At 35.5% G+C, this 461373-nt stretch carries 425 protein-coding genes, 17 tRNA genes, 3 rRNA genes, 36 pseudogenes and 2 riboswitches (2 of these 483 only partly in view); of the genes and pseudogenes, 107 read left to right on the top strand and 374 right to left on the bottom strand.

The annotated features are described in order from the left end of the window. The 3 genes from K6959_RS03785 to K6959_RS03775 form a co-directional block, all read left to right on the top strand. Window positions 1–84 carry the end of a spore gernimation protein GerPD gene (locus K6959_RS03785; protein ID WP_163243503.1) on the top strand. The gene continues 96 nt to the left of window position 1, outside the view, so only the last 84 of its 180 coding nucleotides appear in the window; the start codon falls outside the window, past its left edge; the stop codon is at window positions 82–84. Window position 85: 1 nt separating this feature from the next. Beyond that, window positions 86–451 (top strand): spore germination protein GerPE, encoded by a 366-nt coding sequence (locus K6959_RS03780; RefSeq protein WP_223087673.1) that lies wholly within the window; start codon window positions 86–88, stop codon window positions 449–451. A gap of 85 nt (window positions 452–536) precedes the next feature. Next, a complete protein-coding gene (locus K6959_RS03775) occupies window positions 537–755 on the top strand; it encodes a spore germination protein (protein WP_163243505.1) in 219 nt (72 codons plus the stop codon). 140 nt (window positions 756–895) lie between these two features. Here K6959_RS03775 and addA read toward each other — a convergent pair. The 12 genes and pseudogenes from addA to K6959_RS03715 all read right to left on the bottom strand — a co-directional run. Then, window positions 896–3382: pseudogene (gene addA / locus K6959_RS03770) on the bottom strand (helicase-exonuclease AddAB subunit AddA); the annotation flags it as partial. Window positions 3383–4087: 705 nt separating this feature from the next. Then, window positions 4088–5344 (bottom strand): annotated as a pseudogene (locus tag K6959_RS03765) (UvrD-helicase domain-containing protein); the annotation flags it as partial. Continuing rightward, on the bottom strand, window positions 5313–8828 hold the full coding sequence (gene addB / locus K6959_RS03760) for a helicase-exonuclease AddAB subunit AddB (RefSeq protein WP_223087670.1): 3516 nt from the start codon (window positions 8826–8828) through the stop codon (window positions 5313–5315). The gene addB and the pseudogene K6959_RS03765, both read right to left, overlap by 32 nt. A 399-nt stretch (window positions 8829–9227) precedes the next feature. Continuing rightward, window positions 9228–10886 (bottom strand): SLC13 family permease, encoded by a 1659-nt coding sequence (locus K6959_RS03755; RefSeq protein ID WP_163243487.1) that lies wholly within the window; start codon window positions 10884–10886, stop codon window positions 9228–9230. Window positions 10887–11222: 336 nt separating this feature from the next. Beyond that, window positions 11223–12506: a group II intron reverse transcriptase/maturase gene (gene ltrA, locus K6959_RS03750; RefSeq protein ID WP_223087669.1), complete on the bottom strand. Its 1284-nt coding sequence runs from the start codon at window positions 12504–12506 to the stop codon at window positions 11223–11225. Window positions 12507–13133: 627 nt separating this feature from the next. Next, on the bottom strand, window positions 13134–14636 hold the full coding sequence (locus K6959_RS03745) for an acyl-CoA synthetase (RefSeq protein WP_163242598.1): 1503 nt from the start codon (window positions 14634–14636) through the stop codon (window positions 13134–13136). 440 nt (window positions 14637–15076) lie between these two features. After that, the gene (gene ltrA, locus K6959_RS03740; RefSeq protein WP_163238799.1) at window positions 15077–16375 is read right to left on the bottom strand and encodes a group II intron reverse transcriptase/maturase; all 1299 of its coding nucleotides are present in this window, start codon (window positions 16373–16375) and stop codon (window positions 15077–15079) included. Window positions 16376–16975: 600 nt separating this feature from the next. After that, on the bottom strand, window positions 16976–17797 hold the full coding sequence (gene nadE, locus K6959_RS03735) for an ammonia-dependent NAD(+) synthetase (RefSeq protein ID WP_163243539.1): 822 nt from the start codon (window positions 17795–17797) through the stop codon (window positions 16976–16978). A gap of 14 nt (window positions 17798–17811) precedes the next feature. Further along, entirely contained in the window at window positions 17812–18417 is a 606-nt protein-coding gene (nadD, locus tag K6959_RS03730) for a nicotinate (nicotinamide) nucleotide adenylyltransferase (RefSeq protein ID WP_163243538.1), read from the bottom strand. Window positions 18418–18441: 24 nt separating this feature from the next. After that, window positions 18442–19923: a nicotinate phosphoribosyltransferase gene (locus K6959_RS03725; protein WP_163243537.1), complete on the bottom strand. Its 1482-nt coding sequence runs from the start codon at window positions 19921–19923 to the stop codon at window positions 18442–18444. A gap of 16 nt (window positions 19924–19939) precedes the next feature. Further along, a complete protein-coding gene (locus K6959_RS03720; protein WP_163243536.1) occupies window positions 19940–20488 on the bottom strand; it encodes a cysteine hydrolase family protein in 549 nt (182 codons plus the stop codon). Between the two features lie 13 nt (window positions 20489–20501). Continuing rightward, on the bottom strand, window positions 20502–21284 hold the full coding sequence (locus K6959_RS03715) for an NUDIX hydrolase (RefSeq protein WP_394373032.1): 783 nt from the start codon (window positions 21282–21284) through the stop codon (window positions 20502–20504). 452 nt (window positions 21285–21736) lie between these two features. Here K6959_RS03715 and K6959_RS03710 point away from each other — a divergent pair. Continuing rightward, window positions 21737–22167: pseudogene (locus K6959_RS03710) on the top strand (transposase); the annotation flags it as partial. Window positions 22168–22548: 381 nt separating this feature from the next. Here the strand turns inward: K6959_RS03710 and K6959_RS03705 are convergent. The 16 genes and pseudogenes from K6959_RS03705 to K6959_RS03630 form a co-directional block, all read right to left on the bottom strand. Beyond that, window positions 22549–23724, bottom strand: coding sequence for a thiolase family protein (locus K6959_RS03705; protein ID WP_163239086.1), 1176 nt, complete (start codon window positions 23722–23724; stop codon window positions 22549–22551). A gap of 232 nt (window positions 23725–23956) precedes the next feature. Next, a complete protein-coding gene (fabG, locus tag K6959_RS03700) occupies window positions 23957–24697 on the bottom strand; it encodes a 3-oxoacyl-ACP reductase FabG (RefSeq protein WP_223087667.1) in 741 nt (246 codons plus the stop codon). 1 nt (window position 24698) lies between these two features. Further along, window positions 24699–25607: an intracellular short-chain-length polyhydroxyalkanoate depolymerase gene (gene phaZ, locus K6959_RS03695; RefSeq protein ID WP_179958993.1), complete on the bottom strand. Its 909-nt coding sequence runs from the start codon at window positions 25605–25607 to the stop codon at window positions 24699–24701. A gap of 2 nt (window positions 25608–25609) precedes the next feature. Then, window positions 25610–26623 carry a 3-oxoacyl-ACP synthase gene (locus K6959_RS03690; RefSeq protein WP_163239082.1) on the bottom strand — a complete coding sequence of 338 codons (1014 nt, stop codon included), beginning with the start codon at window positions 26621–26623 and terminating at the stop codon, window positions 25610–25612. 14 nt (window positions 26624–26637) lie between these two features. Beyond that, window positions 26638–26817, bottom strand: coding sequence for a hypothetical protein (locus tag K6959_RS03685; RefSeq protein ID WP_163239080.1), 180 nt, complete (start codon window positions 26815–26817; stop codon window positions 26638–26640). After that, window positions 26804–27814 (bottom strand): branched-chain amino acid ABC transporter permease, encoded by a 1011-nt coding sequence (locus K6959_RS03680; protein WP_223088299.1) that lies wholly within the window; start codon window positions 27812–27814, stop codon window positions 26804–26806. The genes K6959_RS03685 and K6959_RS03680 overlap by 14 nt, the downstream gene beginning before the upstream one ends. Window positions 27815–27825: 11 nt before the next feature. After that, on the bottom strand, window positions 27826–28686 hold the full coding sequence (locus tag K6959_RS03675) for a branched-chain amino acid ABC transporter permease (RefSeq protein WP_163239078.1): 861 nt from the start codon (window positions 28684–28686) through the stop codon (window positions 27826–27828). A 16-nt stretch (window positions 28687–28702) separates the two neighbouring features. After that, a complete protein-coding gene (locus K6959_RS03670) occupies window positions 28703–29410 on the bottom strand; it encodes an ABC transporter ATP-binding protein (RefSeq protein ID WP_163239076.1) in 708 nt (235 codons plus the stop codon). After that, window positions 29388–30161, bottom strand: a complete 774-nt coding sequence (locus K6959_RS03665; RefSeq protein ID WP_163239074.1) for an ABC transporter ATP-binding protein — start codon at window positions 30159–30161, stop codon at window positions 29388–29390. The genes K6959_RS03670 and K6959_RS03665 overlap by 23 nt, the downstream gene beginning before the upstream one ends. A gap of 118 nt (window positions 30162–30279) precedes the next feature. Then, entirely contained in the window at window positions 30280–31455 is a 1176-nt protein-coding gene (locus K6959_RS03660) for a substrate-binding domain-containing protein (protein WP_223088297.1), read from the bottom strand. A gap of 1064 nt (window positions 31456–32519) precedes the next feature. Next, window positions 32520–35414: a winged helix-turn-helix domain-containing protein gene (locus K6959_RS03655; RefSeq protein WP_262421885.1), complete on the bottom strand. Its 2895-nt coding sequence runs from the start codon at window positions 35412–35414 to the stop codon at window positions 32520–32522. 197 nt (window positions 35415–35611) lie between these two features. Further along, a pseudogene (gene lepB / locus K6959_RS03650) lies at window positions 35612–36173 on the bottom strand (signal peptidase I). 11 nt (window positions 36174–36184) lie between these two features. After that, window positions 36185–36802 (bottom strand): TVP38/TMEM64 family protein, encoded by a 618-nt coding sequence (locus K6959_RS03645; protein ID WP_223087665.1) that lies wholly within the window; start codon window positions 36800–36802, stop codon window positions 36185–36187. Window positions 36803–36890: 88 nt separating this feature from the next. Then, window positions 36891–37811 carry an LCP family protein gene (locus tag K6959_RS03640; protein WP_163239066.1) on the bottom strand — a complete coding sequence of 307 codons (921 nt, stop codon included), beginning with the start codon at window positions 37809–37811 and terminating at the stop codon, window positions 36891–36893. 430 nt (window positions 37812–38241) lie between these two features. Next, entirely contained in the window at window positions 38242–39378 is a 1137-nt protein-coding gene (locus tag K6959_RS03635; protein ID WP_163239064.1) for an AimR family lysis-lysogeny pheromone receptor, read from the bottom strand. A 154-nt stretch (window positions 39379–39532) separates the two neighbouring features. Beyond that, window positions 39533–41527 carry a S9 family peptidase gene (locus K6959_RS03630; protein WP_223088295.1) on the bottom strand — a complete coding sequence of 665 codons (1995 nt, stop codon included), beginning with the start codon at window positions 41525–41527 and terminating at the stop codon, window positions 39533–39535. Window positions 41528–42122: 595 nt separating this feature from the next. Here K6959_RS03630 and K6959_RS03625 point away from each other — a divergent pair. After that, a complete protein-coding gene (locus K6959_RS03625; protein ID WP_223087664.1) occupies window positions 42123–42491 on the top strand; it encodes a YhjD family protein in 369 nt (122 codons plus the stop codon). Window positions 42492–42754: 263 nt separating this feature from the next. Here the strand turns inward: K6959_RS03625 and K6959_RS03620 are convergent, their stop codons facing one another. Both K6959_RS03620 and K6959_RS03615 read right to left on the bottom strand, forming a co-directional pair. Beyond that, window positions 42755–43669: a glycoside hydrolase family protein gene (locus K6959_RS03620; protein WP_163239059.1), complete on the bottom strand. Its 915-nt coding sequence runs from the start codon at window positions 43667–43669 to the stop codon at window positions 42755–42757. Between the two features lie 314 nt (window positions 43670–43983). Next, entirely contained in the window at window positions 43984–44574 is a 591-nt protein-coding gene (locus tag K6959_RS03615; protein WP_163239057.1) for a competence protein ComK, read from the bottom strand. Window positions 44575–44844: 270 nt separating this feature from the next. Here K6959_RS03615 and K6959_RS03610 point away from each other — a divergent pair, with 270 nt between their 5' ends. Further along, window positions 44845–45084: an IDEAL domain-containing protein gene (locus tag K6959_RS03610; protein WP_223087662.1), complete on the top strand. Its 240-nt coding sequence runs from the start codon at window positions 44845–44847 to the stop codon at window positions 45082–45084. 61 nt (window positions 45085–45145) lie between these two features. Here the strand turns inward: K6959_RS03610 and K6959_RS03605 are convergent, their stop codons facing one another. Then, window positions 45146–46426 (bottom strand): M48 family metallopeptidase, encoded by a 1281-nt coding sequence (locus K6959_RS03605; protein WP_223087660.1) that lies wholly within the window; start codon window positions 46424–46426, stop codon window positions 45146–45148. A 240-nt stretch (window positions 46427–46666) separates the two neighbouring features. Here K6959_RS03605 and K6959_RS03600 point away from each other — a divergent pair, with 240 nt between their 5' ends. Further along, the gene (locus K6959_RS03600) at window positions 46667–47254 is read left to right on the top strand and encodes an SCO family protein (RefSeq protein WP_223087659.1); all 588 of its coding nucleotides are present in this window, start codon (window positions 46667–46669) and stop codon (window positions 47252–47254) included. Window positions 47255–47328: 74 nt separating this feature from the next. On the opposite strand, the gene K6959_RS03595 is transcribed toward K6959_RS03600, so the two are convergent. The 5 genes from K6959_RS03595 to K6959_RS03575 form a co-directional block, all read right to left on the bottom strand. Beyond that, window positions 47329–47637 carry an AzlD domain-containing protein gene (locus tag K6959_RS03595; RefSeq protein ID WP_163239050.1) on the bottom strand — a complete coding sequence of 103 codons (309 nt, stop codon included), beginning with the start codon at window positions 47635–47637 and terminating at the stop codon, window positions 47329–47331. Then, a complete protein-coding gene (locus tag K6959_RS03590; protein WP_262421884.1) occupies window positions 47630–48355 on the bottom strand; it encodes an AzlC family ABC transporter permease in 726 nt (241 codons plus the stop codon). Before K6959_RS03590 ends, K6959_RS03595 begins: the two co-directional genes overlap by 8 nt. Before the next feature lie 243 nt (window positions 48356–48598). Next, a complete protein-coding gene (locus K6959_RS03585; protein WP_163239156.1) occupies window positions 48599–49393 on the bottom strand; it encodes an ABC transporter ATP-binding protein in 795 nt (264 codons plus the stop codon). After that, on the bottom strand, window positions 49368–50393 hold the full coding sequence (locus K6959_RS03580; RefSeq protein WP_163239046.1) for an ABC transporter permease: 1026 nt from the start codon (window positions 50391–50393) through the stop codon (window positions 49368–49370). The genes K6959_RS03585 and K6959_RS03580 overlap by 26 nt, the downstream gene beginning before the upstream one ends. A gap of 85 nt (window positions 50394–50478) precedes the next feature. Then, window positions 50479–51489 carry an ABC transporter substrate-binding protein gene (locus K6959_RS03575; RefSeq protein WP_163239044.1) on the bottom strand — a complete coding sequence of 337 codons (1011 nt, stop codon included), beginning with the start codon at window positions 51487–51489 and terminating at the stop codon, window positions 50479–50481. Window positions 51490–52052: 563 nt separating this feature from the next. Between K6959_RS03575 and K6959_RS03570 the strand changes: the two are divergent. Beyond that, window positions 52053–52475, top strand: a pseudogene (locus K6959_RS03570) (transposase); the annotation flags it as partial. Between the two features lie 390 nt (window positions 52476–52865). Here the strand turns inward: K6959_RS03570 and K6959_RS03565 are convergent. The 4 genes from K6959_RS03565 to K6959_RS03550 form a co-directional block, all read right to left on the bottom strand. Beyond that, window positions 52866–53642, bottom strand: coding sequence for an enoyl-CoA hydratase-related protein (locus K6959_RS03565; RefSeq protein WP_163239042.1), 777 nt, complete (start codon window positions 53640–53642; stop codon window positions 52866–52868). A 223-nt stretch (window positions 53643–53865) separates the two neighbouring features. Further along, a complete protein-coding gene (locus K6959_RS03560; RefSeq protein WP_223087657.1) occupies window positions 53866–55446 on the bottom strand; it encodes a fatty acid--CoA ligase family protein in 1581 nt (526 codons plus the stop codon). Window positions 55447–55742: 296 nt separating this feature from the next. Further along, window positions 55743–56732 (bottom strand): lipoate--protein ligase, encoded by a 990-nt coding sequence (locus K6959_RS03555; protein WP_223087656.1) that lies wholly within the window; start codon window positions 56730–56732, stop codon window positions 55743–55745. Between the two features lie 16 nt (window positions 56733–56748). Next, complete coding sequence (locus tag K6959_RS03550; RefSeq protein WP_223087655.1) at window positions 56749–57483, bottom strand: MBL fold metallo-hydrolase; 735 nt, start codon at window positions 57481–57483, stop codon at window positions 56749–56751. A 158-nt stretch (window positions 57484–57641) separates the two neighbouring features. On the opposite strand from K6959_RS03550, the gene yhfH reads away from it, so the two are divergent. After that, window positions 57642–57776 (top strand): protein YhfH, encoded by a 135-nt coding sequence (yhfH, locus tag K6959_RS03545; RefSeq protein ID WP_163239034.1) that lies wholly within the window; start codon window positions 57642–57644, stop codon window positions 57774–57776. 217 nt (window positions 57777–57993) lie between these two features. On the opposite strand, the gene K6959_RS03540 is transcribed toward yhfH, so the two are convergent. From K6959_RS03540 to hemE, 5 genes are all read right to left on the bottom strand, one after another. Then, window positions 57994–60195 (bottom strand): YhgE/Pip domain-containing protein, encoded by a 2202-nt coding sequence (locus K6959_RS03540; protein WP_223087653.1) that lies wholly within the window; start codon window positions 60193–60195, stop codon window positions 57994–57996. A 112-nt stretch (window positions 60196–60307) separates the two neighbouring features. Then, a complete protein-coding gene (locus tag K6959_RS03535) occupies window positions 60308–60883 on the bottom strand; it encodes a TetR/AcrR family transcriptional regulator (RefSeq protein WP_223087651.1) in 576 nt (191 codons plus the stop codon). A 384-nt stretch (window positions 60884–61267) separates the two neighbouring features. Beyond that, window positions 61268–62695 carry a protoporphyrinogen oxidase gene (gene hemY / locus K6959_RS03530; protein WP_163239028.1) on the bottom strand — a complete coding sequence of 476 codons (1428 nt, stop codon included), beginning with the start codon at window positions 62693–62695 and terminating at the stop codon, window positions 61268–61270. A 97-nt stretch (window positions 62696–62792) separates the two neighbouring features. Next, window positions 62793–63731 (bottom strand): ferrochelatase, encoded by a 939-nt coding sequence (gene hemH / locus K6959_RS03525; RefSeq protein ID WP_223087649.1) that lies wholly within the window; start codon window positions 63729–63731, stop codon window positions 62793–62795. Between the two features lie 86 nt (window positions 63732–63817). Further along, window positions 63818–64855 (bottom strand): uroporphyrinogen decarboxylase, encoded by a 1038-nt coding sequence (gene hemE / locus K6959_RS03520; protein ID WP_163239024.1) that lies wholly within the window; start codon window positions 64853–64855, stop codon window positions 63818–63820. A 231-nt stretch (window positions 64856–65086) separates the two neighbouring features. Between hemE and K6959_RS03515 the strand changes: the two are divergent. Together K6959_RS03515 and K6959_RS18795 are read left to right on the top strand one after the other, a co-directional pair. Next, window positions 65087–65605 (top strand): annotated as a pseudogene (locus K6959_RS03515) (antibiotic biosynthesis monooxygenase family protein). 39 nt (window positions 65606–65644) lie between these two features. Then, window positions 65645–65767: a hypothetical protein gene (locus tag K6959_RS18795; protein WP_258561149.1), complete on the top strand. Its 123-nt coding sequence runs from the start codon at window positions 65645–65647 to the stop codon at window positions 65765–65767. A 193-nt stretch (window positions 65768–65960) separates the two neighbouring features. Here the strand turns inward: K6959_RS18795 and K6959_RS03510 are convergent, their stop codons facing one another. From K6959_RS03510 to liaF (K6959_RS03500), 3 genes are read right to left on the bottom strand one after another with little or no spacing between them, the layout of a single operon-like run. Then, window positions 65961–66584: a response regulator gene (locus K6959_RS03510; protein ID WP_223087648.1), complete on the bottom strand. Its 624-nt coding sequence runs from the start codon at window positions 66582–66584 to the stop codon at window positions 65961–65963. Between the two features lie 4 nt (window positions 66585–66588). Continuing rightward, window positions 66589–67626 (bottom strand): sensor histidine kinase, encoded by a 1038-nt coding sequence (locus tag K6959_RS03505; RefSeq protein ID WP_163239018.1) that lies wholly within the window; start codon window positions 67624–67626, stop codon window positions 66589–66591. Window positions 67627–67638: 12 nt separating this feature from the next. Further along, window positions 67639–68415 carry a cell wall-active antibiotics response protein LiaF gene (gene liaF / locus K6959_RS03500; protein ID WP_262421883.1) on the bottom strand — a complete coding sequence of 259 codons (777 nt, stop codon included), beginning with the start codon at window positions 68413–68415 and terminating at the stop codon, window positions 67639–67641. Window positions 68416–68755: 340 nt separating this feature from the next. Here liaF (K6959_RS03500) and K6959_RS03495 point away from each other — a divergent pair, with 340 nt between their 5' ends. Together K6959_RS03495 and K6959_RS03490 are read left to right on the top strand one after the other, a co-directional pair. After that, window positions 68756–70150, top strand: a complete 1395-nt coding sequence (locus tag K6959_RS03495) for a hypothetical protein (RefSeq protein WP_223087647.1) — start codon at window positions 68756–68758, stop codon at window positions 70148–70150. Between the two features lie 99 nt (window positions 70151–70249). Beyond that, on the top strand, window positions 70250–71458 hold the full coding sequence (locus tag K6959_RS03490) for a M20 family metallopeptidase (protein WP_223087646.1): 1209 nt from the start codon (window positions 70250–70252) through the stop codon (window positions 71456–71458). A 20-nt stretch (window positions 71459–71478) separates the two neighbouring features. On the opposite strand, the gene K6959_RS03485 is transcribed toward K6959_RS03490, so the two are convergent. From K6959_RS03485 to K6959_RS03475, 3 genes are all read right to left on the bottom strand, one after another. Continuing rightward, on the bottom strand, window positions 71479–72201 hold the full coding sequence (locus K6959_RS03485) for an EcsC family protein (protein WP_163239010.1): 723 nt from the start codon (window positions 72199–72201) through the stop codon (window positions 71479–71481). Window positions 72202–72277: 76 nt separating this feature from the next. Continuing rightward, a complete protein-coding gene (locus K6959_RS03480; RefSeq protein ID WP_163239008.1) occupies window positions 72278–73495 on the bottom strand; it encodes an ABC transporter permease in 1218 nt (405 codons plus the stop codon). Further along, entirely contained in the window at window positions 73488–74228 is a 741-nt protein-coding gene (locus K6959_RS03475; protein ID WP_163239006.1) for an ABC transporter ATP-binding protein, read from the bottom strand. Before K6959_RS03475 ends, K6959_RS03480 begins: the two co-directional genes overlap by 8 nt. A gap of 1175 nt (window positions 74229–75403) precedes the next feature. On the opposite strand from K6959_RS03475, the gene K6959_RS03470 reads away from it, so the two are divergent. From K6959_RS03470 to K6959_RS03460, 3 genes are all read left to right on the top strand, one after another. Next, window positions 75404–75829, top strand: coding sequence for an HIT family protein (locus K6959_RS03470; RefSeq protein ID WP_163239004.1), 426 nt, complete (start codon window positions 75404–75406; stop codon window positions 75827–75829). Window positions 75830–75970: 141 nt separating this feature from the next. Beyond that, the gene (gene serC, locus K6959_RS03465; RefSeq protein ID WP_223087645.1) at window positions 75971–77056 is read left to right on the top strand and encodes a phosphoserine transaminase; all 1086 of its coding nucleotides are present in this window, start codon (window positions 75971–75973) and stop codon (window positions 77054–77056) included. A gap of 266 nt (window positions 77057–77322) precedes the next feature. Then, window positions 77323–77844 (top strand): tryptophan transporter, encoded by a 522-nt coding sequence (locus tag K6959_RS03460; RefSeq protein WP_163239000.1) that lies wholly within the window; start codon window positions 77323–77325, stop codon window positions 77842–77844. Window positions 77845–78004: 160 nt separating this feature from the next. Here K6959_RS03460 and K6959_RS03455 read toward each other — a convergent pair whose 3' ends face one another. Beyond that, complete coding sequence (locus K6959_RS03455) at window positions 78005–78193, bottom strand: membrane protein YhzF (RefSeq protein WP_246234454.1); 189 nt, start codon at window positions 78191–78193, stop codon at window positions 78005–78007. Window positions 78194–78403: 210 nt separating this feature from the next. Between K6959_RS03455 and K6959_RS03450 the strand changes: the two genes are divergently transcribed. The 3 genes and pseudogenes from K6959_RS03450 to K6959_RS18790 all read left to right on the top strand — a co-directional run bounded on the left by K6959_RS03450 (window position 78404) and on the right by K6959_RS18790 (window position 80322). Further along, window positions 78404–78757 carry a YtxH domain-containing protein gene (locus tag K6959_RS03450; RefSeq protein WP_163238996.1) on the top strand — a complete coding sequence of 118 codons (354 nt, stop codon included), beginning with the start codon at window positions 78404–78406 and terminating at the stop codon, window positions 78755–78757. 251 nt (window positions 78758–79008) lie between these two features. Then, on the top strand, window positions 79009–79563 hold the full coding sequence (locus tag K6959_RS03445) for an HTH-type transcriptional regulator Hpr (protein WP_223088293.1): 555 nt from the start codon (window positions 79009–79011) through the stop codon (window positions 79561–79563). Between the two features lie 577 nt (window positions 79564–80140). Continuing rightward, window positions 80141–80322: pseudogene (locus tag K6959_RS18790) on the top strand (hypothetical protein). A 61-nt stretch (window positions 80323–80383) separates the two neighbouring features. Here the strand turns inward: K6959_RS18790 and K6959_RS03440 are convergent. Together K6959_RS03440 and K6959_RS03435 are read right to left on the bottom strand one after the other, a co-directional pair. Further along, a complete protein-coding gene (locus K6959_RS03440; protein WP_163238994.1) occupies window positions 80384–80473 on the bottom strand; it encodes a YjcZ family sporulation protein in 90 nt (29 codons plus the stop codon). 55 nt (window positions 80474–80528) lie between these two features. Next, on the bottom strand, window positions 80529–80615 hold the full coding sequence (locus tag K6959_RS03435; protein ID WP_163239150.1) for a YjcZ family sporulation protein: 87 nt from the start codon (window positions 80613–80615) through the stop codon (window positions 80529–80531). A 341-nt stretch (window positions 80616–80956) separates the two neighbouring features. Between K6959_RS03435 and K6959_RS03430 the strand changes: the two genes are divergently transcribed. Continuing rightward, a complete protein-coding gene (locus K6959_RS03430; RefSeq protein ID WP_163238992.1) occupies window positions 80957–81805 on the top strand; it encodes a peptidylprolyl isomerase in 849 nt (282 codons plus the stop codon). Between the two features lie 92 nt (window positions 81806–81897). Here K6959_RS03430 and K6959_RS03425 read toward each other — a convergent pair whose 3' ends face one another. The 14 genes and pseudogenes from K6959_RS03425 to K6959_RS03365 form a co-directional block, all read right to left on the bottom strand. Next, window positions 81898–82089 carry a sporulation YhaL family protein gene (locus tag K6959_RS03425; protein WP_163238990.1) on the bottom strand — a complete coding sequence of 64 codons (192 nt, stop codon included), beginning with the start codon at window positions 82087–82089 and terminating at the stop codon, window positions 81898–81900. A 132-nt stretch (window positions 82090–82221) separates the two neighbouring features. Further along, window positions 82222–83166 carry a 3'-5' exoribonuclease YhaM gene (gene yhaM, locus K6959_RS03420; protein WP_163238988.1) on the bottom strand — a complete coding sequence of 315 codons (945 nt, stop codon included), beginning with the start codon at window positions 83164–83166 and terminating at the stop codon, window positions 82222–82224. Window positions 83167–83373: 207 nt separating this feature from the next. Beyond that, window positions 83374–84576: an MFS transporter gene (locus K6959_RS03415; RefSeq protein WP_223087644.1), complete on the bottom strand. Its 1203-nt coding sequence runs from the start codon at window positions 84574–84576 to the stop codon at window positions 83374–83376. Between the two features lie 103 nt (window positions 84577–84679). Further along, window positions 84680–86242, bottom strand: a complete 1563-nt coding sequence (locus K6959_RS03410; RefSeq protein ID WP_223087642.1) for an ATP-binding protein — start codon at window positions 86240–86242, stop codon at window positions 84680–84682. After that, window positions 86243–87685 carry an ATP-binding protein gene (locus K6959_RS03405; RefSeq protein ID WP_223087640.1) on the bottom strand — a complete coding sequence of 481 codons (1443 nt, stop codon included), beginning with the start codon at window positions 87683–87685 and terminating at the stop codon, window positions 86243–86245. A 20-nt stretch (window positions 87686–87705) separates the two neighbouring features. Next, window positions 87706–88209, bottom strand: coding sequence for a hypothetical protein (locus K6959_RS18785; RefSeq protein WP_262421882.1), 504 nt, complete (start codon window positions 88207–88209; stop codon window positions 87706–87708). 18 nt (window positions 88210–88227) lie between these two features. Then, window positions 88228–88932, bottom strand: a complete 705-nt coding sequence (locus K6959_RS18780; RefSeq protein ID WP_262421881.1) for a metallophosphoesterase family protein — start codon at window positions 88930–88932, stop codon at window positions 88228–88230. A 251-nt stretch (window positions 88933–89183) separates the two neighbouring features. Beyond that, window positions 89184–90437, bottom strand: a complete 1254-nt coding sequence (locus K6959_RS03395; RefSeq protein ID WP_223087638.1) for an ABC transporter permease — start codon at window positions 90435–90437, stop codon at window positions 89184–89186. After that, complete coding sequence (locus tag K6959_RS03390) at window positions 90430–91329, bottom strand: ABC transporter ATP-binding protein (RefSeq protein ID WP_223087636.1); 900 nt, start codon at window positions 91327–91329, stop codon at window positions 90430–90432. The genes K6959_RS03395 and K6959_RS03390 overlap by 8 nt, the downstream gene beginning before the upstream one ends. Window positions 91330–91503: 174 nt before the next feature. Further along, the gene (locus K6959_RS03385) at window positions 91504–92406 is read right to left on the bottom strand and encodes an ABC transporter permease (RefSeq protein ID WP_223087634.1); all 903 of its coding nucleotides are present in this window, start codon (window positions 92404–92406) and stop codon (window positions 91504–91506) included. Window positions 92407–92432: 26 nt separating this feature from the next. Continuing rightward, on the bottom strand, window positions 92433–93437 hold the full coding sequence (locus K6959_RS03380) for an ABC transporter permease (protein ID WP_163238976.1): 1005 nt from the start codon (window positions 93435–93437) through the stop codon (window positions 92433–92435). Window positions 93438–93531: 94 nt separating this feature from the next. Then, window positions 93532–95139, bottom strand: a pseudogene (locus K6959_RS03375) (ABC transporter substrate-binding protein). 46 nt (window positions 95140–95185) lie between these two features. Further along, complete coding sequence (locus tag K6959_RS03370) at window positions 95186–96157, bottom strand: ABC transporter ATP-binding protein (protein WP_223087633.1); 972 nt, start codon at window positions 96155–96157, stop codon at window positions 95186–95188. Next, entirely contained in the window at window positions 96123–97151 is a 1029-nt protein-coding gene (locus tag K6959_RS03365; RefSeq protein ID WP_223087632.1) for an ABC transporter ATP-binding protein, read from the bottom strand. Before K6959_RS03365 ends, K6959_RS03370 begins: the two co-directional genes overlap by 35 nt. A 234-nt stretch (window positions 97152–97385) precedes the next feature. Between K6959_RS03365 and K6959_RS03360 the strand changes: the two genes are divergently transcribed. After that, complete coding sequence (locus K6959_RS03360; protein ID WP_223087630.1) at window positions 97386–97574, top strand: YhzD family protein; 189 nt, start codon at window positions 97386–97388, stop codon at window positions 97572–97574. A 69-nt stretch (window positions 97575–97643) separates the two neighbouring features. Here K6959_RS03360 and K6959_RS03355 read toward each other — a convergent pair whose 3' ends face one another. Next, entirely contained in the window at window positions 97644–98435 is a 792-nt protein-coding gene (locus tag K6959_RS03355) for an enoyl-CoA hydratase (protein WP_163238971.1), read from the bottom strand. Between the two features lie 489 nt (window positions 98436–98924). On the opposite strand from K6959_RS03355, the gene cyoE reads away from it, so the two are divergent. Further along, complete coding sequence (cyoE, locus tag K6959_RS03350; protein ID WP_163238970.1) at window positions 98925–99869, top strand: heme o synthase; 945 nt, start codon at window positions 98925–98927, stop codon at window positions 99867–99869. 146 nt (window positions 99870–100015) lie between these two features. Here the strand turns inward: cyoE and K6959_RS03345 are convergent, their stop codons facing one another. The 5 genes from K6959_RS03345 to K6959_RS03325 form a co-directional block, all read right to left on the bottom strand. Then, window positions 100016–101632, bottom strand: coding sequence for a long-chain fatty acid--CoA ligase (locus K6959_RS03345; RefSeq protein ID WP_223087629.1), 1617 nt, complete (start codon window positions 101630–101632; stop codon window positions 100016–100018). A 118-nt stretch (window positions 101633–101750) separates the two neighbouring features. Then, window positions 101751–103268 (bottom strand): coproporphyrinogen III oxidase, encoded by a 1518-nt coding sequence (locus tag K6959_RS03340; RefSeq protein WP_223087627.1) that lies wholly within the window; start codon window positions 103266–103268, stop codon window positions 101751–101753. A gap of 180 nt (window positions 103269–103448) precedes the next feature. Next, the gene (locus K6959_RS03335) at window positions 103449–104321 is read right to left on the bottom strand and encodes a Cof-type HAD-IIB family hydrolase (protein WP_223087626.1); all 873 of its coding nucleotides are present in this window, start codon (window positions 104319–104321) and stop codon (window positions 103449–103451) included. Between the two features lie 232 nt (window positions 104322–104553). Next, window positions 104554–104919 carry a YlbF/YmcA family competence regulator gene (locus tag K6959_RS03330; RefSeq protein WP_223087624.1) on the bottom strand — a complete coding sequence of 122 codons (366 nt, stop codon included), beginning with the start codon at window positions 104917–104919 and terminating at the stop codon, window positions 104554–104556. Between the two features lie 83 nt (window positions 104920–105002). Next, window positions 105003–106139: a DUF445 domain-containing protein gene (locus tag K6959_RS03325; RefSeq protein ID WP_163238965.1), complete on the bottom strand. Its 1137-nt coding sequence runs from the start codon at window positions 106137–106139 to the stop codon at window positions 105003–105005. A 127-nt stretch (window positions 106140–106266) separates the two neighbouring features. Between K6959_RS03325 and K6959_RS03320 the strand changes: the two genes are divergently transcribed. The 6 genes from K6959_RS03320 (at window position 106267) to K6959_RS03295 (ending at window position 111910) form a co-directional block, all read left to right on the top strand. After that, window positions 106267–107649, top strand: a complete 1383-nt coding sequence (locus K6959_RS03320) for a YheC/YheD family endospore coat-associated protein (protein ID WP_223087622.1) — start codon at window positions 106267–106269, stop codon at window positions 107647–107649. Continuing rightward, window positions 107643–108731, top strand: coding sequence for a YheC/YheD family endospore coat-associated protein (locus tag K6959_RS03315; RefSeq protein WP_262421880.1), 1089 nt, complete (start codon window positions 107643–107645; stop codon window positions 108729–108731). Before K6959_RS03320 ends, K6959_RS03315 begins: the two co-directional genes overlap by 7 nt. Beyond that, on the top strand, window positions 108728–110095 hold the full coding sequence (locus tag K6959_RS03310; RefSeq protein WP_163238963.1) for a YheC/YheD family endospore coat-associated protein: 1368 nt from the start codon (window positions 108728–108730) through the stop codon (window positions 110093–110095). The genes K6959_RS03315 and K6959_RS03310 overlap by 4 nt, the downstream gene beginning before the upstream one ends. After that, window positions 110092–111282 carry a YheC/YheD family endospore coat-associated protein gene (locus K6959_RS03305; protein ID WP_218943866.1) on the top strand — a complete coding sequence of 397 codons (1191 nt, stop codon included), beginning with the start codon at window positions 110092–110094 and terminating at the stop codon, window positions 111280–111282. The genes K6959_RS03310 and K6959_RS03305 overlap by 4 nt, the downstream gene beginning before the upstream one ends. Before the next feature lie 127 nt (window positions 111283–111409). Continuing rightward, a complete protein-coding gene (locus K6959_RS03300) occupies window positions 111410–111616 on the top strand; it encodes a YheE family protein (protein WP_223087620.1) in 207 nt (68 codons plus the stop codon). 102 nt (window positions 111617–111718) lie between these two features. Beyond that, on the top strand, window positions 111719–111910 hold the full coding sequence (locus K6959_RS03295; protein WP_163238959.1) for a hypothetical protein: 192 nt from the start codon (window positions 111719–111721) through the stop codon (window positions 111908–111910). 68 nt (window positions 111911–111978) lie between these two features. Here the strand turns inward: K6959_RS03295 and K6959_RS03290 are convergent, their stop codons facing one another. Next, a complete protein-coding gene (locus tag K6959_RS03290; protein ID WP_163238957.1) occupies window positions 111979–112239 on the bottom strand; it encodes a metal-sensitive transcriptional regulator in 261 nt (86 codons plus the stop codon). Between the two features lie 260 nt (window positions 112240–112499). On the opposite strand from K6959_RS03290, the gene K6959_RS19525 reads away from it, so the two are divergent. After that, window positions 112500–113402, top strand: coding sequence for a PucR family transcriptional regulator (locus tag K6959_RS19525; protein ID WP_223087618.1), 903 nt, complete (start codon window positions 112500–112502; stop codon window positions 113400–113402). 107 nt (window positions 113403–113509) lie between these two features. After that, window positions 113510–114604 carry an ABC transporter ATP-binding protein gene (locus tag K6959_RS03280; protein ID WP_223087616.1) on the top strand — a complete coding sequence of 365 codons (1095 nt, stop codon included), beginning with the start codon at window positions 113510–113512 and terminating at the stop codon, window positions 114602–114604. A 131-nt stretch (window positions 114605–114735) separates the two neighbouring features. Here the strand turns inward: K6959_RS03280 and K6959_RS03275 are convergent, their stop codons facing one another. Beyond that, on the bottom strand, window positions 114736–114909 hold the full coding sequence (locus K6959_RS03275) for a hypothetical protein (protein WP_246234435.1): 174 nt from the start codon (window positions 114907–114909) through the stop codon (window positions 114736–114738). A 305-nt stretch (window positions 114910–115214) separates the two neighbouring features. Between K6959_RS03275 and K6959_RS03270 the strand changes: the two genes are divergently transcribed. After that, window positions 115215–115448 carry an alpha/beta-type small acid-soluble spore protein gene (locus K6959_RS03270; RefSeq protein WP_163238949.1) on the top strand — a complete coding sequence of 78 codons (234 nt, stop codon included), beginning with the start codon at window positions 115215–115217 and terminating at the stop codon, window positions 115446–115448. Between the two features lie 259 nt (window positions 115449–115707). On the opposite strand, the gene fumC is transcribed toward K6959_RS03270, so the two are convergent. The 8 genes from fumC to thiT form a co-directional block, all read right to left on the bottom strand. Next, entirely contained in the window at window positions 115708–117090 is a 1383-nt protein-coding gene (gene fumC, locus K6959_RS03265; protein WP_262421879.1) for a class II fumarate hydratase, read from the bottom strand. Window positions 117091–117480: 390 nt separating this feature from the next. Further along, window positions 117481–117795, bottom strand: a complete 315-nt coding sequence (locus tag K6959_RS03260) for a YbjQ family protein (RefSeq protein WP_163238946.1) — start codon at window positions 117793–117795, stop codon at window positions 117481–117483. Further along, on the bottom strand, window positions 117776–117982 hold the full coding sequence (locus K6959_RS03255; RefSeq protein ID WP_163238944.1) for a hypothetical protein: 207 nt from the start codon (window positions 117980–117982) through the stop codon (window positions 117776–117778). The genes K6959_RS03260 and K6959_RS03255 overlap by 20 nt, the downstream gene beginning before the upstream one ends. Before the next feature lie 238 nt (window positions 117983–118220). Continuing rightward, window positions 118221–118553 carry a YxlC family protein gene (locus tag K6959_RS03250; protein ID WP_223087613.1) on the bottom strand — a complete coding sequence of 111 codons (333 nt, stop codon included), beginning with the start codon at window positions 118551–118553 and terminating at the stop codon, window positions 118221–118223. Beyond that, the gene (gene sigY, locus K6959_RS03245; protein WP_163239146.1) at window positions 118534–119079 is read right to left on the bottom strand and encodes an RNA polymerase sigma factor SigY; all 546 of its coding nucleotides are present in this window, start codon (window positions 119077–119079) and stop codon (window positions 118534–118536) included. The genes K6959_RS03250 and sigY overlap by 20 nt, the downstream gene beginning before the upstream one ends. A 760-nt stretch (window positions 119080–119839) precedes the next feature. Beyond that, on the bottom strand, window positions 119840–121123 hold the full coding sequence (locus K6959_RS03240; RefSeq protein ID WP_223087611.1) for an MFS transporter: 1284 nt from the start codon (window positions 121121–121123) through the stop codon (window positions 119840–119842). A gap of 353 nt (window positions 121124–121476) precedes the next feature. Beyond that, window positions 121477–123546: a transglycosylase domain-containing protein gene (locus tag K6959_RS03235; protein ID WP_218943865.1), complete on the bottom strand. Its 2070-nt coding sequence runs from the start codon at window positions 123544–123546 to the stop codon at window positions 121477–121479. A gap of 211 nt (window positions 123547–123757) precedes the next feature. Continuing rightward, entirely contained in the window at window positions 123758–124336 is a 579-nt protein-coding gene (gene thiT, locus K6959_RS03230) for an energy-coupled thiamine transporter ThiT (protein ID WP_316252542.1), read from the bottom strand. A 131-nt stretch (window positions 124337–124467) separates the two neighbouring features. Then, a riboswitch (TPP riboswitch) is annotated at window positions 124468–124575 on the bottom strand. A 429-nt stretch (window positions 124576–125004) separates the two neighbouring features. Between thiT and K6959_RS03225 the strand changes: the two genes are divergently transcribed. Next, a complete protein-coding gene (locus K6959_RS03225) occupies window positions 125005–126138 on the top strand; it encodes a histidine kinase N-terminal domain-containing protein (protein WP_223087607.1) in 1134 nt (377 codons plus the stop codon). A gap of 237 nt (window positions 126139–126375) precedes the next feature. Here K6959_RS03225 and K6959_RS03220 read toward each other — a convergent pair whose 3' ends face one another. Next, window positions 126376–128520 carry a heavy metal translocating P-type ATPase gene (locus tag K6959_RS03220; RefSeq protein ID WP_163238932.1) on the bottom strand — a complete coding sequence of 715 codons (2145 nt, stop codon included), beginning with the start codon at window positions 128518–128520 and terminating at the stop codon, window positions 126376–126378. Further along, window positions 128495–128881, bottom strand: a complete 387-nt coding sequence (locus tag K6959_RS03215; RefSeq protein ID WP_262421878.1) for an ArsR/SmtB family transcription factor — start codon at window positions 128879–128881, stop codon at window positions 128495–128497. The genes K6959_RS03220 and K6959_RS03215 overlap by 26 nt, the downstream gene beginning before the upstream one ends. A 334-nt stretch (window positions 128882–129215) precedes the next feature. On the opposite strand from K6959_RS03215, the gene K6959_RS03210 reads away from it, so the two are divergent. Beyond that, window positions 129216–129626, top strand: a complete 411-nt coding sequence (locus K6959_RS03210) for a MerR family transcriptional regulator (RefSeq protein WP_223087605.1) — start codon at window positions 129216–129218, stop codon at window positions 129624–129626. Window positions 129627–129687: 61 nt separating this feature from the next. Further along, on the top strand, window positions 129688–131049 hold the full coding sequence (locus tag K6959_RS03205) for a hemolysin family protein (protein WP_163238928.1): 1362 nt from the start codon (window positions 129688–129690) through the stop codon (window positions 131047–131049). Between the two features lie 59 nt (window positions 131050–131108). On the opposite strand, the gene K6959_RS03200 is transcribed toward K6959_RS03205, so the two are convergent. The 3 genes from K6959_RS03200 to K6959_RS03190 form a co-directional block, all read right to left on the bottom strand. Further along, window positions 131109–132596 carry an AbgT family transporter gene (locus K6959_RS03200; RefSeq protein ID WP_223088290.1) on the bottom strand — a complete coding sequence of 496 codons (1488 nt, stop codon included), beginning with the start codon at window positions 132594–132596 and terminating at the stop codon, window positions 131109–131111. An 89-nt stretch (window positions 132597–132685) separates the two neighbouring features. Then, window positions 132686–133864, bottom strand: a complete 1179-nt coding sequence (locus tag K6959_RS03195; RefSeq protein ID WP_163238926.1) for a M20 metallopeptidase family protein — start codon at window positions 133862–133864, stop codon at window positions 132686–132688. 383 nt (window positions 133865–134247) lie between these two features. Next, entirely contained in the window at window positions 134248–135549 is a 1302-nt protein-coding gene (locus K6959_RS03190) for a hypothetical protein (protein ID WP_163238924.1), read from the bottom strand. Between the two features lie 250 nt (window positions 135550–135799). Between K6959_RS03190 and K6959_RS03185 the strand changes: the two genes are divergently transcribed. Together K6959_RS03185 and K6959_RS03180 are read left to right on the top strand one after the other, a co-directional pair. Beyond that, a complete protein-coding gene (locus K6959_RS03185) occupies window positions 135800–136378 on the top strand; it encodes a histidine phosphatase family protein (protein WP_163238922.1) in 579 nt (192 codons plus the stop codon). A 130-nt stretch (window positions 136379–136508) separates the two neighbouring features. Then, the gene (locus K6959_RS03180; RefSeq protein WP_163238920.1) at window positions 136509–137387 is read left to right on the top strand and encodes a cation diffusion facilitator family transporter; all 879 of its coding nucleotides are present in this window, start codon (window positions 136509–136511) and stop codon (window positions 137385–137387) included. Between the two features lie 84 nt (window positions 137388–137471). On the opposite strand, the gene K6959_RS03175 is transcribed toward K6959_RS03180, so the two are convergent. The 7 genes and pseudogenes from K6959_RS03175 to K6959_RS03145 form a co-directional block, all read right to left on the bottom strand. Next, complete coding sequence (locus tag K6959_RS03175; protein WP_223087604.1) at window positions 137472–138401, bottom strand: sensor histidine kinase; 930 nt, start codon at window positions 138399–138401, stop codon at window positions 137472–137474. Between the two features lie 48 nt (window positions 138402–138449). Then, complete coding sequence (locus K6959_RS03170) at window positions 138450–138653, bottom strand: hypothetical protein (protein WP_223087602.1); 204 nt, start codon at window positions 138651–138653, stop codon at window positions 138450–138452. Then, on the bottom strand, window positions 138604–139413 hold the full coding sequence (locus K6959_RS03165) for a response regulator transcription factor (protein WP_223087601.1): 810 nt from the start codon (window positions 139411–139413) through the stop codon (window positions 138604–138606). The genes K6959_RS03170 and K6959_RS03165 overlap by 50 nt, the downstream gene beginning before the upstream one ends. Window positions 139414–139509: 96 nt before the next feature. Further along, on the bottom strand, window positions 139510–141984 hold the full coding sequence (locus tag K6959_RS03160; RefSeq protein ID WP_223087599.1) for an ABC transporter permease: 2475 nt from the start codon (window positions 141982–141984) through the stop codon (window positions 139510–139512). A 5-nt stretch (window positions 141985–141989) separates the two neighbouring features. Continuing rightward, window positions 141990–142680 (bottom strand): annotated as a pseudogene (locus tag K6959_RS03155) (ABC transporter ATP-binding protein). 641 nt (window positions 142681–143321) lie between these two features. Beyond that, window positions 143322–144747 (bottom strand): annotated as a pseudogene (locus K6959_RS03150) (SpoVR family protein). Between the two features lie 67 nt (window positions 144748–144814). Continuing rightward, window positions 144815–145813: pseudogene (locus K6959_RS03145) on the bottom strand (M14 family zinc carboxypeptidase). 157 nt (window positions 145814–145970) lie between these two features. Here K6959_RS03145 and K6959_RS03140 point away from each other — a divergent pair. Continuing rightward, the gene (locus K6959_RS03140; protein ID WP_163238908.1) at window positions 145971–146222 is read left to right on the top strand and encodes a YhdB family protein; all 252 of its coding nucleotides are present in this window, start codon (window positions 145971–145973) and stop codon (window positions 146220–146222) included. A gap of 62 nt (window positions 146223–146284) precedes the next feature. Here the strand turns inward: K6959_RS03140 and K6959_RS03135 are convergent, their stop codons facing one another. Continuing rightward, the gene (locus K6959_RS03135) at window positions 146285–146926 is read right to left on the bottom strand and encodes a response regulator (protein WP_163238906.1); all 642 of its coding nucleotides are present in this window, start codon (window positions 146924–146926) and stop codon (window positions 146285–146287) included. Further along, window positions 146923–148041, bottom strand: a complete 1119-nt coding sequence (locus tag K6959_RS03130; RefSeq protein WP_163238904.1) for a GAF domain-containing sensor histidine kinase — start codon at window positions 148039–148041, stop codon at window positions 146923–146925. Before K6959_RS03130 ends, K6959_RS03135 begins: the two co-directional genes overlap by 4 nt. Window positions 148042–148223: 182 nt before the next feature. Here K6959_RS03130 and K6959_RS03125 point away from each other — a divergent pair, with 182 nt between their 5' ends. Next, window positions 148224–148655: a disulfide oxidoreductase gene (locus tag K6959_RS03125; protein WP_163238902.1), complete on the top strand. Its 432-nt coding sequence runs from the start codon at window positions 148224–148226 to the stop codon at window positions 148653–148655. Between the two features lie 48 nt (window positions 148656–148703). Continuing rightward, entirely contained in the window at window positions 148704–149171 is a 468-nt protein-coding gene (locus K6959_RS03120; protein WP_163238900.1) for a thioredoxin family protein, read from the top strand. Window positions 149172–149473: 302 nt separating this feature from the next. On the opposite strand, the gene cysK is transcribed toward K6959_RS03120, so the two are convergent. Then, entirely contained in the window at window positions 149474–150400 is a 927-nt protein-coding gene (cysK, locus tag K6959_RS03115; protein WP_163238898.1) for a cysteine synthase A, read from the bottom strand. A 165-nt stretch (window positions 150401–150565) separates the two neighbouring features. On the opposite strand from cysK, the gene K6959_RS03110 reads away from it, so the two are divergent. Then, entirely contained in the window at window positions 150566–151483 is a 918-nt protein-coding gene (locus tag K6959_RS03110; RefSeq protein ID WP_163238896.1) for an RluA family pseudouridine synthase, read from the top strand. 38 nt (window positions 151484–151521) lie between these two features. On the opposite strand, the gene K6959_RS03105 is transcribed toward K6959_RS03110, so the two are convergent. Together K6959_RS03105 and K6959_RS03100 are read right to left on the bottom strand one after the other, a co-directional pair. Next, window positions 151522–151938, bottom strand: a complete 417-nt coding sequence (locus tag K6959_RS03105; RefSeq protein ID WP_218943864.1) for a GNAT family N-acetyltransferase — start codon at window positions 151936–151938, stop codon at window positions 151522–151524. 737 nt (window positions 151939–152675) lie between these two features. After that, the gene (locus K6959_RS03100) at window positions 152676–153110 is read right to left on the bottom strand and encodes a CDI toxin immunity protein (RefSeq protein WP_163238894.1); all 435 of its coding nucleotides are present in this window, start codon (window positions 153108–153110) and stop codon (window positions 152676–152678) included. A gap of 340 nt (window positions 153111–153450) precedes the next feature. Here K6959_RS03100 and K6959_RS03095 point away from each other — a divergent pair, with 340 nt between their 5' ends. The 12 genes from K6959_RS03095 (at window position 153451) to K6959_RS03040 (ending at window position 165637) form a co-directional block, all read left to right on the top strand. After that, a complete protein-coding gene (locus tag K6959_RS03095) occupies window positions 153451–153834 on the top strand; it encodes a YwqH-like family protein (RefSeq protein ID WP_163238892.1) in 384 nt (127 codons plus the stop codon). Window positions 153835–153854: 20 nt separating this feature from the next. Further along, the gene (locus K6959_RS03090; protein ID WP_163238890.1) at window positions 153855–154139 is read left to right on the top strand and encodes a DUF5344 family protein; all 285 of its coding nucleotides are present in this window, start codon (window positions 153855–153857) and stop codon (window positions 154137–154139) included. Continuing rightward, complete coding sequence (locus K6959_RS03085) at window positions 154136–156163, top strand: LXG domain-containing protein (RefSeq protein WP_223087596.1); 2028 nt, start codon at window positions 154136–154138, stop codon at window positions 156161–156163. Before K6959_RS03090 ends, K6959_RS03085 begins: the two co-directional genes overlap by 4 nt. 11 nt (window positions 156164–156174) lie before the next feature. Then, the gene (locus K6959_RS03080; RefSeq protein ID WP_223087594.1) at window positions 156175–157416 is read left to right on the top strand and encodes a hypothetical protein; all 1242 of its coding nucleotides are present in this window, start codon (window positions 156175–156177) and stop codon (window positions 157414–157416) included. 373 nt (window positions 157417–157789) lie between these two features. Beyond that, window positions 157790–158917, top strand: a complete 1128-nt coding sequence (locus K6959_RS03075) for a hypothetical protein (RefSeq protein ID WP_163238876.1) — start codon at window positions 157790–157792, stop codon at window positions 158915–158917. Window positions 158918–159133: 216 nt separating this feature from the next. Next, on the top strand, window positions 159134–160384 hold the full coding sequence (locus K6959_RS03070; RefSeq protein WP_223087592.1) for a hypothetical protein: 1251 nt from the start codon (window positions 159134–159136) through the stop codon (window positions 160382–160384). A 543-nt stretch (window positions 160385–160927) separates the two neighbouring features. Continuing rightward, complete coding sequence (locus K6959_RS03065; RefSeq protein ID WP_223087590.1) at window positions 160928–161311, top strand: YwqH-like family protein; 384 nt, start codon at window positions 160928–160930, stop codon at window positions 161309–161311. Between the two features lie 14 nt (window positions 161312–161325). Beyond that, complete coding sequence (locus K6959_RS03060) at window positions 161326–161598, top strand: DUF5344 family protein (RefSeq protein WP_163238870.1); 273 nt, start codon at window positions 161326–161328, stop codon at window positions 161596–161598. A 12-nt stretch (window positions 161599–161610) separates the two neighbouring features. Further along, window positions 161611–163098, top strand: coding sequence for an LXG domain-containing protein (locus K6959_RS03055; RefSeq protein WP_223087589.1), 1488 nt, complete (start codon window positions 161611–161613; stop codon window positions 163096–163098). 299 nt (window positions 163099–163397) lie between these two features. After that, window positions 163398–163850: a DUF5085 family protein gene (locus K6959_RS03050; protein WP_163238866.1), complete on the top strand. Its 453-nt coding sequence runs from the start codon at window positions 163398–163400 to the stop codon at window positions 163848–163850. Between the two features lie 2 nt (window positions 163851–163852). After that, window positions 163853–164302, top strand: coding sequence for a DUF5085 family protein (locus tag K6959_RS03045; RefSeq protein WP_163238864.1), 450 nt, complete (start codon window positions 163853–163855; stop codon window positions 164300–164302). Window positions 164303–164398: 96 nt separating this feature from the next. Next, window positions 164399–165637 carry a hypothetical protein gene (locus K6959_RS03040; RefSeq protein ID WP_163238862.1) on the top strand — a complete coding sequence of 413 codons (1239 nt, stop codon included), beginning with the start codon at window positions 164399–164401 and terminating at the stop codon, window positions 165635–165637. Window positions 165638–165813: 176 nt separating this feature from the next. Here the strand turns inward: K6959_RS03040 and wrbA are convergent, their stop codons facing one another. From wrbA to K6959_RS03005, 7 genes are all read right to left on the bottom strand, one after another. Further along, window positions 165814–166428, bottom strand: a complete 615-nt coding sequence (wrbA, locus tag K6959_RS03035) for an NAD(P)H:quinone oxidoreductase (protein WP_163238859.1) — start codon at window positions 166426–166428, stop codon at window positions 165814–165816. A gap of 30 nt (window positions 166429–166458) precedes the next feature. Next, a complete protein-coding gene (locus K6959_RS03030) occupies window positions 166459–167160 on the bottom strand; it encodes a pirin family protein (protein ID WP_223087587.1) in 702 nt (233 codons plus the stop codon). Between the two features lie 301 nt (window positions 167161–167461). After that, window positions 167462–168289: an aldo/keto reductase gene (locus K6959_RS03025; RefSeq protein WP_163238855.1), complete on the bottom strand. Its 828-nt coding sequence runs from the start codon at window positions 168287–168289 to the stop codon at window positions 167462–167464. Between the two features lie 79 nt (window positions 168290–168368). Then, window positions 168369–169427 carry a cytochrome-c peroxidase gene (locus K6959_RS03020; protein ID WP_223087585.1) on the bottom strand — a complete coding sequence of 353 codons (1059 nt, stop codon included), beginning with the start codon at window positions 169425–169427 and terminating at the stop codon, window positions 168369–168371. Window positions 169428–169544: 117 nt separating this feature from the next. Further along, complete coding sequence (locus tag K6959_RS03015; protein ID WP_163238851.1) at window positions 169545–170201, bottom strand: HAD family hydrolase; 657 nt, start codon at window positions 170199–170201, stop codon at window positions 169545–169547. 226 nt (window positions 170202–170427) lie between these two features. Next, the gene (locus K6959_RS03010; RefSeq protein ID WP_309484803.1) at window positions 170428–170985 is read right to left on the bottom strand and encodes a class I SAM-dependent DNA methyltransferase; all 558 of its coding nucleotides are present in this window, start codon (window positions 170983–170985) and stop codon (window positions 170428–170430) included. 233 nt (window positions 170986–171218) lie between these two features. Next, window positions 171219–172607: an L-cystine transporter gene (locus K6959_RS03005; RefSeq protein ID WP_163238849.1), complete on the bottom strand. Its 1389-nt coding sequence runs from the start codon at window positions 172605–172607 to the stop codon at window positions 171219–171221. A 280-nt stretch (window positions 172608–172887) separates the two neighbouring features. Between K6959_RS03005 and K6959_RS03000 the strand changes: the two genes are divergently transcribed. Next, the gene (locus tag K6959_RS03000; RefSeq protein WP_223087584.1) at window positions 172888–174144 is read left to right on the top strand and encodes an NADP-dependent malic enzyme; all 1257 of its coding nucleotides are present in this window, start codon (window positions 172888–172890) and stop codon (window positions 174142–174144) included. Window positions 174145–174337: 193 nt separating this feature from the next. Here K6959_RS03000 and yhbH read toward each other — a convergent pair whose 3' ends face one another. The 17 genes from yhbH to queG all read right to left on the bottom strand — a co-directional run bounded on the left by yhbH (window position 174338) and on the right by queG (window position 190985). Further along, a complete protein-coding gene (gene yhbH / locus K6959_RS02995) occupies window positions 174338–175507 on the bottom strand; it encodes a sporulation protein YhbH (RefSeq protein ID WP_262421877.1) in 1170 nt (389 codons plus the stop codon). A gap of 325 nt (window positions 175508–175832) precedes the next feature. Continuing rightward, on the bottom strand, window positions 175833–176345 hold the full coding sequence (locus tag K6959_RS02990) for an acyl-CoA thioesterase (RefSeq protein WP_163238843.1): 513 nt from the start codon (window positions 176343–176345) through the stop codon (window positions 175833–175835). A gap of 225 nt (window positions 176346–176570) precedes the next feature. Beyond that, window positions 176571–177362 carry a MerR family transcriptional regulator gene (locus K6959_RS02985; protein WP_223087582.1) on the bottom strand — a complete coding sequence of 264 codons (792 nt, stop codon included), beginning with the start codon at window positions 177360–177362 and terminating at the stop codon, window positions 176571–176573. A gap of 135 nt (window positions 177363–177497) precedes the next feature. Beyond that, window positions 177498–177932, bottom strand: coding sequence for an MMPL family transporter (locus K6959_RS19520; protein WP_316252541.1), 435 nt, complete (start codon window positions 177930–177932; stop codon window positions 177498–177500). Beyond that, entirely contained in the window at window positions 177862–179613 is a 1752-nt protein-coding gene (locus tag K6959_RS02980) for an MMPL family transporter (RefSeq protein WP_316252517.1), read from the bottom strand. Before K6959_RS02980 ends, K6959_RS19520 begins: the two co-directional genes overlap by 71 nt. Window positions 179614–179903: 290 nt before the next feature. After that, complete coding sequence (locus K6959_RS02975; protein ID WP_223087580.1) at window positions 179904–181799, bottom strand: PrkA family serine protein kinase; 1896 nt, start codon at window positions 181797–181799, stop codon at window positions 179904–179906. Window positions 181800–182399: 600 nt separating this feature from the next. After that, on the bottom strand, window positions 182400–183032 hold the full coding sequence (locus tag K6959_RS02970) for a response regulator transcription factor (protein ID WP_163238835.1): 633 nt from the start codon (window positions 183030–183032) through the stop codon (window positions 182400–182402). Then, complete coding sequence (locus K6959_RS19515; RefSeq protein ID WP_223087579.1) at window positions 183010–184074, bottom strand: sensor histidine kinase; 1065 nt, start codon at window positions 184072–184074, stop codon at window positions 183010–183012. Before K6959_RS19515 ends, K6959_RS02970 begins: the two co-directional genes overlap by 23 nt. Next, on the bottom strand, window positions 184071–184790 hold the full coding sequence (gene liaF / locus K6959_RS02960) for a cell wall-active antibiotics response protein LiaF (protein WP_163238831.1): 720 nt from the start codon (window positions 184788–184790) through the stop codon (window positions 184071–184073). The genes K6959_RS19515 and liaF (K6959_RS02960) overlap by 4 nt, the downstream gene beginning before the upstream one ends. Window positions 184791–185064: 274 nt before the next feature. Then, complete coding sequence (locus tag K6959_RS02955; RefSeq protein ID WP_163238829.1) at window positions 185065–185715, bottom strand: PspA/IM30 family protein; 651 nt, start codon at window positions 185713–185715, stop codon at window positions 185065–185067. Between the two features lie 15 nt (window positions 185716–185730). Continuing rightward, a complete protein-coding gene (locus tag K6959_RS02950; RefSeq protein WP_223087578.1) occupies window positions 185731–186084 on the bottom strand; it encodes a lmo0954 family membrane protein in 354 nt (117 codons plus the stop codon). Between the two features lie 302 nt (window positions 186085–186386). Then, window positions 186387–186746, bottom strand: coding sequence for a PepSY domain-containing protein (locus K6959_RS02945; RefSeq protein WP_163238827.1), 360 nt, complete (start codon window positions 186744–186746; stop codon window positions 186387–186389). Window positions 186747–186769: 23 nt separating this feature from the next. Beyond that, window positions 186770–187315, bottom strand: coding sequence for a hypothetical protein (locus K6959_RS02940; RefSeq protein ID WP_163238825.1), 546 nt, complete (start codon window positions 187313–187315; stop codon window positions 186770–186772). Between the two features lie 166 nt (window positions 187316–187481). After that, window positions 187482–188231, bottom strand: a complete 750-nt coding sequence (nfsA, locus tag K6959_RS02935; RefSeq protein WP_163239134.1) for an oxygen-insensitive NADPH nitroreductase — start codon at window positions 188229–188231, stop codon at window positions 187482–187484. A 141-nt stretch (window positions 188232–188372) separates the two neighbouring features. Beyond that, entirely contained in the window at window positions 188373–188855 is a 483-nt protein-coding gene (trmL, locus tag K6959_RS02930) for a tRNA (uridine(34)/cytosine(34)/5-carboxymethylaminomethyluridine(34)-2'-O)-methyltransferase TrmL (RefSeq protein ID WP_394373020.1), read from the bottom strand. A gap of 55 nt (window positions 188856–188910) precedes the next feature. After that, complete coding sequence (locus tag K6959_RS02925; RefSeq protein ID WP_223087575.1) at window positions 188911–189783, bottom strand: amidase domain-containing protein; 873 nt, start codon at window positions 189781–189783, stop codon at window positions 188911–188913. Window positions 189784–189854: 71 nt separating this feature from the next. Continuing rightward, window positions 189855–190985, bottom strand: coding sequence for a tRNA epoxyqueuosine(34) reductase QueG (gene queG / locus K6959_RS02920; protein WP_163238819.1), 1131 nt, complete (start codon window positions 190983–190985; stop codon window positions 189855–189857). 83 nt (window positions 190986–191068) lie between these two features. Between queG and K6959_RS02915 the strand changes: the two genes are divergently transcribed. Continuing rightward, window positions 191069–191740, top strand: coding sequence for a B3/B4 domain-containing protein (locus K6959_RS02915; protein WP_163238817.1), 672 nt, complete (start codon window positions 191069–191071; stop codon window positions 191738–191740). A 63-nt stretch (window positions 191741–191803) separates the two neighbouring features. Here K6959_RS02915 and K6959_RS02910 read toward each other — a convergent pair. The 14 genes and pseudogenes from K6959_RS02910 to K6959_RS02860 form a co-directional block, all read right to left on the bottom strand. After that, window positions 191804–191877: transfer RNA gene (locus K6959_RS02910), tRNA-Gly, on the bottom strand. A 273-nt stretch (window positions 191878–192150) separates the two neighbouring features. After that, window positions 192151–192399: pseudogene (locus K6959_RS19990) on the bottom strand (ISL3 family transposase); the annotation flags it as partial. Window positions 192400–192521: 122 nt separating this feature from the next. Further along, window positions 192522–192929, bottom strand: a complete 408-nt coding sequence (locus tag K6959_RS02905) for a hypothetical protein (protein WP_163238815.1) — start codon at window positions 192927–192929, stop codon at window positions 192522–192524. A 37-nt stretch (window positions 192930–192966) separates the two neighbouring features. Then, complete coding sequence (locus K6959_RS02900; protein ID WP_163238813.1) at window positions 192967–193188, bottom strand: helix-turn-helix domain-containing protein; 222 nt, start codon at window positions 193186–193188, stop codon at window positions 192967–192969. A 9-nt stretch (window positions 193189–193197) separates the two neighbouring features. After that, on the bottom strand, window positions 193198–193674 hold the full coding sequence (locus K6959_RS02895; protein WP_163238811.1) for a DUF2975 domain-containing protein: 477 nt from the start codon (window positions 193672–193674) through the stop codon (window positions 193198–193200). A gap of 179 nt (window positions 193675–193853) precedes the next feature. After that, the gene (locus K6959_RS02890; protein WP_163238809.1) at window positions 193854–194018 is read right to left on the bottom strand and encodes a hypothetical protein; all 165 of its coding nucleotides are present in this window, start codon (window positions 194016–194018) and stop codon (window positions 193854–193856) included. 302 nt (window positions 194019–194320) lie between these two features. Further along, the gene (locus K6959_RS02885) at window positions 194321–194815 is read right to left on the bottom strand and encodes a hypothetical protein (RefSeq protein ID WP_163238807.1); all 495 of its coding nucleotides are present in this window, start codon (window positions 194813–194815) and stop codon (window positions 194321–194323) included. A 2-nt stretch (window positions 194816–194817) separates the two neighbouring features. Beyond that, window positions 194818–196794, bottom strand: a complete 1977-nt coding sequence (locus tag K6959_RS02880; protein WP_163238805.1) for a ribonuclease YeeF family protein — start codon at window positions 196792–196794, stop codon at window positions 194818–194820. A 21-nt stretch (window positions 196795–196815) separates the two neighbouring features. Beyond that, complete coding sequence (locus K6959_RS02875; protein WP_163238803.1) at window positions 196816–197082, bottom strand: YwqI/YxiC family protein; 267 nt, start codon at window positions 197080–197082, stop codon at window positions 196816–196818. Then, complete coding sequence (locus K6959_RS02870) at window positions 197082–197510, bottom strand: DUF5082 domain-containing protein (protein WP_163238801.1); 429 nt, start codon at window positions 197508–197510, stop codon at window positions 197082–197084. The genes K6959_RS02875 and K6959_RS02870 overlap by 1 nt, the downstream gene beginning before the upstream one ends. A 538-nt stretch (window positions 197511–198048) precedes the next feature. Next, window positions 198049–198324 carry a group II intron maturase-specific domain-containing protein gene (locus K6959_RS18760; RefSeq protein ID WP_262421876.1) on the bottom strand — a complete coding sequence of 92 codons (276 nt, stop codon included), beginning with the start codon at window positions 198322–198324 and terminating at the stop codon, window positions 198049–198051. Between the two features lie 16 nt (window positions 198325–198340). Then, window positions 198341–199045, bottom strand: coding sequence for a group II intron reverse transcriptase/maturase (gene ltrA / locus K6959_RS18755; RefSeq protein ID WP_262421959.1), 705 nt, complete (start codon window positions 199043–199045; stop codon window positions 198341–198343). Beyond that, on the bottom strand, window positions 199012–199350 hold the full coding sequence (locus K6959_RS18750; protein WP_262421875.1) for a hypothetical protein: 339 nt from the start codon (window positions 199348–199350) through the stop codon (window positions 199012–199014). Before K6959_RS18750 ends, ltrA (K6959_RS18755) begins: the two co-directional genes overlap by 34 nt. Before the next feature lie 667 nt (window positions 199351–200017). Beyond that, window positions 200018–200356, bottom strand: a complete 339-nt coding sequence (locus K6959_RS02860) for a DoxX family protein (RefSeq protein WP_163243424.1) — start codon at window positions 200354–200356, stop codon at window positions 200018–200020. Between the two features lie 116 nt (window positions 200357–200472). Between K6959_RS02860 and K6959_RS02855 the strand changes: the two genes are divergently transcribed. Together K6959_RS02855 and K6959_RS02850 are read left to right on the top strand one after the other, a co-directional pair. Then, window positions 200473–200817 (top strand): winged helix-turn-helix transcriptional regulator, encoded by a 345-nt coding sequence (locus K6959_RS02855; protein ID WP_163243425.1) that lies wholly within the window; start codon window positions 200473–200475, stop codon window positions 200815–200817. Between the two features lie 27 nt (window positions 200818–200844). Further along, complete coding sequence (locus K6959_RS02850; protein WP_246234938.1) at window positions 200845–201174, top strand: SH3 domain-containing protein; 330 nt, start codon at window positions 200845–200847, stop codon at window positions 201172–201174. 652 nt (window positions 201175–201826) lie between these two features. Here K6959_RS02850 and K6959_RS02845 read toward each other — a convergent pair. The 6 genes from K6959_RS02845 to K6959_RS02820 form a co-directional block, all read right to left on the bottom strand. Continuing rightward, window positions 201827–202948: a response regulator gene (locus K6959_RS02845; RefSeq protein WP_223087573.1), complete on the bottom strand. Its 1122-nt coding sequence runs from the start codon at window positions 202946–202948 to the stop codon at window positions 201827–201829. A 249-nt stretch (window positions 202949–203197) separates the two neighbouring features. Beyond that, a complete protein-coding gene (locus K6959_RS02840; RefSeq protein WP_163243427.1) occupies window positions 203198–203794 on the bottom strand; it encodes a class D sortase in 597 nt (198 codons plus the stop codon). A gap of 4 nt (window positions 203795–203798) precedes the next feature. After that, window positions 203799–206594 (bottom strand): isopeptide-forming domain-containing fimbrial protein, encoded by a 2796-nt coding sequence (locus K6959_RS02835; RefSeq protein ID WP_223087571.1) that lies wholly within the window; start codon window positions 206592–206594, stop codon window positions 203799–203801. A gap of 872 nt (window positions 206595–207466) precedes the next feature. Beyond that, window positions 207467–207889 carry a YkvA family protein gene (locus K6959_RS02830; RefSeq protein WP_163243430.1) on the bottom strand — a complete coding sequence of 141 codons (423 nt, stop codon included), beginning with the start codon at window positions 207887–207889 and terminating at the stop codon, window positions 207467–207469. Window positions 207890–208659: 770 nt separating this feature from the next. Beyond that, entirely contained in the window at window positions 208660–209145 is a 486-nt protein-coding gene (locus K6959_RS02825) for a hypothetical protein (protein ID WP_223087569.1), read from the bottom strand. After that, window positions 209145–209402: a hypothetical protein gene (locus K6959_RS02820; protein ID WP_246234939.1), complete on the bottom strand. Its 258-nt coding sequence runs from the start codon at window positions 209400–209402 to the stop codon at window positions 209145–209147. The genes K6959_RS02825 and K6959_RS02820 overlap by 1 nt, the downstream gene beginning before the upstream one ends. Before the next feature lie 931 nt (window positions 209403–210333). Between K6959_RS02820 and K6959_RS02815 the strand changes: the two are divergent. Beyond that, a pseudogene (locus K6959_RS02815) lies at window positions 210334–211369 on the top strand (IS4 family transposase); the annotation flags it as partial. Between the two features lie 511 nt (window positions 211370–211880). Here K6959_RS02815 and K6959_RS02810 read toward each other — a convergent pair. After that, window positions 211881–212066: a hypothetical protein gene (locus K6959_RS02810; RefSeq protein ID WP_246234593.1), complete on the bottom strand. Its 186-nt coding sequence runs from the start codon at window positions 212064–212066 to the stop codon at window positions 211881–211883. Between the two features lie 161 nt (window positions 212067–212227). Here K6959_RS02810 and K6959_RS02805 point away from each other — a divergent pair, with 161 nt between their 5' ends. The 5 genes from K6959_RS02805 to K6959_RS19775 all read left to right on the top strand — a co-directional run bounded on the left by K6959_RS02805 (window position 212228) and on the right by K6959_RS19775 (window position 216872). Then, window positions 212228–212617, top strand: coding sequence for a BlaI/MecI/CopY family transcriptional regulator (locus K6959_RS02805; RefSeq protein WP_163240897.1), 390 nt, complete (start codon window positions 212228–212230; stop codon window positions 212615–212617). After that, window positions 212617–214413 (top strand): BlaR1 family beta-lactam sensor/signal transducer, encoded by a 1797-nt coding sequence (locus tag K6959_RS02800; RefSeq protein WP_163240895.1) that lies wholly within the window; start codon window positions 212617–212619, stop codon window positions 214411–214413. The genes K6959_RS02805 and K6959_RS02800 overlap by 1 nt, the downstream gene beginning before the upstream one ends. A 178-nt stretch (window positions 214414–214591) precedes the next feature. Beyond that, window positions 214592–214834, top strand: coding sequence for a hypothetical protein (locus tag K6959_RS18745; protein ID WP_246234590.1), 243 nt, complete (start codon window positions 214592–214594; stop codon window positions 214832–214834). 786 nt (window positions 214835–215620) lie between these two features. After that, window positions 215621–216538, top strand: a complete 918-nt coding sequence (gene bla / locus K6959_RS02790) for a class A beta-lactamase (RefSeq protein ID WP_374058346.1) — start codon at window positions 215621–215623, stop codon at window positions 216536–216538. A gap of 259 nt (window positions 216539–216797) precedes the next feature. Then, window positions 216798–216872 carry a hypothetical protein gene (locus K6959_RS19775; RefSeq protein ID WP_262421958.1) on the top strand — a complete coding sequence of 25 codons (75 nt, stop codon included), beginning with the start codon at window positions 216798–216800 and terminating at the stop codon, window positions 216870–216872. A gap of 875 nt (window positions 216873–217747) precedes the next feature. Here K6959_RS19775 and K6959_RS02780 read toward each other — a convergent pair. From K6959_RS02780 to K6959_RS02685, 20 genes are all read right to left on the bottom strand, one after another. Further along, window positions 217748–217829 (bottom strand) — tRNA-Leu (locus K6959_RS02780). 35 nt (window positions 217830–217864) lie between these two features. After that, a tRNA-Leu gene (locus tag K6959_RS02775) sits at window positions 217865–217950 on the bottom strand. Between the two features lie 37 nt (window positions 217951–217987). Next, a tRNA-Cys gene (locus tag K6959_RS02770) sits at window positions 217988–218061 on the bottom strand. A 4-nt stretch (window positions 218062–218065) separates the two neighbouring features. Further along, window positions 218066–218140, bottom strand: a tRNA-Gly gene (locus K6959_RS02765). Window positions 218141–218143: 3 nt separating this feature from the next. Further along, window positions 218144–218215: transfer RNA gene (locus K6959_RS02760), tRNA-Gln, on the bottom strand. 39 nt (window positions 218216–218254) lie between these two features. Next, a tRNA-His gene (locus tag K6959_RS02755) sits at window positions 218255–218326 on the bottom strand. 8 nt (window positions 218327–218334) lie between these two features. Beyond that, a tRNA-Trp gene (locus tag K6959_RS02750) sits at window positions 218335–218408 on the bottom strand. 3 nt (window positions 218409–218411) lie between these two features. Next, window positions 218412–218496, bottom strand: a tRNA-Tyr gene (locus K6959_RS02745). Between the two features lie 24 nt (window positions 218497–218520). Beyond that, window positions 218521–218596 (bottom strand) — tRNA-Thr (locus K6959_RS02740). Between the two features lie 6 nt (window positions 218597–218602). Beyond that, window positions 218603–218678: transfer RNA gene (locus tag K6959_RS02735), tRNA-Phe, on the bottom strand. 17 nt (window positions 218679–218695) lie between these two features. Then, window positions 218696–218771 (bottom strand) — tRNA-Asp (locus tag K6959_RS02730). A 15-nt stretch (window positions 218772–218786) separates the two neighbouring features. Continuing rightward, window positions 218787–218860 (bottom strand) — tRNA-Met (locus K6959_RS02725). 47 nt (window positions 218861–218907) lie between these two features. Beyond that, window positions 218908–218983 (bottom strand) — tRNA-Val (locus K6959_RS02720). 7 nt (window positions 218984–218990) lie between these two features. Then, window positions 218991–219065 (bottom strand) — tRNA-Glu (locus K6959_RS02715). Between the two features lie 12 nt (window positions 219066–219077). Then, window positions 219078–219169 (bottom strand) — tRNA-Ser (locus tag K6959_RS02710). 3 nt (window positions 219170–219172) lie between these two features. Continuing rightward, window positions 219173–219247, bottom strand: a tRNA-Asn gene (locus tag K6959_RS02705). A gap of 8 nt (window positions 219248–219255) precedes the next feature. Beyond that, window positions 219256–219371, bottom strand: a 5S ribosomal RNA gene (rrf, locus tag K6959_RS02700). Window positions 219372–219491: 120 nt separating this feature from the next. Beyond that, a 23S ribosomal RNA gene (locus K6959_RS02695) occupies window positions 219492–222413 on the bottom strand. A 670-nt stretch (window positions 222414–223083) separates the two neighbouring features. After that, a 16S ribosomal RNA gene (locus tag K6959_RS02690) occupies window positions 223084–224635 on the bottom strand. The 16S, 23S and 5S rRNA genes sit together here with 16 tRNA genes alongside, the layout of an rRNA operon. A gap of 359 nt (window positions 224636–224994) precedes the next feature. After that, on the bottom strand, window positions 224995–225858 hold the full coding sequence (locus K6959_RS02685; RefSeq protein WP_163240285.1) for a nucleotidyltransferase-like protein: 864 nt from the start codon (window positions 225856–225858) through the stop codon (window positions 224995–224997). Window positions 225859–226068: 210 nt separating this feature from the next. On the opposite strand from K6959_RS02685, the gene K6959_RS02680 reads away from it, so the two are divergent. Beyond that, window positions 226069–226422 (top strand): YgzB family protein, encoded by a 354-nt coding sequence (locus tag K6959_RS02680; protein WP_163240287.1) that lies wholly within the window; start codon window positions 226069–226071, stop codon window positions 226420–226422. Between the two features lie 130 nt (window positions 226423–226552). Here K6959_RS02680 and perR read toward each other — a convergent pair whose 3' ends face one another. From perR to K6959_RS02655, 5 genes are all read right to left on the bottom strand, one after another. Continuing rightward, window positions 226553–226996 (bottom strand): Fur family transcriptional regulator, encoded by a 444-nt coding sequence (perR, locus tag K6959_RS02675; RefSeq protein WP_218943904.1) that lies wholly within the window; start codon window positions 226994–226996, stop codon window positions 226553–226555. Window positions 226997–227086: 90 nt separating this feature from the next. Beyond that, a complete protein-coding gene (locus K6959_RS02670; RefSeq protein WP_163240291.1) occupies window positions 227087–227638 on the bottom strand; it encodes a cob(I)yrinic acid a,c-diamide adenosyltransferase in 552 nt (183 codons plus the stop codon). A 3-nt stretch (window positions 227639–227641) separates the two neighbouring features. After that, on the bottom strand, window positions 227642–228601 hold the full coding sequence (locus K6959_RS02665) for a D-2-hydroxyacid dehydrogenase (protein ID WP_163240293.1): 960 nt from the start codon (window positions 228599–228601) through the stop codon (window positions 227642–227644). A 241-nt stretch (window positions 228602–228842) separates the two neighbouring features. After that, window positions 228843–229313: a thioredoxin-dependent thiol peroxidase gene (bcp, locus tag K6959_RS02660; protein WP_223087567.1), complete on the bottom strand. Its 471-nt coding sequence runs from the start codon at window positions 229311–229313 to the stop codon at window positions 228843–228845. 91 nt (window positions 229314–229404) lie between these two features. Next, window positions 229405–229809 (bottom strand): ion channel, encoded by a 405-nt coding sequence (locus K6959_RS02655; RefSeq protein ID WP_223087565.1) that lies wholly within the window; start codon window positions 229807–229809, stop codon window positions 229405–229407. A gap of 228 nt (window positions 229810–230037) precedes the next feature. Here K6959_RS02655 and K6959_RS02650 point away from each other — a divergent pair, with 228 nt between their 5' ends. From K6959_RS02650 to K6959_RS02640, 4 genes and pseudogenes are all read left to right on the top strand, one after another. Further along, the gene (locus K6959_RS02650) at window positions 230038–231339 is read left to right on the top strand and encodes a glutamate-1-semialdehyde 2,1-aminomutase (protein WP_223087563.1); all 1302 of its coding nucleotides are present in this window, start codon (window positions 230038–230040) and stop codon (window positions 231337–231339) included. Window positions 231340–231775: 436 nt separating this feature from the next. Next, window positions 231776–232845 (top strand): annotated as a pseudogene (locus K6959_RS02645) (FUSC family protein). A gap of 72 nt (window positions 232846–232917) precedes the next feature. Next, the gene (locus K6959_RS19510; protein ID WP_309484816.1) at window positions 232918–233049 is read left to right on the top strand and encodes a hypothetical protein; all 132 of its coding nucleotides are present in this window, start codon (window positions 232918–232920) and stop codon (window positions 233047–233049) included. Further along, window positions 233019–233390 (top strand): tetratricopeptide repeat protein, encoded by a 372-nt coding sequence (locus K6959_RS02640; protein WP_309484819.1) that lies wholly within the window; start codon window positions 233019–233021, stop codon window positions 233388–233390. Before K6959_RS19510 ends, K6959_RS02640 begins: the two co-directional genes overlap by 31 nt. Before the next feature lie 99 nt (window positions 233391–233489). Here the strand turns inward: K6959_RS02640 and K6959_RS02635 are convergent. Next, window positions 233490–235238 (bottom strand): annotated as a pseudogene (locus tag K6959_RS02635) (ABC transporter ATP-binding protein). A 78-nt stretch (window positions 235239–235316) separates the two neighbouring features. Next, window positions 235317–235847, bottom strand: a complete 531-nt coding sequence (gene ntdP, locus K6959_RS02630; protein ID WP_163240306.1) for a nucleoside tri-diphosphate phosphatase — start codon at window positions 235845–235847, stop codon at window positions 235317–235319. A 242-nt stretch (window positions 235848–236089) separates the two neighbouring features. Between ntdP and K6959_RS02625 the strand changes: the two genes are divergently transcribed. Next, window positions 236090–236398: a DUF3870 domain-containing protein gene (locus K6959_RS02625; protein ID WP_163240308.1), complete on the top strand. Its 309-nt coding sequence runs from the start codon at window positions 236090–236092 to the stop codon at window positions 236396–236398. 112 nt (window positions 236399–236510) lie between these two features. Here the strand turns inward: K6959_RS02625 and K6959_RS02620 are convergent, their stop codons facing one another. The 21 genes and pseudogenes from K6959_RS02620 to fabL form a co-directional block, all read right to left on the bottom strand. After that, window positions 236511–237839 carry an aminotransferase family protein gene (locus K6959_RS02620; protein WP_223087561.1) on the bottom strand — a complete coding sequence of 443 codons (1329 nt, stop codon included), beginning with the start codon at window positions 237837–237839 and terminating at the stop codon, window positions 236511–236513. 304 nt (window positions 237840–238143) lie between these two features. Further along, window positions 238144–240084: a TRAP transporter permease gene (locus tag K6959_RS02615; RefSeq protein WP_223087559.1), complete on the bottom strand. Its 1941-nt coding sequence runs from the start codon at window positions 240082–240084 to the stop codon at window positions 238144–238146. A 3-nt stretch (window positions 240085–240087) separates the two neighbouring features. After that, entirely contained in the window at window positions 240088–240591 is a 504-nt protein-coding gene (locus K6959_RS02610) for a DUF1850 domain-containing protein (protein WP_163240313.1), read from the bottom strand. 11 nt (window positions 240592–240602) lie between these two features. Continuing rightward, window positions 240603–241586, bottom strand: a complete 984-nt coding sequence (locus tag K6959_RS02605; protein WP_163240315.1) for a TAXI family TRAP transporter solute-binding subunit — start codon at window positions 241584–241586, stop codon at window positions 240603–240605. Between the two features lie 332 nt (window positions 241587–241918). Next, window positions 241919–243259, bottom strand: coding sequence for an aspartate aminotransferase family protein (locus tag K6959_RS02600; RefSeq protein WP_223087557.1), 1341 nt, complete (start codon window positions 243257–243259; stop codon window positions 241919–241921). Window positions 243260–243277: 18 nt separating this feature from the next. After that, on the bottom strand, window positions 243278–244744 hold the full coding sequence (locus K6959_RS02595) for a CoA-acylating methylmalonate-semialdehyde dehydrogenase (protein WP_163240318.1): 1467 nt from the start codon (window positions 244742–244744) through the stop codon (window positions 243278–243280). Between the two features lie 152 nt (window positions 244745–244896). Further along, window positions 244897–246501 (bottom strand): PucR family transcriptional regulator, encoded by a 1605-nt coding sequence (locus K6959_RS02590; RefSeq protein WP_223087555.1) that lies wholly within the window; start codon window positions 246499–246501, stop codon window positions 244897–244899. A 119-nt stretch (window positions 246502–246620) separates the two neighbouring features. Continuing rightward, window positions 246621–247133, bottom strand: coding sequence for an undecaprenyl-diphosphatase (locus tag K6959_RS02585; protein ID WP_223087554.1), 513 nt, complete (start codon window positions 247131–247133; stop codon window positions 246621–246623). Between the two features lie 95 nt (window positions 247134–247228). After that, window positions 247229–247714 (bottom strand): hypothetical protein, encoded by a 486-nt coding sequence (locus K6959_RS02580; RefSeq protein ID WP_163240324.1) that lies wholly within the window; start codon window positions 247712–247714, stop codon window positions 247229–247231. Between the two features lie 10 nt (window positions 247715–247724). Then, a complete protein-coding gene (locus K6959_RS02575; protein WP_223087552.1) occupies window positions 247725–249263 on the bottom strand; it encodes a sodium/proline symporter in 1539 nt (512 codons plus the stop codon). Between the two features lie 15 nt (window positions 249264–249278). Beyond that, window positions 249279–249404, bottom strand: coding sequence for a hypothetical protein (locus tag K6959_RS18735; RefSeq protein WP_258561155.1), 126 nt, complete (start codon window positions 249402–249404; stop codon window positions 249279–249281). A gap of 65 nt (window positions 249405–249469) precedes the next feature. Next, complete coding sequence (locus K6959_RS02570) at window positions 249470–249697, bottom strand: hypothetical protein (RefSeq protein WP_163240328.1); 228 nt, start codon at window positions 249695–249697, stop codon at window positions 249470–249472. Window positions 249698–249724: 27 nt separating this feature from the next. After that, window positions 249725–249940, bottom strand: coding sequence for a hypothetical protein (locus tag K6959_RS02565; protein WP_163240330.1), 216 nt, complete (start codon window positions 249938–249940; stop codon window positions 249725–249727). A 39-nt stretch (window positions 249941–249979) separates the two neighbouring features. Then, window positions 249980–251455 carry an NCS1 family transporter gene (locus tag K6959_RS02560; RefSeq protein WP_163240332.1) on the bottom strand — a complete coding sequence of 492 codons (1476 nt, stop codon included), beginning with the start codon at window positions 251453–251455 and terminating at the stop codon, window positions 249980–249982. Between the two features lie 69 nt (window positions 251456–251524). Then, window positions 251525–252937, bottom strand: a complete 1413-nt coding sequence (gene hydA, locus K6959_RS02555; protein ID WP_163240334.1) for a dihydropyrimidinase — start codon at window positions 252935–252937, stop codon at window positions 251525–251527. A 39-nt stretch (window positions 252938–252976) separates the two neighbouring features. Then, window positions 252977–254273 (bottom strand): annotated as a pseudogene (gene preA, locus K6959_RS02550) (NAD-dependent dihydropyrimidine dehydrogenase subunit PreA). 65 nt (window positions 254274–254338) lie between these two features. Continuing rightward, a complete protein-coding gene (locus tag K6959_RS02545) occupies window positions 254339–255667 on the bottom strand; it encodes an NAD(P)-dependent oxidoreductase (RefSeq protein WP_223088288.1) in 1329 nt (442 codons plus the stop codon). A 152-nt stretch (window positions 255668–255819) separates the two neighbouring features. Continuing rightward, a complete protein-coding gene (locus K6959_RS02540) occupies window positions 255820–256710 on the bottom strand; it encodes a nitrilase-related carbon-nitrogen hydrolase (RefSeq protein WP_163240338.1) in 891 nt (296 codons plus the stop codon). Between the two features lie 291 nt (window positions 256711–257001). Further along, window positions 257002–257250 (bottom strand): YgaB family protein, encoded by a 249-nt coding sequence (locus tag K6959_RS02535; protein WP_163240340.1) that lies wholly within the window; start codon window positions 257248–257250, stop codon window positions 257002–257004. Window positions 257251–257411: 161 nt separating this feature from the next. Continuing rightward, the gene (locus tag K6959_RS02530; protein ID WP_163240342.1) at window positions 257412–257609 is read right to left on the bottom strand and encodes a gamma-type small acid-soluble spore protein; all 198 of its coding nucleotides are present in this window, start codon (window positions 257607–257609) and stop codon (window positions 257412–257414) included. A 101-nt stretch (window positions 257610–257710) separates the two neighbouring features. Next, complete coding sequence (gene fabL, locus K6959_RS02525) at window positions 257711–258460, bottom strand: enoyl-[acyl-carrier-protein] reductase FabL (RefSeq protein WP_223087551.1); 750 nt, start codon at window positions 258458–258460, stop codon at window positions 257711–257713. Between the two features lie 119 nt (window positions 258461–258579). On the opposite strand from fabL, the gene K6959_RS02520 reads away from it, so the two are divergent. Further along, window positions 258580–258804 (top strand): cytosolic protein, encoded by a 225-nt coding sequence (locus K6959_RS02520; RefSeq protein WP_163240346.1) that lies wholly within the window; start codon window positions 258580–258582, stop codon window positions 258802–258804. A 138-nt stretch (window positions 258805–258942) separates the two neighbouring features. On the opposite strand, the gene mutY is transcribed toward K6959_RS02520, so the two are convergent. Beyond that, window positions 258943–260040, bottom strand: a complete 1098-nt coding sequence (gene mutY / locus K6959_RS02515) for an A/G-specific adenine glycosylase (RefSeq protein ID WP_163240348.1) — start codon at window positions 260038–260040, stop codon at window positions 258943–258945. A 188-nt stretch (window positions 260041–260228) separates the two neighbouring features. On the opposite strand from mutY, the gene K6959_RS02510 reads away from it, so the two are divergent. Further along, complete coding sequence (locus K6959_RS02510) at window positions 260229–261209, top strand: metal-dependent hydrolase (protein WP_223087549.1); 981 nt, start codon at window positions 260229–260231, stop codon at window positions 261207–261209. 36 nt (window positions 261210–261245) lie between these two features. Here the strand turns inward: K6959_RS02510 and K6959_RS02505 are convergent, their stop codons facing one another. Further along, window positions 261246–261590 (bottom strand): YfhJ family protein, encoded by a 345-nt coding sequence (locus K6959_RS02505; RefSeq protein WP_309484817.1) that lies wholly within the window; start codon window positions 261588–261590, stop codon window positions 261246–261248. Window positions 261591–261626: 36 nt separating this feature from the next. Between K6959_RS02505 and K6959_RS02500 the strand changes: the two genes are divergently transcribed. Further along, window positions 261627–261794, top strand: coding sequence for a small, acid-soluble spore protein K (locus tag K6959_RS02500; RefSeq protein ID WP_163240351.1), 168 nt, complete (start codon window positions 261627–261629; stop codon window positions 261792–261794). Between the two features lie 91 nt (window positions 261795–261885). Then, the gene (locus K6959_RS02495) at window positions 261886–262044 is read left to right on the top strand and encodes a YpzG family protein (protein WP_163240353.1); all 159 of its coding nucleotides are present in this window, start codon (window positions 261886–261888) and stop codon (window positions 262042–262044) included. A 92-nt stretch (window positions 262045–262136) separates the two neighbouring features. Here K6959_RS02495 and K6959_RS02490 read toward each other — a convergent pair whose 3' ends face one another. Beyond that, window positions 262137–262463, bottom strand: a complete 327-nt coding sequence (locus K6959_RS02490; protein WP_163240355.1) for a YfhH family protein — start codon at window positions 262461–262463, stop codon at window positions 262137–262139. 109 nt (window positions 262464–262572) lie between these two features. Beyond that, window positions 262573–263382 (bottom strand): recombination regulator RecX, encoded by an 810-nt coding sequence (gene recX / locus K6959_RS02485; protein ID WP_163240357.1) that lies wholly within the window; start codon window positions 263380–263382, stop codon window positions 262573–262575. A 212-nt stretch (window positions 263383–263594) separates the two neighbouring features. On the opposite strand from recX, the gene K6959_RS02480 reads away from it, so the two are divergent. Next, window positions 263595–263777: a YfhD family protein gene (locus K6959_RS02480; RefSeq protein WP_163240359.1), complete on the top strand. Its 183-nt coding sequence runs from the start codon at window positions 263595–263597 to the stop codon at window positions 263775–263777. Between the two features lie 207 nt (window positions 263778–263984). On the opposite strand, the gene K6959_RS02475 is transcribed toward K6959_RS02480, so the two are convergent. From K6959_RS02475 to rraA, 3 genes are all read right to left on the bottom strand, one after another. Further along, window positions 263985–264563: a tetratricopeptide repeat protein gene (locus tag K6959_RS02475; RefSeq protein WP_163240361.1), complete on the bottom strand. Its 579-nt coding sequence runs from the start codon at window positions 264561–264563 to the stop codon at window positions 263985–263987. 203 nt (window positions 264564–264766) lie between these two features. Beyond that, window positions 264767–265285 carry a DoxX family protein gene (locus K6959_RS02470; protein WP_163240363.1) on the bottom strand — a complete coding sequence of 173 codons (519 nt, stop codon included), beginning with the start codon at window positions 265283–265285 and terminating at the stop codon, window positions 264767–264769. 701 nt (window positions 265286–265986) lie between these two features. Further along, on the bottom strand, window positions 265987–266466 hold the full coding sequence (rraA, locus tag K6959_RS02465; protein ID WP_223087547.1) for a ribonuclease E activity regulator RraA: 480 nt from the start codon (window positions 266464–266466) through the stop codon (window positions 265987–265989). Window positions 266467–266631: 165 nt separating this feature from the next. Here rraA and K6959_RS02460 point away from each other — a divergent pair, with 165 nt between their 5' ends. Further along, window positions 266632–267792, top strand: a complete 1161-nt coding sequence (locus K6959_RS02460) for a DUF418 domain-containing protein (protein WP_223087546.1) — start codon at window positions 266632–266634, stop codon at window positions 267790–267792. A gap of 103 nt (window positions 267793–267895) precedes the next feature. Here K6959_RS02460 and K6959_RS02455 read toward each other — a convergent pair whose 3' ends face one another. Next, the gene (locus K6959_RS02455; protein ID WP_223087544.1) at window positions 267896–268285 is read right to left on the bottom strand and encodes a hypothetical protein; all 390 of its coding nucleotides are present in this window, start codon (window positions 268283–268285) and stop codon (window positions 267896–267898) included. A gap of 65 nt (window positions 268286–268350) precedes the next feature. On the opposite strand from K6959_RS02455, the gene K6959_RS02450 reads away from it, so the two are divergent. From K6959_RS02450 to K6959_RS02430, 5 genes and pseudogenes are all read left to right on the top strand, one after another. Then, window positions 268351–268545, top strand: coding sequence for a hypothetical protein (locus K6959_RS02450; RefSeq protein WP_223087543.1), 195 nt, complete (start codon window positions 268351–268353; stop codon window positions 268543–268545). Then, complete coding sequence (gene tnpB, locus K6959_RS02445; RefSeq protein ID WP_262421957.1) at window positions 268542–268703, top strand: IS66 family insertion sequence element accessory protein TnpB; 162 nt, start codon at window positions 268542–268544, stop codon at window positions 268701–268703. Before K6959_RS02450 ends, tnpB (K6959_RS02445) begins: the two co-directional genes overlap by 4 nt. Further along, window positions 268660–268896, top strand: coding sequence for an IS66 family insertion sequence element accessory protein TnpB (gene tnpB, locus K6959_RS02440; RefSeq protein WP_223088286.1), 237 nt, complete (start codon window positions 268660–268662; stop codon window positions 268894–268896). Before tnpB (K6959_RS02445) ends, tnpB (K6959_RS02440) begins: the two co-directional genes overlap by 44 nt. An 85-nt stretch (window positions 268897–268981) precedes the next feature. Beyond that, window positions 268982–270550: pseudogene (gene tnpC / locus K6959_RS19985) on the top strand (IS66 family transposase). Between the two features lie 414 nt (window positions 270551–270964). After that, the gene (locus K6959_RS02430; protein ID WP_262421873.1) at window positions 270965–271918 is read left to right on the top strand and encodes an endonuclease I family protein; all 954 of its coding nucleotides are present in this window, start codon (window positions 270965–270967) and stop codon (window positions 271916–271918) included. Window positions 271919–272065: 147 nt separating this feature from the next. On the opposite strand, the gene K6959_RS02425 is transcribed toward K6959_RS02430, so the two are convergent. From K6959_RS02425 to K6959_RS02410, 4 genes are all read right to left on the bottom strand, one after another. After that, entirely contained in the window at window positions 272066–272671 is a 606-nt protein-coding gene (locus tag K6959_RS02425; protein ID WP_163242644.1) for a biotin transporter BioY, read from the bottom strand. 310 nt (window positions 272672–272981) lie between these two features. Further along, on the bottom strand, window positions 272982–274598 hold the full coding sequence (locus tag K6959_RS02420) for a carbon starvation CstA family protein (RefSeq protein ID WP_223087540.1): 1617 nt from the start codon (window positions 274596–274598) through the stop codon (window positions 272982–272984). 5 nt (window positions 274599–274603) lie between these two features. Continuing rightward, window positions 274604–275131, bottom strand: coding sequence for a DUF8052 family protein (locus tag K6959_RS02415; RefSeq protein ID WP_163242646.1), 528 nt, complete (start codon window positions 275129–275131; stop codon window positions 274604–274606). A gap of 21 nt (window positions 275132–275152) precedes the next feature. Beyond that, window positions 275153–275344 carry a hypothetical protein gene (locus K6959_RS02410; RefSeq protein ID WP_223087538.1) on the bottom strand — a complete coding sequence of 64 codons (192 nt, stop codon included), beginning with the start codon at window positions 275342–275344 and terminating at the stop codon, window positions 275153–275155. A 327-nt stretch (window positions 275345–275671) separates the two neighbouring features. On the opposite strand from K6959_RS02410, the pseudogene K6959_RS02405 reads away from it, so the two are divergent. Further along, window positions 275672–278333 (top strand): annotated as a pseudogene (locus K6959_RS02405) (calcium-transporting P-type ATPase, PMR1-type). Between the two features lie 160 nt (window positions 278334–278493). Here K6959_RS02405 and K6959_RS02400 read toward each other — a convergent pair. The 4 genes and pseudogenes from K6959_RS02400 to K6959_RS02385 form a co-directional block, all read right to left on the bottom strand. Next, window positions 278494–279582 (bottom strand): nitric oxide synthase oxygenase, encoded by a 1089-nt coding sequence (locus K6959_RS02400; protein WP_163242683.1) that lies wholly within the window; start codon window positions 279580–279582, stop codon window positions 278494–278496. Between the two features lie 285 nt (window positions 279583–279867). Beyond that, complete coding sequence (locus K6959_RS02395) at window positions 279868–280629, bottom strand: DMT family transporter (RefSeq protein WP_262421872.1); 762 nt, start codon at window positions 280627–280629, stop codon at window positions 279868–279870. Between the two features lie 246 nt (window positions 280630–280875). Then, window positions 280876–281316: a DUF2935 domain-containing protein gene (locus K6959_RS02390; RefSeq protein ID WP_163242649.1), complete on the bottom strand. Its 441-nt coding sequence runs from the start codon at window positions 281314–281316 to the stop codon at window positions 280876–280878. 142 nt (window positions 281317–281458) lie between these two features. Further along, window positions 281459–282234: pseudogene (locus tag K6959_RS02385) on the bottom strand (nucleotidyltransferase domain-containing protein). Between the two features lie 302 nt (window positions 282235–282536). On the opposite strand from K6959_RS02385, the gene K6959_RS02380 reads away from it, so the two are divergent. Both K6959_RS02380 and K6959_RS02375 read left to right on the top strand, forming a co-directional pair. Further along, complete coding sequence (locus K6959_RS02380) at window positions 282537–282716, top strand: hypothetical protein (RefSeq protein ID WP_262421871.1); 180 nt, start codon at window positions 282537–282539, stop codon at window positions 282714–282716. Between the two features lie 208 nt (window positions 282717–282924). Continuing rightward, window positions 282925–284124, top strand: coding sequence for a class I SAM-dependent rRNA methyltransferase (locus K6959_RS02375; protein ID WP_223087537.1), 1200 nt, complete (start codon window positions 282925–282927; stop codon window positions 284122–284124). A 69-nt stretch (window positions 284125–284193) separates the two neighbouring features. Here K6959_RS02375 and tenA read toward each other — a convergent pair whose 3' ends face one another. The 7 genes and pseudogenes from tenA to K6959_RS02340 form a co-directional block, all read right to left on the bottom strand. Beyond that, window positions 284194–284883 carry a thiaminase II gene (gene tenA, locus K6959_RS02370; RefSeq protein ID WP_163242652.1) on the bottom strand — a complete coding sequence of 230 codons (690 nt, stop codon included), beginning with the start codon at window positions 284881–284883 and terminating at the stop codon, window positions 284194–284196. Window positions 284884–285042: 159 nt separating this feature from the next. Next, window positions 285043–285147, bottom strand: a riboswitch (TPP riboswitch). Window positions 285148–286473: 1326 nt separating this feature from the next. Further along, window positions 286474–287550: an anti-sigma factor domain-containing protein gene (locus tag K6959_RS02365; RefSeq protein ID WP_262421955.1), complete on the bottom strand. Its 1077-nt coding sequence runs from the start codon at window positions 287548–287550 to the stop codon at window positions 286474–286476. 20 nt (window positions 287551–287570) lie between these two features. Then, window positions 287571–288330: pseudogene (gene sigI / locus K6959_RS02360) on the bottom strand (RNA polymerase sigma factor SigI). A 179-nt stretch (window positions 288331–288509) separates the two neighbouring features. Next, the gene (locus K6959_RS02355) at window positions 288510–290081 is read right to left on the bottom strand and encodes a DUF5667 domain-containing protein (protein WP_223087534.1); all 1572 of its coding nucleotides are present in this window, start codon (window positions 290079–290081) and stop codon (window positions 288510–288512) included. Between the two features lie 227 nt (window positions 290082–290308). Further along, window positions 290309–291064 (bottom strand): CsxC family protein, encoded by a 756-nt coding sequence (locus K6959_RS02350; protein WP_163242655.1) that lies wholly within the window; start codon window positions 291062–291064, stop codon window positions 290309–290311. 259 nt (window positions 291065–291323) lie between these two features. Continuing rightward, window positions 291324–293033 carry a BC_2427 family protein gene (locus tag K6959_RS02345; RefSeq protein ID WP_223087533.1) on the bottom strand — a complete coding sequence of 570 codons (1710 nt, stop codon included), beginning with the start codon at window positions 293031–293033 and terminating at the stop codon, window positions 291324–291326. A gap of 42 nt (window positions 293034–293075) precedes the next feature. Beyond that, window positions 293076–294185 (bottom strand): hypothetical protein, encoded by a 1110-nt coding sequence (locus K6959_RS02340; RefSeq protein ID WP_223087531.1) that lies wholly within the window; start codon window positions 294183–294185, stop codon window positions 293076–293078. Between the two features lie 266 nt (window positions 294186–294451). Between K6959_RS02340 and K6959_RS02335 the strand changes: the two genes are divergently transcribed. Further along, on the top strand, window positions 294452–296149 hold the full coding sequence (locus tag K6959_RS02335) for a transglutaminase domain-containing protein (protein WP_262421870.1): 1698 nt from the start codon (window positions 294452–294454) through the stop codon (window positions 296147–296149). A gap of 234 nt (window positions 296150–296383) precedes the next feature. On the opposite strand, the gene K6959_RS02330 is transcribed toward K6959_RS02335, so the two are convergent. From K6959_RS02330 to K6959_RS02225, 22 genes and pseudogenes are all read right to left on the bottom strand, one after another. Continuing rightward, window positions 296384–298279: a XylR N-terminal domain-containing protein gene (locus K6959_RS02330; protein ID WP_163242658.1), complete on the bottom strand. Its 1896-nt coding sequence runs from the start codon at window positions 298277–298279 to the stop codon at window positions 296384–296386. A gap of 75 nt (window positions 298280–298354) precedes the next feature. Beyond that, window positions 298355–298627, bottom strand: coding sequence for a 2Fe-2S iron-sulfur cluster binding domain-containing protein (locus K6959_RS02325; protein ID WP_163242659.1), 273 nt, complete (start codon window positions 298625–298627; stop codon window positions 298355–298357). 60 nt (window positions 298628–298687) lie between these two features. Further along, a complete protein-coding gene (locus K6959_RS02320) occupies window positions 298688–300127 on the bottom strand; it encodes an aldehyde dehydrogenase (protein WP_262421954.1) in 1440 nt (479 codons plus the stop codon). Between the two features lie 28 nt (window positions 300128–300155). Then, complete coding sequence (locus tag K6959_RS02315; RefSeq protein WP_163242661.1) at window positions 300156–300359, bottom strand: 4-oxalocrotonate tautomerase; 204 nt, start codon at window positions 300357–300359, stop codon at window positions 300156–300158. A 17-nt stretch (window positions 300360–300376) separates the two neighbouring features. Then, entirely contained in the window at window positions 300377–301150 is a 774-nt protein-coding gene (locus tag K6959_RS02310) for a 2-keto-4-pentenoate hydratase (protein WP_163242686.1), read from the bottom strand. Window positions 301151–301179: 29 nt separating this feature from the next. Then, a pseudogene (dmpG, locus tag K6959_RS02305) lies at window positions 301180–302204 on the bottom strand (4-hydroxy-2-oxovalerate aldolase). Then, window positions 302204–303082, bottom strand: a complete 879-nt coding sequence (locus K6959_RS02300; protein ID WP_163242663.1) for an acetaldehyde dehydrogenase (acetylating) — start codon at window positions 303080–303082, stop codon at window positions 302204–302206. Before K6959_RS02300 ends, dmpG begins: the two are co-directional and overlap by 1 nt. Window position 303083: 1 nt before the next feature. Beyond that, window positions 303084–303869, bottom strand: coding sequence for a 2-keto-4-pentenoate hydratase (locus tag K6959_RS02295; RefSeq protein ID WP_163242664.1), 786 nt, complete (start codon window positions 303867–303869; stop codon window positions 303084–303086). A 92-nt stretch (window positions 303870–303961) separates the two neighbouring features. After that, on the bottom strand, window positions 303962–304876 hold the full coding sequence (locus K6959_RS02290; RefSeq protein ID WP_223087525.1) for a catechol 2,3-dioxygenase: 915 nt from the start codon (window positions 304874–304876) through the stop codon (window positions 303962–303964). A 3-nt stretch (window positions 304877–304879) separates the two neighbouring features. Continuing rightward, entirely contained in the window at window positions 304880–305320 is a 441-nt protein-coding gene (locus tag K6959_RS02285) for a GlcG/HbpS family heme-binding protein (RefSeq protein WP_163242666.1), read from the bottom strand. Between the two features lie 27 nt (window positions 305321–305347). Continuing rightward, window positions 305348–306175: an FAD synthetase family protein gene (locus tag K6959_RS02280; RefSeq protein ID WP_223087524.1), complete on the bottom strand. Its 828-nt coding sequence runs from the start codon at window positions 306173–306175 to the stop codon at window positions 305348–305350. A 13-nt stretch (window positions 306176–306188) separates the two neighbouring features. Further along, the gene (locus tag K6959_RS02275; protein WP_163242668.1) at window positions 306189–306671 is read right to left on the bottom strand and encodes a flavin reductase family protein; all 483 of its coding nucleotides are present in this window, start codon (window positions 306669–306671) and stop codon (window positions 306189–306191) included. 48 nt (window positions 306672–306719) lie between these two features. Further along, window positions 306720–308225: a 4-hydroxyphenylacetate 3-hydroxylase family protein gene (locus tag K6959_RS02270; RefSeq protein WP_163242669.1), complete on the bottom strand. Its 1506-nt coding sequence runs from the start codon at window positions 308223–308225 to the stop codon at window positions 306720–306722. A 462-nt stretch (window positions 308226–308687) separates the two neighbouring features. Then, window positions 308688–309224 carry a VanZ family protein gene (locus K6959_RS02265; protein ID WP_246234773.1) on the bottom strand — a complete coding sequence of 179 codons (537 nt, stop codon included), beginning with the start codon at window positions 309222–309224 and terminating at the stop codon, window positions 308688–308690. A 312-nt stretch (window positions 309225–309536) separates the two neighbouring features. Further along, complete coding sequence (locus K6959_RS02260) at window positions 309537–309803, bottom strand: protein rep (protein WP_163242670.1); 267 nt, start codon at window positions 309801–309803, stop codon at window positions 309537–309539. A 672-nt stretch (window positions 309804–310475) separates the two neighbouring features. After that, the gene (locus K6959_RS18715; RefSeq protein ID WP_246234776.1) at window positions 310476–310652 is read right to left on the bottom strand and encodes a hypothetical protein; all 177 of its coding nucleotides are present in this window, start codon (window positions 310650–310652) and stop codon (window positions 310476–310478) included. Between the two features lie 482 nt (window positions 310653–311134). Beyond that, window positions 311135–312001 carry a DNA-3-methyladenine glycosylase family protein gene (locus tag K6959_RS02250; RefSeq protein WP_223087522.1) on the bottom strand — a complete coding sequence of 289 codons (867 nt, stop codon included), beginning with the start codon at window positions 311999–312001 and terminating at the stop codon, window positions 311135–311137. 176 nt (window positions 312002–312177) lie between these two features. Continuing rightward, window positions 312178–312972: a delta-lactam-biosynthetic de-N-acetylase gene (gene pdaA / locus K6959_RS02245; protein WP_223087521.1), complete on the bottom strand. Its 795-nt coding sequence runs from the start codon at window positions 312970–312972 to the stop codon at window positions 312178–312180. A 149-nt stretch (window positions 312973–313121) separates the two neighbouring features. Next, window positions 313122–314666, bottom strand: a complete 1545-nt coding sequence (locus K6959_RS02240) for a fumarate hydratase (protein ID WP_163242673.1) — start codon at window positions 314664–314666, stop codon at window positions 313122–313124. A gap of 249 nt (window positions 314667–314915) precedes the next feature. Then, window positions 314916–315101: an SE1561 family protein gene (locus K6959_RS02235; protein WP_163242674.1), complete on the bottom strand. Its 186-nt coding sequence runs from the start codon at window positions 315099–315101 to the stop codon at window positions 314916–314918. A 343-nt stretch (window positions 315102–315444) separates the two neighbouring features. Then, complete coding sequence (locus tag K6959_RS02230; RefSeq protein ID WP_163242675.1) at window positions 315445–316257, bottom strand: YfkD famly protein; 813 nt, start codon at window positions 316255–316257, stop codon at window positions 315445–315447. 177 nt (window positions 316258–316434) lie between these two features. Then, window positions 316435–316815 (bottom strand): OsmC family protein, encoded by a 381-nt coding sequence (locus K6959_RS02225; protein ID WP_163242676.1) that lies wholly within the window; start codon window positions 316813–316815, stop codon window positions 316435–316437. Window positions 316816–316971: 156 nt separating this feature from the next. On the opposite strand from K6959_RS02225, the pseudogene K6959_RS19770 reads away from it, so the two are divergent. Then, window positions 316972–317085, top strand: a pseudogene (locus tag K6959_RS19770) (transposase); the annotation flags it as partial. Between the two features lie 121 nt (window positions 317086–317206). On the opposite strand, the gene K6959_RS02215 reads toward K6959_RS19770, so the two are convergent. The 31 genes and pseudogenes from K6959_RS02215 to blaOXA form a co-directional block, all read right to left on the bottom strand. Beyond that, window positions 317207–317395: a hypothetical protein gene (locus tag K6959_RS02215; protein WP_163242677.1), complete on the bottom strand. Its 189-nt coding sequence runs from the start codon at window positions 317393–317395 to the stop codon at window positions 317207–317209. Between the two features lie 119 nt (window positions 317396–317514). After that, on the bottom strand, window positions 317515–317724 hold the full coding sequence (locus K6959_RS18710) for a hypothetical protein (protein ID WP_246234779.1): 210 nt from the start codon (window positions 317722–317724) through the stop codon (window positions 317515–317517). 208 nt (window positions 317725–317932) lie between these two features. Next, on the bottom strand, window positions 317933–318052 hold the full coding sequence (locus tag K6959_RS18705) for a CdiA family toxin C-terminal domain-containing protein (protein ID WP_246234782.1): 120 nt from the start codon (window positions 318050–318052) through the stop codon (window positions 317933–317935). Between the two features lie 6 nt (window positions 318053–318058). After that, window positions 318059–318469, bottom strand: a complete 411-nt coding sequence (locus K6959_RS02205; RefSeq protein WP_262421868.1) for a CdiA family toxin C-terminal domain-containing protein — start codon at window positions 318467–318469, stop codon at window positions 318059–318061. Between the two features lie 343 nt (window positions 318470–318812). Continuing rightward, a complete protein-coding gene (locus K6959_RS02200) occupies window positions 318813–319205 on the bottom strand; it encodes an immunity 50 family protein (protein ID WP_223087519.1) in 393 nt (130 codons plus the stop codon). 10 nt (window positions 319206–319215) lie between these two features. After that, the gene (locus K6959_RS18700; RefSeq protein WP_262421867.1) at window positions 319216–319797 is read right to left on the bottom strand and encodes an HNH/endonuclease VII fold putative polymorphic toxin; all 582 of its coding nucleotides are present in this window, start codon (window positions 319795–319797) and stop codon (window positions 319216–319218) included. A 442-nt stretch (window positions 319798–320239) separates the two neighbouring features. Further along, window positions 320240–320620 carry a hypothetical protein gene (locus K6959_RS02190; RefSeq protein ID WP_316252514.1) on the bottom strand — a complete coding sequence of 127 codons (381 nt, stop codon included), beginning with the start codon at window positions 320618–320620 and terminating at the stop codon, window positions 320240–320242. A 34-nt stretch (window positions 320621–320654) separates the two neighbouring features. Further along, window positions 320655–320942, bottom strand: a complete 288-nt coding sequence (locus K6959_RS02185) for a hypothetical protein (protein ID WP_223087515.1) — start codon at window positions 320940–320942, stop codon at window positions 320655–320657. Between the two features lie 58 nt (window positions 320943–321000). Continuing rightward, window positions 321001–321453 carry a hypothetical protein gene (locus K6959_RS02180; RefSeq protein ID WP_223087514.1) on the bottom strand — a complete coding sequence of 151 codons (453 nt, stop codon included), beginning with the start codon at window positions 321451–321453 and terminating at the stop codon, window positions 321001–321003. Window positions 321454–321653: 200 nt separating this feature from the next. Beyond that, a complete protein-coding gene (locus tag K6959_RS02175; RefSeq protein ID WP_223087512.1) occupies window positions 321654–322073 on the bottom strand; it encodes a contact-dependent growth inhibition system immunity protein in 420 nt (139 codons plus the stop codon). Then, the gene (locus tag K6959_RS02170; protein WP_223087510.1) at window positions 322070–322459 is read right to left on the bottom strand and encodes a polymorphic toxin type 28 domain-containing protein; all 390 of its coding nucleotides are present in this window, start codon (window positions 322457–322459) and stop codon (window positions 322070–322072) included. The genes K6959_RS02175 and K6959_RS02170 overlap by 4 nt, the downstream gene beginning before the upstream one ends. A 31-nt stretch (window positions 322460–322490) precedes the next feature. Then, window positions 322491–322775 carry a hypothetical protein gene (locus K6959_RS02165; RefSeq protein WP_223087509.1) on the bottom strand — a complete coding sequence of 95 codons (285 nt, stop codon included), beginning with the start codon at window positions 322773–322775 and terminating at the stop codon, window positions 322491–322493. A gap of 253 nt (window positions 322776–323028) precedes the next feature. Then, complete coding sequence (locus K6959_RS02160; RefSeq protein ID WP_262421866.1) at window positions 323029–323505, bottom strand: RNA 2'-phosphotransferase; 477 nt, start codon at window positions 323503–323505, stop codon at window positions 323029–323031. 73 nt (window positions 323506–323578) lie between these two features. After that, window positions 323579–323935: pseudogene (locus K6959_RS02155) on the bottom strand (hypothetical protein); the annotation flags it as partial. Between the two features lie 17 nt (window positions 323936–323952). Continuing rightward, window positions 323953–324657, bottom strand: coding sequence for a ParB/RepB/Spo0J family partition protein (locus K6959_RS18695; RefSeq protein ID WP_246234959.1), 705 nt, complete (start codon window positions 324655–324657; stop codon window positions 323953–323955). Between the two features lie 349 nt (window positions 324658–325006). Then, a complete protein-coding gene (locus K6959_RS02145) occupies window positions 325007–325150 on the bottom strand; it encodes a hypothetical protein (protein WP_262421865.1) in 144 nt (47 codons plus the stop codon). A 12-nt stretch (window positions 325151–325162) separates the two neighbouring features. After that, window positions 325163–325624 carry a hypothetical protein gene (locus K6959_RS02140; protein ID WP_223087507.1) on the bottom strand — a complete coding sequence of 154 codons (462 nt, stop codon included), beginning with the start codon at window positions 325622–325624 and terminating at the stop codon, window positions 325163–325165. A gap of 19 nt (window positions 325625–325643) precedes the next feature. Then, window positions 325644–326318, bottom strand: coding sequence for a hypothetical protein (locus K6959_RS18690; RefSeq protein ID WP_262421864.1), 675 nt, complete (start codon window positions 326316–326318; stop codon window positions 325644–325646). 225 nt (window positions 326319–326543) lie between these two features. Continuing rightward, window positions 326544–326705 (bottom strand): hypothetical protein, encoded by a 162-nt coding sequence (locus K6959_RS02130; RefSeq protein WP_223087505.1) that lies wholly within the window; start codon window positions 326703–326705, stop codon window positions 326544–326546. A gap of 75 nt (window positions 326706–326780) precedes the next feature. Beyond that, the gene (locus K6959_RS02125; protein WP_163243604.1) at window positions 326781–327185 is read right to left on the bottom strand and encodes a hypothetical protein; all 405 of its coding nucleotides are present in this window, start codon (window positions 327183–327185) and stop codon (window positions 326781–326783) included. A gap of 13 nt (window positions 327186–327198) precedes the next feature. Continuing rightward, window positions 327199–327774, bottom strand: a complete 576-nt coding sequence (locus K6959_RS02120; protein ID WP_262421863.1) for an EndoU domain-containing protein — start codon at window positions 327772–327774, stop codon at window positions 327199–327201. Between the two features lie 273 nt (window positions 327775–328047). Beyond that, window positions 328048–329234: pseudogene (locus K6959_RS19980) on the bottom strand (ISL3 family transposase). Between the two features lie 162 nt (window positions 329235–329396). Then, window positions 329397–329891, bottom strand: coding sequence for a hypothetical protein (locus K6959_RS02110; protein WP_218944018.1), 495 nt, complete (start codon window positions 329889–329891; stop codon window positions 329397–329399). 11 nt (window positions 329892–329902) lie between these two features. Continuing rightward, a complete protein-coding gene (locus K6959_RS02105) occupies window positions 329903–331162 on the bottom strand; it encodes a pre-toxin TG domain-containing protein (RefSeq protein ID WP_223087503.1) in 1260 nt (419 codons plus the stop codon). 14 nt (window positions 331163–331176) lie between these two features. After that, window positions 331177–331542 carry a hypothetical protein gene (locus tag K6959_RS02100; RefSeq protein WP_223087502.1) on the bottom strand — a complete coding sequence of 122 codons (366 nt, stop codon included), beginning with the start codon at window positions 331540–331542 and terminating at the stop codon, window positions 331177–331179. Window positions 331543–331547: 5 nt separating this feature from the next. Then, window positions 331548–331868, bottom strand: a complete 321-nt coding sequence (locus K6959_RS02095) for a hypothetical protein (RefSeq protein WP_223087500.1) — start codon at window positions 331866–331868, stop codon at window positions 331548–331550. Beyond that, on the bottom strand, window positions 331865–332236 hold the full coding sequence (locus tag K6959_RS02090; protein WP_223087498.1) for a hypothetical protein: 372 nt from the start codon (window positions 332234–332236) through the stop codon (window positions 331865–331867). Before K6959_RS02090 ends, K6959_RS02095 begins: the two co-directional genes overlap by 4 nt. A 37-nt stretch (window positions 332237–332273) precedes the next feature. Further along, window positions 332274–332492 (bottom strand): DUF4176 domain-containing protein, encoded by a 219-nt coding sequence (locus K6959_RS02085; protein ID WP_223087496.1) that lies wholly within the window; start codon window positions 332490–332492, stop codon window positions 332274–332276. Continuing rightward, complete coding sequence (locus K6959_RS02080; RefSeq protein WP_223087495.1) at window positions 332431–332628, bottom strand: DUF4176 domain-containing protein; 198 nt, start codon at window positions 332626–332628, stop codon at window positions 332431–332433. Before K6959_RS02080 ends, K6959_RS02085 begins: the two co-directional genes overlap by 62 nt. A 362-nt stretch (window positions 332629–332990) precedes the next feature. After that, window positions 332991–334430 (bottom strand): YcdB/YcdC domain-containing protein, encoded by a 1440-nt coding sequence (locus tag K6959_RS02075; protein ID WP_223087493.1) that lies wholly within the window; start codon window positions 334428–334430, stop codon window positions 332991–332993. Between the two features lie 272 nt (window positions 334431–334702). Continuing rightward, window positions 334703–335509, bottom strand: coding sequence for a class D beta-lactamase (gene blaOXA / locus K6959_RS02070; protein WP_223087491.1), 807 nt, complete (start codon window positions 335507–335509; stop codon window positions 334703–334705). Between the two features lie 374 nt (window positions 335510–335883). Here blaOXA and K6959_RS19505 point away from each other — a divergent pair, with 374 nt between their 5' ends. Then, on the top strand, window positions 335884–336069 hold the full coding sequence (locus tag K6959_RS19505) for a DUF1980 domain-containing protein (RefSeq protein ID WP_163241254.1): 186 nt from the start codon (window positions 335884–335886) through the stop codon (window positions 336067–336069). A gap of 201 nt (window positions 336070–336270) precedes the next feature. Here the strand turns inward: K6959_RS19505 and K6959_RS02060 are convergent. Then, a pseudogene (locus K6959_RS02060) lies at window positions 336271–337240 on the bottom strand (DMT family transporter). Window positions 337241–337562: 322 nt separating this feature from the next. On the opposite strand from K6959_RS02060, the gene K6959_RS02055 reads away from it, so the two are divergent. Beyond that, the gene (locus tag K6959_RS02055; RefSeq protein WP_163241234.1) at window positions 337563–339494 is read left to right on the top strand and encodes a heavy metal translocating P-type ATPase; all 1932 of its coding nucleotides are present in this window, start codon (window positions 337563–337565) and stop codon (window positions 339492–339494) included. 377 nt (window positions 339495–339871) lie between these two features. On the opposite strand, the gene K6959_RS02050 is transcribed toward K6959_RS02055, so the two are convergent. The 3 genes from K6959_RS02050 to K6959_RS02040 are packed head-to-tail and all read right to left on the bottom strand — an operon-like array spanning window position 339872 to window position 341576. Then, window positions 339872–340708 (bottom strand): YihY/virulence factor BrkB family protein, encoded by an 837-nt coding sequence (locus K6959_RS02050; RefSeq protein WP_223088280.1) that lies wholly within the window; start codon window positions 340706–340708, stop codon window positions 339872–339874. A 53-nt stretch (window positions 340709–340761) separates the two neighbouring features. Beyond that, window positions 340762–341091, bottom strand: coding sequence for a DUF1216 domain-containing protein (locus K6959_RS02045; RefSeq protein ID WP_223087489.1), 330 nt, complete (start codon window positions 341089–341091; stop codon window positions 340762–340764). 11 nt (window positions 341092–341102) lie between these two features. After that, window positions 341103–341576: a low molecular weight protein-tyrosine-phosphatase gene (locus K6959_RS02040; RefSeq protein ID WP_163241230.1), complete on the bottom strand. Its 474-nt coding sequence runs from the start codon at window positions 341574–341576 to the stop codon at window positions 341103–341105. A 169-nt stretch (window positions 341577–341745) separates the two neighbouring features. On the opposite strand from K6959_RS02040, the gene K6959_RS02035 reads away from it, so the two are divergent. Next, a complete protein-coding gene (locus K6959_RS02035) occupies window positions 341746–341970 on the top strand; it encodes a DUF1128 domain-containing protein (RefSeq protein ID WP_223088278.1) in 225 nt (74 codons plus the stop codon). Window positions 341971–342202: 232 nt separating this feature from the next. Here the strand turns inward: K6959_RS02035 and K6959_RS02030 are convergent, their stop codons facing one another. The 11 genes and pseudogenes from K6959_RS02030 to K6959_RS01975 all read right to left on the bottom strand — a co-directional run bounded on the left by K6959_RS02030 (window position 342203) and on the right by K6959_RS01975 (window position 356517). After that, the gene (locus tag K6959_RS02030) at window positions 342203–342799 is read right to left on the bottom strand and encodes a molecular chaperone TorD family protein (protein ID WP_223087488.1); all 597 of its coding nucleotides are present in this window, start codon (window positions 342797–342799) and stop codon (window positions 342203–342205) included. 6 nt (window positions 342800–342805) lie between these two features. Further along, window positions 342806–345916 (bottom strand): molybdopterin-dependent oxidoreductase, encoded by a 3111-nt coding sequence (locus tag K6959_RS02025; protein ID WP_223087487.1) that lies wholly within the window; start codon window positions 345914–345916, stop codon window positions 342806–342808. Continuing rightward, window positions 345906–347171, bottom strand: a complete 1266-nt coding sequence (nrfD, locus tag K6959_RS02020) for an NrfD/PsrC family molybdoenzyme membrane anchor subunit (protein ID WP_163241222.1) — start codon at window positions 347169–347171, stop codon at window positions 345906–345908. Before nrfD ends, K6959_RS02025 begins: the two co-directional genes overlap by 11 nt. 11 nt (window positions 347172–347182) lie before the next feature. Then, the gene (locus K6959_RS02015) at window positions 347183–348076 is read right to left on the bottom strand and encodes a 4Fe-4S dicluster domain-containing protein (RefSeq protein ID WP_163241220.1); all 894 of its coding nucleotides are present in this window, start codon (window positions 348074–348076) and stop codon (window positions 347183–347185) included. 19 nt (window positions 348077–348095) lie between these two features. After that, entirely contained in the window at window positions 348096–348299 is a 204-nt protein-coding gene (tatA, locus tag K6959_RS02010) for a twin-arginine translocase TatA/TatE family subunit (protein WP_163241218.1), read from the bottom strand. Between the two features lie 247 nt (window positions 348300–348546). Further along, window positions 348547–349878, bottom strand: coding sequence for a sigma-54-dependent transcriptional regulator (locus K6959_RS02005; RefSeq protein WP_163241216.1), 1332 nt, complete (start codon window positions 349876–349878; stop codon window positions 348547–348549). Continuing rightward, window positions 349847–351958, bottom strand: a complete 2112-nt coding sequence (locus tag K6959_RS02000; RefSeq protein WP_223087485.1) for a PAS domain-containing sensor histidine kinase — start codon at window positions 351956–351958, stop codon at window positions 349847–349849. The genes K6959_RS02005 and K6959_RS02000 overlap by 32 nt, the downstream gene beginning before the upstream one ends. Beyond that, window positions 351955–352932: pseudogene (locus tag K6959_RS18660) on the bottom strand (ABC transporter substrate-binding protein). The gene K6959_RS02000 and the pseudogene K6959_RS18660 overlap by 4 nt, the downstream one beginning before the upstream one ends. Before the next feature lie 467 nt (window positions 352933–353399). Beyond that, entirely contained in the window at window positions 353400–354152 is a 753-nt protein-coding gene (map, locus tag K6959_RS01985; protein WP_163241210.1) for a type I methionyl aminopeptidase, read from the bottom strand. 340 nt (window positions 354153–354492) lie between these two features. Further along, complete coding sequence (locus K6959_RS01980) at window positions 354493–355404, bottom strand: pseudouridine-5'-phosphate glycosidase (RefSeq protein WP_163241208.1); 912 nt, start codon at window positions 355402–355404, stop codon at window positions 354493–354495. A gap of 15 nt (window positions 355405–355419) precedes the next feature. Beyond that, complete coding sequence (locus tag K6959_RS01975) at window positions 355420–356517, bottom strand: carbohydrate kinase (RefSeq protein ID WP_163241206.1); 1098 nt, start codon at window positions 356515–356517, stop codon at window positions 355420–355422. A 222-nt stretch (window positions 356518–356739) separates the two neighbouring features. Between K6959_RS01975 and K6959_RS01970 the strand changes: the two genes are divergently transcribed. Then, the gene (locus tag K6959_RS01970) at window positions 356740–357390 is read left to right on the top strand and encodes a nitrous oxide reductase accessory protein NosL (RefSeq protein ID WP_223087480.1); all 651 of its coding nucleotides are present in this window, start codon (window positions 356740–356742) and stop codon (window positions 357388–357390) included. Window positions 357391–357745: 355 nt separating this feature from the next. Here K6959_RS01970 and K6959_RS01965 read toward each other — a convergent pair whose 3' ends face one another. The 6 genes and pseudogenes from K6959_RS01965 to K6959_RS01940 form a co-directional block, all read right to left on the bottom strand. After that, a complete protein-coding gene (locus K6959_RS01965) occupies window positions 357746–358510 on the bottom strand; it encodes an ABC transporter ATP-binding protein (RefSeq protein ID WP_223087478.1) in 765 nt (254 codons plus the stop codon). Beyond that, window positions 358503–359327, bottom strand: coding sequence for an ABC transporter permease (locus K6959_RS01960; RefSeq protein ID WP_163241200.1), 825 nt, complete (start codon window positions 359325–359327; stop codon window positions 358503–358505). The genes K6959_RS01965 and K6959_RS01960 overlap by 8 nt, the downstream gene beginning before the upstream one ends. Continuing rightward, window positions 359327–359782: a nitrous oxide reductase accessory protein NosL gene (locus K6959_RS01955; RefSeq protein ID WP_163241198.1), complete on the bottom strand. Its 456-nt coding sequence runs from the start codon at window positions 359780–359782 to the stop codon at window positions 359327–359329. The genes K6959_RS01960 and K6959_RS01955 overlap by 1 nt, the downstream gene beginning before the upstream one ends. Beyond that, the gene (locus tag K6959_RS01950) at window positions 359779–361167 is read right to left on the bottom strand and encodes a right-handed parallel beta-helix repeat-containing protein (RefSeq protein ID WP_163241195.1); all 1389 of its coding nucleotides are present in this window, start codon (window positions 361165–361167) and stop codon (window positions 359779–359781) included. Before K6959_RS01950 ends, K6959_RS01955 begins: the two co-directional genes overlap by 4 nt. Before the next feature lie 709 nt (window positions 361168–361876). Beyond that, window positions 361877–363400, bottom strand: a pseudogene (gene hutH / locus K6959_RS01945) (histidine ammonia-lyase). Window positions 363401–363663: 263 nt separating this feature from the next. Beyond that, window positions 363664–363903, bottom strand: a complete 240-nt coding sequence (locus tag K6959_RS01940; RefSeq protein WP_163241191.1) for a hypothetical protein — start codon at window positions 363901–363903, stop codon at window positions 363664–363666. 210 nt (window positions 363904–364113) lie between these two features. On the opposite strand from K6959_RS01940, the pseudogene K6959_RS01935 reads away from it, so the two are divergent. Together K6959_RS01935 and K6959_RS01930 are read left to right on the top strand one after the other, a co-directional pair. Continuing rightward, window positions 364114–366208 (top strand): annotated as a pseudogene (locus K6959_RS01935) (DNA topoisomerase III). A 119-nt stretch (window positions 366209–366327) separates the two neighbouring features. After that, entirely contained in the window at window positions 366328–367554 is a 1227-nt protein-coding gene (locus K6959_RS01930; RefSeq protein ID WP_163241187.1) for an aminopeptidase, read from the top strand. A gap of 277 nt (window positions 367555–367831) precedes the next feature. Here K6959_RS01930 and panF read toward each other — a convergent pair whose 3' ends face one another. Then, window positions 367832–369277: a sodium/pantothenate symporter gene (gene panF / locus K6959_RS01925; RefSeq protein ID WP_163241185.1), complete on the bottom strand. Its 1446-nt coding sequence runs from the start codon at window positions 369275–369277 to the stop codon at window positions 367832–367834. Further along, on the bottom strand, window positions 369274–369561 hold the full coding sequence (locus K6959_RS01920; protein WP_163241182.1) for a YhdT family protein: 288 nt from the start codon (window positions 369559–369561) through the stop codon (window positions 369274–369276). Before K6959_RS01920 ends, panF begins: the two co-directional genes overlap by 4 nt. A 432-nt stretch (window positions 369562–369993) precedes the next feature. Between K6959_RS01920 and mscL the strand changes: the two genes are divergently transcribed. Both mscL and K6959_RS01910 read left to right on the top strand, forming a co-directional pair. Further along, window positions 369994–370365 (top strand): large conductance mechanosensitive channel protein MscL, encoded by a 372-nt coding sequence (gene mscL / locus K6959_RS01915; RefSeq protein WP_163241179.1) that lies wholly within the window; start codon window positions 369994–369996, stop codon window positions 370363–370365. A 65-nt stretch (window positions 370366–370430) separates the two neighbouring features. Beyond that, window positions 370431–371063, top strand: coding sequence for a Bax inhibitor-1/YccA family protein (locus tag K6959_RS01910; RefSeq protein WP_179959017.1), 633 nt, complete (start codon window positions 370431–370433; stop codon window positions 371061–371063). Between the two features lie 178 nt (window positions 371064–371241). On the opposite strand, the gene K6959_RS01905 is transcribed toward K6959_RS01910, so the two are convergent. From K6959_RS01905 to K6959_RS01860, 10 genes are all read right to left on the bottom strand, one after another. Continuing rightward, entirely contained in the window at window positions 371242–372906 is a 1665-nt protein-coding gene (locus tag K6959_RS01905; protein WP_163241174.1) for a M20/M25/M40 family metallo-hydrolase, read from the bottom strand. Between the two features lie 37 nt (window positions 372907–372943). Beyond that, on the bottom strand, window positions 372944–374272 hold the full coding sequence (locus K6959_RS01900) for a polysaccharide biosynthesis protein (RefSeq protein WP_163241171.1): 1329 nt from the start codon (window positions 374270–374272) through the stop codon (window positions 372944–372946). 209 nt (window positions 374273–374481) lie between these two features. Further along, window positions 374482–375912: an amidase gene (locus tag K6959_RS01895; protein WP_223087476.1), complete on the bottom strand. Its 1431-nt coding sequence runs from the start codon at window positions 375910–375912 to the stop codon at window positions 374482–374484. A 206-nt stretch (window positions 375913–376118) separates the two neighbouring features. Beyond that, window positions 376119–376640, bottom strand: a complete 522-nt coding sequence (locus K6959_RS01890; protein WP_163241168.1) for an RNA polymerase sigma factor — start codon at window positions 376638–376640, stop codon at window positions 376119–376121. Window positions 376641–377118: 478 nt separating this feature from the next. Next, complete coding sequence (locus K6959_RS01885; RefSeq protein ID WP_163241165.1) at window positions 377119–377544, bottom strand: DUF1284 domain-containing protein; 426 nt, start codon at window positions 377542–377544, stop codon at window positions 377119–377121. A 58-nt stretch (window positions 377545–377602) separates the two neighbouring features. Beyond that, window positions 377603–377779, bottom strand: coding sequence for a hypothetical protein (locus K6959_RS01880; RefSeq protein ID WP_163241163.1), 177 nt, complete (start codon window positions 377777–377779; stop codon window positions 377603–377605). 7 nt (window positions 377780–377786) lie between these two features. After that, the gene (locus K6959_RS01875; RefSeq protein WP_163241160.1) at window positions 377787–377936 is read right to left on the bottom strand and encodes a hypothetical protein; all 150 of its coding nucleotides are present in this window, start codon (window positions 377934–377936) and stop codon (window positions 377787–377789) included. A gap of 59 nt (window positions 377937–377995) precedes the next feature. Continuing rightward, window positions 377996–378931: a DUF4097 family beta strand repeat-containing protein gene (locus K6959_RS01870; RefSeq protein WP_163241157.1), complete on the bottom strand. Its 936-nt coding sequence runs from the start codon at window positions 378929–378931 to the stop codon at window positions 377996–377998. Window positions 378932–378975: 44 nt separating this feature from the next. Beyond that, window positions 378976–379482 (bottom strand): HAAS signaling domain-containing protein, encoded by a 507-nt coding sequence (locus K6959_RS01865; protein WP_223087475.1) that lies wholly within the window; start codon window positions 379480–379482, stop codon window positions 378976–378978. After that, window positions 379472–379801: a PadR family transcriptional regulator gene (locus K6959_RS01860; RefSeq protein ID WP_163241151.1), complete on the bottom strand. Its 330-nt coding sequence runs from the start codon at window positions 379799–379801 to the stop codon at window positions 379472–379474. Before K6959_RS01860 ends, K6959_RS01865 begins: the two co-directional genes overlap by 11 nt. 205 nt (window positions 379802–380006) lie before the next feature. Between K6959_RS01860 and K6959_RS01855 the strand changes: the two genes are divergently transcribed. Together K6959_RS01855 and K6959_RS01850 are read left to right on the top strand one after the other, a co-directional pair. Further along, window positions 380007–380930, top strand: a complete 924-nt coding sequence (locus tag K6959_RS01855) for a ketopantoate reductase family protein (protein ID WP_163241148.1) — start codon at window positions 380007–380009, stop codon at window positions 380928–380930. A 206-nt stretch (window positions 380931–381136) separates the two neighbouring features. Continuing rightward, a pseudogene (locus K6959_RS01850) lies at window positions 381137–382281 on the top strand (aminotransferase class V-fold PLP-dependent enzyme). 413 nt (window positions 382282–382694) lie between these two features. Here the strand turns inward: K6959_RS01850 and K6959_RS01845 are convergent. After that, a complete protein-coding gene (locus K6959_RS01845; RefSeq protein WP_223087473.1) occupies window positions 382695–383843 on the bottom strand; it encodes a DEAD/DEAH box helicase in 1149 nt (382 codons plus the stop codon). An 18-nt stretch (window positions 383844–383861) separates the two neighbouring features. Next, the gene (locus tag K6959_RS01840) at window positions 383862–384773 is read right to left on the bottom strand and encodes a glutamate biosynthesis transcriptional regulator GltC (protein WP_163241139.1); all 912 of its coding nucleotides are present in this window, start codon (window positions 384771–384773) and stop codon (window positions 383862–383864) included. Between the two features lie 380 nt (window positions 384774–385153). Here K6959_RS01840 and K6959_RS01835 point away from each other — a divergent pair, with 380 nt between their 5' ends. Further along, on the top strand, window positions 385154–386434 hold the full coding sequence (locus K6959_RS01835; RefSeq protein ID WP_316252513.1) for a Glu/Leu/Phe/Val family dehydrogenase: 1281 nt from the start codon (window positions 385154–385156) through the stop codon (window positions 386432–386434). Between the two features lie 114 nt (window positions 386435–386548). Here K6959_RS01835 and K6959_RS01830 read toward each other — a convergent pair whose 3' ends face one another. Both K6959_RS01830 and K6959_RS01825 read right to left on the bottom strand, forming a co-directional pair. Further along, window positions 386549–388330: a PhoX family protein gene (locus K6959_RS01830; RefSeq protein WP_163241137.1), complete on the bottom strand. Its 1782-nt coding sequence runs from the start codon at window positions 388328–388330 to the stop codon at window positions 386549–386551. Between the two features lie 443 nt (window positions 388331–388773). After that, window positions 388774–389154, bottom strand: coding sequence for a hypothetical protein (locus tag K6959_RS01825; RefSeq protein WP_163241134.1), 381 nt, complete (start codon window positions 389152–389154; stop codon window positions 388774–388776). Window positions 389155–389808: 654 nt separating this feature from the next. On the opposite strand from K6959_RS01825, the gene dcm reads away from it, so the two are divergent. Further along, entirely contained in the window at window positions 389809–391149 is a 1341-nt protein-coding gene (dcm, locus tag K6959_RS01820; protein ID WP_262421860.1) for a DNA cytosine methyltransferase, read from the top strand. Between the two features lie 40 nt (window positions 391150–391189). On the opposite strand, the gene K6959_RS01815 is transcribed toward dcm, so the two are convergent. Then, window positions 391190–391951, bottom strand: a complete 762-nt coding sequence (locus K6959_RS01815; protein ID WP_223087472.1) for a PmeII family type II restriction endonuclease — start codon at window positions 391949–391951, stop codon at window positions 391190–391192. Between the two features lie 205 nt (window positions 391952–392156). Here K6959_RS01815 and K6959_RS01810 point away from each other — a divergent pair, with 205 nt between their 5' ends. Continuing rightward, the gene (locus tag K6959_RS01810; RefSeq protein ID WP_223087470.1) at window positions 392157–393143 is read left to right on the top strand and encodes an extracellular catalytic domain type 1 short-chain-length polyhydroxyalkanoate depolymerase; all 987 of its coding nucleotides are present in this window, start codon (window positions 392157–392159) and stop codon (window positions 393141–393143) included. A gap of 215 nt (window positions 393144–393358) precedes the next feature. Here K6959_RS01810 and K6959_RS01805 read toward each other — a convergent pair whose 3' ends face one another. The 16 genes from K6959_RS01805 to K6959_RS01730 form a co-directional block, all read right to left on the bottom strand. Next, the gene (locus K6959_RS01805) at window positions 393359–396097 is read right to left on the bottom strand and encodes a GTP-binding protein (protein ID WP_163241125.1); all 2739 of its coding nucleotides are present in this window, start codon (window positions 396095–396097) and stop codon (window positions 393359–393361) included. A gap of 1057 nt (window positions 396098–397154) precedes the next feature. After that, the gene (locus tag K6959_RS01800) at window positions 397155–397889 is read right to left on the bottom strand and encodes an ABC transporter permease (RefSeq protein WP_223087468.1); all 735 of its coding nucleotides are present in this window, start codon (window positions 397887–397889) and stop codon (window positions 397155–397157) included. Window position 397890: 1 nt separating this feature from the next. Then, window positions 397891–398613 carry an ABC transporter ATP-binding protein gene (locus K6959_RS01795; protein ID WP_163241120.1) on the bottom strand — a complete coding sequence of 241 codons (723 nt, stop codon included), beginning with the start codon at window positions 398611–398613 and terminating at the stop codon, window positions 397891–397893. Continuing rightward, on the bottom strand, window positions 398610–399611 hold the full coding sequence (locus K6959_RS01790; protein ID WP_223087467.1) for a hypothetical protein: 1002 nt from the start codon (window positions 399609–399611) through the stop codon (window positions 398610–398612). Before K6959_RS01790 ends, K6959_RS01795 begins: the two co-directional genes overlap by 4 nt. A gap of 17 nt (window positions 399612–399628) precedes the next feature. Then, window positions 399629–400402, bottom strand: coding sequence for a SagB/ThcOx family dehydrogenase (locus K6959_RS01785; protein ID WP_163241115.1), 774 nt, complete (start codon window positions 400400–400402; stop codon window positions 399629–399631). A gap of 9 nt (window positions 400403–400411) precedes the next feature. Next, window positions 400412–401263 (bottom strand): lantibiotic dehydratase C-terminal domain-containing protein, encoded by an 852-nt coding sequence (locus tag K6959_RS01780; RefSeq protein WP_223087465.1) that lies wholly within the window; start codon window positions 401261–401263, stop codon window positions 400412–400414. A 4-nt stretch (window positions 401264–401267) separates the two neighbouring features. Next, window positions 401268–402614 carry a nitroreductase family protein gene (locus K6959_RS01775; RefSeq protein ID WP_163241110.1) on the bottom strand — a complete coding sequence of 449 codons (1347 nt, stop codon included), beginning with the start codon at window positions 402612–402614 and terminating at the stop codon, window positions 401268–401270. Further along, window positions 402590–404299 (bottom strand): YcaO-like family protein, encoded by a 1710-nt coding sequence (locus K6959_RS01770; protein ID WP_223087464.1) that lies wholly within the window; start codon window positions 404297–404299, stop codon window positions 402590–402592. The genes K6959_RS01775 and K6959_RS01770 overlap by 25 nt, the downstream gene beginning before the upstream one ends. Window positions 404300–404306: 7 nt before the next feature. Then, window positions 404307–405815 carry a hypothetical protein gene (locus tag K6959_RS01765; RefSeq protein ID WP_163241105.1) on the bottom strand — a complete coding sequence of 503 codons (1509 nt, stop codon included), beginning with the start codon at window positions 405813–405815 and terminating at the stop codon, window positions 404307–404309. Beyond that, the gene (locus K6959_RS01760) at window positions 405812–406894 is read right to left on the bottom strand and encodes a hypothetical protein (protein WP_223087462.1); all 1083 of its coding nucleotides are present in this window, start codon (window positions 406892–406894) and stop codon (window positions 405812–405814) included. The genes K6959_RS01765 and K6959_RS01760 overlap by 4 nt, the downstream gene beginning before the upstream one ends. A 1-nt stretch (window position 406895) precedes the next feature. Continuing rightward, window positions 406896–409394, bottom strand: a complete 2499-nt coding sequence (locus tag K6959_RS01755; RefSeq protein WP_163241100.1) for a lantibiotic dehydratase — start codon at window positions 409392–409394, stop codon at window positions 406896–406898. 224 nt (window positions 409395–409618) lie between these two features. Then, the gene (locus K6959_RS01750; RefSeq protein ID WP_163241098.1) at window positions 409619–409795 is read right to left on the bottom strand and encodes a thiazolylpeptide-type bacteriocin; all 177 of its coding nucleotides are present in this window, start codon (window positions 409793–409795) and stop codon (window positions 409619–409621) included. 45 nt (window positions 409796–409840) lie between these two features. Then, the gene (locus tag K6959_RS01745; protein ID WP_163241095.1) at window positions 409841–410011 is read right to left on the bottom strand and encodes a thiazolylpeptide-type bacteriocin; all 171 of its coding nucleotides are present in this window, start codon (window positions 410009–410011) and stop codon (window positions 409841–409843) included. 497 nt (window positions 410012–410508) lie between these two features. Then, window positions 410509–411147 (bottom strand): hypothetical protein, encoded by a 639-nt coding sequence (locus K6959_RS01740; RefSeq protein ID WP_163241092.1) that lies wholly within the window; start codon window positions 411145–411147, stop codon window positions 410509–410511. A gap of 340 nt (window positions 411148–411487) precedes the next feature. After that, entirely contained in the window at window positions 411488–411934 is a 447-nt protein-coding gene (locus K6959_RS01735) for an ASCH domain-containing protein (RefSeq protein WP_163241090.1), read from the bottom strand. 284 nt (window positions 411935–412218) lie between these two features. Beyond that, window positions 412219–412674: a DinB family protein gene (locus K6959_RS01730; RefSeq protein ID WP_163241087.1), complete on the bottom strand. Its 456-nt coding sequence runs from the start codon at window positions 412672–412674 to the stop codon at window positions 412219–412221. A 224-nt stretch (window positions 412675–412898) separates the two neighbouring features. On the opposite strand from K6959_RS01730, the gene K6959_RS01725 reads away from it, so the two are divergent. Beyond that, entirely contained in the window at window positions 412899–413111 is a 213-nt protein-coding gene (locus K6959_RS01725; protein WP_163241084.1) for a hypothetical protein, read from the top strand. A 568-nt stretch (window positions 413112–413679) separates the two neighbouring features. Here K6959_RS01725 and K6959_RS01720 read toward each other — a convergent pair. From K6959_RS01720 to K6959_RS01700, 5 genes are all read right to left on the bottom strand, one after another. Continuing rightward, window positions 413680–414000: a DUF5655 domain-containing protein gene (locus K6959_RS01720; RefSeq protein WP_220185450.1), complete on the bottom strand. Its 321-nt coding sequence runs from the start codon at window positions 413998–414000 to the stop codon at window positions 413680–413682. A gap of 167 nt (window positions 414001–414167) precedes the next feature. Continuing rightward, complete coding sequence (locus tag K6959_RS01715) at window positions 414168–415466, bottom strand: DUF2399 domain-containing protein (RefSeq protein WP_163241082.1); 1299 nt, start codon at window positions 415464–415466, stop codon at window positions 414168–414170. A gap of 19 nt (window positions 415467–415485) precedes the next feature. Next, window positions 415486–419649: a TIGR02680 family protein gene (locus tag K6959_RS01710; RefSeq protein ID WP_223087461.1), complete on the bottom strand. Its 4164-nt coding sequence runs from the start codon at window positions 419647–419649 to the stop codon at window positions 415486–415488. Continuing rightward, entirely contained in the window at window positions 419646–420809 is a 1164-nt protein-coding gene (locus K6959_RS01705; RefSeq protein WP_163241077.1) for a TIGR02678 family protein, read from the bottom strand. Before K6959_RS01705 ends, K6959_RS01710 begins: the two co-directional genes overlap by 4 nt. A gap of 28 nt (window positions 420810–420837) precedes the next feature. Beyond that, window positions 420838–422334 carry a TIGR02677 family protein gene (locus K6959_RS01700; protein WP_163241242.1) on the bottom strand — a complete coding sequence of 499 codons (1497 nt, stop codon included), beginning with the start codon at window positions 422332–422334 and terminating at the stop codon, window positions 420838–420840. A 503-nt stretch (window positions 422335–422837) separates the two neighbouring features. On the opposite strand from K6959_RS01700, the gene K6959_RS18655 reads away from it, so the two are divergent. Both K6959_RS18655 and K6959_RS01695 read left to right on the top strand, forming a co-directional pair. Next, window positions 422838–422972, top strand: coding sequence for a hypothetical protein (locus K6959_RS18655; protein ID WP_258561163.1), 135 nt, complete (start codon window positions 422838–422840; stop codon window positions 422970–422972). 437 nt (window positions 422973–423409) lie between these two features. Continuing rightward, window positions 423410–424183 (top strand): DUF2087 domain-containing protein, encoded by a 774-nt coding sequence (locus tag K6959_RS01695; protein WP_163241074.1) that lies wholly within the window; start codon window positions 423410–423412, stop codon window positions 424181–424183. Between the two features lie 821 nt (window positions 424184–425004). On the opposite strand, the gene K6959_RS01690 is transcribed toward K6959_RS01695, so the two are convergent. Continuing rightward, the gene (locus tag K6959_RS01690; protein ID WP_163241071.1) at window positions 425005–425370 is read right to left on the bottom strand and encodes a winged helix-turn-helix transcriptional regulator; all 366 of its coding nucleotides are present in this window, start codon (window positions 425368–425370) and stop codon (window positions 425005–425007) included. Window positions 425371–425474: 104 nt separating this feature from the next. On the opposite strand from K6959_RS01690, the gene K6959_RS01685 reads away from it, so the two are divergent. Continuing rightward, complete coding sequence (locus K6959_RS01685) at window positions 425475–425858, top strand: RidA family protein (protein ID WP_163241069.1); 384 nt, start codon at window positions 425475–425477, stop codon at window positions 425856–425858. A 653-nt stretch (window positions 425859–426511) separates the two neighbouring features. On the opposite strand, the gene K6959_RS01680 is transcribed toward K6959_RS01685, so the two are convergent. Continuing rightward, the gene (locus K6959_RS01680; RefSeq protein WP_223087459.1) at window positions 426512–426787 is read right to left on the bottom strand and encodes a hypothetical protein; all 276 of its coding nucleotides are present in this window, start codon (window positions 426785–426787) and stop codon (window positions 426512–426514) included. A 181-nt stretch (window positions 426788–426968) separates the two neighbouring features. Between K6959_RS01680 and K6959_RS19975 the strand changes: the two are divergent. Next, a pseudogene (locus tag K6959_RS19975) lies at window positions 426969–427180 on the top strand (IS3 family transposase); the annotation flags it as partial. Between the two features lie 288 nt (window positions 427181–427468). Here the strand turns inward: K6959_RS19975 and K6959_RS01675 are convergent. Continuing rightward, window positions 427469–428014, bottom strand: coding sequence for a SecY-interacting protein Syd (locus K6959_RS01675; protein ID WP_223087458.1), 546 nt, complete (start codon window positions 428012–428014; stop codon window positions 427469–427471). A 304-nt stretch (window positions 428015–428318) separates the two neighbouring features. Between K6959_RS01675 and K6959_RS01665 the strand changes: the two genes are divergently transcribed. After that, a protein-coding gene (locus tag K6959_RS01665; protein ID WP_163243100.1) for an IS3 family transposase occupies window positions 428319–429472 on the top strand; the annotation gives its coding sequence in 2 pieces (ribosomal slippage) (window positions 428319–428571 and window positions 428571–429472; 1155 coding nt in all). A gap of 110 nt (window positions 429473–429582) precedes the next feature. Here K6959_RS01665 and K6959_RS18650 read toward each other — a convergent pair. The 11 genes and pseudogenes from K6959_RS18650 to K6959_RS01610 all read right to left on the bottom strand — a co-directional run bounded on the left by K6959_RS18650 (window position 429583) and on the right by K6959_RS01610 (window position 436763). Next, window positions 429583–430101, bottom strand: a complete 519-nt coding sequence (locus K6959_RS18650) for a hypothetical protein (RefSeq protein WP_262421858.1) — start codon at window positions 430099–430101, stop codon at window positions 429583–429585. Window positions 430102–430387: 286 nt separating this feature from the next. Then, window positions 430388–430816 carry an SMI1/KNR4 family protein gene (locus K6959_RS01655; protein WP_163243606.1) on the bottom strand — a complete coding sequence of 143 codons (429 nt, stop codon included), beginning with the start codon at window positions 430814–430816 and terminating at the stop codon, window positions 430388–430390. Window position 430817: 1 nt separating this feature from the next. After that, a complete protein-coding gene (locus tag K6959_RS18645; protein ID WP_262421857.1) occupies window positions 430818–431465 on the bottom strand; it encodes an HNH/ENDO VII family nuclease in 648 nt (215 codons plus the stop codon). Next, window positions 431462–431701, bottom strand: a complete 240-nt coding sequence (locus tag K6959_RS01645; RefSeq protein ID WP_223087456.1) for a transposase — start codon at window positions 431699–431701, stop codon at window positions 431462–431464. Before K6959_RS01645 ends, K6959_RS18645 begins: the two co-directional genes overlap by 4 nt. A gap of 61 nt (window positions 431702–431762) precedes the next feature. Next, window positions 431763–431918, bottom strand: a pseudogene (locus K6959_RS19765) (ISL3 family transposase); the annotation flags it as partial. A gap of 445 nt (window positions 431919–432363) precedes the next feature. Beyond that, a pseudogene (locus K6959_RS01635) lies at window positions 432364–432844 on the bottom strand (hypothetical protein). A gap of 13 nt (window positions 432845–432857) precedes the next feature. Then, window positions 432858–433859, bottom strand: coding sequence for an HNH/endonuclease VII fold putative polymorphic toxin (locus K6959_RS18640; protein ID WP_262421856.1), 1002 nt, complete (start codon window positions 433857–433859; stop codon window positions 432858–432860). A 205-nt stretch (window positions 433860–434064) separates the two neighbouring features. Next, window positions 434065–434508, bottom strand: a pseudogene (locus tag K6959_RS19500) (SMI1/KNR4 family protein). A 40-nt stretch (window positions 434509–434548) separates the two neighbouring features. Continuing rightward, entirely contained in the window at window positions 434549–434974 is a 426-nt protein-coding gene (locus tag K6959_RS01620; protein WP_163243592.1) for an SMI1/KNR4 family protein, read from the bottom strand. Further along, window positions 434965–436164 (bottom strand): HNH endonuclease, encoded by a 1200-nt coding sequence (locus K6959_RS18630; protein ID WP_262421855.1) that lies wholly within the window; start codon window positions 436162–436164, stop codon window positions 434965–434967. Before K6959_RS18630 ends, K6959_RS01620 begins: the two co-directional genes overlap by 10 nt. Continuing rightward, the gene (locus K6959_RS01610; RefSeq protein WP_223087455.1) at window positions 436161–436763 is read right to left on the bottom strand and encodes a hypothetical protein; all 603 of its coding nucleotides are present in this window, start codon (window positions 436761–436763) and stop codon (window positions 436161–436163) included. Before K6959_RS01610 ends, K6959_RS18630 begins: the two co-directional genes overlap by 4 nt. 138 nt (window positions 436764–436901) lie before the next feature. Here K6959_RS01610 and K6959_RS01605 point away from each other — a divergent pair, with 138 nt between their 5' ends. Then, entirely contained in the window at window positions 436902–437405 is a 504-nt protein-coding gene (locus K6959_RS01605) for a DUF6431 domain-containing protein (RefSeq protein ID WP_163243586.1), read from the top strand. A gap of 99 nt (window positions 437406–437504) precedes the next feature. Further along, window positions 437505–437667, top strand: a pseudogene (locus tag K6959_RS01600) (transposase); the annotation flags it as partial. A 91-nt stretch (window positions 437668–437758) separates the two neighbouring features. Here K6959_RS01600 and K6959_RS01595 read toward each other — a convergent pair. The 10 genes and pseudogenes from K6959_RS01595 to K6959_RS01550 all read right to left on the bottom strand — a co-directional run bounded on the left by K6959_RS01595 (window position 437759) and on the right by K6959_RS01550 (window position 443079). Next, on the bottom strand, window positions 437759–438163 hold the full coding sequence (locus tag K6959_RS01595; RefSeq protein WP_223087453.1) for a hypothetical protein: 405 nt from the start codon (window positions 438161–438163) through the stop codon (window positions 437759–437761). Between the two features lie 12 nt (window positions 438164–438175). Beyond that, a complete protein-coding gene (locus tag K6959_RS01590; protein ID WP_223087451.1) occupies window positions 438176–438778 on the bottom strand; it encodes a deaminase in 603 nt (200 codons plus the stop codon). Window positions 438779–438809: 31 nt separating this feature from the next. Continuing rightward, window positions 438810–438956 carry a hypothetical protein gene (locus tag K6959_RS01585; protein ID WP_223087449.1) on the bottom strand — a complete coding sequence of 49 codons (147 nt, stop codon included), beginning with the start codon at window positions 438954–438956 and terminating at the stop codon, window positions 438810–438812. Window positions 438957–438969: 13 nt separating this feature from the next. Beyond that, window positions 438970–439596 (bottom strand): hypothetical protein, encoded by a 627-nt coding sequence (locus K6959_RS01580; protein WP_223087448.1) that lies wholly within the window; start codon window positions 439594–439596, stop codon window positions 438970–438972. Beyond that, the gene (locus K6959_RS01575; RefSeq protein WP_223087446.1) at window positions 439593–439880 is read right to left on the bottom strand and encodes a hypothetical protein; all 288 of its coding nucleotides are present in this window, start codon (window positions 439878–439880) and stop codon (window positions 439593–439595) included. The genes K6959_RS01580 and K6959_RS01575 overlap by 4 nt, the downstream gene beginning before the upstream one ends. After that, window positions 439877–440188: a hypothetical protein gene (locus K6959_RS01570; RefSeq protein WP_223086478.1), complete on the bottom strand. Its 312-nt coding sequence runs from the start codon at window positions 440186–440188 to the stop codon at window positions 439877–439879. Before K6959_RS01570 ends, K6959_RS01575 begins: the two co-directional genes overlap by 4 nt. Window positions 440189–440211: 23 nt before the next feature. Next, window positions 440212–440436, bottom strand: coding sequence for a hypothetical protein (locus K6959_RS01565; protein WP_223087444.1), 225 nt, complete (start codon window positions 440434–440436; stop codon window positions 440212–440214). Further along, window positions 440436–440705 (bottom strand): hypothetical protein, encoded by a 270-nt coding sequence (locus K6959_RS01560; RefSeq protein ID WP_223087442.1) that lies wholly within the window; start codon window positions 440703–440705, stop codon window positions 440436–440438. The genes K6959_RS01565 and K6959_RS01560 overlap by 1 nt, the downstream gene beginning before the upstream one ends. A gap of 33 nt (window positions 440706–440738) precedes the next feature. Further along, window positions 440739–441855, bottom strand: a pseudogene (locus K6959_RS01555) (IS4 family transposase). A 732-nt stretch (window positions 441856–442587) separates the two neighbouring features. Then, complete coding sequence (locus tag K6959_RS01550) at window positions 442588–443079, bottom strand: hypothetical protein (RefSeq protein ID WP_163241918.1); 492 nt, start codon at window positions 443077–443079, stop codon at window positions 442588–442590. 188 nt (window positions 443080–443267) lie between these two features. Between K6959_RS01550 and K6959_RS01545 the strand changes: the two genes are divergently transcribed. Continuing rightward, a complete protein-coding gene (locus K6959_RS01545) occupies window positions 443268–443534 on the top strand; it encodes a hypothetical protein (RefSeq protein ID WP_163241919.1) in 267 nt (88 codons plus the stop codon). An 8-nt stretch (window positions 443535–443542) separates the two neighbouring features. Here the strand turns inward: K6959_RS01545 and K6959_RS01540 are convergent, their stop codons facing one another. From K6959_RS01540 to K6959_RS01480, 15 genes are all read right to left on the bottom strand, one after another. Next, a complete protein-coding gene (locus K6959_RS01540; protein ID WP_163241920.1) occupies window positions 443543–443815 on the bottom strand; it encodes a DUF443 family protein in 273 nt (90 codons plus the stop codon). Window positions 443816–443875: 60 nt separating this feature from the next. Then, window positions 443876–444229 carry a hypothetical protein gene (locus K6959_RS01535; RefSeq protein WP_163241921.1) on the bottom strand — a complete coding sequence of 118 codons (354 nt, stop codon included), beginning with the start codon at window positions 444227–444229 and terminating at the stop codon, window positions 443876–443878. A 147-nt stretch (window positions 444230–444376) separates the two neighbouring features. Next, on the bottom strand, window positions 444377–444823 hold the full coding sequence (locus tag K6959_RS01530; protein ID WP_163241922.1) for a hypothetical protein: 447 nt from the start codon (window positions 444821–444823) through the stop codon (window positions 444377–444379). A gap of 316 nt (window positions 444824–445139) precedes the next feature. Further along, complete coding sequence (locus K6959_RS19760) at window positions 445140–445301, bottom strand: nuclease-related domain-containing protein (protein WP_163241923.1); 162 nt, start codon at window positions 445299–445301, stop codon at window positions 445140–445142. A 301-nt stretch (window positions 445302–445602) separates the two neighbouring features. Continuing rightward, entirely contained in the window at window positions 445603–445722 is a 120-nt protein-coding gene (locus K6959_RS19755; protein WP_394373018.1) for a hypothetical protein, read from the bottom strand. Between the two features lie 777 nt (window positions 445723–446499). Further along, the gene (locus K6959_RS01520; protein ID WP_163241924.1) at window positions 446500–446937 is read right to left on the bottom strand and encodes a GNAT family N-acetyltransferase; all 438 of its coding nucleotides are present in this window, start codon (window positions 446935–446937) and stop codon (window positions 446500–446502) included. Window positions 446938–447607: 670 nt separating this feature from the next. Beyond that, window positions 447608–448516 (bottom strand): Mph(B) family macrolide 2'-phosphotransferase, encoded by a 909-nt coding sequence (locus K6959_RS01515; protein WP_163241925.1) that lies wholly within the window; start codon window positions 448514–448516, stop codon window positions 447608–447610. A gap of 514 nt (window positions 448517–449030) precedes the next feature. Continuing rightward, window positions 449031–450275 carry a hypothetical protein gene (locus tag K6959_RS01510; protein WP_163241926.1) on the bottom strand — a complete coding sequence of 415 codons (1245 nt, stop codon included), beginning with the start codon at window positions 450273–450275 and terminating at the stop codon, window positions 449031–449033. Between the two features lie 44 nt (window positions 450276–450319). After that, window positions 450320–451342, bottom strand: coding sequence for a hypothetical protein (locus K6959_RS01505; protein ID WP_163241927.1), 1023 nt, complete (start codon window positions 451340–451342; stop codon window positions 450320–450322). Between the two features lie 9 nt (window positions 451343–451351). After that, window positions 451352–452074: an ATP-binding cassette domain-containing protein gene (locus tag K6959_RS01500; RefSeq protein ID WP_262421854.1), complete on the bottom strand. Its 723-nt coding sequence runs from the start codon at window positions 452072–452074 to the stop codon at window positions 451352–451354. A 6-nt stretch (window positions 452075–452080) separates the two neighbouring features. Further along, complete coding sequence (locus K6959_RS18625) at window positions 452081–452206, bottom strand: hypothetical protein (protein ID WP_262421853.1); 126 nt, start codon at window positions 452204–452206, stop codon at window positions 452081–452083. Further along, window positions 452193–452528: a hypothetical protein gene (locus tag K6959_RS01495; RefSeq protein WP_223087439.1), complete on the bottom strand. Its 336-nt coding sequence runs from the start codon at window positions 452526–452528 to the stop codon at window positions 452193–452195. The genes K6959_RS18625 and K6959_RS01495 overlap by 14 nt, the downstream gene beginning before the upstream one ends. Before the next feature lie 71 nt (window positions 452529–452599). After that, window positions 452600–452908 carry a hypothetical protein gene (locus tag K6959_RS01490; RefSeq protein WP_223087438.1) on the bottom strand — a complete coding sequence of 103 codons (309 nt, stop codon included), beginning with the start codon at window positions 452906–452908 and terminating at the stop codon, window positions 452600–452602. Beyond that, window positions 452895–453374, bottom strand: coding sequence for an RNA polymerase sigma factor (locus K6959_RS01485; RefSeq protein ID WP_246234679.1), 480 nt, complete (start codon window positions 453372–453374; stop codon window positions 452895–452897). The genes K6959_RS01490 and K6959_RS01485 overlap by 14 nt, the downstream gene beginning before the upstream one ends. Window positions 453375–453657: 283 nt before the next feature. Continuing rightward, window positions 453658–454965 carry a recombinase family protein gene (locus K6959_RS01480; protein ID WP_455550340.1) on the bottom strand — a complete coding sequence of 436 codons (1308 nt, stop codon included), beginning with the start codon at window positions 454963–454965 and terminating at the stop codon, window positions 453658–453660. A 125-nt stretch (window positions 454966–455090) separates the two neighbouring features. Here K6959_RS01480 and K6959_RS01475 point away from each other — a divergent pair, with 125 nt between their 5' ends. Beyond that, complete coding sequence (locus K6959_RS01475; protein WP_223087436.1) at window positions 455091–455372, top strand: transposase; 282 nt, start codon at window positions 455091–455093, stop codon at window positions 455370–455372. Window positions 455373–455531: 159 nt separating this feature from the next. Here the strand turns inward: K6959_RS01475 and ltrA (K6959_RS01470) are convergent. The 6 genes and pseudogenes from ltrA (K6959_RS01470) to K6959_RS01445 form a co-directional block, all read right to left on the bottom strand. Then, window positions 455532–456790 (bottom strand): annotated as a pseudogene (gene ltrA, locus K6959_RS01470) (group II intron reverse transcriptase/maturase). Window positions 456791–457464: 674 nt separating this feature from the next. Continuing rightward, on the bottom strand, window positions 457465–458151 hold the full coding sequence (locus K6959_RS01465; protein WP_223087435.1) for a head maturation protease, ClpP-related: 687 nt from the start codon (window positions 458149–458151) through the stop codon (window positions 457465–457467). 3 nt (window positions 458152–458154) lie between these two features. Further along, the gene (locus K6959_RS01460) at window positions 458155–459378 is read right to left on the bottom strand and encodes a phage portal protein (protein ID WP_163243233.1); all 1224 of its coding nucleotides are present in this window, start codon (window positions 459376–459378) and stop codon (window positions 458155–458157) included. Between the two features lie 164 nt (window positions 459379–459542). After that, complete coding sequence (locus tag K6959_RS01455) at window positions 459543–459899, bottom strand: type II toxin-antitoxin system RnlB family antitoxin (RefSeq protein ID WP_163243232.1); 357 nt, start codon at window positions 459897–459899, stop codon at window positions 459543–459545. Window positions 459900–459925: 26 nt separating this feature from the next. Continuing rightward, window positions 459926–461065 (bottom strand): RNase LS family HEPN domain-containing protein, encoded by a 1140-nt coding sequence (locus K6959_RS01450; protein ID WP_223087433.1) that lies wholly within the window; start codon window positions 461063–461065, stop codon window positions 459926–459928. Window positions 461066–461098: 33 nt separating this feature from the next. Beyond that, window positions 461099–461373: the 3' portion of a ribonuclease H1 domain-containing protein gene (locus tag K6959_RS01445; protein WP_223087432.1), read on the bottom strand. It continues 265 nt past the right edge of the window; the window shows 275 of its 540 coding nt (coding positions 266–540); the start codon falls outside the window, past its right edge; its stop codon occupies window positions 461099–461101.

Here is a 461373-nt window from a genome sequence, read left to right as displayed (position 1 = left end):
ACGATTCAACTAGCCTCAACCTTTGATACACCCCCAGAATCATTAATTATCGGCCCATTAGTTCCATTGCCTCCACAAGGTTAATATGCTTTCACATCGTGTTTCAAAGGTAGGTCATATTCATATAAACCTTATTACCTTCTCAGGAGTTTTGCAATTAGGTGACTCGACACATATTAAAGGGACATCTAAAGCACTTGCTGTACAAAGGACGTATCCCATATACAATGGAAAAGAAGGATTTTTTAGCTGGTACTCGGTTTTTTTTGAACCATTAGTTCTTCCAATTATTGATGAACCAGTTCACACAACCTTTCATAATGAAAATCCCCTCATAAAAATTGGTAATATTAACATTCTTGGTTTAACAGCTGCATCAGTCTTTCATGTTGGCAATACCCGACATGCTTCGATGGAAACACGAATTAAACATATACGTCAAATGATATAACTTTATTAACAAAAGGAAAACATCACGCATAACATATCTTATAATCAACGGTTAACGGTGGAGTAAATCGAAAAGGATGTTTTCTATGCCTGCTATAATAGGTCCAGTTCAAATTGTAAATGTCGGCGGAGGTGTCGTTCAATTTGGCGATGCCCTCATCTTATCACCAAAAGGAAGTACAAAGTCCCACACAGGTTCAGGTTCATTAAATACAGGTGGGTTTATCATTACGAATAATGGAGTAAGTTCCACAAATATCCTAGACTGGAATGTTATTGATCAGCCAACAGTTGGAAACAATTAGCATCCGTGAAACAGTGGGATTCATTGATCGTTAGTTGCCCTGCAATTCCTTCTGCTATTTTTAGAAGCTTAATAAAAATAATGAAAGGAAGACTTATGATTTATAATCATAAGTCTTCTCTTTTACAATCTATGCAAAGACTATTTAAGTTGCAATAAATTTGCTCCATCAAAAAAATATAAATACCTTTCTAACACGGGTCTTTTCAAAATTTGTTCAACCGCTTTTGTATATAGATCGATTTGCACACGATATTGTGCTTCTAAAATCGGCTTTGCTTCTGAAAAGCCCCTTTTATATCGTTCGGTAATATTATCTGTCTTATAGTCGAGAAGGATGAGCCCATTCTGATCCTCAAATAAACAATCAATCACTCCTTGAATTAAAACAGGTTCATCTTCATCGTTCCAATTTGCATAAGCGGTACTTGCTGGAATGGATAAACTAAAAGGGACTTCTCTCCGTACACTCTGCCAATTTTTTAAAAGTCTTTTTCCTACCTCGGTTTCAAAAAATTGCACAATTGTTTCGGGAGCAATCGTTTCTTGTTGTTCTCCTGTTAGTAGTTCTTTTTGAACCATATCTTCTACAAGCATCGTAACACTCAATTCAGTAACTGGCTGACTAAGATCAATATGTTGCATAACGGCGTGCATTGCTGTTCCTCGTTCAGCTGGTGTTAACGATTTTTGCTGCATAAAGCGCGGTCGATTAAACATTGGTTTTCTAATTTTTCTAATATAATCAGTACCGCTTTCTTCAGCTGTTATTTCATGTTGCCGTTTTACCTCGGAAACTGACTGCTTTGCTCGATGGACTGTTGCATCTTGATAAACATACTTCCAAGAAAGTTGTTTATGAACTGTGTCAGCATAGGAAGATGTAATTGGAATATTTTGTCCATTTCTCAACTTAACGAGTAGTTCTTCTTCTTGATGCGATTCATCAACCTCAGTCATACTTAGTTGTTCACTTTTTACGATGTTAAATTTCCAACAGGATGGGTGTTCTACTATTTCTTTCGGAAGAAGTGAATCATCTCGTTCATAAAGTTCTTTACAATCTTGATGGCGAATCAGTGCTGGCCCAATCCAATCTAAGTATGATGTTGCCTTCGCACGACTAAATTCATCTAATAACCAGTTTGGATTGTTTGTAGCATTGATCCAATGTTCTAATTCTTTCTCTAAACTTTTTACCGTACTAATTAAATATAGTTTTTCTTTTGCCCTTGTCAACGCAACATATAAAACACGCATTTCCTCCGCAATCATTTCAAGACTTTTTTTCCATTTAAAAGCGAGCTGAGGTAAGGACGGATACGTAATTCTTTTAACTGCGTTCACATATTTCGTGGCAATTCCATATTTTTTATCAAGTAAATACGCTTTACGGAGATCCATTAAATTAAAATTTCGTCCCAGTCCAGCAACAAACACGACTGGAAACTCAAGACCTTTACTGCTATGAATTGTCATAATTCGAACAACATCTTCTTGTTCTCCCAATGAACGAGCGGTTCCTAAATCATCCCCTCTATCCCTCATCCTTTCAATAAATCGCAAAAAGCGGAATAACCCTCTAAATGATGTTTCTTCATACTGTCTAGCTCGATCGTAAAGCGCTCTCAAGTTAGCTTGCCGTTGTTTTCCTCCAGGCATACCGCCAACGTAATCATAAAATCTTGTGTCACGATACAGCTGCCAAATGAGTTCTGAGAGTGCTCCTTGTCTTGCCTTCGTTCGCCATTGTTGAAGCTGTTCATAAAAAGTAACAACTTTATGGTGAATTTCCTCATCATTAGCTGTTGATGGCTGACTACAAAAGTGAGACAAACATTCATAAAATGAACCTTGTTTATGATGAATCCTAATTTTCGCCATCTCTTCCTCGTCAAGATTAACGATCGGCGATCTTAAAACAGATGCTAGGGGAATATCCTGTATCGGGTTATCAATAACCTTTAGTAAAGAAATCATGACTTCTACTTCAGTTGCTTCAAAGTAGCCTGTGGATAAATTCGCATATACCGGTATTCCTTGCTGTTTAAATTCCTCGATCATTTCTGGTGCCCATGACATTGACCGAAGCAAAATGACAATATCTCTATACGTAACAGGTTTTTTTGTTTTCGTTTTTGAATGATAGATTAATTTTCGCTCGTTAATGAGCCCTTTAATCTTTTGTGCCATTAACCTCGCTTCTAGTTGAGACTGTTCTAAATCAACTTGATCAAACTCTGCTGGATTTTCCCCTGTTTCTTTTGTTTGTCCTGTCATTTGTTGATCAATTAACATCCATTCTATTGGATATTTTTCATCTTCTGGATACGAAGCCCCAACCTTTAGTTCAGCCGCTTCATTGTAATCAATTTCACCAACGCTTTCGCCCATTACTTGTTTAAATAAGTAGTTCGTTCCATCAAGTACTTCTTTACGACTTCGAAAGTTCTTTGCTAAGTCAATTTTTAGCCCCGATTGATCTAACGTAACAGTAAAGCGATTATATTTTCCTAAAAATAGATTTGGCTCCGCAAGGCGGAAGCGATAGATTGATTGTTTAACATCGCCAACCATAAACAAATTGTTATTTGTTACAAGCTGAATAATTGCTTCTTGAACCATATTCGGTAGCGATAGGTAAGAGTTTGAAGTGATCGCTCTCTTTTCCCCCGCTTAGTACCGTACGTGAGACTTTCACCTCATACGGCACCCCATCAACTGCCATCGAGTTGACTAGTGGCTATCCCTCCACTGTGTATTATTACAGCTTCAACGGTACTGTGCCACCACCTTCACCGATATAAAGATAAGTTATCAATGACTGTTTCCTTATCACCGCTTCATTAGCTGCAAAGCCCTCCGCGTTATCGGCTTACCACGTTCCAAAAATCCTATCTGTTCATCCATACCGACAGGTGATTCCTCTAGCCCTGTTAGCTTGATGACGCCTGTAACGCCATAAGGTATTTCATAAAGACAATTTTTACTCTACCTCACTAACTTTACAAATAGGAACTATCCTTTTCGAATAGCCGTACCTAAAGAGCCGTACATTCGGAATTTCGTCTTCCCTCTCACCATAGGTATCTTATAGAGCCCCGGTCTATCAGCTATACCCCCTGCCTCCAGAGAGCTTTCCTCGACTTGACGTTAGGATAGCCTTCAACCGACTTCACCGAGCTTATAACATTCAACAGCTTTGCACTGGTGAATGCTATTCGGAGGATTAGGCGAGCCTTTCAGGGCGTTACCCCTTCATTCGACTCATCGGATTTTCAGTTCTCCTAGCAATTCGCTAGTGGCTAACCTTTTCAGTTAGCAACGTGTCGCACTGTCCTGATACTCATCAACAAGAACTTCTTTAAATTGCTTTTGATAGAAAAGTGCTGCTTCTGAAGGTTGGCGTGTTCCATCTTCTAATTGGTTTGCGGTTAAAATTTCTAAAGAATAATGTTCCAAGTCCGAAAAGTCAGCTAAACCTTTTGATTTTTTGACACTATTAAAACGAATCGAAAATGTTTTTACAAGATTAACAAGCGTTTGGATATGACCGCTCATTTCCCTCATATCTTGGATAAAGCTGCTAGGCTTTCGAGAAAATAAATCACTTTGTAAATCAGTTAAAATTTTTTTAGCCTGATCACGAAATTGCTGTGCCCGAGCAACAAGAGTTTGATCATAATCCTCACCGCGACATGCCTTTGCACGAGAAAAAGCTAATGTTTGCATTCCGTTATAAAGGGTCTCCCATGAATCATTGTGAGCATTTATTAAATGTTCTACTAATTGCAGATCACTTAAATACGTTTCAGCTCTTGGTGCTGGTCCGCCGGGAAGTTTCGTTAATTCGTATGCTTCCTTTAAAAGACGATAAGCACCTTTTAGTTGAAGATCAATTTGATATAAGAGTGTATCGATAAAAGGTAAATCATTAATAGATGTGGATGAATCGACATTATACATCTCAACAATTGAATGAAGCCATTGCTCTGGGTTTGGATTTGCCCTAGCAAACTCGTACAATTCAGTCACTATTTTTTGCATTGCTTCATCACTTCTGTCATTAGTAAACGTTTCTACAAGCGCAAAAAAAGCTTCATTATCTTTTTTTCCATATTGCTCTTCAAATAACTCATTTATTACTTCGTCTATTAATAGCTGCCCCTCCGTCTCATCAGCAATCCGAAACCCAGGATCAATATCTATTAAATAATAATATTTTCTAATAACCTCTAAACAAAAGGAGTGCACAGTAGAAATAGACGCTCGGTTTAATAAGCCTAATTGTTTTCGTAAATGATATGAATTTGGATGATGATTAATCTCTTTTTCTAAAGCTTCTCCGATGCGATGCCTCATTTCTGCAGCGGCTGCGTTTGTAAAAGTAACGACTAATAATTGATCTACGTCAAGCGGCTCTTCAGTTGCAGTTATTTTACGAATAATTCTTTCGACGAGGACAGCCGTTTTCCCAGATCCGGCAGCAGCAGCAACGAGAATGTCCCGACCTTGTGCGGTAATCGCCTTCCATTGCTCATCTGTCCACGTTACATTACTAGGCTTCGGCGGTATGTTCATTTCGTTCATTTTCAGCAACCTCCCTTCTAATAAACTCTATGATATCTTCATCTTTTTGCGGGACTAATATCCGATAATCGTTCTGTTCAATCGTTTGATCAAAGTGACAAACTGTTTTAAATGAACAGAAAGTACACGGAGTTTTATTTTTCAGTTTATAAGGGGAAATGTCTATTTTTCCTGCCATAATCTCATTTCCTGTTTTTAGATAACTATTTCGAACATAATGCCTTAAGTGATTCAACTGTTCACTATTAGCAACTTTTGATCGTTTTGATAATGTCCCGTCTTTTTTTATCCCTGCTGAAACTATTTTCGACTCGCCGCTATCAAGGCTTTTATCCATAAGACGAATGACATTTTGATCAGCTAGCATCAATCCTTTCATTTTAAACTGTTTATAAATTTCTTGTTCAAGCTCATCAATTGTCAGCATCTTTTTCGCTTGAATCATTGGATTATGAACATGAAAGTACAACACCCCTGCTGGCATTGCATCCATTCCGATTAATGTGTTTGCATGGGTAACAATAATGTCTAAGTAAGTGAGCATTTGTAATGCAAGACCGTAATAAACTTCAGTTAAATTTAAATCTTTTATACTTGATTTATAATCAACTATTCTTAAAAAGACACCTGTCTGAGCTTCGGCTTTATCAATTCTATCGATTCTACCGACTAAATTCATTTTTGTATCATTTTTTAAGCGAAATTCAAGTGGAGGCAACGGTCCTTTTGGTCCGAATCCTACTTCAACACCAACCGGAGAAAAACCGCTAGCTTTCGCGTGTTCACTTAAGACTAGAGACGTGCGGCTAAGCACATTTTCAAGCTTTCGCTTTATGTAATGGTGTCTATTGGAACTAAGTAAGATTTCATTTTGTAATTTTGGCGCTATGTTGTCAATTGCTTGTCTTGCCAAGGCCCGACACTGTTGTTTTGTTAAGCTTGACCAACTAACATTTTGTTTCATTATTGTATCTGCAATATATTTTAATGCGGCATGAAATAACTCTCCAATATCAGGTGCTTCTAAACGATAAACTTGTCGCTTCCGCAATTTTAGTCCGTGCTTAACAAAATGAGAAAAAGGACAGCTATGAAATAGCTCCATTCTTGATACACTGGCTTCAATCGTTTCTCCATATAATTGACGAGTTGTTTCGCTTGAAAGCTGTTTCTGTTTCGATTTATTTTCATAAAATAAACTTGCTAATACTTTTTTAGCTAACTGTGACCAACTATTACTTTTTAAGTAATAGTTGTATACATCCCACCAAAAATCATAGATCGGATAATTTCTTTTTTTCAATTGTAATTGGGCAGTTAAATACGACAGTGTCATGTTTTCGTTTGCAGCATATTCAAGCTGATCCAATTCTGGTAATGGCGCAGGATCAATTGCAAAAAGACCTTTTTCCACCGCCGGAAACAAATCGTTTATTCTTTTTATATAAAATGAAGGCAGCAATGCTTTTCCTTCTTCATTTGCGATCGGATATGTTAAATAAAGCTCGTCTGAAGGAGTTGTAAATGCTTTATAAGCAATAAATGACTCATCAAGTAATTTTGTTTTACTAGTTGGAGCAATTGTCAAACCTTTTTGCTGTAATATTTCCCGATCATCATCCGCTACAATTCCCTCGTCAATCATTTTTGCAGGGAGAACTCCTTCGTTTAGTCCAATAATAAATGCTGCTTTTACGTCAGACAAACGCGATTTTTCAAGATCAGCAACGAGCACTTGATCGATTGCTGGCGGTACAAGAGAAAATCGCAAAGATTCAATCCCTGCTTCGAAAATAACTGAAAATTGCTTTAAAGATAACTTCTCGTTTCCGAATAACTCTACAAATTGATCAAGAAGTTCAATCATCCCATTCCACGCTTGGTCATGCTCTCTACTTTTTACTAATTTACCTGCTTGTTCAGCCTCTAATTTCCACTTTTCTAATTTCTCAGGTATATCAAGTTCTTCGAGATATAAAAAAATCGCTTCAGAAAGCAATCGTCCGTTCTTTGCTCTTTTTAGCCTGCGCGCTAATCGCAAAATAGGAGCAGTGATAAGCAGTCTGAGCTCGTTTAACTCTAATTCAACTAGTTTCTCTTGATCGGTTTGAACATTATTTTCAAATTCTATTCCGTAAAATCGACGATAAATCCAACGATCTCGCTTCGTCCACTTTTCTCCTTGAATTCCGTATGCTAATACATAGTTTTCAAGTCTATCAAACTTTTCACGAATTTGCTGATTGTTTTCATTTTTTGGAAAAAGCAACTCAGTTTTAACTGCGCGAAATACTGATTCATAACTCCAATTACTATTAATGATATCTAGTGTAGACCGGATAAGTTCTATTAACGGATGATTTAGCATCGTTCTTTTTTGGTCAATAAAAATCGGAATTCCATAATCATTAAAAATCGTTTCAATTATGTCAAAATAATCGTTCCCGTTCCTCATTAAGATTGCAATATCGCGATAACGATACCCTTTAGAACGTATGAGTTTATTAATTTTTCTAGCAACCCCTTCAATTTCTGCCCTGCGATTAGCAGCTTCATATAAATGGATTCTTGCTTTTTTTTGAAACGGAATTGCTGGACGAGAATCAAAGTATGATTCTAAATGGATGAGGGAAGGATCACGCCAGCGCTTTTGTTCATATAACAGATTGTTCTTTTCTATTTTAATTCCTTCTGATTGAGCGATATTATATAGTGTTTGGAAGGTTTCCCCAGTCATCCGAAATAAACTTAGCTCATCTGGCCCAAAATGAATGTAAGGCTGATCGACAGTTAATGCAATCGATACTCGCTGACAATGTTTCATTAATTGGGTAATCACCATATATTCTTGAGGAGTAAAACTATGAAATCCATCAATAAATATTTCAGCATTTTTTAAATAGTCAGATTGAGCTATTTTTTCTGCCATAAGACGGAAATAATCTTCAGAATCAACATATTTTCCAAAAAGAGCTTGTTCAAAATAACGATATATTAATTCAAGATCATGAAGTTTATCTTGTAAGCCTTTATTTTCTTCAGAAAGTAATCTATGCTGATCTGTTAATTCTTCCGGACGAATACAATACTGCTTAAACTCAGTTAATATTTGTTCCATCTGTTCAATGAATCCGTTTTTATCAGCAGCTAATTGAAAAAGTTTGAGCTCATCCTTTTTTTCCTCAATTATTTTCCTAATTAACATATTGACACCGATATTATTTAAATGATATCTGCTTCCTCCGCCAGTATCTTGCAAAATTCGCCAAGCAAGCCGTGAAAAGCTATACACTTGAGCTCTAATCATTCCACCAAGATGAGGAGTTGTCATTAAGTTGTATTCTGATAAAAATGTCATTTGATCTGGAACTAAGTATATGATTGGTGATCCGTCAGGACTTCTCAATAAGCTTGTTCTTATTTCGTTTAAACAGTTTGCGGTCTTTCCTGTCCCTGAACGTCCGATGATAAAACGGACAGACATTTACATAACCTCCTCTTTTACATTAGTCGACTAGTTTATTTTCTTTCTTAATCTTAACATAGAAACTTGAAAATCCTTTACGTTTGCATTAATAACCAATGATGATAAACAACAGATCACTGAATTAGGAGGGGACTTTTATAAATCATAAAAAGGCCTACTCTTACCTTATAAGGATCGTAACAATTAAATGGCTAATCACGTTAAGCGGCAGTTAGGCCCACCAGTTTTGTCAATGTAATGTAAAAGAAAGTTTGCCTTCCCCTTCGTTTCATATCGTTAGCAAAGAATGAGTTAATATTCAACAAAATTATATAATAAGCTTAACAAGGGATAAAACTAAAAAAGACTTACTCAATAGTTTAACTAATTGAATAAGCCTTTTTGTTTAATTTTTCATTACTTTAATGCATCTGGAAACGTACCTAGATCTATACCCCAAACCATTGGCATTAAGAAATAAATCGCTAACGTTATGATGAAAATTGCCATAATATTAATCCAAAATCCTGCTTTAACCATATCTTTAATCCGGATATAACCTGATCCGAAAACAATTGCATTTGGAGGTGTTGCAACCGGTAACATAAAAGCACACGATGCGGCAATTCCAGCAGCAACCATTAAACTATATGGATGGATATCTAATGCAAATGCTAAGGATGCCATGATCGGGAACATCATTGTCGCTGTTGCAGTATTCGATGTTATTTCGGTTAAAAATAAAACTAGTGTTGTTACAATAACAATTAAAAATACGAAGTGTATACTTTGTAGAACTGTAAGCTGTTCACCAATCCATGTTGCTAATCCAGAGTCTTTAAACCCTTTCGCAATGGCTAAACCGCCACCAAAGAGCAGTAATATCCCCCATGGAATACTTTTTGCATCATTCCAATTTAATAGCTTTCCTTCTTTCGCTTGACGTGACGGGAGGATAAATAACACGATTGCCGCTATAATTGCAATGATCGTATCATTAATGTTTGCCAAGCCGCCAACGCTATCAATAAGCCCGTTATTTTTTAACGCATCCATGATAAAAGTACGAGAAATCCAAATAATTGCTGTTAAAGAGAAAACAGTAAGGACAAGCTTTTCTTCAAAACTCATTTTCCCTAATGCACTTTTCTCTTTTTGAATCACTGCTTTACCACCAGGAATCTCTTTTATTTTAATTGGAAACGCTAACTTTACTAAATAAATCCACGTAATAATGAGTAAAACAACCGATAGTGGAACACCAAAGAGCATCCAAAGAGCAAAGGAAATATCAATTCCATAAAGCTCTCTCACAACCCCAGCGAAAATCGTATTTGGCGGGGTACCAATTAATGTGCCGAGTCCACCAATTGAAGCAGAATAGGCAACACCAAGCATAATCGCCTTGCCAAACGGCGAATCGGTTGGATTTTTTTCTTTTAATGCTTCATTAACATGTAAAATAACTGCCATTGCAATCGGCATCATCATCATTGCCGTCGCTGTGTTTGAAATCCACATTGATAAAAACCCTGTTGCAACCATAAAGCCTAAAATGAGTCGTTGTGTACTTGTACCGACAACTAAAATAATATTAAGCGCAATTCGTCGATGTAAATTCCACTTTTCCATTGCTATAGCAATAACAAAACCACCGAGAAACAAGAAAATTGTACTATCTCCATAAGCATTTGTAATTCCCTCTGTAGCTGCACCAGTTAATGGAAATAAAATAATAGGTAATAAAGACGTAACTGGAATTGGAATCGCTTCAGTGATCCACCATGTTGCGATCCAGACGGTGCTTGCTAAAACAGCTAAAGCTTCTTTTGACATTCCTTCTGGAGATAAACCAAATAAGATAATTAAAAATAAAATTGGACCTAACCAAAATCCAATGTTTTGTCCCATAGTTCGATTCGGTTTTTTTCCTCGTCTCTTCGATTGTCCATCAACGTTTGCTTGCTGATTTTTATGATCTAATTGTTTATCTGTTGCAAAAAATAGGAGGAGGTCTTTTGTTTTATAATGAATATCCCATAATTTCCCCCATAATGATTGAACATTTTCTCCCAATTTCTTTCCTCCTAATCAAATGTGATATATTAATTTAAAAAAATGATATACTATTTAATGAATAGCTGTCAATTAAAATTTTTTAAAAGATTTTTGTATTTTTTTGTATTAATTAAATTTTAAAAATTCATTTAATACTATAAAAATTTTATATCCTTATTAAAATAACATTTTGTTATAATATATATTTACAGATACTAACATCATTTTTTTTTTATTTCACACATTATTCTAATATAACTATATTGCAAATATATCGAGTAGGAGGGGGTGATTAGCCCCCGACCTCTCACACCACCGTACATACGGTTCCGTATACGGCGGTTCAATTTTATATTAAGTATGCACTTTGATGTAGTGTTGTTCACCGGAGATTAGACCAAATTTGGCTAATCTCTCATTGGTTATTGTCGTGGTGAGTATCCAAGAATAAGCTGTACGGGCAACACCCTTACTTGTGTGGCTATTTTTGTATGCACTGTATCTATCCATGCCTAGTTTAATCAGATTTCTCCTGCGATTCTTCGCAGTTTTCCATTTCTTCCAGATACACATTCGCAGTCTAAATCTTGTATGAGCATCTATTTTCCCAAGTGCTGTCTTCATATAACCGACCCTAAAGTATTTGACCCATCCTCTTATTAATTGATTGATTCGTTCTACCTGATACTTCGTATCGACGCTCCAATTTTTCCTTGTTAATTGTTTAAGTTTGAATTTAAGACTTTCTAAGGATTTTTGGTGTGGTCTCGCTTTGTATAAATCAGCTTGGTAATCTTTGAAGAATCCAAACCCTAAAAACTTCATATCGGGGTCATTCGGCTTCGTCACTTTTGATTTCTCCACATTAACGGTTAATCCTAGCTTCTCTTCAATGAATCTTGTCACAGACCTCATTACTCTTTTCGCCGACATCTCACTTCTGACCATGATAACACAGTCATCTGCGTATCTGACGAAACGCAACCCTCGATTTTCTAGCTCCCTATCCAGTTCATTAAGCATAATATTACTAAGTAACGGGGATAAGTTTCCACCTTGCGGAGTGCCGATTACTGTTTCTTGGTATTCCTCGTCTATTTGTACACCGCTTACCAAGAACTTACGAATGAGTGAAATAACATCTCCATCATCTATCGTTCTTGATATGAGATTCATCAGCCTATCGTGATGTACGGTGTCAAAGAAACGTTCCAAGTCGATATCTACAATCCAGTCGTATCCATCATTCATAAACTCTAAGGCTTTCAAAATAGCCATCTCGGCATAGCGTCTTGGTCTGAAACCATAACTATATTCGCTGAATTGTTTATCGAACATCGGTGTGAGAACTTGGGCAATCGCCTGTTGAATAACCCTATCTAGGACAGTCGGAATTCCTAAAAGTCGTGTTCCGCCGTTTGGCTTTGGTATCTCGACCCTTAGTACTGGTTTTGGATGGTATTTTCTATTTCGGATTTGATGAATCATTTCATCCTTATTCATCGCCATATATCCAACCAACTCATCTACAGTCATGTCATCAACACCGGCTGAGCCTTTGTTTCTTTTAACCTGTTTGATTGCATGGTCAAGATTATCTTTGTCGAGTATCTTGTCAAGTAGTTTCCTCTCGTGCATGCTTGTTATTTCCTTTCTTTCTCGTAGGTTGGTATCCACTTTCTTGCGATTTGCCAGTGGTCTATTTCCTTCCCCAATTAAAGATTTCTATAACCATAAAATTGTTCAGCCCTTCGCTCTTTCTAGCTTTCGTTAGACGTCTTCACTACTACGGCCTCTGCTGACTTCTCACTATCCAGTCTTGTATCACTACAAGATTTTGGGGCAGACGAGTGAGACCTCCCCAGTTAAGGTGCGAACTCTTTCCCTTCATCTATCTGCCATATATACACCGTATGATACAGTAGCTATGGGACTTCGACTTCTTTTGCAGTCTTATCCTCATACGTTGCCTCTTATATGATTTCTGTTCGTCAGACCGAAGGTTTGCCTCGAGCTTCCTTCAGATTCCACGTTACCGTGGACACCCTTGCTTTCAGCTATGTACTTACCGCTACAAGGTCGTACTCGGGACTTTCACCCGTTAGAGTTCGCCCATGCTGGGCGAACAAAAAACCCAGTATATAAATATACTAGGTAAGATAGTTAAAAAAGAGTATTTTTAGAAGATGATGCCCTCAGACTAAACAACGAGATGGAAGCAAACAGAACATGCGTTCGTAATCTCACTTCGCAACTGTTAAACCTCTAATTAGAAAAAACAGTCCCCATCTTTTTTAGTTTGTTTTTATCAATTTTACCAACGTGTGTTTTTGGAAGTTCCTCTAAAAAAATGAAGCGTTTAGGGATTTTATATTTTCCAAGTTTTTTTTCACAGTAGCTTTTCAATTCTTCCTCAGTTACATTTTCATCATCAATTTGGACGATAAACGCAGTGACAATCTCACCCCATTTATCATTAGGCATTCCTATTACCGCAGCTTCATTCACTTTTGGATGTGATGAAAGCCAATGTTCAACTTCTAATGGATAAATATTTTCACCTCCGCTAATAATCATATCTTTTTTCCTGCCAACAATATAGTAATATCCTTCCTCATCTCTTCTTGCTAGATCGCCAGTATAAATCCAGCCATTTCGAATTGTATTTTCTGTATCTTCCTTATTATTCCAATAATATTCAAATGAATGCTTCCCAATAATTAATAGTTCCCCGACTTCGTTGCTACTTGTTTCTCCGCCATGCTCATTTACAAGCTTGATTCCATTAAACATCATCGGTTTTCCGATCGAACCTTTTTTTCTCATTGCATCAACAGGATCAATGTAAAAATTATTAGGACCTGCTTCGGTCAACCCATATCCCTCTTTAAACGCTAGACCTTTGCGCTGAAAATGAGCGTAAATTTCATAAGGGCATGGTGCCCCTCCTGAAAGAAAGGCTTTTACTGTTGGAAAATTTGTCTGTTCAAATACTTCTGTTTGAGTGATTAAATGATACATTGTCGGTACAAACAATACGATTGTACATTGATATTGATTTAAGTAGATCATTGCCTTGTAAGGATCAAATTGATCAGCGATAACCACTTTCCCCCCCGTCATCAAAAGCGGAATAGAAAGTGCATTTAATCCTCCTGTATGGAACATTGGCATGTATGTTAACGTTGTATCCCTTTCAGTTAAATTCCAGCTAACGATTGTATTAATTCCATTCCAAATGATTGAGCGATGAGAAAGAACTGCTCCTTTTGGTTTTCCTGTTGTCCCACCAGTATAAATAAGTGCCAATGGATCATGTTCTTCGCCATGCACACTATCATTTACATCCTCCGCTGAAGAGACTATTTTTTCAAAATGAGAATCATTTACACAAATAGTTTTGTTTAGAAATGAAAGCTCCTTGACGATGTTAACTAAATCAGTATGATACCCTAGTAATACCGGTGTGCAATCTTCCAAAATATAATTGATTTCTTCAATAGCTAGTCTCCAATTAAGCGGTACAAATATTGCTCCTAATTTTGAGCAAGCGGTTAAAAAATCAAAATAACTAATATGATTAGGAGCCAATAATGCAACTCGATCTCCTTTTTTTACTCCTTTATGAACTAGCCAATTCTTTAAATGATTGGCTCGATCATTTAGCTGCTTATACGTCCATGAATGACCGTTTTCAGCGTGTATAATTGCTTCTTTATTTGGTGTTAATCTTGCTCTGTTATGAAGCCAATCGATTTCCCACCTCACTGTAATCTCTCCCTCACTTAAGATAAATTAATTGTATTAAACACGAGTTACAGCGTAGTTACAAAGCTACAATAAAGCTATTTAAAAAAACAGATTGGAGCTTTAACAAAAAAAGTAGATTAACAATATAAAAGTAATTATTGGTGTTTATTTCAATTATAAAAAAAAACTGTGAAATTCACGTTGGTGACGAAGTCTTTCTGGAGAATGAAAATTGGAATATTTAACAGGAAATCTCCAATAGCAAGGGCTTAAATTAAAGTAGAGTAGAAAACAGGAATTAGATACTGCCTTCTTTGTCCTCGGGGTTCAGGGTGTTCCACCTTACTAAGCCAGACAAGAGGGCAATTCCTTTTCCTGCTGCTCCCCCTCATCAAACCGTACGTGAAGTTTTCCCTCATACGGCTTTCCGACGTTCTTCTTCCTTTGGCTTTACGGATTTAATTCGCTAATTTCACCAATATGAATTGGACTTTATTTACTGTATCTTGAAGATAGGCATGTTTATGTCGTTTATTTCTTTTCTTGTTATGAAAAAGATTTAAACGTTGTAACACATACCAGTCAATGCGATTCAACCACCTCTTGGACATTGGAGAAAGTTGGTAGTAATTCTTGAATCCTTGTAACCTTCGGTTCAGTCCCTTCACCAATTCTTTTATGTCCATAAATAGTTTATGTCGTGGTTCCGTAAAATCCTTGATTTTCTTTCGCATCTTCTTCATAGCCTTCTTACTCGGGACATGGTTCATGATTAAGAATGTTCGACCACCCTTTTTACGAATGGGGAATTTTCGATGATGGAATCCCAGAAAATCAAATCCGTCACTGTCATCCCAGATGTTGACGAGTCTTGATTTCTCCTTATGTAGTGAGAGGTCAAGTTTTCCCATAATTGCTTGGATGACTCGTATACCTTCTAGCGCTTGCTGTTTTGTCCTGCACAAAATGACAAAGTCATCCGCATAACGAATAAGAGAACCTAGATGGCTGAATTTCTTTTCCCAGAGGGAATCCATCACATCTAAATATATGTTCGAAAGTAATGGTGAAATCACACCGCCTTGAGGGGCCCCCAAGACAGAATTCCTCACTTTTCCTTCTTCCATGATTCCTGCTTGTAGCCATTTGCGAATCAATTTCAGCACTTTGCGGTCACTAATTCGCTGTTCTACAAGTTTCATCAATTTATCATGGTTGATGTTATCAAAATAACCTTGGATATCGACGTCTAATACCCAATAGCTTTTCTTGCTCTCTTTCCTGATTTTCGCTATGGCTTGATGCGCATTCCTTTTGGGACGGAAACCATAAGAACAATCTTTAAAGTCAGCTTCAAAGATAGGTTCTATGACTAGCTTGGTTGCCATTTGTACAACCCTGTCCTTGATGGTTGGGATTCCTAATGGACGTTTCTTTCCATCATCTTTAGGGATGTAAGTACGTAAAACTGGTTGTGGATGATATCGATTTTCCTTCAGTTCAAGATAAATCTCATTAAGAAATCTATCCTCCCCATAGATCTCAATATTTTCCATAGTCTGAGAATCTACTCCACTACTCCCTCGATTTCTTCTTACTCTTTGCCATGCTTCCCACAAGATATCAGGTCGATAAATCTTATCATATAAGGCATGAAACCGGCGTGTCTTGCTTTCCTTGGCACAAAGGTATAATGTTTTCCAGAGTTCTTGAGCTTTTGCATAATTGGTGTAGTTAGCCATTTTCTTGGCATTCACTGACTCTTACCTCCTTGAATATATGAACGAAGTAGGGTATTGGCTTTTGCCGTCCTTCCCTAGACAACGTTGTGTTGGCATTGTCATCATTGGTACTATGACCCCCTCCGACTCCCTCTCAGTCCATCCACCACTTCGCTTCATGCTTATAGGTTTCTGTGTTACTTCTTTAGAAGTGACCGAGGAGGGTATCCCCAGTTCCGTTAACTACTTTCCTAACATGTCGTTCCCCTTACCCCGAGGGATTCTTCAGTGCTGAATTCCAAGTTCCTCACACCTTCCATGGTTTTCGCCCATGTTCACCAGGCTCAACTTCCCTTTGTCCTCAACGAGGGTTGTAATTGACGAGGCGGCAGGATTCACTTCATGTTACGACCTGCTAGGTTGCTCGCACTCACGAATGAATTACTTTGTCACAGGGCTTCAACCTTAGGATTTCTCCACCAGTTGCCTGTCAGCTACTGAGCGTCTTGGCACTTACTCAGGTTGGACTTTCACCAACTAGCAATTAACGGCCTGCTGGGCGCGCCAAACTGCAAAAACGAAGCTAGTAACCTTATAACGGTTTCTAGCTTCGTTTTTATAGAGATCAAGAACAGGTCAATAATCATAAATCGTTTTTGGTGCTTTACGTTTATGCTCTGATTTTAAAAAGTATTTTTCTAACATTGAACTAGTTTGTTTACTAACAACTTTTCCTTCTAAATAATCATCAATTTCTTCATAAGTAACACCAAGAGAAATTTCGTCTTCTAAGTTAGGAGCATCATCTTCTAAATCAGCTGTTGGTCTTTTTAAATATAAGTGTGAAGGGCACTTTAATGCCTTTAAAAGTTCCTTGCCCTGACGTTTATTTAATCCGAAGATCGGCTCTAAGTCACATGCTCCATCCCCATGTTTTGTAAAATAACCTGTTAAAAATTCTGCACTATTATTTGTTCCTAAAACAACACAATGATTTACAGCAGCAATACTATATTGAACTTTCATTCTTTCACGTGCTTTCTCATTTCCTTTTATAAAGTCTGAAATGACTACACCAGCCGATCTTAATGCTGCAACACTTGCGTCTACCGACTGTTTAATATTTACTCTGTATAAAACATTTGGTTGAATATAAACCAGCGCGTCTTGGCAGTCACGTTCATCAACTTGAACGCCGTAAGGAAGCCGAACAGCAATAAATTTATAATGATTATTTCCATTCTCTCTGTTCTTTTCATTTATAGCTATTTGTGCTAATTTTGCTACTAACGTTGAATCTTGTCCGCCAGATATCCCCAATACGAAACCTTTGATTGCATGATTTTTTTCAAGAAATTCTTTTAAAAAATTTACCCTTGTCCTTATTTCCGCTTGTGGGTGAATATGAGGCTTCACTTTTAATTGTTGAATAATCTCATTTTGTAATCCAGTATCCATTCGTTTTATCCTCCTCATTCCTTATACAAGCCGTGTGCAAGTGCATACTGTAATGCTTTTTCCGGAACAAGGTACTTTACGCTTAAACCATCTTTAAGACGAGAACGAATAAAACTTGAACTTGTTTCAACTTTAACTCCTTTACTTAAACAATCAAAATGGTGTTCATATTTTGTTAAAAGGGAATCTTGAGCAATCATTTCAGCCATATCATAACCTTCTCGCCCCATCACGACAAAGCGATTAGACTCGATTAGTTCTTTTCCATATTTCCATGAAGAAATATTAGCTAAGTTATCAGCACCCATTAAAAAATACAATTCATCATTTGGATACTTCTTTGCTAATTTTTTCATCGTATAATACGTATACGTTTCCCATCCTGCTGCATTCATTTCAACTGTCTCTATTTTAAATTTTCGTTGGCCGTCAATTGCTAATTTCACCATGTTAAGCCTATGAAAATTTGCGGTTAGCTGCCTGCTTTTATCTATTCTTTTATCTGATGACAACAGTAATAAAATGAAATCGAACCCGCGTCTGTCACTGATCATTTCCATCGTTACCATATGCCCTAAAGTAATAGGATCAAAAGCCGAGCCAAAGACGCCTATTTTCATTGTTTTCCCCCCTTTACTCTCCTATCATTTACTACCCACTCTGTTTACCTTCTCTTGGACCTCTTTTATTTTATTCATTTTGTTCTCCCAACATTTTTGACTTAAATCTACGTGATACACTTCAGGGTTCATCGTCCTTTTATATTCATCCCATAAGTATGTTAAGCTTTCAGCGGTATACTTTTGAATTTGTTTTAAAATTGGTAATTGATAAACGAGCTTTCCTTTTTTAAATATATCTACATGAAGATCTCTCGCTTCAAAATTCGTTATAAATTTACTAATAAACGTGTGTACTGGATGAAACATTTTAAGTTTCTTGTCTTTTTGGGGTGTCTCCTCTTCTAAAGCAATGTAATCACCTTCGGACTTATTGTTAACTTTTTGAATAATACGATAAACTCTCTTTTTTCCAGGTGTTGTTAATTTTTCAAGATTGCCTCCCATCTTTGCCCCTACTTTTATTGTATCAACCATTTCATCGCTTTCATTATTTTTTTGAATCGATACCAACTTATACACAGCACCAAGTGCTGGTTGGTCAAAAGCGGTTATAAGCTTTGTTCCGATCCCCCATACATCAATTTGTGCTCCTTGAGCTTTTAAATTTAAAATTGTATACTCATCTAAATCATTTGAAGCATAAATCTTCGCATTTTTAAAACCTGCTGCATCTAACATTTTTCTCGTTTCTTTAGATAAGTAAGCTAAGTCTCCACTATCTAATCGAACACCGAGGAAGTTAATTTTATTTCCTAATTCCTTTGCAACTTTAATTGCGTTAGGTACACCAGACTTTAGCGTGTCATACGTATCTACTAAAAAGACACAATCCTTATGTCTTTCAGCGTATTTTTTAAAAGCAACATATTCATCTTGATATGCCTGTACTAAAGCATGGGCATGTGTACCAGCCACTGGAATATCAAACAATTTACCAGCGCGAACATTGCTTGTAGCATCAAAGCCGCCTATATAAGCAGCTCTCGTTCCCCAAAGGGCTGCGTCCATCTCTTGGGCACGACGAGTACCGAATTCCATTGCACTTTGGTTACCAATCACTTGCTTAATTCTAGATGCTTTAGTTGCGACTAAAGTTTGATAGTTTACGATGTTTAAAAGCGGTGTCTCAATTAATTGAGCCTCTGCTAAAGGTGCTTCAATTCGGAGAATCGGTTCATTTTCAAATACCACTTCCCCTTCACGCATACTGCGCAAATTACCAGTAAATCTTATTGTTTTCAAATAAGCAATAAAATCATCTTTATAGCCTAATTCTTTTAAGTAAGCTAAATCAGAGTTAGAAAATGCAAAATTATTCAAGTAGTTGACCACTTTTTCTAAACCGGCAAATACTGCATAGCCATTACCAAATGGTAGCTTTCTAAAATAAACATCAAATACTGCTTTTCGATTATGAATCCCATCGTTCCAATAAGTTTCCGCCATGTTAATTTGATATAAATCTGTATGGAGTGCTAAGCTATCATCTAACTGCATTTTCATTTATGTATTTTCCCCCTTAAATAATCGTTGCATTTAATGACTTTTCGAAGTGCTGCAATGCCCACTCATGGCCAACTGGATTAAAGCTTGCGACGGCTTTTTTATGGATAACAATTTTGAATCCTAAATTATAAGCATCTATTGCGGTATGTAAACAGCAAATATCTGTTGCACAACCTACAATGTGAACTTCATCGATTCCGCGTTCTCTTAATTTAATAAACAAATCTGTACCTGCAAATGCACTGTAACGCGTTTTATTTATATATAAAACATGATCTAAATGCTTTGCATTTTGATATACATTTTCCAACTCTCCAAATAATTTTCGTCCTTCTGTCCCTTCAATATTATGGGGAGGATACAATTTAGTTTCAGGATGAAATTGATCTCCTTTTTTATGTAAATCAATCGCAAACACTACTAATTGTTGCTGCTCGATAAACTGTTTTGTCAAGGAAACAATCTCTTTTTCGATTTCTTGTCCAGGATTACCACAAGTTAAAGCTCCATTGTCAGCAATAAAATCATTCGTGTAATCAACATTAATTAATACTTTTTCCATTTTCCTCTCTCCTTTATAAATAAATTGATACAAATCTTTCTTTATCTACAAATCGATACATTTTAGCTGGGCGTTTTGAATTTCTCCTCGTTTCTTTTACTTCATTGTTTTCTCCTTTAACTTCTTCAATAAAGTCAAATTTATGTAACTTTTTATAAAAGTTATTTGACTCAATTTGTTTATGATAAAAAACAGCTAAAATGACTTTTTGCAATTCGGGAATTGTAAATTCCCTTGGTAAAAACGTTCGTGCCAATGTTGTTTCAGCCATGTCCTTTTTTATCCATTTTATTGAATCTTCAATAATCTTTCGGTGGTCAAAGGCTAAATCTAGGTTAAACACTTCATCAAGTGTAAATAATTGAACATCGTCTGCATCATCTGCTGCTTGACGATGTTCTAAATAATACTCATTTACAATTGCATAATGTGCGTTGGCAATAATCCAACCTCTTGGGTCTCTTCCAGGTTTATCATATACCCCAAAATGTTTCAGATGTATGTGATCAACACCTGTTTCCTCTGCTAATTCTCTTTTTGCGGCTTCAAAAGCAGTCTCGTCATTACGAACAAAACCGCCCGGCAGCGCCCATTTCCCACCTTCGATATTTGGATTGCCTTCCGCATCAATTTCTGACCTTTTAATTAACATTAACTTTAAAACTTTTTTATTTTGATCCTCTTCATCGTCAACAATCGTAAATACAGCGATATCACTTGTATATCCGTCAGGAGTCCGATATTTATTTAGATCGTAATATTTCAGCGCCTCTTCATTTTTTTTTATTGCCTTCACCCTCGTATAGTAGTAGTAAGAGCTCTTTCTAGAAGAATTCCCAGTTGATCCGGATCCTCTACAATTCACTCTAGATTCCTATAGGTTTTTTTAAAGGTTAGCCTCTCGGCTTTCCCATCAATAAATGTTTTTGTTTTACCCTTGTTTCACCCCTTTGGTGGGGAAGCCGAGGTAAAATCAAACTATCAATAATAGATTTACGTATTGTTGTTATTTCGCAGGGGGGATAGTTCCCTACTGCTTCTTTGAAATACCTTTTAACTGAATATCGTGAAATGGCGGAGAATGGAGGATGCTCCAGCGTTTTACTCCGTCATTTTTTTTATAGCGTTTTAGACCTGCTCATGGGGCAATGGAACCCGACAGGATCGTATCAGGATATTGCTTTTCCCCCTTGCGGACATCTCGCGATGTACTGCTTAATAAGCCTGCTACCCATGGTTCATTATTAAAATAAAGAAATTGCCAAGTTAATGAAAGGCATACCGCAAACTCTAACGTCTGTAAAAGGAATTGGAGACGTTTATGCGGCAGGGCTGATAGCCGAAATAGGCGATATAAAGCGATTTAAAGATCATCATGCCTTAGCGAAATATGCTGGTTTGGTATGGAACCAAAACCAATCGGGCGAATTCGAATCCCAAGAAACGGCAAGAATGAGGACAGGCAATAAATATTTGCGATACTACCTTATTCAAGCTGCCGATAAGATCCGAAAGTATGACTCTGAATATAAAGCTTTTTACACAAAAAAGTACGATGAAGTTCCAAAACATAAACACAAACGCGCTCTCGTCTTAACTGCAAGAAAACTGGTACGATTGGTGTTTTCGCTACTACGCGCACCAATCAGTTGTACACACAACCTGAAAGGAGAGATTAAAACTTCTCATTCAGACCCTTTCAAACACCCAGCTTCACACTAATAGTGATTGGTAAAAAACTGAAAATAGTGTGAGGTTTATTTGTTATACTCTTTTTAAGCACTTTTCAATGAAATCCAATATTAATTTCCAATCCACCGAATTTTAGTGCTTGACATATTACCACTGGGCTTAGTTAAATTTTTTTAATTGTTAATTGTATAATTTATAATTAATATATATAATAAAAATTTAAAAATCAAGCTTTAATTACGTAATTATTTATTTTTCTTTTACCATTACTGCCGTTGTCTCTTTTATTAAAAAAGTTTGTTTTATGGAAAAAATAACACAAATATAATTAAAAAAACGCCAAATGGCGCTTTTAATATTTTTTATCATTAAAATATTTCTAAAAAGACGGTTGCCCCCATTCCACCTCCCACACATAATGATGCAACTCCTTTTTCTAGTTCTCTACGCTTTAATTCGTGAATAAGACTAACGATAAGACGTGCCCCAGTACAGCCAATTGGATGTCCAAGACTAATTCCACTACCATTTACATTTACAATCTCTCTATTTAAGCCTAATTCTTTTTCAACAGCCAAATATTGCGCTGCAAACGCTTCGTTCACTTCAATTAAATCCGCATCTTCCAATGACCACTTCACTTTTTCCAATCCATTTTTTATACTTGGAACTGGACCTCTACCCATCACTTTTGGATCGACTCCCGCAAGCGAAAAGCCAGTAATTTTTGCTAAAGGCGTTAAACCTTTGTTAAGTGCAGCTTCCTCTGACATGAGAATAAGTGCAACTCCACCATCATTTAAGCTTGAAGCATTCCCAGCGGTTACTGTGCCATTTTTACGAAAAATCGGCTTAAGCTCTGTAAGCTTTTCAATCGTTAAATTTGGACGGGGACCTTCATCTTTTGAAATCATCCGATCTCCCGTTCTCGTTCTTACTGTGATTGGAACAATTTGTGATTCAAAATAGCCATTTTCAATCGCTGTTATTGCCCGCTGATGGCTTAATAATGCTACTTCATCCTGCTCTTTTCTTGAAATATGATGAGTATCTACTAGATTTTCCGCTGTTTCTCCCATCATAATATGATGAATTGGGTCCTCTAATACTTCCCAAACAGAATCAGTTATTTGTCCATGCTGCATTCGTGCTCCCCAACGATGCTGTTTTAATAAATAAGGACTTGAACTCATGGCTTCTACCCCACCCGCGAGCACAATGTCTGACATTCCGGTTTGGATTTGCATGGCACCTGAAATAACCGCTTGCATCCCAGAGGCGCATTGCCGTTGAACAGTATAACCTGTTGTTTGCTCTGAAAGTCCCGCCAATAAAGCTGCCGTCCTTGCAGTGTTTGGCTGATCAGTCCTCTGAATACAATGCCCTAAAATGACCTCGTCAACTTCATCATGTTCTAATTTACTACGAATAACAGCCTCATTCATAACTGGAACAATTAAATCCGTTGGTAATAATTGCTTAAAGGCACCTCCAAATGTTCCGATCGGTGATCTAACTGCAGAAGTAATCACAACATTTCTCATTTTTTAAATTCTTCCTCTCTAAAGATCATTAGTATCAGCTATCACTCTAATCTATACCTTTATAAATCATAAGCTACGTTAAAGGCTCATTTGTGCGAGACTAGTCTCATCCACCCTCGAACCATGATCATATAAATAGAGAAAGCAAGCATACTTTTTCTTCGATTCATATTGCAGAAGGGAAATGAGCCGATAAATCAACAAAGTTATAAACATAGCTAAATAATAAAAATCACATAATAATGCCACCATCAACATGAAGTACAATTCCATTTACATAAACTGATTCATCCGATGCTAAAAATAGATATGCATTTGCAATATCTTCTGGCTTGCCAAGACGGCCAACTGGAATCATCGTCTTTAATTGTTCTATCACTTTCTCTGGCACGGTTGCAACCATGCTCGTTTCTACAAATCCAGGTGCAACAGCATTCACATTAATTCCTTTTCTCCCTAGCTCCTTTGCCCACGTTTTCGTCATCCCGACGACACCTGCTTTCGTGGCTGCATAGTTTGTTTGTCCAATATTACCGTATACACCTGAAACAGATGAAGTGCTAATGACTTTTCCTTTTCCTAGTTCAAGCATCGCGGGTAAAACGGCTTGTGTACAATTGAATACACCTGTTAAATTTACATCGAGAACTGCCTGAAAATCTTCAGCTTTCATATTTTTAAGCATCGCATCCTTCGTAATTCCTGCATTATTAATTAAAATATCAATTTTCTTAAATTCTTTTATCACTTCAGCAACGAGAGAAGCAACACTGTTACGATCAGCGACATTTACTTGAATAAACTTTACTTTATACCCTTTTTCTCTAAGTTCCTTTTCTCTTTCTAAGCCAGCTTCACGATTATAATCTGCAAGCACGACTGACGCTCCTTCAGAAGCAAATCGTTCCGCAGCAGCAAATCCAATCCCATTTGCTCCGCCAGTAATAATTGCTACTTTATCTTTTAATCTCATTTTAATGTCCTCCATTATTTTCTAAAAATTCGTAAATAACTGATAATGTTTGCTCTATGTCATCGACTAAAGGCGAGTGTCCACAGCCTTTTAGCTCAACGTAACGTGCAATTGCTCCTAAATCTGCAACAATTTCCTCGGTCATTTGTGCAGTAACAACTAAATCTTGCTCTCCGCGTAACACTAGCACAGGAATATTAATGTTTTTAACTTTATTCGTACCCGCACATACTTCATTTGAATGATGACTAATATTAAACGTATTTAATGCATAATAGACTTCAGCTAAATTTCGCTGTGTCATCATATCGTCAATATATTGTTCATACCTTTGCTCATCTGGCTGATTATGAGTATAAATAAGCATATTCCATAATGTTTTTAAAAATTCGCGATTTTTCATATCATAAGCCGCCTGGACTTGTACTGTTTTTCCTTGATCGTTTTTAATCTCCTCATATGTTTTTAATCGATTTTGAACATCAGGTAAACCTTCCTTTGTCGTTCCATAGAATGGATAACCCCTCGTAGAAGCAGAAGCTAACAAAACAAGTTTTTTACAATCATTTGGATATGAGGCAACATACTCCATTCCTACAGCTCCGCCCGTTGACCAACCAACCATGATAAAATCTTGCAATTTGAGTTCATTAACAAACAATTCTACATCTTCTGCAAACTCATTAATTGAATAAATACGATTGTAATATGAGGAACGTCCAAAACCGCGCAAATCAATGGCATAAACTTTATATTTTGGATCAAGCTTCTCTAAAAATAAATCCCAATGCTTAGAAGAGGTCATATTTCCATGAATTAAGAGAATTATTTCTTCCCCGCCACTCCGTTCTCGATAAGCAATTGTCTCCCCATTTGGTAAATCAACCGCTTTCAGTAAGATGTTCGTCATGTTTATGCTCCTTCCCCCCAGCGGATTGTTGTTGCTCCCCATGCATAACCAATCCCAGCACTAACAAGGACAACGATATCACCTGATTTTATCTTTCCAGCCTGTTCAGCTAATTGTAATGATAAAATTTGATCAATCTGACCAATATGTCCGTAGTTTTCTAAATAAATTGACTGATCACTAGACAAACCTAGTTGTTTTAACACATAATCATGTGCAGATTTCTTCATATGCAACATTCCAACATAACCAATGTCCTTTTTCGAGAAATCGCTTTTTTCTAATGAAGTATTAATGACTTTCAAGAAGTTTTCCATTGATTTTTTTTCTAGGCGTTGCTTCATTCCCTCGGGGTCTAACACATCAAGCTTATTTAATCCTTTAGCAAGCATTTCTTTTGTAAGCGGATTTTTCGTTCCTCCGGCTACCACAACAACATCTTCAGAAAATGAGCCATCTGTCATTAATTCTGTTTCTAACAATAAATTACGAGACTCGCCTTTTCTTAAAATCATTGCTCCTCCGCCTGCACCGAGATTAAACATAAACCTTGTTCTCTTATTCTCGTAATTAATAAAATCAACATTACGATAGCCGCCTGCAAGAAGAACTGTTTTGATTGAAGAATCAGTAAGCATTAAGCTTTTTGCCACCTTTAATGCCATAACAGTTGTACTGCATCTTAACGCAACATCAAACGCCCAAGCATTGACTGCACCAATTTCTTCTTGTAGCTTAATTGCTGCTGTCCAAAGCGGATATTCTTTATGCTCTTCACCAATATAAATCACAACATCTATTTCTTTTGGATTTATGCCTCCTTCTTCTATTGCTGACTTTGCTGCTCGTATCCCCATTTCGCACGTATGATCATCTTTTCCTGGGATAGGCTTTTGCTTTATTCCCATCTTCTTTTCCACAACTTCAACGGGTATTCCTGCCTTTTCAGCAATTTCTTTCCCGGTTATAAACGTATCTGGCAAGTAAATACCTGTACTAACTATTCCGATATTCATCCCATTCTTCCCTTCTATAAATCTTCCACTGTTTTTTTCATCATCGACATCACATCTTCGAACGTTTCATAGATTGTTTCAACATCTTCCTGAACATGAGTAACCTTAATACGCCACCGTTTTATTATTTCATTTTTCTCCGTTTCGGTTAGCTGAACACGAACAACAAATGAGGCCACTTTACTTTGCTCCATCAACATCCTCCAAACTCGCCAAGCTTTTTTCTATTTTATTTTGTTTTTTCAAACGGAATCTTAATGTTTTTAATGTTCCGACAATACCAAATGGGAAAAACATGACAGCTAAAATGTAAATGATTCCAAAGAAGATCACCCATCGTTCAAAAATCCAATGTATCTTCGCTAACTCTGTCAGCCAATGATGGGCAAATTCAATTAATCCTGCTCCAACAATTGCCCCTACTAGCGTTCCTACTCCACCGATAATGGTCATTAATAAAGCATCGAGAGTAATATCCATTGCAAACACACTCGTATTTACAAACCTTAATGACAAAGCATATAAACTACCTGCAATTCCTGCCATTATTCCGGACATGACACTGGCAATGATTTTATAATGTAACACATTATAACCTAATGATTCGGTACGTTGTTCATTTTCTCGAATTGCTTGTAAGACCCTTCCGACAGGTGAATTTGTAAATCTTTTTAAAAACATAAATACGAAAATCATTATCAATAAACAAATAAGATAAAAATCAGTTCGATCTTTAAATAATTCAGGAACTCGAAATGTAAACCCATCATTACCAAATGTAACCGAACGCCATTTTTCAGCTAATACTAAAAATAAACCTGATAAAGCTAACGTTAACATAGCATAAAAATGACTTTTTAAACGCAACGTTAACAAACCTACTAAATAACTAATTAATCCAGTTAATATGATGGTTAACAATACAGCAAAAAGCAAAGTAGTAATCGTTGGTTCAAACTGCTTCAATAATATGCCGGTCACATATGCTCCCATCCCAAAAAACATTGCATGACCGAACGAGACAATCCCTGTATATCCAAGCAATAAATCATAACTCATTGCAAAAATAGCAAAAATAAACACTTGGGTAAGTAAGATTAACATACTACGGGAGTCATTCACGAACGGTAAAAACAATAAAAAAAAAACTACCGAAATATAAACAATATTCATTTTATTCTCTTTTAACATGACCATCCTGATCACTCCTTCATCCCAAACAGTCCTTGTGGTCTAAAAATAAGGACAACAGCCATTAATAACATATTTACAGCTAACGCTAAATCGGGAACGAAATATGCCATAAATGAACCAGATAATCCTACTAAAATTGCCGCCAAAATTGAACCCGAAAAGCTTCCCATTCCTCCGATAACAACAACGATAAAAGCTAAGATCGCAAATTCCATGCCCATTTCAGCATAAATGACCCCAGAAAAAGGAGCAAAAAGAACTCCACTAAGAGAAGCCATTCCCGCACCAACCATAAAAACAAACATAAATACTCGATTAATATTTATTCCAAGAGCCTGCACCATTTCTTTGTCCATCACACCAGCTCTCACAACTAATCCGATCTTCGTCTTCTTTAATAAATATTGAATAAGGGAGAAAATTAATAATCCGACTGCAATAATAAAAATTCGATATTTAATAACTACAATCCCGCCAAATTCCCAGCTTCCCTTTAAAACGTCAGGTGAAGCGGCTGCAATTTGGTTGGGCCCCCAAATAACTTTTAACATTTCTGACAGCACAAGCATCAGGCCAAGTGTCACTAAAATTTGCTGAACATGATTTCCATATACAGGCTTTATAATCCATTTTTCTGTTATAAAACCTAATAACAGCCCAGTTACGATTGCTCCTCCTATTCCAATCAAAAAGTTCCCAGTCATCATATAGATCCATGTACCGCTATATGCCCCCCAGGCAAATAATCCGCCATGAGCAAAGTTCAACACGTCCATCAAACCGAAAATCAACGTTAAACCAGCTGCAAGAAGAAAAATTAACATTCCCGTTGCTAGTCCATTTAACATTAAATTAATAAAAACCTCCAAAGGAACTCCTCCTTTCTTATGCAATACCTAAATATTTTTGACGAAGCGACTCATCTTCTTTTAAAATCTTCATTGCTCCATTCTTTACTGTCTTTCCATCATCAATAATATAAAATTCATCGCCAATCGTACTGGCCATATAAAAATTTTGTTCAACAAGGACAATTGTCGTCTTTTCTTTCATCTGCATGATTGATTCCATCACCTTATCCACCACGATCGGTGCTAAACCTTTACTTGGCTCATCTATAAGCAGTAAATCGTTATCATTTACATAGGCTCTTGCGATCGAAAGCATTTGTTTCTGTCCTCCACTCAGTAATCCACCATGTTTCTTCCAAAACTTTTTTAAGTCAGGAAACAGTTTTAATATCCATTCCAGCCTTTCATTAGTCTCGTCTGCTTCATCTTTCATTGCCACTTTCATGTTTTCTTCAACGGTTAATTGTGCAAAAATCCCTTGATCTTCTGGAACGTAACCAATCCCTCTTTTCGCAATTGAAAAGGTTGGTACTTTCTTAATATTTTCGCCTTTGTAAATGACATCTCCCTTTGCGGGAGGATGAAGCCCCATAATGGTTCTCAAGGTTGTCGTCTTACCCGCTCCGTTTCTTCCAAGTAACACTGTGACGCTTCCTTGTTTTACTTCGAAGGAAACTCCTTGCAAAATATGAAATTGTCCGATATACGTTTCAACTTCATTAAGCTTTAGCAGCACGCTCATCGTAAAAACCTCCTAAATATGCCGACTGCACAGTCTCATTTCCCATAATTTCCTCTGGTGTTCCATCTGCTAACAGTCTGCCATTAAATAGCACCATCACTGAGTCTGAAAGATCGATAATCATATCCATTTTGTGCTCAATTAAAATAATTGTACGATTACCTTGTTCTTTTATTTTTTGAATGACTTCAAGTATTGTTGGCACTTCTTCAAGAGACATTCCAGCAGTAGGTTCATCAAGAAGCAGTACTTCGGTATTAAGTGCTAACAACATTGCAATTTCAAGCTTCCGTTTTTCTCCATGTGCTAAATTTCTAACAATTGCATGTTCCTTTCCTTCAAGTAAGACAAGCTCAAGCCATTCACGAGCTTTTTCCTCAAAGTGTTTATACTTTTTAAAATGAGATAGCATTTTGTATCGTACTCCTGCTTGAGACTGTACTGCTAGACGAACATTTTCAAGTACTGTTAAATTAGGGAAGACATTTGTAATTTGAAAAGACCTGCCAATCCCTTTTCTTGTTCTTAACATTGGAGATAATTTTGTCATCTCTTGTCCTCGATAAAATATTTGCCCACTAGAAGGAGTGAGCTGACCGCTCAATAAGTTGAAAAACGTTGTCTTCCCTGCTCCATTCGGTCCGATTATTGATTTAAAATGATTTTCTTGGACCTTTATACTTACAGAATCTACAGCCGTATGACCTCCAAATTTAACTGTTAAATCTTTCGTTTCAATAAGTGCAGTCATCTGATTCCACCACCTATACATTTTTCCTATATTTTCGTTAATCGAACATTAGACTCTTTTCAAAATTGGGGAGAAACAATGAACTTCGGTATTGATCAATACCGAAGTTCATCTAAAATTAGTTTTGGACTGGCGGCGCCGTCTCTTCTGGTGCTAATTCTCGAATAAGCACTGGTACAGGGTATGGAATTCCATCCTGTTTTTCCAATTTTATCGCATACAATGTTTGTAATGCTTGATGATCTTCTGGTCTAAATGTCATCGTTCCTTTTGGTGTCTCAAAACTCATACCTTCCATCGTTTCAATCAATTTTTCAGCATCAGTATCTCCTTCTGTTTTCTTCACTGCCTCTACAATCGCTATCGCGGCGCTCATCCCACCAGGTGTAAACAAGTCAGGGAGCTCGTTGTTAAACCGTTTTTTATGCTCTTCAACTAGCCAATCATTAATCTTATTATTCGGAAGGTCATGATAATAAACGCTGAAGCCTTCCATGCCCACCAAAGGTTCCATAATTGATAATGCAGCAATATCGGGAGCGCCGGTAGAAATTTTAATCCCTTTTTCTTGTAATTTCATATCAGCAATTTGATTCCACGGTGAGTTTGCACCTGACCAAATAACAAACAAATAGTCCGGCTTTGCATCAATAACTTTTTGAATATTAGATGTATAATCAGTTGCAGCAGGATCAGCAAATTCTTCATGAACAATTTCTGCACCAAGCTTTATAGCAGCTTCTTTAAATGCCTCAACACCATCCCAACCGAAAGAATAATCAGGTGCAAATGTAGCAATTTTCACACCTTTGTCCGCAATTGCTACTGCGCCTGCTACTGCGTCCTGCGATGAATTTCTAGCCGTCCGGAAAATAAACTTATTAAATTCAGAACCAGTTATACTATCTGCGACAGCTGGTTCAACAATCATAATTTTTTCATATTCCTCTGCAAGCGGCAAAACAGCTAATGTGTCACCAGAGCTAGAGGAGCCAATTAAAAAGTCAACTTCGTCTTCTTCAAGTAATTTTGTTGCCTTTTGAACCGCTACTTCAGGCTTTGTTTCTGTATCTTCAATGATATACTCAATTTTACGGCCAGCTACTTCCTTTTTTCCGTCTGTTGCATAATCTAGACCTAACTCAAAGCCATGAACTGTTTGCTTTCCGTATGACTCTAAACCACCTGTTAAAGAAGCTAACACTCCTATTTTTATCGGCTCATTATTCTCTCCTTTACTTTTTTCAACTTTCCCAGTCTTATTTGAGTTACATGCAGTTGAAAAAAACACCATAAAAATGAATAGACATAATAATGCAGTATTTCTTATTAACGCTTTCACACGCTTTCCCCCTTAAAATCTCTTAAATAAGCCCATTTGCTTTGAATTATCATAATAAATAGTGGTTACAAATCAGTTACAATACACATCGGTCCTACTTGAACTCCAAGGTTACTAAAAGAACTTATGATGATTCCATTTAAATCATGATAGAATATGTCAAAAGTAGGGAATAAAAATAGAACAGTTAGTTGAAACAAATTAATTCGTAATTTCACAAGTTAAATAAAAGATTTTATCATGTAGAAACAGGGAAAAAACAAATGAGAATAAATCGATAGGTAATTGGAACAAGTTGATGAGAGGTTTGTACAAATTGAAGAAAACTCGAAAATGATCAATCAGAAAATCGAAGCTATTTTAAAAGCATTAATTTATATTGACATAAAAACATATGTAAGCTTATGACTCGAACACAAAATCATTTGAGACATATATCAACTATTTAAGTGAAAACACTGATCAGGATCATCTGGAGATTGCTGAACTGAAAAGGCGATTTATTTTAGTTCCTTATAAGCTTTTTTCTTCGGGCTACTATTCTTCAAAAATAAAATCATTCCTATTTTCCATAACGGGGTTATGAAAATAACCCCGTTATACATGTAAAAAGCATTAAACTATATTTCACTCTTTTTCTTTTATGTTTATAAAAGAGTGTTTAATCAATGATTATCTTCTACTTGACCCAATAATCATCTCATACATCCTCTCAATCGGCTCTAATGGGGTAACTCCGAGTTCAACTTCTAAAATATCACAACATTTTTTTTATACCATTTTATCGCCTGAGACCGATTATTTTTTTTCGATAATAACAAAACATAAGCAGCCGATAAGCCTCTTCCCAAGTTTTATCTTTTTCTAATATTTTTTCTCACACCAAAAGATTGCGATATCATAATCTTCTGATCGTACAGACAATTGAGCTAATTTTTCCGCTCCACGTAAAAAAAAAATAAACGAGTAATCGTTCTCGCTCAATTAAACACCAATCATTAAAACGCCGCTCTATATTAATAATCACCTTTATAATAATGCAAGCCTCTTTGTAGAAAGCGCCTTGCTTTTTCATCATCTTTTTCCTCAAGGCCTGTTAAAATCCATTGTTCAAATATCACTGCATCCAACTCAAAAGAGGCATTTGGATTTAAACCGTAGGCAGTTCCTTCACGGATGATAAAAAAGGGGGCTACCCTTGCCTTACGCTTTGGTTCAAGTGCATTATTCAATGCATTTAAGGCGACCTTAAAATCTCTTCCTGCACTTTTTTCATCTTGATCTGGCCATAGAAGTTGAAATATTTCCTCTTTTTGCAAAAAGTGATTACGCTTTGTTATAAACAGTTGAAACAATTCTTTCGCCTTTCCTCTTAGCCAATCTCGATTTTTAATTTCCTTTTTTCCTAGATAAACACGAAATTGTCCAAGCGTTTGAATTTGTAATGTAAAGCCTGGATGAGTTTGTAATCCTACTAATCCCATGTCTCTTAATATTTTTGTTGTAAAATGACGATTAATATTTCTCTTTTGTCCCTCTATTAATAATGGGATAAACATTTGTAAGTCTTGTGGACCGAACATTGTTCTTTTATAAAAAATATACTCATTATGATTTAATTGAACTAGTTTTAAAAACAAGTCCATATTTTTTTCGAACTGCTCCTCATGACTCATTTCATGATAAATATAGGCCTTCCATAGCGAGCAATACATTTTTCCAAATATATCATTACACTGATCAAAATATTCTTCTGCTTTGTGAATTGATACTAACGCCTTATCATAATAAAAATGATAGACTGAAGCTAAGCCAATGCTTAACGTAATTAATGCCGATAACCAAATATCTTTTGCTTTTTCAGTTTCTATTAAACCTTGCTCTCCAACTTCAATCGCTCGTTCATATTGTCCGTTAGCTCCATATAAGAGGCATAATCCCATTAACGGCTCTGCTTTGCCTCGAGCTACTCGCAATTTGTCCATCATTTGCAGCGCGGTTTCATAACAGTTTTTTGCTAACAACGAGTCGTATTCATCTACTAATTGAACGGAATGTCCGAGTCGAATCCAGCCGCATGCTTCTACATATGGAGATTGAATACTAATTCCATGTTGAATCCCCGCTTGTGCTAGCTGTTTAGCTTCAGTTCCATTTCCAGTTAACACTTCAATTAATGATAGAAGTAATTCGGTTTCCCGATGTGATTGAGGTAAAAGAAGTTTATGTTGTTCGTTTATTTTATTTTTATTTAATATTTTCTTTGCCTCTAGCAGTCTCCCAGTACGCAAATAAAGCCTTGCTTGTAAATTACCGTTTTCAATCGATAAGTTTAAAGCTTTACCTCTTTTTATCCATTTTTCCGCTTTCGTTGTTTTTCCAGAATTAATTAAATTTTCTGCTTGTAAACGATACAATCGTGCTATATTTTCTTTTTTACTTAATTTTTCCCTAGTAGCAATTGCCTCAGATAATAGCCGTTCAGCAATATGTGGTTGAGTTGTATCTAAATAAATCCGCGCTTTACCCTCTAATGCGTTACTCTTACTTAATAAATCTTGCTTTAAATGAGCAAAGTAAATTGTTTTATTATAACATTCCTCCGCCTCTTTATATAAAGATCTGTAGCGAAGAATCTCTCCTTTAAGAAACCATAGTTGATAATAGTTATCTTGATCAGTTGCTGTAACACAAGCTAATTTTTCATCAAGACTTTCTAATTTACCATTTTCCAACATTAGCGTTCCATAATGATGTAGAATGGTAGCAACTGCTTTACTGAAGCCAATTTTTTCGTAGTAAATGAGTGCAATTTCCCATAAACCTCTCCCTTCAAAAAAACGAGCGCTTTTTTTATGTAACTCCTCATAAGCTTCTGGATCTTTTTTTTGAAATTGCTTTTCTAAAAATTCCTTGAACAATGCATGGTAGCGATACTGATCTTCGCCAATTTTATGAATAAATAAATTTCTTTCTGCTAAATTTTTAAGCATCGTCAATGAATTTTCTAAATCAAGAATGTTCTTGCAAATTTCCGGTGTTAACTCATCAAAAATACTTGTTTGTAAAAGAAGTTGCTGAACAGGCGGAGATTGTTTTAAAAATACTTCCATAGCTAAATATTGAAATAAATCATAAAGGGGTAGAGGAAATTGGTCTATCGTCTGAGGGAATTCTTCATAATCCATTATTTGCTGAGCAATCATTGTGATCGCAATGATCCAGCCCTCTGTACGCCTATATATTTGTTTTATTGCTTCTCTATTTATTTCAATTTCATCAAAATTAGTTAACAGCAGCTCTGTTTCTTCAAAAGTTAATATTAAATCTCGTTCAGTTATTTCTAATAATTGTCCACTTGCTTTCATCTTAATTAATCTTTTCCATTTGGGACGGCTTCTGCTCGAAATAACTAGATGAAGATTTTCAGGTAGATGTTCAAGTAATTTTTCTATCCAGACATTAATCGTATGTGAATGTTCAATTTGATGAAAATCATCAAGTATCAAAATAATCTCTTTGTTAACTGAGAGAATCTCATTAATAAAGAGTGAGCATAATAGTCCGAGCTCGTCATCATGAATAAAGCGGTCCATTCCATTTATATATTGCAATAAACTTTTTCCAAATTCCGGTTCTTTATGTTTCATTGCTGTAATCATATAAGTTAAAAAAGGTAATATTTCATCATCAGACGGAGAAATGGAATACCAATAACAATTCATTTTAATTCCCTTTGCAAAAAGAGCTAATGCTGTACTCTTCCCGTAACCGGCACCTGAATGCAGAATTGTTAATGGAAATTTAGGAATAGACTTCATTTTTTTCGTTAACTTTGATCTATGTATCCAGTTTTCCTTCACATTGGGCACTAGCAGCTTTGTTTGAATGATTGATATGGGAATTTCCATACAGCTCTCTCCTCCATTCTTGTAATATTTATAATATTTTAACATATTTTAAATCATACCACTTAACTGTGGTTCTGATTATATGAAACTTTAAATAAGATCCATTATTTATGACCATTTTGAAATACGAAATAAAATAAAAAAAAATTCGAGTTCAATTACTCTTTCGAATTCTTTCAACTAGATTCATATGTATTCTAAAGTGATGTATCAAAATCAGTTAATGGCCAGTAGCGAAGATTCACCTTTCCTACAACTTGATCAATTTTTATAAAACCGAAATCACGGCTATCCCAACTTCCTTTTCTGTTATCACCAAGAACAAATAACATGTCCCCTGGAACAGTATTTTTCCCTGTAATCTCCTTTAAGAAAAAATTTTCCGTTAAATAGCCCTCCTGATTTTCTCGTTTATAGTGATCTAAATAAGGCTCATCATATTTTTTACCGTTAATATATAATTGATCATTACGATATTCAACACTATCTCCAGGCAAACCAATAATTCTTTTCACATAATCTTCTTCTTCTTCAGTCAGTAGCGTGAAAAACGATCACATCAAAACGATTTAACTTTCCAATTTGTGTGCTAATCTTATTTACAATCAGCTTATTTCCTTCTTCAAGAGTTGGCATCATTGATTCACCATTAACTATATAGTTAGTAAATAAAAAAGTACGAATTAATACAAAAATGATAATTCCTATTAATATCGCTTTAAGATACTCTGTACTTTCTTTCATTAACTCTTTTTTCATTATATCCCCCATCACCCACCTGTGTGGTCTTTTTCTCCGCTCATATTCAATCTTACTTCAATCCTTTTACCAACATACCATAATATAAAAATAATGATTAAGACAATCGTTGTTCTCATTGGTTGCGTAATTAATGAAATAATGTCATGACCGACGAAACTAAGAGTAAAAATCATGACCATTTTTCCAGCCAAAACCGCTAACATATATTGGCCGATGTTAATTTTTGATAATCCGGCAACAATATTCACAACAGCTGATGGTGTAAATGGATAACAAAGTAATAAAAACAACGGTCCAAAACCATGTTTTTCAAACCACTTCATCAATTTGCTCACTTGTTTTTGATGTTGGAGAAATGCTAAAATCCTCGTATGTCCAAACTTTCTAATTAAAATAAAGACAAGAAGTGCGCCGCTACATGCCCCGATCCATGAATAGAAAAATCCAGGCCATAATCCGAAAGCATTGACATTCGCCATTACAAACAAAATTAAAGGCAAAAATGGCAAAAATGCCTCGATTAATGGAAGTAAAATACCTAAAAGGGGCCCGAATGAACGGTATTCTTCAATTAAATCCATAATATTTTCTAATGTCATCCATGTTTTGATCGCTTCAAAATCCATAAGCTGTCTCCTCAATAAGCTTAGCATTAAAAATGGGGTTCATTTAAGCTGTAATATAGTTAATTTCACATGAAATGGACAATAATATTTATTTTTGAATAAATTCATGTAAGGCTTCCTTATTCTTGTTCAAGTCAATATCAAGCACAGCACCAGCGCTTACACGTTTGTCGGTATATGTTCCATCAACTGGAATCCTAAATGATTCTATCTGTTGATCTTTATTTAAAAAATAATCCTTTCCTATAAAAATCATGTTACCTGTATTTAAGTTTGTATTAATAAATGGAGTAATCATTCCGACTAATTTAGGCATTTTTGTCACACCATGAATACTAGTCATTTCATTGGCAATCGTTTTTATAACCTCTTGCTGCCGCTTTACTCGACCGAAATCGCCTTCAGCATCTCTCCGAAAACGGACATACGCTAACAAATGTTTGCCATCTAATTTTTGAATCCCAGGTTCAATCGTCATTTCTGGACTCTCCACAATTTTCTTTTCAACATTCACTTTTACCCCATCAGGGAATAATTCATCAACGACATGGACAAAACCTTCAAAGTTTACCATTGCATAATGTTGTATATCAAGATTAAAATTGTTTTTTATCGTCTTTCTCATCAGTTCTGGTCCGCCAAGAGCAAGCGCCGCATTAATTTTATTTTTTCCGTGTCCTGGAATCTCCACATAAGTATCTCTCATAATTGAGGTTATTTTATATGTTCCTTTATCTTTGTTATAATGAACGATCATAATTGTGTCCGCACGTGAACGCTCTTTTTCATACGTGTCACTTCCTAGCAGAAGAATGTTTATCCCGCCATATTGATCTTTTTTTCCATTGAATTCAAATTCTTGTTGATTGCTATCAGTAAGTTTTAACGATTCAGCTATTCCTGACCGATATTGAATATAAATATATCCTACTACAGAAAGCAATAAGATAAAGAGAATTGCAAAAACCTTTCGAAATCTTTTCTTCCGCTTATGTCGTTCTACTCTCATTTTTGTATGTTCCTTTCTTTTACCTAGTAGCTGCTTCTATATATATTGACTTTCTTTCATTAGAAAAAGTTCCACTATTTTTATAGTATATTTTGGCTCATTTGGTATTTTGTCCACTTTCATTTAAATCATATCATTTTTTTACTCTAAAAAATATATAATGAACAAATAAACAACTCCAATTAATAGTGCAATCAGCTGCTTTTATTTTACTATTTTTCTTCTGTAAAATAAAACAATCACACTATCTATGACGATAGTGTGATTGTTTTACCTTGTTTCTAATCAAATATTATTAGTTGCCAATTACTGTTCCTGGATCTCTCATTATCATCTTCCTCCTTTTTATTATCTTATAGAAAATTATCCCTCTTTTTTAAAATAAATCAACCTCTAGAATGTAAAAAAAACTAGATTTATCCCTAACATGCTATAAATTCCTCAATATTTCCCAATATTTCTTATCTTTTGATATTTTTTGCAAAGGGAGTTGTGCATAAAAATAATTTCCTTGTGAATGAAACATATCATAGGAACGCTCTAACGATTTTTCACAATTAAATGCAATTCCCCAATAATATAGTTGAAATGGCGAAAGCTCTCCATTTTGAGAATCTCTTAAATTAATTAAATTTTGTCTAGCCTCATATAGCCTTCCTTGATTAATAAAGAAATGAATTTTTTCAGGAATATTTTTTGGCTCCTCAGTTTGCTTTCCCCATAAATTATTTATAAAAGTAATTGTTTGCTCTACTTCTTTAATCTTGTGCGGTGCACGTTCAATCTGCATTTTTTTATAATTTTTTAAGCTTTCATCTAAATAAAATACAGCTGCGTCATAGGAATCGTACATATATGACATCGCTAATGAGTAAAGATGCGATGTGTAAAGCATAGGAAACCAATTTACTAGCTTCTCGTTTGAAACAACATTCAGTGCAATTTTCCGTGCCTTTTCTAACTCGTTCCCTAACAGGGCGCTGTAGGCATCAATTTCACTCATTCGCAACTGAAATGATTGTCGAATATATTCATTGCGAATTTGATTAATTTTTATTTTAAGTTGCTCACTCTGTTGAAAAATATCAAAAGACGACTTCAAACCAAGAAGGGCATAAATTTGATATATATTTGCTAATATATCCATCTCTATTGATTTAAAATTTGTCTTTTTAATATATTGCACAATTTCTTCAGTCGATATGTTACCTTTTGCACGTTTTACAACAATATAATAAAGTTTAGCCCATTCACGATTCAAGTAGTTTTTCGAATATTTTTGTTTGTCAACTAGTTGTTTTAACAGACTCGTTTCACCTTTATTATCTAAATATTCCATCGCAACACGTAAATTCTCCGCTTTATTTGTCACATTTAAAAATTTTTGCAGCTGCTCACTTTCTTTACGTGGTTCATCATCATAAACATCAGATATTAAATCAATATAGCTTGTAAAATTAACTCTTTTTACTTCTGCTATCTTTATTAAGTTTCTGCACTTTTCAGTCTCCTTATTTTTTGAAATAGCATCTTGCTCAATTTCGAGTAATAGTTTTTGAACAGTCATGAAATATACACCTCATTCTTAAAAAAATCCCTTATTGATCGTTCCATGTTCATTATCGGCTATCAAAAATAATCGGAATTTAAAAAATCGGAACTCGATTTAACATTAATAAGAAATGATACTATCTGCTGTCTCTTGCAGATAGTATCAGTAGTTAATTATTTTTTAAATAACTATTAAACCATTCTTTAATAGCACATAACCTTTCGACACGTAAATTAGGATTTCCACTTCGAGACAGCTCATGATTCGATTCAGGAAAACGAATCATTTTCGCCGTTTTCTTTTTTCTTTTTAATGCAATGAACAGTTGCTCGGCTTGTTCAATCGGACACCGATAGTCTTTCTCACTATGAAGAATTAGTAATGGTGTCTCTATATTATTTACATATGCTAAAGGTGAATGTTTCCAAAGTGTTTCAACATTAGAAATATCGGCTTTTATTTGCCATTCCGTAAAATAATAACCGATATCACTGACACCATAAAAAATAATCCAGTTAGAAATAGACCTTTGCGTAACAGCCGCTTTAAATCGCTTTGTTTGACCAATAATCCAATTTGTCATGAAACCGCCATAGCTTCCTCCTGTTACACCTAGTCGTTGTTTATCAATTTGTGGATATGTATCAAGTACATAATCAACAGCACTCATTAAATCTTTATAATCATTGCCTCCATAATCACCACGGACAGCATCAACAAATTGCTGACCATAACCATGGCTTCCTCTAGGGTTTGTATAAAGAATTCCATACCCATTTGCCGCCAGTACTTGGAATTCATGAAAATATGTGTTGGCATACATGGCATGTGGGCCACCATGAACTTCCAGTATAAGTGGATACTTTTCTTCTGCTTGTTTATTTACTGGTTTCATCAACCAACCATGCAAATTCCAATCCTCTGCTCCAACAAATTGGATCGCTTCAGGCTCTGCTAAAATAACTTCATTTAAAAATGTTTCATTAACCGCTGTTAATTGGTGCTCCTCTTTCGTCTTAAAATGATGATAAAATAAATCCCCTGGATGAGTCGGTTTGCTTATTGCTAATACTGCAAAATGATTTTTTTTATCAATTGCTAAACCATACACATGCTGTTGTTCTAACACGATAGGGTACATTTCACCTTTAAGTGAGCCATAATATACAGCTGTACTTCCCTGATCAGTTGCAATAAAATAAAAGCCTCTACTATTTTCAGTCCATAATAATCCTGGAGTAACAATCCCTTGTTGGAAATCACCTACGACATGATCACCTATCGCTATATCAAAATCTTTTGTCAAGCAGGATAACTCTTCTCTTTCTAAATTATAAATCCATATTTTTGAAATTGTTGCATTTTCAAATTCACGTTCATGACCGATGATCCCAAGATATTTTCCGTTTGGTGACCATGTAATCTGATGAAAATAACCAGTACTTTTCGTTAGTTTTTTTAATTCTTTACTTTCAACATGTAATAAATACACATCCAGGACGAAAGAAAAGTCTAACTCTAAATTCATATTTGCTGTAAAAACTAACTGACTGCCATCTGGAGACCAGGCATTCAGTGTATGGTTAACATTTCTCTTTGTCAATAATTCCTTCTTTCCTGTTAGAACATCAACAATTGCTATTTGTGCATATTTTTTTTCTAAAAAACCTTCTGCATCTGTTTTATATTTCATTTTATCTATTACAAGTGGAACAAGCTTCTCTTTTTCATTGTTTTTCTCCACTTTATTATCAACGCATTCATTTTCCTCTAACAAAACAGAAAAAGCAATCTTCTCACTATTAGGAGACCAAACTGGATTACTTGCACCGTTTTTACAATTAGTTAACTGCTTTGCCTCTCCACCGTTCATACTCATCACATAAATTTGATTTTTTCCACTGCGATTGGAGACAAACGCTAATTTACTCCCGTCTGGAGACCAGCGTGGTGAATGATTACGATTCTCGCCAAATGTCCACTGAACAGGTTTCTCCCTCTTTTCAATATTTAAATAATAGATGTTTGAACAATATTCATCTTTATCCGCTAAAATCTCTGTCTGTACAAAAACACAGTCCTTTCCATTCGATGCCAATCTCGGATCAGCAACTGATTTTAACTCATATAAATCTTCTGCAGTTATTCTCCGTTTGTCAGTCATACCTTGTCCGCCTTTCTTACGTGTAAATTTATCTAAAACAATGGGGAGGGAGAAATATTTCATTTTCAGCATCCCCGACAATTCTTTATTCCATTTTGGGATGAAAGTCAAATATATCCCTACTCAAGGTTAAGTGAATCTAAAGCCTTAAATGATGTTAATATATGGTATATATGGACTATTTTTATCGTGTCTCTTTTTTTCTTTCGACAATGGAAATAATTATTCCTGCACCTTTTTAAAAAATCTTGTCATTGAGTGACAAACATTTTTAATATGTATGCAGACTGTTAACAAAACGTTCGTGTTCTTCGTTACTGACACTTCATTGTAGCTCATGCAACGACTGTTCTAGCTTCCGCCTTGTTACTCGGCACCTCGACTGACAAACATTTTCAAACAATCGAAAGGAATGAGTTTAAAAATTGACCTTGTCCTACAATCTGAATATGGATGTTGACTTTATTAACATGCTAATATTTTTCTAAGCGAATATTATGATTAAAAAGAGTACACCTTGTAATTGAGGTTATTTTTTTATACAATAGGGACAGAACGTACGTTCCTAATAAATACAAAGGAGCATGGGAACAATATGACGCAAATCCCTGAGCAAGATCGAGATAAAATCGAACAGGCAATATATTTGCCGATGGTGCTAACCGTTTTAAATCGGGATCTTACTGTTGTAGAAAACAGCCCATTTAAATTAAGAAAACCTTACTTAGACTTAATTGATAAAACGATAAAAATCGTTCAGACTGAACTTTATCAAGTAAAACATTACATGAATAAAAAAAATTTAAAGGTGAAACAAATTAACCATGATGATTCCTTTACTATGTTTTTGTTTATATATAAAGGATATGAAGAACAGCACAATTATTTTAATCCACGTATCCGAAATAAAGTCCAAGAACTATTAGAATATTATTTATTTAAACGACATTATAATGAAAAATAAAATGACCTATTAAAGTGATAAGCTGATTAAAAAGGCTGTGTTATTTATACTAAACGCAAGACGGATATTCCATTTGGTATTTTTCGGATTACGTGTGCGAGTATGATAAATAATTCCCATTAAATAAAAATACACTCCCGTAAATCGGAAAGTGTATAAACGACTAACTATACAAAATGTTACTATATAAATATCTGTATTTTAACTTAGCAATATATTTTTTGTTAACAGACTGAAACACGTTTTGTAAATATTATTTATTTCTATTCACTCACTTTATACCCGATTAAATCATTGAAACTCTTGCCAATTGTAAGTCCTATGTAATTTTCATTATTAGTATTAAAGGCTGAATAATAAATCCAGTATTTATTATTATGTTTTACTACTGAAGATTTATAGATAAAAGAGTGATCAAATCCGTCTAAACTTTTAGAGATTAATAGCTTCGGATTGTAAAAATGAATCCCATCATCAGATTCAAATAAAAATAACTTTCCATCAAAGAATTGATTATCTTTAGCCGCATGATTTAATGCAACATATTTTCCATCCATATAATTAATTTCAACATGCCAGCTTACATAATCTTTATAATTCTCTCCAAAATCAAAAACGACTTCTTCTTTTTCGCTCCAATCACCTAGTATTCTAGCTTTTTGAAGCACATAACCTTCTGAATTTAAATTCATATGTTCCCTATAATACAATTGATATTCCCCATCCATCATCACAACACTTGGCGAACCGTAGCCATAACCACCTGTACCAAAATCAAAAGTAATCTCTGGTTCGGACCAGTTTACAGCATCAGTAGATGTCATGCGTAATAAGCGAGAGAGTCTAGAGTCATTTATTTTATCTGATTCCCTAAACCATAGTTCTAATTCTTCTCCATTATCGAATAAATCCGTATCGGAAAAATGAAATTCATCTGGTTTTTCTGGAGCAACAATTGGATTTGTTAAACCTTTAGGAACAAACCAATCAATACCATTATCCGAAACAACTATTAAAGGATTTTCAAATTGATCCTGTCCTTGAGAATATGGTGTGAATACCATAATCCATTCATAACCGTATTTTTTTGTTTCATCTTTAAATACTCTTGGATGTGTTGCGTGATTATCCGTATCAACATATGTTGGAATGTTTAACGGTCGATCAGCATTTGCCAAAGAAGTATGTTCAATATTATTTTCTGCAATATCACTTTCTTCAATATTATTTTCTTCAGCTTCTATAATGGCAGTACCAGCAACATCCCCCTTAGTTTCTTCAGCTTTACAAGCTACAAAAAAATAAAAGACAGCTCCATATAATGGATATTTTCATGTATGGTGGAGACGAATATTAATTAAGATTGACCAGTTAGAAATGAAACAGAATTGTTACTTTTACATGCAAATTTTTTAACTTTAATCTTTATAGAAAAAATAAGATTGCCCCAAAAATCGATTTTCATCGATTTTTGGAACAACCCTTTTGGCAATTATTCAAATGGATTTCTTCGAAAATGAGCATCTTGTTCATAAAGACTGCCTTTTGGTGAAACTTTCATCAGTCTAGCTGACCACCATAAATATTGGAATCGCCGTTCTGTTTCTTCTAGTCGCTGCATAAGCTTTGTTTGTAATAAAGCTGCTCTTTGCAGTTGATTTCCAAATGAAGCATATGAAATGGGAAGTGTATATATTTGTTTATTACGAAATGTTACAAGGGTACTGCCTGCACCTGCCCGTTTATGAGATAAAACATGTTCGTGAGAAATCCAAATGCATTGTAGGCGCGACGGTGATGTCGTTGGGAAAAAATAAATGGAATTGGTGGGGTCAATCGTAATTGGTGCTTTGTGGGTAATATCAATAAGCTGTCGGGTCCCCTCCCTCCTGCCTTCAAAACTCGAACCAAAATATTCGCAGCTCTTTTTAATAATATCAATCGGCTTTAATGGAGAGATTAATTCATCTTCAAATTCTACAATTTTCGAGTACGTATTACTCTCATATTTAATAGGCATGATCATCATCGTAAATGGATTTGCTTCGTACTCTTCAATTAAGTGACATTTGTCTTTGACCATTACTTTTTCTCCTCCTCAGGCATTTTTTTATCCCACCCTAAAAAGAGCAAATCGCCTATTTAAGTGGGATAATTTATTAGCAGGGAATATATGTCCCACTAATAAAACTTAACTTTATCCTACCATTTTCCTCTTCCATTTTTTCTCACAAATTGATATCTTTAAAATATTTCCTCTATTGGTACTAACTTTTCTAAAAATTATAAAAATTCTGTTGATTATCTCTATTGTTTCCCGTATAATATTGAAAAGGCATCAGAGGTGGTTTTCATGAAAAATGAAAAATCATATGCAGAGCTTATGAAGTCATGTGCGATGAATCGTCAAAATGAAGAAGCTAATTTTATGTTAGATTTATACGTTGACATGATTCTTTCTGAAGCGATGCTAAAAGCAGAGAAAACAAAGTTGTTAAAAAAAATTGATTTAGCTCTTGATCACCGTGATAAAGTAGCATTCAATTCTTTGTGTAAACAATTAAAAGAACTGAATGTACGCTTTGGAACGTAAGAAAAACACGAGAACCTTAAAGTTCTCGTGTTTATTTTTTCATTTTTTTACGAATAAAGATTTATTGCTGCCGCTCTATACTTTTTTTCAACCCGTATTCTTCAATCATCGTCATTCGTTCAAGCATTGTTGGATGACTGTAGCGGAATATTTTTACTAAAAGTGGCGGTTTTACCTGATTTAATCCAGCCCGCGATAACTCTTGAAAAGTTGAAATGGCTGCGTTCGGATTATCGGTCATCTCAATGGCATACGTATCAGCACGTGCTTCTTGATAACGTGAAACAATGTTTGAAAATGGGTCCGATATAAATAATAACATTGATAAAATCATTAAAAACAAAGGCAGTGAGCGAATATCTTGAACTGTTGATAATTTTAATGCTTCTCCATAGTGATTGATAGCCCAATTCATGAGTCTTGCACTTAAATATAAACCGACTAATGATAGCAACAAATATCCGCCTATCCCAATATAAATATGCTTTTCTACATAATGAGCCATTTCATGAGCCATTATAAATAAGATTTCATCTTCACTCAGACGATTTAATGTTGTATCCCACAACACGATCCTCGAATTTGAACCAATCCCTGTAACATATGCATTTAAAGCATTTGTTTTTTTCGACATATTTACCTCAAAAACGTGATCTGCTGGGATATTTGCCTTATCTGCCATTTTAAGTATTTTAGTTTCAAGCTCTTTATTTTTCAATGGATAAAAGTCGTTATACAAAGGATCAATTAATACTGGGTTGACAAACATAATAAATAAGGTAAAAGGAATAGACAAAAGCCATGCATATAACCACCAGCGTTTTTTACTTTTTTGAATCAACCAATATAAAACAGAAACAATTATCAACATCATTCCATAATTGATCCAGAAATCAATTAGCTCATCCTTCATCCATGAAGCAAATGTTTGTGTGGAGATATTGTATGATTTTGAAAACGAATAACTGATATAGCTAAGTGGAAATGTAGCAACGAAAGCAAAAAATGATAACCAAATTAAATAAATAGCTGTTTGAATAAAGCGAAAGCGAGACGATTGCTCTGCCCATCGTTTAAATGCCTTAGATAGGCCGAAAAGTAAGATCATTAAGTAAACGAGCCATTCAAACGGAGTTGATAAGAAAAACAATAAATCACGTATTTTTGAATATTCCTCACTAAGCATCAGCTCTTTTCCATTTAAGAATATCGTGGGATCGGCACTCGTTCCCTCATACTCAAATGGAATACTCGTATCAGCGCCATAAAACAAATAAAAGTAAATGAGAAAACCGTAAATAATGTAAGCCAATACTGAAAAAAAAACAATTTTCCTTGCCATCAAAATCCCCTCTCTTGTCCAGCTTACCTATATTTAGTGTAGTACTAAAAGAAATGAATAGAACTCGAATTTTCTATTTTTTAAAAAACTAATATGAATAAGTTCAAACAATCTTCAATCATTTCTTGAAAATGATATGTTATTTAATCAAACGGTTATGTAATATAAACATAGAACTTACTTTATCAAAACGAAAAATTTAAAAATAAGATCCGCTTTTCATTTGAGGTGAGCATAACTTTGAAAAAACTGTATATTACTTTTGTTATATTATTAGTAATTGGCATTGCAGCAGGGATTTATTACTTCACAGGCTATCGTCAATCTAAAATGGAATTTCCTCAAGAAATTACGATGGAAACTCACACAGGAGAAGAATACTCATTTAAAGATATGCCTCCAAAGGTTCGACTTTTAGAATTTATGTATACAAATTGTCCTGATATTTGTCCAAATACAACATTTCAAATGAAGCAACTGCGAGATAAGCTTGTAGATGATGGAGTTTTTGGAGATAAAGTTGAATTTATTACAATCACAATCGATCCATATAATGACACACAAAAAATGTTACAAGATTATGCGGCTGCATTTGAAGTAGATAAACACGATGGCTGGTACTTATTGCGAGGCACAAATGATGAAACGAAAAAAATCGCAGATAAATTTAATTTTTTTTATCGTGATCCCGGCACAGGCTACTTAATACATTCCAGTTCAACATACTTACTTAATGAAAAAAATCGAGTCATTGAAGTCTTTGGCATGGGTGAAGGCAGCTTCGATAAAGATAAAGTTTATAAGCAAATTCAAAAAGAGTTAAAATAATTCAAATTCAAAATTACCTTGAGGTTACAAGTCAACAAACATCGACCTGTAACCTCGAGAAACATCCTTTCATTTTAAATAAAATACGAATAAACAGTTAAAACAGCAATTGCTCCGATTACAACAATCATAATACTTGCTCCAGCGTATGCCAGACCAAAAGCTGTCGCTGCACCGATCACACCATACCAAATATCAACGCCATTCATAAAGAGAATTCCAGGGAAAATTAGTGCTCCCAACGTCGCATAAGGCACATTATTTAAAATACCTTGTACAAATAGCGGGAGCTCTTTATCCTTAAATAAGACAAATGGCAGCATACGCGGAATATATGTAACGAGTGCCATCCCGATAATCATTAGCACGATTTCCTTACTCATCATGGATCCCCTTTCCTTTCAATCTTTCTATTAATTCAACAATAATAGAAGATAACAACGTAGAACAAACAATCCCCCACCCTGTCTCAAGCCATTTTGTTATTGTAAAAATAGAATTAAAACTTGCAGCTAAAACGGCTAAATATATAACTTTTGTACTTTTTTTTATAGAAGGAACCAACAAACCAATAAACATTGCATATAAAGCAACAGACATGCTCTCCTGCAATATTTGCGGCAAACTATTACCAATTAAAAATCCAAAACAAGAAAAAAATACCCAGCTGAAATAAGCAATACCGTTTAATCCAAACATGTAACTACTTGTTACTGTTCCCTCCTTTGTTGCTGCGATCGAAAACGTTTCATCAGTAATGCCAAAAGAATATAAAAGCTTATACAAAACATGTTCATCTTCACATTTCTCATTTAAGGAGGCCGACATTAAAAAATGACGAATATTAACGATAAAGGTCGTTAAAATAATACTCACTGCTCCTGTTCCTGCAGCAATTAGACTTAATGAAATATATTGGGAGGCTCCAGCATAAACGATTAAACTCATTAAAACCGTTTCCCCTAGTGTCAAACCTGTCGTTTTAGCTATTAATCCAAATGTTAACGCAACTGGAAAATATCCAAGTGCAATCGCTACACCCGCTTGTAAACCTCTTTTAAATTGTGATTGTTGTTTACTACTAAGTACTATTTCTGGCACAAGCATACACCTACTTTCTAATCTATTAATTTATTCTACTCATAACCTCTCCTCTCAAATCTGTTAACCATTTTACCAATTTTAATTAAATTTAAAAAATGGAACTGGCGCATTGGCCAATTCCATCTTACATATTCATCATTTAAGATTTGTATTTGTAACAGAGTTTTTTTATGTTCCTACATTCCACTTATTATGATTGATAAAATTAGAGTAACATGTGTAAAATAAATAAATACATGTTTAAATTAGGACTGCTCGATCACTGTTCATCTTTTCTCCGCGAATTCGCTGAAACTCTTTCAATAGCTTTTCAACCGTTAACTGCTGCTTCTCCTCTTCATTTGCCTCAAAAATAATTTGCCCTTTATCCATCATAATAAGGCGATTACCAAGTTCAAGAGCTTGTTGCATATTATGCGTAACCATTAATGTTGTCAGCTTATATTCTGCCACAATCTGCTTAGTCAGCTTCGTAATTAACTCAGCTCTGGCCGGATCTAATGCAGCAGTATGCTCATCAAGTAGTAGTATTTTAGGTTCAGTGAACGTAGCCATTAATAGAGATAAAGCTTGCCGTTCCCCTCCGGATAACAAGCCTACTTTTGCCTGTAAACGATTTTCTAAACCAAGATTAAGCATCGCCAGCTTCTCTTGAAAAAAAGTACGTCTACTTTTCGTTACTCCCCATTTTAATCCTCGTCTTTTTGTTCTTCCATAAGCAATTGCTAAGTTTTCCTCTATTGTCATTGACGGTGCTGTACCAGCCATCGGATCTTGAAACACTCGACCAATTAATTTAGCCCGTTTATGCTCACTTACGTTCGTTACACGTTTTTCATCTATTAAAACTTCCCCGATATCAGAAAATAACTTACCAGAAATAACATTCATCAGTGTTGATTTACCTGCACCATTACTTCCGATAACAGTGACAAAATCTCCGGCATTAAGCTGAAGGTTAATATAATTTAATGCTACTTTCTCATCTGGAGTATTTTCATTAAATACTTTATAAATCTGTTTTAACTGGAGCAATTGTTTCACCACGATTCTCAATTGAAATTTTTTCAGCTACTTCAACTAATCGCTTTTTCTTGCGTTTCTTTTCTTTTTGCTGTGCAACCAGCTTTGGCACTATAAGAGCGGCAATAACAATTAACGCTGTTATTAATTTCATATCTCCAGTTTCAAGAAACTTTACCCGCAATGCTAAAGTGACGATAATTCGATATAAAATCGCTCCACCGATCACAGCAAACGTTGCCCGAACAATAGTTTTTGCTCCAAAGATCGCCTCGCCAATAATAACAGAAGCTAATCCGATAATAATCATTCCAATTCCTGCTCCAACATCACTAAACCCATTGTATTGAGCAATTAATGCTCCTGAAAAAGCAACAAGTCCATTTGATAAACCAAGGCCAAGAATTTTTAAAAGATCTGTATCTGCGGAAAAGCTGCGAATCATCATCTCATTGTCACCGACTGCTCTAACTGCTAGACCAACATCCGTCTTTAAAAATAAATCGATGAATATTTTAATTATAATCGTTAATAAAAACATGGCTACTAAAATCCCCCACGTTTTTGGAGTAAAGCTACTTAAACCGATTGCATTTAAGCCCGATTGAATCGCATCATCAATTCCAAATTGTTTCCATATAGCCGTTATTTTCGTTAAAAGTGTTTCCTCTTGCAAAAGTGGAACATTCGATTTCCCCATAATTCGTAAATTAATCGAAAAAAGAGCAATCATCATTAAAATTCCTGATAATAATGGATTGATCTTTCCTTTTGTATGCAAAAGACCTGTGATGCAGCCTGCGATAAAACCTGCGAATAAAGCCATGATTGTCGCTAAAAAAGGATGAACTCCAGAGACAATTAGCGTAGCAGCCACTGCCCCACCAGTTACAAAGCTGCCGTCAACAGTTAAATCGGGAAAATCTAAAATTCGAAACGAAAGATAGACTCCTAATGCCATAATTGCATATATGACACCTGCTTCAACAGATCCAAATATGGCCGTAAGCATATTATTTCTCCCTTTCTATTAATGCGTGTTTGAAACATCCGTCGCTACCTTCATTGCCGCACTATCATTTAAAAAATAATTATATTTACTCAACAAATTCAGCAATCTCGTTCCATTCTTCATTTATTTCTAAATCTATTGCAGCAGCAGCTTTTTTATTAATTAAGAGCTTTAACTTCGGTGGAAATTTTACTGATAATTCTGAAGGTTGCTTTTCCCCTTTTAAAATTTCCGCTGCCATTAAACCTGCTTCATAACCGATATCACCATATTCAAATCCATATGCTGCAAGACCGCCTCTTTTTACAGAATCTAACTCTCCAACAAACAGTGGCAGTTTATTATCTTCAGCAACTTGAATAACTGACTCTAGAGCAGATACTACAGTATTGTCTGTAAAAATATAAATCATATCAGCCTTTCCAATTAACGATTCAGCGGCTTGCTTGACTTCAGCAGAAGTTGATACAGTGGCTTCAACTAATTTCAAGTCCGTTCCTTTTAAAGATTCTTTAACGAGTTCAATTTGGGCAACGGAATTCTGCTCACCAGTATTATAAATAACTCCTACTTTTTTCCCATCGAAATAATCATTCATAAATTTAACAATATTTGAAATTGAATCAGGATGAGAGTCAATCGTACCAGTAATATTGCCACCTGGTTTCTCTATAGATTCTACTAAATTTGCGCCGACTGGATCTGTTACTGATGTAAAGACAATTGGAATATCTTTCGTTGCATTTAATGCTCCATACGCATTAGGAGTTGCATTTGCAAATATTAAATCAACTCCATCACCAACAAAGTTGTTTGCTATCGACTGTGTATTATTTTGATCTCCTTGAGCCATTTGTACATCATATTCGATATTTAATCCTTCGTCTTCAAGGGCTTTTTTGAAACCTTCAAATGCTGCATCTAAAGAAGGATGCTGAACAAATTGTGATACACCAATTTTATATGTCTTTTCTCCATCTTTTTTCTCAGCGTCACTACTTTTCCCGTTTGAACTTTCACTGCCACCACCACAGCCACTTAATAATAAAGCACTTATTAATCCGATGGCTGCAAACATTTTTTTCCCCCGCTTCATGATCATTCTCCCTTCTATAAAATCACCTTTATTACTTTGACGCTTTTTTGCTTTTATTCATTAAATTATAATGTCGAATGATGTTAAATTTCAAGACCTTTTTATAAATTCCAAAAAATATCCGTTATTATTTAAATTTTAATCAGCAAATTATCATTATGTATATGATATGTAACAAAAAAAAAGCTTGCTAACAATCGAGGGCACTGAAAAAGTCCTCAAAAGGAGGGATTTCATAGCGAGAAGGTGAGCGACTTGTCGTTCATCTACTCGCCTTTTGAAACCCGTTAATTTCCGTTTCAGGCGACGCTTTCCGCGGACGGGCGATGAGCCTCCTCCTTCTCTTCTTGCGGGTCTCGGGTCTCGTCTGTCTCGCTTTCCCGCAGGAGTCGCCACCTTCTACTCCAATCAACTAGTGTCATTAAAAATATTTCTATCCTCTAAAAAATGGCCTTTTTCCTGTCTACTAAAATAAAGTAAATGTAAATGCAGATGGTGCTCTCCGTGATTTAAACCTAAAAAACGCTCAATCAAGTCCATATATGGTAATTTATTGACTATTCGTGCCAAAAGATAACAGGCTTCGTTAAATGAACGAACTTGGCGATTTTTTCGTTTATATGAGAAGAGCTAAAAACGAAAATTGGATAATGGTCGAATTCAATTCCTTCTTTCCAGATGTTTAAGTATTTATTATTGAAGGCGATTCATGATGACTCAGACGTTGATTTAGTAAAGCGTTCTAAATACGATATGTCCTTTAAATCCTTCTTAGATATGACGTTATCGATCCAAGTTTCCTGACAAAGTTTCATCGACTGCGTCTAAAAGATGTCGGACTATTAGATATGTTAATTGGGAAAACTGTTGAAATCACACTGGAAAAGAGCATCATAAAAAGTAACATCATTATTGTGGATGCCACACATACAAAAGCACGGTACAATCTAAAGTCACCAAAAAAATTCTTACAAGAGGAAGCAAAAAATAGTGAGTTAAAAAAAAATGACACGGGTACGATACAGCATCGTCAGCGGGTCTATTTGGCATGGGGATTTCAAGGAGCCACAACGATATTTGCCGTGAATCTCAAGCAAATATTGAAGCTCATGAACGAAGAGAGTAAGAAATAGGTAAAGAAAGAAGGCACTTTCTGTTCTATTTTGAACAGAAAGTGCCCTCTATTTATCTTGGAAACCGTTATGATATAAAAAACAGTGCCCTCTTATCAATCGCAGCTCTTTAGACTATTGACAAACGCTCGTATTCTGCGTTTTAAGCCCATGAACGAGGTTCTCATTACTTCTTGCCTTATAAATCGTTTTCGATCAGTCTGAGGGCAGTTGCGTCAATTATTGACTTTATCTACTCGATGATCATCTCCCTTTATATTTCGGCTTTCGTTTTTCATTAAAAGCTTGAAGCGCCTCAAGGCGATCTTCTGTCGGAATTGTTATTTCATACGCTTTCCTTTCAATTTGCAAACCTGTCTGTAAATCAGTATTCATTCCTTGTTTTATCGCAAATTTTGCTTGTTGTAAAGCGATCGGACCGTTTGCAAGCATTGCTTCAGCAAATTCAAAACAAGCCTCGATTAACCTCTCTTTTTCAACAACTTTGTTAACTAACCCATATTGATAGGCTTCTTGAGCTGTTAACCGCTTTGCGGTTAAAATTAACTCAAGCGCCTTTGTCTCACCAATAAGCCGGGGCAAACGCTGTGTTCCACCTGCACCTGGAATAATAGCCAAACTCGTTTCTGTTAACCCCATTAACGTCTTATCAATACTAATTCGAAAATCACAAGCAAGAGCCAATTCCATACCTCCGCCAAATGCATAGCCGTTCAAAGCAGCAATCGTTGGTTGAGGTAATGTATCAATGTCGTTAAAAACATCACCTATTTTGTAAACATTCCGTTTCACTTCTTCTTCAGATAAACCTTTTCGTTCCTTGAGATCAGCACCTACACTAAACGCTTTTTCACCAGCGCCAGTAAAAATAATAGTCCGAACCTCTCTATTTGTTCGCAATTCTGCAACTGTTTCTTGTAAAGTGGTTAAAGTCTCATAGTTAAACGCATTTAAAGAATCAGCACGATTAATCGTTACTAGCGCAACATAATTTTTTATTTTACAAGTAACTAGACTCATAAGTGATCCCCCTCTTTTTTTATTTTCTTTACTATTACATTCTTTATTTTTTATGTAAACCCTTTCAAATTTTCAAAAAAATAATCCTGTAACATTTAAACTTTTACGACTCATTTCCACTGTGCATTTAGTATGAAGGGGTGTAAACATACTATATTGCAAAGTAGAAAATTTGCGCATAAAAGTCTTTCATGAAACAGGATTAATAACAATATTATTTTTTTTATCCACATAAATGTGGGGTTTCACTATTTTTCTGTAAAACTTTTTCGCGAAGTGATCTTCGCAATATTTTACCAGTTGTATTTTTTGGAAGTTCCTTAATAAATTCAATTGATTTAGGAAGTTTGTATTTTGCTAAAAAGTTAGAACAATATTCTATTAGCTGTTTTTCTGTTAGATGAGGATTTTTACTCACAACGAATGCTCGTACTACTTCGCCAAGATTTGGATCAGGAACACCAAGAACAGCCACTTCAACAACGTCAGGATGGTTATAAAGCACTTCCTCTACTTCACGCGGATATACATTATAGCCTCCAACTATCACCATATCTTTTTTTCGATCAACGATGTAAAAGTATCCATCTTCATCCATTCTTGCCATATCACCTGTATAAAGCCAGCCGTTTCGAATTGTTGCAGCTGTTTCCTCTGGCATTTTATAGTACCCTTTCATTACGTTAGGTCCACGGACGATCAACTCACCTACTTCGCCTGGTGCTACTTCTTCGCCTAATTCATTCACTACTTTGTTTTCTACATGAAGGATCGATGTACCGATTGAACCCGGTTTACGCGGCCGATCTAACGGATTAAAACACGTTACTGGTGAAGCCTCAGATAATCCATAGCCTTCCGAAATAGTGACATTAAAATTTTCTTCAAAATTTTTAAGAAGTGCAACAGGTAAAGATGCTCCTCCAGAAATGCATAAGCGAAGTGATTTTAAATCTTCAGCTCGCCCATCCTCATGTTGATAAAGATAATTAAACATTGTAGGAACACCAGCAAAAACAGTTGGTTCATATTTTTTGGCAAGTCTGAATATTTCTGCTGGACTAAACTTAGGGACGATTAGAATCGTTCCTCCATTGATGAGTGGAGCATTCAAAACAACTGTAAGGCTAAAAACATGGAACATGGGCAATGTTGTAATGACACGATCGTTTTGATTAAATTGTAAATAATCACTGATATCCTTTGCATTACTGTATAAATTTTTATGGGTAAGCATTGCACCTTTAGGTTTTCCTGTCGTTCCAGATGTATATAAAATAACCGCAACATCGTCTTCATCCAGGTCAGGTCCTCTAAAAGTTAGTTCCCCTAATGACAACACATTTGCAAACGATTTCAATTTTGGAAAAATAGAAAACTCCTTCACATTAACGTTTGCTTGTTCATCCTTTTTAGTTTCACAAACAATATAGTTTTCTACTTTATGTAGACTATGATGTGCTTTTTCAAATAAAGGAACGAGCAAATCTAGCGTAATAACGGTCTTTACATCACCATTATTCAACATATAACTAATTTCATCACTAGTATAAATAGGATTAATCGGAATAACAGTAGCTCCTAAACGTAATGCCCCATACATTCCAATCACGAAATAAGGTGAATTGCCTAACAGTAATGCAACATGATCTCCTTTTTTTATGCCTAGCTTTGCTAGACCAGAAGCAAATTTTGTGACTGCCCCATCTAATTCAGCATAACTGCTTGACTGATCCATAAAATAATATGCAGGCTTATTTGGCACCCTTTTAGCTGTTTCATACAGCTGCGATGATAAGTTCATCGTCCTCCATCCCCCTTTGCTTAACAAATGAATGAGTAGCCATTCATTTTTATTGCAGAAGTTTTCTAAATATATTATATTGAAAGAAATTTTATCAATCAAGCTTTTATGTGTTTTTTTTCTTAAAAAATGAATAAAACAAGTGCTTTATGTAATATTTCAATTTTTATTAACAGCAGGATGTCAGGATAAATATCATAAAAACTCCTTCTAGATACATCATAAGGAACCATTTAAAAGACTCATTCGTGTGAAATCATCTTTCACACGAATGAGTCTATAGCTCAAACAATTATTTAGTAAATTAAATTGATTACTTCTTCTTTCGTTACATTTCCAAAAAAATATTTAACATCTACAGCGGTTAACGCTTTTTTAATTTCTTCTTTATCATAGCGGATCCCGTTAAGCTTCTTCTCAAATTCTTCTACATCCCCAACGCCAAAAAAGTCGCCATAGATTTTACATCGTTCTATTATTCCTTTAACTATTTCCATTCTTATATCAATCTGGCCAACAGGAAAACGATAGGAATGCTGCACATTGAATTTTGGTGATTTTCCGTAATTCCACTCCCAATTTTGGTAACGTTCTTTAGAAATTTGATCAATATTTTTCCAATCTCCTTCAGTTAAATTATATGTGGGAATCTGTTCTGTTTCATTAAAAATATAGGTTAATAGTAAAGTACGAAACTGTTCAATTGTCATTTTTTCTGATAAAAGTTCTGAAATATTTGTAACACGGCTTCTAATTGATTTAATGCCTTTTGATTCAATTTTATCTTTCTTCACCTTTAATGCAGATACGACATGATCGATTTCGGAATCGAATAAAAGTGTACCATGACTAAACATTCTTCCCTTTGTTGAAAATTGAGCATTGCCAGAAATTTTTCGTCCCCCTGCAATAATATCATTGCGGCCGCTCAATTCTGCTTGAATACCTAACTTCTGTAGTGCTTTTATAACCGGTTCAGTAAACTTACGAAAGTTATGAAAGCTATCTCCATCATCCTTCGTAATAAAACTAAAATTTAAATTTCCTAAATCGTGATACACAGCGCCTCCTCCAGACAAACGCCGAACAACATGAATTTGATTTTTTTCAAAATAGTCTGTATTTATTTCTTCAATTGTATTTTGGTTCTTTCCAATGATAATTGATGGCTCATTAATGTAAAACAGCAAATATGTTTCATTTATATCTAAGTTTTTTAACGCATATTCCTCAATTGCCAAATTAATTCGCGGATCAGTTATTCCTTTATTATCAATGAACAACATCATAGACACTCCTTTATTAAAAATGAATTGATAATTTGCTTTTTGCTAATAAAATTGTTCCTTTAAAAGCTTGTCCAGCTTCAGTCACAAGATGATTTAAGTTCCCGTAATGCGGCAAATGTGTTAACAATAATTTCGTAACATTTTCTTTTTCCGCAAGCCTCCCTGCCTCAATACTTGTCATATGCCCCGCTTCTTGGCCATTTTGATTTCCATAAAAATTACATTCACAAACAAGGAGATCTGCATTTTTACTAAAATGAACAAATTCCTCGTTATATGCCGTGTCGGCAGTGTAAATAATTGACTTTTCACCTGCTTCTATTCTCATTCCATAGCAATCAACAGGATGTTTAGTTTGTAAAAAAGTAATTGAAAAGGGACCAATAGCAAGTGTTTCATCTGGATCATATTCGATCCCAACAGTAATATCCTTATATGTTAACTTTGCAAATTCCTGTTCATCTTGTCCATGCCCATAAATAGGAAGAATGGGGGAATCTTTTCCCAACAGCCGCTGAATCAACCTAGCATGCTGTAATACACCGATATCAGCAACATGATCTGGATGATAATGTGAGATGATGACACAATCAAGGTTTTCTGGCGGCAGTATACTTTGCAACTTTGATAAAACAGCACTGCCACAATCGATCAATAAATGAAAACCGTCATGCTCTAACAAATAACCTGCGCTTGCCTCATTTGCCTTCGGATAGCCGCCCCAGCAGCCAATTACAGTAAATTTCATCTTCGGTCACCTTTCATCTATTTACTAGTCTTCTGTTTTTACTATACTCGATTACACTGTTTATTTCATTTTTTACATTTTGTATTAAAACAGTTATTGACTTATTTAATCTGTTATAATACAATGTGATTAACATAAAAAATGTGGAGGTTCACACCATGATACAAAGCTCCCTTGAATTTTTTAAAAATTTACTGCCAAAAAAATGTGTTAACTGTGGTGAAGATATTGAAGAACAGCACGAATGTTATGGAAACAAATGTGACAAATGCTTAGGTGTTATCGAAGAATAGTTAATTATGTATATATGAATCTACTTATAGTTGTTTTTAGTCGAAAACCCTCTCATTCATCGACTAAACTTTCTTTCCTCCCAAGCAAAGAAGAGCCGATCAACTAGTTGCACTAACTAGTTGATCGGCTCTTCTTTTGTTATCTTTCACCAGCCTTCCCTTACAAAGCAAGGCAAAAAACTCATGGAGAACTAATTTTTCTCCATAAGTTTTTTTATTATGATTGTTCCACCGTAGAAGCAAACTGACGTTTATGTTTAAAGTTAAAATATCCTAATGTTCCCACCATGAAAATAAGGATAAATATTGATAAAATCCCTACGTTCTGCCACATAAAGCCGAAGTCTCCACTAGAAATAACTGCTTTAAAGCCATGTACTGTGTAAGTCATCGGTAAAAATGAGTTAAAAGGCTGTAAAATATTTGGAATTAACTCAAGTGGGAAAGTTCCCGCACTTGTTGTTAGTTGCATAATTAAAATGATAATCGCCATAAAGCGCCCTGGATCTCCAAATAGAGAAACAAAAAATTGAATGAGCGCAACAAACGTAATACTTGTGATGATCGTGAAGAAAATAAACATTGGTACACTTTGAACTTGTAAATCTAATCCTACAAGTAATACAAACACTGCTAGTAACGCTTGAATAACACCTATTGTAACTAAAATAATAAATTTACTTGCAAACCAACTGAAACCGTTCCGTGGAACCGTCATTGGCTCCGTTAATGGAAAGACGATTGATAATAATAAAGCACCAACAAATAAACCTAACGAAACAAAATATGGTGCAAAACCTGTTCCGTAATTCGGTACTTCATTTAATTTGTTTTGCTTAACTTCGATGGGCTTTGCCATCATATTGTAAGTTTCTTTTTTTCCTTTAACACCTGAAACTTCATCTGCTCCATCAGCTAATTTACCAGCCAGCTCTTGGGAACCTTCTAACAATTCAGATGTTCCTGATTTTAATTTTTCAGAACCATCCGCTAATTGACCAGCCCCATCCGTAAACGCATGTGAACCATCCTTCAATTGATTTAAACCAGTTGATAACTTCGTTGATCCTGCTGCAAGCTCGCTTGAACCTGAACCTTGGTGAGCTTCACCAAGCTTTGCTCCAAATGTCTCCATCCCAGCTCGAAATTGCTGCTGACCAGCAATAAGCTCCTGAGAGCCTTTGTCAAGCTGCTCACTTCCAGTCGCTAACTGATTAATTCCCGCCTGTAAAGCTTTTTGTCCTTCATTTACTCTAACAAGATTATTTGATAACTCCTTAGCTCCTGAAGACAATTGCCCAGCAACTCCTGAAAGTTTAGCTGTGCCATCTTTCACTTCTTGACTTCCAGCTGACAGCTGTTGAAGTGCACCTTTTAACGCTGCCTGCTTTTCTGGTGGTAAAGCAGGCATTACTTGCTCAAGTTGCTGTTCAAGCGCTGCAATACCATTATTTAATTGTCCGGCTCCGTTTGCAGCTTGATTTGCACCTTGCTGCCATTGTGATAAGCCCGATGCTAATGTTTCAGCACCTGTTTGGAGCTGTTCTGTACCTGATATAAGATCAGGAATTGATGTTTGAGCCTTTTTTAGACCATCCTTTGTTTGTGAAATACCAGTGGCTAGTTTACCATTCCCATCAGCTAACTTATCAGCTGCCGTCTGTAATTGACCATGTCCTTCCTTAAGTTGACCAAGACCATCAGATAACGCTTTTGTCCCTGAAGCAAGTTCATTTGAACCACTATTAACTGCATTCACCCCAGCGTTAAATTCAACTGATTTTTCGGCTAAAACAGTTAAATGTTCATGAAGCTTTTCAGATCCTTCATTTAAACTTGAAACACCATCACTTAATTTACCTGCTCCATCACTTGCTTGCCCCATTCCATCGGCAAGCTCACCAATTTTATCAAACATCGTTTCTGCATACGTTTCCGTTATTTTTTCTTGTAAAGATGTTTGAATTTTTAAAACTGCAGTCTCACCAATTTGGGATGATAAAAAGTTAAAACTTTCATTAGGAACATATGTCAAGTCAAGTTTTTTTGGATGGTCATCCATCAATGTTGTTGCATTTTCCGAAAAATTTTCTGGAATTTCAACAAGCATATAATATTTTTGCTGCTTAAGACCTTTATATGCTTCTTTTTTACTCACAAATTGAAAGTTAAAATCTTTGCTATCCTTTAATTTTGTAACGAGCTCCTTCCCTAACTCTAGGTTCGTCCCTTCAAAATCTGCCCCTCTATCCTCATTTACAATCGCAACGGGCAAATCATCTAAACGTTCGTACGGATCCCAAAAGGCCCATAAAAACATTCCTGCATATAAAATGGGAACAAATAAAACAGCAATAATTGGGATGAGGAGCTTCCGATTTTTTAAAATTTCTTTCAGCTCTGCCTTCAGCAAACTCATTAAGCAATGCCTCCTTATCAGTGGGTATCCTTATCTCAACTGAAATATCAAAACAATATACTAATTGACCATATTATTCATTTAGTCATATCATTCCAAAAAATAAGGATCATCATTTTGGAGATAATCCTTTAAAGATGTATAATTCAAAGAGTTCAGCTATCTCTTTTTTATTAAGAGGCTGATGATGCTTCTCCCAGTCGAAAATAAGAGATACGTAAAGCTTTAGCATGATAAACGCTGTTATTTCCGGATCGCATGTACGAATTTCTCCTTTTTTAAGTGCATCTTCTACTCTTTCTTTAATAAAGCTTAAAATGGCTTTTTCAAGTTTCTCCATCATGTCCTTAACAGCAGGGGTGCCCATTTCCAGTCCCTCTTGAAAAAGCTTAATCGTCAGTTGATGCTTAAGTCGAAATTCTAAAATGTTATACAAAACACGGTGTGCGTTTTTATGAAATGACTGTAATGGATCAAAAGATTCATCAGCAGTTATTTTCATTTCTGTAATAAGAGTAGAAACAATATCATCAAATAACTCTTCTTTATTTTTAAAAAATGTATAGATCGTTCCTTTTCCTACATTGGCCAATTTTGCAACTTGATCCATCGTTGTTGCTTTATATCCAAATAGTGAAAAAAATTTCGTTGCAGCTTCTATTATTTGTTGTTTGCGATCAATGGCCAAAACTTCACCTCCACTAAAATGACTGAATGAGCATTTTGGTCAATTAGTTCTTTCAATACGATATCACAGAGTAAAATATAATGCAATCTAAAATAGAAAAAATATTTATGTTTATCATTAAAACAAAACTCTGTTTGTTTAACAAGTAAAAAAACACCTTTATCACAGCAACACCTTAATGCATTAATATAAATCTTTAGTCAAAAAACCAGCTGTTCATCGTCAGCCGATTTCGATCCGTATCCAACATTGCTTGTACTTCGCTGTGTGCTCATGAACATCCGTCCTATTTGCTTCTGACTCGTTGTCATCGTCTCGACTGACAAGTGTAGAGACTTTACTACAAATTTTTTCTTTGTCTCAAGCTCAAAACCGACTGTTATATTAGTCAGCCGGTTTTTCATTTGGATTCATATTCAAATAAGTCAATACTTTTTCAACGGCCGCTTCCCCTTGGTCAATACAATCTGGCAAGCCTAAACCTTCATAAGAACTTCCTGCCAGAAATACACCCTTTAGTTGTTGAGCCATTGCTTGTTTAACAGATTCGAGCCGTTGCTTATGTCCAACTGTATACTGGGGCATTGCAGCTTTCCAGCGGCTTATAACAGAGAAATCAGGCTTTGCCGTAATATTCATCGTTTTATTTAAATCATCTAAAACGATTTTAACGATTTGGTCATCTGATAACTCAACGATCGCTTCATCACCTGGTCGTCCAACATAACAACGGAGCAGTACTTTTCCTTTTGGTGTTGTATGAGGCCATTTTTTATGTGTCCATGTACATGCAGTAATTGTAAAATCGCTATTTCTTGAAACAACAAACCCAGTACCATCAATATCCTTGTCTATAGCCTCTTCGGGATATGCTAAGGCTACCGTTGCTACAGATGTTGAAGGCATATCTTTTAAAGGTGCAAATAAAGAATAATCAGGGAAGATTGATCTTGTCACTTGATGTGGAGTTGCAACAACTATACTATCAGCTTGAATGATTTCTCCACTATTTACATAAATACTGTAATTATCATCACTGTCTACTACTTTTTCGACACGCATACTTTTTAAAACTGAACCTTTTTCAAGCTTTGCTTCAATCGCACTTATAAATGACTGTAACCCTGTAGTAAACGTTAAAAAGATTCCTTTTTTTCTAGGACTTTTTTTCTGAGGAGGCATTGCTTTTTTCATGCCAAGAGCAAGGCTTCGATACTTTTGCTCAACATGATAAAATTGCGGGAAAGTTGACATTAAGCTTAACTGATCAATATTTCCTGCATAAATTCCTGAAAGAAGAGGTTCAATTAAATTTTCAACAACCTCATCTCCAAGTCTCCTTCTAAAAAATTCTCCTAGCGACTGATCTTCCTGAGCTTTTGAGCGCGGTAAAATAAAATCAGCAGCTGCACGTATTTTTCCTGAAAAAGTAAACAAATCAGTTGTAACAAACGGAGTAATTTTTGTCGGAATTCCCATTACTGAACCTTCAGGCATTTGATGGAGCTTATTTTGAACAAGTACATATGATTTACCCGAAGCATTATTGACTAATTTATCCTCCATGCCGACTTCTTTCGCAAGCCGAGCAGCACTTGTTTTCCGCTCTAAAAATGAATCAGGACCTCTTTCAATAACAAAGCCATCTCTTACAACTGTTTGAGCTTTCCCGCCAAGGCGATGTGACGCTTCAATCAATTTCACATCAAGGGGTAGGTCATAGTCTCGTGCAACTTTTTGTAAATAGTAAGCAGAAGTTAAACCAGTGATTCCTCCTCCAATGACAATAACTTTTTTCCTATCTTTAAACACCGTTTATCGCCTTCTTTTCATGAAAAATTACCTCACATTAATCAGTGGGAGTCCTTTTTTATCCCACTGATTATTGCAGTTATAAAAATTTTTATTATTATCCCTTCATGCTGAATTTCTTTAAGACAACTGTAGCAAGTGCATCGATAAACTCTGGATTCGCATTAGGCATTTCAGGGCGATAATAACTGGCACCGATTTCATCTGTTACAACTTTACATTCATAATCATTATCGTAAAGGACTTCTAAATGATCAGCTACAAAGCCAGCCGGAACGTAGACAAAAGCTTGGTAACCTTTTTTATTATGTAAATCACGTGTTAAATCTTGAACGTCGGGTCCAATCCATGGTTCAGGAGTATTTCCAGCACTTTGCCAACCAATTGTATATTCTTTGACATTTGCTCCCTCAGCTATAAGCTTAGCTGTTTCAAATAGTTGATCAGGATAAGGGTCACCGTATTGTAAGATTTTCTCAGGCAAAATATGAGCAGATACTACTAATACTGCGTGCTCTTTCTCGTCGGCTGGCATATTTTTATAAATTTCTTTCACTTTATTCACCCAATATTGGATAAACTTAGGTTCATCATACCAGCTTTCAATTGAAGTAATTTTCGGGCCGCCAAGCTTGTTAGCTTCCTCTTTTGCCCTGCCATTATATGATTTCACACTGAATGTTGAAAAATGAGGTGCAAGAACAATACTAACAGCTTCTTCAATTCCATCCTGATGCATTTGCGTAACTGCATCCTCAATGAAGGGCTCTATATGTTTAAGTCCAATATACTTTTTAAATTCAACCTTATCTTGAATTTCATTTAAGCGTGCCGCCAATTTTTCTGCCTGTTCTTCTGTAATTTTCGCAAGCGGAGAAATACCGCCGATTGCTTCATAGCGAGATTTTAAGTCTTCTAACATTTCGTTAGAGGGCTTGCGGCCTCTTCGTATATGTGTATAATAACGCTCAATATCTTCTTCTTTATATGGTGTACCATACGCCATTACAAGTAAGCCTATCTTCTTTTTTGTCATGTTGTCATCCACCTCTTTCTAATTATCTCAAAGCAAACATGAAGTCACTGTTATTATTTACTAAATAGGATGCTCAAAAAGTAACATTATTTATTTGCTGAGTAATCATGAATGAAGGCAGTTAAACGTTTTAATGTTTCTGGTTTCACTTGTGGAAACACTCCATGACCTAAATTAAAAATAAATCCTGGTTGCTCCAAGCCTTGATCAAGAATCTCTTTAGCCCGTTCTTCAATTACTTCCCAAGGCGCAAGTAATACTGCAGGATCAAGGTTACCTTGCAATGTTTTAGTCAGTCCCATCTTTCGTGCCTCTTTAACGGATAAGCGCCAATCAAGCCCAACAACATCTAACGGTAAATCATGCCATTCTAATGCAAGGTGACTTGCTCCAACTCCAAACATAATGAGTGGAACACCTTCTTGTTTTAATTCTGTAAAAATTCTTTCCATTACAGGTTTAATAAATGTTCGATAATCAGCGGCATTTAGAGCACCGACCCAAGAATCAAAAATTTGAATCGCTTTTGCACCTGCGTTAATTTGCGCCTTCACATAGGTAATCGTAACTTCGGCTAATTTATCCATTAAAACGAACCAAGCCTTAGGCTCAGAATACATGAAACCCTTTGTTTTATTATAGTTTTTTGAAGGCCCACCCTCTATCATATAACTAGCTAACGTAAATGGCGCGCCAGCGAAACCAATTAATGGAACAGATAACTGTTCAGTCGTTAAGATCTTTATTGTTTCAAGAACATAAGGAACATCCTCTTCTGGATGGATTTCCCCTAATTTTTCTACATCGGCTAAAGAGCGAATCGGATTTGAGATCACCGGTCCTACACCTGATTTAATTTCAACATCTATACCTATTGCTGGAAGCGGTGTCATAATATCTTTATATAAAATCGCCGCATCTACATTATATTGTTCAACTGGAAGTCTTGTAACATACGCACATAATTCTGGTTGATGCGTTATTTCAAACAATGAATACTTTTCTTTCAACGCTCTATACTCAGGCTGTGAACGACCAGCTTGTCTCATATACCAAACCGGTACATGATCTGTTTTTTCTCCTTTAGCGGCTTTTAATATCGTTTCGTTCATTTGCTTATTCATCTATGTATCCACCTTTCAATTTCGCTATTATTACTATTGTAAATAAAAATGTGCCATTTCACAAAAATACGAACGTTACTTTTATAAACTGATTCAAATATAGCGTTTTCTACTATGGTTGTATAGGTAACCGTTAAAAATGTCAAAAAGTTGACGCTTTTACGTATGATTAACTTTAAAAATGTTTCAAAATAAGATCTTTTTGGTAAAATAACGTTAGAGGTGATTAAAATGAAGATCTTTATGACGAACGGAACAATTGAATATTTAAAAAAAGTAATGGAGAAGCACAAGTTAGAAAAAATGATTTTAATGGAAAATGAAAATACCGCCCTGTTACTCCATGAAACAAATGGAAAAACAATTTTCAACGAACCGCGCAGCTATGAAATCATCGATCAAGCTGGAACTTTACAACAGTACGGTTTTGTCGCGATGAATAATATCCCCGTTACAGATGAAGGAAGACCTATTTTTTAGTACCGTTTTAAAAATCGAGCTCGATTAATTGAAAATGAACCCGGTTTTGTAGCAATTCGCGTACTTCGACCTCTCATCCATAACACGTATATAATTTTAACAATATGGGAAAATCCCCAAGCTTTCGAAGCTTGGCAACAGTCAAAATCGTATAAAAAAGCCCATAAAAAACAGAAAAGTTCACAGACAAATAATGAAACAGGGATCTTCGCTGCACCTTCATACGTAACAAAATATATTATTCCTACAGAAGAAGAGGAAGAAAAATAAATTTATCTTTCAACAGGGAAAAAGGATGAAGCAGTTTTCTTGAAAATAGTTGAAAAACACTTGCCAAAAGAACACGCAGGAACGAACAGAACTGTAGTTCAAAGTCTTAGCAACACAAAAAATGCAGGTGTTTTTCTACCTCAAGAAGCAAAGGCTAGTTAACTTTGCTACTCCTTAAAACAAATTCCTTCAGACCGATTGAAAACGCTTGTTAGTTCAGGCACCAAACAACGAGGCAAACGAAGCGAAAATAACGATGCATATGAGCGTTTTTCACCAGTCTAAATAAGGGTAGTTTTTTTCTTTCTCCCCTTCATCATATACTTTTTATCAATTTCAGAAAAAAGTTTTTTTTTTATATACCATTCCGATTTGCATAAATAGCAGCTTGAGTTCGGTCTGCTACATTTAATTTGCTTAATATATTGCTTACATGTGTTTTAACAGTTTTAATCCCGATAAATAATTCCTCGCTTATTTTTTGATTTGTCATCCCTTCACCAATACACATTAACACTTCAAGCTCCCGCTCGGTTAAATCATCGTGTGGCTTTTTCTCTTTTTTTCGAAAATGATTGATCATTTTATTTGCTACTTTAGGTTCGATAACCGCCTCACCTTTTACAGCTTTTTTAATTGCATTGACAACATCTTGTGCTTGAGCTGTTTTTAACATATAACTAAAAGCTCCTGCCTCAATCGCAGGAAACACTTGTTCATCATCATAAAAGCTTGTAATAATGATAATTTTACATTCAGGATAAAAACTTAAAATTTCTCTCGTTGCCTCAATCCCCGTTCCATCCTCCATTAATAAATCCATTAAAACGACTTCTGGCTTTTTCTTTCTGACTAGTTCAACCGCTCCTCTTCCACTGCTTGCTTCGCCAATCACCTCAATTCCCGGTTCTGTTATTAAATACGAAATAATCCCTTTTCGAACCATCTCATGATCATCAATCACAGCAACCTTAATCATTATGTTAATTCTCCTTTCTTGGTATACGGATGTCAATATATGTCCCTTCATTTTTCTTTGATCGAATTTTAAAAATACCGCCCACTTCCTCACACCGCTCTCGCATCGTTTTTAATCCATACGATGCAATTTTAGCTTTTTGCCAATCAAAACCTTTTCCATTATCACTGATAAATAAATAAATATAGTTTTCCTTTTCTGTTAAAATAAGCTTTACTTTTGATGCATCGGCATGACGTAAAGTATTAGACAGAGCCTCTTGAATAATTCGAAACAAATGTTCTTCAGCAGATTTTGACAAATGAGTAACCTCATCTACGCTTGCATTAAATTCAATATTTGTTTTATTTTTCAATTCGTGTATTAATTTAATGACGCCATCACATAATGAATCCTCACTAAGCTGTATTGGACGTAAATGCAAGAGCAGCGCCCGCATTTCCATTTGAGCTTTTGCAGCTATATTTGCAATTTCATGTAATTGTTGTTTTGCTTTATCTAAGTCAATCTCAAACATTCTTAGCGCTGCTGATGACATCATCCCAAGTGCAAATAGCTGCTGGCTTACTGCATCGTGTAAGTCACGCGCAATTCTTTGCCGTTCCTCCATCACTGCAGCTGCATGAGCTGATTGGGCTAACATTGATTTTTCATCTGCTAGCCGCTGCATCGAATGGACTTGTTCTTGAATGTATTTCGCAAGTTGATTTAACTCGTCTGTAATTAAGCCAATTTCATCCTTTTCATAGGTTACAATCCGTTCAGAAAATTTGCCGCTTCTTAATGTAGATACATATATTAATATATCTCCTAGTCTTCCTTTTATTAAATAGCTCCCCTTTAATCCGAAATAACTGCCTACAATGATTAAAATAATAAACACATATATTAATAGCCAAAATGTAGTAGCTACATTAATTGAAGGATTTTTCACAATTGATAAATAAATTTGTAATCCAATAAAAAAAAACAGGGAACTAAACAAAGCTGTCATCAAGAAGCTTTGTAAAAACCAAAATCGAATACTGCGCATTTCTTTCATCTTTTAAGCCCCCTATACTTTATCAACTCGAATAGCGCCTATTTTTAACTCTATTGTAATCATTAATCTTTTAACTGCTTCATCGTAATCTTTTGATTTATAAGTTAACGTAGGGCCGATAAAGTTTGAGTCAAGATTAAAAATTCGAACATCCCCTATCTTAACAAATGCTTTTATGTTCACAGGAATATCTTCAGGAATCAGAATTTTGACATCGCTAATCAACCCACGTATCGTAATCGGAATCTCTTTTTCAGGAATATAGGCTTTGCTAAAATCGATAAAATAATCCCCTATCGTATTATATAAATCCATTGGTTCAGCAGGCCAGTTCGTTTTGCTAAAACTAATATCACCTATTGAAAATCCTCTTTTCGTCTTATTAAAATCTGCATTCTTTAATTTCTCATGGAAGTCCTCCCCAAAATGTACTTGTATTGAATTTTTCTTAAAAATCATTAACATACTTATATAAATAAAAATAATCGGCCACAGCTTCCAAAAATCCCAAAATCGAAATTCAATGAGATTAAACCGATCCCCTATCAATAGCCCTCCAAAGATAATGAGAAACAAACTATTAAAAAGATGAAAATGGGATGAAGACCGGAAACGAAACAATCTGAAAAGCCCAATAAAAAATAATAGAAAAGGATAAATTACGACAATCAATTCTTTTATTTCCAAGGAAATGACACCAAGATTAAATAAAAGTAATAAAATACCAATTATTAATAAACAAATAGCATAAAAAGCTTGATTCATTGAACGATATCGCAAATAAACCACCTTCTTTCAAGATAACCTTCTTTTAGGTAATATCGTAACACCATCTATCTGAGTTGGACAAGGATTCAAAGTGTAATAGATATTAACTCCATTTTAACTTTTTTAGCATTCCTTGTAACATTCAAAAGATTGTTTTCTTATCAGCCTAGCGTCTGATTTTTTCCATTATGACAGTGCTATATCATTCTGTACTTCTATGAATAAAGCTCACTACAATATTAATTAATATTACATTTACATAATCGTTCACGAATTTTATTTGGGCACATATCCTATATCACATTAGAATACACTTTCAAAACCTCCAAGTCTGTTCACTATATGTATAGGAGGAATGTTTATGGGGATTGAATTAACAATAACTCATTGGATTTATCTCATATTTATTGGTTTTATTATTAGTTTTATGGTATTTCGCAAGGATACGACTCTCATTTGTATGATTGGAATTTTTCTCATATCCATCTTAACAACAAAATCATTAGATGCTTCGATTAGTAGTATTTTTAATGGGTTTATATATGCAATTACAGAACTCCTTTCCACCATTTTAATCATTTCAATCATTGTCGCAATGAGCAACATATTAATAGCTACAGGAATTAATGACATCATGATCGCTCCTTTTACTAAGCTAATCCGTACCCCTGTATTAGCTTACTGGGTAATCGGTATAACGATGATGATCATTTCTTTGTTTTTTTGGCCTTCTCCAGCCGTTGCTTTAATGGGAGCCGTCCTTCTTCCAGTCGCTTTAAAGGTAGGACTTCCGGCTATTGGCGTCGCAATGGCAATGAACTTATTCGGCCATGGTATCGCCTTATCAGGTGATTTTATTATTCAAGCAGCTCCAAAGTTAACAGCCGATGCTGCTGGACTGCCCGTCAATGAAGTAATGGCGGCAAGTGTTCCTCTAATCGTTGTAATGGGACTTGTTACAACGGTAACTGCTTTTTTGCTATTAAAAAAAGAGATGCGAAAAGGATACTTCCCGAATATAACAAAGAAACATTTCCACTATTCAAGTACAGGAAAAAAAGCCAATTTGCTTACCCTTCCCCAGAAAAGATTTTTTGCATTGCTCATTCCCCTCCTATTTGGAATGAATGTTGCAGCAATGTTTATCCTTAAGTTACAAGGCTCCGATGCTACTGCTCTAATTGGGGGAACATCTATTCTTATTATTGTGACAATCTCTCTCATTAGTTATAAAAATAAAGGATTGGAAAAAATAACGAACTATTTTATTACTGGATTTCAATTTGGATTTAAAGTATTTGGCCCAGTTATTCCAATCGCTGCATTCTTTTATTTAGGAGGAGATGGCTTTTCCACAATTATCGGAGATTTTCTTCCTGAAAGCTCAAATGGAATTGTAAATGATTTAAGCTATAGTCTTGCTGGAAGTGTGCCATTAAATAAAGGAATTAGCATGATAACAGTTGCTATTTCAGGCATCATTACAGGGCTAGATGGGTCTGGCTTTTCTGGTCTTTCTCTAATTGGTTCTATTAGTGGTCTTTTTGGTGCTGCCTTAAATACGAGTGCTGCTACACTTACAGCACTAGGTCAAGTTGCGACGATTTGGGTCGGAGGTGGTACATTAATCCCGTGGGCACTAATCCCAGCTGCAGCTATTTGTAATGTCGACCCATTTGAACTGGCACGGCGTAATTTAGTTCCAGTTGCAACCGGATTAATTGTGACAACGATTGTAGCATTATTTTTAGCGTGAAATATTGGGATTATTAAAGGGCAAGAAACATAAATATTAATAGTTGTTTTAAAAAATAACATCTTAACTAAAAAATGTTATACTATTTTAAAAAAGGAGATGATTATTTTGAGCAAAACTTTATTCGAGAAGTTAGAAAACAAGTATAGCGAAATGGTTGAAATTCGTCGCTATTTACACCAACACCCTGAATTATCATTCCAAGAAGTTGAAACAGCACAGTACATAAAAAACTTTTATGAAAATTTAAAAATAGATGTCCGAAGTGACGTTGGCGGAAATGGAGTTGTCGCCAAAATTTACGGAAAGAAACCTGGAAAAACAGTTGCTCTTCGCGCAGATTTTGATGCCTTGCCTATACAAGACGAAAAAGATGTACCATATAAATCTCTCACTTCAGGTGTAATGCATGCTTGTGGGCACGATGGACATACAGCAACACTTTTAATTCTTGCAAAAACATTACATGAGATGCGTCATGAATTAGCTGGCACTTACGTTATGATTCATCAGCATGCAGAAGAATTTGCCCCAGGCGGTGCCATTTCAATGATTGAAGATGGTTGTCTAGATGGTGTTGATGTTATTTTTGGCACACACTTATGGTCACTTACCCCTATTGGAAGGATTCAATCGAGAGTAGGTCCGCTTATGGCTGCAGCTGATCGATTTGAAATTACAATTCAAGGCGCAGGCGGGCACGGCGCAGAGCCTCATAAAACAAAAAATGCGATCGTCACTGCATCTCAGCTTGTCGTCAATTTACAGCAAATCATTAGCCGGAAAGTCAATCCAATTGATTCAGCTGTTCTTTCTATCGGTTCCTTCGTTGCTGGTAATGCCTTCAATATTATCGCTGATAAAGCAACATTAACTGGTACTGTTCGTACCTTTAACAGTGAAGTTCGTGATTCAATAGAAAAAGAAATTGAGAGAATCGTAGAGGGAACGTGTTTCACAGCCAATTGTACTTATCATTATAAGTATCATCGAGGATACCCAGCCGTCAAAAATTATAAAGATGAAACAAACTTTTTATTCAACTGTGCAAAACAGATTCCAGAAGTAACAACGATTGAAGAAATTGAACCCCATATGGGCGGAGAGGACTTTGCTTATTATTTACAGCACGTGAAAGGATGCTTTTTTATAACAGGTGCGCAGCCTCATGATCCTGCAAAAGCTTTTCCACACCATCATCCAAAGTTCGATATTAATGAAAAGGCGATGCTCATCGCTGCTAAAACACTTGGCTTTGCTGCTGTTAAATATCAAGAGCAATTTTCTGAATTTACTGTAAATGTATAAAACTTAAACGAACCCTTAAGCTACAAACCTTGAGGGTTCGTTTTTAATAGTCTTAAGCGATAGGCATTCATTGCAGTTTCCCCAAGTTGATCTAAAAGATTGTAATTTGCATATGCACCAACTACTGCCCCAAAACCAGGGATTAGCTGAAGCATTTTCACTAAATCAATATAATCGCGATACTCTTGCTGAAACTCCCTCCAATCCATATCAATGAGTTCCTGTTTCCGTTCCTCCCATTGATCAATGAGCTGCATCGTTTCTTTTTTTTTCTCATCACTTGAAAAGGCGAGCTGAAACACGTGAAGAATAAAGAGACGTTCTTCATAATCATTCGTATTAAAACCATATATGGAAGCTGCTTCAAATAAAAACTTCATTTTAATCGTTAATAGCAAAGGAAAATCAGCGAACCCTAGCAAAATGCCGCCCGCACCTGTCCCAGCTCCTTCAATGACTGCTGTTTTTCGAAAAGCAGATAATCGTTCCTTTAAAAGTTCGTCACGTTCGAATAAGGTAAATGTTTGTTGACGTTTTTTTGTTGTTAAATTTGAACCGACAAGAGTTGCTTTAACCATATTTTTTATACTTTCTGTCAGCAATAGATGTACTTTTTCAGGAATAAGCTGATTTACTTTATTTTGAGCTTTTTTTGAAATCCGGTTCACTAAACTAGGTCTTTTTGTCATCTCACGTTGCCATAACTGCAATTGCTCGTATACTTTCGTTTCATACTCGTTCATTTTTTAATACCGTCCTTCAACTGTACTTTTATCAAGTATACGCTTTTTTAACTAAAAAGTTTCATACAAAAAGCTGCTAGCTTTCGAAGTGAAATTTCTTTGTTACATAATAAAAAACAAATAGAACAATAAACAAAATTGAAGCTACAAATGTCATCAATGCAATCAGCCAATCTCCTTTACTTAAAATGACGAGTGTAAATAAACTTGACTGGATAAGCAAAATCATAAAAAGTAATTTATTGAACGTTCTTCCTTTTACTGTTTCAGAAACAGGATACAGTGTAATCCATAATTTATTTTGATGATGATGTTTAAGAGGAATTAATTGGAATCCTGTTAAATATAAAAATAACAACGTAATAAACAGTTGACCAATTCCAAACGAAATAAAATAAAGTCCTGCCCCGCCAATAATCGTTAAACGGATAAACAAGCCGAAATAATCACCTGCTCTTAAAAATGTTCTTGTATATAAATGGGCAAATGTTTGATCCTGTCGATAGGAAATTAAGTAAAGCAGCCAATCAAGCCATTTTCGTCTTTTAATTCGTTCCTTTAAATGCGGTACATCAGTAAATAAATTCGCAAGCCGATAAAAGGAAGTCATTCTTTTTTCCTCTTGACGAATTAACGATTCCCACTTTATCCCTCTTGTTTCTGTCCTTTTCGAAAAATAAATATACAATAAGACGAAGACCCCTACCAATATAAGTAAATAAGCGAAGCTTGCCTGTACAAATAGAAGATAAAGGAATAAAGCATTAATACTAAAGCGTACTAGCATATCGCTAGTATGGACATACGCTTCGATATAGTACAGAATTTTCATTCTTACAGCGATATTTAATGCTTTCATTCCAATTAAAAAGAGCAGGAAAATAAAAAAAACCTTGAAACTACCACCCTTAACTTGAACATACATCGGCATTAATGCTGCTAAAATGAATAACAAAATATACGATTGAAAAAGAATACTAACAATTGCTGATCGCTGAAAATAACTCGATAATTTTGTTTCTAAAGGAAGAAAAAAAATTTGATCAGGTTCGATTAAAAATGTATAAATAGGACTATATGTTAAAAAAACAGCAAGGGTTCCAGCCATAATTAATTCAACAGGAAATTGAGACGAAAGCGTCTCAAGCCATTGTTGATAATAGTACGCTCCTGTTCCGAGAAGAAAGAACATGACAATTACTAAATGACCGTTTAAAATATAGCGAAGATAACGCCCCATTTCTTTACTATTTTCCCCAAACCGCTTCTTCCATAGTATCTTTTCATCAAACATAATCTTCTTCCTTTGTCAATTGAATATATAAATCGTCTAGAGTTGCACTTGGCATTGAGAATTGCTCACGTAAATTTTGCAACGTTCCTTTGGCTCTCACTTCACCATTATGTAAAATAACAAACTGATCACAATAACGCTCGGCTGTTGACAATATATGGGTTGACATTAAAATGCCCGAACCAGCTTCCTTCATTTTTTTCATTAAATCAAGCAACGATTGTATTCCAAGAGGATCAAGGCCAACAAAAGGTTCATCAACAATATACAAAGAAGGTTGAACTAAGAAAGCACACATAATCATAACCTTTTGCTTCATTCCTTTCGAGAAATGAGCAGGAAACCAACTTAAACGTTTCTCCATTCGAAATTCGTGTAAAAGATGATCCACTCTCGACTGAAAGGTGTTTTCGTTAAGTCCGTAAGCCATTGCGGTTAGTTTTAAATGCTCTTCAAGCGTCAATTCATCATAAAGAATCGGTGTCTCCGGAACAAATGTAAATTGTTTTCTATACTTGTCTTTGTCAGATTGAAAGGAATCTCCATTAATTGTGATCTCTCCGCCTTTTGGTTCCATCAAACCGATTACATGCTTGATCGTTGTGCTTTTTCCTGCACCGTTTAAACCGATTAATCCAACAATCTCTCCTTCATTTACTTGAAAGGATACGTTCTTTAAGACCGGATTCCTCGTATACCCTCCTGTTATATTATTTATTTCTAATAACGCCATTTTACGTCCTCCTGTTTAATCTCACTATTATGAAGCATCGACAAATTTTACTTAATATCAACTAGTTATATTTTAGCAAAAAGCTGTCAATAAAAATAGTTACATCTTTCATAAAAAAAAAAAAAACGCATATTTCGTTATTAAAGTGGCATGATATTGTTTGAAGGGGAGAACTAAAAAATCGGTACATCAACTGCATAAATAAATACCGTTTCTTACTTCGTATGTTCCTAAAAGGGGATGGTTGTTTTGGACGTGAGAATCGTAACATTGTTCTTACACCCAAAATAGGTGCAAATGCTCATAGTAAAGATCATCAGCTGCTTTATACGTTGTGAAACATATAAAGACCTTTTTAGAGGGGATGATCAGCTTGAACAAAGGATCGCTCTCACATTAAACAATTCATAAGATAAATGAGGTGTTTACCAAAGACACTCAACCTTTATTTAGAACGTATAAGTAAAGTATACTCCCTTTCGAGGCAGGATTCCAAATGGATCCTGCCTGCATTAATTTAAAGAAAAGTTAATATTAAAGTAACACTCTTCTTTAGACTGATTGAAAACGCTTGTCAGTCGAGGCGCCGAGCAACGAGGCGGAAGCGAATAGAACAGGCGTTCATGAGCTTACAACGAAGTGCAAGTAACGCTGAATGCGAGCGTTCATCAACAGTCTAAAGGCAGGATTCCAAATGGGTCCTGCCTGTTTTTTATTTAAAGAAAAGTTAATATTAAAAGTAATACTCTTCTTTAGACTGATTGAAAACGCTTGTCAGTCGAGGCGCCGAGCAACGAGGCGGAAGCGAATAGAACAGGCGTTCATGAGCTTACAACGAAGTGCAAGTAACGCTGAATGCGAGCGTTTATCAACAGTCTAAAGGCAGGATTCCAAATGGGTCCTGCCTGCTTTAATTTAAAGAAAAGTTAATATTAAAGTAATACTCTTCTTTAGACTGATTGAAAACGCTTGTCAGTCGAGGCGCCGAGCAACGAGGCGGAAGCGAATAGAACAGGCGTTCATGAGCTTACAACGAAGTGCAAGTAACGCTGAATGCGAGCGTTTATCAACAGTCTAAAGGCAGGATTCCAAATGGATCCTGCCTGTTTTCTTTTCTAAAAAAGTATGATAACATTGCCAAAAAAACAACATCATTATTGAAAGGATGAAACATATTGACGAATTGCATTTTTTGCGACATTGTAAATGGCCGTATTCCGGCTGCAAAAGTGTATGAAAATGAGCATGTACTTGCTTTCCTTGATATAAGTCAAGTGACAAAAGGCCATACACTTGTTATTCCAAAAATACATAAAGAAAATATTTATGAGTTATCACCGAATATCGCAAGTCATTTATTTGAATCTGTACCATCTATTGCCAATGCAATTAAAGCTGAATTTAATCCAATTGGACTAAACTTATTAAATAATAATGGTGAACAAGCAGGACAATCAGTTTTTCATTTTCACTTACATTTAATCCCTCGTTACGGTAAAGGAGACGGGTTTGGTGCCGTTTGGAAAACCCATAATAGCGCTTATACAAATGATGATTTACAAAAAATCGCATCTAATATAAACAAGCATATCATTTTTTAGCTTCTGCACAGGCAGAAGCTGTCTTTTATTTTTTTTATTTTTTTATATAAAATAAAGCTTATTTTTGATAGGATAAATGTAAATCTATCTTTATTTCTTTACCGTATCATAGTAAACATTTTTGTATTGGAGGAAAAAGCGATGAAACGAGCGTTAAACTTTAATGCGGGACCTGCATCTCTTCCACAGCCTGTATTAGAAAAAGCACAAAAAACTTGGATGAATTACAACGGTACTGGAATGGCCGTTATGGAATTAAGCCACCGCAGTAAAGAGTTTGAACAAATAAATAACAATGCACAATTACTTTTACGTCGGTTAATGAATATTTCCGATGATTATGAAGTATTGTTTTTACAAGGCGGAGCGAGTTTGCAATTTTCAATGGTACCAATGAACTTACTTGAAAAAGGAAAAACAGCTTATTACGTACTAACTGGTTCCTGGTCTGAAAAAGCATTAAAAGAAGCAAAGAAACATGGAAAGACAAAAATTCTTGCTTCAACGAAAGAAGACAACTACCGTTCCATCCCTAAACTTGAAAATATTCAATTTACTGAGGAAGCCGCATATCTACATCTCACTAGTAACAATACAATTTATGGAACGGAATGGAGTGAATACCCTAAGTTAACAAATGTACCGTTAATTGCTGATATGTCTAGTGATATATTAAGCAAACATATAAACGTATCGAATTTTGGACTTATTTACGCAGGTGCTCAAAAAAAACTTGGTCCCTCGGGAGTTACTGTCGTAATCATTCGAAAAGATTTACTTGAACGATCCCAAGATAGCCTACCGACGATGTTAAATTACCGAACACATGCAAAAAGCAAATCTCTTTATAATACTCCGCCAACATTGGCAATTTATTTACTTATGCTCGTTCTTGAATGGATGGAATCAGAAGGTGGCATAAAAGTACTTGAAGAAAGAAACAATGAAAAAACAGCCATCTTATATAAAGCAATCGAAGAAAGCAACGGCTTTTACAACCCACATGCGGTGTTAGATAGTCGATCAAAAATGAATGTAACTTTTACTCTTAATAATGATGAAATGACTGCCGCTTTTCTTTCCGCAGCAAAAGAAGCCGGCTTTATCGGCTTAAATGGCCACCGCTCAATTGGCGGCTGTCGTGCCTCTATTTACAATGCTGTTCCAGTTGAGCACGTCATTCAGCTTACTGAATTTATGAAGAAGTTTCAAAAGAACTACAGGTAATGTAAAAATTTAATCAGCGGGAGCTTTCCCTTAGTTCCCGTTGATTGATGAATTTGAGCAAATATAACATTTCTTGGAAATAGACAGAAGATAAAAATTATGTTTTTATACTAAAACAGAAAATTATTTTCGAATAAAATGATGTTAAAATATAGCATTTAGCAATGGGTGCAAATATGATATAATATTTACAATCTTTTCGCCGTTGGCATATGAGAGCATTTCGGGAGAAGAATGAGTTTAGATTAGAAGAGGAGAGATTAATATTGAGTGCAAAAAACATTGTAATTCTATCTTTATTAGTAGGAATAGGTGCAGTTCTCCATGCTGTTGTTCCGGGAATATTTCTGTCAATGAAACCAGATATGATGTTGACAATGATGTTTTTGGGAATTATTTTATTTCCTGATAAACAGAGCGTTCTTTTACTTGGAATTGTAACGGGCTTAATATCTGGAATCACCACTACCTTTCCAGGCGGATTAATTCCGAACATCATTGATAAACCAGTAACCGCATTTATATTTTTTATTTTATTATTGGCAATAAAAAAATTTCATTTTTCCATTATAAGCATTAGCATTTTAACGGCTCTTGGAACAATTATTTCCGGAATTATCTTTTTATCATCCGCTTACTTTATTGTTGGATTGCCTGGAGCATTCACAGCGTTATTTGCAGCAGTAGTTTTACCAGCGGCACTTGTCAATACAATTGTCATGTTAATTCTTTACCCAATCGCTATTTCAATATTTAAACGTACAAAGCTTGCTGAACAAACAAAATAAATTCAATAATATACAACATGATTACGATTCTTTCCAGATTATTTGAACGAAAGACGTGAAAAAGCCTTCTCAGTCAAGCTGCAAAGCGAATAAAACATATCGTAACGAAGAATGCGAGCGTTCATCAACAGTCTGAAAGAACCCGGTTAGGGTTCTTTTTTTATGAAAACAACTGAAAGATGATTCCTAATGTTAAAAAAAAGACACCTCCCCCTGCTAAAACACCTGCTCTTTTACGTAATACTTGCCTTGGGGGATATACACCAGACTTTTGTGCTGCTAATAAATAATAAAGAGTCCCTAAAAACAATACTATGCTTATCGAAAAGAGTATAAAAGTAACCCCCACCTCATTCACCCCTTTAATCAAATTCAGAAAAAGCATGTACCTGATAATATGTATGCTTTTCCATTAATGGCTATGATAAAACGGTAAATATAGGATAAAAGTCCCTTTAAAAAATATAATAATTAAACAATTATTATTTGAAAAAAGGGTTTTTGAATTTTTTGTAGAATTTTTATACAAATTACTAAATGCATTTTGAGGTGAATATAAATGAAAGCCAAACCTTTTTTATTCGGTTTCTTTATTGGGGGTGTAGCAGCTGGAATAAGTATGTTATTATCAACACCCTCACCTGGAAAGGAATTACGCATTGAATTAAAAAATTGTAAAGATGAATGGGTGCATCGATTAACTGATCTAAAATCAAATCTTGCTGAAATTAAAAAAGCAACAAATATTTTATCAGAGGAAAGTAAAAGTATAATAATTACCTTTATGAAAGATATAAAAAATTTGATCAATCAATGGAAAAGCGAGATTAAACCTCATCAACACAAAATCAAACTAGAAATGATTGAAATTGAAAAAGCGATTAACGATTTAGAAGCATCACTTTCTAATTAAAACATTTTTAAGTTTTAAAGAAGGATTCTTTCCATTTATAGAGAAATTAAATATATATATAAAAAATAGTTTTTTTAATGTGTAGTCATGCTCAAATATTAATACTATTTCTGCATTTACACTTTTTCATATTATTAATTTCTAAAAATTTAGTAAATTTTATTCTTTATTATTTTTTATTTTATTGGCATAATGAAAATAAAAGAAAGATAAAGTAGGTGAAACTCGTGTTAACGGAAAAACAATACTCAATGAAAGAAGCAATGCTTTTTAGCCAACGGATTGCTCAATTAAGTAAAGCTCTCTGGAAAGCAATTGAAAAAGATTGGCAGCAATGGATTAAGCCATTCAACTTAAATATTAATGAACATCATATTTTATGGATTGCATATCATTTAGATGGTGCATCAATTTCTGATGTCGCTAAATTCGGTGTGATGCATGTATCCACTGCATTTTATTTTTCAAAGAAGCTTGAAGAACGAGGATTATTAAAGTTTTCAAAAAAAGAAAGTGACAAACGAAATACTTATATTCAACTAACAGAAAAAGGCGAAAATGTACTCCTTTGCTTAATGGAAAGTTATAAACCCGAAAAAAATGCGGCATTTTCTGGCGCACTCCCTTTGAAGGAATTATATGGGAAATTTCCAGAAAATATGGAGATGATGGCAATTGTCCGTAATATTTATGGAGATGATTTTATGGAAATTTTCCAACGATCATTTTCCAATATTGAAAATGAGTTTGATGAAAAAGAAGGGACATTAAAAAAGAAAAATATCGCTAAACAAGAATTAGCTTAATTGAACTCGTTCATAGCTGCTAATAAAGACATGGTCAAAGCTCAAATGCAAATTTGGACAAAAAATTGTACTAAAAGCGGATGAAAATAAATAAAAACTTCCGCTTTTGTTGTTTAATTTTATTGCTCATTTTTTCACAAAATCAATTTTACATATGTTAACCTTTTTATAAATATGCTATTTTATGTGATCCTTTTCATCGAAAGTAAATACATAAAGTTTATAAATAGATTAAAATTCCTATTGATTTTTTTACTTTTTCATCGTAAAGTATGTAAATAACTTTATGTAAAAATACATATTAGCAAGATTTCGCTTTGCTCTTCCTTTTATCATCAAATGAATCATGGCTTTCTAACTTCAGTTAACAGCTGTATATATAATATACCGCCTAATTATCCTTATCAAAGTTAATCACAATACAAAACGTTTTTTTGTAAAAAAATTACTAATAGGCGAAAAAATAAATTCTCTTAAATGAGAAAATCTCGCTAATTAAAGTTTATTAGACTATCTTTTTTACAAAAACTTTGTTATCTTTATTATCATAAATCGTATAATAGGGAGGGAATCAATGATGATCTCCGTTTTTATTGTATTTGCTGTTTTCATATTATTTAATATTAATAAAATGACTAATTCCCTTTGCATCCAAAGGGAAATACCGGAGGAACGTCAGCCTAAAGTATTCCGAACAATTAACGTGTGCTAGTTACTATTTTACTTGTATCATCATTTATTGAAATATCATTAACATAATAAAGCATAGCAAAAGGTACATAACTAAAAGCGGTGAAAAAAATTATCACCGCTTTTATTATTAATATAACCATGAAGCGCCTATAATAATGAGAAGAATAAAGAGTACAACAACTAATGCAAACCCTCCACCGTAACCAGGTCCAGACATTATACCTTCCTCCTTTCAATGGCTGATGAGTCAACCTGTTTCCCGTTCTCTTCCTCTAATAAATCCATGCAGCTCCTACTAAGATTAATAAAATGAACAGGACAACAATTAATGCAAATCCTCCGCCATATGCTCCACCCATGACAACACCCCCTTTTTGTGTTGCTATCATATAGTATTCAATGACCCTGTTTTCGAATAGGCATTTATCACACTAACTTCTTATTTTCTTAAAAGTAAAGGCTGCATTTTGATTATGCATGAACTACTGCAAGCAATAAAAAATTTTCAAAAATGTACCTCCTTTATTCTCTTCGCTTTATCATATGTAAATGTCCCTAATTTGGCTAAGTAAAACACCCACTTTTTAATGATTTTTAGGATGAATTTATGTTATCTTTTTAAACTGATTGAAAATTATGTTATAGTAATGAAGTGGGAAAAAGACATGCCACAAGAAATTTTTAATAGGAGTTGTTCTTCATGAAAAAATGGATCTTATCCATGACACTTGCTGCAGGAGTCATTAGTTTAGGCGCATGCAGCAATAATGGAGCGTCTGGAAATATTGCTGAAACAAAAGCAGGTAACGTAACGAAAGATGAGCTTTATGAAGTAATGAAGGAAAGATACGGGGAACAGACGCTGCAAGAGCTCGTTTTTGAAAAAATCCTCTCCGATAAATATGAAGTTTCTGATAAGGAGATTAAAAAAGCAGTTGAAGATTTAGAAGCGCAATACGGACCAGCACTTGAACAGTATAGTAAAGAAGAAGTTAAAAGACTTGCAAAGTTTCAACTTCTTCAAGAAAAAGCAGTAACTAAAGATATAAAAGTTACTGAAGAAGAAATGAAAGAGTATTATGAAAATTATAAGCCTGAAATTAAGGCGCGTCATATTTTAGTGGAAGATGAGCAAACAGCAAAGGATATAAAGGCTAAACTTGATGAAGGTGCAAAATTTGAAGACTTAGCCTTAGAACATTCAAATGATCCTATGTCTGCGCAAAACGGCGGTGATCTAGGCTGGTTTGGCTCAGGACAAATGGTTCCTGAATTTGACGAAGCAGCATTCAAACTAAAAGTAGATGAAATAAGTGCTCCAGTTCAAACTGACAACGGCTGGCATATTATTCAAGTTACTGAGAAAAAAGAGAAAAAATCATACGATGAAATGAAAAAAGACATCGAACACGACATTAAAATGAATAAAATAGATAATACGACAATTCAAAAAGCAATGGAGCGTGAGCTGAAAGAGGCAAAAGTGAAAGTAAAAGATAAAGATTTTAAAGATACATTTAAATCAGACGACCAAGCAGACAAACAATAATATTCAGCAAGTGACAATCATTCATTGTTAATTGAAAATAAACGATATAAAAAATAAAGCGGGTGCGTTTTTTCGCATCCGCTTTAAAAATTTTAGGAGGTTTCCGATGAGGCCTGCTCTAGTTTACGTGTCCTTTCTTCTTCTAGACGATGCATATAAACCTCTCCCTCTTGTTCTATTAATTCACTTTCCCGTTGTTTTTCTTCTTTAGCAGTTTTTATCGTCATATATGCACTAACAGCAATGCCTGCTAAAACAAAGTAAATCCAAATAGGGATTGCCATTTCCTTCTCCTCCGATCATATCATATGGTTGTCCCAAAGCTTTTTACTTTGTATAACATATGCGAGAAAATAAGAAATATGCAATCCCTTTACTAGTTTCAATAATATCTTTTTACATGAAAAATATACATTTTACTTATGAAATGTTGGTTTATAAAAAGCTCGATTATCTAACGGGAAAATCCTTTCTGTAAATTCACCCGGTTTTACTCTTTCTAAAGCACGATCAAGCATGTTCATTTTTGCATCTATGTTGTCTATGTAGTGGAGAATTTCTGCTTCTTTAATGAGAGGAGGCTTAGGACTCCCCCATTCTGCTTTTCCGTGGTGACTAAGAACTAAATGTTGAAGAATCATCACTTCTTCACCTGTAATGCTGAGTTCTTCTGCTGCCTTTCCGATTTCACTTACCATAATCGTAATGTGACCTAATAAGTTCCCCTCAATCGTATAACTAGTTGAAATAGGCCCAGATAGTTCTATTACTTTACCTAAATCATGGAGAAGAACCCCGGCATAAAGAAGATCTTTATCAAGAGTCGGATACAACTCTGAAATTACTTTCGCTAAGTCAAGCATAGAAACAACATGGAAAGCAAGTCCAGATACAAATTCATGATGATTTTTTGTAGCGGCTGGATATTCCAAAAAAGGGTCTTGATACTTTTTTAATAAATGTCTCGTTATTCGTTGTATATTTGGATTTTTCATTTCAAATATATACTGAGTTATTTTACTCATCATCTGATCTTGGCTTAGCGGAGCCGTCTCAATAAAATCAGCGATTTGAACTGAGTCAGTGTCTAGTGCTGGACGGATTTGTCTAATTTTCAGCTGATTACGCCCGCGATAGTTTTGAATGTCACCTATGATTTTGACAATACCTTCAGGTCCGTATGTTTTTTCATCTTCTTCGGAAGCATCCCATAACTTTGCTTCAATCTCTCCGCTACGATCCTGTAAAATAAGCGTTAAAAAAGGCTTTCCATTACTTGCAATCCCTTTTACCGAACTTTTTATTAGTAAAAAAACTTCAACTTGGTCACCAACACTATGAAACAATATTCCTTTACTCATCAGTTTTTTCCGCCCCCCTTATTAATCAAAATAAATATCAATCAATAGATTTCATGAACAATTGTTCTATTCGCTTCATGCTACGCACGAAGCGTTTTCTAATCTTTTGGAAAATTAATTAATATTGATTTTGTCTACAATTTGAGTATAACATATCATTATTTTCCTAAAAAGAACAAAAAACACCGCAAATAACACTACTCAACATTATTGAATTTGTTCCGCAGTAAGCAGAGCTTTCTTTTTTCTAGATATCCAAATAGACGTTGAAATAAATCCAATAAGCATAACCAATGCACCAAATATATATGGAATATGAATGTTCCATTCAAACAACGTCCCCGCAATAATCGGTCCAGCTACATTTCCTAAGCTTAAAAAAGAATTATTTAATCCCATAACCATTCCTTGACGCCTGCCAGCAAGTTTTGAAATAAATGTGTTAACAGCTGGACGTAAAATTGAATTTCCGATAAAAAAAATGCTAGTCGTCATAAGTACCCACGGGAGGGAGGGAGCGAGAGTCATTAGCACAAAACCAATTGCACTTAATAATAAAGATCCCTTTACGACACGCTCTTCACCAAACGACGAAATAAGCTTACCAACAACACCCCCTTGAATCATTGTTCCGATCACACCGGTTAATAAAATAATTAAACCAACTTGTTGTGGACCAAAAGAATATCGCTCCATTGAATAATAACCAAAAATAGCTTGAAAGTTTGCTAATCCAAAACTCATAATAAAAACTAAAAAAAGTAAAAATCCTACTGGACTTAACAACGTAGTCTTCATTAGTGTGATCTGACCTATCTTTTCCTCGTCATGTTCAAGTTTGTTTGCTTGACGAGCCTCTTTCGGATAAGATTCTGGTAAGATAGTTATAGACAACACACCAGCCAGCGTTGCAGCAATCCCCGCAAATATAAATGGATAAGATAAATCAAATTCTGCAAGCCAACCGCCAATTCCTGGTCCAATTACAATTCCAAGACTCATCGCCGCTCCTAACAGTCCCATCCCTTGACCGCGTTTCTCCTCAGCTGTTACATCTGATACATATGCCATAGCTGTTGGCATGAGTGCGGAACCAAATATTCCTGCCAATGCTCGCGATAGAAACAACATCCACAACCCAGTTGCAAAAGCAAATATAAATTCTGCAACTGCAAATCCAAATAACCCTAATACAATCAATGGCTTTCGCCCAATCTTATCTGAATACCGCCCCCAAATAGGCGCAAAAATAAACTGCATAAACGCAAACATAGCTACCAATAAACCCATAATCTGTGCATTCGCATTAAATTTTTCAACATAAAATGGTAAAATTGGAATGACTAATCCTATCCCAACCATAATAATAAACAAATTAAAACTTAATAAAGTAAATTGATTCCCTTTCATCGCATTAATCCCTTCTTAAAAGTGACGTACTGATAATTGACAGAAATTTAGGGCATCCAAATATTTTAACGTATCAGCCATCTTTTTTCCATCTTTTAAACTGCTAAACAATCGTTAAACGGTCTTTCGTAATTTCTTGTAAATTAACAATTCTCTCTTTAGTAAGGTATGGAAGAAGATGTTGATGACAAGTAAAAAATAATACTTGATGCTTAGAAGTCAATTCTTGCAATAGTTCAATCATTAGTTTTGTTCTCACATGATCAAAATTAACAAAACTATCATCAATAATAATTGGATAAGACTCACTGGACTCAGCTAACGTTGTAGCTAAACCTAGCCGAAGCGCTACATATATTTGTTCAGCCGTTGCTTGACTAAGCTCCTCAGGACTGAAAAGAGCATGATCCTTCCGTTCAATGAGAAACCCTTCTTTTCCATTTTGAAATAAAATTCGTACATACTCTCCATTAGTTAGCTTTTGTAAATATCCTTCGCTTGTTGAAAGTATTTTTGGAAGCCTTTCCTGCTTATAATGATTAATTGTTTTTAGCAAAAGGGCTTTAGCAATTGCAAAACGAGCCCAGTTCCTAGCTTCTTTATTGAAAGTTTCTTTTTTTTGCATAAAATTGTGCAACATATCCGAATACGTTCCACCCTCTTCAAGCACATGAATGTGATGCTTCACTTCAGCAAGCCGTGTTTGTAAAGCAGTTATTTTATTACGAACATGTTCTAAATTAGCTTTATAATCTGCTTCTCCGTCAGTACTTAGATGATACAATTCACTATCAATACTCGTAAATGATGTGCGACTTAAAAAATGCTCTAATTCAGCCAATCTTTCTGACAGCATCATTCGCTTCTCCGCTTGCTTCCCAAGTTTAAAATAAGCTTCAACATTATCTGTATGAGCCGCCTTCAACAATTGATCTATCTCCATTTGAAGACGTTCTTGCTCATCTTTAAGCAATGATATTTCTTCTTCTAATTCTATGCGTTTTTCTTGCTTTTCTGTAAGCTGAAGTTGCTTCTCTGTTTCAACTGTTAATCTCCGTTTTAATTCTAGAGCAATTTGATAAATAGACGTTCGCTCATTTATTTTACAGTCGTTTGCTAGCTGAAAAAGCTTCGCTTCAATTTTATTTAGGCCTTTACAAACTGTTATCACATGAGCTCTAGCCTTTTCTAATTCACGGCTCAGTTCCTTTAATCGTACTATTTGTTCAAATGCATCTCGTAAATATGTTTTCGCTACTTCCTTACGTATTTTTAACTGTTTGCCAAGCTCAATCGTTAATTGTTCATTCTCAATGAATTCTTTTTCCCATGCTGCAAACAGATGAATAATTTTTTCATACTCATTATTTTGTTGTTCTAATTTCAGTTTTAATAAAGCTAGCCGTTCTTTGCAAAAATCGTCCTTCGCAAGCTGTTCTTGGACTTCATAAGTTTGAATTGGATTTGATTTTAGCAGTTTATTATTTAAAGTATGCTTACGTTCTTCTAAAGCCTTAATTTCTTCTTCAATGTTTACTTTATTTTTATCATTGTTATTTTTAGTGTTGAATAAAAATAACAATAAAAGCGCCAAACAGCTGGCAGCTACTAATAACCATTGATTATTTTTAAATCCGATCATCATAAACAAAAAGGAAAAAAACAACTAAAATTCCTTTCTGAATCTTCTCTTTCTTTTTTTTTCAACTTTTTTATTCTTGTCTTCCTCCATTTTTCCCCTTTGCAATTGCTTTATTTTTACTTCCAGTTCTTTCAGTTCAAGCATTATTTTCTCTTGCTCTTCTCCATGTAAAATCAGTTTTTCAAGCTCATCCCTTTTTTCATTAGAGAGAATATTATTTTCAACTTCAAAAACTTCCTTTTCTACACTCTCTAACTTGTCCCTTTCCTCAATAAAGCGCTCATCGAGCTGGAGTTTCTTTTCTTTTAAACGCAGCATATTACGATGGACGTCCTCAATTTTTTCTTTTATCATCATACTTGTATTAATTGACTTTAACTCTTCCTCATCAATCGAAAGATGAAGGTGCTCTTTTAATCGTTGTATTTCTTGTTCAAGTTCAATGACTTTTAGCTGCCACTCTTTTTCTTCATGCTTCAATCGTTCATATAATGGCATGTTTTCATTAACGAATAAAATATCAGATTCTCGTTCTAAAACTAGTTTATCTAGTTTTAGAATGGCCATTTCATCTTTTAACGACTGTATTTTTTCTAGTTTACTATTCAATTGAACATCATATGGAGTAATCAATTGTTGCAACTGCTTAAAGCGATTAAGACCATCAACCGGAAACTGAATTTCTCTAATTTCTTGCAATGTTTTATTTATTTGTTCCTTTTCTATTATATAAGGGCGTAATTGCTGTAAGTCTTGCAGCTGTTTCACTTTACCCATTAAAGCAACTTCTTTTTCTTTCAACTTACTAAACTTCAATTGCAAAATATTTCGTTCTTCTAAAAGAGACCAATATTGCTCGTTATTTTGTTTCGCCTTCTGCAACAGACGATCCGCCTCACGAATGTCTTTTAACATTTCATTCAATAGAGGCTTCTTCCCATTTGGTTTAAAAAGTAAATCCATTTCTTTTTGTAGCCAATTTTCAACTTTTAAAAGCCGATCAGTACCGATTGCGCCTGTTGAAAATAAAAATTTGTTTAAATCTTCATTTTTTATGAGATGAACATTTTGTATACGCTGCAAATTAAAAGAAAAAATCCCTTGAAAAGTCGCTCGATCCATATTGATAAACTCTTTTAAAAGCTCTTCCCCGCCTCTTTGGCCATCTTGCAACGTGATTGTTACATCTCCAGCTGCTCTCCCCTTTACCCGTTCAATAATTGCCTTTCCAGCCGTAGGAAAATCTACAATAAGTTGTCCGCCGTATTTTGAATGAAACTTAGGTTCATATCTTAATTCTGATTGCTGTTTTGTCGGAAAGCCGAACAAAATACTATGTATGAATGACATAATCGTCGATTTTCCAGCTTCATTTTCACCGTAAAAGACGGTAAAATTCTCAATCTGTTTAATAACAATATTCTCTAGCTTCCCGTAGCCATAAACCTTTATTTCCTTTATTTTCAAACATTATTCCTCCCTTCGTTTTATTTTCCATCGTCTTTATAAAGCTTCTCTACTAGCAATGCTTCTGCTTCACGAACGATTTGTTGCTTTTCATCAACTGAAAGCTTTTCTACATATTTTCTTCCTTGGTAATGTTCAAAAAAAGGAGCTATTACTTGATCAATATCATCACAATGATCAATCACATCAAAAAGCTCTTGATAAAATTCTGCTTCACTTGCAACAACGTTACGCTCAAAAGAAAAGCCACTTTCACATCGAATTTCAATCGGGAATACAAATGATTCTTCGGCTTGCTCCTCTTCTTGGAGTAATTCTAATAACTCAGTTTTCACTCCGTCATCAAGGAAATCAGCATTCTGAATATTGTTAATGATAATAGTTACAATAATTCCTTTTCCTTCTCGTCTCATCTCATCAAGACATTGATGACAAAGACGATATACATCATCAAGATGATGTATGATTTTTCCATCGAGATATACTTCTTCCCAAATCACGTCTGATGTTTCATTAAATTGCAAATGAGTACTATTTTCTTCTTATGTGACTGCATAGCAGCCTTTCATCCCTAACTCGGAACGATTCCGACCTTGAATATTACCTGGATATACGATATAAGGCTCATCGTGTAAAATAGTCCGTTTATGAATATGACCAAGGGCCCAATAATGAAACTCCTTATGGAGTAAATTATTTACTTTAAAAGGAGCGTATCGACTATGCTCACTGCCTCCCTCATTATGCCCATGCAAAATCCCGATATGAAAATCAGCCCCTAAAGCTTTTTGATAATAAGGGGTCATGTCATCATATATATGACGTTCTGGATAGCTAAAACCGTACAAATAAACGACTGCTCCAGACTCATTTTGAAAAGCTTTATATTCAACATGATGGGTAAACACATGGACATTTCCCGGCATTGATAAATGATGCCACGACCCATTTAAATGATCGTGATTTCCATGAATAACAAACGCTTGAATTCCATGCTGCCCCAACCTCTCCATTTCATTCCTAAAATGAGCTTGAGCACGAATACTTCGATCTTCTCCATCAAATAAATCACCAGCAAAAATAATAAAATCAACATGACGTCTTATCGCTTCATCTGTCACTGCTTTAAATGCTTTGAACGTGCTCTCGCGGACCCTTTTAAATATATGATTAGGTAACCCGCTTAATCCGATCATTGGACTGTCTAAGTGCAAATCAGCCGTATGGATAAACGTAGTCTTTTTCATTTTAAACGCCTCTCATTTTTCTTCATTGTACCATTCCAAAAATACGAATGCACGTTCTGATGATCATGATTTTAGTCTGTGTTAGATAACTTTGTTGATTTATTGAATTTCCCTTCGGCGAATATTTAATCCAAGAAGGAAGGAGCTTTTTTTCAAAGCGTGTGAAACTTCAAAATAACAGCCAAAAAAAAGGAAAAAAAGATTGATTCAAAAAGGCAGTTCCTTTTTGAATCAATCTCCTTTCAAAATACTTATTCCTTTTTTGTCAGTTGGAGCGCTTTTTTAATATCTTTAAATGAGCTTGATTTTCCATACATCAATACTCCTCCACGATACACGCGAGCGCCAAAGACAGCTAAAATGATGATCGTTGTAACGAGAAGCCCGATACTTAAAGCAATTTCCCAAAATGGTATCGAGAGCATGCCCACACGTAAAAACATAATCATGGGTGTAAAAAATGGAATGAATGACGTAATCGTAATGAATGTTGACTCTGGTTCTCCAAGGCCAAACATCGCAATCATAAAACCGATAATAACTAAAAAAGTCATCGGAGAAATTAATTGTTGAACGTCCTCTATTCGACTAACGAGTGACCCTAAAAACGCAGCTAAAGTCGCATAAAGCAAATAGCCGAGCATAAAGAAAACGACTGCATAAATGAGTGTTTCGATAGATGTTTCACCGAATCCCATATAACTAAAAAAGCCATCTTCCAATCCCTGTAAATTACGTCGAATTGCAACATACCCTGCGGCGATTAAAACAATAAACTGAGTTAAGCCCAATAAAGCAATCCCAAAGATTTTAGCAAACATTTGCGTAATTGGCGAAACACTAGAGATTAAAATATCCATTACACGTGAAGATTTTTCAGTGGCTACTTCCATCGCAATCATCGAAGAATACATAAGAACTGCAATATAAATAATGAATAATAATGCATAGACAAGACCCCGTGCTTGATTAAGTTCTTCTTCGGTTTTTGCATTTTTTTGCAGTGGTATTTTTTCAAATTGTACAGGTTCATAAATTTTGTTCATTTGTGCTTCAGTTAAATTCGCCTGTTTAGCAGCTAACATTGTTTTTACTTGTTGTAAGCCACTTTCTAACTCCGTCGCCAACGTTGAATCTGCAACTGTCATTGCTTTATAAGTTGCTGCCGGTAATTGATCTTCATTTGCAGTTACATGGATCACCCCTTCAAACTTCCCATCCTTAACTGCCTTTATTGCTTCATCAACGGTTCCTTCAAATAAAACTAGTTGAATGTCATCATTAACTTCTTCTATATTTTGTTTGTAAAGATCATAATAATTTCCTGTTTCTTCAATGACGGCTATTTTGTTTACATCTTCTTCTTTATTAAAAAAATTAATAATGTTTGTTAAGTTTCCTAAAATAAAAATGATTCCTACCATTATTGCTGTCGTAATAATAAAAGATTTTGTTTTTTGTTTATTCGTAAACGTATGAAATAAAATAATCCAAAAATTATTCATAAGCCGCACCTACCTTTTCAATAAAGATATCATTTAATGACGGTTCTTCAAGAACAAATTTACGAACAAACCCTTTTCCAACAATTTCTTTTAATATGGTATCAGCTACTTGTTCATTGTTAATGTGCAAATGAATGCCTTCAGGTGTCTTTTTCGTTTTTACGACTCCAGGTAAATCACCTAAAAAAGTAAGATCGAAGTCTGCATGAATTGTGACGTTTTTCTTTCCAAACGCCCGTTTTATTTCTTTAAGCGATCCATGGACAACAGGTTTCCCTTTATGGAAAATACAAAGGTGTTCACACATTTCCTCAACATGCTCCATCCGATGGCTAGAGAATACAATCGTTGTGCCTGAATCTTTTAAATCTAAGACAGCCGCTTTTAACTGCTCTACGTTAAGAGGATCTAAACCGCTGAATGGCTCGTCTAAAATTAACAGTTCTGGTTTATGGATAACAGCTGCAATAAATTGGATTTTTTGTTGATTTCCTTTTGAAAGTTCTTCAACTTTTTTATTTTTATAATCTGATACTTTAAATCTTTCAAGCCAATATTCTAGTTCCTTTAATGCCTTCTGTTTTCGCATTCCTCTTAGTCTCGCTAAATAAACAATTTGATCAGAAACCTTTAGCTTTGGATAAAGCCCTCTTTCTTCAGGTAAATATCCAATTAATGGACTTGTTGAATAATCAATCTTCTTCCCATTCCACGAAATATTTCCTTCACTTATGTCTAATAATCCTAATATCATCCGAAAAGCAGTTGTTTTTCCTGCACCATTCGCTCCTAAAAATCCAAACATTTCGTTTTTAGGAATTGATAATGATAGGTGATCTACAGCTACAAACTGTCCGAATCGTTTCGTTACTTTTTCTAGCTTAAGTACCATTTCAAACTCCTCCCTCCACATACTTATACGCAATTTTTACAGAAAAGTTTCTTTTTTTAACAATATCGCAGTTTTCAAGTTCATTCGTTCGGATGAAATGAAAAAAAACCCGCTTTCTCCTTCGCCTATGTCATCAGAAGGAAACCGAGCCAATAAAACATAAAGACATTTTTACTACTGTTTCATCCGCGGGTCTAAAGCATCACGAAGTCCATCACCCATTAAATTAAAGCCTAACACCGTTAACATAATCGCAAGTCCCGGAAAAACCATTGTCCATGGCGCATTTACTAAAAATCCTTTTGAATCCGCAAGCATCTTGCCCCATTCAGGCAAAGGGGCTTCTGCACCAAGGCCGAGAAATCCTAATGCAGCCGCTTCAATAATAGCTGTTGCAATCGCTAACGTACCTTGGACAATAATAGGTGCCATACTGTTAGGAAGGATGTGATGAAATAAAATTCTAGTGTCCTTCATCCCAATTGATTTTGCGGCCGTAATATATTCTTCTTCTTTTTCACTAAGTACTTTTGATCGAATGAGACGACCGAAATTTGGTACGTTAATGATCGCAATGGCAATAAGTGCATTTTGTAATGATGGTCCGAGTACTGCCACAATTCCAATCGCCAACAATATACTTGGAAACGCAAGCATAATATCAAATATACGTGATATCACCGTGTCAATCCAACGTCCATAGAAACCAGCGACTATCCCTAGCAAACTTCCAACAACGATTGAGCCTAGAACCGAAAAAAAAAAAACAACAGAAAGTGAGATTCTGGCACCGTAAATGACCCGTGAAAAAATATCACGACCAAAATCATCCGTGCCAAACCAATGCTTACTTGAAGGTGATTGTAATTTTTCTGTAAATTTTTGTTCATCAATCCCTTCCGGAGCGATTACTGGAGCAAGAATAGCCATCATAATAAAAGTGATGACAATGAAAGTTCCGATAAGTGCCAACTTGTTTTGTCGAAAGCTTCGCCAAGCTTCTCTCCACGGCGAAACCACTTTCTCTTCTTCTGTTTCTAATATATGATGACTGTCATTTCGAGCGAGCTCTCCCATCGTTTCACCTGCTTTCCTTTAAATAGTTAATGATACTTAATACGCGGATCAATAACACCATATAAAAGATCTACGATTAAATTGATCGTCACAAAAAATAGGGCGATGAGTAAGATTCCAGATTGAATGACTGGATAATCACGATAATTAATGGCTTCGTATATGTAACGCCCAATACCGGGCCAGCTAAAAATTGTTTCTGTTAATATAGCTCCGCCGAGAAGTAACCCTAATTGTAAACCAATGATTGTTAATACTGGGATTACTGCATTTTTTAGCGAATGTTTGTAAACGACCCAAAACATCTTTAAACCTTTTGCTCGTGCAGTGCGGACAAAGTCCGATCTCATTACCTCAAGCATGCTTGAACGGGTAATTCTAGCAATAATAGCCATCGGGATCGTCGCTAACGCAATGCTTGGCAAAATTAAATGCTTTACAACTTCAGTAAACTGTTTAAAGTTCCCTTGCAGAAGCGTATCGATCAAATAAAGGTGGGTAATCGGCTGCACAGGATCGCGAACGTTATCCCGGCCAAATGTCGGCAGCCATTCAAGGTTTACAGAAAAGACCCATTGCTCCATTAAACCAAGCCAAAAGATTGGCATTGATACCCCGATTAATGCCAGCAGCATTGATATATAATCAAACCAAGAATTTTGGAACCAAGCACTAATAATCCCCGCATTTACACCTATAAAAACTGCAATCGCCATTGCAGTAAGCGCCAGTTCAAACGTTGCTGCTAAATAAGGCCATATCTCATTTGAAATAGGAGCGTTCGTTCGCAGAGAATCACCTAAGTCTCCTGTCAACAAACCTCCTAAATATTTGACATACTGTGTATACCATGGTTCATCAAGACCAAGATCTGCACGTAAGTTTTCAATTGATTCTTCTGTAGCTGCTTGTCCTAAAATAATATGGGCCGGGTCTCCAGGAATCGCCCGAATCATGAAGAAAACGATTAATGTTAATCCAAACAGCACAGGGATTAACATGAGTATTCTACGTAAAGCATAAGCGTACATATGTTCTACCTTCTTTCTTTAAGAAACTTAACCGTAACAGTAGAAAATGCAAATTTAAAGATAGAAAAAGGGAGTATTCTTAACTCCCTTTTTGTTATTTAAATTCAGCTTTGTGTAATTTATCTGATCCTGTAGGTTGGAGTGTTAATCCTGTAATATTTGCAGATCCTGCTAGAACAGGTTCAGAATGAACAAGCGGAATCCAAGGAGCATCGTCTTTAATTATTTCTTGTGCTTTTTGATAAAGCTCCTCTCGTTTTCCCTCATCAACTTCAGCTTGTGCTTCAATTAAGATTTGATGAAGTTCTGAATTTTTATAATACGTATAATTGTTCGTTCCAATGTTATCTTCATCTAAAAGAACATATAAGAAGTTATCGGCATCACCATTATCACCAGTCCATCCTAATAAAAATGAGTCGGCTTCACCTGCTGCTGCTTTTTCTAAATATGTCCCCCATTCATAAGAAACGATTTTTACTTTGACTCCAATTTTTTCAAAGTTTGATTTTATCGCCTCCGCCACCTTTTGACCATCAGGCATGTAGTCACGTGGAACTGGCATTGCCCAAAGCTCCATTTCAAAACCATCTGGATAGCCTGCTTCGGTTAATAGCTCTTTTGCCTTTTCTAAATCAAAAGGATAATCTTCAATCTTATCATTATAGCCTGCAATAACTGGAGGCATTGGGTTTTTCGCTGGTTGTGCATAACCTTCATAAAAAGCGGTGATTAAAGTTTCTTTATCGACTGCATAGTTCAATGCTTGCCGGACTTTTTTATCAGTTAAAGGTCCTCTTGTTGCTGTTAAGCCAAGATAAGCTACATTCAGCGATGGACGAGAGAAAATTTGTAAGTTTGCATCCTCTTTAATTTGTGGTACATCACTAAAGTTAACACCATCAATTAAATCGACTTCACCTGTTTTAAGGGCGTTTTACCGTGCCGAATTTTCTGGAATTGAGCGAAATATAATTCGATCAAGCTTCGGATAACCTTCCATCCAATAATCCTCAAATTTTTCGATCACAATTTTATCATTACGCTTCCACTCAATGAATTTAAAGGGTCCTGTTCCGACAGGGTGTTCGCTAAACTTGTCGCCATGCTTTTCTAATGCAGTTGGACTAGCAATAACAAATGGCGACATCGCCAAATTTTTTAAAAATACTGCTTGCGGACGATTTAATGTAAACTGTACTTTATATTCTTCAACTGCTTTTACTTCTTTAATAATGTCACCGAATTGGGACTGAAAATATGGGAAAGGTGTATCATCACCAGAAACACCAGTATTCCCCTTTATCCAACGCTCAAAATTATAAACAACTGCTTCTGCGTTAAAATCAGTGCCATCATGGAACTTTACACCTTCTCGTAAATTAAATGTATAAACAAGTCCATCTTCAGACATCTCCCAATCTAGCGCTAATCCTTCTTCTAACTCGGTATTTCCTTCACCAAAGTTGATTAATTTTTCAAAAATATTCTCAGTTACTTTAAAAGATTCACCTTCTGTTGTCGTTGCCGGATCAAGTGATGTTGAATCACCACCGCGACCAAAAACTAATTCTTTTTGCCCCGTAGCTCCTGAATCTTTCTTTTTACTATCTGTTTCTTTTGCTCCACTACATGCTCCTAAAAAAAGCGAGATTATTAACATAATTGATAAAGTAAAAAGAAAGCGTTTACTTTTGTTCATTTCTTTCCCCCTATTCGTCAATTTATTTATTCATTATGACCTGTCATTACTCCATATAAAGATGATAAGCCACATAATGACCATGTTCTAATTGTTGTAATTGTGGTTTTTCCTCCTTGCATATGTCCATACACTCACTGCATCTAGTATGAAATGCGCATCCTCGCGGCGGATTTGAAGGGCTTGGCAAATCTCCTTTTAACACAACCCTTTCTTTTTGATAAGTTGGATCCGGTATAGGCACAGCTGATAAAAGTGCTTTTGTATAAGGGTGCAACGGATTTTTATAAACAGCTTCGCTCTCTGCAACCTCAACGATATGACCGAGATACATTACACCGACCCGATCGCTAATATGGCGCACAACGCTAAGATCATGGGCAATAAAAATGTAAGTAAGATCATATTCTTTCTGTAAATCTTGCAATAAATTCAATACTTGAGATTGGATCGATACATCTAATGCTGAAACAGGCTCATCTGCAATAATTAATTTTGGATGAGTCATAAGAGCGCGGGCTATTCCAATCCGCTGGCGCTGACCACCGCTGAACTGATGAGGATAGCGTTTCGCATGATAACTGCTTAAACCTACTACTTCTAACATATGTTTAACACGTTTTTTTCTTTCCTCTTTTGTACCGATTCCATGGACAATTAATGGCTCTTCCAAAATTTTTTCAACATTATGACGCGGATTTAACGATGCATACGGATCTTGAAAAACCATTTGCATTTGCCGCCGCACTTTTCGCATCTTCTCCTGTGAAAACGTTAAAATATTTTCGTTCTCAAAAAGAATTTCTCCCGCGGTTGGTTCGTGCAATCGTAAAAGTAATTTTCCCGTTGTAGATTTTCCACATCCTGACTCTCCGACTAAACCAAGTGTTTCACCTTTGTAAACTGTAAAAGTTAAACCATCAACGGCTCGCACAGTTCCAAATTGCTTGCCGAAAACACCTCCCTTTATCGGAAAATGCTTTTTAAGATTCGATACTTGTAGTAATGGACTGCTCATTTTCGCTTCGTCCCCCTTCCTCATATAACCAGCAGCGAACATTGTGTCCTTCCTCAACTATTACGTAAGGAGGATCTTCTAATAAACAACGTTCCATCCTGCTTTCGCATCGACCGTAAAATCGGCATCCTTGTTTAATAGAGCCTGGTTTTGGGACATTTCCCGGAATGGAGTAGAGACGGTTCTTTTTCTTTCTCATATCTGGAACGGATAAAAGTAAACCTTTAGTATATGGATGTTTTGGATCGGTAAAAATCGTCTGAATATCTCCTTCTTCAACGATCTTTCCTGAATACATTACAATTACTCGTCTGCATACTTCAGAAACGACACCTAAATCATGTGTGATTAACAAAACAGCAGTATGGAGCTTTTCATTAAGATCTTTCATCAATTGAAGAATTTGCGCTTGAATGGTAACATCTAACGCTGTTGTTGGTTCGTCTGCAATTAGTATTTTCGGATTACAGATCATTGCCATCGCGATCATAACCCTCTGTCTCATTCCACCGGAAAGTTGATGGGGATATGACTTCATTAATTCATCAACCCTTGGCAAACCAACCAGTTTTAACATCTCAACTGCACGATTGTATGAAGCTTTTTTGGAACCTTTTTTATGTATACGGATTGCTTCGATTAATTGATTTTCAATTGTAAAAAGCGGGTTAAGTGAGGTCATTGGCTCTTGAAAAATCATTGCTAGTTCATTTCCTCTTATTTGCCTCATTCGCTTCTCTGTAGCTTGTACAATATTTTCGTCGTTCAATAAAATTTCACCAGAAACTATTTTCCCCGGCGGACTTGGAACTAGTCCCATAATAGAAAGTGATGTAACACTTTTCCCACAGCCAGACTCTCCAACAATTCCAACAATTTCTCCTGGGTAAACATCAAAACTAATATGATCAACCGCGGGAATTTCTCCATCATCAGTAAAAAAAGAGGTTTTTAAATTTTTAATTTGTAAGATTGGTTTTTTTTTTTTTTTCATATAGCCTCCTTAAATAAGTTAACTTATTTTTCTGAAATATAATCCAATTTAAAAAACATTATGCCATCATTCAATTTGATTTACAATAGCCAATTTTCAAAATAAATAGATTTTACGAAAAAAACTTTTTAGCTGTACTGATTAAAATATTAGGCAAAGATTTTGCACAATTTTTAAAATTATGCAAGAATAATAGATATTTAAGTAAGCTTTTAATGAAATGGAGGAATTTATATGAAAAAAATATACAAGCTGACTGCTTTTGAAGCTGATGGTGAGAAACTATTAGATGAAGCTTTTGAAGCATTAAACGATGATGAAGCAAAAAAAAAGGCTGAACAAATGCTAGCAGAAAAAGCTTTGTTGGAAAAAACACACCGCTGTACATCTCCAACGGGAAAACTCATCCTCTTTCACTCATAATAGAAATATATTTTTTCTCTACAAACAGAATAACAGCAAAGAAAGACTTCTTTGCTGTTCCCATAAAATTTATTTACCAACAAAATGAGGTTGGCGCTTTTCAATAAATGCCTTAATTCCTTCAGCGTGATCTTTTGTCTGTCTGACTTCATATTGTCCTTGCTTCTCTAGCTCAAGTACCTTCACTAAATGTGAACGGTTTAATTGTGTATATATTTCCTTTGTTTTCAGCATCGCCTTTATAGGTTGCTTCAACCAATTTGCAACTTTCTTTTCAAGTGCAGTCTGAATATTTTCTGCTGCTACCTCATGAACAAGACCTATCTCCAAAGCCTCTAATGAACTTAACGGTTTTCCTTCCCAAATTAATTGTTTTGCACGATTCTCGCCAAGACGTTTTTCTAAGAAGAAATGAGCGCCACCATCCGGTATTAATCCAATTCCGATAAAGTTCATCGCAATTTTAGCAGATTGATCACTCAACGTGTAATCAGTTGCAAGTGCCAAACTTAAACCAAGCCCTGCTGCAGCTCCTGAAATAGCACTAATTGTAAGCTTTGGCAATGTATACAGATTAATGACTAACTCATTAATGCTGTCCATGATCGGATAAAAATTAGTTTCATCTGCCATCGTTAACATTGATTTAATATCTCCACCTGCTGAAAAAGCCCGTCCCTTTCCTGTTAACACAACAATATCAATTTCATCAGAAGTACTAATTTCTTTTAAACAAAAAGATAAATCTTTCAACATCTCTACATTTAAGGCATTTAATGCTTCAGGTCTATTCATTTCAACTGTTGCTATCCGGTTATTTACAGAAACATTCACCGTATTTGTCACAAATCTTGTACTCAAAATGAAACGCCTCCTTTATAAATTTAAATACTATTATATTGATTAAAGCACAGTATGAATAGATTTTTCAAATGATTATAAATATTTCATCTTTATAGTTTTACGTGTTTGAATGTTAGAAAACAATCAAAAGTAATGAAAACTTTAAAACCTCTTCAGTTTTCGCCATCATTTTTCAGAATACAAAATGCTTTTTGCTTCTTCATTGCAATAAGAGCTAAACAATCTGCCTGGTGTTTCTAGTTGTATCATTATAGCGATCCATGGTATTATGTTAAATAGACTGCTTTTAAAAAATAACGGTATGATCAAATGTTAAAAATACTAATTTTATCAAATGCGGATGAATAAAAGTCTATAAGATTTGAGTTGGAAATTTTGCATTAACAAAAGATAAATTAGAAGCTTAACAGAATGATGTTTTACATTTTTGTAAGTGCTAACATAATAAATATATTAAGTAACAATCGTAAAGAAAGGAGAGGAACAATGCGGAGTGATGTAAAGATAAAAAAGAATGTTCAACAAGCCTCTCTAACAAGGCCAAGACAAACTTTGGCAAAAGTTTTGGCTGAAACAATGAAGACAGGAATTATTAAATCGAATTTAATTGCTATGCTTGCCGGATTAACATTGGCATTATATACGAATCATATTAGCCCGCTTGAAAAAGTTCCAGAAATTATATTTTCCATCCTCGGTTCGACTTTTGTATTAGGTGCTGCAGGTACTTTTAATAACTTGTATGATCGCGACATTGACTCGATTATGAACCGAACAAAAAATCGACCTACTGTAACGGGTGCAATGCAGCTAAAATCTGGACTTCTACTCGGTATCTCTATGGCTTTACTCGGAATAGCAGCCCTCGCTTTTGCAACACCCCTTGCTGCACTCTTTGGTTTGTTCGGCTTATTTTTCTATGTAGTTCCATATACAATGTGGTCCAAACGTCGAACGATTTACAATACTGAGATTGGAAGTATTTCCGGAGCCATGCCACCGCTTATAGGATGGGCAGCTATTTCTTCGGATTTGCTTAATCCAGGTGCTATCGGACTTTTTGCAGTTACGGTCTTTTGGCAAATGCCTCATTTTTATGCGATTGCTATTCGTAACCACGATGAATATAAGGCAGCAAAAGTTCCAATGCTTCCAGTAGTGAAAGGTTTTAAACGAACCTATATACAAACAAACCTGTATTTACTCGCTTTAATTGCTGTAAGCTATCTCTTTGCTTCTTTAAGTATCGGCATTGTCTCAGTCTCACTTGTGTTAAGTGTAGGATGGCTTATTTTAAGTATTGTCGGCTATAACAAAATGACGCCTCAAAAATGGGCGAAAGCGATGTTTATTTTTTCACTCAACCATATAACGATCTTATTTTCTACGATTATTCTTTATTCTATAGTTGGCACTATTTTTAGATTATGAAACTTTATCATCCGTTGTCTTATTGTAGTATCTGATTTCCGAAAGACTACATTGATCAACAATCGGGAACGCCTTATATGCGTTCCCTTTTTATAGTATGGTTGTCTTATGCTCCTTCGTTTCGTATGATCAAAAAGAACGTTAGTCTAGTTTTTTTGTAGATAGCTTTGTAATTCATCACGTAAAGTTCGTTTTAAAAATTTACCCACAGACGTTTTGGGGATTTCGTCCATAAAAATAATGTCATCAGGAAGCCACCACTTTGCAAATTGCGGACTTAAAAATTCGTAAAGCTCTTCTTTTGTAACTTTTCCTTTAAATTCATCTTTTAAAACAACACAGGCGACTGGACGTTCTTGCCATTTTTCATGTGGAACAGCGACAACTGCTGCCTCAAAGACGGTTTCATAAGCCATAAGTACATTTTCTATATCGACAGACGAAATCCATTCACCTCCACTTTTGATCAAATCTTTCGTTCGATCAACTATTTTCAGAAAACCTTCTTCATCAACAGTGACGACATCTCCGGTATAAAGCCAACCGTCCCGGAATGCTTTATTAGTACATTCATCTTTAAAATATTCAGAAGCAATCCAAGGGCCTCGGATTGCCAGCTCCCCCATTTCTATTCCATTCCATTGAACTTCTCCGTTCTTTCCAATCACTTTCATTTCTAAACATGGGACTAAAATTCCTTGCTTTGCTTTTAAATCAAAACTTTCTTCCTCAGATTGTTCCTCTTGATAACTTTTTAATGTTGAAATAACGGCAAGAGGACTTGTTTCTGTCATACCGTAAGCATGCATAAATGGAATGTTATGTTTTTTTTCAAACGCCTTAATCATTCCTTTTGGTGCTGCCGCTCCACCACATAAAATCCCACGAAGACTTGACATATTATAAGACTTTTTTTCTAATTCTTTTAAAAGACCAAGCCAAATTGTTGGAACTCCAGCAGTTACGGTTACTCGCTCACTTTCTATTAATTGTGCTAAAATCTTCGGTGTAAAATAAGGTCCCGGCAAAACAAGTGTCGTTCCAAACCAAGTAGCTGCAAACGGTAAGCCCCACGCATTTACATGAAACATCGGCACAACTGGCATAGCAATGTCTTTTTCACTTAGAGCAGTGCTATCTGCCAGCCCTAACGCCATACTGTGCAACACAATTCCTCGATGTGAATATACAACCCCTTTTGGATTACCAGTAGTGGCGGATGTATAACACATTCCTGCCGGATCGTTTTCATCTATATCTTCGCAGAATTCATACTCTTCACTTGCTTCTTCTAGCAATCTTTCATAATGATATACAGGTGTTAAGGACGTTTCAGGGAGCTTATCATCATCTGTCATAATGATATAAGCTTTAACTGTTGATAATTGAGATTGACAATTTTCTATTAACGGGATTAAATCAGCATCAATTAATAACACTTGATCTTCTGCATGATGAATGATAAATGCAATATGCTGAGGCGATAAACGAATATTAATTGTATGAAGAACTGCACCACTGCAAGGAATGGCGAAATATGCCTCTAAATGACGATGATGATTCCAAGCAAGAGTTCCTACACGATCCCCTTTTTTAATTCCTAGCTTTTCAAGGCTGTGGGCAAGCCTGCGGGTTCGCTTTGCAATTTCCTTATATGTAAATCTGTGAATACCGCTTGAAGTTCTCGAAACGACGTGTTTTTTTGCAAAATATTTTTCAGCTCTTGTTATCATTTGAGTCATCGTCAATGGAGTTTGCATCATATTTTATCACTCCTAAATAAAAATTTATTTTTTTCTCTACATAATGATTCGCTTTATATTTCAATAAAACCTCCATATATTCTGAATATTCAAAAATTTATTTTTAAAAATACTCCTGTTAGTTGGCAAGAGTATTTTCTTTACGAAATAATTGATTTAATATTGTTATTTTTTTCTCTGTATATGTTTTATAACTTTCATAATAAGACTTTGGATCTTTCGGATTAGCGAGTTGCGTAATTTCTCCTGTTTGCGGATGGATAAATTTACTTGAAGCACCACATCCAAGCCCAATAATTGTTTGTAGCTCTTCCATAATCATAATATTATAAATACTTTCTTGACCCGGCAGGGAATAACCGACATTTTCTAAATTTCCAAGAATATTTTTTTGACGATATAAATAATAAGGTACATAGCCATTATCTTTTGTCCACAGTTCTGCCATAGCCATCATTTCTTTTACTTCTTCACGAGACGCTACTTTGTATTTGTCTTTATTTTTCGTCATTTCTGATGCTCTCTTAAATGAAAGTGTATGAACCGTCAAAGACTCCGGCATTAATTTTTTTGTTTCAGCTAACGTATAAGCAAATTCATTTATGCCTTCTCCTGGAAGTCCGATAATAAGATCCATATTAATATTATTCATCCCCATCTTACGAGCGAGGTGAAAATTATCAATCGTTTCTTCAACAGTATGGTGACGACCAATCGCCTTTAATGTATCTTGAATATACGATTGGGGATTAATACTAATCCGATGAATGTTCCATTTTTTTAAAACTGCAATTTTTTCAGTTGTAATTGTATCTGGTCTTCCTGCTTCGACAGTAATTTCACGAATCTCGTTAACATATGGGAATGAATGGTACATTTTTTCATAAAGCCTATCCATTTCTTCAGCCGTAATACTAGTCGGAGTGCCACCGCCAAAATAAACAGTCGTCATGCGAATACCCTTTTCCTTCAGCCATTCACCCACTTTTTCCATTTCATAATGAAGTCCGCCTAAAAAAGAGTTAACTGAACCTTGACGTCCATTGATTGCATATGCTGGAAAGGTGCAGTACGCACATTTAGTCGGGCAAAATGGAATACCGATGTAAATACTTACTTCATTACGCAATTTGTACAGGTCAGGCACAATTGTATGTTGCCGTTGTAAAATCCGCTCCATTAGTTGAAGTTTTTCGTCGGAAATTAAATACTCTTCTTGTAATTGATGGTGTGCCTTTTGTATATTAATCCCAGCTTGAATTTTCTGATGTAAAAGTTTAGTCGGCCGCACACCTGTTAAGATCCCCCATTTCTGTATTATTCCTGTAGAATCTTGTAGCAATGTTAAATATACATGTAATACAGCATTTTTTATTTGTTTAAAATGTTCCTTTTCAGAATTTGAATCGCGCAAGGTCTTTTCAATTGAAGCAAAGTGATTTTTTCCTTGTAAATCTGTTAATTGTCCGTAAACGATGAGCATGTTGTTCAACGTTTTCATTTGCAGTTCAATGACAATTTGTTTTCCATCTATCGGAGAAAACGAAACTTGACATTGTTCAAAAAATAAATTTGTAATTAATTGGATTGACCGATGAAAACGAACATCTGATAAACCATTTATTTGAATTTGCAAAGCAATCACCTTTCGAATGTAAGCTTTCTTAAGTGTACAGAATTGCTAAAATAACGTCAATATAATCGCTAAACTTAAGATGAGAGCATGAGACAAAATAACATAACTCGAATAAGTGATTGCATGGTTATAAAAAAACATAAAAATTAAGGAGACTTTTATTGTCCCCTTGTAGGTAAATTATTTAAGAATATTCATCTTACGTAAAAAGTCAATTGGATGTTGTTTACGAAAATGCTCTTTTACCATGTAGGCAACTCCTTGTTCTTGATTTGAGCGAGTTACCCAGTCAGCTGCTTTTTTAACTGGGAAAGAAGCATTGCCCATTGCAACGCCAAGCCCAGCAGTTTTAATCATCGGAATATCATCAACTCCATCTCCAATGACAACCATCTCTTTCGGAAGAATTTCCAAATGTTCTCCTAAATATATTAAACCCGATAATTTTGACACATGAGAGGAGACAATTTCCAAAGTTAAATCAGTTGTTTTTACCCGTACCGTATCTACTTCAGAAAACATTCCCGAAATAGCAATTTGCGCATCTTTAAGATCTTGATGATGTTCAAACTTAACTTCTAAATGAAGTGGATTGACGGGATCATCTATTAACGTTTCACTTATGGAATCAACATATTGTTGATTGTAATACATATAATCGTGAGGTGAGATGACTGTTTTACCGATAAAATTTTTTTCATGCTTAAACTTATTGGCTAGTGTAAATTTTTCATGGATTAACCTTATTTGGCATTGAAATCCTTCAAAAAAACGTACAAGTTCAAGTGTAATTTCTTCGCCAATCCGTTTTACAAATATAGGTTTATCTAATACTGAAGAAATGAATGCACCACGATGAGTAATAATTGGTCCGGTTAAGTTGAGGGTTTTTGCCAATTTTCGTACAGACGAATAACTTCGTGAAGTAACGATAGTTACAAGAACACCTTTTTGTTGAACATATTCAACCGCTTCTTTTGTCGATTTATGAATACGACCATTTTGTGTAAGAAGCGTACCGTCAACATTTAAAGCTAGCAAGCGAAAAATCATTCGTGTTCCCCCTTCTTCTTGATGTAAGTGTTCTTTATACTACTCTTATGAAAGAACGGAGATTTATAGAACGATGCTTGCTCAATTGGTTCATTTTTTTAAGGAGAATTTCTTGTTCAATCACAATATGATGGACGATAAGAAAACGAGCTTTCATCCCTTTTCTTATCCAATCTAATAAAAAAGCCGTGTGAGACTGCAGTCTCACACGTTAAGCCTGAAACAACAATGTTTAGACATGGTTATTTTCATTAGGAACTCCATATAATTCTTCTAAAGGCTTCATAATGATCTTATTTAATTCTGTAATAATCAAACTCATTCTTTGCTCAGCTTCAATCAATTGTGAAATCGACTTATTATGCCGAATAACTTCGATCGTATTTTGAATTTGTTGAACTTCTGCTTCAGTAATTTCTTGACCCGCCATTTGTTTTTCTTGCAAACGCATTTGAGAATTACGGAAGTTTTCGAACATTCTTCGTGTAGAGTCATCACTATTTACTTTAGCATATAATTTTCTTAGCCGCTCCAATTCTTCACTATGACGAATCGCCTTTTCCAAATTATAAGCCGCATCGTATAAGTTTCCCGCCATCATAACCCCTCCATATTAAATTGAAAAATTCCTTCTAACTATAACAAACTATGAAATGAATGGAAATATGTCAATTGAAATTTTTAAAAGAGCAAAACAATCATTCCTTGAATAAAACCGATCATTCCTCCTAAAAGAGCTCCTAAATATGTAATCATTTTAAATTCCCTTCGTGAAATTAATAAAACCATTTCCTCAAGACGCTCAATGGAAAAGGATTCCACCTGCTCGCGAACAATGTCTGCTAAATGAAGCTTTTTCATAACCCGTTCAATACTTTCCTCAAGCCAGTCCCCTAGAAAACGAACAAATTGAGGAACTATTTTATGTATAATAACATTTTTGTACGGAGCAAGTACGTTAGCAAGCGGTCTATTAAGAAAATCGTCAACTTTTATGACTTTATCGGAAAAATTATGTAATAAACTGATCATCCGGTCTTTTCCAACGCGCTCTTCAATTTCTTCTACTTTATTTTCAATCAATTTATCCCATTCTTTAGATAATAATGAAATGAGTAATTCTTCAGTTCCATCATTTTTTAAAAACTTAATAATCTCAGGCTGAACTTTGTCAGCTATACTCATATTGCTGACAAACATTTGCAGCATTCCCCCGAGCTTACCTGCACGCTCTCGAATAAAATCATCAATCATTTTCTCGATTCGCCATTTGCCTTCATCACTTAAAAAATAGTCAACGCCTTTATGAATAATTTGCTGTGAAACCCTTTCGATGTTTCTGTCTATTTTTTCAAGAAGCTCTTCTGGTAAAACGGTTTTTAGGGGGAGATCACGTTGTGTTTTCATAAAGTTTTCATACTCTTTTTCAATGAACTGCTTTATCTGCTTGTTTGCTTGTCCATTGATATCGTTGATTCCAAACTTTGCAAACAATTGATGAACGATCAATGATGAATTAAATATACGTTCTGTTTCAGTTTGCACAATTTTGCACATATCTTGCTGAAAACTTTCATGCATAAATTTCTTTTTAATACTTTCTGGTGTAAGAAGATGATCGACAACCATTCTTCCAAGCTGTTGAGCTAACTCTTCTCTTCGCTTTGGAATAAGCCCTGGTGTGAATGGAAGTCTCTTCTTTCCAATATAAATTGGCTTATAAGGACGAAAAAGCATTTTTATTGCGAGTGAGTTTGTAATACCACCTATTAATGCTCCAATGATCACCATAAATAAGACAGTTAAAGCTATTTTCATCTGCATCTACCTTTCAATCACGTTTTAAAATCACAACAACTGTTTACGTTACATACGATACATTATCAGCTTTCGCCTAATTTTTCAGCAAAAAAGGAAAAAAGAATTGAAAATGAGGAATGACACAATGACAGCCTCTTTTTTATCTATTACGATTCATCCATGTGAAGTATTTCATGATCATTCATATTTTATCCGATTAAGTACAGCGTTATTTCATAAGTGGAAGCTGTCCGAAAATGATTTACTTCATCTCATTGTCGAAAAAGCCTCTGTCCGTGTCTCGGTTGCTTCTTTTGAAAGTGAAGAAAATATGATCGAAATTCCGAACAATTTATTAGCTAAGCTTTTTCTTCCAGCTAGAACAATTTGTTTAGGTGCCAAGTTTATCGCTGCCGAAAAAACGGTTTATTTCGGACCTATTATTACTTTGTTAACAGAAATAAATGAAGAATTGGATCAAGTTCATTTTTACACTGTACATGATTTTTGTTATGAGCTTCACAAATATGCCAGTAAATTAAATTGTTTTTTTTATGTATGCTCGCTCCAAAACATAACAAATAGAACTTTAAACGGTTACTTTTATGAAAACGAGAAATGGCATAACAGCTGTCTGCCAATTCCAAACGTTGTTTATAACCGCATTCATTCCCGCAGACGGGAACTAAGCAAAATGTTTTGTTCATTTCAAGCTCAATTAAAAAATTACAATATTCCATTTTTTAACTATAAATTTCTTTCAAAATGGGAAGTACACAAACAATTAATGATTGAGAAAAAACTACACCGTTTTTTACCTGAAACAAATATTTTAACTAAAGGAAATTTCACAAAAAAGATAACGTGTTATGATCTTTTATTTATTAAACCATTACATGGAAGTCAAGGTAAAGACATTGTTCGCATTAAAAAAAAAGGAAACAATTTAGCTGTGCAATTATCAACAACTAGCGTGGAAGAAAACGAGCAAAGCTTTAAAGACATTGAACATTTTTATCAATATTTTACTTCACAATTAAAAAAGCAAGCATACATTGTTCAACAAGGTATCTATTTAATAACTGCAAATAATAGACCGTTGGACTTCCGTCTCCTTTGTCAAAAACGAAACATGCATACATGGACTGTTACCTCTATCGTAGCTAGACTTTCTGCTAATCATCAATTTGTTTCAAATATTTCTCAAGGCGGAGAAATTGTAAAGCCTTTTTCAGTATTATTAACACACTTTCATTTCCATAAAGCATTGCAAATTTTTTCTCATATGAAGGAGCTGGCAATAGAGGCGGCTTCTGTTATGAGTAATCAACATGAAGGAGTGATCGGAGAGCTTGGGATAGATATTGGTGTTGATATTAATGGAGGGTTATGGATGATTGAAATAAACTCAAAACCGTCGAAAAAATATCCAAATCATAAAGCAAACATTCGACCGTCTGCAAAAGGAATCATCAATTATGCAAAAGTATTAGCATTATCGAATGGGGGAAGTGAAAATTCATGCTAACTTTTGGCTTTGTTACGTTAAATTTTAAAAGTGAAGACAGCTATTTTACAGAAGTAGCAAAGCACGCCTGGAATTATAAAATAGACTGCTTCCGATTCGTACCATCAAAAATACATCCGCTTACTTTGAAAGTTAACGGTGAAAGGTATAACCATACTAAAAATATGTGGGAAGAAAGTGAGTTTGACATCCCTCATATATTGTATGATCGCTGCTTTTACAGTGAGGATGATCACTCAAAAAAATGCAAACCAATCGTATCGTGGTTAAAAAAGCGCCCAGATTTAGTATTTATCGGTTATGGTCTTCCAAACAAACTAAAACAATATGAAACGTTAAGAAAATATCAAGAAATAAAACCTTACATTCCACCAGCAGAACCTATATTACATGCTGAAAACGTTATCGACTACCTCGAAAAACAGAAAAAAATCATTATCAAACCGATCAATGGATCAAGTGGGCACGGACTTTATCTATTAGAAAAATATGACGATGGCATCGTTGTAAAAACAGAAAAACAACAACTCGTATCGCGTTTTTCTCTAAATAAAGAAAAAAAGATGATTTTATTAAACAAACTACTAAAACAGCGACAATACTTGGTTCAACCATATTTCAAACTTTCTGATGAATTGCTGCGTCCTTTTGACATTCGTGTCCTGTTACAGAAGGACAAAAACGGACAATGGACGGAGCGAGGCCGGGGAGTACGGGTAGGCAAAGAGAACGGATTATTATCAAACTTAAGCGCTGGCGCAAAAGTTATTTCCTTTGAAACATGGATAAAAAACAAAAATCCCCCTTTTAAACATTTTATTTGTACGGAAATAAATGAAATTTTATCTAAACTCCCGATCATATTGGAAAAAGAATTTCCTCAGCTATTTGAACTAGGGATGGATATTGGAGTAGCGAAAGACGGAGCAATTTGGATATTAGATATTAACTCCAAACCTGGCAGAAAAGTTGCCTTGCAAACAAATCCACTTATTAAAGAGACACTTTATTCAGCCCCACTAGTTCACGGCTTGAATGTAATGACACGAATAAAAAAGGAAAGAGAGGAAATAATCGAATGAGAAAACGTTATCCAGTTCATATTACTGACTCTATGGAAGGGATTATTTATTATCCAGCTGATTTTAAGCCGAATGAGCCAATTGAAAAAATTTCTTTCGGAACAAGCTCTGTACAAGCAAAATGTTTCGCTCATCCAAAAGGAAAAAATACGATTGTCATAAGCGAAGATATTCGCAATAAACTATTTTTCCCTAATTTTAACATACCGCTTCATTTATTTGTGCATGATCAAACTCTTTTCATTGGTCCGCTTATAGGAATCTTTACATCTGGCTTTACCCCGATTAAAATACGGCCAATAGGAGATCGTTCACATTTTATCGGAAAGCTTCTTTCTTTAAAAAAAGCAGTTGGAGCTCTTCCATTTGTTTTTGGGGAGCAGCACATCGATTGGGAGAAAGGGTTAATAAAAGGATATTTTTACGAGAATCAAGTTTGGGAAACAAGAGAGATTCCGTTTCCAAACGTCATTTATGATCGCTTACCTAATAGAAGATCAGAAAATAAAACAATTCAACGAAAAATAAAACAAAAGCTACAAGATGAGTACTTAATTCCATGGTATAACCCGGGATTTTTTAATAAATTAGATATTCATAACATGTTGCTAAATGTTGGAGAAGTGAAAAGCTTCTTGCCCGAAACACACTCATTTTCTTCATTTTCACACATTGAAAATATGTTATTTCAATATGGACATATATATATCAAACCGATGAACGGCAGTCTTGGGCTAGGGGTTCATCAAATTTTACATGACAAACATGAAAATGTGTATTATTGTCGTTATCGCGACAAGTATGGAGAAAATAAATTAAAAAAATTTCCAACGTTAGAAAAACTGATTCATCATATTTTTACAAATCGAAAACTTGAAAAAATGCTCATTCAGCAAGGAATCCATTTAATAAGAGTCAATAAGCGACTTGTTGACTTTCGCATCCATACGAATAAGGATGATCAAGGGGATTGGAAAGTGACCGCCATCGCTGCCAAAATAGCAGGTCCTGGCAGCCCCACAACACATGTAAAAAATGGCGGAGAAATTAAGACGTTGAGAGAGGTTTTTCCTGATGATGAAGTTCGCAAACAATATGAAGAAAAATTAACAAATACAGCACTTTTATTAAGCAAAGCCCTTGAAAATCAAGTAGATGGAATTATCGGAGAAATTGGCTTTGATTTAGGAATCGATAAAAATGGGGATATTTGGCTTTTTGAAGCAAACTCTAAACCTGGAAGATCAATTTTTGCTCATCCCCATTTAAACAGATTTGAGCTTTTAACAAGAAAATTGTCTCTCGCTTTTGCAGTTTTTTTATCAGAAAAGGCGATTAAAAAACCAGAGGAAGTTTTTAAATGATCGTCCATTACGACCGTACGAACAAACTTTGGTTTCATTCAGAAAAAAATCATGATTTTACGTTTGGCGGATTAAATAAACCGCTTTTATTTTATCGTAACGAAAAAAAACAATCTATCTTTTCCTTTCCTTTTAGAATAGGTAAAAATCATCTTGGACCATTAATAGGGATTTTAACTAATCGTAAAAAGAATGGATTTATTAAAGGTAACATTCCGCTCTTTAAAGCGTTGCAACTGTCTCTGACAAAAAAAAAGGCGGCTTCCTTCGTCTTTACTCCAGACGGAATAAATGCTGATCATATCATTGGATTTATATATATTCCAAAACACAAAAAATGGCAAACAGTGACAGCTCCATTTCCAGATTTAGTTTATAATCGTATCCCATCCCGTGCATTTGAAAAAACACGCCAATTTGAACAAACAATTCGTACTTTCAAAAATAAAGGAATTCCATTATTTAATCCGTGCTTTATTGATAAATATGAATGTTATACTTTATTAAAACAACATTCAATATTAAAATCATATTTACCAGAAACAATTTTAATCGACACAGCAAAGCAACTGAACATATTTTTACAAAAGCATGTACGTTTATATTTAAAACCAGCATGCTCGGGAAAAGGAAAAGGAATTTATCGCTTAACAATGCCCGACAATAAAAAAATTCTTTTGGAAAAAATCGGACATCAACATCATTTTCCTGATTTTTCAGCCTTTTGGTCTGAAATGAAGGATCAATTATTAAAGAAAAAGTATATTGCTCAAGAGGAAATTAAGACAAAAACGATTGAAGGACACCGATTTGATTTACGTTTATTAGTCCACGCAAACTTAAATCAATATGACATTACTGGTATTGGAATTCGCCAATCACAAAAGCAAGAACTTACAACTCATATTCCTAATGGAGGCCGACTGTTACCTTACAATATCATCCAGAATCAAAAGCATGATCAAAACCTTACAATGTTGGCGAAACGTTGTGGAGAATGTTTATCGAAAGAGCTTGGCTTTTTTGGCGAATTCTCTATTGATGTCGGTATAACGAACGATGATCAGTATGTGATTTATGAAATTAACTCAAAGCCAATGAGCTTCGATGAATTAGAAATTGAAGAAAAAAGAGTTGAAAAGCTTTGTCAATTATTTTTTCAAATGACGAACTTTCCTTTAAAATAAGATAAGGGTAAACGTTTTGTGCCGTTAGCTCCCTATCTCGCTCTTTCATTGGGAGTTTTTACGGCATGATTGTTTAGCCGATGGACGAGCCTATTTTTTTAATGGTAAAACAGAGGGGAGACTTGAAATGCTGACACATTTCCAATTACAATCACTATATGAAAATAAACAAATGCCAGGATGGCGAATTTCATTTTATTATAAACGAGAAAAATATACAGCCATTTATCACCAAAATGGATCGATTGAATGGACTTCTTCTATTCCTCCCGAGATAAATAAAAAAAACGAGCAAATTCATGAATTAATGCTTTTCCATGTATATGATAAGTAAATTCGTAAAGTAGTTCATCATTTTTTCTGCTCCTCTTTTGTATGAGATAATCCTTTCAGCGGCAAAATATTGGTGTAAACTAATTGATAGAGGAGGAAAACTATGAAGGAAAAAGAGAATTGCACTTTTTGCGAAGATACTGCTCACGAAGGCCGAGATAAAGCTTATCTGGATATAGATCGAATGATTAATGAAGGAATGTCAGGCGGCTCTGTTCATATGCGTTATGATTCAACAAACATTGAAGAAGCACGTGACTTTTATGAAGAAGAGCCCCCTCATGAACTAAAATAAATCGCAACATTTCAGTGGAGTTTTCTTCTCCTCCACTGAAATGACCTAATTGTTAGCGAAATGTTACTCTACCTGCTTTTAACAATCATATTAACAGCTTCTTGAATGGCCTCCTCTGCGTTCGTGCCCTTCTCATTCGCATCACGAATACATGTTTCTAAGTTTTTTGCAACAATAATGCCGATCGCGCGATCAACAGCAGAACGGACTGCTGAAAGCTGTGTAACAACATCTTTACAATGCTTGTCTTCTTCCATCATCCGTATAACACCTCTAATTTGACCTTCAAGCCGTTTTAGACGATTTTTAATCTCTTGTGAATATTCCATTTTCTACACCTCGTTATTCATTACCTCTATTGTATGGCATTATAACACTTTTTGTTGATTACCACATACCATTTTTTTAATACTCACTGTTATAATACTGTTAAAGATTTCTTCGTTGTAAGCTTATAAACGACTGTTCTATAGGCTTTTGCATCGACTACAAGCGTTTTTTAATTTGTATAAAAAAAGAAATTTATTTTAAAAATTTACTTTATATACAATCTTATACTGTTAAAAATACAAATATTGGAGTGGTAAGCATGATTAGTAAATTACAATCATTTTATCCAAAAGCGATTCAAAAAAAGCATCCCTCGACGACAAAATCCCAACATTTCCATTGGTTGCAAGATCCATTAACAGATCAATGGATTGGAATTCCAATTCAAGATTTATCGGATAGTGAATTAAATTTACTAAAAGCTTTATTTCCATACAAATCGTTCGATTTTAATCGTTCTATTAAAGCAAAGGTATGGTATGAATTTCTTTTTTCAAAAGGAGATCTTCCTCAGTTAAAAAATAAAAAACAGTATCGCGCCATTTATTTTACATGCAAAATGAACGAGAACGAGAGATACGACTTTGAAAACGCATTTCAAGGATTTTTTCCTGAGGAAATTATCATCATATGGGAAAATGAACATACAGGGATTATTTTGGAAAAAATGGGATCCCAAACTGTAAGTAAAGAGGAACTTATATCGATAATAGACACTCTTACAAGCGATTTTTATATCAATATAAAAATGTATATTGGGAAATTCCGCGATATCAATAACACGTTTCGTACTCATTTTAAAATTGAGAATCACTTTTTTAAAACTGGGATGAAATTTTTGCAAACAGAAAGGGTGCTCACGTTCGAACGAATATTGCCAACATTGCTGCTAATAAGCATTCCACAGGAGCTGCAACGCATGCTCATTTATGAATATAATGATATTTTATCTAGTAAAGATGAACTGCTCCATACTGTTAAAACATATATTGAAAACTATTTTAATGCTTCATTAACCGCAAAAAAATTATATATTCATCGGAATACACTGCAATATCGACTTGAAAAATTCACAAAAAAAACAGGCATTACTTTCGAAGATTTTCATGATGCGATAGCAATTTTTTTAGCTGCTATACTTTATCCGTTAGTTGAGAAGTGAGGCAGTTTTCACATATTATATATCTTTTCACCACTTAACCTTTGTGCGTTTTGCCTATATGGAAACTTATCCTTATTCTATACACTTTATAGAGGAGGGATAATTAAATGCCTGAACTAAAGCTTCATCATGTATATAAAATTTACAATCATGATGTCACGGCTGTAAGTGACTTCAATCTCCATATTAAAGATAAAGAATTTATTGTTTTAGTTGGACCTTCCGGTTGTGGTAAGTCAACAACTTTAAGAATGATTGCCGGACTTGAAGAAATTACGAAAGGCGACTTTTACCTCGATGGTAAACGCGTAAATGACGTTGCTCCTAAAGATCGAGATATCGCAATGGTTTTTCAAAAATATGCACTTTATCCGCATATGAGCGTATATGATAACATGGCTTTTGGATTAAAATTACGCAAGTTGCCAAAGGCGGAAATTAAACGCCGTGTAAATGATGCAGCAAAAATTCTCGGTTTAGAGCCTTATTTAAGCCGCAAACCAAAATCCTTATCTGGAGGCCAACGTCAACGAGTAGCGTTAGGACGTGCAATTGTTCGTGATGCCAAAGTGTTTTTAATGGATGAACCTCTTTCAAATTTGGATGCAAAGCTTCGTGTTCAAATGCGGGCTGAAATTATCAAACTTCATCAACGTTTGCAAACAACTACAATTTATGTCACACATGATCAAACAGAAGCAATGACAATGGCAACCCGTTTAGTTGTCATGAAAGATGGAATCATTCAACAGATTGGAACGCCAAAAGAAGTGTATGAAAAGCCTAATAATATTTTTGTTGGCAGTTTTATCGGTTCACCGGCAATGAACTTTTTTAAAGGAAAAATAGAAAACAGCCATTTTAAGATGGGTCCATTCTCGATTGCTGTTCCTGAAGAAAAAGTGAAGATCCTTCGTGAACAAAACTATGATGGTAAGGAGCTTATTTTAGGGATCCGTCCTGAAGATATTCACAATACAGAAACACTTTCCAATGCATTATCGGATACAACAATGATCGCCAAAATTGATGTTGCCGAACTTACCGGTGCGGAAACAATCCTATATTCAGACATTAACGGACAAAGTTTTGTTGTGCGTACAAATGATTCTCATCTAAATCAAGGAGATGAAATTCACTCCGCATTTAATATGAATAAAGCCCACTTTTTTAATAAAGAAACAAAAGTGCGAATTAACTAATTTAGGAAGTAATTTTTAGAATGCAGTTCCGTTAGACTACTAAAGGAGCACTCAACGAGGCAAAATCGGATAAAACAGAAGTTCATAAATTCGTAACAGTCTAAGCTGACTTTTTTACAGTCAGCTTCTCTTTATTCTTTATGCAAATACATTTTATCGATGCTGCAAGAAGAACAATGATATAAATGTGGGCATGTCTCATTTGAAAATGAAGTCGGAAAACCGTCTTCCATCTTTAATTGATCAATTTCCATATATGGACTGTAATCATCGTAAAAATCCGCTATTCGCCCTTTGTCATTCATACGCTTTCCACATTTCGGACATAATACAGTTGTTTTTTTTAGTCCATTACAAACTTCACAAACACCCATTTCTTATTTCATACCTTTCTTCATATCAAAATGTACAACTGTAGTTTATGTTGATTTTTTGGATGTATGTGATGTTGTAAGAGGAAGAACTTGCTAACATATATTCAAGTAAAATTCCCATAATAACAAGTAAACAGTTATTATCAGCATTATTGGGTTAAACCGAGCTATGGTAGCAGATACAACAGTATTTGCGTGCCGGTGCAACTCCGGCTAACCCAACCAATAAATAATACATGAGGAGATGGAAAATAGTGAACAATCAAACATCTAGAAGCAATTCCTCAAATCAACTGCTTGTTTCTGGAGCAGAACAAGCACTTGAGCAAATGAAGTATGAAATCGCTACTGAATTTGGAGTACAATTAGGTGCAGAAACTACTTCACGTGCTAATGGATCTGTTGGAGGAGAAATTACGAAGCGTCTTGTTCAAATGGCTGAGCAACAATTAGGTGGATTTCAGCAATAAGTTACTTTAAAATTGAATAAAATGGATTTAGGGCTGTCACCTTATTTGTGACAGCCCTTAAACATGTAGACAAAGTCAATATTTAAAACGATTTTCTTAGACTAGTTGAACGTTTGCCAGTCGTGGCGCGTTGCACGAGGCGGAAGCAAATGGAACAAATCGTTCATGAACTTACAACGAAGTGCAAATAACGAAGAATGCGAACGTTCGTCAACAGTCTAAAGAGGCTGTTACCTTATATGTAACAGCCCCTGATCATTCATACCATCTTTTGAGGATCTACCCATTTATCATACTGTTCACTAGATAAATAACCTGTTTTAAGTGCTGCTTCTTTTAATGTTAAATTTTCTTTAAAAGCAAGCTTTGCAATTTCTGCAGCTTTTTCATAACCAATATAAGGGTTTAACGCTGTTACAAGCATTAATGATCGATTAAGTAAAGAAGCAACAACTTCTTTATTCACTTCAATTCCTACGGCGCACTTTTCATTAAAGGAGTTCATCCCATCAGCTAAAAGCCGAATAGATTGAAGTAAGTTGTAAATAATAACCGGTTTAAAAACGTTTAATTCAAAGTTACCTTGACTAGCTGCAACCCCGATTGTAGCATCATTTCCAAATACTTGACACACAATCATTGTTAATGCTTCACTTTGGGTCGGATTTACTTTCCCCGGCATAATTGAGCTTCCTGGTTCATTAGCTGGAATCGATATTTCACCAATTCCGCTTCTCGGTCCACTTGCTAGCCAGCGAACATCATTGGCAATTTTCATTAAATCAGCAGCTAGAGCTTTTAAAGCTCCATGTAAATAAACAATTTCGTTATGACTAGTTAATGATTGAAATTTGTTTGCTGAAGAGCGGAATGGAAAGCCCATCTCGGCTGCTAATTTTTCTGCCACGTTCGTTCCAAACTGGCGATCAGCATTAATACCTGTTCCTACTGCTGTGCCACCGATCGCTAAGTCCAATAAAAATGTGCTTGCACTTTTTATCATTTCTTTATCTTTTTCAAGCATTGCACGCCAACCGCTAATTTCTTGACCTAAAGTTAACGGCGTTGCATCTTGTAAGTGAGTACGACCAATTTTAATCATTTCCGAAAAAGCGTTCTCTTTCGTTTTTAATGTTTCACTTAGTTTATCTAATGCTGGTAGCAAGCGGTCAGTTACTTCCTTAAATGCGGCCACGTGCATTGCTGTTGGAAATGTATCATTTGAGCTTTGTGACATATTTACATCATCGTTCGGATGAATTTTTTCATCAGAGCCAGATTGCAATAACAATTCATTTGCTCGTCTTGCTACCACTTCATTCACGTTCATATTTGTTTGTGTTCCACTCCCTGTTTGCCAAACAGCGAGAGGAAATTGATCATCAAATTTTCGAGCCAAAATTTCATTACACGCTTGACAAATTGTAGCTTTCTTTTCTTCGGATAATTTACCTAACTTATTATTAACTAAAGCAGCTGCCTTTTTAATTTGTGCATATGCATAAATAACTTCCATTGGCATTTTTTCAGTGCCAATTTTGAAATTTTGTTTGCTTCGTTCCGTTTGCGCCCCCCCATATTTATTTAATGGAACACGAACCTCTCCTAATGAATCCTTCTCAATCCGAAATTGCTCCTTCAACATCTAGCCTCCTAAATTTTTACTTATTATAATTAAGCTTAAAAATAATACCGCTTGCCTATTTAGCAAACGGTACCTCTCTTTCACTTATTTTACTCGATCTTATTTTTCTCATACTTAAAAAATTGTAAAAGAACTGCATTTCAAGCAGTTTTAAGATTCTTTAACAATCGTATAGCCAATAAAATAAACTAGGACCATTATACTTGCGATTGCTAATGTAACTGAAAATTCTGCCATGATAGCCCCTCCCTAGACAATCCTAATGTAAAATTATCATAAAAGGGACATTCATATTTGTGATATTTGTCACTATTTTACGGCAAAAACGTGAAATATTTTTTAACAATGAATAGCAAATGATCAAAATCCAAAAATTAGATAATTATACTATTCGACAATTACAGCTGTACCATATGCAATAATCTCAGATACATTTTGCATAATTGCTGATGTTTGGAGACGAACAGCAATAATGGCATTGGCTCCTTTTTGTTGTGCATCCTCAACCATTCTTGCAATCGCCTTTTGTCTCGCTTCATTCATCATTTCGGAATACTCGGTAATTTCTCCGCCAACAATCGTTCTTAACCCCGCTAAAATATCTTTACCAATATGTTTTGATTGCACTGTACTTCCCTTTACAAAACCTTTTAATTCAACAACTTCTTTTCCCGGTACATGATCAGTAGTCACTATAATCATTTTTATCATCCTCCTCTTTCTCTTTTATTCTATCTATAATAAGTAACATAAACACACTAAATAACATTAAGCCTGCAATGGAAAACAGAAAAATAGAAAATAAAAAATGGACAAATAACATAATAAATCCAATTATCGGAAAAACAATACTTCCTACTAATAAAATCTGTGTGATGTTTTTCGGCATGATTATTTTCATCCCTTTATATAGATTGTTTATTTTTATATACGATCTACTTTATAAATTGTTTCTTTTTTTTCTTATAAAAAGAAAATATATTAGAAGAGGTGTTGGTGCTTGGATTAATCCCAGAATTCCCCAAAGCCAATAATTATGACCATTTTTCCTTGCATCAAAAAATAAATAGAGACTCTGTGCTAACAACACGATGATAACGAGAACGATTACTACAGGCGGCAATTCTTTATTCATGTTTTTTCACTCGTTTCATAAACCTAACAGTAAAGTATACAGTCAGAGCAGCAGTAAAAACTCCTTGACACAAAAGGAAAAAAACAGGAACTTGATAAAGAGTGAAAATAGTCGCGCTTAAAATAAATAAACTAACTAACGCGAAAATAAAAACATCTTTCATGAAACTTTGCCTTATTCGCTTTTTATGCTCTGCTACTTTTTGTTCAAACCATTGTAGTTCTGGAGTATAGATGGGAAGTTTATGATCAATTGAATAAAGACTATCATTTATTTTTTTGATGACTTCTGTTTCATGTTGCTTATCATTTATTTTTCGGGTCATTTTCTGCCTCACCATCTAATTTCAACTCCTTTCTAACTGTATTGATCCCATTATGGACCCTTGATTTAATCGTTCCCGACGGTATTTTCATCATTTTTCCAATTTCATCATATGAATATCCATAGTAATGTTTTAAAATAATTGGTATTCTAAATTCACTGGATAGCTTCCCCAAAGCAGTTAAAACATCGCTCCACTCTTCATTTTGACTTTCCATATACCATTTTAATTTACGATATATTTGTTCCCCTTGCTGCCAAGACTTTTCTCGACTTTTTTTCCTCACTAAATCAATATATAAATTTGTTGCAATTGAGATTAACCAAGAAGAAAACTTTGATTTTTCATTAAATAAGTGAATTTTTTCAATTACTTTCGCCATTGTTTCCTGTGATAACTCCTCAGCAGTATCAGGATTCATCGTTATTTTCAGTAAATATTTAACTAACAATGGATAATATTCCTGAAATAGCTTGGCAAAGGCATGTTCATCTCCCCGTTTTGCTTGTTTAATGAGCTTCTCCATGCTTTCCTCTCTTTCCCGTACAGACCCGCTTCCACTATTCTCTCTATATAAGACGATGACGTTTACTAAAGTGTTCATTTTTTATCTTAACTTTTTTTTTCTATTAAAAAAAGCCCTCCATAAAAGGGGGCACTGAAAAAGTCCTCAAAGGGATTTCATAGCGAATAGGTGAGCGACTTGTCGTTTCATCTACTCGCCTTTTTGGAACCCGTTGATTTCAGTTCCTGGCGGACGCTTTCCGCGTACGAGCGACGAGCCTCCTCCTGCGCTTCGTGCGGATCTCGTCTGTCTCGCTTTCCCGTAGGAGTCACCGCCTTCCACTCCAATCAACTAGTGTCATTACCATTAAAAATATTTCTTCCCTCTAAAAAATGAGCTTTTTCCTGTATATTAAAATAAAGTAAATGCAGGTCGTACTCTCCATGATTTCAACCCAAGAAACGCTCAATTTAAATCCATATATGGCAATTTATGATCTCGTCGTGTCAAAAGATAACATTCTTCGCCAAATGAATGAACTTTATTAACAGTCTAGAAGTCCTTTTCAACGTCTAAGACATCATGAATCGCCTTTTATAATCAATACTTAAACATACGGATAGGAGGAATTGCATTTCGGCCATTATCCAAACAGTATTTCGTTTTTAGCTCTTCTCTTATAAACGAAAAATAGTACTGCTCGGATTCTTCGTTGTTAGCTTTTCTATCCTATTCCCTTACGTATTGTGCCGCGATTTAACGGAATATTAGACTTTTCATATTATAATGCTTTACTTTCTTTTATTGATGTTTGTGATGTTCCTTCAAATTCTTTTACATTTTTAGGGAGGACCATTAAATAAAAAATAGAAACAATTAGTAAACTTCCGCCAACTATCCAGTAAATCGCTTCAATAGTAATAAATTTAGGAAAACTGTAAGCGATAAATCCGAGGATAAACGATTGGGATAGCATCATTAAAGGATTGATTAATCCCTGAACCCGGCCCATCATTTTCGGATCAACGATACTTGGCATCCAACCCCCAAGTGAGATGTTAATGATCGGAAAAGATAAAGTAGCTAGAAATATTAACGGAATATACGTGTAAATACTATTAGTTAGCGAAGCTAATACAATGAATATGCCGGGAATCGCGAGACCAATAATCATAAGCTTATATAACTTAAATTTTTGAACTAAGATCGTGGCAATAACACTTCCTAATAAAATACCGCTGCCGGTAACGACTCCTATAATAGCTGCAAGCTGTTCGTATGTTTCAGGGGCAAGCTTGTATTTTAAATAAAAAACTGGCATCACTGTAATACCGCCGTTCACAATTCCTAAAATGAAAAATCCGATAATTAGTGAGAATAATAGCTTATGCTTTACAACATAAGTAAATCCTTGTTTAAATTCTTTTAATACGAATGAAACTTTTAAATCTTTTATTTTATGCCGTCCATTTGGCAAACGAACTTCCTCTGCAATTCGACAACCTCGAATGAGCAGTCCGCTGAATGCTAAACAAACAACATCGACAAGAATCGCTCCATATATACCAACTGATCGAAAAGCAAATATTCCTAGGGCTGTTCCAAATAACATAAATAAACTGCCAACAAGTTGATTTAAACCAGCAGCTGTTGTGTAATCATCTTTTTTTAAAATTCCTTGAACCATCCCATGCTCAGCTGGAAAGAAAAATTTTGTTACAGCGCTTCTAATAAATAAAATCGTGAAAATGAGCGGCATCCAACCAATCATAATGACCCCAATTAACAGAAGCGATAGGAAAGACGAAATCCAATTGCAGTAATAGGCTATTTTTTGTCGATCTAACCGATCTGCAAATACTCCGACAAGGAAAAATACGACTATCGTCGGCAAGGAATACATTAACTCAGTTACAGTTGCATATACAGGCTGATTTGTAAAACGATCAAGTACATAATACATAAATGCTGTAAGCCCGATAATACTTCCCATCTGTTGAGTAAAATTTGCAAGAAATAGTCTGGCAAAGGTTTTATTTTGAAAGATTTCTTTTAATTTTTTCATTGCTATACCCCTGTTCTTTTTTGTTTGCTACATTTATCATATGTCTAATTTCGTTTATTTTTAATGGACCGATGATGGTTTTCGTCTCCATCTCGAGACTGAGTATAAATAATTTTCGGGAAATACTTCTCCCCTTTTAAAATATAATAAGGGTTTTCAAAAAAAATCGTGGGCTTTGGTTTATAGGAAAAAAATAAGTTATTAAAAATAATATTAGTGGAATAGAGAAAAGCCCTTTGATGCTATTAATCACTCCTTAAATCTCAATCTTAGGCAAATGTTTTAAAAAAATCAAAACACCGTTCGAACTTATCAAACGGTGTTTTAGATGATAAACTGTTATTTACAATTCGTTATTGTTCATCATCTTGTTCTTGAAATTTTTTGTCCCATTTTTCTTTTTCCTTTTTGATCTTTTTCTCCCATTTTTCTTTTTCCTTTTCAACTTTTTTCTCCCATTTTTCTTTTTCCTTTTTTACCTTTTCATTTAAATCTTTCTGTTGCTCTCTTCTATTCTTCTCTTTACGTTCTTTCTCCACTATGAATGGGTTTAAGTGTGGGACATTAAACGATACTGCTTTCGTATTTCCTAATGCTTCAGTCATCATTTCTCGAAATATCAACGCCGCTCCCTCACTACTTGTTGTTGTTAAGTAATGCGTTTCATCTGGTTCATCATATCCCAGCCAAATCGCACCAACAAGCTGTGGTGTGTACCCTACAAACCATTGATCTTTCACGCCATTGATTCCTTCAATTGGTACTTGAGTTGATCCTGTTTTTCCAGCTACTTCTCGGCCGGGTATTTGTGCTCCTTTACCTGTCCCCAACTCAACAACGCCTAGAAGCATTGTTGTCATTTTATCGACTACCTCTTTACTTGTCACCTGATTTTTCTTTTCCTGCCATTCTATTATGAGATTGCCTTCAGAATCTAAAATTTTTGTAATCGCATGTGCTTCAATTCTTTCTCCTTTATTTGCAAACACTGAATACGCTTCGGCAAGATGAAGCGGAGCCAGCCCTTTGTTCATACCTCCAAGTGCAAGTGATAAGTTACGATCCTTATCTTCTAATGGAATTCCAAATCTTTTAAGCGAATCAAGTCCTGCTTCAATCCCAATTTCGTCTAGTAACCAAACTGAGGGAACATTTAAAGATTTTATCACTGCTTCATACATCGGAACTTTTCCTGCATATTGTCCATGATAGTTTTTTGGCTCGTAGCCTGAAAAACTTATTTGTTCATCCTTTAAATTATCAGTTATTTTCCAGCCTTTTTCGAGTGCTGGAACATATGAGACGAGCGGCTTCATTACAGATCCCGGCTGTCTTTTAATTTGTGTCGCCCTATTTAACCCTAACAATACGTGTGTTCCTCTGCCACCGACAAGAGCACGAATTCCCCCAGTTTTTGGATCAACTAAAATAGCACCGCTTTGAACAATTTGCTCCTCAGTTCCTTTAGGAAACAAGCGATCATTTTTGTATGTTTTTTCAACTGCCGATTGCATAGAATCGTCTAATTCAGTGTAAATTTGAAACCCGCCTGTTAAGATTTCATCTAATGTAAAACCGTATTTTTCAATTGCTTCAACTAAAATATGATCAACGTAATATGGATATTTCCCATTAAAAGGATCATCACTTTTGTCATTAAGTACAATTTCTTCTTTAAGTGCTCTCTTATATTCCTCCTCTTTAATAAATCCAAACTCTTTCATCCTGCTAAGAACAATATTTCTTCTTTCTCTCGCTTTATCAATATTTTTATAAGGTGAAAGGTTAGATGGAGCTTTTATTAATCCTGCAAGCAATGCCGCTTCACTAATAGTTAATTGGTTCACGTCTTTTCCAAAATATTTCATTCCAGCCCGTTTTATTCCCCAAGCGCCTTCACCAAAATAGATTTTATTTAAATACATTTCTAATATTTGCTCTTTTGTATACACTTTTTCAATTTTTTTAGCGAGAAATAACTCTTCTATTTTTCGTTTATATGTTTTTTCAGGTGATAGTAACGCATTTTTAGTTAACTGCTGTGTAATTGTACTTCCGCCTTGAACAATTTCTCCCTCTTTCATATTTTGAAAAAATGCTCTAGTCATCCCGCGATAGTCAATTCCGTGATGTTCATAAAAACGATGATCTTCGATAGCAATAACTGCATCTTGCAAATGTTTTGGCATTTGTTTAATTGATATACCTTCAGTTTTATTAGCTGATATTTTACTAGCGATTTCACCGTTTCGGTCATAGATCACTGTTGCCTGCGCAAAGCCAGCGTCTAACGTACTAATATCAGCTTTATGATAAAAATAGCTATAAAATAGCAGAAAACTTAAAATCACCATTAATATTAGTAATAACATCATTTTTTTGAAATAGGGCTTTCGGATGTTTTCTCTTAATGTTTGAAGCATTGAATTTCCCTACCTTCGAAAGATTAGCTTCTTAATTAATATTTTAATTGAAATTGAATAAAAATACACCAACATTAAAAATCCAGGAAAGAAATAATTCTCCTTCCTGGATTCTAATACCCGTATGACGATGATTTAAAGCAAAATAAACGAATAAAACAACATTGTAAAGTATTCCAATTAGGCGTTTGTAACTAGTAACAAAAAGCCTTTAATTTATTATTTTTTTTGGTGCTGTTGATATAATAAGAATGACAATAATTGCACTTAAAATAAAGCTTGGCAGCATGTATGTACCGTTATAAATGAGTGAGTAAAGTGCAACCGGTTGACCTTTTGGCGCATACGCACCGAAAAAGACGATACCAGTAAAAAAATGAGCAAGAAAACGAAGTGCACTTCCAATAAATGTGCCCATTGTTACAAAAACAATCCATTTAACTCTTTTTTGATTATTAAGCGCATTCTTTACTTGTGAAGCAAAAATTCCTGCTGCACCGACAACAGTAAAAGCAACAAAGTAATCAATAAAGCCTTGTACGGGAGTGTATATATGTGACCAGCCAAGTACGACTTGCAGCAAGCCTAGCAATAAACCTGTTAACATACCTCCCTTTATCCCCCAGCGAAAGGCCATCAAAAATATAGGGACCATAGCAATTGAAACAGATCCCCCTTGCGGCCATATTCGCGAAAAAATAAAGCCAGATAATAAATCTAGCAAATAAGCTAGTGCTGTAAAAACAGCTATTTCTACTAAAAATATTGTTTGTCTTTGTTTCACATCCATTTTCCCCTTTACTTTTTTGTTTTGTAGACAATGCGTCAAGAGGGTAAATTGTTTTAATGGACTTTTGCAGACTAAATAAAAAAGCAAAAAAGCAATGAAGGACGGTATGAGATGGTCCAACATTGCTTTTTTATCCATCAAAACCACATCCCTACGCTAGCATTAACTAACAGGTTCATAGGGTCAGAACTCATTCATTCACTCTCAGCCGCTTTTTAGCAGCTCCCCCTGTGGAAATATGTAATTTGGCTATTGATACGAATATACTACTTTTTTCTCATGTTGACAAGGAAAACTGGACAAAAGACTAATATGAAAATTCAATATTTTCGCATATTTTTTAAAGGATTTTTTCAAAATAACGAGAATTATATAATATTAGAATATATATTAATTAACATACAGTGACAAACATATTTATACTAAAATATTTTTTTATTTTTATTTTGATGTAACTAGCCATGTCGATTTAACATTGAACCCTTTAAAATTCCTCTTAGATGACAGTTGATTGAGCAAATTTTACGATAAAGGAGGTGCAAACTGGTTTTAAAACATAAGACGATTATTAATGTGGGAAAGTTTCACTTATTCAATTTTTCATTATATTTCACATATACTTCAGCTTTCCTCTGTTTGTTTTATGTTTTACGTAACCAGGGAAAAACATGACAGTTGCTACGAAGGAAAAGCTATTTGATTTTTTAAAAGAAAAAGGAGAAGAACTGATTAGCGGTTGGGAACAAAAAGTTTTAGTGCGCTATGATCCTCCATTTAGCAAAACGGTGATCGAAAACGGTAAGAAAATGTATTATATTTTGTTAGAAAGCTATTATTACTCTAACGATGAGCTTGAAAAAAAGCTTAAAAGTCTAGCCCGTCGCGTTGCAGAAAATTATGTGACAACAAACATGAATGTAGGAGAATGTGCCTTTACTGTTAATCTTGCGAGATCAATATTACTGGAGCTTTTAAACGATTCTAATTTAAGCTTAGCTGAAATTAGAGCAGCTTTAAAGAGAATGAATTACTTATTTGATCAATTTTTTATATATACTGTTACTCAATATACAGATGCAAAAAAAAAAATTATTGAAGAGAAGACAAATTATATTGATTCGACTCATAAAGACCGGTTAACACTCCTTGGTCAAATGACTTCAAGCTTTATTCATGAGTTTCGCAACCCGCTTACATCTGTACAAGGATTTATTCAATTACTCAGAGCCGAACATCCTGATATGAATTACTTAAACATTATTTCAAATGAGCTTGATCAATTAAATTTTCGTATTTCACAGTTTCTTCTTCTTTCCAAAAAAGAACTAATCGGTAAAGAAAAAACAGTATTTTCCCTAAATGAAATGCTTGAAGAAGTGTTAATTTTTCTTTATCCAAGCATATTAGATGGCAAGGTAAAAGTCATGAAAGAAATTGAAGAGAACCTATACTTGTTTGGCTATGCCGATGAATTTAGACAAGTCTTTATAAACATTATTTTTAATGCAATCGATGTATTGAGTCATAATTGTAACGATCCAACAATTAAAATTACAGCTACACTTACTGAAGGAAAGAAAATATTAGTCGCCATTGCTAATAATGGACCGATGATTCCTAGTCATTTATTAGCGACCATTTTTGAACCGTTCGTAACAACAAAAAAGCTTGGAACAGGTTTAGGATTATTTGTTTGCCGCGAAATTATTGAAAAACATAAAGGGAGCTTAAGTTGTATTTCAGAACCAAACTGTACTGCATTTATCATTAGGCTTCCAGCCGCAGAGGGTAAACTAGCTTAAAAAAATAAAAATGAAGTTAACAACAGAAAATGTAATCGTTTTCAAAAGGCGATTATATAAAGATACTGTCAAAGAAAGTTGATTATTGAATCGATTTCCAAAGGAGTTAGAAAATGCGTGCCAATCAAGGTGTGCTGAAGAGGTGGAAGCGAATAGAGCTATCATCATTTATGAGTTCGTTTGTCAACAGTCTGAGGAAGTCAGCTTTCGCTGACTTCCTCAACAGCATCTTTTTTATTAATATTTTTCTTCTTTTACATTTAAAAGTCTTAAGCCATTTAAGGTTACGATCAATGTCGCGCCCATATCGGCAAAAATGGCAATCCATAACGTTAACCATCCAGGTATAACTAATAGAAGCGCGAGTAATTTAATACTTAATGAAAAGGTAATGTTTTGTTTAATAATACGAAGTGCTTGACGACTTAGCTTTACTATAAAAGGTAATTTCTTTAGATCGTCGCCCATTAAAGCAATATCAGCTGTTTCCAACGCGGTATCTGTTCCAGCTCCTCCCATGGCAATACCAACATTTGCTGCAGCTAATGCCGGTGCATCATTTACACCATCTCCAACCATCGCAACTGAATGATGCTCTTTACGTAACTTCTTAATGATTGAAAGCTTTTCTTCTGGGAGAAGATCAGCTTTTAATTTTCGAATGCCGATTTTTTTTCCGATTGCTTTTGCTGTACCTATATTATCCCCTGTAAGCATAATTGTATCTTCAATCCCAACTTGATGAAGCTTTTTAATTACGTCGGCAGCGTGATCTCTCACGTCGTCTGCAATGGCAATAATAGCTAAAATATTCGTTCTATTTCCAATAAGTACAACAGTCTTTCCTTGTTGTTGCAATAAAAGTACTTTCTCTTTTAGATCATTCGTAAATAATTGTTTATACTGTTCTGCAAATAGTTTTGGACTTCCGATAAAGTATTGTTCTCCGTTAATAAAGCCAGAAACTCCTTTTCCAGTAATTGAGGTGAAATCAGTAATTTCGGCGAACTTTAGCTCCTCATTTATGAGCTCTGCTTTTTTAATAATGGCCGCTGCAAGAGGATGTTGCGATCCTTTTTCTAAAGATGCGGCTTTTTGTAAAACAGCTTGCTCAGTAATTCCTTCATGAAGAACAATCGTATCCGTAACTTCTGGTACTCCCTTTGTCAATGTTCCTGTTTTATCAAATGCAATTGCTTTTAAAGCACCTACTTCTTCTAAATAAACTCCGCCTTTTATTAGCACACCGTTGCGTGCTGCATTTCCAACCGCTGTCACAATGGAGACTGGTGTTGAAATGACGAGAGCACACGGACAACCGACAACTAAAACAGCTAGACCTTGATAAATCCATGTATTCCAATCTCCTCCAAACAAAAACGGCGGAACCGTCGCCACAAGAAAAGCAACAAAAATAATCGCAGGAGTATAATACTTTGCAAACTTATCTACAAACGCTTGTGATGGAGCTCGCTCCGCTTGAGCCTCTTCTACTAAATGAATAATCGTTGCTAATGTTGTATCCTCAACTCGTTTTGTTACTTTAACTTCAAGCAAACCTTCTTCATTTAACGTACCAGCAAACACTTCATCTCCTGAAGTTTTCGCAACAGGAATTGATTCGCCAGTAATTGCCGCTTGATTTACAGAAGAACTTCCTGTCAATACAATTCCATCCATCGCAATTTTTTGTCCTGGTTTGACAACCATCACATCATTAACTAATATTTCTTCAACAGGAATTATTAATTCTTTTCCATTTCGCACAATTACCGCCTCTTTAGGCGCAATATCCATTAATGATTGAATAGATTTTCTTGCCTTATCCATTGAATATGCTTCAAGAACTTCACTAATGGCAAAAAGAATGACAACTGTTGCCCCTTCGCCCCACTCTCCAATTATTGCGGCCCCAATGATTGCTATAGTCATTAACGTCCGCATGTCAAATTGAAGGTGAATTAGATTTTTTAAACCTGTTAGAAATAAACGATAGCCGCCAACAATAATTGAAATTGCAAATGCAATCACCGTTATCATACTATTTTCGCCAGCTGAAAAATGTCCATACCAGCCAGCTAGTAAAAACAGGCTAGATAGTAAAACACTCCAGTACTTACTTATAAATGATGTTTTTTCATTTATAAAAGACTCATTTTCAGGAATAATTTTTAAATTTTCAAAAGCTCCTGCCTTTTCTAATTCTTTAATCGAAGCTTCTCCATAAACAGTTATCTTTGAAGCACCAAAGTTAATATTCGCATCGACAACACCATCCAGGTGTTTTACGTTCTGTTCGAACTTTTCTGCACAGCTCACTCAAGAAAACCCTTTTACTCGATAAACAGCCTTTTCATTATTTTTTTTTGCTAGTTCTGTCACGTTCGGTCACCTCCCTTTGATGGGTCGTTGCAATGTGGATTAATTGCTTTACATGATCATCGTCTAGAGAGTAGTAGACTAATTTTCCCTCTTTTCTATATTTTGCTAATCCTAAATTTCTTAATAATCGTAAGTGATGTGAAGCGGTCGCTGTTGAACAGCCAACAACATACGCGACATCGCATACACACAATTCTTCTTCACAAGTTAATGCATAAGCTATTTTAACTCGGGTATCATCTGAAAGTGCTTTAAACATTTTGGAAACTTCGCTTGTATTTTGCTCTAAAAGCATTGCTTTTACTTTATTAGCTTTTTTCTCATCAACACTTGTTATTTCACAAACATCATCTTGATACAACTATTTCACCTGCCATCATTCAAACATTCATTTGAATATTAGTATATGCGATAAAAAAAAAAAAAAATCGTGTCAAAGCATTTACCTATTTTATCAATTATTAGTTGAACGAATAGGATTTTTGAGGAAATAGATTTTTATAAAGGAATTGATGAAAATGCAAAGTAACAAAAAGAGTCCAATATTTACTGATTTTATCTTTCGCTATTCATAGAAATTTGTTTGCACCATAAACTTCATTAATAAACCTTTTTTAAAGTATAACGTTTGACTGTACAGTTTAATTTATCTATAATATTCTTAATTTTATATGTTGAGGTGATAAAATGGGGCAGTGTATCGAATTGGAGAATTAGCTAGTTTAGCAAACGTTTCCAAAAGGACCATTGATTATTACACTAGTCTTGGTTTACTGGAAGCAAATCGCTCTAAATCTAATTACCGTATATATTCTGAAGATTCATTAGATACGCTTAAATTTATAGAAAAATACAAGAAACTACATCTTCCTTTGGAAGAAATTAAGAGGAAACTGGAAATAAAGAAATCAAGGGAGATTAAAGAAACCGAGGTTGAGAAGCAAATCTATGCTTTAGCTCAACAAATGAAACAACTTCAAGACGAGTTATCCGATTTATTACCGCTTATTGAAAAATTGGATGATAAACCAAAAGAAGCTTTAGCAAAAAAATTAACGAATGAAAGATCTGCCTTACTTCAATCTCTCCTGGTTATTACAAGTTAACTATTTTTGAATTTATCGGGAGGTGACTCCTTACTCGTAAAGGCGAGATAAGGAAACTTATTTGGACATATTAAACTTGGTTATCTTAGCCATTTTAATTGCTTTGACAGGCTTTTTTGTCGCTTCGGAATTTGCGATCGTTAAGATTAGAAGTTCTCGAATTGACCAGTTAATTGAGGAAGGAAACAAAGGTGCTGTTGCAGTAAAAAAAGTCATTTCAAACCTAGATGAATATTTATCAGCATGTCAGCTCGGGATTACGATTACAGCTTTAGGACTAGGTTGGTTAGGTGAACCAACAGTAGCTCATCTATTAAGACCGCTAATTGAAAAATTTAACATACCCGACTCAGCAGCTTCTATTCTATCTATTGGAATTGCTTTCGCCTTTATTACCTTCTTACATGTTGTCGTTGGCGAGTTAGCACCAAAGACATTAGCTATCCAAAAAGCAGAAATGGTAAGCTTATATACTGCAAGACCGCTAATTTTATTTTACCGAGTAATGTATCCGATTATTTGGGCATTAAATGGATCTGCTCAATTGATTACAAGAATATTTGGGCTAAAACCAGCATCTGAACATGAACTGGCTCATACTGAGGAAGAACTTCGCATTATTCTGTCTGAAAGCTATAAAAGTGGTGAAATCAACCAATCTGAGTTTAAATATGTAAATAATATTTTTGAATTTGATAACCGAATTGCTAAGGAAATTATGGTCCCACGTACAGAAATTGTATCGTTGGAAAAGGACCATACTCTTGAAACATTCCTTCAAACAGTTCGCGAAGAAAAATTTACTCGTTATCCTATTACTGAAGGAGATAAAGACCATATTGTCGGTCTAGTTAATGTGAAAGAGGTCTTGACTGATTTAATTGTTAATAAAGAACTGGCGAATACAAAGCTAGATTCATATATCAGACCAATTATTCGTGTGATTGATACAATACCAATTCATGAGTTACTTATTAAAATGCAAAAAGAACGAATTCATATGTCAATATTAATGGATGAGTATGGGGGAACATCCGGACTTGTAACAGTTGAAGATATTATCGAGGAAATCGTCGGTGAGATAAGAGATGAGTTTGATTTAGATGAAATGCCCTCAATTCAAAAAATTAATGATGACCATTATATTATTGACTCTAAAGTATTAGTAAGTGAAGTAAATGAGCTATTAAACCTTCATATTGATGATGAAGACGTTGATACGATAGGCGGATGGCTGTTAACAGAAAATTTTGATGCTAAAGAGGGGGATGTTGTCGAGCACGACACATATTCCTTCAAAATTCTTGAGAAAGAAGACCATCATATTAAGCTGATCGAAGTGATAAGAAATCACCATAAAGTAAATGAAGAAGACCAACAAGTACAAGTATCTCATGAAGAAATACCAACCTCTTCCTTTTAATTGGAAGAGGTTCATTTTTTTCTTCCTAATATTTTATTAACATATATTTTTAAGCTTTTTTATGATGGTAAATAAATTGGCCCTTGTGGACCTACAGGTATTCCTAACAAATACCAAACAATTAACAGCAGTATCCAGAATATTCCGAAAAATATTGTGTATGGGAATAATGCTGAAATTAATGTACCAAGACCTGTCTTCTTATCATACTGTTTCGCAAATGATAATAATAACACTAAATACGGCAACATTGGTGTGATTGGATTAGTGATTGAATCTCCTATTCTATACATTGCCTGTGTGAACGCAGGATCATATCCAAGAATCATAAACATTGGCACGAAAATAGGAGCAAGAATTGCCCATTTTGCTGAAGCACTTCCGATCAAAATATTAACAAATCCAACAAAAATAATAAAGAAAATGAAGAGTGGGATCCCTGTAAATCCAACAGACTCTAAAAATTCTGCTCCTTTAATAGCAATAATCGGACCTAAATTACTTGAGCTAAAGTATGCGAGCATTTGTGCTGTAACGAAAACTAATACGATATATGGCCCCATCGTACTCATCGCTTTTCCTAGCATGTCAGCAAAATCTTTTGACGAACGAATTGTTTTCGACCCCAAACCATAAAAAAGACCCGGTATTAAAAAGAAAATCGTAATTAATGGCACAATCGCTGCCATAAATGGTGAATCTTGAATGAGCGATCCTGTTTCTGGGTTTCGTAAAATACCATTCTGCGGCAAAACTAAAATTAAAGTAATGATAATAAATACGAGAAAAACTATTCCAGACCACCTTAATCCGCGTTTTTCAAGCTCAGTTATTTTCTCCATTTCGACTGCCATACCAGTGTATGTTCCAAATCGAGGAATCGTAAATTTATAGGTGACCCAAGTTGCAACAATTAATAGGAAAAATGCAGATACTGCAATAAAATAATAGTTCATCGCAGGGTTCGCTACATAATCAGGATTAACTGCCTTTGCACCAATTTCTGTGAATCCAGCGGCTAACGTATCGGTCATTCCAATCATAATATTGGCTGAGAAGGCACCAACTGTCGAAGCGTATGCAACTACAAGTCCAACGAGCGGATGATATCCGAAAGCCATAAGCACAGCTGCGGCTATCGGCGGTAAAACAACTTGTGTTGCATCTGCAGCAACATTTCCAACAATCGCAATAAAAATAATACTAGGAATAATAATCTTTTTTGGTGTGGCCACGACCGCTCGTTTCATTAATACCGAAAAAAATCCGCTTTCATCAGCTAAACCAACACCAATCATCACGACTAATACCGCTCCGAGAGGCGGAAATTCACTAAAGTTTTTTACCATACCAGTTAATATTTCAATCAATCCGTCTTTAGAAAGAAGATTATGAACAACCACTTTCTCATTAGTTGCAGGATTTACAGCAGAAATATTCAATAATGATAATACATAGGAAGCCAAAATAATGATTGCAGAGAGAATAACAAACAATACGATCGGATCAGGTAATTTGTTTCCTGCATATTCAATTTTATCGAGCATTTTGTTAAAAAAACCTTGACGCTTTTCTGATTTTACATTCTTTTCTAATTCCAAAATAATCCCTCCTCACTTTTTAAAACGTTTACATATCAGCTTTTCGTTAAGCTTAAAGCTGCATTTACATAAATCTTTACTCCATATTTTAAGGCAAGCTCTTCTATATTAAAGCTCGGATGATGAAGAGGATGGATGATTCCTTTGTCTACATTTCCTGCTCCAAGCCTAATATAGCACCCAGGGATTTCATTACTGAAAGCAGAGAAATCCTCTCCACCTAACATTGGTGGTAAAAACTCGATACAATTGTCTGGAAATTGTTTTTTGATAACAGCTAATAATTCTTTCGTAACAGTCTCATCATTGACTACTGCACTATATCCATACATATACTGAAAAGTGATCTTTGCCCCATATGCTGTTGCAACTCCTTGTGCCACTTCTTCAATACGTTGCCGCAGTTTTTCTCGCACTTCTTCTGAAAAACTTCGGACTGACCCGCCAATTGTTGCAGTTCCTGGGATGACATTGTAAGCATCACCACTATGAAATCTCGTTACTGAAATGACACTACTCTCCAATGGAGAAATATCTCTCGAAACGATATGATGTAAACTGCTTACGATTTGCGCCCCTATTGCTAAGGAATCAATCGAGTCTTGTGGAGAGGATGCGTGACCCGCTTTGCCTTGAACAATAATATCAAACAGATCTGAAGCAGTTGTTGATGCCCCTAGTGTAATTCCAATTTTACCTAGTGGAATTGCAGGCATAAGATGCATCCCAATTATTTTATCGATACCGTTTACTACCCCTGCTTTAACCAATTCTTGAGCGCCTCCAGGCGGCACTTCTTCAGCATGTTGGAAAATAAAAATAATTTCTCCGCTTAGTTCGTCAATAGATTCGCTTAACACTTTTGCTGCACCTAGAAGCATTGCTGTATGCCCATCATGTCCGCAAGCATGCATAACCCCATTATTTTTAGAAGCAAATGGTAGACCTGTTTCCTCCTTAATTGGAAGCGCGTCTATATCTGCTCGCAATGCTACTCGTTTTCCAGGCTTTGTTCCCTTTAAGCGGGCAACAACACTCGTTTTCGTTGGTCTTGATAATTCGAGATTTTCAAAGTTTGATAATGTGTCAAAAATGAATTGCGAAGTGTTTACCTCTTGAAAGGATAATTCCGGATGTTGATGTAAATATCTTCTCCATTTAATAACGCTTTCATAGACTTCTTCGATTTGTTCTTCTAGCTGCCTACCCTCCATTTAAAACTCTCCTTCTTAAATAACGTATATTTAACGACAATTTCGTTAAATTCAATTATATTTGTGTAATCCGAATTTTGCAATAATTAAAATAAAAAAAGCTTCTTTCTTGAAGCTTTTTAGAGTTTACAGACAAAGTCATTATTTAAATCAATTTTACTCAGACTGGGGAAAACACTTCCGCAGCATAAGGCGGAGGCAAATAAAATTTGTAGTTCATGAACTTACTACGAAGTGTAAGCTACGAAGAATGCGAGCGTTTGTCAACAGCCTAAAAAAAGCTTCCTTTTTGAAGCTTTTAGTTTAACCATAAAATTAAGTTCCTAAAGACTATTGAGAATGCTCGTTGATATGCTTAAAACGAAGTCTAAAAAGCCAGCTTTTTATCGACTAAATGTATACAACTTGCTCGGTCTACCTTTATTATGCTTTTTTGTTTCTCCGACATCTTTTAAGAGCTCAGCTTTACAAAGAGTTGAGACGATCCTTTGTGCGTTTCGATCACTCATATTCAGTTCAAGAGCCAAATCTTTCGTTGTAAAGGATGTCCAGCCCTTTTTATCAACACAAGCCTTTACTTTTTCATAAGTTTGTACGCTAACATTAACATGCTGAAGCTTTTTAACGAGCAGTTCATCATGACTTGAAGATCCATATGAAAGGATATTTTCTTCGTTCATAAATTCAACAGTTCTCCCGTCATCGTCAATGATCATTATTTTTTTCCCTGTTTCCTCCTTTGAAAGTTGAACAGCCCGTCTTGCATTAAACTCAGCTGCAATAGCCGAATCACCAAACCCAATTCCAGTAAGGACTGAACGTTTCCATTCACGTATTAACACCTCGGTAGTTTTTTGTAACACTGGTAATTTATGCTCCATTTCGCCACGAGAACTGAAAATAATGTAACTGCCGCTTCCAAGCTTTAAAAATGATCCGTTTAAGCTTCTGCTTAAGTGGAGCAACTCCTCATTCATTTTTAAATCAGTATATTGCAAATCGTAAGAAAGAAAGTCTTTTTGCGATTGAACCTTTGCCTCCTCGATCTCAACGATACAGACAGCAATTTGTGTATTTTTAAAGTATTTTGCCCTAGCTTTCTCAACAAGAACTTGTAACGTTTGTCTTGTTTCAAGCCGCGTTGTACTAATCCAATTTGCTGCGATACCATCGTTTTCAAGAAGTTCTTTCACTTGAGGATAACACGTTAAAACAGCTTCAATCTTTCCTTCTTTCCATAGACGTTGATGATGATGGTAGAGCTTCATGTAATCAATATGAGCATCAAATTTTTTTACATATACATTGTTAGGTCTTATATCTAACTGTGCAAGGGCTTCATCAACGACATTTTCGCCTAACGGAATATCAATACTAATCCCTTCAAACATTGTTCCTTTTTTAAAAAATAAATTTAAAAAGGATTTATAAAAACCTGTTTCGAGAAAAAAAACGCCAGTTAATCTTTTATCTGTTCCAAGTGCATCTTTGGCAATTGTATATGGAATTGGACCAGAAAATAACCATGCGTCTACTTCATTCTCATGCTCTTTTACAATTTTTGTTGTTTCATAGGCTTCATGATACGGATACGAAAGAAATGTTAATTCACTTTCAAATTCCTTTCCAACATCTAATATCCTTTCAACAGAAAGAGAAGGACCAACGACGCCAACTTTAAACAATCCCTTCACACTCCATAAACAATATATTTTTCGATCACTTTAAATGCCATTTCGTTAACTAAGGCTGATTATATCACAGCAAAAAAAAAAGGAACAAATTTAGCAATGTTCTCGAGCGAATTACTCCCCTTTTTAAGTTGAACTATTCCTTTATTCATGTAAAATATACGCATCCCTATTTAGACGGGAATAAGCGAGCACAGCGGAATGTCGTGTATGATCATGATTGTATTGTTAAGGGGGAATTTTTGTGACGACGTTAGCTTTAATTAGACATGGAATAACCGAATGGAATGAAATAAATAAATTACAAGGACATCAAAACATTCCGTTAAGTGAAAAAGGTAAAGAACAAGTACTTGCTTTAGCAAACCGGTTAGTAGGAGAGAAGTGGGATATCATCTATTCTAGTGATTTGCAAAGAGCGAAAGAAACAGCTAATATTTTAGCAGAAAAAATGGGTTTACAAGTGATGATTGATAAACGGTTGCGAGAAAGATATTTTGGCAGATTAGAAGGGACAATCGAAATAGACCGCATGGCACAATGGGGAAAATACTGGCGGGAACTTCATCATGGCATCGAAGAAAATGAAAAAATCGAACTGAGAGTCGCTCAGTTTTTTTACGACATCATTCATCCATTAAATGAAAAAAAAATCATTGTCATTAGTCATGGAATAACTATTAATAAAATGTTAAAAATAATCTTAAAAGATTATAACGAAATTGAAATACATAATACGTCCGTGTCGATTTTAAAAAAGAACGATCATGAGTGGTTTTTACATTTATTTAATTGCACTGAACACCTAAAGAAAATGATGTAATCTTTGCATAAACACAACATGTTTACACCTCCTCAAAAACCGTGGATATAGCTTACATCATTGCTCTAGACCCACATTCGCTTCATTTGATAAGCTTAAGCTAGGTGATGAAAGTTTTGGAGGAGTTTCCATGGATACATACAATGATTTAAAAATGGGTGAAAAAGGTGCTTGGTTTAGTATTATTGCCTATATATGTTTATCTGCCTTAAAGCTGATTGTCGGTTATTTCGGAAATTCCGAAGCGTTAAAAGCAGACGGCTTAAATAACTCGACAGATGTTGTTGCTTCAATTGCGATTTTGATAGGTCTGAAAATTTCTCGAAAACCTCCTGACGACGATCATCATTATGGGCACTTACGAGCAGAATCAATTTCTTCTTTAATTGCAGCATTCATTATGATATTAGTCGGTATTCAAGTTTTATTTCAGGCAACCATTTCGATTACAACGAAGGAACAACTGGCTCCGAACATGTTAACTGCTTGGACGGCTTTATTTTCAGCCTTTGTCATGTATATTGTTTATCGGTATAACCTTAAGCTAGCGAATCAAATTAACAGCTCATCGTTAAAGGCAGCTGCGTACGATAATCGATCAGACGCCCTTGTCAGCATCGGTGCTTTTATTGGTATTATCGGCTCCTTAATCGGGTTACCATGGCTTGATCCGTTAACAGCCATCATTGTTGGCATGATTATTTGCAAAACAGCGGTAGTTATTTTTAAAGACGCAGCTTTTTTATTAACAGATGGATTTGATAACAAAACTCTTATAAGTATTTCAAAAATAATTAGCGAGATACCTGAAGTTCGTTCGATTAATAATATAAGGGGACGAACACATGGAAAATACCTTTTTGTAGATGTCACTATTTCTGTCGATCCACAGCTAAACGTTGTTGAGAGTCATGAAATAACGGAAGAAATTGAAAACCAAGTCCAACTTCAACATCGAAATAGTTACGTACATGTTCATATAGAACCATATCAGCAAGAATTTAAATAGAACAGGGTGTCCTCATTTGACACTCTGTTTTATTTTATTGGCTAAATTTATGTAAGGCTAAAACACGATATTGTATCACATAGCCTAATATTTCGGGAACAAAATCTGAAAAGTCGTTCCCTCGCCAAGGATACTGTCAACCTCGATTAAACCGCCTTGCCCCTCTACTATCGATTGACTAAGCGAAAGACCGATTCCAACCGAATCGTTTTGCTTTTTGCTCTTAATTCGATAAAACCGTTTAAAAATATGCGGCAATTGATTTGGTTCAATTCCCTCACCCGTATCAGAAATAAAAATCCGGTAAAACAATGGCGAGTCTTCAACTGAAACAGTGATACACCCATCTTTTTCAGTATGTTCTACTGCATTTTTAATCATATTCATAAGCGCTTCACTTAGCCATTCCCGATCGTGTGCCATATGAATATCTTCGCTTTCTATTAGTTTAATCTCTACCTTTTCCTCTTCACTGCGTTTTTTAATCATTTCAATCGTTTGGGAAATTGTTTCATTTAACGATTGGTCTACTTTTTTAAAGACAATGGCTCCTGCATCTAGCTTTGCTAGCTTTAATAAGCTTTTAATTAACCACTCCATCCGTTTCAATTGAACTTGACTGCTTTTCAAAAATCGTTTTCGTTGTGCATCTTCTATTTCTCTTTCTGTTAGCAACTCATTAAACATCATTAATGATGAAAGCGGGGTTTTAAGTTGGTGTGATATGTCTGATAATAAATTGACAAGAAATTTCTTTTCTTTTTCTAACGCCATAATATTATTTCTAATTGAAGCACTCATATTATTAATGCTATATATTAACTTTGCAAATTCACCCTCTTCGTTTTCATGAAGGATTACTTGATGACGACCTTCAAGAACATCATTAGAAACTTCAGTAATACTATTTATTTTTCGATATAAACTTTTAAACTGTGCATAATTAAAGATAAATAAAATGATAAATACAGCAATAACAATCCCAAATATTATATATATTAAGTTGTTTTGCAAATTTATCACACTAGGTATAAAATGTATTGCTAATTCCTTATCATAACCCTATTGTTGTAACACTTTTAAACCAGCTTGCTTTTCCTGTTCATTTAAACCTTTTGTAACCAAAGGGACAACATCATTTTCCCATTCAGGATGTTCTTTTAAGATCGTTCCAACAATTACTGCATTATTTTCTATTAAACTTTTCTTATATTGATTAGCTACAAAGGAGATGACTACATATGAAATACATAAAAATAAGATCATGATGATCACAAGCCAGATTGAGCTTCTTTTTAATTCTGGATTTTTCATTAAGTTTCTCATGTTTTTTCTCCTTTATGACGTTCATATTCCATTTATAGCCGAGCCCTCTTTGCGTAACGATATATTGCGGACGTGAAGGCACATCCTCGACTTTTTCTCGAAGTCTTTTAATATAAACAGCTAACGTATTATCATCCATGAAAGGAGTAGACGTTTCCAATAGCTTTTCAAAAATGGTATCCTTGCTTAATACGATCTTTGGATTATTCATAAAAATAAGCAAAAGCTTGTATTCTTGAGCGGTTAATGGGATATCTTCACCATTTTTCTTTAACATGACTGTTAACGTATGTAATTCTATATTTCCGCTTCGCAATATTTCTTTATACACCTGTTTAGTTTTACTGCGTCTTAATACTGCTTTTATTCGCGAGACTAATTCTTTTACCCGAAATGGCTTAGTGACATAATCATCCCCGCCAATTTCTAAACCTAATACGACATTTACCTCATCATCAAAAGCGGTTAAAAAGATAATCGGCATCTCGCTTTTTGCTCTAATATATTTACAAACATCATAGCCGCTGCCATCCGGCAATGATATATCTAATAGGGCTAAATCAAACTGTTCGTTATCAATCATATGAATGCAATCTTTTACAAGGCCAGCTTTTACTACGTGATAGCCTTCTTCTTTTAATGTAAATTCCATTCCCATTGCTAACGCTTCATCATCTTCAAGCAATAAAATTTTGATCACTTCGTTCACCTCTCACACTCTATTGTAAATGACAGTTCTATTGTTTTCTAAAAACACGAATAAAGCCGTATTATTTTTACGGCTTTAAATCATGACTTAATCAATTTCCCGTATATTTTCAATAATATTTTGGTTTTTTATCTTTCTTAATGGGATAAGAGCTGAAACTAAACCGATCAAAATAGACATAATCGTAGCAATTGCAATGACATCATAATAAATCGTTAGCTCAAATCCGCGAATGCCAGATAAAATGGTGAAAAGGATAATTGAACATCCAACGCCTGTAATTGAACCGAAAAAGGCGCCAAAAATTCCATATAGTATTCCTTCGGTTGCAATCATTTTACGAATATCTTTTCCTGTCATCCCAACAGCTTGAAGCATTGCAAATTCTTTTTTCCGTAATAATAAATTTGTTGTCACTGTATTTGCGATATTAATAATACCGATTAACGTAATAACCGAAATAAAACCATAAACTAGCGTATTTACTTTTACAAACATTGCGCGCCGCTCACGAACTTCATCAATTTGGTTGATAATATTTAAAATCGCATTATTTCCAATTATTTCTTCAATTTTTGCCATAACTTCTTTTTCATATTTTTTATCTTGTAACTTTATTCTAAAAGAATAAGCAATGAGTTCTTCACCGTTATCGAGTAATTTTTCTGCAGTAGATCTTAGCATTATATAACTAATCCCATTTCCATTCGATGAATATGGATGATCCTCAGCAATGGCTGAAATTTTCATTTTTATAAAATTTTCTTTAATTGGTTTATAGTCTTCTTCGTATAGAAACGTAGGATCGGTAAAAAATTCAGTCCCAACTTTTCCGTTAATCATCGCAATAATCATCATTTTGTTTTGATCATAATCAAATAAATAATTATTTTTAATTAAAATAATCCCATTTTCTTCATGCATTTTTTGAATATCGTTCGAACCTTTCATCTTGGCTGATTGTAAAAGAGTTTCTAATTCTTCATCATTTACGACATAAATATTAGAATGAAGCATTTTTAAGTTCAGCCCATCCATTTTAAACTGAGTGATTTCAAAGTCATTTGCTGCTTGATTAACTAATTTTTCCTCAAACATGGCATTAGATTGGACGATTGGATATTCAGTGTAGATCGTTTCTACCCCTTTAATGCTTGCTAGACGTTCTTTTAAATCATCTGTTAATAAATGATTAACACTGTCATTTACGATGACGAAATCTACCTTTTCTGCTTCTCCTAAATCTTCAATAAACATCCCTGACATCTTTAACAGCGATGTAAAGGTAATAAACAATGAGACGCTAATAATCATTGATGAAACAGTAATATAAAAACGTTTCCGATTCCGCTTCATGTTTTTTAATGCCAGCAAACTATTCATTCCAAACAATTTTTTAAACCATGGTGAGCTTTTTCTTTTTATGCGCTCTTTTGTAAAGGATTGGCGCTGACTAATTGCCGTTAGCGGGGAAATTTTCATCGCTGTCCATGCTGGTAATAGAGCAGAGAGATAAATTGAACACATACTGATTAGTGCACTAATCATAAATACGTTAGGTGAATAAATGATTTCTAAATTTGTAAAAACTGTTTCATTCATAGAGTTAAAAAGGTAAAAAATAGTAATATAAGCAATCGTCCCAAAACAAAGACCGAGCGGTATAGAAATGATGCTTAAATATGTTGCCTCTCTTAAAACGATTCCGCGCAATTGCTTTTTCGTCATCCCGATTGCTTGGAGAAGCCCAAAATGTTGGATTCTTTGAACAACACTAATGTGAAACGCATTGTAGATAACGGCTATCGTAGCAATAACGATCATCGCGATAACAAATGCCACTAGTCTATATACCGTTTGATTAAACCTGTCTGACGTGGAACCTCCTAATAATTTTAACAACCGTTCATTTATTGTATAGTTATCTTCATCAGTCAGTTTCGCCAATTCTTTTACTATTTTTGCCAAATCTGCTTTTTTATTTATTTCTACTAAAATGGATGCATTATTTACATTTACTTCTTTCGTCTCCGTTACAGCAATAGCTTCATCCTTCCCCTGGTTGCGAAGCAGTCCAGTTAATATATATTCCCGTTTCCCTTCGTCTTCAAAGGTAAGGGGGATCTTTTCATTTAATTTTGGATTATCTGCTAATTGAGGCAGTACCCATGTTTCAATCGCAATTTCATCTTTATTTTTCGGTAGTCGGCCTTTCTCAAGATGATATGGCAATAATTCTTTCTCAAGATTAGTCATTTTTTGAACTTGTAAATAACGGTTTTCAATAACCACCCTTTCCGCATTTTCCACCATTTCAACCTTGTCCACTTGAGGATGACCTTTAAGCTTCTTTAATAGCTGTTCATCTCCTCGTTTAAACATAATATGATATCCGCCGTTAATTTGCTTTTCAGTTTCGACCATGTTAGCTTGTAAACTGAGTAAAAATAAACCGATCGTAGTCATTAAAGCGACGGATAAGATAATCCCGATGATTGTAAGAATTGTTCGTTTTGAATTCACTTTGAAATATTTCCAAATAATTTGGTAATAATTTTTCATCGTTATCACCCCCTTACAGACTGGCTTTCATCATTTACAATCGCTCCGTCCTTTAACGTTATAAATCCGATCAGCTTGTTCGGCAATTTTTGTATCGTGAGTAATCATAAGTAATGTTTGATGATAACGTTTTGCGGATATTTTAAGTAAGTCTATTACTTCTTTACTGTTTTTACTATCTAAGTTTCCTGTCGGTTCATCTGCTAATATTAAAGCAGGTTTATTAATGAGCGCTCTAGCAATTGTAACTCTTTGCTGCTGACCCCCTGAAAGCTCAGATGGCAAATGATCAATCCGATCTGATAATCCTAATAACTGAATAAGCTCCCGATAATATGACTTGTCAATTTTTTTTGAATCTAATAAAGCAGGCAATTCAATATTTTCTTGCACATTCAAAATCGGCAATAAATTATATGATTGAAAAATAACCCCGATTTTTCTCCGTCTAAAAATTGATGCTTTATTTTGATCTAATTTGCTTATGTTTTCATTATCTATATAAACGGAGCCTTCTGTCGGTTTATCCAATCCGCCGATTAAATGTAGTAACGTGCTTTTTTCAGATCCAGATGCGCCGACAATAGCAATAAATTCACCCCGCTCTACAAGTAAATCAACATTTTTTAATGCATAAATGGCACTTTCTCCGGTACCGTATTTTTTTGTTAACCCCCTAATTTTTAATAAACTCATGCTTGTTTGTTCCCTCCCTATCAATGCTCTACTAAAGTTTAATCGATGAATCTTACATTAAAACCAATAGTTATCTTACAGTTCTGTAAGAATACAACTATGTATGGAAAGCTAAAATGAGGTTTGAATATGCCGAAGAAGAAAAATCAATAGTGACAAAAACATGTCAGGCGAGGCCAAAGCGAATAGAAAAGGCGCTGTTCTGAGTTCGTTCGTTTGATAACTGTCTGAAACAACCAGTAGTTGTTATTATTCTAATAATTAGAAAAATCAAACTTCTATTCCCACTAGTAAAATGTTATAATCTAATTGTAATAGTTGAAGCCTTTATAAGGGTGATCGGTATTCACTCCCAACGGAAAAGGGGTGATATCCGATGACAGTATTTGAAGCTTTAATGTTTTCGGTTGCTTTTACGAACTTATTTATGGCTGTACTGTCATTTCACAATAACAAATAATCCACCCTTCATTTATAAAATAGGGTGGATTATTTCTCCATTATACGGATCCCCTTAAAGGATCAACTATTACAAGCGGCCATTGGTGTAACCGCACCATGGTCGCCTTTTTTACTATAATTTCATTATACACAATGGCGTTTACGACGTAAATAGACATATTTTCCGAAAATTTATTCTCTTATAAATACTTTCTCATGACACTTCGCCCATCATACGAAAACAGCATTGGTCTTTCTTCAACAACGGTTTGTAAATGAACAGTTCGTCCCCATAGTTGATGTATAAAAGGAAGTACTTTTTCTAAATAGTTAATATCAAGCTCAGTTCCTTCATAGGAGTGTTTTTAGAAAAGTTCTCCGTTTTGTAAATAGTCACCGTCATTTACAGTAATGTAAGGAAAACCACCGTTTACTCGCATATTTACAAGTTGATCGCGAACTTTTTCCCAATCTTTATCGACAATTTTATAGTCCTTCCCTTTCTTTTGGAATAAATATAAATCTTCACGATGAACTAATTCTTTCGTGAGATAATTGCGGATAAATGAAGTATCAGACTCGATTTCTCTTACTTCAAATATTTTTTCACGGCCCGAGCAAGGCTTTATACCTCGTGCTTTCATTTTATCTGCTGGCTTATTCCAACGTTCTTCAATATCTTCAAAAATTTTCAATCCTAAATAATATGGATTAATGCTTGTGCGTGACGGTTGAACGACTCCAGCATTTAACTTTGCAAATTCGATTGCTTCACCAGTGGTTAAATCCATCTCTCTTAAAATCCGCTGATGCCAATAAGACGCCCACCCTTCGTTCATAATTTTCGTTTCGAGCTGCGGCCAAAAGTAGAGCATTTCCTCGCGCATCATTGTTAAAATGTCTCGCTGCCAATCAGACAGCTCTCTGCTATACTGCTCAATAAATAACATTAAATCTTTTTCTGGGTTCGGTGGGAAATTCTTCCTTTTTTTTCGTTGCTTCGGTTTTTCCTCCTTTTCAATGTCTAAATTCCACAGATCATCATATGGTGTAGGTGCAAGCCTTTCTTCTTCTTCGTACTCTTGTTCATCTTCATCGCTCAAAGCTAAATTTGGCCGTATAAGGGATGGGTCGATATGTTCTTCAATGGCTAATACAGCATCTAAAAAAATTTTCACCTCGTGCTTGCCGTGTTCAATCTCATATTGACGAATCCTTTCCGCAGTAGCTGCCATACTTTCAACCATATCCCGCTTCGTATTTTGAAAACGAACGTTATTTTTGAAAAAATCGCAATGTGCTAACACGTGCGCAACGATTAATTTATTTTGAATTAGCGAGTTTGAATCAAGCAAAAATGCGTAGCACGGATTGGAATTAATGACAAGCTCGTAAATCTTACTTAAACCGATATCCGATATCATAATGAATCTTCATTTTATGAAATTGCTTGCCGAAACTCCAATGTGAAAATCTTGTCGGCATTCCGTATGCCCCAAACGTATAAATGATATCTGCTGGACAAACTTCGTAACGCATCGGATAAAAGTCTAAACCAAACCCTTCAGCAATTTCTGTTATTTCGGCAATAGCTTTCTCTAATGCTTTTCGTTCCTCTTCTTTCACCCGCTCTTCCCCCTTTTTCCGTCTTAACACAATGTATGAAAAATGAATAAGTTTGATGAAAATGAGGTTAGATTTTTTTAAAAAGATTTAACTTTTTCGCTTCATATGCAAGCATAATCCCAACTAGTTCGTTTCGACTCCATTCTTCTTCAAAAACGGTAAGTGGAGGATTTGTTTCCCCGACAAGATAACTCAGTTCAATTGTCATTGCAGGTCGTTTAAACGTTGTAATAAACCAATCAGTATAACCCCCACCAATTGCATTTTTACTCGGATTTGCAAGCTTATATCCAGTAATGAAGGCTATGTTTTCAGCAATGCTTCGATCTCTTTTCTGATGACGGCCATTTTTATAATTCCAATAAATTTCTCTTCCAGCTGTATGATAAGCAATTGCAATTAAAGGTTGCTCCTTTTTTGTAAATTTTGTAAGTGCTGCTACTTCAGCTGCTTCAAGTGGCCGCTTTCCTTTATAAAATTGATAGTAGGGCACAGCTGGTTCTTTATTAAGCTTTTTCCACCCAGCTGGATACTGACGATTTAAATCGATTCCGTGCCCATTTGCTTTCCATCTTGAGAAATCAATCCAATTCTCATTCATTTTCATTAATCGGCCACGATGCGAAAGCGGAAATTCATTGATTAGCCCTTGTTGGATCGTTACGCCATCTGGATTTAACATTGGTACAAACCAAATGGAAATATCATCGAAAATCTTTGGATGAAATAATCCGACTGCCCTGTTATTTTTGTACGCATCGGCATATGTTTCCATCATACGCATCATCATTTATGTCGATAGCCACTCCCGACCATGGTGGGAACCGACAATCAAAATATGTTCCTTTCCTTTTCCTAATTTAACTGCGTAAATTTTCCGTCCAAAATGAGAACTGCCAATTTTTTTAACCTGTAATAAATGACCATAATGCTGATCTAAAGCGATTAAATCTTTATTTAATTTATCGTATGTGTATGTTTCATACGGATTAATGATCGTCTCTCCATGGACGATCGCATGTATTGAAAAAAGTACAAAAAGAAGTATGAAAACTTTCTTTTTCATTTCTTCACCTTTTTTACTTTTAAATTGAGCGCAATCATTCATCGTTATACAGGTAAATGATGAAAATCCCCATATGACAACAAGACCAAGTTTTAGCGAGCAACTTTTTCTTTAAGCCTCATACAATAACATCAACTCCTTTAAAGGAGATGAACAAATGAATACGATGGATTATGATCGCGCATTATATTATACACACCGTTCTGAGTGGGATAATTTACTAATCTTAATGGTTAGAACGAAAGACGATTTACTTTCAAAAAAAATTGAATACTTTTTACACGCTTATCACTTTGAACATGATTATTCCGTCATTGAAAAACGACTAACTTCTCTACTGCGTTACATCGACCATGCAACTGAAACAGCTGAACAATTCCCAGAAGATAATATGTACCATCTAACTTAAAAAGTGAGAATCCACCAATCAAAAACAAGGAAAGCGAATGCTTTCCTTGTTTTATCCATCTTTCACATCATGCCATTTTTTACAGCATATAAAGCTGCTTGTGTTCGATCCGCCAAATGTAGTTTTGAGAGTAAATTTGATACGTGTGTTTTAACGGTTTTTTCCGTAATAAATAAGCTTGCCGCAATCTCTTTATTGCTTTTACCTTTTGCAATTTCTTTTAACACGTCTAATTCTCTTTTTGTTAATTCCGTAAAAGCATTTGCTTTTTTATCATTTTGTTTACTTGATAAATGGGAAAGTAAATGGGAAGTTGCTTTTGGATGAAGCTGATTTTCGCCGTGGACCATTTTAATAATAGCTTTCGCAAGCTCGTCTGGTTCAATATCTTTTAATTGATACCCAGATGCCCCTGCTTCAATTGCTGGGATTACGTGATCTTCGTCAGAAAAGCTTGTTAACATCATCACTAAAATAGCTGGGTTGATTTTCTTAATTTCTTTCGTTGCTTCAATGCCGTCCATCGTGGGCATAACTAAATCCATTAAGATGATATCCGGATTTAGTTCAGCTGCTAATTGAACCGCTTCTTTTCCATTTTGTGCTTCACCAATAATTTCAAAGTTTTCTTGTGTTTTTAAAAAAAACACGAGTCCTCTTCTTACAACATGATGATCATCAGCAATTAAAATTCGAATTGTCATTTTTTCACCTCATTAACAGGGATTATGACTGTCATTCTTGTTCCCTTGCCTAGCTCACTCTTTAATTGAAAACTGCCATTTAACTGTTCAACCCGTTCTTTCATACTTTTTAACCCGAGCGACATCATAGGCTTTGTCTCTTCATAATTGAATCCCTTTCCATCATCAGAAATTATCATCGTCACTTTTCCCTTTTCGCCGATTAACGTCAGCTTCACAAGCTGCTGTTCAGAATGTTTTTTGCAATTATTGAAAGCCTCCTGAGCGATTCTCCATAATCCTTCTTCTACTTTATAAGGAAGTGTTAAGACGCCATTAACATTTGCTTTTACCATTAAGCCGAGCATTCGGCCGTAATTTTTTAACGCACTCGTTAAACCTTTCTCCAAACCGCGAGGGCGAAGCTGCCATATAAGTGCTCGCATTTCCCCGAGAGCCTCTTGGGCCATATCTTGAATGTCATTAAATGTTTCCCTCATCTGTTTGTCAGTGGACATTTTCATTCCTGCTCGAGCCGTTAAGCTTAACGAAAACAACAACTGGTTTACAGAATCATGTAAATCACGCGCAAGACGATTGCGTTCAGCAGTAAGAGCTGTTTCTTGTTCTCGCTGGGTTAAATAAATTCTTTTAATTGCCGTGCCAATTTGAAAAGCAACTGCTTCTAGAAGAGCTAATTCTCCTTCGTTAAAATAAGTTTTATTTGGCGAACCGACATTTAATAACCCAAATTTTTCATTGCCAGCACGCAATGGAACGGTTGCATGGTGGGTTAGGTTATTCGTTTCTCCCCACTCATTATAAACTGCATCTTCAAGACGTTTACATTCCATAATATTAGTTGCTTTTTCAAGTCTGCCATCATTGTATTTATTTAAGCACCAGCATGTACCGTTCTTCATTGGCATACAACCGGCAATTTTTAAAGCTGGAGGAAGCTTTTCCATAGCAGCTAATTCGAACGTTCCATTTTGATCAATTAGAAAGATCCAGCCTGTCTCAATACCAGTTACTTGTAGTAGTTTTTTTAAAACTTCAGAAAGAACTTCAAACAAATCAGTTCCCTCATTTAACAATTCGGCTATTTCTTTCAATATTCTTAATTCAGTACCCAATTGTTTTTCACTTCTTCCATTCTTTTTCTCATTATAACTCCTTTTTTAAAAAAATACGTTAGTAAAAAGAATGAACTTCAATTACATCGAAAGGAGGAGATCATTTGAATGCGTAATGATTTACATACTCATGAAAACAATTTATAATTTTTATAAATGAAAAAAATTGAGGTAATAAATATATGAAACAAATGAACAAAGATGTTAGGGAATCTTTTTTATTTATCCCTTGGGCTGTTTCGGTCATTGCAATGTTTGGCAGTCTTTATTTTTCTGAAATCCTTCAATACGAGCCTTGTGAGCTATGCTGGTACCAAAGAATATTGATGTATCCATTAGTTTTATTATTAGGGATTGCTGTCATTAAAAAAGATGACAAAATCGCCTCCTACTCCCTCTGGATGTCAGGAATAGGCGGATTGATTTCCCTCTACCATTATTTAATTCAAAAAGTCCCTTTTTTTGCTGATCGTGCTCTCTCTTGCGGCCGGATACCTTGTACAGGTCAGTATATTAATTGGCTAGGATTCATTACAATTCCATTCCTTGCATTAGTTGCCTTTATCATTATTTTTATATTTAGCCTTTTATTATGGAAAAACGTCAATAGGTGAAAATAATTTAATAGGTGGTGTACATGCTTTTTATAAGCAGAAAAATAAATGAAAAAAATAATCGTTTTTTTAGTAATCGTTATCGCTCTTTTTGCCGGTATTGCATTTGCCACAAAAGTACAGCAAGAAAAAAAAGCGGAAGGGAACCCTTATAATAAAGATAGCTTAAATTCAGAAACAATCGCTTTGCTTGATGATGAAAATTACTCAAATATTATTTTACCTGAAGAATTAAAAGAAAAGATTGACAACGGCGAAGATGTGACAGTATATTTTTACAGTCCAACTTGCGGTCATTGCAGAGAAGCGACACCAGTTGTAAAGCCACTTGCCGATGAATTGGGGATTGATTTATTCCAATATAATGTTCTTGAATTTGAACAAGGTTGGGATGACTATAACATAAATTCAACCCCTACAATTATCCAATTTAACGATGGCAAAGAGACAGCCCGTATTGAAGGTAATCGCGGCGAGGGAACTTTTAAAGCTTGGTTTAAAGAAAACTCACTATAAGTAGATCGAGGGGGCCAATAAGTCGATTTTCGGCTATTGCCCCTCTTTTTTTAGTCAAGAATGCTGAGATATAAACATTGTATTTCCCTTTTAGAACAACTTCTTTTTCAAACTGTTGCCACAAACTCGCATACTTTGTTGCTTGCACTTCGTTGTCAGCTCATGAAAGATTGTTCTATCCGCTTTCGCCTTGTTGCTTGGCACCTCGACTGACAAGCGTTTCCGGGTTTGTTTGTGACTTTGTCTATAAGCTGAAACAGCAAAAATGAATCTGCCGTTTGTCAATTATTCATAATCATCAATTAATCCGCACTGAATAAGTCCGAAGATAAATAACGTTCGCCGCTATCAGGTGCAATACTTAGCACACGTGCTGTTTCCGGCAATGTTTCAGCAATTTGAACAGCGAAATAAACAGCCGCTGCCGAAGAAGGACCAACTAAAATTCCTTCTTTTGCTGCAAGCTGTCGTACCATCTCTTGTGCATCGTGATCATCAATATGAAGGATTTTCTCATAAAGATGTTGATTCAAAATTTTTGGTACAAACCCCGGTCCAGTCCCTGGAATTTTATGTGGACCAGGTTCACCTCCAGCTAAAACAGGTGAGCCAGCCGGCTCTACAACATAGATCTTTAAATTTGGTATTTGTTTTTTTAATTCTTCCCCTGTTCCTGTTATTGTTCCTCCAGTACCAGCAGTAAGTATGAGCACATCTAAATTTGCATCAAATGCGTGAATAATTTCTAGAGCCGTTGTATGTCGATGTGCATTCGGATTTGCAGGGTTTTCAAATTGCATTGGGATATAGCTATGCGGAATTTGCTGCGCTAATTTTTCAGCAAGATGAATTGCGCCTGTCATTCTCTCTTCTGCTGGTGTTAAGTATACTTCGGCACCATATGCTTTCATAAGCAATATTCTTTCTTTCGTCGCATTATCTGGCATCGTTAAAATACAACGATATCCTAATGCAGCACTTACCATCGCCAACCCAATTCCAGTATTTCCTGAAGTAGGCTCAATAATCGTCGATCTTCCAGGTTGAATTAACCCTTCCGCTTCAGCAGTCCGAATCATGTTATAAGCAGCCCTGTCTTTAACACTTTTTCCCGGATTAAAAGATTCCAGTTTGACAAAAACAGACGCCCCTCTTCCCTTTGTAACCCGATTTAGCTTCACAATCGGAGTATCACCAATGAGATTCAAAATAGAATTTACAACTTTCATTTTATAAAGACTCTCCTTAACGAAATCATTTTATTAATGACATATAGATTTACTTGGTATTATATTATAATTGAAAAAGGTTTGCTCGTAAACTTATTTAAAAAAGTGAATTATGATAATATCGATTAGATAACATCATCTTGAAAAATATGAGGAGAAAATGAAATGATTGTCACTTTTAAAAAAGGAGAACTATTTGAAATCATTATTCCATCTGAATGGTCTGGCATTACAATTGAACATCTATTTAAAGTTATTTTTCAAGCCCCAAAAAAGCTGACCCATCAATTTCGGATGAACAAGTTAGTAACGATAAATGGAAAAATTACGAATTGGCATACACCGTTACAAGAGGGAAATCGCTTGCAAATTCGCCTATTTCAAGAGGAGCCCTGTTCATTTATCCCTGCTTATCACGACATCGAAGTGTTATATGAAGATGATCATTTACTTATATTAAACAAGCCTGCCGGAATGGATACGCATCCAAATGAACTTAAGCAAACAAACACGCTTGCAAATGCAGCAGCATATTATTTACAAGCTAAAGGCGAGCTTCGAAACGTCCGTCATGTTCATAGGTTAGATAGAAACACTTCCGGTGCGATTCTGTTTGCGAAACATACTTTTTCAGGTGCATTGCTTGATAAGCTGCTTGAAGAACAAAAAATAACTCGTACTTACGTTGCTTTAGTTCATGGCATGATGCAACAAAAAAGGGGCACAATTAATAACCCTATCGGTCGTGATCGCCACCACCCTACAAGAAGACGAGTCTCAAGAACCGGACAAGCCGCAATAACTAAATATAAAGTAATTGAAACATACGCTGACAAAGAAATGACACTTATTCAATGTGAACTGCTGACAGGCAGAACCCACCAAATACGTGTCCATCTCAGTCATATCGGTCATCCGCTCGCAGGCGATCAATTGTATGGAGGAAAAAATATTTTTCCCCGTCAAGCACTTCATTCATTAAAATTAACGTTTCTTCACCCATTTACTAAGGAAGAAGTGATTTGTCACGCACCTTTTCTTGATAAACACATTTTCCCACAATTTGATCTTTATCAGATTTAAATACCGTGGCTCCCTGCCTTCTATTAAGGCGGGGAAACTTATAAATGATAACTCATCATCATGAGCTCTCCTTTTTTCCCCATCCTTCGTTCACCTTCATCAACATAGCCACATTTTTTATATACATGTTGGGCGACGTGATTTTTTACGTTTACAGCTAAAACAATTTCATTTATTTCGTGAAAATGTTCCTTCACAAAACGTGGCAAAAGCATTAATGCATTTTTAGCATACCCTTTTCCTTGATAACGAAAATCTGTTGAAAAAGCTCTTAACAAAATCGCATGATCGTTATTTGAGTATGATCTGACGCCATCATTTATATGTAAAACAAAAAAAATGACGAGCTTCTCCCCTTCTATAGCTAAAATAGAAGAACGGTCAGAATCCTCATTTGAAAGCTGAATACATTCTTTTGGCGTACTTGTAAAACGAAGTTGTCGTTCCGTTAACATATAATTGTCGATCGCATCTTTAAAATTCTTGTTATAAAAATAAAGCTGTATCTAAACTCCTCTCCTTTCATAAGAACATGCATTCCTATTTTTAATTATAGAGTGTACTTATTTTTTATCATTTTATCTATTCATTTATCGTTCCGAATGATTACTCCATTTTATCTTTTACTTAACTGCTTATCAAAGCATAATACAAAATAATTTTGAGCATGAACATTTTTAATTAACCTTTTAATGCGGAATCGACTATGCAAAAACTTGCGAACGTTCCTGTTTACAAAAAACAGACGATGATACTTTTTATCATTATATAATTTATCAAACCAATCGTACTCTCATAATTGTTCAATATGTTTGTCGATCTTCTTTGTGTTTAAAGAGTCTTCTAGTACGATCCTATTGATTACCTTACCGACAATTTCAAACAGCATATGAAAAAATTCATCCATTATAATATATCATCTCCTTTAAAAGAAGTAACTTGCCTGTTGTCAATGCTCTAGATTCCAAAAATCCTTTATTGGGGCTTTCATTTTGTTGGAATTTTGGTAGTTTTTATCCTCAATATTTTTCTAAAATTTCGGTATAAGTAATTTTGAAAAAAGTTAATAAATATAGTTTCGAAGTAATTTAATCCCAGGGGCAAAATCCAACTAAAGCTACTTTTCCTCTTTATTCGCTTTTTCAAAGGAGTATGTTCCTTCATCCTTCTTGTCACCTGATGTCCTTACAAACTATTTTTCACATTTTATCCATCCAATATTGATTGAGCCATCATGAAAAAATTCAATCACATATTTTTGGCGAGGGCAAAAAATATATAAATCAGACCTAAACGAAGCAAGTTCGGTTATTTTTTCCAACAATTTATTTGTTAGTTTCGTCTTTATTAACGGATCATTACCATATCCCCAAAAAATATATACAGGGAAGTTTTTAAATCCTTTTAATTCTAATATGAATGGAATTTTAGAAATGTCCTCTTCATTTAACTTTATTTTACTCATCATACTTACCGTCCAGTCAATTCTATTCCATGAAGCGATTGGAAAGATTGCAGAAAATTCTTTCTTAATCATGCTGCTTAAAGTTTCGGTTAAAATTTCAAAGCTTATTGGATGATCGTATACGTCTTGCAGCAGTTGTGTTAGTTCATTTACGATCTTCATTCTTTGTTGCTGTTTTTCTTTTTCATGCTGGATAGCTAATCATTCATTTAGTCTTTTCTGTCTTTTTTCTTTCCTCATCTTTTTTCTCCATTATTTTTTTTCCTAGTAAGCTAATATATGAGTCTCCACTTCATATGTTGATTTCTATTTATCAAGTGTAACTGATTCTTCTTGTATAAATTTCAGTTTTCATTCACTTCATTTGTATATTTCTTTACATTAATGAGATTATCTCCTTTTTCGATAAATTTATATAAAATTCTACTAATATATTAAAAAAATTCGATTTTTTGTGATACCTTTTTTTATTTAAAACGTATATATAAATGGGGGTGATTAAATGGTTGAAGCTGAAATGATTAAAGCTTTGAATCAGGAGATTGCTAGACTTTCAGGGTCAATGCGAGAGAATGAGGAGAAAGTGAGACGTTTACGGAAGACAAAATCAAATGTTGAAACTGAACAAGAAGAGTTAATAAACAATAAAAAAATTGTCTATCTTCCAGAGTTCTCATCAACTTCTTGGGCTGGAAAGCACGCTGCTGAACATTCAAACATCCGCGACAGTATTGATCAAATCGTGACAAATATTGCGAACCAACAAGTTGAAAATAGTTTAGATGATCTTGAAAAAAAGATAAATGAATTAGAGCAGGAAAACAACGCCTTAAGAAATTCCATTAGTGCAAATCAAAGCGCAATCATAAAAATTAATAATAAATAGAAGGAGATAAAAGTAACATTATGTCAGAGATCAAAATTGTCAAAAACGACATTAAATCTGCTTTTGAAGAGTTAAAAGCAAAAATAATAGAATTAAATACAGCGAGTGCAAAAGCAGATTTTTCCGTGTCAAAACTTCATGTAATCCAAAAAATCGAAGAGATTGAACAACAATATTACGCAACAATGAAAAGCTATAAAACTTATTTAGAAAAATCAGAAAATGATTCCTTATCAAATGTCGAATTGTTTATTGATGTAGAGCAAAACATTGCTCATACTATTAGTAAGGAGACGACGCAATGAAAGTATTGAATGTATCTGAAGTTAATAGTGTAATCGATCAATTAATCAAAAAAAAGAATGAAGAGAAAACACAATTTCTCGCCATTAAAGACGCAGTGCAAAAAGTGATTCATTTAGATGATGCTTTAAAAGGTAAAGGCGGTCATGCGATTCGTGAACACTTTGCAGTTCTTCATCTCCCCACTCTTGAGTTATTCGCTGAATTTTTAGATCACTATATTCAAGAGCTAAAAGAAGTTAAAAACATTGTTGGAAACTACGAAACTGAAGCTGGCTTTGTCCGTGAAGACTTTCTTGCACACGATGTGAAAAACGGCATTACAAAAGTAGATGAACTGACTCACAATATCGTCGAAAGCATTAGGAATGAACTGAATGCAGTGAGTGATATTGTCGGCGTTCTCCCGATACATACGCATCATTTTAATGCCGAAATTTTTAACGCTGAGCAACATGTTCAAAAGACGATCGACGAGTTACACCGCCTTGATGAAAGCAGCACTGCAACACTCACCTCCTCTTCCGACGTATTAAACAAGCTTAGTCAGCATGTAGGAAAAATGAGCGGTTGGACAAAAAACGGCATTCCTTTAAGTGAAAAAACTGTTGATGAAGTGAAAAAATCAGTTAAATCCTCCCAGACGTTAGAAAAAATAATTGAAGAATACGGGGTAGCTATTTTAGCCAGAAATACTAGCTTAAGCTTTGCTAGCGCAATGATGAATTCTGATAAACTGTTAAAAATGGGCGGCTTAAGCTTTAAAATGTTTAAAAAAAATGGAAATGTTTATCTTAAAGTCAAAAATGGTCCAAAAATAACAAGAAGTGAGTTAAAAAATTATTGGAAATTAATTGGTGAAGACTTTCGGATTGGGAAATGGAAATCAAGCTTTATCACTCAGCTAATGGGCGATGTGAAAAATGGAACAAAAATATATCGGAGTACGTTAGAACAATATCGAAAACTACTTGTCGACGATCTTAATATTCGTAAAGGGAACTCGGGATTTATCAATCAGCTCGTTCAAGATGTGAAAGCAGGAAAAAAATTAAGAGCAAAAGATTTAGTGAAATATCAAAAATTACTTGTCGATGATCTTAGTTTTAGTAAGAAAAACTGGAACTCCCGCTTTATTACTCAACTAGTGAATGATTTTAAAAGCGGAAAAAAATTATATAAAAATAGTCTAGAACAATATCGAAAACTACTCGTCAATGATTTTATTCATTATAAGCGAAATTGGAACTCGCAGTTTATTAATCAACTCATTCATGATGTTAAAAACGGGAAAAAAAAAACCGGAAATGAATTAAAAAAAATTCAAGAATCACTAGCGAAAAACCTTGGTGGTGATAAACGAAATTGGAACACTAGATTTGTTACTCGACTAGTAAATGAAGGAGTCCCGCTTTACAGTAAATCAAATAAAGAGTTTTATTTAAAAAACAGTGAAAAATTCACTAAAAGTAAATTCGATGCTTTAGTTGGCGATATTAAACAATTAGCAAAACCAAAGCTAAAAGTGGCCGGAAAGGCTTTTGTAGAAGAATTGAAATTTTGGAAGTTATTTAAAGGATGGAAAACAGATTCAATTTTAACAAGAGCCGGAAAAGGGGCTGGAATATTAGGACTTGGGCTTACTGTAGTAGATAACAGTAAAAGTAACTTTTATAACGAGGAAACTGGCGAACTGGACTTTAGTAAGAACAAGAAGAAGTTTGCCGTCGATACGGCGGTTGATGTCGGTTCAGGTCTAGCAGCTATGGGAGCTGGTGCAGCATACGGATCGGCTGTCTTACCACCACCTGCTGGAACAGTCGTTGGTGCAGTAGTAGGTGCAGGGGTTTTCATTTTAATTAACGTGAAAATTCCTACGGATCCACCACAAAGTATTGTCGAAATGACAAAAAATATAGCCAATAAAGCGGTCAATAAGGGAGTAAAAGCGGTAAAAAAAGCTGCGAAGAATATTGGCGATTGTATTAACGGGATAGGGAAAAAACTTGACAAAGTATTTTGGTAGGTGAAGTTCAAATGTTAAAACAATGTAACGAAGATGATTTTTATACGATAAAAATGGAGATAGATGATCGCTTAAGCCCAGAGAACATTATTATATTTTTTTGGGGGGCTTTAGTTTTAAGTGGAATTATGATCCTTGTTATCACAATTCCCCTTTACGGACCTGGTCATTATCTTACAAACCCACTTTGGTTTTTGACACATAAAATTTTCGTCATTCTTTTTGTAATTCAGCTTATTGTTACACTTTTCTACTCGCTGAAAAAAAACGCCTATCGTTATCAAAGGGTACAATCAGTCTTTTTAAGTCTATTTTCATTGAAAACAACATCATTTGATGTGTATGCTGCTTTTTTTATGTTTTGTGAAGGTAGAGATGTCCCTAGTAACTTAATAATAACAACGATTGCTTTATGGATTGGAGGCTTCATCTTCTTGCTTCTTTCAACAATTAGGGCGATCAAAAGAGTCCAACAAGGTGAATTGAGAAAGAACGGGAAAGGACTATACAATATTAAACAAACAGTAGGAAATGCTAATCTACCAATTATATTTGGAGTAGTTATGATAGGAGGAGCAATTGTAAGGAAACTATCCGATTCGGCAATCACACTTGGTACTGTAACTGATTTATATTTTATTCTCATGTTTCCTTTTATTCTCCAATATATGATGGTTTTTGCATTACCTGAGCATTTCCTTTACACGTATTGTAAATTACGATTTAAATCGTTTCATGTTCCAATGCCTAACCCCGAGGAAGAGGAGGCAAGAAAAAAACCAAATGTTAAACGCTGTCCGATCGAATCGAATATCAATAATGTAATCAGTACGACAACAAGATGTAAAATTGGTGGCTGGAGTGTTGCAGCAGAGGACTTTGAAGAAGCAATTTCTTCCAACGGATTAGAAATGACCGAAACATTAATTTATAAAATTTCAAATATAAACGAGGCGACTAATGAGGCTGACTATACGTTCTACATCCCAGTAGAGCCACCGGTAGAAATGGATAAAATTGGGGGGGATTTCTATTTTCATAAACGATGGAAATTTGATGATGGGTTTCTTATTAAAAACAGAGGTTTAGATTTTGATATGGAAGACGAAGATTTTTATGACTTACTCCGCATGAAAGCTAAAGAAGAACAGTTAATACTAAAGTCTTTCTACAAAATTTTAGATGAAGAAGGATACGTTTACTATTATGCTCCAATCGTGGAAGAACAAAAGGAAAAACACGAAGTGATTTAAATTAAGGAGAAAGTGGCTGATCGCTAATTAAAAGCACTAGAGTTAGAAGATTAATAGTTTTGGACAGTAAGTCGAGATGTCCCTCCCCTGCCTTCTGTGCCTTTATTTAGATCATTAATTAGCATAATATTCAAAAGCTTTACTCCTTGGTGAAATGAGTTTTTTATGAAATTTCTTTTTACCAAGCGAGTGCTTCATTTTATAAAAAGTTTAAAAGCGACTTGCCAACTATTATTTTTGCAAGGTGAAGTTCAAATGTTAAAACAATGTAACGAAGATGATTTTTATACGATAAAAATGGAGATAGATGATCGCTTAAGCCCTGAGGGCATTATCGCGCCTTTTTGGGGGGGCTTTAGTTTTAAGTGGAACTATGACTCTTGTTATTACAATTCCCCTTTACGGACCTGGTCATTATCTTACAAACCCACTTTGGTTTTTAACTCATAAGATTTTAGTCATTCTTTTTGCGATTCAGCTTATTGTTACACTTTTCTTTACATGGAGAAAAGTGGCTTATAGATATCAGCGAGTACAATCGATATTTTCAAGTTTTTTTTCTTTCAAATTATCACTAGATCCGTATTTTGCTTTTTTTATGTTTTGTGAAGGTAGAGATATCCCTAGTAATATAAAGACGACCGCAACCATTTTAATGATTGGCGGTTTAATCTATTTGCTTTTTTCAACAATTAGGGCGATCAAAAGAGTCCAACAAGGTCATTTGCGGAAGGGCGGAAAAGGACTATACAATATTAAACAAACAGTAGGAAATGCTAGTCTACCAATTATATTTGGAGTAACAATGATGTCGGGGGCGATTTCAAGAACGTTATCTGATTCATCGAGCACTTTTGGAATTGCAGCTGGTTTGTATTTTTTTCTTTTACTTTGCTTTATTCTCCAATATGCGATGGCTTTTGCGTGGCCTGAGCATTTCCTCTACACGTATTGTAAATTACGATTTAAATCGTTTCATGTTCCAATGCCTAACCCCGAGGAAGAGGAGGCGAAAAAAACAAATGTTAAACGCTGTCCGATCGAATACCATAATGTAATCAGTACGACAACAAGGTGTAAAATTGGTGGCTGGAGTGTTGCAGCAGAGGACTTTGAAGAAGCAATTTCTTCCAACGGATTAGAAATGACCGAAACATTAATTTATAAAATTTCAAATATAAACGAGTCGACTAATGAGGCTGACTATACGTTCTACATCCCAGTAGAGCCACCGGTAGAAATGGATAAAATTGGGGGGTATTTCTATTTTCATGAACGATGGAAATTTGATGATGGGTTAATTATTAGCTATGGGAATTTAGATTTTGGTTTGGAAGACGAAGACTATTACAATTTACTTTACACAAAAGCGGAAGAAGAGCATTTAACATTAGAAGAACCTTTCTTTAAAATTTATTTCGATCGTCATGGAGAAGACGGAACCCTTGACTTTTATGCTCCAATCGCGGAAGAACAAAAGGAAAAACACGAAGTGATTTAAATTAAGGAGAAAGTGGCTGATCGCTAATTAAAAGCACTAGAGTTAGAGGATAAACCCCTTCTTAAATCCTCTAGTTTTTTGAATTTATGTAATTTATATACATCATTTTTATTTGATACTTTGATCTTTCACTAATAATAAAAAATATATAAATTACTTACGAATTTTTGTAGGTCATTCCTTTTAAAATATTTCTTATAAACAAAGGAGGTTCACATGTTAAAACAATGTAATGAAAATGATTTTTATCAGATAAAGACAGTGGCTGAAAATCGGTTACGCCCAGACCGCATGACCAGAACACTTTGGGGTGCTTTCATGTTTAGCGGGATGATAACAGCTGTTCTTAGCTTTGGATCAGGATACAGTATTTATGTGACTAATCCAATTTGGCCAGTCATTGTGAAAATTAGTAGCATTTTATTAGCTGTTCAATTTGTAGTTACTGTTTTCTTTACAAAAAGAAAGATCGCCTATAAATTCCAAAGAACACAATCATTACTTTTAAGTACCTTTTTATTTAAAATGTCAATAGATGTATACGCCGTCTATTTTCTATCATGTGAAGATAAATCAGCACCAAGTTATATGACAACTACCGGATTTATTTTATTAATTGGCGGCTTACTCTATTTAGTTATTTCTACAATTATGGGGATAAAAAGAGTCCAACAAGGTGAATTGCGTAAAGGCGGAAAAGGATTATACAACCTAAAACAGTCAAAAGGACAAGTCAGTCTGCCAATTATCTTTGGAGCCACAATGATGGGCGGAACAATTGCCAGATTTCTATCAGATGTAAATACTCCTACTGCAAACATGGCATCTCTATTTTTTGCGCGATTCTTTGCCGTTGTTCTCCAATATGCAATGACTTTTGCATCGCCTGAGCTTTTTCTGCTCACCTATTGTAAATTTAAATTTGAATCGTTTCGAATTCCAATGCCGACACCAGTAGAATTTAAGCAAAACCAAACAATTCAATTCAGGGCAAATCACAATGGAAAAGTTAGTATAGAGCGTTTGTCATTCGAATTGTATCAAGTGATCAGTGCGACAACGAAGTGTAAAATAGATGAATGGCACTACACTGCAATAGAGTTTGATGCTGAAATTACTAAATTAGGATTAGAAAGTTCAGGAATATTAATATACAAAAGCGAAAATTTTGATCAGTCAGCTAATGAAGCCGATTATACATTTTACATCCCTGTTAATACTCCAATTGAAATGGAGGCAAATGATATATTTGATTCTTATAAAATATGGAAATTCAACGACGGACTCCTCCTTAAAAATGTGAATTTTCATCACATCAAAGATTTTTACGACTTACTCCGCACAAAGGCTAAAGAAGATCAGTTAACATTAGAAGAACCTTTCTACCATATTTTAAATGAGGAAGGCATCCTTCACATTTACGCTCCCATTATAGAAGAACAAAAGGAGAAAACCGAAGTGATTTAAAAGAAAATGGCTTATCGTGGAAACACTAAAGTTAGCGGATAAGCCATTTTGAAAGTTAGCCTCCATTTAGCTACTACTATTCGATTAGATAAGGGGTAAAGCACCGTTTTGGCACCCCCCTTATTATTTTTTTACAACACTTCTAAACTGGGATAAATACATCTCCTTCTTCCGCCTCCCTTTAAAAAAACGTTATTAATTTTTCTCTCTCTATTTCCCTAATTCCCTTTTCTTCCATTTTTTAAAGTTGATTTCCAAAATCCAAAAAATCAAAAATTCCCCAGTGCATTTTTTGCTTTTTTTTGCAGGAAAATTGGCATAACTTGTCGAATATTGTAAAGTAACTTATTTGGCTTGTAAACCCTTAAGACAAGCAATACTGCTTAGAAAGGAGGGGCAACTAAATTTTGTTATGATTAAAGAGAAAACTTCCTTTTCCGACAAATTTGTGTAAGATTATATTTGGATTGTTAAGTTTAAACAATTTAAATTTCAGAAACTTTTTCACATTTCAAACGTAAAACTACAAATGGAGGTGATTGAATGATTGAAGCACAAATGATCTCAGCTTTGAATCAGGGTATTGCTAGACTTTCCGCATCAATAAGAGAGAATGAAGCGAAAATAAAACGTTTAGAAACAGTCAAGGCAAGCATTGAAACCGAACAAGAGGAAATCATCGACAACAAAAAAAATATTTTTCAACCTGAGTTCTCATTGAATTCTTGGGCGGGAAAGCATGCTACTGAACATTCAAACGTTCGAGATAGTCTTGACACGAGCAATACTAATATTGCAAACCAACAAGTTGAAGATCGTTTAGATACTATTGAAGAAAAAATAACGGCATTAAGAAGTGAAAATCAAAGCCTGATGAATTCAATAAGCTCAAAAAGAAATGCCATAACTCAACTCAAAAATAAATAGAAAGGAGCCAAGTGATGTCGGAAATTAAAGTCGTCGAAAGTGAAATTAAATCTGCTTTTCAAAGTTTAACAGCAAAAACAAATGAATTAGATACAGCCAGCTCAACAGCTCAATTTACAGAATGTAAGCTTGATTTCATTCAAAAAATAGAAGAAATTGAAAAGCAGTACTACGCTACAACTAAAAGCTATAAAACCTCTCTATTAAAATCAGGAAATGATGCATTGTCTAATATCGAATCGTTTATTAAAACAGAGCAAGATTTAGCTCGTACAATGAGTAAGTAAGGAGACAGCGCAATGAAAGTATTGAAAGTATCTGAGATTTATAGTGGGATTGATCAATTAATCCAAAAAAAGAATAATGAGCGAAAACAGTTTCTTGCCATTAAAAATGCGATAACAAACATACTTAATTTAGACGATGCTCTAAAAGGCAAAGGCGGCGAGGCGATTCGAAATCATTTTTCAGTTCTTCATATGCCTGTTCTTGATCTGTTCGATTCTTTTATCGATAACTATGTTCAAGAACTAAAAGATATTAAACAAATGGTCGGGAACTATGAAAGTCAGGACGGATTTGTACGGCAAGACTTTATTGAACAAGATGTTAAAAATGGCATCTCTAAGGTCGAGAAACTGACCCATGATATCGTAAAAAGCATTAATGAACATTTGAATTCTGTAAGTGATATTGTAGCCGTTAGTCCGGTGAATACGGCACAATTTGATGCAGAAATTAATAATGCTAATACACAAATTGAAAAAACAATTACAGATTTAAATCATCTTGATCAAAATAGTACATCTAAGCTAGAGCCGTCTTCTAATGGATTGCAACAAATCCAACAGCTTACAGCCAAAATAAGCGATACTACAAAAACTGGTATATTTCAAAGTCAAAATACCCTTCATGATTATGTGATTTTATTAAGAAATACTATAGTCAGCTTTGGAGCAGCTTATATGAATTCTGGTAAACATTTAAAAATAGGCGATTTAAGTTTTAAAATGTTTAAGAAAGACGGAAAAGTTTTTATTAAAGTCAGAGGTAAAGAAATATCAAATCTCCGTGATTTCGAAAAATATCGTAAGATGCTCGTAGAAAATATGGGTGGCAGATGGAAGTGGAGCCGTGACTTCGTAAAAAACCTTGTTAATGATGGTGTTCCCCTTTACAAAAATTTTGATGAAAAGTTCTTTAAAAGCAATAGTAATAAATTTTTAAATAGTCAATTCGATGATTTAGGAGGATATATTACCCGATTAAATCAATCATCATTAAAAGTTGCGGGCAATACGTTTAAAAATGAAATGAAAGTATGGAGTAGCTTTACCGGTTGGAAGGAAGCTTCAACATTCACTAAATTCGGAAAAGGCGCCGGAATATTAGGATTAGGACTTACTGTATGGGATAACGCAACTGGTAACTTCCGCAACGCAAACACTGGAGAATGGGAGTACACAGGTGGAAAACAAATTAAGAAGTTTGCCGTCGATACAACAGTTGATATCGGCGCTGGTGCGGCAGCTATGGCAGCTGGTGCGGCGGCTGGTTCTTTATTCTTACCACCCGCTGGTACTATCGTAGGTGCCGTTGTAGGTGCAACAGCTTTTGCGGCTGTTAACTGGAAGTTTGGCGATCCTCCACAAAGTATTGTTGACCATACAAAAAATCTTGCCAACAAAGCTGTTGATAAAGCTGTTGATATTGCGAGTAAAGCTGTCGATAAAATCGGCGATTGCATCGGGGGAATTGGGAAAAAGCTTGATAAAGTATTTTGGTAGCTTAGAAAATATTATGTTAGTGCAATGTTGCAGAGACGGTTATATTCATCATGATTGTTCATCTTTATACAGATAATTACGATGGACTTATCTATTTATGAAAGAATTATTTAATAAGTAAGTTACAATTTGAAACAATGAAAGAGCTATGTTAGTCTACCGATTATATTAGAAAACACCAATGTCATCCTTACATAAAAAAAAAATATACAAGTAGCTTTTGCATAGCCGGTTTCTCTTCCTGTTTCCTTATTGTAATTTATTTTCCATAAAAATAGAAAGAGCAGGAGGAAAGAAAAGTGAAAATTAAGCGATGTCCGATCGAATTTCATCATGTCATAAGTACGACACCGACAAGATGTAAAACTGACGAATGGTACATGGTAGCGAGAGACTTTAGAAATGCGATTATTAAAAATGGATTATATAGTACAGGCCCAATTATTTACCAAGTTGCAAATTTTGAGAAGTCTACGAATGAAGCTGATTATACGTTCTATATACCAGTAAACACACCATTAGAAATGGAGGAAAATGATAAATTTCGTTTTTATGAATCATGGCGATTTAATGATGGATTGGCGTTTAGACATGCGGATTTAGATGATGATATTGAGGACTCTTATGAACTGCTTCGAGCAAGTGCCGAAGCATTTAACTTCGAATTAGCGGAGCCTTTCTACAACATTTATCTCGATGTATATGGGGATGGGATCATTGATATTTATGCTCCAATTGTGAAGGAGGGATAGACATGATCAATCCAAACGATTCCATCCGCTATATGAACGTAGTATCTAAAACGTATCATTTCCATTATAACGATATTGATGACATAATGAAACGCTTCCTAACCGAAGTTGTTCAAAATACAATGATAAAAGGGCCATTATTTTATTCAATCAACAACGTGCCGATGGATGAAATGGTAAATGCTGAATTCTTTATGCCGATTGAAGAAGATCATCTTGAACTTGGAAACGAAATGTATTTTCATAGCTATTATGCCGTTGAAGATATGCTTTCAATATGTTTATATGATCAATTTGAAAAGCATACTGAAGTCGCTTATCATATGTTATTGGAATACATGGAACAAAATGATTTAACTCAAACTACACCTTTCTTTCATGTCATATCTGGTGATGAAACGTTACAGTATGTTTTTATTAAAGTAGGAGTATATAAAAAGAATGAAAACTAAATGACATCATCCTCTTCAATCACAACACCCCTTCGTTAATTGAGTTCAGAAGGGGTGCTTATAATTAAACTTTATAAATAAGCAGAGGAGTTTTTTATGTTACGACAATGTAATGAACACGACTTTTATCGAATAATGATTGTGTCAAAAGATCGGCTAAGTCCAGATCGCATTGTAAAATTTTTTTGGGCGGCATTTGTTTTTAGTGGAATCATCACGGCAGTTCTTCTTTTTGGCTCAAGGTCCAATGTAAATATTACAAATCCAATTTGGTCAGTAATTGTAAAAACTGGTATTATTTTACTCGTTATTCAATTTACCATCGCAGTTTTCTATATGAGAGAAAAAAATGCTTATCATTTTCAAAAGTTACAATCCTTATTGTTAAGTATTATTTCACTAAAAATGTCATTTGAATTATATTTCATATATTTTTTACTATGTGATGATCGGTTTGCACCAAGTTATCTGAAAACTACAGCAATTACTTTATTTGTTGGTGGATTGGTCTATTTAATTTTTACAACCTTTAGGGGGATTAAAAAAGTTCAACAAGGTGAACTGCGTAAAGACGGTAGTGGATTATACAATATCCAACAATCAAAGAGCAATATTAGTTTGCCGATTATATTTGGAGCGACGATGATGGGCGGAGCCATTTCCAGAACGTTATCTAATTCGTCGAATACGACTGAAAATATACTTGGTTTATATTTTTTTCTTTTACTTTGCGTTATTCTCCAATATACAATCGCTTTCGCATGGCCTGAACTCTTTCTGCTTACCTATTGTAAATTTAAGTTTGAATCGTTTCAAATTCCGATGTCAAAACAACCCCGTTCAAACAAAAAGCAAACGATGCCATTTAAAACACAAAGACAGGAAAAAAGAGAAGTAAATATAAAGCGCGCTCCAATCGAATTTCATCATGTCATTAGTACGATCACAAGATGTAAAACCGACGAGTGGTACTATACAGCATTAAACTTTGAAGGTTCTGTTATTAGAACTGGATTAAAGAGTACAGGGACAATTATTTATAAAGTTGCTAATTTTAATGAGGCAACTAATGAGGCGCATTATACATTCTACATCCCGGTAAATACAGCGATTGAAATGGAGGAAAATGATAAATATATTTTTAATAATATCTGGACATTTGATGACGGTTTAATCCTTCGTAATGGGAATTTAGATGAAAATATGGAACACTATTATGAATTGCTTCGCACGAAGGCGAAAGCAGATCATCTTAAATTAGAAGAGCCGTTCTATCATATTTTAAAGGGTGATGGATATGTTCATATTTATGCACCTATTGTAATAGAAGACTAATTAGAAATTGACCTTGTCGACAAGCTAAAGCTGGCTCTTAAAGTTGTCGACAAGGTCAATAGTTAAAACTAAATACCCGAAAACTTACTCTCACCTCAAGGTTTGCAGCACGAAGTGAAGTAAAAAAGAACATAGTATGAAGCATCATTTTTACATCCTAGAGCGAGCTTTTTGTTTTATTTGCTTAAACCGCTTTTTACCCATTCAGCTATTTGTACTGTCCGTTTTGCTTGGTGCTTTACTGCTGCTTCAACATCTTCAATCATATTCCCTTCTTGATCAACAGTTACGGATGTTCCATAAGGATTTCCTCCTGCTGCATATGCTGATTGGTCTGTATATCCAGGTGCCGCAATAATAGCTCCCCAGTGCATCATTGTCGTATAAAGATGTGTAATTGTTTGTTCATGTCCACCATGAGCATTACCTGCTGATGTCATCGCACTAACTACTTTATTTGTTAATTTTCCTTGTGCCCAAAGTCCTCCAGTTGTGTCAAGAAACTGTTTCATTTGCGATGGAACATTTCCAAAGCGAGTTGGCACACTAAAAATAATTGCATCTGCCCAAGCAAGGTCTTCATGTGATGCTGTCGGAACGCCCTTTGTTTCTTCAACGTGCTTTTTCCAAGCTGGATTAGACTCTATTGCTGCTTCAGGTGCTAACTCTTGTACTTTTACTACTTTTATTTCTGCACCTGCTTCTTTTGCACCAGCTTCAGCCATTTTTGCAAGCTTATAATTTGTTCCTGTTGAGCTGTAATAAACAATTGCTAATTTTACATTTGACATAATCATCTCTCCTTATTTTATAAAATTTTACTATGGTAAGTCTATGAGCATCAATCTTGATTGTGTTGAAGCTTTTATTGCCAAGGAAGCGATATTAGCTATTCTTGATGAATCCCTCCGCTTCAATGTAATGCTATTATTTAACATAACTTCTCCTTCGATCACAAAAAGGAAAATTTTTCTCCCACTTTTTTGAGTAAATGAAATTTCTTTTTCACGTTGTAAATCGGCTAAATAAATTGTTAAATCTTGATGAATATGAGCAATGTTTTCGCCTGATTGTTTTGAAACTATTGGAAGAAGTTGATTTTGCAATTTCTCAACATCAAATTCAGTTTGTTCATAGGAAGGGGGCAGCTCATTTTCTTCTGGCAAAAACCATAATTGCAAAAGATTCACTTCATCCTCAGCAGATGGATTCACTTCAGAATGGACGACACCTGTACCTGCTGACATTCTTTGTACACCGCCAAACGAAGTAATGGCTGTTTTTCCAGTACTATCTTCATGCTTCAAATGACCTTTTAAAACGATTGAAACGATTTCCATTTCTCTGTGCGGATGAGCACCAAACCCTTTTAGGGGCTGAATAATGTCATCATTTAATACTCTTAACGGTCCGAATTGAAGATTGTTCGGATCATAATATTCTGCGAAAGAAAAACTAAAATTACTTTGTAGCCATCCATGATCCACACTATATCTTTCCTCAGCTGGATAAACTTTAATCATTTTTCTTCCTCCTTTCCATTAATATCTTGAATTTTAATATCTTGAATTCGAGATATTTAAGGAAAAATTTTTAAATTCAAGGATAGTTTCTTAAAAAATTATCTTGAATTCAAGATAATTATATGACTGTTTTATTTACTCGTCAATATTATTGCTTTTATAAGAAGGTAAATTCCTCCATCTACTCACTATTAAGTCAATCCCTCGACGGTGATAAAAATGGTTTTAACATACTTTCCAAAAAAAAGGTGGTAAAAAACGATTTTCTGTTTTTCACCACCTGTATTATTTTTTGAACTGATTAAAAATCAAAATTGTCCGGGTCTGGTCCGAAACGCTCGTTTTTATTTAAGGCGTTTATTTGTTCCATCTCCTCTTTGCTTAATTCAAAATCAAATATATTTGCATTTTCTTTAATCCGGGAAGGTGTCACCGATTTTGGAATAATGATAACCTCATTTTGTAAATGCCAGCGTAAAATGATTTGTGCCGAAGTTTTATCATATTTTGCTGCAATGGCTGTTAAAATAGGCTCATTTAAAATACGTCCTCTTGCGATTGGCGACCACGCTTCCACCTTTATACTATGTTCTTCGCAAAATGCCCGCACTTCAGTTTGTGAGAGTCGTGGATGAAGTTCAATCTGATTTACAGTAGGCTTTTCTTCACATTGCTCAAGAATATCTTTTAAATGATGAATTTGAAAGTTGCTCACTCCGATTGCGCGTACTTTTCCTTCTTTATATAGTTTTTCAAGCGCTCGCCAAGTTTCGATATACTTGCCAGCTACTGGCCAATGAATAAGATAAAGATCTACATAATCAAGACGCAGTTTATTTAAACTTTTTTCAAAGGCGCGTATTGTGGAGTCATAGCCTTGATCACTGTTCCAAACCTTTGTAGTGACAAAAATTTCTTGCCGATCAATTCCGCTTTCTCTTATGGCGTGCCCTACTCCTTCTTCATTATTGTAAAACGCAGCCGTATCAATCGAACGATATCCTGTACTTAAAGCCGTTTTCACTGTTTCAATTACTTGATCTCCTTCATCCACTTTATAGACGCCAAGTCCGAACTGCGGCATTTTGATACCGTTATGTAGCGTTACAGTATGTGAAATACTTTTCATGATCTTGATTCCCCCATTCATTAGAGTACATTTATATTATCACTTTTTTAAAATTGCTCATAATGAAATGGGTTTTTAATTATGGTATTTCTGGAGTTTCAACTTTCTCAACTTCACAGCTCATACTTTCTAAAAATGCTACAAGAGCATCAATTTCTTCTTCAGTTAACTGAAGTGGCTTTATTAATGAACTTTTATTCGGATGATCTCCGCCGCCCTCATTATAATATTCGATTACATCCCGTAAAGTTTCCAGACTTCCATCATGCATGAATGGTGCTGTATGGGCAACTCCTCGCAAACCTGGTGTTCTAAAGGCACCTTTGTCTTCTTCCTTTTGTGTCACTTCGTAGCGACCATCATCACCGGTTATGCCCAAATTATGATATCCATGATCCGATAATAACGGACCAGCATGACATGAAATACAACTAGCTTTTCCTACGAACAGCTTCATTCCCTCTTTTGCCTCATCGGTAATGGCAGCTTCATCCCCAAGTAAATACTTATCAAAATCAGTATCTTTCACTACGATTGTTCTCTCGAAGGCTGCAATTGCTTTTGCGATATTATCTACAGTAACTTTGTCATTAAAGACTTTATCAAACTCCTCTACATATTGTGGAACTTCATTGATCTCAGCAACTAACTCATCTAAATCTTGATTCATTTCCACTTCCGATTCAATTGGTCCTAGAGCTTGTTCTTCTAAGCTCCCTGCACGTCCGTCCCAAAAATTCTCCTCGTAATATCCTGAATTAATAATAGTTGGACTGTTTCGTTTCCCTTTTACACCTTCAAAACCAATAAAAGTTGCTAAGCCGTCACCATAACCAGCACCTGGTGAATGACAAGACATACAGCTTAATTTATTATTGCCTGAAAGGCGTGAATCAAAGAATAATTTTTTCCCTAATTCAACTTTTTCATCTGTCATCGGATTATCATCGGGAACTGGGATATCCCCTAGCGGTTCAAACATTTTTTTTGCATTTTCTAGCTCTTCATCACCACTATCAGACTTTATCTCTTCCTTTTTACTATTTTCATTTTTGTTAGAAGAAGCATGATCTGAAGAATTACAGGCTGCAAGTAACATGAGTAAACATACCATTGATATGAAGCTTAACTTTTTCACCTACTCATCCTCCTTGTAATTTTTATAAATGGTAATTTAGTATTCTTTTAGATTGATATCCATTATATGTTATTATAAACGTCATTTTGAAATTATTTCATGTAAATTTTGAATACTTTATGAATTTTTTGATGCTAAAATTTTTTCGATTTTTACATCTGAAAAAGTATTGAATAAAATAACCTTTTCAGCAAATTGAAGATGAGAAGTCATTTCGTTTGGAACGACGATACATGACATCCCTGCTCTTAAGGCCGCTAAAGAACCGTTTACGGAATCCTCAATTGCCAATGACTCACTGCCTGTTACCTCTAGTTCTTCCATTGCTTGATTGTAAAGCGCTGGATCAGGCTTAACCTTTTCGACATCATCTTTCGTTTTGATAGTTGAAAAATAATCAGTCAGCTTAAATTTATTTAAATAATAAAGCACCCACTCTCTCGAAGAGCTAGAAGCAACACCCATACGTAAACCTAACTTATTTCCTTCTTCTAATACGTTCAAGATTCCAGCACGTAAACTTAATGAATCATGCGAACGATTAAATTCTTTTCTAACTTTATTTATTAAATGTTTACGATCAACTTCGATGTTAGCTGTCGAATGAATCCATTCAAAAAGAATTGAATCTTCTGTACCTATACATTGAGAAAAACGTTCAAGAGAAAGGTTTAAGTCGTAATCTTTCAATAAAACCTCTCGATATACTTTAAACCAAAGCGTCTCCGTATCAATAATCGTTCCATCAAAATCAAAAATAACTGCTTTCAGCAAAAAATCCACTCCTTAAATGTTATCATGTGATTACTCTCCCTTTTGACAAACATAGATCATCTCGTAAGCTTGAGTAGATAACGGTGTTTTATTCCAGTCCTCATCTATATTCAAAATATTAAACTGGCATTTTTTAAGTAGTCGTTCCATCTCTTTTGGATATGTATAACGTAAAAAAAAGTTTGTCCGCTTCTCCTGTTGATGACCTTTGCTTCTTCGAATCGTTTCATAAATGCTGAATTTGAGTAATCGGATTATATTTGCTAATTGTAAAGACATCAACAAATACACCTTCTTTCCCTTTATATGTTTGCCAATATTCTTCTGCCTCAGGCTGTAATAATTCTTCTTTTGAAGGGAATCGTGTATTAAAAATAAAAATCCCATCCTGTTCTAAATGGTTAGCAACGTTCACTAAAGCTTTCTCTTGCGCCTCATTCGTTAAAAAATGCTGAAATGAATTCCCTACCATGTAAATCAGTGAACTCTTCATCTGTAAGGCTAACTTTGTAATATCTCGCTTAATCCATTTAATTGGTAAATCCTTTGCCTTATCCATTGCCCTTCGCAGCATTCCTTCATGAAGATCGATACCAACGATCGGAATACCATTTTCGGCAAGGGGAACAGTTAACCGTCCTGTTCCACATGCTAAATCAATAACTGTCCCGTTTGTATCTTTGGCAAATTCAAATAGTAAGTCATATTCCGTCATTATTTTATTTTCTACATCATACAAATAAGGATCTTCATATTCTTCAAAATTATCTTTAATATGAATCATATTTACACTCCACTCTATCAAACTTATTTTTACCTATTTTTAGCTCAATTGTAATATTATTTAATATAATTCACAAGCTAAGTTTGATAAAGGAACTTTCATCCATTACATTTAAATCAAAATTCCCCTTCTCACGATACGAAAAGTGATAAAGACTTGGGTACAAAAATGAATTCTAACATAACGAAATTAAAAAATTGGCAGACTTTATATTCATCTGCCAATTTTTTAATTCACATTTCTGCTTCAATTTTAGTTGCTGGATCATAAAACATTTTTGAGTCTAGTTCATTTGTAATGCGGCTTGTCATAATGCCTGCAGTCATACTTCCACTAACATTTAATGCTGTTCTTCCCATGTCAATTAACGGTTCGATAGATATTAGTAATCCAGCTAAGCCAATCGGTAAATTTAAAGCAGATAATACGAGCAATGCTGCAAACGTTGCTCCACCGCCTACACCCGCCACACCAAATGAACTGATCGCGACTATTCCAATTAAAGTAATAATAAATGAAGGTGTTAACGGATCAATGCCAACAGTCGGTGCAATCATAACAGCGAGCATGGCAGGATAAATTCCTGCACAACCATTTTGTCCAATTGATAATCCAAATGAGCCGGCAAAATTTGCAATTCCATCAGGAACACCTAAGCTTTTTTGTGTTTTAATATTTAATGGCAACGCCCCTGCGCTTGTACGGGATGTAAAAGCAAAAGTTAACACTGGGAATGCCTTTTTAATATAAGTAATTGGATGAAGCCCTGCTAAAAATAATAGTAGTAAATGGATGATGAACATGATCACTAAAGCAACATAAGAAGCTAATACAAATTTCCCCAACTTTAAAATAGCGTCAATATTACTTGTTGCAACTGTTTTTGTCATAATGGCCAGCACACCGTAAGGAGTGAGACGTAGTATTAACGTGACAACTCTCATAATAATCGCATAAATTGCCCCGATCATCTTCGCAAATAAATCCGCTTCTTCACGATGTTTTCGTCTTACACCTAAATAAGCAATTCCTAAAAAAGCAGCAAAAATAACGACGGATATCGTTGACGTTGGTCTTGCACCGGTAAAATCTAAAAATGGATTGCTCGGCAGCAAATCAAGAATTTGCTGTGGCATCGTTTTGTCTTCAATGAGACCAAAACTCTCCTCCAACTCTTCAGCACGTGCTGTTTCGGCATCTCCTTGTTCGATTTCAATCGCCTCTAAATTAAAGACAACAGATGTTAAAATACCAATTCCAGCTGCTATCGCTGTTGTACCAACTAGAATCGCGAGAATTAATGTACTAATTTTCCCGATATTATTTTTTAATGTTAATTTTGTAAAAGCTGTTAAAATTGAAATAAAAACGAGAGGCATCACAATCATTTGTAAAAACTTAATATATCCTCCCCCAACTAATTGAAACCAATCAGCTGACTTTTCAATCACTTCTGAAGTTGGACCGTATATAAATTGTAATCCAAAGCCGAAAATAATTCCGATTCCTAACGCTGTAAAGACTCTTTTTGAAAAAGAAATATGCTTTTTTTGCATATAAATTAATCCAATCATAAATAAAAGCATAATAGCAATATTGATTAAAACATATAAAGTAGTCAAGCTAATAACCTCCTTTTTCTATAATGTTAAAAATGTAATACATAAATTCCAATCAGTCAAGTATGAATTATATTTTAACTATTTTTATTCAAAGATAATCATTCGCAAAGATGATATTTCATCGTTATAAAAAAATATCTCCAATAATTTCTAAAGATGTCGAAATATTTTTAATTTAATTATTAATGATTTGATTGATTGACCGCTACATCTGTTATATAATAAGTAATTAAATTTGACATCTGTTTTAATACAGTTATTTTTTAGGAGAGTGAAAAGGATGAGAAATATCCGAAGTGAAGCACTTCAGATCCATAGTTCATATCAAGGAAAACTTGAAACTGTTTCAAAAATAAAAGTGAATAACTTAAAAGATTTAAGTCTAGTATATTCACCAGGAGTTGCCGAACCTTGTAAAGAAATTTATGTTGAAAAAGAAAAAATATACGAGCATACGATGAAAGGTAATACGGTCGCTGTTGTAACGAATGGAACGGCTGTACTAGGCTTAGGAGATATTGGTCCGGAAGCTGCTTTACCAGTTATGGAGGGCAAAGCAATTTTATTTAAAAATTTTGCTGGTGTGGATGCCTTTCCTCTTTGTATTGGAACAAATAATACGGAACAAATTATTGACACAGTGAAGCTTTTACAATCACAGTTTGGCGGTATTAATTTAGAAGATATTAAAGCACCACATTGCTTTAGGATTGAAGAGCAATTAAAGAAAGAATTAAATATTCCCGTTTTCCATGATGATCAACACGGTACTGCCATCGTTACAGTTGCTGGGTTAATTAATGCATTAAAGCTGACAGGAAAAAGCTTTTCAACAATAAAGGTTGTCGTTAACGGAGCTGGAGCTGCTGGGATCGCGATTACAAAATTACTGCAACACTTTCATGTCCGTGACATAATTATGTGCGATTCAAAAGGAGCTATTTATCAAGACCGTCCTTACGGTATGAATGACATTAAAGATGAAGTTGCCCAATTTACGAACAAGTCACAGAAAAGTGGAACATTGTTAGAAATAATTGAGGGAGCGGATGTATTTATTGGGGTATCTGTTGCGGGAGCGTTGACTAAAGAGATGATTTTAAAAATGAACGATAATCCAATTATTTTTGCAATGGCTAATCCAGAACCAGAAATAACGCCTAAAGAGGCAAAAGCTGCCGGGGCAAGTGTCATTGGCACGGGCAGGTCAGACTATCCGAATCAAGTTAACAATGTCCTTGCTTTTCCAGGGATTTTTCGCGGTGCATTAGATACTAGAGCTGTCGAAATAAACGAAGAAATGAAAATCGCTGCCGCCCATGCGATCGGGTCATTAATTCATGAATACGAACTAAATGAAGACTATATTATCCCTTCTCCTTTTTATGCTCGCGTTGCGCCTGAAGTTGCCGCAGCTGTCGCACAAGCAGCAATGGAAACCGGGGTTGCGCAAAAAAGAATTGATGTAAATTTACTGAAAAATAAAACATATCAGCTCTCATCAATTCAAGTCGCAATGGTAGATTCAATTGTTTAACAAAAGAGAAATTTATCTCCCTCTTATTATAAAGTTGAAAAAGAGGGAGATAAGTTTCAAAAAAAAACTGCTTGTAGACGATATAAGCATTTGAACCCTCGGACTTAAGGACGAGGTACGCAGCACATGGGGGAATTCTTTTGTTAACTGTCTAAATCCAATTTAATGTGAATTAGACGTAGACCTCTTTTATTTACACATATTGCTCACTTTCCTCTTTTTTAAAAAAGCTGCGCATTGCGTGAAAAACATCAGCTTTTTGTTTTAAAATATAGTAGCGAAACTTTTCATTTTTAATGTTTCTGTAAGCTGACATCAAAGTTGAATTGCGATTATATTGGTTCACTTCTCCATAGCCGAACATATTAGAAGCTTTTATAAGCTGATCAACTAGTTTGACACAACGAACATTGTCAGATGTAAGATTATCGCCATCCGAGAAATGAAACGGATAAATGTTAAACCTGCTTGGGCTATATTGTTCATCGATAAGCTCTAAAGCTTTAAGATATACGGAAGAACAAATTGTCCCGCCACTTTCACCCCGAGAAAAAAAGTCTTCTTCCGAGACAACTTTTGCCTCCGTATGGTGAGCAATAAATTCAATCTCAACCGTTTCATACTTCGTTCGTAAAAATCTCGTCATCCAAAAGAAGAAGCTACGGGCCATATATTTTTCCCAAATTCCCATACTGCCGCTAGTGTCCATCATTGCTAACACAACTGCTTTCGATTCAGGCTTAGTCACTTCATTCCATGTTTTAAATTTTAAATCTTCTTGATAAATCGGATGAAAGCTCGGTTTTCCGCTCATTGCATTTCGTTTAAATGCTGTTAACATTGTCCTTTTTTTATCAATATTCCCCATTAGACCGGTTTTACGAATATCATTAAACTCAATCTCTTCAACGATAATATCGTCCTGTTCTTTCCGTTTTAAATTTGGCAGTTCTAACTGTTGAAACAAAGCTTCCTCAATTTCCATTAATGAAACCTCTGCCTCATAATAATCTTCACCTGGTTGGTCACCTGCACCGTGACTTTTTCCAGCCATCTTATTGTCGCCTGATCCATCCCTAGCAATGACATCGCCAACTTGACTGTCTCCATCTCCTTGACCAACATGTTTATTTTTTTCATAGTTATAACGGATTTTATACTCATCGAGTGAACGAATTGGAATTTTTACGATTTCATCTCCACTTGACATAATAATACTTTCTTCTGTAATTAAATCAGGAAGGTTATTGCGAATCGCTTCCTGAACTTTTTCTTGATGACGCTGTTGATCATCATGTCCTTTTCGATGGAGGGACCAATCTTCTTTAGAAATTACAAACTGGCGGTTATGAGCAGCGGTCACCACGAACCCTCCTTTTATTAAAAAATAATAAACAATTATGCACACATTGTCACAACTACACATACAATAGAAGCGAGTGTGTAAAAAATTTAAAATTGTTATTTATTTATCCTATGCAGAAAGACAAAATAATTTACAAATTATTTTGACAATAAGATAATTGCCTATACTAGTAGACAAGCTATTGATTAGTAAAAAGTGAAAAATTGCCCTGTCCTAAAAAAGTAAAAACAATTAAATATCAGTATTCCTAAACATAAAAAAGGGCATCCAATAGCCTAGCCGAAAATCGACTTATTGGATCCCCTCGTTAATCGTGATGCATTTACCATGGGAGCTTTGGACCGTATCTTTTTACTCGTTCCTCACTCGCTTTTTTTCTTTTCTTACGAATTTCTGCTCTTTCCTTAGCGGTCTCATATAAATGCTTTTCTTCCTCAGTTTCTGGCACAATTTTTGGAACAGGAGTTGGCTTTCCATGCTCGTCAATTGCTACCATCGTTAAAAAGGACATGGCACATATATGACGTTCACCAGAAAGTAAGTCCTCTGCAATTACTTTTACAAATACCTCCATTGAAGTGCGGCCAGTATAAGTTACATAAGCCTCTAAACAGACAGAATTCCCTCTATAAATTGGATGAAGAAAATCAACAGAGTCTGTTGAAGCTGTAACAATATTATTTCTTGCATGTTTCATTGCTGAAATTGCAGCAACATCATCAATATATGCCATTAATTTTCCACCAAAAAGCGTTCCATAATTATTTGTATCTGGTGGTAAAACGATACTTGTCTTTACAACAAACGTCTCACGGCAAAATTTATAGTCTCTCATCATGCTGACTCCTTTTCTTGCTAAATTGTTACTTCTTTTAGATTATACTATTTTTAAAACTGTAACAAAACTTTTAAATTTAGCCATTGACAGCATTTGTAGAGAATAAAGATCTTTTCCGAAATGAATTGATGAACACCTGTTCTATTCGCTTCTGCTTTTCGGCCTTGACTGACAAGGATTTTCAACTAGTTTGAGGACCGTTACTTTAAATATTGACTTTGTCTACATGCTTGATTTATTATCACTATTTGGATCGTACATATCGTTTTTTAACATATAATACTCCATCGCTTGTTGCAGCCACTCATCTTCCTCTTTTGAAAATGGCGATGCAAACATACCTTCGATCTGTTCAGGTTCTATATTTTGTATATCGCTAAAAGCGTGTACGGACTCTTCCCCAACAAAAGCTAAAGTTGTCTGCATATATTGATCGATAAGTGCTTGTACTTCAGGCTCATCAACGGGTCTTCCCACTAATCTTTTTACTTCTTTAAAAAAAATTATGGATTTTTTATCCAATTCCACCATTTCTTCCTCATGTTTATTAAATAACTTATCAATAAATTCCTCTGACGTATATAGAGAAAGCCATTGTCGCTGTTCTTTCTCTGTTTGGATATTATTAATTAAACTCATTAAAATCGCACTATCTACCTCCCCTTCTTCGTCCAACAATGTGATCGTTCGATTAATCGCCTTTAATGCAGCTTCAATCTGTTCTTTTTTCTCGTTAAGTGCCTTTTTATGTGCTTGTAATGTTTCGTTTAAGCTTAAATCAAAGTGTGATTCTTTCATCAGCGTACATATTTGATCTAGACTATAACCAAGAAGTTTAAGGCTTACTATTTTTTGCAATGCTAATACATCTTGATCAGTGTATATACGATGTCCTGAACTAGGATGCTTTTTAGGTCGGAGTATCCCAATTTCATCATAATAATGCAATGTTCGTTTTGAAGTACCAGTCCTCTGTGAAAATTCCCCAATTGTGTATGCTTTTTCATTACTCATCTTCTCATTATTTCCTCCTATTTTTTAATTTCCGTCTTCCTAATCTGATCATACTACCTCACGTAACTGTAAGTTCAAGCGAAAAAATAAAAAATCCGTACCCATTTTAAATTAGTACGGATTTTTAAAAGGCTATTAAAAAGATGAGTTACTTTTAGATTTTACTGCTTCTTTTTCAAATAAAATAAGTAAGCTAGGCAACAATATACCTCTAATGAGAAACGTATCTAATAAAATACCTACAGCTACAATGAAACCAAAAACAAATAATAATTCGATCGGCTGTGTCATTAAAACAGCAAAGGTGGCTGCTAAAATAATCCCTGCGGAAGAAATAACCCCGCCTGTATTCGCAACTGCAATTTGAACTGCTTTTTTGATCGGATATTGTTTCCTCTCCTCAATATACCTTGATATTAAAATAATATTATAATCAATTCCAAGGGCGACTAAAAATACAAATGAGTAAAGAGGAACCCGATTACTAATCGTATCTATATTAAAAAATAACCCAGTTAAAAGCATCCCTAAACCTAATGCGGCTAAGAAAGAGACTAAAATCGTCCCCATCATATAAATAGGCATTTTGAATGATTTTGTTAAAAAAAATAAACATAATAAAAATTAGAATCGTTTCAAGTAATACGATAACAATAATATCTTGATTATTAACTGAACGGTCATCAACCGCTGCTGCTGTCTCGCCAGCAAAATAAAGTTTTCCGTTAAGACCATTCTTTTTCACCATATCATCTGCATGAGTTTGAATTTTTTCTAGTGCATCCATTGTTTCAATCGCATATGGACTTTCCTTAAAAGCCATACTGTATGATATGACCTTTTCATCTTGTGTAACACCGTTTACACGTACATGACTAACAAGTGGTTGTTGGGAAAGTGTGTTCAGTAAACGTTCTTGCTCTTCGTTTGTCATTTGATTTTTTGATTCAAATATAACAGTCGTCGGTGCTAAGTCTCCTTTTTCAAAGTTTTCTTCTAAAATGTCGTATCCAATCCTTGATGGCATATCGTTAGGAAATGACTTCATCATCTCAAATTCATATTGAATATTTACGATATTACTTGCTGAAACTAGCAGAAAGATACCGATAGAAACCGCTGAGATGATTGGTTTTCTAGTTACAAAACGTCCAACTTTCCCCCACAAAGAATGAGATGTAACCTTCTCATCGCCCACCCGTGGAACTTTAGGCCAGAACGCTTTTCTCCCAAAGGTCGTAAATAATGCGGGTACAAGTGTTACAGACGCTATCATTACCACGATTACAGCTGTTCCGAAAATAGGGGCAAAATTTTGGTAGTCTCCAAACTGAGCGAAAAATAATACGAGCATTGCCGCTAAAATCGTGGCTCCTGAATAAAAGATAGGGATGCCAACTCCACGCATAGCCAGTTTCATTGCTTCGTGTTTATTTTCATCATTTTTCAGTTCCTCCCGATAGCGCGAGAAAATAAATAATGAATAATCAATCACGGTTGCAAATAATAATATTGTCATAATTGAGATAGATTGATTGCTTAAAGGCACGCCTGCTTTTCCTAGAAAGCCAAGGAGATGATTGACGACACAATAGACGGCCGCAGCTGCTAATAATGGGATTAAAGCTAAAAATGGCGAGCGATAAATAATGATTAATAAGATAAGAATAATCCCTACTGTTGACAATAAAAGCACAATATCAGCCCGCGAAAATAAATCTAATGAATCTTTTGCAATCCCAGCAGGTCCTGTTACATACAATGTGAAGTCTGAATTTTTTTCGACTAATTGATATATTTGTTCAAGTGATTGTTTAACTTCTTTTGTTTCTAAGGAAGATTCAAACGTTAATGGAATTAAAGCGATCGTTCGATCGTCAGCAAAGAAACTAGCAGCAGCTTGGGGCGGCAGGCTCGCGATAGGAATAATCTCCTTTACACCAAAAACGTTTTCTTTTTCAAGCTTATGTAAAAGCTTAGTTAGTTCTGTTAACTTTATTTCATTAGGTGATTGAAAGATTAAAATTGCCGGAATTCCATCGCTTCCTTTAAAATAATGATCACGTTTTTTTTCTGCAATTACTGACTGTGCATCATCTGGTAAAGCGTCAATTCTTGACACTTCATAATCTTTTGCACTTGGGGCAAAGATTGTTAGTAATAGTGAAACTATCACCCAAATTGCAAGCGTAATCCACTTCCCTTTCCTAGTCGAAACACGGTCAGTGATGGTTTGTAATAATCGGGACACATGACCCCCTCCATTCATGAATGTGTTCATAAATTTGATAATAAGCTTTTAATACTTATACTATTAGGATCGTATATATAACCCTATTTTTTAAACATTTTAAGCTCTTGGCGAAGCTAGACTGGTCTACAGTAAATACGAGCTGCAACAATGCTAGTAGTCTAAGTCCGAGTACGAAGATAGAGCAGATCGAACAATCAGTCGTAAGCTAGAAATGAATAATGCAAGCGGTTGTCAACTGTCTAAAACCCGTACTTATTTTTTCAGTACGGGTTTTTTCTTGTTTGTTGTTAACGGTTTAATAAACTGCCGACATAACGGAGAAGATCATTTGCCGATGTTGAATTGTAGCCATACTCATCAATAAGCCGGGCTACCACTTCATTTACTTTTTTCAGTTGTTGTTCGTCAGGTGTTTTCGTTGACGTTGTAATTTTAACAACATCCTTTAAATCAGCAAAGAGCTTTTTCTGAATTGCCTCACGGAGTCGATCATGAGAATTATAGTCAAAGCGTTTTCCTTTCCTTGCAAACGCTGAAATGCGAATTAAAATTTCTTCTCTAAATGCTCTTTTTGCATTTTCTGAAATCCCAATTTGTTCTTCTATAGATCGCATTAATTTTTCATCTGGATTAATTTCTTCTCCAGTTAATGGATCATGGAGCTTTGTTTTATTACAAAATGCTTCAACGTTATCTAAATAATTATCCATTAAAGTTTTAGCCGATTCCTCGTATGAATAAACAAATGCCTTCTGAACTTCTTTTTTAGCAATATTATCGTATTCTTTTCGCGCTAAAGAAATGAAAATTAAATACCGTTCACGCAACTCATTTGTTATTGACGGATGCTGATCTAGTCCTTCTTTAAGCGAGCGAAGCACATCAAGCGCATTGATTGACTCCATTTCTTTACGGATGATTGTTGAGGAAATTCGATTAATGACATAACGAGGATCAATACCGCTCATTCCTTCATCTTGAAATTCTTTCTTTAATTCTTCAATATCAGCCGAATTATAACCTTCTACACTTTTCCCATCATATAAACGCATTTTCTTAATTATATCGATATCGCCTTTTTTCGGTTCCTTTAATCGTGTTAAAATCGTAAACATCGCTGCAACTTTTAACGTATGTGGAGCAATATGAACATTAGCAACGTCACTTTCCGCAATCATCTTTTCATATATTTTTTCTTCTTCAGATACTTTTAAATTGTAAGGAATCGGCATGACAATAATTCGTGAATGAAGTGCTTCATTTTTCTTATTTGCGATAAAGGAGCGATATTCCGTTTCATTTGTATGAGCGACGATTAGTTCATCTGCGGAAATTAACGCAAATCTTCCCGCTTTAAAATTACCTTCCTGAGTTAAGGATAATAAATGCCATAAAAATTTCTCATCACATTTAAGCATTTCTTGAAATTCCATCATCCCGCGGTTTGCTTTATTAAGTTCACCATCGAAGCGATAAGCACGCGGATCTGATTCTGAGCCATATTCAGCAATTGTTGAAAAATCAATGCTTCCTGTCAAATCAGCGATGTCTTGTGACTTCGGATCGGATGGACTAAACGTTCCAATCCCAACCCTTTTATCTTCAGAAAAGAAAATCCTCTCCACTAAAACATCTTCAATACAACCGTTATATTCTTTTTCCAATCTCATCATATTTAATGGGGATAAGTTTCCTTCGATGCGAATGCCATATTGTTCATAAAAGTCATCTCGTAAGTGATGAGGGATAAGGTGTAATGGGTCTTCATGCATCGGGCAGCCTTTTATCGCATAAATCGCACCCCTATCCGTATGAGAATACGCTTCTAAGCCTCGCTTTAACATTGTGACAAGCGTTGATTTACCTCCACTTACAGGTCCCATCAATAACAAAATTCTTTTTCGAACATCTAAACGCTTCGCTGCTGGATGAAAATATTCCTCAACGAGACGTTCTAAAGCATCCTCCAAACCAAACAGCTGACTACTAAAAAATTGATATTCTTTATGTCCGTTTTTCTCCTTTATTCCAGCGTCCTTAATCATATTATATACCCCTGAATGAGCTGACTGTGCAACCCAAGGCTTTTGTTTTAAAATTTGCAAATACTCAGCAAACGTACCTTCCCACTTTAATTTATTTTCTTCTTCTCTATACTTTTCAATTTTCTTTAAAATATCCATATGGACCTCCCCTTAGTCGCATAATCAGAGAATGTTAAAATACAAGACTGTTTCAAACGCTCACATCATCGTAACTTGCTACATCGTTGTAAGCTCATGAACTATACCTCGTACTCCCGTATCTCGTTTGACAAGCGTTTTCGTTCAGTCTCCAGTAAATCAATTAAATATATGACTTTGTCTGCAATCTCAATATACTTTATGCGTGTGGACAATTGAACATGCTTACTGAAAAAGAGGAACAACTTCCCCCTTTTTCATACACTTTTGAATTGATCATAATATTCTACATCCGATGGGTAAAAAGTGTGAAAGTCAAGTAGTTGATTTCAAAAGCAAAATAAGCTATTTAAAAAATTTCACGACATTACATTCACACTTTATTAAAATTGGGCTATAATAAAGGATATGATATTATTGGGTAAAGTTCTTACTTAAAGGAGGACATACATATGAAGTTGCTATTAATCCTAGGTGTTATTGTAGCTTTCCTAGCAGCGATTTTTACAGCAGGCTATAACGATAAGCCCGGTGTAGGGAAATAAAGTAAATCAAGCCAGAAGAAAAAACCTAGCCAGCTTTGACTAGGTTTTTTTCTAGCTATTTTACTAAATCGTAGCGAAATGCGTAAATCACCGCTTGAGTTCGATCTTGAACTTCCAGTTTACTTAAAATGTTGCTTACATGTGTTTTTACCGTTTTTAAAGCAATAAATAACTCATCAGCAATTTCTTGATTTGATTTGCCTTCTGCCATTAATAAAAGAATTTCTAATTCCCTGTTTGTTAAATCTTCATGGAGAAGTTTTTTATTTTTTTTTGTCATACGCATCATCATTTTCCCTGTTACCTCTGACTCTAAAACAGACTGTCCATGATAAGTTGATCGGATTGCTTCTGCAATATCATTTGCCCGTGATGTTTTTAATAAATAGCTTATTGCACCAGCTTCAATAGCTGGATACACCTTTTCATCATCAATAAAACTAGTCACAATGATGATCTTCGCTTCAGGCCACGCGTTAATGATTTCTTTCGTTGCTTCGATACCATCCATTCCATTCATGACTAAATCCATTAAAATAATATCAGGACGTAAAGTAAGAGCAAGCTCTACACCCTTCTTACCATTTTCTGCTTCCCCGATGACTTCAATATCCGACTGAGCAGACAGAAATGTTCCAACACCAATTCGTACCATTTCATGATCATCAACTAACAGAACCTTTATCATCGCTACCATCCTTTTTTTCAAAAATTGGTACTCTTACTTCGACGCTTGTTCCTTTGTTCGGAAAACTAATAATTTTTACAGTTCCTCCGATTTCACTTACACGTTCATTTATATTTTTTAACCCATAAGAACCGACTTTTTGCTGATCCATTGTAAACCCAATCCCGTCATCAACAATTTTTAGTAAAATAAATTGGTTGAATTTTTTTACCAGGACTTCTAAAGATTTTGCTTTTGCATGTCTAAGAGTATTAGACAATGCTTCTTGAACAATTCTAAATAAGTGATCTTCTACACCTTTTTCTAATTCAACCTCTTCTATATTCCACGATATTTCCATCGAATGCTTGACAGATAGTTCTCTTAATAACTCTTCAATTCCTGACTTTAAACTTTTTCCCTCTAACTGAACGGGACGTAGATGTAATAAGAGCGCCCTCATTTCAGATTGTGCATCTGTAATAATTCCCTCAATCATCGTTAATTGCTTTTTTGTCGCAGGTGCTGTTAAATCTTGCTGTTGATTAATAGCTGCCACGAGCATGGAAGCTGCAAATAGCTGCTGGCTTACTGAATCATGGAGTTCCCGAGCAAGTCTGCTTCTCTCTTTAGATACAACTTCCTTTAGCGCCTTTTCACTCCAAGCGGCTCTTTCATTTGCCATTTTTTGAGAAAGAAGTACTTGCTCTTTTAATCGTTCTTGAATATGGCCAATTTGGACACTCATCATTGTAATTTCTTCTACACCGTTGTCCGTTTGTGGAAGGGTTTGAATATTGCCATTCGCTAACTCCAAAAGGGCTGTATTTACTTTTTCAAGTTTGTTTTTAAAAAAGTTTCCCGCAATCATACTAAAGATTGCCCCTAAAATCATACTAGACACGATAATAAAGAGACTAAGAGGAAGCGATAATAGTTGCTTAGTAAATAATATTTCATACCAATCTGCATCAAAGACGATAACAAATGCAGTAATTGATAAACACGAGACGACAAAAGCAGTGCCGACAAAATAATAAAAAAAAATGAGGCGCACACTCATATATTTCTCACCTCTATATCTCCAACTACGATAGAAGTAAGAATTTTCAATTTTCGAGCTGCTGCGCTATATTCCTTTGAAACATAAATACAATTTTTATTAAAACCTTCTTCTTGTACATCAAAAATATTAATTTTCCCAACAAATACAGAATGGTTTACATAAACGTCAACATCATATGGCACAAGCAGCTTGATGTTACCGACCAAACCGCGAATGACGATCATCGATTCACCTTGCGGAAGCATCGTCATGCTTAAGTCAATAATTGTATCGCCTATCCCTGTATGAATATTAATGTCATCCATCTCATACACTTGCGTTCCTATCTTTTTATTACCAAACAACGAGTTTTTAATAAAAGGTTCTTTTTTCACCATCGTTGCTTTATTTGCGGGTTGGGTTGTCTCTACTTTTATAACATGAGGTTCCTTTTTTGTTTTCCAATAATATTGATAAAAAAAATGTAAAATTAAAAAAATGATGATAATTTTTAATATATTTAACTTCATTACAATCCCTGCTGCTGTAAAAATCCCGACAACAAGGAGAATCGTCCCCCATAAATGAGGTCTGAGTTTTAAACCTAAGTATATCGCTGCAGCTGCAAAGAAGATTGTAAGTGGATGTGTAAATAATGTTAATTCAACTACTAGCCCGATCCCGATGATTAATAATAACCATCTTATTGTTTCTGTATTAAGATAGTTCTTCATGCTGTCCCTCCTTCCTTGCAGCCTGCTATTCTTTTTAAAATTTTCATACTTATTTTACGTTATATTTACTTTTATTTAAACTTCTACTCAGAAATTCCTTATCAAATAAGGATTATACTATACAGAAAGAAAAGATTAAATGGGGATACTAAATAGAATCATGCTCTTTAGGAGATAATAAAGGGCGCAAGTGCTGGGGATTATGACCTTCTTGTATAGAAGAAATGAAAGCAACTTGAGCCCGTAGAGAAGTATATACTGAAACTAGATGTGTTTAATTTTTCGTCATTTCAATTGAATTGCCTCTATTTTTTAAAGTGTCTTCTAATTGGGAAATTCGGTGATCAAACATGTTACGTTCATAGCCATGATTTACACGAGCCTCTAAGTTTGCAATGTGATGCTCCACTTCTTCGAACCTTGTAAATGCACGATCCGTTTCTGCGTTATAAATGGCTTTATTAATTTTTTGATTGATTCTCGCAACATTTTCTCGTCCCATTAATTCCATCCGTTTCATTTGCATGTCTTTTATTTTCAATTTCATTTCACGATACTTTTGTTCTAAATCACCAAGTTGATTTACAGTTTCTTCATAAGACACCTTTAAGCGGGCGGCACGTTGTTCAAATTGTTGTTGTTCTTGTACAGCCATCTCATACAATTCTAATTCTTGAGCTTTTTGGGCAATTTGGCTTTGCTCCTGACGTTTTCGCGCCATGTATTCAGCATGTTTCCATTCTCTAAAAAATTCTTCCTTTAATTGATAATGACGATCGATTAATTGATTTACCTTCTTTGCCTCTTTTTCGCAATCACGTAAATATTGATTTAGTAATGCAACTGGATTTTTCATTTCTTTCTTGTCAATGGCATCGTGTAAGTCAGCAAGAATAGTGTTTTTAATCCGTTCAAATAAATTCATATTTTTTTCTCTCCTTTAAATATTGTTTTTGTTTATCTCATCCCATTGTTTGTCAAAGTTTGCAAACGGATCTCGTGCTATGATCTCCTCTTCATTTCCTTTATGTTTTTTATAACCGACATAAAGTAAATATGCGGCAATACCTCCCACTACAAATCCTGGTAAATTACTAACTAAACCGCTAAATCCAATCAAAACTACGATTCCCCAAAATATTTTACCTAAAGTAGAATCTGTTTTGAGAAACTGTTTAAAACCAAAGTAAGTAATTGCTAGGCTAATCGCCATCGCAATAATAGGACCTAAACTTGCTAATGCGATTAACAGTAAGATCAGCGCAAATCCGTAAACTATGATTTTCTTTATCATGTTTGTATTACCTCCTTTCTTATATTTATCATAGGGAATTATCGTGAAACCGATAACGAGCTTGAGATTTATTTTTATATAAGACTTGCGACCGATAACGACGGAATAAAACAAAAAAAACGGATTTTCCCGGTTAAGCTTGTGACAAAATGAATATTTGAATTTTTTTTGTTAGACTTGAGACGTGTAGCACAAGGTGTGAGCGAATAGAATAGTCTTTTATAGGTTCGTTTGTGAACAATCTGAAATCTGGGTTTTCCCGTTTTTTTATATTTATATAGAAACTAAACAGTGACAAATGATTAATCATCATCCCTCTTATAGGCAACAATCTCTCCTGATTGAGCATCGATGTATAGTTTATGTTCTTCGGATTGTCTCTCTATTTCAACTTTATAAACTAGAACATCATTCTTATATTTAAATTCAACCTCTTTTACAGTCCCATCTACTCGATTAATGGCAATTTGTACTGCTTCTTCCTCTGTGATCGTTGCTTCATTCACCCCCTGCTTCCTTTCAGTCAAATAACGATTTCTATCATTGTTATTATTTATTGCATATGTGATTGCACCAAAAATAGTAAGCAACAGAAGTATACTTGCAAAAATAACTAGCACTAACTGCTGATAACGTTGGTTTTTTGTTTTCTCCTTACTCATATATATATTCCCTCACTTTTTGATTAAGAAAATAACACATGGATTGCAAATACAATACTGAATAAACCGCCAATAAGAAGATGCATCTTCTTATCTAATCTTTTGTAACGAAGCATTCCTGTTAAACCTAAAAGAAAAAGCAGGGAAAAAGCAATCGTTCCTGTGAACCGCTCATCATCAAAAACAAACTGCTCTTTTAATGCAATCCAGCCATGAACAAACGTGATCCCGATCGTAGTAATGGCAATCGGCACATGCCATAAACGCACATATTTAAATATCGGTTGAACGAAAGAACGTATGGGCGATTTCTTCATCTTAATTAATCGCAAGCTTGGATATAATAAAACGGCAAAGAAAAATCCAAACATCCCAAGTGTTCCTAATACTTCAATTGTTTCTTCTAGCAGTTCATTCTCATATTCATAAGGAGAGAAAGGTATACTTGCTGTCGCGTATACACTGCCAATAATCCATAGTAAAGCAAAAAACAATGCAATAATGACAAGCTTTCTTTCTAAACTGTTTTTAATAAATGACGATTTTTTCATTGAATGTTGCTTATTCATAATAACTCCCTCCATTTCAACTCTAGTCTTACCCACATCATTTCTTTAAAAACATCATAAAAAAAGAAGCTGAAATATAACTGAAATAAACGAACAAATTTGCTGATTTAGTAGAAATAATAAAAAAGCGAAAGACTGTTTTTTCTAAAGTCTTTCGCTTTTATACTTAACGTAAATTCATTTTTTGCTTTTCTACATATTCTTTCATATAAGTTCTTGTTGATTTTTCTAGCATATTCGCTATTTGACCTGTCCACGTATCAGATCTTTTACCATTTGTTCGCTCTTTGTAATATACAGAAATAGTTTGATTATATTCTTGAAGCTGGCTTTCGGATACTTTAATATCGCGCTCATATTCATTCGTGTGATAAATATGCTCTAACGGCAGCCGCGGCTTTTTAGCTGTTTCTTTTGCTGGATACCCTACAGACATCCCAAATAAAGGTATAACTCGCTTAGGGATTTTTAGCAGCTTACTAACTTCTTCAAGATAATTGCGAATACCGCCAATGTAACAAATACCAAGTCCCATCGATTCAGCGGCGATCGCAGCGTTTTGTGCCGCTAATGCAGCATCAATAAGGGCAACCATAAATTTTTCTGTACTTTCAATAGTTGGAATGACATTACGGTTTTCCATTTTACCTATCAGTTCATGGCGATATAAATCAGCACAAAAAATGAAAAAATGTCCATTCTCTTCGACGTAAGCTTGCCCCCCGCTTATTTCAACTAACTGCTTTTTTATTTCTTGATCAGTCACACCGATAATCGAATATGCTTGTACGAAGCTTGATGTTGAGGCTGCTTGGGCACAAGCGACAATCGTATGAATTTGTTCTTCTGTTAACTGTTCATTTGTAAACTTCCGCACAGAACGGTGATTTAAAATAGTCTCAATTACTTTGTTCATTCTCATCGTCATCCCCTCTATATTTATGTAATTGGCCCCATACTTCATTAATCATTAATCTTGTAAGCTTATCAACTAGCAAACGTTTTCAATCAACCTTTAGAAAAATAGCTTCAAAGCTAAAAGGACCAGAATTGGCCCTTACGATAAATGTGGATAATTTTGTTGTCGTAATGCCTCATACACTAAAATTGCAGCAGTATTAGAAAGATTTAATGACCGTACATTTTGATTCATTGGGATACGCAAGCAAAATTCTTTATTTTTAGCAATTAAATCTTTCGGTAATCCAGACGTTTCCCGACCAAAGACAAAATAATATTCTTGATCTTGATCGCTATAGTCAAAAGTAGTGTGAGGTTTTTCTCCAAATTTAGTTAAATAGAAAAAATGTCCATCTGCGTTTTTTTGAAAAAACTCGTCAAGAGAATCATAATAAATAACCTGAACAAATTTCCAGTAATCTAACCCTGCTCGCCGAAGCATTTTATCATCAGTTGAAAAGCCAAGCGGGCGAATAAGATGTAACTTTGTATCTGTTGCCGCGCACGTTCGTGCGATATTGCCTGTGTTTGCTGGAATTTCTGGTTGATATAAGACGACATTGAGACCCATGATGTTCACCTCTAAATTAAACTCTATCAGCTATTATATACTACCGTTCTTTTGTCGGACAAGATTAGCTATCATCTATAATCGTAAAAAACTTATATTTTATGTTTTCTGTATAAGCGGTTGAATCCTCGTATGCCCAATAACGCATTCGGCTATTTGTCGTATGGGCATTAACGAGAGGCATATTATTCGCATCTTTTCCCGTCACAATCGTGTTATGGTCAAAACGACCATCTCCTTGAAAATCATAACAAATAACATCCCCAAGCAATAACTCTTCTGGACTGCTCACTTCTTTTGCTCTCAAGCCTTTGTTTGAACTGCCTAAATACGAACGTAATGAATGCGCAACAGCCCAGCTATAACTCCAATTATTATTTCGCATCCACCATCCCCTACTGCGGTTTGGCTGACCCCACATCGGTCCTCCACCAGCATGTAAACATTGTGATATATAGTTTGTACAATCTACATCAAATTTTTTATAGGCGGAGTTATAGTCATTCCACCATCGTTCTGCATATTGAACCGCTTTTAATCGGATATATTGATATGAAAATCGATTATTTTCATCTTCATATCGAATAAGCGGTTGTTCAATGCTAGTATCTTTAAGCGGAACAATTTCTTCATCTTCAACAAGTGTTCCTTTAAAAAACTGAGACTTACGTTGTTCAATTTCTTCTTCTAAGTAGATAAAGTTTTTTTGCTTAATTAAATATTGCAAATGGACTTCATATAATACATCGATTAAATCTTCGTTTTCTTTCAACTCATTGATTGTACCAGTTGCTTTCGCTTTTATGATTTCAGCTGATCTTTTTAATAAAGACTCTTTTTTCCTCGTAACTTTCGGGCACCTTTTTCCCCGATCAATTTTTTGTGAAACACATTGGTGAACTCTTTCCTCTAATCGTTGTTGAAGTTGACTACGCAACAAGCCATCACTCCCCTCTTTTCAATCATATGACTGATAGCTTGTTCACTTGTTCTCACTTCCTTTTGTTTTCATTCAAAAAAACTCAAACCTTTATTAATTTCCGTTAAAACTTCGTTGTTCTTCTCTTTACTTTTAACCTTTATTAAAGCTTCCTTTGCCTCTTTTCCACCAATTTTTCCGAGCGCCCAGGCAGCCGTTCCTTTAATAACCGGGCGTGGATCGTCATTTAACAATTTTATTAAATCAGGAATAGCCGTTTCATCTTTAAAATGGGCGAGTGCCAAAATTGCATTTCGCTGAATTGGCTTTTTCCCGCGCCAAGATCCAGATAACTTGCCAAACTTCTCTTTAAATTCCCGATTACTTATAGTTAATATCGGCTTTAACAACGGCTTTACAACTTCGGGATCAGGTTTCATTTCTTCATGAAATTGAAAGTCTCTCCCTTTATTCTCCGGGCAAACCGTTTGACACGTATCGCAGCCGTAAAGACGATTACCGATTTTAGTGCGGAATTCATCCGCAAGAAAGCCTTTCGTTTGTGTCAAGTATGCAATACATCGTTGGGCATTCAATTGTCCGCCTTGAACTAATGCACCCGTTGGACAAGCATGAATACATTTATTACACGTCCCACACCGATCTTCAATTGGAGTATCCGGTTCAAACGGTATATTCGTAATCATTTCCCCTAAATATACGTAAGAACCGAATTCAGGAGTAATAATAGAACAGTTTTTTCCACTCCAGCCAATCCCAGCGCGCTCTGCAACAGCTCGATCAGATAACTCTCCTGTATCAACCATTGATTTAAAGCGGGCATGAGGAACTTTTGAGGCAATGAATTGTTCAAGTTTTGTTAAACGATTTCGTAAAATGACATGATAATCCATCCCCCATGAAGCACGGCAAAAAATCCCTCTTCGTTCACCCTTTTTACTTTGAGGCGCGTTTTTTAATTTAGAAGGATAAGCAAGCGCAATTGCAATGATCGACTGAGGCCCTGCAAAAATTTTAGCAGGATCAACACGTTTTTCAATATCGGGTTCCTCAAAACCTGATTGATACTCTAACATTTGCTGCTGAAGGAGGCGATTTTTCAATTCAGTAAATGGAGCAGCTGTCGTAAATCCGATTTTATCAATACCAATTGTCTTACTGTACTCAATAACTTCTTCTTTTAGTTTCGTCATGTTCATTAACTCGCCCTCCTTCATTTAAAGTTGAGAAACATTTACTTTATGATAAACTAATTTTAACTAAAAGTGGAGGTTGTGATTATATGGAAATAACAATTGCACAAAATATATGTACATTAATCCCTCATTTTAAAGTCGGCGTCATTCATTATCAAAACATCGAAGTTGGACAATCGCCGCAAATGTTGAAAGGACGTCTTCAGTTATTTCAAGAGTCCATTTTTTTTGATTTAGAAAATAAACAAGTAACAAAATTAGAGGGAATTCAAGAATGGCGGCGAATTTTTAAAAAAACCGGCAAAGATCCGAACCGTTACAGACATTCTGCTGAAGCTTTATACCGGCGAATAAAAAAGCAAAATTATTTGCCTTCTGTTAATTCCGCAATCGATCTGAATAACTTTTTTTCTCTTGAATATGAAGTTCCAATCGGAATTTATGATCAAGATAAACTGTCAGGAGATGTATTCATTAAAATTGGGCAAGAAGGAGAGGGATTTTTTGGATTAAATGGTCGAGTAAACTCTCTAAACCATTTAATTCATAGTTCAGATGCAGAAGGTCCTTTCGGTAGCCCATACGTTGATTCAGAAAAAATAGCAGTATCGTTAAATACAAAAAACGCCTTACAAATTATTTATTTACGTCCATCGATCGAAACTGACGAAGCTGAAAAACTAACAAAATCATTAATGGACATGTTCGTCCAAATTCATGGCGGAGAAGCTTCGTATCGTGTGATTGATTGTCAATAAATTTAAAAAACGCAATGCCTCATTCTCCTTGAAACGAGACACTGCGTTGATAGCGAGTATGTATGGAGCGGGTGATGGGAATCGAACCCACGACATCAGCTTGGAAGGCTGGAGTTTTACCACTAAACTACACCCGCAATGCAAAAAAGCTCACATTTTGTCGATTGAATAATTAAAATAAAAAACAGGATCTCCTGTTTAAGCGGTCTTTTTTAATCGACTCTTTAATTATACATAAAAAAATTTCTGTAAGCAAGGTTTTTTTCACATTTACACTATTTATTTATTGTTAATATCCGGAAATATCATCCACCTATTTATCCTTTATATAAGATAAATTTACAATTTTCGTCATGACTTGATTTAAAAATTCAATTGTTGTCAGATTGTACATCTTTGTAAGGCTTCTACTTATCTATTATGATGAATTCAATGTAATGTTTACCACCAATTTCTGAAATATGTTGTATAACGGTTTCTTTATTACGGTTAAGCTGAAATATCAAAGATTGTTTTACGTTCGACATTCGTCAGTCAAGACAGGGTTAACGGATAATATGTATTTCATCTATTCCAAGTCATTTGGGAGTCTCAAATTTATATTCTCGTTCTTTGAATATTGCACGGTTCTTAAAAACGTTTCTAACAGTCTTTTTATCAATAGCTAAAATATGGAGCCACATTCACGACATTTATAATTTACGGTTTACTTGAAAGCCCACTCGCTTTAAACGAATAGGCAGTCCATGATTAGACATTCACATTACTCTGATATCCAAGCTCACTCTATTCTTTTCAAATTAGCTTCCCTTATTGAATCACCAATAATTTCAAAGAAGTATTCCTTGTTTGTTGTTAGTTCAAGTGTAATTTTTTTCAATGGTATTCTATTTTCTTCTTCACCTATTAATACAAATTCAAATGTTGCTTCACCCTCTAAGTCAAAATCTTTTTGGTCAATATATTCTTTCCTAAGCGTTTCTCCTTTTTGTATTTTGGAACCATCAGCATTACTTATACCACCTACGGTATTATCGGTGCTAATTTCTATCGAATAAAAATCAAAATTAGCATTGTTTTTTATACTTAAAATCATGTTATTCTCATTTGGTTGCAAAGGATTACCCGTACAAGCCGATAAAAATATAACGATCAAAATTGAAATTGATAAAAGTAACAATCTCTTCATACATTCATCCCCTTTATTAAATTAATTATTAGATTGTTTATTTTTGAGTGTCATTGTCACTTTGATATTCAAGAATATCCCCGGGTTGACAATCCAAAGCCTTACAAATAGCTTCTAAAGTTGATAATCGAATCGCTTTTGCTTTTCCATTTTTCAAAATAGAAAGGTTAGCCATAGTGATTCCAACTCTTTCGGATAGTTCTGTTACACTCATTTTTCTTTTCGCTAACATCACATCAATATTGATTATCATTGCCATGTTTTCACCTCAGACCGTTAAATCATTTTCTAATTTTATATCTAAAGCATTTTTTAATAATTTCTGAAGAACCGCAGTGAAAACCGAAATAACAACAGAAGTAAAAATAATAGAAAATCCGATAATTGCTATTCCTGGATGGAAAGCGTTTTGTGACATAAGGTAGATAATCCCGATTACATATAAGATACTGATTGTAACCGCACAATACTTTATAGATTTTAATGCCTTTACAGACAATTCCGAAAAAGCATTGTTATGATCAATGTAATTTAAAAGTTTTACAGCCTGGTACAGAGCAATAAAAAACGGCATCGCTGTTACATACAATCCGATTAAAATAGGATGTTGCAAATAAGCAAACTCTGGAAACATTTCTGCTGTATAATTTGCTAACGAAGGCAACCAAAATATACACAAAGCAAGTACCGTAATTCCAATAAGAAAAACAGCTGCCTTTAAAAAAAGTGTTGTTCCCCGTTCCATAAAAAGCACCTCGCTTAATTATCGTTATTATTATCATAATACATCATTTATCGATTTACAATAAATTATTATTGTTTTTTAATATACTTTTGTTGTTTTACTAATGTCCTTTCTTTTTTGATGAAAAAAAGCACCTCTCATTAAACGAAGATGCTTTAAGTTACATATTGATCTACTATTTATTCTATCTTTTGGATTAAGATGTCAATAATTTTCATTACTTTATCAGTAAGATACTCTTCTACTTTCTCTAATACCATATTTAGTATTTCTTTAAATTTTGTTCTTCTATCATTATTAATTAACCATTTATCTAAATTAATATCTTTTAACCCAGGGGGCATATCCTCAAAAACAGGCTACCCTTCATGTGTAAAGCTTCTATTAACCAATCAATCTTATTTATATCATCAGACATTCTCTCATCTTCTACAATCTCATATTTAACTTCTAAATTATTTCCCTCAATAAAATGGTCAATAAGAAGATAAATAATTTTTTCGAATTTTTCTATATTTTTGTTATAAGATTCAAATATAGCTAAGTATCTCAATTTTTTGAGTTTTATTTCCTCTAGTTAAAATATCCTTTAATTCATTAAAATCCATTATAAACAACCTCTATACGCATAAATTCACCTATCATTTTACGATAAGTTCATTAACTTCGGATTTTTATAGCACCAATCAGGATCATAAGGTAATCCTTTTAATTTCTGCAAATCATTCCAACTGTATACCCAATCATAATCTGCAACCCAAAAGTAATCTGCACGATTTAGATTTAGATATGCATAAATAAACTGAAATACTAGTTCTTCAACACCATAAATTTCTTCAATACATCCGACCTGATATAGTTTTTGCTTTGGATCTAAATCTACATCTTCGTAGTAATAAAAATTGATATTAGGATTATGAATAGAATCAACATAAAATATAAACGAACAATTATTTTCTTGTACCATCTTATCATTAATATTCAATGTAGTAGAAAGAAATTTACCATCTTTTGTGTAGTTTTTGCTGTTATGAAAATTCAGCATTATATTCGCATGAAAAGTAGCAATAATTGAATCAGCTAAAAGTCGTTCAGGTGAATATTTTTTTTGATCCATCAATATAAAAGCCGACGTTCCCATTTTTAGTCTAGCGCCTCCTTTAATTCTTCTAATGAGTTAACAATAGTAACTCCTTTAGATTTAATGTTTTCTAACATAGTTTTATGTTCAGGTCTTAAATTAATTAAAGGTTTATCTATATATAAAATAACTTTTTTTTTATCTGGATTAAAGAAAAAATCTGCATTTGTTTGAGTCATTTTATTAAATTGATCTTCCCTAACCGCTTTAATCGAAGCCTTGACTTCGATAATTGTATTCCTCGTCACTACATCTAAATCACCAGCAACTTGACCATCTTTTTTCAAAATTTTAAGTCCAAACCCTATTACTTGAGTCTCTTTCCTTATAAAATCTGCAACTTTTGCTTCAGTTGCCTTACCAACGTTCGAACTTTTCAAGGCATTATCAATATCACGATCAATATTTTTCGAATGTTGATCGACCCATGAAAGTTCATTTCCTGCAGGATTAGTATAATTTGTTTTATTTCCATCCTTTTGAACAGTACCAACGATGCCGGTTTTTCTGCTTCCTTCAGTACCACTAAATTTCATCATCAAGTTTTCCTTTACCTCATTCAGCGTCTTCGAATCAGGGAAAACATTATAGATGCGACCAGCATTTGTAGATAGTACTTTAGCCCGAACAATAGGGACCCTTATTTGACCCACTTTTTGACCTAGTGATTTCAGTTCTTTTTGCACTTCTTTTAGCTTATTATTCACATACTCTTTACTAAAAGGAAAGTTCTTCCCGATATAATTTGATGAGAACACTCGGTCAAACGTATACGCCGCACCGCCTAGGCCTAGCCCAAAGAGGGACTCTGTTAAGCTTCGCTGACGTTTTTCTTCGGATAATTCGTTGCCAAACATATCTCTGCCTGTTAAATATTCGCTAAACCCGTTTGCGGTGACAAAGCCGTAAATACCCATTTCCGTTTTTTGCAATAAATCAAATGATTTTGTCGCCTTATAGGCATCTAATGAATACGTTGCCGCTTTAACACCTTTTGCGGTCTTGTAAATCGCCTTGCCGCCTTTGAAAATTCTCCCTGCCCAGCCAACAATGGGGATAAAACCTGCCCCTGCCATCGCACCGGCTGTCACTCGTTCTGCGGTTGATAATTTTTCTCCAGTTATGGGGTCAACCCCTTCAGCTGCTCTAATCGTATCATAATATCCGGTAATTTCCCCAGTAAAAATACAAATAGCATCCCAAGCTTTTTCATACCAAGGTCTGTTTTCCCGTTCGATCTGCTCTTTGATTTGTTTTCGTACTTCTGCTTGTTCTTTTTTAAAATCTAAGTATGCTTTGGCTTCTTTGCCAAACTCTTCTTTTACTTGATGGATTTCACTGCTGTTGTAGGCTTGTGCGTTGAAATATAGTGGGGAAACCTCTCCGCCTTGACTGCTTGCATCTAATAAGGCTTGGAATAAGCTAATGACAATGCCAGCTTGGGCTTCGACGAACTTATATTCTTGTAGTAAATTTTGATCAAGTTCATTTACTTTTTTAATCGTTTCTTTTCGCTCTTTGTCCGCTTTTTCAATGTGGTCTTCAAATTGTTCTGTTGAGAATGTTTGTAAGGAGATAATGTCGCTAATTTCATCAAAGATTTGTTGTAAATCTTCATGTTGCGCTGAAACGATGTCTCTAGCAGTGCGAGTGGAATGTGCCAGTTCCATTTCAAGGAATGGAACTTGTATGATCGTGCTGCCTGAAAGATTTAAATCTTCTGTCGTGCCGGAAATTCCCTTATAAAATTCGTCGCTAATTACGATTAATTGAAGCCATTCGTCAACGACGTCTGCTTGGGCTTTATAAAAAGCTTTAATCGCATCAGCACCTTTACCTTTCAATTCATCACCGAAATCACTTATTTTTTCAAACTCTTTTTTAAGCTGTTCGAGTTCGGTTTTTAATTGTGTATAATGCTTGGCGCGTTGTTCCATTGTTGAAATAAGAGTTTGGGCTTCGTAGATTTTAACTGTCATCTCTCCTCATGCCTTTCTTATTCAACTTTTAATTACCGCTTCATCTTGTTTTTTCAAAAGATCTACATTTGCACGTGTATCATCTACATTTTTGTGGACAATTTGTTTATATTGAGAAAAAGCTGTTTGAATGCTATTCTCTAATTTAATCCATTCTTGTGTAAATTCAAGTTTGTTCTGTCCTAATGATCCCGTTGGCGCTTCCTTTATAGATGAAGCATTAAGAGCTGTTTTAATATGATTTAATTGTTTTATTACGGCTTCATAATTTAATTTAATTGTTCCCATTAAGCTAACCGCCTTTTTATTTCATTTATTTTATTACTTAATTCCTCAAGTGCCTCTTCACCTTTACTTAAAAGGTTACTCGCTTCATTCGCCAGTCCGCTTGCCATATCTAAAACTCCTTTTTCCGCTGTTAAAAGCCCCATTTTAAGACTTATTTCCTGTTTGTAATCATCATAATCGTCGTTAATTATTTCGTTTATTACTTTAAATGCCTCTAAGCGAGATTCGTTAAAAGAAATTGCCCGTTCGCCTTTCCAGGAGTTAGCTAGTTCAGGTTGTTTAATTTTTTTAATTTCTCCTAAAGATGTATTTTGTTCTTGTTCAATTTTCCGTTTTGCCTGTCTAAGCCTTTCAATTTTTTCGTTAATATCAGCTGATCTTGACGAAATGGTACCGTATATTTGACTTAACATTTCTGCATAACCCATAATTGATCACCTCTCAAATGAACAGTAAAAAAATAAAAAACAATATGAGCTTGTAGACAAAGTCTTACTTGAAGCAAATTGCTTGACAGCGCTTGTCAGCCGTGGCGCGAAGTACGAGACGGAAGCCGAGAATAGGACTTGTAGTTCATGAGCTTACAACGAAGAATGCGGGCTTTTGGTAACAAGGGTTATTAACTGCTAGTGTAGGAACGAAAATTGGCGGCGGTTTAAATTACACCAGTCAGATATTCCATTTTTCCATTATATAGCGTATACCAAGTTATTTAAATAGGTAATTATAACTATACGTGGATGTTTTTTGTAAAAAATTTAAATCTTTATATCTAAAAAATTTTTTTATAGTAGAGTAGAAAACAGGAATTAGATACTGCCTTCTTTGTCCTCGGGGTTCAGGGTGTTCCACCTTACTAAGCCAGACAAGAGGGCAATTCCTTTTCCTGCTCCCCCTCATCAAACCGTACGTGAAGTTTTCCCTCATACGGCTTTCCGACGTTCTTCTTCCTTTGGCTTTACGGATTTAATTCGCTAATTTCACCAATATGAATTGGACTTTATTTACTGTATCTTGAAGATAGGCATGTTTATGTCGTTTATTTCTTTTCTTGTTATGAAAAAGATTTAAACGTTGTAACACATACCAGTCAATGCGATTCAACCACCTCTTGGACATTGGAGAAAGTTGGTAGTAATTCTTGAATCCTTGTAACCTTCGGTTCAGTCCCTTCACCAATTCTTTTATGTCCATAAATAGTTTATGTCGTGGTTCCGTAAAATCCTTGATTTTCTTTCGCATCTTCTTCATAGCCTTCTTACTCGGGACATGGTTCATGAATTAAGAATGTTCGACCACCCTTTTTACGAATGGGGAATTTTCGATGATGGAATCCCAGAAAATCAAATCCGTCACTGTCATCCCAGATGTTGACGAGTCTTGATTTCTCCTTATGTAGTGAGAGGTCAAGTTTTCCCATAATTGCTTGGATGACTCGTATACCTTCTAGCGCTTGCTGTTTTGTCCTGCACAAAATGACAAAGTCATCCGCATAACGAATAAGAGAACCTAGATGGCTGAATTTCTTTTCCCAGAGGGAATCCATCACATCTAAATATATGTTCGAAAGTAATGGTGAAATCACACCGCCTTGAGGGGCCCCCAAGACAGAATTCCTCACTTTTCCTTCTTCCATGATTCCTGCTTGTAGCCATTTGCGAATCAATTTCAGCACTTTGCGGTCACTAATTCGCTGTTCTACAAGTTTCATCAATTTATCATGGTTGATGTTATCAAAATAACCTTGGATATCGACGTCTAATACCCAATAGCTTTTCTTGCTCTCTTTCCTGATTTTCGCTATGGCTTGATGCGCATTCCTTTTGGGACGGAAACCATAAGAACAATCTTTAAAGTCAGCTTCAAAGATAGGTTCTATGACTAGCTTGGTTGCCATTTGTACAACCCTGTCCTTGATGGTTGGGATTCCTAATGGACGTTTCTTTCCATCATCTTTAGGGATGTAAGTACGTAAAACTGGTTGTGGATGATATCGATTTTTTCCTTCAGTTCAAGATAAATCTCATTAAGAAATCTATCCTCCCCATAGATCTCAATATTTTCCATAGTCTGAGAATCTACTCCACTACTCCCTCGATTTCTTCTTACTCTTTGCCATGCTTCCCACAAGATATCAGGTCGATAAATCTTATCATATAAGGCATGAAACCGGCGTGTCTTGCTTTCCTTGGCACAAAGGTATAATGTTTTCCAGAGTTCTTGAGCTTTTGCATAATTGGTGTAGTTAGCCATTTTCTTGGCATTCACTGACTCTTACCCTCCTTGAATATATGAACGAAGCAGGGTATTGGCTTTTGCCGTCCTTCCCTAGACAACGTTGTGTTGGCATTGTCATCATTGGTACTATGACCCCCTCCGACTCCCTCTCAGTCCATCCACCACTTCGCTTCATGCTTATAGGTTTCTGTGTTACTTCTTTAGAAGTGACCGAGGAGGGTATCCCCAGTTCCGTTAACTACTTTCCTAACATGTCGTTCCCCTTACCCCGAGGGATTCTTCAGTGCTGAATTCCAAGTTCCTCACACCTTCCATGGTTTTCGCCCATGTTCACCAGGCTCAACTTCCCTTTGTCCTCAACGAGGGTTGTAATTGACGAGGCGGCAGGATTCACTTCATGTTACGACCTGCTAGGTTGCTCGCACTCACGAATGAATTACTTTGTCACAGGGCTTCAACCTTAGGATTTCTCTACCAGTTGCCTGTCAGCTACTGAGCGTCTTGGCACTTACTCAGGTTGGACTTTCACCAACTAGCAATTAACGGCCTGCTGGGCGCGCAAAACAACAAAAAACACAGGTGTATACCAGCCTGTGTTTTTTGAATCACTAGTGAAAGATAAAGAAGTTTACATATTTTTTTAACAGCTCATCCTTCAAAGCTCGTTCTGACGATATGCTAAATGCAAACAAAAAAACTAAATTAAAAATGTAACTGTAACTAATAAAATAAACAATATAATAGGCATTAGCATATTTTTAAATGGATCATGCGAACGAATATGCGTCAATGCAGCGAAGAACATAATGATAGCTAATCCAACACTAGATAAAACAGCAATTATTGAATACCAAATGCCAACAAAAAGTCCCAATGCCCCGATAATTTCTAAACTACCAGTTATTACTCGAAGCCATTGTGGAAGACCAAAATGTTCAAATGCCTCCACCATTTGTTTAGAAATAAATTTGGTTACACCAAATAATAAGAATCCTAATCCAAGAATAATTTGTAAAATGATAGCTAAAGTTCCCATCATGATGACTCCTTATATATGTTCATATATTATTATGTATGATATATACGTATTTAGGAAGTAGGCACTAATTAGTGGTATAGTATCAGTAAAGATACTATTTGGAGGGTGTTGGAATGAAAGATACTTGCATTGGGGTAGAAGCAGCATTAGATATCATTGTAGGGAAGTGGAAGCCGATCATTTTATTCCATTTAATGGAGAACAAAAAGATGCGATTTAGTGAATTAAAAAGGGCGATTCCACGAATTACACAAAAAATGCTTACCTCACAATTAAGAGAACTGGAACACCATGACATTATTAACCGTAAAGTCTATTCACAAGTCCCGCCAAAAGTAGAATATTCTTTAACTGATTATGGACAAGAGATGATTCCAATCCTAAAATTAATGCAAGAATGGGGAACATCTCATATACAACATTTACAAGCAATTCATAAAGAAAAGCGGGAAGAGTGAACGAAAAAAATAGATGGGGGGCATTTTATGTACTATGAAGTAACAAAAAGCCATAGATCTAATTATCCGAACCCGATCGTTTTATCAAAAGGGCAACAAATGACTGTCGGTAAAAAATACAGTGGGCAAGAAAACTGGGATCGTTGGGTGTTTTGTTCAACAATCGACTGTAAACTAGAAGGTTGGGTTCCAGAACAAATGATACAAATCGATGGCAATATCGGCACTGCATTAGAAGCATATACCGCAAAAGAGCTCGATATTGATCAATATGAGAAAGTTATAGGTTTGAAAGAGCTTAACGGCTGGATTTGGTGTCGCAACGTCACCAATGGTGAGAAGGCTGGCTGCCTATAAATAATTTAACTGCATGCTAGTGTACATTTTATCGTTAAATGATGTTTATATATGAAGATAAGAAAAGCTGTTTTAATCGATGCTGTTGGAAAACTACATCCACAAAAATCGTACCAGATGAAATCTTAAATAGTTTATTTTATGGAAATCGAGAACGTATATAAACAAATAAATTCCTCAAAGTGATATTTATGTAGGACGAAAATGAGACAGGAAAAACCTTCAAAGGGGATTTTAAGGGGAAAAATAGGAAGGTTGCTTGTGAAACTAATTCTTCATGTACTAATAAACTGAAACATCAGCTCAATGCTTGTATGTCAATTTTCGTTAATATAGAGTTAATATCATTCCATCCATCCATGTACGAGTATATTTAATTTCCTAGAAATCTCTATCTGTTTTAAGCAGGTAGACAATACTCGGCTAGAGTTGCAATTGGTCGCATGTTTTCGTGATGGACTATCCCCTTTAGTGAGGTTTTCTTCTGATGAAAAAAGCACAATATGAACCTCCTTTTTGTAATATATTATTTTATATTACAAAAAGGAGGTTTATTTTTAAGCTATCATCCCTAAAGTGCATTCTATTCCTTCATCATTCCCTTATTGTTTCCTTATTTTTTTATTAAGTATAGTCATACACTGTAATTTACTTAACTCTTTTCCCATTTCTGATACCACTTTTGAATAGCTTCGCTTGGCATTGCTTCGTACTCCTCTTGTAACATTTTTTTTAAGCCACAATATTGCTTTTTAACTGAATAGCGATCACCAAACGCATTATACAGCTGCATTAACATAAAATAACTTTCTTCTACAAGAGGCTGTACCTTTTGCACCTGTAAATAAAGAATGATTGCATCAGAATATTTTTTTATATCAATCAAGTAATTTGCTGCCTTTTTCACATAGCCTAACCAAAGAACTCTTAATCGACTGCGTTCGTTTTCCGCCCACAAATAATCATCTTCTCCTAAGAAATCTCCTTTATAAAGATTAAGTAATTTTTTATATTGAAGAAGTGTGTCTTTATTCACAAACGATAATTTCTCCATCCTATTTTCCCATTCGTCTACATCTAACAACACATCATTAAGTTTAAGTTCTAATTTGTAACTATTTTCGGAACTAATAATTGTAATATTGAAACCAATTGAAGCGAGCGTTTTTCGAATTTGATAAATCGTACTATAAAGCTGCCCATATCCGTCTTTCCAATTTGCATCTTGCCAAAAATGTTCTATGATAACGTCTTTTCGTACAAATTTTTGGCGATGTTGAATAAGATATGCGAACAATTCTCTTGCCTTAGACGTTCTCCAATGAACATCAATCACTTGAGAATTCTCCCCATCATGTTTAATAAAAAACAAGTTTTGAAAACAACATACCATTGGATAAGAATCCAACTTCTTTTTATCAATCTTTGAAATATGGTTAATTGTTTCGACTAAGCGCTTGCTTTGAATAGGTTTCAAAATATAATCTTCTGCTTTTAATTCAAAAGCTTTTACAGCGTAATCAGGATACGCAGTAATGAAAACAATTTTTATATCGGACAAAGTTCGTTGAACTTTGTCAGCCAATTCAATTCCGTTTATTTCAGGCATATCAATATCAAGAAAGACAATGTCAGGTTGTTTTTTTATGATTGCCTCTAAGCCTCGGTGAGGATTAGTGTATTTTCCTATAACAGCAATCCCCTCAATTTCATCCAACTTCTTTTCCAATAATTCAACTGCTAACGGCTCATCATCAATAACAATTGCATTCAACTAGTGATATCTCCTTTATTTCGATTTCTTGATTACCTTTAATATTAAAAGTTAAAAATTGTATGATAAAAGGTAAAGGTTTTTTCAAATATATGTAATATTTAACTAAATATGATTTAAAAAAAAAAATAATAGTAGTTAAATAATTTCTCAATTTAATAATGTCCTTTTTATCATATGTTTCAATAAAAAATCCGATCACAAAAATATCCTTTGAGACCGGAACAGCGGCTATCATTTTCTATTATTTTATTTCGCAATCATTTTTATTAATTCACCTTTTACAGCGACTCGTTCTAATCCTGTTACAGTACATGTAATCATTGTAATTTCGTTTTTATTTTCAGTATCATTTAAAATTTCCACATCAGTTGGTTTAATGACTTCTAAATCCGTCACTTCATAAACGTAAGTTTGCTTTTTCGTATGCAAATAAACTTTTTCACCAGCAGCCACACTAGGAAGATGTCGGAAATGCCTATCTCCCCGATAACCTCTATGTCCAACTATAACAAAGTTCCCTTTACCTGGGATTTGGTTCTTTTTTAATTGTGTCAAGGCTACTTTTAAGTTCTCTTCTGTTGTTTCAGCTAAAACTTTTTGCTTTAGATCAATAGATGGAATCTCTAGTTCCAGCACTTTCTTTAACTGCTCTTCGGAAAAAGAAAGGTTTTCTATTTCTGAAAGATCGATATCATCGGTTGATTCCTCAGTAAGTAAGTTGAGAGCTTTTTCCAAAGCCCTCAACTCTTTTCCTTGCTGCCACTCGTAATAGGGTGGAATGGAAAGAAAAGTTAGCCCAGTTAGCAAAAATAGAAGACCAAAAATAGACTTTATCGTTTTCACAGTCTTACTCCATATTTCTTTCTCTATAGAATAATAATACTCCACCTATCACCAGTAGTAAAAATCCAAAAATCGTCATGTATAACAACAATTCTTCACCAGTTTGCGGAAGCTTATCGATCCATTTTCCTGGTTCATTAGGTTTATTTGGCTCACCTGGGTCGCCCAATCCACCTAGCCCGCTTGGTTTGTTAGGTTTACCTGGATGGTCTGCCGGTGTAACCGTGACCGTGGAACTTTTTTTGTTGTTTTGTTGACCGGAAATATTTTCGAAATCAATGTTCGCTGTATTTGGAATTTTGTTATCCTTATATTTACTTATGTCTGTATTAGCATTGATCATCGCGGGAATAACTAGCTGTATTTTCTCTTTCCCTGACAAGCCAGCAAAATCGGTTACTTCTACTTTTACACTGTTGTCATCGACAGTTAGCTTTAAACCATCGTAAGCCTCACCATCTACAGTCACTTTTACTTTATCTTTTAAAACGGTCAAGCCTGAATCAACTTCATCCGTAATAACTAATTTTGTATATTCTTTCATATCGTTCGGGATTGTCGTTGTTACATTGTACACATACTCTTTTTTTCGATCCATGATAATATGATCTTTTTCATTGACATCTTTATCTATTTTAAGATCTTCCGGCGGAGTTACTGTGACAGGATCTGTTTTCAAAGAGTCCTCTTTACCCGCTGCGTTTTTAAAATGTAATTTGGCTGTATTTGGAATTTTGTTGTCCTTATATTGACTTATGTCTGTTTCAACATTGATCATTGCAGGAATGACGAGCTGTATTTTCTCTTTCCCTGACAAGCCAGCAAAGTCGGTTACTTCTACTTTTACGTTGTTGCCATCAACAATAAGCTTTAAACCATCGTAAGCTTCACCATTTACAGTCACCTTTACTTTATCTTTTAAAACGGTTAAGCCGGGATCCACTTCATCTGTGATCACGAATTTCGTATATTCTTTAATATTATTTGGGATTGGAGTTGTGATGTTATATACATATTCTTTTTCACGATCAATAGATAGATGGTCTTTTCCGTTGACATCTTTATCTATTTTAAGATCTTTCGGCGGAGTTACTGTGACAGGATCTGTTTTCAAAGAGTCCTCTTTACCCGCTGCATTTTTAAAATGTAAGTTAGCTGTATTTGGAATTTTGTTGTCCTTATATTGACTTATGTCTGTTTCAACATTGATCATTGCAGGAATGACGAGCTGTATTTTCTCTTTCCCTGACAAGCCAGCAAAGTCGGTTACATCTACTTTCACGTTGTTGCCGTCTATAGTTAGTTTTAAACCATCGTAAGTCTTACCGTCTACGGTCACTTTTACTTTATCTTTTAAAACGGTTAAGCCGGGATCCATTTCATCTGTGATCATGAATTTCGTATATTCTTTAATATTATTTGGGATTGGAGTTGTGATATTATATACATATTCCTTTTCACGATCAATAAATAGATGGTCTTCCCCGTTGACATCCTTATCGATTGCTGGATCTGAAGGCTCTATAAAACAATTTTCATTATTTGCTTCATGGATAATTGGTGGAAATACATTTATCTCACCATTAATAATAAGCTGACCTTCACTTGCAGTATGCTGTTCCGCAATTGATTCGTTCTGAGTTATTTTGTATTTTATTACATATTCTCCTGCAGGTATATTTCCAAGATCAAAGGTAATGCGGTTCCCTTCGATCACAGGATCTGCACTTACTTGATCAGATATTAATTGAACGCTCGATTCGTCTATAGTGTAACGCTCGTCTACATTGAACATGACTTTATAATCGCTAACTTGTATTTGCCTAGCAATAACTTCCTTTAATTTTCTTGTGAACTCGTTAATATTGTCCCCATCTTTTGTACTAGCCTCAATAAAATTATCATGACTTGAAGCCATTCCTTTTAATGAGTTGATAACATCTGGTCTAACAGGATAGTCTTTACCGTCTCTATCAGGATTTACAAGTGGCCCATCATAGCGATCCTCTAATTGTCCTGACTGCTGAAATTGTTGATATTGTTCCCAATAACCAGTAATGAGCTCGTACCCTTTTGCTTTTATGTTATTTGTCTGCGCAATTACTTCTTGTATTGCCGCTTTATAATCTTGGTTATATTCTACGCTATTTGCTCCTTTTGGAGTTCTCATACTAAAATGATCATCCCGTTGTTTAAGATAACCATCTAATCTTGTATTTGCAACACCATCCGTAATTAAAACAAAAACCGTCGATCGATTACTAATGTCACCTTTGTTCGCTTCATAACTTTCCAACGCTGATTTTAAACCTGATGCCGTCGGCGTCCCAGAATTAACAACAAAACTATTTACTGCATTTTTAGCTTGCACAAAATTATTCGTAAGTGGTTGATTTGTTTTAACTTCATAATCCCAGCCCGGCATATTTTGTTTTTTTCCATTTGCAGTGCTATTGCCGATTGCCCCTCGATAAGTCGTCAATTGCACTCGATCCCCTGGAATTAAATAGTCAATGACCTCATTCAACGCTTTCTTTACATTGCCAATCGTATCCCTAAAACTACCGCTCGCATCTTGAACAAATATGAGATCAGTTGGTTTTTGAACATCCTCTTTTTTAAATTGAGCAGTAACCTCATACTCTCTTAAACAATCATCTGATCCAATTTCTTTTGATGTATGCGTAATCTCATTGCCGCCATGATCAATTGCAAACACGAACGACGGATGTGAAAATGTTTGAGCAGTTAGTAAAAATATGAATGTAAATAACAGAAGCTTATTTTTCCACTTTCTCATTTTTTTCTCCCTTCTTAGCTTTAAATGTTGTTACCATAAGACGGACTTAAAAACACCTCCTAACCATTGGGAAAAATTGATAATAATCATAAAATATTATAGGAGATAGGACTATCCAACTTTTGATAAATATCTATACAATTACTAGACATTTTAAAAATAAGGAAAAACAATTAGAGAAAGAACCACTATTTTTGCTAAAAAGTTTTAAAAAATGATTATTAAACTCAAAAATAGACACAGTTTATAACAGAAATAACTAAAAACATGAGGTATTGAGATAAGAAAAATTTTTTGATAAAGATTTCTAAAGAAGAACAGTCGAAATGAAATGGAACAGAAAAGATCAGCTGTAAACAGCAAGGGATGAAGGTATCGATCCAAATTGATTTATTAATTGTTTATTTTAAATAAGGAAAGATAATAGCCTTCAAGGAAAAGTCCTACTGAAGCTCGATGGAATTGCTGGTTCTGTTCTTGAAGGATTTCTAAAAGATTTTATCGAGGAAAAGCGACGAATATTTATTGAACGTTTAACGCAAAAAAAAAAGTTCTAACGGTTAAGTTTCCGCTAAAACGTCGTCATGACAACTTTTTTTAATACTTGTAGTCAATCAAGTTAAAAGATATTTACTAAATTTTAAAGCAATGTTACAACTACCTGCTTAATTCCATTTATAATCATTTTGGACCTCTTTTAGTTCCGAATTTGGAGGGTATAGTCCTAACTCCTTGCCAAACATATACGTACAAGCAAGACAACTAATGCCTTGACATCAACCCTTCTCATCTATATAGAAAGAATACCTAAATAATAGCCTATTTTTAAGATGGGATTATTTGAAGCTAGGCTTACGAAAATAGAATACTTATTATACTGTCTCATTCTGACTAACATTTAATTTATCATCTATTTCAGATGTATCTACATTTTCTCCAAACCAATCTACAAGCTTATCTTTTGCTTGTTTTTTTATATCTTTATCGATAAAGAGAGCGACTTGAAGTAAGGCTGCAGTAATTACACCTAAATCATCAAGAAAACCTGCCCCCATAGCAACATCTGGAATTAAATCGATTGGCAGAATAAAGTACCCTAATGCTCCTGCGATAGTAGCTTTTACTTTAAAAGGAATTTCAGGTTTCTGTAATGTGTAATAAAGAATGAGAACAGCATATATAGCTGTTGAACCAGCCTTCTTGGAATATTTTTGAACCTTGTCCCATAGTTTCTCATTAGAATAATGTTTTTTATGTTTTTGAATATCTTCTTCTTCCATCTTTTCTGCTTTCATCTTTAATTCTTCTATTTGTACTTTTTCTTGTTTGACTTCAATTTTACCATTTTTAAATTTTTTTTTAATCTTGTCTAACAATTTATATTCCCCCACTCAATCCTATGATTTTCATATTTATAATAACCTAATTTTATCTATAAGAGAATTAATTTTCAAAAAAAGTGTAAACAATTTTTTGAAGAAAACTTACATTTTTAAAAATTAATCGGCTTGTTTTTTTTATTTGTAATCGGGGCGTTGATTCGATTTGAGGCATTATAAATAAACGTCATAAGATTGAAATGGAGCTTTGCTTTTCGCCCTGATCGCGGACGAACATTCTTTAATTAAAAATATTGTTTTATATCCGCAGAAGCCTCATTCTCAGTTTCATATACTAAACTGTGCATTACCATAACATACCCAGTTAAGCGTATGAACGACTTCATAGGTCTAAATTGTAGAAATTATTTACCTGACTGTTTGCGAGACTCACTTGTTTTGTTCCATCATCATTTGGACTGTACTTCTTTTGAAATCTTCATCAAATGTTTTTTTGCTTATGTGGGATGGGACATCTCATATTATTAGTTATTTCTATCATAACTGTGTCTGCTTTTGAGTCTAACATCAGTACATTCTTCATAATTACTCTTTCCACTTATTCATTTGTCTTATATGATTGAAACCTATCACTACTTTTAAAATTACAAGATTTGTCATTCTCGTATGCAAATATATACTAAAAAGCACTTGATACCAAAAAGAATCAAGTGCTTTAAATTAATTTATTCTTTAATTTTATACGCAACAATTCTACCTTCTGGGTAATCTCCTTCCCACCCACATGGAATAGCACCAATTTGATATACTTCGAACAAATCTTCAAAGAAGGAACTACTCCTTCCATTTATTGCTCTATTAATTGCACAATTATTGAGATCAGCTACAACTTCGTTGAAAAAAAAACTATTAAATGCATTACCCCTTACATTATCAGAAATTATTTCTAATATTTCTTCTAATCCTTTTGGTCTTTCATCCTCCGGTATTGTGTAATATTTGCTCCAAACTTCACTCATTTCTAACTCTCTTATATATTTACAATTATACCCATCTCCACTAAAAACACCCTCATAAGCTAAATATTCAGCTTTTTGAAAATCATTAATAATAATAATTCTATCAAAAACACTCTGTCGTTCATTTATCTGGGGGTTTTTAGAAAAAAGAATTACCTCTTCAACTAAATCATTGTATTTACCGTATTTCATTACTTATTGAACCACTTTTCCCAAAGATCAATTGTTGCCCCTCCTCCTCTTTTCCACACAGGAGTTGCAATTTCACTATTCATTCTTACTTTTTTATATTGTTCTATTCCTATCTTCTTAAGTTCTTTTTCAAGGAAATCGTCCTTCATATATAAGGGTAGTCCTTGTTTTTGAAGTAACTTTAGCTTCTGTTGAAGCTCAAAAACTTGTTTTTCTATAATAGATACATCTTGACTAATATTTATTTTATTCTCCATACATCTATTTTCCTAGTTTTTTATGTATATATTTAACTAATAAATACTTAACTAGATCTTTTAACCTAAAAAATAAAATTACTCTCAATTATTATTTAGAAGGGGATTTGATGGAACCTTTCTCCTTTGGTTAATAGTTTCTACTGCCAAGCCTGTAGTGGATTGGGTAAAATACACGTGCAGTTCGGGATTGTAGCAATGGCCCACAATCTCTTGAAAGTAGCTAGCATCCGCCTATCTTTCCGGTCAATATAATTTTTCTCTTTTAATTCTTGATACAACTTTTTAGATAAAATCATAACCTAGTGTGGTCGGTTCTACTTTTTCTTCATCCGTGTAAGCTAGTTTGGCAAAAAATGCTCCTCAATCCTACCAAAAGTAAATATCTGTTTGTTCCTCCATCTCTTTTTGTTAATGTATTAACATTATAAGACTGATTCTCGTTCTCCATTTTGATTGACCGGCAAACACACCCCCTGTACATTGATGGACACTAGCAGCAGGATGGGAATTTGGGAAAAATATATTTGACACGTGTTTTTTTTCTATAAAAAGTGCAATGTTAGAAAATTTGGCGTAGCCCAACTTTACATGGGCAATTATATAGCCTTGTTAGGAGAAACTAGCCCTTTATAATGCTCGCTTTCTAGCTAGGAAGTCATGCCCGCAGAGTCTCCATGCCAGTTGCAATTCTTTCGCATTCCTCACTGCGTAACTATGTATTCTTCAATTGCAAAATACAATTGGGGCCATTAATTTTAGTTAAATCAATTTATTTACTATCTGATAACACTAGCATTGCATTAAAATATTCAGATGATTTAAAATACTAGGAATTTTTAAAAATAATGTGATTGTAAAACAAAAAAAAATCCTTTACAATGGAAGTACAGGTGGTTCCTGTCCAAATCCAAATGTAAAGGAATACATCATGGACAAGAATACACTAATTACATCATTTGGTAAATGGGTTTCACCAATAAATATTCAAAAGCTTTCTGAACTTGTTAAAGAACAAAAACAGGACTACTATACAAAGAAGTTTACAACGGAGTCTTATATTAAGCTTTTGCTTTTTGCCCAGCTTCATGAATATGAGAGCTTAGAAGAAATCAGTGATGCCCTTTTAGACGAAGATCTTCAGAAAATACTCGGATTTGAATCAATTAGTACATCTCAGTTATCACGAAAGAACAATAATATCAATCCGCTCATTCTTTCTCATATGTTCTTGGATTTAGTGTGGAAAATTCAACATTATCACATGAAAAGTGAAAAGAGAATGCCACTAAAAATCAGTGATTCGAGTACTCTACCACTCAACTTAACTAACTATCAATGGGCGAAGTTTCGTCAAACAAAAGCAGGTGTAAAACTACATTTACGACTTGTATTCATGGATAAAAATGCTGTTTATCCAGAAAAAAGCTGTCATTACAACGGCAAAAGAACATGACCGAAATCAGCTTGAAGTTCTGGTAGATGATAACGAAGCCATGTATGTGTTTGATCGTGGCTATGTGGATTATGAACGATTTGATCGGATGACCGATGAAGGTTATTTTTTCGTATCACGACTGAAGAAAAATGCAGTCATTCGTGAAGTTCATTCTTTTTCAATTTCGGATGATTGCCCTGTACAATCCGACAAAATGGTTTACATCTGTAGCATACAAAATCGAACAGAAAATGTCTTTCGTCTTCTTGAAGTCAAGGATACAAAAGGAAACTTCCTTCGTTTAATCACGAATCGCTTTGATTTAAGTGCTGAAGAAATCAGTGACATTTATCGTTCTCGTTGGGCCATTGAGCTATTTTTCAAATGGCTGAAGCAGCACGTAGAAATTAAGCCTTTTTATGGTATGAGTGAGACCGCGATTCAAAACCAAATTTTCTTAGCCCCTATCACCTATTGCTTAAATGTTCTCATTCAATTAGAGATGAAAAGTAGTAAATCTTTACTTAAAAAGACCTAAATAAAGGTGGGATTGTCTATTTGGTAATAATATATAGTTAACCCAGAGTTACAACAACAAGATTCTTTTACGGACTAGAGCGTTCATCAAACTTTCGTGTCCAAATATAAGAAGGTTTCCAAATTGCTCTCTTTAACCAGCGAGTGATTCGATCTATAATAAAAAATCACCCTTTGAAAAAAACTTTTCTTTCCAGTGTTAATCTTCTATATTTTTCCCTTGTGAAAAAATAGATAATCATAATTTCATTTTTTAAATTAGTGTAATTTAATTATCTTTAATATGTCCTCCACGATACAAAAATTAAAAATTCTCTAATGGCTCTTAAACCTGTGTTAATTATTACTGTTTGTAATCCTTTTTCCTGTTTGTGTAGGATAAAATTTTTATTTGGTTTTTTTTTATGTTTGTAGGAGCAGGATTAAAATCTTTTTCTAAATATTTTGTGAAAAGCTGATCATTCAGATTCTGTAATATTGGATTGATTATTTGAAGTCTTAGATTATCTAATTAGACAATCATCAACAAATAAAGAAAGAGCCGTTTTGAAATCATTCTCTCTTATCGTGTGAGAGATGATTTTCATCAGTTTGTTATGGTGCACCGTATCAAAGAATCTCTCTAAATCAATGTCTACTAACCACTCATATCCAGCGTTTATATATTCCAGCGCTTGAACGACTGCCATTTCACACATTCTTCTTGGTCGGAAGCCGTAGCAGTATTCGCTGAATTGTTTTTCAAATATGGGGGGATTATTTACCTTAGGCTAAAGTCGCGAATATTCTTTATGTATTTGGACCGTCTTGCTATAATAAATACTACAGCTGTAAAAGTAGGAGGATTATCATGAAGGAGATTCCACAAATATCAGAAGCAGAATATAAAGTGATGAAGGTAATATGGAACTATGAGCCAATTTCAACTCCTGAAGTAGTGGAGAAATTATCGAAAAAGAGTGATTGGAAGTCAAATACCATTCACACCATGTTGGCGCGCCTAGTTAAGAAAAAGGCTTTGCATGCAAGAAAAGAGGGCCGAGTGTTTATATATACTTCATTGGTTGAAAAGCACGAATATGTTGAGCAAAAAAGTAAATCCTTTCTCCAGCAGTTTTTCGGCGGTACATTAAATTCAATGGTCTTAAATTTTATTGAAAATGATCAATTATCGAACGAAGAAATATCGGAATTAAAGAAAATATTGTCCATGAGGGATAAGAAAGAAGGGGAAAAATAATGGATACCATTCTGCTACGGATTTTAGTAAGTACAATCGTGGTATCCCTCCTTATTTTCATAATTCTGTTAATCAAAAAACTATTAAACAATCATATGACAGTGAAAGCACATTATCATATTTGGTATGTTCTTTGCATTCCAATTCTTACTGCCTTTTTACCTTGGAATTATTTTCGCCTTGGAGAAGGAATGCACTACTTTAAAAACTTACTTTTTTTTCATAAAGAAGCGCCATTGAAGAGCGAAAGGATGAATGGAGTAGATGTCTCTCAGGCGCAAAACAGCGATTTATTACATGATTTCACGATATCGGTAAACATGTCAACGCCCGATTTCGTCTACCATACATTTTTTACAGTTTGGGTCATTGGAGTGGTTATTTTTGTTGGGGCTGCTGTTTATGCAAACTATCAAATCTATCAAATCAAAAAGTCGGCTGCGGCTGTTCATAACCAAAAGATAAATAAACTATTAGAAGCGTGCAAAAAGATGGTTGGGGTGAAAAGAAACATAAGGTTGCAGGAGACCTCTCTTATTTCCTCGCCGATCATGTTCGGTATTTTTCAGCCCGTTATTTTTTTACCAAGCAAAACGCGAGAAACATTCTCGTTAAATGAATTAAAATACGTGTTTTTGCACGAGCTGCACCACCATAAAAGCAAAGATCTGTTCGTGAATTACGTTATGTGGATGTTTCAGATTATTTATTGGTTTAACCCGGTCGTCTGGTATGCTTTAAAAAGGATTCGAATGGATAGGGAATTGGCCTGCGATGCATCCGTTTTAAATCTTTTAGATGAGAGCGGATATATTGAATATGGGTATACCATCATTCGTTTTGCAGATAAAAAATATGATCGGCCCTTTGAACAGCTTGCTCCAGGTATAGGTGGGACAAAAAAACAAATTAAACAAAGAATCCAATGCATTGCAAGCTACTCTAGAGATTCTCTATTATTGAAATGGAAAAGCAAGGTCATCTGTGCTGTTTTAGGAATTGTTGTGCTATTCCTTGCTCCAATCACCACCGTTATTGCCAGCCCAAATGATGTGTATCAGTTTAGCGGGAAGAATGCGGTATATGAAGATCTAAGCTCCTATTTTAAGGGCTACAAGGGCAGCTTTGTTTTATATGATCCCTCTAAAAACCAATATCAAATATATAATCGAGAGATGAGTGAACAGAGGATTTCCCCTGATAGTACCTATAAAATATATTCTGCCTTATTTGCATTGGAATCAAAAGTGATTTCCCCGAATAACAATAAAAAGGTTTGGGGTGGGGAAATTTATCCCTTTCCAGAATGGAATCAAAATCAAAATTTAGCGACTGCCTTAAGGCATTCCGTGAATTGGTATTTCCAGAATACCGATCGAGAGGTAGGGAGAAAGTCGCTGCAAGATTATTTTCACAAGATAAAATACGGGAATGAGGATCTTTCAGGGGATTTGGATAGTTACTGGATGGAATCTTCCCTAAAAATATCACCCATTGAACAGGTCCAGTTATTATACCAATTAGAAGAAAATCAATGGGGTTTTAAAGCGGAAAATATCAAAGCGGTAAAAAAGGCCATTTTAATAGACGTGCAAAAGAATGGACGGTTGTATGGTAAAACGGGAACCGGTATGGTCAATGGAAAGAATGTAAATGGCTGGTTTATTGGTTTTGTCGATAAAGGTAATGAGCGTTTTTATTTTGCCATTAATATTCAAAATAAGGATGGTCAAGCCCAGGGAAGTAAGGCAGCGGAGATAGCTAAGCAGATCCTGCATCATAAAAAGATATATTAATAATTAACCCCAGAAAGATTGCCCTTCCTTTTTGGGTCTTTCTGGGACAAAATACTACGATTGTAGTATTTGTAACTCATGCGATTTAAGAGGGCTGAAACCTTTTCCTCTTACCACGATCTAGAGGCATCAGAGCGCTCATCTAACGTTTATATGTAAAAAACAGCAATTGGAAATCATGGGCGGCAAGTATATTCCCAATGACACATTGAATAGCAATCTGAAAAAAATTGAAATCATCGACTATTATTTCAATCAATTTGCTTTAGGCATCCCGACCGGTATTGGTTTTGATAATGAAACGGTAGGAATTAAAGGAACGAATACAAGCACCTACTTTCAAATTGCCAGCGGACAATTAGATACATATACATCGATGCAAATTGCCCGGTCACGATTGCAAATGGTGGATACCGAATGAAGGCTGGCGAAGGAGACTCGTGAACACAATAAGGATGGCAATGAATTAGACAACGTAATCGATGAAATTGAACCAGTGGTGCTGATTCAGGCGGAGATGAGTTAGGAGATGCTTAAGCGGGTTCAACAAGTCTTTGGCTGGTTGTCCATGGTTCCAAAGGAACAGCGAGAGGATATTTTAAAGTCGAACTGTACAATGCAGCGGGTAAAATCGGGACCTCGGAATCTTATAAAAATAGTGAATACTTGGAATCTTTCTTTTGCTAACTATGCCCCATTCAATGATCCCGAGATTACCATTAAAATGCCTACCGCGAGCGTTATGCTCAACCGCACAGTGCAGCTAATATCATCAGTCAGCGGGTTTTTCGGGCATATTTTGACCATGATGAAAAAGAACAGTCAACTACAAAAAGAGATTGACATCTATTTATTACAAGTGTAGTATTAAATACGTAACCAAATACTACATATGTAGTATTTTATGTAATCTAATACTACACATGCAATCAATAGTAGTGAAAGGAGGAAATTCTCCCCCGCTATTTCGGGGCAGCATAAGGTTACGAAGAAGTATATTGAATAGGATTAATTAAGTGCAAACAGAATAAATTTTACATTATAAAAATAATGCAATTGAATCCGAAAGTAATACACAATTTTTAGAATCTGCTGGTTAATAGTCGACTGTTGTTAATCAAAACATAATGATTAAACCCGCTTATTCTATTTTCAGAACATCGATTATTAATAGAAAGAGGTTAAGATCTTGAGGAAAACACATAATATTTTCAGTAAGAATAATTTTATATTTGCCCTGCTTGTGCTAGTGGTTGCAATTGTACCTTTCGCCGGCTGGTCCATGACCACCCATAACCCTTCTGACAAGCCCGGAAAGGCTGTCACGAAAACATCAGCATCCCGTGAGTTTGCAGATCTCGAGAGCAAATTTGACGCCCGGCTCGGAGTCTACGCTATCGATACAGGTACAAATCGGACCGTCTCCTATCGGCCTAATGAGCGATTCGCTTACGCATCTACTTACAAAGCTTTAGCCGCAGGTGCATTGCTGCAGCATTACTCAATTGATCAACTTGACGAGTTAGTCACATACACCAGCGAGGACATCGTTACGTATTCACCCGTAACACAGCTTCACGTAGATACCGGGATGACTCTTCGGGAAGTTATTGAGGCTGCTGTTAGATATAGCGACAACACCGCAGGTAACCTTTTATTAGAGAAACTGGGAGGCCCTGAGGGATTTGAAACTGCACTGAGACAGATTGGCGATAACATTACCCAAGTTGATCGCTACGAGACGGATTTGAACTCAGCTATTCCTGGAGATAAACGGGACACAAGCACACCAAAAGCACTTGCTACCAGCCTCAAGGCTTTCGCAGTCAGCGACTTGCTCCCTACTGAAAAACGTATGATCCTGACGGATTGGATGCGGGGAAATACCACTGGAGATGCATTGATCCGGGCTGGTGCACCAAAAGGCTGGGAAGTCGATGATAAGAGCGGAGCAGGAAGCTATGGAACACGGAATGACATTGCGATTGTTTGGCCGCCGAATAGAGCTCCCATTGTCATCGCAGTTCTATCCAGCCGTGATACACAGAATGCCACCTATGACAATACGCTAATTTCAGAAGCTACAAAGGTCGCACTTAATGCTCTTAAACGAACAGATAAGTAAATTTACTCATCACAATTTTCAATTGCATTAGTGAATAGGCTTATCATTCAGTCATCATATACAATCATTTAAAAGATTAGTATGTGCTGACTGATTTTTTTTTATATATTAATAGGAATGGACAGCAGGTTACGTCTGTAAATAGTTACTAATGTTAATTTTTATTTGTTAGATTTTCCTTTATATGATAATCCATCATTAGGCGGAGTTGAAGTTTATACAGATATAAAATCCCATCATGTAAGATTTCCCACAAGTAATTGCTGACACAAGAAATTATTATACTCATTTTGATCAAAGATTAGAGAAGAAAGCTCTTAAAGCAGGAGATTAAATAAATGCATACCATGTTCTTCGAAACATATTAGAATTCTATTTACTAAAGGAATTTGGTGTCCAAGAAAAGTTTATTCATGATCGAATTAGAGAAATAATTAGACCTTTAAGAAAAAGTAATAACATTCAGAAAGCCCATGAAAATAAAAGATATGATTAAATAACGGTTCAATCTGAATCCCAGGTAATTTAAAATTTCAACCGTGACCTCACCAATCGTTTCATCCATACATAAACTCCATCGATTCTTTTAACTTATTTTTTTATGACTGAAAAAATTTCTGAGTTACATATTAATAATTTGTTCATTTGTGGTTAAATTATGTGCTTTTCCTTAGAGTTGTTGCTAAAACTTCAAGATACTTTGTTAATGTAAAATCCCTCTCGGGATTGGAGCATTAATCCTTCTCTGCAGAGCAATACAGTGATAAGGAGAATACCAAAATCAGTCATTTTATAGAAAGGATTTATAAAGTAACGTTAAGCACCTCCAATCTCGGCTTTTTTAATGATCCCTTACTTCTTCATTATAGAAGAAAACTTTCATTCGTGATCTTTAGACATATTGATTATTTTAATTAAAAATCTATATTAACTAGAATTACCTTAGCTCGCGGCGCTCGGCCCCCCCCAAAAAAAGCTTACAAGCCGCGTCAAATGAAAGCGTATTGAATTCTAACGGCTCAATTGCAATATCAATTTCTCGACTGCTTAGACGATTATTTCTGCGAGTAGACAAAAAAATCGCCTCCCTTCGTTTTATTGAAGGAAAGCGACTCGTTACACGACCATTTATCGCACGTTTAACACAAAAAGGCGACGTTCTAACGGTTAAATTTCCGCTAAAACGTCGACATAACTGCGTTTTTTAAATACCGGTGGCCGGGATCGAACCGGCACTCCGTAAGGAACACGATTTTGAGTCGTGCGCGTCTGCCAATTCCGCCACACCGGCTCGGTACTATAAAAATAAAATCTAAAAATTAATAATGCCGAGAACCGGAATCGAACCGGTACGGTAGTCACCTACCGCAGGATTTTAAGTCCTGTGCGTCTGCCTGTTCCGCCACCCCGGCGAATCTATATAGGTCGTCCAAATTCATTTCAAAAATATGGAGGCGGCAACCGGATTTGAACCGGTGATAAAGGTTTTGCAGACCTCTGCCTTACCACTTGGCTATGCCGCCACATTGGAGCGGAAGACGGGGTTCGAACCCGCGACCCCCACCTTGGCAAGGTGGTGTTCTACCACTGAACTACTTCCGCAAGCTGGGCCAGCTGGATTCGAACCAACGCATCACGGAGTCAAAGTCCGTTGCCTTACCGCTTGGCTATGGCCCAATAATATTTAATTATATAATAAAATGTCAAGTTGTAAAGGGCGACTAGTGGGAATCGAACCCACGATGTCGGAGCCACAATCCGATGCGTTAACCACTTCGCCATAGCCGCCATAATATTGGCAGGGGTAGTAGGAATCGAACCCACACTGGAGGTTTTGGAGACCTCTGTTCTACCGTTAAACTATACCCCTAGATGGTGGAGGGGGACGGATTCGAACCGCCGAACCCTAAGGGAGCGGATTTACAGTCCGCCGCGTTTAGCCACTTCGCTACCCCTCCATAATTTATGCATAATCTTGAAAATGGTGCCGGCCAGAGGACTTGAACCCCCAACCTACTGATTACAAGTCAGTTGCTCTACCAATTGAGCTAGGCCGGCTCCAAATGGTGGCTCGGGACGGAATCGAACCGCCGACACAAGGATTTTCAGTCCTTTGCTCTACCGACTGAGCTACCGAGCCTATGTATATAATAATAATGGCGGTCCCGACGGGAATCGAACCCGCGATCTCCTGCGTGACAGGCAGGCATGTTAACCGCTACACCACGGGACCATGTTTAATATTTTATTGCGGGGGCAGGATTTTAACCTACGACCTTCGGGTTATGAGCCCGACGAGCTACCAGACTGCTCCACCCCGCGACGATATAATACTCACATAAGATATAAGATAATTCATTAGCATCTCATGGTGGAGGATGACGGGATCGAACCGCCGACCCCTTGCTTGTAAGGCAAGTGCTCTCCCAGCTGAGCTAATCCTCCATATAGATGGTGACCCGTACGGGATTCGAACCCGTGTTACCGCCGTGAAAGGGCGGTGTCTTAACCACTTGACCAACGGGCCATTGTTCTTCAATGGCGGAGAGCAAGGGATTTGAACCCTTGAGACAGCGTTAACCGTCTACACGATTTCCAATCGTGCTCCTTCGGCCACTCGGACAGCTCTCCTAATGGCTCCGCAGGCAGGATTCGAACCTGCGACCGTTCGGTTAACAGCCGAATGCTCTACCACTGAGCTACTGCGGAATATATCCGCCCGGCAACGTCCTACTCTCGCAGAGGGATGCCCTCTACTACCATTGGCGCTGAGAAGCTTAACTTCCGTGTTCGGAATGGGAACGGGTGTGACCTTCTCGCCATCGCCACCGGACAAGGAAATAATGAGACATATACTATTATAAACTTTTTTAAAATTTTTTCAAGTATAATTTTTATTCTCTCAAAACTAGATAATGTGAAGAAGATATAAGAAAGAAAGTATCATGTTTATTTGGTTAAGTGCTCGCTCGATTAGTATCTGTCAGCTTCACGTGTCGCCACGCTTCCACCTCAGACCTATCAACCTGATCATCTTTCAGGGAGCTCAAATGGGAAATCTCATCTTGAGGGGGGCTTCATGCTTAGATGCTTTCAGCACTTATCCCTTCCGCACGTAGCTACCCAGCTATGCCTTTGGCAAGACAACTGGTACACCAGCGGTGCGTCCATCCCGGTCCTCTCGTACTAAGGACAGCTCCTCTCAAATTTCCTACGCCCACGACGGATAGGGACCGAACTGTCTCACGACGTTCTGAACCCAGCTCGCGTACCGCTTTAATGGGCGAACAGCCCAACCCTTGGGACCGACTACAGCCCCAGGATGCGATGAGCCGACATCGAGGTGCCAAACCTCCCCGTCGATGTGGACTCTTGGGGGAGATAAGCCTGTTATCCCCGGGGTAGCTTTTATCCGTTGAGCGATGGCCCTTCCATGCGGAACCACCGGATCACTAAGCCCGACTTTCGTCCCTGCTCGACTTGTAAGTCTCGCAGTCAAGCTCCCTTGTGCCTTTACACTCTGCGAATGATTTCCAACCATTCTGAGGGAACCTTTGGGCGCCTCCGTTACCTTTTAGGAGGCGACCGCCCCAGTCAAACTGCCTGCCTGACACTGTCTCCCGCCCCGATAAGGGGCGCAGGTTAGAATTTCAGTACAACAAGGGTAGTATCCCACCGACGCCTCCACGTAAGCTAGCGCTCACGTTTCCACGGCTCCTACCTATTCTGTACAAGCTGCACCAAAATTCAATATCAGGCTAACAGTAAAGCTCCACGGGGTCTTTCCGTCCTGTCGCGGGTAACCTGCATCTTCACAGGTACTATAATTTCACCGAGTCTCTCGTTGAGACAGTGCCCAGATCGTTGCGCCTTTCGTGCGGGTCGGAACTTACCCGACAAGGAATTTCGCTACCTTAGGACCGTTATAGTTACGGCCGCCGTTTACTGGGGCTTCGGTTCACACCTTCAGCGATTGCTTAAGCGCTCCCCTTAACCTTCCAGCACCGGGCAGGCGTCAGCCCCTATACTTCGCCTTGCGGCTTCGCAGAGACCTGTGTTTTTGCTAAACAGTCGCCTGGGCCTATTCACTGCGGCTCTCTCGGGCTTGCACCCTATCAGAGCACCCCTTCTCCCGAAGTTACGGGGTCATTTTGCCGAGTTCCTTAACGAGAGTTCTCTCGATCACCTTAGGATTCTCTCCTCGCCTACCTGTGTCGGTTTGCGGTACGGGCACCTTATTCCTCGCTAGAGGATTTTTTTGGGCAGTGTGGAATCAGGAACTCCGGAAAATAATTTTCCTCGCTGTCACAGCTCAGCCTTACGGTAATGGGATTTGCCTCATTACCAGCCTAACTGCTTAGACGTACATCCAATTGTACGCTTACCCTATCCTCCTGCGTCCCCCCATTGCTCAAACGGCGATAAGGTGGTACAGGAATATCAACCTGTTGTCCATCGCCTACGCCTTTCGGCCTCGGCTTAGGTCCCGACTAACCCTGAGCGGACGAGCCTTCCTCAGGAAACCTTAGGCATTCGGTGGAAGGGATTCTCACCCTTCTTTCGCTACTCATACCGGCATTCTCACTTCTAAGCGCTCCACCAGTCCTCACGATCTAGCTTCAACGCACTTAGAACGCTCTCCTACCACTGACACCTACGGTGTCAATCCACAGCTTCGGTGATACGTTTAGCCCCGGTACATTTTCGGCGCAGAGTCACTCGACCAGTGAGCTATTACGCACTCTTTGAATGGTGGCTGCTTCTAAGCCAACATCCTGGTTGTCTAAGCAACTCCACATCCTTTTCCACTTAACGTATACTTTGGGACCTTAGCTGGTGGTCTGGGCTGTTTCCCTCTCGACTACGGATCTTATCACTCGCAGTCTGACTCCCAAGGATAAGTCTTTGGCATTCGGAGTTTGTCTGAATTCGGTAACCCGATGAGGGCCCCTAGTCCAAACAGTGCTCTACCTCCAAGACTCTTACACTTGAGGCTAGCCCTAAAGCTATTTCGGAGAGAACCAGCTATCTCCAAGTTCGATTGGCATTTCACCCCTACCCACACCTCATCCCCGCACTTTTCAACGTACGTGGGTTCGGGCCTCCATCCAGTGTTACCTGGACTTCACCCTGGACATGGGTAGATCACCTGGTTTCGGGTCTACGACCTCATACTCTTTCGCCCTATTCAGACTCGCTTTCGCTGCGGCTCCGTCTTTAAACTTAACCTTGCATGAAATCGTAACTCGCCGGTTCATTCTACAAAAGGCACGCCATCACCCATGAATGGGCTCTGACTACTTGTAAGCACACGGTTTCAGGTTCTCTTTCACTCCCCTCCCGGGGTGCTTTTCACCTTTCCCTCACGGTACTGGTTCACTATCGGTCACTAGGGAGTATTTAGCCTTGGGAGATGGTCCTCCCAGATTCCGACGGGATTTCACGTGTCCCGCCGTACTCAGGATCTACTCAGGAGGGAACGAAGTTTCAACTACAGGGTTGTTACCTTCTCTGACGGGCCTTTCCAGACCGCTTCATCTACCTCGTTCCTTTGTAACTCCATGTTGAGTGTCCTACAACCCCAAGAGGCAAGCCTCTTGGTTTGGACTGTTCCCGTTTCGCTCGCCGCTACTTAGGGAATCGCTTTTGCTTTCTCTTCCTCCGGGTACTAAGATGTTTCAGTTCCCCGGGTCTGCCTTCATAACCCTATGGATTCAGGTTATGATCCTATCCCATGACGGATAGGGGGTTTCCCCATTCGGAAATCTCCGGATCAAAGCTTACTTACAGCTCCCCGAAGCATATCGGTGTTAGTACCGTCCTTCATCGGCTCCTAGTGCCAAGGCATTCACCGTGCGCCCTTTCTAACTTAACCTTACGACAATTGATAAGCTTCGTTTTTCCGCGTCAACTGCGCTCTCTCACATCCTCACGTACGTTTTGTACGCTCCGGTGTTCGATCACTTGTTTCCTTGAATAACTCGCTTCTAAATTGTCTTTTTTCGGTAAAAGATAAGCTACGTATTTCGTTGTCAGTTGCATTCACTCCAATCCTCACGTACTTTTGTACGCTCCGGTTGTCGTTCATTTACTTCCTAGAACTACTTGCTTCTCTTTTCCCTTTTTTAAAAAAAAGCGTCGAATCTCTGCGTCAGTTTCCCTCACTCAGATCCTCACGTATGTTTATACGCTCCGGTCTTCGTTCGTTCACTTCCTTGAGCTTCTCGCTTCTTCTTTTCCTTACTTTAGACAATAAGCTTTCGCTTCTAAGTTGTCTTTTTTCGGTAAAAGATAAGCTACGTATTTCGTTGCCAGCTACGCTCACTCCAATCCTCACGTACTTTTAGTACGCTCCGGTTGTCGTTCATTTGCTTCCTAGAACTACTTGCTTCTCTTTTCCTTTTTTTAAGAGATATCTTTGGTGATACTCGGTTTCTTTCTTTTGCCTTCTTCATTTATTATCTAGTTTTCAAAGAACAATATTTGAGAGATTGCTCTCTCAAAAAACTAAACAAACAAACGATCAACCTTTAATGATTCCTTAGAAAGGAGGTGATCCAGCCGCACCTTCCGATACGGCTACCTTGTTACGACTTCACCCCAATCATCTGTCCCACCTTCGGCGGCTGGCTCCAAAAGGTTACCTCACCGACTTCGGGTGTTACAAACTCTCGTGGTGTGACGGGCGGTGTGTACAAGGCCCGGGAACGTATTCACCGCGGCATGCTGATCCGCGATTACTAGCGATTCCGGCTTCATGCAGCGAGTTGCAGCCTGCAATCCGAACTGAGAATGGTTTTATGGGATTGGCTCGACCTCGCGGTTTCGCTGCCCTTTGTACCATCCATTGTAGCACGTGTGTAGCCCAGGTCATAAGGGGCATGATGATTTGACGTCATCCCCACCTTCCTCCGGTTTGTCACCGGCAGTCACCTTAGAGTGCCCAACTAAAGGCTGGCAACTAAGATCAAGGGTTGCGCTCGTTGCGGGACTTAACCCAACATCTCACGACACGAGCTGACGACAACCATGCACCACCTGTCACTCTGTCCCCCGAAGGGGAACGTCCTATCTCTAGGAGTGGCAGAGGATGTCAAGACCTGGTAAGGTTCTTCGCGTTGCTTCGAATTAAACCACATGCTCCACCGCTTGTGCGGGCCCCCGTCAATTCCTTTGAGTTTCAGCCTTGCGGCCGTACTCCCCAGGCGGAGTGCTTAATGCGTTTGCTGCAGCACTAAAGGGCGGAAACCCTCTAACACTTAGCACTCATCGTTTACGGCGTGGACTACCAGGGTATCTAATCCTGTTCGCTACCCACGCTTTCGCGCCTCAGCGTCAGTTACAGACCAGAGAGCCGCCTTCGCCACTGGTGTTCCTCCACATCTCTACGCATTTCACCGCTACACGTGGAATTCCACTCTCCTCTTCTGTACTCAAGTCCCCCAGTTTCCAATGACCCTCCACGGTTGAGCCGTGGGCTTTCACATCAGACTTAAAGGACCGCCTGCGCGCGCTTTACGCCCAATAATTCCGGACAACGCTTGCCACCTACGTATTACCGCGGCTGCTGGCACGTAGTTAGCCGTGGCTTTCTCGTTAGGTACCGTCAAGGTACCGCCTTATTCAAACGGTACTTGTTCTTCCCTAATAACAGAGCTTTACGATCCGAAGACCTTCTTCGCTCACGCGGCGTTGCTCCGTCAGACTTGCGTCCATTGCGGAAGATTCCCTACTGCTGCCTCCCGTAGGAGTCTGGGCCGTGTCTCAGTCCCAGTGTGGCCGATCACCCTCTCAGGTCGGCTACGCATCGTCGCCTTGGTGAGCCTTTACCTCACCAACTAGCTAATGCGCCGCGGGCCCATCTGTAAGTGATAGCCGAAGCCATCTTTTAACTCCTCTCCATGCGAAGAGAAGGGTTATCAGGTATTAGCCCCGGTTTCCCGAAGTTATCCCTGTCTTACAGGCAGGTTGCCCACGTGTTACTCACCCGTCCGCCGCTAACCGTTCAAAAGCAAGCTTTTGAATAGTTCGCTCGACTTGCATGTATTAGGCACGCCGCCAGCGTTCGTCCTGAGCCAGGATCAAACTCTCCAATAAAGTTGGAGCGTTGATTCGCTCATAATAAAAAAATTAACGTTGGCAAGTGTCAGCTTCTAACGAATAGTTAGTTGCCTCCACTTTAAATTGTTGTTGACGTTTGTTTGTTTAGTTTTCAAAGAGCAATTTTTTTCTGTCGCTTGCGACAGCGACTTTTTAAATATAACATGAGATAATTTATTCGTCAATACTTTTTTAAAATTTATTAATTCGCTATATGTTTCCTAGCGACGAATTCTAATATAACAAATATATTGTAATAGGTCAAGAGTTAAATCAACTTTCTTTATTCCAAATTTAGAAAGAGATACCTCCTCCACCACTAGACACGGCGGAGGTATGGGATAAATACATGATCGTTATTTGTTTACCTTGTATAACCTATGGAAAACCTCACCCTCTGTTTCCTTCTCTATGACTTCAATTAAATTTCGTTCAATTAAATATTCCAGCAGCATACTTAGATCAACAGAATAATTAACCAACTCTTGATGGGTCATAATCTCATTAAATGTCCAAACGTCCCTCTGTTTTAATAAATCAACAATGTGGGCTGTACCGCATTCCGTTTTTGCATGAATTAAAAATTCACTTGCAAGAAATAATAACTCTAACCTCTTTTCTAACGTTTCTTGACTATTAACTAATTCATCATAAAGCTTAAATATTTCTGGTTCGAGTTTTTTAACTTGATTCCAAACGGTTATTTCAGGGTGAAATCCATTTTCAATGACTGCTAATCTCGCTAGATGATGCAATGAATGAACGATATGATTATATGCATCCAAGTAATGTTGATTTTCAAAAAACGCTTTTCCATCCATATATCGTCTAATTAATTTTGCAAATTCAAGTCCCTTCCTTAATTTCCTTCCTTGAAAAGGAAAATCCTCAAGCTCTTGCTTAATTTTTTCAATGTACTCATTACGATCAAAAACAATTTTCCCAACGTAAAACCATTCAAAGATTTTTCGATTTGAACCAAGGAGTAACCATTCATTTAATTTAGCTTCACTTATAATATGAAGAGCAGCCTTCTTATTTTTATATGTATAGTGTTTTATAAAAACAGGTTGAGTTGCTTCCTTTGCTACGATTAAAAGAACAGCATCAAATGTATCAGTTAATGAACGGTCATTTCCCGCTTTTTCTATTAATAATATCCCTAACGTATTTAACTGACTGGCGCGTTCTTGATAAATTGGACGAAGGATATCTTCCATATGTTAATTCCTCCATTTATTTTATAGCCTATTATGTTCGACAATAGCGTTAAATCTCCTGCTCAAAATTTCAATACTGAAACTTCAAACAGTGATTTTTATTCGACATCATTAATTGTACGTGAATTTTATTCGAGATGAAATCCTCAGTTTTTATTATTTATTGCAGCTCTCATTTTATGATATAGTTGTTTTTTTGGAGGGACAATCATGCGTAAATATTCAAGTAAAATAAATAAAATTCGCACATTTGCGTTATCATTAATTTTTATCGGTTTTATCGTAATGTATGGCGGAATCTTTTTTAGAAAGTCACCTATATTAATGACTATTTTTATGATTATTGGATTACTCTTTATTATTGCTAGCACAGTTGTTTATTTTTGGATCGGTATGCTCTCAACAAAAACGGTTCAAATTGTTTGTCCCAATTGCAAAAAGGTCACAAAAATGCTTGGGCGTGTAGATATGTGTATGTACTGTAACGAACCTTTAACCCTTGATCCTGAACTGGAAGGAAAAGAATTTGATGAAAAATACAATCGAAAACGAAACAGGAAATAAACAGACTGTTCTTTGTTGTTTAAGTCAAAATAACAGCTTGCTTTTACATCCAGTGAGCTTAAAGAGTTCGAGACAAATCAAAAAAGCTGGTAGCACCGATCAGGCTATCAGCTTTTTTAGTGTGTTGTCATTAGTGTGCATTTTTCTTTAAACAGTCTGGACACTTTCCGTAAATCTCCATTCGGTGGTGACTGACTTTAAAGCCAGTTACATGTGAAGCTAACTGTTCGACCTCATCAAGACCCGGATAATGGAAGTCAACGATTTTACCACATTCTTCACAAATGACATGGTAATGATGAGTTGTAATAAAGTCAAATCTGCTAGATGAATCACCGAAAGTCAATTCTTTCACAAGGCCAACTTCACGGAATACTCGTAAATTATTGTAAACTGTAGCCACACTCATATTCGGAAATTTTCCTTCGAGCGCTTTATAAATTTCATCAGCTGTTGGGTGTGACATTGAGTCTATTAAATATTCAAGTATCGCATGACGTTGTGGAGTTATTCGTACCCCAGTATCTTTTAAAGTTTCCAAAGCTTCTTTTAAATGATTTTGTGACACCGTCATGCACCTCTTTTCTAAATATTATTAAATTATAATCTTTATAATTAGTTTACTAATGAGTTACTACTTTTGTCAAGATAACAAGCGGACTAATTAACTTTGATGGAGCGTTTGTTCCTTAGTTCCTAAATGACTATTTACATATCTTGCTGTAACAAACAGCAAGTCGGATAATCTGTTTAAATATGACAACACTAATGGACTCACTTCATCACTTAAAGCAACCGCTATCCGTTCGGCACGTCTTACAATCGTTCGCGCCACATGAAAAGCAGCACCAGCAGGATGACCGCCAGGTAGTATAAATTGAGTTAACGCTGGAAGACTGGTATTCCAAGCATCAATGAACTTTTCCAAATAAGTAACGTCCTCGTCTTTTAAAGTCCAATTTATTTTCTTTCCTTCAGGGGTAGAAAGCTGTGCACCTACATGAAAAAGTGTTGTTTGTATTTTATGATAAACATCTTCGAGCGTTTCCTTCCCTTGAAAAAAATCCCCTTTTAAATAGCTAAGCGCAAGACCAATCATTGAATTTGCTTCATCACATGTCCCATATGCTTCAACGCGAATATCATTTTTTGGAACACGTTCTCCGTATACTAATGACGTTGTCCCTTTATCACCTGAACGAGTATAAAGTTTCACTAATTAATACCCCCTTGTTAAATCTATTACATTGATAAAATCAGCTTTATCAGCTTTATGATTAATATATGTATGAAGGTTATGTTTAAAAATAAAAAAAGCACGCGGTAAATAATTTTTTGTAATGCTAGAAATATGAGGTGTCACTGTTATATTGTCCATTTTCCAAAAGCGATGCCCTTTTTTTAATGGTTCATCATAAAATACGTCCAAAAATGCATGGGCAATTTCGTTTTGTTCCATCGCCTGCAATAACACTTTTTCTTCCACTAAATCACCGCGGCCAATATTAATAAATACTGCTGTATTTTTCATTAGTCGAAAATGTTTTTCTGTTAGTAAGTGCTTCGTTTCCTTTGTACTTGGTAGTACTGACACAATATAATCTGCTTTAGGCAAAATATCATTTATCTGATTAAATTGATATACTTCATCAACAAAATCGGCCACTTTCCCGCTGCGGTTAACGCCTAGTACGTTCATTTGAAACGCTTTAGCTAACCGTGAAACCTCTCCGCCTATTGCGCCAACGCCTAGTACGAGCAAAATTTTTCCATAAAGCTCGCCGAAAGGCAGTCTGCGATTCCATTGTTCACTTTCTTCATTTTTCCACATTTCTTTCATTCGCTTTTCAAACTGGAGCATCATACCAATTGTATACTCTGCCATAGGAACTTTATGAATTCCTTTTGCATTAGTTACTAAAATGTTCTTTTCTATACACGCGTTAAAAGGCATTCGCTCCAATCCAGCAGACATGACCATAATCCACTTTAAGTTTTTGGCGTTTCTTACATGTTCAGCAGTTAAATCTTCACCGTATGTAATAAATACATCTGCATCATAAAAATCTTCTTTAGCCTTATCCATCCCTTTGTAAAATTTAAAATGAATGTTTGGAAATTCTTTTTTCAGCTCGTCTTGGATCTGTTCTTCAGGCAAAATAGAAGAAACAATTTTCATGTTGCTCACTCCCTGGTTTTTCTTCTTATTACGATTTTAAACTTTATTCTTTTCTAGGGGAAGTTAAATTCATCATTTCATTTCAGATTAAAGACAAAGTCAAATTTCGAATAAAAAAGACGGGCTAAATATAGCCCGTAATCAATTGATATATGAGGAGGTATGCCCTAATATAATGATATTCAAAACATGAATATATGCATGGACGTAAGCCTTTTGCAAACGAAAATAGGCATGGTCCCTAACTTAATTCGTCTTTAATAAATTGTAACGCTTCCTCCACGTGACCTTTTACTCTTACTTTTCTCCATTCTTTCACTAGCTTCCCGTTCTTATCAATAATAAATGTCGATCGTTCAATCCCCATATATTCTTTGCCAAAATTTTTCTTTAGCTTCCAAACTCCGTATGCTTCGGCTACTTGATGATCTTCATCCGCTAGTAATAAAAATGGAAGCCCATGTTTTTCAATAAATTTATGATGTCTTTCAACTGGATCAGGACTTACTCCTAATATGACAGTATTAAGCCCGCTAAAGCTTTCGTGCCGATCACGAAAATCACATGCTTCTGTCGTACATCCAGGTGTCATATCTTTCGGATAAAAGTAAAGAATGATATTTTTGCCAAGGAAATCTGATCGTTTTACACTCTCACCATTACTTGCAGGCAATTCAAAATCAAGTGCTTTATCCCCTACTTTAACTGTCATGAAAAACGCCTCCTAGAATATCTTTTCATTGCTAGCGTAACGAATTCTGCTTCAAAAAACAAATTTCACAGTTAGCACAGGATGAAAAAAGCTATTTTTTCCCCTCGACAAAAGTTCTCACGACAAACGCAGCAGGAATTGCATAACCAATTAACGCTTCGATTACTGCAATCCCTCGAGCAATGCCTAAAGGAGCAACATCTCCATAGCCGACAGAAAATAACGTGATGCCACTGAAATAAATCACTGTTTGCAATTTAACAAAAAAATTACCATCAATCGGCAGCCCATTATCAAGAAGAACATCGTATCCTCTTAACTCTAATATCATATAAATTAATCCAAATCCAATTAATATTGTTAAATAAATAAAAACTAAAAACATAAAATTTTTAAAGGATAGATGCTTGTCCCTTAACTTATAAGGAGTAAATAACGTGCGCAAGCTAAGATAAATAAAAATGACAACAATGACAAAGAAAAGATAATAAACCAAAGATCCCCTCTCCATTTTTTCCTTTGAATAAAAAGCTACTAACACTATACGTTACCGAGGCTCTACATATTCCATCCGCAAATAAGCTCAAAGATTCCAAGGATTTTGATCATATCCTTCAGGTGGGCATTTTTTACTGCCCCTTCATTCGGGATAAACATGGTAAAATAAATAAAGGAAAGTGTTAATTGTTTTTTATAAGAAACTTTTTTTCAAGGAGGACTTTTCATGGAATTTACTCAATCTAATTTTTTACATACAGAGGCGTTACAGCATATTGTTGGGGGAGTGAACAGCCCTTCGCGTTCATATAAAGCTGTTGGCGGCGGGGCGCCAGTCGTTATGGAACGAGCTCAAGGTGCTTATTTTTGGGATGTAGACGGCAATCAATATATTGATTATTTAGCTGCTTACGGACCCATTATTACAGGACATGCTCATCCTCATATAACCAAAGCGATAAAAAAAGCAGCCGAAACAGGTGTTTTATACGGTACACCTACTCCGCACGAAGTGAAGTTGGCAAAAATGCTTAAAGAAGCGATTCCATCGTTAGATAAAGTACGCTTTGTTAATTCTGGAACGGAAGCTGTGATGACAACCATTCGCGTTGCCCGTGCATATACAGGGAGAGATAAAATTATTAAATTCGCAGGCTGTTATCACGGCCACTCTGATCTCGTTCTTGTTGCAGCGGGTTCTGGACCTTCTCAATTAGGTATGCCTGACTCTGCCGGTGTTCCAAAGAGCATTGCTGAGGAAGTCATTACTGTGCCATTTAACGAAATCGAGCCATTAAAAGCAGCATTAGATAAATGGGGAGATGAGGTTGCAGCTGTGCTCGTTGAACCGATTGTCGGCAATTTTGGAATTGTCGAGCCTAAACAAGGATTTTTAGAAAAAGTCAATGAATTAACTCATCAAGCAGGGGCACTTGTTATTTATGATGAAGTCATCACTGCATTTCGCTTCATGTACGGAGGAGCGCAGGATTTACTTAATGTAAAACCTGATTTAACTGCATTAGGGAAAATTATTGGCGGAGGCTTGCCAATTGGTGCCTATGGCGGAAGAAATGAAATTATGGAAAAAGTTGCTCCTCTCGGTCCTGCTTATCAAGCTGGAACAATGGCGGGAAATCCTGCCTCTATCCTGGCAGGGATAGCCTGCTTAGAAGTACTAAAAGAAGAAAGAACTTACGATTATTTAGATCATTTAGGCTCCATGCTTGAACTAGGAATTACAACTGCAGCTCAAAAATACAATATTCCAATTACGATTAACCGTTTAAAAGGAGCATTAACGATTTACTTTACGGACGAAAAGGTCCAAAACTATGACCAAGCAGAAAATACAGATGGAGAAATGTTTGCGAAATTTTTTAAGCTCATGCTTCAACAAGGAATTAATTTAGCTCCATCAAAGTACGAAGCATGGTTTATTACAATTGCTCACACTGAAAAGGACCTTAAACAAACGATCGAAGCTGTAAATCATTCATTTAAACATCTCGCTTTAAACGATAAATGAACTACATCATATTCATTATCGTTCTATCATATAGTAGACAAAACACGTCCTTCTCCAACGGGACGTGTTTTGTCTCAGACTATTGATAAACGAACGCATGAACGACTGTTTTATTCGCTTCCTCCTTGTGTAGCGTGCTTTGATTGACAAGTAGTTGTTCAGGCATTTGCTTCAAGTAGTATGATTTTGTCTGCTTATAAACGGGCTAAATGTTTCGTTTTTCCTTGGATCGTAAGCGTTTTTTGTTTGAGGAAAAATGAACTTTTTCTCAATCCTTTTTTTCATTCTAAATTTTTTTCCTTGCACTTCTTGAAAAATCATTGTATATTACATTATTGTTTAACTATAGAAAATTAAAAAGGGGTTAAGTAGTTCAACGTAGTATGAAGTAAAAACAGACTTTCTATAACCTCTAATGAAAGGAACTAAATAAAAAATGAAGCTTGGCGCCCGCGTTTTAAAGACGGGAATTGCAATTATTATCGCATTATTTTTATCGCAATTATTGCAGTTGCCGTCTCCTGTATTTGCCGGAATCGCTGCTATCTTTGCTGTACAGCCAACGATTTATCGTTCTTATTTATCTATTATTGAACAAATACAAGGAAATATTGTTGGAGCGTTTATCGCTGTTTCTTTCGTATTATTATTTGGAAACGATGTGTTTATTATCGGACTTGCCGCTATAATTGTTATTTCAATCAATTTAAAAATAAAGATTGAAAATACGATCGGCTTATCCCTAGTAACGATGATAGCCATTATGGAAAGCCCTGGAGATGAATTTATCACCTTCGCTTTCATTCGTTTCTCGACAATTATGCTTGGGGTGCTCTCTGCTTTTGTAGTCAATTTAGTTTTTTTTCCGCCAAAATATGAAAATAAATTATATTATAAAATTTATAATGTTAGTGAGGAAATTATGAGGTGGATTCGTCTGATCCATGCCTCAGAGCATAAACTCCTTAAAAATGACATTGGAAAAATAAAAGAAGATATGATCAAGCTTGAACAGTTGTACTTACTATATAAAGAGGAACGTAATTACTTTAAACGAAGCCATCCTGTAAAGCTAAGAAAACTCGTCATTTATAGACAAATGATTTCATCAACGAAAAGAGCTCTGCAAACATTAAGAAGGCTTCACCGCTTTGAAAATGAGTTAAACTTAATGCCGGAAAGCTTTCAAACTGATGTTCATCAAGAGCTTGACTACCTCGTGAACCATCATGAGCAGCTCCTTTTAAGGTTTGTTGGAAAAATTCGTCCTTTAGAAGAAGAACATAATATTAGCTTTCATAAAAAAGATCTATTTCATCTTTTGCGAGAGCATCAAAAGAAAATGGAAGAACAAGATGAATATATGCTCTATCATATGATGCAGCTTGTCTCAGCAATAACAGAATATGGTGAGCAGCATCTCGAACATCTGATCGATTAATCAATAGTTTCCAACTGCACCATAAAGGAGACAACAAAGTAACCATCGTAGAAGAAACAGAATAAATCATTTAGCAGTTGATAAGTACAAAAATCAACTGCTTTTTTTTACTTGCTAAAAAAGGAGACGTTAAGAATATGGAAAAAATTAGAGAAGCTCTTCATTTGAGAAAAACAGGAAAGATTGAAGAAGCACGACAGCTATTACTCCAATTAACAAAGAAAGAAATCAATAATGGATCTGTTTTCTATGCGTCCATGATCAACTAGGGTTAGAAGCAGAAGCCGTTCCTTTTTATACTAAAGCTCTTACTTGTCAATTAACATCCGAGGAAAGACAACTTGCACTGCTCGGGTTAGGAAGTACCTATCGAGTACTCGGGCAATATGAACAAGCACGTATTATACTTGAGCAAGGAATAGAACAATTTCCGCATGCTAACGAATTTCGAGTCTTTTATGCACTCGTTCTATATAACTTAAATGAAACAAAACAAGCGATGTCTCTTTTATTAAAACTTCTTGGTGAAACGACTAACGACAACGGAATGAAAGCGTACAAAAAAGCAATTTTATTTTATTCCGATCATTTAGACGAATTATGGAAATAAACTCAAAATTACATAATAACGCTTGTCATTCTTCGGGTGCGGGGCAAGAAAGTAGACTTGCCTGAGCAAAGAATGACAAGCGTTTATCAATGGTCTCTATTAATGTTCAAGCTGTTGAACTTGAAACAGCTTATAATAGCTCCCTTTCTTAGCCATTAATTGTTCATGCGTACCAGCTTCAACAATTTTTCCGTGTTCAATTAATATAATCCGATCAGCATGAGTAATCGTTGACAAGCGATGAGCAACGATAAACGTTGTTCTATCCTTTGCTAATATTTCTAACGCTTCTTGAATGAAATGCTCACTTTCTAAATCTAACGCAGATGTTGCTTCATCAAACACTAAAATCGGCGGGTTTTTAAGAAATACTCTTGCAATTGCAATTCGCTGCTTTTGTCCCCCAGAAAGCTTAACGCCCCTTTCGCCTACTTTTGTTTCATAGCCGTTAGGCAAATTCATAATAAATTCATGGGCGTTGGCTGCTTTCGCTGCTTCAATTACTTCTTCTTCGGTAGCATCTGGTTTCGCAAGCAATATATTTGTTTTGACCGATTCGCTAAATAAGATTGTATCTTGGAGAACGATACCGACTTTGTCTCTAAGTGAGCGCACTTTAAACTTGCGAATATCTGTTCCATCTAACAGAATTCGTCCGCTTTTTACATCGTAAAATCGCGGAATTAAGCTGACTAAAGAAGATTTTCCGCCACCGCTCATCCCAACTAAAGCAATTGTTTCACCTTTTTTAACATCTAATGAAATGTCTTTTAAAATAAGTTCTTCTTCTTGATCGTAAGTAAAGGTTACATTTTCAAACTTAATATGTCCCTTTATATTTTGACATTCAATTGCATGAGGCGCATCTTGAATATATTATTTTTCATCCATGAATTCAAACACCCGATCCATTGAAGCAATAGATTGGGTTAACGTTGTTGACGAATTGACTAACCTTCTTAACGGGTTATATAATTTATCAATATAAGCAATAAAAGCGATCATCGTACCGACAGACAACTCGTTTTGGATGACTTGATAGGCAGAATAGCCAATAACAAGCAACGGAGCAATATCAGTAATCGTATTCACGACAGCAAATGCTTTTGCATTCCAGCTCGTATGCTTCAATGCTTTTTGCAAAAAATTGCTGTTCTGCTCATCAAATTGTTTTTGTTCATAATCTTCAATGGCGAAGCTTTTTATAAGAGGCATCCCCTGCACTCGTTCATGCAAATACCCTTGCACCTCCGCAAGTGCTTGAGAACGCTCCCGCGTTAATTTTCGTAAGTTCCCAAAAAAATAACGAATCGAAAAGGCGTAAAAAGGAAATAACAAAAGGGACACAATTGTAAGCTTTACATCCATCGTAAACATAATCGCAACTGCAATTCCTATCGTTGCTATATCAAGCCATAAATTCATTAACCCAGTCATAACGAAGCTCTTCGTCTGCTCTACATCATTAATCACTCTAGAAATAACTTCACCAGCCCGTGCATTTGCATAATACTTAAAGCTTAGTTTTTGAATATGAGTATAAAGCCGGTCACGAATATCATACAAGATTTTACTTGCGGTCCACTGGGCAAAATATTGACGATAATATTCAATTGGTGGTCTTACTATCGTAAAGATAAAAATCATCACAGACATGACGATAAGCAGCTTTTTAGTTTTTTCTTCATTCTCAAGCAGATCATTTCCAATTACATCATCAACAACAAATTTAATTAACAGCGGGATTAATAAAGGAATAGCAAATTTTAAAATACCAATCATAATTGTTCCGATGATTTGCAGCCAATATGGCTTTACAAAAGTTAAATATCTTTTTATACTATTCAACATTCTCCACTCCTGGCATAGTGCCGATTCACATATATATATAAAGCCTGTTGAAAACAATTCAACAGGCAACCTGTTTTAGCATCTGTAAGTTAAATAACGCTCGTACCAAATATCAATAAAATCAGGCGAAAAAGGTCCTTTTCTTTGGCGAATCCAGCCAATCAACTTTATAACATTCCTTTTTAAAATTTGATCAATTACATCTGGATAGTTCATTTCCCGGCGATGCCGCTCATATTCATCTTCATCTAACAAAGTAAAAGTCATATCAGGGAACACTTTTATATCTAAATCATAGTCAATATACTTTAGTGCCTCATGATCGAAAATAAACGGTGAACTTATATTACAGTAGTAATAAATACCATCTTCTCTAATCATCCCGATGATATTAAACCAATGTTGAGAATGAAAATAACAAATCGCCGGCTCTCTCGTTATCCACGTTCTTCCGTCTGATTCTGTCACCATCGTCCGATCATTTCCGCCAATAACTATACTTTGCGTTCCTTTTAATACTCTTGTTTCTTCCCAGACACGATGAAGATGTCCATTGTGCTTATAACTATGTATTTGTAATGTCTCACCCTCAATGGGAACGCCCATATCATTTCCCCTACCTTTATTGTAAGAAACGCTTTGCATTCTTATAGTAAATACCGCTCAAAAGCAATTCTTTCTATACTATATATTATAACGATAATACGAGCATTTTAAAACAATAGTGCTGCATGTTTAAACATTACCTTTATGAATGATTACTACTGACAAAAAAGATTTATTTATTATATACTAATTTAAGGGTACTAAATATTTAAAATATTCAATTATATGAGGGGGAATTGTCATTGAACACAGTTTTTATCGCTGGTCATGCAAAGCTGCCTGCAGGTATGGCTGCGAAAAGTATTTTTGAAACATTGACGATTACAGCAGAAATTGATAAAAAGTATGGAGTGATTATTGACGCTACTTGTACTTTAGCGACAGATCATGGGAAAGATTTCATCTCCAGATTGTTAAAGGGGTATAGTTTACTGGATGGCATTGATGAACCATTAGCAGAGCTTAAAAAGTCCTATCTTGGAAAAGCATATAATGCCCTCGCATCAGCATTAAAAGATTTACATAAACAATATCAACTTATTAAAAAATAAAAAAAAAGGAGATGACTTTTTAAAAAATGTCACCTCCGATATCATGATGTTTTTTTCAGTTCCCTAAAACAATTGGATAAATGTTAACTATTAGGTGGGAATGATTTCGTGTTTAAACTAATTGTCTTCCCACCTCAATAATTGATTGACGAAGGATAGCAATCATTTGTTCAACTTCATATTTGTTAATAATAAGCGGAGGTGCAAAAATAACTGTATCATCTCCTGGAAATGCAACATCTCGTAAAATTAAACCGCGGTTCATTGCTTCTTCTTTTACAAGTGGAGCAAGTGGCGTTGAAAAACGTTCATTTGTTAGTTTGTCTTTCACAAATTCTAATGCCCCAATAAGTCCTAAAGCTCTGACTTCTCCAACGATATCAAACTCTAATTGAAGCGCTTTTAATCCCTTTAATAATTCCTCGCCCATCCTTTGTGAATTGGCGACAATGTTTTCCCGTTCAATTATTTCGAGGTTTTTTAACGCTACCGTGCAGCCGGTTGCATGGCCGCTATACGTGAAACCGTGCGGAAAAACTCCTTCTGAAAGATCAATAAGATCTTGGTGGATTTTATCTGTAACAACAACCGCTCCAAGTGGAAAATAACCGCTTGTTATGCCTTTCGCCAACAACATAACATCAGGAGTAACTCCCCAATGTTCACATCCAAACATTTTTCCTGTCCGGCCGAACCCAGTAATGACTTCATCAGCGATAAACAAAATATTGTATTCATCACATATTCGACGAATTTCTTGAAAATAACCGTCAGGTGCGATGTTCACACCACTAGCTCCTTGAACAGGTTCAGCAATAAATGCAGCGATCGTATCTGCACCTTCTCTTTCAATCATAGCTTGAACAGATTCAGGTGAGAATGTTTCAGCATGGAAAAATTGTGGAGCTAGCGCTGTCGTCATACTGCGAAACACAGGAATCCCTGTTGCACTCGTTGATCCAACTGTAACACCATGGTAAGCTTTTTTCCGTGAAATAATCTTATTTTTATTCGGGTAACCTTTCAGTTGCCAATAATGCCTTACAAGTTTATACGCTGTATCATTCGATTCAGATCCTCCAGATGTAAAAAATACAGCATTTAAGTTTCCAGGTGTCATCTCGGCAAGTTTTGCGGCCAATTCTATTGCTGGTTCATTACTATACGTTGCAAAACAGGACGAATATACCAATTGTGCCATCTGTTCTTTTGCTGCTTCCGCAAGCTCCACCCTTCCATAACCAACGTTTACATTGAAAAGTGATGCCATTCCATCTAAGTATGTCTTTCCGTTAATATCTGTTAAAACGGCGCCTTGACCTTCTCTAAAAATAACTGCAGGACCATTTTCTTGCTGTTGTTTTAATGAAGATGTTGGATGAATAAAATGCTTCTTATCTAATTCAATTAATTTTTTCACATTAGCTTGTTGTCCAATCATACTTTTACCACTCCTTTTTTATAAGGCTTTGTTAAAAATATGGTTGTTTCAGACTCACTGTGTTTCTCTCATGTTTTGAACCAAAGCAGAAAACGAGAATATCGCCAGAAAAGAAAATGAGCCAATAAATCAACCAAATCATATAACTTTGCCTTTTCTAAAATAATGAACTGACATAATTGCCAATACTAAAGGTATGGTTACGTTTGAAATAATATGACTGAAAATACATCTAGGTGGAAACTAAGTTCTATTTAATACACGAATACTTAAATACGACTTTCAACGAAGAGAAAACTGTGTATTAACAGTCTGGATTTAATATTTCTTCTCCTTTTTTGCTATTTACTTTCTTTTTATTTCTCCAATGTACTATTAAGAACACCGCAAGAAATGCCAGCCCGGCAATATCGGTCATTATCCCAGGGACAATTAGGGTGAGAGCCGCACTTAACGTAAGTAATCTCATAAAAATATTCACTTGCTGAAATAAATAACCTTCCATCGTCACGCCAAGACTAATGACCCCAATTACAGCTGTTATTACAGCCCAGCCAATTTCTAGCGGAGTTCCTTGTTGTAATAGCAATTCAGGCGAATAAACAAATATATATGGGACAACAATCCCTGCAGACGCTAATTTTAACGAGATAAAACCAGTTTTATTCGGTTCGCCGCCGGCTATCCCAGCCCCTGCAAACGCAGCTAAAGCAACAGGAGGCGTCAAATTAGCTAAAATACCAAAATAGAAAACAAACATATGTGAAAAAAATGGTTCAATACCGTATTGCAATAAAGCTGGTGCTGCCATTGAAGAAGTAATAATATAAGTTGGAATCGACGGAAGTCCCATTCCGAGTATAATTGATGCAAGCATTGTAAAAAATAAGGTTAAAAATAGACTTCCATTTCCAAGGAGGAGAATAGCGTTCGTCATTTTTAATCCAAAGCCAGTTAACGTTGCCACTCCAACGATAATCCCAACCATTGCACACGCCATCGCAACACTTAAAGCACTTCTCGTCCCATATTCAAGTGCTTCGATTATTCCTTTAAAATGAAGACGAGTACTACGGCGAAAAGCGGCAATCACTACCGTTGATAAAATAGCAAAAAAAGCAGCATAAAACGGCGTAAATCCACCGAACAACATATACACTAAAATAATTAACGGAATGATTAAATGACCGCGCTCTTTAAACACTTCAGACATTTTCGGCAAATTTTCCTTCGTCATTCCTTGCAGTCCTCTTCGTTTAGCACGGAGATGAACAATGATTAAAATCCCTAAGTAATACAACAGACCGGGAATAATTGCCGCAAGAGCAATCATGCTGTACTCCATTCCCAGTGTCTCTGCCATAATAAAAGCTGTCGCCCCCATAACCGGCGGCAAAAATTGTCCTCCAACTGAAGCAGCTGCTTCAACTGCTCCAGAAAAATTAGCAGAATAACCCGTGCGTTTCATTAGCGGAATTGTAAACGAACCAGTTGTTACAACATTAGCAATCGCAGACCCATTAATAGAACCTAAAAATCCGCTCGAGATGACTGACACCTTTGCAGGACCTCCAGCACTCTGACCTGCAATAGCTAATGCGGAATCATTGAAAAGTTGTCCCATCCCTGTTTTATCTAGAAAAGATCCGAAAAGGATAAATAAGAAAATGTAAGTTGCAGAAACTCCTATCGCAGTCCCTAATATTCCTTCTGTCGTTAAATACATAAAATTAACAATATCAGAGATTGAATATCCGCGATGACCAATAATAGTTGGTAAGTAAGGTCCGAAGTAAGCATAAAGGAGAAAAACAACACTTAATATTGTTAATCCATTTCCCACAATCCGACGCCCGCCTTCGATAACAAGTAAGACGAACAATAATCCGATAATCGTATCGTACACATTTGGCAACCCGACCCTTGTGACAATGTTGGAATAATCTATAAATATATAAATAATCGTAACGATCGATAGTATAGTAAATAAATAATCTAGAAAGGTTGCCTTATTTTTAGGAGATTTCTTTCTCCCTGGATAAAGCAAAAACACAAGTACCATGACAATACCTGTATGTAGGATTCTATGCTGCAAAGTTACTAGTGGCCCAGTATATGAAGTAATGAGATGAAATAAAGCTAAACCCACTGCGAGTAACGAGATTAGCCTTGTCATCATTCGTGATTGAAAGCTTCGAAATCTCGCTTCGTTATCAAATTGCGCTAAAACCTCCTGACTTTTCATCTTTCACGCTCCTCTCTTTGTTATTGTTAAAACAATATATTGAAGTAGAGTGATTCTTTTATAAGTAATCTTCACACTTAAATTAAAGGGAATAAATTTAACAAATGAATACTTTTGTTTATTAATGATAAGCGTATAACTGGAATGGTCTGAATGAAATAAAGAATAGTAAGGCATTTTACGTTCGATCCCATGAATAGTGAGTATTCCATTTTCATTCTTTACTATTTTCCCTTCTACATCTGGAACACCGGCTCCATACGAACGTATCCGTGTTTCAGTAAGTGTGAATAAACCATTTGAATCTACTTTGAAAGACTCTTTCCACGGTTGAAATTCAACAGAATGCCGCCACATAATCGTAAATGTCTTATTTGTTGAAGGAATAAACTTTAACGGTTTATCACTTTTCGCTTCTACGATTAAAAAGCCTGGCATAATAGGAAGAATAGCACTCCCTACTATTAACAAAATAATTAAACTTGTAAATTGCTTTTTTCTGCTCACATGTTATACTCCTACTTACTATTTAACTCAGTAAAATATTTTTCAGCACCAGGATGAAGCGGAGCTGGAAGATTTTCTCGTGCCTTATTGACATCAATATCTTTGGCAGCATGATGTGTATCTTTAAGCTCTTCAATATGCTCAAACATCGTTTTTGTCATTAGATAAACAGTATTTTCAGATACATCCTTATGGGTCAGCAACACATTATAAACTCCAATTGTATTAACATCTTGTTCTTGCCCTGCGTACGTTCCTTCGGGAATAATCGTTGAAAAAAACGATGGGTATTTTCCATTGATTTTATGAATGTTTTCTTCTTCGATTTCTAAAATAACTACTTCTTCTGTCGTGGCTAATTCAAGAAGTCCAGAGTTAGGTATACCAGATGAAATAACTACAGCATCAACCGTACCATTTTTCATTCCATCAATTCCTTCAGCAAAAGAAAGATAGTCAACTTTCACATCATCATATGTCATGTCATACGCTTCCAAGACACGTTTTGCACTTATTTCTGTACCTGATCCAGGTGCTCCAACCGCAAGACGTTTTCCTTTTAACTCGGTAATTGACGTGATATTTCTATTTTTTATTGTTGCGATCTGTAGATAGTTCGGGTATAACGCTGCGATTGAACGTAAATTTTTTTGAGCGCCAGTTTGTTCAAAGCTATCAATTCCCTTATATGCATCTAAGGCTGTATCCCCCATTAAAAATCCGACTTCTGCTTTCTTTTGATTTAGTTTCGTTGCATTTTCTGCAGATGCTGCTGTTGATTGACTTGTTGCTACAGCACTAAGCTTTTCTTGATAAAGCTTTGCCAGAGTTCCCCCTAACGGAAAATAAACACCAGAAGAACCGCCAGTAAGAATCGTAATATATTCTCCTTTTAAACTCCCTTCCTTCTGCGCTGTTTTTTCACTAGAACATCCCATGACCAAGAGCACCATAATAAGGATAGCTATCAATTGATGCTGTTTACACAATTTCATTCACATTCCCCTCTCTAAATTTTTCGTAACAGCGATGAAAACGCTTACTTTTTGTTTTCCAAACAAAAAGCCAGCTAAATTATTCAATCTGTTCATTGAACAACTTAACTGGCCTTGATCTACTTTTTATTTCAGTAGATTCAACAGTTCTCATCAAAGTACAAAAGAAAAATTGCTTTATCGGATTACTAGCGGGGCTGACCGCTAGTAAGATAAAGTTTTTTTCCTTTGAAATGATTTTATATTATTTTAAATATTGTGTCAATTCTGTATTTTTGACAAACCCCTTCCTCACTAATAAGGAAAGATAATATTATTTATAATAATCCGTTTTATGCACCTACTATGGTCTTCACAAGAAACTCTATGTCTTCTGTTTCAATATTTAATGGCGGTGCAAGTGCTAGTACGTTGTTATATCCAGCAACAGTAGTACCGTTCTTTCCTACTATGACACCATTTTCTTTACAAATTCCAATCACCTTATTTACGATCGCTTGATCAATCGGTTCTTTAGTCGTCTTATCAGCAACAAGTTCGATTCCAATAAGCAACCCTTTACCTCGAACATCCCCAACATATGGATGGTTTTGCAATAAAGCATGCAATTGATTCAGAAGTTGACTTCCTACTTCTTTAGAGCGAGCAGATAAATTTTCCCTTTCCATAATTTCGAGGTTTTTTAATGCTAGTGCACATGCAGCCGGGCTTCCGCCAAATGTATTAACATGACGAAAGTATTCATAATCGTCACTTCCTTTAAATGCTTCATAAATTTCTTTTTTTACGGCTGTCGCAGCTAGCGGCAAATAAGCGCTTGTAATTCCTTTTGCCATCGTAACGATGTCTGGTTCTACATCATCATTCATAAAACCGAACGGCTTTCCAGTTCGGCCAAATCCACAAATGACTTCATCGGCAATGAGTAATGCCCCATGTTTCTCACAAATTTCTTTGACGCCCTTCATATATCCTTCTGGTGGCATGATAACCCCGCCCCCGGTAATAATTGGCTCCATGATGACTGCTGCAATTGTCTCACTAAGCTCCCATGTCATCACCCTGTCAATTTCCTTCACCGCCTTAAGCTGATGTGAAGGGCAATTTTTTTCTTCATGATCACGGTAACAATCAGGAGGTGCAACATGAACAAAACCAGGAGCAAGCGGTTCGTACTTATACTTTCGCTCCGCTTGACCAGTAGCAGCGAGCGCCCCCATTGAATTACCGTGATAAGCTCTGTATCTCGAGATGATTTTATATCGATGATGCTCACCGTTTTGATGATGAAATTGACGGGCAATTTTAAATGCTGTTTCATTCGCCTCCGATCCGCTATTTGAGAAAAAGATGACATAGCCGCCGCCTAAAAGCTCATTAAGCTTTTCTCCGAGTTTTATTGCAGCTTCGTGACTTTGGGTAAGTGGAAAATAAGCGAGCTCCTTCAACTGTTCATATGCGGCTTTTGCTAATTCAGTTCTGCCGTAGCCTACATTTACACACCATAAACCTGACATGGCATCTAAATATTTTTTTCCTGTATTATCTGTTATCCATGATCCCTTCGCTTTTGTTGCAATCACCGTTCCTTCAGGGTTGTATGGCTTCATTGAGTGCCAAATATATTTTTCATCTTTCGCTAATAAATCCTCACCCGCATTTACCTTTGTCATCTGATCACACCACCCTTTTTAAAAATCAAATCGAGAAGTAATCATTTTTTTACGAGTATAAAAGTTTATCCCGTCTTTTCCATTCACATGTAAATCACCATAGAAAGAATCTTTCCAGCCTGAAAACGGGAAAAATGCCATTGTTGCTGGTACGCCTACATTAATGCCGAGCATACCTGCATCTGCTTCTTCACGAAACTTTCTCGCTGCTTTTGCATCTTTTGTATAGATTGTTGCACCATTTCCAAATCGTGATTTTCGAATATATTCTAATCCTTGATCTAAATTGTCAACTCTAAGCAGGCTTAAAACAGGAGCAAAGATTTCTTCTTTTGCAATTGTCATTTGCGGTGTTACATGGTCAAAGATCGTCGCTCCTAAATAGTTTCCATCTTGTAATTGTTCCATCTCCTTGCGACCGTCACGAAGCAGCGACGCTCCTTCTTCAAGCCCTTTTTGAATATATTCAAGCGCTTTTTTACGATGTGATTCTCGAATAACTGGGGTTAATAAAACGTCATCCTCCATCCCATTTCCAATCGCAAGTTCATCTGCTTTTTCTTTAATCGTTTGTACAAATTGCTTATTATCTCCTACAATTACTACGGCACTGCATGCCATACAGCGCTGTCCTGCGCTTCCAAAAGCTGAACTTAAAACATGCTCGACAGCTTTTTTGATATTTGCATCTGGCATGACAATATGATGATTTTTTGCTCCTGACAGTGCTTGAACACGTTTCCCGTTAGCTGCCGATCGCTCGTAAACATATTTAGCTACTGGTTGTGAACCGACGAAGGAAATCGCCTGAATATCTTCATGTTCAATTAACCTGTTTACAACATCATGCGCACCATGAACGACATTTAATACTCCAGCGGGAGCACCTGCCTCGGCAAATAACTTGGCGAGCCGATTTGCAAGAATTGGTGTTCTTTCAGATGGCTTTAAAACGAATGTATTGCCGCATGCAACGGCGAGCGGAAACATCCAAAGCGAAACCATCATCGGAAAATTAAATGGCGTAATCCCCCCAACGACACCTAATGGATAGCGAAACATTTCTGAGTCAATCTCTTCTGCAATTCCTGAAAGAGATTCACCCATCATATGTGTAGGAGCGCCTGAAGCAAATTCAACGCATTCAATCCCGCGTTGAACTTCGCCATATGCTTCTGTGTAAGCCTTTCCATTTTCCTGGACAATGAGTCGTGCTAGCTCCTCATGATGTTCTGTCAGTAAATAATGGTATTTAAATAATATTCGTGCTCTTTTTGGGACAGGAATGTTTTTCCATGTTTTAAATGCTTCCTTTGCAGCAGTAACAGCTTTATTTACATCCTCTTTTGTCGATATTGGTACTTTTGCTAACACTTCTCTTGTAGCAGGGTTTGGCACTTCTAACGTTTCATTACTATTAGAATTAACCCATTGACCATTAATATAGTTTTTCAAAATAATTGTTTCATTTTTTGTAACAGTCATTCAATAGCCTCCTTAAATCTGGATTTTTAAAATATTAAACTTCCAAAACTACTTTTCAATATACTTACATGTATTATTGCTTAATTAAAAAAGACTTTCATTAGACAGATTGTTAAATTGAAAGAGTTAGTTTTTCCACATATTGCAAAGATTTAATGTTCATATTGCAAATGGATCACTTGTTTAGTTGATATTAAATAGTCGTAAGCTAACATCATAAATTCAATTGCAAGTCTTTTTTCAGATGTCATAAAATCTTTTCCTAATAATGTTTCTAACTTTTCAAGGCGATGGTAAAGAGTTTGCCTTACAATGAACAAATGTTTCGCGGTTTTTTGCTTTGATCCGTTATATGCTAAATAAGTTTTGAGTGTCTCCATAAGCTGACCATTATATTTCTTATCATATTGAATGACAGGTTCTAAATATTCCATGACGATTTCTTGAAGATCTGTATGCCTGTTAATAAGTGAAATAAGACGATACATGTGCAAATCTTCATAAAAATGCCAATCATTGTTTTTGGACAGTTTGTTTATTAATTTTAACGTTTCAATTGCACTAAAATAGCTTTTATGTATTTCACTTAGCTGATTGACGTACTTCCCAATTGCAAACGGGGTATTTGCAAATTTTTGTTTCCTTACAAATTCAGCATTTTTTATTCGTTGAAACCCTTCTTTCATTCTTGCTTTCCATGCTTTTTTCGAACGCTTATTAATTAAAATAAATACAAGCCTATCACGTATCTCTGTTATAAAAACAGCAAAACCTTGCTGTTCAAAAATAGTTCTAAAAATTAACTTAAAGTAAGGATCATCAACATGATGATCTCTTTTAACAGTTGCATAAAGTTTGCAAATACAGACGACTCCTCCGTTCCACTTTCGCTCTGGATCATAATACATTAAATACTCTCTAATAACCTCTTCACTATGCCCTTCACTAAGCCATTCCTTTATCCATTCAGATTCGTTGTTCCGTTTTTTTTCTTCAACAAACAAATTCCTCATAAAATGCTGAGCAATTGCTGTTACTGTCCTATCGAGTATTAATAAATCAAATTCTGTTAAACTTCTATTTTTCGAATGGATCATTAACTGAGCATATTCATTTCCAAAGACTTGAACAGGCTGATGAGCGGTAGATAATTTATCTCCTTCCTTCATTTTTTGCAATATTTCTTCCTGATCATTTTTTGTTAAATTTGGAACTACAGCTTCAATTTCTTCAAAAATAAGCATGACATCTACATGAATGTATTCATGTAAAAATAGTAAAATTTCTTCATAACTTTCGAATTGTAATGAATTTTTATTTAACTGTTGAGAATAGGACTCTAAATTTGAAATCATTTCATAATGTTGGTTAATAAGTAATGAGTGGATATCTTGGGTAATTTCTACAAAAGGAACTTCTTCATGAAAAAGAATAAGCGGAAAAGAATATGAATTTGCTAAAGCGATAATTCCATCTGGTATTTTTTTCGTATAAGCTCCTATTTCGATGCACAAGCCAGCTGCATCACTTTCAATTAATTGTAAGAGAAATGAGCGAAATAATGCATCATTTTCTTTCCAGCCGACTCCAGTCGACAAAATTAACTCTTGTCCGTTTAAGAGCTTTTTAATGTTCGTCACTTCAACTACGTGAACCCATTTAACTGACCTAGTTACACCATCAATCCCAGCAACAACCTCAGAACATTCAAAATGCTTTCGTGTCAAAATTTCTTCTACAGACAAATAAGATCTCATCCGTTAATTCCTCCAATATCATTTCAGATGATATAACAATGCGACAATTTCATTGATGAGGAACTTTTGCAATAGTTTTGTCGATTCAGTTGTCTAAGTAAAAATATAACAATAAATCCCTATTGTTTCAAATTTTTATTTTTTGAAAATGTGCAGCCAGTAAGCATGCTCGTTAAACTGCCGATTAGAGCACTTCCGAGCACATCGGATGGATAATGATGTCCTAGCCAAACCCGAGAAAAACCCGTCAACGTTGCCAATCCTCCAAGTATGGCCCCAAGCACCCGTTCATGGAGGAATATAGCGGTAGATACAGCAAAAGTAAGCATCGTATGTTTACTTGGAAATGACGAATCCATTTTTGAAGGAATAAGAATACCTACCCGACGTTTTACGAACGGACGAGGTTTAAAATAAAACAGCTTAATAAAAAAAAGAATCAATAAAGCAAAGAGCGCAGACCTTGTTGCATGTACAGCTTCATTTTTGTGTGCAGAACTTTGATAGTATTTAAAAATTAACACTAAAATAAACACGTAACGAACCTTTTTTGAAATGAATATCATTAGCATATCTAACAGCGGGAGATGACCTGAAAACCGATTGATCGCTCTAAACATTTTCTCATCCATCATAAATACCCCTCACATTTTTGTAATGTCCGTAGTATTTCCTAGTGATTGAGAAACAATTCCCGAGAGCCTTCTTTCATCTCCCCGCTAAAATATTATGATAAAGGATGGTAAGCTAACGAAATAGCATCGACAATAAGACGGTGATGATGAGCTCCAGTTTTTTCGGTCACAATCCAATATGGGCGATAAAATAACTTATTCTTCACTAATTGAATTGTTGGAGTAGTTAGAAATTTCAGTTTCAGCATTAGCATGTCATTTATAAATTGTTTTGCAAGCTTAGCCGCTTCTTGTTGACTCAATTTAGATAATAATTTTTTTGAATTTTTATTTACAGTCATACTTATCAAAGAAGGATCATTTTGAATAATTGAGCCTCGTCCACTAATTAATTCGATTGTACAGCCTACTTTCCCCTCCGCCTTAAAAATTCGCCTTGTTTTAATTGCGTATTGAAATAAAGAGTATGGATAGTAAACTAGCTGATCAACCGTAAATGTTGAAGCTGGACTCATATTTTTCAATAGAGCTGTAACCTCATCCTCTTCATATTCTATTTGCTGAGTAACAATATCCATCTTATCCTCCTTATAGTTGATCAGAAATATTTTTCGCTTCAGGTGCCAGTTCTTTGGCAATATTTTTTCCTAGTATTTTTGGCAAGTTTCGCATTCCTTTTGCTCGTTCAAAAGCTTCTTCAACCTCCTGAGAAGGAGGTTGTCCAAAATAATTACCAATAACCATTCCGATGATCGAAATCATTAAACCAGCTAAAAACGAATGAATAGCTGTAATCCCTTCTAATTGAAGCAATGTCCAAAAAATATTTGTAGCTCCGCCGCCAATCATTGCAAAAAGCGCCCCCATATTGTTCGCCTTTTTCCAATAAACAGAAGCAACGTACGGAACAATAAAGCTATTTCCTAAAACGCCGAATGCAAAAATAACAAGGGCAAATACAGAAGGAGGCTCGTAAATGGCAACAATGACCCCGACAATTCCGCCAATTAAAATACAGAGACGTGAAACTAAGATCATTCTTTTTTCAGATGCCGTTTTATTAATAAAACGCTGGTATACATCTCTTGCTAAAATGCTTCCTGCCTGCATTAATAATGAGTCCGATGTTGACATGATCGCTGCCATAATCGCTGATAATAAAATTGCAGCAAAAAAGCCTGGAAAAAATTGATAAGCAAGCTCCGTAATTACCATTTCCGGATCAGCTAAATGAGGTAATAAAATAATTCCGATTAACCCTAAAATGTACGGGGAAAAAATAAAAATTTGATTCCATGAAGCTGCCCATAAAATTGCTCCTTTAACTGTTTTAGTGCTTTTCATCGACATATGACGAACAACAACATGAGGAAGTCCCATATAACCGACAGAGTAAATAAGAATTGCCCCTAAAACAACCCCCCATTGACCATAATAAACTAAGTCCTTCCCCCAAATACTTAAGTAAGTCGGATCAATATTGGCAAGTGCTTTATTCATCCCAGAAAGCCCGCCGACATGTAAAAGTGCCATGATTGAAATACCTAATACACCTAACACCATAATGATCCCTTGAACAAAATCTGTATAGACAACTGCTAAATAACCGCCAGCAACTGTGTAAAAAATAATCACACCGACACCAATTAAAAGGGATAGCTCATAAGGAAATCCCGTTAGTGTAGTTAATGCTTTTCCTGAAGCAATAAACTGGGCAAAAACGTAAGCAAACAAGAACGTAATCGAGATGACTGATCCAACTACCCTAACTGCTGCACTTTCATAGCGCATTTCTAAATACTCAATCGGTGATAGTGCGCCGAAAATTTCTGACAGCCGCCGCATTCTCTTTCCTAATACAGATAAATTGATAATCGCACCGCCTGCATCCCCAATTGCATACCAAATCGCATACCAACCTTGTTGAAAAGCTAACGCAGGCCCACCCATAAACATGTAGCCGCTCATCGAACTGCTTTGCATTGTCATTGCAGTAACCGCTGGTCCAATGCTTCTTCCTCCGAGAAGATAATGATCTACTGACTTTGAAGCTTTTCTAGATACCCATAACCCAATCAAAAGCAAGATGATTAAATAAACAAGAAAAATAATTGCATCTGTTTTCAATTGTAATCTTCCTTTCTATTCATGATCAGTTTCTTGATCATCTTCTCGCTTCAATTTAATATATAAAATCACAGCAAGCGTCATCCAAATAAACGGCCATGGAATAAACCACAAAAACGTTTTAATCGGTAAATGAAACAAACAGCGCACCTCCTTACTAATAGAGAAAAAAATTCCCTTTGAAAGGAAACCTTTTTCATTACTCTTCATTTTTTTGAGTATACTTGGATCTCATTAAGCATTTTTCCAAATTGTTTTTCATCGTAAAATTGCTCAGGTTTCCAATTATTAAAAATCCATGTTACTAACTCCTCGGGTGTATTAAAATATTCCCCGCTTGAATCTGCCTTTCGGAGCATATACCTGCCGTTATCCTCATCAATTGTTACTTCGCAAGGATAAGCACTCCCTTTACAGCTTAATAAATATTCCATAACCAAATTTCTCCTTTCTTAAACATATTAAAATTTTTGCTTGTTTAGTAAAATAGAAGAAAAATACTTACGGGCGTCAGCTGTCATAATATGCAACGTTTCTTTCTCCTTTGTACTGTCTGTTTTCGTAAACTCAACAAAAGCACCACTGACATTTTCAGTCACACCCGTGATTCTATATCCTTTTTGCAATAAATAATCAATTTTATCTCTTTCAGCAAAAAATTTTTTACTTTCTGCCATGTTCGTCCTCCTCTTATTTCATCCATTTATTGTTGCGAATCAATTGGAATCGATGAATCCCCTGAAACTTTGGCAACTATTATCGAAAGATTTTTCAATCTCCCAATCACGGCCAACAGTAATCCCTAAATATTTTTCATCGCTAGGATGATCAATTTCTATTTGTCTATATTTTTTAAACCACCAATATTTTGCAAGTAAATAGTAGGTAGCTCCGCCGATAAGAAACCCGACGACAAATGAATATGTCGGCAAAAAGTAAGAAGCAATTCCTCCAAACAAAAATGCAATAAATCCCGCTAAATTAAAACCATTCATATAGTAATATTGGCCATCATTTCGATATAAATCTTGAACATTCACTCGACGCTTCCGCAGTAAATAATAATCTGAAAATAAAATCCCGGTAATAGCGGACAAAATCCCTCCGATCATTAACAAAAAAGGAATGATAATCGCAAATAAATTCCATGGCTGTACGACCGTTCCTATTATTCCGGCAATAAATACACCGACCCAAAACGGCACTTTCGGTCCGCCAAGGTTAGAAAAAATTGTTGCCGCCGGCACAACATTTGCAGCAGTGTTTGTTGACCATTGGGCAAAGATAATCATTAGCAGCAAAATAGCTAAAATCCAACCGTTTGCTGCTTCTTGAAGGGCGACAACCGGATCATAATTTGATACGGCTATATATGAAACAGCACCAATAGCGACGATAAATGTTTGTGCTAACGGCATTGCAATAATACTGCCTATTAAAGAGGATTTATTGCGTTTAAACCAGTTGCGTTCGTATTTAGGAGCTTTAATAAATCTAGAAATAGAAGGGATGTCAGCAGCTAACGTTGCCCAAAATCCCATCACACTAAAGATCACAACAAAAAACGCTGTAACAGCTGCACCTTGCGACATAGGATGTTCAACCCAAGACCAAATATTTCTTCCTTGCTCAACTGCGCGTTCTGATAACGTACTATAGATCCAAATAGAAATAAGGATAATAATCGGAGCTGCTAAATCAGAAAACCGTTCAATCGCCTTAATACCAAACGAAGTATTAATTAATTGTACGGCCGCAAAGATACAATAACACGTAATCCAATGATCAAAACTAAATAAAATATACAAGATTCCATTCATAGCTGTTGCTCCAAAGTATGTGTTAATTCCAAACCAGCATGAGGCAGAAATACCGCGAATAACTGATGGAATATGAGTACCAATCGTTCCAAAGGGAGCCCTCATATAGACTGGAAATGACAGTCCATGTTCAATACCAATATCTCCAATGATTGTAATCATGAACCCTATCGCAACACAGCCAATTAACGTTGCTAAGATGACCCACCCTAACGAAATTTGTTGAACTCCCGCTCCTCCAATCGCAAATGCTGCAAGGACAACTGCCATCCCAATCCACATAACCGAGAAACCTAACGTCCCAATTTTTTTATCATTGTACGCAATCGGCAATAAATCTGGAGACTTTAAATATTGATCTTGATCCTCCATATATATGCAGCACCTCATATCTATATTTTTTTATGTTTTATTTTTATAATATTTTGATAATTACGCTTGTTACATCAGCAATTTTTCTTCAAACTGCTGAAGCATTCCATACTTTGCTCTTTTTAAATATTGTCCGTTTCCTGCTTGACCAACAAACTGTTTATTTTGAATAACAAAATGGCCTTTCGATAGAACAGATATAGGTTCACCTGTCACTTTCATTCCTTCAAATGCATTATAATCAACTGCCATATGATGTGTTTTGGCAGAAATAACCCGCTCGATATTTGGATTAAAGATAACAATATCAGCATCTGCCCCGACAGAAATTGTCCCTTTTTTCGGAAATAGACCAAATAGCTTAGCAATTCTTGTTGATGTTATATCAACAAATTGATTTAAAGAAATACGTCCTTTCTGAACACCTTCAGAGAAAAGAATGCTCATTCTATCTTCAATAATTGGACCTCCGTTCGGTATTTTTGAAAAGTCACTTCTGCCTAATTCTTTTTGCCCTTTAAAGTCAAAGGAACATTGGTCTGAACCGATTGTTTGCAACTGACCACTTTTTAACGCATTCCAAAGCACATTTTGATTTGATTTTTCTCGTAACGGAGGAGACCAAACATATTTTGCCCCTTCAAAGTTTGGCTTTTCTAAATACGTCTGATCGAGAACTAAATATTGCGGACAAGTTTCTCCCCAGATGTCTACTCCGTTGCTTCTTGCCTCAATTATTTTCTCTACTGCATTTGCACACGACACATGGACAACATAAAGCTGTGAGTTTGCTAAGCCTGTCAATTGAGCTGCTCTGCCAGTTGCTTCTCCTTCTGCCTCAGGGGGTCTTGTTAAAGCATGATAAATAGGTTCAGTATTCCCTTCATTTAGAGCCTTTTTCGTTAAATAGTCAATAACATCACCGTTTTCTGCATGTACCATTACGAGGGCTCCAAGCTCTTTTGCTGTTACAAGTGTGTGAAATAACATTGCATCATCAGCCTGAAATACATTTTTATAAGCCATAAATACTTTAAAGGATGTAATTCCTTCATTGTTAATGACAGACGGCAACTCTTTCAGAACCGAATCATTTATTTCACTGATCATTAAGTGAAAACCATAATCAATTACCGCTTTTCCCTTCGCCTTATGATGCCATGTTTGAATCGCATTTTTTAACGGCTCACCTTTACTTGTTATACAAAAATCAATGACTGTTGTTGTTCCCCCAAATGCAGCAGCGATTGTTCCTGATTCAAAATCGTCTTTTGTAACGGTTCCACCGAACGGCATATCAAGATGTGTGTGTGGATCAATACCGCCAGGAAATACGTAACATCCTGAAGCATCTATAACTTCAGCCATCTGTTCGGAAAAAATTTTCCCGATCGCTAATATTTTCCCATTTTCTAATAATAAATCGGCTTGATAAGTATCAGTGGCGGTTACAATTATTCCGTTTTTAATTATTTTTTTCATTTACGCATCTCCTCTTCTATCACTTTAAAAACAAATCATTTATTTTAAAACATCAACTTCACAATTGGCAATTTTTCCGAGAACTTTTTGCCGTTCATTCCATGTCATAGGCGGATGTTCACTACGAACTTCGACCATATCAATTGCGCCGTTAACAGGGCAAACGATCGAGCAAAGATTACATCCCACACAATCATCTTCACGGACTTTTAAATAATTCTTGCCGCTTGCTTGATCTGTTAACATGTCAATACATTGATGTGATGTATCTTCACAGGCAATAAAACATTTATTACAGTTAATACATATATCTGAATTAATTTTTGCAACAACTTTATAATGAAGGTCAAGATCACCCCAATCTGAATATTTTGGAACAGACTTCCCGACTAACTCTGTAACAGATGAGAGACTTTTTTCTTCAAGATAATAACGTAATCCTTCAATCATATCCTCAACAATTTTAAATCCATGGTGCATTGCGGCGGTGCATACTTGTACACCGGTTGCACCCATTAATAAAAATTCAACCGCATCCTTCCATGTAGAAATTCCACCTATTCCTGATATCGGAACGTTTATATTTGGATTTCGTGCACATTCGGCTACCATATTTAATGCAATTGGCTTTACAGCGGGTCCGCAATATCCGCCATGCGCCCCTTTACCGCCAACATGAGGAATTGTATTCCATGTATCTAAATCAACACCTGCTAAACTATTAATCGTATTAATCATACTAATCGCATCTGCTCCGCCTTGTGCCGCGGCCTCCGCTGTAACCGTAATATCTGTAATATTCGGCGTCAATTTTACAATGACAGGTGTTGTGGCAACCTCTTTTACCCAATAAGTTTGTTTTTTTTACCAACTCTGGTACTTGACCAGATGCAGACCCCATCCCTCTTTCCGCCATTCCGTGCGGACAGCCGAAATTAAGCTCTAAACCGTCTACGCCTACATCTACATCTTCAACACGTTTCACCATTTCATGCCATTTTTCCTGTGCTGGTTCTACCATTAGCGAGGCAACAATTGCATGATTCGGAAAACGCTTTTTTGTTTCGTAAATCTCTTTTAAGTTCACTTCTAACGGTCGATCGGTTATTAATTCAATATTGTTAAAGCCTGCTACTCGCTGACCATTAAAACTCACTGCCGCAAACCTTGAGCTTACATTTAAAATTGGTTCCCCCAAAGTTTTCCATACTGCTCCGCCCCAGCCAGCTTCAAAGGCTCGTTGTACTTGATATCCTGAGTTAGTCGGGGGTGCTGATGCAAGCCAAAAGGGATTTGGTGATTTAATTCCAGCTAAGTTGATACGTAAATCTGCCAATCTTAAAACCTCCTTATTTTGATCGTAAGAGGAAGCTTTTCCCCTATAACATACACATTAAAACATTAAGCAGTTTCAAAAATATGCTCGGAAAATTGCTTATGAATGGCATAGGCAGCTTCTTTTCCTTGTTGTGCAGCTGTGACGACCATTGCTTCGCCTTGTCCTTTTCCAAAGATAACATCTCCACATGCAAAAACTCTTCTATTTGAAGTTTGATATGTTTTTTGATTAACTTTGACGATACCGTTATGATGGTCTAAATTAAATTGTTCAATTAAATGAATATACCGTCTCTGTCCAATCGCTTTTATTACTGCATCAACTTCAAGAACAAACTCTGATCCTTCTATAGGGATTGGACGCTGTCTGCCATCTTCTTCAGGCTTACCGAGCTTCATTTGAATACACTCAATCCCTGTTACTCGCCCATTTTCATCACCAATAATTCTTTTCGGTGCTGTTAACCATCTAAATTCAACTCCGTCTTGTTTTGCAAATTCATACTCAAAATCATAAGCAGTCATTTCCGCTTCTGTTCTTCGATATAAAATTTTCACATTTTTTTCTCCGAGCCGAACTGAACATGTTGCCCCATCGATCGCTGTGTTTCCTGCACCGATTACGGCGACACGCTTACCGGCAAACTTATCTGACAACGGCTTTGTTTTTGTATCTTTTACAAACTGGATAGCATCGTACACACCTTCTAGTTCTTCACCCTTTATTTGAAGGTCGAAAACATCAGCCATTCCAATTGCTAACACGACACAATCATAGTTTTCCAATAATTCATTTGTTGAAATATCAGAGCCTACTCGTGTATTTGTTCGAATTTCTACATCTAAAATTTTCACTTGATTTACTTCCCAATATGAAATGGATTGAGGTAATCGAAAGGAAACAATTCCATACATATTTAATCCGCCTGCTGCTTCTTCGGCTTCAAAAATAGTCACTTTATATCCTAATCTTGCAAGTTCTCGAGCAGCTGATAATCCTGCTGGACCCCCGCCAACAACTGCGATCGATTTCCCGTTCTTTTCACCACGTTTGAATAATATTTGCTCATTTTGAATTGCCCAATCAGTTGCATAACGTTGCAAATCACCTATTAAAATTGGTTTCGTTGACTTGTTTAATACACAAGCACCTTCACATAATTCCTCTGTAGGACAAACTCGTGCACAGCTTGCTCCGACTGGGTTTGCAGACATAATTGTTTTTGCTGAACCTTTCATATTTCCTGATGCAATCTTTTTAATAAAAGCAGGAATATCTATACTTGTAGGACATGCTTTAATACAAGGTGCATCATAACAATACAAACAGCGATGTGCTTCCTCCACCGCCTCATGAGCCGACAACCCTTGATTCACTTCTTGAAAATTCATCAATAGCTGCTCTAACGATTTTTCTAACCTTTTAGTGCTATTCAACGAATTGTACCTCCTAATAATGAGATTTATATTTTAATAAGGGAAAAAATAAGGTCTTACAAAGATGATAAAATATATACATCTATGTAAAACCGTTATGTCTCTTCTTATGGAAGTAATGAAGTCATCTCTCCATACGTTTCTGGTCTGCGATCACGATAAAATTGCCAAATATCGCGAACTTCACGAATAAGTTTTTTATCCATCTCGCCAATCACCACTTCATCTTTATCACGACTCCCGATCGCAACAAAACTGCCTCGCGGATCGACTAAATAAGATTGTCCATAAAACTCCCCCATACTCCATGGAGATTCTGTACCTACACGATTAATGGCTCCTAAATAATACCCATTCGCTACTGCATGTGCAGGCTGTTCCAGCTTCCATAAATATTCGGATAATCCAGCGACAGTTGCCGAAGGATTAAAAACAATTTCCGCTCCTTTTAACCCTAACAAACGTGCCCCTTCAGGAAAGTGACGATCATAACAAATATAAACGCCTACTTTGCCAAAAGCAGTATCAAAGACTGGATACCCTAAATTACCTGGCTTAAAATAAAACTTTTCCCAAAAACCATGTCCATCATTGCCTACTCGTGCATGTGGAATATGCTGTTTTCGGTATTTACCTAAATATTTTCCATCTGCATCAATTACAGCAGCTGTATTATAATATGTTCCGATACCCACCTTTTCGTAGATTGGTAAAACTAAAACGATTTCTAATTCTTTTGCAAGTTGTTGAAACAGCTTAGTCGTCGGTCCATCCGGTATTTCTTCAGCGGCATCATACCACTTTGGATTTTGCTCTGCACAAAAGTATGGACCGTAGAATATTTCTTGTAAACAAACCATTTGCACTCCCTTTTCTTTTGCTTTTTTTACTAATTTAAGATGTTTCTCAATCGATTCCTTTTTATGAGCAGCAACGGATTCATTTCCATCTAAATGATGAGAAGCTTGAATTAAACCAATCTTTACAACATTAGGCATTTAAACTCCTCCTTTAACAATGGCTATGTTCAATATTGTTGTTTGTTGGTCATTTGTGTGAGATGATATCTAGAAGATTATGGATAAATAGGCTAATTAATTAACAGAGTTATATAACAAAGCCTTTTTTAAAAAAATTTAAAGCGCTTTCAATTATTTCTCAGGACAGTAACCTAACCTTGTTGTTCAAAGTTTGTGTTTATTTTACTTCTATTAACTTTTGTTTTCATTGCACACTTTGTAAAATGATCTTTCATTTTCATTTAGCAAAATGTCACTCTTGTTGCAAAATTATGAATGTGACTTCTCCTTGTAAGATTGAATCAGTTCATTCGTCTGTTTTTCAAATATATGTTGTATTTCTGTTAATCTTGATTTCATACACACTATTCTTTCGCGGACAGTTTTTAACGCTGTTTCATTATGTAAATTGTGCAATTGCCGTTCAATTCTTTCATATCGCTCTAGTTCTGATTGAGTATTTAATAATTCATCCATCGTTTTCATTTGTTTGAAAACTAATTCGTTAAATTTATTCATCTTTTCACCTTTCCTTCATTGTATTAGTTATGTATTCTTGTAAATTTTCCAATTCCCTTTATCTAAATATGTTGAGTTGAGAGAACCTTTGTCGAAATAATTTTTTATCAAAAAAAAGAAGGTACTCTTCCGAATGGAATAAGTACCTTCAAAATATTTTATTACTGGTTTTGTTGTCCAAAAGTTCCAGAATTTTTAGCTTTACGAGCTTCAGCTTGTTGATTTTGTTGTCTTACTTCTTGCGCATCTGTTTCACTACCGAATTCAGTACCGAAAGTTCCTTGTCCTTGAGCAGATTGTGCATTTTGTTGTTTTACGTGTTGGATGTTAGTTCCAGATTGTGAATTATTTTTTGCCACTGTTATCACCTCCACAGTGATAATGTAACCGACAAAAGAGAAATCTATCCAAAAAACACCCATCCAAAATAATCCAACTCGTGTTGGCTATTTAAAAGAACTTATACAAGTAATGAAATACCGCCATCGACTATCATTGTTTGTCCTCTAATCATATAAGCTTGATCAGATAATAAAAACATGACTGCATTTACAATATCATCCATTTGGACCATTCTTCCTGCTGGTGTTTTTTCTTTTGCTTCTTCAAGCAGCTGTTCGCGGTTTGGAAAATGCTTTAATGCCTCTGTGTCTACTGCTCCGCCTGATACAGCATTAACTGTTATATTTTTTTTTGCAAGCTCAACCGCTAAATATCGTGTTAATGCTTCTACTGCTGCTTTTGAAACACCGACAGTTGTATAGTTTTCTAAATAGCGAATTGAACCAAGTGAACTAATACTGACAATTTTACCTCCATTGTTTTTTTCCATGCGCTTCGCTGCTTCTTGCGCACAAAATAATAACGCTTTACTATTAATATTCATCGTCCAGTCCCAGTGAGTTTCCTCTAATTGTAAAGCTGGACGTAAAACTCCTGATGCAGCGTTATTTATAAATACATCTAGCCGATCAAAATGCTCATCAATTTGTTGAAACATTTGTTTAATCTTTCCAACGTCGCCTACATTTGCTTTAACGACGAGAGCCTTTCTTCCTAATGCTTCTATTTCTGCTGCTGTTTCTAGTGCTGCTTTTTTGCTTCGAGCGTAATTAATAATAAGATCATATCCTGCTTCCGCTAAGCGAAGAGCAATTGCTTTGCCAATTCCACGGCTGCTTCCTGTTACGAGTGCGACTTTGTTTTGCATTCTTAAATTCCTTTCAACAAAAAATTTATTTAATTTAATTTTATCTTTTCTATGTATAGAACACAATGAGATTCAAAACACTATTTTAGAAATATGATTTAAGAAGGGAGTAACATAAAATGTATGTTGGTCGAGATATGACCGAATTATCAATGATGCCAAAAAATGATTGGGAAGATAGTGAGTTAGCTTTTTTTCATCATTCGCTTCAGCAAATAGCCCCTTATTTAAACGCAGAAGGACAAACAATTTATCGTGAAATTCTCGCGGAAATTGAACAACGCGGCGGTTTAAATAATAAAGAGGCTACATATACAAACGGTACAAGAACTAGTTACGATTAACCTTTTACAAAAGCAGAACACCATGATGAACCCCATGGTGTTCTAAAGATTGTTGACGAACAAGCTCATGAACTATATGTTCAATTCGCTTCCGCCTCTTGCTGTGTGTCTTCAGTCTCGCTAAAATTGATTATTCATCTACAATTTGCTATTCTTTAAAAATGCTTTCAATATTTTTTGATGTGAAACGGGAAAAGCAAGCTTAGTTATTTCTTCAATTGTTACTAGTTTTAACTTATCACTTTCTGTCACACTTGTTTGAAGCTCCCCTTTATAAACACGTATATTCCAAATTAAATGAGTAAACACGTGTTCAATAGAACATAAAAAATGCTCTGGATTTGCTGTAACATGATAAGTTTCTTTCAAAAAATCTTTTAAGCGGGCTTTCTCATCACTAAAAGACAAATGAAGCTCAACGTTAGGGAATTCCCATAAATCAGCCAATAAACCTTTGTTTGGACGCTTATGAATTAACAATCTTCCAGCTTGATCTGTTAGTACGGCTGCGGCTAACTGAATCGAACGAGGTTTCTTTTTCTTAGTTTTAACTGGTAAATGATCTTCGACTCCTTCTTGAAAACCATGGCAATGCTCACGAACAGGACATAATAGACAAGATGGTGAAGTTGGTGTGCAAACAAGTGCTCCAAGCTCCATGAGCGCTTGGTTAAAAAAAGATGGATTTTCATGGGAAATTAATTCACGAACTGCAGTCTCAAATATCTTTCTCGATGAGGACTTTGCAATATCGTCCCAAATCGACAATATCCTTGATAATACACGCATCACGTTCCCATCGACAGCTGGTTCTGGCAGATTAAAAGCAATGCTTAAAACTGCGCCTGTCGTGTACGGACCTACCCCTTTTAAAGATGCAATTTCTTCTTTCTTTTTCGGCACTTGACTATTATATTTTTCCTTAACCTCTCTCACAGCCTCTTGTAAATTGCGGGCTCGAGAATAATAGCCAAGTCCTTCCCATGCCTTCAACACTTCTTCCTCGTTAGCTTCTGCTAATGCATCAACTGTAGGAAACTTCTCGATAAAATTATTAAAATAAGGAATAACTGTATCTACTCTTGTTTGTTGAAGCATTATTTCTGAAACCCAAATTTTATATGGGTCTTTATCTTTTCGCCATGGTAAGTCTCTTTGCTCTTTTTGAAACCAATCGATTAAGTCTTTTTGAAAAGAAATTTTATCAAAATCGTGAAGATTTTTTAAACTGGTCAATTTCTATTCCTCCATGATGTTATACTTTTATTAAAAGAGGGAATATAATATTAAAGTTTACTTTTTTATTTTTGCGCTTTATTATCCTTTTTTTAATATAAATGGTAAATATGGGTTATTTTATCTTTAAATTTATCATGCTAAAATATATAATTAATATCATTTACATGATTAAAGGAGGCATCCCTTTGGATACTGGTACACATGTTGTAATGGGAATTGCCCTGGGAGGACTTGCTACTCTAGATCCTTCTGTTACAGAAAACTCAGCAACTATAAATAGTGTTCTAATCGCTACAATTGTCGGATCGCAAATTCCCGATATTGATACAGTGCTAAAATTGAAAAACAATGCAACATATATCCGAAATCATCGGGGAGTAACCCATTCAATACCTGCGGTACTTTTATGGCCTCTCTTAATTATTGCTGTCGTCTATCCATTTTTCCCTGAAGCTAATTTATTGCATTTATGGCTATGGACCTTTGCTGCGGTGTTTCTTCACGTTTTCGTTGATATTTTTAACGCATATGGTACTCAAGCGTTAAGGCCTTTTTCATCAAAATGGATTGCTTTAGGAACAATTAATACATTTGATCCTTTTATCTTCTTTATCCATGTAGCGGGATTGATCTTATGGGCTCTCGGAGCTGATCCTGGATATACTTTTGCCGCTATTTATATGATTCTTATTGCTTATTACATTATTCGCTTTCGAATGCAGCGAAAAGTTTACCGTACAGTAAAGGCGATGATTCCTTTTACAAATGAAATTATTATTGCACCGACATTGCGATTTCACCAATGGCGGATTGCTGCAATGAGTGACGAAAATTTTTTTGTCGGAAGAGCAAACAAAAATCGCATAACCATTTACGATAAATTTAATCGTGTGCCTATGCCCAACACACCAGTGTTAGAAGCTGCGAAAAAAGACAAAAATCTGTCTGCGTTTTTATCCTTTTCCCCCGTTTATCGTTGGGAAATAGACAGCTACGATAAGTACTATGAAGTTAGGTTTATTGATTTAAGATATCGAAGCAACGGCCATTATCCTTTTGTTGCCGTCGTTCAGCTTGATCTTAATTTAAATATTATTGTCTCATATACTGGATGGATTTTTAGCGAAGAGAAGCTTCGGAAAAAAACTCGATTTATTCCAGGTTAAACAAAACTGTAACCCCCAAAATTTTCTGGGGGTTATTTAATGCAAAAATCTTTTATCTATGTAAAATAAATGCTCATATTTAGGATTGTTGTAAATAAATTCATGCAATACGTCGCCATATTGTTCAATCCATTGCCGAACAATTCTTTCAGTCACTTCAACACCTCGATCTTCAGTTCCAGACCTTTCATATGTTTCTTCAAAATCATCCCAAAGAAGCTTTACTAATTTCCGTGCTTGTCCATATGAGATATTCTCATTTTTTTCGAGTAATAATCTTGTGAGTCGATTTTGGTAATCATTCACTGTCATCACCTTTTTTCCAATTAATACTTTCGTATTTAAAACATATAGACGCCAATAAAACATCATACTATTCATACGTACAATTTCACATTGTACGTTAAGGAGGTCACCATGCGAAACAAAGACAGCAACTTCCCAAATCAACATAACAATAAATTAGAAGGTGAACCGAGAGCAAAAGCTGAGTTTGCATCAAAACGAGCAGATGGAACAATTAATACCCATCCCCAGGAGCGAATGCGTGCATCAGGTCAGAGGGAAAATGATTCTGTTAAATAATCAGAACGCTTGAATTCCACAATTTTTGTTCGTTCATTTTACTCGTGAAGAACATGCTATACGTATGATTAAACGATCAGGAGGCTTTTGAATGGGCAAAATGAAAAATCAGTTTTTCCAAAACCATTATTCAAATCCTTTTAAATCCCCTTGGTACAGTCCGAAGCATGCAAAAGCTCAAGTAAATGGGGAAACTCAGCAAACGCAGAGTTTAATTATCCTTGAAAACGAAACGAGAAAAAACTCGTAATGTTAAGAGTAAACCAGAGACTTCTTATTCTCTGGTTTACTCTAACTATTGAGATATGCTTATATTCTTAATGATCACGTCAACCATTTCAATTATTTTTTTAAAGCTTTTAACATAGAAATCGGTAAAGCTTCTTCTTCTTGTTTACCACTTAAACGAAAGCCCCAAGCAAAAACACCGTTCAAATAATTAATTTTAAAATACACACCCGGATCGCCGACAATTTCGTAAATTTCATCTTTTTTAAAATCATTAGGATCAGCTAAATAAGCTTTTGCCATTATTACTTTTCTTTCTAAAACAGCAAATTCATTTACCATCCCCATTTGCTCTGCCTTTCTTGCCTTTTCATTTAATTTTGCAATCTCATGGTGTAGTTCATGTTCACTCATCATACTGTAACGCTTGTCCTGCTCCATCATGTAGCACCACCTAATACGATATAAATTATATTATAGTATACTTGAACATTTCTCGACTAACACTATGCTTAAGTTATTTTTCATTTGTAAAGAAGGAGATTGAAGCTTAATTTGATCCAAGTTCTTTTAACAATTGATTGATGAGTTCGATTGAAAATCCTTTTCGGAATAACGCTTGCTTCATTTTTTGTTCGTACTCGTATGAAGGAAGGGTTGAATATCGCTTATGAAACTTAATCCCTTGAATGCGAAGTGCTTCCAATTCTTTTTCGCTTTCGCTTTCTGCCATCGCTTCTTCATTTACGATTGAGATGACTTCTGAACTATATCCCTTTCTTATTAACATTTGCTCAACTTTTAATAAAAGCAGTTTTCGTGAATGCTGTTGATTCTTTTCAACAAATTTATGATACAACTTTGTCGCTTTCTCAATTTGAACCTCTGTCGTAAACTCATCTAGAGCTAAATAAAGATGATGACCTGAAACTCCTTTCTCTTTTAACTCTTTTGATATGATGCAAGGTCCTTTATCAGTTGTTTTCATTTGTGTTCTGACATACGCTTTCGCGAACTTTTCATCATTTAAATATGATAAACCATACAATTTATGAACAACTTCATCAATGACAGGTTTGTTTACATCTTTAGTCTGTAAATAAGCTCTTATTTCATGTTCTGAACGCATTCTTCTCGCTAAATACTTAACGGAAAGATTCAATGCCTTGCTAATCTCATCCGAATACTCAATTTCTGATAACGTTAAATCATCAATTTCTAAACCTTTTTTTAAATTAAATTTAATTAAAACGTCTGCATCTACACTAAAGGCAACCTGCTCACCATGACCAAAATCAAGATATATATTGTATCTTTCAGAATTTTTTTGCTGACTAGTGATTTTTGTAATGACCGCCAAACTGCTCACCTCTCATTTAAATGTAACATATTGTGCATAGTAGAATGGATAGATTCATAATGTGATGTTTAAAAAATATTATTGTCTAAAACTTAAATCTCCGCCCCTTTACATTAGTTGATTAAGCTCAAGGTTATATAAATAAATAAATTTTAATACATTTGGTTAACCTATTACTCATAAATATTCAATTGAAAGGAGTACAAATATAAATGGGACGAGCACATAAACAAAAGGCACGAGATAAAAATAAAGCATCCCTTCCTCAAGTACCTAAACAATTAAAAAAAGCTGATGGAATAGACGAAGAGTATTCACGTGAACTTGCGGATCAGGAAGATTTGAAAGCACAGGCACGAGCAAATGCAGCAAACCAACGTGTGAAAAAAGATTAAAGTGAAATTGTAAGGGCGTGATGCAGTTTACGCTCTTCTTTTTTATATAAACCCCATTAATGGGCTTGCTAAAAAAAGGAGATTTCATTAAATTGAATCGTCTATTTAAAGTCGTTAAAAAAACATGATAAAAGTTAAAAGGACATTTTCATCATTACAGAAGTAATGGGTCCTATTTAATATATTTTCAAAGTGAGTAATGCTCAACTATGAGTCTCTCATACTTTTCACGAAATCAATTGCTTGTTGAGTTGAGTCAAGTAAAGAGCCGTTAGCTTTTAATTTCCTTATTTTAAATGCTTCTAAAAAGCAGTTTTCTGCCTCATCAATTTTTGTTAATTCTAAAAGACATTTGCCCTTATGCTGCAACGCAAAGTCGACATATGAATGTAATGCATTTTCCTTACATTTATCCAAAGCTTTATTAAATATTTTTAATGCTTCCCTATGTTTATGATCGTACTTCAAAGCTTCTCCATAACGAATTAAGGAGACAACTTCCTTAGAAATATTTCCTTCTCTTATTGCTTGTTTTAGACAAAGAGTTAAATAATAGATTGCTTTTTTGGGCTGTCCGTACACTCGATATAAATGACCTAACACTCCACATAAAAAATATTTATCTTCTTCATTGTCTGTTAATTCTTCTAATAAAGTTTCCCCCGCGTTTATAAGTTGTTCTAAAATGAACGGATTCGAACATTTTTCACGCAAGTATTGATTTTTATCAAAAAAAATAATTTCATTTAAAACTGGAAGCTTTTTCTTAAAATCCACAATATTCATTTGTTCCCCCCCTTCTTTTCATTTATTATATATAACTTCTAAACATTCCCCCCTTTATACTTAATAAAAAAAAACATCACTATCAATTTAGTGATGTAAGACTGTTGCCTAAATAAACTCATGAACATCTATGTCAAGCGTTTTCAATCAAACGAAGAAATAAATTTTAATATTAGCTTTGTCTACAATTCGATTTTTTTCATTTAATGGGCATGTGCTCCTTTTGCACCTGTATTCCCTCCGTATCCTCTGCCTCCTTTTCTAAACCGATCTTTTAAATAAGGGATGGCAAATCGGTCAACACCCCAATAATATGCCCCACTTCCAGTTAAAATTAGAATAAATGCCGCTGTAAGTAAAATAGGATTAGTGCTTACTGTTCCTGCCAATAAAAAATTAAGGTTCATGAATGCACCTGCTATTAAAGCTGGAATAGTTGCTGCTCCGATAATAAGGCCAATTCCTACTAATACTTCCCCCCATGCCACTAGGAAACTAAACAGCTCGCTATTTGGCACTGCAAAATTTTCAAGAAAAGCCGCATACCAACCCTGTACAGCTGGATGTTCACCAGTCGCTTTTGCGATAGCTCCTTGCATAAATCCGCCTGCATCAAAATCTCCTGTTACTTTTCCCCAACCAGCTTGTAACCATTGTACACCTAACCAAATTCTTAATACAGTCCAAATAACAGACGCTTGTGGAGTTTTCCACCATCTCATTTTAACTAGCCCCCTCATTTTAAATTGTGATGAATTTCACATTTAAAACAACACTATTTACTTCGTTTTAGGACACAAAGCCGGCCAGCTTTATAAAGAGAGCGAATGGAGAAATCTTTGTGAAGTATTTCACTTTCTCTCTTCACTATTAATATTAATCTTTTCGCATTAACACAGCAACGCTCTTCACAATTTCTTCACAGAAAAGTTTGCTTAATTGTCCAACATGTGAAAAAACTATCTGTAAATATTTCAGACTGTTGTCAGCGAACTGATAAAGAATGACTGTTCTATTTGCTTCGCATCGTGTTTTCAAGCAGGCTTTCGGGTATTTGCTTCATATGGTGGTTTGTCTCTAAACTCAACTATCCACACAGATGTGAATTGTGTGGATAGTTTTTAGTCATTAGATGATTAAACAATTGTTATACAAGTGTTTTTTTAACTTATCATTTTCTTGTGGATAAGTGTATGTTTTTCTGTTGATAATGTTGATAACTTTAAATAAAGCGATAATATTCCACTTTTATATGTGGATATCATTGTTAGTAACTTTTATTTAATGTTGATTTTTTGGCTCATTTCCCTTCTAACAGACGAAACGAAGAAGCAAGCGAGCCTCTATTATCGTTTCATATCGTTAGACTAAAAAAGCGACCCGAGACTATAATTTCGCACGAATACTGTTTAACATTTCCTTGTTAAAAAAGGGGTCTTTCAGCTACAATTACACCATCTTCATCGGCATACACATAACTTCCAGGCTTCCATTCAATCGAACCGAAAGTTACAGCCACATCTCGCTCGCCTTTTCCTGCTTTATTACTTTTCAATGGATTACTCCCTAACGCTAAAATTCCGACATTTAATTGTGCCAACTCAGCAGCATCATGAACACAGCCATTAATAATAACACCTGCTAAACCTCGGCTTTCGGCAATATCACCTAAGCGATCACCTAATAGAGCACAATTTTTTGAACCGCCTCCATCTACAACAAGTACAGAACCTTTATGTACAGTCTGTAATGCTTCTTTCACTAACACATTATCTTCAAAAACTTTTACAGTTACGATCGGACCAAAAAAACGTCTCTTTTTTCCGTAACTCTTAAATTCTGCTCTACATACTTTTAACTCACTTGAAAAATCATCACATAAATCTGCTGTTTTAAAACTCAATGAAATCACTCCTCTTCTTCTTTAACGCATTAAAATATTAATTCGACATTATTTTACACAATCCTTTTTCACGTAAATAAATTTTTCTTTTTTAAAGCTCTATTGAAAGATTTTTGTTAAAATAAAGTAAAACTTCCATCAAAAATAGTTGTAAGGAGACAAACAATGAGTCAATCTGTATTGGGAAAAGAAAGGATTCTCTCTCTCGACATTATTCGCGGCTTTGCAATTTTCGGAATATTTTTAGTGAACATTCCAGCAATGACTGGGCTAGACAGTAACTTAGAACATGCTTTTACTGGAGCGGATAAAACAGTTCGCTTTCTACTAGATTTATTTGTACAAACAAAATTTTACACGATATTTTCCTTTTTATTTGGGATTGGATTTTATATTTTTATGAGTCGAGCTGAAGCAAGGGGGGACAAAGTTTATCTATTGTTTACTCGCCGCCTGGTCATTTTATTTATTTTTGGAGCTCTCCATTATTGTCTTTTTTGGGATGGGGATATTTTACATACATATGCCTTTATCGGTTTTTTTCTACTTATATTTTTTAAACGAAAACCGCTCACGATTTTTATATGGAGTATTATCCTGTTTGCCCTTTATCATTTTAGTCTAAGCTATACGTTGTTTATGCCTGATCACAAGCTATTTGGACAAGAAGAAACAATCGCAACAGCTAATTATTTTTCGGGTTGGCTTGCTGCTGTATCAACGAGGACTGTCTCTTTTTTTACTGATAACATGATTAATCTAATCATTGCCATTCCGGAAATTTTAAGCTTATTTTTACTAGGATTGTTTGTTGGAAAAATAGATTTATTCCGGAAAGTAGCTAAATATAAACAGCAATTTCAAATAATCCAACTTATTTCTTTAAGCTTATCGATTTTATTTTTTATTCCGATCATTATGTTATTTTTTAGCGATAAATCCTATATTTCAATTAAAAATTTCTTTTGGATGACCATTAGTGGGAAAACGCTCGCTATTTTTTATGTAACAACCATTCTATTAGCAACAGAATCCGAAATCGGACAGAAAATTTTAAAGCCTTTTGGCTATGTCGGGCGAATGGCATTTACAAACTATTTATCCCAAACGTTCATCGGTGTTATGATGCTGTCATTATTCGTAAAAAAAACAGCTTCGTTGCCTCTTTGGTCATTAATGTTAATCGTTCTGTTTATTTATGCACTACAAGCATTCTTGAGTAAACGATGGTTAGAAAAATACCAATTTGGGCCGATTGAATGGTTTTGGCGTATCGGTACTTACGGAAAAGTACAATCTATTAGAAGAAAGGTACAGCCAAGCTAAAATGCTAGCTGCAAAGGCTTGTCAGTCGAAGTGCTAGCAGAGGCGGAGCCTGAGATAACGTTAAGCAACAATCTGGGGAGAAGTTATCATCATAGCTTCTCCTTTATATTAAATGTTCAATAACAGAATCTTCACTCGTTCCATCAGGGAATATTGTATATTCATGAATATTACCACTTTCATCTTTATAATAAAGACTAATCCGTGACAATGAATGCCCATCATTTGTAAAAGTGAAAAAAAAAATGTATTGTACTTGATTATTTTTTAATGCTTCAAGATCAACAACATCGTATTCATCGTTATATTCGTACTCATTATTTACACATAGATCATAACGCCACATTTTTTCGTTCCCCATCATACTAGACACTTCATCATAGCCAGTTCCAAATATACTAACAATCTTCTCTGGTGTTAATAAACTAAGTTGCTCAATTAATTGATCCTTATTTTGAATGATACAATGTAAGCCCGAATTCAAACAACGCATATAAAATAGAAGCACCTCCTGGTACGATAAGCGTATCTATTAAAAAAAAAGGAGGTGCTTTTCAAATGCCACAACAAAAATTGACTATTGTCCCCGTTACATTACATACCGAAAACAATAATTCTACTAGTTCAGTTCCAGCTGAGCTTTCCTCAAAACCTGCTTGCATGATTAAAACAGCAGCTGCGGAAATTGCCTTCTTCAACGGCGTAGAGGAGCACGTCATCCAAGCAATCATGAGGGAGTTGAAACATTGGTGAAACATGATTATACGGATGTGAAAAATATCTATATTATCTGTGGGAAAACGGATATGCGGAAGGGGATTGACGGATTGGCTACTCTAATTCAAGATTCTTTTGAATTAGACCCCCCTGGGCGACTCTATATTCTTATTTGCCGGATGGAAGAAAGATAGATATAAATGTCTGTATTTCGATGGGGATGGCTTCGCCATGCTCTATAAACGACTGGACAATGGTAAGCTACAATGGCCTAAAGATGAACAAGCAGTTCGTAATCTATCTCAGAAGGAGCTCAGGTGGTTGCTTGAGGGGTTATCCATTCAGCAGCCAAAGGCCATTCAACCATCGCCAAAAGGCGCGTTCTGAACTTTTTCTACCTATTTTTCCTTTATTTCAAGGTTTAAAATGATTATAATAGGAGTACGAAAATGGACGAAAAGTGGTGAACATTGTGGGAAAAGACTCTTCTTCAAAGGACAAATTAATTCAATTACTTGAAGAACAATTGGCTCATTCGAACCAGCAAAAAAAAGAATTAATGAAGAAGATTGATTCTCTATCACAGCAAGTTCGCCAGCTAACAAAAGCTTTATATGGTTCTAAAACGGAGAAATCTAAATACAATGCGCCAGACGGGGGCAAGCCTCTTTATTTGATGATGACTCGTCTTTTAGCGATTCTGAGCACACAGAAGAACAAAGCCAACAGACGATTTCTTATACTGTTGTACGAAAAGTTCAAAAGAAAAAAAGAAACGATTCATTACATGATGACATTGAAGTAGATGACATTCATCATCATCCAGAAAATACAATCTGTGAGTGTTGCCAAGGGCAAATGATTGAGATCGGCAGCACAATCGTACGTGAAGAGGCAGAATTCATTCCAGCAAGGATGAAGAAAATTCAACACATTGAACATGCTTATGGGTGTACAAAATGTAAGGGGGATTCATCCCAACCAGCGCAAATAAAACGTGGGAAAGCACCACAACCAGTTATTCAACGCAGTATTACTAGTCCCAGTGTACTTGCCAAAGTTATCTATGATAAATTTGTGCAGTACTTACCCCTTCACCGTCAGGTGAAGGAATGGGTTCGTTATGGACTGGATACGAATGACAAAAACCTTTCCAATTGGGTCATTCGTGTAGCAGGTGATTGGCTACTTCCTATCTATGAACGAATGAAAACGATCATGATGGCAAAATCCGTTTTACATATTGATGAAACGTATGCAAAAATTATTAATCGTTCTGACGGTAAACCGGGTCAAGCCAATGCCTATAACTGGGTCTACCGAAGTATACCTTGCCAGGGGCCAACGATAGTTCTATTTCAAAGTTCATTATCACGTGCACGTTCAGTTCTTGAAAGTTTTATTGAAGATTATTCAGGAACGATTATCTGTGATGGTTATTCTGCATATGACAAAATTGAAGGAATCAGCTTTGCGAATTGTTGGGCTCATGTTCGGCGTTATTGGCTAAAAGCAGACAGCAAAAATGGCCGAATTGGTGTGAAGTATTGCGATGATTTGTATCGGCTCGAGAGGAAGTTTAAACATTTTGTCCCCGAGTAAACGTAGAAAAAAAAAACGCAAAAAGTTTTCAAAGCCAATAGTGGAGGAATTCCTTAACTGGGGTTGAAACATCGCCATTCTTCGGAAAAAATGCCCTTGCGAAGGCGGCAGAATATACACTTAATAGAGCTGATGGATTAAAGGCATTCTTATATGATGGCCGGATTGAAATTGATAATAATCCCGCGGAAAATGCCATCCGACCCAATGTCATTGGAAGAAAAAATTGGCTATTTTCGGTCAGCGAAGCTGGGGCAAAAGCCAACGCCATTTGTTTGAGTATCGCAGAAACAGCCAAAAGTAACGGCATCGATTTCTACGAATATATAAAAAAAGCTTTTGACCGATCTACCAAATTGTAGTATCCCATCAAAACCCTGAAATTTTAGATCAATATATGCCATGGTCGAAAATGATCAAGGCAGAATGTAGTAAATAAATGTAGTAAATAAATGAAATTAGCCGTATTTTGACCAAAAAGATCATGAAATACGGTTAATTGTCATGCGCACCAGAAGGTGCGCATATTTTTATAGTTCGGGCTTACGATACAATCATCCTTAACTTTAAAATTAGATTGAGCGCTTGTCTCACCACAAAATAAAACAAACAAACCAATAAGAAAAGGAAAGAATTTATTTCCCACCTTTGTACCCCCTCTATAACCTTTTGAACGAATTTACAACCAGTTAAGACTATAGACTTATTACTCTTTATGACATTTATATAAATAAAATGATATAAATATGACAAAAAATAATGCGTTTAAGAAAAAATGAGCTGTAGCAAGAATTTCGTTCATTTATGTTAAAATGGTGTTACAAGCGAAACGAAGATGATAAGGGAGATCAATATGTTAATAGACCAAAATAATCACGAGACAATTATTTATTATAATTTAAAAGAACTCGAAGAAATGAAAGAAAGAATTAGCCCTGCTCCACTGTCTAAACTAAAAGGAAATCAATATCGAATCGAAACAGACAGTAAACTTTATTATCATTTTAAAGGAGATAAACGTTATATTCGCCGTTATTATAAAAGTATCACTTCTCTTAATATAAATTCTTCGGAACTTTTTGAACGTTTGCACAAACTTGTAAAAAGAACACACCGCAATCGAGTTCCTTATTTTATTAGTAAAGATCAATATTTGTATACTTGGGTAGACTTGCAGCCAAATGGAACAATTAAAAGCATTTATTCTGGAGAGCGAAAAGATCCTAAACAACTAATCGAAGAGGACTACAATATCATTTATAAAAGATATGAAAGCTTCCAACAATTATTGAAACGCAATGGGAAAAAAAACTCAAATATTGAGAAAAAGATGTTAGTCATTACCGGGGAACATAAATTCAATGCTGAGCATATTGTCCCGCAATCATGGTACGGGGCAAAAGAACCGATGAAAGGAGATTTACATCATTTATTCGCTTGTCAACCAGAATGTAATGCAAAACGTTCAAATTACCCTTACGATGATTTTAGTAACTATATTCCTGAATCCCCTGATGAAAAAATTCAAAATCGCTGCGGTGTGACCCAATTTGAACGATTTGAACCTGAATATGGAAAAGGAACCGTTGCGAGAGCAATGTTATATATTTTACTGCGCTATCCTCATATGATCCAGAAATCGTACAGTAAAAAAATAGATATTCAATTACTGTTTCATTGGCATGAAAGATTTCCAGCAACTGTTTATGAATTACATCGAAACAAAGCTATTTTTCATATTCAAGGTAATCGGAACCCATTTATTGATTTCCCACAGTTAGCTAGAAAGGTAGCTTTTAAACTATAAAACTAAAAAACGCGCTGACACAAAATGTCGTTTAGCTGAAAACAACTACAATAAACTTACAATAAAAACGATGGTAACGGATTTAGAAATGAAAAAAAGGGTATCCAATAGGTCGATTTTCGGCTTTTGGATGCCCTTTTTTCTTTTTTACGCAACCCGTTTCTTTGATTTAAGTATCGAAAAGGTCTTATTTATTCGATAGGCCATTACTCCTGCGAAAATCGATAAAACTAGATCCTTTGGAAGCGGCGGCAGCAACATAATCCAAGCAACTTTATAATTAAAACCTTCTGGTGCATCTGCCCAAAGTTTGAATGCTGCATACATCCAATTTGTTCCGATGAAATAATTAACAATAAGTCCAAAAAAAGCTGCCGTAATAAATACAGGAAGCCGCTGACTTCTTTCGACAATTTTTCCAGTAATATATGCTGTAAAAATAAAAGAAATAATAAAGCCAAATGTTGGACTAAGCAGAGAACTAAATCCACCGCTAAAACGAGCAAATACTGGGGCGCCTATAAGCCCTAATAAAGCATATACTGTCATCGAGATAGCACCTAATCGACTACCTAAAAGTGCACCGGCTAAAACAGCAAAAAATGATTGTAATGTAATCGGGACTCCGCCAATCACCAGGAATGGAACGAATGAAGTAATATTTGCTCCTATCATCATTAAAGCGGAAAACATTCCTACGTATGTGATCTCAACTGCTCGCAGTTTCCCCTTTGCTACATTCACACTCTCCATCCAAACTTTCTCCTTTGCTACATAAATTAATAAAGTGAAAAGTTTAGTCAATACCACTTTACTACTAAAGCATAAATGAAAATTAGCATATGTGTCAATTAGTTTTTATTATAAGTTAACATATAATGATATGTACCTATTATTCGAGCTTGTAGACAAAGTCAATTTCCTTGAGATTTGAAAACACTTGTCAATTCGAGCCCGCCATATACCGAGGTGAAAGCGAATAGAACATATTTTTCATGAGTTCGCTTGTCAACAGTCTAGGGCGACATCTTTTTTAAGCTGTCGCCCATTTAATCAAAATCGTTTAAACGTTAATACTTGAATCTTTTGGGTTCGAAGAAGTTAACGACCTCCACGCTTCGATTACAAGAAAAATACACAGAACGAATAAAATAAAAGCAGAAACCATTAAGAAGTAGTTTTCATTGGTAAAATTTGTCTTTATTAATACAAGTAAAGCTGCTAAAGTAATTAAAAACATAAAGATCATCGGAATAATGGCAAACCATGCTCTTACACCTTTTTTAATTAACCAGGCACTAACTGCTAATAGAGCTAAAGCACCGAGCATTTGGTTAGCGGAACCAAATAACGGCCAAACAGCGCTCCATGTTCCTGAAACTGCAAGGGCACCAGCACCAATAACGATAATTCCTGTCGCAATATGATTATTTTGAAGCGCAGGTACTCTTGTTTCGGCAAATTCTTGAACAGCGTATTTTCCAAGACGTGTAGCAGAATCTAATGTTGTCATTAAAAATGCCGATGCGGTTAAGGCAGTAAATGTTGTTGCAGTCGCTTCCGGAATTCCCCAATGAGACATAAAGAAACCGACACCAGCAGAAAATGTTCCAATTGGCCCGTTTAGCTCTGCCATTCTTGCTGCAAAATCAGCTTGAGAAAGATAGGCTACTGCCCCAACTGCGATAATTGCTAAAAATCCTTCTAATAACATCCCACCATATGTTATAAATCTTCCATTTCTTTCATTATCCAATTGCTTCGCAGTTGTTCCTGAAGAAACGAGAGAATGAAATCCTGAAACTGCTCCACAAGCAATCGTAATAAATAAAATAGGAAACATATACCCTAATGTATCATTATGGAATCCAGTGAAGCCTGCCATTTTAATAGTTGGATTAGCAAATATAATTCCTAAAGCGGCTCCGCCAATCATTCCATAAAGTAAAAAGGCATTTAAATAATCACGCGGTTGCAATAAAATCCATACTGGCATTACAGAAGCAAGATAAGCATAAATAAGTAAAATAATGACCCAAGTCGTTCCGCTTAATTGTAAAGGATAATTAAGTCCAGCCCAAACACTTCCTAACATTGCAATAACACCTAAAACACTCGCAAGAACAAAATTCATCCGTAACTGATTGACGACAAAACCAAAAATAATTGCAACGCCAATAAATAATACTGAAGCAGTTGCCGCCTCAGGTACTGCAACAAATGTATCTCGAACGAGAATAATGAAAACACCGACAATGAGGGCTAACGTAGCAATTGAAAATGCCAAAAATAATGTTTGCCCCCGTTTTCCAATATACTCTTTAATGATCGTCCCGATTGATTGAGCTTTATGGCGAATAGAAGCTTGCAATGAAGCATAGTCATGTACACCACCGATAAAAATACTGCCGATAATAATCCAAAGGACAGCAGGAATCCACCCAAATACAACAGCTGAAATTGGTCCGACAATTGGTCCCCCGCCTGCGATCGTAGCAAAATGGTGCCCTAATAACACAGGTTTTTTAGCAACGACATAATCAACTCCATCTGCCATCGTATTAGCGGGGGTGGGACGGTTTGGATCTACGCCTAGCTTTCTATCAAGATACTTTCCGTAAGTAAAATAGGCGATAATAAAAATAACGCCCGCTATCATAAGAAGTGTTAGTAAATTCATGATCATTAAATCTCCTCTCTTAACATCGTTTCAATAGGTTTTACAAACTGCCGGCCTTTTGGATGGATAAATAATTGCATCTGCTTTATATCAACGATAGCAACGTAAATTTCTGCCCAGCCGTGAAACCCAAATTTTATAAATTTTACTTTCCGATATCTTTTCACCCCCTTTAATACCTTTTTTCCAATATTCTGATCTGTTACGATAATTCCTAAGAAAACAGAGGACATATGCTCTCCATGCTTTGGGATATACTTCTGAATACTTTTTTCTAAATCTCGCTTAAATTGTTCAATAAAATCGACCGTTACGATTTTTGGCATCATTGAAACAAATACGAACTGTTGATTTTCTACACTCCAAATTTTAATATTTTTTGTGATCATATATCTTTCATCTCTACGCTTATATTCCGCTTTAAAAGCCAATGGAGTGCTCCCTAATATTTCATCCCTTTCAACATCGAAAAATGGTACATATTTGTTAGTTAATTCATGAACAAACTTTTGTAAATAATCTGTGCTAGCCATTGACTCCTCCTCTGTTATCTATTAAAACCGTTTTAGCCCATTTACTCGGATATTTTTCAAAAAAAAAAAACTAGAAAGTGAAATAGAAAGACGGTTTTCTTTAAAATCTAGTCCTTTTTCTACAAAAATTTGCATCTGTCCAACTGTTAAATGCCAAAATAAATCTGGCTCTTTCGGCTCACCCAACTGGGTAAGAAGTTCAATAGATCCCACTCAACAACCATTTCCTTTTAAACGTTCAATCGTTAGCTTTGAACCCTTTGAAACAAGCCATTCTTTAGCCTCTTCATCTATCGAAACAATTAAATCCTTCACCGTCTCCCTCCTTTTATTTATCTTGCTGTAATATATTAATCCAATAATGTATTAATATACCAAAGGAATCTGACTATTTACAAAATTAGTTTTATTCACATTATATAATAAGATTCGCAAAAATGGGGAAAAACATTATTTTTTTTTTTTCCTCATATAGAACATTATCAAGGTAGACTATAATAAATAAGAGAGGAAGATATTTTTAGGAAAGAAGAGGATATGATGTGGTATAAGAAAGAGATTGACGAAACGGTACAGACGTTAAAGACAAATCTTGAAGCGGGTCTTACAAATGATGAAGCAAAGAAACGTCTTGAGCAGTATGGTCCAAATACTTTTCAAGAGTCAAAACGACCAACTTTATTAAAATTATTATGGGAACAAATGAACAGTCTCCTTATATACATCTTAATGGGAGCAGCTCTTATTTCGCTTGTAGTTGGTGAAGTGAGTGATGCAGTCATTATCTTAATGGTCATTCTTTTAAATGCTGTTATTGGTGTCATTCAAGAATCAAAAGCAGAAAAAGCATTAGAAGAGTTAAAAAAGATGGCTTCACCAAAGGCAATTGTAAAACGCGATGGAAAGTTTTCCGAAATTGCTTCCGAACAAGTAGTACCGGGTGATATCGTTATCATCGATGCAGGCCGATACATTCCTGCGGACCTCCGCTTAGTAGAAACGGTAAATTTAAAAGTAGAAGAGTCCTCTCTTACAGGAGAATCAGTTTCTGTTGAAAAAGATGCTAATTGGAAAGCTGATAAAGAAATACCTCTTGGTGAACAAAAAAATATCGCTTTTATGTCTACGTTATCGACGTATGGACGAGGAACAGGAGTTGTCGTTCACACGGGGATGGAGACTGAACTTGGAAAAATTGCGCGAATGCTTGGAAAACAAGAAAAGGAAGTAACACCTTTACAAAAGAAACTTGCTGACCTCGGCAAAGTGTTAGGAATCGGGGCAATTATCGTTTCGATTGTCATTTTTCTTATCGGTTATTTTCAAGGAAGAGCGCCTCTTGAAATGTTCCTTATTGCCGTCAGTCTTGCCGTTGCCGCAATTCCTGAAGGTCTTCCTGCTATCGTTACAATCGTTCTAGCTATCGGTGTCCAAAGAATGATTAAAAGACATGCAGTCGTTCGGAAACTCCCAGCGGTCGAAACACTTGGTGCCGTTAGCGTTATTTGCTCAGATAAGACTGGTACATTGACGCAAAATAAAATGACCGTGACAAAAATATATGTTAACAATGAACAACTTCCAATAAAACAACTGACATTTACTGATCCGACAGCAAAACGATTAATAGAAAATATGATTTTATGTAATGATGCTGTAGCAAATAATGAAGAGCAGACTGGTGATCCAACAGAGATCGCTTTAATAGAGGCGGCTCAGACATTCGGTCTTAATAAAAATGAAATGAATCAACAATACCCTCGTATTTTTGAAATTCCATTTGATTCAGATCGAAAGATGATGACAACTGTACATCAATCCGGCAACGAAAATATCGTGATGGTAAAAGGGGCCATTGAAAGAATTCTTGATCGTGTATCATATATTGAACAAAATAATATAAAAATACGTGTAACAGACGAACATAAAAATGAAATAATGAAACAAGCGAATAAAATGTCTAACAATGCTTTACGTGTCCTTGCTTATGCATATAAATACACAGACCCAACAAGTACTTCAAGCGAAAATTTAGAAACAGATTTAATTTTCCTCGGATTAACTGGCATGATTGACCCTCCTCGTGAAGAAGTGAAGGCATCAATCGCTCAATGTAAAAGTGCCGGAATCCAAACAATTATGATTACTGGCGATCATCATCAAACAGCGTTAGCGATTGCAAAGGAGCTCGGTATTGCTGAACATGAAGATGAAACAATGACAGGAACGGAATTAAATGCTCTAAGTGACGAAAAATTAAAAGAAAAAGTTAGCCATATCCATGTATTTGCCCGTGTTTCACCAGAACATAAAGTCCGCATCGTAAAAGCGTTTAAAGAAAACGGTAAAATTGTCTCGATGACAGGAGATGGAGTGAATGATGCTCCATCATTAAAACAAGCAGATGTAGGGGTTGCGATGGGCATTACAGGAACAGATGTGGCAAAAGGTGCAGCAGATATTATTTTAACCGATGACAATTTTTCAACAATAACAGCTGCAGTTGAAGAAGGACGAAATATTTATAAAAATATTAAGAAATCTATTTTGTTTCTGCTTTCATGTAATCTTGGAGAAATTTTCACCTTGTTTTTTGGTATTTTAATGGGCTGGCCTGCGCCATTAACAGCTGTTCATATATTATGGGTTAACTTAATTACTGATACTTTGCCAGCCATTTCACTCGGTGTTGATCCAGACGATCCTGACGTAATGAAAGACAAGCCAAGGAATCCAGAAGAAAATATTTTTCTTAAAGGAGCAGGAACATTTACTATTCTGAATGGATTATTAATTGGATTTCTAACTTTATTTGCTTTTATTGAAGGCTTAAAGTTTTATTCAAATGCTAGCTCGATTTTCCAAATTGATTTTTCTAATATAAATAAAGAAACACACTATTTATGCACAAACAATGGCATTTTCAACATTGAGTATTACACAGCTTTTTCATTCCTTTAACTTGCGTCATGAGAAGAAGTCTATTTTTTCAACTGGAGTGTTCTCAAACCGCTTGTTGGTCAGTGCGGTTATTGCAGGGATTGGAATTCAAATTGCCATTGTAAGTATCCCTCTATTTAATAACTGGTTTCATATTCAAGCATTAGATATTAAAAACTGGGCATTTATTTTCGGTCTCGCAATTGTTCCTGTAATTGTAAATGAGATTATGAAAGCTTTTAAACGAACAATTGGATCATAAATGATGTAATCAAAAAGGGACTAAAACAGTCCCTTTAATACTTTGAATCGCTTTTCCGCGAAACTAGAAAACGCTTGTCAGTCAACGACTCGAGCAACAAGATGAAAGCGAATAGAACATATCGTTCATGAATTCTTTTGTCTTTTGTCAACAGTTCCTTTCAATAAGGATTTTCTTGATAAGAATAATTCGGTTTAACATCTTGATCATTGTATGATTGATGGAAAATATGAGTTGCGGCAGGCGAAATAGGCGGAATAAGCCATGTCCAGTCGCCAGTTACAGCTCTCCCGCATGCTTGTTCATTTTGTTCAAAATGTTTAAACTGTTGGGCAGCAGTATGATGATCCACAATACTAACCCCTTTTTCATGAAAGGAATTTAACACAGCTCTATTTAGTTCAACTAGTGCCTCATCTTTCCATAGTGAACGATTTATACTTGTATCAAGTCCCATAATAGCTGCTATTTTAGGCAAAAAATTATATCGGAACGGATCAGCTAAATTTCGCGCACCAATCTCAGTCCCCATATACCAACCATTAAATGGGGCTGCTGTATACTCAATCCCCCCGATAGAGAGCTTCATATTCGAAATAATCGGAACAGCGTACCACTTCATATTCAATTGATTGAACTCTTCTAATTCAGGATGGCGTATAGGAACTTCCAGAACAGACTCCCGCGGAATTTCAAATATTTTAGGTGGACGATTCTGGATTTGGATCACTAAAGGTAGAATATCATAATCGGTTTGTTCTCCCTCCCACCCTAACGACTCACACACTTTTGTAAATTCAGTTGAAGCTGGATCTCCTATTACACCATGTTCAGTTGAATAACCCGCGTAACGAATAAGTTGCTGATTCCAAATCCGAATCTGTTCCCGGTCGGATGTTTTTTGTTTCAAAATCGTAATCGTCGGACGTATTTTGCCATCGTTCGTTGCATATTTTATATGGTGTAAAAGTGCTTCAAATATTTCTTCCTCTGATTCGAGTTCTCGTGCATCAAAGACGTTGAGAGAATTCCAAAATAAACGGCCGATACAGCGATTGCTATTACGCCATGCCATTTTTGCCCCATGAGCTAACTCTTCATATGTATGCCGATAATAGCCCAGCTCTTTAATCTCTCGTTTTATTTCTATAAGCCTTGTTTCAATTTCATCCTCTGATTTTTCAAGTTCTGTATAACAGGCTCGGATAAATTGTTCCGCTTCCTCAACGTGTAATTGGTTTTCAGTCACAGTCAAAAAATACCCCTCCCTTTTCCCATTTAATTCAATTATACCAGATTTTAGTATACTTAATAATTAACAATTATATTAATTATTTATTTCGATTTTAACTATTTTTGTAATTTTGTGTTAATTTATGGTGAGGTTTTGTTTTTCAACTGCTGCTTTTCTAGGATTTTTTGTCGATAGGTAAACTCCACAAATGACAAAAACTCCCCCTGCAGCTTGATACCATGCTAATGCTTCTCCAATAAACAAAATTGCAAATATAGCAGCAAAATACGGGAATTAAATTTATAAAAATACTCCTGCTTTATTCGCTCCTAACTGAACAACACCCGTATTCCATGCAATAAACGCAACAATCGATGCAAACACACCAATATAAAGAATAGCTGAAATTGATTGAAGAGACCAAACGATTTGCACATTTGAACTTGTTATTTCATAAATAAAAAATGGGAATAGCATCACAATTCCAAAAGCAATAGATAAGAGAAAGGTACTATAACCAGGTAATCTACTTGCATACTGTTTTACAAGGATAGAATAAATACTCCAGCAAATAACCGCTCCGATCACAATTAAATCTCCAACATTAAAAGTAAATGCTACTAAATTCATTAGTGATCCTTTTGAAAGAATAAAGAAAACACCACTCACTGAAAGTATTGTCCCGAATAATTGATGTTGCTGAAACCGTTCCCGCAAAATAAAAAACGACAAAATATAAATAATAATCGGAGTTGACGTGTTGACAAGTGAAGCATTGATAGAAGTAGTGTAATGGAGTGCAATATATAATAGCGTATTAAAGCCTGCAACCCCTGTAAATGCCATAAGCACAACAATGCCCCAATATTTTTTAATTTGATTCCATTCTTTTTTCAAAAACGGCCAGGCAAAAGGAAAAAACACAATAAATGCAGTACACCATCGTAAAAAAGAGAGTGTAAATGGGGGAATATGACTAGAAATAGCTCGTCCAATAACAAAATTCCCTCCCCACAATAACGTCGCAAGGACTAATAAAATATACGGGGAAGTTTTCTTCATGTTGATTTCACCACTTCCTAATTATATTAATATATATATATATATATATATATATATATAGGTATTTACCTTATCCTAGTTAAGTTGATATTTACATTATAAAATAGCAAAATATTAGTTATATATTTTGCAGAAGAATTTTAAATTCTTGAATTCTCTTCGGGAGATAAAAGAAGAAAAAAGCCCATTTCTCCTTCAAATTATCAGAAGGGAAATAAGCTAATTCATAAAGAAAAATGGAAAACATTATGATGATTGTCCTGTACTTGAATATAAAAGGACTTGAGCAATACCGACAAAATATTCTGATTCACGTATAATATGATTTAATACTACTTTTGCAGTTGGATTTTTACTTACTGCTTCACTTTCTGTTTTTATTTGTTCACATAATTTAATAAAATCTAAACTTTGCTGTAAACAAAATGAAACGAGCTTTAAAACTTGTTCATACAGTTGGTTTGGAACATATTGCCCCGCACGAACAACCGACTCGATAAAACGAAGGACTTGCTTATGTGTTTTAGACAAAGCTTCCTCCCACTCTTTTAATGCCTTAACATACATCTCCTCTAATCCCGCTACAAGCTCGCGAATGACGACCGTATGTTCTTCCTCTTGGTGCTTCCAAAACTCTGCCTCATCTAAAATCCGCAGAGGCATTTGCGATCCATAATAAAACTGCATGCTTTGTCCCCCCATCTTCATCTTCTCATTTCAATGTATGGGGAAAAGGATCATCGTATGCTTTTACATTTGCCCATAGCGAACTATACGATCAAGTAAGGCTTTATGAAAATCGATCGAATGACAGGAACTTTTACATTATTTAATCGTTAAAAACTTCTTTTAAGGCATTTCGAAAAAACTGATCTAAATAATTATCATTCTCTTTCATTTTTGCAGGAATGGCTTTTGCTTGATCTTCTAAATAGCTGAACTGTTTATGAATAAAATCATGAATTATATTTATCTTTGGTTCAAGATCCAATTCTTCGCCAGCCTTTTTTCTAGCTAATAATATTTCAATTTGATTGACTAGCTCACCAGCTGGCAAAAGTTCACGTACTAAAGAATCAAATTCAATTGGCGGAATTGTGGCAAAGCGTTCAATCCACATTGCCGCAAGAATGGGTCTCAGTACGTAAAAATATTTTTTTATTTTTTTCTTTCTTCTCCTTGCAAATAACCTTGATTATTTCGTTTTGCCATATTGAGATAGTGATAAATACATGCCTTTCTTGAGTAGGCGGATGCAGAATACTGTCTTAGTTTCTCCGCAATTGTATATTTCTCATCATATTTAATAGGAGACTGAAGCCACTCAAGCAAAGGCGGATTCGATTTTCGAAATAGCTGTAAAGCTTTTCGTAAATCCCACCCATTTATATCGAGCAAATCATTTATTGGCCGTTCAATTACATCTCGTTTATCAAAAATAGACAAATACCACTCAGGCGGATGAACATAAATAAAACGTACATCATAGTCGCTATCTCTAGAAGGAAATCCCCATGCTCTGCTTCCAGATTCACAAGCATAAACGATTTTAACATTTTCCTCTGTTTCAATTTCTTTTAACCGCTGAACAATTATATTCTTCATTATCTTCCTCCATCTGTATCGTATGAAAATTTTGTTCATTTATTTAGTTCGATAATATTCAATTAACTGTTGCCAATGTCTACTCATGAATTACCTCCATCTGTACTATACACCTTCAATTTATTTCACTATTCAATTGAAAGTCGCATACACAAAAAACAGTTAATTAGAAATAAAGTTTAAATAAAGAATAAAGGTTATATATCAAATTCATGTATGATATAAACAATTATACTGTATTTAAGTGTAGATTTTTTAAAATAGGCATTTGTCAATAAAGATAGCTAGAGGGGATTAATATGATGAGAAAAAATACACTACTATTACTTTGTAATTTTATCATTGCGATTGCAATGGGGATTTTTGCGTATGAAACTTTTCGCGAGTCTAAAAAAGTTCTTAGTGTTATTTTTGCTACTGTTAGTTTCGTAATATTCATCTTTGTCATATTTTCATTTGTGTACAATCGTAAAGATAATTGATCAACGTATTACCTGAAAAACGTATTCTAATTGAACGTCTGTTAATATTTTATCTAATGATTAGCCAATGATTTAAAGAATTTTTTTAGATTGGTGATTTGGAAATCCTCTTGTCTACAGTCTAATATCTATTATTATATAATAGATTATTGTTATAATGGGAATCATATTAGCTAGCGAAAGTCTGTTTAGTGAATAGGGTGAAAAGATGTCAGAAGAAATCACATTAAAAGTAAATCGTAAATATCAACATCGTTATCAAAATGGCTATCCGCTCCTGCTAAAAGAAGCGATACCTAGTTTGGAACGTGTAAAAACTGAAGGAACAATGATCAAGCTCATTGATGATCAAGGCTGTTTTATCGGTAAAGGCTATTATGGAAAGCAAAATAAAGGCTTTGGCTGGATGATTAGCCATAACGAAACAGAAAAAATAAACGAAGGCTTTTTTGAAAAAGTGATTCGATCCGCTTTATTAAAAAGAAACCAGCTTTATCAAAATAAAAACACAAATGCTTTTCGTGTATTTAACGGTGAAGGAGACGGAATTGGTGGCTTTACAATAGATTATTTTAACGGTTTTTATTTAATCAACTGGTATAACAAAGGTATTTATAAATTTAAAGACACGATCATTCGCGCACTAGAAAAAGTAACTACATATGAAGCCATTTATCAAAAAAAGCGGTTCGCCACAGCAGGGCGATACGTGGAAGATGATGATTACGTAAAGGGGATTCGCGGACAATTCCCTATAATTGTTAAAGAGAATGGTATGAACTTTGCCATTTATTTAAATGATGGCGCAATGGTTGGTGTTTTTTTTGATCAACGAGAAGTAAGAAAAACGATAAAGGATCATTATGCAACTGGAAAAATGGTGTTAAATTTATTTTCCTATACAGGTGCCTTTTCTGTTGCTGCCGCATTAGGCGGAGCTGTTAAAACGACGAGTGTCGACCTTGCCAATAGAAGCAGAGCTAAAACGATCGAACAATTCAGTATGAATGGAATTGATTATGAAACCCATGATATTATCGTGGAAGATGTGTTTCAATACTTTAAATATGCCATACGAAAAAAATTAAAATTCGATCTAGTTATCCTAGACCCTCCAAGCTTTGCAAGATCAAAAAAATATACGTTTAGTGCCGCAAAAGATTATAAAAAACTGTTGAAAGAAACGATTGCAATCACAGAAGACAATGGAATCATTATTGCCTCGACAAATTGCAGCACGTTTCAAATGAAAAAATTTAAAAGTTTCATTGATGCAGCCTTTAAAGAAACTGGAGAAAAATATAAATTACTTGAGGAATTCTCATTGCCAGAAGACTTTAAAACAATAAATACCTTCAAAGAGGGCAATTATTTGAAAGTCGTGTTTATTCAAAAACTAAAAAAATAATGAACTTTAAAGTAGCAAAAATATAATAAGGCTGGAAAAAACGAGTTGTTTTTTCCAGCCTTATTTTAACTACACTTTCCAATCTTCTTGGTTATAAACCATATCCCAAAACAAATACTCATATTTTGATGTTATTAAGAAATGTTTTTCTAATTCAGCTAATTCTCTTTCTGGTTTTCCCTCTGCTAACTCATCCATCATATCGATAAGCCATATGGCCAATTGACCAAATTCCGTCGAAGAATATGTTTCAACCCAATTTTTATAAGGATTGGAAGATAAGTTTTCTCCGTATTTTTCTTTTAATAGCTTTCCAATTTCCCAATAATCCCATGCACATGGAAGGAGACAAGAAACAAGCTCTGCCAAAGATCCGTTTTGACCAGTATTGAGCATATATCTTGTATAAGCAAGATTTACTGGAGTCGGCTCCGTCTTCTCTAAGTCTTCCCGTGATATTCCAAATTCATCTGCATATTGACGATGGAGTTCCATTTCAAAATGAAGTGTTTCATGTAAAATATGCGAAAATTTATTCATTTGATCAAGTGTTTGTGATTTCAACACTCCAAGTGCAAAAAGCTTAGAATAATCTATTAAATAAGCATAATCCTGCTTCATATAATACGCAAACACATCTTTAGACAATGTACCTTTTCCTATTCCTTGAACGAAAGGATGTTCATGATTTTTCCCCCATACTTCCTGCGCATTTTCAAACAGACGATCTGTAAAACGTTTGACTTTTATTTCAGACATGATTATTTACACCTTCCTTATTTATTCATCATTTACTTAATAAAAACAAGAGCGGCTGCCTAATCACATCACCTCCTAAAATACTTACCTTTGTACGATAAAAATAGCCCCCTTCTAAAAGAAGGGGGCTACTGCAAACAATTCACTTAACTGTTATTTTGTAAACTTTGCCCACTTCCCTCCGCTGGCACGACCCAGTTCAGGTTCAAAGGGTTTAGAACATTCGTTCAGTCTCAGCCTTTTACGGCTCCCCCAGTGTTAAATATGAAACTTTAGTTAAAGCATATCATCATTCTACTTCACTATCAACCTGATGAATTGGACTGCTAAGTTACCATCCTCAATTTTAATTTCATTCCTCTTCGAATGACTTAATTATTAGAGGGAATTTAATACAAAATTTAGAAAATTATAATATACTTAGGTTAACTAAATTCACGATATAAATATCAATTCTTATTCAACTAACGGGACAGGATAGTTGAAAATACATCTCTAAAGCCACCCGGAAAACAGGTGGCTTATTCACTGTCTCCGCAATATAGAATTATTATTTTTCATAGAAACTATCATTGCAATTTGATTCATAATCATCATGTCCCAGTAACATGAATTAAAATAACTAGCGCTTACATATTTTCCGCATGGATAATATTTTCCCATGACTAATGTTGAATTAAGTTGAAAAAACCAAAACCTCCAATAATTGGTGAAACAGGCTATGTGAATCTTGTAATAAGCTTTGGATCCCCTCGTCCATCTTACGTGACATCTGAAAATGGGTTTACGTGGGTTGACCCTAGCCATCTTCCTTTAATTCCTCTTTTATTTACAGAAACAATCAGATATCCCCATATTTCCAGTATACAGCGGAGGATATTCTTAAAAACGAAATAGTTTCACCACGAATATGGAAATAAATACAAATAATATGATTAATCTCCTTTTAATATTATCATTTACATCATTCTTTTTTTAAAGACTGTGTTAAAGCACTAGGAAAAATATTAAGTTAAATAAAAATTAAACTATAGAAATTTCTAAAATTTACGCTGGCCACAAGCGATATTCCTGCTAACAGAACGCCTTTATTAGCAGTTTTGATACAAGAATATCTAAGGATTCAAATGATCATGGAGAAAAATACTTTATAAAAAAGGTATTGGTATTTAATCAATTCATCCTAATGTCGTACATAGTAAATTAATTGGGACGTTAAAAAATTACAAATCATTTATTAACAAACTAGATTCTCTATTGATTGGCCTATTTCCCTTCTAACCCTTCCAGTGTATAAGCGTACGAGACTGTATAGACTACAGCTAGTAAAAAAACACAAAACGAGCCTATATTATATGCGGCTCGTTTTCCAATGATTAATTACCTTTATGATTCCCGTTTCCGGGTCTTTCTTCTTGATTTCTCTATTGTCCGTTTCCTGGAACAGATTGTTCTTTTGCTTTATTTCCCTCTCCATTATTTCCATTATGGTTGTTTTGCCCCTTTCCTTCATTGCCATTATGTCCATTTTCATTACTTTGTTCATTTTTTTTTATTTGGCCTGGAGGTGTATTTTTCGTTTCTGGGGCTTTAGAATTTTGATTTGCATTTTGGTTTCCATTTTGATTTCGATTTTGGTTTGCATTTTGGTTTCGGTTTTGATTTGCGTTTTGGTTTCCGTTTTGGTTTCCGTTTTGATTTCGATTTTGGTTTGCATTTTGGTTTCGGTTTTGATTTGCGTTTTGGTTTCCGTTTTGGTTTGCATTTTGGTTTGCGTTTTGGTTCGTATTTTGGTTTGCGTTTTGATTTTGATAATGATTTTTTTTTTTGATGATGTTGATGGTTTATAGGAACGTTTTCTTTATTATTGCCTTGACCATTGCTGTTTGGAGGAGCAGTTGTAGGATTAGGCTCTTCTATTTCTTTGTTTTCCTTTTCCACTTGATCAGAAGAAGGTTCTAATTTATTTTCTTCTTCTTTCGTTTCTTTTTTATGCTCACTTTTCTTTGTTTTATTTTCCATAAATTTTTGTTGTTTTCTTTCTATATATCTTCCAGTTGATAGTCCTTTTTCCTTCGCTTTGATTCTATCTTCCGTCGTTCCTTCAATAACCTTTAGAAGAAGGTCTTCTTTTTTAAGAACAATTTTTATTTCCTTTATACAGCTGTCCAACTTTTCTTCAAATTTGTTCTTCTGCTTTCCTTCATAAACGGTCGCAATCAGAACTTGATCTCGATCATTAATATAGTCTCGTTCTTTACTTTTATTTAATATTAATTTCATTACAGTAGAAATGTCTTTTCGTTTCCAATCCGTTAATTCATTTATGATTGATTTTCCTTCGTCATTATATGCAGCTAGCTTAATTACATCCATATTTTTATTAACGCCAATTTCAATACTTGGATTGATATCAATCGTCATATAAGCATATACTTTATTTCCATTGTAAAAAGGCAATAAAATTGCTGCGATCAAGGCGATTGATGCTACTAAAGCAGCCTTCATTTGTAAGGAGGACAACGTGAAAAATGACTTTTTTTGACGTTTTTTTGTTCGGATAGGGACAAATTCAATTTCTTGACCAATTTCGTAATCTTGGTTTAACTTTCGAGCACGTAAAAATTCACCATCAGGGGTTAGTAATGTTAAAAAACGTTCATCCATTTCGATAATAATTCCTTTTTTCACGTTTCCAACACCCCTTTTATATAATCTTTTAAAAATACGAAATCTCCATTTAAAATAATCGCAACTGCAATAATATATTTCCGATTTCGTTCTATTGTTTTTTTTACTTACGTTTACTAGCTCTTCTAAACCCTTAATTGGTAACCTTTTCGTCTCAAAAAGTGCATTAAAAAGATCATGATGCTCTACGAGGGCTTTTGCTATCAGCATTGCATTTTTTCTCGCATCTGCATGCTTAGGTGATTGCTCAACCAAATCACTAAAAGATAGTCCAAAATTTGCAATCGTCTGTTGAAATCGAATAATTTCTTCTTTACGCATTTCTTCATCCGTTTTTATTTTGTGTTTTTCTATTGAAATCTTTTGTTCCAATGGTGTTAAAGCTGTACCATCTTCCTCCGATTCACTTGCATCAAAACTGAAACTATTTTCATTTTTCGATTGCATTCTTATGTAGTCAATTACTCTCCGCTTGATTAACACATCCGCAAAACTTAAAAAGGAACTTCCCTTTTCTTGTTGGTATTTTTCAATTGCTTCATTAAAAGCGATAAGACCTATGCTAAATTCATCATCTGACTCATTTATGTATCTTTTACAAACAGAAGAAACCGTCTTTGCTATAAATGGTTTATAAGACTCAATGAGTTCATCAACTAACGACGTTTTCCCTTGTTGAATGGATAGAACGGTATTTTCTAGCGACTTTTTTTTTCGTTTTTTTGTCATTAACAATAAACTTAACAGAAGCCTCACCTCTTTTCTAAAGTCACTGTAATATTATACTCCAATTTTATCTGTTTTTAGACAGGCTGTTATAAGACAGGTATTTTGGGCTATCTTTTATAGGTTTATTGTTTCATTAATAACCAAAGGGGATTAGGTCGATTTTAACAATCGGCATAATCCCCGATAGTAGTTATAGAATGTAATGATTAATTGTTGCCGTTGCCGTTTCCATTGCCATTGCCATTGCCGTTACCATGACCATTGCCATTGCCATTGCCATTTCCATGTCCGTTTCCGTTGCCGTTTCCATTGCCATTTGGCTGTTGTTGCTTTAATGCTTCACGTTGATTTTTTGTTTCATTCTTCAATTCTTGACGTTGCTCTTTACGTTCTTCTCTTTGTTGTTTAGCTTCTTGCTTCATTTGTTCGTGAGCTTGTTTTCTCTCTTGTTTGATTTGTTCTCTTTGTTGCTTAACTTCTTGTTTTACATTTGGTTGAACTGGCGCTGGTGCTGGAGCTGGTGCTGGCACTGGTACCGGAGCTGGTGCTGGCGCAGTTTCTTTTTCTTGCTCAACAACTTCTGTTTGTCCACCGTCTGTGTTTTCAGTTGTTTCTTCAGTTGTTTCTTCAGTTGTTTCTTCAGTTACTTCTTCAGTAGTCTCAGTTGTTTCTTCAGTTACTTCTTCAGTAGTCTCAGTTGTTTCTTCAGTTACTTCTTCAGTAGTCTCAGTGACAACCTCTTGATCTTCATTTTTATTTTCTTCTTCGTCCTTGTCCACTAGTAAATGATCAAATTTCTCTAGTTTGTTTGCAAGTCGTTGATAAGTTCTTTCAATATTTCTTTTTAATGCAGCTTTTGCTACAGGGTTTTTCACTTTTTCCATTGCAGCTTTTAAGGCGACGATATTGCGAGCAAGATGTTGTTGGATCTCATCAAGTTCATCTTCTTCTGTTGCATCATCTTCTTCTGTTACGTCATCTTCCTCTGTTACGTCATCTTCCTCTGTTACGTCATCTTCTTCTATTGCATCATCTTCCTCTGTTGCGTCATCTTCCTCTGTTGCGTCATCTTCTTCTGTTGCATCATCTTCCTCTGTTGCGTCATCTTCCTCTGTTGCGTCATCTTCCTCTGTTGCGTCATCTTCCTCTGTTGCGTCATCTTCCTCTGTTGCGTCATCTTCCTCTGTTGCGTCATCTTCCTCTGTTGCGTCATCTTCCTCTGTTACGTCATCTTCCTCTGTTGCGTCATCTTCCTCTGTTGCGTCATCATCTTCTTTTGTTGTGTCTTCTTCTTCTGAATCGTCTTTATCGGAATCTTTTTCATCTTCAATCATTCCGCCAACTGTTTCAATGTATTCTAATGCTTTTTCAATTGTTTCAAGGGCACGTTCTTCTTCACCCTGTTCGAATAGAACTTCAGCTTCTGCAAGGCGTTCAGCAGTATATGTAGATAGTAATTCAGCTTCTTTCACATGATCAAATGTAAAAGCTAATTTAATTTTTTCGATCGCTACTTTAGCAAAATAGAAAAAGTCCCCAGGAACAAGTGATGGTGTTTCGACCTCTTCTCCATCCTTTTCCATTTCCTCTAATGTTTTTGAAATTTCGTCTATATTAGGAGTTTCAACATTTTCTTTTTCTTGTAAATCAACTACTTCGGATTTTTCTTCCTCAGTTTTTTCAGCGGCATACGCTAATGGTGTTGAGAACGCAAATGTTCCCGCCATGACTAATGCTAATGTACTTTTTGCAATTTTTCCTAAGTTTTTGTTTGACAATTTCTCCACCCCAAAATTATTTTTTTTTTTTTTGCTTTTCACTAATACATTTCGAAAGTTAATTTAAATATGTGGGGGTATTAAGTAAATTTTTTTAAAAAAGTTGTTTTTTTATGAAAAAATCAAACAAAAACATGAAAGAACCCGAGTTGTGTAGAAAAAAACAACAAATTCATTTATCAATAGTTGAACCCTTGTCTTCATGACAAGGGTTCTTAAATAAAGGCTTAAATTTGAACTTGTTGTACTTGTAATACTTTTAATGTGAGATCTAGAACAATTTTTTCACGCAGTGTATTAAATGTTTGATTAAGATCTGTCGGACAAGGCGAGAAGTCTAATTCGATAAAGTTTGCAGTTACTAATTCACAATAAGGCTGCTCATTATAATTGACAGTGTTGCCAAACAAGTATTTATCTAGACGCGGTAAGCTCCCGTTTGTTGGGTTGATAAAACGAGCTCTATTTTCTGATGATAAAGCAAAAACTGGGAATGCTTGGAAGTCTCCGCCGGTTAGTACGTCACCCGCAAGATCTGCAAAACCAGAAAATTGAATGTTAGCAATTCGATCACGAAGAGTACCGTTACAATCAGCTGTTGCATATTCAATATTTTTACGAATAAAACCTTCAAGGAGTAATTTACCACGTGTAGCTCGGAATAGATCTGTCGTACCTGTAACAGGCTCAGCCTCAAATTCAACAGGTACTAACTTGCATTGAGTAAGAAAAGCATCTTTTAATACTCTCTTAATTTCACTTGCTGCTGGTGTCAGCGGAATATCTGCTTCAACAACGATTTGTACAGATGTTTCAGCTAACACTACAGGAATTTTAACGATAGGATTTGTTGCTGGAGTTACTGGTGTTACAGGTTGATCTGGAAATTGCGGTTGCGTGCGTCCTGTTACTTGACATGGAACAACAATAGGACATGGATCACTATTTGAAGCAGATTGAATTTGATTATTTTGTTCACTCATTAATCAATCATCCATCCTTTCTTTTTTTAGGTTTTACAACCTTACGTTAATAACATATTCCCGCACGATAAAAAGGTATAGGTTAGTACAATAGTCAATTTAATTAATTTAAAAGTTGGGTATTTATATAAACTCTGTTTTTATTACTCATTTATATGAAACGAAGGGAGATGTCGCTTCCTTCCTCGTCAGATCGTCCCTTTCATCATAGATGAAATGAAAGGTGTATGAAATGACGATAAGTTTAATAACAATAAAATTAAATTTGGACTTTTTGAACCTGTAACAATTCAATAATGAATTCTACGACAATTTTCTGCCGCAGTTGATTCTTGTTTTCTTTATCTTTATGAGGAACGATTGAATACTCAATATTTTGTTGCACAAATCCTTCTAAAAATAACTCCCCTTCAAGTACTTTCTGTCTTCCGTTTTCAAGTAATGAAAATCGAGTTGGGATGAATTTGCACGTTTTAAATCCTGCCTCGCTTGAAACTTCTTTAATAAGAAATACTTTTTCTTCTAATTGAATGTCTTCTTCTAAACAAACTTCTAGTTTGTATTCTCCATTTACAACTGGAATTTTGAGTGTAAAATTAGTTAAATCATTACTAACCTCTTCGTGAATGGAAGATTCAAAAAGAGGAAGGCAATAAATTTTACAGAGCTGGTTGCTTTTCTTTTCATTTGGAAGCGGAGCTTCTTCAATAAACACAATTTCTTGAACTGTAGAACTTACCAACTCGCAATAAGGCTCGTTCGTATACCGTGTAAATGTTTTAAAAAATTGTGTATTGAATGATGGAGTTATTTTCTCGTTGCGGTCAATAAACTTAAAAGTATGTTTAGTTGTGGAACCAAACAGTGGGGATTGAACAAATTGATCAATTTTACAAACGACAGAAAATGGGATTGTTACTCTTTTCGAACGTGTTGGTTCGGCGTTGTCATTTAACTCACTTTGAGCAACTTTAGGTTCCATACCGTCATTGTTTTGTTTCTTTTTTGAGTCGGTTTCCTTTTTGACAGTTTGTTCTTCTTGATGAAGTTCCTCTTGATTTTGGCCATTTTCTTTCCCCCATCCATGATCGTGATTGATAACTTTTTCTTCTATTCGTTCCATTTCATCAATCATTTGACTCGTTTTTGAAGCAGGTTCTGCTTTAACCGCTCGGTCCTCTTGATCTATTTCATTTACTTCCCCATCACCTGTTTCATCATGAATATCTTTTTCTTCTGTTCGTTCCATTTCGTCAATCATTTGACTCGTTTTTGAAGCAGGTTCTGCTTTAACCGCTCGGTCCTCTTGATCTATTTCATTTACTTCCCCATCACCTGTTTCATCATGAATGTCTTTTTCTTCTGTTCGTTCCATTTCATCATTCATTTGACTCGTTTTTGAAGCAGGTTCTGCTTTAACCGCTCGGTCTTCTTGATTTATTTCATTTACTTCCCCATCACCTGTTTCATCAATCATTTGATTTGTTTTTGAAGCATGTTTTGCTTTAACCGCTCGGTCCTCTTGATCTATTTCATTTACTTCCCCATCACCTGTTTCATCATGAATGTCTTTTTCTTCTGTTCGTTCCATTTCATCATTCATTTGACTCGTTTTTGAAGCAGGTTCTGCTTTAACCGCTCGGTCCTCTTGATCTATTTCATTTACTTCCCCATCACCTGTTTCATCATGAATGTCTTTTTCTTCTGTTCGTTCCATTTCATCATTCATTTGACTCGTTTTTGAAGCAGATTCTGCTTTAACCGCTCGGTCCTCTTGATCTATTTCATTTACTTCCCCATCACCTGTTTCATCATGAATGTCTTTTTCTTCTGTTCGTTCCGTTTCATCAATCATTTGACTCGTTTTTGAAGCAGGTTCTGCTTTAACCGCTCGGTCTTCTTGATTTATTTCATTTACTTCCCCATCACCTGTTTCATTACGAATGTCTTTTTCTTCTGTTCGTTCCATTTCATCATTCATTTGACTCGTTTTTGAAGCAGATTCTGCTTTTTAAACCGCTCGGTCCTCTTGATCTATTTCATTTACTTCCCCATCACCTGTTTCATCATGAATGTCTTTTTCTTCTGTTCGTTCCGTTTCATCAATCATTTGACTCGTTTTTGAAGCAGGTTCTGCTTTAACCGCTCGGTCTTCTTGATTTATTTCATTTACTTCCCCATCACCTGTTTCATTACGAATGTCTTTTTCTTCTGTCAGCTCCATTTCATCAATCATTTGATTTGTTTTTGAAGCATGTTTTGCTTTAACCGCTCGGTCCTCTTGATCTATTTCATTTACTTCCCCATCACCTGTTTCATCATGAATGTCTTTTTCTTCTGTTCGTTCCGTTTCATCAATCATTTGACTCGTTTTTGAAGCAGGTTCTGCTTTAACCGCTCGGTCCTCTTGATCTATTTCATTTACTTCCCCATCACCTGTTTCATCATGAATGTCTTTTTCTTCTGTTCGTTCCATTTCATCAATCATTTGACTCGTTTTTGAAGCAGGTTCTGCTTTAACCGCTCGGTCCTCTTGATCTATTTCATTTACTTCCCCATCACCTGTTTCATCATGAATATCTTTTTCTTCTGTTCGTTCCATTTCATCAATCATTTGACTCGTTTTTGAAGCAGGTTCTGATTTAACCGCTTGGTCTTCTTGTTCTAATTCTTTTTCTTCCCCAAGCCCATCTCTGGAATTTACCTCCTTCTTTTTTATTAACTCAACCTCATCAATGATTTGATTGTTTTTTAAAGCTGGTTCTTCTTGATTCAGTACCACTTGATCTCGTTCGATTACTTCTTCAAGTCTACCTTCATGCTTGATATTTTTTTCTAATAGTCTTTCAGCTTCTCCATACTCTTTCTTTTTAGTATTGTTTCGAATCTTATCATCAGCTTGTAAGTTGTGACAAATTTGCTTGAACGATTTAAAATTTTCCCGTTTTATTTTAAAACTTCTCCGTTTACACGGAGTACACTTTCTCTCCTTAATAGGTTGACCTTTCAAATCATCAGCTGGAAAACAGTAATTTTGGACTTCTTCTGAAGTGATTGTTTCCATTATTTCATAATTAATCCATGGTATTTTTACAATATCCACCTCATGCTCGACTGTCATTACCCTAATTATGTATGCTTCTTTCTAAACAGTTGACCCTGTCTCACGATATTTTAGGCTTAAAATGAATTGGTTTATTTTTTCACGTGGAAAATTATACAATGTTTTAAAAAATGATTTACATTTATGGTAATATAGTCAAGGTAACACAATGAAATGAAACTTCAATCAGATCTCTTATTAACTTTTATCTCCAATTGAATCTAGATTCAATCGGAGACCAAAAGTAAAAAAATATATATATTGAAAAAGCAATGGAGGTAAAAATGAAATTAATAAAAATAATCATCGTTGCTTTGCTTTCGTTTACGATCATATTTACGACAGCATGCAGCAAAAATGAAAATGCAGCAGCAACTGAGAAACAAGAGAAGAAAGAACAAGATAAGTATGAAAAATTAGTCAAAGAGAAAAATGATGAACTTGAGCTTGAACCCCTTGAATTCACAAGCTATCGTGAAGAAATAAAAGCAACTATTACAAATCCGGAGTACAAATTGTTTGCTGTTAATCACGAACTTGAGATTTCTGGACATGTCGATAAATATCATGAATTAAAAGGTAACTATGCTTGGATTAAGGTTAATGCACTTGATGAAATCAATCAAAATGAAATCCATCATTACTACATCCCTATTAATGACGGGGATTTTAAAGAAAAAATCCATTTTTATCATGGAGATGGACAGTATTCTATTCAAGTCATGCTTCCAGCAACAGACAAAGAAAAATATTTTTATGAACTAACAAGCTTTGAAGTCATAAATGTAAATCCTAAGGAAAAGCGCGATCTCACATATTCGCCTATTGCTCAAGAAGCAGGCTTAATTCTTGATAACATAAAAGACGGATTTAATACTGGAGATAAGCTATTTTTGCTTAACGGAAAAATAAAAAATACAAATATTGATGAAATTATGATTGAAGTGAAAAAAGAGACTGATCAGTGGCAACATGTCATTCCTGTTAAAGATGGGGCCTTTTCCCATGAGATCCCCCTCTTCTTTGGAAAAGGTGTTCACGAAGTAAGTGTGTTGCTACCCGATAAAGAAAAAAAGAATAACTATCAATATGGAACTACTTTATTAGTAGATAACGAGTCTAGTGAAAAATTTGAACCGATAGAATACCATGTTAATTATAAAGAACGGGGAATTACTTTAGAATCTCCTATTTTTAGTGGAGAAAAGACCGAGACAACTTATCAAATTAAAGGACAGATTGATCCAGATGCACCTTATGCAAAAGAAACGACACATCTTTACATAAAATCAAAAAAAGGCGATGATGAGGCGCTCGATATTATTCCTATCAAAGATTATACATTCGATGATTCTTTCTTTTTACGATTTGGTCCCGGAACGTATGAAGTAACAATTAATGTCCCAGAACTGACAATTAAAGATGATTCTTATTTTCACTTCTCTTCTATTGCTGTTTTTTCCATAGAAAATACAGTTACAGAAGACAATCGTGATTTATTGCCATCACGAGGAATTCAATCCGATGCTCCAAGCATTATCTCACTTGCGAACGAAATTACGAAAGATAAACAGACTGATAGAGAAAAAGCACTGGCAATCTATGAGTATACAGCAAAAAATGTGTCGTATGACGTTTCAAAATTTAAAAATAAAGAGTTCTCATGGGATGACAGTGCATTAAAAACACTTGAAACAAAAACTGGCGTGTGTCAAGATTATGCCTATCTTGCTGTTGCACTGTTGCGCGCTAGTAACATGGAAGCTAGATATGTGACAGGTGAAGCCGGTGATGGTCCATTAAAAGAAGATCATGCATGGGTAGAAGTGCTTGTTGATGGAAATTGGCTTACAATGGATCCAACTTGGGGAGCAGGTTATGTAGATAACGATACCTTTGTCGCAAAATATACAGAGGAATATTTTGATCCTGATAAAAGTAAATTTAACGAAACACACGTTCGTAATAAAGAAGAATATTAACATGAAGTTGCCGCGTTTTTCAATGAAGATAAACGCGGCAACTTCTTTCCGTACATGCTTAGCTGCTTAAACCCTCAAAACATAGGTAGTGTAGGGCTTTAGCTATCAAACTATGACAAACAAACTCCTGAACGACTATTTTATTCATTTCCTCAACTGATAAGTGTTTTACTTATCTTTCGTAAAGTGATTAAAATATTAACTTTATCTGTAAAACTGTTATGACGTCAGTTGTTACATCTCCAATTCCCCAATTAATATTAACGCTTGCAACGAAAGAAATAGCTGATAGTTTTCTGTCGGGTTACGCATATTATGACCGAGTAGTTCTTCTATTTTTTGTACTCTATATCGAAGTCCGCTAATCGAGATTGCTAAACTTGATGCTGTTTGTTCAAGGTTACCTCCATAAAATAAAAAAAAGTATAACGTTCGCAACAGTTCTTGCTGTTTTGCATCGCCACATTTGTACAATGGACCTAAATACATTGCAGCCATCCTTTTGATAGCGCTTACATTTTTTTCATTTATTAATACACCGACAACGCCTAAGCTCTGGAACGTGATCACTTGTGAAGTAGCTGTTGACATTCTAACAGCTCGCACAGCCTCATCGTAATGTTCTCCTACCTTAAGAATATTTGTTGCCCGTAAACTGATCCCGAAATAAAAAGCAGCCGTGGAAAACTGTTGCGACAAATATGAATGAGCCTCCCAGCAAGTTTTTTCAATTTGCTGTTCATCTAATTGTTTTGCTTGAACAAGCATGACGATATTCCCTTGTTGCTGTCCAACTAAAATATTGAGATTTTCAGATTGTGAATATGTCGTAATTGCTTCTATTAATTGTTGATGAAAGGTTAACTCCTCTTTCATATTGTCACTATGAAGTTCATATTTTAAAACGATCATATAATACGGTTCGTCTAAATCAAAATGAATGAGCTGTCCACGCTGCAAAATTTCTTTTTTTGTAGCGTAGCGTCCATTTAACATTTCCTCAAGAAAATGTCCCTTCATTCGTTCAGCTGTTTCAAAGCTCGTTTTCGCATAGAGGAAATAAGAGGAGGCTACATACGATATCCGTTCTAAAATCATTTGCTCGATTGGTGTCCGACTTGCTTCTTTATTAAGATACAAAAAAGAGCAATATCCATAAATGTGTTCTTGTAAAAAAATCGGTACCATTATTCGCTCATGAGAAGCTAGCTTTATTATAGCTGCATCACGAAATGAATGATCATGTTTCATCCGCTTATTTACAAACTGCTTATGTTGAAAATGCTGTTGAACATCTTCTTGAATGTCTTTTAAATGTTTTTCTTGAACGCCTGCCGAAGCAAGTTGACGAAATTGAGTATCTTCAAAAATAATTGGCAGCTTCATCAATTGAAAAATAATTTGAGCAAGCGAGTCTAAATCTTTACCATTTACAAGTTCTTGTGTGAGTCTTTTATGAATCGTTGCAGCTAATTGTAAATTATTTCTCTCTTCTAACAGTTTTTCATACGTTATTTCAAGTTCTTTTACAATCGGTGTCTGTTTGTAATATATTAGTTCATGTTCAATCTCTTTCCCCCAAAGATCGTTAGACTTCGCTATCCACCGGCATTCTGGATCTCCTTTTCCGATGCAAGCTACTTCCTTTGCAATCACCTGTTGGTTGCAAATTGTTGATAAATAACCACTCACGTAACCAACAAGTGTATGACAAACAGGCTCAGCTGCTTTTTTAAAACAGTTCATATATCCAATCGCTTCATAAGAATTGCGCCAAATTCCTTCCATGCATACAGAAGTAACAGGTCCCAATTCCTCAGTATCAATTTCTAAATAGGTCGTCTTGACATCAGCGTGTCCTTTCATCATATGAAGAGCAGGCCCTGCTTTAATCATGTCTGTTAATGATGACATATGTTCACTTAAAATTTTCTTTGCATCGTTAACGCCGAGTTCTCGTCCATATCGTATTAAAAAACCCTTCATGCGTTCAAATCCTATATTTTGAATTAAATCATGACGCAACATCCCAAACGCATCCATTGAAATTAAAATGACGCGTTCATTATTTAAAAAAAGCGATCCATCGCCAACTTCTAAACGATCTAATAACCTCTCGGTGTATAACAATCAGTCTCCCCCTCTACTGTTATTAGTCTTTTAAATATATCAAATTTTCAGTAAATTTACTATTTTTATCTACTTTTATTTTGAAATTAATTCTATTTCCATTTCACTTAATGGATATGTTTTACATGCAAGAACGTAGCCTTCCTTACGTTCACGATCAGTTAGTACTGCTTTTGATGAAGGACCAAGCTCGTAATTCCCTTTGACCACTTTCACTTTGCACAAGCCGCATCCGCCGCCGCGACAAGCGAAGGGAACTTTTATATTGTTTTTTTGCGCTGAACGAAGTAAATCTTCATTTCCATGATAATAAAACGATTGCTCTGGATTAATCATAATTTTAAACATATTTTTCGCCCTCATTTTAGTAAAAATCGGACTGATGTACAGTCCGATTTTCTTGTAAATTTATTGTAATGCAATACAAATATTTTTCGCTTCCGTAAAGAACTCTAGACTGTGCTTTCCGCCTTCTCTTCCAATTCCGCTCTTTTTAAATCCACCAAACGGTGCTCGTAAATCCCGAACAAACCAACAATTTACCCAAATCGTGCCTGCACGTACTTTATGGGATACACGATGAGCTCGCTGTAAGTTTTCTGTCCAAATGACACCATTTAATCCATAAGGTGTACTATTTGCTATTTCTAATGCTTCATCTTCTGTATCAAATGGAATTAAGGTAACAACCGGACCGAAAATTTCTTCTTGGCAAATACGTGCAGTTGGATTTTCTTGGAGATAAATTGTTGGCTCTAAATAATAACCGTTTTGTAAATGCTCAGGAAGATTTGGACGTTTCCCCCCATATACGAGTGTTGCATTTTCCTGTTCAGCAATTTTTAAATAGCTAGTCACTTTCTCGTAATGCTCCTGGCTTACAACAGGTCCCATATTTGTATTTTCCTCTTGCGGGTCACCGACAATCAGTTCGCTTGCTGCCTTTTTAAAGCGGGTCACAAATTCGTCCATTATTGAACGTTGAACTAAAATTCGTGAGCCTGCTAAACATACTTGCCCAGAATTCAGAAAAGCTGCTTGAATTGAAACAGGGATCGCTTTTTCTAAATCAGCATCTTCAAAGACGATATTTGCTGCTTTTCCACCAAGTTCAAACGAAACACGCTTCAATGAATCGGCGCCATTTTTCATAATGGCTTTTCCTGTATTTGTTTCACCTGTAAATGAAATCATATCTACTTCTGGATGAGTTGTCATAAACTCCCCAGTTGAGTTCGGACCAAATCCATGAACAACATTTACAACCCCATCAGGAATCCCAGCTTCTTTTGCAATTTCACCTAATAAAGAAACCGTCATTGGTGTCATCTCTGCCGGTTTAATTACAGCAGTATTTCCAGTAGCGAGACACGGTCCAAGTTTCCAAGTTGTCAGCATAAACGGAAGATTCCACGGTGTAATTAAACTTGCAACGCCGACTGGCTCATAACGTGTATAGTTTAAATAGTCTTCATCCATTGGATATGTTTCCCGCCCTTGCTGCTCCATAAAGTCAGCAAAAAATTTTAAATTATGTGCAGCACGAGGAATTTCGCGTTCAAAAGCAACAGGATAAGGCTTCCCTACATCTAGAGCTTCAAGGCGTGCTAATTCCTCTCTCCGCTCCATAATAATCTCTGCCATTCGGCGAATCTTTTGACAGCGTTCACTCACAGGCATCGTTCTCCATGGACCAGATTCAAACGCTTGACGGGCCGCTTGACATGCACGGTCAACATCCTCTTTTGACGATTCATGAACACGAGCAATCAGCTCTTGTGTTGCAGGATTTTTCACTTCAAATATAGACGCTATGCTTGATTCTACATATTCACCATTGATATACATCTTCACTTCACGCACTTCGCTCACCATCTCACCGTCTCCCTTCTTCTCTTAATTTTTTTACGGAAACGCCAGCTATCCCCCAATGTGCTGCTGGCATTTCATTAATCATGACACGAATCGTTTCCTTCGGCGCTTGAATAACACGCTCGACTGTTTCGGTTACTTCTGCAATAAGCTGTTCCTTTTTCTCTGGTGAACGCCCTTCAAGTAAATTTATTTGAATGAATGGCATATGAATGACTCCTTTTTTTATGTTGTAATCGTCACTTCAAGATGACCGATCCCATCAAAACCTACAGACACTTCATCTCCTGCTTCCATCATCATTGCACCACTCAGCGCACCGCTCAGCACCACTTGACCTGGTAAAATGGATTGTCCTCGCGCTGTCAATTTATTCACCATCCATGCTATTGCACGAGCTGGATGTCCCATCACACTTGCTGCTGTGCTCGTTGCCACGACTTCTCCATTCTTTTTAAACACCATGCCCATTAGTGTAAAGTCTACTAATTCTGGCTTAAACGTTTGCTTTCCGATGATATAGCGGCTTGAAGATGAATTGTCGGCAATTACATCCGTTAACGTAAAAGAGAAGTTGCGATAACGGCTGTCAATAATCTCAAGAGCTGGTGCAACATAACGAGTCGCAGCCAACACTTCTGGAACAGAGACAGGTCCTTTTAATTCTTTATCAAACACAAATGCAATTTCTGGCTCGATCTTTGGATGAATAAATGGTTTTAACGAAATCGCTTCATCCTCCGAAATTTGCATACTTTTTAAAAGTACGCCATACGTCGGTTCATGAACACCCATCATTTTCTGTTTTGCTTTACTCGTCAGTCCTAATTTCCAACCACTAATGCTTGTCTTTTCTGCTGTTATTTTCTTTTTAACTAGCAGTTCTTGAATATCGTAAGCAATGTCTGTTGTAAGTTGTGGATATTTATCGGTAAACTTATCCACTTCTTCAATGTCCCGCTCAGCTTTAAATAATTCAGCGGCGATCGTTTCCTTCATCTTTTCTGTCACAGCTACATACTCCTTTTTTAACGGTTTTGTTTTTTTGAAATCTCACTAGCAACCTGAAAGATTAAATCTTCTTGACCGCCAACTGCTTTCATACGGCCAAGTTCTACTAAAATATCACGTTCATCAACATTAAATTTTTTTGCTGCTTCTTGAGTAAATAGTAAAAAGCTCGAATAAACACCAGAGTAGCCCATAATTAAGCTTGATCCTGTAATTTCTTGCGGTCGAGGCATGAATTTTGCGACAGTCTCGTTTGCGACATCCATCACAGGATAAAGCTCAACCCCTGTCTTTATTCCGAGTCGATCAAATACAGCAACCATCACTTCTGTCTGTGTATTTCCGCTTCCCGCACCTAAACAGCGCAAACTGCCATCTACATATGTCGCTCCTGCGTCTACAGCAGCCATCGTATTTGCCATTGCTAAAGATAAATTATTGTGGCCATGGAAACCAATCTCACAATCAAGCGAATTTTTCAGTGCATGAACTCGTTCCGTTACTTCATGCGGCAATAGCGCACCAGCCGAATCAGTTACATAAACAATTTCAGCACCATATGATTCAAATAACTTTGCTTGCTCTACTAATTTTTCAACAGGAGCCATATGAGCCATCATTAAGAAGCCAACAGTTTTTAATCCTTGTTCACGAGCAAACTCAATATGTTGCTTCGCAACATCTGCTTCTGTAATATGAGTAGCTACTCGAACCATGTCTGCCCCAGCCTTCATTGCCGCCTGCAAATCCTCTTTAACACCAATTCCTGGGAGTAATAATACTGAAATTTTTGCTTGTTTACTTTCTTCCTTTGCTGCCTCAATTAATTTCAGCTCATCGACAAGCGATAAGCCGTATTGCAGTGAAGAACCTGCTAATCCGTCGCCATGTCGCCATGTGACACCTCAAAGTATTCAACCCCTGCTTGATCAAGTCCTTTGGCAACGGCTCGAACTTGTTCTTCTGTAAACGCATGCCGCATTGAATGACTGCCATCGCGTAATGTCACATCAAGCAAATGAATATCTCGTTTTGCCGTCATTATTTTGCCCCCTTATGTCTGTACGCTAATTCTTCTCCGACCTTTGTCGCTGCTGCCGTCATGATATCCAAATTCCCTGAATAAGGCGGGAAGTAATCTCCAGCTCCCTCAACTTCAAGAAAGACGGTTACTTTTTTACCATCGAACATCGGCTCTGTTCGCAGACGATAACCGGGTACGTATGTTTGAACGTTAGCAACAATTTTTTTCACCGAATTGATGATTTCTTCTTCTTTCCCTGCTTCTGTTACGAGAACATGAACTGTATTTCTCATCATAATAGGAGGCTCAGCAGGATTTAAAATAATAATCGCTTTTCCTTTTTTAGCTCCGCCGATGACTTCAATTCCTTTTGCTGTTGTTTTTGTGAACTCATCAATATTTGCTCTTGTTCCAGGACCTGCACTTTTACTTGAGACTGTTGCGACAATCTCTCCATATTCAACCGGAACGACTTGATTGATTGCATATACAATCGGAATCGTTGCTTGACCGCCACAAGTAATCATATTGACATTTGAAGCATCTAGATGTTCTGTTAAATTAGCAGCAGGAACGACGAACGGTCCGATCGCTGCTGGTGTTAAATCGATCACCTTTTTACCTAGTTCCATTAGCAGCTCATGATGGTGCTTGTGTGCGTTGGCTGTTGTAGCATCGAATAAAATGTCTGCTAAATCTGGATTGCTTATAAATCCATCTATCCCATTGTCAATTACATTGTAGCCGCGTTCTTTAGCCCGCTTTAATCCTTCTGATTGTGGATCAATTCCAATCATGACACCTAATTCAAGCACATCGCTCCGCTCAATTTTGTACATTAGATCTGTTCCAATGTTTCCCGAACCGATAATTCCCACCTTTACTTTTTTGCTCATCTTAATGATCCCCCTCTGAAAATTGAACAGTTACTGATCCGATATGCGCAAACTCAGCTGTATAAATTTCACCTGTTTGGACAGGAACTGCTCCAGTCAACGCTCCTGACAGGATCACTTCGCCTTTTTTGAGTGCAATGCCATACTCCCCAAGTGCATTGGCAAGCCACGCTACTGCTCGAAGTGGATTTCCCATTACAGCAGCCCCTGCGGCTGTATCAATGATTTCCCCATTTTTTGTGAATACCATGCCAATATGATGTAAATCGAGTCCGGTTAAACTTGTCGGTTTTCCTCCTAGAATCGCACGTGCAGAAGAACCATTATCAGACACTGTATCTTCAAAACGAATCTTCCAATCACGTATTCTACTATCAATGACCTCAAAAGCTGGAACAACATAATCTGTCGCCTTAACAACATCATCCTCCGTAACTCCCGGCCCTTGTAAATCTTCTTTTAATACAAATGCAATTTCACATTCCAGCTTTGGGGATAAAAAGTTTGTTGTATTAATTGGCTCTCCCTCGACACACATCATATCGTCTAACAAATGACCGTAATCAGGTGTTGTTACATTAAACATCCGCTGCATGACGTCACTCGTTAGGCCAATTTTTTTTCCGACGATTCGCGCTCCTTCTGTAACTCGATAATCTATTTGTTCAATTTGAATGCGATATGCATCATCAACTGTTATTTCTGGAAACGTTGTTGTCAGCGGTTCGATTGCTTGTTTTGTTCGTTCTGCTTCTAACAGTCGCTTTGCGATTTCAGCATGATTCATTATGTTCCCCTTCCTTGCCTTCATAATAAGAACAGTGTGATGAGTACACTCATTACACTGCCAAATTTTCTGTTTCAAATTAAGAAATAAAGTTATGTTAAAGACGTTGAGAAAGTTTCAACCATCTCTCTTCGATGATAAAAAATACCTGTTGCAATTTTATCCTCTGTCCAAGTAATCGTTGGAAAATCTGCATAAGAAATATATCCGCTTGCAAATGCTTCATTTCGGTTACCACTCGGATCATAGAAATATGTCGTTTGACCGCGTGTAATTCCATGTCGTGTCGGTGTAACCTCAACTTGCACATCATGTTTCGTTAAAATGTCAGCCGCTTTTAACACTTCATACCAATTATCAACATAAAAACCTGCATGATGGAACTTTGCATCTGGTCCTTTTACAAAAGCTAAATCATGTGCTTTATTTGTACATGAAAGAAAACTTCCGATTGTTACTTCTCCGTCAACCGTCGTTATTCTTTCTGTTTGGTGGAATCCAAGTACTTCTTTATAGAATCGAGTCGCTGTTTCAAGATCATCACCTGTAAGTAGACAATGATCGAGACGATGCGGGGCAATTCCCTTTAATCCATCAGGCCATGGATGAGGATTGATTACACCTACACGTGTGCCTACTTGCTTAATGTCAGTGTACAACTCCATATAATGTCCTGTAGGAAATTTAAAGCGAATCGCTTCACCTTCAGCAAGCCGCGTATTTTCTGACGATCTAGTTAATGTACATCCAAATTGTTCGATCTTTTTTTCTAATTTTTCAAGAGCATAAATGTCTTTTACTTTAAACCCCATATGATCCATACCGGCTTGATCAGATTTTTGTAAAATAATACTATGATGGTCATACTCATCCCATGCTTTTAAATAAACACGGTCTCCTTCTCGCCCAGTCACTTCCAATCCAATGACATTCGTATAATAATCAACTGATTTTTCTAAATCTAATACACGAAGCTCTAAACGGCCGATCCGTAAAATATCCCCCATCGCTTATCCCTCCTTAGAAGTATATACCGAATTTTCAATTAACCTTAATGCCGCTTCACAGCAAAGCTGGTCTTCTTCTTCAGTTCCTCCGCTTACCCCGATTGCTCCAGCTAATTTATTCCCGATTTGAATTGGATAACCGCCTCCAAAAATAACGAGTCGGGACGTATGAACAATTCCAGCTTTTAATTGAGGGGTATGTTCAATTAACGGATACCACTCATGTGTTGGAATGCCAAATGCCGCTGCAGTATAAGCTTTGTTTTGTGCAATCTCAATACTTAAGATCGGGGCATGGTCCATCCGTTCAAAAGCAAGTAAATGCCCTCCTGAATCTACAACAGCAATATTTACGTGAATCCCTAACTGTTCCGCCTTTTTCTTCGCTTCATTGACCATTTGTGTCGCTAATCGGTTCGATACAGAAAGTTTTTCTAAAAACATTCCATCATTCTCTCCTTTATACGTCACTTAAAAATTTGATAATTTACGTTCGTTAGAAGATACTTGTTCTTTCCAATGGATTGAAATTTGCTCCCCTTCGTTAAAATGATGCAACCTTTCATCTATGACCGCTACATTATTTGAATCTATAACTGAAACGACTGTTTCAATCGTTCGGCGCTGTGAAGATAGTTCAACATAATAATATCCTTGCTTCGGATACGTATACGTATAATGGTGTGAAATAATGACCTTTGCTTTATGCCAATTACCTTTTGTAACGTAATGCCTACCGAGATAGGCCGGCAACTGATCAACTGCTCCTTCATTTAATAACTGCCGAATATATGTTGAGCTAATTTTGTTTCCATCGTAGATGACCTTTGTTACTGTCGTAACGCTTAATTTTTCATCACTGTCGTAAAAGAGTGTCCCCATATTCCCTTTGCCTTTTGTCCCATAAGTAAAATCGAATCCAGCAACAACGTGGATAACATGTAAATCAATTAAATATTGAGCAACAAACTGTTTAGGTGCAAGTGCTGAAAATACTTCATCAAACGTAACAACATAGAGAATATCGACTCCTAAAGAGGTGAAAATCGTTTCCTTTACAGAGAGCGGTGTTAAATATTGCACTGCTTTCTTCCCTCTTGATAAAACTTCTGTCGGATGAGGGGAAAACGTCATCACCCCAAGCTTCACTTTCTTTTTCTTTGCAATTTGTTTTGCAGTTTTAATCACTTGCTGATGTCCTACATGGACACCATCAAAAAATCCTATTGCCAACACAGTTGGCACGGCTTCTTTCGCAATCATTTGCACATTTTCCCGATGGAGAAATATAGTTTTCACACAACTCGATCCTTTACGATATCGTTTGTTCTTGAGAGGTTGCTATGTCGCGATAGCTTCCAGCAAAGAATAGCAGTGGATCTCCGTCATTTAATTGCAGTTCTGTTACTTTTCCGATATATAACGTATGATCACCTTCAACATAAGCATTCACAACAGTGCATGCCACTTGAGCAAGAGCATTTGGAATAACCGGTAATTCAGCAAGAGTATCGAATAAAAACGGTTCTTCAGCTTTTTTCTGTCCAGCAAATCGCATTGAAATTTCTTGCTGCTTCGAAGATAAAATATTTACAGCAAACTTGCCTGATTGACGAATTAAATCATTCATTCTAGCTTTTTCTCCAACTGAGATCACGACAAGCTTCGGATTTAACGAAACAGACATAAACGCATTTGCTGTCATTCCGTGCTCCTGTCCATTATCTGTTGTTGTTACGACTGTTACACCGGTTGCAAATTTCCCCATTGCATTGCGAAAATCACGATCGTTCATCCTTTATCCCTCTTTTCATTTCTTATTTTATTTTCTTTGGATAAATCGTTAATTTGTAACTAAATTCGGATTAGCCCATGTCGGATTCACCCAACCTTCTAAGTTGTAATCACTTAATGCTTGATCAACAAGTGTTTTGAACTTTGCTGTTTCACCTGTCGCATCAGCAATTTTTAATACTTCTAAACGAATGTTTTCGTGATTTCCTGCGTAATTCACTTCATATAAGCTATGGCGTCCAGCAAACTCTGAACCAATTGCATCCCAAACTAATTTATATAATTTCACACGTTCTTCAGCTGTTACCCCGCCTGAACCACGATAATATTTGTCAAGGTATGGACGGATTTCTGGATTTAGGAAGTCTAATGAACTTGATGGAAGTTGAATTAACCCGCCTGCAATAATCTTCTCGAAAGTTTCTCTCACTTTTGGCCATACCATTGGTGCCAGCACACGGTAAGCCGTACCGTACTGAATATTCGGAATCTTAACCCCATTAGGACCGTCTTGCGGATTCAATGCCATCGCTTCTGATAATGCCCAAAACGTATTTCTCCAAGCAATAATTTCACCTATATGTGCTTGAACACCACGGAATACATCAGAACCGGCTGCTTTTGTTGCCTCAATTAATAATCCAGAAATAAAGTCAAGTTTAACAGCGAAACGTGTACAGCCATGGAAAGTAAAGCGATTTAAAAACCCAGTCTCTACAAAAAAGTTATTTGTAATATCAACATTTTTATATGTTAAAACGTTTTCCCAAGGGATAAAAACATTGTCTAAAACGATAACTGCATCATTTTCATCAAAACGACTTGATAGTGGATAATTAAATGGTGAGCCGGCAATTGAGGAAGCTTCTTCAAATGATTGACGACTAATCATCTTTACTCCAGGCGCATTCATCGGTACGAAAAATATTAATGCATGACTTTGATCGCCTTCACCTAAATCTGTTGGCGAATAATTTGATACAAAGTTATAGTGTGTTAATGCAGCAGCTGTCCCTACCATTTTGGCACCGCTTACAATAATCCCATCATCTCTTTCCTCTACAGCTCTAACAAATACTTCTTTATTTTCATGAAGAGGCTTCGAACGATCAAGCTGCGGATTAATAATTGTATGGTTACAAAACGGAATTTCTTTCGTCGCCTTTTTATACCAATTTCTCGCATTATCTTCAAAACCTTTATAATACTCAGCGAACGGTTCAAGTTGCGCAATAAATGCTGCTTTATAATCTGGCGTACGTCCCATAAAACCATAGCTTAGCCGTGACCATTGAGCAATTGCATCTCTCGCCTCTAGTAATTGCTCAGCAGTTTTTGAAGCATGGAAAAATTTATGTGTTTTTACGCCTTCTTCTGTCGTCATCGTCAACACTTTTCCCATCTCATCATCATGCAGCGCATCATACATACGTGCAATCGAACGTGCAGAATTTCTGTATGCTGGATGCGTAGTTACATCATCAATTTTCTCACCATTTAAGTAAACAACGCGACCGTCTCGCAAACTATTAATATATTCTTTTCCATTCATCATAAGCAATCAACCTCCATTTTTTTACAAACAATTTAACTATTTTATTCATGCCACTTTTGTCATTACCATCATATCTAAATATTAAATATTTCCACAATGACAATGTTTGTTTGAATTTTTCAAAAATTTTGCTTCTTTTTGCGGTTTTTTGTTTATACAAAGTAAAAGAATGGTATTAAAGTGAGGATATTTTCATTAACAGGAGGTTATTTTTTGTATATGGGGGAAAATAACGGTATAAGGTTTTTATTTTGTTAGTTTTTCTTTTTTCATACTTTCTGTACAAGAAAAACACATATTTTGTTCAAACTTGGGTTTGTTTCAATGCCAAGAGGGTTCGGGTCCAATCAGTTTATCAACGCCTTTTCTTGTGCACCACGTTTCACCGTTGGCCGAATAAAAAAGAAAAGAAGAGCAGCACATGCTACTCTTCTCGTTCTGCCACAACTACACCCGTTAACGTCATAAATGATACTTTAAAGACCGCCTGTTTAAGAGTTTTAAAAACGGTAATGAAATAAAATAGCCAACAAAAAAACCAATATTGTATAAAAATATATCAGCTAAATCAAATACTCCAACATTTAGCTGTGCTTGTAAGAACTCAATCAAAAACGCAAATACTTCAAAAGCGATTAATCTCGTTATAAAAGTCTTGAATACGTTCGTATACGTCAATAAAAAATACATTGGCATTAAAATAATGAGATTAATAACCATAACAATCAGCGACCCAGTATCACCTTTTATATCAGACAAAAATCCAATGGGATTCCAATTATATAACCCTGTTTCTCCAAAATGTTGCTGATCGGGTCTTAGTAAACCTAACGATAAAACAATTATATAAAGCGATAAAAGTAAGTATCGGTCTATTCCAGTATCTCTGTTTAATACAATTTTTAGCAATGTATAAACCGTGAGAATGACGATAGTAAGAGCTAATATATTTTTTTCGATATTTTCCATATTAGCGAAGAATCTCGGTAGAATATCCATGAAAAATCCCACGTATAAAAAGGTTCCAACGACAGCGCTAAGAATAAATAAAATAGTATTCACTGTCCATTTTGATTTCAAATATTCTTTAAATTTACTTTTATTCTTAACCAGAATGATAAACACCTCAATCGTTACTCATCAATTTAACTATAGGGTCCGATTGCTGAACATCAGCCTTGCTTGATCACATAGTGATTCAATCCTAGATGCCAATACGCCAGCACATCAAGAGCCCCATTTGCCACCTCGTCCGAATCTTCATCAATATGAATCAGATCACCGTCCTCGGCGTCGCCCAGTTGCAACTCCTTATGAATTTCCTTCAAGATACCAGCCGTAGGAAATGAGCCGTTTATAAGCCAGCACCTTGTTCAAATCTTTGACTGTCTGAATATTTTCCAGCGTGACCTCATTCTCTCGAATCACGTCCGTATCTTTCACCGGATACTTAGATACTTCAAAAACCGCATTTTGCTCCAAGATCGTTTTCCACAATCCTTGTTCAACTTCCACGAGATTAGAAGATTCCGCTTTCGATTTGACCCTCGCCACATGAACAATCGGCTTGTAATCCAATTGCTTGGCACGCTACCACATCTCTGTCCATTCTGATTGCTATAAAAAAAGAAACAAAAAAACAAGAAGAATAAGACCACTTTCTATGTTAAAAAGATAATCAAAGATTTGCTTCGTCATATTCGTGCCATTCCAAAGATAAAATACCTTAGCAAGTTGATCTGTTAATGCAGGATGATATCAAATGAAATAGATGCAGCGCTCTATTCTTTCTTTTTTCTTTACATGAACAAAATAATGCATATCAAAAATCTCACGTGTAACTACTTTAAATTCTGGAAATTCTAGTAACACAGAAAACATTTCACTTTTTTCCTTTCCTTTTAACTTTGAAAGTAAGGTAACAATGGTGGGAAAAATTAAATAATAAAGGTTTCCCAGATTGTTGTCAAACGCTCGCATTTTTCGTTGCTTACACTTTTTTGTAAACTCATCATTCGCTTCCATCTCGACTGATAAGTGTTTTAATTACTTTGAAAAAATCCCCTTAAATATCAAAAATCTATAAAAATAAAACATAGCCAACTAATTCCACAAAAACATAGCCAGAGCGTTAATGGAATAGCCAAACTCAAAATAGCTTGCGATCACTTATACTTATGATTCTTTTTTGCAAAACTCTGTCAGTGATAAAAAACATGATAGCTGCAATTAAACCAACAACTGGAATGATCAGACTAAAACAACATGTAAAACGCCAGAAATAATGATCTCAAGTTTTTTAATTTTTATTTTTGTTGAAATAAATTCACTCACTATATCGCTAGTACTTGAAGTAATAACCCCGTAGATCAAAATGACTGGAAAACTGTACAGCATATAGATTACAGGCACTGTGTCAACATTCACAAAATAACTTTCCTGCATAAGGATTTGGCAGGAATAATGCTAACAAAACTGCAAATAAAGAACCAGAAACAGATGCCGTAATCATTTTTCTCGGTAAAATTTTTGTTCACCTCCTTTTCCTAAATAATATTTGTTTAAAATAGAAAAAATTACGGGGTTCTAAGCCTTGTCGTAAATAAGTTCATCCGTTTTGCTTAAAATCCCTATGTCAATTTTCATAGGGAACTCCTATGCAATAATTCCTTAAATTCAAATAATTTTGAGCTGGTTGAAAACGCTTGTCAATCGGACTGAATAGCACGAAATGAAGCAAAGTATACAGGCGATCAATAGTATTCGTCTTCTATGTACAACATTTATATTGTGAGGTTAACTGTAAAATCAAAAATAATACGCTCCACAGAATATTCGATTCCGTAGAGCGTAAAACTTAATTTCGAACCGATGATCAATATTTTTAAATTTTGAAGGAGGTTCATTCCTTATTCGATACTTCTCCATAAATAAAGAGAGGCATAGCTTAAATATGGCTCCCACTCTTTGCTGTATTGTTCCATTTCTTCATAAGTGGGCTTTCGATCCAGGTTGTATTGTTTCCTTAAAGCATTTTGAATTCCGATATCCGCTTTTGGGAATAGATTCGGGCGGCCAAGACCAAACATTAAAAAGTTTTCAATTGTCCATGGCCCAACGCCTCTAATTTTAATGAGTTCATTAAAAACAGCTTCATCTGACATTGTTTTTAAGCGATTAAAATCAAGCTCTCCACTTGCTGTCTTTTTTGCAATCCCGAGAACATATTCAGCTTTTCGCCCGCTAAATTGTAATTCACGCAACTGTTCAACTTGCAAATGAGCTAATTGCGCTGGTTGTGGATAAAACCATGCGCCGTGAATTTCTGTGCCAAAAGTTTTAACAAACCGCTCTGATAGAGTATGTGCAAACGTCATGTTCAATTGCTGATGTATAATACATTTTAGTAAACAACTGTACGGATCAAAATCTAGTACAAGTGGTGTCCCGTAATGCTCAACAAATATATGTTGCAAATCAGTCCCCTGAAAGTGTTCATGAATCGCTGTTATTGATGTCTTAAAATGGAAAATTTCACAAACACGCTCTATTGCTGCTTCTTTTTCTTCTTCTTCCTCTCCTTGTAAAAGAAAAATCGGTTTGTCAATCGTTCCTATTCCTTGAACAGTAACAACCATCGGCTTATGATGAACATAAATCGGTACCTTTATTATTCGCTTAGTATGATCAATAGAATGAAGCGGATCAATAGACAGGCGCCTTAACACTTGATTAAAATCGTATGGACCGCTTATTCGAATTTTTTCCTCCCACACATGCATTCCGCCTTTACTATTTTGTTGTATTATAACATGGGGGAAATAGAAAAAGGAGCCAAATTTGGCTCACAGATATAGATAACAAAATAAATTTTTGACTTGATTGCGGCGAAAGCAAATAGTGAGCATTTTAGTCACCTAGCACCGTAAAATAAGCTAATGAAAGATTTACTTTATCGCAGTATGTTTTTATGCATTGCTTTTCCCATCACTAAATCATCCAAGCTTTTGAACGTGTAGCCTTTCTTTTTTAAATCTTGAATCGCCTTTTCGAGCGCATCGGCATTATCCTTTGAAACTGTATGAAGCAGAAGAACTGCTCCAGGATGAATTTGTTTCATTATTTGATCATATGAATATTTCCACCCTTTTTGCTGATCAACATGCCAGTCTATAAAAGCTAATGACCATAATACGTGAGTATATCCTTCTTCTTTAGTAAGTGCCAATGTTCTTTCGCTAAAAATCCCTCGCGGCGGACGTAAATAAACCATTGTTCGTTCTCCCGTCAGCCGTTCAGTTTCCGCTCTCACTTTTTCTAATTCTTGTCGTAAACGCTCGTTTGACACTGTCGTTAAATCAGGATGATGCCAAGAATGATTGCCGATGATATGGCCTTCTTTTTTCATTCGTTTCACTAATTCCGGTGCAGTCCGTAAATAATGACCCGTTACAAAAAAAGTTGCTGGTACTTTTTCTTTCTTTAATACATTTAAAAATTTTTCAGTATAACCATTTTCATAACCATTATCAAAGGTTAAATAAATCTCTTTTTTGCTGGAGTCCCCTTTGTAGAAGGCTCCATATTTTTCAAGAAGATCATCTAACACCTTCCCTGCCTCGGCAGGCTGTTCATTCTCTGCTTTCTTGAATCCCCAATGAATCGCCTTATTAGACATACTAAAAGCTGTATTAAAGCCAAATAAAAATAAACATACAAAAATAAACCCAATTAAATATTTCTTCATCACTGTCCCCCCTTTTATGATTTTTTCTTATTGTCTGTCATTTTTTCAAAAAAAAATCATTCTCTCTTTCTGTAAAAATTTGCGGGACACGATGTAAGTCAAAAAATAAGGGGGATAGATTTTTTTATCTACCCCCTTAAAATTGTTGCTTATTTAAAAACTGGCTCTTTAAATTGAGCTAATTTTTCTAATGATGATTTATCCACATCTTCATGCAGGCTGTTACCGTGAGAGTCCATTGTTACTACGGCAGTAAAGCCTTCTACTTTTAAGTGCCACATCGCTTCTGGAATACCGAATTCGGTTAAATCTACACCTTCAACTGATTTAATACAATCAGCATAGTATTGGGCAGCTCCACCAATTGCATTTAAGTAGACACCGCCATGTTCTTTTAGAGCTGCAAGTGTTTTCGGTCCCATTCCACCTTTACCAATAACTGCACGAATACCGAATTTCTTCATAATATCACCTTGGTAAGGCTCTTCACGAATACTTGTAGTTGGACCTGCCGCTTTCACATGCCATTTTCCATCTTCGTCTTTTAACATGACTGGACCGCAATGATAAATAATTTGACCATTTAAATCTACAGGAGAATCATGATCTGTTAAATATTTATGGATTGCATCACGACCTGTATACATCATGCCATTAATCTGAACAACGTCACCGACTTTTAATTCGCGGATTTGTTCTTCCGTAACAGGTGCTTCTAATGTTACGATACGATTTTCAGAAGTAGCTGCCACTTCACTTTCAGATTCCTTAGCGGCAAAATCAATTTTTTCACCATCTTGATATAGCCATTTATTAATCGCACCTGTTTCAGGATTCACTTCCACTCCTAGACGTCTAAATGCCCAGCAATTATATGCTACTGAAACGAAAAAGCTCGCTGGAATTCTATTCATCACACCAATTTTACATCCGAGTAAAGTAGTTTCTCCACCAAATCCCATTGTGCCGATACCAAGCTTATTTGCATTTTCCATAATATACTCTTCAAGTTTGCGTAAGTCTTCATTTGGATTCACATCATCGTTTGAACGGAAAAGCTGTTCTTTCGCTAAATCATAGCCTGAAGAACGATCGCCTCCGATTCCTACCCCGATAAAGCCAGCACTGCAACCTTGTCCTTGAGCTTGATATACTGAATGTAAAATACATTTCCGGATGCCATCTAAATCACGGCCGGCTCTTCCTAAGCCTTCAAGCTCACAAGGTAAACTATATTGAATATTTTTATTTTCACAGCCACCGCCTTTTAAAATAAGACGAACGTCGATGTAATCTTTTTCCCACTGTTCAAATTTAATAACAGGTGTGCCACCGCCTAAGTTGTTTCCACTATTTTCACCTGTTAAAGAATCGACAGAGTTCGGACGAAGCTTTCCATCTTTCGTTGCTTCAGCAATCGCTTGTTGAATCGCAGCTTTTATTTCTAATTGATTTACACCAACAGGAGTTTTAATTTTAAAAGTTGGTAACCCAGTATCTTGACAAATAGGTGAAACGTTTTCATCAGCCATTTGAATATTATTTGTAATCGTATCTAAGCTCATTGCTGAACGAGTGCCAGCATTTTCACGCACTTTAGCAGCTTGAACAGCACGACGTACATCCTTTGGAAGATTAGTAGATGTTTCAACAATTAATTTGTACATACTTTCTTGAAACTTTTCAATATTCACTTCTTATTCCCCTTTCCCTTTGCTCCCCGAGTTGTTTTTTGAAATATGACAACCTTTTCATCGTATATATTATACCCCTATGACCACTTTATTTAAAGAATAAGAAAAAGAGCCTTTGATTTGGCTCTTTCAAACTGTTGACAAACGATCTTATGAACACCTGTTCTATTCGCTTCCGCGTCGACTGACAAGCTTTTTCAATCAGTCTTGGGCATTTGGCTTTATCTTTAAGCTGAAGGAATTTTGGCTCTATGCTTCTCGATTTTGAAATTCCCGACACTTCATTTCCAACTCGTCAATGATCGTAATTAAACGATCAATGTCTTCAAGGTTTGTCTCCTCTGGATTGATCGCATCTAATAAGTTCATAAACATTTGTAAGCGTTGTTTTAAATAGTCAAGCTGTCTATCTTTATCTTGTATCGGACTTCCCATGTTATAGTCTCCTTCCATTCAAACATAATCCTATCAGAAAATTGTTTGAACGGCAATGAAAGGATTAGGAAGGTCTTTGTGAACTACTCACGACTTAGTGAAGGTTTGAAATGCGAGCTTTTACACTTCCACCTTTCGTCTTCCTGATGTCCGGCGTTTCGGAGTTGGACAGCTTGGTTTTCGTATTTTAATTTCCCTAAGCAACCTTATAACCCTTCATAACATAATGATTACATCTATTCAGTCAAGTCATCTCCCATCTTGCCGTAAGTTAATTCTTTGGCTAAAATCGTCAACATTTCTTTAAAGAACTTAGTGTTTTTTAAGTGATACGTGACATTTTCTATCGCGGCTGCTCTGTTGCAACAAATGCAAATGAAATATGATCTTGCACTGGAATCCAAGCACCGACTCCTTGTGAAATGACGTTTTTAACGACAACCATCCTTTTATTTCCCTTTAATACAAGATAAACTTCTCCATATGTGACTTTTCCCTTTTCATTAATTGCTGGAGCATAAGCGTATAAATAACCTAGTCGGTTGGCAGGTATGTTATAAATATGATCTTTTTTTGTTCCTCCGCCAATAATTGTCTCAAACGAAAGAGGCAAACCAGTCTTCTCTGCTGCTTTTAGTAGCATCATTTTTTTTACATCTTCAGAATTAGGAACTTTTGCTGTAAGTCCTCCTTTAACGACCTTTTGGACCTCTTGAACGTAATGTATTTGAAATGGTGAATTTCCTCCGCGATTATCTTGATAGTTTGTATTAATCTTTTGGTACTCCCAATTAGGAGATGTTTCAATTGACTCATAATTTAACGGCCATTGCCCTAAATAAATCGTTGCCTTATAGCCAAGAGCAAATGGAGTACTATTAACATTAGATTCATTTAACATTTTAATTAAATCAGGGTTTTCAATTTTAATTTTTGTTGAATGAAGTAGTTCTTGGGTAAACTCACTCGGCTGCAGCTGCGGCAAATCTTGTGTAGGATTGGGATATGTGTTTTCCTTTGCAATGTTCATAACTGAATTTGGGATTTCATACTTAACCGATTTTTTCTGTTTTTCCGCTTTTTCCGCTGACATAGGTGTCGATATGAACGAGAGCATAAAAATAATACTTAAAAGAGCGATAAGTGATTTTTTCAAGATAATGAACTCCTTTCATTGTAAAAATTCATCACATTTGTTTTATAGTTTTTTCGGAGTTGATTAATATTATCCATCGAATTATCGTTTTTAAGTATCATTGTAAATAAAGCTTTCAGGTTCAATAAACATAAAAATGACTCTATACCAATATAAGGTACAAAGTCATTTTTTAAATTACACCACTTCAAACGTTTGGACCAATTCAATGCTCCCAATTACCGATTGAGCCATCGGACAGTTTTTCTTTGTTAGCTGAAGCGCCTTTTCAATTTTTTCTTTCGGTAAGTTTCCTCCTGTTAAAATAAAATGAGTACAAATTTTTTCAATTCGATTTGCCTGAGCTTTATTGTGCTCAGTACTCGTTTCTATTTGAATATTTTCAACTTCAAGACGCATCCCTTTTAAAACACGGCGCAATACTTCTCCACTGCATACTGCAATAGAAGAAACAAGCAACTGATCAGGGCGAAAACCATGCTTCTCATCTCCAGATACATTTAAGCAACCGTATGGCAGCTCACAATTAAAACCAAACTCATCCATATTAAATTTCAACTTTAATCACCTCAGTAAAATATTCCATTTAAACTTATTTAAATCGTACAATACTTAGATGAGAAGAAAAAGAAATAAGCTCTGATGTGATTAAACTAATGTTTTTTTTGGTGTTTATTTATTGTTTAAAATGTATGCGGAAAAAAAGAACATGGATATAAAATTAAGAATATTAAACGACGAGCTTATGGCTATAGAAATCCTCAAAGATTCAGGACACGTGTATTTTTGGAGTGTACGGGTAAAACTTACAATAAACAGATTGCATAGCCACTCCTTCTTCAGCATTTAGTAAATAATAGTTGGTGGAAAGATTTTGAGTAGTTCCAATCTAGCTAACTAATTACCAGAATTTTTTCCAATCACAAACAATGGTGAAGAGACATTTTTTCTAAATCAAATGACCCCATTGGGTTGTTATTTCTAATAGTGTTTGTGGTGTCACTTGTTTTTCATTCACTTCAGCATATTCGTAAATAAATTGAAGAATATCAAACCAGAACTCTAATCGGATAATAATTGTTTTTAAATCCAATAAAATATCACGTTCGTTTACTTTTCTTTGTTTTTCTTTTGTCACCGTTGTTCTTCCTTTTTTTAAAAATAAAAAAAGCAATACAAACCCTGTATTCATACAAAGTTGGTACTGTTTTAGTGAATTTCCCTAGAACTTTTGTCAAGTAATAGATATTTCGGAAACTATAAATTTAAACTATTTTTTACTTGTAATAATAAATTAGGTAATTCTTCATCCTCTGACTCTGTTACCATTACTTTTTTCACATTTTTCTCTAAATAATTATAGAAAGTTTCAAAATCTAAATATGCCATTTGTTCAATTTTCACTGCTGGATATCCTAACTCTAATAAAACATGTTTATCATCTAACTGTTTAGGCAATTGAGCCATATCATAATCATCTAAGTCAGACTGGAAAAAGATAAAAACTATTTCTTGTCCATATCCTTCTTTTTTAGCAAATAGCTCTAGTGTTTTTTTAAGTATTTACCATTTATAAAATTAAAATACGTTTCCTTTAACTCATCAATTTCCACTTTATTTTCAATTACTTCATATTGTCTATCCATCTAACTATCTCCTTATCAACATTATCAAATTAATCTAAAATCGGGTAAAAATTACTTATTTCCCCAGCATTATTTAAGTAACCTCTAAATTTTAATCCATTAGAAGCCGTCCCTTCTACTAATCTTCCATTTACCGTTCCGAGTTCCATTGCTTCCTATCCCCATGCATAAATTAAATCATCATGGATTATTGCTGGATTATATATTGTTTTAGGATCTCTAATATTCCTATATGTAATTGGTTTAGCAGTATTACAAGCCATATCTTTTCTAGGTATTCTATATTCGACTTCATAAATTCCTTCAATAGAAGGGTGCGGTTTCTTGGAAACCACTAAGTCATCTACATCAACACCTTGACTTTTTAAAGCAGTGTAAAATACATCCGCATTATGTCCACCAACTACGCCTTTTTTGTTTATATTCTCTACATTTTTCAGGTGATTTTTAGCATTATCTCCAAATTGGGAATTTTTAGCCCCACTAGCCTTCTTACCAGTTCCACCCACACCTACCGACACTTTGCCCCCGCTAATCCGATAAATTTGCTCTTCAGCTAATCTCACTCCGCGAGTTCTGAATTCAATTATAAAACATGTTTGTTAAAGTAAAAGATCTATAAAACAAATAACAAAAGCAGTCAATAATTCGCCACTACGTTATCCTAACGTTGGTATTGACTGCTTTATAGGCATATAGCCTTATTTTAGCTAATTAACTTTTCGATTGTTATGTAATTTTTAAGAATTCTTTTATTCAAATATTTTAATCACATTATATAGTCTAATGTTAAGTGTATGGAAATTTTTTAGTTTAAAAAATTCTTCCACAATTTATTTTTGTAAAAATTATTAAAATCAATCTATACATATCATTCATTTAAGGTTATCTCATTAGTTTAGTTTTTATTTAAGGTAATCCTAATAAGCCAGGTGTTACTTTTTCTACTTTACCCCAGTCAAATATGGCCTTTATTTGCAATTGATTATCGCACTTAATTTCTAATAATCCGTCTCCACATTTATCTATTACTATAAATTCATTAATTAAATTATTAGTTCCAAAACGGCTTATTTCTAAATTACGGATGGAAAAAAAAAATAATTCTATATAAACAACATCCCATTTATTCCATCGCTTTGGTTTTATTTTTACTTGATCCTTTGTCATCAATCTCATAGATAAAATCGGACCATCTCTATTCAACTGAATATCTAATAACTCTGCTTTTTCAAATGTTGGAATCTTTCCAAAAATATTAGTCAGTGCTTGAGGATTTAAAAATTTAAATTCATTAATCACTATTCCACTCCTATTTTTTATTTCTTTTTTTGAAATAATAATGGTCTTCCATCCCCTCTACTTTACCAGTCCTAGTATTTTCTATAGGTCTTACATTATGATGAGAGGGTTGATTTCCAATACCTCCAAAATCATGACCTACCGAGTGATCTTGAATTACAATCTTTTTTCCATTAATTTCATAGGTTAATTCCCTAGTCATGATGGGTCGCTTATTAGAATCTAGAATCCAATTTCCATTACTATGTTTTAGAGGTACCATTCTTTGATTAATTGGATGTTGGGATTTTGGGATATTCAATTTTCTTTTAATTTCTTTTAAACTAGCACTTCTAGATTCATGGGATATACTTGCATTAATAAGCTTTCCTGTCTTCTTCCCTGCCCCAGTTCTTCCCCCGCTAATCCGATAAATTTGCTCTTCAGCTAATCTCACCCCGCGCGTTCCGACCACACCTGTCGCATATGCAGGCATGAGGCGGTTTCCGATGAATGGGGAATATGTATCGATGAACTGGCGAATTCTTTCTAGCTCTTTTTGGATGAATTTCTTTCCTGTATCTTTCACTGTCCGGAGAGACAGTTTTGACATTTCACTGACTTGTGCTAGTTTTTTCCTTGCTTTATCCTTTATATTTTAAAAAAAACCACAGAGATTGTTTCTCTATGGATTTTCGTTTATCGTTCCGAACTGTGAAGGATCTATCTTGACTTAATACCAGTTTACTTGCATAAATAAACATTCTTGAAATAGTTGAGATTATTTATATCACAAGCGTTTAAATAAATACTTGAACGACCCGTAACAAATACATTGGAAAAACTAGTACAAAACTCAGAAAAGCAGAAGGAACGTCACTGTTGACTTCTTTTATTAGGCATTTAGCTTTCTCAGTACCCGAGGAAATCCAAAATAGCAAATACCTAGTTTTTCTTTGAAAACTTGCTAGCTCAACATACCCACCGTTTTCTTTAACAGTTTACCTTGTCTTTTTAAATCTTTTTTCTTTACCCTTAGCTAACAAAATAAGTAATTAGACTATAGCCTTAAATGGGGGATGCCCTGTTTCAGCGTTTCTAAGCAATGTCGGTTTTCTAAAACGCAAACTTGATTCTAATTTAAAAATGGCTGTATCTCCATCCATTTCTACAAAGGATACATTTATCCAAATGGGAACCATTGGCTGTAAACCACATAAAATATCTACAGTTACGCTTAGTGGAAACTTTTTACCGCCTACATTTTCTTCACTTAATATATTTAATCTCATTAAATCATCCGCACTATTTAAAGGTTTCCCTCTCTCTTCTACAGCCTCTATCATAAATATACATTCAGAAAAAGAAAGTCCTTTTTTATCTTTTATTTCCATAACAGTAGCCATTAAATTATTAAAAAAAAATTCTGAGTTCATTTGGGTAACTCTTTCCATACCGAATCACCTTTCTCTATCTCGTTTTCAACTTAGTGCTTGATATTAATTTAAGTTTACTCCCATCCACATATCCAGAGTTCGTAAATTTAATTTCATAAATTTCTAACCAACTATTGTTTACATTTACTCCAGCATTCTCTAAAGCTTGAGGAAAAAGATTAGCTTGTTTAGGTGTAGGTGTATAGTGACCAGACCAATTGTTAATACTACGAACTTGTCCATTACTATTTACTTTCATTTTCCCAGCTACCTGAACAGATTCTCCATTTGCCAAAAAAGAGTGTCCACGTCCTATTTTCAAATTTCCATTCATGTCAATAATAAAGTCAACATTTTTAATTCCATTTAGACCATTTATTCTACCATTTTTTTTTTTTTAGAATGAAATCAAATGCTTTTCCTTTTTGAACTTCATTTTGATATCTATTTTTTATTGTTTGAATTTGTTGGTAAGCTTCACTTGCCTTCTTACCAGTTCCACCCACACCTCCCGACACTTTGCCCCCGCTAATCCGATAAATTTGCTCTTCAGCTAATCTCACCCCGCGCGTTCCGACCACACCTGTCGCATATGCAGGCATGAGGCGGTTTCCGATGAATGGGGAATATGTATCGATGAACTGGCGAATTCTTTCTAGCTCTTTTTGGGTGATTTGCTTTCCTGTATCTTTCACTGTCCGGAGAGACAGTTTTGACATTTCACTGACTTGCGCTAGTTTTTTCCTTGCTTGAATTCGAGTCGAGTTTTGGAATGCTAATATTCCTTTTGCCGCTTTTCCGGCTCTCCCGGTTCTTACTCGTCTTTCATTCAATTTTCCCCTGTTTTTGTATCCAAGCAAAAATCAAAATATTAAAAATTACATCAGAATTCTAATCGTATTATAATTGTTTCTAAGTCTAATAATTTATCATATCGAATTTAATTTCTTTTGTATATTCCCCTTCCTTTATAAAAAAAAAGTACGAACCTTGTTTTATACAAAGTTGGTACTGTTTTTTTATTAGGTTACTGCTAGCTGTCATAAGCTTTTTTTATTTTTTCTTTTTGTTCATCTAAATTTTTTCCATACATTTGTTTAATATCTTCGTCTTCCCAGTCAAATTCTAAGTACGACTGTTTTAGTTCTGTAACTTTATCATTTAGCATATTCAATTTGTTTATACTTAATTTATTTATATTAACAGACGAAAGTATCAACTTCAATAATTCACCGTCCTGATATTCTCCATCGTAAGGATTAAGAATAAATAAATCTATAGATTTTTCTAGTGCTAAATTTTTTAAAATATCTTGTCTAATCATTTTGGATATATCTGTTACAGTTAATTCCTCTATTTTTTTATTTATTAGGGAATTATACCATTTTATTAATCCACTACCAAAATTTGATTCATCATAAGATAAATTATATAATTCTTTTAATGTTTTCATCGTATTCCTCCAAACGGTTTAAATAGTTCTTCAATTTTATTAATGTAAAAATTAGCTTTGGCAAATTCTGCTTCCAAAAATTCTTTTACTGTAGAATTTAAATTAGGATTTTTTAAAGAACCTTCTAAACCTTTTTTAACCCCTTGAAGAGCGTCATATGATTGAATCATCTCTGTTTTATGATCCCAAAATCCACCACTAGGCTTTGGAATGGGATTTCCTTGTAAATCTCTTAATGTGCCAGAGAAGTCGTGATCTTTTAAATTATTTTCTATGACATTGTTAAGAGCCTCAACGTTTCTTTTTTGTGCCCGCGTTAGTTCTTCTGAAACGCCGGCCACAGCCCCACTAGCCTTCTTACCAGTTCCACCCACACCTACCGACACTTTGCCCCCGCTAATCCGATAAATTTGCTCTTCAGCTAATCTTCACCCCGCGCGTTCCGACCACACCTGTCGCATATGCAGGCATGAGGCGGTTTCCGATGAATGGGGAATATGTATCGATAAATTGGCGAATTCTTTCTAGCTCTTTTAGGGTGATTTGCTTTCCTGTATCTTTCACTGTCCGGAGAGACAGTTTTGACATTTCACTGACTTGCGCTAGTTTTTTCCTTGCTTGAATTCGAGTCGAATTTTGGAATGCTAACATTCCTTTTGCCGCTTTTCCGGCTCTCCCGGTTCTTACTCGTCTTTCATTCAATTTTCCCCTGTTTTTGTATCCAAGCAAAAATCAAAATATTAAAAATTACATCAGAATTCTAATCGTATTACAATTGTTTCTAAGTCTAATAATTTATCATATCGAATTTAATTTCTTTTGTATATTCCCCTTCCTTTATAAAAAAAAAGTACGAACCTTGTATTGTACAAAGTTCGTACTATCTTTTAATATGCAAATTCAGTTAATTTTGTTCTACTAATTTTCCATAGTTATAGCCTAAAAATAGAATGCATTACTCTTTGACTTCAATAAATTTATTAGGGATATTATCTGCTAACCATACTTTCTCATTTCCTAAATAGAATTTAATCCCTCCCTCTCTAGCTTTTTTAGTATTCACTACTAAAATAATCGGATTTTTGTCTTTTCGTTTTCCAACCAAATTTGCGGTTTCAATATCTTCAGAAAGATGAATATATTGTCTAGACATAGGTAATAATCCATTTAGTTCGATCGAGGTTAAAAACCTAGAAGCCGTTCCATGATAAAGAAATTCAGGTGGTACGGCCTTTTCTTTTACTATTTTCATAGGAATAGAATGTCCATACATTGCACGAATTTTATCTTCTTTTATCTCATGTCTTTTTTTTGCTGACTTCTCAATCATCGCTTTTAAATCTCCTTTCCCTAAATTTACCCATTTTATTGATTGGTGCAATGCATATAATAGTTGCTCAATAGAAACCCAACCTTTTTCGTCTAATTCCAACTCATATTTCCATGGGGCATGCCGTAAAGCATAAGAAACTTCTTTGCTTAAATTCTCTTAAAATTTTTCTTTTTTCAATATCTTGACTCCTATTGTAATCAATCATTTCTTTAATAACGAAGTCGAACCATTCCCAAAAATCATTAAATTCTTTTTTTTGTGCAAATCCTTCTGAAGTAAAGTCATGAATTAATTGTACCTTACTTCCTTTTCCAACCTCAAAACAAGCTATATCATCATTATCATCCCTTCTTGCAAACGGAATCAAATTACGATTGGGATATCTTTCTTTTAAATCGTAATATCTTCTAGTAGCTTGTCCAGATTCAATTAAATACCATACATCAAAATCTACTAAATTTAGTTCAATCAACTTTTTGTAAGACTCTGGATATATATATATATATTTATTAACATAGAATTTTTCCATATCTTTAACACTTCTTTCTAATTCATTTTTTCTAAATCAAATGACCCCATTGGGTTGTTATTTCTAAAACTAGCTTTTTGCTTTTGTATTCTTAAATCCAATGCCTCTCCCCAGGTTTTAGGTATACCTTTACGAGTAGTGAATCTATCAATCATGTTCCCTGGTAAAGGATCATTATAATCTCTAACAACCGCTTTAACATCTATTCCAACTTCCTTAGCTGCAGCAACTCTAGTATTATCAATAGTTGTAAAATTTCCATCTGGCATTCTAACAACATCAATTGGATCTCCTTTCCATCCATTAGCTTTCATACTGGAAATAATCTCCTTAGATCCATTCACAGAAGTTTGACTAAATCTAATTTCTGAAGGATCAATACGACGAGTCACAGGATCAATACTAGGAATTTTAGTCCCACTTACCTTCTTACCAGTTCCACCCACACCTACCCACGCTTTGCCCCCGCTAATCCGATAAATTTGCTCTTCAGCTAATCTCACCCCGCGCGTTCCGACCACACCTGTCGCATATGCAGGCATGAGGCGGTTTCCAATGAATGGGGAATATGTATTGATGAACTGGCGAATTCTTTCTAGCTCTTTTTGGGTGATTTGCTTTCCTGTATCCTTCACTGTCCGGAGAGACAGTTTTGACATTTCACTGACTTGCGCTAGTTTTTTCCCTGCTTGAATTCGAGTCGAATTTTGGAATGCTAACATTCCTTTTGCCGCTTCCGGCTCTCCCGGTTCTTACTCGTCTTTCATTCAATTTTCCCCTGTTTTTGTATCCAAGCAAAAATTACACCAGAATTCTAATCGTATTACAATTGTTTCTAAGTCTAATAATTTATCATATCGAATTTATTTTCTTTTGTATTGTAAATATTCCCCTTCCTTTATAAAAAAACAGTACGAACCTTGTATTATACAAAGTTGGTACTGTTTTTATGCACAATATGATTTCTGAAAAAACTATTTAAAACCTCTTTTATTATTTTTTTATATTGGATTAGATTTTATGAAATTTTGAATTCCATCAAAAATAATATCTCTCATAACTTCAGGATAATCAGAATAACCTTTTTTTCTCCATAATAATATCTAAAACTTTCTTTATATTCCCATCGATTATAACTGTTATAGCGGGGGTTAATTCTCCTGTTTCATCATTTTTAAAAGTTTCTCTTATAATTGTTAATTTCTCATTTGTCATATTTTATTCTCCTCATTTAAAGTAATTTTTGCCATCAATCTGCCAATATCGAAATTTATCTGGTACATTTTCATAAAATTTCTGAAAATACCCTTTCCAATCTTTTGGAATATATTCTTCAAACGATATAGATTCTGGAAACTGTGAATAGAATATTGAATTATCAAAATCTACTAAAAAAAATGGTCTATAATCATAAATAGCATCATTAGGGTTTTCTTCCAATTCACTTAAAAATTTTCTCTTTATATCTTCAGTATTTATTTTATTCTGCTCGATTCGTTCTAAAAAAGCATCCACTGTATCCTTAGTTAAAATAGGTATCCCTTCTCTTTCTTTTTCATACTCGGACGGTAAATAACCCGCTTCGTTATAATCAAGATACCACATTTCACAATCCCCTAAATACCAACTAAAACTATTCTTATACTGAATTCCTACCAAGACTTGTTCTGCATATTTGGGATTAACCATAACAGTATGCCTCCTTATATTATTTTCTTATTTCAGCATTTTGAGCATACTCTATTAACCACTTATTAATTGGATCAGGTGTTTCGTAAGCTACACCACTAAAACCATGTTTTTGAAAAACTGTATCATCTACAATTTTGGGAGCAACCCCTCCTTGATTTAACGGATTATTTTTATAACCTTTTTGTGATATAGCATTTTCTTTTATAAGATCATCCAAATATTTAGGGACTTCAAAATCAACAATATATGAATCAGAACCACGTTTATTTTGGAAATATTGAGAATGCTCTTGACTTGTTGTCACATTTAAATTATGATCTTTTTTAAAATTATTATTCCAAGATAACGTTCCATCATTATTAACTATTAATAATTCTTTACTATCTCCGCCTTGAACCCTGCTATAAGTCACCATCTCTTCTTCATGAACTATTTTAACCTTCTCAAGTCCACTTGCCTTCTTACCAGTTCCACCCACACCTCCCGACACTTTGCCCCCGCTAATCCGATAAATTTGCTCTTCAGCTAATCTCACTCCGCGAGTTCCGACCACACCTGTCGCATATGCTGGCATGAGGCGGTTTCCGATGAATGGGGAATATGTATCGATGAATTGGCGAATTCTTTCTAGCTCTTTTTGGGTGATTTGCTTTCCTATATCTCTCACTGTCCGGAGAGACAGTTTTGACATTTCACTGACTTGCGCTAGTTTTTTCCTTGCTTTATCCTTTATTTTTAAAAAAAAAAATCATAGAGATTGCTTCTCTATGGATTTCGTTTATCATTTATTGTATAGCTACTTTATTCATACCTATGTTCTTTTTTAAGCTCTTCTTTTTTTTTTCTTCAACATTATAACCAAATAACCAAATATTGTTGTGAATCAATCTCATAGAGTTGAAAAGTCTTACAATCATCATACATACCTTCCAAGAAATCCTCTATAACAGTTGTATCTCTTTTTATTTTTTACAACGGAACGATTTCCACTAAATGCCTCACAATCACTTTCACCGAATAATACCTTATCAACATCTTCTATTATCCAATCATTAAATTGTGTTGCTTCAGTAATCAAAAACACCTCCAAACCTAATTTTTTTTTGGATCATAATAATATATATGACAAGATCTTTTGAACCATCATGATATATTATTGTTTTAAGAGAAATTCTTCTATAACTCTCTTCACTGGTAAACTCGCATTTTTCAATAAATTTTGAGCTTTTTCTACCACTTGAGTGTTAGATGATATAATTTCTTTATATTCTTCTGTATTAAATGATCTTAAAGAATCAATCACATATTCAACAACCTCATCAGTTTCACCCAGCATACTTAGCAATAGTTTCAAACCATTTATCCCTAGATCATCATCAATACAATAAGCTAATCTAACTTTCCATTTATCATCCTTACTATGAATATTTTGGAATATTTTTTCCCAATCAGGATCAGTAAAATCATTGAGCAACTCTTCTGCATATGTAACTCCATCATCATAAAAAGAATCGTCTGAACTATTTTCAGATAATACTGCATCAAGTTCTTCGTACATTTTTATTCCTCCTCTATTTTGTAAAACCGACTGGTGCTGGTCCATTAGTTTTTCCTGTTGGATATCCACTAATAACATGGTCACCTTTTTTTATTACATCAATTTCTACACCGTCAACAATTCCTCTATGCCAAGTTGCTCCATCTCTGCCTCTAATACTTATTGGTGTGAAATTCCCAATACCCGCTATGCTATCCAATATCTTTGTATCACTCCAACCATCGGGAAACACTGTGCTAGTTTTTATCTTAGCCAAATTACCATCAGAAAATTGCGTAGTATATTTAATACTCTTAGTTCCATCAGGATTAACCGATATAGTTTCAGTAGCATAATTAGGATGACTATTATTAATATTTGGAGAATGTCCTCCAATAATCTTGTTTTTGTTAGGATCTTTTCTTTGTCCCCAAAGAATTTTTTCTTCCATTTCGGGACTAATTATTGTCTTAGTTTTGTTAGCTTCATTTGCCTTCTTACCAGTTCCACCCACACCTCCCGACACTTTGCCCCCACTAATCCGATAAATTTGCTCTTCAGCTAATCTCACTCCGCGCGTTCCGACCACACCTGTCGCATATGCAGGCATGAGGCGGTTTCCGATGAATGGGGAATATGTATCGATGAACTGGCGAATTTTTTCTAGCTCTTTTTGGATGATTTGCTTTCTTGGTATCCTTCACTGTATTGTTTGTGATTCGGAAAAAATTCTGGTAATTAGTTAGCTAGATTGGAGCCACTCAAAATCTTTCCTTCTTCAGCTTACAAGCTGGCTAGTTGGTGGAAAGGAAGCGGTCAAGTGCTTTCCTTGATGGCTTCTTTTCCACCAACTATTATTTACTAAATGCTGAAGAAGGAGTGGCTAAGCAATCTGTTTATTGTAAGTTTTACCTGTACACTCCAAAAATACACGTGTCCTGAATCTTTGAGGATTTCTATAGCCATAAGCTCGTCGTTTAATATTCTTAATTTTATGATTGGTGCCATCTGTCCTTCCATTAGTATAGGGGGTATGGAAGTATTGCAAAATTTGATTTCGCCTTTTTCTATCGTCTTAGCTACATGATGAAAAGCAGGAAATGGGCTACTCTATGCAAGTTGAAGCCATTCTTTTAACAACTGATGAGCTGTTTCATAATCTGGTGATTGATAAAAATCTCTAAATAGTTCTTTAAGATAATAAGCATAAGCTAAACATTCATTGCCTTCTAAATAACTCATTTAGACGTATTCGTTGTTTTTCATTTACATTTTTATAGCTTTTAAGTAGGCAAAATCTTACTTTTTTCAAACCAGGTATATTCTTACGAACTTGGTCTAATGCCTGAGTTACTTTTTTGAACGACGTGATACTTATCAACAATAATCTGTGCGTGTGGGAAAAGATTTTGAATCGCTTTATGAATGGGTATCAATCACCACGTTTTTTTCCCGTTCGGGATGAATGACTTTCTGTGACAAAAGTTCCATAGTAGAGGCACAATGACGATTTTGATGCATACCCATCACCGCCCCTAAATCAGCATCATAAAGAACGGTCTCATAAGTATGTCCCTTTCGAACAGCCACTTCATCCAAGCTTAACGTGATTTCATGATCTTTTTGCCTTTCATCGATGAATGCCTCCTGTTCCTTTGCTTTTTCATGAGCAACCGAATAGAAAATACGTTCCACTGTTGAGTAAGCTATTTTATATTTCCGGCTTATGTCTTGAATGGTTGTTCCGAGTACTTGTTCATAGATAAACTGGCGAAAACGGTGGGTATAGTGCTGATGTGATCCTACAGATTCAAAAGAAGAAGAAAAGACTTCTTTACAGTTTTTGCACCGATATCTTTTCATGTGAATAATGAGAAATATTGGTTTGTTTAATACAAATAAATCACGTATTTTTCTTGTTCTCCTATCATGGACAGACGAGGAATGAAATCCACAATAGACGCAACGCTCTTTTCTTTCTTTTTTCTCTACATGAACAAAATAATGCGTATCAAAAATCTCACGTTTAACTACTTTAAATTCTGGCAATTCTAGTAACACGGAAAACATTTTAGAACCTCCTATTAATGTTTGTTTGGTGCTAACATTATTACCAGGAATTCAAAAATGTTTTCCTTTTTTATGTTATTTCACAAAAAGTGATGATGAATCTCATTTCTTTGATTCCCACACTAAATAGCAAAGAGCCAATAATATTTTATAGATGATTACCTAATCTTTTGTTCTAATACTATTTAGATAAGCTGAAACTTGTTTTTTATTTGCAGGAATTATCTCATCATCTATTTCAACGTAGTTATTATTTATACTTGTGTACAGACATTCATCACAGAATTTAACTGTATCCTTCTCATCAATAGAAGAAGTCAGACGCAGATTACTATAATGACAGTTTGGACAAATTTCATCTAGCATGTATGCACTTATATCCCATATAAGCTGAATAACCTGAGAACATATCTTTTTTTCATCTAACTGTTTCAACATATTTTTATAATAAGCAATCAACTCTTCAAAGTCATCTTCAGAGTGACCTAAAATAAAATCTTGAGATTTAAATTGTCTTACCTTATTGTATAGATCTTTAGCAGTATGCTTTATAAAAATTTTTTCATACTTATTAATAAAAACTATTAATTTTTCAAACAAAACCGAAAAATTTTTTCCATTAAAATTACTATAAATATTAAATAATTCATTATCCATATTACTACCTCCTACGGTTTGGGTACGGGGTATGCTGTAACAATATTCCCTCCTTTATCTGTTATTATATTAAACCATTGAGTTGGTTGACCGCCTACCTTAGGGATACTGCCTTTTATATTTCCTACTATTTTCCCAGCATCTATGGTTCTTTCGTATGCACCAGACTCTAATTTTTTTACAGAAGAATTAATCGTTGATTTTAATTGTAATATTTTTTTTAATTCATTTTCACTTATTGTAAAAAAGCCAGCATTTTTTTTGGGGTTAAAATGTCTATTTCTAATATGTTCCATACCTGCATTCTTTGAAGGACTAAATCTTGTAGGTCCTTCTGCCAAATTAATTCTAGATTGGACTACACCTATGTGTGGTATAGGATTACCAGCCCCACTAGCCTTCTTACCAGTTCCACCCACACCTACCGACACTTTGCCCCCGCTAATCCGATAAATTTGCTCTTCAGCTAATCTCACCCCGCGAGTTCCGACCACACCTGTCGCATATGCAGGCATGAGGCGGTTTCCGATGAATGGGGAATATGTATCGATGAACTGGCGAATTCTTTCTAGCTCTTTTTGGGTGATTTGCTTTCCTGTATCCTTCACTGTCCGGAGAGACAGTTTTGACATTTCACTGACTTGTGCTAGTTTTTTCCTTGCTTGAATTCGAGTCGAATTTTGGAATGCTAACATTCCTTTTGCCGCTTTTCCGGCTCTCCCGGTTCTGATAAACCAACTAGGTGGTGCAACTGTTAAAACAGTCCAGCCAACTGCCTCGAGCCATTCGGGAAAGCTAAGTTTTTTCCCTGTGAATGGATCTTTCCCATTAAACGCTCGGTAAAGATCGTTTACTCCAATCACTTCCCCAGTTCCTTGAAGAAAGCCCTTAAGCGTTATTCCTTCGCTTACTTGTGTTGTTCGATTAACAGGCTGAATGGTGCGAATCATTTGATTAAATTCTGGAATGTTATGTTGACTTAAAAATGCGTTAATGTTTGATATCGCTTCTAAATAAGGATCGATTGGTTTTGCAGTAGAAAGGGTTTGCTCTAAGGACGGCATTTTTTCGTTGATAAATTCGTTCCCTTTTTGCTTAACCGCGTCCATCTCATATTCTACCGCAGCGAGATCTTCTGGGGCAAGAAGATGAGAAGCTTCACGGAGCACTGCTAATTGACTTTCGATGGTTTCAGCTTGCTGTTCATAATGCCTGTACATCTTTTTTAAATATGCTGCTATTTCTTCTGTGTGAACGATTAGTTTTCCCACTGGGTCACCTCCTGCTAATCTAGTTTCCCATATAGATCTTCCATTTGTTTCGTTTCGTAAGTTTGATAGCTTGTTGTGTCTGAACTTGATGTGTGATACATTGCAGCTAATTCTGCGTCTGTGTTCGTAAATTGAGTGGCCATTTCTGAAGCATTATCTTGGAGTGTGACGATATTATTTGCTAAAACTTCCATTAAGTTAATGAGCGAATCGACATAATGATGAATGCCTGCTAAGCTTGTATGCTCAAATCCTTGTTCTTCTAAATTTCGCTTAAACTGAATGAGCGTCCCGATCATCGATTCAGCTTGAAATCGCTCTTCGAAAAGTGTTTGATATAGTTCCCCTATGCGCTCAGGATCAATTTTAATTTGTCCCATTTACATCACCCTTCTCTATCGAACATATTTTTACTTTTTTGTTCGGCAGTTACTATTTCGACATCTGTCGTCTGGATGAGATGAAGCAATTTTTCAATATATTGCTCGGCTAATTTTGTTCCTTCGACATATTGTTGAACAACTTCTTGATAACTTTCAATTGATTCCCCGGATAAGTCGGCAAAAACTAAGTTAAACTTAGAGACGATCCGATTTGTTGAATCAATGAACGCATCTAATTGCGTTTGTACTTTCGTCATCCCAGTCATTGTTTTTTCAGAATCATATTCAATGTTGGCGCTGCCTTTTCCAGCTGTCGTCGTCATACATATCCACCTTTCACGAGCATGGTTTTGACACTCGAATCGATTTTCGTTGTCGTTACATAAAGCGAGCGTTCCGCTTGCGGAATCCCTACTAATTTCCTCGCATGATCATGATAAGAGGACATTTTCTCCATTTCTAACGTTTGTTTTCGTGTACGCAATACAGTCAACAAGGCGCTATACTTTTGATCATAATAAAGGAGAAACGTATCTAATCTTTCAAATAGGTCCTCCGACGCTGTTTTTGCTAGACTATGATTCCAATCGCTTGAACTGATTGGTGCTAGACAAACGTGATCAATGCCGTCAAGATTTGATAATTGTTGAATGGCAGTTTCTAAACGGCGAATCCGTGTATCATAATCCATCCTCTTCGTCCCCTTTCCTTCATCTATAGTGCCTTTTTTATTCAATTAAAAACTCGTCGTTTACTCGTCCTTTTTTTTTTAACGGTGTCAGTTGTTCCCAATCTTTTATAAAATGTAGAAGCTGAGCTTCTTCCGCTTCGGCATATCCGGTAAATATCACTTCGTAAATATCCTCATCATTGAAAAAATATACTTCATCTTCTGCCATTCCGACAGGATAGCGACATGCCATATAATCCAAATAAAACATTTTCATGATTTATATTTTCAACAATTGGTTTCCGACCAATAATCATTAACTTTTCTTCTCCACGTTCTAATAGAACGATGCTTCCAAGCGGTAACATTGTTTTCACCTCATCTTCATTAAAAAAGCGGATTCTGCACGTCATAATCTTCGGCAAAAATATGTTTAATTTTAGTATGTAAGATGACAATATTGTTACTAATATTAATATTTTATTACTCTATCATCAATATTTTTTTTGTCATTTCTCGAAAAAAAAGGTATTTTATCATCTTAACTAATAATCATTCTTTTGTTGGATATGATTTAATTTCACTAATTTTATGTTTATGTCATCATCAATCACGAGAATGTAGGATTTCACTGTTTCACCAGATTTTTATCGAAGTTTACGTTTAAGAGTATTTTTAATACATGTATTAAGATAGTAAACTAAAATATTATTATTTATCCCCCTTTAAAAAAATTTTTCATCTTTTTAATCATACTTATGAACCTAATTTTTGCTTACATATCTATCTTTTCTGAAATAACTGCTCCTGTCAGGGCATCAATATAACGAATAGGAGTCCCAGTATGCCGATTGTATGCTTGATAGACTAAGCGATCACCCTTTTGTTCGCTATCATAATTTTCGTTCCATTCTAATTTAAAATCTAGATGATTGAAAAATATTTCTTTCGCTTCTTTACTAGAGAGAACCGGTTCAACAGAGACGTCACTCAGTTGTTCGATATCAAAATCAACTCCGCTATAATAATCAATTTGTCCTGTCTTACGATTAACTACAACACTTACTATTCCTAAGTGAATTGGGGTACCATGTCCGTTATGGATATTGAAATCAAATGGAATTGTCATGACATTATCATTCGCTTCTTGTTCTCTGACAATCAATTGCAAACACTGATGATACTTCGGATTTATCTTTTGTAAAAAATCAATAGCCCTTTGATAACAATCATCACGATCAAGTTGAAGATTGCCGTTTCTGTCATGTAACCGCATAAGACTTCTAAGTTTACCCGTTTTCTTTGAGATAATGGCTTTGACTGTATCTTCTGAATGTCTCTTAAAAAAATTTTCTATCGATAAATCACTTTCCTCCATCTTCCAATTGCGTTCACGCCAAACAATACCTAATTCTTCTCCCATATCTATTTCACGAATAACTTCCATCTTCTCGGTAATTCCTATAATCTCTTCAAGAGATAATTCTTGAATTTCGGTCGTACTTGCTGGAACAGGCAGTGCGATATAGTTTTCTGGCTCGTCTTCTTCATGTATAAGCGTTAAAGTTGGTTCCAAAACATCCGCTTTATATTTTATGAAAGAAGGCTCCGGTTGATAAACCAAACATAGCCCCTCTTCCTTTACATCATGAAGGGAAGTAAGCACATTAGTAATGGTTAACTGAAAATCCATTGTTTTTTGTAAGTGCTTTCTCAGTTTTTCTTTTTCAATCAGCTTTGTTGGGGTATTAGGAATCTTTTTTACACCTTTATAGTGAAATTCAATAATCATTCCATCTGGCGCAACATCAATTAAACAGCCAGATTGATCTAATGGTAGACCCATTACAATTTGTCCATAATAAAAACGAGCTCCATGGACCAATTTTTTTGTCCGGTAAAAAGTTAAGTCCTTTAATGCCTCCGGATAATGACTAATTAAGAATTGTTCAGCGCGCTCTCTTCTTTCTTTCAAACTTAAAGGAGGCATAACAGCATGTTGATCCTTTTTCTCAACTGATAACCTTGTCAATTTCAATTTACCTGCAAGATCGAGAGAGAGAGAAATACCTTCATCTTGTTCTTCATTCGTCCAGGAAAACATCGCCTCACCCTTTCCATTTTCCCCCTCAATATATTCCTCTATTACGGGTTGAAAGCGATCAGGAATGTCCACAAAAGATGTTGCAAGTTTCTTTAATTCTTCTTTTAACAACTTATTCACCACCGCAATTATAATAATGATTCTTTTATGAAAATATTGTCGCTTCCAGGAAAACTCTTGTTTTCCCCTTGATAAAAAATAGGCACTTTATCATCATCGCACCTTTCCTTTACTTCTAAAAGACGATAGATTCTTTATAGATTGTCAAACTACAACATTCTATGACTTCGTTAGTGCAATTCCACCTTGCATAAATTTTTTCAATGATTCGGATTACTATCGAAAATAGCGCCAAATTCTCACATTTTATTTATAATAAATGCCTATTCCGTCATTAAATGATATTTCTTTAAAATGTCCATTGTAATATGTTTAGCGTCTGCACTCGTTCCAACAATATTTGTAACAAAACTATATGCCTGATTACCTGCTTCTATAAAACCAACATACCAGCCTAGATCTGACCCTTGTCCAGTTTTTCCGTAAAGGGTATAATTATCGCCTTCTTTCTGGATCATTATCCGTTTAACAGTTTTCATAACACTTTTATCAAATGGAAGTTTCTCTTTATACAACGCTTCCATAAATTTTGCTTGTTCAATTGGTGAAATCTTGAGTGAGCTGCTTAACCAAAACTGATCAATTCCCCCACTAATATCTCGGTTACCATAAGATATTCTGTGAATCCACTCTTCCATTCGTTCCTCTCCGATATCACATGCCATTGCTTGATAATACCAAACTACAGAGTGCCTTAAACCAGATCCAAGCGTATGATCCTGGTTCCAGACTTCTATTTCTCGTACCACACCATCCCAATACTTAATATCATATTCATCTTCTACAGCGCCTACTTGCAAACCAATAAGCGCATTAGGTATTTTAAAAGTTGATTGCGGTGCAAACCTTTGATTGGCTCGGTCAATGTTAAAGATAAATGAACGACCGTTTTTTATGTTACGTAATATGAACGTTCCGTCATATTCAGTAAAAAATTCATCAACTTTAATCTTTTTCATATTTAGATTGTTATTGGCTGCGTAAGATTCTTTTGGAGGATCAACACTTATAAATAGAACCACTGCACCAAGTAGTAGTAACAAAACTGCTAGATTTTTAAGTTGTTTCATATTCTAATCTCCTCGTATATTAGTAGTTAAATCCCTCTTTATAATAATTCCCAGTAGATTTATCATCCTCAATAGAGGACTCAAAATAAATTATACACAAAATTAAAAAACCCCACAAATAACACCACTGAAGTTAATTAATTACAGTATCCACCGCCCTTAAACCCTCATTTACCTAGCAATTCATTTTCATCATCATTCATTTGCGTCAACAGTATATTAATAGAAGCTTGCCTTTTGTATTAATAGGCATTCTTATCGCATGTATTATTCCAATCTTTGTATCTGAAGAATATATTCAAAGATGGATTCTAAAAATTAATTTATAGCCGTAATCATAGTTGTGTAATCGGAGACCTATTCCCAGCCTGTGAATATGGAATCATTCCGATGGTCATCATTGTTGTCATCATTATGATCATGGAGATTCTTCTTTTAATATTAAAAAATTAATTTCCTATTTAATTATTGCTGCTCCTTTAATGACTAGCTTTTTCCTTCCAGCTAAAGTGCTCGATGCCTCAATGGCAAATAAAAAAGGGGGAATGTTGGTTCTGTAACAAAAGCCGAAAGAAGATCGAATTGATCATCAGATTTATGTCTAAGGAGAATTTTCGTTAAATGAAAATGACTCAATAAATGTTGAAGATAAAAAAAAAATGTCAACCGAAGAATACAAGCCGTACCTTTATCCAATAAGTATTAAAATTTTGGCTATAATCATAACGCAAACGATAAAAACCTTGCTTTTCCAATATAAATTAAGAAAAAAAACAAGGTTTTTTTTTATTTTTTATGAGTCCTTTTTCTGTGTTTTTTACTGCTGGACGGTTCACAATGATAATTCCCGAAACGACAAGTGCTAATCCTAAAAACACAATATAATGAAGCGTCTCGTCTAGTAAAATCGCTGAAAGAATAACGCCAAACACTGGAATGAGGAATAAATATAGAGATACTTTACCAACTTGATTATATTTCATTACATTATTCCATAAAATAAACCCTGCTGCCGAAAGAAAAGCTAAATATAACAAAATCATGAATGATTGCATATCAAAAGTAAATGGAAAAAACCCGGAAGTAACTCCGCCAATAACTACTAATCCAAGAGAGCCAAGAATCATTTGATACGAAGTTAAATAAATGACATCCATTTTCTGACTTCCATTGCGCGCCAAAATATTTCCATACGCTCCTGAAACCATGGCGAATAATAGTAAAATCTCACCAATACCGAATGAAAGCTGTAAATCCCCTTTCGGTAAATTAACGAGGATTACACCTGAAAAGCCGATAAGTAAACCGATACTTTTCATTCGATTTACCCGATCATCTTCATACATGAAATGAGCAATAATAATTTGGAAAAGAGACGTTGTCCCTGCAATAATCGATCCTTGAATTCCTGTAGAATAGCTTAAACCAATGTAAAAAAACACATACTGAAAAAAAGTTTGTACAAACGCCGATTTTTACTAACGTTACGATATGAACTCTTCTTAGTTTCATATCTTTTTTTAGCAAGCGAAAAATAAAATAAACCAGAAGACCCGCGAGTAAAAACCGATAGCCTGCAAACAGCAGTTGCTCTCCAATTTCATCAGGCTTAATATCGAGCTTCTCATAGCTTAATTTTATAAAAGGAAATGCACTTCCCCATAAAAACGCTGCACCCGCCGCAGAAATCATCAGTCCGAGAGGATGAGTAAAAAATGCTTTTGCGTTCATGAATATGATCCTTTCTATATATGGCGGTTTCATAGTGCCATATTGATTGCAAATTCTTCCTTTATACGTTAGAATGATATTAAAAGAACTAACAATTAATATTATCATGTTCTAACAAAGAATAGTGGACAAAAGCACAAGCCTTTCTTTTTAAAATTGAATATCATACCTTTACGTTTTATGCTTTGCTGTCATCAATTGATGACAGCTTTCGTGTTTTTAAGGGAGTATTGAAGGTGATTATTTTTCTCAATTACAACAAAAAATTAACATCATTTGTTGTATATAGTCCAAACTAATTATATATATGGAGGGGATAAGCATGAGTAGTTGCAGTGATTCAAAACCATTGATTAGACAAAAAGAAGCAGATGAAAATACCTTTCTGAAAAAGTTGAAACAGCATGGAGAATTAATCGCCGCCATTATGAGTGGAATATTAATTGGAGCTGGATGGTTATTAGATAAATCGAATATGAATACTCCATCTATCGTTGCGTATTTGCTTGCTTTCGTCATTGGCGGATTTGCAAAGGCTAAAGAAGGTATAGAAGAAACGATAAAAAATAAAGATCTTAATGTCGAAATGCTCATGATTTTTGCTGCAATCGGTTCAGCCATTATCGGCTATTGGGCTGAGGGTGCAATTTTAATCTTTATTTTTTCTTTGAGCGGTGCATTAGAAACGTACACAATGAACAAAAGCCATAAAGAAATTTCATCTCTAATGGAACTTCAGCCTGAGGAAGCTTTACGAATAGCGGATGGCAAAGAAGAAATTGTTCACGTGTCAGAATTGAATGTTGGTGATCATATTTTAGTTAAACCGGGTGAAAATGTACCGACAGACGGGGTCATTATTCAAGGGCAAACAACGATTAACGAGGCGGCTATTACTGGTGAGTCGATGCCAGTCTCTAAAGGACTCGATCATGAAGTATTTGCAACTACTGTAAATATTACTGGTTCGATTACAGTAAAAGTAACAAAACCTAGCAGTGAAACACTGTTTAATAAAATTATTGAGCTCGTTCAATCTGCACAAAGTGAAAAATCTCCTTCTCAGCTTTTTATCGAACGTTTTGAAGGCACATACGTAAAAGTAGTCTTAGCAGTTGTGATTTTGATGATGTTTCTCCCCCATTATTTATTTGGATGGAGCTGGACTGACACATTTTATCGTGCAATGATCTTGCTAGTTGTTGCATCACCTTGTGCATTGATGGCATCAATTATGCCGGCTACACTGTCAGCGATCTCGAACGGGGCTAAAAATGGTATTCTTTTCAAAGGTGGAATGCATTTAGAAAACTTAAGTCATTTAAATGCGATCGCCTTTGATAAAACAGGTACACTGACGAAAGGGACACCAGAAGTAACTGACTTCGTCGGAAAAGAAGGATTATCTAAAGAAAACATTTTATTAGTCACAGGTTCGATTGAAAATCATTCAACCCATCCACTTGCACAAGCAATCGTCAAATACGCAAGAAAACATGGCAATGGTGATTTGTTAAACATTGAAACAGTTGAAGATGTAACTGGTTTTGGTGTAAAAGCAGTAGTTGATGGAGAAGAGTGGAAAATTGGAAAAGCTGATTTTGTTGGGAAGGAAGAAGCAGGGAATTTCGCCAACGGCGTCGCAAAACAGCTAGCTTCTGAAGGAAAAACAATTGTGTTTGTGAAAAAAAATAACACGGTCGCTGCCGTTCTCGCTTTAAAAGATGTCGTGCGTGAAGAAACGAAAGCAGCTATTGATGAACTAAAAAAAGCAGGTATCTATACGATTATGTTAACAGGTGATAGTGAAAAAACAGCCCAAGCTATCGCTGCTGAAACTCATGTTGATGAATATATTGCTGAATGTTTGCCAGAAACAAAAGTAGAGGAGCTAAAGCAACTAAAAAAACGCTATGATACAGTGGCAATGGTTGGGGACGGCATTAATGATGCACCAGCGTTAGCAACAGCTAATATCGGAATTGCAATGGGAGAAGGAACTGATGTTGCGCTTGAAACAGCTGATATTGTCTTAATGAAAAATGACTTACCGCGCATTGCTGAAGCAATCCGGCTTTCCAAGCGGATGAATCGAATCGTCAAACAAAATATCGTTTTTTCCCTAGCCGTGATCATGCTATTAATTGCATCAAACTTTTTACAAATACTAGACCTTCCGTACGGTGTCATTGGCCATGAAGGCAGCACCATTTTAGTCATTTTGAATGGTTTGCGTTTGTTGAAAAAACAATAAACATCAGTTTAAAAAGCCGGCAAATAAAGCCGGCTTTTTTAAAGCAAATGCCCTCATACTTGGTTGAAAAACGTTTCTCAGTAAGATGCGCAACAGAAGGCGAAAGCGAATTGAATAAGTGTTCACAACAAAGTGCAAGCAAACGAAACAATGTGCTAAGCTTTTTTAATGATAACTATTTTGACCATTTGCTGAGCTTGATGTTTTCTGTTTTGGACGATCTTTTCCCTTTTGCTTCGTTCCTCCATTTTTGCTCGATTGCTTTGTCATCGTATCCCTCCTTAAAGTGTTCCATTTATAGTTTGTGATAAGAACGCTTTATCATAACGGGAAATTTAAGGATGCTGCATAATATGCTAATAAGCAGGTGATTTAATTTATGAGGCGAAGTTTTTTTCCTTATTTTTCAACGTTATTAATGCATTGATTTCCCCGCCGATTATAATAATAATGCCTGATAAATAAAACCAAATCATTAGAACGATAATCGCCCCAATGCTTCCATATGTAGTTGAATAATGGCCGAAATTACTTACATAGTATGAAAAAGCCAATGATGAAACTGCCCAGCCTATCGTTGAAAATACAGCTCCAGGAATAGCGCTAAACATCGATAGCTTTTTATTTGGTGCTACCCAATAAAGAACGGTAAAAACTAAAAATGGGATAAGAGAGCTTGCCAACAATCGAATAGTACTCCAAATTGATAAATATTGTTCTGATAGTCCAAGTGAAGTAAACAAAAAAACACCAATTTCCCTGCCAAACACTTGAAGAAGCAAGGCAATAATAAATACAAAAATCATTAAAAATGTCAGTACGATGGCCATACCTCTTGCGAGAAGAAATGGTCTGTTTTCTGCCACATCATAAGCTTTATTTAACGCCCTGACAATTGCATTAATTCCATTTGAAGCAGACCAAAGAGTGGCAATAATTCCAAATGATAATAGTTTTCCGTTTTGACTGCTCATAATATCATTCAAATTTGACTCAATTAACTGCATCGTCTCACCTGGAGCAAAATGGCGAATCACTCCAAGTAAATCTTCTTGAGAAAGCTGGATAAAAGGTAATAACGTCATAAGGAAAATTAACAGTGGAAAAAGAGATAATAGGAAAAAAAACGCTAGCTGTGCAGCTAAACCTGAGACGTCATGCCGCTGAATCCGCATGATTAAATCACGTAAAAAAACCGGAATCGCTCGTACCATAAAAATTAGGAAATACCTATTCAACTCCTTTTTTACCCTTATATCCAACTATTTCATTCATCAATTTTTGATTTTTCAGAGGAAAAAGTTTCTTTCGTTTCTTGAACAATCTCCACTACTTGAGGTGTCACTTCTTTTACTTTTTCAGTTATAAATGTAACATCTTCATTGACTTGTTCAAAAGTTGTTTTCATTTTTCCAGTTGTTTCTTTTACTTGCTCAACAACAATATTTGGATTTTTCATTAAGTGAACAATTTTATCTTTTCTTTCACGACAGTTTTGAAAAACACATTGCCGTGTATTTTTATCTAGTAAACTGAGCATTCCTCCAACAATTGCACCTAACATAATCCCTTTCATAAATTTACTTGAATTTCCCATCTATTCTCCTCCTAGTTAAGCTTATTTTCTTTTTTTATGTATTGTAATAACATTTCACAACTTTCTTTCAAAAGCTCATATACCTCTTCAAAGTTCCCTGTAAAATATGGATCAGGAACATCTTTAAGCTGACTATTTTTCGAAAAGTCTAATAGTCTCCCAATATATGCCTTTGGATGTGCTTTTGCTAACTGCTTAATATCGTTCTCATTTGTTCGGTCCATTGCAATTACATAATCAAACTCATGTAAATCAGCTGCCGTTATTTGACGGGCTTTCAAACCTTCTCCGTTAATTTCATACTTCTTTAAAATTTCTCTAGTTCCCTTATGCGGCGGTTCGCCAACGTGCCAATTTCCTGTTCCAGCAGAATCAACAACCATTTTATCTTCTAGTCCTTCCCTCTTAACAAGGTGACGAAACATTGCTTCTGCCATTGGTGAACGACAAATATTTCCAAGACAAACAAATAAAACTTTAATCATCAATTATTCCTCCTTCTTTTCATTTTCCTCGATTTGGTACCTTCCATGCAAGCCTTACGTTAAATATACTTTCCATTTTCATCACTGTCCTTATTTTTATTTGACATCAGCAATTAAAAATGAAAAGATTATTTGTAATGAAAAACTTCCATAGGAGAGGATGGACAATTTGGATTTAACTAAAAAGACTGCCGATAACATTGAGTATATGATAGAAAAAAATAAAAACAAGTTAAAAATCTTGAACTTAGGTGCTGTAAAGCCTTCTCATTTTGATGAGGAAATGTATGAAGAATTAAAAGAAATTTTTGACCTTGTAATGAAAAAGACGTCATTTAGTCCAAATGAAATGCAAGCCATTGCAGAAGAATTAGGGAGTCTTCGAAAAAAATAAGCGTAAGGGAAGGCATACTTTCTCCAAAAAAATGAAAATGGTGTCCGAATTGTTGAATTTTTACACCAAAGCAAATTAAAGCAGATTGCTAAAAAGCTGAATGAAAACGCTTATCAATCGGGGCGTACAGCATGAGGCGGAAGCGAATTGAACTTGTTATGCATGACTTCGTTTGACAACAGTCTAGGCGTCCGAAATATTCTATTTCGGACGCCTTTCGCAAATAAACTATTCACGATGCGGCACTTGACCACTCATTTCTCATCGTTTCATTAAAAAAGGTTAGAAATTCTTGAAAGAAGCGGTGGCGAATTTTCCCCTTTGCATAGTTACTTAAAGGCTGCAAAACAGGAATGATATATTCTATCAACATTTTCTCTTCTAATTTACGAAGTTGCTTGAAATAAACGGTTTCGTTTAAATTTATCGCCTTTATTTGCTCCTGTAACACTGAGCTTAAAAAAGCTGTTAAACATCCGAAATGGTCAGGGTAATACTCTTTTTCAAGTGGGAAATAAAATCCTGTTTTTTCATATATGCCAATTAAACAGAGAAGATTTTCTTTTTTCTTTTCTTTTTTACAATCATTTAATACGTATGATGAAAAGTACGGCGGAACAAAATAATCCCCTGGAATGAAGAAATGATTTTCATACCAAAGCTTCACTTGCTCCCGATTATAATATCGATGAAACACGAACTGCTTTTTTACTTTCTTAGGCATTTGCTTAAAAATTTCTTCATAATGCTCCCAATCTCCAAACCATATACTTGATAATATATTTGCAAGCGCTAATTTTCCAGAGCATTCTTCCTTCATTCCCATCATTGCTATTCACCTCTCTACTTTTTGAATATCGACGTAAACATTTTGCTGCGCTGGTCCGCCCGCAATTGAATCGGCGAGAAATCCTTCAAAATAACTATCGTCTTTCTCGGCTAACGCATTGACAGAGAAGCCTTTTCCACGCGGCTGTCCATAGCCGGACTCTTCATGAAGCGGCTTGTCAAATTCAAATGGCAAATGACCATTTTTCTTTGTTCCCTTTACTACTTTCCCATCGATTTTTACATTTTTTGCTCCGTAAGCAAAATGGCCAAAGCTATAATTTGCGCCAACGACACCGGGCTTAATTCCTGGAGTCACTAGTGCTGTGCCCTTTGCTTTTGCGCTATTGGAAACGATTAATACCGTATCTCCAGTAGCAATTCCTTTTTTCTTTGCATCTATCGGATTGACCCATACATAATTTTCTGATCGTATCTCTCTTAACCATGCATTATTTTCAGTTCGGTGAGTTGCGACGTTGCGCGACTTCCAATTAATAAACTGCAGCGGTTTAACTGACATATACACTTTTCCATTATACTGTTTGATGTCATCAGCAATCGGAACTCCTTCAAAAAAATCGCCAGTATATGCACTTTTAAAGCCGGCCACTTTTTCATCATAGAAATGAACAAGCTGACCAAACTGATATTTAAGATGATTACCTATATACTCATCTCCTTGCGGTTCAAACCTGCCGCCGCGGTTCAAGACGTAAACGACTTTTTTCCATTCCTCCGGCTTTACTGCATTTTTTAGCTTATTCATGTCAAAGTATTTTCCTAAAGCATTTTTGCGGGCTTTTTCAAACAGCGTTAATTCTTCTGCATTTGCATCTTTTACTGGCTTATCACCATCAAAAGCAATATTTGCAATTCTTTTAATATAGTAATCCTCTGGACAATGAAGTGGTGAACCATCTGTAAAAGCGTGATCGCCAACGCCTGGAAGCCCCATTTCCTTTAAAAGATCAATATATATTTGTTCCGTTTGTCTTGCATTAGGTACAACACGTGTAACTGGTTGAATGACACCAGCAAATTTATATTTTAAAATTGGGAAAATATCCTCTGCATTCCAGCTTTCCAAGTAAGATAAGTCTGGCAAAATGTAGTCGGCATACTTTGTTGTTTCCCCTATTACAATATCGGATGAGACAACAAGCTCGACAACTTTTGGATCTCTAATAAATTTTTCCTGCATATGTGAGCGTGGTGCTGACATAATTGGCGATGTTCGATTTAAAAGGATGGCCCGAATTTTATACGGATACCCTTCTGCTGCACTTGGAAGCACGTCATGAATGAGTTTATTTCCAATAGGATACCAAGGGCGTTTCGCTGGATAACCGTCCCTTTCAAATAAGGATGTTTTTTCATACGGAACTTTATGTCTAGTTACCGGGATGCCCCAAGAATGGTTTGCATTCGGTACTGTTACTAAATCGTACCGTCCCTCTGTCGCTTTATATTTTCCGCCCATTGCCGTATCCCCACCCTTCCAATCGTGGTTACCGACTAGATGGTTTAACATATTAATGGCGCGAACACTGTAATATCCATTTGCATGCATTGCTGGACCGCGGTAAGAGTGAATTCCAACCTTTTTACCGTGTGAAGTGAATTCACGTGCTAATTGGACGATTTGTTCAACCGGAACATCACATAGGCTTGAATATTCTTCAAATGATTTTTCCATTACTTTATCTTTAAAAATCTTAAACACTGATTTTACTTTTATTCCGTTTATTTCTGTATCAACTTCAAGATCACCTTTTGTTGCATTTGCATGTAAAACTGGTTTTCCATTTTCGAAAACGACAAACGATTCTTCTCCGCCATTTAAACGGAGATCTGCTGCACGAAGGAAGGGGCGCTTTTGATCACTTACATTCACTAAATAAGTCGCATCACTCCAAGTTACTTCTCCGTCAAGCGCTGCAGCATTTTTGTTTGGATTTGTTAAATACACATCATCGTAACGATGATTTTCAATGATCCAGCGGCACATTGCCAGAGCTAGTGCACCATCACCTCCCGGTTTTACTGGTACCCACATATGTGCTTTTTCAGCCGTCTTGCTAAAACGCGGATCAATAACGATCATCTTCATTCCGCGTTCAATTGCATTTGTAATTTGCGGAGCAAATGTTGTCGGGCCCCTGTTTGCAACTAATGGATTTGTCCCCCAAACGATAACGAGCTCAGCATTTTCATAATCTGGAATCATCCGCTTTTTCTGTTTTGTTGCATCATGTGAACGGACATTGCCCATTACACTCATAATTCCACAATAACCGCCATGATCAAAGAAATTCGCAGTTCCGATACTGCCGAGAGCAAGCCGTTCAATAAATTCCCGCCGATGTCCCGCCATTACAACGATTTGATTTGACTTTGGTCCAAAATCTGGGTGGTTTGTATCAATTAATACATCTTCATACTTTGCGGAAAATACAGCCTTCTCCATTTCACCCTTCTTCACTTTTTCCCAATCTTTCATTACAACGTCCTCAGAAGCATAAGCCCAAATTTCTTTCAAACCAGGAGTCCCAAGTGTTTTACTTCCGTCTAATATTTCTTTATAAGCCTCTTCCCAGCTAATTGATTTCCATACACCGCTTCCTCGTTCTCCAACACGCTTTAACGGTGTTTGCACCCGATATGCATCATATGCCGTTTGAATCCCTGCTTGACCTTTTAAACATGTACGCCCGCCTCTATAACCTCGTCCTAATTTTGCCACATCACCCGTTCCTTTCACCGCTTGCTTAATCGGTGTATCGTAGTTAATATGGCCATACGGTACCGGTCCAATTGGACTATATTGGTTTCCAGCTATCTTTCTCACGATAGATGAATAAGGACCAGCAGGATTTCCAGCGACAATATAGGCTTTAATTGTGCAACTAGCATTACATTGCTGACACGATGTAAAAATGACATTTTCCGCCGTATAATCTTGATAATCAGTTCCTATGCCATGAGGTTTATCAATCCATACCCCATTGACAACTTGTTTAATCGGACCGACAAAAGCTGGACCAACAAAGGCGATTGCCCCGAGAGCTCCCAATGCTTTTATAAAGCTTCGCCGATTCATTTTCTTATTTTCCACCGCTCGTCACCTCTTTAGCATCCATTTCATCAATCGGAAGAAGTTTTTCACCAAATGTATAAATAAGAAGCCCCATCGCGACAACACCTATACTTACCATCCACTCTCTTAACGTAGGAAAATAATCACCCCATGGGAGCTCATGGAATAGCGGCACGATAAGTGAAGGCACAACGATATTAAAACGGACTCCAATGATGCCAATTACAATTAAGATCGCCGCTAATAATAAGGCGTTTGCTGAGTTTTTTGTTTTTTTCCAAAAAACAATTGTGATCGGTACAACTGCGCCAAGGAATATTTGAATACCCCAGTAAGACCAGGAGTAACGACTTGCCATCATCGTTCCTAACGTATTTAAATGCTCTTTCTCAAGACCATATACAGCCGTTAAATTTTCGTAAAATTGAAGACCGAGATCGATCATGAGGAAAGCAACCATTAAATTGGCTAACGATTTAATCATTCTCATATCAATCGGCTGCTTCTGCGCTTTTTTCTTAATGACATACATAGCTAGCAATAAAGCTGTCCCGGACACCATAGCTGAAACGACGAAAATAATTGGAAACAGTGCTGTATTCCAGCCTGGTCGCGCTTTTACTAATGCAAAAATTGTTCCTGTTCCGCCGTGGACCCCGATAATAGCTATCGGAATGCCAATTGTTCCAAGTATTTTCATCCACATATGATCACGTTTTTTCGTGTAAGCATTAATTGTCGCATTTTTAAAGGTGATTAGCTTAGCTATTTTTCCTTTTATTGTATAATTATATTTTTGAGCTAACTGAACTAAATCTTCACGCATCGCTATATATAATTCAACACTTAAAAGTGCAATATAGACTAGGTAAAAGTGGACTTCCCAAGCGAGAGCAGAAGTTACGTTCCAATAAATAACTGCATTGAGAAATCGTTCAGGGCGCCCTAAATCCATTAAAACGAAAGTTAATGCAACAATCATACAAACAATTGCAGTAAACAACGCCGCTTTACCGATTCGCTCATATTCCTTCATTCCGAATACGAAAATTAATGTCGATAATAGAAACGAGCCTGCACTTAGCCCAACGAAAAATATATAAAAAGCAATCCATGCCCCCCATGGGGTAATACTTGATAGATTCGTAGTTGATAAACCAAATACTAACCGTTCAATGATAAAATAGCCGCCAAACGCAAAGCCTATTAATAAGAAAGTTACCCAAATTTTAAATGCAGCTGATTTTTTTGGTGCTTCAACTAAATTTGCCACTCCATTCCCTCCTAACGTAAGTAAATAACGCTTGGCTCTGTTCCCAGCTCCTCTTTTAAACGAAACGCCCGTGGACTTGCGGCAAGCTTTGATACGGTACTATTCGGATCATTAATATCGCCAAAAAAGCGGGCATCTCCGATACATGTTTCAACACAAGCCGGTTCTTCACCACGCTCAAGGCGATGGAAACAAAAGCTGCATTTGCGAATTGTCCCGACCGGTGTCTTCCCCTTCTTCCGTTCGCCGCGATCTACTCCGTACTCAGGGCTCGTGACATCATTGTAGCCGAGCATTTCCTCGTAGCTATCACCAAAATCATATGAACGTGCACCGTATGGACATGCAACAATACAATAACGACAACCAATACAGCGGTCATTATCGATAGCAACGATACCATTATCAAGCTTATACGTTGCTCTTGTCGGACACACTTGTACACATGGAGGTTGATCACATTGCATACACGGCCGCGGCAAGTTGACGAGTGATACGTTTGGAAAATCCCCGCTCATTTGCTCCATCACAACGTTATAAGAAATACCTGGCGGTGTACGATTTTCTGCCTTACAAGAAACGGTACAAGTATCACACCCGACGCATTTCTGTAAATCAATGACCATCACCCACTTTGGGCCTTTCCCGTTATTTTTTTTCTGTTGCTCCTCACCTGCCGCATAATACTTTCCGAATTCTTTTGTTAATGAGGACGAATATACTTTATGAAAATCGGCAATTTTCATTTGACCGCTTAATACTTTTCTTGCATCACGAGCCATATTTAAACCAAGCTTTGAATCATAAGGAGATTTGGCCAACTCTTTTCGAGGGTTAGGTAAGATGCTGTCAATGATTTGGCTGTACTCTTTTGGCTGTACTTGTTTTTTTGAAAAAAGCCCCATTTCTATCACCTCTGCTTACTTATTTCGTTGTCTTTTTAATTTCGTTTATATCTTCCTCTACCTCTTCTGTTACATCACTTGTCAGCTCTTTCGCGGATTTTTTAAATTCTTGTAATGTTTGACCAACGGCTCTGCCAATTTCGGGTAATTTTTTTGGACCAAAAATAATTAGTGCTAATACGAGAATTAAAATTAAGCCTGGGATACCGATATTTGATAACATGACACCCACTCCTTTTAAGTTTATTTACTATATTTATTTGCAAGTTTCATGCCATTTTGGTTTTGATTTTAAAATTAAAAGATCACAGCCATTCCTGCTGCTTATTTTGCGTATGTTTCATGAATTCGTAATTACTAAAATAAGCTACAAAAAAGCGATTGATCCGGGTGTTCCCAGAGAGCAATCGCTTTCATCATGTGACATTTTGTCACGTCTTGCTTATTTGTCACCTGTCATTTTGTCTTGATCATTCTTTAAATTGAAACTGTTCAATTTTCCGATATAAATTCCGTACACTAATTCCTAATATTTTCGCCGCTTTCGTCTTATTCCAGTTCGTATCAGTTAAGACAGCATAAATATGCTCTTTTTCAAGATCTTCTAACGTTCGTGATGTTTCTTTCAGCATAGAAATCTTCCCTTTTTGACGCGGAAGAAGTAAATCATCCGCCTCAATTACGTCTCCATTTGACAATAATAACCCGCGTTCAATTAAATGGTGAAGCTCTCTTACATTTCCAGGAAAGTCATACGTAGATAATTGCTTCAATGCTTCAGCTGAAAGTTTTTTATACGTTTTATTTGCCTTTTGTAGAAAAAAATCAATAAATAAAGGAATATCTTCTTTTCGTTCCCGCAGCGGTGGTATGGTTAATTTTACAACATTCAAGCGATAGTAAAGATCATCGCGAAAGTTCCCATTATCAACCTCATTTTCAAGATAACGATTTGTTGCCGTGACAATCCGAACTTGTACTTTTCTTTCGCGGACATCTCCAACCCGTCTAAATTCACCTGTTTCTAAAAATCTTAATAGCTTCACTTGAACAGGAAGCGGCATCTCGCCAATCTCATCTAAAAAAAGAGTCCCTCCATTAGCCGCTTCAACTAACCCTTTTTTATCTTTATTTGCCCCAGTAAACGCTCCTTTTACATGACCAAATAATTCACTTTCCAAAAGCTGTTCAGGTAAAGCGCCAGAATTTACAGCAACAAATGGTTCATCTGCTCGACAGCTCCAATAATGTAATGCTTTAGCAAATAGTTCTTTTCCAGTTCCGCTTTCCCCCTCGATTAAGACAGGAACTTCACTATCAGCTATTTTTTTTGTCAATTCAAGAACCTCTTTAAACTTTGAACTTTCTCCAATAATGTGAAATTTATTTTGCTGCTCAATTATTTTCCGCATACTGTCATTTTTTTCTTTTAATAATTTATTTTCACTCGCCTTTGCGATTGTCATTTCTAACTCTGATAAGTTGTATGGCTTCGTTAAATAGTCAAACGCTCCAAGCTTCATTGCCTTAATTGCTGTTTCAATCGTTCCGTGGCCGGTTAACATGAGGACCTCTGTTTCCTGTTGGATCATTTTCGTTTCTTTTAGCAGCGAAATCCCGTCCATTTTTGGCAGCCGAATATCATAGATTGCAACGTCATAAATATTTTTCTTTAACAACAACAGCGCTTCTTCAGCATTTGTTGCTTCATCAACTTGAAACCCTTTGCGCCTTAATCTCCTTACAATAATTTCAAGTAAATCTTTCTCATCATCGACGACTAAAAGCTTTGTTATCCGCATCGTTCTCCTCCTCTATTCTCGGTGCAATCGGTAAACGAACTTCGACTGTCGTTCCTACTCCTACTTGACTATTCATTTGGATCTCTCCGCCGAACTGTTGAATAATCCCGTAGCATACGGATAGACCAAGTCCTGTTCCTTTCCCGACCGGCTTCGTCGTATAAAATGGATCAAACAGCTTTGACAGCTCTTCTTTACGAATGCCAACACCTGAATCCTTTACGGTTAAAACAACGTACTCTCGATCTTTACATGCAGCAATCGTCATTGTTCCTTCTTCCTCTATTGCATCGATTCCATTATGAAGTAAATTTACTAACACTTGCATTAAGTTTAAGCTATCCCCTAAAATTGGCGGTAAATTAGGTTCTATTTCAAGTTGCAACTGGATTTGATGTTTTTTAAATAAGTAATCAACAAGATTAATACTGTTTTCGATCGTTTCGTATATGTCAATACGAGTAACTGTCCAATTCGATTTTCTAGAAAAATTAAGTAGATTCCTCGTTATTTTCTTACATCGTTCGGTATTTTCATTTATCTTTTTTAAGTAAAACTGGATTTCATCCCGTTCCAAATCTTCTAATTCTAATCGATCTGTCAAATCTTCAGCATACACATTAATGGTTGTTAAAGGATTGTTAACCTCATGAGCAAAACTAGATGCCATAAGACCTAGAGCAGAAAGCCGATCCGTCTGGATGATTTTTTCTTCCATTTCCTTTTGTTCTGTTACATCTTCAATTACAAGGAGAAACTCTCCTTCTGCTTCAATTGTATGATTTAATGAAAAAACACGATGGTGGAATACCTTTTCTTCCCCTGATTTTATTGTAAATTTCATAAACCGATCAGCCTGATGATTTTGTAAATCCGGGCACGTTATCGGACATTCTTGACAAGGCGTTCTTTTTCCACCGATAAGTGAATAACAAGGCAACGAAAGTTCCTTACGATTAAGCCATTCCTTTAGAATCGGATTCATCCATGTTACTTCATAATCTTTTGTTACAAGCGCTAGACCAGCACCAATTCCGTTCACAACTACGTTTAACCGTTCTTTCTCCTGTTCAAGTCTAAAAGACTTTTCCTGTAATTCCTCACTCATTTCATTAAACGAAACAGCGAGTTTTCCTAATTCATCCGTTCGTAATATGTTAATCGGTTTCGTACGATAGCCGATTTTTAACCGTTTCATTGCCCGCTCAATTAAAACGATTGGTGTTGTAAAGTATAGACCGGCATACACACTAATAAGGCTTACAATTAATGTAATAAAAATAACAACAATTAACCCATTCTGAAATAGCTCGTTAATCGGTCTAAAGGCTGTTGCTGTAGGTTGTTCCATGACAAGAGTCCAGTTAAGATCATCTATCCTCGTTTTTACCCCAAGAACGTCTTTTGACTTTGGAACAGTTTGAATTTGCCAAAGCTTGCTATAATCTTGATGAGCGATAACTCGATCGTTCTGATCTATTAAATATATATAAGAAGAATCGTCGTGGCGAGCGGAAGAAATTTTACCAATTATTTTTTGCAGTTGAACAATGACACCGATTCCTTTTCTCTCTCCAGCCTCAATATATGGGACAGCTGCCTTCATAACAGGCTGTCCCAATTCATTAAACTCGACTTCGCCATAAACTTGATCGTTTGTTTGCAAATCATACCACATTTCATCTGTAAACCATTTTTCATTTTCAAGCGCTAAATTTAACTTAAAGCGCGATACACGTTTTTCGACGATCCCGCCTTCATTTGTCATGACAATCTCTTCAATTGAAGTATTTTTGTGAAGTAATTCATAGAAACTGCCATTCTCACTGTTAGAGTCGTTAATTGAGGAGAGTAATTGAATTTGTTGCAACGTTTGATTAAATTCAAGCTCGATTTCATTTGATAAGTTTTTCAGCATTAACTCTTGCTTGTCTAAAATTCGTTCCTCTAAATCAGCTTTTACATAAAAATAATAATAAAGACTCATAGATAATAAAGGGATTGTAGACATCATCACCCCAAATACGAGTACTTTATTGCGGATCGGGTGAGAAAGAAGCCAGTTAATGATTCTTTTCATTTATCTTTAACTCCCTTATCCGGTTCTTTTAAGCGGACAAGCTCTGCGTTTGATAACATCTCATGATTCAAAGTAACCCCTAGTTGTTCACTTACTTGTTTGTTTATCATAAATCGGATGTTATCAGGCAGTTCAACTGGTAAATCTTTAGGAGCATTTCCTTGAACAATCGAGCTTACGTAACGAGCAGCCTGATATCCTTGTTCATAAAAACTAGCTCCATGACCTGCTAAAAAGCCTTTTTCTACTTCGTGCTCATATAGTGCCATTGATGGTAGATAATATTTCTTTATTAATTGTATAAATTCCTCTGTCAACGCTTCGATTCGAAAGCTTGGCAAAATGAGCAGTCCATCATTTTCTTCAATATTTTCGGCGATTTTATTTTTATAGCTACGATCTGCAACATTCCACGGAATCACTTCTAGGGAAAGCTTTCCAGCAGCTTCTACAGTTTCTTGTAAGCTTTAACGGCTCACTTCAATTTCTTCATCGTAAAGAAGATGAACTCGTTTTAGTGAAGGAATTAATTCTTTAAATAGCTCTAACCGTTTTCCAGAAATACTAGTATGGTAGTTGTTTATACCTGTATACTGTCCACCTGGACTTCGATAATCATTAATTAATCCTAACTCCTTCGGTGCGGCTACACCGGCAAATACGACAGGGATATATAGATTTTCTTTCTCCAATTTTTCTTTTAGTTGCACTGTTTCAATCCCGCCAAGCGTGACAATTACATGAGGCTGCTTGTTTAAAAGACTTGTAATCATTACTTCTAATTTATCTTGTTGTTCATTAGCATTTTTAACGATATATGTGAGCTCTTTATCTTTATAACCAATATCTGCAAGTCCCTTTTTTAATCCAGCAAGTTTTTCATAGCGATTCTCTCCAATCAATAAGACGCCTATTTTTATGGGAGGATCCGCTTTTTTTTCGATAAAGCTATAAAAAATGAACGAAATTGTCATTATGCTCAAAAAGAAAATAAACCATTTTATTTTCATATAAATTCTCCTTCAATTACACCTATGTAGCTTCACTATAACGAAAAAAAGGAATTCAATACCGAAGAAATTCGCAGAACTTTTTGAACTTAAAAAGAAAAAAATGATATTTTTCATAAGAATGAGGTTGGCTTGAAAGGGCAAACATAAGATTGAATATCAAATGTTTGATATCTCATAACGTTTGAACATAAAAAGGAGCATCCAATCGTCGAATATCGCCTGATTGGACACCCCCTTAAATAATTGAAACAAGCGGCCCCAATTATGCAATTGAAGAGCCTTTTCTAGATTCTTTTAAATTTTCTCGTGCTAGCCTCAGTTTGTAGACCAAGTGAAGTATGACTCAGACTGACGCCTAGCACGTGACCGAAGCGAAAAGAACAAGCTTTCATGCATTTCTTTGTAAACTGACGATACTTTTGTTTTTTTTATTCGTCCTGTTCAGTTAAAATGAGCGGGCCTTCTTTAGTAATCGCAATTGTATGCTCGTATTGAGCAGAATATTTACTATCAACTGTCCGTGCTGTCCAGCCATTTGAATCCATTTTCATTTGATACGCACCAATGTTTACCATTGGCTCAATTGTAAACACCATTCCCTCTTTAATTCGAGGACCTTTACCTGGCAGGCCGTAATGGGGGACGTCTGGCTTTTCATGGATGCTTGATCCGATCCCATGACCGATAAAATCACGGACAACAGAAAAACCTTCGCTTTCTACATACGTTTGGATTGCATGACCGATGTCTCCAATACGATTGCCTACTTTAGCTTGTTCAATTGCGAGATACAAAGATGTCTTCGTTACTTCAAGCAACTTTGCTACCTGTTCAGAAACTTCCCCTACCGGATACGTCCATGCGGAATCCGCCAATGATCCGTTTAAGTTTACGACCATATCAATCGTTACGATATCCCCCTCCCGCAATGGTTCTTTGCGAGGGAAGCCGTGGCAAATTTCATCATTAATACTTGCGCAAGTAGCATATTTATATCCTTTGTAACCTTTCTGCTCCGCTGTCGCTCCATGCTTTTCCAAATATGCATCTACAAATTCTTCGATTTCCCACGTTGTAACTCCTGGCTTAATTAATTTACGAAGCTCTTTATGTACTGAAGCAAGCAGTTCTCCAGCCTTTTTCATACCTTCAATTTCTCTTGTTGATTTTAATACAATCATTTTTGTATCCTACCTCTCTATTTATTCCATTATTTTAAACGTTTCGAAAGTGTTACTTTCTTAAGGTGAGAACGAGTGAGCATCACACTTTTACCACCTATCATATCTTTCATTTCATTTTATCACAAGTCGGTCTCTTACATGAATGTTCTGGCGAGTAGTATCGTGGAATGAAAATGAAGAGGAATTGAATTTTAAGAAGATATGTTATTAGTTCTCCCGCTTAGACAGTTGACAAACCCAGGCATTTCCTCCGTTGTCAATTCTATTCGTTTCCGCATCATGCTGCGAATATAAAGGCTGAGAAGGTACCTTTATTGGTTCCCTCTCAGTCGTTTATTTATTTTTTCAAACTAATCGCAATTTTAGCTCCAATTTCCGCATTATGTTTAATTAGGGAAATGTTTGCGTTTAAGCTTGATCCATTTGTTAATTCCTTTACTTTAGACAATAAAAACGGTGTAACCTCTTTACCTGTAATATGATTTTCTTTTGCTTGTTTTAATGCTTCTTCAATAATACTATTCATAAATGCTTCATTCAGTGCGTCCTTTTCCGGGATCGGATTTGCAATTACTAATCCTCCGTTAAGACCAAGATCCCATTTTGTCCGAATGATCTCCGCTGCTTCTTCCGGTGAATTCACACGATAATTTACATGAAATGGACTTTTCCTCGTAAAAAAGGCGGGGAATATATTCGTTTCATAACCAACGACTGGAACTCCATGCGTCTCTAAATACTCAAGAGTTAAACCGAGATCCAAAATTGACTTTGCACCTGCACAAACAACTGCAACATTTGTTCTTGCTAATTCTTGAAGGTCTGCTGAAATATCCATTGTCTTCTCAGCCCCACGGTGAACCCCGCCAATTCCTCCAGTAACAAAAACTTCAATATTAGCCATTTGTGCGCAAATCATTGTTGAAGCAACTGTTGTTGCTCCATTTTTCTTAGTAGCAACTAAATAAGGCAGATCTCGGCGGCTCGCTTTTTGAACATTTTCACTTGTTGCTAAAAATTGAAGTTCTTCATTTGATAAGCCGATCTTTATTTTCCCATTTATAATCGCAATTGTCGCTGGAACCGCTCCATTTTCTCGAATAATATTTTCAACTTCTTTAGCAGTCTCAACATTTTGCGGATAAGGCATTCCGTGCGCAATAATTGTTGACTCAAGGGCAACAATCGGCTTCTTTAATTTCTTTGCTTCTAAAACTTCTATTGAATATTCAAGCCAACTCTTTACCATAAGACGTACTCTCCTCTAGATGAAATGTTGTTTATATGATTGTTGAAGCATATGTTTATTTAACATCGGATTTACTGTTTCAGGCGATTGTAATGTGAGTAAAGAACAAGTCATGCCAATTTTACAAGCATCTTCTGTTCTTAAACCGTTTAAATCTCCATATATAATGCCTGCTACTAATGAATCACCTGCTCCAGTTACATCAGTTATATTAACTTTTGGCGGTAATAATACCCCTGCATCACCTTCTTTTGTATAATAAACAAGACCTTTATCTCCTCGTGTAATGACAACCTTTTCGACACCTTTTTTCATTATCTCCTCTGCTGCCTTTAAAAAATCGCCTTCGCTTTCAATCGTTATTTCAGATAAAACTTCTGCTTCCTCTTTATTTGCAATGAGCCATGTGACTCCTAATAAATTGTTTGGCAATTTTCTTGCTTTAGGAGATGAGACTGGGACGACACACATTGGAATTTGTTCTTCCCGACATAAATCAATTATTTGTTTTAACACATCTTTCGGGAAGTTTGTATCAATAAGAACCATTTCTGCATTTGCTATATATCCCCAACGCTTTTCGATAAATTCCTGCTGTACAGTATCATAAATTGACATATCAGCAAGTGCTACAACCATTTCGCCGTCCTTGTCCAATAAAGCAGTATATGTGCCTGTTTCTAGATTCGGCAACGACAAGGATGGTTCAATATCAACAAAAGTTTCTGTATTCGTTAACAGCCATTGCCCTTGATGGTCTTCTCCAACCACTGTCATAAGTGCAGAATCAATTCCAAGTCTCCCGAGATTTTCAGCTATATTTCTTGCTACACCTCCACGCGACTGAGAGCTCTTTGCAGGATTAGATGTACCAAATTCAAGCTTTGTTGCTACTTGAATCTTTCGATCGATATTTGCACCTCCTATACAAAGAAGTTGCTTTTTTTTCGGCACAACATAAGCTCTGCCAAGAATTTCGCCTTGTTTTATTAAGGAGCTTATATAGCCTGCAACAGCAGAACGTGACAATCCAGTTCTTTCCGCAAGCTCATTTTGTGATATAAAGGGGTCTTCATTAATAAATTGCAAAATAGCTAACTCTTTTTTATTCATCTAACCTCTCTCACTCCCAATCCACACTCTTATAACATATGTTTATATTATAAACATATGTCTTTATACTTGCAACCTTTCCTTATTTTTTATCTTTTAAAATAAGTTGTAACATTTTTCATATTTCTCACATATATAACTCAAAAATTTCTCACTTTTCTCACAAATATTTGCTATTATTTCCTCTGTATATGAATTATATCGCTAAGGAGGAAAGATTGAATGAAAAAAAAGCAAATGTTACTTTTAGTTGTCATTGCAGCCCTATTTATAAGCGCATGCGGTAAAAGTGACAACACATCTGAAAAAAAGGAAGATCAGTCTCCGAAGACGGAAGAAACAGCAGCAACTGAAGTAAAAGATAAGGATGATGAATCATCCGATGAGGCTGATGCAACACCAAAAGAACCAACCGAATCTGATAAATGTGCATTTTGCAACATGGAAGTATACGGAAGCGACCATGAAATGGGAGTATTTACTGTCCAAGCAATTAATAAAGATGGCGAACATTTATTTTTTGACGACTCTGGCTGTTTATTAAATATGGAGCGGCAGTTAGAAGAACATTTTAATACGAAATGGGTTCGCGATCATGAAACGAAAGAATGGATCGACGCAGATAGTGCAGTCATTGTAAAAGGTGAATTTGAAACACCAATGAAGTATGGTTATGCTTTCTTTAAAGATGAAGAGAGTGCAAACAAATTTATTGAAGAAAATAGTGATAAAAATGCAGCTCTTTCATCTTGGGACGAAATTGACAAAGTATCCAACGAACGTTACATGAAAAAAATGCAAAACCAAAATGGCGAGGCACACGGCCATGACGAGACAGATGAAGATGCCAAAGACGAACATGGCGGACATTAAAAATTAAAAAAGATTACAACAAATCATAACACTACTTTATTTCGTAAAAAACGAACATTTAATACTTAACACTCATATTTTACTTTTCATAGAAATCTCAACTGACCCTTCCCAAAAAAGCAGGGATATCCAATCAGTCAATTTTCGGCTATTGGGTATCCCTTTTTTACGTTCAAGAATGCTGATCTATTAATTTTGATTGTCTTTTGCCCCTTTGCGATAACCCCGTTTCAAACTGTTGACAAACGTCCTCAATCTTCGTTACTTGCCCTTCATTATTAGCTCATAAACACACCGCTTCGTGCTGCGCGCCCTCAACTAGTCTCAAGGATAGCTGCTCAAAGATTATTTTTGTCTACAAAGATAGCTTATATAAAAACTGTTGTTTTGTTATCCATTTAATATTTGTTTTTTGAAAAAACACCTTTTCTAACGATACCGCTTTTCCATTCTTATTCGTCAGTTTCTTAACTTCTTCACAAATAATGACATTTCCCCGTTCCATAAATGCTGCACGATCAGCGATTTCTTCAACGAGTGTTAAAATATGAGTCGTAAATAAAATGGTTTTTCCTTTTCGCTTTTCTTCTAAAATCAATTCCTTAAAACGATATACCCAATAAGGATCTAAACCATTTGTAGGTTCATCTAAAATAATGAACTTCACATCTGAAAGTAGTGCTTGTGCTAAAGATAACCGTTGTTGCATTCCTTTAGAATAGTGCTTAATCATCTTTTTTCCATCTTCAGCTAAGCCAACTGCATTTAAAACAGCGTTCACTTTTTCATTTGAAACTTGACGGAGCTTTCCGAAAAAACTCAGTATTTCATATCCTGTCAGTTGCTTCGGGAATAGCATATCATCCGGCATATAAGCAAACATTTCCTTATAATGTTTACTCATAGGATTTGCTTTTTGACCGTTAACAAAAATGTCTCCAGCTGTTGGCTTTAAAATGCCGGTCAATATTTTTATTAAAGTGCTTTTCCCTGCTCCATTTCCGCCGCATAATGCAAATATTTCTCCTTTATTAATAGAAAAGTTAATTTCATCCACTCGATTAAATTTATTATAATGCTTCGCAATATTGTTTAATTGAATAAAAACCTGCTCATTCATCGCTAATCCCCCTATTTAGAAGAAAGCTGCTCAGTAAAATTGGCGTAACAAACCAAAAAATTACTGATAAAACAAATAATAATTGACCAATCAAGCCGTTCGCCCATATCGTTAAATCATAAAGTTTAGGACCGAAAACAGCCGCTCCGTCCATTGATAAAATCGCCCATACCCTAATTAGCTCAACAGGATTTAAAAAAATGGATACAGTAAACATTGGCAAAATTAATTGTTTTGCTGCTATTAAACTTAAACCCATTACGATAAACTCATAGAATAATACCGCAAATGCCCAAACGATTAAACTTACTCCTAACGCCTGAAAGCGGGTTTTTGACGAGATTCCAATCAACATAGACAAAGATAAAAAGACCGCTGCTAATAAGATCGAGAACAAGTAAAAGAGCAATAAAGAAGTAATCGAAGCTGTACTATTAATCAAATACATAACAAGAACAGCTGCTCCGTAGGCAAATGTCAGCACAGACCATACCGCAACAAATAGACCGATATATTTGCCAATTAAAATTGTGCGCGGATGTAGCGGATAAGTGAGCATTAAAGTAAGACCCCGATCCTCTTTCTCACCAGCTAAAAAAAGACTCCCTATTAATAAAGAAATTAAAGGGATAAGCATTAAGTTTAAATTTAACAAGCTCGCTGTCATCCGATTAAAGCCCTCAAAGCCGGAATGACCGGAGTGGCCAAAATAGGCCACCATGACAGCAAGAACAGTAAAAAGAATACCAAAGCTAGTTAACCATTTGCTTCTTAAAATTAATGTTAATTGTTGCCGCGAAACATGATAAATCGCCATTATTCCCAACCCCATTTATGTTTCTGCAGTTTTTCATAATTATAAAGCTCGCCCATTCCTTCCTTTTTTATATAATCTTCTGCTCTTTCTTTCGTTTCAAAGCTAATTACACCATTAGCCATCGGTGTCCAAATGTCAGGATCATATACGTGATATGCTTTGTCTAATTCAACCCATTCGCCTGTCTCAACATCGCGAACATACTTTTTTGCAAGATCCCCATCTTTTTGATCCTTTTCAATAAACTCTATCATGCAACCAATATCATCAAATTTATACACTTCACCGTCTTTCATCATTAGCTGTGTAGCGTACATCTCACTAGCAATACTCATATTACATACTTCACAAACATCAACTTCAGGATTAATATCCTCAGGCTCATACGCCTGATCTTTTCCACATGCTGTTAATAACAGAATAACAATAACAATGACAAAAAATTTTGCTTTCATGATAACTTCCTTCCTTTAATTATCGTAATTGAAGCTACTAATAATAAAACTGCTGCAGTTAAAATCACCATTCCGCTTCTGCCATGTTCCTTTACTGATTTTTGCTTACTTAATGGAAAAGGCTCGATAGCTGGCAGTTCGTCAAACACATTTGCTGATCCTAATGAAGGAAATAACGATTCTGCTTTACTCCACAACTTCACTGCTGGACTTTCAAAGAAAAATTGCCAATACGGCTGTTTTCGCAGTAGCTGATCATATAGCGATCCTGCCTTATAATACGTTTCGCCAATCCCATCTCCAGTAACATCAAATTGCCCGTAATCATCCCAGTAGTTTCCAAGTTTACCGTTATCTAAACGCATCTTTTCATTGGCAATTTTCGATTGAACGATGTTTGAAATAAAATTATTTTCTGAAAAAATGTTACCTGAATTTTCTCCGATAAATTCAAGTCCGACTTGATTAGCAGCGATAATATTTTTAACTGTTTCTGTATTAACACCCTTTTCAAATGAAATTCCAGTACTGTTGCGGATGATTTCATTTCCTTCCAAATAAATATCTTTTGCATCGTAAATTAACACTCCAAATCCTCTAAAATGGAAATGGTCTGTTACAACATTATTTAAAAACTTTAAACTATTTGAATCCATCACCATCAAACCAGTTACATTTTCCGTTAAGTTATTTTCCTCAGTTAGAATATCTCCGCTAAACATATAATGAAGAGCATATCGAGAAGATTTAATCGAATTGTTCACAACATGAATTTTTTTCGTGAAATCAAAGTACACCCCATCTTGGACGCTATCAATTTGATTGTTTTTTATGAAATGACCACTACCTTTAAAAAGGTGAATCCCATTTCCTCTTTTTGAAAAATGCGTTGCATCCCCTTTAATTTCATTATTAACAATGAGATGATCTGTCCCTTTATCAACATTTATACCGAAATGATTGTTAATAAAGCGATTTCCTTCGATCCGATTATTTGTTCCTTTGACGAGATAAATCCCACTGTCTTTTTCGGCTGAACCACTGTTTTGAATGGTAAGTCCTGTAATCACAACGTTGTCAGCCTCATTGACAGTAATGACGTTTCCTTTATTGCCTCCATCAATGACAGCGCCTTCCATTCCGGCAATTGTAATTGGCTTTGAAATCGTCAAATTCTCTTTAAAAACCCCTTTTGGAACGACTATTTTTGCTCCAGCCGCCGCCTGATCAATCACCGCTTGAATGGATTGTCCTTCCTCAACGACTAACTCATGAGCGAAAGCAGGCTTTTGAAAAAGAACAAAAAAAACAGCAAAAAACATCATGGCATACAACAGCCAATTTCTCTTCTGAACCTTACATTGCTTATCATCCGAATCGAGCATGTTACACACCCTTTTCTCTTTCTAAAGAACAACTAACTCTTTATAGAAAATTCTATTAAGTAAAATATTCCTTCAAAGATTATACTAACCAAACATAAATTATCAAATAATTGTGAGAAAACATTGAAATTAATGTGCTTATTTAAAGAAAATAATGGAACGAATTTTTATAAAAGAATGCTTTACTACTCACTTGTTGAACGAATAGAACCCGCATTAAATGTAGAATATTTTAATGTTAACTAAAGAAAATCACAGAGGAAATTCGCAAAAAAAATGTGTCTATTTTGTGAACAATGCCATATAATATAAGTAATTTATCAAATTTATATTTGATACCATTAGGCATGCAGCACGAGGAAAATTAATCACCAAGAACTAAGAATGTTTTATTTCCACATAAGGAGGAGATGTAATGGCTTTTTTTCATTTGTTAAACTTTGCGATCCCGGTTCTATTTATCATCTCCCATTCGGTTTTTTACTCGATCACTTAACAAAGCCTGACAAAAAGGGAAAAATGAAAGACTGACTATTTCTCCAACTTTGATTACTAAGATTAAGCTACATAGAGCTCAAAACGTTCTCAAATACTATCCCTAATTTTGAAAACGCTTTCTTTAAAGTGTAAAGCATCAAATCGAAGCGAGTAAAACTGACTATAAAAAAAGCTTTAGACCGTGCCTTTGGTCATATCAAATTGTCGTTTTTTAGCTACTATTTGAAACATCACCATTAGCAAGGTCTAAAGTTATTTTTTTTGCATTTTTAAGCCATTCAGTAGCTTTTTCAATATCTTTCGAGAATATTCGGTCTTTTATAATCGATGGAACAATCATTCTTCCTGCTTGATAAAAACTCCGTGTTTTGTTTTACATGTTTTCGATTCCGCGATACTCAACCGCTTGCATTGCGCAAATCAGCTCAATTGCCAGCACTTTTCGTGTATTTTGAATGATTTGATAAGCATGCCTTGCAGCAATTGTCCCCATACTGACGTGATCCTCTTGATTGGCGGAAGATGGGATAGAATCAACACTGGCTGGATGTGCAAGCGTCTTATTTTCTGAAACTAACGAAGCAGCACTGTACTGAAGGATCATCGCTCCAGATTGTAAGCCTGGTTCAGGGCTTAAAAACGGAGGTAAATCATTTAATTGTGGATTTACAAGCCGTTCAATTCGACGTTCGGAAATATTCGCAAGCTCAGCGACAGCAATTTTCATAAAATCCATCGCTAATGCAATCGGCTGACCGTGGAAATTGCCTCCAGAAATCACTTTATCTCCGTCATTAAAAATGAGAGGATTATCTGTTGCTGCGTTCATTTCAATTTCAAGTTTTTCTTTTACATAATCTAACACCTGCCATGATGCCCCATGAACTTGTGGAATACATCGAAGTGAGTAGGCATCTTGAACACGAATCTCTCCTTGTCTAGTCGTTAAACGGCTCCCTGACAAATAGGCTCTCATTCGTTTTGCTGTTTCAATTTGCTGCGGATAGCCTCTAACAATATGAACATCTTCATCAAATGCATCAATAATCCCATTGAGGCCTTCTATCGTCATTGCTGCAATTAATTCACTCTTATAAGCAAGCTTTTCAGCCTCTAAATAGGCAACAACTCCCATTGCAGTCATCGCTTGTGTCCCATTAATTAATGCTAATCCCTCTTTAGCATGTAAAGAAATTGGCATCATGCCTTCTTCTGCAAGGGCAGTCTCAGCTTGTATTCTTCTGCCTTTATAAAATACTTCACCCTCCCCCATTAAAACAAGGGCTAAATGAGACAGCGGCGCAAGGTCTCCGCTCGCTCCAAGAGAGCCTTGTTGTGGAACAACTGGATGGATTTTAGCATTTATTAACTCAACTAACCTTTCGATAATGATCGGTCTAACTCCTGAATAACCTTTTAACAACGCATTTGCGCGCAGCAGCAGCATTGCTCTTGATACAACTTCTGGGAAGGGATCGCCTACTCCACAAGCATGTGAATGGATTAAATTTAATTGAAGCTCTTTAACATAGTCTACATTTATTAGCACATCACTAAATTTCCCAAAGCCTGTATTAATCCCATAAACGACTTGACTTTCTTGAACAATCTTGTCAACTGCTTTCCTGCCTTTTTCCACTAACTGTAAATGATCCTTACATATAGTTACAGTTGCCTGATCATATAAAACTTGATAAACATCTGTTAACGTTAACGAATTCCCCGTTATTTTCATAACCCTTACACTCCTTGATTATATTAGCGGAATAAAGAAAAGGCCCGCTTTCAAACAAAATGTTTGAGAGCGAGCCTTTTTAAATGTGTGATTGTAAAATTGATTTATTAATTTCATCATAATCCGCTTCCTATACTTTTATCAATATACTATTATATTATGTGATATGAAAACAGATTGTCAATTACTTTTTCCATATTTTATCAGTCTAATTTGTTAATATACTAAAGCAAAACTAGATTAAACAAAGCTTGTCCACATTATTATTTACCATTTTTCACAACTTCTCTTGTTCCAGAATATAATCCAGATGCAGATAAGCCTAGCATTAATCCAACGACAAATCCTTCTTTCAAACTAACCCCTAAATAAAACATGCCGAATAATAGTCCAAAAATAACTGCAACAAAAGGTGAATACTTACCAGGCAGCCCCCCTCTTTTAAACAACTCTACAATTCCCATTATGAGAGGAATTAAGGCTACATCATATAATTGGAACATTTTCTATTCACCTCCTTTTATTACAGCATATTAAGACTTGTACAATATTGGCACGGCTGTTCGACAAATTTTATTTACGGATGATCGACGCCAAAACATGTCATTTTAATACTTTATCCGTTATACTGATAAAGTGAACCTACTGTTAACTTTATGGGCACGTGAATGGACAATGAAACATCAATCTTGTTCAATGTGAAAGGAGATTTTATGAAATCACTAATTCTTGCAGAAAAACCGAGTGTTGCCCGAGAAATTGCGCGCGTTCTCGGTTGTAAGCAACAGCATAAGCATTATCTTGAAGGAAACAAATATATCGTCACTTGGGCTCTCGGACATTTGATCGAATTAAAGATGCCAGAGCATTATGATAAAAAAAATACGCATTGGCGACTTGAAGATTTACCAATTATCCCTCAAAAAATGGGCTTAAAAACGATTAAACAAACAAGCCATCAATTTCGTGCAATCAAACAATTAGCAAAACGAAGCGATAAAAAAGAATGTATTATTGCTACTGACGCAGGACGAGAAGGAGAACTTGTCGCCCGTTGGATTCTTGAGAAGATCCGTTGGCGTAAACCAGTGAAACGATTATGGATCTCATCTCAGACAGATAAAGCAATTAAAACAGGCTTTCAACAATTAAAGCCAGGAGCACAGTTTGATTCGCTCTATGAATCTGCTGTTTGCCGGGCAGAAGCTGATTGGTTAATCGGTTTAAATGTGACAAGAGCATTGACAACAAAATATAATGAGCCTCTTTCAGCCGGTAGAGTACAAACACCAACATTATCGATGATCATGGAACGAGAACGAACAATTCAAACTTTTGTTCCGAAAGAATACTGGACGATTTCTGCTCAAATCGGCACTTTAAAAGTTGACTGGGAGCATAATGGTGAAAAGCGAATTTTCCAAAAGGAAAAAGCCGACAGGATAAAAGAAAAAATAATAGATAAAAAAAAAAGCTGTTCTCCGCTTAATTAACCGGAAAAAGAAGAGTGAGCAACAACCACTGCCATACGACTTAACTGAATTACAGCGTGATGCAAATAAAAAATTCGGCTTTTCCGCGAAAAAAACAGCAAACGTTCTGCAACGGTTATATGAACAATATAAGCTCGTCACATATCCGCGAACAGACTCTCGCTATTTAACAACAGATATGAAAAGCACGATGATTGATCGTCTTCATGGTATTTCTTCAGGCTATAAAGAAGAAGTTAAAGAGGTTTTTAAAAATAATGGAAAAGTAATGGCGAACCGAGTTTTTAACAATGAAAAGGTAACAGATCATCATGCCATTATCCCAACAGAAGAAAGATTGCATTTAAGTGATTTAGACGCGGATGAACGAAAACTATACGATTTAATTGCCCGCCGTTTTCTTGCATTATTTTATTCTCCATATCAATATGAAACAGTTCATGCAACCTTTGAGGTGAATGGAGAGACGTTCATAGCCAAAGAAACAGTTGTCATTGATTTAGGATATCGTAAAATAACGGGAAAAAGTGATGAAAAAGCCGCAAATTTAAACAACTTTACAAAGGGAAATACTTTTTTAATAAAAGAAGTAAGCCAAGAAAAAAAATTAACTGAACCACCGCTTCGTTACACAGAAGCAGATTTATTAAGTCAAATGGAAAAATTCGGTCTTGGTACGCCTGCCACTAGGGCTGATATTATTGAGCGCCTCTTAAGTACGGAAGCTGTTGAACGGCAAAACGGGCGACTTTATCCAACAACAAAAGGAAAACAACTTATTGATCTAGTCAATAATGAACTAAAATCACCAGAGCTCACATCAAAATGGGAAAAAGAACTTGAATTAATTGCCCGAGGGAAAGCGAATCCAAAGAAATTTATCGAGAACATTCGAAAGCAAACGACCTATCTTGTAGCTGAAATTAAAAAGAGCGAAAAAACGTATCGTGCCCATAACTTAACAGGTGCAAAATGTCCCGAGTGCGGCTCATTTCTTAAAGAACGAAATACGCGGGAAGGAAAAATGCTTGTCTGCTCAAATTTGGAATGTCGCTTTAGAAAAAGAAAAGATCCGAAACTTTCCAATCGCCGCTGTCCGCAATGTCATAAAAAAATGGAGATTCATAACGGAAAAGCGGGCGTCTATTTTCAATGCCGTCCATGCAACATCGTTGAAAAAGCAAGTGAGCGGAAAAAATCAATTTCTAAACGAGAAGAACGAAAGCTCGTGCAACATTATACTAAAAAAGACGTCTCCTTTGGAACGAGTTTAGGTGACTTACTGAAAGAAGCGTTAAATAAAGACGAGCAATAGTAAACTCCCCCGCTTAAAGGCGGGGATTTATTTCCCTTAAACGTTTGCAAGTCAATTTATTTTCTCACTAAATATTGCTAATATGAAGGAGAACATTTTAAAAAGGAGGAATTAAAAACATGAGTGAATTTAAAAAAAACTTGGAAAAGTATGCAGAACTAGCCGTAAAAGTCGGTGTAAACATACAAAAAGGACAAACATTAGTGATTAATGCCTCTCTCGATGGAGCAGAGTTTGTTCGACTTGTAGTAAAAAAAGCCTATGAAGCCGGTGCTCATAATGTTATTACGAATTGGAACGATGATGTTGTCACTCGATTAAAATATGAACTTGCTCCGGATGAAGTATTCCATGAATACCCAATGTTAAGAGCAAAAGAAGTTGAGAAATTAGCTGAAAACGGTGCAGCATTTATGGCAGTTATTTCTTCAAGCCCTGATTTATTAAAAGGGATCGATCCAAACCGAATTGCTAACTTCCAAAAAGCAGCTGGGAAAGCAAGAGCAAAATATCTCCAATACGTATCAGCAGATAAAGTTAGTTGGACTGTTGTGGCAGCAGCCTCAGAAGATTGGGCAAAAAAAGTATTCCCTGATACTCATGACGCTGTACATAAACTATGGGAGGCAATCTTTAAAGCAACTCGTGTTAACAGTGATGATCCGATTCAAGCATGGAAATATCACGATGCTTCCCTTCATAAAAAAGTCGAATACTTAAATGAGAAAAAATATAAACAACTGCATTACAAAGCACCTGGAACAGATTTAACAATTGAACTCCCAAAAAACCATCTTTGGGTTGGAGCTGGAAGTATCAATGAACAAGGAAACGAATTTATGGCAAATATGCCGACAGAAGAAGTGTTTACTGTTCCGTTAAAAACAGGGGTGAACGGCTGCGTCTCGAATACAAAACCGCTAAGCTATGGTGGAAATATTATTGACAACTTTACGATTACATTTGAAAACGGGCGCATTATTGATGTGAAAGCAGAAAAAGGTGAAGACATTTTAAAACATCTTATTGAAACAGATGAAGGTTCTCATTATTTAGGTGAGCTTGCTCTCGTACCTTTTGATTCACCGATTTCTCAATCAAACGTCCTTTTCTATAATACTTTATTTGACGAAAACGCCTCAAATCATTTAGCAATTGGGAATGCTTATGCATTTTGTATTGAAGGCGGAAAAAGCATGACTCAAGAACAGTTAAAAGAAAATGGTCTGAATCAAAGCATCACTCATGTAGACTTCATGATCGGTTCAGCCGAAATGGATATTGATGGAATCACTACAGATGGAAGAGCAGAACCCATTTTCAAAAAGGGAAATTGGGCATTTTAATATGAAACGAGACTGGGACATAACTAAAACAATCAACTCTAAAAACGAACGATATGCTCATTTAGGGGAGAAAATATACGTAGACTCCTGCGGGAAAAGCAACAGCTGAAAATCCCGCAGGAAGCGGTTTTTGCTTCCGAGGAAGTTGAGACGTTGCCCGCGGAAAGCGAAGTATATTTCCGGAGCGGGATATAAGCACTAACTATCTCATTGTTCGGATTTATCTTTGATTAAAATGGTTTTGTCCCGACCTTGTTTTTGATTAGTTTTAAAAAAACTACACAGTTTCCTTAGATAATGAAAATCTTTGTTTACATAAAAAGCTGAACGCAATATACGAGATAAACGAGAATAAGATCGGTAAAACAACAGTATGCATGCCAAACGGATTTGGATAAAATCGATCAATGATAATATATGAACCTACCCCGACAATCATCGAAGCTAAGGCTCCGTATTTATTCCCCGTCTTCCAATAAAGCCCAAAAATAATAGGCCAAATAAACGCCGCTTCCAACCCGCCAAATGAGAATAAATTTAACCAAATAATTAAATCTGGCGGATTTAACGCCATTAGAAAGACGAGAACACCTAAAGCAGTCGTAACAAATAAACTCATATTCTTCACTTGTTTCGGAGGAGCATTCGGTTTTATATAATTTAAGTACACATCTTTTACAATCGCCGAGCTGACTAAAAGTAACAACGAATCAACTGTCGACATAATCGCTGCCATTGGCGCTGCTAAGACGACTCCAGCAAGCCAGGGCGGCAATACTTCCATTACAATTAACGGCATGACCTTATCACCAATTTCAATTCCCGGGATAATGGCCCTCGCAAATACACCGATTAAATGCATTCCGAGCATAATGAAACCAACGACAATCGTACCAATAATAATAGCTCGGTGCATTGCTTTTGCATTTTTATAAGACATAGCTCTAACGGTTACTTGAGGTAAGCCGACTACCCCTACCCCAATTAGTATCCAAAAGGAGGAAACATATAATGGCGTTAATCCGCCATCAAAACCATAAGGGGAAATTAAATTCGGATTTTCGGCTTTTAAATCTGCAATCATATTAGCAATTCCGCCTCCAGCAATAATTGTCGCAACTAGTAAAATCAATGTTCCGCCAAACATTACGATCCCTTGAACTGCATCAGTTAACGCCACTGCCCTGAAGCCGCCGATAATGACATAGACAAGAACGGATAGTGCAAAAATAAATAACGCTGCGGTATAAGAAAGGCCGGTTAATGACTCTATTAATCTTGCTCCTCCAACCCATTGGGCCGCCATTGCCGAAAACAAAAAAATAATCATACTCACTGCTGAAAATAATACAACCGCTGTACTTTGATAACGCTCTTTTAAATAATCAATTAACGTAATAGCGCGATATCTCCTTGCCATAATAGCAAATTTTTTTCCAAGCACCATTAAGACGAAATACCCTGTTGCCACCTGTGCCATCGCCAAAAGCACCCAGCCGAGACCTTGAGTATATGCGACACCTGGACCGCCAATAAAACTGCTCGCACTTCCATAGGTAGCAGTCATTGTCATCGCCAAAATAAAGCCGCCCAGCTCCCTGCTGCCTAAAAAATACTCTTGGAGAAACGAGTCTGACTTTTTCACGTATAAACTTCCCCAAAATCCAACGATGAAAATAATAAGCAAAAAAATAATTAACGGAGAAATGACCGCCCAATTCATTCTGTTCTTTCCCCTTCCCCATCCTCAAACGGAACTTCCTTAAATAACAATTTTACAACCAAAATAATCATAAAGACCATCACAATAAAGCCAACGACACAGCTATAAAAAAACCAAGCTGGTAATCCAAAAACATATTGATATTTTTCAACTGGTGCAGAACCTAGATAATAAGCAAATCCAAACCACCATATAAAGTTTATGACAACGAGCACTACACCGATTAAAGCTTCCCTATGTGCTATTTTAAAACGGATATCCTTTGAGTTCGAACCATGATCCATCTCTTTCTCTCCTTCAACCATATCTTCCTGTTAAAGTTGATTTTACTACAACCTTAAAGCTGTGCCTAATCGAACAGAAAGATTCATAACTAAAAAACTAGTAATCAGTTGAAAATACAAAATATCTATCACCTTTAACATTTATACATCATGACACAACTTAAAACAAAGAATGTGCACATCCCCACAAAAATCACTCAAATCAATGAAAGAAAAGAGTGTTTTCTATAAACTATAAATGGCTTTTTAAGAAGCAGAAAATCAAAAATTAACATCGGAAATGAGATGATTATTCTATTGTTTATGTAAAAATTTTATTACAATCGCGACTTTTTAACCGAATAAATAGTATAATGTGGTTTATCCTTTAAGATCATGTGAACTCATTTCTGTAAGACGATCATACAAAAAAATAAGAAAGGAGAGACGATCATGTGGAATGATTTTAAAAATTTTGCGATGCGTGGAAATGTACTAGATTTAGCTGTCGGTGTTATTATTGGAGCAGCATTCGGAAAAATTGTTTCTTCGTTAGTAGATGATGTCATTATGCCTTTATTCGGCTTATTATTAGGCGGCATTCATTTCAAAAATCTTTCATTCACCTTTAATGATACGAAGATTATGTACGGCTCTTTCATCCAATCGATCGTTGACTTTTTAATTATTGCTTTTTCAATTTTTATATTTATTCGTTTCGTTAATCGATTTAAAAAGCAGGAAGAGAAAAAAGCTGAAATATCTGAAGTCGATTCAAAAGAAAAGCTGCTTACAGAAATTCGCGATTTATTAAAAGAAAAATAATTTACTATTTTGCCACATACTAGTATAATGTTTTTGAATTATTACAATTTTACGAGGTGACTATATTGTATACACAAACTGTAAATGAACATTTCCCGTCAGTTTTGCGAACATTTGCTTTATCTTTAGCATTCGCTCTACTTGGGATGATGGCTGGTGTGTTTGTTCCGCCTGCTTTATTTATCCCCCTTGCAATAATTGAAGTAGGGATGTTAATTGTCGCTTTCATGTTACGAAGAAAAAAAGCGATCTCATATCAGTTCCTTTTTATTTTCACATTTATTTCTGGAATCACTACATATCCGATCGTAGCTCATTACATGTCTACTGTCGGCGGAAATGTCGTCTTAATGGCATTAGGAACAACTACTACTGTCTTTACTGGCTTAGCACTATATGCTAGTAAAACGAAGCGCGATCTCTCTTTCCTTGGAGGAATGTTGTTCGCAGCCCTGCTTGCACTTATTGCTATTTCTATTTTTAATCTCATTTGGCCGCTAAGTTCTACCGGAATGCTAGCCTTTTCCTTTATCGGTGTACTTGTATTTAGCGGGTATATTCTCTTTGACTTCAATCGAATGAAACATTACGGTGTTACTGCAGAAGAAGTTCCATTAATGGCATTAAATTTATATCTTGATTTTATTAATTTATTTATTAGTATTTTGCGTATTTTTGGAATATTAAGCCGTGACTAGAAAAGAGTTGGAAGGTGGTGACCTCCCGAAAGTTAGAGTGATAAATCTAACTTTCGGGGGGTCATTACCGAAGCCAACTCTTTTTTTAGTCACGATTTCCTCAGACTAGTTGACAAAACGCCTGGCACTGGGAGAAAGCGTTAGTTTACAACGGTGTACGAGTACTTTGAATACGACGTTATTTTTGCCCAGATGCCAATAACTGCTTAATCACTTGAAAAGTTAAATTAGGAACAATATTAAATGAATACTCTAGTTCTACGCGTTCATATTTTTTATGCGCGTCATAGCCATATGGTCCAATGTTAATGACTGGAATATTCAAATCGCGAATATGTTGATAATCTATATAATGCTTTGTTCCCCAGCTCGGATTGTTATCACATGCTGCTTGAATTTCCTTTTCATCATCACTTAACGAGACAAAACTCATATCTGAAATATACGGAAAAAAGTTCCGAGTTACAATTGAATAAGGATAATGAGGCTGGACTTCAGCAACAGCATGATCAAGTGCTTGAAGTACATTTTTTTCACGTTCGCTTTTTTCTCCTGTAACTTCGACTCTTGGAGAATAAAGAGAGGAGTAAAACAAAATAATTGCAGGGCTTTTATCCTCCATCCATTTCCAAGCTTCCTCAACAACCGCAGCAGCAAACATTCTCACATCTAATTGTTCATCAGTTAATTTGTTTTGCTTGAATTTTTCCATATGATCAATATAGCTCTGTCCATGGAGCTTTGTTAAAATACGCTCCATTTCTTTATAAGTAAGCACTCTTGGCTTCCAGCTTATTTCGTGAAACGTATCACCTGATCGGCGGCAAAATGCCTTATAACGCTCTTTGTAATCAGCCAACGCTTGTTGAAAAGCAATTATTGCTTCATTTTTTAGCTTAACTAACACTTCTTTCGGAGACCAAGAATGAACAAAGAAGTTGTAATATACGTAAGCTGCTAAAGCGGTTTGCACAGTATAAAATGGTTTCAAGTCTGTTTGCTTTAACGATACTGGCGGTGTAGTTATTTCTCCATATGCTTCATTGCAAAGTGCTGGATTATAATTTATTTGCTTCGTCAAATAGGCTGCAATATAGTTTGGATCTAATCCTTCAAAACAAGAGCCAACATGGGTTTCAGCTCCTGTTATAAAAAATGAAGGTAATAGCTTTCCGACAGTCCCTTTATAAATATAGCGATTTTCATCTCCTGGAAAACGAGGTGACACAAAGTCAGCGTTAATTGCTGCAATATAATTGAATTGATGCTCCTTTTTCCAAGCTTTTAAAGCTTTTAAGGCAGACAAAATTCCGTGCGAGCTGTCCTCTTCATCGCATTCGGCAATCAACACGATGTTGCCTGACAATTTTTCGGGGTGCTCACTATAGTATTTTAATAAGTAAAGATGACTTGCTAGTCCGCTTTTCATATCTAACGAACCGCGCCCAAACAACCATCCGTTTGAATGCAAATGTTCACGAACAAGCGGCGGAACGGCTTCCTGTTTCATTTTTTCCATTAATTCATCGGGAGAACAAGCCCACTTTTTTAAATGAGCAAAGTCATCGATTTCGACTGTGTCTAAATGCCCCATTAAAATAATTGTTTTATCGCTTGCCGACTTTGTTCCTCTTACATATGCCAATACGTTGTATCGCTCATATTGATCGTTCATCGTCTTTTGCATCATAACAGCAGTTTCGTGTAACTGGAAATATTTAAGCTTTTTAATCCAATGAAAAATATATTGTGCAACTTGTTTTTCTCCATTAGTATTTACAACACTATTTACATGTACGAGCTCTTTCGTAATCGCTAAAACTTCTTCACGACAAGGCCGCAATTTGTCAACCTCCTTCCGATAAATGGCCTAAAGTAATTTAATCGTAATGCTTAACTGGCCTACGCAATATAAGCGAGAAGTTAATTTTTTTGCAAATTGTTAAGTAATGCATAAGCAGCAACAGTAATCCTCCTGTGTTCATGCCAATAATGACACCGTACATTCCAAACTGTGCGCTTGAACCAAATATATAAATGAGTGAAAACGAAATGATTGTTGACCAAATAGAATGAAGAAAAGCTTCTTTCACAAGTCCAAGCCCAATTAAAAATGCTTGCATCGGGATGACAAAGAAATGAACTAAAAAATACGGCCATAGAAGCTGTAAATAAATTGATGCTGTCGATGACTTAAAAAATAAATTCGTTAATGGCTCAGCAAAAATATTAAAAATAAAGACAGCAGGAACGCCGTACAAAAAAGTTAACATCATGACTTGCTGAAGAAGCTTTTGCAGCTTAAATAAATCTTTTTTTGCATACGCTTCCGATACAGTAGGAATTAACATGATCAATAACGAATGGGCAATAAATGCTGGAAAAAAGCCAATTGTAAGCGCAACTCCCGCTACCATACCAAACTGCTCTGTTGCAGCAGTCGCTGTTAAACCTGCCTTCAATAGCGCACTTTTAATTAAAAATGGTTTCACTGCATGAGTAAGCGCATGGAAAATTCGCATTCCTGTTGTCGGTAATGATACAGCTAGTAATTTATCTCGGACTTCTTTTCTTCTTAAGCTTAATCCTCTTTTCTCCTTTAAATTACGGGCTTGTAAATAGTAGGCATGAATTAAATAAAGAAAAACAATTAATTCACTGCCAATGAACACACAAATTGCAATTAAAATAGCTGATTCGATTTGAAACTGAAATAGTTTGAAAACAATGATAAGTAAAAGCAACTGTGCAATTTTTCGCATTAAGTTGGAAATCGCAATTTTACTCATTTTCTGCAACCCCATAAAATACCCTCTTGCAATAGAAGAAAAGGAAATAATCGGAATAAGTAAAATACATGCCCAGCGAATATATGGATGATACGTTTGAAAGACTGGAACAAGTATAAAAATAATGGTTACGGCACTCATTAAAACAATTGTAAATAAAATAGTTAATTGAAACGTATGTGTAAGCATGCTTTTATGATATTGCGCCTCTTTTTCGGCAATAAACTTAGAAACAGAAACTGGTAACTCTAAGCTGGCAATAATAACGACTAAAAAAATTGACGGCAAGATGGACATGTATAATCCCATGCCCATTTCACCTAATTCCCGAGCTAATACGACGTTAACCAAAAACTCAAAGATTTCGCTTATGAATGCCGCCATAACTAAAACAATTATTCCTCTATAAAAAGCTTTCATCATGTCTCCCCTTATTTGAAAAATTCACTCAACAATATAAGGTATGAGACAAGTTTGCGAATTATTTTTAAAAATTAGGTATTGCTTGGCTCTTTGTCCTCTAAGATTAGTTGATTCGACTTCTGTATCAGACTTAAAACGGTAGTCAATCGAAGCGAAGGTGAATGGAACATAGAGGTGTGTGAGTTTCAAGTCTCACACACCTTGAATTAAAAAACACAGCGCTTGTACCCGCGAAAATGCTGTTCGATTATTTCTCCAAATTGAAAAATCGCATCTTCATTTCCAATACCGCTTATAATCTGGATCGCAATTGGCAGCCCATTCTCATCTTCGCCAACAGGTACGACTAGCGCTGGTAATCCCCAAACATTTGCATAAGCAACAAAAGGGATATAACGCTGATAAGTTTTTCTAATTGAAAAAAGCTCATGATATACTTGACCGTGCTTTAATGCAGCTGTATGATAGATTGGCAAAATGAGCAGACGCTTATTAAAGTATTGCCTTAACTGTTCATCTCCTTCTTTTATCGTTGCTTCCATTTCAGCAATCTTCTTGCTACTAGGTTTAAATAAATTAGCACCAATCATTGCCCATGTTAAAAATTGATGAAGCTCAGAACCTTTTAACAGCTTTTCTTTCATATATTCACGCAGTAATTTCGGCGGATTTTCTCCAAATGCTGTCCGCGCAATTCTAGCGGCACCATCAATAGACATTATTAACTGCCATAGTAAAGCTGATTTCGTATAATAAGGCGGCTGTTCATCACTAACAGGAAAGTGATCTTCAATTTTTTCTTTTATATGAAGCAATAACGAATGAGTATCAGAGTTAATAGGATAGTAGAGTTTTCTAATTGGCATGACAACTGAAAACTGTTGTAAGTTTCTTTTTTCAGGTATCGCTTTAGCAATGATTTCATTTACATTTCGGGCATCGCGAACTGACTTTCCAATTGCACCAATACCGAGCATCCGTTTTTGCAATGGAATATCATTTAGTGGAAAAGAGCCCTCACTAGACACTTGGCCATTACCACTTTTAAATCCGACAACACCGTTAAAGTGACTCGGAAACCGAATTGATCCGCCAATATCAGAGCCAACACCTACCGCTGCCCCGCCAGCAGCAATGAGAGAACCCTCTCCCCCACTGGAGCCGCCAGCTGTTCTCGTCACATCCCACGGATTATTCGTCCGGCCATACAACTTGTTGTCTGTTTCCTGGCAAAAGCAAAGTGCAGGCGTATTAGTTTTTCCAAGAATAATTGCTCCTTCCGCTTTTAAGTTGGCTACAATAGCGGCATCATTTGTTTCGACAATATGTTTTCGGTAAGGAAGCCCTCCTGTTGTTTTCATTCCCATTACGTGAAATGATTCCTTTATACTTATAGGGACACCGAGTAGACGCCCTTTTCCTTGTTGTATTTCTATTTGTCTATCCATTTGCTTTGCTTCTTCAAGCGCCTCATCAAAACGATCCTCAGTAAGGCAATTTAACTTCGGATTCATCATTTTTAAATGTTCAATATACGTTTTCGTTGCTTCAAATGAACTAATTTTTTTTTGCTTTATCGCCTCTGCCAGTTCACTTTCGTCCATATCTAAAATCATTTGAACATTTTTTTGTTTCATTAATCGTAACAGTCATAATCGTTCCCCCCTCATCTATATTACCGTTTAAATTATTATAATATTCCGATATTTTTGGTTAAAAATATAGTTAAAGCCATTTTAACTCAAAATAAAACTCAAATACAATCAGTAATGATTAACTGATGGTATTTGAGCATGGTGGACATCCAAGATAAATGATTGTCATGTCAAAACTACTAAGCATTTTACATATCTATTTTTGGCTGAAGACGTTTTTTCGCTCTTCTCATTCTCGTCTTCACAGTCGACATTGGTATTTCAAATTCCTGACTAATTTCTGTTATCGTACATTGATGAAAATAAAATAGTAAAAGAGGTTCACGGTATTTTCCTGGCAGCTCATGAATCTTATGTAATACTTCCTCTTTTTTATATTTTTCTAATATATATTCCTCAGGCTCTATTGTCATTTCAATTGTACTTACGTAATCAAATACACCTTCTTGCCAAAAACGTTGGTTCCCTTTCTCTTTACGCCAATAGTCACGGCATCGATTCGTTGCAATTTTAAAAATCCAACTTTTAAATGAGGCTCGTTCTTCAAAAGAATGAAAAGCTAGATAAGCAGATAAAAGCACATCTTGCTGTAAATCTTCCGCTAATTGTTTATGTTTTACAAGTGAATAAATATATTTAAATAAAGCTGTTCCTAGCTCTTTAATATGTTCTTCAAATTTTTTGTCTATCTGTTGTTTATTTATGTTCATCTTATTCTCCCCTCTGTCAAAGACAATGTACATTCTCATATCTTCATATATATTAACGAATTATCTTTAGGCAACCCCTACAGTTAAGAAATATTTTATGATCTGAATCATTTATTACTTTAAAAGATCGAGAAAAGAAGTGAAATCGATTTATGTTACACAAACCTTTCACTTTTGTAAGGTTAAAATAGGCATTATTATCGTAAGCATAACCGAACAATCTTACATTAAAGTTATGTTTATTCTTACACTTCTATAAGAAGTCACGCTTTAAAAGCTGACACAACGAATAATATGAGCTACTTAAAAAAACAAAAAAAAGCGATCTTATGTAAGATACGCTCACAATTGTTATTTCAGACTGTTGACAAACAAACTTATAAACACCTGTTGTTTTTGCTTTCGCCTTGTTGCACGGCATCTTGATTAACAAGCGTTTTCTAGTAGTCTATCAGGCATTTGCCTTTTGTCTGCACGCTTATTTTTCATACTTCTCTCGTAATTTTGCCATTCCTTCTTTACAAACACCATATGATAGCCAAGAGCAGTTTTCACAAATGTCATCTAAATCCTCCGGCTTCACCTTTTCAGCAGTTAATGAGATTAATTCAGATTTCTGATAAACTTTTTCTTTTTCTATACCGAGATGACGAATGACCTTCTCATCCATTGATAAAACATGTTCATTAGAATTTTGATCTGCCTCACACTTTTCTATACCGCGGTGAGGACATGCCATACATGCCTCGTCAAAAGCAGCTACTACTTGAATCTGAAAATCAAGTTGATCATTGCGGATATCGGTAACAATTTCATTCATTTTTTCAACAAATGCCGGGCTATAGCCTAAACCTTGAAATCCATGAACGCAAAGAAGGTGATGGCCTCTTAATACTTTTGTCATTATCATCACTTCCACAAAATAAATGATTCTTTTTTTCTATTTATATAGTAAAAAATCATTATATCATAAAAAAAGTAGGAGCTGGAACCATACTCCCACTAAAGACTGTTAAAACAAACTTATAAACAATTGTTCTATTCGTATCCGCCTCATGTTCGTGCTTTAACTGGCAAGCGTTTTCAAAGCCCATTTGCTTTAAATATTGACGTTGGAAGTACTGTTTCATCTTCCACATGACTTTTTTACTCTTCGATACGATCTTGATCGTATTTCCGTTCTTCCATGCGCACTTCTTCCATTTGTGCAAATGTACTTATTTTAGGAAACTCATTTTTTTGCTTTGCATTATTATTTCTTTGTGCATTTGCATTACCTGATTTTTTTTTGCCCATTCAAGAATTCCTCCTTTTATATATATATCCTTTCCTGAAGTGAGCTGACTTATCCACAATTAATTTCCTAAATAAAAGTCTCCTGAGGAAGTTCTTACTCTTATTTTATTTACACCATCACCAATTTTTCCAATGATCACATCTTCAGCTTTTTCTTCATACATAAATCCATCCATATCAATTACGCCTTCACCTGAGCTCCCTCTAAAGTCTACCTCTAGTGATGCAGGTTTTTTAGAATATGTTACCATCACATCTCCACTTGTAGCATGAGCGACAATATCCCCGGATACTTCTTCATTTTCAATTTTACTGCTCCCAGATGAACTAGTAACTTCTATATTGCCTGTTATATTTTCTAATTCGATATCACCTGATGTAGTTGTAAATTCAGAATCAATCGCGGCTTGATTTTTCGCAATAATCCCTCCGCTATTTGCTTTAATGTTTAACGTTTTTCCTTGAATATCAGTCATGGTAATATCTCCGCTTGTTGCTTTAATATTAAGCGAGTTTTCAGCTGTTCCGTCTTGAATATTTATCTCACCAGAATTCGCCTTTAGGGAGATTTCTTTCCCTTTGATCTCTTCTACTTTCATATCGCCTGATGTTGTTTTCAAGGAAATTGTTTCATAAAGCTTTTGCGGGACTTCTACATATAGTTTTATCGAATCAACCATATTTCCAAATGTAAACTTATTTTTCCTGTCCACTATTACATTCAGTTCATTTTCTCTTTCTTCCACTTCTAATTTATATACATTTTTTATTTTTTTACTTAACTTCCCTTTTAATTGCAAAGTGATCTTTTTCCCAGTAGTTGGAATGAATATAATATCTGTTGAATCTGTTTCAATTTGTATATTCTCAATTTGATCGTTATGTATTACCTTTTCTTCATTGTAATCTTCTTTGCCAAAAGCGTTAAAGGTGATAACAACACCAATCATTCCGATTAATAAAACAGTTAGGGCTACATTAATCATCGTTTTCATATTTTTTTTCTCCTCTAATGATTTTTATATTAAATTTTATATAACTAAGAATGGCATGATAAAGGAATTTGCCGACATAAAACATCCCGATACATAGCAACACGCCTACGCCGCATAATATAAGTGAGAGAAAAAAAATTAAATAAAAACTCTCCGAGCTCCATAAAAAATATGTTTACAAGCCCTATTAATGGCGACAAAGCAAGAATAATAGCTGTAACGCATAATGCAATATAAACTGCAACGATTCCGATAACAGGAGCTAATATAAATAATAAGTTAAAAAAACTCATCCCGATAGCAGCGAAAATTGCTTTTGAAATATTTCCGATTGATTTATTTGTCTCCGCTCTTGAAATTTTATCATCTGCCAATAACTCTTTTGCAATATTCCTAGGATTACCAAGTTCTTTCGCAATTTCTTCCATACTTTTTCCGTTTGCAAATCCGTTCGCAAAATGCTCTTCGTAATCATACAGTATTTCTGCTCGATCATGTTCAGGTAATTCACGCAACAATGATTCTAATTGCTGTAAAAATTTATTCTCCATTATTCCCTAATCCTTCCTCGATAAATTGATCTACAGCACTTGCAAATTGCTGCCATTCTTTAACTAACGTCTTCATGTATACCATCCCTTTTTCAGTCAATGAATAATACTTTCGTGATGGTCCTTCAGATGATTCTACTAAATACGTTGTTAAATATTCCTCTTTCGTTAATCGTCGTAATAGTGGATATAAACTTCCTTCCGCTACTTCTATTTTACTTGAAATGTTTTGCGCCAGCTCATATCCATATTGATCTTTATTAGAAATTAACAACATGACACACAATTCAAGAACTCCTTTTTTAAATTGAACATTCAACGTTTACCTTCCCCTTATTCACAACAACATTTATTGTTGTGAGATCTTCTATTTATAGAATAATACATACTACTGATTAATGCAAGGTAGTGATTAATGTTTCCATTAATACTAAAAAGGCTTCTTTTTTGAAAAATCAAAAAATGATAAGATAAAATAAATGAAGCTTAATATGGTGCATTGAATATTGTAAAGAGGTGTTATGATGAATATTGTTGTATTAGGAGCAGGTGCTTTAGGTGCTTATTTTGGCGCAAGATTACAAGAAGCTGGTCAAAATGTGACTTATCTTGTTCGTAGCATACGGGCTCAACAATTAAAAAACAATGGGCTAAAAATCCATAGTGTGAAAGGTGACTATACAGTAGAACATTTACATGCAGTCGAGAGCACAGCTGAAATCGAACAAGCGGATCTTGTTTTACTTGCTGTGAAAGGATATCATCTGCAAGGAACTTTTCCGCAACTAAAACAATTAGTCGACAAAGGCGCAAAAGTATTGCCGGTCTTAAACGGAATTGAGCATTTTGAACTTTTGCAACAACAATTAGGAAAAGAAAATGTGATCGGTGGTTTATCGTTCATTATTGCGACTTTAAATGAAGCTGGACACGTTGTTCATACAAGTGACCAGCATAACCTTGTCTTCGGCCCGCTCACTCCTTCGCAGGAGCCATTTTGCAATCAATTAAAACAAATAACAGACAAAGCAAATATAAATAATCATTTGAGCGATCATATATTATTCGATTTATGGAAAAAATATATGTTTATTACCGCCTTTTCTGGCATCACAACAGCTGGAAATTTTCCGATTGGAGAGGCAGTGAAACACGCATCGACTTTTACAATCGTCAAACAAGCTTTAAATGAAATGAAGAGCTTAGCAAACGCTTATCAAATTCCATTAACAGATCACGAAGTCACAACAGCGATTGAACAAATTAAAGACTTTACCCCTGAATCAACTTCATCAATGCACCAAGATAAACGGAAAGGACTTACGCTTGAAGTGGAACATTTACAAGGCGGAGCTATTCGTCTTGCTAAAAAAGTGAATATGCGTCTTCCAGTTGTTGAAACGTTGTATGGATTAATTAAACCATATGAAAATAACAGTCTATCGTGAATTGAAATCGGGCGGAAAAATAGCGCCCGGTTCTTTTTATTGCTCATCATCATTCGTTCTGTTTTTCATAGATGTTAAATTGATCAAAACAATCAGCAAAATGGATTTTTTTCTCACAAATAAAAGTTTCGGTATATAGAAAAGTTTACTATGCTCGATCGTATAAAAATCACTTGATCTTTATTAACTAAAACGGAGGCAAAAAAATGACTTATCAATTTCATTCTTATCGCTCACTTTTTCCCATTTTGTCCGATTATGTATATTTAGCTAACTGTTCTCAAGGAGCACTGGCTTTGCCGGTTTCAAAAGCGATCGAAGAATATAACCGCCAGTTGCTTTTTTCAGGACGTAATTGGAAGCAATCAATTGCAAAAATGGAAGAGACTAGAGAGAAATTTGCCAAACTGATTGGTGCCGAAACCGATGAAATTGCCATCTTAACTTCTGTCTCTGATGCGATCTCTGCTATCGCTTCATGTTTGCCTTTCAGAAATAAGAAAAAGAAAATAATCTTAACAGATATTGATTTTCCTACTGTTGCTCACATATGGCTTGCACAAGAACAGTTCAAAAATAACGTTACCTTTATTCATTCTACTAATGGAATGATACATTTAACACAATATGAAAAAGAAGTCACTAACGAGACACTGCTCACGTGCATTCCTCACGTCTCTTTTTACAATGGGTATAAGCAAAATATTAAAGAGATTGCGGATATCGTGCATAGAAAGGGTTCCCTTTTATTTGTAGATGCATACCAATCGGCAGGACATATTCCCATTAACGTAAAAGAAATGGACATAGATATATTAACGACAGGAACCCGCAAGTATATGTTAGGAATTCCCGGTGTCGCATTTCTCTATATTAAAAAAGAGCTCGCTCAACAGTTAAAACCGAAACTGACTGGATGGTTTGGACAAGAAAGTACAGCAGTATTTAATATGTCTAATCCTGTTTTTGCAACGGGAGCTCGCCGCTTTGAAACAGGTACACCTTCTTTCATTAGCATTTATGCCGCATGTGAAGCAATCAATTTGTTACTGCAAATTGGTGTACATAACATTCAATTGTACTTGCAACAGTTAGCCGATTATACGAGAAATTTCGGAGCAGAAAAGGGATTGCAAATTATCGGGCCGTTTTCTGCTGAATCCAGTTCAAGCATGACCGCTTTTTATGCGAAAAACGCATTAAAAGTTGAACAATTGTTGAAAGAAAAAAAAAAAAGATCGTTGTTGCTGCAAGAAACGATGTCATCAGGATAGCGCCGCACTTTTATAACAATAAAGATGAACTGACTTATGCAATTACTGAATTAGCTCGTTTAATGATGGAAAAGTAAAACAACAGATGCCCCTAGCAACTTTTTTAGGCGGGAGGCAAAATCGGTCGTTTTAGAACAGCTTGGGGTTAGGCTTTAAGGAAAATGTATAGTCATACGAATCGACCATTCATCATGTTATTAAATCGTGATCAAGAAATAATCACTGAAGCTGTAATGAAGATAAAAAACCCTTTATAACAACATATACTGGTGTAATTAAATTTTATAAACAAGAGCAATAGCGAAGCTTGTCGACAAAGTCAATATTTCAGAAAACGCTTGTCAATCGAGGTGCGCCGCACAAGGCGGAAACGAATAGATCGGTTGATTCGGTTTGCTTGGCAACAATTTGAGCCGAAGATTTCTTATAACTAATGAAATCCTCGGCTTTTTTTGACGCTCTCTAGACTGTCAACCTTACAAAATTAAGTTCAGGCCCTTGGTGCGAAATCGACGAGCTTACCTTTGTAAATAGACTTTCGCTGCATTTTGATTCCCAGCTCGCGGCCATACTTCCGCAAAGTCCGCTCTTCTCTTTCAGTTACAAGAGTGATGACAATACCTGAAGCACCCATTCTTCCAGTTCTACCTGATCGATGGACATACTGTTTAATATTTTCGGGAAAATCGACGTGAATGACATGAGTTAAATCTTTAATATCCAACCCTCTAGTTGCCACATCGGTTGCCAATAATAATGAATTTTTCCCTATTCGCAGCTGATTTAATGAATGTTTCCGCTCTTCTTTTTTCAGTTCACTATGCAGAACATTTAAGGCAACTCCTTCATACTTGAGCTTTGCCGCAATTACAGACATATTACCAATATCTTGTACGAAAGCAAGTGCCCTTTCCGGGCGTACTGTTTTTAAAATTTTCTCTAATAATTTTTCTTTTTCTCGATGTCTATATACAAAATAATAATGTGCTACATTCGAAGCTGGCATTTCTTCTTTTCCTATTTTAAGCAGCTGTACTTCTTTTCCCAGGTCATTTTCGATCTTCTCCTTATTTTCTAATCGAGTTGCGGAAAAAAGGAGAACTTGCCGCTCACTCATTGTTGATTTGATAATATTTTTAATCGTTTCCTCATGTTCAGGTACGAGCAATTGATCACTTTCATCTAGTACAATTGTTTGCACTTCATGCATTTTCAACTTTTTCAATTTTATTAATTCAAGTATGCGTCCTGGAGTGCCAACGATTAATTGCGGGTGTTTCTTTAACTTTTCAATTTGCCTTTTTACATTTGCCCCGCCAATAAAAGAGGCTGCACTTAAATCGCTTCCTTCAAGCCACTTTTGGCTCTCTTCATGAATTTGCATGACAAGCTCTCGGGACGGTGCGATAATAACCGCTTGTGCCTGCTTTTTCTGTTTGTCCATTTTTTGAATGATCGGTAATAAATAAGCGATTGTTTTCCCAGTACCTGTCGGTGACTGAACCGTTAAATTTTTCCCTTCTAAAATAAGCGGAATGGCTTTCATTTGAACAGGCGTTAAATGTGAATATCTCGATTTTCCCCAGTTATTTTGTAAAAATGGTTTTAATGTAGTTAAAATTGATGATTTATTTCCCATGGTAGTGTCTCCTTTAAATTATCTTCCAAATCCACTTAACACGTCGAAAAACTCTTTCAAAAATTGATAAAACACTTGTTCAGTTGGTGCAAGTTCTCTATCGGCCGGAATAATAACACCGACAGTCCGAGTAACGTGCGGCTCGCTAATTGGAATTTTCACCGTTGTCCGCGGAATATTATCAATTAACGTAATTTCAGGCAGAAGGGTAACCCCTAAGCCGGCAGAAACTAACCCTTTAATTGCATCAATATCATCTCCTTGGAACGACACTTTCGGCTCAAATCGAGATTGATGACACGCATTCACGACGAGCTCCCTCAGAACAAATCCTTCAGGAAATAATACGAACGAATCATCTTTCAATTGGCTTAGTCGAATGGAAGATTGATCCGCTAGTGGATGACTCGCTGGAAGTAATGCAACGATATGTTCCAAAAATAAAGTATGTCCAATGATCTTTTCATTTTTATTTTGCTTTGGAACTGGTCCAAGCAAAGCTAAATTAATCTCGCCATCAATGACTGTTTCAACTAAATTTTTATAAGAGCCTTGATGGAGATAAAAGTTTACTTCTGGATGATTTTTACGAAAAGCTGAAATAATATTTGGAAGCGTATATGTTGCAATGCTACTTGGAAAGCCAATTCTAATTGTTCCTCTTTCCGGATCAAGATACTGTTCAATTTCCCTTTTGGCAGTTTCAATCACTTGGATCGCTTGCTCCATATGTCCTAAAAAATTTTTTCCAATAGGAGTTAATTTCACATTTCGTCCATCACGAATAAATAAATCTACTCCAAGCTCAGCCTCTAAATTAAAAATTTGACGGCTTACTGCTGATTGAGCAACGTGCAACGCATGCGAAGCTTCAGTGACATGCTCTCTTTTTGCCACCTCAATAAAATAACGTATTTGCCTTAATTCCATCGTTCTCACCTCTCTTTTCACAATTAATCTTATTTTGATATTAAACTTATCTAAAGTTTATATTGTTTCGATCAATCTTTAAACTATAAAATAAACTTATAAGCAAAATAAAATATGTAGGATATTTTTATAAGGTAAATAAAAGCTCAGGCGATCAATATTCTTTCCTCAAACATAACAAAAATCTACCCTTTAGTTAATCTAAGTGTAACCTCAATTAAAGTAGTTCACCCCCATTATGTTAATAGTTGAACGAATCGGAGCAAGAGTGCACTTATTTCGTTAAAATTATTTAATTATTTATTACTCGAGCTTTTAACAAAATACCGCAAATAAACATTCAATTCGCATATAAATTAAAGATGAAAGTAGGGAAATTGATGACAATAACGATGAAAACACAACAAACTGAAGCAGTAGAAAGTCTTAACCCATTCCAAATTGTCCAAACTCAAATTGAAAACGCGGCAAAAATTATTGGGCTCGATCGCGAAATTGTTGAAATATTAAAAAAACCTAAGCGCGTAATGACTGTATCTTTTCCAGTTAGAATGGATGATGGAAGCATTCAAGTTTTTGAAGGTTACCGTTCACAGCACAATGATGCAATCGGACCGACTAAAGGCGGAATTCGCTTTCACCCAGATGTAACGAGAGATGAAGTGATCGCTTTATCGATGTGGATGACGTTTAAATGCGGTGTCGTAAATCTTCCATACGGTGGCGGAAAAGGCGGCGTCATTTGCGACCCTCGAACGATGAGCAAAGGAGAAATCGAACGTGTAAGCCGCCGCTTTATCGAAGCTATTTCAGACATTGTCGGACCGGATAAAGATATCCCTGCTCCAGATGTGTATACAAATCCACAAATAATGGGCTGGATGATGGATACGTACAGCCGAATAAAAGGGGCTTTTAATCCGGGTGTCATAACTGGAAAACCACCTATTATCGGCGGATCAAAAGGCCGCAATGAAGCAACTGCCCGCGGCTGCGTATTTACAATTGCTGAAGCAATGAAAGACATCGGCAAAGAACTGGAAGGAGCAACTGTTGCCATTCAAGGATTTGGAAATGCTGGCCGTGTTGCCGCTGATCTTCTTGCAGAACAAGGCTGCAAAATCGTCGCTGTTAGTGACTCAAAAGGAGCTTTATATAATCCAGATGGACTCGATTTAGATGATGTGAAGGAATTAAAGGACACGTCGGCAATATTAAATTATGACTCATCCTTCCATCTTAAAAATCCAGATGAGCTACTTGAACTTGATGTTGATATTTTAGTTCCAGCTGCCCTTGAAAATGTCATTACCTTAAAGAACGCTCATCGAGTAAAAGCAAATATAATTGCTGAAGCCGCCAACGGTCCAACTACTCCAGACGCAGATAAAAACCTTTATGAAAAAGGAATTTTAGTGATTCCAGATATTCTCGCAAACGCTGGCGGAGTTACAGTTTCATATTTTGAATGGGTGCAAAACTTAATGAACTATTATTGGAGCGAGGAAGAAGTAAATGAAAAATTGAAAAGTGCTATGGAAACATCGTACCATGCGGTTTCTAATCTTGCACAAAAGTATAGTATTGATTTCCGTACCGCTGCTTACGTCGTCTCATTAAAACGAATTGCTGAAGCGATGAAAGCGCGCGGATGGGTTTAAATTTCAAAGCTAAAAAAAATGGCTATCCGAAAAGCTCGGGATAGCCATTTTTTTATGAAGATAAAAAGCGCAAGAAGAAAAAAAAAATTTCTTCTTGCGCTGTTATTTAAAGCTTTATTTTTTTGAGTTTTTTTCTCCAAGGGAAGGTAAGCCGGACAAGTATCCTACGTTTCCTGGATTTTGTGAGCTAACCATTAAATAAGTAAACCCATTTAAATCATCAATCGCTTGCAATCCTGTAGTCTCTCCTCCATCAGGAGCAGAGACAATACGTGAAAGCTTCATCGTATCAATATTATAAGCCCAAACGTAGTTATTATGATGTAGACTAGTATCTTCACCAATAAATAATGTTCTCATTTTCTCTGAATAGACGATATTATCAGGACTAGCTATTTTATTTGGATGCGCTAAGTTTCCAGCAGCATCTTTTGCAGGAAGATCCTCACCTAAAACTAAGCCGCTCATTGTCGCAGCTACATAATCACTATGAATCTTTTTCCCATTTAGATCCTTTAAACCTTTATTTAATGAAAGTTCATACACGCCCCCAGCATTAATTTTAGAAACACGGATATCATCTACAGGATCAGTAGAGCTAGCTTCCATTCCGCCTTTAATGCTTGACATCGCCATGTAAACTTTATTATCTTCTTTATTTAATTCAACGGCCTCCATTTTATTAAACTCAGAAGTTGCTCCTAAAAGGGCACCATAACGGCGGGATTCAAGAAAAGCTGCCGCCTTTTCCATGCCTGGTTTCACTTTCAACCATTCTGCCTTACCAGCAGTTTTCACTTTTTTGAAGCCATTTTTTATCGCATATTGTTCATCTTCAGTTGTTTCAAAAATATCGCTAAATTTTAAAGAAAGTGCCAGCTCCTTAATTTCACTGTCAGTAGCATGTCCTAATTCAATCCACTCAAGATTTGCAGAGCCGCCATTTTTATCACTCGTTTGATTCCATTTCGCTGCATATAATGTACCAGCTGATAAGTTTTCTGCTTTATCTGCTACATACATGAACATCATCGTGTAATTGCCATCATCGCCATAGTAAACAGTCCGGTTATCAGGCATCACTACTACACGTTCGAAAGAAAGGCGTCCCATACTATAGTGTTTAACTGCTGAAGCCTTTCCATTCGGATGAACTTTTACTTCTGGAAGATATCCATAAAGATACGGATTTCCAATAATAGATTGATCATGATAATAATTGCGTGCAAATTCAGTAACAGCAGATTTTTCTGGATTCAATTCATGAGATTTTGCGTCCGGTTCATACTCTTCGCTTCCTAAGTGGGTATTCCATGGAGATAGTGAGCCTGCACACGGAGTCCAAATGCCGCCATCTTCAGAGAAATCGATTAAATTTATATCAGTGACAGTCAGCTTTCCTGTCTTTTTATCTTGTTGTACAGTGTTTAATGCCATAGACTTTGGCAAGTTTCCTATTTTACTAGGAACACTTTCAAAATGATTTACTAAATAAAGCTTGCCGCTTTTCCCGTTGACACTAAGCAATGTATTACTATCTGGCGCTTTTGAAATGAAAGGCTTTGGATTTGCTGGATCTGTTACAGTATCCATAATGACATTGCCATTTACGTCATGTGTGACACCTGCGGTTTTTCCATTAATCACGTCTCCGGGTTTAAACAATTGTTCATAATCAAGAGAAAAGTTTTTTTGCGAGCCATCAGAATATGTAACGGTTGCAGTTGCATCGGAGTACATGGTAGATTTTTCTTTTTTCGTTTGTGGTGCATCCATACCAACAAACTCAACCTTATCAATTGAGACAGGTTTTTGTGGGTTTGCAAAAACGTTAGTAGCAGACGGAAATAAAACAGCTAAACTTAACAATGGCACAACTAGCTTTCTTTTCTTCATTTTCATACCTCCGCTTTATTTACTAATTTTATTGTGTTTCTTATGTTAATCATAGTGATTTAATGTTAATTTGCTGTTTTACTGGTGTTAAAATAAAAATAATTTACTACATCCATCTGCCTGCTTGATAGGGGATAATGGCTATTACATTTACAATTGTTTAATAAATAATTTACTAAGTCTTTATCCCCATCCAAAGATAACCTCCTTTTACAGGAAAACAGTCAAACTTATTTTATTTTATAAAGTTGTTCCAGCTCTGCTTCTATTTCTTAACATCTCACTATTTCAATGCAGATAGAAAGCGATTGTTTGAAATAAGTATTATTAAATTTTTTTCTATACAATCTTTCTTTTTTTAATGAAAAAATACACCGTAATGATGATGACAAGTAATAAGGATAAATGGAAAATCGTATGAATCGTATTCGGTGTAATTCCGTTCATTTCTGGTAAAAAAGCATGTGTCTTGCCAAACAATTTTTCATATCGTTCGATCTTTTCTGTTGAAGCTCCAAAAAAGTAGGGAATCCACCATGCCGACAAGACACCGATAATAAAGCTGGAAAATAAATAATTAAAAACAGCTTCATTAAAAACGGATAAACTTTTCCCGCATAGTAGCAGCAGAGAAAAAAAGCAATCGCAAAAGGAACACTATTCAGCGCCGTTAAGAAAAGTAATTCACTAGTTGTATTGACGGATTGAACCGCTTGAACGTCATTTAAATCTCCTAAAGGAACCCAATCGTGCAAGATTAAAAATATAAAAATAAAAGCCTGTAAAAATAAACAAAACAATTCAAGTTTCATCACTTTTCTCATCGTTCTCCTCCAAGCTATCATTTCTTTGGAAGTCACCTCACGCTGCAACGACATAACTTAAATGATATTATGGAAATTTCTGAATAACCCCTCCAATCGTTTAAACTTTATTCTAGTTTGATAAAAACTCTAGTCCTAGAAGTGTAATGTTCGAAATGTATATCGTGCTCTTTTTTATCATCGAAAACCACGTTTATATTCCGTATCCTTTTCTACCCCATTTGCAGTTACTTCATCTTCCATATTACAATCTGAACCTCGACTAAAGTTTTCCTGTTTTTTTATAGGTTCATTATCACTTCCCTCCTAGTTTTAACATGATTGCAAGTCTCTTTTATTTGCTTATGCTAATACTTAAGTCTTAATGACCGACAATATAAAATTTATAAATTTTTATATAGTAAGAAGAATTGTGTAACAGAACCCCATTTTTAGGTATAATTTATATAGCTTATTCCAAAATGATATAGTAAATATATCAATATCATTGTCACTCTAAGTTTTTTAAAATAAAAAAACAAATATGGGGGAAACAATACACATTAACGCTAAATTGGCTTTAGACTGAAATTTTTGGTTGACTTATGACAAATAATCTATCATAATAACCCTATAAAAGTTAAATATTTTTTTAACTTATTGGAGGGTTATAAATTGTATACTATTAGTAAAGAAAAAGTCAGACTACATATGAAAAAACATGGTATATCTACTCAAAAACAGTTGGCTGAACAATTAGGGATCAGTAAAAATCAACTTTCTATGTTACTCTCTCCCAATTTTAATCCTATTAAATCCAATGCTATAAAACTATGTAAAGTTTTAGATGTAAGCTTTGAGGATATTATTGCTTCTGAACAAATTACTTTAAATTTAGAAAATACAGAAACCTTAATAGAACAGTCTAATAACGAGGAAATAGATGTAGAAGATTATAAATGTCAGCACTTTATAGAAGTAAGAGGGACGAAAGCTATAAAAAAATATACTGTGGTAGAGCTTTTTGCAGGAGCAGGTGGACTAGCTCTTGGACTTGAAAAAGCCGGCTTTAAGTCTAAAGGTCTTGTAGAAGTTGATAAGTACGCCTGTCAAACCCTTAGAAAGAACAGGCCAAATTGGAACGTTATTGAAAAGGACATTATTGAAATAGCTGAAGAAGGTATTAGGAACTTTGTAGATGTTCCTATAGGAGAGCTTGATTTACTTTCAGGAGGGTTTCCTTGTCAGGCATTTAGTTATGCAGGTAAAAAAATGGGACTGGCTGACACTAGGGGAACACTTTTTTATTATTATGCTCAGAGATTAAAACAACTGCTTCCTAAGATGTTTTTAGCTGAAAATGTTAAGGGCTTAGTAAATCACGATAATGGTAGAACTTTAGCTTTAATGCTAAAAGTATTCTCTGATATTGGTTATACCGTAAAATGGCATGTATTAAGAGCCTTAGATTATGATGTAGCGCAAAAAAGAGAAAAAATTGTCCTTATTGGAATTAGAAATGATTTAATTGAAAAATATAATCTTGAGTACCGTTTACCCCAGCCTTTTGGTTACGAACTTACTTTACGAGACATTTTACAAGATGTACCTAAATCCGACGGTGCTAAATATCCTGATTCTAAAAAAGAGATTTTAGACCTTGTACCTCCAGGTGGATATTGGAGAGACCTACCAGATAATATTGCTAAGGAATATATGGGCAAAAGCTATTACTCAGGTGGAGGCAGAACAGGTATGGCTAGAAGATTATCGTGGGATGAACCATCTTTAACATTAACATGCTCACCTGCTCAAAAACAAACTGAGAGATGTCACCCTGATGAAACAAGACCATTTACTGTAAGAGAATATGCAAGAATACAAAGTTTTCCTGACAATTGGGAATTTAATTGTTCCACTGCTAATGCTTATAAGCAAATTGGTAATGCAGTACCTGTAAACATGGCAAAAGCAATTGGGTTATCAATTGTAAATGTTTTAAACCAAATTAAATAAAAAAGGGTGGGTGCAAAGAGAGCATCCTCCCTCTTTTTCATTATATTTTATATTTTTCTTTTTCCTCAGCAGCCATTTTCTTTTCGGTACCTAATTTTTTTAGCTCTATAGTTTCTTCAATATCTTTTGCAAGAGAATTAATTACCTTCTCTATTAATTCAGAACCATCATATTCGGATGCGACATCCCCAATAGCATCAGTTAATTTCCGATAGAAATCCTTTTCACCTGTAAGTCTATACCAAAACTCAGCTCCAATAATAACAGGATGTTCTTGATTTATTTTTTTATAATGTCCACTTAAATCCTCGGGTGTGCCATAAAATACACCTACAATAAGATCATTAAATCCTATATTTAAATTATTAGTTCTTGCAAGATTTTTAACACTAGCAAAATGACCTTTAATCGTCTCTACATCATCCTTATTGATTGTATTTGGCCCCGCTTTAATTTGACAATATTTCCTTCTGCCATCAACCTTATCAATAAATTCAATATCAATCCCTGATGTTGTTGATGCAAAACCTTCTAATACTTCACTACAAAATTTTTTTAATTTATTACCAAATGTTGTATTTATAGACGTGCCTAAAACTCTAGGATAAACAAGAGCTTTTGCAATACTCTTAGGATCATCATTACCTGTTAAAAAACTTGCCTTATATTTATCCAGAAATGGATTTAACTTAAATTCACTTAGTCTAGTAAGTTTTTCGGTATTAGAAATATGACTTGGAACAATTTCTTTTCTAAAAAATTCTTTTGCTCTCTCAACAATATCATCATTCTGACTAGTCAATATTACCCATCTCCCCTTTTATATGTATGGAAAAATATATCCTATATAATATTTTACCACTTCCCCCATGTACTTCCTAGCTTTACTTCGCACTAATAAAAAAGTTACTTATTCACTTTACATTTTGAATACTAGGCATTTTGTAACTCTTATGTAACTACAGCATTTTAAAATAAATATGAAACATTGAAAGGAGGGAAGATGTATGAATTGGAAAAAGCTTTTTCAGTTATTATTCGTGTTGATTATTTGCGCAACATTTTTGAAACCGCTTTCAACCTTAGCTTCCGGTCAATTTATTAATGGTTCTTATGGGGGTAAAACGTATAAGCTTTACATCCCGAGTCATTATGACAGCAATCTTGAATATCCTTTATATGTGATGTTGCATGGATGTTCACAGGACGCAACGCAATTTTCCGTTGGAACAAAGATGAACACTTTAGCTGAGGAAAAAGGCTTTCTTGTTCTCTATCCTGAGCAATCTTTTTATGCAAATATGAGCAAATGCTGGAATTGGTTTGATCCTGCTCATCAAAAACGGGGAAGTGGAGAACCAAGTGTCATAGCTGGCATGGTTAATGTAATTCATAATCAATATTCAATTAATGAAAACAACGTATATGTAGCAGGTTTATCGGCAGGAGCGGCTATGAGTGTTATTATGGCGGCTACTTATCCAGATGTTTTTTCTGGTGCAGGTGTTGGGGCTGGGCTTGAATATAGAGCTGCAAACAATGTATTAAATGCTTATACGGCCATGAATAGTGGCGGACCTAATCCAGCCGAACAAGGAAGATTAGCTTATCATGAAATGGGGAAGTTTTCAAAGAAAATGCCCGTTATTGTGTTTCATGGTACTGCTGATTACACTGTTAAATTAATAAATGGAGATCAAGTCATTACGCAGTGGGCAAAGACAAACGACTTATCCGCTAATAACATTGAAGATGACTGGATAGATGACGAAGCAGAAAATACTGAAACGTTGCAAGTTCCAAACGGCAGAACGTATACGATTAGTCATTACGAAGGCCGAGATGGAAAAGTGTTAATGAAAAAAGTGTTTGTCGAAGGCATGGGTCACGCCTGGTCTGGAGGAAGTGCCCAAGGAAGCTACACAGATCCACAAGGTCCAGATGCAAGCCGGATGATGTGGGAATTTTTCTCTTCTTCTAGTAATGATGAATAATTTAATCCAAACTTTAAAACATCTCTACTTTCGAAGCACATATTACGCCCCTCTCTCATTAATTTAGAACTATAAATCTCTAACCAAAGAGAAGCATCTTCCTTCAGTTAATATAACAATTTTAACAATTATAAGGCTGACGCTAATACGTTTGACGTCAGCCTATTAAACTATGTTCAATTCACTCTTTTCCTTCTGGTAGCCTAAAATGATAATTAAAATACGTGGTGAACTTGTATATGATGATCCATCATCCACTCGTTTTGACGTAATCTTAATTCAAAGAGCTTTAACGGGTCGTGATAAACTTCTGGATTTGATCTCATATTACTTAAAGTATCCTGTTTTGAATGAATTTCAACTTGAATTTCTTCCGCTGTTTCCCTTAAAACATAAAATGGATGTCTAAAAAACATCGAAATATCTCGCTCGAGTGCATTTTCAAGTAATTCAAATTGCATAAAAAATTTATTTGCGATTGTTACCGCTTCCTCATGATAATCTTTACTTTCTAAAAAGCTTTTATATTTTTTATATAACAGTTTTTTATTTTGCGGGAGAATACCTAATAAATTCCCAGCGCTCTTTAATAAAATTTGCGACGGGGTAAAGCGGAGTAAAATATTTATTTCACCTATTTGCACTGTACTCGTTATTCGATCAGCATCTCTGCGCCAATCATCCAGCACTTTAAAATCGCATTCAAACTTTATTCGTTCGTTTGAGAACATTGCATTGAACCCGTCTGCCATTTCCAATAAGTAAGCATGACTTTCAGCAAAAATTTTAGCTGACTCTGAAATCCACTGTTGAATCGAGCGATGGAATTTAGGCAATACATGCTCATGTAAATAATCCTTCATGCGATTATTCATCTCTTTATTTAAAGTTAAATGGATTTTTCGAAAATTGCTGTCTTCACTAATTAATTGTGAGCATCCTCGTAATAGCTCAGGTATCGTATTTGTAAGTTCGACTTTCATTTCTTCTTTTATCGTCCGAAATGAATGTTTAATCGTCTGTATTTTTTCCATTTCTACATCGCTTAACTGGTGAATAGAACCGTTAAGCTTAGCTAAAATATCTTTATTCCATTGAATCGATTCAATTAATTCATTTTCTGTTTTGACTCGTTGTTTTAATAAATACGTAATTGTCTTTCGAATGATGTACAATAGTTTTTTATGACGTTCTTCCTTTATATTTTTATGACGAAAATGAGCATTAATAAATTTACTTAGGTGTTCTTTACCTTTTAAGCGCGGAGAATAAGCGAAAACTTGAGCACTTGGAAAATACGTGTTTATGCGAACTTTCGTTTCCTCTACGATTGTTTTTACCTCATGCTCGCTATAGATCGGATCCATTATATTCACTAGAAAATGTATTGGAAGATTCGCCGCCTGCTTTTGTATATTTAGTAAGATGTCACGTTCATAATCAGGAAAAGGCGCGTTCCCATTAAGCACAAATAACAGTCCGTCTGCTAAATGCAAATGAGTAGTCATCTCATCCTTTTCAAGATTATTGATCGTAAAATCTGGGAGATTTATAATTGAAAGCCCATTTTCCTCTAAAAATTTACACGGCAATTTAAAGTCAATATACGAGTCAGACGATTGACGAAGCTCAGCAATCCCTTTTTCATTAGAAATGGGAACTTTATTCGTATCTGTTATTTCGTCAATTTCTATATCATCATGATTTTTAAACATTGTAACAGCTAAAGTTGGCGTATCTTCTACTATGTTTTCTTCTAGTATACAATTAATCAATAAAGATTTTCCGCTTTTTGGGGCACCAGCAATTAAAAGGTGTCGAACTTGTAAATCCAGCAATTGTTGAACAATCCATTTATAACGATACCCTCCTGTTAACTTATTGTTTTCCGCCCATTTTAAAATAGAATCAAATAAATGGAGGTTCATTTCAATCCCTATCGTATTGTTCTGACAATGGCCCATCATTTCATTTGCTTCTTCTACTACTAATTGGCTAATACTCGCGGGAAAGAGCTCATTCCATGCAAGCACTGCTGATGAGGCTAGTAGTGCTTTTGCAGAATCGGTTATGTTTAACCAAGCGGTTAAAAGATGTGGAATGATATCGGATAACTCTTTAAGTAAATATTTTCCGTCAATTAATTTAAAGTACATTCTTTCATACAAAGCTGATAGTTCATGCAACGAATCATCTCTATTTACCCCGATATGTAAAATGAGATTCGTTATTTCTTTTATCCATAGTAAAAAAGATTCCTCGTTTTTATACTTGTTCCATAGTGAGACAACGAATTGTTCAAAATGAATTTTATCAAGCGAATACAATGTCGATAATACTTGAGAAAAATAATCTGGCTGCGCTGTTTTCGTTAGTCCCCGATCAACGTAAGATTTCAGAATTTCAAACCAGTAGAGCAATTTCGTTCTCGTTGCTTCATTAACTGAAAGCTCTACTGCACTGCTCCAATCTTGGTGTTGTTCAAAAAAGACGCGGGCGATTTTCGTTACATTCGGATAATCAGGATTAAGTGAAACAGCATTTTTAATGATTTTATCGGCTAAATCAAGATTCCCCTGCTCTATATAAAGTTGAAATAATTTTAACGCCACTTCTGAATTCAGAACGAGACTTTCTACCTGAATTGATTTATAAATTTCTTCTGCTGTTGAAAATAAACCGAGCTCAAAATAAGCGTCTGCCATATTTTTTTTCGCCCACGGTTGTAATTCATTTTGGATATTTTCCCATTTAAAAATAGCAGTTTCAAAATCTTTGTAATGAAAATATACTTCTCCTTGGGCAAAGCGAATATTAGACAGATCGAACAACTCGTTCTGCTGTTCTTTAAAATAAAGCTCTCCTAATATTTGAACAGGATCTCTGTTTTCATGGTCTTTCATGAACTTTTCTTTATAATACGTCTTCCCAATTAGTTGTTCCTCTAATATCATATCTATCCCCCCGCTGTATATTATTCAGTTTATCCTAAAGAAAGGTAAATAGTTTATCATACTATTAGACTATGAGCCTCTATCGTAAATATTCTAACAGAGATTTCGATTCAATTAATTTCATTTAACTTTCATTTGTGATACAGATTTATGACTATTGTAATATAGGAGGGATAAACTTTAGTTTTATGAATTAATTCATCTATAAACTTCCGTTAAAGGTAAATAGTTCTTATGGATCATGATTATTATCCTAATAGAAAATAAAATATTCCCCCTCGAGCAACTCTTGATTTTTTTCTCGTAAAAAATAAAAATACATTGGCTCACTTCCCTGCTGATGAGATATTTGTTTTCTGTTTAACATACCAAAAAAAAAATACTCCCATTAGCGAGATTTTTTATTTTTAATCTCTGAAAGGGAGCAAATCACTCATTTGTTTTAGGGTTTCTTTTAATGTTCTTTTTCCTTGACTTTAACATAATTAGTCCCATACATAATAAGACAATAACGATCAAATAGAGAATGTTATTCATATTAACATACTCACCGTTCCAAACGGATAATAGTAGCATTCATATGATAAGACGGATTGATATAAACTAAAAACTTTAATACTCTGGTACAATATGTACTGGAAATACGAATATTGAACCAAATATGAAGTATTGACACATAATAATTGTAAATATAAAAGAGGCATCCGTATTTTTTTAAATGCTTATATCATTACTCGATCACAATACATCTCAATTTCTTCAAGTGAATGAGTCGATAAAAATACACTTGTTCCTTTTTTTTAGGGAGGTGGGTTACTTTCCATAAATCTTTACTAATGGAATCTTTTTGAGGTACACTCAATTGTGAGAAATACCATTTGAATACATATGAAACATTGAAAAGCTGTGTGAAGCAATAGAAGAATATATTTAATTTTATCATCATGAAAGATATTAAAAACGATTAAACGGCCTTAGCCCTATGGAAAATAGATCTAAAGCCGCTTAACTCATTTTGATTATTTTAACTGTCTATTTGACAGGAGACCGTTCATTTTTAATTTTCTTTTTTCCTAGACTTTAACATAATTAGTCCGATACATGCTACGATGATAAAGGCTAAGTATAAAATGTTGTTCATATTCACTTTCTCTCCGTTCCAAACGGACAATAGCAGCTCATTCATATGATAGAACGGATTTATATATACTAAAAATTTCAAATACTCAGGGACGTTATCTACCGGAAACATTAATCCAGAACCAAATAACACGTATTGAAACATAATAATTGTAAATGGCAAAACTTGTCGAGAATTTTTAAATAAATTATGCGTTGATAAACTAAATAATAAAGTGATCCCAATCACGATTAGAAAGACAATCACAAATAATAAAAGATTGTCGGTTATTTTCGTATCAAATGCAAGAATACCAATGAGTAAAATTTCCAAAAATCCGATCACCGATAAGATAACGCCTCTAGTTATATATGTAAACACAATATGAAACGTCGTAATAGATGATAGAATTAATCGTTTATGAATCCCTCTCTCTTTTTCTGTTACATATTGTAAACCAATATTAAAGAAGAGAACTAAAAATGAAATGAGAAGTGCATAGACAGGTATATATTGACCAAAGTTTTCTGAACTTCCTATTTGTTTTTTAAGGATTGACATAAAAATAAAGAAAAAGATTCCCGGCAATAGTAAAATAGGCAGTGCAAAAAATGGTTCCCTAAGGAAAACGATAAAATCATATTTCATTAGTCTTAATAGTGGTTTCGCCATCTTATTTTTTACCACCTTTCAACACTTTAAAGTACACTTCTTTAAAGAAGGAGCATTCATATTTATCTTTTAATGCTTCTGGTGTATCGAATTCAGCAATTTTTTGGTTGTTTAATATCATTACTCGATCACAATACATATCAATTTCTTCAAGTGAATGAGTCGATAAAAGTACACTTGTTCCTTTTTCTTTAGAGAGGCGGATTACTTCCCATAAATCTTCCGTAGCCTGTGGATCAAGTCCAGTTGTCGGTTCATCTAAAAAAAGCAGCTGCGGCTTATGAAGAAAAGAAATCGCTAATAATGTTCTTTGCTTCCAGCCACCGGATAGTTTTTCATATTTGATACCTAAATGTGATTCCAACGAAAAGAGTCGAATGACTTCTTCCACACGTTGTTTCGATACATTACTAAATCCAGCGAATAAATCTAAAATCTCCCTTATCCGTAAATAAGCATACATTCCTCCCTCCTGGAAAACAACGCCAAACTTAGATCTCACTTGATAAATATGAGATTCTTTTCTTAAATCATAATCCATAATAAAAATATTTCCGCTATCAAAACTCCTTAAAGTCATGAGCATTTCTAATAAAGTTGTTTTACCAGCGCCGTTTGGACCGACAATTGCAACAATTTCGTTATCATCAATCGTAAAGTTGATGTCTGATAAAACCTGTTTCTTATTGTAACTCTTATTTACTCCTTCAACTTTAATTTTCATCCAGAACCCTCTTTCAAAATTTTAATCGCCGTACCAGTTAAAGAATATTTATTAATTGTAAAAATAGCATTTAACGGTAATTGAGCATCTTCTGCTAAATATTTCAATGAATCTACGAGTAAATAATAAATAATTCTCGTTAAAATACCAGCACTAAGATGATTTGTAATCGATGTGAAAGTTCCTTTGCTTCCATCGTATGATCTTCGGAAATCAGTATAACGGGCTGTTTCATCAGGGATTACTAAAGGCCCGATTACTAATTCTTTTTCATACATGCCATAATATAATAATTTATTCAATTTATTTGCTTCTAATTGTTCAGTTATCTGAGCTAACTGTTCATCCGAAAAAGAATTTGTACAAATGATATGAATTGCATTTTCTTTCGCAAGCTTACTTTTGTATGTTTCATCTTCTAAATAATATGTTTGTACGGTTTGAGGAATTCGCTTTAACAATGCATTGAGTTTCCCTTCCCCTGTTTCTCCATCATATGCCAGCATATTTAATGGCTCAACTTTGTCTTCCTTTGAACCGATGAGTATCGTTTCTATATTAAAATTAACGATATTGTTCATGATAAAAGCAGAAGGAACAGTTCCCCCCCATAAGACAATTTGTTTGTTGCGCGTTCTTTCAAAAGAATACTCATACGTATTAAAAAAGTGATTAAAATCTATTGCTTCATCCAATTCGTATGATAAGACATCTAACATTATACTATCCTGGGTGGAGGTTTGGAATAATTCGGGATACTTATAATATAAACTTAGTACTATTTTCCCGTATTTACTTTTTATCACATAACCGATTCTATGAAAATGGTATAAAAGATGTTGTAATTCATTAATAGAAAAAGATTCATCATTTGCAACGGATAATTTTAAAAATATTTTCTCTTCATTTGCATTGTAAACTAATAATTCTTTATTAGAACCTTGGTCAATTAATACCCGAATATGATCATGTAATTTGATTACTGTATTTTCATCCATTTTTAGCTAATCCCCCATTATCCTCCTAATAATGTGTAAACCGTCATATAAGAATGATCTTCTATGCCAAGTAATTGATGAACTACAACTTCATGAAATCCTCCCATTGGAACTGAAGATAATCCAAGGGCTGTACATGTTAATTGGAAGTTTTGCGCCATATGTCCGGCTTCGAGCAATAACAAGCGATATGAAAAATCCATATATTTCACAGAAATATCTTGATCATTTGCTACTAAAAAAACAATAATTTGTGCTTCATCAAATGAAAAATAACCAACATCAGTTTGTGCACTCACTTTGTGTAAAGAATCAACATCAATATCCTTCATTTCAACAATTTCATTCCGATCAACATTAAACTTATACACTTTTTCTTCCAAAACACCATTTGCGACTGTTCTTCTTGTCGGAACAAAATAAATTTCAATTGGGTAAAATTGCCCTCCAGATGCATATGTTCTTTTACGATCCTTTGGACTACTCATCCCAAAGCTATAGCCTAACAAGCTTTGCAGCATTTCTTTGCCCATCTCTACGTCAGAAAAATGCCAAGATGTTCGTCTTTGTAAAAACGCATCAGATAATGATATATTTAAAGGCGGCAGCTGTGAAACGTTTGGAATATCCATTGTCTTCTTTGCACCGATTGTGTCAAGCGACAACACTTCATATTCTCGTCTAGGAGCTGTGATTGTCTGAGTGTGCGGGTTATGATTAGACTGCTTATGATAAGTTTTGTAAAGGCGGCGTTCGTCTTTTTTATATAAACAAAAATCCCATTGAAACACGTTTCATTTTCACCTCTCTATTTCGAGTAAAATAAGTGGAAGTAAATGTTCAAACTCTGGCGGAAAACCAATCCTATTATTGAACATATGAATATGAGAAGAGAGCAAGTAAGGGAAGTTTATATCTGGATTCACTTTTTCAATCTCTTTCATCTTCAGCTTAAATTGTTCAATCACATTTAAATATAATTCTTCTGCAAAAGGACTTTTCCTTGTGATTCTTGTTTTGTATAGTTGACCAATCTTTTTTACTAATGAATCATTATCAACCGAATCTTTTCTAAAGCTCACCCAAAATTCATGATAAAATTTCTTTAATCCGCTTTGTTGTTCATTTGTTAAAAACGAACTTAAAATCTGAAAGAAATCAGCCGCAAATACAAACTTTGAGACTAAATTCCCATCGGCAACAAGCTTAAGTACATTCATTGCTAGAGAACTGGAAACTTGAAAGAGCTGCTCTGAATATGGAATCGCCTCTTCTCCACCGTATCTTTCATACTCAGGCACATATGGAATTTCTTTGATGACGCGATCTTCAACCCAATAAAGCTCCTCTTTAGGCGGCTTTACACCATCAAACGAATGCTGCTCATAATAACTATCTTTCGTTAAAACAAAAGAGGGCTCATAGCTTTCTAAAAAAGCATCTACATATGTTCCTAACAATTCCCTCATTTTCTCTTGAACTCGTGAGCGGAAACTAAAGCGTATATGCGGACCTCCTTGCCAATACCTGATAAAGAAATATTGTTCAATGGCGTTATGTTGATCTTCAACAAAAGATTTTAACGTTTGTTTAATGAAACGATCATGATAAGTCATATCATGGATAAAAATGTGATATGATTTCCACTCCATCTTTTTAATCTCCTTTTATTTTAGTGCTCCGTCCATTACCAGTACCAGCAAATAATCCATAGATTACACGCTCTTTATCCCCTAAAGAAAATACTTTTTTAATGTACGCATCATTCATATTTCTAATTGGCCGAGCATACATGTCCAAATGAGAAACAATTCTGGACACCCCTTGCATTAGTTCGCCCGCTAATACATGAGAATAAAAAATTTTTAAATGATCTGCCTCGTAATCTTCTACAAGATACGAAAAGAATAAGAGAAACGGCGATTTCTGTAAATTAAAAAACGATTTTTCATAAAACAAAAATTCATCCAGTTGAAATGTCGCCATTCTCAAAATACATTCGTCACCGTCTAAATAGTAAAGACCCTTTTCATAGCCTATGACATGTTGAATAACAAAATATATTCGAAATTTGTAACCGTACAAAATTTTTTCCTTCGTCTCTTTTATCACTTGGCATATTTGCTCAAAAGCCGCCGTTTTTAATGGTTTGCTTAAATCCATTAAACCTACATAGCTGTTATTCGACGTTCGTTCCCTTCCGGTTTTAAGTAAAGAACGTGGAAACTGCCAATGATATTGGTCATCTATTAACGTATTAGAGGAGAATTCCATTACTGCGATAAAATCCATTAGGCCAATTCGTTCCAGTTCATCATGATAATGATACTTTTTTGAATAAGGATAACGCTTTGAAACAAATAAATCGTTGCAAACTGGATCATTGCACTGAAATACAAGTTTTACTCCTAAAAATATATCATTTGGATGAAGAAGACCTAATTTATTCCTATATTCTGAGCGGTTAAACATATAGCATACTTTCCTCAATTGCTGTCCTGTTCCGTTTGCTTCTATTTTCATGCTTCCGATGACATGACCTAAATCAAGCAAAGATAATGCAAGACCAAAGCTGCCATATATTGAGCAGGTTCTCCAAAGATCGATCCCAATAATAAGCTCAATCTCATTTTCCTTCTCTTTGTCAAATCCAATATAAATAATGTTATCTTCGACGATATTGTAAATGCACAAATGTCCTTTATAAATAAAGAATGGAATGAGTGGATGAATCCCTCGCGCTGATGGTACATATTTATGAAATTTATAAGGATTCCCATCTTGATAATGCTCATATTTAAAATGGAATTTGACGATATTAAGCCACGATTGGAAATGAACAGATTGTTTTATTACTGACGGGATCGTATGCGATTGCTCATAAGTAAAAATCGATCCTAAAAAAGGAACAAATTCAAAAGAAGTAGTGTTGCGATTATGTGTATGCCTTTTTATCGTTAAACTATTAAATAATTCTTTTAAGGAAATGGATGCGGTTTCCAATTCAAAAACACTTCCTCTTTAGTACAACCGAATTCAAATAATCTCTGCCAATTTAAGCGCTCGTTTTGGATACCAAATGTCATCGGCTGAAGTGTTGGAATTAACACTTTTGCCACATACAAGTTTAATTTTTTTGTCACAGTATTACTTAAATCTGCAACATAAAGATGCGGATGATGCTCAAGGACGACTTCTTTAAGAGATTGATAAGAAAAATCAAACTCAGGTTCCATCTCTTTAGGCGAAATCTCTTCCATCTTATCGAGATTTTTCAATAAGAAATCAAATGCTGGTAAATTTTCCTCTATAGCATAATAGTTAACATGATCGTCCATTACTTGTACTGCTTTAGGATTATCAATTAAATGAGCAAATGAATCTTTTTTCCCTTGCAAAATTTTGTTATAAATAACGGCTGATGTAGCGACTTCTACTAACCCTGAAAATATCGCCTTTTCAGGATAATAATGCGATCCTGCCGCATTGTATATTTTTAAATTACTCTCATCACTAGTATTAACCGCCATGACCCAAACTGTTGGTATCCCGGTTTCTAACGTAATATCAAATAAATGAACTTCAAAATTTTTACTTTTCAAAAATAAAATAACTCCGTTTATATCTTCATCCTGAATTGTTTCCAAGTTAATTTTCCGTGGCAGCTTCTTTGTATACCAATGAACTAAAAAGTTATCCCGTTCAACTGCTTCAAATATTCCATAAATAATTGCTTCCTGTAATGATCCTCCGAGTGCCGTTCCATTTGAAGTTTCATAGACAAATCGATTTTCATTACGTAAAATTTGGTGATCATAGTAAATAAACTGTTCAGGAATGTAAACTGTCTGCTCAGTTCCTAGATCAAAACATTTTGTCCAATAATATTTTTTTGCTGGATCATAAACTTCCATTTGTTCATTGATCATTTGTCCATTCGGTAAAATCAATCCATTTGGATCAACAGGATTTTTCGCTTGCTTTTTCAACGATTCATATGATAAATAAACAGAAGGCTTGAAATGGGGAACCATACTAGAAAACCGTTCGATCATTTCTAATAGACCCGCATATTTAGAAGAAATTAATCCTTTTGAACGTCCGTACGAATGATATGAACGATTTCCTAAGTAAGATTCAATCCCATACATCGGAACAATATCTGATTCAACATCACGAAAAATTCTTTTGCCAATTCCAGTATCATAATCAATTAGCGTCTGTTGAAACGAATCAAGCCTGCTTTTGATTTCTTTGAGTGGAGTTGTTCTCCCATCTTCCATAAGTGGAGTGTCGATTTTAACATCTTGCAAAAATGTACCTTCAATTACATCATCTTTACAAACAGGGCAAAGAGGATGCTTATGTATTTCTTTCTTTGTTAACTCATTCGTGCGTTTATCAATAATATAAACTGTATTTATGAGTAAATCAGTCATTTCTTCCACTACATCTTTTAACCATTCATAATAAGTTGTTCTTAACGGTTCATTATTAAGCGAGTAACAGTAATCACTATTATTCGTTTTTAACATTTGTTCAAAACAGCAAAAGCACGCCTCATCTTCATTTTTCTGGTATGGTCCGATAAACACGAAAGATGTATTTTCTAGATAATGAACTTTACCCAAAAAACAGTCGCTCGCTTTTTCAGGCTTTTCTAACTGTTGATTAATCATTTGAGTCATTTTGTTCCTACCTATCTTCAATAAATTTTCCGATAAATAAACCATGTTCTTCAAATAAAGGCTGATAAATCCAAGGCTTTTCCGTTATCTTTCTTTCACCTAGTTGTTTAATCGCCTGTTGCTGGGTTTGCTGGACGCTTTGTTTACTTAATTGCTTTAATGATAGTTGACCTTGAATATCATGGAATTTCTCACTTCTTCTTTCTACTTCGTTTGCTTGATCACAGATGACCCGTGACAGACCTCTAATGATCTCTTTTTCCCATGACAATGTTAGTTCACTGCTATAAAGCTCTCTCTTCGCATTGTCTAAAATATATACACGTCCAACTTCTTTCCCAACAACAAGTTTTAATGCAATTTGCACACCTTCAAAATAATTTTGCAAATAATCTATTAGTAATTCGGCTTCGGCTGAAACATCCTCCAACAAAAATAGCTGTTCATCCTTTTCTAAAAATGAAGCCATCCCTCTTATATAAAAATGCTGTTTATTTCTATCAGATATCCAAACACTATTTCCGTCTTCTTTAGCAGTTAAATATGCCGCTAAAGAGTGTGTTAATGCATGAAGTGCAGCATCTACATAAGTCGTATCAACTGATAAATAAGAGAATTGATCAGCGAAATCAATTTTGTATTGCGAGACGAGTAATTGATGATCTCTCGCACTATTAACTGCATTCATTCCTTTTACAAACTCAACTTTGTGATTTAAGATTGACTCTAAATTTTGAATATACACAAGATTTTCCTTCGATTCGATTGAAAGTGCTGTTCTTTCGTAATAGTCAAATGTTTGGCTTTCGAGTCGATCCAATGAGACGTTTTGAACTGAACCATCTTGAAAAATAATCGTCATTGCTTCTTTATTGAAATTGTCATCATACAAACATGAAGTGATAAATCGAAATAATCCCATCGGGGCAATTGCCTTGCCGAGATAGCCTCTATTTCCTTTGCTTGAGATGATCATCTCTTTTATAGTTTGCAACGGAACATTTTCCTTCTTTATGAAGAACGAAAATGTTCCATCCATCTCCAAAACACAAAAACTCCCGTTAGCTGCCTCGTTAATTGAATGATTAAAATAAATATTTACTACATTTTCACCATTTCGATTCACTAACTTGTTGTGCTCAAAAAATGTATTCATGCGTTCCGATCCCTCGATCAGATTAAATATACGGGTTTCTAGGTCAGCTAATACTTTGTCATGATGTATAAAGCGATTTTCTATATTCTCAACGATCAATTGTGAAAATGAATACTTAATATTTTGAACTTCATAAATTAAATTTAAATTCGCAGCTAATTTAAACATTTTCCAATGCTGTGCATCATATTCATCTAGCGAAAGATGTTTACCATTTTGAAAGTCTGATAACAAATTGAGTAAAATATGATATTCTTTTTTTGTTATCTTTGCCTGCTTCACAACATCTTCTCTTCTAATAAGCAATAAATCATCATCAGTATACTTAATAAAAAAATTCGCTTTAGTTTTCCATCTCATGCATTAATCCCTCGCTGAGCCATTATTTCACGCCACGTCGTATGATATTTATCCATCACATACTCACAAACAGCGTAACATGCAAAGTTTTTTTCTGTAAAAGTAAATTGAAGCATATGCGCTGACTTATACACGATATTGATTAACACCCGATAAATAACGTGCTCTTCATGATTCGTCCATTCCTCAACATCTTGCTTTAGTAATAAATCATGAAACTCACTTGAAATGCCTTGAATATTTTGTACTAATTCCTCTTTCTGGAGCTCCTTCGAGTAAAACCCTTCTTCATCAGTAAATAAATTTTTGACATTTTCTTTAATTAAAGAATAAATATTGCCGATCGTATCTTTCCATGTAGCTCCTAATTCGTTAAATTCAGGATCATTTGCTAGAGTTTCAAATGGCAGACTTTTGTACAATGTTTGATAAGCTTTTTCAAATGCAGCTCTCTTGCCGTATTGCTCTGCAATTGCAAAAACTCCTTCAATATTTGATACATATACTAAAACTGCAAACTTTGGATGAAAAGACGAGAAAGTTAAGACTTCATAAAGCATTTTTGTAAAATATAAATACTTTTTTTTTTTCGGTAAGTTAAAAAATCGTTCACCAAATGAAGAAATAAACTTTTGCATAAAAAATAGTGATTGAGTATGCACAACAAAATGTTGATAGGAATTAAAAGTTTGCCGTAAATACGCTTCATCATAAGAATGAATAGCAACTGTCAAATGTCGTCCTGCATTAATCTCTTCTTTTGACCTGCTTTCCATTCCAGCAATCGTTTCATGATGCTTAACATATTGCTCTATATTTTCCTCTAATTCTACTTTTGATAGATCACCAAATTCTCTTTTTACATAAGCCTTGAAATCCTTCTCAAAATGAACTAGCAGCTGATCATGATGTTTCGGTAAGATTATGCGGTAATGAGGACCGCCATTCCAGTCTCTTTCAGCTGAAAATTCACCGTCTATCTCTTTAAAAAATGGTAAGATAAAAGAAAAATATGTTTTTCTTTTCTGTTCTTCAGTTCCAAAAAAAAATGCTTTAACTTCTAAAAATTCAATGTTCATGTCAATCCTCCAAAACTACTTCCCATTGATATTCTTTATTCGTTTCATAATCAGTAAGCCGAGGATACACTTCTTCTAAAATAATATAATGATGACTACTGCAAATCTTTTCAAAATCCTTTATAAACACTGGTGAATATAGATTAATATATTGAGGTTTAAATTCTGTTTTTTTCATTTTTGCATAGTCAATCTGCTCTTCTTCTGAAGAATATTTTTTAACAAAAAATTCTACTGGCAATTGTTGCTCAATGAACATTTTTGCTACATAAACGGCCCATTCATCTGGCTTTAATTTCCGTCTTAAGTTTGCTGTATTAATTAACCATTTTTCTCTTGAAATAACCGTATTCCCAACGTAAATTCTTGGAATATAATCAACAATAAATTGTTCTTTGTTGAAATTCCATAAATCAAGATAATCGATGTCAAACCGCGGACTTACCGAATTCGCGATTATTTGAATTGTATAAGGCAGCATATAATCTACTAAACTTCCTAAACATTCAACTGTTAAAGGAGTATCTGAACCAGGTTCCTTTATTTCAACTAATTCAGTTTCTTCATTAAATTCAAAAAATAAGTTTCTCGCATGTAATGTCTGCTCATTATTACTTGTTCCCCGACTATTCGGCAAAATTAATCTATTTAAAACGCTTCGATGTCGATTGGCATTGAATCCGAATCCTTCCATAATTTCGACAGTGTGATGACCAAAAACATGTTGAATATATGATTTAAATTCTTCTTCCTCATAAATAGAAGGTTCATTTTCAAAAAATCTTGTAAATAAGCGTAGTTTTCCTGCATACAATTTATTTAAAATCACATGTTCTGCATTTGACTGAAGTAAAACTGTTGACGACATTTTTTCATTTAGCGGTGATATTTCAATAAATTGTTTATACCATTGATCGATTTTCTTTTTACTTACGTACGCTTCTTTTCTTGCATCTTTTAATGAACACAAATAATTTGCTACTTCTTTTTTCATTTCCTCTAGTTGAAGGGCTTTTTTTGATTCTAGATTTTCTATTGGAGCAAGAACATTCGTCCAGTTATGGAATTTACCTACAACATCTAAAAATAATTTTCGTACGCCTCTATCTAACACCGATACACGTTTATTTCCGTACACTTTTTTATATTGATGCGCAAATTCAAAATGAAGTGCTGATGTAATATTAATCGGTAAAGAAAGCTTTTGAATGTAATGAATATCTTCTAAAGTATGATTTTCTAGTTGATGTGTAGTTTCGGAATTTTTTACAACGTAATCTTCATAAAACAGCAAATCTTTCGGAAGTGGATGCTCTAGAACCTCTTCAATTTCTTCAAATTCATTAATGACCTTTTGCTGAATATGAAAGCGATTTTCAACATCTTCTTTTTCATATTCCTTTAAAAGCTGCTGTGCATTTTCAACGAGCTGGATAATCGTTTCGATTTTTCTTGATTCATCTTTAAAGCTGCGCAGCGTATGGATAAAATGTTCATATACATTTGTACTATACTCATCAACACATATATCTGGAAAAATAATTCCTTTTTTTATTAATCCTTCATACAGAAACTTATTTATACTTTGTTCATCAGAGAATTTTAACAAATGTTGAACTAATTTTTCGTAGCTAATCACATCATCTTTTGAAAAAGCGTTGATTAACGTTTTTAAAATCACATTATTTTTTAAGACAATTGTTTTCTCAACGTTATTAAAAACTTTTCCTCTATCCAAGTCTATTTGAATCGTATAATGTATATTTTCATGGTCTATTGAATAAAAAGACATTCGATAAGGTAGTTGCTTCGCATATTCATAGTCTTTTGCTAAAACTTGGACAATTTTCTGCAACATATAGAAATTTAATTCTGTTGCATAATAATCATTACGTTCGGAATGTGACTGAATTTCACCTTGTTTTTTTATTTCAACGCTAGTAAAAGAGCTAAACGGACTCGTTTTTACTGTTGATCTTGATAAAATTCGGCTTAATTGATAATCTATTTTTCTAACCTTTGCATTATGGTTTTCGCTTGGTTCTTCTATATATTTAAGAAATTTATAATGGAATTTTCTATTTAGTAATGGCAGTGGATTCGATAATTTTTGATTTTGTTTGAACAATTGTTGAAGCACTTTTCTGTCCGCTAAATATTTAGAGTCGTATTCAGAATGTGAACTCTTATATAACTTCCAAAATTGTGTATCTATTTGATGATAGGTATGGATGCACTGCAAAATATCATCTGGGATTTTTGCCCAATCAATTTTACGATCGTTATACATATTTCTTTTCAGCTTCAAAATTGCATGATCTTGCTTCTCCTTATAGAGTCGTTCCAATGAGGCTATTGCCTGTTCTTTTTCCTCTTCTCTTATCTTTTCAACTTTAACTAGTTCATATATTTGGGAAAGCCATCCATCATCCCTTAGGGGAGCAAACTTACTTGTAGAAATAGGGTTCTCCCTAATTACATACCATGGAAATATTTTCATTTTATTCCTCCGTTAAACCTTTTCGCCTTTTTAAATTTTACTCACAAACAAAAGAGTGGTAAAATTCAAAAAGGGGACATCAATTTGCAAATATGCTGACCTGGTCTACCAACCTTCACGATTTGCAAATTGAGCCCTTTTTCTATGAATGAATAGACATTCTTATAAATAATTTTTTAAAGCAGAATAATTAACTGAATATTTGAAATATTTTTAGCAATAGATTACTTGCTTCCCCCACAGCTAATGCAAGAACATGAACCACAGCAAGATGTACTTCCAGATGAACTAGAGCCACTTGTTGCACCTGTTTCCGATAATAACATAGACTCTGAAACTTCCATAATTTCAATATTGTCGATTTCTTCTAAAATGTTTTTTAAGTCTAAATTTTCCTTCATAATTGAACATCTCCTAGTCTTTTGTTTGTTAGAATTAAAGAGCGATTAGCTTCCGCAGCTAATACAAGAACATGATCCACAGCAAGATGTGCTTCCAGATGAACTAGAGCCACTTGTTGCGCCTGTCTCTGATAGTAACATTGATTCAGAAACTTCCATAATTTCGATGTTCTCAATTTCCTCTAAAATATTACGTAAATCGACATTTTCTCTCATTTTATCACCTCCTTAGACAACTTTTTCATAAAAAACTATATCATGTCATAATTTCCTAGTCAAATAACACTTTAGGATTGTTGTGGTTAAATTTCCAAATATAAAGTTGATCTATTTGCCGCAAACATGCGTCACAACAACGTTCTTCTTACAATCGAAGGAAATTTTTTTATGCCCGTAATGTTTAAAATTTTATAAAATCTTTACAAATCAAAGGCTAAAGTATCCATGATTCGACAAAATAAGTGATGAAGTAAGCGTAAAAATAAAAGCAAACAATTACTCATGTTTTGTTTATTTTTCAAATACAATTTAAAAAAGGTTTGAAACTAAAAAAGTTATAATCATTTACGAACGAAAGAGGAGCAGTTAAGTAAAAAGTGATAGAAAAAGACGAACATCAAATATTAACTAGTGAAAAAAAAGAAGCAGGATAACTTTTTGTTAATCCCTGCTTCTATTATTAATCTTATTACTTCTTATATATATATGTATCATTAAATTTCTTCAACAGTTGGAACGTTATTGACTTTATATTTAAAAGGCTTAAGCTCTGGAACATTTATTTGAATCCCTGCTTTTTGCAGCACTTTCAGAGCATCGATTAATTTTCTATAGTTCTCACTAACTTCTAATAAGGCTTCTTTCGTATATTTATATTTTCTCTTTACTTTTTCTAACTCTATTTTAATTTGTTCGTTTTCAAGTTGAATTTTATCCTTTTCTCTTTCGAAGTTGTTCTCGTTATCATCTTCTTGCTGTTTTTTAAATCTTTTCATAAGCGTAATAATATCATCAATAGATATATTCTTTTCTTTTTCCTTAAATATTACATGAACTTCTTTTTGATTATCGCAGTTTGCTTCGTTCACTTTTCCTTTCAATAACTCTCTCTTTTTCTTTCCCTCGGCTCGCGCTATATTGTAATCCTCCATATATTGTTGCTTTAATCGTGTATGCCAACGAAATTTAGAAGCATCAGCAGTTCTTCTCCTATTTGTTTTTTCCGAAAATTCCCTGCACGCACTTATGACCGTATCTCCTTCTCTAACCTTTCTTAAGACAATTTCAGCTAAGTCGCTGTCATCATCATCATTCCAAACTTCTCCGTTCAGATTATTTTGTTTTCTGACCATAAGAATCCCCCCTATAATTCTCGACTATCCCTCTCTATATATAAATAGGGATTTGAACAACGAACATCTTATAAAGGACATAGTAACACCTCACCCATTTAAACTTCACATAATTTAACAATACACTACTTAATTATCTCATCTGTAAAAACCTTCCCCTATTTCTATTTTAGCAAACTCCCAATTATTTTCTATATAAAGTGAGGAATTAGGGATGAAAAAACACCTATTTTTTATATAAAAATAATAAGAGGGGAGAAATGGTGTTTATTTGGGATAAAATAGGCAGAATTAATTAATACTAATTAAACTAATCAGAATAAAGGGAACTGCTTTATTTCTATTTCTTTACATCTACTAATTCAAAACGTTCACAAACAAGTAACATATCTTCAGAAAATTTATGACCAATCTTATTTAATTGATCTGTAAAGAATTCTTCATGAGCTTCTTTCCAATATCGATATGATCGATCTCCTTCTCCTTCAGCAAAAGCAAATTCTTCTGTCACTTCATTCATTGGCGTCAACGTTACTTCTGTCGTTTTAATTATTGCAACAGGTTCTTCAGCACTATTCAAAATAATGCTATAATCTCCTATAGTCGGTAATGGTTCATGTTCTAATTCATATATCATGTACGCGGAACATGTCGCTGTTTTTTTACCTTCTATTACTAACTGTGCAAGATCATCTGAATTGTCGCCAAATTGCCATGCGCTAACTGACTGAGGCTTTTCTCTCTCTTTCCAATAGGCTTCCCAATATATTTGTGCTGCTTTATTCATGCTCTCTTCTTCCTTCCTACTATCTTGATTACGATATTACAGCTCTATCATCATTTTCTTCCTTAAGTTAAAACAGGACTTTATACCTTAAACTTTAGCGGTAAATCGTTTGAAATATCTTTACTTGTTGCATTCTTTTTCACTATATTCTGATAGAATACCCTTTAAATCCACTTTGTCGATTTCCATCGCCGAACATTCGCACTGTTTTTTTAGGTTTTAAAGCTACCTGATAGATTCGTAATATTCGGATAATTAAATGATAATACCAGCGTTTTTTTTTTTTATAGCCACTCACGAATTTGCCTAAAATGATGATTTTCATGGTGAATAAGACCGTTAAAATAATCCGATAAGAAAAGCAAAGTTCCTCCAATTCTTATTTCTTTATCCCAATATTCATTACCAATTAACTGAACTTCCTTTAGCAAATCCTTTCGTGTCCGGAGAAAATCAGAGATAATTTTTTCTTTGCTCATCGCCCGACTTTTACGCGAAGATTGTTCATTCATCTTCTCTACATCTGGTCTTTTAAGTTGAGTATTGTTTTTAAAAAAATATGGGATACGCTCAGTTAATACGAATTGATCCCACGTAATGAAGTGCCCGACAATTTCAGCTACACTCCATTTTCCTGCTTTAATGGGCGTAGACCATTCGTATACTGATACCTTTTCCAAATTTTTTATAAACATTAATGAGTTTTCATAATGAGTGATTATTTTATTTTTTTCTGTCATTCCATTCCCTCATTTCAAAAATGCCGTTTTGCACACTCAATATGGAACAAACAGTTACACTAAATTTTTTGATACACCTTTCTCTTTCTTTGTATTTTTATATGAAATAGATATAACAAACCTATTATTTTCGCCTTTTTGATCATATATTAGGTGAAAAAACAAGCAGTCATTCAACTTGTACATATAAATGATACAAGTTTAACAGAAAGGAGGTAAAAGAAATGCAAATTAATAGTGAGCCTAAAGCTTCTTCTAACAGTTGTTGTACTGGCAATGAAATTTTATGTATCAGTATACCGAGCCCAATTGACATTGTACTTCTTGGCATACAACTACAAATAGAGTTACCTTGCTTAAGAATAACATCTCCTAGTACTTTATCAAATGAACAAATCGAACAATTACAAAAAATCATTAGAGGAAGCGTAAAATAAGTTCTAGTATACACTTTAGTTTGCTCATTTACCCTTGACACCGTGTCAAGGGTAATTTTCAATATGTTATCGATGTATCGGATTTCATAAATATTTTGTAATAAATCTCACGACTAATAAATGGTCCCGTTTTCCCTTCTATACATACATCTTTTTCAAATATCGGGGCATCCTTTATCGTTACAAAAATCCCTAACTCTTCGTTTAATTCTCTTATGAGCGTTTCAACTGGAAATAACCTGAACAATCTCTATTTAAATTTGAAAGTTGGTGCACTTTTTAATCATTAAATATACTCATCAAATGATGGATAGAGATAAAAAAATTTTGTTATTCCTCATTCGTTTTTTCCGAAATTAAACATCCTTTCCAGTTGCTTTTCGTTCTCTTTAATCATATACGATGGGGTTTTTGCGTAAATCCACTAATCTTTTCTCTTACAAACATCCTTTTACATTTGTCATCGTAATACACAAAAAGATTTTAAATCGCAATCATATCGTGTTCAATCATTTCTTTTAGCTCTTCTTCCAGTACAGCCAGATTTCCTCAATTTTCATTTTCATCACTAATCTTCATCTCTATGTTTATTAAAAGACTGTTGTATTAAGTACATCGCATCTTCAATTTCATCAATACTTGAAACTCCAAATTCTACGTCACCATTCCCCCATCTGCCTATGTTAGTCACATCTTTACAAATTCCTTTTGGATCATGTATTTCGCTAAAAGACATATTAAGACTTAAACGAAGTCTTCTTTTTTGTGGTACAATATCAACAAAATTTGTTGATGTTTTATAAGCAATATATAATTTCTTGAATTCTTCTCTAACCGAACTATCGATATTACAAATTCTTTTTCTAAGTCGTTCAAATAAATTTAACATAGGTCCCGTTAATTCAGGAAATTTTTTTACAGTTTAAGTAACATAGAAAACATTTCAGAACATTCTAGTGAATCTTTGTTGGGTAACATTTTTACTAGGGATTCGAAAATGTTTTCCTTTTATTTATTTCAAAAAAAGTGATGATGTCTTACTAGAATTATGATTTATCATGCTAAATCGTTAAAATATAAAGGTACAATCGCTTCTTGGTAGCCTGCCTTTTTTCGCTTTAACATTGCCTCTTTCACTGGTTGTAATTCATTAATTGTAATACTCTTTAGCTTTGCTAAACGATCTTCCGATAACATGACTGTTGGATCTGAAGCTTCGTAATGAGTAACATCCATCCGCCACGGAACGACAAAGTTTTCGTAGCGTAGCATTAATCGTTGTAACATTGTTAGCCCTTCAGGATCAAAATCTCCCGCATACATAAGCAAACATTCTTCTTTGACGAATAAATCCATAAGCTTAAGACTTGCAAGCTTAAATTGCCCATGAGTGCAAATAAGAGGTACGGTCGGAAAACGATCTAAAATAGTAGAAAACACACCTGAATTTTCCACAATCCATACTTTTTTACTACACCCAGCGGGGTACGCTCTAGTAAGTGAAGTTAATTCACGAATTGGCACATTTAATACAGTCGGTACTTCACACGTTGTCGCTGCTTTCCAGACAGGATGAGACCCTTTAGCAGTCTCCGCTTGAATGTTAACGACAGTAACATCATTTGTAATATCATCACGATAAAGCATATACCTTTCAAGTAACTGACTAATCGCTTCACTATCAGATGGGATCGTGATTTCACCCTCCTCTTCATTTCGTGAATGTACTGATAACAAATGAAGCCAAAGCTTTCCGAGCTCTGTATTTTGATCAAAGGCATGCGGATCTTTTGTAAGACGATGACTGAACATTGCTATCCGTTCTCCATCCTTTGGGAGGTGTTTGAAAGCATCACTTAATATACGAACATCATGATAGAAAAAAGACTTCTTACCTTCTAGTAAACGATAAATCCAGTACGTATCCGCTGATTTTTTTTGTAAATATTGAAACCAAAATGTTAGAACGGGAAAGCGCTCAGATAATTCACGAAATGACTCTTCTATGTAAATCTCTTTCCTCTTTTTCAGTTCATTGTTCGTCAATATCTTCTCTTCAAAAAAAGACTCCAGCAGCTCAAGTAAAGGAATTCCGTCAAATTTTGTCCGCTCGAGCTGTCGCTCAAAAGCCAAAAGAGATAGTTTTCCTTTCCCTTTATCTAATAATTCAGATCGAGTTGTCCCGAAAAAAGACGCAAGTTCAATTAAATCACGATTGGGAAAATCACTTATCTTTACCGTTCCACCAATTTTCCCTAAAGATTGATACTTTTTCTTAAATCGAGTAAAAAGACGATCGTACACAGGATGCTCTCGAAAAAATTGCCGAGCATCAGCTAGCTTTTCTTTAGACACAAAACACCTTTCCTTTCATTTACACGAACGTTTCGCCTTTGAATTGTTCTACTATTTCTTCAGTTACATCTTCCGCTAGTTCATTTACGATAAGCTTTTTCCCGTTCCAATGATAACGAATAACACTGACAAAATCAGCATTTTTCGGACGAACGAGCTCGCAAATAGCAAGCGTCGAAATCGTATCATAATCTCCCCATAGCACTTGTGAATTTATAATATAATTAAAACCAAGGTGTTCGACGATTTCAAACATTTCACGAATATTATTTTCATCTACTCCAGCAAAAGCCTCATCAAGTGAAATAATATAAGGGGCTGATTCGTCCGCTTCTTGATACCGTGAATAGCAAGCTGTAAATAATGGGATATACATCGCCATCGCTTTCTCTCCGCCACTAAATTTATAAAAGGCATGGTTTGTTAACTCGCGCTTCGGTTCATTTTCCCTTCGATAAGACAACACAAATGAAAACCATTTACGATAATCAAGGACTTCTTTTAACACTTGGAGCAACGTTTGTCCTTCTGATTTTGTATCAAGTAATTGTTTCGCATTAAATATTTTTGAACGGAAATGTTTAATAATTTGCTGTAAATCCCGCTCCTTTAATAAGCGAGCATCTTGCATAAGAAGCTCGACTAAATCTTTCGTATCCATCTCCTCTTCAACTTCTGCTGTTCTTGGTTTCCAACGAATCGAAAACGTTAACCCCGATGAGGTATCACGAGTTTCCATTAGATAGTTCATTTTCCTTGTCCACGCCTGTGCCCGTCTAATACGACTGCGCAGTTTACTTCCTACTGACTTAAATAATATTTCCTCATACAACTCTTGATCTTGTTCATTAAGATAGGTTTGTTGACGTTGTTTATCTTTTTCAATGATCTCTTGAATGTAATACGGGCTTACACGTTTTCCTTGGTAATCCAAAACAATGATCCTACGATTAGATTTTTGCTGCCACTGTTCGATAAACGGCTTGTATTCCCCAACATATTCATTCGTCATCCACTCTGGCAGCGTTACAGAATCTCGATAGTCTTTCATTCGGTACTCCATTAAATCAGAGCTTTGCGCATAATACGTACTCGTTAAATTGCTATCGATACGACTCGAATCCCTTTCTGTAACAAGCTTACTGTACTGTTGTAACACTCGTTTGGCATGCTCAATCTCATCAGCAGCTTCTGCTTCCTCTTTAGATAATACAAAGTGGTAATCGACTTCTTTTTTAAACGACTGAAACCACGCTCTCTCCATTTGAAGCCAAAACTCATGTTTGTCTAATTGCCTCTGAATGTCTCGTTGTACATATTGTAAGTCTTTTTGTATTTCTGGAAGTCTCTGCTTTGCATCGTCAAGCTGTGCATTAACCTTCATTAGTGCATCTTCAACTTCGTTAATTTTCTTGCGAATATCTTCCGCACCTTCTTGTTCAAGCTGTTCTTGAATATCATCTATATGTTGTTTAAACCGTTCAATTTGATCAACGATAATATTTAACTCACCTCTAAGTTCATCTACTCGTTCCGTTATCTCGTCTATTCGTTCTGTTAACTCACGCACTCGTCTCATTTCATTCATCCACTGAGTATGCAAATTGATGACGCCAAATAATTGATCTTTATAATAAGCCATTTCACGTTTTGCAGTTAAATAAGAATCTAATGTTTTTTCTAAATCAAAGTTACGGGCACGTTCATCAATGACATACTTTTGCTTTTGGTATTTTTTATAAATAGACTTAACTAGTTGATCAAACTTTTCCACTTGTTCTTGGTGCTGAGTGATGAGAAATTTCGTTTTTTCAACTTGTTGGTGGATTTCTTGTAAATCAGCATCCTTTGGAAATTGATCCATTGCTTTTTTCCCTTGAAGCATCCGTTGATTGATTGTTTCAATTCCTATTTTCGCATGATCAACTTCAGCAGTAATTTTCGCTAATTCCGCCTCAATTTGAACGATTTTTTCTTTGCGGTAACGTTTTCTCGCTGACCGTCCGATAAACCTAACTTCTTTATACGGGAGGGCATGTCCTTTTAAAAGCCCGATTTGGTAACGTCCATCTTCATAAATTATCGTATTTCCGTCTGCTTCGTGAATGATAATTGACTTTAACACCTCTTCGACTCGCTCATGGGAAACATGTGAATCAATTTCAAGATCCGGCTTTAAATAATCAGCAAGGGTCATTTGCAATAGTACAGGATTTGCCATTAGTACCCTGTCATAAACAACATTGACTTCTTCATTCATCACTAACGCATTAAGCAGTCCCGTCTCAAACAGTACCCCTTCTATTAGCTGTCTTACATCCTGCGGAACATGATCTTGAAACTCTACCGCAGCATACAATGGAATAAACGCATGGCCCTTTAGCTGTAATTCCTTTCGAGCGGCTTTTGTTTCTTCTGCCATTTCAGGTTCTGGATCTTTTTTCTTGCGCCATTGTTCCAGTTCTTCTTCTTTATTTCTTTTTTGTTCCTCTAACCGCTCTTTTTGAAACATGAGTGCAGCCCGCTTCTTTCGCTCCGCTTCTTCGAAAGCTAAAAAAGCTTCTCGGAAAGGGGATTTTACGTCATCAAAGCTCGAATCCTTATACAAAGTTTGCAGCGCTCTGGAGCTTTGCTGTAGCTTCATATCTATCTCAGTTATCCAATCTAACGAATGCACCCATTCATGAATCTCAGCACGCTTCCTCTCTATATCCTCCTCAAATAATCGAATCCATTCTCTTTCTTCCTGAAGCTTTTCATCAAGCTTTCGCTGTTCTTCTGCCCGTTGTAAATCTTTTTCCTCATAATCTTCTTTTAACCGTTGAAACAAGCGGAAGTGCTCTACCATTTCATCTAAATTGTTCAAATGCTCATCTGTCTCTTTTTTCCATATAGTAAAATCAAACCCTTGCTCTCGAACTCGAACATAGTCTTCTACATTCATGTCGTGTTTTTTGAATGAAGATTTTTCAGCGCTATATGCCATATCTTCTAACTGATCGTTAATGTCTGTCTCCAATCCAATCGTTTTTACTTCTGAATCATCTTTTTGATTACGTAATTGAATATCTTGTTTTTCCAATTTAGAAACATCCTGTACAAGTTTTACTTGCTTTTGCGATTCTTCCCCTAGCTTTGCCTCTTCTTCCCGAAGCTCTTGTTGTAAATTCCATACTTTATGGGATTTCAATCGTTCTTGTTTCTTTCGTAACCCCTCTTGCTGCCGGTCTAGTTGTTGTTTTTCTTGTTGTTTGTTCATTATTTCTTCTTGTAACGCTGCTTCCTTCACTTGTAAAGAAACGAGCGCTTGCTTTTCATCCTCGAGCTTTTTTCTTGAAGTTAACCACTCTTGACCTTGATCAGCTAACCTTCGTTGATTGTATTGATCATAAATATGATTTACTTGCTGAATTGCATGATATTCTCGTTCTAACTGCTCAATTTGCTGCTTCGTTTGATCCATTTGCTCAATCGTGTCTGATAAATGACGAAGGTCATCATCTGTTAACGGTGGAAGAGCCGCTTCGAGAATTTCATAAATAACCGTTGGGCGAAAATCCCTTGATAGCTTCGGACTGCGCAATTGAATTAATAGCTTGATTAAGTCTTCATACGCTTCTAATGTACTAAATCCAAAAATGTACTTATTGACTAACTCCATATATTCTTTTTGCGTCTGAACAACAAATCCCCCGTTGCCGATGACGTTTTCTAATTCGATACGCGAGCGAGGAATCTTTTGTTGTTCGCCACCGCTTTTTTCAACTTTGTATAGATCTATGTTATGACCAATTCTACGATCATCTGTAATAACAAACCCCCAAAACTTCATCGGTCTGTTACGTTTAGCCTGCAAGCCAATCCCCGTTGTAATAAATTGATCTGTCTGATCTTTTTTGTATTCGATAAATAAATACCCTGTTCGCTCATCACGATCAACAACTTCTTTTTCTCCTAATAAATAATCCTCCATCCGTCTAGCTTTTGATCCAAATGGATCAAGACGATCTGGTGATTTCTTTCCATCTAATAGCACTGGCAAAAAACTTTGCATTGTAACTGATTTTCCCGAACCATTACTTCCACGAAGTAGTAATTTCCCATCTGAAAAATCAAAGATTTCGTCATCGTAATACCAAAAGTTTAATAGCCCTGCACGATTCATCACCCATTTATTTGTCATCTCGACTCACCTTCTCGGTCTACATAATTACGTGGATATTCCCCAATCATTCTCCCGATTGCAGACTTCAATATAAGCATTCCTGTTTCTACTTCCACTTGAAGCAACTCCCATTCTTTTAAAAAATTTACTGCTTCTTTTCTTAACTGTGAAACGGTCATTTCCCGATATTGCTTACTCCACCCATGTTGATACCGCTTTTGTACCTTCTCTAGTATTCGTTCACACTCACTCGTCGTAAGGCGCAGTTCTCCTAAATCATTGATTTCTTCAATTTTCAGGTTTTCTCGAAGGACAGTACTAAAATGAAGAACGACATCCATGATGCCTTTTTGATCTGGAAATAACGTATACTTTTGCTTTCTCTCATCAAGCATAAGCATTGCAGCATTTTTAAATACCTCTAATCGAAAAGGAGTATGCTCTTCTATATCATCACGAAGTCGATTGCGATAATTTCGAATATAAGCGAAGTCCGCATCATCCCCGCTTTCCCGATGAACAACAGGTGAAAACATTAACTTTCGGTAAACTCGCTTCCTGCGCTCCTCTCCTTCATGACGCTTCCATTCACTCGCTAAAATCTCTCGTGTCGTTTTATATTGAAACAAATCATCAGGATACGATCTCATAAAATAACGTGCATATACAGTCACTTCATAAAGGACTTCTTGCTCTTCATTCATCGCAAACTGTTCAATATCACCATCGACCATTTTAATGATATGAAGCTCGACCATTTTTTTTAAGGCGCGAACAAGCGATTTTCGATGCTGATAATTCGTCCAATTTAATGAAAATTCACCGGGATACATATCTTGAATGTCCTCTGTTAATTCCGAAAGAAGAAATTGCTCATCGACCGAACGCCGCTCTGTAAATGCAAGTCCGCAGCAAAAAATCGCATAGTCCATTGGCTCAGAAAAAGACTGAATCCCCATCCAAGCTTTCGGTTCAACAGGGATTTTCTCTAACTTAATAAAATGCTGATGAACGATCAAATCAAAACCGAATTTATCTGTAACATAACGCTTTAATACATGCTCTCGTTGCCGTATTTGCTGATATACGTCAGGCTCAAGTGAACGAAGAACCCAAAATTTTTCCATTAGTGTAGCGAGAGCCTCTTGGGCTTTTTCATCAAAAAGAGCGTTATCCATTTCACCACCACCAAGATTATGATCATTTTTATAGAAAACGTAACACGACTTTTGGCATTTCTAGTACACCATCGACTGAATGAAGCAGAATCTTTTGTTTTGGATCTATTTCTACTTGAACATCTCTCCCAAATTCTGTTTTGATTATATGATCTTGTCTTCCCATTGCTTTGCCGATCCAAAGGAGAAATATTTTTCGAACAGAGCTTTCAACATTCGATAATTTATCAAGGTGGATAACCCCTTCATCAATATATTTTTCGATTAAGTCCTTTTCCTTCTTTTGTTCCTTCAGATGCTTTCTTCTCATTTCTTCCTTTTTTTGTTTGTTACTCTGCACTGAACCTGCTTTTGTTTTTTCGCGATAACCTCTTATTCTCGGCTTTGTCTCATGAATCATTGGCGCTTCTTCCCATACATCCATATAAATATCTTCTGTCGGCACATGATCTCCAAGAAAATGGCGCGTATGAAATACTCCGAAAACAACAGATGATAATTCATGGGCACCCTCAATATTTTCCATCCCAGCAAACCATTTTGCTAAATGCATATAGTCTTTTTTCCTACTGCGAAAATACTGATGCCGCTCTCCTAATCGCTGGACAACACGAGTAATTCTGCGAATCGCCTCACTTGTTCTCGCTTCAAGCATTTCAAACTCGCTTTCACCATGTTCATTGCCTAAAAACCATGATACGATGCTTTTCCATTTCTCAGCCAATTCTTTACATGAAACTTCTTCTTTCGTTGCCTCTGCTATTTTATCTGAAAAGCGAAATGTTTGCTGTTGATGACGAATAACTTGGCGAAAAAAAGGATACATCACTTCTATTGGCAAGGATGATAATAGCTCTTGTGTTTGTAGTGCTGTACTTTGCAGCCCTATAATAAAATCACGTAAATATATCGTAAATTGATCTTTGTATATAAGAAAGGTGTCTGTTTGCATTCGTTCTTCGACTTCTTCACTGTTAATATAAGCGATATAATCAGACGTGTTTTGTGTAATTTGCCGAAAATATGTTAATACATCATTCCAGATCTGCGCACACTCTTCATCTACTTCAAACGTTTTACGTTGGACAACTGTTTCTATCCGAAGAAGTACTTGATAAAATCTTTCAAACTGCTTTTTTTCTAAGGAGCCCCCAAATGATTCCCCCATCCCCTCAAGTTGGATTAACATTCGTTCAAATTCTACTGTGTAAGGGGTGCATTGATAACGAAACCTTTTTTTCTTAAATTCTTCAATCGTCTTCGACTTCCCTAATTCTTGACGAGCGATTAAGTTTCCCCATCTCACTAACGTGTCTAAATCTTGGTGAAGCTCGTCCATTTCATATAAGTGGAAAGCATAGTCATTCTTTAAATACACTAATATCTCTTCAGGAAACAAAAAATCTCGCATTCGCTCATGCTGTAAATAAAAATAACGTAATATGGCTCGATAACTCCAAGCCTTTTCCGCTGTTAAGTACGTCGCTTCTTTCACACGTTTTGATGGAAAACGCTCCACATGCATCACCTTTCTTAGTATCCTTTATCCAAACTAATCACTAGCACAAGAAATTCTCTTTTTCTACTATTTTATCAAAAATAGGGGGATTTTTTGATTTTATTAAGATAGAAAAGGGAATATTAAATTAATTGTCAAAAATAATAGCTCATTGCCATTTTTGAAGTTACCCATATTGGAAAATCCGTAATAAAAAAATATAGGTAGAAATATTTTATTAAAAACATCTAAAAAGTATAGGAACATTCTGAATTCATTGTTTTCCTTCTTACATAAAAACAGCACTAAGATCTTGTTATATTAGTACCAGAATGGTGACAAACGCTCGCATTCTTCGTTGTAAGCTTACAAGTACTTATTCCATTATGCTTCCACCTTGTACGGTGCGCCTCTGCCGACGAGCATTTTCAAGTAGCATTTCGGGGGTTACTCCATCATTATTAATACTGATAAGGCATATAGCTCCAAGCCTTTTTAACAGCAATGAAGTTTTAACGGGGAGAGGACAAATGAACAGCGATGAAAGTAAAAAAACAGCTAAATGGGGTTGCCTGACATGGGTATTAATCATAATCATAGTACCAATTATTTTAATAATCGGTTTATTGTTTTACATAATGGAAAGAACGAACGATTTTAACTAGCTCTTCATTTACAAAAATATCCCATATCCTTTGAAGAAATTGGCTTGTTTCTTTCCTTTGTCGTTTTATATAAAGCTTATTTCACCTTTTGTAATATAGTTCAAGCTGGTTCATTATTTTCCTTAATAGCGATAATGAAAAGATCACAATACTTGCACCGGTCATTTTTCCTCTTTTAGTAAGTTTAAGATAATATGCTTCTTCTTGATTATTATTGCTGCTATAAAAAGATATAAAAATGGATGAAGGTGTGGAAAATCTTCTTTTATGTTAAAAAGTTCCACTATTAACTAGACAAATAATATTAATGTCTATATAATAAGTAAACAAATTACTTTTATGTTTCCCATTTTAATAAAGGGGTTTATATAACATTTTGAAAGTTTTAATGGAAATAAGACATGAACAATCAATTCATCTAAAAGGTGGTGAGCAATATGGCAAACGATGATTTATTTTGGAATGCAACAGTAGAAGAACTGGCGAACGGATATGCGTTTGATCCAGTAACAGAAAAATATATCTGTCTCTTTTGCAATAAACATTTTGAAGCTGGAATCGTGTATCCGGTAGACAATGCTTTATACGAAGCTAGGAAAGCAATTATTCATCATATTGAGGAATCACATAGTTCTACATTTGAGCAATTATTAAACATGAATAAGAAATACACAGGCTTATCCGATCATCAAAAAGAACTTCTGCAATATTTTAAACAGGGCTTAAATGATAAAGACATCGTAAAAAAGTTGAATGTAGGCAGCACTTCGACGATTCGAAATCATAGATTTAAATTCAAAGAAAAAGAAAAACAAGCAAAAATTTTTCTAGCAATTATGATGCAACTTTCAAAAAGTGCTGGCAAGAAAAAAGACAAAGAGGAATTCATTCACTTTCATAAGGAGGCAAAAATGGTTGACGAACGTTATGCAATAACACATGAAGAAAGAGAAAAAATTTTATCCACTTATTTTAAACAGGGGCTTGATGGATCGCTTGCAAACTTCCCAAGCAAAGAAAAGCGTAAAATTGTTATTTTACAACATATAATTAGTCGTTTCGACTCTGATAAAGTTTATTCAGAGAAAGAAGTCAATGACATACTTCAGCCTATCTATCATGACTATGCAACCATTCGACGATATTTAATTGAATACGGTTTTATGAAACGAAATAAGGAATGCACACAATACTGGATAAACAAAAATTAATGTGAAACAGTCCCTGCTATAAAAGTGAACTACCACCTTAATTGTTAGACATAACAAATAATTGAAGGTGTGTTTTTTAAGGAGAAATTTTCATTTGAAGAAAAACTAAAAGCCGTTCAAAACTATCTCGAAGTAGAAAAATTTTACAGAAACATAGGAAAGCAAATTGGTACTGATTTTCATTTATTTCCTTATTATTCTATTTTGGGAGTTGTTTTGTTTTTTATCATTAAAAGCATACCAATCTTTCGAAAAAAGGTAAGCGAAGATTAACGGTAAGAGTGGCATCTAACAGTCAAAAAAATGGTTCGTTGGATGTACCCTTTTATTGTAAGAATCGTTATTTAATTTTAATCTTCCATCCTAGAATGATTACGTTAGGATTCTCTTAAGTCTTTTCAGCTCATTGACTGATATATTATAGCTTACAAGTTGGTTGGTGAAAAGGAAGCGGTCAAGTGCTTTCTTTGATGGGTGATGTAATTACATGGGAAAATAATGAAGATGAAAAATAATATTGTTTTCTATGTTGAGAATGTATGAGAACTCTTATTGTGTTTTTGCTAACAAACAAAAGGAAAAATCCATAAGGGAATTAAAAATATGCAATTATTCTTGATGCAGGAAAGCCATGCGGGGGATCTTCAAACTCACACAGGTATGAGCTTGAATGAAATTATACGTGCTATCGGATTTGAGTATGATACTTTATACAGCGAAAAAAGAGATGTCTCCTCCAGCCTATCGAACCACCTCTACTACCCAATAAGGAAAATCATCCCCACCCGTCAAACGGGTGGGGATGATGAAATACTTTCAACTTATATTTTTTTCCGATGAATGGAGGCTTTTTTATTTTGGTTTTTTTCTCCCCACTCACATAACTGTTCCAAGATTGGTAATAGAGTTTCAGCTTTATCTGTGAGACTGTACTCGACTTTAGGGGGAATTTGAGGATACTCTTTCCGTCTCACCATGCCATCCGCTTCCAAATCTTTAAGCTGTGAACTCAATGTTTTAAAGGTAATAGCTCCTATTTGTCTTTTCAAATCATTAAAGCGAACAGGTTGTTTTTCTGCCAGAAGGTAAATAATAAGCATTTTCCATTTTCCACCAATCACTGACAATGTATAACCAAAGGGTGTCTCCTGAATATTACCTTTCTCTTTATAGTCAGCCATACTCATTTTTTACTATCCTTTCTGATAGTACCTATCAAAAAAGTGCGTACTATTTTTTTGTTTGCGTTTATTTTATACTGACCTTACTTTAAAGTAAAGGAGAGAAAAAAATGACTAACGTTAAAATCTACAATCACGGTCTTTGGGATCACGGTATTACTCAAGGTTACAGCGTCAACGGAACTATCTACATTTCGGGACAATTTTCCCACGATATGGAGGGTGCATTTATCGGCAAAGGCGATATCGAAGCACAGACCCGGCAAACGCTGGAAAATCTTGATCGCGTACTGGCAGGGTTTAGTGTTACGAAGTCCAATCTTGCTTATGTGGAGATCTATCTGACAAACGCGCAAGAGCATTTCGAGCCAGTCGTCCGGCTGTTCAAGGAATACGTGGGACAACATCGGCCGGCCGGCAGTCTCATCGGTGTGACTTACTTGGCATCCCCTGAGCAACTGATCGAAATCAGCGCCGTCGCACACACGGACTAATCCACCCGCCATAATCACTTAAAAAGTCGCTAATAGAGATAGTAACAGCTATGCTGGTATTATCCCTATAGAAAGTTTCGGGTATCCAACTATCTCTTTATTTTGATTATGAAAACAGTTCTGTGTACTTCTTATTTCATAAGGATTCAAATATATTAATGCATGGCGTTTTTCTATATAAGAATCGGGAAAAGGGACAATTCAGCCCTTTTCCTCAATTATCGGTCAAAATCTCTATTTGTAAGCTTTTATTAATGAACAACCCTTGTAAAGAAGCGTTCTAATAATTCAGCTCTTGAGATTTTTTGACTTTCCAGATAACTTCATAATAACGCCTAATCTCTTCTTCAGTTGGCACATTATGATAGCTTTTCGGTTTTTTGGTATCTCTACTTCTAATTCCTCAATATTTTTTTGGATAATCATAGTTTGGATGTTCACTTCAAGTTTTATTTTCGAAAACAAAATCGGAACTTACTAAGGTAGCTGGATTGACTCAACATTTCCTTTCTATTAAAGTTCACTTCAATTTTTTTTATTCTAGGTAAATCATCTAAATGCTTATTATTTCCCGTACCCTTAGTTACCTCCCTACCTTCACTCTTCACCGAAAACATTTGCAGACGAATATTACCAAGCGGCTTTGTTCCCATTCAAACAATTGGCATAGAAGAATAGCCTGTCGACAGTTGCTCTCGATAAAGTACAGGGACTTTCACCTTGCCCAATTCTGCTTTTGCTGCATTGATCTTTTCTTGGATAAATTCTTTGCTGTATGGTTTACTGTTGTTTACTTTCGGCGATTTTTCTGGACTCTTTACGCTAGAAAGACCTTTTACTCCTTTTAAAGCTAAGGTGCTTGGAATGAGCGATGGCAAGGCAGAACCAGTTGCGTACATGATGCCTTCTTGTTCAACTGAATCGGTCATAACCTGTGCGACAGTTTCCGCTATACGAATAGGGTCTTGGATAAATTGTATCGCAGCCTATCTATGTATCTATCAACGTAGATCAGCTTCTTCTTTTAAACTAATTGGTTTCAATTAGTTTAGATATTAGACGTTCAATAAGCACCTTTACATGCGCCATCAGCTACATAGAGGATCTATTCTTCATCATTCTGAGCGTGGCAGCCAGTACTGTTCTATGGATGATCAAGCTAAGTTGAAATCATACGCAATGGATGTAAGCATGAGTAGGAAAGGAATTTGTTATGACAATGCATGTATAGAATCGTTCTATAATATATCGAAGAAAGAGCTTATTTTTTTAACCAAATACAAAACGAAGAACAGGCCAAAAAAGAAATCTATGAATATATCATATTCTAAAACTCAAAAAAATTCATTCAGATTCAGCCAATGGCTATTTATTGCCTTCTGAATACGAAACGTATGTACCAACGTGGGGTTGCACGTTAAATACTAACCGTCTATTTCCTCTTCATTCAAGTACAGAACAGGTCTAACTCTGTATTTGAATGAAGAGGCCACCAGGCGAAAGCGCGGTAAAAAAAAAAAAATTGTCTACTATATTGACTTAATTCCAAACCCATTCTATTTCCCTTAAACAAATTTCCGTATAGAGTAGTTTATATAAAAGAAATACCCTTAAACTTCCCATTCAATTTTTAAATTATTTATCAATTCACTAAGTGAATTAGCAAGAAATTCATTTTCTTCTGTTTCATAATTCTCTATTAATATCTTCCCTGTTTCATTGTCAAAGATAATAGCCATATCTTCAGGAGAGGCAAATCCTATTTGTATATATCTAAATTCTCTCCCGTTATTCTCTTCGTATCGTTTCATTGTTTGAAAAAATCTTAATATAGGTTTACCTGGCTCTACAGGTTCAAGATTAACTAATCGTGAACCGTAAAAGCCTTGTAAGTTTAAGAACCAGTACGAATTAAAATATTCTTTAATTGCATAATGAATATTAATACCAAGTTCTTTTTCAATTTTTGTAAAGTCATCTAATTCAACTTTTTCAATAGGCTTCCAATAAACATATTCTTCTTCATCTGGACTACTTAAATACAGTAGAGGATCAATCTCTTCATCCCATGGCGCTTTAGGATATGTACCGTATTTTTTATCCCATACGCTGATAAGTTCTTTGAAATAATGATCTAATGCTTTTTTTATTTCCATGCTATACCTCCAGAGAAATTACTTAATAAATACTTGAAGACGTTCAGCATTTTCCTGATCTTTCCCCCATATACCTATTCGTTTCTCAATATTATGGATTCCTCCACTCCCCGGATGCAACGGTTGTGGGATAGCCATTGCTTGACCACCACCACCAATATATGATGATGAACTAAAGGTTTTCCTTTTAACCCGACAATATCATACTGAGGGAAATGTTTCCTAAAGATAGCATCATTTTGATGTTAGACTCAAAAGTAGACACAGTTTATTATTAAAATAACTAATAATATGAGGTGTCCAAATGAGCAGACAAACATTTGATGAAGATTTTAAAAGAAGTACAGTCCAAATGATGATTGAACAAAACAAGTCGGTTGCCCAGACGGCTAGGGATCTGGGTATTAGTCCAAATACCATTCACAATTGGAAAAAGAAATATGGTGAAGAGTTTATTGAAGCTTCTTTTCCAAACATGACAGAAGCTCAACAATTAAAAGCAATGCAAAAACGGCTACGTGATCTTGAGGAGGAGAATGCAATCTTAAAAAAGGCTATGCACTTCTTCGTGAAAGACCATCGGTAATTTTCTCATTCATCTATGAGAATCGCTTCATTTTCCGTGTGGAGAAGATGTGCAAGGTCATGAAGGTTTCCCGAAGCGGCTATCACAAATGGGTGGATCGCCCTGAAAGTGAAAAAGCAAAACGCCATAAAACTTTAGTTAAGCACGTTCATAAATCATATTTAGAATCCAGGGGACTTTATGGAAGTCCAAAGATTGCAAAAGACCTTGAAAGAAAAGGAGTGCCTGTCTGCCAAAAAACAGTAGCTCGTATCATGAAAGAAGAGAATCTCCGGTCAAAGACAGTTAAAAAATATAAAGCGACTACCAATTCAAAGCATTCTCTTCCAGTCTACGAGAATAAGCTTAATCAAGAATTTAAAGTAGATGCACCGAATAAAGTATGGGTCGCTGATATCACTTATATTCCAACTTCAGAAGGCTGGCTCTATTTAGCAAGCGTAATGGATTTATTTTCTCGCAAAATTGTTGGCTGGTCCGTGGATAAGACAATGACAAAAGAGTTGGTGATTAACGCTCTGGATCGGGCATATAACCGCCAGAAGCCACCCCTTGGCTCTGTTCTTCATCATTCAGATCGCGGCAGCCAATATTGTTCAAAAGATTATCAAAAGAAATTGACTAAGTATGAGATGGATATAAGCATGAGCAGAAAGGGAAACTGTTATGATAATGCCTGCATTGAATCCTTTCATAGTGTGCTAAAGAAAGAACTTATCTATCTAACTAAATATAAGACGAGAGAACAGGCCAAAAAAGAAATCTATGAATATATCGAAATATTCTATAATTCAAAAAGAATTCATTCGGCCAATGGATACCTTTCGCCGTCCGAATACGAACGTATGTACCTTAGTAAAGCTGCAAGTTAACACAAGATACACTTTTCCTCTTCATTCAAGAACAGAAGTCATTCTGTTCTTGAATGAAGAGGCCACCAAGCGAAAGCGCGGTAGAGGATAAAAATCTAAAAAATTTGTGTCTACTTTATTGACCTAATACCATTTACAATAGCCCATCCATTATTAAGATTTTTGATGTTAGCATCACTAAAGTACTCAGGATGTAATCTGTATATTTCATTAAAATAATACTTATTATCTCTTAGCCATCCTTCTGAATTTGTATTTTGTTTTCCCTTACCTATATAAGGCATATCTACAACAAGTTTTTCATCTGCTACTATTTTAGTAACATACGTTCCCCTTCTGGTAATTATTTCATACTCTTTATTTAAAACAGTGTCCTCGATACTACGATATACCCTTACCTGATGGTTTGGATTACCCGTACCCCTACCTTCCTCACTCTTCACCGAAAACATTTGCGGACGAATCTCACCGAGCGGCTTTGTTCCCATTCCAACAATCGGCAGAGAAGAATAGCCTGTCGACAGTTGCTCTCGATAAAGTACAGGGACTTTCACCTTGCCCATTCCCGCTTTCGCTACGTTGATCTTTTCTTGGATAAATTCTTTGCTGTAAGGTTTACTGTTGTTCACTTTCGGTGATTTTCCAGGACTCTTTACGCTAGAAAGACCTTTTATTCCTTAATTATTACAACGAGCTTTGTCATTCCCATGTGTAAATTTAAATCAAGTAGTAAGTGTGGTAGTTATATTTAAATGTCACTGCAACCAATCTCGTAAGTTTGCTAACCATCATGAGTTTTTGATTCAAAAGTGATATTGTTTTTAACCATAGAGTTCTTAAAGTTAAAAAACCTTGAAAGGCATATTACCAATCAAGGTTTTAAGTATCTATGAATTATCTTTTATTGAACAATAATTAACAATCAAAATATGCCTTCAAGAAATCAAAAAACGATGACCAAGTTTCCTTTAACTCTCCTTTTAAAAGCAGTTCATCTCCACCCTCAAAATTTACTATATAAACTTTATCTGTTACAGTATCCAACACTAATACAGCATTTGCTGACATTTCACTTAAAACAAGATATTGCTTCGGAAAACTATGTTCTTTTCTAAAAATGAGTGTGTATGATTCAATATTATTTTCTTCATCTGCTATATCTAGTAATTCAAAGGGTACATGCTCTTCCCAAAAAGGTCCGGCATACTGGAAATAAAATTCTTGGAAAGTATCTGATGCGTTTACACCTAGCCTTTTTAAAGCATCCTGTACTAGATTGCTATCTTCACGTTTATATATTTCTTCTCCTAGAACTTCATCTAGTCTTTCAGGCAAAATACTCATATTATTTTCCTCCTAAAGCTTCTTCTCCTCGTATTTTCCAATAATTAATAGAATCTACTTTTTGAAATGCTCCTCTAGTTGTTTCATCCATTGGATAAAATGGGTTTAACTTTCCTTTATAAGGATGTAGTGGAGCTCTTTTAGCATTACTAATATTATGGTACCTAGTTGAAGCTTCATATAATGGTCCAACACCTTTTTGTTGTGAATGATGCAATGTTGCAACACTACCTGCATCATCAAGAACAGGAGCAAGTCCATATTTCGCAGATGCTTCAGCATTTGTTAACCCGCGACCTTTTTTAGCACCTTTTGTTCGGACCATATTCCAATTAATATCTCCTCTTTGATATACTTTGTAAGTAAATCCTGTGCCATCTTTACCTGCATTATACTCTACACTCCGAGTAAAATATTTATTATTCTTATAGTCCTTTAGATGTTGATAAGTTTCTTTATCCGTACCCCTAGTTATCTTCTCCCTACCTTCACTCTTCACCGAAAACATTTGCGGACGAATCTCTCCGAGCGGCTTTGTTCCCATTCCAACAATCGGCAGAGAAGAATAGCCTGTCGACAGTTGATACTTATCAACAATAATCTGTGCGTGTGGGAAAAGATTTTGAATTGCCTTATGAATGGGTATCAATCACCACGTTTTTTTACTGACAAAAGTTCCATAGTAGAGGCACAATGACGATTTTGATGCATACCCATCACCACCCCTAAATCAGCATCATAAAGAACGGTCTCATAGGTATGTCCCTTTCGAACGGCCACTTCATCCAAGCTTAACGTGATTTCATGATCTTTTTGCCTTTCATGGATGAATGCCTCCTGTTCCTTTGCTTTTTCATGAGCAACCGAATAGAAAATACGTTCCACTGTTGAGTAAGCTATTTTATATTTCCGGCTTATGTCTTGAATGGTTGTTCCGAGTACTTGTTCATAGATAAAACTGGCGAAAACGATGGGTATAGTGCTGATGTGATCCTACAGATTCAAAAAAAGAAGAAAAGACTTCTTTACAGTTTTGGCACCGATATCTTTTCATGTGAATAATGAGAAATATTGGTTTGTTTAATACAAATAAATCACGTACTTTTCTTGTCCTTCTATCATGGACAGACGAGGAATGAAATCCACAATAGACGCAGCGCTCTTTTCTTTCTTTTTTCTCTACATGAACAAAATAATGCGTATCAAAAAAATCTCACGTTTAACTACTTTAAATTCTGGCAATTCTAGTAACACGGAAAACATTTTAGAACCTCCTATTAATGTTTGTTTGGTGCTAACATTATTACCAGGAATTCAAAAATGTTTTCCTTTTTTATGTTATTTCACAAAAAGTGATGATGAATCCTTTTTAATATTTCAAAGCTATATCCTTTTCTTTCTTGCCCTTTGATGGAAATTCGAAAATATACTCGACACGGTTCAACTTTCACCATCAATATCCCTAATTTTTCTTTTTATTCATAATCAAAAAACCTTGAAAGACATATAGCCAATCAAGATAGTAATAGGAAAAGTTAACTTAAATATTATTTTTTCTTGTCAATGTTTGTAATATCACATTTGCCAACATGAATCTCATAGTTTTTTTTTCTAAAAAAAATTTGGGCAATCCTACCCGTAGACTTGTCAGCTAATATTATATCGCGGTATTCTGATTTTTCCCAAAGCTCTTCAATTGCTTTTGTAAAATTCAACACTCTAACATTAGCCCATACGGGGAGTAAACAATTTGGAACCAGTATAAACCATTCTTTTTTTCCTTTTAGAAAATCTAAAGAACTTTCAAACCAAGACATATAATCATTATTGTCTCCAATAGGTTTAATATAGGTTGGGATCAGAATCTATCTTACGAAATTGTTTTAATTGAAATTCAAATAATTTCACCCAATGTGAATCATAATCTTCAAAATCAATAAGCTCTATATATGATAATTGATTTAAATTTTTTTTAGCATTCATCAATGCTATTTTTTTTTTGTATTTTTTTTTTTTTTGATATGACATTACAATTACCTCGTTATCTATTGTAATAAATGTGATGGTCGCCATTTGGACCATAAATATTAGAGTATCTTTCTTTCTTAAAATCATATTCAAATGGATTAGCACCGTCTTTTGGTTTTCCTGCATGTGTATGTAGTCTTCCATCATTTATATGCTCCACAATAACCCTTTTTCCTTGAGGGGTATCGTATTCATAGTAACGCCCGTGATGAGTTGGATTTAAACTGTACTCGTAATTTTTATAGTCCCCACCTTTCTTATAAACATTATCTCCAACTTGCCATTGACGTGAAGGTTGTTGCGACCTGGGTATACCAGCTAAATCCTTTGCTTTGTTGAATGCTTTTTTTTTATTAAGGTTAACCGTATCCTTAGTTATCTTCTCCCTACCTTCACTCTTCACCGAAAACATTTGCGGGCGAATGTCTCCAAGCGGTTTCGTTCCCATTCCAACAATCGGCAGAGAAGAATAGCCTGTCGACAGTTGCTCTCGATAAAGTACAGGCACTTTCATCTTACCCATTCCCGCTTTCGCTGCGTTAATCTTTTCTTGGATAAATTCTTTGCTGTATGGTTTACTGTTGTTCACTTTCGGTGATTTTCCAGGACTCTTTACGCTAGAAAGACCTTTTGCTCCTTTTAATAAGGTGCTTGGAATGAGAGACGGCAAGGCAGAACCAGTAGCATACATGATCCCTTCTTGTTCAACTGAATCGGTCACAACCTGTGCGACAGATTCCGCTGTACGAATAGGGTCTTGGATAAATTGTATCGCAGCCTGTGTGTATGTATCAATCGTTTGATCTGCCTTTTCTTTTAATTTAGGCGGTTCGATTACATCAGGAATAACACCTGATAGGATCACTATACCTGCATCTCCCACAACGGTGACCAATCCCGTCACCATCCCGACTATTCCATTTGCCAGTCCCTTAATGAGATCGGTAGCGCCCTGGGTTATATTTTCGACGACATCTCCTACTCCTTCAAAGAAGTTCGTATATTTCCCCTTCATTTTTGCGACTCGATCATGGTACGCATCATCGACATTTTCAATTTTTAACCTTCACTACTAATAATTTCTGGACACAATTAATATAGTAGGGACTTGGGATGGCTAGCAAGTCATTTTTATTTTTAGCACAAAATTAGTGCAGTACTCTGCATTTTTCCTTTGCAAAGCTCTGCACTTTTATTCTGCCATACACATCTCTATTAATTTATGCTTCATATAAGTTATTGAGGAAAGCTAAAAAATTCTCTGAAATTAATTTAATGTACTCATCTTTTAATTCATCGTCTTCTTCAAAGTAATCCATGTCACAAAAATATACTTTATCGTTTCCACCAATTTCTAAGCATATCAGGCTATCAGCTGGATCAATACCTATAGGCATCAAATTTGATGGAACTATTTTACCCAAATTGTATTTGTTATAAAAATTTTTTTAATTTAATTCTGTTTGTTCTGATATTGGGAGAAATAACATAATTGAAGTTGTAATAGTCCCATCCGATGTTTTAAATCTTCTTTTTACAGGCTTACCACCATTATTAAGTAATAAAAATTTTTTATAATCATCTGGCAACTTTATACCGTATTCATTTTCAAAACTCTTAATATCTTCACTTACTAATGGTTTATATGAATATTCAAAGTTCATTACCAAAATGTCACCCACCTTTATTTTATTAGTATTGATTTTATGTTAAAGAATATAATCTATCTAATAAAGCTGTAAATGATTTACATACTGGGGTAATTGATGCACTTCCAGTTTCTTCATAATTATAAAAAACAATTTTAGGCGATTCATTATTTTTACTATAGTCAAAACACAATAAATTTCCAAAAGGATCTCTAGCAAAAGGAATTAATTTCTGTGATGAAAATTCATAAAACATTTTTATGTTTAAATTTTCATCAGTAAAACTAATCAAATTATTAAAAACAGCTTCAATTCTTCCATCATCACAATTAAAAATATTTGGTTCTGGGAAACCACCATTATTCTCCATTATACATTTTTTGTAATCATCAGGGAGCTTAAATCCAAATAATCTTTCAACTTCAATAATTTTTTTTTCATCTAAAGATTCATCTGAAAAAAGCCATTTTTTTAATCCCATGAAATCATCTCCAAAATCCGTTTTTTAATTTCTCCCTTTCTCCCTGCTTCACCTCCACCCCAAATAGCTCTTCCTCCAGTATGGCTAGCCGCTTGATGTTCATAATAGTTAACTATTTGCATTTTACCTGGTTGCTGATGATGATGCCATGTTAAGGTTTGTGGTACTCTACCAGCTTCTAATAATTTTATTTCTTCATCAGTAAATATTTTTGCTAAACTAGGGTCCCTTTGAATTTCCTTGTAAAGTAATCTAGATAAATATTCAAATTGGATTGCATCAGTTTCTAGATATAATTTCTCTGGTAAATCTATTTCAAATTTAGAATTAAAAATTGGAAAACCAGCTTTATCATAAGTTACATTATACTCTTTACCATTCTTTTTAGATATAAAAGTAAATGTTGTTGAACCGTCCTCGTTACGTACTTTATTTTTGTAATTTCTAGGCTTATTTGGCTTTCTAGTATATGGAGGTTGACTTCTTGCAGCTTCAACCATAGCTTTTTCAAAAGTTTCTTTATTTATTTCCTTAATTTGTCTTAATTCACCCGTACCCCTACCTTCCTTACTCTTCACCGAAAACATTTGCGGACGAATCTCACCGAGCGGCTTTGTTCCCATTCCAACAATCGGCAGAGAAGAATAGCCTGTCGACAGTTGCTCTCGATAAAGTACAGGCACTTTCATCTTACCCATTCCCGCTTTTGCTGCGTTGATTTTATCTTGGATAAATTCTTTGCTGTAAGGTTTACTGTTGTTCACTTTCGGTGATTTTCCAGGACTCTTTACGCTAGAAAGACCTTTTGCTCCTTTTAATAAGGTGCTTGGAATGAGAGACGGCAAGGCAGAACCAGTTGCATACATGATCCCTTCTTGTTCAACTGAATCGGTCACAACCTGTGCGACAGATTCCGCTGTACGAATAGGGTCTTGGATAAATTGTATCGCAGCCTGTGTGTATGTATCAATCGTTTGATCTGCCTTTTCTTTTAATTTAGGTGGTTCGATTACATCAGGAATAACACCTGATAGAATCACTACACCTGCATCTTCCACAACGGTGACCAATCCCGTCACCATCCCGACGATTCCATTTGCCAGTCCCTTAATGAGATCGGTAGCGCCCTGGGTTATATTTTCGACGACATCTCCTACTCCCTCAAAGAAGTTCGTATATTTCCCCTTCATTTTGCGGCTCGATCATGGTACGCATCATCGACATTTTCAAATTTTTTTACTTTCATGTCGTATAGTTCCCACAGATCATCCATTTTGTTTTGAAGTTTGTTTCTAGTTGATTTAATGCTCGCTTGGATCTTTTCCATATTTCTTCTATTTATCTCGCTTGCTTTCTTTTCGGCATCGGTTGGATCATCAAACAAGCTTAAGATGGAAGAGGGTGTCTCGAAGCTTCGGTTTAATGCTTTCGTCACGTTTCTAGTGATGCCACTTTCTATTTGAGTGAGATTAATCCAAATATCATTACGGTCGACACGCATCATAGCGTTTCTCGCAATCGGGGAAATGTAAACAGTTGTGTCTGCTGCACATAATTTTCGAATAATGACAAAAGATCGTTGATTTGTGTTTCGTATTTTTCGATTTTTTCCTGGGAACGATTGATCTTTTGATCCCATGCCTCGACACTTTTCCCCTGATTCGTTTGAATCGCTGTGGAAACTTGATCCAAGCGAGTCTTTCATTTTTACAAGGGCATGCTTATACATATGAAGCTGTCCAATCATGTCATCTAAAATCCCATAATTTATTTGTAAGTCACGCTTCACGACCGATCGCCCCCAATTGCCTCTAACTTTATCCCCGCTGAAACAGGCTTATTTTCTCCAAATTCCTCCAGTGTGATTTCTGTACTTCCTTGTGATAACATGCTAAATTTCTTGCATATTATTAGGAGGAGTTTTTTTATGATCATTTCACACGATTTTGGTATTGGGCTTATAGAATATGAAGCGAGAGGGAAAGGAAACGAATTTCCCGTTTTTGATCGGTGTCCCAGCTGTCATTGTGTTTCCCAAGGGAATCTGCACCGTAACGGTTTTTATTGGCGATACGGCATTGATGAAGCTGATCAGGCCCTATGCATTCCTATTTGCCAACTCAGATGCCTGGCCTGTGGGGTGAATATTTCAATCTTGCCTGACTTTCTGATTCCCTATTTCCAGCACACATTGTACGCTATGATTGAAAGGATCGATTATTTTTCCTTAGGGAAAAGAGAACGGCTGGAACTCTCCAAACACCTGGCCCAGCACGTCATGCGCTTCTACGAAAACCTTCATTGGATCCATACCTTTTTCATAGACTCTGGGCTTCAGTCAGGGCTTTCGCAAAACCTCAAAAAAGAAGCCCTAAAATATATGAAAAGGCTCCAGAATATTGGCGTATCCACCTTCTTTCGAAGGAGCTGAGGCACTTATCATAATAAAGTGATCAAAACAGCACACTATTTCAGATTTATCATCTAGGTTAATTTGAAATCAGGTGTCTGAAATAATGTGCTGATTTACAAGATTACAAACGGTTTACTTGAGGGGATAAATAGCCTAGTCCAAGCTGCAAAGCGCAAAGCTAGAGGATACCGCACTACAAAAAAGATTTATCGCAATGATCTACACAACAGCCAACACGTTACGTATCCAAGTTGAGCCGCACAGGCTATCACCGAAATGAAAGACTATCAAAAGCTAAGAAGGAACACACTCTAATACACTGGAGTCTAGAAATCATTTCTTTGATTCCCACACTAAACAGCAAAGAGCCATTAAAATCCATGTTCAAAATCTATATCATATAAATCTACCCATTTCACAAAGGTTGGTACTTCTTTATTTTCTATAAACGCTTTTATTATACTATATGCTGTTTCACGATCCACATAGCTACATGTAGGAACTTTCATTGGTTCTCCACCTACTAAATGCTCAATTGTTTCTATTTCAACATTCTCATTAATTGTTACTAAATAATCTGGATGCCTCATTATAAAAAAAACATATGGTTCATCATAAAAGAATATTAACCACTCATCACACCCTTTAACTTCAAAACATGAATCTCCACTTCCTTGTTTCCAATAACCTTCATCTTTATTAAATATTATGTGCTTTATAAACTCATCACTAGGATTTTCAATTGGGCCCTCAATTGGACCATTATATATAACCATTATTATGCCTCCTTATTTTGTAGCCTTTATTATAATTGGTTTTGTAGTACCTCCACTAAAAACCTCTAATTCATCAATACCTAATCTTTTTAATAATGCTGGCAATTCACCTCTACATATATTACATGTTTTTCTATCAACATACATTGTAACTGTCTTAGGTAAACTTCCTTGTCTCTCAAATGCCCTTATTAATGAATGTGCTTCAGCATGAGCAAGAGACTGTGCATGTCCTAAATGTTTAGGAGCTGTTCTTTTCGGTGGAACCCATTCTATTTCTCTTAGCCATCTCTGTCTTAACGCCTTTGATGCTTTTTGTGATTCTTTTGTAATAGTTGAATTGACTCCGAAATAAGTCTTATTATTTACAGTAATACTTGCTACTGTATCTCCTGAATCTATTGAATATGGTTTTAATCCTACTTTTTCCCTAAATTTTCCTATTCCCTCATATCCATTAATAGATTTACGATTACCCATCTCCCTACCTTCCTTACTCTTCACCGAAAACATTTGCGGACGAATCTCACCGAGCGGCTTTGTTCCCATTCCAACAATCGGCAGAGAAGAATAGCCTGTCGACAGTTGCTCTCGATAAAGTACAGGCACTTTCATCTTACCCATTCCCGCTTTTGCTGCGTTGATTTTATCTTGGATAAATTCTTTGCTGTAAGGTTTTACTGTTATTCACTTTCGGTGATTTTCCAGGACTTTTTACGCTAGAAAGACCTTTTACTCCTTTTAATAAGGTGCTTGGAATGAGAGACGGCAAGGCAGAACCAGTTGCATACATGATCCCTTCTTGTTCAACCGAATCGGTCACGACCTGTGCGACAGATTCCGCTGTACGAATAGGGTCTTGGATAAATTGTATCGCAGCCTGTGTGTGTATCAATCGTTTGATCTGCCTTTTCTTTTAATTTAGGCGGTTCGATTACATCAGGAATAACACCTGATAGAATCACTATACCTGCATCTCCCACAACGGTGACCACCAATCCCGTCACCATCCCGACGATTCCATTTGCCAGCCCCTTGATGAGATCGGTGGCGCCCTGGGTTATATTTTCGACGACATCTCCTACTCCTTCAAAGAAGTTCGTATATTTCCCCTTCATTTTTGCTGCTCGATCATGGTACGCATCATCGACATTTTCAAATTTTTTTACTTTCATGTCGTATAGTTCCCACAGATCATCCATTTTGTTTTGAAGTTTGTTTCTAGTTGATTTAATATTCGCTTGAATCTTTTCCATATTTCTTCTATTTATCTCGCTTGCTTCCTTTTCAGCCTCGGTTGGATCATCAAACAAGCTTAAGATGGAAGAGGGTGTCTCGTAGCTTCGGTTTAATGCTTTCGTCACGTTTCTAGTGATGCCACTTTCTATTTGAGTGAGATTAATCCAAATATCATTACGGTCGACACGCATCATAGCGTTTCTCGCAATCGGGGAAATGTAAACGGTTGTATCTGCCACATAATTTTCGAAAATGATGACAAAAGATCGTTGATTTGTGTTTCGTATTTTTCGATTTTTTCCTGGGAACGATTGATCTTTTGATCCCATGCCTCGACACTTTTCCCCTGATTCGTTTGAATCGCTGTGGAAACTTGATCAAGCGAGTCTTTCATTTCTACAAGGGCATGCTTATACATATGAAGCTGTCCAATCATGTCATCTAAAATCCCATAATTTATTTGTAAGTCACGCTTCACGACCGATCGCCCCCAATTGCCTCTCCAAGTTCTTCATCTACTTGTTTCATGCTTTCTAGCAATGTTTTGCCAGCTTGATAGATTTCTTGGAGCTGTTTGATTAAATCTTGATTGACATCATTATTCATGTTATCGAGGAGGGCATCGACTTTGGCGATAAAATCGGAATGAAAGTTTTTTAAGCGATCCCTTGTGTTCGAGCGAAAGGTTGTCGTGTAGCTTGTAAACTCATTCATCCCAGTTTGTAATTGATTTAATGTTGTTTGAAGCTCTTCGAGATGTAATTTAATTTCTTGTGTTGATCCCATGAAAATCCTCCCTTCTTCACAAACTAGCGAAAGTGAACGGATTCTATTTTATTGATTAATTGAGTTAACTCCGTCACCATCTCATCCACGATCGCTCTCATCTCCTCTTCGACAGATGCATTTTCTAAATCCATATCTTCAAAGTTTTGCTTGATTTCATCAACGGCATCTTGTAAGTTGTTGATTATTCCAAAATCCCAGCCACCGTACAATAAGCGATGGCAAAAATCAGCCTTATATAATCCCACTACACTTCACCTACTTTTTGTTTCGCTGCCATTTCCTGTTGAAGCTTGTTCATATCATGATGAGAAAACTCAATAGAGTTCATGTCTTTTTTCAATTGGTTAACTTGTTCAGTCATCAAGCTGCTCAACTCACTTTTTCTATTTATATTGTCTATCATTAGCGTTGCATAAATGAGGACAGAATATTCTGTAAATAGACCAGTGTTATTTTTTTCTAAAAGAACAAGGGCTAAACAAAGGTGCTCTGTCCATTTAGTAAAAATATACATTTAATACTTAGGTGACAGCAACTGTGTATGTGTTTACGGACTTGCTCTATTGTCGAATTTGCGAATCCAAATGTAAGCAGGCTTCCAAAGTGCTGCCTTTAACCAACGACTAATCCGGAGTAGGGCTTTTTTGCTTTTCATCTCCAGTTGGATTAGAACATTTAGACAGTAGGCAATGAGTGCAAGATAAATTTGATTTTGAATCGCTGTTTCACCCATACCATAAAAGTGTTTGATCTTTACATGCTGTTTTAGCCATTTAAAAAACAGTTCAATCGCCCAACGTTGACGATAAATTTCGCTGACTTCGTCAGGTTCTAAATCGAAGCGATTCGTTATTAACCTAAGAATGTTTCCTTTTGTGTCCTCAACTTCAAGGAGGCGGAAGACATTCTCTGTACGATTTTGAGTAGAGCCAATGTAAACCATTCTATCTGATAGAACAGTAGACTTTTCAGGAACCGAAAAGGATTCTACCTCACGAATGACGGCGTTTTTCTTTAATCTTGATACAAAGAAGTAGCCATCATCCATCATTCGATCGAACCGTTCGTAATCAACATATCCGCGGTCAAACACATACATGGCTTCCTTATCATCAACGAGAATTTCCAATTGATTTCTGTCATGTTTCTTTGGCTGTTGTAATTACTGCTTTTTCAGGGTATACAGTATCATTATTCATGAACACAAGTCGCAAATGCAGCTTGACACCAGCTTTTGTTTTGCGGAATTTTGCCCACTTATAATTCGTCAGGTTTAATGGAAGTGTACTGGAGTCGATGATTTTTAATGGCATATGCTTTCCGTTTTTAAAGTGAATTTCTTTTATTTGGTGCACAAGCTCCAAAAATAATCGGGAAAGAATAGCTGGATTGACTTCATTGTTTTTTCTTGATAATTGAGATTTACTGATTGATTCAAAACCTAAGGCTTTTTGAAGTTGATCATGAATCAGTGCGTCACTCATTTCTTCCAGACTCTCGAATCCTTGTAATTGAGCAAGCAACATAAGCTTTATGTAGGCTACAGTTGTCAGTTTTTTCGTATAATGATCTTGCTTACTTTCTTCTACTTGTTCAAGAAGTATTTTTGAGTTTATAGGTGTTATCCATTTACCAAATGATGATTTTAGTGTATTCTTGTCCATATCGGTTATCCTTTACTATTGGATTTGGACAGGGAATCACCTGTACTTCCATTGTAAAGGATTTTTTATTACTTGAAAACTAATTACTAAATATTAGGAATTTTCATAACTTTCAATATTCATTAATGCAACGCTAATGATTGTCTACATCAATCATAATGTTAAATTCATCCATTCTCCATACATCTATTTTCCTGGTTTTTTTTGTATATGTTTAACTAATAAATACTTAACTAGAACTTTAAACCTAAAAATGTAAACCAACATATTATTTCACATGTCACAAACCACTCATTATTATTCTCTTCAAAACATGCCTCGTCATAACGATAATCCATATTTTCTAGTTCTACTATCCACCATCTGTAGGACCAAATGAATTATTCAACGTAGTAAAAGTCATACTCCATTACAAAATTACCAAGCACATCAATAACTGACCCCTTATTTAGTCCCTTTTCCTCAGATAAGTTATCTTGAAAACCGCTTCAGTGGACTTGCTGTGGATGCCGGCCGGTATATAGTAAATACTCTTCAATGATTACTAACATTTAAAGGTTTAGTGGATCAGCAAATAAACCTGTAAGTCCGTTTTCATTACTATATTAAAAAACAATTTTCTGGAAATAAACCGATTTATAAGTCAAATACTTTAATGCCATCATTTTTAAAAGATGTGTCTTTAGACAACTGAACTTGTTACCTGAATTTAGTTTCTGCTTTCCTCATCTACTATTGACGTCTCTTTAACTTTTTCCAAGCACGCTGTATGTCCTCAATAGATTCTTTTAGCCGTGCCACAAAAAACTCTTTATCGACATCGGGCGTTAATTCGACTAAACATATATTACGTGGCTTTCCAATTTTTTTGTTATTTTCATGCTGCGGATAGACCGCCCAAACTTCTTGAATCGCTCTAAATGACCGATAAATACCTGGAAACGAAATCGCATAGATGTGTTGTGAATAAAAATTATCTCGATAAGCTGTAAGTTGATCCATTACATCATTACGCTCTCTTGTATTCCAAATGTATCTTAAAGGGCGGTATTTAAAATCAATAGATATACTCTCCTTCTTAAAGAATTCCAAGCGTAAATCTGGACGTTTATTTCCTGCATCTGTATGTAAGAGTTTGGATGCATCATCATTAATCTCTTGATCATAAACGAGATGAAGTTCTGTATCATCTTTAAATAATTCAATGGTCTCTCCCTGTTTCAAAAACGGAATGTCAAATGAACGTTCATTTGATAAAAAAGACTTGCCAGCCCCTCAAGTCCTCACTACATTAATTATGTAGAGCAATTATTGGTAGTGGAGGTAATAAAGGATACTAAAAATGTCTGATAAATTGTATCAAAAAGTTAAGAAATGAAAAGGGTCTCTCGATTTCTGAAATACAAGCAACAATGAAAATAAATTTGAGGACAGCTAAGAAGCCTAAGAAGTACGATGATGAAGAACAACTTCCTCAACAAAGAGAATACCAAAAGAAGTGTGAGCTACTTCAAGAGGAAATTAGATTAAGAGAAAAAGCAAGAACGACTCGCTTGATAAAAAAGCTAGGTTCTTGGATAAGAAGAGTGATGAACCGAACAAATTCAATTATTTCCTCACTTAAACAAAGAGGTTTTATGCAGCCTGAATTACGGTTTTTTTGCCGTTCCTATCGATAATCGGACCCCTATTTAGGATCATTATCTTCCTGGAACCATCCTTTAAGTATACGATTGAACATAGCTATTCCAAAACCTACTTTTTTATTGTTTTTTTCTGCTAACTGTTCAATTTTATCTTTGTCTGTAATTTTGTATACCGTATGCAACTTCATCCAATTGAGGAAAGGGGAGAAAAACACCAAAAAGGGATGATCTTGGTCAAAAATATAATTTGTTTCATTTATGTTTATAATCTTATACCTTATGTTCTTATGAACAAAGAGAACTTCACAGTTCATTGAGTCACCACCATCCTATCAATGGGTTTATAGCATTTAAACTGTCAATTATAGCTTCTCCTATATCACTTGCACTTCCTTTGTACCTTCCCAGAGATCATCTATTCTGTCACCTACCCAATTTAAAGCGTCTTGAATACCTAACCAGTTATTTTCATATGCTACGTTAAAAATTGTTGTAGCAAGCAAACCTGCCCCGACTCCACCTAATATTGCCCAACCAGCTGGATTTGTGCTTGATCCACCTATTAGTGTTGCCGCAAAGCTACTTGACCCTAAACCAACTGCTGTTGCTGTAGCATTATGAGCAATGGCTTGACCTGCAGTCCTATTACTATTTACCATATCATCATACATCCCGAAACTAAACCCAGCAACCATACCTACTCCACCGAGAACCGTACCAAAACCCACAATATTTTTTTCATGTTTAATAACAGAAGTACCTACTTTATTAAACCAGTTTTTTGCAACAGGGAAATCCTTTAGATTTTTGGCAGGGAGAAATATTCTGATTATTTACTTCTCTTTATGTATGACGTGTTGCTTCGCTACCTCAAATCATTCTACCTTTTCAATTTTCAAACCAGTAATTTGACCTAGTAATTGTCTATGGTATTCCGAACGAATAGAAAGCCCACCAAATTGTTCGTGAGATGTACATGAAAACCAAGCAAAGTTATTTTTCAAAAAGGTTAAATCTTCAGGTAAATTTGGTGCAACCCAATCATATAATGTACCTGCAGATTGTTTCAGTAGTTCACATGTATCCTTGTTTGCTTCAATTACGTATACCGTTGCTGCTGGACCCTTCGTTATTGTATTTGCCCACTTTTTTGTTTTATAAGTTTCAATGATGTGAGGCTTAAATTGTATAAAAATGTCTTGATTATATTTTAATTCCCTTCTTGTTACAAAGTAGAATTTATCCGAATGATCACAGAGCATTCCTATTAACTTCCGATATGATTCTCCAGCAGGGTTCTCACCTAATGCCCAATATTCCATTTCATCACCTTTTATTTTAAATTTATCATTACTTTTTGTGTAATACATAAAAAAGGAAAACATTCTCGAATTCCTGACAAAATGTTAGCATCAATAAACATTTATTAGGAGGTTCTAAAATGTTTCCATGTTACTTGAATTTCCAGAATTTAAAATAGTTAAACATGAGATTTTAAACGTAAGGATACGATACGACACTACAGTGAAGATGAGAGATTTGTTAGGTTTATTAAAGTTACAACTATACCTCCTTATGACTCTACGAAATTTCATTTATCCTTACTAAAAGATTTTTATCTTTACTAAATCACTCTTATTATAAATTACATCCTCCTTTGTCTGTTTTTCTAAAAAGCGACCAGTATTTCATCTCTATCATAAAAATCCCTGTGCTCATTAACACAAAATGATCAATTTGTCGGAAATTCACAGGCACTTTAAAAGTTTTATTGGTTAAAGTTATAAAAATGTTTCTCATGAAAATCATATCATTACTATATTTGTTAAGAAATATTTCTATTGCAGTTTTATACCTATCTTTTTCATAATTGGCGATATATTTCATTGTATAAAAAAATTACGTGTTAATGCTTTAACAGCAGCCTTTGATGAACCATAAGCAATTTGCCCGGCAAATACCTGTGCAGAGTCCGTACTTAAATTAATCACTCTACCATAAAGGTCTGATGGTATGTTTGAATTATCCAATCTTTTCATGTAATCTCGATCCATCAATCTTTGTTTCAAGGTTTCCTATTCTGTAGAGCTACTTTCAGCTCTCATACTAAACCTCTAACGAATTCGTGTGTCATCATGATGGTACCTTTTACTTTAGCATCGTAGGTTGTATCTATATCAGCTGATGTAATTGTAAAGATAGTATCATTTTCAGCATACATCCCTGCATTGTTAATTAAAATATTTCCCATGCCAAATCGGTGTTCAATTTGGTATATATGTGCGCTATATTAGCTTCAATCGTAATATCACTTTCAATTATCATATAATCTGATGTGAATTTTCTGATTTCAGCTTCGCTTCAGAACTGTCTTCTGAAAGTGCCTTGTAATAGCTGTCAAAGCTGTTTCATCAATTTTTTTCCCTCATAAGAAAAATCAACCTTTTATATTTATATACATACTGTTAATTTATATAATTTCACTTAATTGCGCCTCTTCATATCCTCTTCTATAGAAACAAAGATTGTCGCCTTTTCTAAGATCGGTATTTTTAGAAAGCGCTATTACCTTAGACACCTCTCCGACCACTTTCGAGCAAAGTAAATACAGTTAATTTCAGTGAGAATAAGTTTGTCATTAAATTATCTTCTAGCCTGTTTCTTTTTTTATTTGTCTATCAATATTTTCCTGAAAAAACAAGCTTTAGGCCACCATTCATTATTTCACAATTGAGAGCTCCTTAAAATAAACAACTCGTAAAGGAATTATACCTCCCTACTAAACGCAACTGAACGAACAGCGCTAGACTAACTAAACAGAAGGCTCATAATTTTTATTTTTTCGAACTATCAGTGAAATAATTTCTCGATAATTTTCTTTTATAAAAAAATGTTCTCCAGAAGACCCCTTCATCAAAAAAATTTAGCCAATCTTTCACTACGGTAAAAAAGTAATTTCATCTCTCAATCCTCCAACGTCTATTAGCACTTTAAACGTTTAAATATCACGGCTATAAAATACGAGTCGCTCGATTTCTTGAAAGCCATTTTTTTTATAAAATGCTTCAGCAGACGTTCCCCGGTTCGTCAATAACGCAAAATTACTAATCTCACTATCCTCAAGTTCTTTTATTAACTGCTCTAAAAGAGCCTTCCCAACCCCTTGATTACGCCACTGTTGCTTGACGCCCATTTCATTAATATAAAATTCATTTCCGCTCCACCATGCTTTATTGACTCCATGAATAAAGCCAATCATTTCTCCTTTTTCGATTGCCAATACCCCAAAGAAACCTGGCGTATGATAAAAATCAGTTATATATTGTTTGGCTCGTTCAAAAGTCCATTCATCGTTCCAAGGTTCGTCATTAAAAACTTCGATAAATATTTTCGTACATTCTATCAAGTCATTCTCCGTAAAAACTTTAAATTCCATCATGAAAACTCCTTTTTTTAACGATGATTCTCGTCTTTTTTATTTTACAAAAGAGCCGTTCTCTTATTAATTTAGTTGTTGCTTATAAATTTTTTTGAAATTCAAGGAAGCTGGCAATGGTTGGGTACTTGTACATATCCATCGTTTCTAAAAAATAGCCTTCTTTTTGAAGGAATACATCATGGACAAGAATATGAAATTTAAATTAAAGCTTTGTTCAGCATATCAAGATCAAAATCTTGTTTTCACAAGACTTAATGGTCATCCAATATACCTAAGAACTTTAACAACTATTTTTTACCGAAGTATAAAAAAAGCTAACGTACCAAAAATTTGAATTCATGATATTAGACATACTTATGTAACTTTTAATGTAGAAGTTGTTGCAAGCAAAAGGAAGTTCAAGAACGGCTAGTCACTATAGTATCAAATATTTATGCACACGATACTCCAAATATAGAAGAACAAGAGTGCGAAATATTCTGAAAATTAATAAGAAAGAATGGATAGGTGGTCAAAATGCGGTAAAACCCCAATTAGCCATCCATAAACCTTATGATTTCAAAGCTATTTGCGCCACGCACTCTACATGGTTTGAGAGGAGAGGATAGAACGAATGTCTATCAAGTTGTTTATTCTTTGAAACATATCAATGACTATATCACACCACTTACGAACCTTTCACTTCCAACGCTCTCTTCGCCATCTGAACATATTCTTCAACACCAGATACCATTGCAAATTCAGCAATTGAAACCGGATACGCAGCAACCAGTTCAATAATATGCTCTTTCATCCTAGGCCAATAATATCCACCAGCTTCTTTATAAGCAAGAATCAAAGCTTCTAGTCCTTCTTCTCCAAAAGCCTTATAGTTGAAAACAAAATCATTCGAAATATCTGTAACCTTAGCTTCAGTCCAGTCAATTAATCCAGTCACATTAGCCTCTTTATCAATCATAGTATGTCCAGCATGTACATCTCCATGAATCAGTCCAGTTTTCTTAGGCCACCTTTCATCATCATTAACCCATGCTTGCCATCTGTTCCATAGATTCCCACCTACACCAAACTTTGCTTTTACATCATCCATACGCTGCTTAATTGACATTCTTGCTTCTTCTGGTGCTTGCACTACTAGGCCAAACTCAGTAGCTTTATCACTAGGTATACTATGAAGCTCTGCTAATACTCTACCAAGAGACTTGTGAAATAATTCTGGAACATTATTAATATCTATCTCCCAAACATAGTTCCCTATGTTATGATCTATAGTTCCTGCTGGCACACCATCTAACTTCTTGTAAGCAATCAGCTCATCTGTGTAAATGATCCAGTTTGGTGCTTGAAAAGATTGAGCATACTGATTAACCAAATCTAATACTTGTTTTTCTACCTTTGTTCTAGGCATCACATCTTCCCGTCTAGGGAATCTAAAAACCCAATCAATTCCACTTTCATCTTGCGCAAATACAACTTGAAAATCAAGTCCGGATTCATTAAACTGCATTGTTTCTTCCTTTAGAATAAGATTATGTTTTTTAGTTATTTCTTTAATTTGTTTAATATCTTTATTCATTAAAATCACTCCTGTCTGCAACTTGTATATATTAATTATGAACTTGTCGCATGTTTTGATATAGCACTAATAATTTCATCCCAATCATTATTGTGTAGCTCATGCCCAGTACCATCTAGGGTAACTAATACAACATCTGGTATAATTTTAGAAAGATGAACTCGTATGATAGGATCCTTAGTCTTATGAATTACCAGTATAGGGGCTATTCTGTCTACTCATCCCCACCTAATTTCCTATCCTAAAACACACCCTCGATATGTTTACTTGAACGCATATCGAGGGTGTAAGTCGAGTTAACAGATTTATTTTTATTTTTTTTTTTTTTTAGCATTTACAAGGCTTTCCGGACTTTATTTTTTAGACATCAAACAGACTGTCTCCACATAGGACGAGTTGATAAAATTGATGTATTTACGATTTTGAGCAAAATGGTCGTATGTGGGAACATATCGACTGTTTTGTACGTTCGTGGGAACAGGTCAAAAGTAATCATAACATTTTATTACAGTAACTAATCAACATCAACATGTTTTTCTCGTTTCGTCAAATACCACACGATAACAAGTCCAACAATGCCCATAATAGTACCAAACAATACTTCAGAAAAACGAGCTTTCCCTTGGAACAATAGATTAAATATCAAATTTTCATCTGAAAATACATCATTTACAGATATGATTAACAGGCCTGCTGTCGCAATACAAAATGGCACGATTTTCATCATCATGACAATTATATTTTGACTAAACCTTGCAAGTACAAATGTAAAAGTTGCAGCACACAAATTAAACAGAATAACGATTCCTGCAAGTAAACATGCATATTGTCCAAATGTAATGTCATACAGCTGCAATCCACCAGGACCGGGGTGAAAAGCCATGACAGATGATTCCCAATAATCTATTGCACCATTAGCCATAAATGGAATATATGCTAACACAATAAGCAAGAATGATAAGAATACTGCGCTAATTATCGTTACAACAAATTGAACCAAAAAGATCTTCCGACCGACATTAGATGAATATTGGATAAGATTCACACCCCACATACGATCCATTGTTAAAAATGGTGCAATCAATATAATAATAGATATCAAGGAAAACACACCGATCCCTGCAACATAATTTGAAAAATTGCTTGTTAGATCATAGCGGATTAAATTGCCATTGTTTATGTCTAATACATTATTTACTGCTTGAACAACGACAGGACGATTATCATTATCTATATATCTTGTTTGAAGAAAGTCCTTATAGAAAATATACGTTCCTTCAAGTGTTATGAGTGAATTCAATTTATTTAATGGCGATGCATATAATTCTTCCAACGATTGTGCATTATTTTCTAATTTCTCTTGCATTATTGTTAATAGTTCAGAGACCTTTTCCTCATCCACTATTCTTACACTAGCATTGCTAATCTCCTCATGAAACATAACATATTCCTCGTAAGTAGCTATATTGTTTTCCTTAAAAATGGTTTCTGTAGCAATAATATCATTTAATTCCTCTATGACTTCCGCCTTTTTTCCAGGAATATCATATGAAACAAGTTCTTCTGAATCAAGTATATCACCGTAAAGTTCAAACATTTCGTTTTGATACGAACCGTAGATACCGTATCTTGATAAACTGTCATATGAATCTAAAGAATCTTTTAGAAAAGTAAACCATACTAGAACACCCATTACACCAATAATTACAATCATTCGCCAATTCCATATCTTTTTAAGTTCATATAATAATATATTCATTTTTTCCTCCAATTTTAAAAACATATGAAATAGATACAAACTCCCTATAGAATTTCTTTTTTTGCAAAAACTTTTGCGCCAATTAATATTAGCAAAGATAGGCTCAAAAATGATGCCGACAACCCTATCGTCTCATAATACTTCCAAATAATATCTGCTCCGCCATCAGTAAACCATTCACGACTTGTTTTCCAGAGCCAAACTGGGGTCATTCCTAACATAGCACGTACAGTTGAGCCAATAGGAAATAAATATTTAACGACAAACAATCCACATAAAATAATCACAGATATCAAAAATGCTGCATAACTGTTTCGAACAAAAATTCCAGCTGTAAACCCAATCAGAGCAAAACAAATAGCTAAACCAATTGTTAGCGCAATTGTTGCCCATAAGTACTGAACAACCGTTAAGCTATTCCAAGTGATAAAGGGTTTACCAAATTCACCTACTGCATAGTTAAACCCACTTGACACATAATCAGACCACACACCAGAAAAATCGAATTGAAGAAAAAATATGGTCAATGACATGCCAACGACTACAACACTAGTTAACAGTGTCCCAATCCATACTGCATTTAGTTTTTTCCATATGATTTTTCTACCAATATTTGAGGCATAAACAACTGATTCTGTCCCGCTTATTTTTTCAAATGTCGTTGAAAAGATACCTAGAAACAACCCAATTAGACATACCTCTGCAATAATGATCATAAATATTAAGCCAAACAATGTACTATGCACATATGGTGTTTGTGTACCAAAATAGAAGGCTAAAGCATCTCCCTTTTCCGCTTTTTGATCGATTACTTTCTGTAATTTCTCATATTTTTTTATGATATTATCGGCCTTCTTACCGGTTACATCATATTTTTGTATATAATCTTGGGCAATATTGTCTGCTTGAAAATCAGTAAAGATATTCACCGAGTTTATATTTCTATCAAATTGATAATCATTATAGGCTAATAATGTAAACGTTCCATTTAACAAAATACAGAAAACAACAAATCCTATCACCACAGGCTGAAAGAGGATTTTCTTTGATTCATTCCAAAAAAGCATTTTTCCACCTCACATGATGTCTTCTCTGTAAACATAAAGAAATACATCTTCCAAATTTGGACTAACAGGTGTTGCAACATTACTACAGTCCTGCTCACTTACAAATCGAGTAACTGTTTTACTGTTTAATTGATATTCTGTAAGAGTAAAATATTCCTTGTTAACTGCTTTAATATTGTCCGTTTCAAACACTTTCGTTGCTAATTGATTACATATTTCTTCAGGTGTATCATTTATTAATAATTTATGATCCTTCAGCATAATTACTTTGTTTGCTATTGTTTCAATATCAGACACAATATGGGTAGATAATATAACTATTCGTTCTTTGGATAAAGATGAAATCAAATTACGGAAACGTACACGTTCTTTTGGATCTAGACCAACAGTTGGTTCGTCTAAAATTAATATTTTAGGGTCATTTAAAATAGCTTGTGCAATTCCAACACGTTGAATCATACCACCTGAAAACTTCTTCATCTTTTTATCCCGAACAGTTGTTAAACCTACTAATTCAATAAGTTCATCGACTCTTTCATTTGCAATTCTTCGATCAATGCATTTTAGAGTCGCCATATATAACAAAAATTCCCTTGGTGAATGATTTCGATAATATCCAAAATCCTGCGGTAAATATCCGATTAAATCACGGTAATTCGAATCAAGCTTAATTATGTCGTCACCGTTCCAGAGAATTTCTCCTTTCGTAGGAAATATCAACGTTGTTAACATTTTTATTTATGTTGTTTTTCTAGCACCATTTGGTGCTAGTAATGCATAAACACCATTATAAAATTCTAAAGAGAGGTCCTCTAAAGCAGTAAAATTTCCATATTGTTTTGTTACATTGTTAAGTATTAGCATAGTTTTTTACCTCCGTAAATATTTTGTTCAATCGGTATACTAATAATAGACATCCAAAAAAAGCTAAAATGAAAGCAATAGTAGTTGGTATTGCCCTCAAAAGATTTTCCCATTTCTCAATACCTACTAAAAATGGAATCATTACATTAAGAGCAATCCATGCACTAGAAAACATCGCAAATATCCACTTACCTTGGAATAGCCTAATTAACAAAAGACTTAATGTTACACAAATGGACAAACCAAATAAACAAAGAGAAAACAATAATAGAAATTCGTCCCCATTTCTCGTACTAAACACAACCATTAAAATTGTTAGCATAAAACCTACTAGTGAATAAGCAATAATTCTTAATGCCGTAATCTGAATAATTGTAAAATGGCATGTTTGTTTTAATTCATATAAAAACCATGATTTCTCTCCGACATTTCCGTAAATAATAAAATAATAAAAAAAATGATAGGAGCGATGATCGTTGCAGACGAAAAGATAAATTGTTCAGGTAATGTAATAAAAATAATAGATGCTAATACAAGTGTTACCATTGTAATCAACAATCCATATGATGTATCCCAAAAGATACTTCGATATTCTAATGTTCTAACTATCTCAATCATTTTTCTCCAAGAACTTTTTGGTTTTTGTAGACCTTGTTCTAAAATAAATTCAATACTTTCATCTTTAGCTTTATTCATTGACATCAGAAAACTCCTTTCTCAATAAATGAATCAACCGATAATACTTTGACTTCACAGTCCCCTCAGCTTGATTTGTTAAAGTAGCAATTTCCGAGAACGTATATGCTCCAAAAGTATGTAAACGAAAGATCTGTTGAATATCAGCGGGATAACAAGCGACAAACTGCTCCATTTGTTCAAGTACGAATTTATTTTCAAATTGTATTGTAAAATCGTTATAATCGATTGGATCTACATCACCTAATTGAAGTGTTCGCTGCATTTGGTTGTAAGAACTAGAACGAAACCAATCAATTATTTTATTAGTAGCAATTCGGTATAACCAAGTTCTAAAACCTCCTCCCTTTTTTCGGTCGTAATATTGAATGGTTTTTAACATCGAAATAAATATCTCTTGTGTTAGATCGATTGCCGTATCAACATTCGTAATTTGTCTTCTAACGTAACCATGTATGTCATCGTAATACATACGAATGAGTTCATCGGCAGCATCTCGATCGCCCTTACGCTGAATTTTTTTAATTAAACGATATTCGTTCAGTTCTATCCCTCCTTTTTTTACCCGTCTACTTACATATTCGTAATCTATTAGAAAATAGTTTCAGTAAAAATTAAATTATTTTAGATCGCATTCTCAGTGAATAATCGATTTTATTAATTTTGAATTTCCAGTCAATTTAATAGATGAAATAAGAGACTAACTATATAAAACCATTAACTTTATATAATTAGCCTCTTGTTAAATATTCATATTATATTTCTTTTGTAATCTCAATCCCCGACTTAAATTCAATTGTTAATTGTCTTTCATGAATCGTTATTTTTTCAATCAATCGTCTTACAAGTAGATCATCATACGTTTCGAGTTGCTGCGCTTGCTCTTTTAAAAACTTTGTCATTTCTTCAATCCGCTGCCTGAGTCCTTCTCTTGCTGCGTTTTTCATCATGACTTCCTGTTTCAATTCCCGTAATTGGTATATTTCTTCCGCCACATCATCATAATCTTCTTTTGAATTTGCAAGTCTTAGAAGTTCCATTTGAAGTTCTTCTAACTTTTTATCAATATCGGCTGTAGGCCTGTCTGCATTTTCATTTAAAACTGTTTCAATATTTTCTATTAATATATTCAAGTAGTTATCTTTGTTTCCCAACACTTCATTTATGGCTTGTACTATAGCTTGGTGTAGCTCATCTTCTCTGATTGTTTCTGCATTGCAAAGATGTGTTTTTCTTTCTAGTCTGCTAACGCATCGCCACACGATGGATCTGTATCCGCGGTTATTCCAATGTACCCTTCGGAAAACATCTTCACATTCTTTGCAAAAGACAATACTCGACAATGCATACTTGCTGCTATAGACTCGTTTCTTTCCTGTTTTACCATTTCGAATATTTGCCCTTCGCATCATTTCTTCTTGAACTTGTAAATAAATCTCTCTTGGAATGATTGGTTCGTGGTTATTTTCAACATAATATTGTGGAACATGACCGTTGTTTACAACTCGTTTCTTCGTTAAAAAATCTACGATATATGTTTTTTTAAGTAACGCATCACCTATATATTTTTCATTTTGGAGAATCTTTTTAATCGATTCAGGTCGCCACTTGGATCGTTTAGCTGCGGTAAGTATTTCATCCGCTTCAAGTCCACGTGCTATTTGAACCAAACTTGCTCCTTCTAAATATTCCCGGTAAATCCGTTTAAAAACTTTTGCTTGTTCCGGATTGATTACTAGTTTGTTGTTCTCATCTTTGGTATAGCCTAGAAAACGATTATGGTTCACTTGCACTTCACCTTGTTGATATCGGTATTGTATTCCGAGTTTTACGTTTTGGCTAAGTGACTGACTTTCTTGTTGTGCAAGTGACGCCATGATGGTAAGCATAATTTCACCTTTAGCATCCATTGTATTAATGTTTTCCTTTTCAAAAAACACAGGTATTTCTTTATCTTTCAATTGCCTGATGTATTTTAAACAGTCCAGCGTATTTCTTGCAAAACGACTGATAGACTTTGTAATAATCATATCGATTTTCCCATTCATGCTATCTTCAATCATTTTGTTAAACTGCTCGCGCTTTTTTGTATTTGTTCCTGATATTCCATCATCAGCATAAATATGATGTTAGACTCAAAAGTAGACACAGTTTATTATTAAAATAACTAATAATATGAGGTGTCCCAATGAGCAGACAAACATTTGATGAAGATTTTAAAAGAAGTACAGTCCAAATGATGATTGAACAAAACAAGTCGGTTGCCCAGACGGCTAGGGATCTGGATATTAGTCCAAATACCATTCACAATTGGAAAAAGAAATATGGTGAAGAGTTTATTGAAGCTTCTTTTCCAAACATGACAGAAGCTCAACAATTAAAAGCAATGCAAAAACGGCTACGTGATCTTGAGGAGGAGAATGCAATCTTAAAAAAGGCGATGCACTTCTTCGTGAAAGACCATCGGTAATTTTCTCATTCATCTATGAGAATCGCTTCATTTTCCGTGTGGAGAAGATGTGCAAGGTCATGAAGGTTTCCCGAAGCGGCTATCAATCGAGTAGGAGGGGGTGATTAGCCCCCGACCTCTCACACCACCGTACATACGGTTCCGTATACGGCGGTTCAATTAAGATGAATAACGCAAAGTTTCGTAACGAATTTGCAGACTTTTCAGCCCTTGGCTTTCCCAGTAGGAATTGTCAAGGGTTCTGTGTAATATGGGGCTTTTTGAAATGCGCCAGTACCCTTTCCGGGTATTCCCCCACTCATATGCTTTTCCGTATGGGATGTTTAAGCGAGTGAGGTTTCTGACTCTTGTCCGAGGTTTCTTCCAATTCTTCCATAGACACATTCTCAATCTTCGTTTAATCCAACTATCTAACAACTTGAAGATACTTGGTGTATCTGCTAGCGCAAAATAACCACACCATCCAATTAAATATTGGTTTAATTGCTTGATTCTGTATTCCATAGAGTATGGCATCTTTCTAGAGGTAATTTCTCGCATTTTCTTCTTCATTCGTTGGAGACTTGTTTTCGCAATGCGAACCTTAGGTTCTTTATGAAATGTAAAGCTAAAACCCAGGAACTTTCGTTTCCATGGTCGGTCTACTGACGATTTTGTTTCATTTACTTTTAATCGTAGTTGTCCTTCAATGAATCGCTGCACACTTGCCATTGTTCGCTTTCCTGAACGTTCACTTTTTACATAAATATTGCAGTCATCTGCATAACGAACGAATTTATGTCCACGTTTCTCTAACTCTTTATCAAGCTCATCTAATACGATGTTTGAAAGAAGTGGACTTAAAGGTCCACCTTGAGGTGTTCCTTTATCTGTACTCGAAACGACTCCGTTTATCATGACACCAGCTTGGAGATATTTGCGGATCAGTTTTAAGAGTGGTTTATCTTGAATTCTTTTCGCTAATGTTGCCATTAGTCGGTCATGATTGACTTTGTCAAAGAATTTTTCTAAATCCATATCTACTACCCAGCGATACCCCTCTTTTATATACCCTTTTGCTTTTCGGACAGCGTCGTGGGCGTTCCGATTTGGTCGGAATCCATAACTGTTATCCGAAAATTTTGTCATATTCCTTTCGATAATATCTGCGATATGGCTTGTTGAATTAAACGGTCTGTCACGGTAGGGATGCCTAATAAGCGCACACCGCCGTCTGGTTTCGGGATTTCGACTCGACGTACTGGTTGCGGTTCATAGGTTCCCGTTAGAATCTGCGATTTAATGGTTGCCCAATTTTCGAGGATGTGCTGACGTAAGGTTTGTACGGGCATCATGTCTACTCCATGGCTTCCCTTATTCGCTTCTACTCGCTTTAATGCTCGTATCATGTTCTGCCGTTCCAGAATTTGATTCAACATTACCATTTCGTTCCTTCCCGTGAATAGCTTATCTTCTTTTGCCCAGTTGGACTACACCCTCCGCAAATACCCTCGTGGGATTCACCACTACTTTCTAAGCGTGAGGTTTCTCTGTTTTCTGTGTTCATTCATCCAAACTGGAAAGCCAAGGGCTATTCTTTCTTAATTGTTCAGTCCTTCCAAGTTGTTCTAGACCAACTCGTACTATGACCTCTGCTGACTTCTGACCGTTCAGTTACTTGTCACCAAGTAGGTTATGAAGGGAACTTCACGTTTCTGTCAGACCTCCCCGGGTAAGCGCATCCACTTTCACACACACCATCTATCCGCCTCATTTACTTGATATGACCTTCGACAGAAAGAGCTTTATTTTGTTTGGCAAACTCACTCAATCATATCTAGCCTTGTATGAGATTCGTGTTCCTCGGATCGGTGTTTTGCCTCCAGCTTCCTTCAGATTCCATGTCACCACGGACACCCTTGCTCTTGGCTAACCTCTACTTCTGTCTTCGGGGTTCGGGACTTGCACCCTATAGTTCATGCGCATGCCGAGCGCACCAAAAGACCGTCTCCACCTCGCTTACTGTCCAAAAATGATTTAGCAGCTTCCCATGCTTTTGCGCGGTTTTCTCTCAGTTCTAGAATTTTATTCATTTGTTTTTTCCTCCTCAAAATTAGTGAGCCAACAGACTCAAGCGTTTTTCTAACTGTTCAATCGGTGTTTTATTTTCAGGCCTTGGTGGAATGAGTTTGGTAAGAAGTGAATTTGTGACTGCTGCTCGCGAGAACATGACAGCAACTGTTCCATTATCTTCTCGATCAACCGCATCAAAGAGCAGTCCATCTGCAAAGCCAAGCTCGACAGCTTTTTTGGCATTAAAACAAGACTCCGCATCCATCAATTGTGAAATGTTCTTCCTAGCGATTCCTGTCTTAATTTCATACGCATTGATAATACTTTCCTTAACTTCGGACAACATCTCGCTAGCCTTATGCATTTCGTTTGAATCTCCAATGGCAACCGTCATTGTATTGTGAATCATCATCATCGCAACTGGAGACATTAAAACTTCTGTTCCTGCCATCGCGATAACAGATGCAGCAGAAGCAGCAATTCCATCAATCTTTACGGTCACATCTCCTTGGTAGTCCATCAGCATATTGTAGATTTGGGCTGCGGCAAATACATCACCTCCGGGGGAGTTGATCCAAATCGTAATATCGCCTTTATCGTTCATTAGCTCTGATTTGAATTGTTTTGGCGTAACTTCATCACCGAACCATGATTCTTCAGCAATAACGCCATCCAGATAGAGCGTTCTGCCATCGTCGTTCTTGATCCAATTCCAAAACTTCTTCATCATTTATCCCTCCCTATATTTTTCTGTCCAAGCACCAGCATTGTTCATGTCGACAAAGTTTCCATTCACCAAATATTTGTCGCCCCCTTCTTCTTCCGGAATCAGGTTCATTTCTTCAAGTTCCCGAATAACATTCGCTGACATGACGCCATTTTGTCGCATGATTTGATAGAACTGCGCTCTTGATCCTGCATCCCCACGAAGGCGTCCATTCAGGTTAAATTTGATAAAATACTCTTTCTTATCTGCTTCACTCAGCAATGCTTTTTTCATCGATTGCTCAATACGTGTTACCCAAGGCATGATTGTATTATCAATAAAACTGATTGATTGATGTTCAATATTACTGAAAGTCGCTTTATCTAAATTGGCTACAAGGTGGGGTGGGACCCGAAAGATTCTACAGATCTCCTCAGTCTGGAACTTTCTTGTTTCCAAAAACTGTGCTTGTTCTGGCGGAATACCAATACTTTGAAATTTCATTCCTTCTTCGAGAACGGCAACACGATGAGCGTTACCAGTTCCTTGATAAACCGCATTCCAGCTATCCCTAATTTTTGCTGGATCCTTCACAACACCGGGATGTTCCAAAACTCCGCCGGGATTCGCACCATTAGCGAAGAATCTGGCTCCATACTCCTCGGTTGCAAGTGCCATCCCGATAGCGTTTTTAGCCATTGCAATTGGAGAGTAACCAACCAACCCATCAAAGCCTAGTCCCGGAATATGAAGAACTTCTCTGTTTCGAAGGATGACTGAACCTGTGTCCTTACGGTATTCGTAAAAAAGCTCCCCAGTAGAAGTTCTGTCCACCGTTACCCGATCGGGAAGAAGAGGATAAAGTGACAGCACGTTCCCTCTGCCATCACGGATGATTTGTGCGTATGCATTTCCCCATAATAAAAGATGACTCATCAGTGTTTCTCTAAACACGAATGAAGTCATCTCATCGTTTGGCTCATCATGGAGCATGGTATATAAATTGTGTTCCACCGCTTTTTGCTTGCCGTTATCAGTGTATTTGTATAGATGAAGCGGAAGGCTTGCGATTGTTTCTGCCAGAATACGAACGCAGGCGTAAACGGCAGTGGTCTGCATCGCCGTACGTTCATTGACTGTTTTGCCGCTATTGGTGCCTCCAAAGAAAAAACTGTAGGTACTACCGAAAAGGCTATTTTGCGGGCTAGCCCTTGATTGAAATAGTTTTGATAACAACGGTACTTTCATATTCCTCACCTCTAAATTTGGGCATAAAAAAAGCACCTACTTTTAAGCAGATGCGTAATCGTCTATTTTTTTGTTATAGAAAAAGGAGCAAAACATATAGTCTTGCTCCTCCCGCGAATGGAATATTTGGATTCAGGCATGACCCGTGCCTTCCAGCGGTTTTTCTAAATAACATCGCCAGCTGTAATTAGATACTGAAGTGCTTTTGGGAGTACGCTGTTTTTAACCAGTTGCTCATTTTCCCTAAAAAAAACTGAACTCTTTTTACGAATATGTTCATCGACATTATTAGCAATTTTTATTGATTGTCTTTCACAAGCATCATTTATAACATTGCATTCCACAAAGCGATTCCTTTTATTTCCATGAATCAACATAAAGTCAAACAAAACTCTACCATGCCCTAAGCTCACTAAGGTGTTCAGCTGCGCTAAGTCACTGAGGGAGCTTCGATAACTTGTTGCGATTAACAAGTAGTCATATGGGGCATTATTTAGTTGAATCACATCAAAATTATTCATAATAACCACCTTCTCCCTCAGTTATTTTATGCTGTTAGATAAGTATACGTGCGTTCAATTAAATCAATGACTTCATTTACAATTTGATCCGCTTCTAGCTTGTCCTCCAGGATACGAGTAATGAACATTATTTGTTCTGTATGGAACAACGTGTGGCGGTTTTTATTTATATATTTATAAGTCTCAACTAATGGGGCTTCGACTTTTGGGTTTTTCAGTTCCTGTACCACATGCCTTTTTAAGTGGAAGGCATCTGTCCTCGTGTCATGCCCAAAATGATATCCATAGCTATGCCCAATTTCGATTTCTTCTATACTGAATAAGTATTTCAAATACCCTTCAAGTGCACGTAAAGCAGGAAAAGCGTAGCAAGAGTAATCTTCCATTTCCACATTAACCTTTTTAAGAGAGATCGCTGGGGAAAGAATCTTGAATAACGTATCGTCAATATTTCCATATGCGTTCGGCATCAGTTTTTGAAGTTCGGTTCGTGTATCTTCAACTTTTATATCCACTTCATGAAAAGAATTATTGGCTTCGATAACATCAGTCATACTGATTTGTGGGCAGTAGGATAAAAAGGACAATGCCTCAGTATAAAGATAAGCCGGCTTTCCTTGCAAGACAACATTACCCGTTTCATAGATATTTATGTTTAAACGATCGCCTTTCGCGCTTACGAATTTACACTGTTCATATTTTGGATTCTCATGTTGAATGCAATCTTTTTCAATATCCTCTAATTCCCCCAAAAAGCCTACAAGGTTATATGACCATTCCTTATTAATCCTAAACGTATGCGATTTGGAAACACCAGTGTCTTTAAAGTCACTCAATTCAATAATCCGTTCTTTAAGCGCTAAGGATAATTCCGTGTTTTTACCAGTCGGACTCATCGTTGTTGTTCCATTATTTTTACTGTGAAAGTTTAAAGAACATAGCTTGCCGTTCACTGTGAAATTGCACTTATTGACCTTGCCTCTTTCTTCCAAAGATATGAAGCGGAAGTCATCCCACATTTGTGTCCCAGTATTTTTTATAATGTCTTCCAACTCAGTTGGATTTACAAAAATACCTACATTTCGAGTCTGATCAGGTTCATTCATTGGTGAATTTTCAGAAGGGGATTTTTTAGCAAAGGCTTCCTTAGCTAATTTATCCGCCAAATCATTGAATTTGTCACCAGAGTGACTTTTTACTTAAACGAATTTCACGGACACATCATTTTTTATATCATCATAATATTTTTTATAGGCTTTGGTACCAGTTTTATTTGCTTTCCATTCACCATTACACCACTTAGCGATACCTTCATAATCATGGTGAATCGCCAAGCTCTTGGCTCCTTTTTCAAGAGCAAAAGCCATCGCTCTTTCCGAACCCTTAATTTCTCCAGCAACATTCCTCATGGAAACTAGATCGGGATCATTATATTTTTCGGAAAAATGCATTTGTTTTCCTTCATAAAAAATAA

The organism is Bacillus aquiflavi, from assembly GCF_019915265.1.
Classification (GTDB): domain Bacteria; phylum Bacillota; class Bacilli; order Bacillales; family Cytobacillaceae; genus Bacillus_BT; species Bacillus_BT aquiflavi.
The sequence above is the reverse complement of the archived record's forward strand: the minus strand, read 5'-3'. Positions and strand labels throughout refer to the sequence as shown.

Excerpts from the sequence above, each read along its gene's own strand:
- serC (WP_223087645.1), top strand. The coding sequence starts at position 75,971 with ATGAAACGAGCGTTAAACTTTAATGCGGGACCTGCATCTCTTCCACAG.
- ntdP (WP_163240306.1), bottom strand. The coding sequence starts at position 235,847 with ATGGGCGTTCCCATTGAGGGTGAGACATTACAAATACATAGTTATAAG.
- K6959_RS03435 (WP_163239150.1), bottom strand. The coding sequence starts at position 80,615 with ATGGGTGGAGCATATGGCGGAGGATTTGCATTAATTGTTGTCCTGTTC.
- K6959_RS03085 (WP_223087596.1), top strand. The coding sequence starts at position 154,136 with ATGAAAGTATTGAATGTATCTGAAGTTAATAGTGTAATCGATCAATTA.
- K6959_RS02125 (WP_163243604.1), bottom strand. The coding sequence starts at position 327,185 with ATGTACGAAGAACTTGATGCAGTATTATCTGAAAATAGTTCAGACGAT.
- K6959_RS01940 (WP_163241191.1), bottom strand. The coding sequence starts at position 363,903 with ATGTTCCAATTATATGATGTAGCCTTAATTCCTCTCATAATGGGAATT.
- K6959_RS01835 (WP_316252513.1), top strand. The coding sequence starts at position 385,154 with ATGACAATAACGATGAAAACACAACAAACTGAAGCAGTAGAAAGTCTT.
- K6959_RS02300 (WP_163242663.1), bottom strand. The coding sequence starts at position 303,082 with ATGAGCAAAAAAGTAAAGGTGGGAATTATCGGTTCGGGAAACATTGGA.
- K6959_RS02495 (WP_163240353.1), top strand. The coding sequence starts at position 261,886 with ATGGGCAAAATGAAAAATCAGTTTTTCCAAAACCATTATTCAAATCCT.
- K6959_RS03180 (WP_163238920.1), top strand. The coding sequence starts at position 136,509 with ATGGATACATACAATGATTTAAAAATGGGTGAAAAAGGTGCTTGGTTT.
- K6959_RS03200 (WP_223088290.1), bottom strand. The coding sequence starts at position 132,596 with ATGCTCGATAAAATTGAATATGCAGGAAACAAATTACCTGATCCGATC.
- K6959_RS18630 (WP_262421855.1), bottom strand. The coding sequence starts at position 436,164 with ATGAAGGGGAAATATACGAACTTCTTTGAGGGAGTAGGAGATGTCGTC.
- K6959_RS02325 (WP_163242659.1), bottom strand. The coding sequence starts at position 298,627 with ATGTTTAAAATTATGATTAATCCAGAGCAATCGTTTTATTATCATGGA.
- K6959_RS02290 (WP_223087525.1), bottom strand. The coding sequence starts at position 304,876 with ATGGGGGATATTTTACGGATCGGCCGTTTAGAGCTTCGTGTATTAGAT.
- K6959_RS03425 (WP_163238990.1), bottom strand. The coding sequence starts at position 82,089 with ATGGCAATCCCTATTTGGATTTACTTTGTTTTAGCAGGCATTGCTGTT.
- K6959_RS01890 (WP_163241168.1), bottom strand. The coding sequence starts at position 376,640 with ATGAACATAAATAAACAACAGATAGACAAAAAATTTGAAGAACATATT.
- K6959_RS02600 (WP_223087557.1), bottom strand. The coding sequence starts at position 243,259 with ATGACAAAGGTAAATGCGGGTGAGGATTTATTAGCGAAAGATGAAAAA.
- K6959_RS01545 (WP_163241919.1), top strand. The coding sequence starts at position 443,268 with ATGAAAATAAATTTGAGGACAGCTAAGAAGCCTAAGAAGTACGATGAT.
- K6959_RS19520 (WP_316252541.1), bottom strand. The coding sequence starts at position 177,932 with ATGGGGACGATTTTAGTCTCTTTCTTAGCCGCATTAGGTTTAGGGATG.
- K6959_RS18705 (WP_246234782.1), bottom strand. The coding sequence starts at position 318,052 with ATGGAACTCGGAACGGTAAATGGAAGATTAGTAGAAGGGACGGCTTCT.
- K6959_RS02985 (WP_223087582.1), bottom strand. The coding sequence starts at position 177,362 with ATGAGTAATGAAAAAGCATACACAATTGGGGAATTTTCACAGAGGACT.
- cyoE (WP_163238970.1), top strand. The coding sequence starts at position 98,925 with ATGCGGAGTGATGTAAAGATAAAAAAGAATGTTCAACAAGCCTCTCTA.
- K6959_RS02350 (WP_163242655.1), bottom strand. The coding sequence starts at position 291,064 with ATGAGTGAACAAAATAATCAAATTCAATCTGCTTCAAATAGTGATCCA.
- K6959_RS02950 (WP_223087578.1), bottom strand. The coding sequence starts at position 186,084 with ATGATAAAGAAAATCATAGTTTACGGATTTGCGCTGATCTTACTGTTA.
- K6959_RS02270 (WP_163242669.1), bottom strand. The coding sequence starts at position 308,225 with ATGATGAATGGAAAAGAATATATTAATAGTTTGCGAGACGGTCGCGTT.
- K6959_RS03315 (WP_262421880.1), top strand. The coding sequence starts at position 107,643 with ATGCTAACTTTTGGCTTTGTTACGTTAAATTTTAAAAGTGAAGACAGC.
- K6959_RS03045 (WP_163238864.1), top strand. The coding sequence starts at position 163,853 with ATGATCAATCCAAACGATTCCATCCGCTATATGAACGTAGTATCTAAA.
- K6959_RS01455 (WP_163243232.1), bottom strand. The coding sequence starts at position 459,899 with ATGAATAATTTTGATGTGATTCAACTAAATAATGCCCCATATGACTAC.
- K6959_RS03070 (WP_223087592.1), top strand. The coding sequence starts at position 159,134 with ATGTTAAAACAATGTAATGAAAATGATTTTTATCAGATAAAGACAGTG.
- K6959_RS03125 (WP_163238902.1), top strand. The coding sequence starts at position 148,224 with ATGAAACAAATGAACAAAGATGTTAGGGAATCTTTTTTATTTATCCCT.
- K6959_RS02050 (WP_223088280.1), bottom strand. The coding sequence starts at position 340,708 with ATGGTACGAGCGATTCCGGTTTTTTTACGTGATTTAATCATGCGGATT.
- K6959_RS03300 (WP_223087620.1), top strand. The coding sequence starts at position 111,410 with ATGCTGACACATTTCCAATTACAATCACTATATGAAAATAAACAAATG.
- tenA (WP_163242652.1), bottom strand. The coding sequence starts at position 284,883 with ATGTCTGAAATAAAAGTCAAACGTTTTACAGATCGTCTGTTTGAAAAT.
- K6959_RS01980 (WP_163241208.1), bottom strand. The coding sequence starts at position 355,404 with ATGGTAAAGAGTTGGCTTGAATATTCAATAGAAGTTTTAGAAGCAAAG.
- K6959_RS01700 (WP_163241242.1), bottom strand. The coding sequence starts at position 422,334 with ATGCATGTGGAGCGTTTTCCATCAAAACGTGTGAAAGAAGCGACGTAC.
- K6959_RS01840 (WP_163241139.1), bottom strand. The coding sequence starts at position 384,773 with ATGGAATTAAGGCAAATACGTTATTTTATTGAGGTGGCAAAAAGAGAG.
- K6959_RS02800 (WP_163240895.1), top strand. The coding sequence starts at position 212,617 with ATGGATACCATTCTGCTACGGATTTTAGTAAGTACAATCGTGGTATCC.
- K6959_RS02295 (WP_163242664.1), bottom strand. The coding sequence starts at position 303,869 with ATGAATCATGCTGAAATCGCAAAGCGACTGTTAGAAGCAGAACGAACA.
- K6959_RS01965 (WP_223087478.1), bottom strand. The coding sequence starts at position 358,510 with ATGAATGAGCAGGTTTTTATTCAATTAAACAATATTGCGAAGCATTAT.
- K6959_RS01745 (WP_163241095.1), bottom strand. The coding sequence starts at position 410,011 with ATGAGAGAAAATGTCGATTTACGTAATATTTTAGAGGAAATTGAGAAC.
- nadD (WP_163243538.1), bottom strand. The coding sequence starts at position 18,417 with ATGAAAATAGGCGTCTTTGGCTCGGCTTTTGATCCTATTACTTTAGGG.
- K6959_RS03645 (WP_223087665.1), bottom strand. The coding sequence starts at position 36,802 with ATGGATTTTGAAGCGATCAAAACATGGATGACATTAGAAAATATTATG.
- K6959_RS02000 (WP_223087485.1), bottom strand. The coding sequence starts at position 351,958 with ATGAAAAGAATCATTAACTGGCTTCTTTCTCACCCGATCCGCAATAAA.
- K6959_RS03485 (WP_163239010.1), bottom strand. The coding sequence starts at position 72,201 with ATGAACGAGTATGAAACGAAAGTATACGAGCAATTGCAGTTATGGCAA.
- K6959_RS19755 (WP_394373018.1), bottom strand. The coding sequence starts at position 445,722 with ATGTATGCTGAAAATGATACTATCTTTACAATTACATCAGCTGATATA.
- K6959_RS02620 (WP_223087561.1), bottom strand. The coding sequence starts at position 237,839 with ATGATTGGACAACAAGCTAATGTGAAAAAATTAATTGAATTAGATAAG.
- K6959_RS02615 (WP_223087559.1), bottom strand. The coding sequence starts at position 240,084 with ATGAAAAGTCAGGAGGTTTTAGCGCAATTTGATAACGAAGCGAGATTT.
- K6959_RS01810 (WP_223087470.1), top strand. The coding sequence starts at position 392,157 with ATGAATTGGAAAAAGCTTTTTCAGTTATTATTCGTGTTGATTATTTGC.
- K6959_RS01585 (WP_223087449.1), bottom strand. The coding sequence starts at position 438,956 with ATGTATGCAACTGGTTCTGCCTTGCCGTCTCTCATTCCAAGCACCTTA.
- K6959_RS01500 (WP_262421854.1), bottom strand. The coding sequence starts at position 452,074 with ATGTTAACAACGTTGATATTTCCTACGAAAGGAGAAATTCTCTGGAAC.
- K6959_RS03255 (WP_163238944.1), bottom strand. The coding sequence starts at position 117,982 with ATGCCGAAAAACATCACACAGATTTTATTAGTAGGAAGTATTGTTTTT.
- K6959_RS18710 (WP_246234779.1), bottom strand. The coding sequence starts at position 317,724 with ATGGCTCAATTGCCTAAACAGTTAGATGATAAACATGTTTTATTAGAG.
- K6959_RS02235 (WP_163242674.1), bottom strand. The coding sequence starts at position 315,101 with ATGGGAAGTCCGATACAAGATAAAGATAGACAGCTTGACTATTTAAAA.
- K6959_RS02650 (WP_223087563.1), top strand. The coding sequence starts at position 230,038 with ATGGAATTTACTCAATCTAATTTTTTACATACAGAGGCGTTACAGCAT.
- K6959_RS01590 (WP_223087451.1), bottom strand. The coding sequence starts at position 438,778 with ATGAAAGTGCCTGTACTTTATCGAGAGCAACTGTCGACAGGCTATTCT.
- K6959_RS03240 (WP_223087611.1), bottom strand. The coding sequence starts at position 121,123 with ATGAAAAAATTAAAAGAAATCTTTCAAAATAAAACCTTTGCCAGACTA.
- K6959_RS02490 (WP_163240355.1), bottom strand. The coding sequence starts at position 262,463 with ATGGAGCAGGACAAGCGTTACAGTATGATGAGTGAACATGAACTACAC.
- K6959_RS03475 (WP_163239006.1), bottom strand. The coding sequence starts at position 74,228 with ATGGCGTTATTAGAAATAAATAATATAACAGGAGGGTATACGAGGAAT.
- K6959_RS02365 (WP_262421955.1), bottom strand. The coding sequence starts at position 287,550 with ATGGATGAACGTTTTTTAACATTACTAACCCCTGATGGTGAATTTTTA.
- K6959_RS01465 (WP_223087435.1), bottom strand. The coding sequence starts at position 458,151 with ATGAAGAAGTTTTGGAATTGGATCAAGAACGACGATGGCAGAACGCTC.
- thiT (WP_316252542.1), bottom strand. The coding sequence starts at position 124,336 with ATGGATGTGAAACAAAGACAAACAATATTTTTAGTAGAAATAGCTGTT.
- K6959_RS02395 (WP_262421872.1), bottom strand. The coding sequence starts at position 280,629 with ATGAAGAAAACTTCCCCGTATATTTTATTAGTCCTTGCGACGTTATTG.
- queG (WP_163238819.1), bottom strand. The coding sequence starts at position 190,985 with ATGAACATGACGAAACTAAAAGAAGAAGTTATTGAGTACAGTAAGACA.
- K6959_RS02340 (WP_223087531.1), bottom strand. The coding sequence starts at position 294,185 with ATGACAGTCGAGCATGAGGTGGATATTGTAAAAATACCATGGATTAAT.
- K6959_RS01805 (WP_163241125.1), bottom strand. The coding sequence starts at position 396,097 with ATGATATTAGAGGAACAACTAATTGGGAAGACGTATTATAAAGAAAAG.
- K6959_RS03680 (WP_223088299.1), bottom strand. The coding sequence starts at position 27,814 with ATGTTAAAAGAGAATAAAATGAATATTGTTTATATTTCGGTAGTTTTT.
- K6959_RS03395 (WP_223087638.1), bottom strand. The coding sequence starts at position 90,437 with ATGAATAATTTTTGGATTATTTTATTTCATACGTTTACGAATAAACAA.
- K6959_RS03550 (WP_223087655.1), bottom strand. The coding sequence starts at position 57,483 with ATGAAATTTACTGTAATTGGCTGCTGGGGCGGCTATCCGAAGGCAAAT.
- K6959_RS03655 (WP_262421885.1), bottom strand. The coding sequence starts at position 35,414 with ATGGAAATTCCCATATCAATCATTCAAACAAAGCTGCTAGTGCCCAAT.
- K6959_RS02570 (WP_163240328.1), bottom strand. The coding sequence starts at position 249,697 with ATGGAATATTTATTAAGCTGTAAAGGGAGTGCTTATCCTTGCGAAGTA.
- K6959_RS02990 (WP_163238843.1), bottom strand. The coding sequence starts at position 176,345 with ATGAGAGACTATAAATTTTGCCGTGAGACGTTTGTTGTAAAGACAAGT.
- K6959_RS02860 (WP_163243424.1), bottom strand. The coding sequence starts at position 200,356 with ATGGGAACTTTAGCTATCATTTTACAAATTATTCTTGGATTAGGATTC.
- K6959_RS03560 (WP_223087657.1), bottom strand. The coding sequence starts at position 55,446 with ATGAACTTATCATCGCAGCTGTATGAAACAGCTAAAAGGGTGCCAAAT.
- K6959_RS01710 (WP_223087461.1), bottom strand. The coding sequence starts at position 419,649 with ATGACAAATAAATGGGTGATGAATCGTGCAGGGCTATTAAACTTTTGG.
- K6959_RS02345 (WP_223087533.1), bottom strand. The coding sequence starts at position 293,033 with ATGGAACGAACAGAAGAAAAAGACATTCGTAATGAAACAGGTGATGGG.
- fabG (WP_223087667.1), bottom strand. The coding sequence starts at position 24,697 with ATGAGATTAAAAGATAAAGTAGCAATTATTACTGGCGGAGCAAATGGG.
- K6959_RS01570 (WP_223086478.1), bottom strand. The coding sequence starts at position 440,188 with ATGGGATCAACACAAGAAATTAAATTACATCTCGAAGAGCTTCAAACA.
- K6959_RS18780 (WP_262421881.1), bottom strand. The coding sequence starts at position 88,932 with ATGAAAAAGACTACGTTTATCCATACGGCTGATTTGCACTTAGACAGT.
- K6959_RS01955 (WP_163241198.1), bottom strand. The coding sequence starts at position 359,782 with ATGAAAGCAAAATTTTTTGTCATTGTTATTGTTATTCTGTTATTAACA.
- K6959_RS01510 (WP_163241926.1), bottom strand. The coding sequence starts at position 450,275 with ATGAATATATTATTATATGAACTTAAAAAGATATGGAATTGGCGAATG.
- K6959_RS03505 (WP_163239018.1), bottom strand. The coding sequence starts at position 67,626 with ATGAAAGAAATGCGCAGTATTCGATTTTGGTTTTTACAAAGCTTCTTG.
- K6959_RS01730 (WP_163241087.1), bottom strand. The coding sequence starts at position 412,674 with ATGACAGAAAAAAATAAAATAATCACTCATTATGAAAACTCATTAATG.
- K6959_RS03640 (WP_163239066.1), bottom strand. The coding sequence starts at position 37,811 with ATGAGAGTAGAACGACATAAGCGGAAGAAAAGATTTCGAAAGGTTTTT.
- K6959_RS02820 (WP_246234939.1), bottom strand. The coding sequence starts at position 209,402 with ATGGAGAATAAAATAAATATTAGTCAAGATGTATCTATTATAGAAAAA.
- K6959_RS03540 (WP_223087653.1), bottom strand. The coding sequence starts at position 60,195 with ATGAGTTTGCTGAAGGCAGAGCTGAAAGAAATTTTAAAAAATCGGAAG.
- map (WP_163241210.1), bottom strand. The coding sequence starts at position 354,152 with ATGATTGTATTAAAATCAACAAGAGAAATTGAAGGTATGAAAAAGGCT.
- K6959_RS03660 (WP_223088297.1), bottom strand. The coding sequence starts at position 31,455 with ATGGTGTTTTTTTCAACTGCATGTAACTCAAATAAGACTGGGAAAGTT.
- K6959_RS02110 (WP_218944018.1), bottom strand. The coding sequence starts at position 329,891 with ATGGATAATGAATTATTTAATATTTATAGTAATTTTAATGGAAAAAAT.
- K6959_RS02055 (WP_163241234.1), top strand. The coding sequence starts at position 337,563 with ATGAGTAGTTGCAGTGATTCAAAACCATTGATTAGACAAAAAGAAGCA.
- K6959_RS03365 (WP_223087632.1), bottom strand. The coding sequence starts at position 97,151 with ATGAAAAAAAAAAAAAAACCAATCTTACAAATTAAAAATTTAAAAACC.
- K6959_RS01735 (WP_163241090.1), bottom strand. The coding sequence starts at position 411,934 with ATGAATAAAGCAGCACAAATATATTGGGAAGCCTATTGGAAAGAGAGA.
- K6959_RS19515 (WP_223087579.1), bottom strand. The coding sequence starts at position 184,074 with ATGAGTGTGCGCCTCATTTTTTTTTATTATTTTGTCGGCACTGCTTTT.
- ltrA (WP_223087669.1), bottom strand. The coding sequence starts at position 12,506 with ATGCACGAGAGGAAACTACTTGACAAGATACTCGACAAAGATAATCTT.
- K6959_RS03605 (WP_223087660.1), bottom strand. The coding sequence starts at position 46,426 with ATGGCAAGGAAAATTGTTTTTTTTTCAGTATTGGCTTACATTATTTAC.
- tatA (WP_163241218.1), bottom strand. The coding sequence starts at position 348,299 with ATGTTATCAAATATCGGTATCCCAGGCTTAATTTTAATTCTCGTATTA.
- K6959_RS03415 (WP_223087644.1), bottom strand. The coding sequence starts at position 84,576 with ATGAAAGGGAATCAATTTACTTTATTAAGTTTTAATTTGTTTATTATT.
- K6959_RS18695 (WP_246234959.1), bottom strand. The coding sequence starts at position 324,657 with ATGTTAGCATTCCAAAATTCGACTCGAATTCAAGCAGGGAAAAAACTA.
- K6959_RS03595 (WP_163239050.1), bottom strand. The coding sequence starts at position 47,637 with ATGAGTAAGGAAATCGTGCTAATGATTATCGGGATGGCACTCGTTACA.
- K6959_RS03060 (WP_163238870.1), top strand. The coding sequence starts at position 161,326 with ATGTCGGAAATTAAAGTCGTCGAAAGTGAAATTAAATCTGCTTTTCAA.
- K6959_RS01680 (WP_223087459.1), bottom strand. The coding sequence starts at position 426,787 with ATGACCGATTCAGTTGAACAAGAAGGCATCATGTACGCAACTGGTTCT.
- pdaA (WP_223087521.1), bottom strand. The coding sequence starts at position 312,972 with ATGAAGAAATATTTAATTGGGTTTATTTTTGTATGTTTATTTTTATTT.
- K6959_RS03325 (WP_163238965.1), bottom strand. The coding sequence starts at position 106,139 with ATGAAAATAGCTTTAACTGTCTTATTTATGGTGATCATTGGAGCATTA.
- K6959_RS03160 (WP_223087599.1), bottom strand. The coding sequence starts at position 141,984 with ATGAAAAATTATTACCAAATTATTTGGAAATATTTCAAAGTGAATTCA.
- K6959_RS03555 (WP_223087656.1), bottom strand. The coding sequence starts at position 56,732 with ATGTTGTTCATTGATAATAAAGGAATAACTGATCCGCGAATTAATTTG.
- mscL (WP_163241179.1), top strand. The coding sequence starts at position 369,994 with ATGTGGAATGATTTTAAAAATTTTGCGATGCGTGGAAATGTACTAGAT.
- K6959_RS01900 (WP_163241171.1), bottom strand. The coding sequence starts at position 374,272 with ATGAAAGCTTTTTATAGAGGAATAATTGTTTTAGTTATGGCGGCATTC.
- K6959_RS02140 (WP_223087507.1), bottom strand. The coding sequence starts at position 325,624 with ATGGTTAATCCCAAATATGCAGAACAAGTCTTGGTAGGAATTCAGTAT.
- K6959_RS02565 (WP_163240330.1), bottom strand. The coding sequence starts at position 249,940 with ATGGCAGAAAGTAAAAAATTTTTTGCTGAAAGAGATAAAATTGATTAT.
- K6959_RS02450 (WP_223087543.1), top strand. The coding sequence starts at position 268,351 with ATGCCACAACAAAAATTGACTATTGTCCCCGTTACATTACATACCGAA.
- K6959_RS01495 (WP_223087439.1), bottom strand. The coding sequence starts at position 452,528 with ATGCTAACAATTTTAATGGTTGTGTTTAGTACGAGAAATGGGGACGAA.
- K6959_RS01865 (WP_223087475.1), bottom strand. The coding sequence starts at position 379,482 with ATGGAGAATAAATTTTTACAGCAATTAGAATCATTGTTGCGTGAATTA.
- K6959_RS03690 (WP_163239082.1), bottom strand. The coding sequence starts at position 26,623 with ATGAATATCGGAATAGTTAGTACAGGTATTTACTTGCCAGATACGTTT.
- K6959_RS02890 (WP_163238809.1), bottom strand. The coding sequence starts at position 194,018 with ATGCCCCCTGGGTTAAAAGATATTAATTTAGATAAATGGTTAATTAAT.
- K6959_RS19510 (WP_309484816.1), top strand. The coding sequence starts at position 232,918 with ATGGAAAAAATTAGAGAAGCTCTTCATTTGAGAAAAACAGGAAAGATT.
- K6959_RS18640 (WP_262421856.1), bottom strand. The coding sequence starts at position 433,859 with ATGAAGGGGAAATATACGAACTTCTTTGAAGGAGTAGGAGATGTCGTC.
- K6959_RS18655 (WP_258561163.1), top strand. The coding sequence starts at position 422,838 with ATGAACAGCGATGAAAGTAAAAAAACAGCTAAATGGGGTTGCCTGACA.
- K6959_RS02335 (WP_262421870.1), top strand. The coding sequence starts at position 294,452 with ATGAAATTAATAAAAATAATCATCGTTGCTTTGCTTTCGTTTACGATC.
- K6959_RS02875 (WP_163238803.1), bottom strand. The coding sequence starts at position 197,082 with ATGGGAACAATTAAATTAAATTATGAAGCCGTAATAAAACAATTAAAT.
- K6959_RS02090 (WP_223087498.1), bottom strand. The coding sequence starts at position 332,236 with ATGGATTATGATACACGGATTCGCCGTTTAGAAACTGCCATTCAACAA.
- addB (WP_223087670.1), bottom strand. The coding sequence starts at position 8,828 with ATGTCTGTCCGTTTTATCATCGGACGTTCAGGGACAGGAAAGACCGCA.
- K6959_RS02975 (WP_223087580.1), bottom strand. The coding sequence starts at position 181,799 with ATGGATATTTTAAAGAAAATTGAAAAGTATAGAGAAGAAGAAAATAAA.
- K6959_RS03065 (WP_223087590.1), top strand. The coding sequence starts at position 160,928 with ATGATTGAAGCACAAATGATCTCAGCTTTGAATCAGGGTATTGCTAGA.
- perR (WP_218943904.1), bottom strand. The coding sequence starts at position 226,996 with ATGACGGTGTCACAAAATCATTTAAAAGAAGCTTTGGAAACTTTAAAA.
- K6959_RS02680 (WP_163240287.1), top strand. The coding sequence starts at position 226,069 with ATGCGTAAATATTCAAGTAAAATAAATAAAATTCGCACATTTGCGTTA.
- K6959_RS01685 (WP_163241069.1), top strand. The coding sequence starts at position 425,475 with ATGACTAACGTTAAAATCTACAATCACGGTCTTTGGGATCACGGTATT.
- K6959_RS02905 (WP_163238815.1), bottom strand. The coding sequence starts at position 192,929 with ATGAAGAGATTGTTACTTTTATCAATTTCAATTTTGATCGTTATATTT.
- K6959_RS02310 (WP_163242686.1), bottom strand. The coding sequence starts at position 301,150 with ATGAAGGAAACGATCGCCGCTGAATTATTTAAAGCTGAGCGGGACATT.
- K6959_RS18700 (WP_262421867.1), bottom strand. The coding sequence starts at position 319,797 with ATGTCAAAACTGTCTCTCCGGACAGTGAAAGATACAGGAAAGAAATTC.
- K6959_RS02545 (WP_223088288.1), bottom strand. The coding sequence starts at position 255,667 with ATGAATTTTCAAGAAGTGAATCAAGGGTTGTCGGCTCATGAGGCGGTG.
- K6959_RS03390 (WP_223087636.1), bottom strand. The coding sequence starts at position 91,329 with ATGGTACTTAAGCTAGAAAAAGTAACGAAACGATTCGGACAGTTTGTA.
- K6959_RS02940 (WP_163238825.1), bottom strand. The coding sequence starts at position 187,315 with ATGAATAAGCAACATTCAATGAAAAAATCGTCATTTATTAAAAACAGT.
- K6959_RS03445 (WP_223088293.1), top strand. The coding sequence starts at position 79,009 with ATGAAAGAAGCAATGCTTTTTAGCCAACGGATTGCTCAATTAAGTAAA.
- K6959_RS02900 (WP_163238813.1), bottom strand. The coding sequence starts at position 193,188 with ATGGCAATGATAATCAATATTGATGTGATGTTAGCGAAAAGAAAAATG.
- K6959_RS03080 (WP_223087594.1), top strand. The coding sequence starts at position 156,175 with ATGTTAAAACAATGTAACGAAGATGATTTTTATACGATAAAAATGGAG.
- K6959_RS03440 (WP_163238994.1), bottom strand. The coding sequence starts at position 80,473 with ATGTCTGGACCTGGTTACGGTGGAGGGTTTGCATTAGTTGTTGTACTC.
- K6959_RS03720 (WP_163243536.1), bottom strand. The coding sequence starts at position 20,488 with ATGGAAAAAGTATTAATTAATGTTGATTACACGAATGATTTTATTGCT.
- K6959_RS03330 (WP_223087624.1), bottom strand. The coding sequence starts at position 104,919 with ATGGCGGGAAACTTATACGATGCGGCTTATAATTTGGAAAAGGCGATT.
- K6959_RS01950 (WP_163241195.1), bottom strand. The coding sequence starts at position 361,167 with ATGCTCGATTCGGATGATAAGCAATGTAAGGTTCAGAAGAGAAATTGG.
- K6959_RS03040 (WP_163238862.1), top strand. The coding sequence starts at position 164,399 with ATGTTACGACAATGTAATGAACACGACTTTTATCGAATAATGATTGTG.
- K6959_RS01780 (WP_223087465.1), bottom strand. The coding sequence starts at position 401,263 with ATGGAGTGGAAATCATATCACATTTTTATCCATGATATGACTTATCAT.
- K6959_RS03430 (WP_163238992.1), top strand. The coding sequence starts at position 80,957 with ATGAAAAAATGGATCTTATCCATGACACTTGCTGCAGGAGTCATTAGT.
- K6959_RS02505 (WP_309484817.1), bottom strand. The coding sequence starts at position 261,590 with ATGAATAGTATGATGTTTTATTGGCGTCTATATGTTTTAAATACGAAA.
- bcp (WP_223087567.1), bottom strand. The coding sequence starts at position 229,313 with ATGACAGTTAAAGTAGGGGATAAAGCACTTGATTTTGAATTGCCTGCA.
- K6959_RS02420 (WP_223087540.1), bottom strand. The coding sequence starts at position 274,598 with ATGAATTTACTAACACTTCTTATGATAGCGGGCGTTATTTTTATTATC.
- K6959_RS03670 (WP_163239076.1), bottom strand. The coding sequence starts at position 29,410 with ATGAGCGTGCTGCTAAAGCTTAATGAAGTTGAAACGTATATCGGACAA.
- K6959_RS01505 (WP_163241927.1), bottom strand. The coding sequence starts at position 451,342 with ATGCTTTTTTGGAATGAATCAAAGAAAATCCTCTTTCAGCCTGTGGTG.
- K6959_RS01520 (WP_163241924.1), bottom strand. The coding sequence starts at position 446,937 with ATGGAATTTAAAGTTTTTACGGAGAATGACTTGATAGAATGTACGAAA.
- K6959_RS03090 (WP_163238890.1), top strand. The coding sequence starts at position 153,855 with ATGTCAGAGATCAAAATTGTCAAAAACGACATTAAATCTGCTTTTGAA.
- K6959_RS03225 (WP_223087607.1), top strand. The coding sequence starts at position 125,005 with ATGACAGTTGCTACGAAGGAAAAGCTATTTGATTTTTTAAAAGAAAAA.
- K6959_RS01655 (WP_163243606.1), bottom strand. The coding sequence starts at position 430,816 with ATGAGTATTTTGCCTGAAAGACTAGATGAAGTTCTAGGAGAAGAAATA.
- K6959_RS01725 (WP_163241084.1), top strand. The coding sequence starts at position 412,899 with ATGCAAATTAATAGTGAGCCTAAAGCTTCTTCTAACAGTTGTTGTACT.
- K6959_RS02470 (WP_163240363.1), bottom strand. The coding sequence starts at position 265,285 with ATGAGATGGTGGAAAACTCCACAAGCGTCTGTTATTTGGACTGTATTA.
- K6959_RS02880 (WP_163238805.1), bottom strand. The coding sequence starts at position 196,794 with ATGACAGTTAAAATCTACGAAGCCCAAACTCTTATTTCAACAATGGAA.
- K6959_RS01800 (WP_223087468.1), bottom strand. The coding sequence starts at position 397,889 with ATGGCGAAACCACTATTAAGACTAATGAAATATGATTTTATCGTTTTC.
- K6959_RS01770 (WP_223087464.1), bottom strand. The coding sequence starts at position 404,299 with ATGACTCAAATGATTAATCAACAGTTAGAAAAGCCTGAAAAAGCGAGC.
- K6959_RS02915 (WP_163238817.1), top strand. The coding sequence starts at position 191,069 with ATGGAAATAACAATTGCACAAAATATATGTACATTAATCCCTCATTTT.
- K6959_RS03610 (WP_223087662.1), top strand. The coding sequence starts at position 44,845 with ATGAAAAATGAAAAATCATATGCAGAGCTTATGAAGTCATGTGCGATG.
- K6959_RS03100 (WP_163238894.1), bottom strand. The coding sequence starts at position 153,110 with ATGAAGATCGTAAATGAACTAACACAACTGCTGCAAGACGTATACGAT.
- K6959_RS03450 (WP_163238996.1), top strand. The coding sequence starts at position 78,404 with ATGAAAGCCAAACCTTTTTTATTCGGTTTCTTTATTGGGGGTGTAGCA.
- K6959_RS01930 (WP_163241187.1), top strand. The coding sequence starts at position 366,328 with ATGAGTGAATTTAAAAAAAACTTGGAAAAGTATGCAGAACTAGCCGTA.
- K6959_RS03135 (WP_163238906.1), bottom strand. The coding sequence starts at position 146,926 with ATGACAATTCGAATTTTAATTGCTGATGATCATCATGTTGTAAGAAGA.
- K6959_RS01475 (WP_223087436.1), top strand. The coding sequence starts at position 455,091 with ATGAGCAGACAAACATTTGATGAAGATTTTAAAAGAAGTACAGTCCAA.
- K6959_RS02430 (WP_262421873.1), top strand. The coding sequence starts at position 270,965 with ATGTTAATAGACCAAAATAATCACGAGACAATTATTTATTATAATTTA.
- K6959_RS03305 (WP_218943866.1), top strand. The coding sequence starts at position 110,092 with ATGATCGTCCATTACGACCGTACGAACAAACTTTGGTTTCATTCAGAA.
- K6959_RS03490 (WP_223087646.1), top strand. The coding sequence starts at position 70,250 with ATGATTATTTTGAGCAAAACTTTATTCGAGAAGTTAGAAAACAAGTAT.
- K6959_RS02315 (WP_163242661.1), bottom strand. The coding sequence starts at position 300,359 with ATGCCATTCATTCAAATAAATTTACTTGAAGGGCGTTCACCAGAGAAA.
- K6959_RS02855 (WP_163243425.1), top strand. The coding sequence starts at position 200,473 with ATGAAAGATACTTGCATTGGGGTAGAAGCAGCATTAGATATCATTGTA.
- K6959_RS02480 (WP_163240359.1), top strand. The coding sequence starts at position 263,595 with ATGGGACGAGCACATAAACAAAAGGCACGAGATAAAAATAAAGCATCC.
- wrbA (WP_163238859.1), bottom strand. The coding sequence starts at position 166,428 with ATGTCAAATGTAAAATTAGCAATTGTTTATTACAGCTCAACAGGAACA.
- K6959_RS02580 (WP_163240324.1), bottom strand. The coding sequence starts at position 247,714 with ATGGATATTGTTACTCAGCAAATAGAATATGAAGAGGATGAGGTTACA.
- K6959_RS03495 (WP_223087647.1), top strand. The coding sequence starts at position 68,756 with ATGGGGATTGAATTAACAATAACTCATTGGATTTATCTCATATTTATT.
- K6959_RS01690 (WP_163241071.1), bottom strand. The coding sequence starts at position 425,370 with ATGAGTATGGCTGACTATAAAGAGAAAGGTAATATTCAGGAGACACCC.
- K6959_RS01755 (WP_163241100.1), bottom strand. The coding sequence starts at position 409,394 with ATGAAAATATTTCCATGGTATGTAATTAGGGAGAACCCTATTTCTACA.
- K6959_RS02475 (WP_163240361.1), bottom strand. The coding sequence starts at position 264,563 with ATGAATATTGTGGATTTTAAGAAAAAGCTTCCAGTTTTAAATGAAATT.
- K6959_RS01870 (WP_163241157.1), bottom strand. The coding sequence starts at position 378,931 with ATGAAAACGATGATTAATGTAGCCCTAACTGTTTTATTAATCGGAATG.
- K6959_RS02275 (WP_163242668.1), bottom strand. The coding sequence starts at position 306,671 with ATGAACGATCGTGATTTTCGCAATGCAATGGGGAAATTTGCAACCGGT.
- K6959_RS02190 (WP_316252514.1), bottom strand. The coding sequence starts at position 320,620 with ATGAACTCAGAATTTTTTTTTAATAATTTAATGGCTACTGTTATGGAA.
- K6959_RS03025 (WP_163238855.1), bottom strand. The coding sequence starts at position 168,289 with ATGAAAAGTATTTCACATACTGTAACGCTACATAACGGTATCAAAATG.
- cysK (WP_163238898.1), bottom strand. The coding sequence starts at position 150,400 with ATGAAAGTTGTAAATTCTATTTTGAATCTCATTGGTGATACTCCGATT.
- K6959_RS03635 (WP_163239064.1), bottom strand. The coding sequence starts at position 39,378 with ATGACTGTTCAAAAACTATTACTCGAAATTGAGCAAGATGCTATTTCA.
- K6959_RS01740 (WP_163241092.1), bottom strand. The coding sequence starts at position 411,147 with ATGGTCAGAAAACAAAATAATCTGAACGGAGAAGTTTGGAATGATGAT.
- K6959_RS03140 (WP_163238908.1), top strand. The coding sequence starts at position 145,971 with ATGAATACGATGGATTATGATCGCGCATTATATTATACACACCGTTCT.
- K6959_RS03360 (WP_223087630.1), top strand. The coding sequence starts at position 97,386 with ATGAAAAAAATATACAAGCTGACTGCTTTTGAAGCTGATGGTGAGAAA.
- K6959_RS03615 (WP_163239057.1), bottom strand. The coding sequence starts at position 44,574 with ATGGTCAAAGACAAATGTCACTTAATTGAAGAGTACGAAGCAAATCCA.
- K6959_RS01875 (WP_163241160.1), bottom strand. The coding sequence starts at position 377,936 with ATGGGCAAAAAAAAATCAGGTAATGCAAATGCACAAAGAAATAATAAT.
- K6959_RS03780 (WP_223087673.1), top strand. The coding sequence starts at position 86 with ATGCTTTCACATCGTGTTTCAAAGGTAGGTCATATTCATATAAACCTT.
- K6959_RS02560 (WP_163240332.1), bottom strand. The coding sequence starts at position 251,455 with ATGGAGGATCAAGATCAATATTTAAAGTCTCCAGATTTATTGCCGATT.
- panF (WP_163241185.1), bottom strand. The coding sequence starts at position 369,277 with ATGAATTGGGCGGTCATTTCTCCGTTAATTATTTTTTTGCTTATTATT.
- K6959_RS03260 (WP_163238946.1), bottom strand. The coding sequence starts at position 117,795 with ATGATTATAGTGACTACTGATCATGTACCGGGAAAAGAAGTTGTTGAA.
- K6959_RS01705 (WP_163241077.1), bottom strand. The coding sequence starts at position 420,809 with ATGGATAACGCTCTTTTTGATGAAAAAGCCCAAGAGGCTCTCGCTACA.
- K6959_RS03380 (WP_163238976.1), bottom strand. The coding sequence starts at position 93,437 with ATGTACGCTTATGCTTTACGTAGAATACTCATGTTAATCCCTGTGCTG.
- K6959_RS03565 (WP_163239042.1), bottom strand. The coding sequence starts at position 53,642 with ATGAGTCTAGTTACTTGTAAAATAAAAAATTATGTTGCGCTAGTAACG.
- K6959_RS01885 (WP_163241165.1), bottom strand. The coding sequence starts at position 377,544 with ATGACAAAAGTATTAAGAGGCCATCACCTTCTTTGCGTTCATGGATTT.
- yhaM (WP_163238988.1), bottom strand. The coding sequence starts at position 83,166 with ATGAGTAAAGGAATATTGTTTCATAGTGTTGGTGACCAAGTTGAAGTT.
- K6959_RS01720 (WP_220185450.1), bottom strand. The coding sequence starts at position 414,000 with ATGTTAAATTTATTTGAACGACTTAGAAAAAGAATTTGTAATATCGAT.
- nfsA (WP_163239134.1), bottom strand. The coding sequence starts at position 188,231 with ATGAACAAAGTAATTGAGACTATTTTAAATCACCGTTCTGTGCGGAAG.
- K6959_RS02595 (WP_163240318.1), bottom strand. The coding sequence starts at position 244,744 with ATGACTGTTACAAAAAATGAAACAATTATTTTGAAAAACTATATTAAT.
- K6959_RS01825 (WP_163241134.1), bottom strand. The coding sequence starts at position 389,154 with ATGAGAAAAGTGATGAAACTTGAATTGTTTTGTTTATTTTTACAGGCT.
- K6959_RS02605 (WP_163240315.1), bottom strand. The coding sequence starts at position 241,586 with ATGAAATTGTGTAAACAGCATCAATTGATAGCTATCCTTATTATGGTG.
- K6959_RS02895 (WP_163238811.1), bottom strand. The coding sequence starts at position 193,674 with ATGGAACGGGGAACAACACTTTTTTTAAAGGCAGCTGTTTTTCTTATT.
- K6959_RS01560 (WP_223087442.1), bottom strand. The coding sequence starts at position 440,705 with ATGTATATTTTTACTAAATGGACAGAGCACCTTTGTTTAGCCCTTGTT.
- K6959_RS03055 (WP_223087589.1), top strand. The coding sequence starts at position 161,611 with ATGAAAGTATTGAAAGTATCTGAGATTTATAGTGGGATTGATCAATTA.
- hemH (WP_223087649.1), bottom strand. The coding sequence starts at position 63,731 with ATGACAAAAAAGAAGATAGGCTTACTTGTAATGGCGTATGGTACACCA.
- K6959_RS02320 (WP_262421954.1), bottom strand. The coding sequence starts at position 300,127 with ATGTATATCAATGGTGAATATGTAGAATCAAGCATAGCGTCTATATTT.
- K6959_RS02970 (WP_163238835.1), bottom strand. The coding sequence starts at position 183,032 with ATGATAAAGGTTCTGTTAGTTGATGATCATGAAATGGTACGAATTGGT.
- K6959_RS03095 (WP_163238892.1), top strand. The coding sequence starts at position 153,451 with ATGGTTGAAGCTGAAATGATTAAAGCTTTGAATCAGGAGATTGCTAGA.
- K6959_RS02885 (WP_163238807.1), bottom strand. The coding sequence starts at position 194,815 with ATGGGAACGTCGGCTTTTATATTGATGGATCAAAAAAAATATTCACCT.
- K6959_RS02850 (WP_246234938.1), top strand. The coding sequence starts at position 200,845 with ATGTACTATGAAGTAACAAAAAGCCATAGATCTAATTATCCGAACCCG.
- K6959_RS02460 (WP_223087546.1), top strand. The coding sequence starts at position 266,632 with ATGAGTCAATCTGTATTGGGAAAAGAAAGGATTCTCTCTCTCGACATT.
- K6959_RS03235 (WP_218943865.1), bottom strand. The coding sequence starts at position 123,546 with ATGCTTCAAACATTAAGAGAAAACATCCGAAAGCCCTATTTCAAAAAA.
- K6959_RS03295 (WP_163238959.1), top strand. The coding sequence starts at position 111,719 with ATGAAGGAAAAAGAGAATTGCACTTTTTGCGAAGATACTGCTCACGAA.
- K6959_RS03665 (WP_163239074.1), bottom strand. The coding sequence starts at position 30,161 with ATGACTGCACTTATTGAAACGAAAGATTTAACAGTTAAATTTGGAGGT.
- K6959_RS01920 (WP_163241182.1), bottom strand. The coding sequence starts at position 369,561 with ATGGATCATGGTTCGAACTCAAAGGATATCCGTTTTAAAATAGCACAT.
- K6959_RS01490 (WP_223087438.1), bottom strand. The coding sequence starts at position 452,908 with ATGTCAATGAATAAAGCTAAAGATGAAAGTATTGAATTTATTTTAGAA.
- K6959_RS01530 (WP_163241922.1), bottom strand. The coding sequence starts at position 444,823 with ATGGAATATTGGGCATTAGGTGAGAACCCTGCTGGAGAATCATATCGG.
- K6959_RS02005 (WP_163241216.1), bottom strand. The coding sequence starts at position 349,878 with ATGCGGATAACAAAGCTTTTAGTCGTCGATGATGAGAAAGATTTACTT.
- K6959_RS03280 (WP_223087616.1), top strand. The coding sequence starts at position 113,510 with ATGCCTGAACTAAAGCTTCATCATGTATATAAAATTTACAATCATGAT.
- K6959_RS03775 (WP_163243505.1), top strand. The coding sequence starts at position 537 with ATGCCTGCTATAATAGGTCCAGTTCAAATTGTAAATGTCGGCGGAGGT.
- yhfH (WP_163239034.1), top strand. The coding sequence starts at position 57,642 with ATGATACAAAGCTCCCTTGAATTTTTTAAAAATTTACTGCCAAAAAAA.
- K6959_RS02945 (WP_163238827.1), bottom strand. The coding sequence starts at position 186,746 with ATGAGTAAGGAGAAAACAAAAAACCAACGTTATCAGCAGTTAGTGCTA.
- K6959_RS02535 (WP_163240340.1), bottom strand. The coding sequence starts at position 257,250 with ATGAATAAATTTAACGAATTAGTTTTCAAACAAATGAAAACGATGGAT.
- K6959_RS18745 (WP_246234590.1), top strand. The coding sequence starts at position 214,592 with ATGGGCGGCAAGTATATTCCCAATGACACATTGAATAGCAATCTGAAA.
- K6959_RS02415 (WP_163242646.1), bottom strand. The coding sequence starts at position 275,131 with ATGGCTAGCACAGATTATTTACAAAAGTTTGTTCATGAATTAACTAAC.
- K6959_RS02825 (WP_223087569.1), bottom strand. The coding sequence starts at position 209,145 with ATGAAATACGGTAAATACAATGATTTAGTTGAAGAGGTAATTCTTTTT.
- K6959_RS03630 (WP_223088295.1), bottom strand. The coding sequence starts at position 41,527 with ATGACTGACAAACGGAGAATAACTGCAGAAGATTTATATGAGTTAAAA.
- K6959_RS01750 (WP_163241098.1), bottom strand. The coding sequence starts at position 409,795 with ATGAAGGAAAATTTAGACTTAAAAAACATTTTAGAAGAAATCGACAAT.
- K6959_RS02500 (WP_163240351.1), top strand. The coding sequence starts at position 261,627 with ATGCGAAACAAAGACAGCAACTTCCCAAATCAACATAACAATAAATTA.
- liaF (WP_163238831.1), bottom strand. The coding sequence starts at position 184,790 with ATGAAGAACTATCTTAATACAGAAACAATAAGATGGTTATTATTAATC.
- K6959_RS03335 (WP_223087626.1), bottom strand. The coding sequence starts at position 104,321 with ATGATTTTTCGCTTGCTAGCTTTAAATGTTGACGGTACGCTTCTTACA.
- K6959_RS03275 (WP_246234435.1), bottom strand. The coding sequence starts at position 114,909 with ATGAATGACAAAGGGCGAATAGCGGATTTTTACGATGATTACAGTCCA.
- K6959_RS01675 (WP_223087458.1), bottom strand. The coding sequence starts at position 428,014 with ATGGAAATAAAAAAAGCATTAGATCATTATTTCAAAGAACTTATCAGC.
- K6959_RS01765 (WP_163241105.1), bottom strand. The coding sequence starts at position 405,815 with ATGAGATGGAAAACTAAAGCGAATTTTTTTATTAAGTATACTGATGAT.
- K6959_RS03510 (WP_223087648.1), bottom strand. The coding sequence starts at position 66,584 with ATGATTAAGGTTGCTGTGATTGATGATCATGAGATGGTTCGAAAAGGG.
- K6959_RS02045 (WP_223087489.1), bottom strand. The coding sequence starts at position 341,091 with ATGGGAAATTCAAGTAAATTTATGAAAGGGATTATGTTAGGTGCAATT.
- K6959_RS18625 (WP_262421853.1), bottom strand. The coding sequence starts at position 452,206 with ATGCTAATACTTAACAATGTAACAAAACAATATGGAAATTTTACTGCT.
- K6959_RS02455 (WP_223087544.1), bottom strand. The coding sequence starts at position 268,285 with ATGCGTTGTTTGAATTCGGGCTTACATTGTATCATTCAAAATAAGGAT.
- K6959_RS02120 (WP_262421863.1), bottom strand. The coding sequence starts at position 327,774 with ATGCCTGCATATGCGACAGGTGTGGTCGGAACGCGCGGAGTGAGATTA.
- K6959_RS03625 (WP_223087664.1), top strand. The coding sequence starts at position 42,123 with ATGACGCAAATCCCTGAGCAAGATCGAGATAAAATCGAACAGGCAATA.
- K6959_RS02425 (WP_163242644.1), bottom strand. The coding sequence starts at position 272,671 with ATGGAGAGTGTGAATGTAGCAAAGGGGAAACTGCGAGCAGTTGAGATC.
- K6959_RS02085 (WP_223087496.1), bottom strand. The coding sequence starts at position 332,492 with ATGAAAATGTTTTATTTGGATTATATGGCATGTCGCTATCCTGTCGGA.
- K6959_RS01760 (WP_223087462.1), bottom strand. The coding sequence starts at position 406,894 with ATGAACATTGAATTTTTAGAAGTTAAAGCATTTTTTTTTGGAACTGAA.
- K6959_RS03195 (WP_163238926.1), bottom strand. The coding sequence starts at position 133,864 with ATGGAGGGTAGGCAGCTAGAAGAACAAATCGAAGAAGTCTATGAAAGC.
- K6959_RS02805 (WP_163240897.1), top strand. The coding sequence starts at position 212,228 with ATGAAGGAGATTCCACAAATATCAGAAGCAGAATATAAAGTGATGAAG.
- K6959_RS03320 (WP_223087622.1), top strand. The coding sequence starts at position 106,267 with ATGACAGCCTCTTTTTTATCTATTACGATTCATCCATGTGAAGTATTT.
- K6959_RS01830 (WP_163241137.1), bottom strand. The coding sequence starts at position 388,330 with ATGAAGAAAAGAAAGCTAGTTGTGCCATTGTTAAGTTTAGCTGTTTTA.
- K6959_RS02835 (WP_223087571.1), bottom strand. The coding sequence starts at position 206,594 with ATGAGAAAGTGGAAAAATAAGCTTCTGTTATTTACATTCATATTTTTA.
- K6959_RS02375 (WP_223087537.1), top strand. The coding sequence starts at position 282,925 with ATGTCAGAAGAAATCACATTAAAAGTAAATCGTAAATATCAACATCGT.
- K6959_RS02100 (WP_223087502.1), bottom strand. The coding sequence starts at position 331,542 with ATGGGACAAATTAAAATTGATCCTGAGCGCATAGGGGAACTATATCAA.
- K6959_RS02265 (WP_246234773.1), bottom strand. The coding sequence starts at position 309,224 with ATGGATATTCTACCGAGATTCTTCGCTAATATGGAAAATATCGAAAAA.
- K6959_RS03250 (WP_223087613.1), bottom strand. The coding sequence starts at position 118,553 with ATGACCCGAAAAATAAATGATAAGCAACATGAAACAGAAGTCATCAAA.
- K6959_RS03370 (WP_223087633.1), bottom strand. The coding sequence starts at position 96,157 with ATGAGCAGTCCATTACTACAAGTATCGAATCTTAAAAAGCATTTTCCG.
- K6959_RS03725 (WP_163243537.1), bottom strand. The coding sequence starts at position 19,923 with ATGAAAATGCAGTTAGATGATAGCTTAGCACTCCATACAGATTTATAT.
- K6959_RS02040 (WP_163241230.1), bottom strand. The coding sequence starts at position 341,576 with ATGATTAAAGTTTTATTTGTTTGTCTTGGAAATATTTGTCGTTCACCA.
- nadE (WP_163243539.1), bottom strand. The coding sequence starts at position 17,797 with ATGGATACTGGATTACAAAATGAGATTATTCAACAATTAAAAGTGAAG.
- K6959_RS03270 (WP_163238949.1), top strand. The coding sequence starts at position 115,215 with ATGAGGAGATGGAAAATAGTGAACAATCAAACATCTAGAAGCAATTCC.
- K6959_RS03120 (WP_163238900.1), top strand. The coding sequence starts at position 148,704 with ATGAAAAAAATAATCGTTTTTTTAGTAATCGTTATCGCTCTTTTTGCC.
- K6959_RS19760 (WP_163241923.1), bottom strand. The coding sequence starts at position 445,301 with ATGAGAAACATTTTTATAACTTTAACCAATAAAACTTTTAAAGTGCCT.
- K6959_RS01845 (WP_223087473.1), bottom strand. The coding sequence starts at position 383,843 with ATGGGAAATAAATCATCAATTTTAACTACATTAAAACCATTTTTACAA.
- hydA (WP_163240334.1), bottom strand. The coding sequence starts at position 252,937 with ATGAAAAAAATAATTAAAAACGGAATAATTGTAACCGCCACTGATACT.
- K6959_RS01960 (WP_163241200.1), bottom strand. The coding sequence starts at position 359,327 with ATGGCGATTTATCATGTTTCGCGGCAACAATTAACATTAATTTTAAGA.
- K6959_RS01480 (WP_455550340.1), bottom strand. The coding sequence starts at position 454,965 with ATGATTGAAGATAGCATGAATGGGAAAATCGATATGATTATTACAAAG.
- K6959_RS03170 (WP_223087602.1), bottom strand. The coding sequence starts at position 138,653 with ATGATCTTATTTTTATGTATTTCATATGTAGTCATCTCCTTTGTAGCT.
- K6959_RS02015 (WP_163241220.1), bottom strand. The coding sequence starts at position 348,076 with ATGGGGCTTTTTTCAAAAAAACAAGTACAGCCAAAAGAGTACAGCCAA.
- K6959_RS02830 (WP_163243430.1), bottom strand. The coding sequence starts at position 207,889 with ATGAAAGCAGAAAAGATGGAAGAAGAAGATATTCAAAAACATAAAAAA.
- K6959_RS18690 (WP_262421864.1), bottom strand. The coding sequence starts at position 326,318 with ATGTCAAAACTGTCTCTCCGGACAGTGAGAGATATAGGAAAGCAAATC.
- K6959_RS01895 (WP_223087476.1), bottom strand. The coding sequence starts at position 375,912 with ATGAAACAAAAAAATGTTCAAATGATTTTAGATATGGACGAAAGTGAA.
- K6959_RS19525 (WP_223087618.1), top strand. The coding sequence starts at position 112,500 with ATGATTAGTAAATTACAATCATTTTATCCAAAAGCGATTCAAAAAAAG.
- phaZ (WP_179958993.1), bottom strand. The coding sequence starts at position 25,607 with ATGACGAACATCTTACTGAAAGCGGTTGATTTACCAAATGGGGAGACA.
- K6959_RS03385 (WP_223087634.1), bottom strand. The coding sequence starts at position 92,406 with ATGGGAGAGCTCGCTCGAAATGACAGTCATCATATATTAGAAACAGAA.
- K6959_RS02870 (WP_163238801.1), bottom strand. The coding sequence starts at position 197,510 with ATGGGTTATGCAGAAATGTTAAGTCAAATATACGGTACCATTTCGTCA.
- K6959_RS02390 (WP_163242649.1), bottom strand. The coding sequence starts at position 281,316 with ATGCAGTTTTATTATGGATCGCAAATGCCTCTGCGGATTTTAGATGAG.
- K6959_RS01790 (WP_223087467.1), bottom strand. The coding sequence starts at position 399,611 with ATGGATGAAAATACAGTAATCAAATTACATGATCATATTCGGGTATTA.
- K6959_RS02665 (WP_163240293.1), bottom strand. The coding sequence starts at position 228,601 with ATGAAAATTGTTTCTTCTATTTTGCCTGAAGAACAGATCCAAGACGAG.
- K6959_RS02585 (WP_223087554.1), bottom strand. The coding sequence starts at position 247,133 with ATGGATGAGAAAATGTTTAGAGCGATCAATCGGTTTTCAGGTCATCTC.
- K6959_RS02810 (WP_246234593.1), bottom strand. The coding sequence starts at position 212,066 with ATGGCAGTCGTTCAAGCGCTGGAATATATAAACGCTGGATATGAGTGG.
- K6959_RS01595 (WP_223087453.1), bottom strand. The coding sequence starts at position 438,163 with ATGGTTATATATAATGGTCCAATTGAGGGCCCAATTGAAAATCCTAGT.
- hemE (WP_163239024.1), bottom strand. The coding sequence starts at position 64,855 with ATGAATAAGCAAATGAACGAAACGATATTAAAAGCCGCTAAAGGAGAA.
- K6959_RS01855 (WP_163241148.1), top strand. The coding sequence starts at position 380,007 with ATGAATATTGTTGTATTAGGAGCAGGTGCTTTAGGTGCTTATTTTGGC.
- K6959_RS03580 (WP_163239046.1), bottom strand. The coding sequence starts at position 50,393 with ATGCTTACGGCCATATTTGGATCTGTTGAAGCAGGTGTCATATATGCA.
- K6959_RS01795 (WP_163241120.1), bottom strand. The coding sequence starts at position 398,613 with ATGAAAATTAAAGTTGAAGGAGTAAATAAGAGTTACAATAAGAAACAG.
- K6959_RS01540 (WP_163241920.1), bottom strand. The coding sequence starts at position 443,815 with ATGAACTGTGAAGTTCTCTTTGTTCATAAGAACATAAGGTATAAGATT.
- K6959_RS01460 (WP_163243233.1), bottom strand. The coding sequence starts at position 459,378 with ATGAAAGTACCGTTGTTATCAAAACTATTTCAATCAAGGGCTAGCCCG.
- K6959_RS02590 (WP_223087555.1), bottom strand. The coding sequence starts at position 246,501 with ATGAGATCTTATTTGTCTGTAGAAGAAATTTTGACACGAAAGCATTTT.
- K6959_RS03310 (WP_163238963.1), top strand. The coding sequence starts at position 108,728 with ATGAGAAAACGTTATCCAGTTCATATTACTGACTCTATGGAAGGGATT.
- fabL (WP_223087551.1), bottom strand. The coding sequence starts at position 258,460 with ATGCAAAACAAAGTCGCACTCGTAACAGGAAGCAGCCGTGGAATTGGC.
- K6959_RS02095 (WP_223087500.1), bottom strand. The coding sequence starts at position 331,868 with ATGACGACGACAGCTGGAAAAGGCAGCGCCAACATTGAATATGATTCT.
- K6959_RS03105 (WP_218943864.1), bottom strand. The coding sequence starts at position 151,938 with ATGTTAACGGAACGACAACTTCGTTTTACAAGTACGCCAAAAGAATGT.
- K6959_RS03000 (WP_223087584.1), top strand. The coding sequence starts at position 172,888 with ATGAGAAATATCCGAAGTGAAGCACTTCAGATCCATAGTTCATATCAA.
- K6959_RS02030 (WP_223087488.1), bottom strand. The coding sequence starts at position 342,799 with ATGATGGGAATGAAGGAAGAATGCTCTGGAAAATTAGCGCTTGCAAAT.
- K6959_RS02540 (WP_163240338.1), bottom strand. The coding sequence starts at position 256,710 with ATGCCTAATGTTGTAAAGATTGGTTTAATTCAAGCTTCTCATCATTTA.
- K6959_RS01620 (WP_163243592.1), bottom strand. The coding sequence starts at position 434,974 with ATGGGATTAAAAAAATGGCTTTTTTCAGATGAATCTTTAGATGAAAAA.
- K6959_RS02955 (WP_163238829.1), bottom strand. The coding sequence starts at position 185,715 with ATGAATTTATTTGAACGGATTAAAAACACTATTCTTGCTGACTTACAC.
- K6959_RS03705 (WP_163239086.1), bottom strand. The coding sequence starts at position 23,724 with ATGAGAAATGTTGTGATTACTTCTGCAGTTAGATCACCGATCGGAACA.
- K6959_RS02145 (WP_262421865.1), bottom strand. The coding sequence starts at position 325,150 with ATGACAAATGAGAAATTAACAATTATAAGAGAAACTTTTAAAAATGAT.
- K6959_RS03110 (WP_163238896.1), top strand. The coding sequence starts at position 150,566 with ATGATTGTCACTTTTAAAAAAGGAGAACTATTTGAAATCATTATTCCA.
- K6959_RS01580 (WP_223087448.1), bottom strand. The coding sequence starts at position 439,596 with ATGATGCGTGTCGACCGTAATGATATTTGGATTAATCTCACTCAAATA.
- K6959_RS01485 (WP_246234679.1), bottom strand. The coding sequence starts at position 453,374 with ATGTATTACGATGACATACATGGTTACGTTAGAAGACAAATTACGAAT.
- K6959_RS03010 (WP_309484803.1), bottom strand. The coding sequence starts at position 170,985 with ATGATTCATATTAAAGATAATTTTGAAGAATATGAAGATCCTTATTTG.
- K6959_RS02685 (WP_163240285.1), bottom strand. The coding sequence starts at position 225,858 with ATGGAAGATATCCTTCGTCCAATTTATCAAGAACGCGCCAGTCAGTTA.
- K6959_RS03030 (WP_223087587.1), bottom strand. The coding sequence starts at position 167,160 with ATGATTAAAGTTTATCCAGCTGAGGAAAGATATAGTGTGGATCATGGA.
- K6959_RS03575 (WP_163239044.1), bottom strand. The coding sequence starts at position 51,489 with ATGAAGCGGGGGAAAAAAATGTTTGCAGCCATCGGATTAATAAGTGCT.
- K6959_RS18760 (WP_262421876.1), bottom strand. The coding sequence starts at position 198,324 with ATGCGAAAGAAAATCAAGGATTTTACGGAACCACGACATAAACTATTT.
- K6959_RS03075 (WP_163238876.1), top strand. The coding sequence starts at position 157,790 with ATGACTCTTGTTATTACAATTCCCCTTTACGGACCTGGTCATTATCTT.
- K6959_RS01605 (WP_163243586.1), top strand. The coding sequence starts at position 436,902 with ATGATCATTTCACACGATTTTGGTATTGGGCTTATAGAATATGAAGCG.
- sigY (WP_163239146.1), bottom strand. The coding sequence starts at position 119,079 with ATGGAGAAGCTCATTAAACAAGCAAAACGGGGAGATGAACATGCCTTT.
- K6959_RS02175 (WP_223087512.1), bottom strand. The coding sequence starts at position 322,073 with ATGAAAACATTAAAAGAATTATATAATTTATCTTATGATGAATCAAAT.
- K6959_RS03685 (WP_163239080.1), bottom strand. The coding sequence starts at position 26,817 with ATGGAGCAAAGTAAAGTGGCCTCATTTGTTGTTCGTGTTCAGCTAACC.
- K6959_RS02520 (WP_163240346.1), top strand. The coding sequence starts at position 258,580 with ATGTATGTTGGTCGAGATATGACCGAATTATCAATGATGCCAAAAAAT.
- K6959_RS01880 (WP_163241163.1), bottom strand. The coding sequence starts at position 377,779 with ATGTGGAAGATGAAACAGTACTTCCAACGTCAATATTTAAAGCAAATG.
- K6959_RS01975 (WP_163241206.1), bottom strand. The coding sequence starts at position 356,517 with ATGAATAAAAAAGAGTTAGCTATTTTGCAATTTATTAATGAAGACCCC.
- K6959_RS01970 (WP_223087480.1), top strand. The coding sequence starts at position 356,740 with ATGAAAAAAAAGCAAATGTTACTTTTAGTTGTCATTGCAGCCCTATTT.
- K6959_RS03290 (WP_163238957.1), bottom strand. The coding sequence starts at position 112,239 with ATGGAATATTCACAAGAGATTAAAAATCGTCTAAAACGGCTTGAAGGT.
- K6959_RS01515 (WP_163241925.1), bottom strand. The coding sequence starts at position 448,516 with ATGAATAAAGATATTAAACAAATTAAAGAAATAACTAAAAAACATAAT.
- K6959_RS02080 (WP_223087495.1), bottom strand. The coding sequence starts at position 332,628 with ATGACGTGCAGAATCCGCTTTTTTAATGAAGATGAGGTGAAAACAATG.
- K6959_RS02380 (WP_262421871.1), top strand. The coding sequence starts at position 282,537 with ATGAGAAAAAATACACTACTATTACTTTGTAATTTTATCATTGCGATT.
- K6959_RS03480 (WP_163239008.1), bottom strand. The coding sequence starts at position 73,495 with ATGTTTGATGAAAAGATACTATGGAAGAAGCGGTTTGGGGAAAATAGT.
- blaOXA (WP_223087491.1), bottom strand. The coding sequence starts at position 335,509 with ATGAAACAACTTAAAAATCTAGCAGTTTTGTTACTACTACTTGGTGCA.
- K6959_RS03345 (WP_223087629.1), bottom strand. The coding sequence starts at position 101,632 with ATGATGCAAACTCCATTGACGATGACTCAAATGATAACAAGAGCTGAA.
- K6959_RS01695 (WP_163241074.1), top strand. The coding sequence starts at position 423,410 with ATGGCAAACGATGATTTATTTTGGAATGCAACAGTAGAAGAACTGGCG.
- K6959_RS02285 (WP_163242666.1), bottom strand. The coding sequence starts at position 305,320 with ATGTTTTTAGAAAAACTTTCTGTATCGAACCGATTAGCGACACAAATG.